The sequence below is a fragment of the Anaerobacillus sp. QJM3NY_32 genome (assembly GCF_056173645.1).
Window position 1 is genome coordinate 803943 of the sequence record NZ_CM149684.1, and the last position, 461373, is coordinate 1265315.

Annotated in this window: 488 protein-coding genes, 5 pseudogenes, 3 riboswitches and 2 other annotated features (2 of these 498 running past the window's edge); of the genes and pseudogenes, 359 read left to right on the forward strand and 134 right to left on the reverse strand. The window is 40.0% G+C overall.

What is annotated here, in order from left to right; translation table 11 throughout:
* Positions 1 to 219, forward strand: partial view of an organic hydroperoxide resistance protein gene (locus tag AC0VYH_RS04370; protein ID WP_194220382.1) — the 3' portion only. The gene continues 201 nt to the left of window position 1, outside the view; the window shows 219 of its 420 coding nt (coding positions 202-420); its start codon lies off the left edge, out of view; its stop codon occupies positions 217 to 219.
* Positions 220 to 300: 81 nt separating this feature from the next.
* Here AC0VYH_RS04370 and AC0VYH_RS04375 read toward each other — a convergent pair whose 3' ends face one another.
* Positions 301 to 1140, reverse strand: a complete 840-nt coding sequence (locus tag AC0VYH_RS04375; RefSeq protein WP_475373340.1) for a transporter substrate-binding domain-containing protein — start codon at positions 1138 to 1140, stop codon at positions 301 to 303.
* Between the two features lie 248 nt (positions 1141 to 1388).
* Here AC0VYH_RS04375 and AC0VYH_RS04380 point away from each other — a divergent pair, with 248 nt between their 5' ends.
* The 3 genes from AC0VYH_RS04380 to AC0VYH_RS04390 all read left to right on the forward strand — a co-directional run bounded on the left by AC0VYH_RS04380 (position 1389) and on the right by AC0VYH_RS04390 (position 3901).
* The gene (locus AC0VYH_RS04380; RefSeq protein WP_475366652.1) at positions 1389 to 1622 is read left to right on the forward strand and encodes a hypothetical protein; all 234 of its coding nucleotides are present in this window, start codon (positions 1389 to 1391) and stop codon (positions 1620 to 1622) included.
* A 197-nt stretch (positions 1623 to 1819) separates the two neighbouring features.
* Positions 1820 to 3409, forward strand: coding sequence for a BCCT family transporter (locus AC0VYH_RS04385; protein WP_430243787.1), 1590 nt, complete (start codon positions 1820 to 1822; stop codon positions 3407 to 3409).
* A 138-nt stretch (positions 3410 to 3547) separates the two neighbouring features.
* Positions 3548 to 3901: a hypothetical protein gene (locus AC0VYH_RS04390; RefSeq protein ID WP_303530348.1), complete on the forward strand. Its 354-nt coding sequence runs from the start codon at positions 3548 to 3550 to the stop codon at positions 3899 to 3901.
* Between the two features lie 65 nt (positions 3902 to 3966).
* Here AC0VYH_RS04390 and AC0VYH_RS04395 read toward each other — a convergent pair whose 3' ends face one another.
* The 3 genes from AC0VYH_RS04395 to AC0VYH_RS04405 all read right to left on the reverse strand — a co-directional run bounded on the left by AC0VYH_RS04395 (position 3967) and on the right by AC0VYH_RS04405 (position 7360).
* The gene (locus AC0VYH_RS04395) at positions 3967 to 5625 is read right to left on the reverse strand and encodes an IS1182 family transposase (RefSeq protein ID WP_430247159.1); all 1659 of its coding nucleotides are present in this window, start codon (positions 5623 to 5625) and stop codon (positions 3967 to 3969) included.
* Positions 5626 to 5797: 172 nt separating this feature from the next.
* The gene (locus tag AC0VYH_RS04400) at positions 5798 to 6607 is read right to left on the reverse strand and encodes a ZIP family metal transporter (protein ID WP_430243784.1); all 810 of its coding nucleotides are present in this window, start codon (positions 6605 to 6607) and stop codon (positions 5798 to 5800) included.
* Positions 6608 to 6787: 180 nt separating this feature from the next.
* The gene (locus tag AC0VYH_RS04405) at positions 6788 to 7360 is read right to left on the reverse strand and encodes a thioredoxin family protein (protein WP_475366653.1); all 573 of its coding nucleotides are present in this window, start codon (positions 7358 to 7360) and stop codon (positions 6788 to 6790) included.
* Between the two features lie 151 nt (positions 7361 to 7511).
* Between AC0VYH_RS04405 and AC0VYH_RS04410 the strand changes: the two genes are divergently transcribed.
* From AC0VYH_RS04410 to AC0VYH_RS04485, 16 genes are all read left to right on the forward strand, one after another.
* Positions 7512 to 8069, forward strand: a complete 558-nt coding sequence (locus tag AC0VYH_RS04410) for a tyrosine-type recombinase/integrase (RefSeq protein ID WP_430243780.1) — start codon at positions 7512 to 7514, stop codon at positions 8067 to 8069.
* 15 nt (positions 8070 to 8084) lie between these two features.
* Positions 8085 to 9557 (forward strand): potassium/proton antiporter, encoded by a 1473-nt coding sequence (locus tag AC0VYH_RS04415; RefSeq protein WP_303530342.1) that lies wholly within the window; start codon positions 8085 to 8087, stop codon positions 9555 to 9557.
* A 171-nt stretch (positions 9558 to 9728) separates the two neighbouring features.
* On the forward strand, positions 9729 to 10553 hold the full coding sequence (nei, locus tag AC0VYH_RS04420) for an endonuclease VIII (RefSeq protein WP_475373341.1): 825 nt from the start codon (positions 9729 to 9731) through the stop codon (positions 10551 to 10553).
* Between the two features lie 78 nt (positions 10554 to 10631).
* A complete protein-coding gene (locus AC0VYH_RS04425) occupies positions 10632 to 11621 on the forward strand; it encodes a LacI family DNA-binding transcriptional regulator (protein ID WP_194220392.1) in 990 nt (329 codons plus the stop codon).
* Complete coding sequence (rbsK, locus tag AC0VYH_RS04430) at positions 11614 to 12504, forward strand: ribokinase (RefSeq protein WP_430243777.1); 891 nt, start codon at positions 11614 to 11616, stop codon at positions 12502 to 12504. Before AC0VYH_RS04425 ends, rbsK begins: the two co-directional genes overlap by 8 nt.
* Positions 12501 to 12893, forward strand: a complete 393-nt coding sequence (gene rbsD, locus AC0VYH_RS04435) for a D-ribose pyranase (protein WP_475366656.1) — start codon at positions 12501 to 12503, stop codon at positions 12891 to 12893. The genes rbsK and rbsD overlap by 4 nt, the downstream gene beginning before the upstream one ends.
* A gap of 14 nt (positions 12894 to 12907) precedes the next feature.
* Positions 12908 to 14398: a sugar ABC transporter ATP-binding protein gene (locus AC0VYH_RS04440; protein WP_475366657.1), complete on the forward strand. Its 1491-nt coding sequence runs from the start codon at positions 12908 to 12910 to the stop codon at positions 14396 to 14398.
* Positions 14391 to 15344 carry a ribose ABC transporter permease RbsC gene (gene rbsC / locus AC0VYH_RS04445; protein WP_194220396.1) on the forward strand — a complete coding sequence of 318 codons (954 nt, stop codon included), beginning with the start codon at positions 14391 to 14393 and terminating at the stop codon, positions 15342 to 15344. Before AC0VYH_RS04440 ends, rbsC begins: the two co-directional genes overlap by 8 nt.
* Positions 15345 to 15354: 10 nt before the next feature.
* A complete protein-coding gene (gene rbsB / locus AC0VYH_RS04450) occupies positions 15355 to 16278 on the forward strand; it encodes a ribose ABC transporter substrate-binding protein RbsB (protein WP_194220397.1) in 924 nt (307 codons plus the stop codon).
* 99 nt (positions 16279 to 16377) lie between these two features.
* Complete coding sequence (locus AC0VYH_RS04455; RefSeq protein ID WP_475366659.1) at positions 16378 to 17397, forward strand: phosphotransferase enzyme family protein; 1020 nt, start codon at positions 16378 to 16380, stop codon at positions 17395 to 17397.
* Between the two features lie 64 nt (positions 17398 to 17461).
* Positions 17462 to 18397 carry an aldo/keto reductase gene (locus tag AC0VYH_RS04460; RefSeq protein WP_475368472.1) on the forward strand — a complete coding sequence of 312 codons (936 nt, stop codon included), beginning with the start codon at positions 17462 to 17464 and terminating at the stop codon, positions 18395 to 18397.
* A 131-nt stretch (positions 18398 to 18528) separates the two neighbouring features.
* Positions 18529 to 18720, forward strand: a complete 192-nt coding sequence (locus tag AC0VYH_RS04465; RefSeq protein ID WP_430243771.1) for a hypothetical protein — start codon at positions 18529 to 18531, stop codon at positions 18718 to 18720.
* Positions 18721 to 18726: 6 nt separating this feature from the next.
* Complete coding sequence (locus tag AC0VYH_RS04470; RefSeq protein WP_430243769.1) at positions 18727 to 19149, forward strand: NUDIX hydrolase; 423 nt, start codon at positions 18727 to 18729, stop codon at positions 19147 to 19149.
* Between the two features lie 145 nt (positions 19150 to 19294).
* Positions 19295 to 19984, forward strand: coding sequence for a Na-translocating system protein MpsC family protein (locus tag AC0VYH_RS04475; RefSeq protein WP_430243768.1), 690 nt, complete (start codon positions 19295 to 19297; stop codon positions 19982 to 19984).
* Positions 19985 to 20123: 139 nt separating this feature from the next.
* On the forward strand, positions 20124 to 20309 hold the full coding sequence (locus AC0VYH_RS04480) for a hypothetical protein (protein WP_194220403.1): 186 nt from the start codon (positions 20124 to 20126) through the stop codon (positions 20307 to 20309).
* A gap of 80 nt (positions 20310 to 20389) precedes the next feature.
* Entirely contained in the window at positions 20390 to 21607 is a 1218-nt protein-coding gene (locus tag AC0VYH_RS04485; protein WP_475366661.1) for an NUDIX domain-containing protein, read from the forward strand.
* Between the two features lie 64 nt (positions 21608 to 21671).
* Here the strand turns inward: AC0VYH_RS04485 and chrA are convergent, their stop codons facing one another.
* Together chrA and AC0VYH_RS04495 are read right to left on the reverse strand one after the other, a co-directional pair.
* Entirely contained in the window at positions 21672 to 22859 is a 1188-nt protein-coding gene (gene chrA, locus AC0VYH_RS04490) for a chromate efflux transporter (RefSeq protein WP_475366662.1), read from the reverse strand.
* Positions 22860 to 22871: 12 nt separating this feature from the next.
* Entirely contained in the window at positions 22872 to 23180 is a 309-nt protein-coding gene (locus tag AC0VYH_RS04495; protein ID WP_475368474.1) for a PadR family transcriptional regulator, read from the reverse strand.
* 327 nt (positions 23181 to 23507) lie between these two features.
* On the opposite strand from AC0VYH_RS04495, the gene AC0VYH_RS04500 reads away from it, so the two are divergent.
* The 4 genes from AC0VYH_RS04500 (at position 23508) to AC0VYH_RS04515 (ending at position 29103) form a co-directional block, all read left to right on the forward strand.
* Positions 23508 to 24992 carry an MDR family MFS transporter gene (locus AC0VYH_RS04500; protein WP_430243763.1) on the forward strand — a complete coding sequence of 495 codons (1485 nt, stop codon included), beginning with the start codon at positions 23508 to 23510 and terminating at the stop codon, positions 24990 to 24992.
* 432 nt (positions 24993 to 25424) lie between these two features.
* Positions 25425 to 27383 carry a lipoteichoic acid synthase gene (ltaS, locus tag AC0VYH_RS04505; RefSeq protein WP_475373342.1) on the forward strand — a complete coding sequence of 653 codons (1959 nt, stop codon included), beginning with the start codon at positions 25425 to 25427 and terminating at the stop codon, positions 27381 to 27383.
* A gap of 214 nt (positions 27384 to 27597) precedes the next feature.
* Entirely contained in the window at positions 27598 to 28419 is an 822-nt protein-coding gene (locus tag AC0VYH_RS04510; protein ID WP_475373343.1) for an MBL fold metallo-hydrolase, read from the forward strand.
* 330 nt (positions 28420 to 28749) lie between these two features.
* Entirely contained in the window at positions 28750 to 29103 is a 354-nt protein-coding gene (locus AC0VYH_RS04515) for a cupin (protein WP_475373344.1), read from the forward strand.
* A 76-nt stretch (positions 29104 to 29179) separates the two neighbouring features.
* Here the strand turns inward: AC0VYH_RS04515 and AC0VYH_RS04520 are convergent, their stop codons facing one another.
* The gene (locus tag AC0VYH_RS04520; protein WP_098442444.1) at positions 29180 to 29380 is read right to left on the reverse strand and encodes a cold-shock protein; all 201 of its coding nucleotides are present in this window, start codon (positions 29378 to 29380) and stop codon (positions 29180 to 29182) included.
* Positions 29381 to 29858: 478 nt separating this feature from the next.
* On the opposite strand from AC0VYH_RS04520, the gene AC0VYH_RS04525 reads away from it, so the two are divergent.
* The 5 genes from AC0VYH_RS04525 (at position 29859) to dhaM (ending at position 33772) form a co-directional block, all read left to right on the forward strand.
* On the forward strand, positions 29859 to 30671 hold the full coding sequence (locus AC0VYH_RS04525) for an STAS domain-containing protein (protein WP_475366667.1): 813 nt from the start codon (positions 29859 to 29861) through the stop codon (positions 30669 to 30671).
* Positions 30672 to 30990: 319 nt separating this feature from the next.
* Positions 30991 to 31626, forward strand: a complete 636-nt coding sequence (locus AC0VYH_RS04530; protein ID WP_194220413.1) for a YczE/YyaS/YitT family protein — start codon at positions 30991 to 30993, stop codon at positions 31624 to 31626.
* Positions 31627 to 31754: 128 nt separating this feature from the next.
* On the forward strand, positions 31755 to 32753 hold the full coding sequence (gene dhaK / locus AC0VYH_RS04535) for a dihydroxyacetone kinase subunit DhaK (protein WP_475366668.1): 999 nt from the start codon (positions 31755 to 31757) through the stop codon (positions 32751 to 32753).
* Between the two features lie 12 nt (positions 32754 to 32765).
* On the forward strand, positions 32766 to 33386 hold the full coding sequence (gene dhaL, locus AC0VYH_RS04540) for a dihydroxyacetone kinase subunit DhaL (RefSeq protein WP_475366669.1): 621 nt from the start codon (positions 32766 to 32768) through the stop codon (positions 33384 to 33386).
* On the forward strand, positions 33386 to 33772 hold the full coding sequence (gene dhaM, locus AC0VYH_RS04545; protein ID WP_475373345.1) for a dihydroxyacetone kinase phosphoryl donor subunit DhaM: 387 nt from the start codon (positions 33386 to 33388) through the stop codon (positions 33770 to 33772). The genes dhaL and dhaM overlap by 1 nt, the downstream gene beginning before the upstream one ends.
* Before the next feature lie 55 nt (positions 33773 to 33827).
* Here the strand turns inward: dhaM and AC0VYH_RS04550 are convergent, their stop codons facing one another.
* The 5 genes from AC0VYH_RS04550 to AC0VYH_RS04570 form a co-directional block, all read right to left on the reverse strand.
* Positions 33828 to 36995, reverse strand: coding sequence for a bifunctional cytochrome P450/NADPH--P450 reductase (locus AC0VYH_RS04550; RefSeq protein ID WP_475366670.1), 3168 nt, complete (start codon positions 36993 to 36995; stop codon positions 33828 to 33830).
* Between the two features lie 73 nt (positions 36996 to 37068).
* Positions 37069 to 37641, reverse strand: coding sequence for a TetR/AcrR family transcriptional regulator (locus AC0VYH_RS04555; protein ID WP_475366671.1), 573 nt, complete (start codon positions 37639 to 37641; stop codon positions 37069 to 37071).
* 307 nt (positions 37642 to 37948) lie between these two features.
* On the reverse strand, positions 37949 to 38428 hold the full coding sequence (locus tag AC0VYH_RS04560; RefSeq protein WP_430243749.1) for a site-2 protease family protein: 480 nt from the start codon (positions 38426 to 38428) through the stop codon (positions 37949 to 37951).
* Positions 38429 to 38654: 226 nt separating this feature from the next.
* Complete coding sequence (locus AC0VYH_RS04565) at positions 38655 to 39755, reverse strand: M24 family metallopeptidase (protein ID WP_475373346.1); 1101 nt, start codon at positions 39753 to 39755, stop codon at positions 38655 to 38657.
* A 43-nt stretch (positions 39756 to 39798) separates the two neighbouring features.
* The gene (locus tag AC0VYH_RS04570; RefSeq protein ID WP_475366673.1) at positions 39799 to 41193 is read right to left on the reverse strand and encodes a sodium:solute symporter family protein; all 1395 of its coding nucleotides are present in this window, start codon (positions 41191 to 41193) and stop codon (positions 39799 to 39801) included.
* A 545-nt stretch (positions 41194 to 41738) separates the two neighbouring features.
* Between AC0VYH_RS04570 and AC0VYH_RS04575 the strand changes: the two genes are divergently transcribed.
* Positions 41739 to 43148 (forward strand): MBL fold metallo-hydrolase, encoded by a 1410-nt coding sequence (locus AC0VYH_RS04575; RefSeq protein ID WP_475366674.1) that lies wholly within the window; start codon positions 41739 to 41741, stop codon positions 43146 to 43148.
* Positions 43149 to 43190: 42 nt separating this feature from the next.
* On the opposite strand, the gene AC0VYH_RS04580 is transcribed toward AC0VYH_RS04575, so the two are convergent.
* Positions 43191 to 44354: an MFS transporter gene (locus tag AC0VYH_RS04580; RefSeq protein ID WP_194220423.1), complete on the reverse strand. Its 1164-nt coding sequence runs from the start codon at positions 44352 to 44354 to the stop codon at positions 43191 to 43193.
* 183 nt (positions 44355 to 44537) lie between these two features.
* Between AC0VYH_RS04580 and AC0VYH_RS04585 the strand changes: the two genes are divergently transcribed.
* Positions 44538 to 45140 (forward strand): TetR/AcrR family transcriptional regulator, encoded by a 603-nt coding sequence (locus tag AC0VYH_RS04585; RefSeq protein ID WP_194220424.1) that lies wholly within the window; start codon positions 44538 to 44540, stop codon positions 45138 to 45140.
* 144 nt (positions 45141 to 45284) lie between these two features.
* On the forward strand, positions 45285 to 46049 hold the full coding sequence (locus AC0VYH_RS04590) for an alpha/beta hydrolase (protein WP_430243739.1): 765 nt from the start codon (positions 45285 to 45287) through the stop codon (positions 46047 to 46049).
* A 99-nt stretch (positions 46050 to 46148) separates the two neighbouring features.
* Here AC0VYH_RS04590 and AC0VYH_RS04595 read toward each other — a convergent pair whose 3' ends face one another.
* From AC0VYH_RS04595 to AC0VYH_RS04610, 4 genes are all read right to left on the reverse strand, one after another.
* Positions 46149 to 46394 (reverse strand): hypothetical protein, encoded by a 246-nt coding sequence (locus AC0VYH_RS04595; protein WP_430243737.1) that lies wholly within the window; start codon positions 46392 to 46394, stop codon positions 46149 to 46151.
* Complete coding sequence (locus AC0VYH_RS04600) at positions 46378 to 46914, reverse strand: RNA polymerase sigma factor (RefSeq protein ID WP_430243736.1); 537 nt, start codon at positions 46912 to 46914, stop codon at positions 46378 to 46380. The genes AC0VYH_RS04595 and AC0VYH_RS04600 overlap by 17 nt, the downstream gene beginning before the upstream one ends.
* Positions 46904 to 47269, reverse strand: a complete 366-nt coding sequence (locus AC0VYH_RS04605; RefSeq protein WP_194220426.1) for a hypothetical protein — start codon at positions 47267 to 47269, stop codon at positions 46904 to 46906. The genes AC0VYH_RS04600 and AC0VYH_RS04605 overlap by 11 nt, the downstream gene beginning before the upstream one ends.
* A 280-nt stretch (positions 47270 to 47549) precedes the next feature.
* Positions 47550 to 47660, reverse strand: coding sequence for a PTS sugar transporter subunit IIB (locus tag AC0VYH_RS04610; protein WP_475368484.1), 111 nt, complete (start codon positions 47658 to 47660; stop codon positions 47550 to 47552).
* A gap of 332 nt (positions 47661 to 47992) precedes the next feature.
* Between AC0VYH_RS04610 and AC0VYH_RS04615 the strand changes: the two genes are divergently transcribed.
* The 6 genes from AC0VYH_RS04615 (at position 47993) to AC0VYH_RS04640 (ending at position 54762) form a co-directional block, all read left to right on the forward strand.
* A complete protein-coding gene (locus AC0VYH_RS04615) occupies positions 47993 to 48592 on the forward strand; it encodes a hypothetical protein (RefSeq protein ID WP_475373347.1) in 600 nt (199 codons plus the stop codon).
* Positions 48593 to 48888: 296 nt separating this feature from the next.
* On the forward strand, positions 48889 to 49680 hold the full coding sequence (locus tag AC0VYH_RS04620) for an SDR family oxidoreductase (RefSeq protein WP_475373348.1): 792 nt from the start codon (positions 48889 to 48891) through the stop codon (positions 49678 to 49680).
* Between the two features lie 169 nt (positions 49681 to 49849).
* Positions 49850 to 51136 carry a PucR family transcriptional regulator gene (locus tag AC0VYH_RS04625; protein WP_430243733.1) on the forward strand — a complete coding sequence of 429 codons (1287 nt, stop codon included), beginning with the start codon at positions 49850 to 49852 and terminating at the stop codon, positions 51134 to 51136.
* 817 nt (positions 51137 to 51953) lie between these two features.
* Entirely contained in the window at positions 51954 to 52871 is a 918-nt protein-coding gene (locus tag AC0VYH_RS04630; RefSeq protein WP_475373349.1) for a proline dehydrogenase family protein, read from the forward strand.
* 30 nt (positions 52872 to 52901) lie between these two features.
* Positions 52902 to 54449 (forward strand): L-glutamate gamma-semialdehyde dehydrogenase, encoded by a 1548-nt coding sequence (pruA, locus tag AC0VYH_RS04635; RefSeq protein WP_194220430.1) that lies wholly within the window; start codon positions 52902 to 52904, stop codon positions 54447 to 54449.
* A gap of 109 nt (positions 54450 to 54558) precedes the next feature.
* Positions 54559 to 54762: a hypothetical protein gene (locus AC0VYH_RS04640; protein WP_430243727.1), complete on the forward strand. Its 204-nt coding sequence runs from the start codon at positions 54559 to 54561 to the stop codon at positions 54760 to 54762.
* Here AC0VYH_RS04640 and AC0VYH_RS04645 read toward each other — a convergent pair.
* Positions 54741 to 56333, reverse strand: a complete 1593-nt coding sequence (locus AC0VYH_RS04645) for an ATP-binding protein (protein WP_475373350.1) — start codon at positions 56331 to 56333, stop codon at positions 54741 to 54743. The genes AC0VYH_RS04640 and AC0VYH_RS04645 overlap by 22 nt on opposite strands.
* Before the next feature lie 362 nt (positions 56334 to 56695).
* Between AC0VYH_RS04645 and AC0VYH_RS04650 the strand changes: the two genes are divergently transcribed.
* The gene (locus AC0VYH_RS04650; protein ID WP_475366682.1) at positions 56696 to 57016 is read left to right on the forward strand and encodes a YnfA family protein; all 321 of its coding nucleotides are present in this window, start codon (positions 56696 to 56698) and stop codon (positions 57014 to 57016) included.
* 107 nt (positions 57017 to 57123) lie between these two features.
* Here AC0VYH_RS04650 and AC0VYH_RS04655 read toward each other — a convergent pair whose 3' ends face one another.
* The 3 genes from AC0VYH_RS04655 to AC0VYH_RS04665 form a co-directional block, all read right to left on the reverse strand.
* Complete coding sequence (locus AC0VYH_RS04655) at positions 57124 to 57750, reverse strand: DUF2642 domain-containing protein (RefSeq protein WP_475367455.1); 627 nt, start codon at positions 57748 to 57750, stop codon at positions 57124 to 57126.
* 270 nt (positions 57751 to 58020) lie between these two features.
* Positions 58021 to 58479, reverse strand: a complete 459-nt coding sequence (locus tag AC0VYH_RS04660; protein WP_475366683.1) for a spore coat protein — start codon at positions 58477 to 58479, stop codon at positions 58021 to 58023.
* Positions 58480 to 58512: 33 nt separating this feature from the next.
* Positions 58513 to 59058 carry a hypothetical protein gene (locus AC0VYH_RS04665; protein WP_475366684.1) on the reverse strand — a complete coding sequence of 182 codons (546 nt, stop codon included), beginning with the start codon at positions 59056 to 59058 and terminating at the stop codon, positions 58513 to 58515.
* Positions 59059 to 59273: 215 nt separating this feature from the next.
* Here AC0VYH_RS04665 and AC0VYH_RS04670 point away from each other — a divergent pair, with 215 nt between their 5' ends.
* The 5 genes from AC0VYH_RS04670 to AC0VYH_RS04690 all read left to right on the forward strand — a co-directional run bounded on the left by AC0VYH_RS04670 (position 59274) and on the right by AC0VYH_RS04690 (position 62379).
* Positions 59274 to 60053: a class I SAM-dependent methyltransferase gene (locus AC0VYH_RS04670; protein WP_475366685.1), complete on the forward strand. Its 780-nt coding sequence runs from the start codon at positions 59274 to 59276 to the stop codon at positions 60051 to 60053.
* A 33-nt stretch (positions 60054 to 60086) separates the two neighbouring features.
* Positions 60087 to 60812 (forward strand): class I SAM-dependent DNA methyltransferase, encoded by a 726-nt coding sequence (locus AC0VYH_RS04675; protein ID WP_475368489.1) that lies wholly within the window; start codon positions 60087 to 60089, stop codon positions 60810 to 60812.
* A 266-nt stretch (positions 60813 to 61078) separates the two neighbouring features.
* On the forward strand, positions 61079 to 61858 hold the full coding sequence (locus tag AC0VYH_RS04680; protein ID WP_475368490.1) for a TerC family protein: 780 nt from the start codon (positions 61079 to 61081) through the stop codon (positions 61856 to 61858).
* Positions 61859 to 61962: 104 nt separating this feature from the next.
* The gene (locus AC0VYH_RS04685) at positions 61963 to 62142 is read left to right on the forward strand and encodes an NUDIX hydrolase (RefSeq protein WP_475373351.1); all 180 of its coding nucleotides are present in this window, start codon (positions 61963 to 61965) and stop codon (positions 62140 to 62142) included.
* Positions 62143 to 62163: 21 nt separating this feature from the next.
* Complete coding sequence (locus AC0VYH_RS04690; protein ID WP_475373352.1) at positions 62164 to 62379, forward strand: hypothetical protein; 216 nt, start codon at positions 62164 to 62166, stop codon at positions 62377 to 62379.
* Positions 62380 to 62433: 54 nt separating this feature from the next.
* Here AC0VYH_RS04690 and AC0VYH_RS04695 read toward each other — a convergent pair whose 3' ends face one another.
* Complete coding sequence (locus AC0VYH_RS04695; protein WP_475373353.1) at positions 62434 to 63714, reverse strand: histidine--tRNA ligase; 1281 nt, start codon at positions 63712 to 63714, stop codon at positions 62434 to 62436.
* Positions 63715 to 63994: 280 nt separating this feature from the next.
* On the opposite strand from AC0VYH_RS04695, the gene AC0VYH_RS04700 reads away from it, so the two are divergent.
* Complete coding sequence (locus AC0VYH_RS04700; RefSeq protein ID WP_475373354.1) at positions 63995 to 64918, forward strand: aminoglycoside phosphotransferase family protein; 924 nt, start codon at positions 63995 to 63997, stop codon at positions 64916 to 64918.
* 17 nt (positions 64919 to 64935) lie between these two features.
* Here the strand turns inward: AC0VYH_RS04700 and AC0VYH_RS04705 are convergent, their stop codons facing one another.
* Entirely contained in the window at positions 64936 to 65598 is a 663-nt protein-coding gene (locus AC0VYH_RS04705) for a DUF4396 domain-containing protein (protein WP_430243706.1), read from the reverse strand.
* A gap of 129 nt (positions 65599 to 65727) precedes the next feature.
* A complete protein-coding gene (locus AC0VYH_RS04710) occupies positions 65728 to 66714 on the reverse strand; it encodes a zinc-binding dehydrogenase (protein WP_475373355.1) in 987 nt (328 codons plus the stop codon).
* A 199-nt stretch (positions 66715 to 66913) separates the two neighbouring features.
* Between AC0VYH_RS04710 and AC0VYH_RS04715 the strand changes: the two genes are divergently transcribed.
* Together AC0VYH_RS04715 and AC0VYH_RS04720 are read left to right on the forward strand one after the other, a co-directional pair.
* Positions 66914 to 67066, forward strand: a complete 153-nt coding sequence (locus AC0VYH_RS04715) for a hypothetical protein (RefSeq protein ID WP_475373356.1) — start codon at positions 66914 to 66916, stop codon at positions 67064 to 67066.
* Between the two features lie 30 nt (positions 67067 to 67096).
* Positions 67097 to 67495 carry an NUDIX hydrolase gene (locus AC0VYH_RS04720; protein ID WP_430243701.1) on the forward strand — a complete coding sequence of 133 codons (399 nt, stop codon included), beginning with the start codon at positions 67097 to 67099 and terminating at the stop codon, positions 67493 to 67495.
* A gap of 29 nt (positions 67496 to 67524) precedes the next feature.
* Here the strand turns inward: AC0VYH_RS04720 and AC0VYH_RS04725 are convergent, their stop codons facing one another.
* Complete coding sequence (locus AC0VYH_RS04725; protein ID WP_475366693.1) at positions 67525 to 67941, reverse strand: universal stress protein; 417 nt, start codon at positions 67939 to 67941, stop codon at positions 67525 to 67527.
* 165 nt (positions 67942 to 68106) lie between these two features.
* Here AC0VYH_RS04725 and lspA point away from each other — a divergent pair, with 165 nt between their 5' ends.
* Positions 68107 to 68568: a signal peptidase II gene (lspA, locus tag AC0VYH_RS04730; RefSeq protein ID WP_475367456.1), complete on the forward strand. Its 462-nt coding sequence runs from the start codon at positions 68107 to 68109 to the stop codon at positions 68566 to 68568.
* Positions 68569 to 68637: 69 nt separating this feature from the next.
* On the opposite strand, the gene spxA is transcribed toward lspA, so the two are convergent.
* Positions 68638 to 69033, reverse strand: coding sequence for a transcriptional regulator SpxA (gene spxA / locus AC0VYH_RS04735; protein WP_194220443.1), 396 nt, complete (start codon positions 69031 to 69033; stop codon positions 68638 to 68640).
* A gap of 260 nt (positions 69034 to 69293) precedes the next feature.
* On the opposite strand from spxA, the gene AC0VYH_RS04740 reads away from it, so the two are divergent.
* The 3 genes from AC0VYH_RS04740 to AC0VYH_RS04750 all read left to right on the forward strand — a co-directional run bounded on the left by AC0VYH_RS04740 (position 69294) and on the right by AC0VYH_RS04750 (position 72053).
* Complete coding sequence (locus AC0VYH_RS04740; RefSeq protein WP_430243697.1) at positions 69294 to 70496, forward strand: MFS transporter; 1203 nt, start codon at positions 69294 to 69296, stop codon at positions 70494 to 70496.
* A gap of 85 nt (positions 70497 to 70581) precedes the next feature.
* The gene (locus tag AC0VYH_RS04745) at positions 70582 to 70752 is read left to right on the forward strand and encodes a hypothetical protein (protein WP_430243696.1); all 171 of its coding nucleotides are present in this window, start codon (positions 70582 to 70584) and stop codon (positions 70750 to 70752) included.
* A gap of 173 nt (positions 70753 to 70925) precedes the next feature.
* Entirely contained in the window at positions 70926 to 72053 is a 1128-nt protein-coding gene (locus AC0VYH_RS04750) for a M14 family metallopeptidase (protein ID WP_475373357.1), read from the forward strand.
* A gap of 44 nt (positions 72054 to 72097) precedes the next feature.
* Here AC0VYH_RS04750 and AC0VYH_RS04755 read toward each other — a convergent pair whose 3' ends face one another.
* Positions 72098 to 72397: an MTH1187 family thiamine-binding protein gene (locus AC0VYH_RS04755; protein WP_226616259.1), complete on the reverse strand. Its 300-nt coding sequence runs from the start codon at positions 72395 to 72397 to the stop codon at positions 72098 to 72100.
* A gap of 180 nt (positions 72398 to 72577) precedes the next feature.
* Between AC0VYH_RS04755 and AC0VYH_RS04760 the strand changes: the two genes are divergently transcribed.
* Both AC0VYH_RS04760 and AC0VYH_RS04765 read left to right on the forward strand, forming a co-directional pair.
* Positions 72578 to 72874, forward strand: a complete 297-nt coding sequence (locus tag AC0VYH_RS04760; protein ID WP_430243692.1) for a hypothetical protein — start codon at positions 72578 to 72580, stop codon at positions 72872 to 72874.
* Between the two features lie 79 nt (positions 72875 to 72953).
* Positions 72954 to 73238: a putative quinol monooxygenase gene (locus AC0VYH_RS04765; protein ID WP_475368499.1), complete on the forward strand. Its 285-nt coding sequence runs from the start codon at positions 72954 to 72956 to the stop codon at positions 73236 to 73238.
* Between the two features lie 154 nt (positions 73239 to 73392).
* On the opposite strand, the gene arsC is transcribed toward AC0VYH_RS04765, so the two are convergent.
* From arsC to AC0VYH_RS04780, 3 genes are read right to left on the reverse strand one after another with little or no spacing between them, the layout of a single operon-like run.
* Positions 73393 to 73815, reverse strand: a complete 423-nt coding sequence (gene arsC, locus AC0VYH_RS04770; RefSeq protein WP_475368500.1) for an arsenate reductase (thioredoxin) — start codon at positions 73813 to 73815, stop codon at positions 73393 to 73395.
* 27 nt (positions 73816 to 73842) lie between these two features.
* Positions 73843 to 75135: an arsenic transporter gene (locus AC0VYH_RS04775; RefSeq protein ID WP_475368501.1), complete on the reverse strand. Its 1293-nt coding sequence runs from the start codon at positions 75133 to 75135 to the stop codon at positions 73843 to 73845.
* Between the two features lie 13 nt (positions 75136 to 75148).
* Positions 75149 to 75493, reverse strand: coding sequence for an ArsR/SmtB family transcription factor (locus tag AC0VYH_RS04780; protein WP_430243686.1), 345 nt, complete (start codon positions 75491 to 75493; stop codon positions 75149 to 75151).
* A 267-nt stretch (positions 75494 to 75760) separates the two neighbouring features.
* Between AC0VYH_RS04780 and AC0VYH_RS04785 the strand changes: the two genes are divergently transcribed.
* Entirely contained in the window at positions 75761 to 75856 is a 96-nt protein-coding gene (locus AC0VYH_RS04785; protein ID WP_142329528.1) for a YjcZ family sporulation protein, read from the forward strand.
* Positions 75857 to 75986: 130 nt separating this feature from the next.
* Here AC0VYH_RS04785 and desB read toward each other — a convergent pair whose 3' ends face one another.
* Complete coding sequence (gene desB, locus AC0VYH_RS04790) at positions 75987 to 77039, reverse strand: Delta(10) desaturase DesB (RefSeq protein ID WP_475368502.1); 1053 nt, start codon at positions 77037 to 77039, stop codon at positions 75987 to 75989.
* Between the two features lie 162 nt (positions 77040 to 77201).
* Positions 77202 to 77448 (forward strand) — a binding site (T-box leader).
* 46 nt (positions 77449 to 77494) lie between these two features.
* Between desB and AC0VYH_RS04795 the strand changes: the two genes are divergently transcribed.
* Both AC0VYH_RS04795 and AC0VYH_RS04800 read left to right on the forward strand, forming a co-directional pair.
* Positions 77495 to 78493, forward strand: coding sequence for a tryptophan--tRNA ligase (locus tag AC0VYH_RS04795; RefSeq protein WP_475368503.1), 999 nt, complete (start codon positions 77495 to 77497; stop codon positions 78491 to 78493).
* Positions 78494 to 78579: 86 nt separating this feature from the next.
* Positions 78580 to 81006, forward strand: a complete 2427-nt coding sequence (locus AC0VYH_RS04800; RefSeq protein WP_475368504.1) for an EAL domain-containing protein — start codon at positions 78580 to 78582, stop codon at positions 81004 to 81006.
* Between the two features lie 209 nt (positions 81007 to 81215).
* Here the strand turns inward: AC0VYH_RS04800 and AC0VYH_RS04805 are convergent, their stop codons facing one another.
* Positions 81216 to 81848: an STAS domain-containing protein gene (locus AC0VYH_RS04805; RefSeq protein ID WP_475369040.1), complete on the reverse strand. Its 633-nt coding sequence runs from the start codon at positions 81846 to 81848 to the stop codon at positions 81216 to 81218.
* Between the two features lie 6 nt (positions 81849 to 81854).
* Positions 81855 to 82058: a hypothetical protein gene (locus AC0VYH_RS04810; RefSeq protein WP_430243679.1), complete on the reverse strand. Its 204-nt coding sequence runs from the start codon at positions 82056 to 82058 to the stop codon at positions 81855 to 81857.
* Positions 82059 to 82435: 377 nt separating this feature from the next.
* On the opposite strand from AC0VYH_RS04810, the gene AC0VYH_RS04815 reads away from it, so the two are divergent.
* Both AC0VYH_RS04815 and AC0VYH_RS04820 read left to right on the forward strand, forming a co-directional pair.
* Positions 82436 to 83953, forward strand: coding sequence for a BCCT family transporter (locus tag AC0VYH_RS04815; RefSeq protein ID WP_475373358.1), 1518 nt, complete (start codon positions 82436 to 82438; stop codon positions 83951 to 83953).
* Positions 83954 to 84075: 122 nt separating this feature from the next.
* Positions 84076 to 84774 (forward strand): Type 1 glutamine amidotransferase-like domain-containing protein, encoded by a 699-nt coding sequence (locus AC0VYH_RS04820; protein ID WP_475368506.1) that lies wholly within the window; start codon positions 84076 to 84078, stop codon positions 84772 to 84774.
* An 85-nt stretch (positions 84775 to 84859) separates the two neighbouring features.
* On the opposite strand, the gene AC0VYH_RS04825 is transcribed toward AC0VYH_RS04820, so the two are convergent.
* The gene (locus AC0VYH_RS04825; RefSeq protein WP_430243673.1) at positions 84860 to 85681 is read right to left on the reverse strand and encodes an STAS domain-containing protein; all 822 of its coding nucleotides are present in this window, start codon (positions 85679 to 85681) and stop codon (positions 84860 to 84862) included.
* Positions 85682 to 85805: 124 nt separating this feature from the next.
* Here AC0VYH_RS04825 and AC0VYH_RS04830 point away from each other — a divergent pair, with 124 nt between their 5' ends.
* Positions 85806 to 86135, forward strand: coding sequence for a winged helix-turn-helix transcriptional regulator (locus tag AC0VYH_RS04830; protein ID WP_475366703.1), 330 nt, complete (start codon positions 85806 to 85808; stop codon positions 86133 to 86135).
* A gap of 41 nt (positions 86136 to 86176) precedes the next feature.
* Here the strand turns inward: AC0VYH_RS04830 and AC0VYH_RS04835 are convergent, their stop codons facing one another.
* Positions 86177 to 87751: a peptide chain release factor 3 gene (locus AC0VYH_RS04835; RefSeq protein WP_430243669.1), complete on the reverse strand. Its 1575-nt coding sequence runs from the start codon at positions 87749 to 87751 to the stop codon at positions 86177 to 86179.
* Between the two features lie 145 nt (positions 87752 to 87896).
* On the opposite strand from AC0VYH_RS04835, the gene AC0VYH_RS04840 reads away from it, so the two are divergent.
* Positions 87897 to 88319, forward strand: coding sequence for a flavoprotein (locus AC0VYH_RS04840; protein ID WP_475368508.1), 423 nt, complete (start codon positions 87897 to 87899; stop codon positions 88317 to 88319).
* A 217-nt stretch (positions 88320 to 88536) separates the two neighbouring features.
* The gene (locus tag AC0VYH_RS04845) at positions 88537 to 89742 is read left to right on the forward strand and encodes an MFS transporter (RefSeq protein ID WP_430243666.1); all 1206 of its coding nucleotides are present in this window, start codon (positions 88537 to 88539) and stop codon (positions 89740 to 89742) included.
* Positions 89743 to 89922: 180 nt separating this feature from the next.
* Here AC0VYH_RS04845 and AC0VYH_RS04850 read toward each other — a convergent pair whose 3' ends face one another.
* Complete coding sequence (locus AC0VYH_RS04850; protein ID WP_475373359.1) at positions 89923 to 90441, reverse strand: DUF2202 domain-containing protein; 519 nt, start codon at positions 90439 to 90441, stop codon at positions 89923 to 89925.
* Positions 90442 to 90593: 152 nt separating this feature from the next.
* Between AC0VYH_RS04850 and AC0VYH_RS04855 the strand changes: the two genes are divergently transcribed.
* Positions 90594 to 91259 (forward strand): type 1 glutamine amidotransferase domain-containing protein, encoded by a 666-nt coding sequence (locus AC0VYH_RS04855; RefSeq protein WP_475368510.1) that lies wholly within the window; start codon positions 90594 to 90596, stop codon positions 91257 to 91259.
* A 76-nt stretch (positions 91260 to 91335) separates the two neighbouring features.
* Here AC0VYH_RS04855 and AC0VYH_RS04860 read toward each other — a convergent pair whose 3' ends face one another.
* Positions 91336 to 91623, reverse strand: coding sequence for a hypothetical protein (locus AC0VYH_RS04860; RefSeq protein WP_194220463.1), 288 nt, complete (start codon positions 91621 to 91623; stop codon positions 91336 to 91338).
* A 154-nt stretch (positions 91624 to 91777) separates the two neighbouring features.
* On the opposite strand from AC0VYH_RS04860, the gene AC0VYH_RS04865 reads away from it, so the two are divergent.
* Positions 91778 to 92020, forward strand: coding sequence for a DUF6007 family protein (locus tag AC0VYH_RS04865; protein WP_475373360.1), 243 nt, complete (start codon positions 91778 to 91780; stop codon positions 92018 to 92020).
* Positions 92021 to 92064: 44 nt separating this feature from the next.
* On the opposite strand, the gene AC0VYH_RS04870 is transcribed toward AC0VYH_RS04865, so the two are convergent.
* The gene (locus tag AC0VYH_RS04870; RefSeq protein WP_430243655.1) at positions 92065 to 92535 is read right to left on the reverse strand and encodes a nucleoside deaminase; all 471 of its coding nucleotides are present in this window, start codon (positions 92533 to 92535) and stop codon (positions 92065 to 92067) included.
* Between the two features lie 173 nt (positions 92536 to 92708).
* On the opposite strand from AC0VYH_RS04870, the gene AC0VYH_RS04875 reads away from it, so the two are divergent.
* From AC0VYH_RS04875 to AC0VYH_RS04890, 4 genes are all read left to right on the forward strand, one after another.
* Positions 92709 to 93713, forward strand: a complete 1005-nt coding sequence (locus AC0VYH_RS04875; RefSeq protein WP_475366710.1) for an SDR family oxidoreductase — start codon at positions 92709 to 92711, stop codon at positions 93711 to 93713.
* Positions 93714 to 93881: 168 nt separating this feature from the next.
* Positions 93882 to 94214: a potassium channel family protein gene (locus AC0VYH_RS04880; protein ID WP_194220467.1), complete on the forward strand. Its 333-nt coding sequence runs from the start codon at positions 93882 to 93884 to the stop codon at positions 94212 to 94214.
* Positions 94215 to 94457: 243 nt separating this feature from the next.
* A complete protein-coding gene (gene rpsN, locus AC0VYH_RS04885; protein WP_404682878.1) occupies positions 94458 to 94727 on the forward strand; it encodes a 30S ribosomal protein S14 in 270 nt (89 codons plus the stop codon).
* A 16-nt stretch (positions 94728 to 94743) separates the two neighbouring features.
* Positions 94744 to 95082 carry a hypothetical protein gene (locus AC0VYH_RS04890; RefSeq protein WP_430243650.1) on the forward strand — a complete coding sequence of 113 codons (339 nt, stop codon included), beginning with the start codon at positions 94744 to 94746 and terminating at the stop codon, positions 95080 to 95082.
* Positions 95083 to 95132: 50 nt separating this feature from the next.
* Here the strand turns inward: AC0VYH_RS04890 and AC0VYH_RS04895 are convergent, their stop codons facing one another.
* Entirely contained in the window at positions 95133 to 96482 is a 1350-nt protein-coding gene (locus AC0VYH_RS04895; RefSeq protein ID WP_475373361.1) for a dipeptidase, read from the reverse strand.
* A gap of 399 nt (positions 96483 to 96881) precedes the next feature.
* Between AC0VYH_RS04895 and AC0VYH_RS04900 the strand changes: the two genes are divergently transcribed.
* The 9 genes from AC0VYH_RS04900 to AC0VYH_RS04940 all read left to right on the forward strand — a co-directional run bounded on the left by AC0VYH_RS04900 (position 96882) and on the right by AC0VYH_RS04940 (position 108825).
* Positions 96882 to 98192 carry a glycoside hydrolase family 68 protein gene (locus AC0VYH_RS04900; RefSeq protein ID WP_475373362.1) on the forward strand — a complete coding sequence of 437 codons (1311 nt, stop codon included), beginning with the start codon at positions 96882 to 96884 and terminating at the stop codon, positions 98190 to 98192.
* Between the two features lie 34 nt (positions 98193 to 98226).
* Positions 98227 to 99555: a glycoside hydrolase family 68 protein gene (locus AC0VYH_RS04905; protein WP_475366712.1), complete on the forward strand. Its 1329-nt coding sequence runs from the start codon at positions 98227 to 98229 to the stop codon at positions 99553 to 99555.
* Positions 99556 to 99652: 97 nt separating this feature from the next.
* Complete coding sequence (locus tag AC0VYH_RS04910; protein WP_475373363.1) at positions 99653 to 101233, forward strand: glycoside hydrolase family 32 protein; 1581 nt, start codon at positions 99653 to 99655, stop codon at positions 101231 to 101233.
* 276 nt (positions 101234 to 101509) lie between these two features.
* Positions 101510 to 103495 carry a ferritin family protein gene (locus AC0VYH_RS04915; protein WP_475373364.1) on the forward strand — a complete coding sequence of 662 codons (1986 nt, stop codon included), beginning with the start codon at positions 101510 to 101512 and terminating at the stop codon, positions 103493 to 103495.
* A gap of 102 nt (positions 103496 to 103597) precedes the next feature.
* Positions 103598 to 104470 (forward strand): SMP-30/gluconolactonase/LRE family protein, encoded by an 873-nt coding sequence (locus tag AC0VYH_RS04920; protein WP_475373365.1) that lies wholly within the window; start codon positions 103598 to 103600, stop codon positions 104468 to 104470.
* Between the two features lie 87 nt (positions 104471 to 104557).
* Positions 104558 to 106558: a penicillin-binding transpeptidase domain-containing protein gene (locus tag AC0VYH_RS04925; RefSeq protein ID WP_475373366.1), complete on the forward strand. Its 2001-nt coding sequence runs from the start codon at positions 104558 to 104560 to the stop codon at positions 106556 to 106558.
* Positions 106559 to 106817: 259 nt separating this feature from the next.
* Positions 106818 to 107342 (forward strand): DinB family protein, encoded by a 525-nt coding sequence (locus tag AC0VYH_RS04930; protein ID WP_475366716.1) that lies wholly within the window; start codon positions 106818 to 106820, stop codon positions 107340 to 107342.
* 30 nt (positions 107343 to 107372) lie between these two features.
* Positions 107373 to 108269 carry an alpha/beta fold hydrolase gene (locus tag AC0VYH_RS04935; RefSeq protein WP_475369041.1) on the forward strand — a complete coding sequence of 299 codons (897 nt, stop codon included), beginning with the start codon at positions 107373 to 107375 and terminating at the stop codon, positions 108267 to 108269.
* Positions 108270 to 108273: 4 nt separating this feature from the next.
* A complete protein-coding gene (locus AC0VYH_RS04940; protein WP_475366718.1) occupies positions 108274 to 108825 on the forward strand; it encodes a GNAT family N-acetyltransferase in 552 nt (183 codons plus the stop codon).
* Positions 108826 to 108870: 45 nt separating this feature from the next.
* On the opposite strand, the gene AC0VYH_RS04945 is transcribed toward AC0VYH_RS04940, so the two are convergent.
* On the reverse strand, positions 108871 to 109029 hold the full coding sequence (locus tag AC0VYH_RS04945; RefSeq protein ID WP_404682866.1) for a Fur-regulated basic protein FbpA: 159 nt from the start codon (positions 109027 to 109029) through the stop codon (positions 108871 to 108873).
* A 142-nt stretch (positions 109030 to 109171) separates the two neighbouring features.
* Between AC0VYH_RS04945 and AC0VYH_RS04950 the strand changes: the two genes are divergently transcribed.
* Both AC0VYH_RS04950 and AC0VYH_RS04955 read left to right on the forward strand, forming a co-directional pair.
* Entirely contained in the window at positions 109172 to 109912 is a 741-nt protein-coding gene (locus AC0VYH_RS04950; RefSeq protein ID WP_475373367.1) for an alpha/beta hydrolase, read from the forward strand.
* 13 nt (positions 109913 to 109925) lie between these two features.
* On the forward strand, positions 109926 to 110423 hold the full coding sequence (locus tag AC0VYH_RS04955) for an N-acetyltransferase family protein (protein ID WP_475373368.1): 498 nt from the start codon (positions 109926 to 109928) through the stop codon (positions 110421 to 110423).
* Between the two features lie 13 nt (positions 110424 to 110436).
* Here AC0VYH_RS04955 and AC0VYH_RS04960 read toward each other — a convergent pair whose 3' ends face one another.
* Complete coding sequence (locus AC0VYH_RS04960; protein WP_430243632.1) at positions 110437 to 110766, reverse strand: YciI family protein; 330 nt, start codon at positions 110764 to 110766, stop codon at positions 110437 to 110439.
* A 382-nt stretch (positions 110767 to 111148) separates the two neighbouring features.
* Between AC0VYH_RS04960 and AC0VYH_RS04965 the strand changes: the two genes are divergently transcribed.
* Positions 111149 to 112738 (forward strand): solute:sodium symporter family transporter, encoded by a 1590-nt coding sequence (locus AC0VYH_RS04965; RefSeq protein ID WP_475373369.1) that lies wholly within the window; start codon positions 111149 to 111151, stop codon positions 112736 to 112738.
* Between the two features lie 65 nt (positions 112739 to 112803).
* On the forward strand, positions 112804 to 113055 hold the full coding sequence (locus AC0VYH_RS04970; protein WP_430243630.1) for a hypothetical protein: 252 nt from the start codon (positions 112804 to 112806) through the stop codon (positions 113053 to 113055).
* Positions 113056 to 113085: 30 nt separating this feature from the next.
* On the opposite strand, the gene AC0VYH_RS04975 is transcribed toward AC0VYH_RS04970, so the two are convergent.
* Positions 113086 to 113958, reverse strand: a complete 873-nt coding sequence (locus AC0VYH_RS04975) for a helix-turn-helix domain-containing protein (RefSeq protein WP_475366722.1) — start codon at positions 113956 to 113958, stop codon at positions 113086 to 113088.
* A gap of 230 nt (positions 113959 to 114188) precedes the next feature.
* Here AC0VYH_RS04975 and AC0VYH_RS04980 point away from each other — a divergent pair, with 230 nt between their 5' ends.
* The 15 genes from AC0VYH_RS04980 to AC0VYH_RS05050 all read left to right on the forward strand — a co-directional run bounded on the left by AC0VYH_RS04980 (position 114189) and on the right by AC0VYH_RS05050 (position 131516).
* Positions 114189 to 116444 (forward strand): alpha-galactosidase, encoded by a 2256-nt coding sequence (locus tag AC0VYH_RS04980; RefSeq protein ID WP_475373370.1) that lies wholly within the window; start codon positions 114189 to 114191, stop codon positions 116442 to 116444.
* The gene (locus AC0VYH_RS04985; protein ID WP_475366724.1) at positions 116441 to 117607 is read left to right on the forward strand and encodes a galactokinase; all 1167 of its coding nucleotides are present in this window, start codon (positions 116441 to 116443) and stop codon (positions 117605 to 117607) included. The genes AC0VYH_RS04980 and AC0VYH_RS04985 overlap by 4 nt, the downstream gene beginning before the upstream one ends.
* Positions 117604 to 119136 (forward strand): UDP-glucose--hexose-1-phosphate uridylyltransferase, encoded by a 1533-nt coding sequence (gene galT, locus AC0VYH_RS04990; protein WP_475373371.1) that lies wholly within the window; start codon positions 117604 to 117606, stop codon positions 119134 to 119136. The genes AC0VYH_RS04985 and galT overlap by 4 nt, the downstream gene beginning before the upstream one ends.
* A 173-nt stretch (positions 119137 to 119309) precedes the next feature.
* The gene (locus AC0VYH_RS04995; RefSeq protein ID WP_475373372.1) at positions 119310 to 120719 is read left to right on the forward strand and encodes a sodium:solute symporter family protein; all 1410 of its coding nucleotides are present in this window, start codon (positions 119310 to 119312) and stop codon (positions 120717 to 120719) included.
* Positions 120719 to 122404: a sensor histidine kinase gene (locus tag AC0VYH_RS05000; RefSeq protein ID WP_475373373.1), complete on the forward strand. Its 1686-nt coding sequence runs from the start codon at positions 120719 to 120721 to the stop codon at positions 122402 to 122404. Before AC0VYH_RS04995 ends, AC0VYH_RS05000 begins: the two co-directional genes overlap by 1 nt.
* Positions 122405 to 123781, forward strand: coding sequence for a sigma-54-dependent transcriptional regulator (locus tag AC0VYH_RS05005; protein ID WP_475373374.1), 1377 nt, complete (start codon positions 122405 to 122407; stop codon positions 123779 to 123781). It begins immediately after the preceding gene.
* 138 nt (positions 123782 to 123919) lie between these two features.
* On the forward strand, positions 123920 to 125149 hold the full coding sequence (locus tag AC0VYH_RS05010; RefSeq protein WP_475373375.1) for an NRAMP family divalent metal transporter: 1230 nt from the start codon (positions 123920 to 123922) through the stop codon (positions 125147 to 125149).
* 18 nt (positions 125150 to 125167) lie between these two features.
* On the forward strand, positions 125168 to 125914 hold the full coding sequence (gene pxpB / locus AC0VYH_RS05015) for a 5-oxoprolinase subunit PxpB (protein ID WP_475373376.1): 747 nt from the start codon (positions 125168 to 125170) through the stop codon (positions 125912 to 125914).
* Complete coding sequence (locus AC0VYH_RS05020; protein ID WP_475366730.1) at positions 125901 to 126674, forward strand: LamB/YcsF family protein; 774 nt, start codon at positions 125901 to 125903, stop codon at positions 126672 to 126674. The genes pxpB and AC0VYH_RS05020 overlap by 14 nt, the downstream gene beginning before the upstream one ends.
* Positions 126667 to 127617: a 5-oxoprolinase subunit C family protein gene (locus AC0VYH_RS05025; RefSeq protein ID WP_475373377.1), complete on the forward strand. Its 951-nt coding sequence runs from the start codon at positions 126667 to 126669 to the stop codon at positions 127615 to 127617. Before AC0VYH_RS05020 ends, AC0VYH_RS05025 begins: the two co-directional genes overlap by 8 nt.
* Before the next feature lie 13 nt (positions 127618 to 127630).
* Positions 127631 to 128107, forward strand: a complete 477-nt coding sequence (gene accB, locus AC0VYH_RS05030; protein WP_475373378.1) for an acetyl-CoA carboxylase biotin carboxyl carrier protein — start codon at positions 127631 to 127633, stop codon at positions 128105 to 128107.
* 10 nt (positions 128108 to 128117) lie between these two features.
* Complete coding sequence (accC, locus tag AC0VYH_RS05035; protein WP_475373379.1) at positions 128118 to 129464, forward strand: acetyl-CoA carboxylase biotin carboxylase subunit; 1347 nt, start codon at positions 128118 to 128120, stop codon at positions 129462 to 129464.
* Positions 129465 to 129477: 13 nt separating this feature from the next.
* Positions 129478 to 130233: a putative hydro-lyase gene (locus AC0VYH_RS05040; protein ID WP_475373380.1), complete on the forward strand. Its 756-nt coding sequence runs from the start codon at positions 129478 to 129480 to the stop codon at positions 130231 to 130233.
* Between the two features lie 172 nt (positions 130234 to 130405).
* Positions 130406 to 130600 (forward strand): hypothetical protein, encoded by a 195-nt coding sequence (locus tag AC0VYH_RS05045; RefSeq protein ID WP_430243606.1) that lies wholly within the window; start codon positions 130406 to 130408, stop codon positions 130598 to 130600.
* A gap of 535 nt (positions 130601 to 131135) precedes the next feature.
* Positions 131136 to 131516, forward strand: coding sequence for a hypothetical protein (locus tag AC0VYH_RS05050; protein WP_475373381.1), 381 nt, complete (start codon positions 131136 to 131138; stop codon positions 131514 to 131516).
* Between the two features lie 249 nt (positions 131517 to 131765).
* Here the strand turns inward: AC0VYH_RS05050 and dacB are convergent, their stop codons facing one another.
* Both dacB and guaC read right to left on the reverse strand, forming a co-directional pair.
* Positions 131766 to 133253, reverse strand: coding sequence for a D-alanyl-D-alanine carboxypeptidase/D-alanyl-D-alanine endopeptidase (gene dacB / locus AC0VYH_RS05055; protein WP_475373382.1), 1488 nt, complete (start codon positions 133251 to 133253; stop codon positions 131766 to 131768).
* A gap of 270 nt (positions 133254 to 133523) precedes the next feature.
* A complete protein-coding gene (gene guaC / locus AC0VYH_RS05060; protein WP_430243601.1) occupies positions 133524 to 134507 on the reverse strand; it encodes a GMP reductase in 984 nt (327 codons plus the stop codon).
* Between the two features lie 249 nt (positions 134508 to 134756).
* Here guaC and AC0VYH_RS05065 point away from each other — a divergent pair, with 249 nt between their 5' ends.
* The 9 genes from AC0VYH_RS05065 to AC0VYH_RS05105 all read left to right on the forward strand — a co-directional run bounded on the left by AC0VYH_RS05065 (position 134757) and on the right by AC0VYH_RS05105 (position 140211).
* Entirely contained in the window at positions 134757 to 135188 is a 432-nt protein-coding gene (locus AC0VYH_RS05065) for a VOC family protein (protein ID WP_475366738.1), read from the forward strand.
* Positions 135189 to 135397: 209 nt separating this feature from the next.
* Complete coding sequence (locus AC0VYH_RS05070; protein ID WP_475373383.1) at positions 135398 to 135796, forward strand: VOC family protein; 399 nt, start codon at positions 135398 to 135400, stop codon at positions 135794 to 135796.
* 128 nt (positions 135797 to 135924) lie between these two features.
* Positions 135925 to 136497 (forward strand): DUF4825 domain-containing protein, encoded by a 573-nt coding sequence (locus tag AC0VYH_RS05075; protein WP_475368540.1) that lies wholly within the window; start codon positions 135925 to 135927, stop codon positions 136495 to 136497.
* Between the two features lie 29 nt (positions 136498 to 136526).
* Positions 136527 to 136712, forward strand: a complete 186-nt coding sequence (locus AC0VYH_RS05080; protein ID WP_475368541.1) for a hypothetical protein — start codon at positions 136527 to 136529, stop codon at positions 136710 to 136712.
* 22 nt (positions 136713 to 136734) lie between these two features.
* Positions 136735 to 137028, forward strand: a complete 294-nt coding sequence (locus tag AC0VYH_RS05085) for a TIGR04104 family putative zinc finger protein (RefSeq protein ID WP_430243594.1) — start codon at positions 136735 to 136737, stop codon at positions 137026 to 137028.
* Between the two features lie 251 nt (positions 137029 to 137279).
* The gene (locus tag AC0VYH_RS05090; RefSeq protein WP_475366330.1) at positions 137280 to 137444 is read left to right on the forward strand and encodes a hypothetical protein; all 165 of its coding nucleotides are present in this window, start codon (positions 137280 to 137282) and stop codon (positions 137442 to 137444) included.
* 387 nt (positions 137445 to 137831) lie between these two features.
* Positions 137832 to 138734, forward strand: coding sequence for a collagenase (locus AC0VYH_RS05095; protein WP_475373384.1), 903 nt, complete (start codon positions 137832 to 137834; stop codon positions 138732 to 138734).
* 145 nt (positions 138735 to 138879) lie between these two features.
* Entirely contained in the window at positions 138880 to 139701 is an 822-nt protein-coding gene (locus AC0VYH_RS05100) for a DUF2268 domain-containing putative Zn-dependent protease (RefSeq protein WP_475373385.1), read from the forward strand.
* Positions 139702 to 139866: 165 nt separating this feature from the next.
* Complete coding sequence (locus AC0VYH_RS05105; RefSeq protein WP_160920859.1) at positions 139867 to 140211, forward strand: hypothetical protein; 345 nt, start codon at positions 139867 to 139869, stop codon at positions 140209 to 140211.
* 422 nt (positions 140212 to 140633) lie between these two features.
* On the opposite strand, the gene AC0VYH_RS05110 is transcribed toward AC0VYH_RS05105, so the two are convergent.
* Both AC0VYH_RS05110 and AC0VYH_RS05115 read right to left on the reverse strand, forming a co-directional pair.
* Complete coding sequence (locus tag AC0VYH_RS05110; protein WP_475365766.1) at positions 140634 to 141539, reverse strand: hypothetical protein; 906 nt, start codon at positions 141537 to 141539, stop codon at positions 140634 to 140636.
* Between the two features lie 58 nt (positions 141540 to 141597).
* On the reverse strand, positions 141598 to 142041 hold the full coding sequence (locus AC0VYH_RS05115; RefSeq protein ID WP_475365767.1) for a hypothetical protein: 444 nt from the start codon (positions 142039 to 142041) through the stop codon (positions 141598 to 141600).
* 383 nt (positions 142042 to 142424) lie between these two features.
* On the opposite strand from AC0VYH_RS05115, the gene AC0VYH_RS05120 reads away from it, so the two are divergent.
* Together AC0VYH_RS05120 and AC0VYH_RS05125 are read left to right on the forward strand one after the other, a co-directional pair.
* Positions 142425 to 143279, forward strand: coding sequence for a tyrosine-type recombinase/integrase (locus AC0VYH_RS05120; RefSeq protein ID WP_475365768.1), 855 nt, complete (start codon positions 142425 to 142427; stop codon positions 143277 to 143279).
* 14 nt (positions 143280 to 143293) lie between these two features.
* Complete coding sequence (locus AC0VYH_RS05125) at positions 143294 to 146245, forward strand: Tn3 family transposase (protein WP_475365769.1); 2952 nt, start codon at positions 143294 to 143296, stop codon at positions 146243 to 146245.
* 325 nt (positions 146246 to 146570) lie between these two features.
* On the opposite strand, the gene AC0VYH_RS05130 is transcribed toward AC0VYH_RS05125, so the two are convergent.
* Positions 146571 to 146912: an Lrp/AsnC family transcriptional regulator gene (locus AC0VYH_RS05130; RefSeq protein WP_475373386.1), complete on the reverse strand. Its 342-nt coding sequence runs from the start codon at positions 146910 to 146912 to the stop codon at positions 146571 to 146573.
* Positions 146913 to 146970: 58 nt separating this feature from the next.
* On the opposite strand from AC0VYH_RS05130, the gene AC0VYH_RS05135 reads away from it, so the two are divergent.
* The 7 genes from AC0VYH_RS05135 (at position 146971) to AC0VYH_RS05165 (ending at position 152695) form a co-directional block, all read left to right on the forward strand.
* The gene (locus AC0VYH_RS05135) at positions 146971 to 147387 is read left to right on the forward strand and encodes a carboxymuconolactone decarboxylase family protein (RefSeq protein WP_475373387.1); all 417 of its coding nucleotides are present in this window, start codon (positions 146971 to 146973) and stop codon (positions 147385 to 147387) included.
* Between the two features lie 580 nt (positions 147388 to 147967).
* A complete protein-coding gene (locus tag AC0VYH_RS05140) occupies positions 147968 to 149290 on the forward strand; it encodes a polysaccharide deacetylase family protein (protein WP_475373388.1) in 1323 nt (440 codons plus the stop codon).
* Between the two features lie 51 nt (positions 149291 to 149341).
* Positions 149342 to 150340, forward strand: coding sequence for an LCP family protein (locus AC0VYH_RS05145; protein ID WP_475373389.1), 999 nt, complete (start codon positions 149342 to 149344; stop codon positions 150338 to 150340).
* Between the two features lie 172 nt (positions 150341 to 150512).
* A complete protein-coding gene (locus AC0VYH_RS05150; RefSeq protein WP_475366332.1) occupies positions 150513 to 150848 on the forward strand; it encodes a hypothetical protein in 336 nt (111 codons plus the stop codon).
* Positions 150849 to 151114: 266 nt separating this feature from the next.
* Positions 151115 to 151300 (forward strand): hypothetical protein, encoded by a 186-nt coding sequence (locus tag AC0VYH_RS05155; protein ID WP_303533611.1) that lies wholly within the window; start codon positions 151115 to 151117, stop codon positions 151298 to 151300.
* Positions 151301 to 151460: 160 nt separating this feature from the next.
* On the forward strand, positions 151461 to 151913 hold the full coding sequence (locus AC0VYH_RS05160) for a VOC family protein (RefSeq protein ID WP_475367920.1): 453 nt from the start codon (positions 151461 to 151463) through the stop codon (positions 151911 to 151913).
* Positions 151914 to 152164: 251 nt separating this feature from the next.
* Positions 152165 to 152695, forward strand: coding sequence for a GNAT family N-acetyltransferase (locus AC0VYH_RS05165; protein ID WP_283153698.1), 531 nt, complete (start codon positions 152165 to 152167; stop codon positions 152693 to 152695).
* Between the two features lie 121 nt (positions 152696 to 152816).
* Here AC0VYH_RS05165 and AC0VYH_RS05170 read toward each other — a convergent pair whose 3' ends face one another.
* Both AC0VYH_RS05170 and AC0VYH_RS05175 read right to left on the reverse strand, forming a co-directional pair.
* Complete coding sequence (locus AC0VYH_RS05170) at positions 152817 to 153416, reverse strand: ATPase (protein WP_430243582.1); 600 nt, start codon at positions 153414 to 153416, stop codon at positions 152817 to 152819.
* On the reverse strand, positions 153413 to 153616 hold the full coding sequence (locus tag AC0VYH_RS05175) for a hypothetical protein (protein ID WP_098443859.1): 204 nt from the start codon (positions 153614 to 153616) through the stop codon (positions 153413 to 153415). The genes AC0VYH_RS05170 and AC0VYH_RS05175 overlap by 4 nt, the downstream gene beginning before the upstream one ends.
* A gap of 405 nt (positions 153617 to 154021) precedes the next feature.
* Here AC0VYH_RS05175 and AC0VYH_RS05180 point away from each other — a divergent pair, with 405 nt between their 5' ends.
* Together AC0VYH_RS05180 and AC0VYH_RS05185 are read left to right on the forward strand one after the other, a co-directional pair.
* Positions 154022 to 154939, forward strand: a complete 918-nt coding sequence (locus AC0VYH_RS05180; protein ID WP_475373390.1) for a DMT family transporter — start codon at positions 154022 to 154024, stop codon at positions 154937 to 154939.
* A 256-nt stretch (positions 154940 to 155195) separates the two neighbouring features.
* A complete protein-coding gene (locus AC0VYH_RS05185; protein WP_430243909.1) occupies positions 155196 to 155330 on the forward strand; it encodes a hypothetical protein in 135 nt (44 codons plus the stop codon).
* Positions 155331 to 155481: 151 nt separating this feature from the next.
* Here the strand turns inward: AC0VYH_RS05185 and ald are convergent, their stop codons facing one another.
* Positions 155482 to 156606, reverse strand: coding sequence for an alanine dehydrogenase (gene ald / locus AC0VYH_RS05190; RefSeq protein WP_430243572.1), 1125 nt, complete (start codon positions 156604 to 156606; stop codon positions 155482 to 155484).
* A 123-nt stretch (positions 156607 to 156729) separates the two neighbouring features.
* Complete coding sequence (locus AC0VYH_RS05195; protein ID WP_475373391.1) at positions 156730 to 157962, reverse strand: PucR family transcriptional regulator; 1233 nt, start codon at positions 157960 to 157962, stop codon at positions 156730 to 156732.
* A 297-nt stretch (positions 157963 to 158259) separates the two neighbouring features.
* On the opposite strand from AC0VYH_RS05195, the gene ppsA reads away from it, so the two are divergent.
* The 5 genes from ppsA (at position 158260) to AC0VYH_RS05220 (ending at position 165582) form a co-directional block, all read left to right on the forward strand.
* A complete protein-coding gene (gene ppsA, locus AC0VYH_RS05200; protein ID WP_475373392.1) occupies positions 158260 to 160626 on the forward strand; it encodes a phosphoenolpyruvate synthase in 2367 nt (788 codons plus the stop codon).
* 45 nt (positions 160627 to 160671) lie between these two features.
* Positions 160672 to 160922: a binding site (T-box leader), on the forward strand.
* Positions 160923 to 160989: 67 nt separating this feature from the next.
* Positions 160990 to 162213 carry an MFS transporter gene (locus tag AC0VYH_RS05205; RefSeq protein WP_475373393.1) on the forward strand — a complete coding sequence of 408 codons (1224 nt, stop codon included), beginning with the start codon at positions 160990 to 160992 and terminating at the stop codon, positions 162211 to 162213.
* A 314-nt stretch (positions 162214 to 162527) separates the two neighbouring features.
* Positions 162528 to 163091 carry a copper resistance protein CopC gene (locus AC0VYH_RS05210; RefSeq protein WP_475373394.1) on the forward strand — a complete coding sequence of 188 codons (564 nt, stop codon included), beginning with the start codon at positions 162528 to 162530 and terminating at the stop codon, positions 163089 to 163091.
* Between the two features lie 3 nt (positions 163092 to 163094).
* A complete protein-coding gene (locus AC0VYH_RS05215; protein ID WP_475373395.1) occupies positions 163095 to 164198 on the forward strand; it encodes a copper resistance D family protein in 1104 nt (367 codons plus the stop codon).
* A gap of 160 nt (positions 164199 to 164358) precedes the next feature.
* A complete protein-coding gene (locus AC0VYH_RS05220; RefSeq protein WP_475367286.1) occupies positions 164359 to 165582 on the forward strand; it encodes an ISL3 family transposase in 1224 nt (407 codons plus the stop codon).
* Between the two features lie 171 nt (positions 165583 to 165753).
* Here AC0VYH_RS05220 and AC0VYH_RS05225 read toward each other — a convergent pair whose 3' ends face one another.
* Both AC0VYH_RS05225 and AC0VYH_RS05230 read right to left on the reverse strand, forming a co-directional pair.
* Positions 165754 to 166266, reverse strand: coding sequence for a DUF3189 family protein (locus AC0VYH_RS05225; RefSeq protein WP_475373396.1), 513 nt, complete (start codon positions 166264 to 166266; stop codon positions 165754 to 165756).
* A 129-nt stretch (positions 166267 to 166395) separates the two neighbouring features.
* Entirely contained in the window at positions 166396 to 167853 is a 1458-nt protein-coding gene (locus tag AC0VYH_RS05230; protein WP_475366762.1) for an MDR family MFS transporter, read from the reverse strand.
* A gap of 508 nt (positions 167854 to 168361) precedes the next feature.
* Between AC0VYH_RS05230 and AC0VYH_RS05235 the strand changes: the two genes are divergently transcribed.
* From AC0VYH_RS05235 to AC0VYH_RS05255, 5 genes are all read left to right on the forward strand, one after another.
* Positions 168362 to 168877 (forward strand): GrpB family protein, encoded by a 516-nt coding sequence (locus tag AC0VYH_RS05235; protein ID WP_475366763.1) that lies wholly within the window; start codon positions 168362 to 168364, stop codon positions 168875 to 168877.
* A gap of 187 nt (positions 168878 to 169064) precedes the next feature.
* Positions 169065 to 170015: an ABC transporter permease gene (locus AC0VYH_RS05240; protein ID WP_430245675.1), complete on the forward strand. Its 951-nt coding sequence runs from the start codon at positions 169065 to 169067 to the stop codon at positions 170013 to 170015.
* Positions 170008 to 170955, forward strand: a complete 948-nt coding sequence (locus AC0VYH_RS05245; RefSeq protein WP_475373397.1) for an iron chelate uptake ABC transporter family permease subunit — start codon at positions 170008 to 170010, stop codon at positions 170953 to 170955. Before AC0VYH_RS05240 ends, AC0VYH_RS05245 begins: the two co-directional genes overlap by 8 nt.
* Positions 170952 to 171710: an iron ABC transporter ATP-binding protein gene (locus tag AC0VYH_RS05250; RefSeq protein ID WP_475373398.1), complete on the forward strand. Its 759-nt coding sequence runs from the start codon at positions 170952 to 170954 to the stop codon at positions 171708 to 171710. Before AC0VYH_RS05245 ends, AC0VYH_RS05250 begins: the two co-directional genes overlap by 4 nt.
* A gap of 145 nt (positions 171711 to 171855) precedes the next feature.
* Complete coding sequence (locus tag AC0VYH_RS05255) at positions 171856 to 172815, forward strand: siderophore ABC transporter substrate-binding protein (protein WP_430245678.1); 960 nt, start codon at positions 171856 to 171858, stop codon at positions 172813 to 172815.
* A gap of 40 nt (positions 172816 to 172855) precedes the next feature.
* Here AC0VYH_RS05255 and AC0VYH_RS05260 read toward each other — a convergent pair whose 3' ends face one another.
* On the reverse strand, positions 172856 to 174364 hold the full coding sequence (locus tag AC0VYH_RS05260; RefSeq protein ID WP_475373399.1) for a PGAP1-like alpha/beta domain-containing protein: 1509 nt from the start codon (positions 174362 to 174364) through the stop codon (positions 172856 to 172858).
* Between the two features lie 262 nt (positions 174365 to 174626).
* The gene (locus tag AC0VYH_RS05265; RefSeq protein WP_475373400.1) at positions 174627 to 176438 is read right to left on the reverse strand and encodes an LTA synthase family protein; all 1812 of its coding nucleotides are present in this window, start codon (positions 176436 to 176438) and stop codon (positions 174627 to 174629) included.
* Positions 176439 to 176657: 219 nt separating this feature from the next.
* Here AC0VYH_RS05265 and AC0VYH_RS05270 point away from each other — a divergent pair, with 219 nt between their 5' ends.
* The gene (locus AC0VYH_RS05270; protein WP_475373401.1) at positions 176658 to 177104 is read left to right on the forward strand and encodes a DUF4385 domain-containing protein; all 447 of its coding nucleotides are present in this window, start codon (positions 176658 to 176660) and stop codon (positions 177102 to 177104) included.
* A 227-nt stretch (positions 177105 to 177331) separates the two neighbouring features.
* Here the strand turns inward: AC0VYH_RS05270 and AC0VYH_RS05275 are convergent, their stop codons facing one another.
* Together AC0VYH_RS05275 and AC0VYH_RS05280 are read right to left on the reverse strand one after the other, a co-directional pair.
* On the reverse strand, positions 177332 to 178057 hold the full coding sequence (locus tag AC0VYH_RS05275) for a Bax inhibitor-1/YccA family protein (RefSeq protein ID WP_475373778.1): 726 nt from the start codon (positions 178055 to 178057) through the stop codon (positions 177332 to 177334).
* A gap of 81 nt (positions 178058 to 178138) precedes the next feature.
* Entirely contained in the window at positions 178139 to 178585 is a 447-nt protein-coding gene (locus tag AC0VYH_RS05280) for a GNAT family N-acetyltransferase (protein ID WP_475369042.1), read from the reverse strand.
* A gap of 203 nt (positions 178586 to 178788) precedes the next feature.
* Between AC0VYH_RS05280 and AC0VYH_RS05285 the strand changes: the two genes are divergently transcribed.
* Positions 178789 to 179238: a CBO0543 family protein gene (locus AC0VYH_RS05285; RefSeq protein ID WP_475366770.1), complete on the forward strand. Its 450-nt coding sequence runs from the start codon at positions 178789 to 178791 to the stop codon at positions 179236 to 179238.
* 64 nt (positions 179239 to 179302) lie between these two features.
* Here AC0VYH_RS05285 and AC0VYH_RS05290 read toward each other — a convergent pair whose 3' ends face one another.
* The gene (locus AC0VYH_RS05290) at positions 179303 to 180502 is read right to left on the reverse strand and encodes a cytochrome P450 family protein (RefSeq protein WP_475373402.1); all 1200 of its coding nucleotides are present in this window, start codon (positions 180500 to 180502) and stop codon (positions 179303 to 179305) included.
* Positions 180503 to 180982: 480 nt separating this feature from the next.
* On the opposite strand from AC0VYH_RS05290, the gene AC0VYH_RS05295 reads away from it, so the two are divergent.
* The 3 genes from AC0VYH_RS05295 to AC0VYH_RS05305 all read left to right on the forward strand — a co-directional run bounded on the left by AC0VYH_RS05295 (position 180983) and on the right by AC0VYH_RS05305 (position 183243).
* Positions 180983 to 181183 carry a hypothetical protein gene (locus AC0VYH_RS05295; protein ID WP_475366772.1) on the forward strand — a complete coding sequence of 67 codons (201 nt, stop codon included), beginning with the start codon at positions 180983 to 180985 and terminating at the stop codon, positions 181181 to 181183.
* A gap of 143 nt (positions 181184 to 181326) precedes the next feature.
* Complete coding sequence (locus AC0VYH_RS05300; RefSeq protein ID WP_475373403.1) at positions 181327 to 181848, forward strand: GNAT family N-acetyltransferase; 522 nt, start codon at positions 181327 to 181329, stop codon at positions 181846 to 181848.
* Positions 181849 to 181947: 99 nt separating this feature from the next.
* Positions 181948 to 183243, forward strand: coding sequence for an ATP-binding protein (locus AC0VYH_RS05305; protein WP_475366773.1), 1296 nt, complete (start codon positions 181948 to 181950; stop codon positions 183241 to 183243).
* Positions 183244 to 183264: 21 nt separating this feature from the next.
* Here the strand turns inward: AC0VYH_RS05305 and AC0VYH_RS05310 are convergent, their stop codons facing one another.
* Entirely contained in the window at positions 183265 to 184098 is an 834-nt protein-coding gene (locus AC0VYH_RS05310; RefSeq protein ID WP_475368556.1) for a DUF2935 domain-containing protein, read from the reverse strand.
* A gap of 176 nt (positions 184099 to 184274) precedes the next feature.
* On the opposite strand from AC0VYH_RS05310, the gene AC0VYH_RS05315 reads away from it, so the two are divergent.
* The 5 genes from AC0VYH_RS05315 to AC0VYH_RS05335 all read left to right on the forward strand — a co-directional run bounded on the left by AC0VYH_RS05315 (position 184275) and on the right by AC0VYH_RS05335 (position 187172).
* Positions 184275 to 184478, forward strand: coding sequence for a PspC domain-containing protein (locus AC0VYH_RS05315; protein ID WP_430245699.1), 204 nt, complete (start codon positions 184275 to 184277; stop codon positions 184476 to 184478).
* A 41-nt stretch (positions 184479 to 184519) separates the two neighbouring features.
* On the forward strand, positions 184520 to 184726 hold the full coding sequence (locus AC0VYH_RS05320) for a hypothetical protein (RefSeq protein WP_371018103.1): 207 nt from the start codon (positions 184520 to 184522) through the stop codon (positions 184724 to 184726).
* A 193-nt stretch (positions 184727 to 184919) separates the two neighbouring features.
* Positions 184920 to 185768: a MerR family transcriptional regulator gene (locus AC0VYH_RS05325; RefSeq protein WP_475368557.1), complete on the forward strand. Its 849-nt coding sequence runs from the start codon at positions 184920 to 184922 to the stop codon at positions 185766 to 185768.
* Between the two features lie 129 nt (positions 185769 to 185897).
* Entirely contained in the window at positions 185898 to 186605 is a 708-nt protein-coding gene (locus tag AC0VYH_RS05330; protein ID WP_430245703.1) for an MBL fold metallo-hydrolase, read from the forward strand.
* Positions 186606 to 187172, forward strand: coding sequence for a TetR/AcrR family transcriptional regulator (locus AC0VYH_RS05335; RefSeq protein WP_475368558.1), 567 nt, complete (start codon positions 186606 to 186608; stop codon positions 187170 to 187172).
* Positions 187173 to 187236: 64 nt separating this feature from the next.
* Here AC0VYH_RS05335 and AC0VYH_RS05340 read toward each other — a convergent pair whose 3' ends face one another.
* A complete protein-coding gene (locus tag AC0VYH_RS05340) occupies positions 187237 to 188076 on the reverse strand; it encodes an STAS domain-containing protein (RefSeq protein ID WP_475366778.1) in 840 nt (279 codons plus the stop codon).
* 930 nt (positions 188077 to 189006) lie between these two features.
* Between AC0VYH_RS05340 and AC0VYH_RS05345 the strand changes: the two genes are divergently transcribed.
* Positions 189007 to 189786 (forward strand): SDR family oxidoreductase, encoded by a 780-nt coding sequence (locus AC0VYH_RS05345; RefSeq protein WP_475373404.1) that lies wholly within the window; start codon positions 189007 to 189009, stop codon positions 189784 to 189786.
* A 52-nt stretch (positions 189787 to 189838) separates the two neighbouring features.
* Here AC0VYH_RS05345 and AC0VYH_RS05350 read toward each other — a convergent pair whose 3' ends face one another.
* The gene (locus AC0VYH_RS05350; RefSeq protein WP_430245711.1) at positions 189839 to 190798 is read right to left on the reverse strand and encodes a sodium:calcium antiporter; all 960 of its coding nucleotides are present in this window, start codon (positions 190796 to 190798) and stop codon (positions 189839 to 189841) included.
* Positions 190799 to 191041: 243 nt separating this feature from the next.
* Between AC0VYH_RS05350 and AC0VYH_RS05355 the strand changes: the two genes are divergently transcribed.
* The 4 genes from AC0VYH_RS05355 to AC0VYH_RS05370 all read left to right on the forward strand — a co-directional run bounded on the left by AC0VYH_RS05355 (position 191042) and on the right by AC0VYH_RS05370 (position 192147).
* Entirely contained in the window at positions 191042 to 191329 is a 288-nt protein-coding gene (locus tag AC0VYH_RS05355) for a DUF3784 domain-containing protein (protein ID WP_430245713.1), read from the forward strand.
* Positions 191330 to 191438: 109 nt separating this feature from the next.
* Positions 191439 to 191717 (forward strand): hypothetical protein, encoded by a 279-nt coding sequence (locus AC0VYH_RS05360; RefSeq protein ID WP_430245714.1) that lies wholly within the window; start codon positions 191439 to 191441, stop codon positions 191715 to 191717.
* The gene (locus AC0VYH_RS05365) at positions 191714 to 191905 is read left to right on the forward strand and encodes a hypothetical protein (RefSeq protein WP_475366780.1); all 192 of its coding nucleotides are present in this window, start codon (positions 191714 to 191716) and stop codon (positions 191903 to 191905) included. The genes AC0VYH_RS05360 and AC0VYH_RS05365 overlap by 4 nt, the downstream gene beginning before the upstream one ends.
* Positions 191902 to 192147, forward strand: a complete 246-nt coding sequence (locus tag AC0VYH_RS05370) for a hypothetical protein (RefSeq protein ID WP_427392234.1) — start codon at positions 191902 to 191904, stop codon at positions 192145 to 192147. The genes AC0VYH_RS05365 and AC0VYH_RS05370 overlap by 4 nt, the downstream gene beginning before the upstream one ends.
* A 45-nt stretch (positions 192148 to 192192) precedes the next feature.
* On the opposite strand, the gene AC0VYH_RS05375 is transcribed toward AC0VYH_RS05370, so the two are convergent.
* Entirely contained in the window at positions 192193 to 193068 is an 876-nt protein-coding gene (locus tag AC0VYH_RS05375; RefSeq protein WP_475373405.1) for a LysR family transcriptional regulator, read from the reverse strand.
* Between the two features lie 117 nt (positions 193069 to 193185).
* Here AC0VYH_RS05375 and AC0VYH_RS05380 point away from each other — a divergent pair, with 117 nt between their 5' ends.
* Positions 193186 to 193719 (forward strand): flavodoxin family protein, encoded by a 534-nt coding sequence (locus AC0VYH_RS05380; RefSeq protein WP_475373406.1) that lies wholly within the window; start codon positions 193186 to 193188, stop codon positions 193717 to 193719.
* Positions 193720 to 193773: 54 nt separating this feature from the next.
* On the opposite strand, the gene AC0VYH_RS05385 is transcribed toward AC0VYH_RS05380, so the two are convergent.
* Entirely contained in the window at positions 193774 to 194202 is a 429-nt protein-coding gene (locus AC0VYH_RS05385) for a hypothetical protein (RefSeq protein WP_194220553.1), read from the reverse strand.
* A 146-nt stretch (positions 194203 to 194348) separates the two neighbouring features.
* Complete coding sequence (locus AC0VYH_RS05390) at positions 194349 to 195641, reverse strand: NCS2 family permease (RefSeq protein WP_475373407.1); 1293 nt, start codon at positions 195639 to 195641, stop codon at positions 194349 to 194351.
* A gap of 66 nt (positions 195642 to 195707) precedes the next feature.
* Positions 195708 to 195808: riboswitch (purine riboswitch) on the reverse strand.
* Between the two features lie 200 nt (positions 195809 to 196008).
* On the opposite strand from AC0VYH_RS05390, the gene AC0VYH_RS05395 reads away from it, so the two are divergent.
* Positions 196009 to 196179, forward strand: a complete 171-nt coding sequence (locus AC0VYH_RS05395) for an aspartyl-phosphate phosphatase Spo0E family protein (RefSeq protein WP_194220555.1) — start codon at positions 196009 to 196011, stop codon at positions 196177 to 196179.
* A gap of 64 nt (positions 196180 to 196243) precedes the next feature.
* Here the strand turns inward: AC0VYH_RS05395 and glnA are convergent, their stop codons facing one another.
* On the reverse strand, positions 196244 to 197566 hold the full coding sequence (gene glnA / locus AC0VYH_RS05400; protein WP_475373408.1) for a type I glutamate--ammonia ligase: 1323 nt from the start codon (positions 197564 to 197566) through the stop codon (positions 196244 to 196246).
* Between the two features lie 335 nt (positions 197567 to 197901).
* Here glnA and AC0VYH_RS05405 point away from each other — a divergent pair, with 335 nt between their 5' ends.
* From AC0VYH_RS05405 to AC0VYH_RS05445, 9 genes are all read left to right on the forward strand, one after another.
* Positions 197902 to 198864, forward strand: coding sequence for an iron-hydroxamate ABC transporter substrate-binding protein (locus AC0VYH_RS05405; RefSeq protein ID WP_475366783.1), 963 nt, complete (start codon positions 197902 to 197904; stop codon positions 198862 to 198864).
* Positions 198865 to 198924: 60 nt separating this feature from the next.
* Positions 198925 to 199974 (forward strand): FecCD family ABC transporter permease, encoded by a 1050-nt coding sequence (locus tag AC0VYH_RS05410; protein WP_430245726.1) that lies wholly within the window; start codon positions 198925 to 198927, stop codon positions 199972 to 199974.
* A 59-nt stretch (positions 199975 to 200033) separates the two neighbouring features.
* Positions 200034 to 201008: a FecCD family ABC transporter permease gene (locus AC0VYH_RS05415; RefSeq protein ID WP_475373779.1), complete on the forward strand. Its 975-nt coding sequence runs from the start codon at positions 200034 to 200036 to the stop codon at positions 201006 to 201008.
* 12 nt (positions 201009 to 201020) lie between these two features.
* Complete coding sequence (locus tag AC0VYH_RS05420; protein WP_475366785.1) at positions 201021 to 202022, forward strand: NAD(P)/FAD-dependent oxidoreductase; 1002 nt, start codon at positions 201021 to 201023, stop codon at positions 202020 to 202022.
* A 15-nt stretch (positions 202023 to 202037) separates the two neighbouring features.
* Positions 202038 to 202847, forward strand: a complete 810-nt coding sequence (locus tag AC0VYH_RS05425; RefSeq protein ID WP_194220560.1) for an ABC transporter ATP-binding protein — start codon at positions 202038 to 202040, stop codon at positions 202845 to 202847.
* A 172-nt stretch (positions 202848 to 203019) separates the two neighbouring features.
* Complete coding sequence (locus AC0VYH_RS05430; RefSeq protein ID WP_475367461.1) at positions 203020 to 203436, forward strand: GNAT family N-acetyltransferase; 417 nt, start codon at positions 203020 to 203022, stop codon at positions 203434 to 203436.
* Between the two features lie 74 nt (positions 203437 to 203510).
* Positions 203511 to 204476, forward strand: coding sequence for an aldo/keto reductase (locus AC0VYH_RS05435; protein WP_475373409.1), 966 nt, complete (start codon positions 203511 to 203513; stop codon positions 204474 to 204476).
* Positions 204477 to 204595: 119 nt separating this feature from the next.
* A complete protein-coding gene (locus AC0VYH_RS05440) occupies positions 204596 to 205093 on the forward strand; it encodes an SdpI family protein (RefSeq protein ID WP_475366788.1) in 498 nt (165 codons plus the stop codon).
* Between the two features lie 235 nt (positions 205094 to 205328).
* Positions 205329 to 206273 (forward strand): ribose-phosphate diphosphokinase, encoded by a 945-nt coding sequence (locus tag AC0VYH_RS05445; RefSeq protein ID WP_194220564.1) that lies wholly within the window; start codon positions 205329 to 205331, stop codon positions 206271 to 206273.
* 191 nt (positions 206274 to 206464) lie between these two features.
* Here AC0VYH_RS05445 and AC0VYH_RS05450 read toward each other — a convergent pair whose 3' ends face one another.
* Together AC0VYH_RS05450 and AC0VYH_RS05455 are read right to left on the reverse strand one after the other, a co-directional pair.
* Entirely contained in the window at positions 206465 to 207115 is a 651-nt protein-coding gene (locus AC0VYH_RS05450) for a class D sortase (protein WP_475373410.1), read from the reverse strand.
* A gap of 61 nt (positions 207116 to 207176) precedes the next feature.
* Positions 207177 to 207590: an excalibur calcium-binding domain-containing protein gene (locus AC0VYH_RS05455; protein ID WP_303530082.1), complete on the reverse strand. Its 414-nt coding sequence runs from the start codon at positions 207588 to 207590 to the stop codon at positions 207177 to 207179.
* Between the two features lie 268 nt (positions 207591 to 207858).
* Here AC0VYH_RS05455 and AC0VYH_RS05460 point away from each other — a divergent pair, with 268 nt between their 5' ends.
* Positions 207859 to 208407, forward strand: a complete 549-nt coding sequence (locus AC0VYH_RS05460) for a FixH family protein (RefSeq protein ID WP_475366790.1) — start codon at positions 207859 to 207861, stop codon at positions 208405 to 208407.
* 86 nt (positions 208408 to 208493) lie between these two features.
* Here the strand turns inward: AC0VYH_RS05460 and AC0VYH_RS05465 are convergent, their stop codons facing one another.
* Positions 208494 to 209252 (reverse strand): Cof-type HAD-IIB family hydrolase, encoded by a 759-nt coding sequence (locus tag AC0VYH_RS05465; RefSeq protein ID WP_371018191.1) that lies wholly within the window; start codon positions 209250 to 209252, stop codon positions 208494 to 208496.
* 365 nt (positions 209253 to 209617) lie between these two features.
* Between AC0VYH_RS05465 and AC0VYH_RS05470 the strand changes: the two genes are divergently transcribed.
* The 11 genes from AC0VYH_RS05470 (at position 209618) to AC0VYH_RS05520 (ending at position 220474) form a co-directional block, all read left to right on the forward strand.
* On the forward strand, positions 209618 to 211045 hold the full coding sequence (locus tag AC0VYH_RS05470) for a sodium/glutamate symporter (RefSeq protein WP_430244659.1): 1428 nt from the start codon (positions 209618 to 209620) through the stop codon (positions 211043 to 211045).
* A 213-nt stretch (positions 211046 to 211258) separates the two neighbouring features.
* On the forward strand, positions 211259 to 212284 hold the full coding sequence (locus tag AC0VYH_RS05475) for a pyridoxal-phosphate dependent enzyme (protein WP_475366791.1): 1026 nt from the start codon (positions 211259 to 211261) through the stop codon (positions 212282 to 212284).
* Complete coding sequence (locus AC0VYH_RS05480; RefSeq protein WP_475366792.1) at positions 212274 to 213959, forward strand: PucR family transcriptional regulator; 1686 nt, start codon at positions 212274 to 212276, stop codon at positions 213957 to 213959. The genes AC0VYH_RS05475 and AC0VYH_RS05480 overlap by 11 nt, the downstream gene beginning before the upstream one ends.
* Entirely contained in the window at positions 213956 to 214438 is a 483-nt protein-coding gene (locus tag AC0VYH_RS05485; protein WP_430244650.1) for a hypothetical protein, read from the forward strand. The genes AC0VYH_RS05480 and AC0VYH_RS05485 overlap by 4 nt, the downstream gene beginning before the upstream one ends.
* 49 nt (positions 214439 to 214487) lie before the next feature.
* Positions 214488 to 214853 (forward strand): nuclear transport factor 2 family protein, encoded by a 366-nt coding sequence (locus AC0VYH_RS05490; protein ID WP_475366793.1) that lies wholly within the window; start codon positions 214488 to 214490, stop codon positions 214851 to 214853.
* 198 nt (positions 214854 to 215051) lie between these two features.
* Positions 215052 to 216254 (forward strand): M24 family metallopeptidase, encoded by a 1203-nt coding sequence (locus tag AC0VYH_RS05495; RefSeq protein ID WP_430244643.1) that lies wholly within the window; start codon positions 215052 to 215054, stop codon positions 216252 to 216254.
* 10 nt (positions 216255 to 216264) lie between these two features.
* Entirely contained in the window at positions 216265 to 217236 is a 972-nt protein-coding gene (locus tag AC0VYH_RS05500) for a cyclodeaminase (RefSeq protein ID WP_475366794.1), read from the forward strand.
* A gap of 13 nt (positions 217237 to 217249) precedes the next feature.
* The gene (locus tag AC0VYH_RS05505; RefSeq protein WP_430244637.1) at positions 217250 to 218452 is read left to right on the forward strand and encodes a cystathionine gamma-synthase family protein; all 1203 of its coding nucleotides are present in this window, start codon (positions 217250 to 217252) and stop codon (positions 218450 to 218452) included.
* Between the two features lie 24 nt (positions 218453 to 218476).
* The gene (locus AC0VYH_RS05510) at positions 218477 to 219670 is read left to right on the forward strand and encodes a M20 metallopeptidase family protein (RefSeq protein ID WP_475368569.1); all 1194 of its coding nucleotides are present in this window, start codon (positions 218477 to 218479) and stop codon (positions 219668 to 219670) included.
* Positions 219671 to 220049: 379 nt separating this feature from the next.
* On the forward strand, positions 220050 to 220247 hold the full coding sequence (locus AC0VYH_RS05515) for an IDEAL domain-containing protein (protein ID WP_427392031.1): 198 nt from the start codon (positions 220050 to 220052) through the stop codon (positions 220245 to 220247).
* A gap of 71 nt (positions 220248 to 220318) precedes the next feature.
* Complete coding sequence (locus AC0VYH_RS05520) at positions 220319 to 220474, forward strand: hypothetical protein (RefSeq protein WP_194220587.1); 156 nt, start codon at positions 220319 to 220321, stop codon at positions 220472 to 220474.
* Positions 220475 to 220636: 162 nt separating this feature from the next.
* Here the strand turns inward: AC0VYH_RS05520 and AC0VYH_RS05525 are convergent, their stop codons facing one another.
* Entirely contained in the window at positions 220637 to 221314 is a 678-nt protein-coding gene (locus AC0VYH_RS05525; RefSeq protein ID WP_475366796.1) for a DUF4352 domain-containing protein, read from the reverse strand.
* Between the two features lie 65 nt (positions 221315 to 221379).
* Complete coding sequence (locus tag AC0VYH_RS05530) at positions 221380 to 222831, reverse strand: alkaline phosphatase (protein ID WP_475373411.1); 1452 nt, start codon at positions 222829 to 222831, stop codon at positions 221380 to 221382.
* A gap of 286 nt (positions 222832 to 223117) precedes the next feature.
* Between AC0VYH_RS05530 and AC0VYH_RS05535 the strand changes: the two genes are divergently transcribed.
* The 4 genes from AC0VYH_RS05535 to AC0VYH_RS05550 all read left to right on the forward strand — a co-directional run bounded on the left by AC0VYH_RS05535 (position 223118) and on the right by AC0VYH_RS05550 (position 227376).
* Positions 223118 to 224014 (forward strand): acetamidase/formamidase family protein, encoded by an 897-nt coding sequence (locus AC0VYH_RS05535; RefSeq protein ID WP_475373412.1) that lies wholly within the window; start codon positions 223118 to 223120, stop codon positions 224012 to 224014.
* Positions 224011 to 224634 carry a hypothetical protein gene (locus AC0VYH_RS05540; RefSeq protein ID WP_475373413.1) on the forward strand — a complete coding sequence of 208 codons (624 nt, stop codon included), beginning with the start codon at positions 224011 to 224013 and terminating at the stop codon, positions 224632 to 224634. The genes AC0VYH_RS05535 and AC0VYH_RS05540 overlap by 4 nt, the downstream gene beginning before the upstream one ends.
* 177 nt (positions 224635 to 224811) lie before the next feature.
* A complete protein-coding gene (locus AC0VYH_RS05545; protein WP_475373414.1) occupies positions 224812 to 225795 on the forward strand; it encodes a Gfo/Idh/MocA family protein in 984 nt (327 codons plus the stop codon).
* A gap of 201 nt (positions 225796 to 225996) precedes the next feature.
* Positions 225997 to 227376, forward strand: coding sequence for a Glu/Leu/Phe/Val family dehydrogenase (locus tag AC0VYH_RS05550; RefSeq protein ID WP_475366801.1), 1380 nt, complete (start codon positions 225997 to 225999; stop codon positions 227374 to 227376).
* Between the two features lie 59 nt (positions 227377 to 227435).
* Here the strand turns inward: AC0VYH_RS05550 and AC0VYH_RS05555 are convergent, their stop codons facing one another.
* Entirely contained in the window at positions 227436 to 228842 is a 1407-nt protein-coding gene (locus AC0VYH_RS05555; RefSeq protein ID WP_475373415.1) for an amino acid permease, read from the reverse strand.
* Between the two features lie 146 nt (positions 228843 to 228988).
* Here AC0VYH_RS05555 and AC0VYH_RS05560 point away from each other — a divergent pair, with 146 nt between their 5' ends.
* Positions 228989 to 230029 (forward strand): zinc-binding dehydrogenase, encoded by a 1041-nt coding sequence (locus AC0VYH_RS05560; RefSeq protein ID WP_475373416.1) that lies wholly within the window; start codon positions 228989 to 228991, stop codon positions 230027 to 230029.
* 151 nt (positions 230030 to 230180) lie between these two features.
* Positions 230181 to 230501 carry a DUF4306 domain-containing protein gene (locus AC0VYH_RS05565; protein WP_475366804.1) on the forward strand — a complete coding sequence of 107 codons (321 nt, stop codon included), beginning with the start codon at positions 230181 to 230183 and terminating at the stop codon, positions 230499 to 230501.
* 58 nt (positions 230502 to 230559) lie between these two features.
* Here AC0VYH_RS05565 and AC0VYH_RS05570 read toward each other — a convergent pair.
* Positions 230560 to 230778, reverse strand: a pseudogene (locus AC0VYH_RS05570) (hypothetical protein); the annotation flags it as partial.
* 285 nt (positions 230779 to 231063) lie between these two features.
* On the opposite strand from AC0VYH_RS05570, the gene AC0VYH_RS05575 reads away from it, so the two are divergent.
* Entirely contained in the window at positions 231064 to 232353 is a 1290-nt protein-coding gene (locus tag AC0VYH_RS05575) for a GntP family permease (RefSeq protein ID WP_194220599.1), read from the forward strand.
* 74 nt (positions 232354 to 232427) lie between these two features.
* Here AC0VYH_RS05575 and AC0VYH_RS05580 read toward each other — a convergent pair whose 3' ends face one another.
* From AC0VYH_RS05580 to AC0VYH_RS05600, 5 genes and pseudogenes are all read right to left on the reverse strand, one after another.
* Positions 232428 to 233204, reverse strand: coding sequence for a 3-hydroxybutyrate dehydrogenase (locus AC0VYH_RS05580; protein ID WP_430244605.1), 777 nt, complete (start codon positions 233202 to 233204; stop codon positions 232428 to 232430).
* A gap of 156 nt (positions 233205 to 233360) precedes the next feature.
* Positions 233361 to 234890 carry a BCCT family transporter gene (locus AC0VYH_RS05585; RefSeq protein ID WP_475366806.1) on the reverse strand — a complete coding sequence of 510 codons (1530 nt, stop codon included), beginning with the start codon at positions 234888 to 234890 and terminating at the stop codon, positions 233361 to 233363.
* A 267-nt stretch (positions 234891 to 235157) separates the two neighbouring features.
* Entirely contained in the window at positions 235158 to 235586 is a 429-nt protein-coding gene (locus tag AC0VYH_RS05590; RefSeq protein ID WP_475366807.1) for a hypothetical protein, read from the reverse strand.
* A 315-nt stretch (positions 235587 to 235901) separates the two neighbouring features.
* Positions 235902 to 236339, reverse strand: coding sequence for an NUDIX hydrolase (locus tag AC0VYH_RS05595; protein WP_475369044.1), 438 nt, complete (start codon positions 236337 to 236339; stop codon positions 235902 to 235904).
* A 72-nt stretch (positions 236340 to 236411) separates the two neighbouring features.
* Positions 236412 to 236642 (reverse strand): annotated as a pseudogene (locus AC0VYH_RS05600) (NIPSNAP family protein); the annotation flags it as partial.
* A 294-nt stretch (positions 236643 to 236936) separates the two neighbouring features.
* On the opposite strand from AC0VYH_RS05600, the gene AC0VYH_RS05605 reads away from it, so the two are divergent.
* The 3 genes from AC0VYH_RS05605 to AC0VYH_RS05615 all read left to right on the forward strand — a co-directional run bounded on the left by AC0VYH_RS05605 (position 236937) and on the right by AC0VYH_RS05615 (position 239463).
* The gene (locus tag AC0VYH_RS05605; protein WP_475366808.1) at positions 236937 to 237848 is read left to right on the forward strand and encodes an ABC transporter ATP-binding protein; all 912 of its coding nucleotides are present in this window, start codon (positions 236937 to 236939) and stop codon (positions 237846 to 237848) included.
* 18 nt (positions 237849 to 237866) lie between these two features.
* Positions 237867 to 238604, forward strand: coding sequence for an ABC transporter permease (locus tag AC0VYH_RS05610; protein ID WP_430244593.1), 738 nt, complete (start codon positions 237867 to 237869; stop codon positions 238602 to 238604).
* Positions 238605 to 238719: 115 nt separating this feature from the next.
* Entirely contained in the window at positions 238720 to 239463 is a 744-nt protein-coding gene (locus tag AC0VYH_RS05615; RefSeq protein ID WP_430244590.1) for an SDR family NAD(P)-dependent oxidoreductase, read from the forward strand.
* A gap of 34 nt (positions 239464 to 239497) precedes the next feature.
* Here the strand turns inward: AC0VYH_RS05615 and AC0VYH_RS05620 are convergent, their stop codons facing one another.
* Positions 239498 to 239893, reverse strand: a complete 396-nt coding sequence (locus AC0VYH_RS05620; protein ID WP_430244587.1) for a MerR family transcriptional regulator — start codon at positions 239891 to 239893, stop codon at positions 239498 to 239500.
* Between the two features lie 111 nt (positions 239894 to 240004).
* Between AC0VYH_RS05620 and AC0VYH_RS05625 the strand changes: the two genes are divergently transcribed.
* Both AC0VYH_RS05625 and AC0VYH_RS05630 read left to right on the forward strand, forming a co-directional pair.
* The gene (locus AC0VYH_RS05625; protein ID WP_475366809.1) at positions 240005 to 240742 is read left to right on the forward strand and encodes an SDR family oxidoreductase; all 738 of its coding nucleotides are present in this window, start codon (positions 240005 to 240007) and stop codon (positions 240740 to 240742) included.
* 448 nt (positions 240743 to 241190) lie between these two features.
* On the forward strand, positions 241191 to 241670 hold the full coding sequence (locus AC0VYH_RS05630; RefSeq protein WP_475366810.1) for a site-2 protease family protein: 480 nt from the start codon (positions 241191 to 241193) through the stop codon (positions 241668 to 241670).
* Between the two features lie 60 nt (positions 241671 to 241730).
* Here the strand turns inward: AC0VYH_RS05630 and AC0VYH_RS05635 are convergent, their stop codons facing one another.
* The 3 genes from AC0VYH_RS05635 to AC0VYH_RS05645 form a co-directional block, all read right to left on the reverse strand.
* Positions 241731 to 242081 carry a glyoxalase superfamily protein gene (locus tag AC0VYH_RS05635; RefSeq protein WP_430244579.1) on the reverse strand — a complete coding sequence of 117 codons (351 nt, stop codon included), beginning with the start codon at positions 242079 to 242081 and terminating at the stop codon, positions 241731 to 241733.
* 269 nt (positions 242082 to 242350) lie between these two features.
* Complete coding sequence (locus tag AC0VYH_RS05640) at positions 242351 to 243796, reverse strand: alanine/glycine:cation symporter family protein (protein ID WP_475373417.1); 1446 nt, start codon at positions 243794 to 243796, stop codon at positions 242351 to 242353.
* A gap of 253 nt (positions 243797 to 244049) precedes the next feature.
* On the reverse strand, positions 244050 to 245516 hold the full coding sequence (locus tag AC0VYH_RS05645; RefSeq protein WP_475366812.1) for a flavin monoamine oxidase family protein: 1467 nt from the start codon (positions 245514 to 245516) through the stop codon (positions 244050 to 244052).
* A gap of 215 nt (positions 245517 to 245731) precedes the next feature.
* Between AC0VYH_RS05645 and AC0VYH_RS05650 the strand changes: the two genes are divergently transcribed.
* The 6 genes from AC0VYH_RS05650 to AC0VYH_RS05675 all read left to right on the forward strand — a co-directional run bounded on the left by AC0VYH_RS05650 (position 245732) and on the right by AC0VYH_RS05675 (position 252506).
* On the forward strand, positions 245732 to 247546 hold the full coding sequence (locus AC0VYH_RS05650; RefSeq protein WP_475373418.1) for a sulfatase-like hydrolase/transferase: 1815 nt from the start codon (positions 245732 to 245734) through the stop codon (positions 247544 to 247546).
* A 206-nt stretch (positions 247547 to 247752) separates the two neighbouring features.
* On the forward strand, positions 247753 to 248592 hold the full coding sequence (locus AC0VYH_RS05655; RefSeq protein WP_430244567.1) for an aldo/keto reductase: 840 nt from the start codon (positions 247753 to 247755) through the stop codon (positions 248590 to 248592).
* A gap of 198 nt (positions 248593 to 248790) precedes the next feature.
* Positions 248791 to 249009, forward strand: coding sequence for a DUF1659 domain-containing protein (locus tag AC0VYH_RS05660; protein ID WP_194220615.1), 219 nt, complete (start codon positions 248791 to 248793; stop codon positions 249007 to 249009).
* Positions 249010 to 249047: 38 nt separating this feature from the next.
* Positions 249048 to 249266 carry a DUF2922 domain-containing protein gene (locus AC0VYH_RS05665; RefSeq protein ID WP_194220616.1) on the forward strand — a complete coding sequence of 73 codons (219 nt, stop codon included), beginning with the start codon at positions 249048 to 249050 and terminating at the stop codon, positions 249264 to 249266.
* Positions 249267 to 249336: 70 nt separating this feature from the next.
* A complete protein-coding gene (locus tag AC0VYH_RS05670; protein WP_226616646.1) occupies positions 249337 to 249498 on the forward strand; it encodes a YvrJ family protein in 162 nt (53 codons plus the stop codon).
* Positions 249499 to 251582: 2084 nt separating this feature from the next.
* Positions 251583 to 252506: a zinc-dependent metalloprotease gene (locus tag AC0VYH_RS05675; RefSeq protein WP_475373419.1), complete on the forward strand. Its 924-nt coding sequence runs from the start codon at positions 251583 to 251585 to the stop codon at positions 252504 to 252506.
* A gap of 102 nt (positions 252507 to 252608) precedes the next feature.
* Here the strand turns inward: AC0VYH_RS05675 and AC0VYH_RS05680 are convergent, their stop codons facing one another.
* On the reverse strand, positions 252609 to 253508 hold the full coding sequence (locus AC0VYH_RS05680) for an ArsR/SmtB family transcription factor (protein WP_430244560.1): 900 nt from the start codon (positions 253506 to 253508) through the stop codon (positions 252609 to 252611).
* Positions 253509 to 253655: 147 nt separating this feature from the next.
* On the opposite strand from AC0VYH_RS05680, the gene AC0VYH_RS05685 reads away from it, so the two are divergent.
* The 3 genes from AC0VYH_RS05685 to secD all read left to right on the forward strand — a co-directional run bounded on the left by AC0VYH_RS05685 (position 253656) and on the right by secD (position 256269).
* Positions 253656 to 254582 carry an alpha/beta hydrolase gene (locus AC0VYH_RS05685; protein ID WP_475373420.1) on the forward strand — a complete coding sequence of 309 codons (927 nt, stop codon included), beginning with the start codon at positions 253656 to 253658 and terminating at the stop codon, positions 254580 to 254582.
* A gap of 119 nt (positions 254583 to 254701) precedes the next feature.
* The gene (locus AC0VYH_RS05690; RefSeq protein ID WP_194220621.1) at positions 254702 to 254908 is read left to right on the forward strand and encodes a hypothetical protein; all 207 of its coding nucleotides are present in this window, start codon (positions 254702 to 254704) and stop codon (positions 254906 to 254908) included.
* Between the two features lie 104 nt (positions 254909 to 255012).
* Positions 255013 to 256269, forward strand: a complete 1257-nt coding sequence (secD, locus tag AC0VYH_RS05695) for a protein translocase subunit SecD (RefSeq protein WP_475368581.1) — start codon at positions 255013 to 255015, stop codon at positions 256267 to 256269.
* Between the two features lie 124 nt (positions 256270 to 256393).
* Here the strand turns inward: secD and AC0VYH_RS05700 are convergent, their stop codons facing one another.
* Entirely contained in the window at positions 256394 to 256759 is a 366-nt protein-coding gene (locus AC0VYH_RS05700; RefSeq protein WP_475368582.1) for a PepSY domain-containing protein, read from the reverse strand.
* 182 nt (positions 256760 to 256941) lie between these two features.
* Here AC0VYH_RS05700 and AC0VYH_RS05705 point away from each other — a divergent pair, with 182 nt between their 5' ends.
* The 15 genes from AC0VYH_RS05705 (at position 256942) to AC0VYH_RS05775 (ending at position 267411) form a co-directional block, all read left to right on the forward strand.
* Entirely contained in the window at positions 256942 to 257631 is a 690-nt protein-coding gene (locus AC0VYH_RS05705) for a response regulator transcription factor (RefSeq protein WP_475368583.1), read from the forward strand.
* 22 nt (positions 257632 to 257653) lie between these two features.
* Complete coding sequence (locus tag AC0VYH_RS05710; RefSeq protein ID WP_475368584.1) at positions 257654 to 259018, forward strand: sensor histidine kinase; 1365 nt, start codon at positions 257654 to 257656, stop codon at positions 259016 to 259018.
* 528 nt (positions 259019 to 259546) lie between these two features.
* On the forward strand, positions 259547 to 260062 hold the full coding sequence (locus tag AC0VYH_RS05715; RefSeq protein WP_430244550.1) for a DinB family protein: 516 nt from the start codon (positions 259547 to 259549) through the stop codon (positions 260060 to 260062).
* 108 nt (positions 260063 to 260170) lie between these two features.
* Entirely contained in the window at positions 260171 to 260395 is a 225-nt protein-coding gene (locus tag AC0VYH_RS05720) for a hypothetical protein (protein WP_430244547.1), read from the forward strand.
* A 34-nt stretch (positions 260396 to 260429) separates the two neighbouring features.
* Positions 260430 to 260597 (forward strand): hypothetical protein, encoded by a 168-nt coding sequence (locus AC0VYH_RS05725; RefSeq protein ID WP_475366820.1) that lies wholly within the window; start codon positions 260430 to 260432, stop codon positions 260595 to 260597.
* A gap of 14 nt (positions 260598 to 260611) precedes the next feature.
* On the forward strand, positions 260612 to 260986 hold the full coding sequence (locus AC0VYH_RS05730) for a hypothetical protein (RefSeq protein WP_475366821.1): 375 nt from the start codon (positions 260612 to 260614) through the stop codon (positions 260984 to 260986).
* Entirely contained in the window at positions 260983 to 261315 is a 333-nt protein-coding gene (locus AC0VYH_RS05735) for a hypothetical protein (RefSeq protein WP_475373421.1), read from the forward strand. The genes AC0VYH_RS05730 and AC0VYH_RS05735 overlap by 4 nt, the downstream gene beginning before the upstream one ends.
* A 39-nt stretch (positions 261316 to 261354) precedes the next feature.
* The gene (locus tag AC0VYH_RS05740; protein ID WP_475373422.1) at positions 261355 to 261495 is read left to right on the forward strand and encodes a hypothetical protein; all 141 of its coding nucleotides are present in this window, start codon (positions 261355 to 261357) and stop codon (positions 261493 to 261495) included.
* A 98-nt stretch (positions 261496 to 261593) separates the two neighbouring features.
* Positions 261594 to 261767, forward strand: coding sequence for a hypothetical protein (locus AC0VYH_RS05745; RefSeq protein ID WP_194220631.1), 174 nt, complete (start codon positions 261594 to 261596; stop codon positions 261765 to 261767).
* Between the two features lie 21 nt (positions 261768 to 261788).
* Entirely contained in the window at positions 261789 to 262079 is a 291-nt protein-coding gene (locus tag AC0VYH_RS05750; RefSeq protein ID WP_475368586.1) for a hypothetical protein, read from the forward strand.
* A 141-nt stretch (positions 262080 to 262220) separates the two neighbouring features.
* Positions 262221 to 263078 carry an SDR family oxidoreductase gene (locus tag AC0VYH_RS05755; protein ID WP_475368587.1) on the forward strand — a complete coding sequence of 286 codons (858 nt, stop codon included), beginning with the start codon at positions 262221 to 262223 and terminating at the stop codon, positions 263076 to 263078.
* Positions 263079 to 263376: 298 nt separating this feature from the next.
* Positions 263377 to 265086, forward strand: coding sequence for an ABC transporter ATP-binding protein (locus tag AC0VYH_RS05760; RefSeq protein ID WP_475368588.1), 1710 nt, complete (start codon positions 263377 to 263379; stop codon positions 265084 to 265086).
* Between the two features lie 141 nt (positions 265087 to 265227).
* Complete coding sequence (locus AC0VYH_RS05765; protein ID WP_475367463.1) at positions 265228 to 266439, forward strand: Bcr/CflA family efflux MFS transporter; 1212 nt, start codon at positions 265228 to 265230, stop codon at positions 266437 to 266439.
* 89 nt (positions 266440 to 266528) lie between these two features.
* A complete protein-coding gene (locus AC0VYH_RS05770) occupies positions 266529 to 267008 on the forward strand; it encodes an RrF2 family transcriptional regulator (RefSeq protein WP_475366825.1) in 480 nt (159 codons plus the stop codon).
* A 16-nt stretch (positions 267009 to 267024) separates the two neighbouring features.
* On the forward strand, positions 267025 to 267411 hold the full coding sequence (locus AC0VYH_RS05775) for a nuclear transport factor 2 family protein (RefSeq protein ID WP_475366826.1): 387 nt from the start codon (positions 267025 to 267027) through the stop codon (positions 267409 to 267411).
* A gap of 236 nt (positions 267412 to 267647) precedes the next feature.
* Here the strand turns inward: AC0VYH_RS05775 and AC0VYH_RS05780 are convergent, their stop codons facing one another.
* Positions 267648 to 268781: an acyltransferase family protein gene (locus tag AC0VYH_RS05780; protein WP_475373423.1), complete on the reverse strand. Its 1134-nt coding sequence runs from the start codon at positions 268779 to 268781 to the stop codon at positions 267648 to 267650.
* 171 nt (positions 268782 to 268952) lie between these two features.
* Between AC0VYH_RS05780 and AC0VYH_RS05785 the strand changes: the two genes are divergently transcribed.
* Entirely contained in the window at positions 268953 to 269300 is a 348-nt protein-coding gene (locus tag AC0VYH_RS05785) for a hypothetical protein (RefSeq protein WP_475373424.1), read from the forward strand.
* Between the two features lie 101 nt (positions 269301 to 269401).
* Here the strand turns inward: AC0VYH_RS05785 and AC0VYH_RS05790 are convergent, their stop codons facing one another.
* Positions 269402 to 269782, reverse strand: coding sequence for a carbonic anhydrase (locus AC0VYH_RS05790; protein WP_430244515.1), 381 nt, complete (start codon positions 269780 to 269782; stop codon positions 269402 to 269404).
* Positions 269783 to 270205: 423 nt separating this feature from the next.
* Between AC0VYH_RS05790 and AC0VYH_RS05795 the strand changes: the two genes are divergently transcribed.
* The 17 genes from AC0VYH_RS05795 to AC0VYH_RS05875 all read left to right on the forward strand — a co-directional run bounded on the left by AC0VYH_RS05795 (position 270206) and on the right by AC0VYH_RS05875 (position 282770).
* Complete coding sequence (locus tag AC0VYH_RS05795) at positions 270206 to 273397, forward strand: SNF2 helicase associated domain-containing protein (protein ID WP_475373425.1); 3192 nt, start codon at positions 270206 to 270208, stop codon at positions 273395 to 273397.
* A gap of 191 nt (positions 273398 to 273588) precedes the next feature.
* The gene (locus tag AC0VYH_RS05800) at positions 273589 to 274440 is read left to right on the forward strand and encodes a dimethylarginine dimethylaminohydrolase family protein (RefSeq protein WP_475373426.1); all 852 of its coding nucleotides are present in this window, start codon (positions 273589 to 273591) and stop codon (positions 274438 to 274440) included.
* A 56-nt stretch (positions 274441 to 274496) separates the two neighbouring features.
* Positions 274497 to 275231: a YqcI/YcgG family protein gene (locus AC0VYH_RS05805; RefSeq protein ID WP_283152737.1), complete on the forward strand. Its 735-nt coding sequence runs from the start codon at positions 274497 to 274499 to the stop codon at positions 275229 to 275231.
* A 242-nt stretch (positions 275232 to 275473) separates the two neighbouring features.
* On the forward strand, positions 275474 to 275641 hold the full coding sequence (locus AC0VYH_RS05810; protein ID WP_475366833.1) for a hypothetical protein: 168 nt from the start codon (positions 275474 to 275476) through the stop codon (positions 275639 to 275641).
* A 142-nt stretch (positions 275642 to 275783) separates the two neighbouring features.
* Complete coding sequence (locus tag AC0VYH_RS05815) at positions 275784 to 276368, forward strand: GNAT family N-acetyltransferase (RefSeq protein WP_475366834.1); 585 nt, start codon at positions 275784 to 275786, stop codon at positions 276366 to 276368.
* 27 nt (positions 276369 to 276395) lie between these two features.
* On the forward strand, positions 276396 to 276788 hold the full coding sequence (locus tag AC0VYH_RS05820) for a DUF4181 domain-containing protein (protein ID WP_475366835.1): 393 nt from the start codon (positions 276396 to 276398) through the stop codon (positions 276786 to 276788).
* Between the two features lie 48 nt (positions 276789 to 276836).
* Positions 276837 to 277247, forward strand: coding sequence for a hypothetical protein (locus AC0VYH_RS05825; protein ID WP_430244502.1), 411 nt, complete (start codon positions 276837 to 276839; stop codon positions 277245 to 277247).
* A 391-nt stretch (positions 277248 to 277638) separates the two neighbouring features.
* Positions 277639 to 277827, forward strand: coding sequence for a hypothetical protein (locus AC0VYH_RS05830; protein WP_430244500.1), 189 nt, complete (start codon positions 277639 to 277641; stop codon positions 277825 to 277827).
* A 79-nt stretch (positions 277828 to 277906) separates the two neighbouring features.
* The gene (locus tag AC0VYH_RS05835; RefSeq protein WP_475366836.1) at positions 277907 to 278110 is read left to right on the forward strand and encodes a hypothetical protein; all 204 of its coding nucleotides are present in this window, start codon (positions 277907 to 277909) and stop codon (positions 278108 to 278110) included.
* An 88-nt stretch (positions 278111 to 278198) separates the two neighbouring features.
* Positions 278199 to 278615: a DUF4181 domain-containing protein gene (locus tag AC0VYH_RS05840; protein WP_475366837.1), complete on the forward strand. Its 417-nt coding sequence runs from the start codon at positions 278199 to 278201 to the stop codon at positions 278613 to 278615.
* Between the two features lie 315 nt (positions 278616 to 278930).
* A complete protein-coding gene (locus AC0VYH_RS05845) occupies positions 278931 to 279131 on the forward strand; it encodes a hypothetical protein (RefSeq protein WP_475366838.1) in 201 nt (66 codons plus the stop codon).
* 91 nt (positions 279132 to 279222) lie between these two features.
* Positions 279223 to 279693 carry a hypothetical protein gene (locus tag AC0VYH_RS05850; RefSeq protein ID WP_430244496.1) on the forward strand — a complete coding sequence of 157 codons (471 nt, stop codon included), beginning with the start codon at positions 279223 to 279225 and terminating at the stop codon, positions 279691 to 279693.
* Positions 279694 to 279758: 65 nt separating this feature from the next.
* Positions 279759 to 280187 (forward strand): HIT family protein, encoded by a 429-nt coding sequence (locus tag AC0VYH_RS05855; RefSeq protein ID WP_475366839.1) that lies wholly within the window; start codon positions 279759 to 279761, stop codon positions 280185 to 280187.
* Positions 280188 to 280307: 120 nt separating this feature from the next.
* Positions 280308 to 280820, forward strand: coding sequence for a GNAT family N-acetyltransferase (locus AC0VYH_RS05860; RefSeq protein ID WP_475366840.1), 513 nt, complete (start codon positions 280308 to 280310; stop codon positions 280818 to 280820).
* Between the two features lie 40 nt (positions 280821 to 280860).
* Complete coding sequence (locus tag AC0VYH_RS05865) at positions 280861 to 281415, forward strand: hypothetical protein (RefSeq protein WP_475366841.1); 555 nt, start codon at positions 280861 to 280863, stop codon at positions 281413 to 281415.
* Positions 281416 to 281528: 113 nt separating this feature from the next.
* A complete protein-coding gene (locus AC0VYH_RS05870) occupies positions 281529 to 282161 on the forward strand; it encodes a VC0807 family protein (RefSeq protein ID WP_475366842.1) in 633 nt (210 codons plus the stop codon).
* A 60-nt stretch (positions 282162 to 282221) separates the two neighbouring features.
* Positions 282222 to 282770, forward strand: a complete 549-nt coding sequence (locus AC0VYH_RS05875; RefSeq protein WP_430244484.1) for a 2'-5' RNA ligase family protein — start codon at positions 282222 to 282224, stop codon at positions 282768 to 282770.
* Positions 282771 to 282834: 64 nt separating this feature from the next.
* Here AC0VYH_RS05875 and AC0VYH_RS05880 read toward each other — a convergent pair whose 3' ends face one another.
* Entirely contained in the window at positions 282835 to 283908 is a 1074-nt protein-coding gene (locus AC0VYH_RS05880; protein ID WP_475366843.1) for an AbrB family transcriptional regulator, read from the reverse strand.
* A gap of 223 nt (positions 283909 to 284131) precedes the next feature.
* On the opposite strand from AC0VYH_RS05880, the gene AC0VYH_RS05885 reads away from it, so the two are divergent.
* Both AC0VYH_RS05885 and AC0VYH_RS05890 read left to right on the forward strand, forming a co-directional pair.
* Positions 284132 to 284623 (forward strand): DUF2798 domain-containing protein, encoded by a 492-nt coding sequence (locus AC0VYH_RS05885; RefSeq protein WP_475366844.1) that lies wholly within the window; start codon positions 284132 to 284134, stop codon positions 284621 to 284623.
* A gap of 317 nt (positions 284624 to 284940) precedes the next feature.
* On the forward strand, positions 284941 to 285765 hold the full coding sequence (locus tag AC0VYH_RS05890; protein ID WP_475373427.1) for an STAS domain-containing protein: 825 nt from the start codon (positions 284941 to 284943) through the stop codon (positions 285763 to 285765).
* Positions 285766 to 286370: 605 nt separating this feature from the next.
* Here the strand turns inward: AC0VYH_RS05890 and AC0VYH_RS05895 are convergent.
* The 3 genes from AC0VYH_RS05895 to AC0VYH_RS05905 form a co-directional block, all read right to left on the reverse strand.
* The gene (locus tag AC0VYH_RS05895; RefSeq protein WP_194220660.1) at positions 286371 to 287213 is read right to left on the reverse strand and encodes an aldo/keto reductase; all 843 of its coding nucleotides are present in this window, start codon (positions 287211 to 287213) and stop codon (positions 286371 to 286373) included.
* 208 nt (positions 287214 to 287421) lie between these two features.
* A complete protein-coding gene (sda, locus tag AC0VYH_RS05900; protein ID WP_430244475.1) occupies positions 287422 to 287589 on the reverse strand; it encodes a sporulation histidine kinase inhibitor Sda in 168 nt (55 codons plus the stop codon).
* Between the two features lie 58 nt (positions 287590 to 287647).
* Complete coding sequence (locus tag AC0VYH_RS05905; RefSeq protein WP_430244473.1) at positions 287648 to 288289, reverse strand: HD-GYP domain-containing protein; 642 nt, start codon at positions 288287 to 288289, stop codon at positions 287648 to 287650.
* 11 nt (positions 288290 to 288300) lie between these two features.
* A riboswitch (cyclic di-GMP riboswitch) is annotated at positions 288301 to 288384 on the reverse strand.
* A 135-nt stretch (positions 288385 to 288519) separates the two neighbouring features.
* On the opposite strand from AC0VYH_RS05905, the gene AC0VYH_RS05910 reads away from it, so the two are divergent.
* Positions 288520 to 290052 carry an FAD-dependent monooxygenase gene (locus AC0VYH_RS05910; protein WP_475373428.1) on the forward strand — a complete coding sequence of 511 codons (1533 nt, stop codon included), beginning with the start codon at positions 288520 to 288522 and terminating at the stop codon, positions 290050 to 290052.
* 25 nt (positions 290053 to 290077) lie between these two features.
* Here AC0VYH_RS05910 and AC0VYH_RS05915 read toward each other — a convergent pair whose 3' ends face one another.
* Positions 290078 to 290641, reverse strand: coding sequence for a CBO0543 family protein (locus AC0VYH_RS05915; RefSeq protein ID WP_475373429.1), 564 nt, complete (start codon positions 290639 to 290641; stop codon positions 290078 to 290080).
* 213 nt (positions 290642 to 290854) lie between these two features.
* On the opposite strand from AC0VYH_RS05915, the gene AC0VYH_RS05920 reads away from it, so the two are divergent.
* Positions 290855 to 291274, forward strand: a complete 420-nt coding sequence (locus tag AC0VYH_RS05920) for a VOC family protein (protein ID WP_475368607.1) — start codon at positions 290855 to 290857, stop codon at positions 291272 to 291274.
* A 58-nt stretch (positions 291275 to 291332) separates the two neighbouring features.
* On the opposite strand, the gene AC0VYH_RS05925 is transcribed toward AC0VYH_RS05920, so the two are convergent.
* Positions 291333 to 291863 carry a YceI family protein gene (locus AC0VYH_RS05925; protein ID WP_427391942.1) on the reverse strand — a complete coding sequence of 177 codons (531 nt, stop codon included), beginning with the start codon at positions 291861 to 291863 and terminating at the stop codon, positions 291333 to 291335.
* A 276-nt stretch (positions 291864 to 292139) separates the two neighbouring features.
* Here AC0VYH_RS05925 and AC0VYH_RS05930 point away from each other — a divergent pair, with 276 nt between their 5' ends.
* The 6 genes from AC0VYH_RS05930 to AC0VYH_RS05955 all read left to right on the forward strand — a co-directional run bounded on the left by AC0VYH_RS05930 (position 292140) and on the right by AC0VYH_RS05955 (position 297664).
* Entirely contained in the window at positions 292140 to 292733 is a 594-nt protein-coding gene (locus AC0VYH_RS05930) for a superoxide dismutase family protein (protein WP_475373430.1), read from the forward strand.
* Between the two features lie 489 nt (positions 292734 to 293222).
* On the forward strand, positions 293223 to 293876 hold the full coding sequence (locus AC0VYH_RS05935) for an ABC transporter permease (protein WP_475368609.1): 654 nt from the start codon (positions 293223 to 293225) through the stop codon (positions 293874 to 293876).
* A 16-nt stretch (positions 293877 to 293892) separates the two neighbouring features.
* Complete coding sequence (locus AC0VYH_RS05940) at positions 293893 to 294885, forward strand: ABC transporter ATP-binding protein (RefSeq protein ID WP_303529872.1); 993 nt, start codon at positions 293893 to 293895, stop codon at positions 294883 to 294885.
* Between the two features lie 4 nt (positions 294886 to 294889).
* Positions 294890 to 295627 carry an ABC transporter permease gene (locus tag AC0VYH_RS05945; RefSeq protein WP_430244460.1) on the forward strand — a complete coding sequence of 246 codons (738 nt, stop codon included), beginning with the start codon at positions 294890 to 294892 and terminating at the stop codon, positions 295625 to 295627.
* Between the two features lie 17 nt (positions 295628 to 295644).
* Positions 295645 to 296556, forward strand: a complete 912-nt coding sequence (locus tag AC0VYH_RS05950) for an ABC transporter substrate-binding protein (RefSeq protein ID WP_430244458.1) — start codon at positions 295645 to 295647, stop codon at positions 296554 to 296556.
* A 235-nt stretch (positions 296557 to 296791) separates the two neighbouring features.
* Entirely contained in the window at positions 296792 to 297664 is an 873-nt protein-coding gene (locus AC0VYH_RS05955) for a DMT family transporter (protein WP_475368611.1), read from the forward strand.
* Positions 297665 to 297805: 141 nt separating this feature from the next.
* Here AC0VYH_RS05955 and AC0VYH_RS05960 read toward each other — a convergent pair whose 3' ends face one another.
* On the reverse strand, positions 297806 to 298555 hold the full coding sequence (locus AC0VYH_RS05960) for an SDR family NAD(P)-dependent oxidoreductase (protein ID WP_475366852.1): 750 nt from the start codon (positions 298553 to 298555) through the stop codon (positions 297806 to 297808).
* Positions 298556 to 298669: 114 nt separating this feature from the next.
* Complete coding sequence (locus tag AC0VYH_RS05965; RefSeq protein WP_475373431.1) at positions 298670 to 299248, reverse strand: DNA-3-methyladenine glycosylase; 579 nt, start codon at positions 299246 to 299248, stop codon at positions 298670 to 298672.
* A 221-nt stretch (positions 299249 to 299469) separates the two neighbouring features.
* On the opposite strand from AC0VYH_RS05965, the gene AC0VYH_RS05970 reads away from it, so the two are divergent.
* Positions 299470 to 300237 (forward strand): SDR family NAD(P)-dependent oxidoreductase, encoded by a 768-nt coding sequence (locus AC0VYH_RS05970; protein ID WP_430244445.1) that lies wholly within the window; start codon positions 299470 to 299472, stop codon positions 300235 to 300237.
* Positions 300238 to 300331: 94 nt separating this feature from the next.
* Here the strand turns inward: AC0VYH_RS05970 and AC0VYH_RS05975 are convergent, their stop codons facing one another.
* A complete protein-coding gene (locus tag AC0VYH_RS05975; protein WP_475373432.1) occupies positions 300332 to 300907 on the reverse strand; it encodes a DUF2087 domain-containing protein in 576 nt (191 codons plus the stop codon).
* 529 nt (positions 300908 to 301436) lie between these two features.
* Here AC0VYH_RS05975 and AC0VYH_RS05980 point away from each other — a divergent pair.
* A complete protein-coding gene (locus tag AC0VYH_RS05980) occupies positions 301437 to 303044 on the forward strand; it encodes a M4 family metallopeptidase (RefSeq protein ID WP_475366856.1) in 1608 nt (535 codons plus the stop codon).
* A gap of 56 nt (positions 303045 to 303100) precedes the next feature.
* Here AC0VYH_RS05980 and AC0VYH_RS05985 read toward each other — a convergent pair whose 3' ends face one another.
* Positions 303101 to 303877 carry a hypothetical protein gene (locus AC0VYH_RS05985; RefSeq protein WP_475373433.1) on the reverse strand — a complete coding sequence of 259 codons (777 nt, stop codon included), beginning with the start codon at positions 303875 to 303877 and terminating at the stop codon, positions 303101 to 303103.
* Positions 303878 to 304386: 509 nt separating this feature from the next.
* Between AC0VYH_RS05985 and AC0VYH_RS05990 the strand changes: the two genes are divergently transcribed.
* From AC0VYH_RS05990 to AC0VYH_RS06015, 6 genes are all read left to right on the forward strand, one after another.
* Positions 304387 to 304527, forward strand: a complete 141-nt coding sequence (locus AC0VYH_RS05990) for a DUF3953 domain-containing protein (protein WP_475373780.1) — start codon at positions 304387 to 304389, stop codon at positions 304525 to 304527.
* A 97-nt stretch (positions 304528 to 304624) separates the two neighbouring features.
* Positions 304625 to 305002, forward strand: coding sequence for an iron chaperone (locus AC0VYH_RS05995; RefSeq protein ID WP_430244435.1), 378 nt, complete (start codon positions 304625 to 304627; stop codon positions 305000 to 305002).
* A gap of 129 nt (positions 305003 to 305131) precedes the next feature.
* Positions 305132 to 305857 (forward strand): tubby C-terminal domain-like protein, encoded by a 726-nt coding sequence (locus AC0VYH_RS06000; protein WP_475373434.1) that lies wholly within the window; start codon positions 305132 to 305134, stop codon positions 305855 to 305857.
* A gap of 34 nt (positions 305858 to 305891) precedes the next feature.
* Positions 305892 to 306152: a hypothetical protein gene (locus tag AC0VYH_RS06005; protein WP_475373435.1), complete on the forward strand. Its 261-nt coding sequence runs from the start codon at positions 305892 to 305894 to the stop codon at positions 306150 to 306152.
* Positions 306153 to 306187: 35 nt separating this feature from the next.
* Positions 306188 to 306457 carry a hypothetical protein gene (locus AC0VYH_RS06010; RefSeq protein WP_475367465.1) on the forward strand — a complete coding sequence of 90 codons (270 nt, stop codon included), beginning with the start codon at positions 306188 to 306190 and terminating at the stop codon, positions 306455 to 306457.
* Between the two features lie 51 nt (positions 306458 to 306508).
* A complete protein-coding gene (locus tag AC0VYH_RS06015; RefSeq protein ID WP_475366861.1) occupies positions 306509 to 306697 on the forward strand; it encodes a hypothetical protein in 189 nt (62 codons plus the stop codon).
* Between the two features lie 104 nt (positions 306698 to 306801).
* Here AC0VYH_RS06015 and AC0VYH_RS06020 read toward each other — a convergent pair whose 3' ends face one another.
* The 4 genes from AC0VYH_RS06020 to AC0VYH_RS06035 form a co-directional block, all read right to left on the reverse strand.
* Positions 306802 to 307794 (reverse strand): Gfo/Idh/MocA family protein, encoded by a 993-nt coding sequence (locus AC0VYH_RS06020; protein WP_475366862.1) that lies wholly within the window; start codon positions 307792 to 307794, stop codon positions 306802 to 306804.
* A 99-nt stretch (positions 307795 to 307893) separates the two neighbouring features.
* Positions 307894 to 309429, reverse strand: a complete 1536-nt coding sequence (locus AC0VYH_RS06025) for a multicopper oxidase family protein (RefSeq protein ID WP_475373436.1) — start codon at positions 309427 to 309429, stop codon at positions 307894 to 307896.
* A gap of 154 nt (positions 309430 to 309583) precedes the next feature.
* Positions 309584 to 310123, reverse strand: a complete 540-nt coding sequence (locus AC0VYH_RS06030) for a 2'-5' RNA ligase family protein (RefSeq protein ID WP_475366864.1) — start codon at positions 310121 to 310123, stop codon at positions 309584 to 309586.
* A 215-nt stretch (positions 310124 to 310338) separates the two neighbouring features.
* A complete protein-coding gene (locus AC0VYH_RS06035) occupies positions 310339 to 310641 on the reverse strand; it encodes a hypothetical protein (protein ID WP_475366865.1) in 303 nt (100 codons plus the stop codon).
* Positions 310642 to 310819: 178 nt separating this feature from the next.
* Here AC0VYH_RS06035 and AC0VYH_RS06040 point away from each other — a divergent pair, with 178 nt between their 5' ends.
* A complete protein-coding gene (locus AC0VYH_RS06040) occupies positions 310820 to 311998 on the forward strand; it encodes a hypothetical protein (RefSeq protein WP_475373437.1) in 1179 nt (392 codons plus the stop codon).
* Positions 311999 to 312125: 127 nt separating this feature from the next.
* On the opposite strand, the gene AC0VYH_RS06045 is transcribed toward AC0VYH_RS06040, so the two are convergent.
* Positions 312126 to 312317 carry a hypothetical protein gene (locus AC0VYH_RS06045; protein WP_475366867.1) on the reverse strand — a complete coding sequence of 64 codons (192 nt, stop codon included), beginning with the start codon at positions 312315 to 312317 and terminating at the stop codon, positions 312126 to 312128.
* 353 nt (positions 312318 to 312670) lie between these two features.
* Between AC0VYH_RS06045 and AC0VYH_RS06050 the strand changes: the two genes are divergently transcribed.
* The 18 genes and pseudogenes from AC0VYH_RS06050 to AC0VYH_RS06135 all read left to right on the forward strand — a co-directional run bounded on the left by AC0VYH_RS06050 (position 312671) and on the right by AC0VYH_RS06135 (position 328413).
* Positions 312671 to 314494 carry a solute:sodium symporter family transporter gene (locus tag AC0VYH_RS06050; RefSeq protein WP_475368623.1) on the forward strand — a complete coding sequence of 608 codons (1824 nt, stop codon included), beginning with the start codon at positions 312671 to 312673 and terminating at the stop codon, positions 314492 to 314494.
* Between the two features lie 367 nt (positions 314495 to 314861).
* A complete protein-coding gene (locus AC0VYH_RS06055; protein WP_475366869.1) occupies positions 314862 to 315419 on the forward strand; it encodes a hypothetical protein in 558 nt (185 codons plus the stop codon).
* A gap of 240 nt (positions 315420 to 315659) precedes the next feature.
* Positions 315660 to 315923 (forward strand): hypothetical protein, encoded by a 264-nt coding sequence (locus AC0VYH_RS06060; RefSeq protein WP_475366870.1) that lies wholly within the window; start codon positions 315660 to 315662, stop codon positions 315921 to 315923.
* A gap of 199 nt (positions 315924 to 316122) precedes the next feature.
* Entirely contained in the window at positions 316123 to 316248 is a 126-nt protein-coding gene (locus AC0VYH_RS06065; RefSeq protein ID WP_475367466.1) for a DUF3953 domain-containing protein, read from the forward strand.
* Positions 316249 to 316977: 729 nt separating this feature from the next.
* Positions 316978 to 317208, forward strand: a complete 231-nt coding sequence (locus AC0VYH_RS06070; RefSeq protein ID WP_283152820.1) for a PF20097 family protein — start codon at positions 316978 to 316980, stop codon at positions 317206 to 317208.
* 388 nt (positions 317209 to 317596) lie between these two features.
* The gene (locus AC0VYH_RS06075) at positions 317597 to 317941 is read left to right on the forward strand and encodes a hypothetical protein (protein ID WP_430245140.1); all 345 of its coding nucleotides are present in this window, start codon (positions 317597 to 317599) and stop codon (positions 317939 to 317941) included.
* Between the two features lie 650 nt (positions 317942 to 318591).
* Complete coding sequence (locus AC0VYH_RS06080) at positions 318592 to 318771, forward strand: glycine zipper domain-containing protein (RefSeq protein ID WP_475366871.1); 180 nt, start codon at positions 318592 to 318594, stop codon at positions 318769 to 318771.
* A 286-nt stretch (positions 318772 to 319057) separates the two neighbouring features.
* The gene (locus AC0VYH_RS06085) at positions 319058 to 320326 is read left to right on the forward strand and encodes an L-lactate MFS transporter (protein WP_475366872.1); all 1269 of its coding nucleotides are present in this window, start codon (positions 319058 to 319060) and stop codon (positions 320324 to 320326) included.
* Positions 320327 to 320604: 278 nt separating this feature from the next.
* A complete protein-coding gene (locus tag AC0VYH_RS06090) occupies positions 320605 to 321123 on the forward strand; it encodes a GNAT family N-acetyltransferase (RefSeq protein ID WP_475367467.1) in 519 nt (172 codons plus the stop codon).
* 624 nt (positions 321124 to 321747) lie between these two features.
* Positions 321748 to 322050, forward strand: coding sequence for a lysostaphin resistance A-like protein (locus AC0VYH_RS06095; RefSeq protein WP_475367468.1), 303 nt, complete (start codon positions 321748 to 321750; stop codon positions 322048 to 322050).
* Between the two features lie 201 nt (positions 322051 to 322251).
* Positions 322252 to 322924, forward strand: a pseudogene (locus AC0VYH_RS06100) (5'-methylthioadenosine/S-adenosylhomocysteine nucleosidase family protein).
* Positions 322925 to 323477: 553 nt separating this feature from the next.
* Positions 323478 to 323657, forward strand: a complete 180-nt coding sequence (locus tag AC0VYH_RS06105; protein WP_430245134.1) for a hypothetical protein — start codon at positions 323478 to 323480, stop codon at positions 323655 to 323657.
* Between the two features lie 369 nt (positions 323658 to 324026).
* A complete protein-coding gene (locus tag AC0VYH_RS06110; RefSeq protein ID WP_475366874.1) occupies positions 324027 to 324281 on the forward strand; it encodes a hypothetical protein in 255 nt (84 codons plus the stop codon).
* A gap of 475 nt (positions 324282 to 324756) precedes the next feature.
* Positions 324757 to 325314 carry a GNAT family N-acetyltransferase gene (locus AC0VYH_RS06115; RefSeq protein ID WP_475373438.1) on the forward strand — a complete coding sequence of 186 codons (558 nt, stop codon included), beginning with the start codon at positions 324757 to 324759 and terminating at the stop codon, positions 325312 to 325314.
* A 26-nt stretch (positions 325315 to 325340) separates the two neighbouring features.
* On the forward strand, positions 325341 to 326879 hold the full coding sequence (istA, locus tag AC0VYH_RS06120; protein WP_475373439.1) for an IS21 family transposase: 1539 nt from the start codon (positions 325341 to 325343) through the stop codon (positions 326877 to 326879).
* Complete coding sequence (gene istB / locus AC0VYH_RS06125; protein ID WP_475373440.1) at positions 326876 to 327631, forward strand: IS21-like element helper ATPase IstB; 756 nt, start codon at positions 326876 to 326878, stop codon at positions 327629 to 327631. The genes istA and istB overlap by 4 nt, the downstream gene beginning before the upstream one ends.
* 51 nt (positions 327632 to 327682) lie before the next feature.
* Entirely contained in the window at positions 327683 to 328192 is a 510-nt protein-coding gene (locus AC0VYH_RS06130) for a GNAT family N-acetyltransferase (protein WP_475373441.1), read from the forward strand.
* Between the two features lie 20 nt (positions 328193 to 328212).
* Positions 328213 to 328413, forward strand: a complete 201-nt coding sequence (locus AC0VYH_RS06135) for a hypothetical protein (RefSeq protein WP_475366876.1) — start codon at positions 328213 to 328215, stop codon at positions 328411 to 328413.
* A 262-nt stretch (positions 328414 to 328675) separates the two neighbouring features.
* On the opposite strand, the gene AC0VYH_RS06140 is transcribed toward AC0VYH_RS06135, so the two are convergent.
* Positions 328676 to 329683, reverse strand: coding sequence for a hypothetical protein (locus tag AC0VYH_RS06140; RefSeq protein ID WP_475373442.1), 1008 nt, complete (start codon positions 329681 to 329683; stop codon positions 328676 to 328678).
* Complete coding sequence (locus tag AC0VYH_RS06145; RefSeq protein WP_475366878.1) at positions 329680 to 330630, reverse strand: ABC transporter permease subunit; 951 nt, start codon at positions 330628 to 330630, stop codon at positions 329680 to 329682. Before AC0VYH_RS06145 ends, AC0VYH_RS06140 begins: the two co-directional genes overlap by 4 nt.
* A gap of 434 nt (positions 330631 to 331064) precedes the next feature.
* On the opposite strand from AC0VYH_RS06145, the gene AC0VYH_RS06150 reads away from it, so the two are divergent.
* The 15 genes from AC0VYH_RS06150 (at position 331065) to AC0VYH_RS06220 (ending at position 342013) form a co-directional block, all read left to right on the forward strand.
* Positions 331065 to 332264, forward strand: coding sequence for an iron-containing alcohol dehydrogenase (locus AC0VYH_RS06150; protein WP_475373443.1), 1200 nt, complete (start codon positions 331065 to 331067; stop codon positions 332262 to 332264).
* A 24-nt stretch (positions 332265 to 332288) separates the two neighbouring features.
* Complete coding sequence (locus tag AC0VYH_RS06155; protein WP_475373444.1) at positions 332289 to 333746, forward strand: CoA-acylating methylmalonate-semialdehyde dehydrogenase; 1458 nt, start codon at positions 332289 to 332291, stop codon at positions 333744 to 333746.
* Positions 333747 to 333910: 164 nt separating this feature from the next.
* On the forward strand, positions 333911 to 334066 hold the full coding sequence (locus tag AC0VYH_RS06160) for a hypothetical protein (protein ID WP_194220706.1): 156 nt from the start codon (positions 333911 to 333913) through the stop codon (positions 334064 to 334066).
* Positions 334067 to 334108: 42 nt separating this feature from the next.
* The gene (locus AC0VYH_RS06165) at positions 334109 to 334420 is read left to right on the forward strand and encodes a hypothetical protein (protein ID WP_475366881.1); all 312 of its coding nucleotides are present in this window, start codon (positions 334109 to 334111) and stop codon (positions 334418 to 334420) included.
* 113 nt (positions 334421 to 334533) lie between these two features.
* Positions 334534 to 334701, forward strand: a complete 168-nt coding sequence (locus AC0VYH_RS06170) for a hypothetical protein (RefSeq protein ID WP_283152685.1) — start codon at positions 334534 to 334536, stop codon at positions 334699 to 334701.
* 217 nt (positions 334702 to 334918) lie between these two features.
* Entirely contained in the window at positions 334919 to 335563 is a 645-nt protein-coding gene (locus AC0VYH_RS06175; protein ID WP_475373445.1) for a hypothetical protein, read from the forward strand.
* A gap of 123 nt (positions 335564 to 335686) precedes the next feature.
* Positions 335687 to 336082, forward strand: a complete 396-nt coding sequence (locus AC0VYH_RS06180; protein WP_475373446.1) for a VOC family protein — start codon at positions 335687 to 335689, stop codon at positions 336080 to 336082.
* A 466-nt stretch (positions 336083 to 336548) separates the two neighbouring features.
* Entirely contained in the window at positions 336549 to 337085 is a 537-nt protein-coding gene (locus AC0VYH_RS06185) for a small multi-drug export protein (protein ID WP_475366883.1), read from the forward strand.
* 239 nt (positions 337086 to 337324) lie between these two features.
* Entirely contained in the window at positions 337325 to 337765 is a 441-nt protein-coding gene (locus AC0VYH_RS06190) for an NUDIX domain-containing protein (protein ID WP_475373447.1), read from the forward strand.
* A 501-nt stretch (positions 337766 to 338266) separates the two neighbouring features.
* Positions 338267 to 339196, forward strand: coding sequence for a collagenase (locus AC0VYH_RS06195; protein ID WP_475373448.1), 930 nt, complete (start codon positions 338267 to 338269; stop codon positions 339194 to 339196).
* A gap of 322 nt (positions 339197 to 339518) precedes the next feature.
* Positions 339519 to 340214, forward strand: coding sequence for a hypothetical protein (locus AC0VYH_RS06200; protein ID WP_475373449.1), 696 nt, complete (start codon positions 339519 to 339521; stop codon positions 340212 to 340214).
* A gap of 397 nt (positions 340215 to 340611) precedes the next feature.
* On the forward strand, positions 340612 to 340854 hold the full coding sequence (locus tag AC0VYH_RS06205; protein ID WP_475373450.1) for a Spo0E family sporulation regulatory protein-aspartic acid phosphatase: 243 nt from the start codon (positions 340612 to 340614) through the stop codon (positions 340852 to 340854).
* Positions 340855 to 341044: 190 nt separating this feature from the next.
* The gene (locus AC0VYH_RS06210; RefSeq protein WP_303529768.1) at positions 341045 to 341377 is read left to right on the forward strand and encodes a hypothetical protein; all 333 of its coding nucleotides are present in this window, start codon (positions 341045 to 341047) and stop codon (positions 341375 to 341377) included.
* A gap of 62 nt (positions 341378 to 341439) precedes the next feature.
* Positions 341440 to 341625, forward strand: a complete 186-nt coding sequence (locus tag AC0VYH_RS06215) for a hypothetical protein (RefSeq protein ID WP_475373451.1) — start codon at positions 341440 to 341442, stop codon at positions 341623 to 341625.
* A gap of 82 nt (positions 341626 to 341707) precedes the next feature.
* The gene (locus AC0VYH_RS06220) at positions 341708 to 342013 is read left to right on the forward strand and encodes a hypothetical protein (RefSeq protein WP_475373452.1); all 306 of its coding nucleotides are present in this window, start codon (positions 341708 to 341710) and stop codon (positions 342011 to 342013) included.
* A 219-nt stretch (positions 342014 to 342232) separates the two neighbouring features.
* On the opposite strand, the gene ltaE is transcribed toward AC0VYH_RS06220, so the two are convergent.
* The 3 genes from ltaE to AC0VYH_RS06235 form a co-directional block, all read right to left on the reverse strand.
* A complete protein-coding gene (ltaE, locus tag AC0VYH_RS06225) occupies positions 342233 to 343255 on the reverse strand; it encodes a low-specificity L-threonine aldolase (RefSeq protein WP_475373453.1) in 1023 nt (340 codons plus the stop codon).
* Positions 343256 to 343364: 109 nt separating this feature from the next.
* Positions 343365 to 344546 carry a macrolide family glycosyltransferase gene (locus AC0VYH_RS06230; RefSeq protein WP_475373454.1) on the reverse strand — a complete coding sequence of 394 codons (1182 nt, stop codon included), beginning with the start codon at positions 344544 to 344546 and terminating at the stop codon, positions 343365 to 343367.
* A 219-nt stretch (positions 344547 to 344765) separates the two neighbouring features.
* A complete protein-coding gene (locus AC0VYH_RS06235; protein WP_303529763.1) occupies positions 344766 to 345359 on the reverse strand; it encodes a cupin domain-containing protein in 594 nt (197 codons plus the stop codon).
* 174 nt (positions 345360 to 345533) lie between these two features.
* Between AC0VYH_RS06235 and AC0VYH_RS06240 the strand changes: the two genes are divergently transcribed.
* The 9 genes from AC0VYH_RS06240 to AC0VYH_RS06280 all read left to right on the forward strand — a co-directional run bounded on the left by AC0VYH_RS06240 (position 345534) and on the right by AC0VYH_RS06280 (position 359232).
* Entirely contained in the window at positions 345534 to 346625 is a 1092-nt protein-coding gene (locus tag AC0VYH_RS06240) for a YheC/YheD family endospore coat-associated protein (RefSeq protein WP_475373455.1), read from the forward strand.
* A 355-nt stretch (positions 346626 to 346980) separates the two neighbouring features.
* On the forward strand, positions 346981 to 347853 hold the full coding sequence (locus AC0VYH_RS06245) for an HAD family hydrolase (protein ID WP_475373456.1): 873 nt from the start codon (positions 346981 to 346983) through the stop codon (positions 347851 to 347853).
* 562 nt (positions 347854 to 348415) lie between these two features.
* A complete protein-coding gene (locus AC0VYH_RS06250; RefSeq protein ID WP_475373457.1) occupies positions 348416 to 352189 on the forward strand; it encodes a GH32 C-terminal domain-containing protein in 3774 nt (1257 codons plus the stop codon).
* Positions 352190 to 352428: 239 nt separating this feature from the next.
* Entirely contained in the window at positions 352429 to 353043 is a 615-nt protein-coding gene (locus AC0VYH_RS06255; RefSeq protein ID WP_475368647.1) for a YesL family protein, read from the forward strand.
* 72 nt (positions 353044 to 353115) lie between these two features.
* Complete coding sequence (locus tag AC0VYH_RS06260; protein WP_475366896.1) at positions 353116 to 354090, forward strand: LacI family DNA-binding transcriptional regulator; 975 nt, start codon at positions 353116 to 353118, stop codon at positions 354088 to 354090.
* A gap of 267 nt (positions 354091 to 354357) precedes the next feature.
* Positions 354358 to 355242, forward strand: coding sequence for an ABC transporter permease (locus AC0VYH_RS06265; RefSeq protein WP_475367470.1), 885 nt, complete (start codon positions 354358 to 354360; stop codon positions 355240 to 355242).
* 26 nt (positions 355243 to 355268) lie between these two features.
* Complete coding sequence (locus AC0VYH_RS06270; protein ID WP_475368649.1) at positions 355269 to 356156, forward strand: carbohydrate ABC transporter permease; 888 nt, start codon at positions 355269 to 355271, stop codon at positions 356154 to 356156.
* Between the two features lie 19 nt (positions 356157 to 356175).
* Complete coding sequence (locus tag AC0VYH_RS06275) at positions 356176 to 357780, forward strand: extracellular solute-binding protein (RefSeq protein ID WP_475373458.1); 1605 nt, start codon at positions 356176 to 356178, stop codon at positions 357778 to 357780.
* Positions 357781 to 359232 carry a glycoside hydrolase family 32 protein gene (locus AC0VYH_RS06280; RefSeq protein ID WP_475373459.1) on the forward strand — a complete coding sequence of 484 codons (1452 nt, stop codon included), beginning with the start codon at positions 357781 to 357783 and terminating at the stop codon, positions 359230 to 359232.
* A 242-nt stretch (positions 359233 to 359474) separates the two neighbouring features.
* Here AC0VYH_RS06280 and AC0VYH_RS06285 read toward each other — a convergent pair whose 3' ends face one another.
* Positions 359475 to 360869, reverse strand: coding sequence for a Mur ligase family protein (locus tag AC0VYH_RS06285; RefSeq protein WP_475373460.1), 1395 nt, complete (start codon positions 360867 to 360869; stop codon positions 359475 to 359477).
* Between the two features lie 192 nt (positions 360870 to 361061).
* Here AC0VYH_RS06285 and AC0VYH_RS06290 point away from each other — a divergent pair, with 192 nt between their 5' ends.
* Positions 361062 to 362399 (forward strand): YheC/YheD family endospore coat-associated protein, encoded by a 1338-nt coding sequence (locus AC0VYH_RS06290; protein WP_475373461.1) that lies wholly within the window; start codon positions 361062 to 361064, stop codon positions 362397 to 362399.
* A 165-nt stretch (positions 362400 to 362564) separates the two neighbouring features.
* Here the strand turns inward: AC0VYH_RS06290 and AC0VYH_RS06295 are convergent, their stop codons facing one another.
* The gene (locus AC0VYH_RS06295; protein WP_430245072.1) at positions 362565 to 362807 is read right to left on the reverse strand and encodes a hypothetical protein; all 243 of its coding nucleotides are present in this window, start codon (positions 362805 to 362807) and stop codon (positions 362565 to 362567) included.
* A gap of 342 nt (positions 362808 to 363149) precedes the next feature.
* Between AC0VYH_RS06295 and AC0VYH_RS06300 the strand changes: the two genes are divergently transcribed.
* Both AC0VYH_RS06300 and aspA read left to right on the forward strand, forming a co-directional pair.
* Positions 363150 to 363605 (forward strand): GNAT family N-acetyltransferase, encoded by a 456-nt coding sequence (locus tag AC0VYH_RS06300; protein WP_430245070.1) that lies wholly within the window; start codon positions 363150 to 363152, stop codon positions 363603 to 363605.
* Positions 363606 to 364198: 593 nt separating this feature from the next.
* Complete coding sequence (gene aspA / locus AC0VYH_RS06305; protein ID WP_194220727.1) at positions 364199 to 365629, forward strand: aspartate ammonia-lyase; 1431 nt, start codon at positions 364199 to 364201, stop codon at positions 365627 to 365629.
* Positions 365630 to 365851: 222 nt separating this feature from the next.
* Here aspA and AC0VYH_RS06310 read toward each other — a convergent pair whose 3' ends face one another.
* From AC0VYH_RS06310 to AC0VYH_RS06345, 8 genes are all read right to left on the reverse strand, one after another.
* Positions 365852 to 366175, reverse strand: coding sequence for a DUF1433 domain-containing protein (locus tag AC0VYH_RS06310; RefSeq protein ID WP_475373462.1), 324 nt, complete (start codon positions 366173 to 366175; stop codon positions 365852 to 365854).
* 21 nt (positions 366176 to 366196) lie between these two features.
* On the reverse strand, positions 366197 to 366520 hold the full coding sequence (locus AC0VYH_RS06315; RefSeq protein ID WP_475368652.1) for a hypothetical protein: 324 nt from the start codon (positions 366518 to 366520) through the stop codon (positions 366197 to 366199).
* A gap of 189 nt (positions 366521 to 366709) precedes the next feature.
* On the reverse strand, positions 366710 to 366886 hold the full coding sequence (locus tag AC0VYH_RS06320; protein WP_475368653.1) for a hypothetical protein: 177 nt from the start codon (positions 366884 to 366886) through the stop codon (positions 366710 to 366712).
* A gap of 48 nt (positions 366887 to 366934) precedes the next feature.
* The gene (locus AC0VYH_RS06325) at positions 366935 to 367207 is read right to left on the reverse strand and encodes a hypothetical protein (protein WP_475368654.1); all 273 of its coding nucleotides are present in this window, start codon (positions 367205 to 367207) and stop codon (positions 366935 to 366937) included.
* Between the two features lie 112 nt (positions 367208 to 367319).
* A complete protein-coding gene (locus AC0VYH_RS06330) occupies positions 367320 to 367664 on the reverse strand; it encodes a DUF1433 domain-containing protein (RefSeq protein WP_475373463.1) in 345 nt (114 codons plus the stop codon).
* Positions 367665 to 367698: 34 nt separating this feature from the next.
* Positions 367699 to 368037, reverse strand: a complete 339-nt coding sequence (locus AC0VYH_RS06335) for a DUF1433 domain-containing protein (protein WP_475366906.1) — start codon at positions 368035 to 368037, stop codon at positions 367699 to 367701.
* Positions 368038 to 368245: 208 nt separating this feature from the next.
* Complete coding sequence (locus AC0VYH_RS06340) at positions 368246 to 368590, reverse strand: DUF1433 domain-containing protein (protein WP_475373464.1); 345 nt, start codon at positions 368588 to 368590, stop codon at positions 368246 to 368248.
* Between the two features lie 224 nt (positions 368591 to 368814).
* Positions 368815 to 369159: a DUF1433 domain-containing protein gene (locus tag AC0VYH_RS06345; RefSeq protein ID WP_475366908.1), complete on the reverse strand. Its 345-nt coding sequence runs from the start codon at positions 369157 to 369159 to the stop codon at positions 368815 to 368817.
* Between the two features lie 211 nt (positions 369160 to 369370).
* Between AC0VYH_RS06345 and AC0VYH_RS06350 the strand changes: the two genes are divergently transcribed.
* Positions 369371 to 369547 carry a hypothetical protein gene (locus AC0VYH_RS06350; protein ID WP_475373465.1) on the forward strand — a complete coding sequence of 59 codons (177 nt, stop codon included), beginning with the start codon at positions 369371 to 369373 and terminating at the stop codon, positions 369545 to 369547.
* Positions 369548 to 369641: 94 nt separating this feature from the next.
* Here AC0VYH_RS06350 and AC0VYH_RS06355 read toward each other — a convergent pair whose 3' ends face one another.
* The 4 genes from AC0VYH_RS06355 to AC0VYH_RS06370 form a co-directional block, all read right to left on the reverse strand.
* Positions 369642 to 369794, reverse strand: a complete 153-nt coding sequence (locus AC0VYH_RS06355; protein ID WP_475366909.1) for a hypothetical protein — start codon at positions 369792 to 369794, stop codon at positions 369642 to 369644.
* A 246-nt stretch (positions 369795 to 370040) separates the two neighbouring features.
* Entirely contained in the window at positions 370041 to 370364 is a 324-nt protein-coding gene (locus AC0VYH_RS06360; RefSeq protein ID WP_475366910.1) for a hypothetical protein, read from the reverse strand.
* A 184-nt stretch (positions 370365 to 370548) separates the two neighbouring features.
* Positions 370549 to 370830 (reverse strand): DUF1433 domain-containing protein, encoded by a 282-nt coding sequence (locus tag AC0VYH_RS06365; protein WP_475373466.1) that lies wholly within the window; start codon positions 370828 to 370830, stop codon positions 370549 to 370551.
* A 292-nt stretch (positions 370831 to 371122) separates the two neighbouring features.
* Positions 371123 to 371404 (reverse strand): DUF1433 domain-containing protein, encoded by a 282-nt coding sequence (locus AC0VYH_RS06370; protein ID WP_194220746.1) that lies wholly within the window; start codon positions 371402 to 371404, stop codon positions 371123 to 371125.
* Positions 371405 to 371504: 100 nt separating this feature from the next.
* On the opposite strand from AC0VYH_RS06370, the gene AC0VYH_RS06375 reads away from it, so the two are divergent.
* The 36 genes from AC0VYH_RS06375 (at position 371505) to AC0VYH_RS06550 (ending at position 410858) form a co-directional block, all read left to right on the forward strand.
* Positions 371505 to 372902: a YqiA/YcfP family alpha/beta fold hydrolase gene (locus AC0VYH_RS06375; RefSeq protein WP_475373467.1), complete on the forward strand. Its 1398-nt coding sequence runs from the start codon at positions 371505 to 371507 to the stop codon at positions 372900 to 372902.
* 17 nt (positions 372903 to 372919) lie between these two features.
* Positions 372920 to 373222 carry a hypothetical protein gene (locus AC0VYH_RS06380; protein WP_475373468.1) on the forward strand — a complete coding sequence of 101 codons (303 nt, stop codon included), beginning with the start codon at positions 372920 to 372922 and terminating at the stop codon, positions 373220 to 373222.
* A 153-nt stretch (positions 373223 to 373375) separates the two neighbouring features.
* Positions 373376 to 375193, forward strand: coding sequence for a sigma 54-interacting transcriptional regulator (locus AC0VYH_RS06385; RefSeq protein WP_475373469.1), 1818 nt, complete (start codon positions 373376 to 373378; stop codon positions 375191 to 375193).
* A 152-nt stretch (positions 375194 to 375345) separates the two neighbouring features.
* On the forward strand, positions 375346 to 376542 hold the full coding sequence (locus tag AC0VYH_RS06390; protein WP_475373470.1) for an iron-containing alcohol dehydrogenase: 1197 nt from the start codon (positions 375346 to 375348) through the stop codon (positions 376540 to 376542).
* A 30-nt stretch (positions 376543 to 376572) separates the two neighbouring features.
* The gene (locus tag AC0VYH_RS06395) at positions 376573 to 377922 is read left to right on the forward strand and encodes a GntP family permease (protein ID WP_475373471.1); all 1350 of its coding nucleotides are present in this window, start codon (positions 376573 to 376575) and stop codon (positions 377920 to 377922) included.
* Between the two features lie 30 nt (positions 377923 to 377952).
* The gene (locus AC0VYH_RS06400) at positions 377953 to 379410 is read left to right on the forward strand and encodes a CoA-acylating methylmalonate-semialdehyde dehydrogenase (RefSeq protein ID WP_430245032.1); all 1458 of its coding nucleotides are present in this window, start codon (positions 377953 to 377955) and stop codon (positions 379408 to 379410) included.
* Positions 379411 to 379990: 580 nt separating this feature from the next.
* A complete protein-coding gene (gene sigY, locus AC0VYH_RS06405; protein WP_475373472.1) occupies positions 379991 to 380527 on the forward strand; it encodes an RNA polymerase sigma factor SigY in 537 nt (178 codons plus the stop codon).
* Positions 380524 to 380856 carry a YxlC family protein gene (locus AC0VYH_RS06410; protein ID WP_430245027.1) on the forward strand — a complete coding sequence of 111 codons (333 nt, stop codon included), beginning with the start codon at positions 380524 to 380526 and terminating at the stop codon, positions 380854 to 380856. Before sigY ends, AC0VYH_RS06410 begins: the two co-directional genes overlap by 4 nt.
* Positions 380843 to 381052, forward strand: a complete 210-nt coding sequence (locus AC0VYH_RS06415; protein ID WP_159781743.1) for a transcriptional regulator — start codon at positions 380843 to 380845, stop codon at positions 381050 to 381052. The genes AC0VYH_RS06410 and AC0VYH_RS06415 overlap by 14 nt, the downstream gene beginning before the upstream one ends.
* Positions 381053 to 381057: 5 nt before the next feature.
* Complete coding sequence (locus tag AC0VYH_RS06420) at positions 381058 to 381258, forward strand: PLD nuclease N-terminal domain-containing protein (RefSeq protein WP_194220751.1); 201 nt, start codon at positions 381058 to 381060, stop codon at positions 381256 to 381258.
* Between the two features lie 12 nt (positions 381259 to 381270).
* On the forward strand, positions 381271 to 382164 hold the full coding sequence (locus AC0VYH_RS06425) for an ABC transporter ATP-binding protein (protein WP_475373473.1): 894 nt from the start codon (positions 381271 to 381273) through the stop codon (positions 382162 to 382164).
* Positions 382161 to 382937 carry an ABC transporter permease subunit gene (locus AC0VYH_RS06430; protein ID WP_475373474.1) on the forward strand — a complete coding sequence of 259 codons (777 nt, stop codon included), beginning with the start codon at positions 382161 to 382163 and terminating at the stop codon, positions 382935 to 382937. The genes AC0VYH_RS06425 and AC0VYH_RS06430 overlap by 4 nt, the downstream gene beginning before the upstream one ends.
* Before the next feature lie 99 nt (positions 382938 to 383036).
* Positions 383037 to 383552, forward strand: coding sequence for a CBO0543 family protein (locus tag AC0VYH_RS06435; protein ID WP_475366917.1), 516 nt, complete (start codon positions 383037 to 383039; stop codon positions 383550 to 383552).
* Positions 383553 to 384269: 717 nt separating this feature from the next.
* Positions 384270 to 384485: a helix-turn-helix transcriptional regulator gene (locus AC0VYH_RS06440; RefSeq protein ID WP_475373475.1), complete on the forward strand. Its 216-nt coding sequence runs from the start codon at positions 384270 to 384272 to the stop codon at positions 384483 to 384485.
* A 12-nt stretch (positions 384486 to 384497) separates the two neighbouring features.
* Positions 384498 to 384809, forward strand: coding sequence for a hypothetical protein (locus AC0VYH_RS06445; protein WP_475373476.1), 312 nt, complete (start codon positions 384498 to 384500; stop codon positions 384807 to 384809).
* Between the two features lie 374 nt (positions 384810 to 385183).
* The gene (locus AC0VYH_RS06450) at positions 385184 to 385720 is read left to right on the forward strand and encodes a hypothetical protein (RefSeq protein WP_475373477.1); all 537 of its coding nucleotides are present in this window, start codon (positions 385184 to 385186) and stop codon (positions 385718 to 385720) included.
* A 2-nt stretch (positions 385721 to 385722) separates the two neighbouring features.
* Positions 385723 to 386049 carry a hypothetical protein gene (locus AC0VYH_RS06455; RefSeq protein ID WP_475373478.1) on the forward strand — a complete coding sequence of 109 codons (327 nt, stop codon included), beginning with the start codon at positions 385723 to 385725 and terminating at the stop codon, positions 386047 to 386049.
* An 82-nt stretch (positions 386050 to 386131) separates the two neighbouring features.
* A complete protein-coding gene (locus AC0VYH_RS06460; RefSeq protein ID WP_475373479.1) occupies positions 386132 to 387631 on the forward strand; it encodes a hypothetical protein in 1500 nt (499 codons plus the stop codon).
* A complete protein-coding gene (locus AC0VYH_RS06465) occupies positions 387597 to 388157 on the forward strand; it encodes a stage II sporulation protein M (protein WP_475373480.1) in 561 nt (186 codons plus the stop codon). The genes AC0VYH_RS06460 and AC0VYH_RS06465 overlap by 35 nt, the downstream gene beginning before the upstream one ends.
* Before the next feature lie 5 nt (positions 388158 to 388162).
* Entirely contained in the window at positions 388163 to 388828 is a 666-nt protein-coding gene (locus AC0VYH_RS06470) for an ABC transporter ATP-binding protein (RefSeq protein ID WP_475373481.1), read from the forward strand.
* A 15-nt stretch (positions 388829 to 388843) separates the two neighbouring features.
* Positions 388844 to 389218, forward strand: a complete 375-nt coding sequence (locus tag AC0VYH_RS06475; RefSeq protein ID WP_475373482.1) for a hypothetical protein — start codon at positions 388844 to 388846, stop codon at positions 389216 to 389218.
* 1514 nt (positions 389219 to 390732) lie between these two features.
* Entirely contained in the window at positions 390733 to 391029 is a 297-nt protein-coding gene (locus tag AC0VYH_RS06480; protein ID WP_475373483.1) for a hypothetical protein, read from the forward strand.
* 415 nt (positions 391030 to 391444) lie between these two features.
* Complete coding sequence (locus AC0VYH_RS06485; protein ID WP_475373484.1) at positions 391445 to 392212, forward strand: hypothetical protein; 768 nt, start codon at positions 391445 to 391447, stop codon at positions 392210 to 392212.
* Positions 392213 to 392227: 15 nt separating this feature from the next.
* Entirely contained in the window at positions 392228 to 393505 is a 1278-nt protein-coding gene (locus AC0VYH_RS06490) for an AAA family ATPase (RefSeq protein ID WP_475373485.1), read from the forward strand.
* Positions 393506 to 393521: 16 nt separating this feature from the next.
* Positions 393522 to 394760 carry an McrC family protein gene (locus tag AC0VYH_RS06495; protein ID WP_475373486.1) on the forward strand — a complete coding sequence of 413 codons (1239 nt, stop codon included), beginning with the start codon at positions 393522 to 393524 and terminating at the stop codon, positions 394758 to 394760.
* Between the two features lie 67 nt (positions 394761 to 394827).
* Entirely contained in the window at positions 394828 to 395556 is a 729-nt protein-coding gene (locus tag AC0VYH_RS06500; RefSeq protein ID WP_475373487.1) for a DNA-methyltransferase, read from the forward strand.
* A complete protein-coding gene (locus AC0VYH_RS06505) occupies positions 395557 to 396627 on the forward strand; it encodes a DNA cytosine methyltransferase (protein ID WP_475373488.1) in 1071 nt (356 codons plus the stop codon). It begins immediately after the preceding gene.
* Positions 396628 to 396775: 148 nt separating this feature from the next.
* Positions 396776 to 397141, forward strand: a complete 366-nt coding sequence (locus AC0VYH_RS06510) for a hypothetical protein (protein ID WP_475373489.1) — start codon at positions 396776 to 396778, stop codon at positions 397139 to 397141.
* An 808-nt stretch (positions 397142 to 397949) separates the two neighbouring features.
* Entirely contained in the window at positions 397950 to 399110 is a 1161-nt protein-coding gene (locus tag AC0VYH_RS06515) for a GTPase (protein ID WP_475373490.1), read from the forward strand.
* 152 nt (positions 399111 to 399262) lie between these two features.
* Positions 399263 to 401500 (forward strand): hypothetical protein, encoded by a 2238-nt coding sequence (locus tag AC0VYH_RS06520; RefSeq protein WP_475373491.1) that lies wholly within the window; start codon positions 399263 to 399265, stop codon positions 401498 to 401500.
* Positions 401497 to 402894: a hypothetical protein gene (locus AC0VYH_RS06525; RefSeq protein ID WP_475373492.1), complete on the forward strand. Its 1398-nt coding sequence runs from the start codon at positions 401497 to 401499 to the stop codon at positions 402892 to 402894. The genes AC0VYH_RS06520 and AC0VYH_RS06525 overlap by 4 nt, the downstream gene beginning before the upstream one ends.
* Positions 402895 to 403040: 146 nt before the next feature.
* A complete protein-coding gene (gene drmA / locus AC0VYH_RS06530) occupies positions 403041 to 406601 on the forward strand; it encodes a DISARM system helicase DrmA (RefSeq protein WP_475373493.1) in 3561 nt (1186 codons plus the stop codon).
* Positions 406598 to 408319, forward strand: coding sequence for a DrmB family protein (gene drmB, locus AC0VYH_RS06535; protein ID WP_475373494.1), 1722 nt, complete (start codon positions 406598 to 406600; stop codon positions 408317 to 408319). Before drmA ends, drmB begins: the two co-directional genes overlap by 4 nt.
* Before the next feature lie 66 nt (positions 408320 to 408385).
* The gene (locus AC0VYH_RS06540) at positions 408386 to 409834 is read left to right on the forward strand and encodes a DNA cytosine methyltransferase (protein WP_475373495.1); all 1449 of its coding nucleotides are present in this window, start codon (positions 408386 to 408388) and stop codon (positions 409832 to 409834) included.
* Positions 409835 to 409870: 36 nt separating this feature from the next.
* Positions 409871 to 410521, forward strand: a complete 651-nt coding sequence (locus AC0VYH_RS06545; RefSeq protein WP_475373496.1) for a hypothetical protein — start codon at positions 409871 to 409873, stop codon at positions 410519 to 410521.
* 13 nt (positions 410522 to 410534) lie between these two features.
* Complete coding sequence (locus tag AC0VYH_RS06550; RefSeq protein ID WP_475373497.1) at positions 410535 to 410858, forward strand: DALR anticodon-binding domain-containing protein; 324 nt, start codon at positions 410535 to 410537, stop codon at positions 410856 to 410858.
* Between the two features lie 46 nt (positions 410859 to 410904).
* Here AC0VYH_RS06550 and AC0VYH_RS06555 read toward each other — a convergent pair whose 3' ends face one another.
* Positions 410905 to 411816, reverse strand: coding sequence for a DUF5655 domain-containing protein (locus tag AC0VYH_RS06555; RefSeq protein WP_475373498.1), 912 nt, complete (start codon positions 411814 to 411816; stop codon positions 410905 to 410907).
* A gap of 149 nt (positions 411817 to 411965) precedes the next feature.
* Between AC0VYH_RS06555 and AC0VYH_RS06560 the strand changes: the two genes are divergently transcribed.
* From AC0VYH_RS06560 to AC0VYH_RS06590, 7 genes and pseudogenes are all read left to right on the forward strand, one after another.
* On the forward strand, positions 411966 to 412844 hold the full coding sequence (locus AC0VYH_RS06560) for a phosphorothioated DNA-binding restriction endonuclease (RefSeq protein WP_475373499.1): 879 nt from the start codon (positions 411966 to 411968) through the stop codon (positions 412842 to 412844).
* Positions 412845 to 413124: 280 nt separating this feature from the next.
* The gene (locus AC0VYH_RS06565) at positions 413125 to 415233 is read left to right on the forward strand and encodes an AAA family ATPase (RefSeq protein WP_475373500.1); all 2109 of its coding nucleotides are present in this window, start codon (positions 413125 to 413127) and stop codon (positions 415231 to 415233) included.
* 5 nt (positions 415234 to 415238) lie between these two features.
* Positions 415239 to 416303 carry a 5-methylcytosine-specific restriction endonuclease system specificity protein McrC gene (mcrC, locus tag AC0VYH_RS06570; RefSeq protein ID WP_475373501.1) on the forward strand — a complete coding sequence of 355 codons (1065 nt, stop codon included), beginning with the start codon at positions 415239 to 415241 and terminating at the stop codon, positions 416301 to 416303.
* Between the two features lie 67 nt (positions 416304 to 416370).
* A riboswitch (SAM riboswitch) is annotated at positions 416371 to 416473 on the forward strand.
* Between the two features lie 99 nt (positions 416474 to 416572).
* The gene (locus AC0VYH_RS06575; RefSeq protein WP_475373502.1) at positions 416573 to 416896 is read left to right on the forward strand and encodes a hypothetical protein; all 324 of its coding nucleotides are present in this window, start codon (positions 416573 to 416575) and stop codon (positions 416894 to 416896) included.
* A gap of 282 nt (positions 416897 to 417178) precedes the next feature.
* A pseudogene (locus AC0VYH_RS06580) lies at positions 417179 to 417748 on the forward strand (DNA/RNA non-specific endonuclease); the annotation flags it as partial.
* A gap of 737 nt (positions 417749 to 418485) precedes the next feature.
* Positions 418486 to 420288, forward strand: a complete 1803-nt coding sequence (ltrA, locus tag AC0VYH_RS06585) for a group II intron reverse transcriptase/maturase (protein WP_475373503.1) — start codon at positions 418486 to 418488, stop codon at positions 420286 to 420288.
* Between the two features lie 104 nt (positions 420289 to 420392).
* A pseudogene (locus AC0VYH_RS06590) lies at positions 420393 to 420758 on the forward strand (DNA/RNA non-specific endonuclease); the annotation flags it as partial.
* 231 nt (positions 420759 to 420989) lie between these two features.
* Here AC0VYH_RS06590 and AC0VYH_RS06595 read toward each other — a convergent pair.
* Positions 420990 to 421316: an ArsR/SmtB family transcription factor gene (locus AC0VYH_RS06595; RefSeq protein WP_427391758.1), complete on the reverse strand. Its 327-nt coding sequence runs from the start codon at positions 421314 to 421316 to the stop codon at positions 420990 to 420992.
* The gene (locus AC0VYH_RS06600) at positions 421316 to 421744 is read right to left on the reverse strand and encodes an SRPBCC family protein (protein ID WP_475373504.1); all 429 of its coding nucleotides are present in this window, start codon (positions 421742 to 421744) and stop codon (positions 421316 to 421318) included. Before AC0VYH_RS06600 ends, AC0VYH_RS06595 begins: the two co-directional genes overlap by 1 nt.
* Before the next feature lie 360 nt (positions 421745 to 422104).
* On the opposite strand from AC0VYH_RS06600, the gene AC0VYH_RS06605 reads away from it, so the two are divergent.
* Both AC0VYH_RS06605 and AC0VYH_RS06610 read left to right on the forward strand, forming a co-directional pair.
* The gene (locus AC0VYH_RS06605; protein WP_475373505.1) at positions 422105 to 422701 is read left to right on the forward strand and encodes a hypothetical protein; all 597 of its coding nucleotides are present in this window, start codon (positions 422105 to 422107) and stop codon (positions 422699 to 422701) included.
* A 24-nt stretch (positions 422702 to 422725) separates the two neighbouring features.
* Positions 422726 to 423322, forward strand: a complete 597-nt coding sequence (locus AC0VYH_RS06610) for a flavin reductase family protein (protein ID WP_475373506.1) — start codon at positions 422726 to 422728, stop codon at positions 423320 to 423322.
* A 115-nt stretch (positions 423323 to 423437) separates the two neighbouring features.
* On the opposite strand, the gene AC0VYH_RS06615 is transcribed toward AC0VYH_RS06610, so the two are convergent.
* Positions 423438 to 424874: a glycoside hydrolase family 1 protein gene (locus AC0VYH_RS06615; RefSeq protein WP_475373507.1), complete on the reverse strand. Its 1437-nt coding sequence runs from the start codon at positions 424872 to 424874 to the stop codon at positions 423438 to 423440.
* A 217-nt stretch (positions 424875 to 425091) separates the two neighbouring features.
* Here AC0VYH_RS06615 and AC0VYH_RS06620 point away from each other — a divergent pair, with 217 nt between their 5' ends.
* The 6 genes from AC0VYH_RS06620 (at position 425092) to AC0VYH_RS06645 (ending at position 429016) form a co-directional block, all read left to right on the forward strand.
* Positions 425092 to 425814, forward strand: a complete 723-nt coding sequence (locus AC0VYH_RS06620; RefSeq protein ID WP_283152629.1) for a MurR/RpiR family transcriptional regulator — start codon at positions 425092 to 425094, stop codon at positions 425812 to 425814.
* Positions 425815 to 425851: 37 nt separating this feature from the next.
* On the forward strand, positions 425852 to 426265 hold the full coding sequence (locus AC0VYH_RS06625; RefSeq protein WP_475373508.1) for a DUF6141 family protein: 414 nt from the start codon (positions 425852 to 425854) through the stop codon (positions 426263 to 426265).
* Between the two features lie 359 nt (positions 426266 to 426624).
* Positions 426625 to 426939 (forward strand): DUF5082 domain-containing protein, encoded by a 315-nt coding sequence (locus tag AC0VYH_RS06630; protein WP_224884981.1) that lies wholly within the window; start codon positions 426625 to 426627, stop codon positions 426937 to 426939.
* On the forward strand, positions 426936 to 427547 hold the full coding sequence (locus AC0VYH_RS06635; RefSeq protein ID WP_475373509.1) for a WXG100 family type VII secretion target: 612 nt from the start codon (positions 426936 to 426938) through the stop codon (positions 427545 to 427547). Before AC0VYH_RS06630 ends, AC0VYH_RS06635 begins: the two co-directional genes overlap by 4 nt.
* Positions 427548 to 427607: 60 nt before the next feature.
* Positions 427608 to 428540, forward strand: coding sequence for an HNH/ENDO VII family nuclease (locus AC0VYH_RS06640; RefSeq protein ID WP_475373510.1), 933 nt, complete (start codon positions 427608 to 427610; stop codon positions 428538 to 428540).
* A 2-nt stretch (positions 428541 to 428542) separates the two neighbouring features.
* Positions 428543 to 429016, forward strand: a complete 474-nt coding sequence (locus AC0VYH_RS06645; RefSeq protein ID WP_430244964.1) for an SMI1/KNR4 family protein — start codon at positions 428543 to 428545, stop codon at positions 429014 to 429016.
* 156 nt (positions 429017 to 429172) lie between these two features.
* Here AC0VYH_RS06645 and AC0VYH_RS06650 read toward each other — a convergent pair whose 3' ends face one another.
* A complete protein-coding gene (locus AC0VYH_RS06650; protein ID WP_475373511.1) occupies positions 429173 to 429349 on the reverse strand; it encodes a helix-turn-helix domain-containing protein in 177 nt (58 codons plus the stop codon).
* A gap of 487 nt (positions 429350 to 429836) precedes the next feature.
* On the opposite strand from AC0VYH_RS06650, the gene AC0VYH_RS06655 reads away from it, so the two are divergent.
* Complete coding sequence (locus tag AC0VYH_RS06655; RefSeq protein WP_283152621.1) at positions 429837 to 430469, forward strand: HNH endonuclease family protein; 633 nt, start codon at positions 429837 to 429839, stop codon at positions 430467 to 430469.
* A 53-nt stretch (positions 430470 to 430522) separates the two neighbouring features.
* Positions 430523 to 430765, forward strand: a complete 243-nt coding sequence (locus AC0VYH_RS06660) for a hypothetical protein (RefSeq protein ID WP_371019008.1) — start codon at positions 430523 to 430525, stop codon at positions 430763 to 430765.
* A gap of 56 nt (positions 430766 to 430821) precedes the next feature.
* Here the strand turns inward: AC0VYH_RS06660 and AC0VYH_RS06665 are convergent, their stop codons facing one another.
* The 3 genes from AC0VYH_RS06665 to AC0VYH_RS06675 are packed head-to-tail and all read right to left on the reverse strand — an operon-like array spanning position 430822 to position 436248.
* Positions 430822 to 432384: a SagB family peptide dehydrogenase gene (locus AC0VYH_RS06665; RefSeq protein WP_475373512.1), complete on the reverse strand. Its 1563-nt coding sequence runs from the start codon at positions 432382 to 432384 to the stop codon at positions 430822 to 430824.
* Positions 432385 to 432403: 19 nt separating this feature from the next.
* Positions 432404 to 434350 (reverse strand): TOMM precursor leader peptide-binding protein, encoded by a 1947-nt coding sequence (locus AC0VYH_RS06670; protein ID WP_475373513.1) that lies wholly within the window; start codon positions 434348 to 434350, stop codon positions 432404 to 432406.
* On the reverse strand, positions 434347 to 436248 hold the full coding sequence (locus AC0VYH_RS06675; protein WP_475373514.1) for a putative thiazole-containing bacteriocin maturation protein: 1902 nt from the start codon (positions 436246 to 436248) through the stop codon (positions 434347 to 434349). Before AC0VYH_RS06675 ends, AC0VYH_RS06670 begins: the two co-directional genes overlap by 4 nt.
* Before the next feature lie 408 nt (positions 436249 to 436656).
* On the opposite strand from AC0VYH_RS06675, the gene AC0VYH_RS06680 reads away from it, so the two are divergent.
* The 5 genes from AC0VYH_RS06680 to AC0VYH_RS06700 all read left to right on the forward strand — a co-directional run bounded on the left by AC0VYH_RS06680 (position 436657) and on the right by AC0VYH_RS06700 (position 439761).
* The gene (locus AC0VYH_RS06680) at positions 436657 to 436896 is read left to right on the forward strand and encodes a hypothetical protein (protein WP_475366939.1); all 240 of its coding nucleotides are present in this window, start codon (positions 436657 to 436659) and stop codon (positions 436894 to 436896) included.
* The gene (locus AC0VYH_RS06685; RefSeq protein WP_475366940.1) at positions 436874 to 437194 is read left to right on the forward strand and encodes a hypothetical protein; all 321 of its coding nucleotides are present in this window, start codon (positions 436874 to 436876) and stop codon (positions 437192 to 437194) included. The genes AC0VYH_RS06680 and AC0VYH_RS06685 overlap by 23 nt, the downstream gene beginning before the upstream one ends.
* Before the next feature lie 410 nt (positions 437195 to 437604).
* Positions 437605 to 438825: an NO-inducible flavohemoprotein gene (gene hmpA, locus AC0VYH_RS06690; protein ID WP_475366941.1), complete on the forward strand. Its 1221-nt coding sequence runs from the start codon at positions 437605 to 437607 to the stop codon at positions 438823 to 438825.
* A gap of 69 nt (positions 438826 to 438894) precedes the next feature.
* On the forward strand, positions 438895 to 439053 hold the full coding sequence (locus AC0VYH_RS06695) for a hypothetical protein (RefSeq protein ID WP_194220805.1): 159 nt from the start codon (positions 438895 to 438897) through the stop codon (positions 439051 to 439053).
* Between the two features lie 153 nt (positions 439054 to 439206).
* Positions 439207 to 439761 (forward strand): DUF488 domain-containing protein, encoded by a 555-nt coding sequence (locus tag AC0VYH_RS06700; protein WP_475373515.1) that lies wholly within the window; start codon positions 439207 to 439209, stop codon positions 439759 to 439761.
* 11 nt (positions 439762 to 439772) lie between these two features.
* Here the strand turns inward: AC0VYH_RS06700 and AC0VYH_RS06705 are convergent, their stop codons facing one another.
* A complete protein-coding gene (locus AC0VYH_RS06705; RefSeq protein WP_475373516.1) occupies positions 439773 to 440807 on the reverse strand; it encodes a TDT family transporter in 1035 nt (344 codons plus the stop codon).
* A 342-nt stretch (positions 440808 to 441149) separates the two neighbouring features.
* Here AC0VYH_RS06705 and AC0VYH_RS06710 point away from each other — a divergent pair, with 342 nt between their 5' ends.
* From AC0VYH_RS06710 to AC0VYH_RS06725, 4 genes are all read left to right on the forward strand, one after another.
* Positions 441150 to 441617, forward strand: coding sequence for a GNAT family N-acetyltransferase (locus AC0VYH_RS06710; protein WP_475368688.1), 468 nt, complete (start codon positions 441150 to 441152; stop codon positions 441615 to 441617).
* Positions 441618 to 441738: 121 nt separating this feature from the next.
* A complete protein-coding gene (locus AC0VYH_RS06715; RefSeq protein WP_475373517.1) occupies positions 441739 to 442086 on the forward strand; it encodes a hypothetical protein in 348 nt (115 codons plus the stop codon).
* 55 nt (positions 442087 to 442141) lie between these two features.
* Positions 442142 to 442765, forward strand: coding sequence for an HAD family hydrolase (locus tag AC0VYH_RS06720; protein WP_475373518.1), 624 nt, complete (start codon positions 442142 to 442144; stop codon positions 442763 to 442765).
* A gap of 386 nt (positions 442766 to 443151) precedes the next feature.
* Positions 443152 to 443523 carry a DUF948 domain-containing protein gene (locus tag AC0VYH_RS06725; protein WP_475366947.1) on the forward strand — a complete coding sequence of 124 codons (372 nt, stop codon included), beginning with the start codon at positions 443152 to 443154 and terminating at the stop codon, positions 443521 to 443523.
* Between the two features lie 321 nt (positions 443524 to 443844).
* Here the strand turns inward: AC0VYH_RS06725 and AC0VYH_RS06730 are convergent, their stop codons facing one another.
* From AC0VYH_RS06730 to AC0VYH_RS06750, 5 genes are all read right to left on the reverse strand, one after another.
* Positions 443845 to 444153 (reverse strand): heterocycloanthracin/sonorensin family bacteriocin, encoded by a 309-nt coding sequence (locus AC0VYH_RS06730; RefSeq protein ID WP_475373519.1) that lies wholly within the window; start codon positions 444151 to 444153, stop codon positions 443845 to 443847.
* A 269-nt stretch (positions 444154 to 444422) separates the two neighbouring features.
* Positions 444423 to 445103, reverse strand: a complete 681-nt coding sequence (locus tag AC0VYH_RS06735) for an ABC transporter ATP-binding protein (protein ID WP_475373520.1) — start codon at positions 445101 to 445103, stop codon at positions 444423 to 444425.
* Position 445104: 1 nt separating this feature from the next.
* Positions 445105 to 446133 carry an ABC transporter permease gene (locus AC0VYH_RS06740; protein WP_475373521.1) on the reverse strand — a complete coding sequence of 343 codons (1029 nt, stop codon included), beginning with the start codon at positions 446131 to 446133 and terminating at the stop codon, positions 445105 to 445107.
* Positions 446134 to 446222: 89 nt separating this feature from the next.
* Positions 446223 to 447596 (reverse strand): sensor histidine kinase, encoded by a 1374-nt coding sequence (locus tag AC0VYH_RS06745; protein WP_475373522.1) that lies wholly within the window; start codon positions 447594 to 447596, stop codon positions 446223 to 446225.
* Positions 447593 to 448303, reverse strand: a complete 711-nt coding sequence (locus AC0VYH_RS06750) for a response regulator transcription factor (RefSeq protein WP_475373523.1) — start codon at positions 448301 to 448303, stop codon at positions 447593 to 447595. The genes AC0VYH_RS06745 and AC0VYH_RS06750 overlap by 4 nt, the downstream gene beginning before the upstream one ends.
* Before the next feature lie 318 nt (positions 448304 to 448621).
* Here AC0VYH_RS06750 and AC0VYH_RS06755 point away from each other — a divergent pair, with 318 nt between their 5' ends.
* The 8 genes from AC0VYH_RS06755 to AC0VYH_RS06790 all read left to right on the forward strand — a co-directional run bounded on the left by AC0VYH_RS06755 (position 448622) and on the right by AC0VYH_RS06790 (position 455151).
* A complete protein-coding gene (locus AC0VYH_RS06755) occupies positions 448622 to 449485 on the forward strand; it encodes an ABC transporter ATP-binding protein (protein WP_475373524.1) in 864 nt (287 codons plus the stop codon).
* Entirely contained in the window at positions 449482 to 450201 is a 720-nt protein-coding gene (locus tag AC0VYH_RS06760; protein WP_475373525.1) for a hypothetical protein, read from the forward strand. Before AC0VYH_RS06755 ends, AC0VYH_RS06760 begins: the two co-directional genes overlap by 4 nt.
* A gap of 21 nt (positions 450202 to 450222) precedes the next feature.
* Positions 450223 to 450750, forward strand: coding sequence for a DUF6773 family protein (locus AC0VYH_RS06765; RefSeq protein WP_475373526.1), 528 nt, complete (start codon positions 450223 to 450225; stop codon positions 450748 to 450750).
* Positions 450751 to 450756: 6 nt separating this feature from the next.
* Entirely contained in the window at positions 450757 to 450957 is a 201-nt protein-coding gene (locus tag AC0VYH_RS06770) for a helix-turn-helix transcriptional regulator (RefSeq protein WP_475373527.1), read from the forward strand.
* 360 nt (positions 450958 to 451317) lie between these two features.
* A complete protein-coding gene (locus tag AC0VYH_RS06775; RefSeq protein ID WP_427391774.1) occupies positions 451318 to 451914 on the forward strand; it encodes a DJ-1/PfpI family protein in 597 nt (198 codons plus the stop codon).
* Between the two features lie 49 nt (positions 451915 to 451963).
* Positions 451964 to 452419 carry a GNAT family N-acetyltransferase gene (locus tag AC0VYH_RS06780; RefSeq protein ID WP_475373528.1) on the forward strand — a complete coding sequence of 152 codons (456 nt, stop codon included), beginning with the start codon at positions 451964 to 451966 and terminating at the stop codon, positions 452417 to 452419.
* A gap of 346 nt (positions 452420 to 452765) precedes the next feature.
* Positions 452766 to 454127, forward strand: coding sequence for a DUF2254 domain-containing protein (locus AC0VYH_RS06785; RefSeq protein ID WP_475373529.1), 1362 nt, complete (start codon positions 452766 to 452768; stop codon positions 454125 to 454127).
* 301 nt (positions 454128 to 454428) lie between these two features.
* The gene (locus AC0VYH_RS06790; protein ID WP_475373530.1) at positions 454429 to 455151 is read left to right on the forward strand and encodes a DUF421 domain-containing protein; all 723 of its coding nucleotides are present in this window, start codon (positions 454429 to 454431) and stop codon (positions 455149 to 455151) included.
* 77 nt (positions 455152 to 455228) lie between these two features.
* Here AC0VYH_RS06790 and AC0VYH_RS06795 read toward each other — a convergent pair whose 3' ends face one another.
* The gene (locus AC0VYH_RS06795; protein WP_475366952.1) at positions 455229 to 455366 is read right to left on the reverse strand and encodes a hypothetical protein; all 138 of its coding nucleotides are present in this window, start codon (positions 455364 to 455366) and stop codon (positions 455229 to 455231) included.
* Positions 455367 to 455590: 224 nt separating this feature from the next.
* Here AC0VYH_RS06795 and AC0VYH_RS06800 point away from each other — a divergent pair, with 224 nt between their 5' ends.
* The 7 genes from AC0VYH_RS06800 to AC0VYH_RS06830 form a co-directional block, all read left to right on the forward strand.
* Complete coding sequence (locus AC0VYH_RS06800) at positions 455591 to 456283, forward strand: copper homeostasis protein CutC (RefSeq protein WP_475373531.1); 693 nt, start codon at positions 455591 to 455593, stop codon at positions 456281 to 456283.
* Between the two features lie 36 nt (positions 456284 to 456319).
* A complete protein-coding gene (locus AC0VYH_RS06805; RefSeq protein ID WP_475366954.1) occupies positions 456320 to 456763 on the forward strand; it encodes a hypothetical protein in 444 nt (147 codons plus the stop codon).
* A 36-nt stretch (positions 456764 to 456799) separates the two neighbouring features.
* Entirely contained in the window at positions 456800 to 457030 is a 231-nt protein-coding gene (locus AC0VYH_RS06810) for a hypothetical protein (RefSeq protein WP_475373532.1), read from the forward strand.
* 284 nt (positions 457031 to 457314) lie between these two features.
* Positions 457315 to 458601, forward strand: coding sequence for an ABC transporter substrate-binding protein (locus AC0VYH_RS06815; protein WP_475373781.1), 1287 nt, complete (start codon positions 457315 to 457317; stop codon positions 458599 to 458601).
* A gap of 81 nt (positions 458602 to 458682) precedes the next feature.
* Entirely contained in the window at positions 458683 to 459621 is a 939-nt protein-coding gene (locus AC0VYH_RS06820; protein ID WP_226612502.1) for a carbohydrate ABC transporter permease, read from the forward strand.
* On the forward strand, positions 459621 to 460463 hold the full coding sequence (locus tag AC0VYH_RS06825; protein WP_226612072.1) for a carbohydrate ABC transporter permease: 843 nt from the start codon (positions 459621 to 459623) through the stop codon (positions 460461 to 460463). The genes AC0VYH_RS06820 and AC0VYH_RS06825 overlap by 1 nt, the downstream gene beginning before the upstream one ends.
* Before the next feature lie 88 nt (positions 460464 to 460551).
* On the forward strand, positions 460552 to 461373 hold the 5' portion of the coding sequence (locus AC0VYH_RS06830; RefSeq protein WP_475373533.1) for a LacI family DNA-binding transcriptional regulator. The gene runs 195 nt beyond the window's last position; only the first 822 of its 1017 coding nucleotides appear in the window; the start codon lies at positions 460552 to 460554; the stop codon falls past the right edge of the window.

Below are 461373 nucleotides of genomic sequence, written 5' to 3' on the forward strand. Positions count from 1 at the left end.
AAGAAGATGGATATTGATTCGAAAATCACAGCAGATGTTAGCTTATTGAAAGATGAAGCTGACAATGGCTTTAAAATCGGCGCAGCTTTAAATGTAGAAATTAAAGGTGTAAGCCAAGAAGATGCAGAAATGCTCGCAAAAGAAGCTCACAAAGTATGCCCTTACTCCAAGGCAACGCGAGGCAACATTGATGTAGAAATTAATGCAAAAGCTGTGTAACAAATGAAAGCCGTTCTCCAACAAAGGAGAACGGCTTTTTTTCTTGTCTAAAATCTGCTTTTTAACTATAAGAGACGTAAGTTATTTCTGGAATTCAATATCTTCTGGGAGTTCTGTTACATCAGCCCCGTTAAAGAACGTCTTTGATAGATCACGAATCGTTCCATCTTCAAGCATTTCTTCAATTACTTCATTCACTTCAGTAATAAGCTTTTCGTTTTCCTTATTCATCAAAAGACCGCCTTCACTTGGCATATATTGAATAGCAGGGTGAATGGTAAGGTCAAGTTCAGGAAATGCCGCTAGAGCCAATCGCTGCAAGTAAACATCATTTAAAATGACATCGGTTCTTCCGTTGTCAACGTCGCGAAGGTATTGCTCATTTGTCGCATTATCATAGATTACTTCTTCAGCGCCTTTTTCCTTTGCGAGTTTCATGAAGTTCGTTGTAGCTGCACCGGCTGCTTTCTTTCCTTCTAAATCGTCGATTGAGTCTATACCAGATAGATCCTCCGCACGAACGATAGCCGTGCCGTAAGAATGTTTGTATGGCGTAGAAAGTGCAAATTTTTCTTTGCGCTCGTCTGTAATGCCGATATCATTAGCAGCCATATCGACTTTTCCTGTTTGAACAGCTGTCAGCATTCCGTCAAAACCCATTTCAACAAATTCCACTTCTAAATCCAAACGGTTGGCCAGTTCTTTCACAATTTCTACATCAAAGCCGGTTAAATCGTTTGTTTCTTGCTCATGATAAGAAGTTGGATAAAGTGTACCAGAAGTCGCTATTTTAATTGACTCAGCATCCTGGATCTCTTCCCAAGCAGTGTCTCTTTCTTCTTCAGAGCTATTATTGCTGCACGCTGCTAGAATTGATACAACTATCAAAACGAGCAACAGTAAAAAACGATTCGATCTCATGATCATGTCCCCCTTTTTTAAATCAGAACATTACCATAGCAAAGCAGCTTCGGCTTAAGCAAGAGATTTGTCCTAAATATTTCTAATTATAAGACTGGTGAGAGGGACTACCGTATAGGTTTGGATGAGAAGAATGATTCGGGCGAGACGTAATACCCAGTTTAGTTTATAGAAGATGGGGTAACTGTACCGTAATTAATTTTTTATGGAAGTTATTTCATTAATTCACTAACGGAAGGGGATTAGCTGTGAAACATTCTGTGGGGACTTTTACGCATCGGTATTCCGTTGTGCATCATCAAACACAGGTCGCGATTCAACATTCGAGACGATTATCTAAGAAGAAGATAGATATTCGGAAGCTTTCTCAAATGACCGGCTTTTCTGAAGAACAAATTCTTGAATCGATGGAGTTCAGTGATCCAAGTGTAAAAGTTTCTCGTCCGACTCTTCCTAAGCAAACCCTTTATTTGGATGTATAATAGAAGGTCACATAAGTGATGTTTGATTGAAATCGACTGCTAAAGTCGATTTTTTGTTTGTCTAAAATTTGGAGAAAAAAGGGTAAATCTGGTTAGTTTGAATTTTATAAGGGTAAATGATAATGTAGTCAGACTAGTGAAAAAATGATTGGGATATGTTGAATTTGATTTTGCTACCAATCTGAAAGGAGAGATCTATGAAAGAAAAGGAAAGTCAAAGAAAGAACCCGGTCTTTTGGGTATCGGGTATAGTCGTATTGTTACTTGTGATTTGGGGAGCTGTGGTACCTAAGTCATTTGCATCCGTAGCTAGCTCAGTTTACTCGTTTACAACGAATGCATTTGGCTGGTTTTACTTAATAGCGGTTATTTTCTTCGTGGTTTTTTGTTTCTATTTAGCTATTAGTAAATACGGTAAAATTCGCTTAGGTCCAGATGATGAGAAACCTCAATATCCATTCTTCACCTGGATTGGCATGCTGTTTAGTGCTGGTTTTGGGGTAGGTCTTGTTTTCTGGGGTGTCGCAGAGCCAATGACGCATTTCGCTAACCCACCAGCAGGTTTTGGTGTTGAAGGAGAGACAGAGCAGGCAGCAAAGCTTGCCATGCGCTATTCTTTTTTTCATTGGGGAATTCACCAGTGGTCGGTCTTTACGGTTGTAGGGCTTGTGATGGCTTATTTCCAATATAGAAAAGGTCGTAAAAGCTTAATCAGTGAAACGATTTCAAGTAAGTCTAAATCAGGAAGTAAGGCATCGTGGAAGAAGATCATTAACATTCTTGCGGTCATTGCAACCGTGATGGGTGTAGCCACATCACTTGGATTTGGTATTTTGCAAATCAATGGTGGGCTGGATTATATGTACGGACTTCCGCAAAATGCAGTCGTTCAAATTAGCATTACTGCCATTCTTTTCGTCTTGTATATGGCATCTTCAACTACAGGATTAAACAAAGGCATCAAGTACTTAAGTAATTTAAATTTGGCTTTAGCTCTTATCTTAATGCTATTCGTTCTTTTTCTTGGACCAACTGTTTTTATACTTGAGAGCTTTACATTAGCATTAGGTGGGTATATTCAGAAGTTCATTGAAATGAGTTTCTTTATGACCCCTTATCAAGGTGGAACATGGGTGAAAGAATGGACCGTGTTTTATTGGGCATGGGTCATTGCGTGGTCGCCATTTATTGGAGCTTTCGTTGCTCGTGTCTCTAAAGGACGTTCCATTCGCGAAATGATTTTTGGGGTGCTGATTGTCCCACCGTTTATTGCTATGGTGTGGATAGCTGTATTCGGAGGAGCGGCTTTCCATCTCGATCTATTTCAAGGAACAGCGATTGCCGATGCTGTTAATGAGGATGTGACAAGTGCATTATTCGTGACGCTTGAACAATTTCCGTTAACTCAGGTGTTATCGACGCTATCTATCTTTTTGATTTGCGTCTTTCTTGTTACTTCTGCGGATTCGGCTACTTTTGTTCTCGGTATGATGACCTCTGACGGTGATTTGAATCCTTCTTTATTTTCAAAGCTTGTTTGGGGAACGCTTATTGCTGCTATTTCAGCAGTATTGATTATTAGTAGTGGTCTTCAGGGACTTCAAACAGCTTCGCTTGTTGCTGCGTTACCGTTTACAGTAATCTTGATTATCATGTGCGTTAATCTGTTTAAATCATTACGTAATGAAGCGAAAGAAGCAGAAGGAAAAAGAGAAAAAACGTTACTAAAAAAATTAGCCGAAGCTTCTAAAGAGAAGAAAGAAAATCGTCAAAAACAATCTTCTTAAACTCTGATTTCCTCAGAAATTAAAAAGTAACTATATCCCTATTGCCTATGTTTCTTGTAGACTAAAGGTGTATGTGCTTAGTTTCGAGGTAGACTTAGGCTCCTATGTCACGAACTTGTGAACGAAAGAGGATTGAGAATGTCGGATATTTTATGGATTTTGTATCTTGGAGTACTTGGAGCACCAGCGATAGGATTTTTGTTAAAAGGAAAGTATAAGACCGCTTCAATGAAGATAGACTTTCTCGTGTCAGCAACAACTTGGACAGGGTTATTTGGATATGTTACTGAAATCAGCATAGGCCCAGCGCTATTATGGAAATTTGTTTTTTTCCTTGGTTTACTTTGGGATCTTCTATTTGTCCTCTACTTTGATCAAAGTGATGAAGCGATTGAGGGAATGAGTGAGAAAACAGTAAAGATGACAACCGTTATCTTTTCGATCATAATGCTTATTCCACTCTATTATGGACTATTTCGCTATGCATTTTAAAATGCTGTGCTAAAACCAGAAACAGTTACTAAAGGTATTAGAAAAGAGGCTGGGACATAAATAGCCTAAATTACTGAAAAAAAGGTCCCGTTCATCGGTTTTTGATGAACGGGACCTTTTTTGGCGTGTTTGTTCCTATTCTTTTTAGCTTTGTCGGTAATCTTGGCGGTGTACTTTCTCAAGTTCACCGCCATGAGCGCAAAGCCTAATTCATTTTTGACTTTTTCTTTGCCCCTAACGGACATTCGAGTAAAACCCAAATTAGCCTTCAGAAATCCAAAAACTGGTTCTACGTCAATTTTCCGTTGACCGTAGATTTTTCCCGTTTTTTCTTCTGAAAGCAGTTCTCGAATGATTTTCTTTTGCTCTTCCCATTGGGCATTATAATAGATCTTTCGATTGTTCCCTTCCTGCGCTTTGGTACACTGCGAACGAAGAGGACAATCTGAACAGTCATCACATTCATAAACCCTGAATTCCCGTGTGAAACCTCCACGATCGGTGCGATGAGAGAGGTGACGGAACATCAACTGTTGTCCGTTCGGACATATGAACGAATCCCTTTCCTCGTTGTAGGCCCAGTTGGCTGTGTTGAATTCATTCTGCTTGAAACGCTTCTTTTTCTCGGTGCGATAGGTACTGTATGTTATCAGTGGCTTGCGCTCACGATTCTTCAAAATATCCTTATAATTTTCTTCGCTTCCATAACCGGCATCGGCGACGATATAGTCAGGGAGTGTAAAAAAGTCGTTCTCGATATGGTCGAGAAAGGGACGTAATGTACGTGTATCCGTCGGGTTTGGAAAGATATCGTAAGCGAGCGTATATTGTCCTTCTGTCGCAATTTGGAGATTGTAACCAGCTTTTAATTGCCCGTTTTTCATGTGATCTTCTTTCATGCGCATGAAAGTGGCATCGTGATCAGTCTTCGAATAACTGTTGCGTTCTTCGAAAATGGCCATGTCGGTCTCGTATTTCTGTTTGCGCCCTACGATATCTTTCAACTGCTTGAGGGATTGCTTCGGCCCTTTTCGCTCGGACCGAAGTTTTTTTCGCTCGTTTACCTCTTCACTGGCGTCAATCTTCTCACTCAATTCCTCCACCTTATCTTCCAGCTTTTCTTCGATTTTTAAAAGCTCTTCAATGGAGAGTTGTTCCGGATTTTCTCGCTTGATCTCAGGAATGATTTCGTTTTCAACCAACTCATCATACATTTGGTTCGATTTTTCGATCAGACTGGCACTATACCTTTCAACAGACTTGCGCCAAACAAACGTAAATTTATTGGCGTTCGCCTCAATTTTGGTTCCATCAATAAAAATCGCTTCCTGATCAATCGCCTCTTCTTTAACCAAATGACATCGAAACTGAACGAAGCACTCGCGAAGAAGCTCCATAGCTTCGGGATGGACACGGAAGCGATTGATCGTACGGTAACTCGGTTCATAACCTTGAGACAACCACATCATGCGAACGCTATCGTAAAGAAGGGCTTCAATCTTTCTTCCTGAAAAAACCGATTGCGTGTACGCACATAGAATCACTTTCATCATCATACGTGGATGATAAGAGGGACATCCTGTATCGCGTAAAAAACGTGAGAAAGCTTCATCTGGAATCTGTTCGACCAGGTCGTGAACGGCATAGGCAATATCATTTTCTTGAAGTTTCATTCCTAAATCCATAGGTAAAATCACTTGATTCATGTTATACTCTTTAAACATAAGGGCACCTCCGATGGTTATTGTGTGGTAACTTTAATTTTATCAGATGGTGTCCTTATTTTCTTATTAAAATGAGATGAAAAACATAAAAAGAGTGGCCCGCGAACAACTACGTTGTTCGCGGGCCACTCTTTTTTTAATTTATCGGGTTTTGTCCCAGCCTCTTTCTTTCTTAACCTAGTGCTACGTCAAGGACCATCATGACTGAAAAACCGATCATTAATGAGATGGATGCGATCTGCACATTCCCCTTTTCTTGTGAGCCAGGGATGATTTCTTTTGCTACTACGAAAATCATTGCTCCAGCAGCAAAGCTTAGTGCATACGGTAGTAAAGGTTGAATGTAGATAACCGCTAAGGCACCCACTACGGCAGAAATTGGCTCAACAATTCCTGATAGCTGCCCGTAGAAAAAGCTTTTGGCTCTGGACATACCGTCACCTCGAAGTGGAACAGCAACGGCGGTTCCTTCAGGGATATTTTGTATCCCGATACCGATTGCAAGCGCAATGGCACCAGCAAGTGTGGAGGTTGAAAATTCTGCAGCAACAGCTCCGAATGCTACACCAATAGCTAGACCTTCTGGAATATTGTGCATTGTAATGGAGAAAACAAGCATCGCTGTGCGGTGTTTTGCTTTTTTATCTTTAATTTCTTTAAAGTACAAATCCTCATTAATGTGAGGCAAGATGCGATCTACGAGAAGAAGGAAAAACCCTCCTAATAGAAAACCAACAACTGCAGGAATATAGCCTGGTACTCCTTGTTGTTCAGCCATTTCAATTCCGGGACTGAGCAGGGACCAAAAACTTGCAGCGATCATAACTCCGCCTGCGAATGCGAGCATACCATCAAAGACTTTCTGATTGACGGTTCTAGTAAAGAATACAAAAGATGCCCCAAGTGCTGTGGCGCCCCATGTAAACAACGTAAATAAGAATGCCTGTGTTACAGGGCTTAATCCAACAATCCAATCACCCATGAGTAAACTCTCCTTCTAAGAATCTATCTATTATTTCCTATCGTCATATTTTTTGCCTTCAGGAAAAATCTATACCCTCAAGTCTAATGCGACTGGTGTCGACTGTCAACATTAGTGAATTGCATAGAGCATTTTATAATGGCATGAAAAAAGCCCGGCATTTGCCAGGCTTTGGATTTATTATTTTGTGACTGTTACCGATTGACTCAGCATTGCGAGCATATCATCCTTTATATGCGTCCACATGTCATGATCAGTCGTAAAACGTTCAGTCGTTTCGCTTATAAAAGAAAGAAAGGCCTTTTTAAAGTTCGGATCTCCTTTTGGAGGAAGGGCCTGTTTGGCTTGGTCCACATAAGCTTGAACTTCAGGAGCACGTGGTCCCCATCTTCCAACTTCATTACCCTCTGAATCAATTAAAACGATGATTGGAATCGATCTCGCTGTTCCATTCGTTAAATAGAGATCCATCAATTCAAGATAGTTATCGCGGATAAAATATTTGCATTCTATTAAGGCCTCATTAGCCATTCTCATGAAAATAGGAAGGTTTACCATCGCATCACCGCACCAGTCAGCCGTTATCACAAGGGCACGTAGTTTCTCAGATTGAAGAGAATGAAGAAATTCAAGATTGGATTTTTCGAGCTCGAAATGATTGTAGATGGTTAATAAATCACCTTTATGCTCGTCCATACTATGAATGTATTGTTGCATCGTCATACCCTGGTCAAACCAATTTGTTAGATTCATTGAGAGCCCTCCTTTATTCCTACACAGTTATTATACTACGAAAGAGACACGAATTCCTTTTTACAGAGGAGCATTCTTTCAAAGAAGCATATCAATAGTGACATAACCTATGCTGTGATACAATTGAGTCACATTAAAGGATGTGATAAGAGTGAATGCCGTCGAAGCTATTCAAAATACAAAACAGATCTATCATTTAAAAGAAGCGTTAATAAATCGATCAAAACGAGATTATTTGCTTTTTATTCTCAGTATTAATACCGGTATTCGTTTAACACCTCTTTTACATCTCACTCTTCATGATGTTATGAACAATGAGTCTTTCAAAGATTATCTTGAATCCTCTATCACAGAAACTACAGATATTTACCTCAATACAGAAGTAAAGCGCGCGCTTACACGCTACATGGATAATCGACCTCAAAAGACAAACTATTATCTTTTTCATACGAAAAAAGACCCGACACACCCCATTACAAGACAGCAGGTTCATCGAATCTTATCCCAAGCTGGGAAAGAGGCGGGATTAGATCAACCGATTAGCTTCCATAGTTTAAGGAAAACATTTGGTTATCATGCCTTTCAACAGGGAGTTGCTGTGTCATTAATTCAGAAGATATATGGTCATGCAACTAGAAGTGAAACATTAAAATATATTGGTATAAATTCTGCTCAGATTCCGAAACTGAAAATTGATGTTCATTTATAGAAGGGAGGGAAATCGATGGAGACGAATATAGTCATTTTATTTAGCGCCATCTTTTTAATTGGCGGAGTTTTCATGGCGAAGTTTTCTTCTCGCTTAGGCGTACCGGCACTCGTATTATTTATTATCGTTGGAATGATATTTGGTAGCGACGGACTGGGGTATATTTATTTTGATAACGCGTCACTCACGCAGTCACTTGGGATATTAGCACTCGTACTCATTCTATTTGATGGTGGTTTGCAAACCGAATGGCGTCGTACAAAGGCTGTTCTTCCTATTTCATTATCATTGGCAACAGTAGGGGTCCTTGTGACTTCAGGCTTATTTGGTGTAGCTGCCAAAATGATTTTGGATGTTAATTGGAATGAAGCGCTGCTTCTAGGTGCGATTGTAGGCTCAACAGATGCTGCCGCTGTTTTTGCCGTATTGAAGGGAAAAAACATTAAGCGGAAACTACAATCTACGCTCGAAGCTGAATCGGGTTCGAATGATCCGATGGCGATGTTTCTAACACTTGCTTTATTACAACTTGCCATCGGAGAGAAAACATTTGGTGCATCTGTGATTCTTTCATTCTTCTGGCAAATGGGAGCTGGACTCTTATTAGGCGTACTATTCGGGTATTTAGCATCCTGGGCAATGAAGAAAGTTGAGTTGGGATCGAACGGTTTATATCCTGTTCTTTCGATTGCCATTGCCTTAATTACATACAGCGCGACAGATTTGATTAACGCAAGCGGTCTGCTTGCCGTTTACGCTGCTGCCCTTGTCCTTGGTAATACGAAAAGTCTTCCGTATGGACAAGCGATTTTCCGGTTTCATGATGGAATTGCATGGATGATGCAAATATTGATGTTTATTATGCTAGGTCTCCTAGTAAATCCTTCTGAATTATTCTCAACTTGGATTGTATTAAAAGGATTAGCCCTTTCTCTCATCTTGATTTTTATTGCTCGTCCGATTGCAGTGTTTCTTTCGAGTCTTCCGTTTAAATTTACAATAAAAGAAAAAAGCTTCCTTGCTTGGGCAGGATTAAGAGGGGCTGTACCGATTGTGTTAGCAACCTTCCCACTACTTGAAGGGTTAGAAAATAGCCAGCTTTTCTTTAATCTCATATTCTTTATTGTCCTTACATCAGCTCTTGTTCAAGGGGCAACCATTCCATTTGTGGGAAAAAAGTTAGGTTTAACAGGTCCTGAGGTACATGTGCCTTCTCATTCTCTAGAGCTGGTTTCATCGACAACGGTAAATGCAGAAATGATTCCCTATACGATTACTTCTTCTTCTAAATTGATTGGAGAAGAACTATCAGATATATCCTTCCCGGATAAAGTGCTCGTTAGTGCGATTATTCGAAGAGATGAGCTGATTGCGCCATCTGGAGATACCAAAATCAAAGTCAACGATGTGCTTTATATTCTCGTGGAGAATCAAAAGAAATCAGAGTTAGAAAAAGTATTAGGGATCCGCAAGACCATTGGTGGATAAGAAAAAAAACTAGTAGGTATCACTGAAGGGGTTCTCCATTGGAGAGCCCCTTCAGCCGTTTAGTTTATAGAAGGAAGGGGAAAATTTTATCATTGAAGGATTTTGTTCCTAAACTATCCCTCTTCAAATCAAATGAAAAAATCTACGAATCCAGAAAGAAGGTCATAGATTATGCCTGAAGGTCCAGAAATTAGAAGAGCTGCTGATCAGGTGGAAAAAGCATTACTGAAAGGACGCGTGATGGATGTTTTCTTTGCATTCGAACAGCTAAAGGGCTATGAATCCTTATTAAGTGGAGCGGAGGTAAAGAGGGTAGATACGAAAGGAAAGGCAATGCTCATTCGTTTCGATAACGGCTATACAATCTATTCCCATAACCAGCTATATGGAAAATGGGTGATTCGTAATGCCTACAACTATCCAAAAACAAATCGGCAGCTTCGCTTAGCGCTACATAATGAGAAGAAGTCAGCTTTGCTTTATAGTGCATCAGATATTGAAGTTCTACGCGATGAAGAAGTGCCTCTTCATCCATTTATAGCAAAAGTTGGACCGGATTTGCTTAGTGAGGAAGTAAGCGCTGAACAATTGAAGGAACGATTTGAATCACAGGAGTTTCGTAGAAAAAAGTGGACATCGTTACTATTAGATCAATCGTTTATAGGTGGAATTGGTAACTATTTAAGAAGTGAAATTCTCTTTCTGGCAGGAATTCATCCTGATTTACGTCCAATGGACTGCACAGATCAGCAATTAGACAAAGCTGCTGAGGCAACGATCACTCTTGTTGAACGGTCATATAGGCATAACGGGATTACAAACGATATTGATCTTGCTATGAAGTTAAAGGAAAAAGGACAGACGCGTTCGAAATACAGGCACTGGGTCTTTAATCGTGAAGGAGAGCCGTGCCGAAATGATGGAACAGAGATTCAAAAAATCAAAGCGGGCTCAAGAAGATTATACTTCTGTCCTACGTGTCAGTCGAAAATATAAGAAAAAAGCTTGCAAGCGGATTCATGCTTGTGGTAAATTATCTGTAACCGGTTACACAATGTTGAAGGAGTGAAGCAAATGGCTACAATTCGAGATGTAGCAGAGCAAGCAGGCGTATCTGTTGCTACCGTCTCTCGTGTATTAAACGATAATGGTTACGTTGGTGCAGAAACGAGAAAACGCGTGATGGATGCGATCAAAAGCTTGAACTACAGTCCAAATGAAGTAGCGCGCTCACTCTATAAACGAGAATCACGTCTTATAGGATTGCTTCTACCAGATATTACGAACCCTTTTTTCCCTCAGTTAGCGCGGGGGATAGAGGATGAAGTCAATCGAGCAGGATTCAGGTTATTACTTGGAAATAGCGATGAAGAAGCAACGAAAGAGTTGGATTACATTCAAACCTTTTTACAAAATCAAGTTGTTGGCATGATTTCAGCAACAAACAATACAGACAATGAGAATTATACAAATCTTGATCTGCCTGTCGTCTTTCTAGATCGTGTGTCAACACAACATCCATCTGTTTATGCTGATGGAATTGAAGGGGGACGGCTTGCAGCGAGAGCACTAGTTGAGAGAGGCTCAAAAAGAATTACTCTCATTAAAGGGCCTGCACATGTAAAGCCTGCCATGGATCGTTTTCAAGGAGCACTTGCAGAATTAAGTGAAGCGGAAGTTGATTTCTCTGTTCTCTCGACAACGTCTTATGCATTTGATGATGCGGGCACATGGGCTGAAGAGCTTTTTGCAAAGCATCCAGATACGGACGGAGTGATTGCAAGTAATGATATTGTTGCCATTGCGATTTTGCATGAAGCTCTTCGTCTCGGAAGAAGCATACCTGACGACTTACAATTGATTGGTTACGATGATATTCCATTCAGTAGCCTGTCCTATCCGTCATTATCAACGATCAGGCAGCCTGCATACGAAATGGGAAAAGAAGCAGCAAAGTTACTTTTGCGAATGATCCGCAAAGAAAAAGAAATTGATCAAACGATTCAATTACCAGTGACATTAATAGAACGAAATACGACAAGAAAGGTTGATCCAAATGCGTAAAGCTAAAATAGCCGTCATCGGAAGCTCTTCTATGGATCTAGTAGTTACTTCTAAGAAACGTCCAGGAGCAGGAGAAACGGTATTAGGAGAATCATTCAAAACTGTTCCAGGGGGTAAAGGGGCTAATCAGGCCGTTGCTGCAGCGCGTCTTGGTGCAGAAGTTTATATGATTGGCTGTGTAGGAGATGACCATTACGGTGAGGCAATCTTAAATAACTTTAAGAAGAATGGTGTTAAAACCGACTATGTGGAACCGGTTACAGGTGTGGAGAGTGGAACAGCTCATATTATTCTTGCAGAAGGTGATAACAGTATTGTTGTTGTCAAAGGAGCGAATGATCATATTACCCCTTCATATATCACTAAAGCAGCTAAGCTCATTGATAGCTGTGATCTAGTGATGATTCAGCAAGAAATACCTGAAGAAACGGTGGAATATGTAGCAGAGCTATGTGAGGAAAAGCAGGTTCCGTTGCTACTTAATCCAGCACCTGCAAGGGAAATCTCACAAAAGGTGATTGACGGTGCAACCTATATCACACCAAACGAACATGAAGCGGACGTTCTTTTTAATGGTCAGCCTCTTAGTGAATCGTTACGTACTTATCCTGAAAAAGTGTTCATTACGGAAGGGGCAGCTGGCGTACGCTACTTCAATGGGAAAGAAGAGGTGCTAGTTCCTTCCTTTAAAGTGAAAGCTGTTGATACGACAGGGGCAGGAGATACGTTCAACGCAGCGTTTGGTACAGCGATCGCCGAAGGCAAGGACCTGATAGAAAGCATTACGTTTGGCAATCGTGCCGCTTCTCTTTCAGTTACTAGTTTTGGAGCACAGGGCGGCATGCCTACCCGTGAAGAAGTTGAAAGGAAGCTATCAGAATGAAACGAAGAGGAATGTTAAATAGTCATATTTCGAAAGTACTTGCAGATCTTGGGCATACAGATCAGATTGTCATTGCAGATGCTGGTCTCCCGGTTCCTGACGATGTGAAGAAAATCGACCTTGCCTTAAAACCAGGGCAGCCTGCTTTTACTGACGTTGTGAACGAACTTCTAAATGAAATGGTTGTTGAACGCGTCACGCTTGCTAAAGAAATAGAAGGCAATCAGAAGGTATATGATTGGCTAAAAGGTAAGCTTCAAGATACAGAACAAGATTATGTGGATCATGAAGTATTTAAGGAGAAAACGAAGCAAGCAAAAGTTGTCATCCGTACAGGCGAGACAACGCCATATGCCAACTGTATTCTTCATTCAGGGGTAATCTTTTAAACGAGGTGAGCAGCATGCAAATTAGCATGAAGGAAATTCATAAAGCATTTGGCGCAAATAAAGTACTTGAAGGAGTGAACATTGACATCCAGGATGCCGAAGTTCATGCGCTTATGGGAGAGAATGGAGCAGGGAAATCGACGCTCATGAACATTCTCACAGGTCTTCATAAGAAAGACAGCGGAACAATCGTGATAGATGGACAAGAACGCGTTTTTGATAACCCAAAAGAAGCAGAAGAAAACGGTGTCGCTTTTATTCATCAAGAGCTGAACATCTGGCCTGAGTTAACGGTATTGGAGAACTTATTCATCAATAAGGAACCGGTTACATCTTTTGGGCTTATTCATACGAAAAAAATGAAAGCGATTGCGAATGAGCAATTTAAGAAGTTAGCTATCTCGATTCCTCTTCAGCAGGAAGCTGGGAAATGCTCGGTTGGGCAACAGCAAATGATTGAAATTGCCAAAGCGTTAATGACAGATGCGAAAGTAATTATCATGGATGAGCCGACTGCAGCGTTAACAGAACGCGAAATACAAACGTTGTTCCAGGTGATTCGCTCTCTAAAGAAAAGCGGTGTTTCCATCGTCTACATTTCTCACAGAATGGAAGAGATTTTCACCATTTGTGACAGCATTACGGTTATGCGAGATGGAAAAACAGTCGATACAAAGCCTATTCCAGAAACGAGCTTTGACGAAGTTGTTCGCAAAATGGTGGGGCGAGAATTAACGGATCGTTTCCCTGAACGGTCACCTAAGCTTGGAGAAACGATGTTGGAAGTAAAGGGTTTATCCAGAAAAGGTGTGTTTGAGAATGTTAGTTTCTCAGTAAGATCAGGGGAAATTGTTGGTGTATCCGGACTAATGGGTGCAGGAAGAACGGAAATCATGCGTACCATTTTTGGACTCGATGGGAAATATACTGGTGACATTCTACTGAATGGCAAACAAGTTGTTATTAAAAGTCCTCACCAGGCTGTTCAGTTGGGACTTGGTTTTATTACGGAAGATCGGAAAGAAGAAGGTCTTGTGCTCGATTTCTCGCTAAAAGATAACATTGCTTTACCAAGTCTCTATAGCTTTGCACCAAAAGGGATAATCAATGAGAAGAGTGAAGAAGATTTCGTGGAGCTGTTGATTAAACGACTAACGATTAAGACGGAGTCAGCTAAAACAAGTGCCAAAAACCTTTCTGGAGGTAACCAGCAAAAAGTAGTTATTGCGAAATGGATTGGTATCGGTCCAAAAGTCCTCATTCTTGATGAACCAACACGAGGTGTTGACGTGGGCGCCAAACGCGAAATCTATCAGTTAATGAATGAGTTAACCGATCGAGGAGTGGCGATCATTATGGTTTCCTCAGAGTTACCTGAAGTGCTCGGAATGAGCGATCGCATTCTTGTTTTCCGTGAAGGTCATATGACTGGTGAAGTATTAAAAGAAGAAGCAACGCAAGAGAAAATAATGACGCTGGCAACAGGAGGTCAAGAAGATGAATAATGCGCTAAAAACAAACCATGTTGGGAATATCATGCAGAAGCTTGGACCGCTATTAGGCTTACTCGTTTTAGTTGTAACCGTTTCCATCATGAACCCGAGTTTTTTAGAACCACTAAACCTATTGAATTTACTTAGACAAGTAGCGATCAATGCTTTAATTGCGTATGGCATGACATTTGTTATTTTAACAGGTGGGATTGATTTATCTGTTGGTTCGATTCTAGCGCTATCAAGTGCGCTTATGGCTGGGATGATGGTATCCGGAATTGATCCGATTCTAGCTATTCTCATTGGTTCATTGCTTGGTGCTTTAATGGGCATGGTTAACGGACTATTAATTACAAAGGGAAAGATGGCACCATTTATTGCAACGCTCGCAACGATGACGATGTTCAGAGGGTTAACGCTAGTGTACACGGATGGAAATCCAATTACAGGTCTCGGCGATAGCTATGCTTTCCAACTTTTTGGAAGAGGTTATTTCCTCGGTATTCCAGTTCCAGCGATCACGATGCTGCTTTCTTTCGCAGTGCTTTGGATTATTCTTCATAAAACTCCATTCGGACGAAAAACTTATGCCATTGGTGGTAATGAGAAAGCTGCCCTTATTTCAGGCATTAAAGTCGATAAAATTAAAGTGATGATCTATTCACTTGCAGGTCTACTGTCAGCTCTTGCGGGGGCAATTCTAACGTCTAGATTGAATTCAGCACAACCGACGGCAGGTACATCTTATGAGCTTGATGCCATTGCTGCTGTAGTACTAGGCGGAACAAGCCTCTCCGGAGGACGAGGATTAATTGTTGGTACGTTAATCGGTGCATTAATTATCGGTACGTTAAACAATGGTTTAAATCTACTCGGAGTATCTTCATTCTTCCAGATGGTTGTTAAGGGTATTGTTATTATCATTGCTGTACTAATTGATCGTAAAAAAGCAGCTTAGGAGGATTACTATGAAAAAGCTATTGCCACTTCTGCTTAGTTTGTCACTGCTTGTGCTTGGAGCGTGTTCGCTTCAGCCACCTGAATGGGCGAAACCGAGTCAGGAAACGGATATAGAAGATATTAAAATTGGTTTATCTGTTTCAACGTTAAATAATCCATTTTTTGTTTCGATGAAAGATGGCGTCGAAGCAGAAGCAAAGGAAAATGGAATGGATGTTGTTGTTGTCGATGCGCAAAATGATGCGGCAAAACAGATTAACGATGTAGAAGATCTTATTCAACAAGGAGTCGACGTTCTATTAATTAATCCAACGGACTCAGCTGCGATTTCAACAGCTGTACAATCAGCGAATAGCCTCGGTATTCCCGTCGTTACTCTTGATCGCTCAGCTGAAAAAGGTGATGTGGCGACTCTCGTATCCTCTGATAATGAAAAAGGAGGAGAAATGGCTGGAGAGTTTCTTGTTGAACAGCTAGGTGAAGGAGCTAAAGTAGCTGAGCTTGAAGGTGTACCGGGTGCTTCCGCTACTCGTGAACGTGGTCAAGGATTCCATAATATTGCGGATGAAAAGCTTGATGTTGTGGCAAAACAAACAGCGAACTTCGATCGTACGGAAGGGTTAAATACGATGGAAAACTTGCTTCAGGGTAATCCGGACATTAAAGCCGTATTTGCTCATAATGATGAGATGGCGCTAGGCGCTATTCAGGCAATCCAAAGCTCAGGTAAAGATGTTCTAGTTGTTGGATTTGATGGAAACGAAGATGCGATTAATAGCATTAAAGATGGTAAGCTATCTGCAACAGTGGCACAGCAACCTGAAGAGATCGGTTCTCTTGCTGTTCAGGCAGGCGTCGATGTACTAAAAGGAAACGAAGTAGACGAAACGATACCAGTGCCTTTGAAACTTGTTACAGAAGAGACAGAATAACAGTTAACGCTCCCACTATTGGGGGCGTTTTTCTGTTTAAAAGGAAATGTGAGACGAGAGTCGAAATTATTTATAGTAGAAAACAAGGAGGTTGTGGAGATGGAAGCGTGGATTGAAGCAATGTTCTCCCAAACGTTTGTCGATGAAGCGATTGATCGGTTTGGTATTCAGAAGATAGGTGTGAAAAAGCTAGGGGATTTCGAAAACTATGTTTTTGAAGTAGAAGAAAAAAACAATTTCTGGATCCTTCGCTTTACTCATAGCTCACATCGCACAATAGAAGAAGTGAAGTCGGAACTTGTATGGGTCAATCATTTATACGATGAAGGGGCTCATGTAGCGCGCGCTTACCCTTCAAAATACAATGAAATGATTGAGATCTTCTCGTCAGCAAATGGGCAGTTCTTTGCCTGTCTATTTAATAAAGTGCCGGGAAGAGCGGTTAAAGTTGATGATCCTATATTTGGATCTCCCTTGTTCGAAGCATGGGGAAAGGAAATTGGGAAACTGCACGGTATTTCCATGAGAAATCAGGTTTCAGTTCAGCGACAGAGATGGGATGCAGGTGACCTGCTTCAATTCGATCGGTATCTTTCAAAAACAGCGGATGCTCGAATTATTATAGAAGGTAAACGACTAATTGAAGAGATACAGACCTTTCATGAAACAGGAAAAACGTTTGGTCTCATTCACTCAGATGTCCATTATGGCAATTTTCATTTTGATGGTAAGAGTATTCATCTCTTCGATTTCGACGATAGTATGTATCACTACTATATTAGTGATATTGCGATCCCCGTTTATTATGCTGTCTGGCAAAAATGTGGAACAGCTTCGCTTACGGAGCGTTCAACCTTTGCGACAGAATTTTTACGTTCATTTTTGAAAGGATATCGAGAAGAAATTCACGTCTCAGACGAGTGGCTCAAGACCATTCCTTACTTCCTGCGTTTAAGAGACTTTGAGCTTTATACTGTGTTTCATAAAAAGTTTGATGTTGAACGGATGAATGATAAGGAGAAAGGGATGTTGGATGGCATTCGTTCGCGTTTGATGCGATCCGAATTAATAGCGAAACCAGCTTTTGAAGAATTAAAAAATCGTATTGAAAACGCGTAGCGATGTTTTCCAATTAGTAAGAAGTGGTAATGTACTTTTGCGAAGCTTTTAATAGAAAGGATGAATGAAAGTGGCAAAAGTACAAATTGGAAAATCAGGTTTACAAGCAAATCCGATCGGATTAGGTACGAACGCAGTTGGTGGACATAACATTTATCCGAACTTAAATGAAGAAACTGGGAAAGATCTCGTAAGGGCAGCACTTGATAATGGCATTAACTTACTTGATACAGCCTATATATATGGACCAGAGCGTTCAGAAGAGCTCGTTGGTCAAGTCATTAAAGAGCGAGGCAGTCGCGACGATATCGTCCTCGCTACGAAAGGGGCTCATGAATTTAAGGGGGAAGAGGTTGTTTTAAATAATTCACCAGCTTTCTTGAAGCAATCAGTTGAGAATAGCTTGAATCGCCTCCAAACAGATTACATCGATTTATTTTACATTCATTTTCCTGACGAAGATACTCCGAAAGCCGAAGCAGTAGGAGCTCTAAAGGAATTGAAAGATCAAGGCAAGATTAAATCTATTGGTGTATCTAACTTCAACTTGGAGCAGTTGAAAGAAGCGAATAAAGACGGCTATGTTGACGTTCTTCAAAGTCACTATAACTTATTCCATCGCGAAGCTGAGGAGGATCTCCTTCCTTATACGGCAGAACAAGGCATTTCTTTTGTTCCATATTTCCCTCTTGCCTCAGGACTTCTAGCTGGTAAGTATGATGAGAATACAACCTTCGATGATATTCGTGCTAAGGATCCTTTATTCCAGGGGGAGGCATTTAAAGAGAATCTTAGGAAGGTTGACCAGGTTCGCGAAATGGCAAACGCAAAAGGCGTTGAAGTTCCTCATATGGTGCTGGCATGGTACTTAACTCGTGATAGCATTGATGTCCTAATACCAGGAGCCAAACGTCAAGAGCAGGTTGTTGATAACTTAAAAACGCTTGATGTGAAGTTAACGAGTGAAGAAGTACAGCGAATCGATCAAATTTTTAAGTAAGAGAGGGATTAACCAGAGGATGTAATGTCCTCTGGTTTTTCAGTGTCATTAAGGTGCTTTAAGTGGTAATGTGTATGTGAAAGTAGATTATTTCCGCGGTCATCTTACTTGCCTAAAAGGAGGACTTCGAATTGAAAAAAGGTGTGCTCTTTTCTCTTACTCTTTCTCTCGTTCTCATTGCTATTCTGCTTATTTTCCTGTTTGAAGATGATCGAGCGGCACGCCCTGGAATGATCATGTCTCTCGGTGCCCTTGCTGTGGTATTTCAGCGCGTCGTCTGGTTAGTGATGAAGAGGAAAAAGAAGAATCAAAATAGGAGGTAACTCGATGTGATTAAAGTGAAAGCGCTCGGCCTTCTATTTAGAGAAGATAAGATTCTTGTTGAAGCATTTTATGGTAAGCACTCAAATGGTTTAGGAGGTTATTATCGACCATTAGGTGGGAATATAGAGTTAGGAGAGCCCTCTAATGAAACGGTTGTGAGAGAATTTAAAGAAGAGCTAGGTATTGATATAAAAGTAGAGAAATACATAACGTGTCTCGAAAATAGGTTTCAAATCGATCAGAAATGGTCTCATGAATTGATTCAATTGTATACGGTTTCGTTTATTGATGAGGCTCATTATATGAAAGAAAGATTTTCCTTTATTGAAGGGGATGCTGTGGCAGAGTGGTTAGCGGTCGAAGACATACTTAATGATATAGAATACTGTTACCCTAATGGATTAGATCAAGTGTTGAATCAGTTCTAATAGGAATTTTCTTTCGTTCACAACACACTGTCATCTAATTGAAATATCAAAATCAATCCATATTCTTTCATTGATTAGGAAAGACTACTATAATGATTACTGGACGGGGAATAATATGTTTCTGTCTAAACAAAGGATGAACTTAATGGAACGGAAATCAAATGAAGCTGAAATTGCCAGCTATGTTGGCAAGCTGTTAAGAGATAATTTTGGAAAAGGGCCATCGTCTGTTTATGTGTCGATTCAAGAGCCTTACATGACAATCTATTTTCGTGACTTTCTAGCACCTATGGAACGCGTTCTAGTCGATCAGAAAGAAGATATGCGTGTAGAAGAAACAAGAGATCTTCTCATGCTTGGATTACTTCCTGAGATCAAAGCGTCTATCCGTGTGATGGCGGATATTGAGATTGAATCGTTCTACCATGATTGGTCGCTTCATAACCGATCAGGTATCATTGTTGGTGTGATGAAAGAAGTGAATTCATTTGAAGGACGCGAACTTGAAGGGTATAAAGAAAAAGAGCAAGTTCATGATCAGATCATTCGCGTTAGTAAGCTTGCAGAAAAAGCACCTGAAAACGTAGACTCTTGTAAGTTGAATGATCGTACGTTAGTTGTTCTTCGAGAAGGTATTCTCGTTCGGATTGAAAAAGAGTTAATTCGCGATGGTTTTGAAGAGGAACTCAAGTTAACGAAAAGACGACTTGAAAAAGGGTTGTTACACGATCATCAATTCGAATCGATTCTTTCGGCAAAAGTGGAGGATATCTTCGTAGACTGGGATTTTACTTTAGATAAAAGCTACATTACGATTATTATGAAACCAAATTAAGATTAGGTGGAAATAAACTGGGCGATAGAACCAGTGATAAGCCGAAAAGAACCAGGAACCTGGTTCTTTTCGGCTTTTTTTATTTTCTTCCTAGTTTGTTAAGTACCTATCATCCAAAAATGATTCAAGGAGGAAAATGATGAAATATTTAATTGATCACTCAAAACGAGTGATTCATCGCACGCCTTTCGCTGGAGATCAATGTGAATTCCATACTACTCCAGTTCAAGAAAGGGAGGGGACACATGACCCTTTGTATCTTCGAAAACTGGTTGAAAAAAAATCTTATGAAATATGCAGTTTTTGTAAGGGGAGTCTTCAATAATATAAAGAAAGAAGGAGGTTCCCCCTTGAGTTACGAATGTTGTAAGTATGTTAAAGCAGTCGGATTAAGGGGGAACATTAGTGTTAAGAAAAAGAGCGGGAGTTATTCTTATCGAGAATAATCAGATCGCGCTAATAGAGCGAAAGCGAAATGGGAAAGTATATTATGTGATTCCAGGTGGCGGGATTGAGACTAACGAAACGCCTGAACAAGCTGCAAGAAGAGAAGCTGTTGAAGAGCTTGGTGTGGAGGTACAGCTGTCAGAGCTATATTGTACCCTCCAGGATAGAGAAAATTATTACTATAAGGCTAGTATTATTCAGGGGGATTTTGGAAGCGGATCAGGCGATGAATTTATGACGGCTGATTATCGTCGTGGAACGTATAAGGCTGTTTGGGTATCGTTAGCTAAATTAAAGACTTTGAATGTATATCCGGAAGAACTGGCCCAATCTCTTGCAATCCATAAGGGTGAAACGGAGCTCAGTGAGAATAACCGTAGTGAAGGAAACAGTATACGATGGGTAGGTAGTGAGAAAGCATATCTAGATGAGCCCTCGTGTTCTCAAGTTGGGAAAGTTCACGTGGGGCGATTTGGTGGAAATTCATCAGCTGGTCAAACGAAGAACGAAGATGGATGTCTTGTTTGGAATGGTGTTGATTGGGAATTAGCCATGGTTTTAGATGCGCATAAAACCGCCAGTAGTGCAGGGCTAATTCTAGATGAGTTTGAGCGGAACCGTTCGACTATCTCAAGCATTATAGCCAAAGAAACGAGAGAAGCGATGAGTGAATTGCAGCCAACAGTCTTAGCGCTTTTCCAAGATGAAGACTTTAAACAAAAATGCAGGGAAGTAGAAGGAGAAACGGCATGCTTGCTCGTTGTTAGAAAAGGCAAGTATTTATGGTGGTTCTCAGTTGGGGATTGTTTGTTGTTTCTATTGCATGCAGATTTAGAGGGGCTTGGGGAAGCGATTCAAAACCATCGCAGTTTCTATGAGTGGATTGGTGAAGTGAACACCTTTGATACGATCGTTCCATGCTTTAGCACAGGAACAAAGGAGCTGAGAAAAGGTATAAATCGTATCTTTTTAACAACGGATGGACTTCTTGAATGTCCGAATTCGAATTTTCATCAATCAGAGGAAGTGATCGATCGATTGAAGGGCGATTTTATTAAGGAGGATATCCATAGGTTATTAGAGGAAATAAAGAATAAGAATGTAAGAGACAGTACGACGATTTTAGCGTGGGACATTACCATATGTGAAGATGGTTTGATGCCAAGTGATCAATAAAGACTCACATGGAAGTAACGATGGTTAATGAAAGAAGACGTCGCTATTGCGACGTCTTCTTTCATTAACTTATAAGCTGAATCACATAACCACCGATAACTCCGATTAAAACGATCATCCATGCTGGGAGTTTCCAAATTGAAAGGAGAGCGAATAAAATCGCTGCAAGGGCAAAGTCTTCTCCTTTTATTATGGCACTTTTGAAAACGGGATCATAAAAGGCAGCCAATAGTATTCCGACAACGCTCGCGTTCACGCCGATTAATATTTTTTGAAAAGAAGCGCGTTTTCGTAACTCGTTTAGAAAAGGGAGTGCTGCCGTGATCAAAAGGAAAGACGGTAAGAAAATTGCGACTGTGACGACAATAGCACCTGTAAACCCTTCTAGCATCGTACCCAGGTAGCTAGCGAAAGTAAATAGTGGACCTGGAACAGCCTGGGCCATCCCATAACCAGCTAGAAATTGATCAGCTGAGAGAAGTCCCTGTGGAACAATTTCGCGTTCGATCATCGGAAGCACAACATGACCACCGCCGAATACAAGCGCTCCAACTCGAAAGAACATGTCAAATAAATGAAGCAGAGCGTTATCGGTAAACCGGTTGAGTATAGGTAATGCGATTAAAAGCGTTACTAAAAGGATAAGCGCACATACACCAACTTTTTTTGATAAAGAAACAGGAAACGGTTTTACGTTAGATTCTGTCTTATCATTGAAAAGACGTAACCCAAGCAGTCCAGCGCCTACGATAATAAGGAGTTGCATCCATGCTGAGGGATAGAGGAGCATAATGAGTGCTGCCGCTAATGCGATCGCGATTCTCGTTCGGTCAGGTGTGAGTTTCTTTCCTAGGCCAATGATGGCATGTAGAACGACAGCAGCCGCGACAATTTTTAAACTATGAATGAAAATCCCATCTCCGAGTGAGAAGGTTTGATAAAGCATGGCGAAGATGACAAGAATAAGAATGGATGGGATCGTGAAGCCAAACCAGGATAGGAAACCACCGAGCATCCCGCCGCGCATCATTCCGATTGCAATTCCTACCTGACTACTTGCAGGTCCAGGCAAAAATTGACAAAGAGCAATAATGTCAGCGTACATTTTATCATCAAGCCACTTTTTTCGATCGACATATTCATTTTTAAAATAGGCAAGATGAGCAACTGGCCCTCCGAATGAAGTAAGACCAAGTCGCGATGATACAAGAAGTATTTCAATAAATGTTTTGAAGCTATGTTTACCAGGCATGTTTGTCCTCCGTTAGTCTTTAATTTCTTTAAATAGCTCATAGGCTTTTGATTGAGCTTCTGCTAAGACTTGTTCACCTTTATCGGTCGTGCGATAGTATTTTCGAATTTTCCCATTTACGTTGCTTTCTGCTTTGGTCAGCAGTTCGTCTTTCTCCATACTGTGAAGGATCGGGTATAAGGTCCCCGAGCTCATTTCATAGCCATGTTCACGCAGTTCTTCAAGCATCCAGGTTCCATATATCGGTTCTTCCTTAGCATGATGGAGAATATGGGTTTGAATGAAGCCTAGAAAAAGCTTTCGCAGAATTTTATTATCCAAAAGTAGCCACCTCTCTGATATTGCAAATCGATATCGAATTGCGATATTGGTATCGCTATTATTGTATAGTGGAGTAGGAAGTTAAACAAGGTCTTGCCAAGCTTATTTACAAACCTTTAATATTTCGTTCTGATAAGTATTGGAGTGAAGGAGCAGTAAGCTGATTCAATAAATCCTAATCTTAAAAGAAAGAATAAGCTAATTTCTTTTATTACTTCTTCAGGTATAGTAAGATATGGACTGTTGTTTAGAAGACATTTGAACGGTAAATCCTAATAGAAATACATCTTTTTGTACGCAACCGTCATAGAAAAAGGAGGGGAATAGATGGAGGAAAAACAAACATACGAATTCTTGGCTGACGATCCGAATTTCAACGTCAAACCAGTCATGATCTCTCTTATAATCGGAGCGTTTTTTGCCATCTTAAATGAAACACTTTTGAATATCGCGTTAACTACTTTAATGGAGAAATTTAGTGTAACGCCTGCCACAGTTCAATGGATGGCTACAGGATTCTTGCTTGTGATGGGGATATTAACTCCAATCTCGGCGCTTCTTCTTCAGTCGTTTACAACGAGACAGATGTTTATCGGCACAATGACCGTATTTACAATAGGAACGCTCATATGTGCAATTGCGCCAACTTTCGGCGTTCTCTTAAGCGGACGGCTTTTACAAGCAGTTGGTACTGGATTATTAATTCCAATTATTTTTAACACGTTTCTTCTTATATTCCCGCCAGAACGACGCGGTACTGTTATGGGGACAGTTGGGCTTGTTATTATGTTTGCTCCTGCAATTGGACCAACTCTTTCAGGCATTATCGTCGATCAGCTCGGCTGGCGTTATCTCTTTATTACGGTTATTCCATTCGCGTTATTTTCAATCGCATTTGGCTATAAATTCCTAAAAAATGTTGGAGAGGTAACAAAGCCAAAAGTAGATGTGCTTTCCATCCTTTTATCTACTATTGGATTTGGGGGAATTGTTCTAGCGTTTAGCTTTGCCGGAGAGGGAGAGGTTGGCTATTTAGCACCACAAGTCTTTTATCCTCTCGTTATTGGAGTTATCTCCCTCGTTATTTTTGTGATCAGGCAGCTGAAATTAGAAGAGCCGATGCTGGATGTGCGAGTGTTTAAATATCCGATGTTCACTGTAGCCGTATTGTTGTTTATCATCATCATTATGGCCATGTTCTCATCAGAAATTATCCTTCCGATGTACATGCAAGGACCGCTAGCATTAACTCCTCAAACGGCAGGGTTAATTCTCCTTCCGGGAGCGCTGTTAAATGGACTGATGTCACCGGTGATGGGGAAATTATTTGATAAGTTTGGTCCAAGAAAACTAATTATCCCAGCAACGTTTGTCCTTGTAGGTGTGATGTTTACATTTAGTAAGCTAGGGATAAATACATCGATTACATTAATCGTTGTAACTTACATCTTACTCATGCTATCGATTTCAGCGATCATGATGCCAGCTCAAACGAATGGATTAAATGGTCTTCCGAAAAAACTTTATCCGCATGGCACGGCCATTATGAACACGCTACAACCTGTTTCAGGAGCGATCGGTGTCTCTGTTTTCATTAGCATCATGACAACGCGACAACAGACTTATCTCGATAATGCTTCAAACCCAGCAAACCCACAAACCATTAGCGAGTCACTCGTATCAGGAGTTGAACTTGTCTATCTTGTAGCATTTGGATTTGCTATAGTTGGTTTCTTAGTGGCTCTCTTTATTCGAAAAGCATTACCTGAAGATCAAACAGGGCAACCTGAAGCACAAGCTGTAAATGAATAAGAAAAGCGTCTCTCTTGAGGCGCTTTTTTAGTTGTCACAACTCTGTAACCAAATATGCGACTTTATGCTTTTTTGTAGAAAGTGAAAATGTAATATAATTGAAAAGATGTAGATGGTTTAAATGAGTTTAAGAAAGAGAAAGAAATTAATGGAGGTATTTTACATTTACATCCCAAATAATGTATGCTCCTTTCCTTATTTTCTCTATTCTTTAACAGTAGGGTTACGATTTGCGAGGTAACTTTACTAATGTGTTAAAAGAACGTTTTCATAGAAGGACAATGATTTATGCTCTCCTAGAGTGGAAGTTGACATTAAATTTTCTAGGGAGTATTATACTCAAGTATTAGGATTTAAAAAGAATTTACAAATTTACAATTAAAATAGATTAAAAAGATATTTGTATCACATACAAGGAGGTCTTCAACTGACATGCGAAATAAATTAAGCAGTCAGATTAATAAGCCATGGACACTGTTCATTGGCGTGATTCTATTATTCTGGTTAAAAATGTACGCTGTCTATCAGACTGAATTTGATCTTGGAATTCAAAATGGTATGCAATCGTTCCTATTAGTCTTAAACCCAATTAGTTCATTACTTCTATTCTTTGGATTTGCGCTGTTCTTTAAAGGACGTAAACGAGCATGGGCAATCCTCATTATTGATTTTGTACTTTCATTTATTCTCTATGCAAACGTTGTGTACTACCGATTCTTTAATGACTTTATTACACTACCGACTGTGATGCATACGAATGATGCAGGAGAATTAAAAGATAGTGCTTTTGCTTTAATGCAGTTCTCGGATGCTTTCTATTTCATTGATACACTGCTTATTCTTAGCTTGATTTTATTTAAAGTTATCAAGCCACAAGTAGCGATGAAAAAGAAGAAAATCGCGCTTGTTTTCGCATCAGCAGCAGTATTCTTTACAGTGAACCTGGGGCTTGCTGAAGCTGATCGTCCTGAATTACTAACGCGTGCTTTTGATCGTACGTATATTGTGAAGTATCTTGGACAGTTCAATTACCAAATCTTTGATGCCGTGACGACAGTTAAGTCAAGCTCTCAGAGTGCATTCGCAAGTAGCGATGACTTAACGGACGTAAGAAACTTCGTAGAAGCAAACCGTACAGAACCAAACCCAGAGTATTTCGGTAAGGCTGAAGGGATGAATGTGATTTACATTTCATTAGAATCACTTCAAAGTTTCGTGATCGGAAGAGAAGTAGATGGTCAGGAAGTAACACCATTCTTAAATAGTCTTATTGAAGATCAGAATACGTTCTATTTTGATAATTTCTTCCACCAGGTTGGTCAGGGGAAAACGTCTGACGCAGAATTTATGATGGCGAATTCTCTCTATCCATTACCAAGTGGATCAGTAGCAATGGAAAAAGCGCGTAACACTTACCAGGCACAGCCTGCGATTCTTGAACAAAAAGGTTATTCCACAGCTTCCCTACACGGTAATGGGAAAACATTCTGGAACCGTGATGAAATGTATAAGTCATTTGGTATTCAGAAATTCTTTGATTCAAGTTATTACGATATGAATGAAGAAGATGTTCATAACTATGGTCTTAAAGATAAGCCGTTCTTTGAACAATCCATTCCATATCTTGAAAGTCTAGAACAACCGTTTGAAGCGAAAATGCTTACTTTATCAAACCACTTTCCGTTTACTATGGACGAAGGTGATGTTGATTTCCCAACACCTGAAACAAATGACTCAGTCGTAAATGGCTATTTCCAAACAGCTAAATATATGGATGAGTCGATTGAACAATTCTTTAATGATCTGAAAGAATCAGGTCTTTACGATAATACAATGATTGTCATGTATGGTGACCATTATGGTATTTCTAATAACCATAATACGGCGATGTCAGAGGTAATGGGAGAAGAGGTCGGCGCATATGAAAATGCTCAATTACAGCGTGTCCCTCTTTTCATTACAGCCCCTGGCGTAGAAGGAAAGCAAGTACATGAATATGGTGGTCATATGGACGTTCGTGATACGGTTCTTCACCTACTAGGTGTTGAAACAGATGATTTTATCTCATTCGGATCCGATCTTCTTTCAGATGACCACCGTGAGATTGTACCTTTCCGAAATGGTGATTTTGTAACACCAGAAGTAACATCTGTTAACGAGAAGTGCTATGCGAATCCTACAGGAGAAAAAGTAGACGCAGAGGCATGTGAGCAGGCAGGACAGTTTGTCGAAGAATCACTGGAACTATCAGATAAAGTCGTCTATGGTGATCTACTTCGTTTCTATGAACCTGATGGCTTCACTCCTGTTGATCGTAACGATTACAACTATACAGTGGATCAACTGGAACCTGTACAAGAAGATCCAGCTCAAGAAAAAGAACAGAAATAATGACAAAGCAACCTGCCTAATGTGGCAGGTTGCTTTTTTATATGCAAGATTAGTGCATGCTGGTGATTCACCATTTTTGGCTTATTCAAGTTAAACATAGCCTATCTCCATCTAAAGTTGTAGATGAAAATAAGTAAATAGCTAGAGTTTTTGTTTCTTTAAGTAGGTTATCATTTCCATATAGATATCAATCTTTGGAAAGAGGGAGATAGGAATGAAGCGACCGATCTGTATCACTTGTGGGACGCAATATGAGATGATGGAAAAGAATCCGGATACATGCCCTATTTGTAAAGAAGAAAGACAATACGTTAATCCTGAAGGGCAAGAGTGGACAACACTGGAGGAAATGCAAGCAGCTCAATTTCAAAACCAGATCATTGAGGAAGAAAAAGGACTACATAGTGTGACGACAGCACCCACTTTTGGGATTGGACAAACAGCATACTACATTCAGAGTAAGGGATTTAATCTGCTTTGGGATTGCATTTCTTATATTGATGCGGATACTATTCAAAAGATCAATGATCTTGGTGGCTTAGATGCAATTGCTCTTTCACATCCCCATTATTACTCTGCACAAGTCGAATGGGCAGAAGCCTTTAACGTTCCCATTTACATTCATGAAGATGACTCTGAGTGGGTGATGAGAGAGTCTGAAATGATTCGTTTTTGGAGCGGGGAGGAATTAAAGCTAACTTCGGATTTAACAATATATCGCCTTGGCGGCCATTTCCTAGGAGGAGCAGTTCTTCATGTACCAGAAGGTAATGAAGAAAGGGGCTTGCTTTTAACAGGAGACATTATTCAAGTTGTAGCTGATCAGGAGTGGGTAAGCTTTATGTATAGCTATCCAAACCTCATCCCTTTGCCAGCATTAAAGGTGGAAGAGATGGCCCGAAAGGTGAAGTCGTTAAAATATGATCGACTATACAATGCGTTTCATCGTAGTGTGAAATTCAATGCTGATCAATCTGTTCAGCTATCGGCGACTCGATATATAAAAGCGCTTGAAGGTAAGTTGTTTCATACGTGAAGAGAAAGCCTCCTTATAAAGGAGGTTTTCTTTTGTAAAAGCTTTGGTAGTTTATACTGTTGATTCTCGATTATTGGCTCAATCGAGTGTAAATGGTCATAAAATCAATAATGTTTATCGCCTTGGTAAAGTACAAATTAGCAGGGAAATTCCATTATTAATCGAATACGGTTAGAAGAATGACCGAATGAGGAGGGGAATGAGTAATGTAAGGAGGTTTCAAAATAGGAATAAGTGGAAATAAAACATTACTATGGTAATATAGAACGGTCCTTCAAAGCTACTGTAGAAAAGATGAAGGTGCTAGGTCTATATGAGGAGGTAGCACATATGAAGATTTATCATTTTGGTGAATCGGCAGGAAAAGAAATAACGAAGTTCGGATCAAACTTCATCATGTCCCGAATTTCACAAACAGAGGGAAGCGTACATATTGGAGTTATGTATTTAGACAAAGAAGGGATAATTGGGTTCCATCAAGCTGTGACGCCTCAATTATTGTTAATCATCAAAGGTGAAGGTATTGTGAGAGGAGAAGAGGATGAGTTAATAAAAGTACGAGAAGGAGATGCTGTTTTTTGGAATATTGACGAATGGCATGAGACCACATCAGAGAATGGATTGACTGCCATTGCGATCGAAGGGGAAGTGGATCCAGAGTTATTTATGAAGGAGAAGGAGTAACCGGAAGTGTAAGAAAGAACAGTTAAAAAGATAATAAAAAAGCTCTTCCACCGGGGAAGAGCTTTTTCTATATGATTTACGCTTTAACTACGTTAGTAGCTTGTGGTCCGCGGTTACCTTGCTCAGTGTCAAAAGTAACTGTTTGACCTTCTTCAAGAGTTTTGAAACCTTCGCCTTGAATAGCTGAGAAATGTACGAATACGTCGTCTCCGCCTTCAACTTCGATGAAGCCAAAACCTTTTTCTGCGTTAAACCATTTTACTGTACCTTTGTTCATGTGTGTATCCTCCAAGTGCATTTTGCACAAATATTACTATTACTGCTCTACATAATCATTTGAGATGTAAGTACTTCCTAAAGTAGCCTGCTCTTTAATAATCAGTACCGAACAACAATAATTAACCTTAGTATAACACGTCTCCCAAAAAAAGCAAACCTCTTCTGAAAAATCGTTCTTTTTTACTTCCAAACAAAGGACTGTATGGGTATGTTCGAATACTGTTAGTTAGTGAAAAACATTGATCAAACAGACTCTTAGTGTCGTTCTACCAATGAAGATATGGTAAAAATTCTAATCAAATATTATTTGTGTGAAGCAATTGGTCGTCATAGGTTGTAAAAGAACCTCAAACCAACTGTGACTATCGACCGTATCTACAAATATTAATGAAGATGGAATGAAATTTTTAATGTAAAATGAAATAAGTTCATCTATTATAGAGAAGAGATTCGATTTATCATCGGAGGTTGAAGATATGCCAGTTCAAGAATCGATCATTGAACAGGAAGTTCAAATGATTGGGAAGCAACTAGAAGCAAGAAAGTTAGATATTGCCAAAGGCTTACTTAAGCCAGGCGCTGATAACGCAGAAGCATTGCAATTACATACTGAGCTTGTTCAGCTTTGCGCAGATGCGATTCTAAGTGGTTTAGAAACAACAATGCCGCGATTAACAAAGTGGGGAAGAGACACGGGGGAGCTTGCCGTTCAATACGGCTCTGAGTTAGATCAGTCACTAAAAAATACTTCAGAAGTTCGACAGGCTATTTGGTCGGTGGTTGAACTTGTGACGATCGAAGCGAATCATACTGTCCAAAGTGTTTTTAGAGTAGGGAAAATCATTGATAACTTGCTTGATCATGCTGTTTATGCCTATAGCACAGCATACGTGGAATCATTTAAGAATACGCTTAGCCATGCACAGGAAGTTTTTCTTGAGCTATCTGTACCGGTTGTTCCGATTCTTGATGGTGTTGCAGTATTACCAATTGTTGGCGATATTGATACGCATCGTGCGAGTCTTCTGATGGAAACAGCTCTAAGAGAATCAACTGAAAAACGATTAACGCATTTATTTATTGATCTTTCTGGCGTAACCATCGTGGATACGATGGTCGCAAATAACATCTTTAACATTATTTATTCACTTGAACTTCTAGGAGTGAAAGGGATTTTGGCAGGTATAAGACCAGAAGTTGCTCAAACAATGATTCATCTCGGAATCGATTTTTCTTCCATCCAAACACATAGTACGTTAAAACAGGCTCTTGCTAAGCATATTTTTTAAGAATAGATGAGCAAGATTATACTAAATAATCCATAATGTAATGCTGTCCAATACGGGCAGTATTTTTTTGTACTAACGAAAAAATTGGAATGTTTTTTTAAAGTAAAATCGATTGACGTTGAAGTCAATCGCTAATAAAATGGTCTCGAAAAATCTTAGTAAGATCCTCTCTTCCAAAAGTATGAACATGTCGTCTCAAAGGACAGGCGGTATGCAACGCCTGATTGGCTTAGCCAGGCAGAAGAGGGAATTAAGATGCTTTCTCTAAGCGTCATGCTATCAGATCTTCTTTATTTTTAGTGGAAGGGAGGAGGTCGTAATGTTTTATCGAATTACGGTTTATCTTCTAGGTATGTTTATTAACTTCTTTGGTGTTGCACTAGTTATTCATGCAACGCTTGGCGCAGGATTTTGGACTTCGTTCTTTATAGGTCTTTCCGATTTAGCTGGGTTAACAGTTGGTTTCTGGTATGGTTTATTTCAAATACTGGTTATATTCCTAAATGGGAATTTAATGAAACAAAAGCCAGAGTATGGAGCCATCTTACCAATTATATTAGAAAGTTTTATTTTGGACTTCTGGTTAGAGATTGTATTTTCATCCGTTCAGTTAGCATCAGCACCGCTGATGGCAAAAGTAGCGATTCTTATTGCTGGGATGGGAGCGATTGGGCTAGGAGTGGCTATCTATATATTGCCACAGTTTCCACGTGCACCGTTTGATCAGCTGTTTCTCGTTATTAGCTCTAGATTCAATCTTAGCTTACAAATGGGACAGACGATTGTGGCTGTTGTTATGGCTTCACTTGCATTAATGATCGGAGGGCCTGTCGGCGTTGGGACTATTGCACTCGTATTTTTACTTGGCCCAATCATTCAGTTCTGGTATGAAAGAGCTTATCCGCTGTATTACGTGCTATACCCAGCGCAAGCACCACATGAAGAATATTTATAAAATCATACGTTAAAGGCGCTTTTCTGAAAAAACAGAAGCGTCTTTTTTATAGAGAGAGGTCTTTCCTTTTATTTTGACTTTTGCGAAATCTAAAACACGGGTATAACCATTCTGGGAGGGATAAACTGATGAAGAAAATAATCAATCAACCAGACGACGTTGTAAGCCAAATGCTGGACGGAATGGTGAAAGCTCATCCCGAATCCTATCAAAGACTGGAAGGTACAACAGTTCTCGTAAGAAAAAATCTGGCGGAAAACAAAGTAGGTGTTGTTAGCGGTGGCGGAAGTGGACATGAACCTGCACATGCGGGGTTCGTTGGAGAAGGTATGCTTGATGCTGCTGTGAGTGGAGAAGTGTTTACATCTCCTACACCAGATCAGATCTTAGAAGCGATTAAGGCGGTTGATCAGGGTGCTGGAGTTCTCCTTATTACTAAAAATTACACTGGGGATGTTATGAACTTTGAAATGGCGGCCGAGATGGCTGAAGACGAAGGTATATCTGTCGAACAAGTGATTGTTAATGATGATGTTGCGGTAGAGGATAGTACTCATACGACAGGTCGAAGAGGCGTAGCAGGAACTATTTTCGTTCATAAGATTGCAGGGGCAGCTGCACAAGAAGGTAAAACACTGAAAGAAGTGAAAGCGCTTGCTGAGGAAGTGGTTCAAAATGTCAGATCAATGGGCGCAGCGCTTCATCCGGCCCAGGTTCCTGGCTCAGGAAATCCAGGATTTGATATTAAAGAAAATGAAATGGAGCTTGGAATTGGTATTCATGGTGAGCCTGGGATGGAAACGATCGGACTGGTTTCGGCCGATGAATTGGCAGAGCGTCTTGTAGAAGAAGTGCTACCCGAACTAGAACTAAAACAAGGCGGTGAAATAGCGGTCATTGTGAACGGAATGGGAGCAACTCCATTAATGGAACTATACATTTTAAATAATCGTATTCATGATCTCTTAAAGGAAAAAGGCATTAAATCGGAATTGACGTTAGTGGGCAACTATATGACTGCCCTAGAAATGGCAGGTGCTTCTTTAACAGTTCTAAAATTAACGAATGAACTAAAGAAATACGTGACAAACCCATGTCAGACGATTGCATGGACGATAAACGACTAAGGAGGGTCATGTATGTTTACAGCAGAGATGGCTAGACAATGGATCAAAGAGTCTGCTAAAAAGATAGAATCGAATAAAGAACAGCTAACTGATCTTGACCAGGTACTGGGTGATGGAGATCATGGGCTTAACATGACAAGAGGCTTTAAGGCGGCTGTCGAACAGCTGAATGAAGAGACGGATGAACCAGGGAAAGTACTGAAGGCTGTTGGAACGAGTCTGTTGTCTAAGATAGGCGGTGCTTCAGGACCGCTTTACGGCACTCTTTTCATGAAAGCTGGAAATCAGTTAGAAGGAACAGAAGTGCAGATTAGCGACCTTTCTTCAAGTCTTCGAGTTGGCGTGGATGGAATGAAGAAACGAGGTAAGGCTGAGCGTGAAGAGAAGACGATGGTCGACTTACTTGAACCTGTAATTGAGTTAATGGAAGAGAAGGGAAATGAGCTTACACCTGCTCATTTGATCGACAAGGCGAAGGAAGCGCTTGAGCATGTAAAAGAGTATGAAGCCAAGAAAGGCAGAGCGGCTTACTACAAAGAAAAATCAAAAGGTAAACAGGATGCGGGGGCGCAGTCTTCTTATTATCTAATAGAATCCCTTGCGACAGTTCTCGATAAGGACGGTGAAGCTTAATGGTCAGTCTTGTCTTAGTATCACATAGTCCTGATATTTCAAAGGGATTGAAAAAGATGCTAGATGAAGCACAGCCTGAAGTTACTGTGCTCGATGCTGGAGGAACAGATGATGGTGGAATGGGAACGAGTGCTATTAAGATTCAAACTTCTATTGAAAAGGCAGACCATGGCGATGGCGTCGTTATTCTCGTGGATTTCGGAAGCTCAGTCATGAATGCAGAGATGGCGATCGATTTAATAGAGGATGCTCATTCCGTCAAGATTGCAGATGCGCCATTGATTGAGGGCGCCTATAGTGCGGTAATGGAAGCTGGATTTGGCAAGTCACTAGATGAAGTGGTGAAATCAGCAGTTCATGCAAAAGATATGAAGAAAGTGCAGTGAAAAGAAGAATTGAAAAAAACAGCGCATCCGCCTGGATGCGCTGTTTTTCTAAATTTTAAGCGCCAGCCCATACGTCTTTCGCATATCGGCCGTCTCGCTCAAGTTCTTCTAGCCATTGAATCGCTTCTTGCTCAGTTGTTTCATACATTGATTGATAGCTTGTGATCATCGTTTGCTCAACTTCAGGAGCCATGTGGCTACCGTCGCCGCAAACGTACAAGCGTCCACCTTCTTTTAGAAGTGGGATAACATCTGTAGCGTTATCGGATACAAGATGTTGAACATACGTTTTTTCTTTTCCAGGGCAACGAGAGAAAGCAGTGTGAAGGGTAACAAGTCCATCTTTTTCAGCTTGCTCTAGCTCTTCCTGGTATAAGTAATCATGTTCAGGATTACGACAGCCGAAGTAGAGGTGAGCAGCACCAAGCTTGACGCCTTGCTTGCTTAATTCACGACGTGCTTGAATGAACCCTCTAAATGGCGCAATGCCAGTTCCAGGTCCAATTAAGACCATTGGTGTTTCTGGATCTTCTGGAAGCTGGAAGTTGGACTGTGGCGTGTTAATGAAGCAGGCCACTTTGTCACCAAATTCACGCGTTGCCAGGTAGTTAGAGGCAACACCTTTGTACTCTCCTTTACCATTCCATGCAGTGTCTCGAACGACACTAACTGTCATGCTCGCTTCTCGCTCTTTGTAAAGCGGAGAACTAGAAATGGAGTAGTAGCGAGCTTTCAATGGTGGAAGCAGTGCAATGAATCGCTCAAATGGAATCTCACAAGCCATGTACTCCTCAACGAGTTCAAGCATCGTAACGCGTTTCTCAAGAACTTCTTTTTTATATATGTCGTCTTCAAGTAATTGCTCGAGCTCCACAACATGCGGTGGGCAAACTGTATGTGCAGCTAGCGCACGTATTTGAGAACGAGTTGCTGGTTCTTGAAGCTCTACATAAGAAGAAAGAAGTTCCTGGAGTTTCACTGGTTTGTCAGTAGGAAGATGCGCTGCTTTACCAGAATCTCCAGTCAGTAGCACGTGATCATGACCATTTAAAGAGAAGCGCTCGAGGACGCGGTTAACCATGTTATCACTGTTTTGTGGAAGGATACCAACATGATCACCTTCCTGGTATGAAGCGCCATCAGGAAGCATAAGTTCAATGTGGCGCGTGCTTCTGCCGCTCTCTGTATGCTGTAATTCTACATTTCGATTAATAATAGCAGTGAAAGCATGATGTGTTCTAGCGAGAGGTGTATCACTTACGCCACTCACGAAGCTCATAGAGATCGCGCTGTTTTCTGCGTTATTTTCATTTAATTCTATATTCATCGCTTCTGCGAGATTTGGCCAAAGCGTTGCTTCCCATTTCTCATAATCGCCTTCAAAGTCATCACTTGCGTCGCCAAATCCAGTTTCAGCCATTCGCTTTGCACCTTTTTGAGATAATTGCTCGTCGATGAAAGAAGGAATGCGTTGATAAGTGTTTGCCCAGTTACGGTCACCGCAACCAAATACAGCATATTGCACACCATTTACTGCTCCATCTTCCATCTCATCAAGCCACTGTACAAATTCATCCGCATTGTCTGGAGGATTTCCGTTATAGGAAGCAGACACAATCAGAACAGCTCCATCCTGTGGAAGTTCATTCACATAATCATTCAGTGGCCCAACTTGAGAGCTAAAGCCTTGTTGTCGACCAGTCTCAGCAAGGTCACGTGCAATTCCTTCAGCGGTGCCAAGGTTTGAACCATATAAGACAAAAAGAGGAGTGCCGTGCGCATTTTCAACGGGTGTTGGCGCGGTTTTCTTATCTTTTTGAACAGGCTCAGAAGCTTGAGTTACAAAAGAAATCGAATCTTTTCTTGGTTTCACCTTCATTTTCATGCCGTCAGGTTTTAGTGTTAATGTTTCTTTTACTTCTAGCTGATAATTCGCATGGTCAATCAGGTCGAAATTCTGGATGATCATACCAAGCAATAGCGTAGATTCATGAAGAGAAAACTGTTGTCCGATACAAGCACGCTGTCCATTACCAAATGGTTTAAAAGCATGCTGAGGGATAGATGATGGATCTTCAAATCGCTCTGGAATAAATGATTCGACATCTTCACCCCAGATGGATTTATCACGATGAAGTTCTGGTAAAAGAAGTGTGAAATCATCACCTTTTTTCACATCATATTCACCGTTTAACGTGGTGTCTTCTTTCGCATAAAGAGTAAACGCAGGAGCCGTTGGCCATAACCGAAGCGTTTCATTTAAAATCATTCGGACATATTTAAGCTGTTTCACTTGCTTATAGTCAGGAATGCCATCTCCAACAACGCGATCGACTTCTTCTTGGGCTTTTGCTAGTTTGTCAGGGTTGTTCATTAAGTAGTAAAGGGTAAATGAAAGCAAACCGCTGGTAGTTTCATGGCCAGCTATTAAAAAGGTGATGATTTGGAAACGAATGTTTTTATCATCAAGAGGTTCACCTGTCTCTGGGTCTTTTCCTTTTAACATATGAGAGAGAAGATCATCTTCACCCTGATCCCCGTTTTTCTTACGATCGGCGATTAAGTCATCGACAAGATTGAACATATAGTCAATGTCTTCTCGAAACTGCTTTTTAGATCTTACCATTAGCTTATCTTGAACACCGAGACGTTGTGATTGATTCATTGCTTCATCTAGCGCACGAACCATAGCATCGACAAATTCATGATTATTCTCTCTGTAGAAGCTATTAAAACGAAAGTCGAATCCACAAAGACCAATGGTATCAAGCGTTAAGCGAGTCATGTCTTCAGATACATCGACCTCTTCATCAGGATTCAATCGTGCCCATTTTTGAATAAGCTGTGTGGCAATATCAACCATTTTATTATGATAGCCCTTCATGGCCTGTTGGCTAAAGCTTGGTAGAAGAATATTATGGGCTTTTTTCCAATTTGGTTCTTCCGTTTCGCTTGTAAATAGACCATCTCCACCGAAAGCACGAACTTTTTGGAGGGCAGGGCCTATTTTTTTGTCAAACCGCTTCTCGTCGGTAATTTCAGCGACAAGATCTGCGCTGGAAACGAATGTACTTGTGCGGCCAGGGAATTGAAATTGGTAGATTGGCCCGAATTCTTTTGCTAGCTTCATAAACGATTGAATAGGTTTTTCTTTATCAATAAGAGGAATGCTTCCTAAAGGTCCATATGTTCGGGGCTGTGGGAACGATTTCTTAGTAGTCATGTTTAAATCACCTCATCTATAAATTAGCGGAATGAACGTTCATTCATTTCGCTTTATGAAGAGCAAATGCTCTTCACGAATGTGATCTTACGGAATCCCATAAGCTATTCTCAATACCTGAAAGAAGCTCTGGGTTGGGATGAAGTTCACCTGCTCTTACAAGATTCTGAAGTTCTAGAAAAGCTCCATAAAGGATGGCGATTAAGGCTTCAGAAGGCAGGTTTCGAATTACTGATTGTTGTTTACCAATATCAAAGAAGCTTCTTAATAGGTTAAGCAGCTGTGTGAAATCTTCCTGACTTTGACGATCTAGGAAGTGTGCGGCACTATGCTTTTTAATAAAATAGAGCGCATGTTCATTTTGATTTGTAAACAAAATCATGGCTTTAAATATATGGTGAAACTGATCACGAACGGACTGATGATAAGGAAATTGATCCTCAATCGTCTTTGTAAATGTTCGAACATAATCTTGAAAAAGGGTGTTAACGAGCACCTCTTTATTCTCAAAATAACGGTAGATCGTGCCAGCACCCACATTAGCTGAGGTGGCAATCATTGGCACGGTAGTCGCATCAAAACCTCGCTCAGCAAATAAAGCAAGAGCGCTTGTCATAATGTTTTCCCGCTTATTTTGGGTCGTCACAAGCATCCCCCTTTCTTACACAACATACGGAATGAACATTCATTCCCTTTCTATTTTAAACCTATTGGAAAAGCTTAACAATAAAGCAGAGGACCTAAAAAGATTGAAGATCTTGTTAACTAAAGGGTCTTAAAACCTATGAATATGCAAATGATTGGAAAAATAATCTTCTGAAACCATGATGTGGTATTTAAAGGGGATTATTTTTCCTTTAATGTCCCTCATCATAGAAGGGAGATTCTCAAGTCAAAGAAAGAGCCACTCTTCGGACGAAAAGTGGCTCTTTCTTTGAAAGTTATGTCATCGATCAATCGATTGGATCTTGAGCTTTTCCGTAGCGGAGTACATCAATAATAGCCATGCCATCGCTTGGTTTACCAGAATCATTTCGATAAGGCATGAGAGAAAAGAAGATAAAGTAGATGGAGAAGTAAGTGAATTGATAGAAAAATAGGTCTACTGGAAGGACTTCCGCATAAATCAATGCGTTCATAATAAGGACGACAATGATGTTAAATAAACTACCTGCCGCATAGATGGCAACGTGTGCCCATGTCTTGTTATAAGTGAGATCCTCGTACTGACACCATCCTTCCATAAAGTACTTCTTTTTTACTTCTAGAGGTCCGATATTAAAAATGGTCTTGCCAGTTCCGATACAGAACTTAATTTTTCCTCCGAAAACCCTTGCAACAAGAACGTGACCAGCTTCATGTAGTAGAGTAATGATCGGTAATATAATGAAAAAGTTCACGAAGAACATTGGGATATCGCTTAAGGTAAACATTTAAAACCTCCAAAGTGGTATTGTGATAAATATAAAGTGCTGTAAGAAAAGCGTTCCCGTATTTAATACGTTTGTAACACGATTAGAAGATGTTCTATTTATCAAAAAGTTTAGCTTACGTGAATGATGGAGATGAGAAAACAGTCATGTAGACGAACAAAACTAAACACTAGAAGGACTTCACCATATAAAAAGGAACGCCCTATGAAAGGCGTTCCACCGGAGCTTATTCAATAATTTGAAGTTCTTTCGGATACTTTGTTAATGTTTCATACCCTGTTTTCGTAACAAGAACATCATCTTCAATTCGAACTCCGCCTACTTCAGGTACATAGATGCCTGGCTCGATCGTATATGTCATTCCTTCAATTAGAAGAGAGTCGTTGTTTTCACTCATAGATGGATATTCATGAACTTCAATTCCAATTCCATGACCGATGCGGTGAGGGAACTGGTCTCCATATCCAGCGTCTGCAATGATTTGTCTCGCCGTTTTATCAAGATCTCCAAGTCTTGTTCCAGGTTGAGAGATATTGAGCGTTTCAAGCTGAGCGTTCAGTACGACATCATAAATTTCTTTTTGCTTTTCATTCACTTCTTTGTAAGCAACTGTTCGCGTAATGTCTGAACAATAGCCATCTAACACCACACCAAGATCGAATAAAACGAGGTCGCCTTTTTTCAACTTACGATCGCCTGGATTACCGTGTGGCTGTCCAGCTTTTTCACCGAAAAGCACCATTGTTGAAAAGGACATTTCACGAATTCCTTTTTTCTTAAGTTCGTACTCAATCGTTGCAAGAACTTCCATCTCAGTACAACCTTCTTGGAGCGCTTTAACTCCCGTCTCTACCCCGAAGTCTGCTAGTTCAGCAGCTCTTCTTAGAATCTCTAATTCTTGCTCATCTTTAATTAAACGTAGTTCGTGAAGTTTCTCTTCAGCACTTGTAAATGAAACAGATGGATAACGTTTCATGATTTGTTCAGCACGTCCATAAGAGAGTGTTTCTTTCTCAATAGCTACCTGACTCGCTTCTTTCATACCGCGACTCTTCAAGGCATTATGGATAAATTCCCATGGATCATCGGCATCTCCATGTCCGATAATCTCATATTTCCACCCTGCATCTCTTGCTTGAGATACTTCCATACCCGGACAAACTAGAAACGGTTCTGCATCCGGGAAAATAAATAAACCTAATAGTCGTTCATGTGGCTCACATTCAAAGTTGGAAAGATAGAATACATTGGAAGAAGAGTGAACAAACGCAAAGGTTTGTTCAGTTTCTTCTAGCCACTTCGAAAATTTATCTAAACGCTGATTCATTTTTTCTCACAACCTGTTCTTAAAAATTTTAATGATGACTAACTTATTCAGACTTTGTTTTGTTGGTAGTTACTAAAGTTACGACAATTAATACGATAACTGCTACTGGAACAGCGAAAAGAACACTATTTAGTTCAAATGGTTTTGCAAGTGGGATTTCCCAAACAAGCGTTGTCACAACTCCGGCGATCATAGACGATACACCGCCATAAAGGTTGACACGTTTCCAGAAGAAGACAGCTAATACGGCAGGAGTAATACCAGCTCCGTAAACGGTATAAGCATACATTTGAACAGATAATACGGTAGGGAAGAAGCTAATAATGACATAAGCAAGAACCCCGAGGATGACGATGAACCATTTGGTCATGACTAACAGCTGCTTATCAGTCGCATCCTTTTTTAAATATTTTCCGTACAGATCATACGTTACGTTTGTAGCGGCGGAAAGAAGGTAAGAGTTACCTGTAGTGATAATAAAGGCTGTTGCTGCCGTTAATAAAATACCGCCGACAAACGTTGGCATCACGACAGTTGTTGCCATCAGTGCCATCCCTGGATCAATATCAGGGAAGATTGAACGTGCTGCAAAAGCGATTAAACTAATTGTTGGAGAAATCAGAAGCATCGCCACGAGCCAACCAATTTGGGCTTTTTTCGATGAACGATCTCCACTTGATGAAGCCAACCGCTGATACATGTTCTGGTCAGCCAATAATAGAAAGAGGGAAGGTAATAAATAACCTAATAATTGAATGTTCGATAACTGGCCGCTAAATGTTAAGTGGTCTTTTGGTACATTCGCCAGGATGCTGTCCCAACCACCAGCAATAACAAATATGGTTGGTAATGTGATACCTAGCCCGACAACCATTAAAATGGCACTTACAGCGTCAGTAGGAGCTACCGAGCGTAATCCACCAATCGTTGCTAGGAAGATGATAAGAGCAGCACCGATAATAGTACCTGTTTCAACTGAAATACCTGTTGTCAGATTCAGAATGAAGCCAAACCCTTTCATCTGATAGGAAACAATTCCTACATAGGCAAGAATAATGATAATGCCTGCCAGCGTCCTCGCGAATGAACCGTATTTCTCTTCAAGTATTGAAGATACTGTATATTTCCCAAATGCTCGGATTCTTGGAGCAATGATATAAAGAATCAAGATACCTACTATCGTTGGAATGGCCATTAGAAACGCCGGAATAATTCCATAGCTATACGCCATAGACGTTTCGCCACCTGAAATGCTTCCACTACCTGTCCAGGTTGCTAGCAGTGTACCCGTTAATACTAGAGCACCAAGTCCTTTACCAGCGAGAATAAAATCCTCACTATTTGACACTTTTTTAGAGAAATAAATTCCAAGTCCCACCATGAGAATGCCATAAGCAATAACAAACCATAAAAGGTTAGGATTGTGTGTAATTTCCATTACGTAAACGTCACTTCCTTGTCTTAGTTGTGTTTTTTCTTAGGTGCGCACCGTTAAATATGCTATCACAACAATTTGGGTATTAAAAAAAGTGGGAAATAATCTCTGTGGAAGACTTTGGGAATAAACCTGATGACAATCTAAATACACACTTCTTTCTTCACCTATTATTGGTTATTATTTTCATTTAATAGAAAACAATTCAAATAAAGTGGTTATATAGTACTGAATCGAAAAACTTTGTAGATTAAATAAAAGCGCTATTATTTGGATTTTTACTATAATTTAAACAATTTAAGGATCGATAAACATGTGAAGTGAAGTAAACACTAGAAAATGACGTTCTGTTAAGAGCTATTTATTGTGTTCAAGATTGAGAATAATGCAGAGCACTCTTTTTTTCTTTAGAAGGGGAAAATGATGTTTTGGTGAACTAGTTATTCAGGGTATAAAGCAAGAAGGTTGATGAAAAGTTTAAAAAAGTTTATGATGAAATCAAATACCCTGTGGGGTAATTAACAATACGTTTTCGGGAGGATTAAATCATGTATTTACGTACTTTCTTTGATGAGAAATTGGCACAGTATTCTTATATGATCGGTTGTCAACGAACTGGTGAAGCGCTTGTGATTGACCCGGCGCGTGACGTGACACCGTATTTAGAAACAGCGAAAAAAGAAGGCTTTCATCTTGCGGCCGCAGCTGAAACGCATATACACGCCGATTTTGTATCAGGCGCTAGACAATTAGCTGAAAAGCATGACGTGAAATTATATTTATCAGATGAAGGAGATCAAGACTGGAAATACGGTTATCTAGAAGGATTAAATGTCGAACTAGTAACGGACGGTTCAATTATTCGCGTTGGTCATGTAGAACTTCGCGTAATGCATACCCCAGGTCATACCCCTGAAAGCATTTCGTTCGAACTCACTGATCGTGGTGGTGGCTCGGAAGTACCAATGGGCATTTTCACAGGAGACTTTGTCTTTGTTGGTGATATTGGTCGACCAGATTTGCTTGAAAAAGCCGCAGGCGCTGTTGGCACAGCGGAAACTGGAGCGAAGGCGATGTTCCAATCACTTCAAAAATTTAAAGAGCTACCAGAATTTCTAACGGTTTGGCCAGGACACGGTGCAGGCAGTGCTTGTGGGAAATCTCTTGGTGCTGTGCCACAATCAACAGTGGGCTATGAGCTACGAAATAATTGGGCCTTGAAAGAAGAGAACGAAGGGGAATTCGTTAAAGAATTATTAAACGAACAGCCAGAAGCCCCAACATACTTTGCGGTTATGAAAAAGGTGAATAAAGAAGGACCTAACGTGTTATCAGGGGAAGAACTAGAAAAGATTATGAATGTTGATGAGTTCCGTGCGCTTGCATCGAAGGACAACACAACAATCGTTGATACACGTCCTGCACAGGATTTTGCAGATGGGCATATTGATGGAGCGATTAATCTTCCATTTAATAAAGCCTTTACGAATTGGTCAGGCTGGGTTCTAGATTATGAGCACGATCTTCTCCTCATTGCAGACGATGAGCAGAAAGATGAGATTGTGAAGGCCTTACATTCGATTGGCATCGACCATATAAGTGGCTATGCAAGTCCAGAACTTCTTTCCCAGTGGGACGATCTAGAGGGATATTCCTTTATTTCAACGGAACAATTGAATGATGTTTATGACAAAGAAGATGTTTATGTTGTAGATATTCGAAAAGAAAATGAATGGAACTCAGGTCATATTCCTGGAGCTAATCATCACATGCTTGGCTATTTAGAAGATCAGGCGAATGACATTCCAGAAGATAAAACAATCGTCGTTCACTGTCAGTCTGGCACTCGTTCAGCAATCGGAACAAGCTTACTACAATCACTCGGTTTCAAGGACATTTTAAACTATAGCGGTGGCTTTGCTGCATGGGAAAAAGATGGAGATAAAATCGAAAAATAATCAAAAAAAAGCGTAAAGCAGACACTGCTTTACGCTTTTTTCTTATGCACTCATTTCAGTTTCTAACGTAGCCGGCTTAGGCTTCATTAGCATTAATCCGATTCCTCCAGCACTAAGGACAGCTGCAACGAGGAACGGTGCGTGAGCTGATACTCCTTGACCAATCAAACCGGAAAGAACAGGAGCAATGGCAGCACCGAGCCAGCGGAGGAAGTTGTATCCTCCTGACGTAATGCTTCTTTCATATGGAGAAACCTCCATAACGTAGCTTGTAAATAACGCGTTATTTAGTCCAGAAGCAAGACCTGAGACGATCACGACAGTAATCAGAAGAGGTGTTGATGGAACAACAAATAATAGTGCTAGTAAGATAGCAAATATCAATAAGCTATACGGAAGAATCTTCTTAGGTAGAAATTTCTTCTCAAGCTGGTGACTTAATATGGCTGATCCATAGGCGAGCATTAATCCCCAGCCAAAGAAGACAAATCCAATTTGAATCGCATTAAGTCCGATAATTAGTGGCGTATAAGCCAGAACTACGAAAAATCCATAGTAATAAAGCATTGCTGCAAGAGCGGAAGTTAGGAATGGCTTGTATGAGAAAAGTCCTTTTAACTCACTCATTCCAACAGGTTTTCGTTTTTGTTTGCCATTTGGTTCAAACACAAAGAATAGAACAAGGCAGAATGCAGCTAGAATTAAGATGGACGTTGCAAAGAAAGGGAATCTCCATGAATAACCACCAAGAACACCACCCACAAGTGGTCCGCCCGCCATTCCGAGTCCAATAGCTGCCTCATAGTAGCCAACGGCTTTTTGCGGGTCTTTAGATAAAGCGATTAGAAGCGTCATGGCTGTCGCGAAGAACATAGAATTACCAAATCCCCAACCTGCTCTAAAAATAGATAGGCTTGCGATTCCATTTGAAAGAGCGCAAAGCAGTGCAAAGACCGTAACGATGAATAAACCAAATACCATCATGCGCTTATCACCAAATCGACTTGCAAAAATACCGGCTGGAATCATCATAATCGCCATTGTCAAAATGTAGGCAGTAAACAGCATTTCAACCTGCCAGTGGTTCGCGCCAATTTGCTCTGCGATTGTTGGAAGAATTGGATCGACAATCCCGATACCCATAAACGCAAGGAAGGTGGCGGCGATCGTTATCCATCTTGCTTTCGTGAATTTTTTTTCATTCATTCAACTTAACCTCCTATAAAAATCGTTCAAAAAGAACAACGGTTGTTATTTATACAACAAGTGTCGTAAAATATTGTAACAGAGTCATGAAATTGAGCAATAATCAAGTTTTCGAGAAACGTTGTCTAAACGACGTGTTGTTAAATTTTGTTGAGAAAAAGTTTAATTTGGAGGAGATTTCTTATGAAAGAGAAAGAAGACCCACGTGTTACCCGAACGCGAAAGCTCTTACAGGATGCGTTTATCCACCTAATGGCAGTAAAAGAATATGAGAAAATTACAATTGCTGATATTACTAAAGAAGCCACTGTTAATCGCGCTACTTTTTATTTGCATTATCAGGATAAAGAAGAGTTACTACTTCAAACGGTTGATGAAATGCTGAGGCAGCTTTTTGGCGAGGCGCTGACGATCCCACCTGGTAATTTACCAATTGATGATTTGCAACGATATATTGCAGAGCACATTTTCTCAAGCATTGCCGAATATGATAAGTTTTTTCACGTCATGTTAATCAAAAAAGGAATGCCGAACTTTCTTGATCATATGCGTAGCTTTTTCTTTGATTTCTATGACAATCGAATTGCGAAAGGAAGGTTCGATCCTTTGCCATTACCAAGTGAGGTGATCGCAAGCTATATCGCTTCTGCGTATACAGGAATGATTTCCTGGTGGCTTGAAAATGACATGCCCTACACACCAAAGGAGATGGCTGAGCAAATGATTCAGTTGAATCAGAAGGGACCAACTGGGATTTTGAAGATGCATGTGAGGAAGCGAGAGTAGGAGTACCTTCCTGAGCAAATTAAACATCATGGTAAAGCTAGTCTCGTTTTCCAATTGGAAAACGAGACTAGCTTTTTTAGTGTTAATAGAGGAACCGTGAGATTTTGATAGAAAAGGAAAGGAAGCAGAGGCGGTGTATGAAAAATGTTAGTGAAAATTAAATATTGGATTCCGGTGTTTCAGGAAGAGAGGATGATTCGCGTCTATTTGCCTCATGAGTACGCTCATACAGATAGAAGCTACCCGGTTCTTTATATGCATGATGGACAAAACGTATTTGAAGATCAGGATGTAGTTGGTGGAAGTTCGCTGAGGTTGTTAAACTATTTGGAGCAAAAAAAGTTTCAGCTTATTGTTGTTGCTATTGATTCAGGAGCTAAACGAATGGAAGAGTATTGCTTATGGCGGCATGGTCAATTAAGTGAAGAGCTAACAGGTAAAAGTGAGATCGTAAAAGCGAAGGGTCGAGAGTATATCGCATATATCGTAAAAGATTTAAAACCAGCCATCGACGCTACATACCGAACGCTTAGAAATACAAATTATATGGCGGGAATTTCTTTAGGTGGATTACTTACTACATACGCCCTCTGTCATTATCCTACTGTTTTTAGTAAAGGAGCTTGCATCTCTTCCGCTTTTTTTCGAAACCAAGAAGAATTGGAGGGATTTATCTTGGAGTCCGAACTAACAGATCGTAGTTGCTTTTATTTGGATTGCGGAGATAAGGAATCTGGAGACGAGCGGATTGATAAAGCATTTCTGAATTCAAATGATCGAATATATCAATTGCTGGAGGAGAAAGCTTCATGTGTGCAATTTCATTTGATAAAGGATGGGGAGCATAACTATAAATCATTTCGTACCAGAACGGATGATTTGATGAGTTTTTTTATGAATGAGAGATAGAGTGAATGAATGTTATATCTAACACTTTAATGGTAAAAGAAGGAAATTGTTAAAGTGAAGGAAAAGGACCTTCAAAGGAGGTCCCTTTCGAATTGATATCTAAAGAAAGAATAAGAAACCTGCTGACAATGCAATGGTTACGACGATAGGAGCTAATTGGATTTTTAGTAAAAGACCAGGCGTCATGGAGTGATTTTCTAGTGGGTTTTGTACTGGCATAGCTAAAAAATCAGCTAGTCGATCGCTTTTCTGCTGTTTATAAGGAATAGGAGGAACATCGACAGTATACTGGTCGAGCTGTTCACGGAGTTCTTCAGGTAGGTCGTGCTTATAGTGTGATTTCATCATTTTGCCCCTCCAATAAATCTCTTAAGTGTTTGATCGCTGTAGATAATCTTGATTTAACGGTTCCAACGGGGATATCTAGAACGTTGGCGGTTTCTTCTTGAGTCATATCGTGATAATAGATGAGAAGGATAACCGACCGATGTTTTTCTGAAAGTTCCTTAATAGCCCACTGAATTGTCATCTTCTCAACAGTATCACTAGAGAAACTTTCCTCTCCCTTGACTAGAAAGGGAAGGAGTGATTGCCACTTTTTTCTCCGTTTAATTTTATTGATCATCAGGTGATAACCGATTTTAAATAGATACGTTTTAAGCGATGCTCTTGAGACATCATAGCGGTTCTGGTATTTATGGAATTTAACGAATGTATCCTGCACAATGTCGATACTCAACTGCTCATCCCGCGTATACCGATAGATGAATCGATAAAGAGGGTCTTTGTACATAAGATAAATAGTCTCAAATGTCATAGATACGGCTGCTTCGAAGGAATAATCGCCACTTTCCTTAAAACTCATTCGGCCAGCGCTCTTTTATCCCTTTATAGGTGTAAGCCAGTCGAAAAATAAACCAGAGAAACGTGATAAGTGGAAAGACAAACGTTTGATGTAGAAAGAACTGAACAAATGGATTTTCGATATTCTCACCTTTAATTAGAAAAACAAATAGCCCTGTAATGCATAGGAATGAGTAAATGGACGACGCGATCATGACATAATCCCAGCGTGACCAGTAGAAATAAAGATTTGTTTTTTGAAAGTCAATTCTCCCATTCGTTTTGTGAACATGCTTTTGAAGCGTTGCAATTAAGACGGCAAAAATGGTTCCGAGAACTCCAGCCATCACTAACCCCATGATCCAACCGATTGCCATGTATTTCACACCTTTCTTTCTATATTTTCACATATTTATACAAATGAAAGGGAATGAAAGTTCATTAATAAATGATTTTTTTCTTAATTATTAATTTAACTTAAAAAAAGAGGCGCGACTGGTTGTCGCACCTCTCTTATATGATGATTAATTTGAAGCCTTTTTAAGAAGCATTTGATTCTTTCATAATTTTATTAATCTCATTTTTGTACAAATCAGAACGTCCACCGAAAATAGCTTGGATGTTTTGATCGACTTTCACAACACCAGCTGCTCCAAGTTACTTTAGGCGATTTTCGTCAAATGCTTTTACTTTCGTTACTTCTACACGAAGGCGAGTAAAGCAGGCGTCAACATGCTTTATGTTGTTTTCGCCTCCAAGTGCTTCCATGATTTCCAATGCTAATTCTTTGTTCTTGCCTTTTCCTGGATTATTCTTGTTGTAGTCTTTACTGGTGGCTGATTCGAATTTGCCGATTCTAAAGGTGCAGTTGTATAGTACCTTTCAAGATTCCACTATTTTCGAATATAGTCAGATTTATTTTAAGAGTGATGAGTATAAATTTACTTTGCGAGCTTCTCGACCAGGAAATTAACGTAAAGTTTGACCACGAAAGCGACAGTTGTGTGATAAGCACCTGTCGCTTTTGTATGAAAAAACAAACATATATGGATGTAAAAAGGAGAACCTAGGTGAAAAGTGGTTAACAGGGAGGATGTAACTTGAATAAACTTGGATTTCTCTTCGTTTGGATATTAGTCGTCAGCACTTTAGTTGGTTACTTGGATAAGGTACATGCTACTAATGAAATGGAAGAAAGTGCCCAACAAGAACCAGATCTCAGTGAAGTAACCTATTTCAAATCAGAAACAAAAAGAGATATGGAGCTTGAAAAAGTTTTTTCTAAAGAGTTGGGTTTAAAGAAGGGTGTAGACTCCGTTCGCTATTACTACAATAAGATAGACCTGAACGATGATCAGGTTCCTGAGACATTTGTTTATTTAATAGGTCCCTCTGTCTGTGGGAGCGGAGGATGCAGTGGTCTTTTACTAGAAAAGAAGGACGGAGCATACTTTGTTAACACGCGCTTTTCATTAGTAAGAACTCCCGTAATCATTCAAAATGAAACAACTAATGGATGGAAGAACATTGTGATGTACGTTGCGGGTGGGGGAATAGAACCAGCCTACCATAAGCTGAAATTAGATGGAGAAAGCTACCCTGAAAATCCATCTGTTGCACCGATTGTGAAAGAGAAAAAGATAAAAGGTATAGGGATCATAAACGATGAAATCGCTGATAATACTGGCATCGCTTACTGAAGAAAAAACCGAGGACAAATGAGAGGATTTGTCCTCAATCTTTTTTTATGTAGGAACGGGTACATATTGCATCTAATGCTATACTTCTTATCGACTCCAAGATTGAGCAATAGTGGTTGTGGTATATTGTTGGCGGCATTCTAGTTGCGGTTTTGAGTGGAGAACGATGAAAAGAAAGTTCAGGTGTGAAATCAACTCATAAGAATGAAACGTTTTTGATGGTATATTATAACGAAAATGAACTTAGAGTGATAGAATTGTAGAAAATAACATATTAAAAATGGAGTGTTCTTGCTATGGATTTAAACCTACAAGAAAAATCAGTTGTCGTAACAGCGGCAAGTAAAGGACTAGGAAAAGCGTCAGCACTGGCTTTTGCAAGAGAAGGCGCACGCGTCGTTCTTTCTAGTCGAAGTGAAGAAGAACTTAAGAAAGCTTGCGAAGAAATGATTGAAGAAACGGGAAATGATCAGATTACATTTCGAGTTTGTGATGTCACAAAAGCGGATGAGATCAAACAATTGATGACGTTTGCAGCTGAAACATACGGTAGTGTCGATGTATTAATTAATAATGCAGGCGGGCCTCCAGCTGGTAAGTTTGAGGACTTCAGCGATGAAGATTGGCAGAATGCTTTTGAACTAAATTTATTAAGCTTCGTTCGAACGTCACGGGCCGCTATTCCTTTTATGAAAGAACAGGGCTGGGGGCGGATCGTAAATATTGCCTCTTCCTCTATAAAGCAATCGCTAGATAATTTGATCTTATCAAATACATTTCGTGCGGGTATCGTAGGGCTAGCAAAAAGTCTTTCACAAGAATATGCCGAGCACAATATTCTTGTGAATACGGTTGGACCTGGACGTATTGGGACGGATCGAGTTGAACAGTTGGATCAAATCAAGGCAGATCAGTTAGGGATGGATGTGACTCATCTCAAAGGACAGGCGGAGCTATCAATCCCAATGAAACGATATGGGGAGCCTGATGAATTTGCGAAAACAGTTGTTTTTCTTGCTTCAGGAGCAAATACGTATATGACCGGGCAATCACTCGTTGTCGATGGCGGACTTGTAAAAGCACTGTAATAAGAAAAAGGACGTAGCGCTTACGTCCTTTTTCTTTTGTCATTCTCGCCAAATCATTTTTCTTTTAGAGATAAATCTATATAATAGAAGAAGATGAAGAATTACTAATTCTGGTATTGCTAAACCCTTTGGTTTTAATGTAATTGGCGGTACAGGGGAGGGTTAAATAATGGTAGAAGCAAAAGAGCGCATTCTTGAAGCGACAGATATTCATAAAGCGACTGAGATGATCAGTGTCGCAACGAATAAGCCGGTCATTATTGAAAACAAAAACTTTGAACTCATTTCATATAGCACGGCATCGGAGAGCTTTGATCAAACGCAGCAAAAGACGATTCTCTATAAGAAATGTCCAGTGTTTATTATTGATCGTTTGAAAAAAGAAGGGATCGTTCAGCAGCTTGAGAACAACGAAGCTCCGATCCGGATTGCTCCAATTGAGGAAATTGGTTTTTATCAACGTATTGTTGTGAAAGCGATTTATGAAGAGCGGACGATGGGATATCTCTGGGTGCAAGAAACGAATAGTCCTCTGACGGAAGAAGAGGTTGCTTTTCTTACTGAAATCACACCTCACATTGGAAAGCTTATTCATGATTCTTATCAAAAAGGGAAAGAGCATGAGGGGAAGCAGGAGAAATTGCTTTGGAATGTGCTTCTTCATGAATACGAAAGTGAAAATCAAATGCGGCGTAAAGCTCAGGTGGCGAGCTTACCATTACCTGAGCGCTTTTCCGTACTCGTCATGTCAATTGCTGAGCCTACCCAGGAGCCCTTGTTAAATGAAGTTCTCGAGCTTTTATCCCGTTTTAAGAGGCATAAAATTCAAGTACTGAAAACTGAGCTTCAAATCGTTGCTGTTATTTCAGGTGATAAAAATAGAAAAGGCTCAGCGATTGAAAATAGCCGAGAGCTTATAGAGTATGTAAAAAGTGCGTTAACTCATGAAGAATTTTATTCTTTCTTGATTGGGATTGGGAAAGAATATACGGAGCTCATTGAGATGAGGAAGAGCTTCTTAGAAGCATTAGAAGTGATTGAGACAGCTGACTTCATTGGTCCAAGGCCAGATGTCATGCCACGTGAGTTCTCAAAGCTTGGCGTCTACCGATATCTTGCCGCCCTTTATGAGAAAAACAATACGGAGCATTATTTTAATCAGAATTTGCTTAACTTGATGGAAAAGGATTCAGTTAGTCACTCCAGTCTGTTAAAGACGCTAGAAGTGTATTTATCGAACAACGGTAAGGGGAAAAGCACCGCGGCTGAGCTGTTTATCCACCCAAACACGCTGAACTATCGCATGAAGCAGATTCAGGACTTAACGGACATTGATTTTGATGATTTTAATATGAAAAGTCACATATATATCGAGTTGTTGTTGCTAAACAACATACCGTCTTACTATAATCGGTACCTTTCTGCAGTAGAGGAGCAGAAAAGTACTGCGAAGTAGCCTATTTGAGTGGGCTGGGAGCTTGTTTATTGACCAAACTGGGAAGCTGCACATTGTGCAGCTTCTTTTCTGTTGTTTAGGGCTGGAAAGTGTGGCGCAATAGCTGGTTTTCGTGGGGGGAGTGTGGTTTATTGGCCAAAATGGAGATATATTGTCCAAAATCAGAATATATTGGCTAAAATCCAGATATATTGTCCAAATCGGAAATTCCGCTCACTAAACGGGGGCTCCGCTTTTCACGGCTCCAGTGCCTGTCGTGTCTAAGCGCTCGTCTCCGCTTTACCTGAGATCCAGCTGCGCGGGCCAAATCCTCCGGCTGTTTCACCCAATCGAATGAGACAAAAAGCGTCTCACTCTCATGGGCTCCAACATCCTGCGGATTTAAACGGGCCCGCTCCGCTTTTCCTGAGATCCAGCTACGACTCGCAGAAACTGCGATATTTCACTCTTTCACCAGAACACAAAAAGCGTGTTCTAGTTCAAGAGTTCCAATATCTCCGTTTCTAAACGCTCGTCTCCGCTTTTCCCTAGATCCAGCTGCAGTGGGCAGACACTTGGTCACTTCACCATTTCATCCGAACACAAAAAGCGTGTTCAAATGAAATGGCTCCAGTGCCTGTCGTGTCTAAACGCCCACTTTCGCTTTTCCTATTGTGTTTAAACCACAAAATCTCAGCAAACTATTGTGTCGTGACCACGTTGCCAGATGGGGGTTAAAATCGATATAATTTTCACAAGAAAACAAAAACTTTCTTTGAAGTATTTCACAAGCTTTGTGAATGATTGGAGATATAGGGTTAAAAGGAGCGTGGTAGAGTTGGAAGCCATCAACAAGAGTTTTTTCCTTTTTCTCGCTAGCAGGCCCTCGCTTGATCGGCTCGCCAAACGATGGGGTAGTAAGTTTGGGGCGGATAAGATTGTTGGGGGTGAGACTTTTGAGCATGCGGTGCCTCTTATTCAGAATTTGAATAGTCAGGGGCTTCGGGTAACGGTGGATCATCTTGGTGAGTTTGTTTCTTCTGAAATAGAAGCGAAGGAGCGGACTCAGGAGTGCATCAATACCATTCGCATGATTAGTGCTCATCAACTAAATTCTCAGATGTCTTTGAAAGTCACTTCACTTGGTCTGGATATTAGCCATGATCTTGTATGGCGTAACATGATTGAGTTTATGGAAGAAGCGGTAAAGCATGATGTATTCGTTACGATCGATATGGAAGATTCGACACGAACGGAGGCGACGCTTCAGCTTTATAAAGACCTGAAGAGAAAGTACGACAATATTGGAACGGTTGTTCAGTCTTATTTATACCGATCCGATCAAGATTTAGATGATTTAAATGAAGTAAAGCCGAATTTACGTCTTGTGAAAGGGGCGTATAAGGAAGCCGCGAAGGTTGCTTTTCCAGCGAAATCAGATGTGGATCATAACTTGAAGCTGCTGATAAAGAAACATTTATTGAATGGGAATTTTACAGCCATCGCTAGTCATGATGATGCCATCATTAACTTTACGAAAGAATTCGTGAAAGAACATGATATTCCGAAAGATCAATTTGAGTTTCAAATGCTTTACGGCATGCGAAGCCAGAGTCAGCTAGATCTTCTTGCTGAAGGTTATGCGGTAAGAGTATACCTACCTTATGGGAACGATTGGTATGGGTATTTTATGCGGCGGTTGGCGGAACGACCTGCGAACATCGCCTTTGCTTTCAATGGATTATTTAAAAAATAAACTTCTTATATTTGAAAGGGGAATTTACTCATGGTAGTACCATACAAACACGAACCGTTTACTGATTTTACTGTTAAGGAAAACAAAAAGGCTTTTGAAGAGGCTCTTAAACTAGTAAAAGAAGAACTTGGAAAAGACCATGATCTTCTCATCAATGGTGAGCGAGTTAGCACGGAAGATAAAATTGTTTCCATTAACCCTGCGAACAAGGAACAAATCGTTGGTCGCGTATCAAAGGCAACGAAAGAGCATGCGGAACGCGCGATTCAAGCTGCAGATGAAGCATTTGAAGGTTGGAGAAAATGGTCGGCTCGCTCTCGTGCTGAGCTTCTATTCCGCGCAGCTGCGATTGTACGACGCCGCAAGCATGAATTCTCTGCTTACCTGGTGTACGAAGCCGGTAAACCTTGGAAAGAAGCGGATGCTGATACTGCAGAGGCAATCGACTTCATGGAATACTATGCTCGTCAAATGATCGAGCTAGGTGAAGGGAAAGCGATTGAAAGCCGTCCTGGAGAGCAAAACCGTTACGTTTATACGCCAAGCGGAGTTGCCCTTGTTATTCCTCCATGGAACTTTGCATTTGCGATTATGGCAGGGACAGCAGTAGCACCACTTGTTACAGGAAACACAGTACTTCTTAAGCCGGCAAGTGCAACACCGGTTGTTGCAGCGAAGTTTGTTGAAGTGCTTGAAGAAGCTGGGCTTCCTAAAGGTGTATTGAACTTTGTGCCAGGTAGCGGAGCTGAAGTAGGGGATTATCTCGTTGATCACCCGAAAACATCGATCATCACATTCACTGGTTCTCGTGAAGTTGGTACGCGCATTTATGAGCGCGCTGCGAAAGTACAGCCGGGTCAACAACACCTGAAGCGAGTGATCGTTGAGATGGGTGGTAAAGATACGATCGTTGTGGATAAGGATGCTGATCTTGAACTTGCTGCGCAGGCCATCGTTGTCTCAGCATTCGGCTTCTCAGGTCAGAAATGTTCTGCAGGCTCCCGTGCGGTCATTTTGAAAGAGGTATATGATCAGGTTCGTGATCGCGTTGTTGAATTAACAAATGAGCTTACACTAGGTGAAACGACAGGTCCAGATGTGTACATGGGACCAGTTATTGATCAAGCATCATTTGATAAAATCATGAGCTACATTGAAATTGGAAAAGAAGAAGGCCGCCTCGTTGCTGGTGGAGAAGGCGATGATTCGAAAGGGTTCTTCATCAAGCCAACTGTATTTGCAGACCTAGCTCCTAAATCACGCATGCAGCAGGAAGAAATTTTCGGACCGGTTGTTTGCTTAACGAAAGCAGATAACTTCGATGAAGCGATTGAAATTGCGAATAATACAGAGTACGGCTTAACTGGTGCTGTGATCACGAATAATCGTGCACACATTGAGCAAGCGAAAATGGACTTCCATGTAGGTAACCTATACTTCAACCGGAACTGTACGGGCGCAATTGTTGGGTACCACCCATTTGGAGGATTCAAAATGTCCGGTACAGATTCAAAAGCAGGTGGACCTGATTATCTTGGACTTCACATGCAAGCAAAAACTGTTTCAGAAATGTATTAATTAGTAAACACGATTAGTTTAAAAAGGCTGTTCCCCTCTGCTAGGGGAACAGCCTTTGTTTGGTTTTAGTTAGGATGAGAAATATGGAAGAAAAAGGGGTTTTATCTATTTGAAGATTAGGGCTGCCATTGTCTTCACGATCGGTATTATCCTTGTTCTATCTTTCTTGATTAGAACCAAAAGGCAAGAGCTTAACAGAATGGCAAAAGTATGGATTAGACGCACTAGCGATTGGGATTTTACTCCTTACGTTCATCGTCGTGTTGAGCATGTGAGGAAAAAAAGAGAAGCTCAGTTCTCTTCTTTATGGTAAGGGAGAATGAGCCTGGCTTTTGTACCTTTTCCTATTTCTGAATCAATGGCTATTTCTCCATTATGAGCCTCCATAATATCAAAGCAAATCGATAGTCCAATCCCAAGCCCGCTTCTTTTCGTACTAAAGAAAGGGGTGCCTAGCTGTTTCACTTCTTCTTCGCTCATTCCTTTGCCGTCATCTTCAATGGAGATAACCGCATTTCCCTCGTTTTTTGTTAAATGAACCGAGATTTCTCCGCCTTCAGGCATAGCTTCGATCGCATTCTTGATAAAATTAATGAGCACTTGTTTGATTTGTGAGGAATCCATACAAACCGTAATGTTTTCAGTGTTCGCATCGAATTCAAGTTCGACATTATGTAAGTGAGCATTGCTTTTCATTAATTCTACCGTTTCAAATACAAGGGGATTTAACTGTTTTAGCGTTCGCTCGCTTACCGTTGGTTTCCCCATCATAACAAATTGATTTACAAGATTTTTCATACGGTCGAGTTCAGCCCTAATGATACTAATGTAATTGGCTTGTTTCTCATCTACATCTAAAAGTTGTGTAAAGCCAATAATTGATGTAAGTGGGTTGCGGATTTCATGAGCAAAACCAGCACCTAGTTTTCCGATTGCAGAAAGCTTCTCAGATTGAATGACCTGTTCTTGTAGTTGATAATAAGAAGTCATATCTCGGAATTGAGCGAAAGCTCCGCTTAGCTGTTGATTGTGATCGTAAAGAGGCAAAATATCGAGTAAGCATTTACGTTCATCGTTTTTAAAAAAAGTGATTTCGATGTCTTCGATGCCCTTTTGTTTCGAAAACACATGGTCGAAAAACGGTTTAAGAGTAGGGATTTCGGTAATTGGATAGCCAATCATTTTGGTTTTATTAAGTCCCGTTAGTTTTTCAGCACTTCGATTGAATTCTTTTATTTGCCCATCTTGATCCGAAATGACAATTCCGATTGGAGTGGCACGCATAAGCATCTGGTTATAGAGATGGAGCTGTTCGTTTTGCTTGTTAACCTGGATCTCCCGTTCAATCGTATCTATAGAAGATGAAAGCAAGCCTAGATGCAATTGAGAGGCATATTTCTTAGTTGTCATGAGGGAGATCGTACCGATAATCTCCCCATTATGATATGCATATGGTGCTGAGTAGCAAGCCACATCTTCAAAGCAGTAGTGATAATGATCATCCCCAATGAGATGAATCGGTTCTTGGTGTTTTAAGGCAAGTGTAATGGCGTTCGTACCAGCTGTTTCTTCATCAAACTTAACGCCATTTTGAATGCCGAGTGACGCTGTCATTTGTTCGAAGGATTCATCGCCATATGAATCTAATACATAGCCTTCGTGATCAGTTGTTACCACCACGGTTGGGGTGTCAGATAAAAAGCTAAGAAGCTTTTTCATGAATTTTTGTATGATGGAGAGAGAACATGAATAATTTTGTAAACGAAGCGCTAACTCTTCTTCTGAAAGTAAAACGTGAAGAACAGGAATTGAGTTTGGATCCAATTGATAGACATGTTCGCATGTGTTTTTAGAATGTTGGATTTGAATTTCACGTTGCGTCATGAGGCATCCTCTTTTCCTGGAAGTAGTAATGGTTTTATGTGAAAAGTATTATTTTTGCATTTAATAGAATCATTTTTTTATAGATTATCATACTTTGGTCCCTACTGGTTAGTTTTTACCATTAGTAATACGTGATTCTACTTGATGTTGTCGAAAAAAATTGTAATCGCATTCTTAGATACTTTATAATGAAGCCATTTAGATTGGAGGAAAAATTATGCTTGAGTATATAGAAGAAATCGAAATTAGAAAAGAGACGGATCATACGGGGAAGGGACTATTGTATCGGGGATGATCGGGATAACAATAGCGCTTGATTTGTATTTTTATCATTAATTGCATTGTGAAGGAGGGTAGCGGAAATGAAAACAATTCTCTTATTTGTTTTAGCTGGACTTGCTGAGATAGGAGGAGGTTATTTAATCTGGCTTTGGCTTCGTGAAGGGTATTCGAGCATATTTGGTCTAGCTGGTGGAATCTCTTTAGTTCTTTATGGTGTGATTGCGACTTTGCAAGTATATCCGGAATTCGGTCGCGTGTATGCGGCGTATGGTGGTGTGTTTATAGTGATGTCCGTCCTTTGGGGATGGGGAATTGATAAGGAAGTCCCTGATAGCTATGATTTAATTGGAGCGTTTATTTGCTTAGTAGGTGTAACGGTGATGCTCTTACCGCGGAACTAAAGGAAGTTCATTTAGAAGTCTTCATCAAGACATAATAAAAAGCCCGTTTTCATGGAACGGACGAATGAGGCTGAGATATAACCAATGAGTGAATCGATGTCTTGATTTTAAGGGAAATGAACGCATTTTATATGGTGAAAATTAATGAAAACTTGACCCTCTTTTGCCGTCATTAACGTGACCTGGTTTTCCTGAATACTTGTTAATTTCCCTATTTTGTTTTGGTTTTCATATATATCGAAAATGACTATTTGATTGGTTACTTTTTTTAGCTGCTCTTCTAATGTGCGTGATAAGGAGAGTCCAATTGGTACAACGGGGAATTCTGAATGTGTTAAGTGATATGGTCTTTCGTTACCTTGATAAGGGATCAGCCACTTTAGATGTTTCATGGATATATACATCGTTTTGTGAATGGGACTTTGGAACACAAAGTAATCGTTCATAATACTAGTGATGTATCCATGAAGAGAGTGATGGCCAGTAACATAAATCTCTGTAAACATTCCTTTTGATTCTTGTAGTGCTTTACGAAGCGAAATCGAATTTAACGTTTCAGGTTCTTCAAATAGCGACTCTTTTGGAAGTGAAATTTTTTCATCTTCTTTCGTACATACATCATAATGCTGAACATGGTATTGGGAGACATAGATAAAGTCTTTGCCGTTATATAAGACAAGAATGTCATTTCCTGAGTCGATTAGCACACCGATAATGTCTTTTGTTCCGTTCATTTTTAATCGAATGGTTTCGTTCGTTAAATCTGATGAATTTCTCACTTTTGACCTCCTTTCATATGAAAAAACCAGCTGTGCCATATAAACAAGTGATTCTGATAGGACGATCATTTTTCTACATAAAAAATAATTGTGAGGAGGAAGATGACTGTACAAATAACTATGAATTTAAAGGCGAGTCATTTCCTCATCACATGAAGTAACTTCCGAAATGCGTAAGGAGAGATATAGTCGATCATGGCTCTCTCTTCCTCTCAAGAATACGAGTTAAGCCTCGGCGATTTTTGCAGGAACTTCTTTAATCACCGTTTCGATAGTACTGAAGCTTTTAATATGGAAAAGTGTAATGCGAACAAGTTCAGCTTTCACTAATAGAAGAATATGGTCGCTTGCTACATTGAGGAGAATACCTTCAACATGCTCGGGACCGCCACGATTAATCTTTACCCATTTATAATGGAGCGCCCCTAACACTTCTGTGATAGAGCTTCCTTGGATTGGATCAAGAAACGTATTCCCAGTGATTTCCGGCATAGTAGTTGTATCTAAGGAAATTGATTTAACATGGTCAAGGTTGTAATAAATCATTTCTTTCTCTGTTTGTAGCATAAAGTGGTCCGTTGCAACCTGAAAGAGAATACCTACTTTTGCTTCAGGTCCTTTTAAATTGACTTTAACTTGCTTACCTAGCAATGGCACGAGCGTATCGCTATTTAAATTGGCCATCATATATCCTATCCTTTCATAAGCATTCGCTATTTATTTTTTTGAAACGGGCTGCCAGTAGTTAGAAAAGAGGTTTTCTCTTCTGCTTTCTCCTCGGTTTTCTTTTTGATTGTCTTCTTGATTGTTGCTAGACTCTTCTTGTTGAGTCATTTTAACGACCTTACTAACGCTTTTTACATGAAACAGTGCAATGTGTACCAATTCTGCTTCCTTCCCTACGATGATGTGATCATCGTTCACTTCAAGTAAAACACCTTCTACTTTCTCTGGGCCACCGCGATTAACTTGAACAGAACTAAAGACTAATTCATCAAGAACTTCTTGAAAACTTTCTCCACTTTCAAATTCAAGAACAGGTTCTTCAATTGGCACAATAACTTCTACTTCCTCTTTCGTATTGATTGTGACGCTTTTGATGTGAGTAGCATGGAAATAGATAACGTTATTTTTTTGTCCAAGCAAAGTTAAGAAATCCTGTTTAAGCTCAAGAAGTTTTCCTTCCTGACTTTCAGGTCCTCCACGGTTGATTCGAACATTCTTGCCGATGTAGCTCTCAAGTTGTGAAAAGTTCATTTGCACATTCATGCATCCTTTCTTCCTTTTTATATAAACGCTTGTAATGGCATAGTATGTATCTCGGAGGGACAAAGATCAGTATATTTGTCTATCATTTGGAAAATGTGTGTTTGTCCACCGTGAGATTAGCCTAATCATTGGGGAATTTAGGAGCAGGGTTTTTACTAGTTAAACAGAATAGGAGAACGAGAGTGATTTTAACTAAGTGAGGGAAGACAATGAAAACAAATGAGTATAACAGTCAGATTTGGGATAAGAAAGTGGAGGATCAAGTTGTTTATACAAAGCCAGTCACTCAAGAAATGATCAAAGAAAGTAAAGCAGGGAATTGGCATATCACTGTTACGACGGAGAAAGCTGTTCCACGTCATTGGTTTCCAGCTAATCTGAAGGGCTTGCGCATTCTCTGCTTAGCATCTGGTGGTGGACAACAAGGTCCAATACTTGCAGCCGCAGGGGCGGAAGTGACAGTTGTTGATCTTTCTGAGAAACAGCTAGAACAGGACAGATTTGTAGCTGAAAGGGAGAACTTGCAGTTAACTGTTGTTAAAGGAGACATGACGGATTTATCCTTTTTAGAAAATGGGTCATTTGATGTGATTGTGCATCCTGTTTCAAATGTATTTGTTGAAAATGTATTACCTGTCTGGAAGGAGGCGGCAAGAGTACTGAAGGAAGGGGGCACACTTATCTCAGGATTTACGAATCCACTATTGTATCTTTTTGATGATGAGCAAGAGGATAAAGGAATTCTGGATGTGAAGAATAGCATCCCATACTCTCCTATTGAATTGTTAACGAAAGAAGAACTTCAGAAATACAAAGAGAGTAACTTGGCCCTTGAGTTCGGACATACGCTGGAAGATCAAATACAGGGACAGATTGATGCAGGATTTGTCATTAACGGTTTTTATGAAGATGATTTTGGAGGGAGTCGCCTAATCGATCAATATATTAAAACCTTTATAGCAACAAAGGCGATAAAAAATGCAGGTTGAACTAGTCACTTATTTATAAAGGAGATACTGAAAATGGAATATAGCGGTTCGCGGGTTTATGATGATCACGATTTTTTTGAGAACTATATGGCTAGACGACATAGGGAAGAAAGCCCGAATAAAGTCATCGAGTATCCTGCTCTTATGACATTACTAGGCGATGTTCGGGAGAAGACCATTCTTGATCTTGGTTGTGGAGATGCTTCGCTCGGAGAAGAATTACTAAAGCAGCAGTGCGAGCGATATGTCGGGATTGATGGTTCAAAAAATATGTGTCACCAAGCAGAGTTGAAGCTAAAGGGAACGAAGGGGAGCGTTGTCCAGTCAAATCTAGAGTCGTATGGTTATCCATCACAGACTTTCGATTGCGTCGTTTCACAATTAGTTCTTCATTACATAGAAGACCTTGATCATATTGTTAAAAAAGTATATGACACGTTAAAACCAGGTGGAGAATTTGTATTTAGCGTTTTGCATCCAGTTATGACCGCTTCTTTCAAAAGTATGATAGGTAAAAGAACCGATTGGATTGTAGATGATTATTTCCAGACGGGGAGAAGAATAGAGCCCTGGATTGGAGAGAGCGTTGTGAAATATCATCGTACGATTGAGGAGTATTTCTTGCTTCTGCAGCGAACTGGTTTTACGATTCAAGGTCTTAGAGAGGGAACGCCGCAACAAGAAAACTTTCAACATCAGGAAGAGTATGAACGAAGACAGCGCATTCCGCTATTTCTTCTACTTTCTTGTATAAAATAATAATTGACAGCGATAGAATATTAGATTATGATCATTTCAAATAATAAAAATTTCATACTGCAACTCCTAAAGGGGAGTAGCTTTTACAGCAAAGTCGTCATTCCAGAGCTTCACTGCTCTCGGCTTTGTTGGCAACATTCGTGTTGTTAGCAAGACCTTTACTTTTACGGTAAAGGTCTTTATTTGCATCAAAAACCTTTGCCAAATAGGCAAAGGTTTTTTTGTGAAGAACAAAGCAGTATGGATGAAAAAAGGGGGATGTACAGATGGATGCTTCAATGTTACTAGAATATGGATGGGTTTTGCTGCTTCTGATTGCTCTTGAAGGGCTGCTTGCGGCAGATAATGCACTTGTCTTAGCGATTATGGTGAAGCATTTACCAGATGAGGAACGTCAAAAGGCTCTATTTTATGGTCTTGCCGGTGCATTTGTTTTTCGATTTGCTTCATTATTTGCTATTTCTTTTCTAGTCAACGTATGGCAAGTTCAGGCGATCGGTGCGTTATACCTCTTGTTTATTGCGATCAATCATATCGTTCGAAAACAGATGATTCACAAAGGTAAGGAAGCGCCAAAGAAACAGAATAAGAAACAGGCAGGCTTCTGGGGGACTGTTTTTAAGGTAGAGCTAGCGGATATCGCTTTTGCCGTAGATTCCATTCTAGCAGCCGTTGCATTAGCCGTCACATTGCCAAATACACCCCTACCGCATATTGGTGGTTTAGATGGTGGGAAATTCCTTGTTATTTTCGCTGGTGGATTAATTGGATTAGTCATAATGCGATTTGCAGCAAATTATTTCGTGAAGCTATTAAAAGCAAGGCCCGGTTTAGAGGTTGCTGCGTTTATGATTGTAGGATGGGTTGGAATTAAACTATCAGTATATACACTCTCGCATCCTGATTTAGGGGTGCTACCTGAAGCATTTGCAAAATCTCCAGGATGGAAAATAACGTTTTATACGGTGTTACTTTTGATTGCAGTCGGTGGCTGGTTTTTATCGAATTCGAAAAAAACTGAAGCATCAAAGGGAGAAACACTGTAAAAACATGAATCTCAATCTTTTCCCCATTGTGAGAAAGGGATCTGGTAAACTATAAAGGTAAAAAATGGTTTTTGCGCTTTGTTGATTTTTGATTAGGATGGGGAGTGTTTAAAATAATAAGAGTTGATGTGGTATATACGCTACTTTACAACGAAAAAGAAGATCAAGTGTTAATGGTTCAAAATATCAAACATAATAACTGGTCTTTACCAGGTGGCTCGGTGGAAGATGGAGAGACCCTTGCACAAGCTGCTATTCGCGAAATGAGAGAAGAAACAGGATAAACCGTAGAAGTAGAAAATCTATTGAGTGTTAATGAAGCGTTTATGACGAATTACCATGTTCACTTCTTTACATTTAGAGGAAAAATATCGCGTGGACATTTATCTATTCAAGATACGGAAACAATAGCGGACGTCAGGTGGATGGACAGAAAAGAAGCAGACAAATGGATGCCTTATCATCAAGGGGGAATTGAGAGCTTACTTCATACTTCAATTCCTTACGTCTTACAGGGATAATGTAAAGTAGCCTTAAGATCCTCGGGGGATCTTAAGGCTATATTTATAACAGTTTTAAAATTGGAAGGGAATGCGTTCCTCCGTTCCTTGATCTAGTGTTTTTACGATGATTTCATTGTTTTCAACTTCCTTATCCCCAATGAGAATTACTTTTTCTATTCCTCTTTTACTTGCGCGTTCGATCGATTTACCAATCCGTTTCTCACTCATATCCACCTCGATCCGACATCCTAATTTCCTATAAGCAGAGGCGACGATCAAGGCTTCGCGTTTAGCATCAATGGGGATGATGACATATTCAGGCTTTTCATTTGTCACAAGTGAAGTAGCATTTTGTTTCAATGCGGTTAAAATTACATCTAGGCCGAATGAAATCCCAACAGTTGAAAAAGGTTCTTCACTACCGAGTAATCCACCTATCGCACTATCGTAGCGACCACCGCTTCCAATGCTGGATGTAATGGATTGGTTACTTAAGAAAATCTCATAAATCGTCCCAGTATAAATATCGAGCCCTCTTGCAAGGAAAGGATTGAACTGACATTTTTGAACGAGGTTGAGTCCATCCAGGTAGGAAGTCAGTTCTTTAAGTTCATTTAACCCCTCCCGTACAGTTGAATTCGCAGATGCGAACTGTTCAAAATAATAGAGGTCTTGATTAATCCACTCTTTTGCATAGCGCTCAACGCTATTAATGGCTTCAGAGGAGATATCTTTTTGGAAGAGCTCTTCCTTAACGCCTTCCATCCCGATTTTCTCGAGCTTATCCATCGTGAGAATCACATCATTTAAGCGAAGTGTAGGAATAGAGATCGACTCTAGCATACCTGCAAGCAGTTTGCGGTTGTTATACTGAATCGTCACATCAAGTTCGAGTTGACTGAAAAGATCGAGCGCCATCTCCATTAATTCTGCTTCGGCCATTTGCGAACTAACGCCGGTTATATCCACATCGCACTGAGTGAATTCTCTAAAACGCCCTGGTTTAACTGGTCCATCTCGAAACACCTTTCCGATTTCATAACGCTTGAATGGCATTGGTAAATCTGGATTCATCGCAACAACTTTGGCGAACGGGATGGTCAAATCGTATCGAAGGGCAAGTTCTCTCTCTCCACGATCAGAGAGGGTGTACATTTCTGCTAAAATCTCATCGCCACCGGCATACTTTGAAGTCATCAATTTCCGATCGTTAAGGATCGGTGTTTCAAGTGGAGAACAGTTGTATTGAATAAATGTGTCTTCTATTATTCTTCTTACTTTGCGCCGTATGATTTCATCTTTAGGTAAATAATCCATCGTTCCTTTGACATTCTGATCTTTCAGCTTTTTCATAGTCCTCATCCTTTCGTTTTTGAATACAAAAAACCGCATGAATGGGAGAAATGTTCTTCTCAATTCATACGGTTACGAGTAATAGCCTTCCTATACGCGATTATTTTGCAATCGGATAGCAAGGCTAGCTGTGATGATGAAGTTGTACGATGAATAATTGTCTCATATCGCTCACCTCTTATTTCAAAATATGGTAGCACATGAGAACCATTTCAGCAATCTTTCTTTTTTTCTGAAGATTTGATAGGATAATATTTCCTATAGAAAGGTGGGGGATTGCTTGAGGAGTCTTACGGAAGAAGAAGTCATATCGCATATTCCTGAACTATCGAATGTTACATTAAGAAAGATTACAAAGGGGTATTCTTTTGATTTGAAATTCGTAACAAAGTGGAATGGAAAGAACGTATTGCTTCGATTATATGAGTTGGATTTACGTGAGCGGGTTCAAGAGAAGGTTGAGAAGATGAAGGCTTTTAAGAAGCTAGGAGTCCGCTGTCAGGAAATTTATGCGTTCGGTGAAGTTCCTGAAGAAAACTTCTGTTATACGATTTTTTCTTTTCTGGAGGGGGAAGATGGCGAAGCTGCTTTAGCGAACTTAACAATGGAAGAACAGTATGCTGCTGGTTATGAAGCAGGATTAGATCTCGTTCACATGCATCAACTTCGAATCGAAGCGTCAATGCCGGAACATATGGCCTTTATTCAAGAAAAATTTGAGAAAGCGGTAGAACGGTATTATAGACTTGATATACAAATCCCTTATGGTAGAAAGACCATTGACTATGTAAGAAACAATATCCATCTTATCGGTGAAAGCAGGCTCGTCTTTGCTCATCATGATTTTCATGCAGGGAATTTGATTATCTCTCAGAAAAAATATGCTGGTGTGATTGATTTTAATCGATGCGGTGTAAATACGGCTTATTCGGAGTTTGATAAGCTAGAATTATTCTCAAGTCGTTTAAGCATTCCTTTCTCAAAAGGGGTTATTCATGGTTACTTTATTGATTGTGTTCCTGAACTGTTTTGGAAAATCCGATCGGTTCATATGGCTCAGCTTCTGATCTATCATATGAATTGGGCAATGGATTACTTTCCGGAAGATCTTCCTCAAGCGAAAGAGGCCATTCAGTATGTGTGGGAGATGTATGAAGGCTTCGACCGGACCATTCCTAAATGGTATGAAGAAAGCCAGGCCTAAGGCCAGGCTTTCTTCAGTTACATTGCTTCTTTTATTCCTTTCTTTACGAGCCACCAATTTGCTGGATAGCTTGTGGCAAATCCAAGAATCATCGCAATTTGCATCATAAACCAGTAGACAGCTGAGTCGGGCTTTGGTGGTTCGGTAAATAAAACAAAATGAACGATGGCCATCCAACCAAACATGCCAACTTCAAAAGCGATCAAAGAAAGCGTATCGGCTTTCGCAGCTTCTTTAATCGCATTCCATGCACCATTCTCTTTGTTCATAGGGTAAATGGCATAGAATTGAAATAGAATACCAAACCCATATGCCAGAATGAACTCGACAAGATAATGAGTATAGAGAATGGAACCAAGCAGCGCAAAACCTGTTAAAGCAACGATCGGAACGCCTACCGCATCACCAAGTGTACAACCGGCAGAGCAGTGACTTGTGGACATAAACACTTTGGCAGACTTTCCGCGATTGTCTTCTAGATCCAAATTCTTCGCTTTCAAACGCCCCCATTTAAAATAAGCCCAGATAGCGAAAGGTCCAAGAAACCATCCGTTAATCGGCCAGACCACATTCATGATTTTCATCATTTGAGGATGATGAATGATGTCTATAAGAATGACGATGGAAGAAAGAAGTCCAATTGATAGGGCAACAATGGATATAAGCTGTAAAGTAGTCAAATCATCTCACCTCTAAAATAAGTATGTACAAAACAATTACCCTCTGGGGGTATAGGATAAACGAATGATTCGGAAGATTCATGATCAGAAAAAGACTCGCCCTTTTTGAAAGAGAGCGAGTCCAATAGGTTATTCCTGTTCGATTTCAGCTACAATTTTCCCTGTAACATGACGTTCTGAAAGCTCAACCAATGCTTGCGGAATTTCTTCAAGCGATATTGTCTTCTTGATCATTGGATCGACATATCCACCCAACAGTAGGTTGATCATCTCATCACCCATCATGGCAAGATCCGCTTGCTCAGCTTTATTAGAGGATTGATAGACACCACCAAGTGCGATTTGATGGAACGAAAGAGGACGAGCAAAGGAAACGCCCTGCGCAAAGTCGGGTGCACCTGCAATATAAGCCATTTGCCCATTAAACGTAAGTGTGTCTAGCGATTTGGTTGCATTATCACCACTTACCGCATCTAGTACAGCGTGAACACCAATTCCATTTGTTATTTCAAGCGTTCGGTTCACAAAATCTTCTTCTTTATAATCAATGGCATAATCAGCCCCGAGTTTTTTTACAAAATCATGATTGTGGCGGGAAGCAGTTGTAATCACCTTTAATCCCATGTATTTGGCCATCTGTATAGCATAGCCTCCTACGCCGCCAGCGCCAGCATGGATGAGTATGGTTTGACCTCGTTGAATATGAAGTTTGCGGAATAGCGCCTGATAGGCTGTATAACCAGCTGTTGGAATTGCAGCCGCATGAACGAATGAGATCGACTCAGGAAGTTTAGAGATGGTATGAGCTTGTGCAATCGCATATTGTGCGAACGTTCCTTTTCTCATCAGGTCACCGTGATAAACGACTCGGTCGCCGGCTTGCCATTCAGTTACCTCATCACCAATTTGGTCAATAATACCAGCACCATCAAGTCCAAGAATGTGCGGGTATTCCCAGTTTGGATTCCCGTTAGTTGCTGTCTTATAGTCAACTGGGTTCAAGCCCGCAGCGTGGATTTTTACAAGAACTTCTCCTTTTCCAGGTGAAGGGGTATCGATTTCTTCAACACTCATTGAATCCCATTGTCCTTTAGCTTTTAGTAAAAGAGCTTTCATTATGAAAATCCTCCTTAAAATAAGTTCAGAATATGAATATGTTTCACTTGGGGAGCTTTTAGTAAACCTTCTCTCCCATTTTCCCATTATAAAGTTCATGAATTTTTTTGGTAAGTAGGCACTTTTTAGTAACTATTTGAAACAATAAGGCGCCGTGAATCGTAGAATAATGAGAGAGTTTAATGGAGGAGGGGACAAATTGACGTTAATCGGTTGGATTTTCTGGGGTTTGATCGCTTTGATTCTAATGATTGGTTTTATCATCCAAAAAAAATATGGAATGAAAGCACCTGAAGAAACAAATCATCAGGTTTCTAGTTCAGAACACGTTAAAAGTCAGACGAGTCCCTAAATACATAATGGAAGCTAAAGGGTGAGTAGAATGCAGGAATGGTTTGGAGCAGCTGCTGTATGTATCAATGACCAGGGAGATTTACTAATGATTCGTAATGAAACTGACGAATGGGCCGTTCCTTCTGGTGAGATCGAGAAGGGAGAAACGCCTGAGATGTGCTGTGTTCGTGAAGTGATGGAAGAGACGGGGTATCAAGTAGCCATTGAGAAACCTTTGTTCGTTAAAGATCAGGATGTGAATGGAATGAATGTGACGACCTATTATTACGAAGTAAATGTGGTAGGTGGTATGCTTTCTCTTGACGATTCTGAAGAAGATGTGAAGGAAATTGAATGGAAAACGATTGATGAAGTAGAAGAAATTCCACATGCCTATCCTGAGGACGCAGCATATTTAACGAATTATTTATACGAAAAGACTCCTTAAGCTAAGGAGTCTTTTCTCTGCTTCATTCATTATTTGACAATAAGTACAGGGCAGCTTGCCTTTTGGATGACTTGATGACTTACACTGCCGATCACCATTTCTTGAAGAACATTAAGTCCTCTTGTGCCCATAACTACAAGATCACTTTTTGTTTCATTTGCATGATCAATAAGAGTTGTGGAAGGAGATCCATGTAGAATAGTCACATCATAAGAAACGTTTGTTTCTTCAGCAATTGCTTCTGTGGAGCTTAGTTTCTCTCTTCTCTCCATATCAAGACCGGGGGAATCGGCATGACGTAACGCATCGTGCTTAGATGTTTCACCATCAATGACATAAACGATTTCAACATGTCCACCTGTTAAGCTTGCTAATTCAAAAGCCTTTTCAGCTGCTTTTACTGAATCTGTGGATCCATCCGATGCAAGTAAAATCTGTTGATACATTATTACAAAACCTCCAGAGTAATTGACTTGTTACTAGGTTCTATAAGTCCTTACCCTGTATAGAAGTGTGTCAATCAAGCATAAAAGACGAAATGATTGTCAGAGAAAGCGGTCATAAAGGATAATGGTTGAAGAGTAAAAAAGGATGTGGGCACGGTGAAACGGATGATCACGATGGTGACCATTTTGCTTGTTATGGATCTTGTAACAAAGCGATGGATTGACTCGATCTTAACCTTAAATGAACAAATTGACGCGATCAATGGATTTTTAACCTTTCAGCTTTACTACAATACAGGAGCTACAAGAGGATTGTTAGAAGGATACACAGGTTTATTAATTTTTCTACAAGCGAGTATCGTACTTCTCCTTATTTATGGATACATACGTGCCACCCCAAAACGCTTTGCTGTGCAGCTAGCTTTTGGCTTACTCATTAGTGGTGGACTTGGAAACTTGATTGATCGTATTCAATATGGTTATGTGATTGATTTTATGAAAGTGAGCTGGAGCGAAGGGATTTTTAATCTTGCTGATACTGAGATCAGATATGGCTTTATTTTAATCCTCGTTCTTTATTTTATGAAGAAATTTACGATTCAAGGATTTGATGATCAGGAGAAATAGCGAAACAAAAAGCGAGAGAGGATAAACCTCTCTCGCTTTTTGTTTCGCTTACTCTAAAGGGACAATTTATTATTTTGCTTCTTGAAGGATTTGTTCAAGTTGAAAAGCTCGAACTTTTCTAGGGAGAAAACTTCTGATTTCGTCCTCGTGAAAGCCTACTTGAAGTCGTTTTGTATCAAGTAAAATCGGGCGTTTTAAAATGCCAGGATTTTCTTTAATTAAGCTGTATAGTTCCTGAAGTGTAAGCTCATCAACCTCTTTATCAAGCGCATCAAAGGCTTTTGAACGCTTTGAGATGATTTCTTCGGTACCTTTTTCAGTCATACGAATTATAGCTTTAATCTCATCTTCTGTGAGCGGCTTTGCGAACATGTTGCGCTGTTCATAAGGAAGGTTGTGCTCTTCCAGCCACGCTTTTGCCTTTCTGCACGAAGTACAGCTTGGTGATGTGTAAAGTGTAATCATATGTTTGACCTCCAAATGGATTTTACATGGTTCATCTCCATGTTAAGTATACTAAAAAAAGTCGTTGCCTGACTGTAAGTTATGTTACACATTTTCGACGATTATCTATGTGTTAAATTCCTCTTGGTCAAAGTTATTCGATCTAAATAACAGGAATTTCTTCTAAATGATTAATAATAATAGCCAGCTTTTACTAAGGTATACCCGCTAACGAGAGCAGGCAAACTACGTAAGAAGTTAAGTTTTATTGGAGGATGCTCATGGATGATAAAAAGAAGTGGGATTTGATATCACTTGCTTCAATTCCACTTGTGATGACGCTAGGGAACTCAATGCTTATTCCAGTCTTGCCTATAATTGAAAAGAAGCTCAGCATCACATCCTTTAAGGTTTCGATGATCATTACGGTTTATTCTATTGCAGCCATTTTATTAATTCCAATTGCCGGTTATTTGTCCGATCGATACGGAAGAAAAAAAGTGATCATCCCGAGTTTGTTTATCGCTGGGATTGGAGGGCTCGTCACAGGCTGGGCATCATGGTCTCTAGAAAATCCATACGTCATGATTCTTATAGGAAGGGTACTTCAAGGGATTGGATCTTCTGGAGCAGCCCCAGTTGTTCTTCCTCTCGTAGGAGATTTATTCAAAAATGATAAAGATGTAAGTGCGGGATTAGGCTTAATTGAAACATCAAATACAGTCGGGAAGGTGCTGAGTCCCATTCTTGGAGCTCTTCTGGCATCCTTTCTCTGGTACTTGCCCTTCTTGTCCATACCTGTTTTCTCACTTATTTCAATATTACTTGTCATATTCCTTGTTAAGTCACCAGAAAAAAAAGAGAAGCCACAAACTTTTTCCTGTTTTTTGTCATGCTTAAAAAATATTTTTCGAAAAGATGGAAAGTGGTTAACGGCGATTTTTGCAATTGGCGGTGTGATAATGTTTGTTCTTTTTGGCATTCTATTCTATCTTGCCGGGTTTTTGGAAAATGAATTTCAAATTGTAGGTGTTAAAAAAGGTGGGGTTATTGCTATTCCACTTGTTGCTCTTTCATTAACCTCTTTTGTGACGGGAAAACGTATCGGTGAGAATAAGAAAACGATGAAATGGTGCATTTTCATTGGTTTATTTATTCTGGCAGCAGCGACACTAAGCGTTTCATTTACAGAACGACTCTGGTTGATGTTACTGATCTTATTTGTGGGTGGAGTAGGAATTGGAATGTCTCTACCTTGTCTTGATGCCCTCATCACAGAAGGGGTAAAAAAAGAAGAACGTGGAACAATTACATCTCTATATAGCTCGACTCGCTTTCTTGGCGTAGCGGCTGGTCCACCAATCTATGCATTGCTCATGAAGCAGTCTCATGAAGTTGTTTTCTATGCTTCAGCAGGTGTAACAGCAATTGCGATCTTTCTTTGCTTTGTTTCCATTAAGCCTGAAACCAATACAGATGTTTAGAGTGGCGAAATAAAGGGTAAATATATAACCCCCACACGATAAGCAAAAAGTAAGGAATAAATGGAAAAATAGAAAGAGGGAATGAATGATGTCATTAGAATTAATACTACAGTTTTTAATGTTAAGTATAGGCTTTATAGCGGTAGCGGCACTATTTCTCAACGTTGATAAAAAGCGTACACAAAAGCGTTTAGAATTAGAACTTGCTGAATATGAACAATCGCATCAAGTATCAAAATACGAGAAGAACAAATAAGATGGAGACTCTGAAACGAGTTTTCATCTTTTTTTGTATCTTGCTTAATGGAAAGATAGAAAGTTACCGGGTATTTGAACTCTTAGAAGTTTGATAATTACGGATAGTGGTATGAAAAGGTTAGATAACCAATTTAGCAACGGTACAATAGAACGTAAAGGAGATTATTCGTTATGACACTTCAAACAGATCACTATTTTGCTAAAAATTATGAACAGTCACGCGAGACATTTCGCAATCATCTTGATAAAATCCAAAAGAAATGGCCTTCGGCAACCTTATCAACAAAGTCAATTGGGAAAGAAGAAGATAATACAATCGATATGATTTACTCTGAAGCCCTTACATCAAACGATCGTGTCTTATTCTTTACTTCAGGTGAACACGGGATAGAAGGGTATGCTGGAGCAGCGGTTATCCATATGTTTGTAGAAGAATATCTTGATCAAATCGATCCTTCAACGACTGGGATTTGCCTGATTCATGCCCTTAATCCGTGGGGAATGCGTCATTTCCGACGGGTTACGGAAAATAATGTTGATCTCAACAGAAATTACTTTTATGACGAAAATTCTATTCGTAGAGACGTGAATAAAAATTATGCTAAGGAAAGCGACTTGTTTCTTCCAGATGGTAAAATCACTGACTTACAAGCAGAGAAGCACAAGCTATATGCACAGTTGATTAAAGGTCTCGCAAAGGGAGGGTACGCAGGATTAAAAAAGGCAAAGGGAATGGGACAATTTGAATTTGAGCGCGGTGTCTATTACGGAGGTTCAACAGCTGAAGAATCAGCTCTTTTCTTGAAGGATATACAAGAAAAGTTGTTAGGAACTTATCCTGGTGTTGTCCACATGGATTGGCATACAGCTCTCGGACCAACAAATGAAATAACGATGGTGATCTCAGAGAATGATGGAAGAGACGTGAAGGAGTTACAAGAAGCGTACAATCTTAACAACGTCGAAAAGTATACTCCTGAAAAAGTTAAAGGGGATTCTACGAATCATTTCTACAAATTAAAAGAAGAAGCATTTCCAGAAACATATCTTCTGTCGGCATTGTTTGAGTTCGGAACGTTTGGGACAGATAAACAGGCTGAAATTCGCGAATTTACGACGATTATTTTGGAAAACCATTTGTATTTTGAAGGGGCAGAATCAGTTGATGATATTCAATGGATTCTAGGAGAATTTGAAGCGATGTTTTACCCGGATGATTCCGAATGGAGAGAATCAGTTGTCAATGAGGCACGCCATGGAATAGAGGGAGTTTTAAAGAAAGAAGAAATTCTAAGTTAGAAATAAAAGGAGGGAGCGAATCATTCGCTCCCTCCTTTTTGTTATTACCCAATTGAACTTCGAACTTCATTCACTTGACCATCAATTGAAAGAGGCTGGTCTTCTCTTTGTTCAATCTTAATATTTGTGATAACACGATCTGTACCTTTTCCTAGAGCACTTGTATGAATGTCTCTTGCTAATTCAAAGAGTTCATCAACGTTTCCTTCAAAGACAGTAGAGGTTGGTCCAATATGGTAAGTGAACCCTTCTTTCTCAGCTAACTTTACAGCTTCTGTTACAAAATGATTCATGCTCGTTTGACTTGTCCCTACAGGTGTTACACTGATTTCTAATAGTGCCATAATTAATCCTCTCCTTCTCTTATGGTCATAGTAGTCTATTGACGTATTTTCTCTAATCCAAACGTTAATAGAAGGATACGATGTAAAAAGAATTAATGAAACTTCCTTTATTTTCAAAAAAACGAAACGAAAGAGACCCCTCATTCGTATAAATAGAAAAGAGCTCGGGAGGAATGCTGCATGATGAACTTGTTTCTTATGTTGGTAGTTATTGTTGCATCTTTAACTGGCTTCAATTGGTTAATGGGCTATCGGAAAAATCATATCCAGATTGACCTGGATGAACGCTATATCGACTACAATGAATACGTAAGGGCACTTAAGAATGAACTGAGTGCGCAAGGAAAAGATGTGGAGTACCTGGGTAATCGTAAGTTTAAGATCGATGGTAAGAAGTATCTTTTTATTGAACGAAACGTCACCATGGGGGGAGTCCCACTTCAGCGCACTATCTTGAAGCCAGCCCCTAATTCATAACAAGCACATCAATTGCTATAATAAGTTGAAGCTACTATGCTTATCCTATTCTTAAATAAGCATTGGAGGTAGTAAACTTATGGAACAAATTGCGGTTACGGCGATTTTAAAGCCTAAAACAGGTAAAGAAGAGAATGTCTTAAGTGTTCTTCAAGAAGTTCTGAAAGGTTCAAGGAATGAAGAAGGTAATATTCAATATGACGTTCATCAATCTATAGAAGATACAACATTTGTGATCTATGAAGTGTGGGAAAATCAACAGGCGATTGAAACGCACATTAACTCAGAGCATTATGAGAAGTATCGCAAGGATATCGGTGACCTTATTGATAGCCGAGAAGTTTATAAAATGAAAAAGATTTAAAGTCATTTCCGTTTCATTTCCGCGGAAATAACTGAGATATCGGGGATATAGTTTGTTTTTCGTGGGAATAATGACGAAAATCGCTGAATGAGCCAAAAATAATAGCATTAGAAAAGCACCTCGGATTCGGGATCCGAGGTGCTTTTCTAATAAATTAACGTCCTTCTTTTGCAAACCGTGCGATACGTTCTTCGATTTCATCACGTACTCGCTGGAAGAAAGCCCATTTTTCTTCTTCTGTGCCTTCTGCTTTAGCTGGATCATCAAATCCCCAGTGTTCACGCTTTACATGTGGTGGTGTTGTTGGACATTTGTCATTCGCATCTCCACAAAGCGTAACTACAAGATCCGCATTGTTTAAAAGATCCATATCAATCATGTCGGAAGTTTGGGAGGAAATATCAATATCGGACTCTTTCATTGCTTTAACAGCATTAGGGTTGAGGCCATGGGCTTCAATCCCCGCAGAATAAACATCGTATTCATCACCTAAGTGTTTTTTACCGAATCCTTCAGCCATTTGGCTTCTGCATGAATTACCTGTACATAAGAAATAAATTGATTTTTTGTTAGACATATATTGTTCTCCTTTTTAAATTGAAATTTAGATGATTAGTAGCCAGAAATAAAGGCCAAGTAATGTAATGAGTAGAGTTGGTACTGTTAAAATAACACCAATTTTAAAGTAGTATCCCCACGATATTTTGACGCCCTTTTGGGAGAGAACGTGAAGCCATAATAGTGTTGCAAGAGACCCAATTGGCGTAATCTTTGGACCTAAATCAGATCCAATAATATTCGCGTAAATAAGGGCTTCGCGCATTGTACCGGTCGTTGAAGTCGCTTCGATCGCTAGTGCATCAATCATAACAGTTGGCATGTTATTCATAATTGAGGACAGGATTGCAGCGATGAAGCCCATCGAAACGGTTCCTACGAGCAAACCTTGATCTGCTACTGATTGGATGACATTTGCAAGAATGTCGGTTAGTCCCTGGTTACGAAGGCCATAAACGACCACATACATTCCGATTGAGAAGAAAACAATCGCCCATGGGGCCCCTTTGATGACGTTCATCGTTTCAACTGCTTGACTGCGTCTCGCCATTAGTAGGAAGAAGATCGCGACAATCCCTGCGATAATCGATACAGGAACTCCGATAAATTCACTGGCGAAATAACCGACAAGTAGAATCGCAAGGACAAACCAGGAGAGCCTAAACATTTTGCTGTCTTTAATCGCTTCATGTGGAACGCGAAGCTGGTTAACGTCGTAATTTCCAGGAATGTCTTTTCGGAAGAACAGATAAAGGACAAGGATACTTGCGCCTAAGGAAAATAAGTTTGGAACAATCATACGTGATGCATACTCAACGAATCCGATATCAAAGAAGTCAGCGGAAACGATGTTCACAAGATTACTCACAACAAGTGGAAGTGAGGTTGTATCGGCAATAAACCCACTTGCCATGATGAATGGGAAAATCATTTTTTCCTTAAAGTTCAAGTTCCGTACCATCGCAAGAACAATTGGCGTGAGAATAAGGGCAGCTCCGTCATTTGCAAATAAAGCGGCAACGACTGCTCCGAGTAACGAAACGTAAATGAACATGCGAAGTCCGTTTCCTTTGGCGATCCGTGCCATGTGAAGCGCCGCCCATTCAAAGAATCCAATCTCATCAAGAATAAGAGAGATGAGAATGATGGCAATAAAAGCAAAGGTAGCATTCCATACAATCCCAGTTACGGTGATGACATCTTGAAAATCTACCACACCGACTAATAAAGCAAGCAATGCGCCGCCACACGCAGACCAGCCAATACCCAGGTTCTTAGGTTGCCAAATAACGAGTACTAACGTAAGTATGAAAATAAGAATAGCGAGTGTGACTGTCAATCTAATACCTCCATTAATCGCAACAAATGCGTAGTCCTTTTTTTTCTAGTTCGTAAAGTTTATCCTTTTGGTCAGGAATGAAGGTTAAAATACTCTGAATCACTAAAAAGGCTTCATGATCTGCATTTAATGAATAGAATACCCATTGGCCCTTTTTGCGTTCTTTCACTAAACCAGAGTCTCTCAATTTTCTTAGGTGCTGACTGATAGAAGGTTGGCTCATTTGCAATACTTCTACAAACTCACAGACGCAGCATTCACCATCTTTTAAAAGGCCCACTATCGTTAAACGCGTTTTATCGCCAAGTAATTTAAGGACAGAAGCAGCCTGATCGATTTCAATCATAGTGTTCTCCATTTCTTCACCTCCACAAATTATTATATAAGCATATACTTATATAATCAAGCAGATTTAAAATGTTGAGAAATTTAGAAAACGGAGCAAGAGTCATTGGTAAACGTTGCTTCGAAATTCTTGTTCGATTAGCATTCTTTCTTGTAGGCAACTGCCTTATGCTTAACAATATGGTTAGAAAAGTAACGATAAAACTAAACGAATGCCCATCCATTCAATAGGAAGCTGCATAGTATGAAGTAATCCAAGATGGAAAGGAGGTCATACTCCATGGGATACGGTTACGGCAGTGGGTTTGCTCTAATTGTAGTGCTGTTTATTCTCCTTATCATCGTAGGTGCAGCTTTTGTTGGAGGAGGCTACTAATTCTCGGAACATAAGCTGTATTCAGCAGGGAATTCCTGTTGAAGGAGCACGGGTTGAATAATAAATGCGCAAGAAGGCTGATTACCTTTAAATCAGCCTTTTCTTGTATAGAAAGATTGAACAAGCTCCTTCAATCTGTTGTCTTTTTTTGGAGTATGGATTTTGGGTATAGCTTGTTACCTAATGAACCGTATGTCTCACTCGTTCTGGGATCAATTAAATTTGTCTGTTCATGATAAACTCGAGGCGTATGCCAGAGAGTGATTAGGGCTCTTGTCATTGGCATCTCGTGGTATCGTTCTGGCCACATTGTTTTAATATGCTCTTTCACAAGTGGATAATATTTCGGATTCATCCCTGGAAACAGATGATGCTCTGTGTGATACGAGAAGTTGAAATGTAGGATGTCCACTATTTTTGGTACTGTAACGGTGAGACTGTTCGCAAGCGGATCATTGATAGGTGTTAATGGATTTAATCTGTGATTTGTTGAGATATAAGCCATTACGATAAAGTTTGCGATGAGAAGTGGAATGAAATAAGCAAATATCCAATTCCTTATTCCGATCACGAAGATAAGACTGATCCATGTTACCCAGGGCAAAATCATTTGTAGAAAAACGTCACGTTGCTTTTTTGGCGCAAATTCTTTTACATAAGTAAAAAACATTTTAATCGAATGGGCGGTAAATTGAACCGTTAATGAAATAAAAGCAAAGAACGAACGGATAAATAACGGGAGTCCGTAAATCCATTTGAACATTTTCATTCTCGAAATACGTTCTAGGGTTGGCCATGCATCTGGATCATTAGCATCATGCTGAGTATGTACATGGTGATTTAGGTTGTGCCATTTTCTCCAAAGTTTTGGGCCAGTACTTAATGGCCAAAACGCAATCGCGCCTAGAATATCACGTAGCAAGGCATTTCTTACAACTGTTCCATGTAGAATTTCATGGCCAAGAAAACCAAGTCCGGCAAAGCAAGCGCCTATCATAAATGAAAAGACAAGTGCTATGAGGGTAGGTAAAGGATTGGAGGCAATGATTAAGAAACAGGTCAATGTGATGACGAGATATGTAAATCCCCCGAAGAGTCGTACTGGAACAGGCTTAAAAGCTTCAGGTGGAAGGTGTTTCTTAATCCGAGCAGCATACCAGCTGAATGAGTGTAGATCGTTCATCATAATCTCCTTTCGAAATGCGAGAATGCTATAGAGCAACTGTTATTTAAGTGAAGAAATAAGCATATAAGTCAATCATGTACCTGAGTAAGAAGAAATATTCAAATGAAAATCAGGAAATGTATTGATTTCAAATAAGCGTCACGATAGAATAAGAAAAAAAAATAGGCAATGAAGAAGAAGAGTAGTCTTGAGCGGCACTTTAGAGAGCTGGTGGTAGGTGAAAATCAGTGTGCGCAACAGATGAATGGGCTTCTGAGCTACCGAACTGAACAGTAAAGTAGGATTCGGCGGAACGTCTTACCGATACAAGAGACACCTTATTGAAATAGGTTTCATTCTGTAAGGGGTAAGCGCGTTTACGTTTGTAAACGAATAAAGGTGGCACCACGGGTCTCTCGTCCTTTTTAGAGGATGAGGGGCTTTTTGTGTTGTCTAAAATGATGGAGGGACATATGAAAAAGACGATCTTAACAGGTATTAAGCCGACTGGAAGAGTTCATTTAGGCAATTACATTGGAGCGATTAAACCAGCTTTAAAACAAGCGATGAATGAGGAACTTGACCCTGTTTATTTTGTCGCAGATTACCACGGATTGACGAAAATTCGAGATCAGCAGCAGATGGAAGAATTATCGTACGGGATTGCAGCTACGTGGCTTGCACTTGGACTTGATCCAACAAAGGTGATTCTCTATCGTCAATCGGATGTACCAGAAATCTTTGAATTATCGTGGATTTTGGCTTGTTTTAGCCCTAAAGGATTAATGAATCGGGCGCATGCCTACAAAGCAATTGTGGAGAAAAATCGTGAGGGAGATCGCGAAGAGGATGAAGGGGTGAATATGGGGTTATTCACTTATCCCATTTTAATGGCGTCTGATATTCTAATGTTTCAAACCGATTTCGTCCCTGTAGGCAAAGACCAGATTCAGCATGTGGAAATCGCAAGGGATATAGCCGCTGCTTTTAATTTTCAATTTGGAGAAACGTTCACGTTGCCAAGCTATATTGTCGATAAAAACACGTCCGTACTTCCTGGGCTTGATGGTAGGAAAATGAGTAAAAGCTATCACAATACGATTTCATTGTTTGAAGAGCCAGATAAGCTTAAAAAGTTAGTTAATCGTATTACAACGGATTCTTCTGACCCAACAGAACCAAAGGATCCGGATACATCAACGGTATTTGCACTTTATAAGGAATTTGCTAGTGATGCCGAAACGATTGAAATGAGGAAAAAATTCAAAGAAGGGATCGGATGGGGAGAAGCGAAAAAAGAACTTTTTCATGTTATGGATGATTTCTTAGCTGAACCTCGAGAGAAGTACCGTTACTATATGGCTCATAGAGATGAGCTTGACCAAATTCTTGAAGAGGGAGCAAGGAAAGCAAGAGCTAAAGCGCAGCCGTTCTTGAAAGATGTGAAAAGCAAGCTAGGCATTCGACGATAGCAAGCTAGAAAACTTAACGTATTGTTCCTATATGCCGATAAAGATCATATATAGATTTCTTATGATAACTTCGGAGGCACAACACTATGATTGAAATGATAGGAGAATATAATTGGTGGATCGTCTTACTGTCAGTAGTCATCGCGGTCTTTGCTTCATATAGTGCGCTAGATCTCGCAGGTAGAGTTTCTTATTCGAAAGGGATTCGCAAATGGGTATGGGTCATTGGTGGGGCTGGCGCAATGGGAGTTGGAATATGGTCGATGCACTTTATCGGCATGCTTGCTTTTTCAATGTCGATGCCAATGACCTATGATGTTCCCCTTGTTGCTCTATCTATTTGCGCGTCTTTCTTTGGATCTTTCATTGCTCTTGTCGCAGTTGGAGGGAAGGAGCTAACGATTAAAAGGTTAGTTGTTGGAACGATCTTTATGTCTGGGGCTATTATCGCTATGCATTATATAGGTATGGAAGCGATGGAAAATGTTGAGATCGTTTACAATGATTGGTTGCTCGTTCTTTCAACACTTATCGCTATGTGTGCTTCATTTACAGCGCTAAAACTAGCCTTTACCCTTTCTAGATCCCAAAAATACCGTCACTTAATTTTACTAAAGATAGGCAGTGCGGGAATCATGGGAATTGCTATTGCGGGGATGCATTACGTTGGACTTGAAGCTGCGACCTTCTATATGTCTAAAGTACATCATCAACCAGTTGTAGAAGGATTAGACACGTCCGCTCTTTCCATTGCTATTGCCGTCGGTACGTTGTGCGTTCAAACGATTTTGATTTTTGGTGTTGTGACTGAACGGAAATTGATTAAGCAGTCAATTGAGATGAAGGGTAATGACTATCGTTTACGATCACTGCTTACATATAGCATTGATGCGATCCTCACTTTGACAGTAGATGGAAAAATCCGTTCGCTCAATCCGGCAGGTGAAAAACTATTCCGTGTGAAAAAAGATGAATTAAGTCATGTAAATCCAATGGATTTTTTCGAAAGTGAAGAATTAGAGAGAGTGAGTCACTATTTTCTTTCGGTGCATGACACAAGGCAGGCTGTCAGTTTCAATACGAAGGTCTTTACGTTTGACGGAGGGATAAACGATTTAAATGTGACGTTCGTTCCCATTTATTTAAATGATCGTCTTGATCGGATCTATGCTATTACAAAAGATATAACGAAGCAAAGAGCAGCAGAGCAAAAAAACCATCAAATGGCTTATTTTGATGCCTTAACGTCATTACCAAATCGTCGCTCATTTGTTGAATACCTAGAGAACTGCCTTAGGAAAGTAGATGAACCAGCAGATCTTGCTGTTATGATGCTCGATCTTGATCGTTTTAAAGTTATTAATGATGCTCTTGGTCATAACACAGGTGATCTTTTTCTATGCGCAGTTTCCGTGCGTCTGCAAGAATGCGTGGACCCATTTGGTTTTCTCGCACGCCTTGGAGGGGATGAATTTGTGATTGTCCTCGACGGATTTAAGCACATTTATCCTGATGAGCTTGCGAATCAAATTATTGAAGCATTTGAGAAGCCATTTCAGGTTAGTAGCCACGAGCTGTCCACTTCGGTAAGTATTGGCATAGCAGCAGCACCTGGTGACGGAACAAACGTTGAATCATTGATGAAGCATGCCGATATTGCGATGTATTCTGCAAAAGGACGTAATCGCAAGAAATATCAATTCTACTCGGCATCCATGGGACAAAAAAGTGAATTGAGATTAATAGAAGAAAGTTCGCTTCGAGCGGGACTTATCAACAAAGAATTTATTCTACATTATCAACCTCAGGTGAAATGCACTGATGGTTCACTGTCAGGAGTTGAAGCCCTCGTTCGCTGGAAAGCAGGAAAGGAAGAACTCCGCTACCCAGGCGATTTCATTTCACTAGCGGAAGAGACAGGTCTTATCGTTGAACTCGGCCGTCAAGTGCTTGATATGGCTTGTGAACAGGCGAAGAAATGGTGTGAGAGCGGTTATCCTCTTCGTGTTTCAGTGAATCTTTCTGCTAAGCAATTTCAGAGTGATGAACTAATTACAACGATTAAAGAAACGCTAACCAAGTATTCTCTTGATCCAGCATTGTTAGAGCTTGAGGTGACAGAGAGTATGACAATGGAAAACTCTACTCGCTCATCGTGGATGATTACTTCTCTTAGAGAACTCGGGGTGAGTATTTCTATTGATGACTTTGGTACAGGTCATAGTTCGTTAAGCTATCTCAAAGACTTTTCGATCAATCAGGTGAAAATTGATAAATCCTTTATTGATGAGTTAACACAAAATGTGAAGTCCGACCAAATTACGAGTGCGATTATTGCCATGAGCAAGCAATTAAAACTACACGTCATTGCAGAAGGGGTAGAAACGATTGAACAAGCTGATTTTCTATCATCAAAAGGGTGTGATAGTATTCAAGGCTATTACTACAGCAAGCCGGTTCCCCCTCAACAAATTGAAGATACTTATTTGAACTTGGAACCATCACCAGCTTAATCGTTTTATTTTAGCTTATGCTGTGGATTCTCGATTCTTGGTTCAGGCGATTGGTTTTCAATTCTTTTGATATGGGTTTTATAATAATGAAGAGTCATTCGAACATGTCCAAAATGTATGCAGCAGGATGTTTACAACGATAGAAGAAGTTTCTTATTCAAGAAATTCAACATAAAAAACAAAGACTACCAACTGGCAGTCTTTGTTTTTTATTTTTTAATTAAGCTGTATCCGATCCAATGCAAAGCCTGTTGAAGATTTGATTTTACAACAATTTGGTCAAAGTCACTTGAGGCTTGAACCGCTTTTATAGCTAGATCCGGACGAATACCTGTTACGATCATTTGAACTCCAACAAGTTTAAGAGAATCTCCTATTTTAAGAAGATTGGTCGCACTTTGGCTGTGAATATTAACAAGTCCTGATAAATCGAAAATGAGATAATCAAGGTTGTTCTTTGCACTTTCAGCGAGAGCACGTTCCATTAATCGTTCTGTTCGAATTTCATTAACGTCTCCAATGATCGGAAGAATGGCTACTTCTTCTGAAATGGGAACAATAGGCACAGATAGTGATTCGATCTCAGTATTTGCCCTTTCTAATTCAAGGACATTTCCAAGAAGGTTAGCCATCGCTTTAAATAAATCAACGTGATCTTCATTGTAATGAAATGGTTTAAGATCAAGTCCACATAAAGTACCGTAGTTATCACCGTTACGATAATAAATAGGTACACCAATTAATGAGCCACCACCGAGATTTTTGGTAACTTCCATATTTTTTGTTGAATCATGGGCTGCCAAATCATCAATAATAAGGGGTTCACGACCGCCTTTTACGATGAATTGTCAGTAGGAATCGCGATATAAGGTTTCAAAACCTGACTCCAGGATAATTTCATCACGATTGAATGAAGAAATAATATCTACATCTGTCTTATCGTTTTTGGCTACAAAAAATGTATTTACGCCTACGAATTTACTAATAACCTCTAAGACATCTTGAGATGCATCTTCAATGGAAGTATAGGTAGGGATATTAGAATGAATCATATCATACACCTCGTTTCTAATTCATCTAAACAAATCTTATATTTCTATACTATCTTATCATTAAGCTGATAGATAGAAAAATCACTATGAAATATGATTGGAAGTCGAATGATTACTAACGGTAGAGGAGTAAGAAGAGAAGTTATGAAATAAATTTTCATTCATTTCACAATTTCTGGATTAGATTTTGATGATTAGGGTATCAGTAAAATTGGGACATTGAAACTGCAGAAAAGACACTACCCTAAATAGATAGATAAAAGTGTGGATTGTCTCATTCTCCTTTTTAAATGTTTCGATCAATAATGGTAAAGCGTTTAGTTTTCTAGTAGGATAGGGATTTTTACATAGAAAATATCAGTACGAGAGGTGAGTTAATGAAAAATGCTACATTAGTTTTTTGGTATAGTCTCATTGTATGTTTGCTCGTTGTTTTGTGGGGAGCGATTTTGCCTGAGCATTTACAGGAGGTAACATCTACCGCAACTACTTACATATCTAGTCGATTTGGATGGTACTATCTTCTGATTGTTGTGGCTATTCTAATCTTCTGTATTTATTTGATTTTCTCTAGATTTAAAGACATTAAGCTTGGTGGAAAAGACGACAAGCCAGAGTTCAGCTTGCCAACTTGGTTTGCTATGTTGTTTAGTGCAGGAATGGGAATGGGCATGGTGTTTTGGACAACCGCAGAACCAATTTCTCACGCCTTCAAAAGCAGCCCGAGTGGTGAATTAGGAACAGAACGAGCTATTGAGGAATCTCTACAGTTTTCTTTTTTTCACTGGGGTGTACACGCATGGGCTGTCTACGCGCTCGTTGCTCTCGTGCTAGCTTATTTTAAGTTTCATAAAGGATATCCTGGATTGATTAGCGCTACGTTAACCCCTTTGTTTGGAGAAAAGAGGATGCAGGGGACGCTAGGGTATATGATCGATACTCTTGCTGTTGTCGCAACGGTAGTAGGCGTTGCAGCTACACTAGGATTCGGATCTGCCCAAATTAATCAGGGTCTTAAATTCTTGTTTAACACACCAGCAAACTTCTCTGTACAGTTGCTTATTCTCGTTATTTCAACAGCACTATTTATTGCCTCTGCATGGTCGGGATTAAAAAGAGGAATCAAATATTTGAGTAACATTAATATGATACTTGGATTTGCGCTTATGATTCTCCTCCTTATTGTAGGGCCAACGCTCTACATTATGAACATGTTTACGGGCTCCTTAGGCGGTTATATCTCAAACTTTTTCGATATGAGTTTTCACATTGAGCCGATCAACAATGATCAACGTTCTTGGGTCGATAGCTGGACGATTTTCTACTGGGCATGGTGGATTTCTTGGTCTCCATTTGTGGGGATATTTATTGCAAGAATTTCAAGAGGTCGAACGATAAAAGAGTTTATGCTTGGGGTTTTATTTGTTCCATCTATTGTCTGTTTTATTTTCTTTGCGGTGTTTGGAGTCTCAGCGCTCGATCTTCAGCAGAGTGGAATTGCAACGATTTCGGATTATTCGATTGAGACGGCAACATTTGCGGTTTTACAAGAGTATCCTCTTGGCACGCTAATGTCCTTTATCACGATTTTCGTGATTGCCATTTTCTTTATTACATCAGCTGATTCAGCAACGTTTGTATTAGGAATGCTCAGTACGACGGGTTCATTAAACCCATCCGCGATGATTAAGATTGTCTGGGGTTTAACTCTTTCCAGTATGGCTGCCATTATTGTGTACTTCGGTGGAACACAAGGATTGCAAAACATGCTTATTCTTGCGGCATTGCCATTTTCCATCGTCGTTCTCCTCATGGGGTATTCCTTCTTTAAGGCAGCAAGCAAGGAAGTATTATCAAAGAGAAAACGAGAAAAGATGCAACAAAAAGCAGTGTAATTGGATGAAGAGCTGTGTACCTGATGAGGGTGCACAGCTTTTTTTTGCAGGGATCAAGTCATTGGATCGGGAATTAGGAACACAGTAAGTCAGATTGTTCGTATAGAAAGGAAGAGGGAAACGTGAAGCAAATTATAGCCATGGGAGGCGGCGGTTTTTCGATGGAACAGGATAACCCACTCTTAGATGCATACATTCTTAATCAAGCAAAGTGTACGAAACCTAAGATATGTTTTATACCAACAGCAAGCGGTGATGCGGAAGGATACATAGCGAAATTCTATGCCTTCTTTGAAAATCAGCTCTGTATTCCTTCTCATTTGTCTCTATTTAATCCGGGTGCAAATATTGAAAAATTTCTATTAAATCAAGACATAATATACGTTGGTGGTGGAAATACCAAAAACCTAATGGTGCTCTGGAAAGAATGGGGCTTAGATCATACATTGAAGAAAGCCTGGGAGGAAGGCGTCATTTTAGCTGGAATTAGTGCAGGGGCAATCTGTTGGTTTGAAGAAGGACTCACGGATTCTTATGGAGATAAGCTCGAGTCACTGAAGTGTCTTGGGTTTTTAAAGGGGAGTTGCTGTCCCCACTTTGATGGAGAAGAAGAACGAAAACCTGCCTATCATCAAATGATTAATAATGCGCAAATGCAACCAGGAATCGCCCTTGATGATGGAGTAGCCGCTCATTTTATTGACCAATCACTTAAAGTAGCTGTCAGTTCAAGAAAAGAAGCGAGTGCATATAAGGTTAATAAAAATGAGTCAACTGAAGAAAAGATTGAAACCATATACCTTGGTGCAGACGGACAATGATAAAACAAGGAAATGATTCTCAGAAAAGCCCCATCTCTTTGCGTGAGATGGGGCTTTTCTGAATTCTTTTTTTACAGTCGGGAGCTTAACCCTCCAACATTCCTAAAGACTTTAATGCACCTTCTAGGTTCTGCTTGATTGTAAGAGATTGCAAATCAAGTCCAAGTGATACTACACCTATAGCGACATCAGAACTTACACCTGTCACAATAATTTCAACACCCATCACTTCAAGAGAATCAACGATTTTAAAGAGATGCTGGGTCATCATCGTATCTAGTGTGGCTACGCCTGATAAATCAAGAATCAGAGAGCGGATTTTCTTCGCACTTGATTCCATTAACGTGCGTTCAAGAATGAGATTCGCGCGTTTTTCATCTATTTCACCAATGATCGGACAAATGGCTACTTTAGAAGAGATTTTAATGATTGGGACAGTTAGTGCATCGTCTTGAATATACTGTTTCTGAAGGCTACGAGTTTTCTTATCAAGGTAGCTTTCGGTAAAAAGGTTAATGGAATGATCAATCAAGGGATCTATTAATTTCGATATAGTAATAACGTCAGACACTGTTAAAGAAAATGTATGTTGGTGATCTTCCATATAAGTCAGTAACGACTTTTTCATCGCTGTAATGCTCATTAAGATCGTATCTAAATAAGCAGGGAAGTTTTCTTCCTCTTCAAATCTTTGGAGATCTTCAGAGGGATAAGAAATTTCTCCTGCTTCAATGGACTCACCTAGTGAAACTAGAATTTGTTCAGTGAAAGTATATGACTCACCTGGTAGGCTCTGTACTTGAGTGTTCATATCAATTAAATGTCTAGTGTTGGCTGTGATATCATCTATGTTTTGTAGAATAGATTGTCCTAGGCGATGGATAGAGTGAGAAAATTGTTCGGACATAGAAACTCCCTTCTAGCATTACGGTCTACTTGTGGTAAAATAAATTTAATATATGCTTATCTTACTACAATGCACTGTTTTGTGAAGAAGTATATTACTATATACCTGGAGGTGCAGCTTAAATTTGAACAGGTCTGTAGAAGATATGAAAACGACACTTGATGTTGTCTGTGGGAAGTGGAAAGCCGTTTTGCTGCTAGAATTAGTGGAGAAGCCTCTTAGATTTAGTGAGATCAAAAAGGTGATTCCGCGCATACCTCATCAAACGCTTATTAAACATTTGAAAGAGCTTGAAATGGATGGGCTACTTAATCGTAAAGAATCAAAAGATGTCCCTCCCAAGGTAGAGTACTCTTTGACATCATATGGGTATGAGCTTGAACCACTGCTTCACGAAATGGAGAAGTGGGGAAAGATTCATCGCACTCGTTCAGAAGAAACGATTGCAAACTAAAAGGAGCGTGCAGATGCACGCTCCTTTTTGGATATTATGGTTTATCTTGATTCTCTTAATGGAATATCGGGATTTTTATCCTGGAACCATCTTAGAGCAAAGTCGTTTTGGAACAGAAGAACCGGGCGCTTTAGCTGATCATAGACAAGCATATTACGAATGCTATCTACCTTGTCTTCCGGATTATCTGTTTCAATCCAACGTGCATGCTGGTGAGGCATTGTATCGAATTGAATATCAACATTGTACTCACCTTTCATGCGGTATTCAAAAATCTCAAATTGGAGACGTCCGACAACGCCAATAACAATTTCGTCCCAGTGTGCGGTCCGATAAACTTGAATGGCACCTTCTTCAGAAAGCTGTTGCACACCTTTGTAGAAGTGCTTTTGCTTCATCGCTTTTTGTGCCCGTACTTTCGCGAAATGCTCAGGTGGGAATGTTGGTAAAGCTCCGAACGAATAAACGTTTTTAGAGCCTACGAGCGTGTCGCCAATTTGATATGTTCCTGAATCATAAAGACCGACAATATCTCCAGGGTACGCTTTTTCAACATTACCTCGGGAGGAGGCAAAGAAAAGTTGGCCTTGAGAGAGCTTCAAACTTTTACCTGTGCGCTCAAGCCATGCTTCCATTCCTTTTTCAAAAGTACCCGATACAATTCGTAAAAACGCAACGCGGTCACGGTGAGCAGGGTTCATGTTCGCCTGGATTTTAAAGATAAAGCCTGAGAATGTTTCTTCATCGGGCTTTACTTCGCCTTCAGAGCTCTCGCGAGGAGCTGGGGAAGGAGCAAGATCAAGAAAGTGATTTAAGAATGTTGGAACACCGAAGCTTGAAATCGCACTTCCGAAGAAAACTGGTGTCTGCTTCCCTGATTGCAATGCTTCTTCACTATAAGTTGCACCTGCTTCATCAAGTAGCATGACGTCTTCTTGAAGTTGATTAACAAGATCTTCGCCAGCTTTTTCTTTAAGGACGGGATCATCTAAATCTGAGATTTGGATCGCCTGTTTATTGTCGCCTTCTGTATCGTAGAATTCAACGGCTTTCTGATGACGATCGTAAACGCCCTGGAACGATTGACCAATACCGATTGGCCAGTTCATAGGGTAAGATTCGATGCCAAGAACTTCTTCAATTTCTTCAAGTAGCTCTAAAGGCTCACGGCCCTGACGATCCATTTTGTTTATGAACGTGAAAATTGGAATACCATGCTCACTAACAACTTTAAAAAGTTTCTTTGTTTGAGACTCAACACCTTTTGCAGCATCGATAATCATTACAACGCTGTCAACGGCTAGAAGCGTACGATACGTATCTTCACTGAAGTCTTCGTGTCCTGGTGTATCCAGAATATTAATCGTGTGTCCCTTGTAGTTAAAGTTCATAACACTCGATGTAACAGATATACCACGCTGTTTCTCGATTTCCATCCAGTCAGACGTCGCGTACTTGGATGATTTTCGTGATTTAACTGTTCCTGTTGAACGGATCTGACCGCCAAGGAACAAAAGTTTTTCAGTCAAAGTCGTTTTACCAGCATCGGGGTGAGAGATGATCGCAAAGGTCCGTCTCTTCTTTATTTCTTCTTGTAATTCTTTATGGTTACTCATTATGTCAATTAGTCCTTTCAATATCACTTCTTATGTAATATAACATATTCTTACGGTTGTTCCTATTGCGTGAAGGGTACGAAAATAGTGAGAAAGGATTCGATGAAAATAGATCGAAATGAATAGCGAAAGGGGAATGAGCGATATGAGTGGATTTGAAGGATTTTTAGATGATTTCCTATCAAGCTGGCGGAACTCTTCGTTAGATGAAATAAAGTATAAAATAAGCGATACGTATGAGGCGAGAGAAATCTCAAGCCAATCTGAGCTATATGATTTTGGGTATGAGGAGTCGATTCAAGGCTGGGATCAAGCTTTTTCGGCTTTTCAAAAAGACAGAACGAAGTGGGTACTAAAGAAGCTCGCTGTCACTCCAATTCGACGAAATGAAATGCTTGCGATTATTTTTGCTTCTATTGAGGTAGATGGCAAACAAAGTGAAACTGGGAGTGTCTTTTTTGATACTTTTCGAAAAGGGGTACAAGGGAATTGGAAGCTTGTGAGAAGTTACATTGAAGCTGGGGTTCCGATTGAACACATCGCAGCGTTTCAGACGGAAGAAAAATAGTTAATACATTTGAAGCTCCTGATAAACGGATCCGTTTATCAGGAGCTTTTTTGTGTAGAGAGCTTGTTATGACTCATTAGGCACTTGCAGGTACCTATATTACACCAAAGTGCGTACTTACATAAAGACTTGGAAGGTTGCATAATCAGTTGTACAGCTGAGAGAAAAGACGTCTTTCTACTCGGCACTTAAAAAATTTCAAGGAGGAATTCGCTTTATGAGTTCTCAAACACATACAATGTCACACTCGAAAGAAAAATCTAGTGGTACTCTAGCCCTTTTAGCGCTCGCGATTAGTGCATTTGGAATTGGAACAACCGAATTTGTTCCTGTTGGCCTTCTTTCTTCTATTGCAGATGACTTATCGATTTCGATTACACTTGCTGGCTTATTGATTTCAGGTTACGCCATTGGAGTAGCAATTGGTGCTCCCGTTCTAACTGCTTTAACTGGAAAAATAAATCGGAAGACACTCCTCATGTCATTAATGGTCGTTTTTATCATTGGTAACCTTGTAGCGGGAATATCCACATCCTTCGGTTTACTACTCGTTGCACGGTTTATTACAGCATTTTCACACGGGATTTTCTTCTCAATCGGTTCAACGATTGCAGCAGATCTCGTTCCAGAAAATAAGCGGGCAAGTGCGATTGCCTTTATGTTTACAGGATTAACCGTTGCAACCGTAACCGGTGTTCCGCTTGGTACATTCATTGGCCAAGCGTTTGGGTGGAGAGCAACGTTCCTTGGTGTCGCTCTTCTTGGTGTGATTGGGATTATCGCAAGTGCGATTCTCGTACCGAAGGATTTAAAAGAAGCACCGCCAGCGAAATTTAGTGAACAGGTGAAGATCTTAACGAATGGAAAATTACTCTTAGCATTTGCGATTACAGCACTAGGTTACGGTGGTACGTTCGTTGCCTTTACGTATTTAGCTCCGCTACTTGAAGATGTAACAGGACTTAGCGCGAAATTTGTTAGTGTGATTTTACTAGTTTATGGTGTTGCCGTAGCGATTGGAAATGTCATTGGTGGGAAAGCGTCGGATAAGAACCCATTAAAAGCACTGTTTTGGATGTTCGTGATGCAAGCAATCATTCTCTTTATCATGACATTTGCCCTTCCATTTAAAGTGGCTGGAATAATTTCGATTTTCTTCATGGGTTTGTTTGCCTTTATGAATGTTCCTGGTTTGCAAGTACTTGTAGTGAATCTTGCTGAAAAATATGTACCATCTGCCGTTAACGTGGCATCCGCGCTTAATATCGCTGCGTTTAACGTTGGTATAGCGATTGGCTCATTTGTAGGTGGCATCATCGTTGATTCCATTGGTCTGATTCACACTCCGTGGATTGGCGGCATTATGGTTGTCGGAGCGGTTGCGCTTACGGGATGGCTACGAGCTATGGAGAGAAAAGCATAGGGGAATGATGTAGAAAGTTCTTTAGTATTCAAACCTATCTATTTAGCGTCTAAAAAATTTAAGTCAATCTTCATCCAATTTCCGCATTTCGTATTACATTAGTTTGCTAGTGAAGGAACAATTGAATGATTGCTGAACAAAGCGATCCCTACCACGAATATAGTGGTAGGGATCGTTTATTCATTCATACTGACTTAAGCCTTTTTTAAACGCAGCAAGATGATTTTTTGAGGCATCACCAAGCCTTGTCATAACGGTTTTGACATCCTGCGGCAGGTCGGGTAGATCCGCTAATTTCTCATACATGGCTATGTTGTCAACTTCTCCTTGAACGCCAGATTCGAACGCTTTTTTTAACGTTTTGGGGGTGGTTGTATACTGGCTAGCATTATTTTCGGGCGCGGTTATGTTATACCTTGTAAATAAGGGGAGAAGAGCTGTAATGTGCCTTTGCTCAGCCATTTTAATTTGAGAGAAAGGTATTATGTCACCGAATTCTTTGATGATAGCATCATATCTTGCCTGTGCCAGATACTCATCCTGAATCGCATACGTTAAGGCTTCCTTCAATGTAATGGAAGAGTCTTGTAGTGCTCCTTTTGCACCGTAGTCTTCTGGAAGAGCTTCTGCATTCGCTTCAATAAGATTGAAGTTGAAGAAAATGAAGCTGATGATCGCAATAATCGCTACTTTTTTCAATTTGCTCACCTTGCCTTTTTGTTGATTAACCTTCCTACAAAAGAGGAGTTTTATGTAATTTTTAATTGGTGAAGTCATTTTGTTTGATTTCCCTTAAAGAACAGCATATGATCTTAACTGTAAAGTGTTAAATTACAGTAGGAGGAACAGTCGTGAGCAAACGTATATTAATGGTTGTTACAACCGCAGATACAATGAAAGAAGGACATAAGACAGGTCTCTGGTTATCAGAGTTTGGGGAAGCGTATATCGAATTTGAAAAGCTTGGCTATCAAATCACAGTAGCTAGTCCGCTAGGCGGAAAAGCGCCTGTTGATGATCGCAGTCTTGAAGGTGGAGAAACGCCTCAAGAAATTCTCGATACTGCCAAATACCTTGAAGATACAGTGAAGCTCGAGAAAATCATTGGCGCGTCTACTTTTGATGCGATCTTTATGCCTGGTGGGCACGGAACAATGTTTGACCTTCCGGAAAACGATAAGCTTCAGCACTTGATTCGTGAGTTCTATGAATCAAACAAAATTGTTGCTTCTGTCTGCCATGGTCCCGCTGGACTCGTTGGCGTAACTCTTTCAGATGGTAAGCCACTTGTTTCAGGTAAAACGATTACGGCGTTTACAGACGATGAAGAAAGAGAAACAACGCTTGATCAATTCATGCCTTTCTTACTGGAAACTCGTCTTCGCGAACTTGGTGCTGACTTTGTTACAGAAGATAACTGGTCAGATCACATGCAAATAGACGGTAATTTAATTACTGGTCAAAATCCGCAATCAACTACTAGTGTTGCGAAAGAAGTAGTCGAGAAACTTAGCTAATGATTAAGATCCCTAGGAGATAGATAATATAAACGAAAAGGACTCCGAGTTTCGGAGTCCTTTTCGTTTATATTTTTTACTCTTTATCTTTGTCTTTTTTCTTACCGAAAACCTTTTTAGTAGCACCTTTAAATACATTAGAGGCCGTATCAACTGACTTACCAACGACTTTGTTCCCTGTTTTACTCACATTTTTAACAAAGTCTGTTGAAGCGTCAGCGGCTTTCCCTACAAGACCGCCTTCTCCGCTAACTGACTTGACAATATCGTTCGCTGTGTCAGCGGATTTATTCACAAGATCACTTGCGGTTTTTGATGTCTTCTTCACAATATTATCTTCTTTCGTTGAATTTCTCTCAGACATCTCAATCCCCTCCTTCGCGAATTTTGATACAACACTATGCTATGAACGGAATGGTATAAATATGATTTTCAAGTAAAACGTCATTTGAATTTGGAATTTTCTCCACCTAACTGCGAAAAGAGGAGGTATTCGATAGGAAGAAGTGGAAGAATTATTGAACGACCATTTCTATAAGGAAGTGAAAGGATATATGAATCATCAGTTGGATGTACGTGGGTTATTAAAGGGCATTGCCATATGGGAAGTAGTATTGTTTCTTCCGGCTATTTTGTTGTTTTCTTATCTGCCTGATGATCGACTGATCGACATCTTTATTAACGTATTTATTTTCTTTGGTTGTACAATTGGTCTGTTTACGATATCAAGGTATGTTCAGCGGTTTGTGAAGAGAGGATAATAAATTACTAAAAAGGAGGATGCGCATAGTGCACATCCTTCTTTTTAGTAGTCTATTCGATTCTTATGCTTTTCCCAGCTTTGAAAAGGTTCGTTCTTCTCATCCATTTCAATATGGTGAAACGGAATGGTTCTTTGTTCAGGTTTTTTCTCAATTTCGTTATAAATCACGGCATCATCAAAACCAGCGTCAGCAGCTTCATTTCTCGATGCAGCAAAATATACACGGTCTGGGCGAGACCAGTAGATTGCTCCAAGGCACATCGGGCAGGGCTCACAGCTTGCGTAAACAACACAGCCTTCAAGCTGATGCGTCCCGAGTTTTTGACAGGCGTTTCGTATTGCGACAACTTCTGCATGGGCAGTAGGATCATGATCCGTTGTCACTTGATTGAATCCTTCGCCTATAACAACGCCATTTTTGACGACGATTGCACCAAATGGCCCGCCGTTATGTTCAGTTACGCTTATAGATGCTAGCTGGATTGCATGTGTTAACCAATCTTTCTCCGTCATTTCATCACACTCCTGTACACTAATAATTAGACATATTCCACAGCATTCCCTATCTGATCAAATAAATTTCCATACAGGAGATTGGAATGTTAAGGCGAAGTGTTTTCTTAACGACTAAAGAGCGAGGGGGGAATTTTTGATTAATGTTATAACAAAATAAGGAGGGAATGAGAATGGAGCTATTAATCCTTGGTGGAACACGTTTTATTGGAAAATATGTAACAGAGAGAGCTTTAGAGAATGGACATACGGTTACGCTATTTAATAGAGGGACTAATAAGCAGCAATTTTCAGAGGTTGAAACGATTATCGGAGATCGTGATGGAGATTTATCCAGTCTAGCGGGAAGAAAGTGGGATGCCGTAATTGATACGTCAGGGTTTATTCCGAGAACAGTGAATAAATCGACGAAGCTTTTACAGGATAGGGTTAACCATTATACATATATATCGAGTGTTTCAGCTTATCAAGATTTCGGAGAAAAGCCATGTACAGAAAGTTCGCCTCTTCAGGAAATCTCAGATACGGAAGCGGAACGTATAACGGCAGGAACAGCTGGACCGATTTACAACGAGCATTATGGTGCACTAAAAGCGAAGTGTGAAGCTGTTGCAGAAAAGAATTTGAGTGGCCGGGTTCTTCATATTCGACCTGGACTCGTCGTAGGGCCGTATGATTATTCAGATCGCTTTACTTACTGGGTTAAGCGAATTCACGAGGGTGGTGAAGTTCTAGCGCCAGGAAACCCTGAGCGTCCGGTACAATTCATAGATGTGCGAGACCTTGCTGATTGGGTATTGCGAATGACGGAACAAAGGGTCGCGGGCGCGTACAATGTGACCGGGAGAGAAAGAATGAATACAATGGGGGAAGTGCTTGCGTCATGTAAAAAGGTGAGCGGAAGTAATGCGGTTTTTCGTTGGGTAAACGAAGAGTTTCTTCTTGAAAATGAAATAGCGCCGTGGACTGAATTACCGCTCTGGCTTCCTGAATCAATGAGCGCAGCTGAGACGAATATTGATCGGGCGCTTCGTGAGGGACTGAGCCTTCGTCCTCTTGAAGAAACGATTCACGATGTTTTAAACTGGCTACCCATTCGAAATGATGAGAACCCATTCAAAGCTGGACTTACAAGAGAGAAGGAGAAAGCCCTTTTACGTATGGCAGAATCACGATGAGTTTTCCCCTCCGAAAATGAGGCGATCTTAACCGAGTGAGTTAAAAGGACAGAGCCTGGCGGCGATCCGTCAGGTTTTTGTTGTTATGCTAGAATAATCTATTGGATGTAGTTGAACGATGTGAGGGAAGAATACTCGGTTTCATCAACGAAACAGAAGGAGGTCAAGATGATATCATTTCTTCTTACTTTAAAGAGGATGTTGTCAGCATTATGGAAAGCGATAAAGGATAAAGAATTTCAAGTTCTTTTCTTTCTTACAACGATTACACTCGTCTCAGGAACAATTTTCTATCACACTGTCGAAAGCTGGTCCGTGTTAGATTCGCTTTACTTTAGTGTTGTTACGCTAACAACTGTAGGGTTTGGGGATTTTAGTCCACAAACCGATTTTGGGAAAATTTTCACGATCATTTATTTATTCACAGGAGTTGGTCTAATTCTTGGATTTATTAATAAGCTTGCTTTACATATGGGAAGAAGTAAAAGGAAACAAGATTAATAGATAGTGATGATAAAGGGAGGGCTCAACTGGAAATGAAGTTGGGCTTTTTTTATCATTCATTAGGACGCACTCAATGCGGAGTTTGATTCCTTGCGTTATAACGAATACAAGCATATAATACAAAACGTAATGTTTACGATTTGTAAAAAGCGAGCTATTGGTATAGGTTGTGGATAATTGCTCTATGCACGGTGCCAAAACGAATAGCATAAATTAGAATAGATGAAGGGATGAATTAGGTTGGCTAAGAAATCGAAAGTAGTAAAAGAACAAAAGCGGCAGGAGCTCGTCATGAAGTATGCTGAGCTACGAAATGAATTGAAGGCAAAAGGAGATTTTGAAGCGTTACGAAAGCTCCCACGTGATTCATCACCAACACGCTTGAATAATCGGTGTGAAGTAACTGGTCGTCCGAAGGGGTATTTAAGGAAATTTAAAATGTCTAGAATTGCGTTTCGTGAATATGCTCATAAGGGGCAGATTCCTGGGGTGAAGAAGTCAAGCTGGTAAAAGGGTAGGGGAAGATATGGAGTGCAATGAACATTTGTTGAAGATGCTCGTTCGTGATATCGTGGCGAAGCTCCCTGAGAAGGAGAAAGCCCTCTATCAGTTCATCGATGAACTGGAAGTTAGGTTAATACAATCAGCGGCTACACCGGATCAATACCTTAACCTTCTGAAAAAGTATTCCCCATATCATGAAGCAGCTAATGAGTTTGGTATCTCAGCTTATAAGGCGAGAACAATGATGCATCGGATTGAATGGAAGATTGCCGCAAGATTGGATGAAAAGCTTCAGCGTATGAAATGGTTGGAGCAACCTTCAAGTGGAAAAAGAGTCATAAAAGGTTATCTCACGTTCTAAATGAAGAGAGGCAGCTCGCAATCGAGCCGCCTTCTCTTTTTCATTAGGAACTACAGTGATTTGAAGTAGGTACAAACCGTTTCAATTCCTTTTGTGAAATTATCAATGTGAAAATGTTCATTTGGAGCATGCAAGTTTTCTGATGGTAAGCCGAAGCCCATAAGGACGACGGGTGCTTCGAGAACGCGAGCGAACACTTCTACGATTGGTATTGATCCCCCTTCTTTAGGGAAGAGAGCGCGCTCGCCGTATACTTTTTCATAAGCATCGGCCGCTTTTTGAATCATAGGATCATTCGAATCAAGCGAGACTGGGCGTGCTTGAATAAATTGATTAACGGTCATCGTAGTACCTGCAGGTTGATGCTCGAGCAGGTGTTTTTCAATTAATTCGTAGATGTGCTGAGGATCCTGCTTCCCAACGAGACGACAGCTAATTTTACCAGTTGCTTCTGATGGAACAATCGTCTTAATTCCATCACCCTGGTAGCCACCTGAAATGCCGTTCAATTCGAGCGTCGGGCGAATGCCTGTCCGTTCCTTGAAGGAGAATCCTTTCTCACCAAATAAGGAAGTTAGTCCGAGCTCTTGCTTCATCGCTTCATCATCAGATGGAATACGAGCAATCTCTTCTCTTAATTCTTCTGTTAGTTCTGGTACCCCTTCGTAAAATCCTTCAACAGCAATGGATCCATCTTCGCTATGAAGACTATCGAGTAGCCGAACAAGGGAATGAACCGCGTTTGGAACGCCGCCACCATAAACTCCTGAATGCAAATCAGTATTCGCTGTTTTCACCTTCACCTCCATCGCAAGGGCGCCGCGTAGAGACGTACAAATGGCAGGTAATCCTTCTTTAATAAAAGAAGTATCTGAAATCACAACCGCGTCAGCAGCGAGCTTATCAGTGTTTTCTTCAATAAAAAGTCCAAGATGTGGACTTGCGATTTCTTCCTCACCTTCTATACAGAACTTCACATTGACGGGTAGCTTGTTATCTTCTTGCATCAGCAGTTCCACCGCTTTGATATGAATAAACAGCTGCCCTTTATCATCCGTTGCACCGCGGGCATAGATCTTATTATCACGAATAACGGGTTCAAATGGCGGTGTTTCCCAAAGTACGAGTGGGTCAGCAGGCTGTACATCATAATGGCCATAGATAAGAATTGTCGGTTGATCTTCCGCATAAAGCCAGTCGGCGTAAACGATCGGATGGCCGTCTGTTTCAATGACTTCAATGTTTTCCATGCCAGCTTTTTCTAAAGAATTTGCGACCCACTCAGCCCCTTTTTGAACGTCTGACTTATGGGTGGGAACGGCTGAAATACTTTGAATTTTTAGAAATTCTTCTAGCTCGTTAAGAAACGCATTTTTATGTTGTTCGATGGCTTTTTGCATATAGGTTTTCCTCCTCTATTATGTTGTCCTTATTATAGTCGAGTGTGGCTTATTTTTACATTGAAGCGTATTATAATGATGGATAAAAAAGGTAAACTGATAACAGTGCCTTGAATTTAAGATTAAAATTATTACATTCACATTAATTAGTTGTCATATTGAGTGAGTCTAAATACCTCCATGTGGAATCGATTCCTGATACGAAAGAACTATTTATTTTTGGTTTGGAAACCTTTTCAATACACGATTGCAAACCGCTTTCTTTTCTGTGAGAGTAGGGTTTACGTATCAAAAGTTGTGTATGAAATGTGACTTTTCGAGCTTGTTGACGTGTTCACATATTTTCCATACAGTTATGGCGAACGAAACAATCAACTAAAATTTTGAGGAGTGTGGCAGATGGGGAACGTGAAAAAGTCTTCTGTTTTTAAGGGGATTGCACTATCGACAATTATGCTAGTAAGTGGATTTGCAGGTACACCATTAACAACGAATGCAGCTGAAAATGAAGCTGAAACAGCTGTATGGTCACGTCAAGATGCGCAGGATTATGACTTATCAAAAGATAACACTGCACCTAACATTGACAATGTAGATGAAGTCGCTCCAGACTATTGGGTTTGGGATACATGGCCGCTACGTAACCGTGATGGATCAATTGCTCAGATAAACGGTTACCAGGTTGTTTTTGCACTTACAGCATCTAGAGAATATACATGGGGTGGCCGACATGACGAAGCTCAAATTCGCTACTTCTACTCGAAGAACGGGAAAGATTGGAAGATGGGCGGACTTGCTTATGATTCAGAAGATGCCCTAGGTTCTCGTCAATGGGCTGGTTCAGCGATGATGGATGATGATGGTAAGGTACATCTTTTCTATACAGCTTCAGGTCGTAAAGGTGAAGAGCAAACTACATTTGAACAACGTCTTGCGAAAACAACGTTTGATATCGAAGCAGATAAGAAATCAAAATCTGTTGAACTAAGCAACTTTGGCGAACACGAAATTCTTGCTGAAGCAGACGGCGAGTATTACGAAACGCAAGAACAAAAAACAGGTAATATCATTTATTCATTCCGTGACCCATGGTTCTTCCAGGACCCTAAGACAGGAAAAGAATACTTAATCTTTGAAGGAAATACAGCTGGAGACGACAAATCACTAGACCCAGAAAACATTGGTGATGCTGATTTCCGTGAAACGCACGATGTACCAGCTGGCGCTGAAGATTACAACGGGAACGTTGGGATTGCTGAAGCACAGAATGAAGATCTAACAGACTTTGAATTGCTTCCACCACTACTTGAAGCAAACGGTGTTAACCAGCAGCTTGAACGTCCTCACCTTCTTGTTAAAGGCGGAGACTACTACCTCTTCACAATCACACATAAATTTACGTTTGCTCCTGGATTAACTGGTCCTGATGGTCTTTATGGCTTTACGAATGATTCTCTTCGAGGAGACTACGAGCCGCTTAACGGCAACGGTCTTGTTGTAGCAAACCCTGAAGATGATCCTTTCATGACATACTCTCATGCAGTTATGCCGAACGGTACAGTTATTAGCTTTGTAAATGAGTATCGTGATGAAAATGGTGAACTTCAATATGGCGGTACATTTGCACCAACGCTTAAACTTTCGATCCATGGTAACGAAACAAAAGTAAACGGCGCACTTAAGCCAGGGCAAATCATGCCATCACACTAAAACTGGGAAACCAGACTAAAGGAGACTTACAAACATGAATAAGTTTTCAAAAACAGTAGCGACTTCCGTACTCGGATTCGCTACCCTGTTTTCAAGCTTTGCTCCGGCAACAGGCTTTGCGGCTGAGAGCGAAACGTCGAACTGGACAAGAGAAGATGCAGCAAAGATTGTGCAAAACAAGGATAATACAGCACCTGAAATTAATACAAAAGATCTTGAGCAGATTGCGCCAGATTATCATATCTGGGATACGTGGCCTCTTCGAAAAAAGGATGGCTCCATCGCAACTGTGAACGGATATAAAGTGATCTTCTCACTGACAGCACCAAGTGATGTATTGCCTGGTAAGCGTCATGATATCGCTGAAATCCGCTATTTCGTTTCAAAGAACGGTAAGGACTGGGAGCTTGGTGGAACTGTTTTCAATGAAGAACAGGCACTAGGTTCACGTCAATGGGCAGGTTCTGCCATGATTGAAGACGGCGAAATCAATTTCTTCTATACGGCAACTGGTCGTAAAGGCGAAGAGCAATTGACTTATGAACAGCGTCTTGTAAAAGCTTCTGCTGATGTGGATGCATCGAAAAAAGGAGTCGAATTTACAAACTGGTCTGATCATGAAGTGATTCTTGAGCCAGATGGCGAATACTACCAGACAATGGAACAAAGTAAGCAGGGCGACATCGCTTATGCATTCCGTGATCCATGGTTCTTCGAAGATCCTAAAACAGGCGAAGATTACATTTTGTTTGAAGGGAATTCCGGAGGCACGCCTGCAGAGCGCTCGGTTGAACAAGAACACATTGGTTCTGAAGACTTCGCTACTGTAGACGAAGTACCAGAAGTATCAAAGCTCTTTAACGGTAGCATTGGTATCGCAAAAGCAGAGAACGATGACTACACTGAGTTTGAAATCATGCCTCCGTTGATGGAAGCGAACAGCCTGAATCAGGAACTTGAGCGTCCGCATATCGTGACAAAAGGGAATAAATATTACCTTTTCACTGATACGCACAAGAACAAATTCGCTCCTGGAACGAATGGTCCAGATGGTCTCTATGGCTTCGTATCAAACTCTCTAACAGCAGACTATGAACCTCTTAACGGTAGTGGTCTTGTTGTAGCGAATCCAGAGAATGAACCATATCAAACGTACTCATGGATGGTAATGCCGAATGGCACAGTGGTTAGCTTTGCGAACTTCTATGACCTAAATGGCTTAACGATCGATGAACTTGGAGCGCAATCAGAGCAGTACCAATTTGACCACTTTGGTGGCACACTAGCACCATCTCTTAAACTTTCCATTCATAATGATGAAACGAAGATTGTGAAAGAAATGGATGCTGGCGTATTTAAATAATCTTTTATGGTAACTGTCGGGGGACACACTTCGGCAGTTACTTTTTTATTCAGAGATACCCTATTCGTAAACTCGATGGACAGGAGAGCTTGATACGATGAGAAAATGGTTGCTAGCTGTCGGAGCTATCTTAGTAATCGGCATAATTATACTCATAATGAGCTGGAATGAAAACAATGAATCTTCCAGGCAAGACGAAGTAAAAGAAGCGGGGATCCTAGAAGACTACAATCAATCGTATCGACCCCAATTTCACTATACGCCGATGCAAAACTGGATGAATGATCCAAATGGAATGGTCTTTTTTGAAGGACAATACCATTTATTTTATCAACATAATCCTTCTGGAAATGAATTTGGCAACATGGGCTGGGGCCATGCGGTTAGTGAGGACCTTTATAACTGGGAAGAGAAGCCAATGGCGCTAGAGGCGGATGATCAGGGAATGATTTTCTCGGGTGGTGCGGTCTATGACGAGAACAATACGAGCGGTCTTTTTAAAGAAGGAAAAGGGGGTCTCGTAGCGTTCTATACAATCGCTGGTGAAGAACAAACCCAGGGGCTTGCTTATAGTGAAGATGGTGGCGAAACATGGAAAAAGTACGGTGGTAACCCAATACTTCCGAATCCAGGAATCAAAGATTTTCGAGATCCAAAAGTGATCTGGCACGAGGAGTCTGAAAAGTGGATCATGCTTCTCGCTGCTGGAGATAAAGTTATCTTTTACGGTTCGGATAATTTGATCGATTGGCAGCAGCTTAGTGAATTTGGTGTCGATCAGGGAGCGCAGGGTGGCGTTTGGGAAACGCCAGAGTTATTTAAACTACCTGTCGATGAGGATTCGGAGAATGAAAAATGGGTGCTACAGGTGGATATGAATCCAGGCAGCGTCGCCGGCGGATCCGGTGGACAGTATTTTATCGGTGATTTTGATGGAGAGACGTTCACGAGAGAAGGCGCAAAAGAAGACATTAACTGGGTCGATTATGGAACTGATTTCTATGCGGCTCAAGCCTTCAGCAATCATGAAGGTAATCCGATTTGGATGGCGTGGATGAGCAATTGGATGTATGCGACTGATTTGCCAACGGATCCGTGGAAAGGGGCGATGTCTTTACCACGTCAGGTTTCTTTGAAAGAAGTGAACGGAGAAACGCGTCTTATCCAAGAGCCTGCGGGTGAGATTGAGTCAAATCGTTCTAAGAAGTTAGTGGATTTATCGGATAAAGAAGTGGAAGGTCGAATGCCGCTTGATGATTTTAAAGCAGATACGTATGAGGTGATCGCTGAATTTGATTTAGACACGTCAGGTGAATTCGGCTTCCGCGTTCGAAAGGGAGATGAAGAGGAAACGATTGTAGGTTATGACTCCAAGAATAATCTCGCGTTTGTTGATCGGCAAAATAGTGGCGATACAGGATTTCATGAACAGTTTCCTGGTGTGTATCGAGCTCCGCTTGAACCAACGGAAGATGGCAAAGTGAAGCTCCATCTTTTTGTTGATCGCTCTTCCGTTGAATTGTTTGTGAACGATGGAAAGCGTGTTATGACAAATCGGATCTTCCCATCTGAGGAAAGTGATGGTTTTGAGATCTATGCGATGAATGGCAAAGTGACACTTGATTCTTTAGAAGTGTATAAGCTTGATTCTTCGTGGAAAACGGGTGGGGAAGAGTAAAGGTTACATGTTGAGAGCGGTCATCTGCGATAAAGATGACCGCTTTTTCGTATTGGAGACTTCTTGTTGAGAGGTGAATCTCGTTATTTCCGCGAATTCTGGAATATATCCGCGATATTTTATTTTATTCCGCGAAAAACGTGATTTTTCCGCGATATTCTTAATTATTCCGCGAAATGCTCGATAATCGAAAATAAATTGGTCCATAGAAGGGGTTTCCTTTTCTTGGATTGGGGTACAAATAGCTATCTTGTAAATAATGGGGGATGTATGGAAATGGAATCATCATTTTCAAATTCAGAACAGCAAAAGTTTGTCAGTACTCTTCAGTCATTCAAGGAAAACCGTCAGAATCCAGTTGTGTTAGAAGAACTATTATCAGACGCTGCCGTTCTCATTGACCAGAATAATCTCGAATCCCTTTATCAACTCGCTAGTGACTATGATAAGGCGGGCGTTTTTGAAGGTGGACCATGGGAAGAACCTCGTAAATTACAACCGCCTCTTGTAGGGGGATCTTTTAAAATAGACGGAAACTATTCGATTTTTGAAGTACTAAGTGAGCTTCGTATGCTTGCGATTGCGAAAGAGGAATATACTCATCCAGATGTTTCGAGCGAACAGGCTCGCACTTTTCTAAACAAAGTCATGGCGCTAAATCTCCAAATGATTTTCCCAGCTGAGACGGAGGAAGCAAGAATCAATCAAGGTCAAGAACAAAAGAGGGGCATGAACCTTTTTCAATTTTTAGCTGAAAAGATGTCGCTCGGATCGCTGTCGGCTACGTTTGTGGATGAAATTGATCGACTAACCGCACAGCGCCCGATCATGGTAAAGCGAATTAAAGAAATGATCGGTTACGCTGAAAATCTCTTGTCTTCAGAGGACTTAAGCACAGAAGGACGCGCGAGCATTCAGCGCTATCTCGATAGCGTGCATGCTCCGACGGAACTGAGTCAATCCTATCCGGACTTTATGGACTATCGCGATCAATTCAATGCGTTATCTGAAATGGAGAAAGAGTTAGAAGCGGAACGGTTCGCTGATGTCATGCGTGATACAGGTCTCGTTTCTCCCATTCACGCACAGCTTGCTCGTACCCTTGCTGAGGAGGACGCTTCTCATCTACTCGTCCTCACGCTTGGATTAACTGAAAAAGGTGAAGCTAATTTAAATGAGCATTTTTCTTTGGTAAAAGAGCTCATTTTACTATCAATCTATCCTGTCACAGCTCAGTCCCTCTATGGACTTGCGCGCATGCTTGAGCGTGGGGTTTTATCCTCTCCTCCGGTAATCCCAGGGCTTGAAAGGATCATTGAAATCGATATGCTAGCAGAAGTAGAAAAGGATTTAATGGCTTCACGGAATCATCCTGATGATGTGACAAATGTAGGGATTTTACTTTCAGGTCTACTGAGTGTGCTAGGGCAACCGCTTGGCATTGGTCAGGGGATGAATCCTACATGTCAATCTGCGCGAGGAATCAGCCTTTGGTCACAGCATGACCCTGGATTCCTTCTAGAACTTGTTGCAAGAGCGTGTCGTGATGGTGAGGTTGATATTTCGTTTGAAGGGGTTGAAATCAATTCTTCTCTCATCTTAGGAGGTCTAGCTCCGGATCTTCACAAAGAGCTTGATGCCGTTTCCCTTATCCTCGTTCCGCATCTTGATCGCGTTTACGATGAAATGATGAAGCGCAGTGCCTTTCGTGGGGAAGATGGTCATAAATTTGTGAATCCAGAATTTTACGGTCAGTGGATATCCAAAGAGTTTTCTTCTGTTATCAATCCAGTTACTGGTGGCGTGTCAGATTATGAGCAGTTTGCTCGGCTTTTTTACGCGACGCATCATCCAGACTACAACGCAGGACATCAGCTCATTTATCCAAACCCGGTCGGAATTTTCGTTACGACGGCTAATGCGGACTTACTCGGGTTGCATGCCATTTCGATTCAACGTATTGCTGCGGATTCATCCGGACAAATGAGAGTTTATTTCTATAATCCGAACAATGATAGCGGTCAAGATTGGGGGCAGGGCATTAAGTCAACGGTTCGGAATCACGGCGAAGAGGAAGGGGAAGCGAGCCTTCCATTTGATCAATTCCTTTCACGTGTTTATGCCTATCACTATAACCCAAACGAGATGGGCGATTTAGCGGTCGTTCCAGATGAATTGATTGATCGGGTGACATCTCTCGCAAAAGAAAGCTGGGGACAGAAATATCAGTGGGCAGATTTAACGAATCCGTTTTTAATTTAAAAGGTTGATGGGTTCCCTTCTTCTTCATAGAAGGTGGACCCTTTTCTTATTAAGGGGTAGAGTAGAGAGAATAGATGATTCACTAATTAGGAGGTACATAATATGGAAGCAAAACTAGTGATTGATGCACGCGCGATACTTGGAGAAGGTCCTTGCTGGGATGATCAAAGCCAGCTTCTCTATTGGGTGGATATTGAAGGGAAGAAGGTTCACGCCTACAATCCAATGACCGCAGGCAATATTGAGACGCAACAGGAGCAAATGGTTGGCACAATTGCTCCGCGAGAATCAGGCGGACTTGTGATGGCGATGGCCGGTGGCTTTTATGCGATGAACCTTTCTACGGAGAGCGTGGAAGCAATCACCGATCCAGAAAGCCATTTACCAGATAACCGATTTAATGATGGCAAGTGTGATCCGGCAGGCAGGTTTTGGGCAGGTACGATGCACTTAGAAGGATTAAAAGGAGAAGGAGCGCTTTATTGCCTTGATGAAAACCTTGAAGTGACGAAGAAAGTCGATCATGTGAGTACATCAAATGGTTTGGCATGGTCACCTGATACGCGCTACATGTACTTTATTGATACACCAACGAAAAAAGTTGTCCGCTATGATTATGATTTTTCTACCGGTGATATTCGTAACCCCGTTGAGGTGATCACTATTCCAGACGGAGAAGGGATGCCGGATGGGATGACGAGCGATGAAGAAGGAAATCTGTGGATTGCCCACTGGGGTGGATCTAAGGTAACGAGATGGAATCCTGATACCGGTGAGCGAATGCTAGAAGTAAGCGTCCCTGCATTGAACGTAACATCATGCGTATTTGGTGGAAAAGAGCGGAACGAGCTCTACATTACTACTGCTAGAACGAATACGAGTGAAGAAGAGCTAAAGCAGTTTCCGTATGCAGGCGGAGTGTTTCGAGTGAAAACAAATGTGATAGGCAGTCGAACCTACTCGTTTAAAGGTTAGTCCTTTTCCCTTCCTTCTTGTTTAAAAGTCTTCTATAATAGTAGGAAAATAATAGAAAATGAATAAAAAAAGAAGGGGAGGCTGAGTGTGAAACTAAAATCACTCATCGCAATGGGGCTTTTTTTATTGCTGCTTGCGGGTTGTTCGGATCAACCATCAGCGGTTGATGCGTTCGATACATATGTTAAGGACTGGAATAAACAAGAATTTAGCAGCATGTATAAGAAGTTATCACCTGCTATGCAAAAGGAAATATCAGAAGAAGACTTTGTTGATCGCTACAAATCTATTTATGGCGATGTAGAAGTCGAGGATTTGAAAGTTACTTTTAAGAAACCGGAAGAAGAGCCTGAGCCAAATGATGAAGGAGAAGTGACGTTTCCTTTTTCAGTGTCGATGCAGACACTAGCTGGCGAAGTTTCGTTTGATAACGAAGCAACGCTAGTCCTGACTGAAGGAGACGACGCTGATTCTTACGGTGTGAACTGGAATCCTTCGTTTATTTTTAAAGAATTGAAGGAAGGCGATGAGGTCGCCATTCGTTCTTCAGTTCCGGTTCGTGGTGAATTGACCGATCGGAATGGAGAGGGCTTAGCGATCAATGGTACGGTTAAGCAAATTGGCGTTGTGCCGCAGGCCATTGAATCTGATCAAGAAAAGATTGTGAATGAGCTTAGTGATGCGTTGAAGGTGAGCGTAGCGGATATTGAGAAAGAGCTTAATCAGGGGTGGGTGCAGTCTGATCCAACACAATTCGTTCCGCTAAAAAGCGTGATGGAATCAGAGGAAGAGTTACTTGCTGAAGCAAGTGAGATTACAGGCGTTCAGATAAACAATACGACTGAAAGAATCTATCCTTTTGGTGAAAGTGCTGCACATTTAACAGGCTATATTCGTCAGATGCAGAAAGAAGATCTAGAGAAGTATGCAGGAAAAGGGTATTCCAGCTATGAAAGCATTGGAAAGGCTGGCCTCGAGCAAGTGTATGAAGACGAGCTTCATGGTGTAACGGGCTGGTCGATTGAAGTAAAGGGAGCAGATCCTGAGAAAGTGATTGCCAGTAAGGAAAAGGTTGATGGCGAGAACATTCAAGTTACGATCGATGGCACTGTCCAACAGAAGTTGTTTGAAGAGCTTGGAAAAGATCCGGGAACTGCGGTAGCGCTCCATCCAACAACAGGTGAGACGCTTGCATTAACAAGCTCCCCTGCCTATAATCCAAATGATTTTACACTTGGGTTTGACGAAGGCGAGTATGCGAAGTTAGCTGATAATAAGGATCTTCCTTTTTCAGCGAAGTTTAATAAAACGTATTCACCAGGCTCGACGATTAAGCCGCTTACTGCCTCGATCGCACTACGAGATGGGGATTTAGATCCGAATGCAGTTGAGAAAATTGATGGTTTGAAGTGGCAGCCAGACTCAAGCTGGGGTGGATATAAAGTGACGCGCGTGAAGCCTGCAGATCCGGAAGTAAACCTTGCAGAAGCGCTTATGCATTCGGACAATATTTATTTTGCACGTAAAGCGCTGGATCTTGGCGCAGATAAGTTCCAGAAAGGATTGGAGTCGTTCCAGGTTGGTCAGGAAGTTGAGTTTCCTTTTCCAACTGAAAACTCTTCGATCTCGAACGGTGGGCTCGATGATAATGACATTCTTTTAGCTGACTCTGCCTATGGACAGGGGGAGCTACAGATTTCTCCTTATCAGTTAGCGATGACCTATACGACGTTTGCGAATGATGGCGTGATGCTGAAACCGACGCTTCGAACGGGAGAAGACGAGTCAGCGGAGGAGTATGAAGTGATTTCTCCTCAAATCGCCTCGATTGTGAGCGATGATCTTGCGAAGGTGGTTTCTGATCCTGAGGGTACCGCTTATGATCCAGTGGTTAAAGGCATTTCGCTCGCTGGTAAGACAGGAACGGCTGAGTTAAAAGCGGCAGGCGAAGAAGAAGGCCCAGAAAATGGACTGTTTGTCGCGTATAATACGGACAAGAACGACTTACTTGTCGCGATGATGGTCGAAGGTGCCTCAAGTCACGATATTACAGGCAAAGTAAAAGACGTTTTCGCTGAAATGCAGTGATGTTGGATGGACTTTGGCTGGCTGATCGCGGTTTATTGGCCAAATTCCTGATATATTGGCTAAACTGAGATTTTATTGTCCAAAACGCGAATATATTGTCCAAAATCAACTTTTATTGGCCAAACATACTAAAGCCTCGATTCTCACACAGAATCGAGGTTTTTTTCTGGAAAAGTAAGGAATCTTAAAAGGAATTCTCGGCACTCTCATGGAAAGTAATAAGGATAAGCTAGATTCAATCGAAAGGGGGTGTCGAACGATGCAGCATAATGATCTTTGTATGATAGATCGATTAGAAGGGTTCACGCCTGAGGTTAGTAGATTGGTTTCGATGATGAATTACGCTAGATATACGACGGAAGAGACGATAAAAGGATTAACTACCGAACAGCTCGATTTTCACCTTGATGAAAAGAGCAATTCAATCGGCATGCTGCTACAGCACATGGCTTCGGTTGAAAAGGCGTTTCAAATTATGACATTTCAAGAGCGAGAGTTAAATGACGAGGAATGGGAGGAGTTTGGGACAGGGATTGAGCTTGGAGAAAAGGCAAGATCAGTCATTCGAGGGCGCGATCTGGATGATTATTGGAGTGAGCTCAGTCTTGTGCGTGCTCATACGCTGGATCACCTGCGAAAGAAGGACGACAAATGGCTCGAAAAAGTCACACCGTTTGGTTGGGATGAAAAGGCTAACCATTATTTCAAATGGTTTCACGTGATGGAAGATGAAATTAGTCATCGCGGGCAAATACTCTTAATTAAAAGAAGAATAAAGAGTTAGAGGTGAAACAAAGTGCATAATGGAACACTGATGACAATACGAGACAAAGCATTATATGTAGAAGTGCATGGTTCAAAAAATAACCCGCCTCTTCTTTATCTACACGGAGGACCAGGAGAGAGCTGCTTTGATTTCTCTTACCATCAGACGGATCGACTGAAAGAGAATTTCAGAGTGATTGCGATTGATCAGCGTGGCGTTTGCCGTTCAGAAGCGGTGATTAATGATGAAGAATTTGGCTTGATGGATTTAATCGAAGACTGCGAAGCGATTAGGAAGCAATTTGAATTAGAATCGTGGTCAGTGCTCGGTCATTCGTTTGGTGGCTATCTTGGTGTCCTCTATGCCAGTCTTTATCCTGAATCAATTGATCATTTACTGCTTGAATGTCCGACGTTTGATTTTACGTTAACATCGAGAAGCTTGTTGAAAAAAACGAGTGCGCTCTTAGACAAATATGGGGAGCATCAGAAAGCAAAAGAGAGCTTAGAAATCGCCAAGGATTCTGATATTAAGAATCGAGAGCTTGCAGAGGTTTATGGAACATACAGTGATTACCTTGAAGAGAATCGAATGGAAATATACATTTACAATTCGAACGAGCCTACAGACTATAGCTATTATAGTGAGGCGAAATGGGATGAGCTTTATGATAAATCAGAAGTTCACTATAACCTGTTAAGAGAAGAAGGAGAAATCTTTCATTCACTCATTCCACATCTATCAAAGCTTACGATGCCAACTCTCTTATTAACAGGAGAGCACGATCCTGTGACATCTGAAGAACAGATCGACGCTTTCAAGAAGTACGTCGAAAATGGGGCAATCTATCATTTTGCAAACAGCGGCCATACTCCCCATGATGAGGAAGCCGATCACTTTGCTCACGTTATAACTCAATACATAGGTGATAAAAGAGGAGAATAGACACATGTTTACATATCAAATTAATGACGATCTTTACCTAAGAATGTATTCGCTAGAAGATGCAGAAGCACTTTATCATTTAATCGATGAATCAAGAGATTACTTGAAAGAATGGTTAGCGTGGGTTGATTACAATACAGATATTGAGGCTTCCCGAGAGTTTATTCAAAGTACGCTAAAAGGCGTTAGTGAAACAGGAGGATATCCGAAAACGCTCGGCATGTTTTATAAAGGTGAGCTTGCTGGAACGATTGGGTTTAATGAAGTGAATCGAACTCATCAGTACGCGACAATTGGATACTGGCTAAGCGAAAAGTTTCAGAAGAAAGGCATCGTAACGGAGGCGTGCCGTGGGATTATTAATCTAGGATTTAATGAAATCGGGCTCAATCGGATTGAGATTCGTGCGGCCTCAGGAAATAAGAAAAGCCAGGCGGTTCCAGAACGACTAGGTTTTACGAAAGAAGCGGTGGTACGGGAGGCGGAGCTCGTTAATGGACAATTCTATGATCACATTGTGTACGGAATGCTAGCGAGAGAGTGGTTAACAAAATAAAAAGAGGCATAAAAAAACTCCAGGGGAGAGAATCCTCTGGAGAAATTAAGGTAGATCAACTTTCCTCATTAAATACTCTAGTTCTTCCATTGTGCACTCATAGAGCTGTTTATCTTTTAATTTATAAATTCCACGGTCTAATAGACGTTGAATGAAGGACTGTTTTTGTTTAGGATCTTGCTCGGCAGTGCTTAGGTGTGACACGTTTCATTCCTCCTGTTAAGTATATCCAGGTAATATGTTCCACTTTGGGTCCATGCTCAAACCTTAATGAGCACATTTCTAAAAAAAGGATAAAGCGCTTTCGTGACGAATGCTAGATGATAACGATTAGGGGGGATACGATATGGCGAAATATGACGTACTACAAGGGGCAGAGCCTTTTTACTTTGAAGGGAATCACATTGGTGTACTTGTTCTCCACGGTTTTACAGGTTCGACGCAAAGCATGCGTTATCTTGGAGAGCAATTGGCTTCAGAAGGGTATACGGTTTGTGGTCCGAGATTGAGAGGTCACGGTACTCACTATGAAGACATGGAGCAGAGTACATATGAAGAATGGATTCAGTCTGTTGAAGAAGGCTACCAATGGCTGAAAGAACGTTGTGATGCATTGTTCATTACGGGTCTGTCGATGGGCGGCACGCTAACGCTTTATTTAGCTGAAAAACATCCTGAAGTGAAAGGGATCATGCCGATTAATGCTGCGATCGATTTACCAGGTCTTGAACAAATGAGAGGAAAAACAGAGCCGCGTTTCCTTGATGCAATTGGATCAGATATTAAAGCGGAAGGTGTCGATGAGCTCGCATACGAGAAAACGCCTACGAAGTCGATTCAAGAGATTCTTGCTTTAACCGAGATTACACGAAAGAGGCTTGAAACAATATCGGCGCCGACATTAATTTTTAAATCACTAGAAGATCATGTTGTGCCGCCAGAGAATTCGACTACGATTTATAATGAAATAGCTTCATCGAATAAAGAAGTGATCGAACTAAAAGATAGTTATCACGTAGCGACGCTCGATCATGATAAAGAGCTGATTGCAGAAAAGTGTAAAGCATTTGTGAAAGCTCTTCTATAAAGGAGGTTTTAAGATGGAAGTCAGACAGCTAACAGCGGATGACGCTGAAGCTTATTGGGAACTTCGGTTAGAAGCGTTAAAGAAAAATCCAGAAGCATTTGCCTCAAGCTATGAAGAGGCGATTCAAAAAGATGATCCGATTAAAAGTACAGCGAGAAACATGGAATCTGGTGCCACTTTTGGAGCTTTTGATCAAGAAAAACTAATTGGTGTGATCACTTTTGTCAGAGGCAGCGGCATCAAGGTTCGTCATAAAGCTGATTTATTTGCTGTTTACGTGACGCCAGAATATCGTGGCAAAGGGGCAGGGAGAGCACTTCTATCCCGCGTGATGGATTATGCGAAAAGTCAGGATGCTCTCATTAAATTAAGCGTTTCAGTTGTATCTACGAATGAACGGGCTAAACATCTGTACAAAAGCTATGGCTTTAAAACCGTTTACATTGAAGAGAAGGCCCTTTATGTTCAGGGAAGGTTTCTAAACGAAGAACATATGGTGCAATACTTTTAAGAACTAGCAGACGTCACGATGACGTCTGCTTTGTTGTGAAATCTTCATTATAAAGAGCAACGCTGTAGGGAAAGAGCTCAGCTGTCATCATTCCATCTCGAACAGCGGGATCACTTTTCATAAGCGCTTCTGCTTCTTTTTCAGAAGAAACCTGAATGACAACAATTCCAAAAGAAGAAGGGTCGTTGTTTAACGTTCTGCCAGCCATAATGAGCATATTATTCTTCAACAGCTGCTGAAGGGCATGGAAGTGCTCTGATACAATACTGTTCTCTTTGTCAGTCCAGTTGCTTTCTTCTAGTAGTTCGGGAATGAGCGTTAGCTTGTATAGAAATTGTTTCATTTGTAACCTCCATAACTGGCAAATCAGAGGCACAAGGCTCTTCTGATTAAAAAGTCACCATGTATAGTTTGTTTCTCCATTAAAGAAAGAAATCCTCTATTTTGGGGAAGGTTGTGCTCGCAATTACTAGAAATATGAACAGAAAAATAGCTAGAAACGCTTCATAGCTTAAATTTTTTAAGTCGAACCACTGTTTCCTCTTTCAGAGCAGTGGTTTTTTTTGTGCTTCGGTAACGAAATAAAGCAAAAAAGTGCATAACTTTCTGTTTTTTTTACCGTTGAAACGCTTACAGAACACAGTATAGAATATTAAACAGACATTAAAACGCATACATAACTGTGCGGATCACTTTGATTCCGCTTACAAAAAGGAGAGGCAGCAATGAGTTTATTTACAGTCGGTTCATTTCTATTTTTTACAGGTATGGTAGCCGTAATCTCCTACCTAGTAACGAGAAAGGAAGATTTAGCAACACAGGATGGATATTTTCTAGGAGGAAGAAGCCTAGGCGCATGGGTCATTGCAGGTTCATTGATGCTGACGAATCTATCAACCGAACAATTAATAGGTTTGAATGCTCAGGGGTATTCAGACACCATTGCGGTTATGGGGTGGGAAGTTGGTTCAGCCATCTCGCTTGTGATCGTCGCTTTCTTCTTATTGCCTAGGTATCTTAAAGGTGGTATTACGACGATTCCGGATTTTCTAGAGGAACGGTATGATTTTGGCACTAAACAAATTGTTACCATTCTCTTTCTTTTTGGATATGTTTTCAACTTGCTTCCACCTATTCTTTATTCAGGGGCGGTGGCGCTAAATGGACTTTTCAATATTCCGGAAGTTTTAGGTCTTGGTCGAATGGCAAGTCTTTATGTAACCGTTTTTGCAATCGGAATTATTGGTGCGATTTATGCGATCTTCGGTGGTCTTAAAGCCGTTGCTGTATCAGATACGATTAATGGTATTGGTCTTTTAATCGGCGGGTTAATGATCCCGATTATCGGACTGTATGTGCTTGGAGATGGTTCGGTTCTTGGAGGATTTAGCACGATTGTTGAGGACTCTCCTGAGAAATTAAATTCGGTTGGTGATAAAAACAGTCCAGTTCCGTTTGGGACGATGTTTACGGGTATGCTTCTTGTTAATCTATTTTATTGGGGCACGGCTCAGCACATTATGCAGCGAGCGATTGCAGCTAAGAATTTGAAGGAAGGTCAAAAGGGCGTCTTGATTGCTGCTTTCTTAAAGCTACTTGGACCTGTGTTTCTTATTTTACCTGGAATTATTGCCTTTAATATGTTTGGACCGGGTCTTGAACCTACGGATGCATATCCAATGCTAGTGAATGAAGTATTACCAAAGCCGCTTGTTGGCTTCTTCGCAGCAGTGTTGTTCGGTGCAATTTTATCATCTTTTAACTCGGCTCTAAATTCATCGGTGACGCTCATTGCTCTTAACATTTATAAACCTTATTTTAATCCGAAAGCGCCGGACAATGTAGTTGTACGAAAAGGAAAATTCGTTGGAATTATTCTCGCTATTTTTGCAATGTGTATCGCTCCAATGATTGATAAAGTTCCTCAAGGATTCTTTCAATATTTACAAATCGTAAACGGTTTCTATAACGTGCCGATCTTTACGATTCTCATTGTTGGGTATTTAACGAAACGTGTCCCTTCGATCGCAGCGAAGGTTTCTCTGTTTGTTTTCATATCGGTCTATGCGACAACTCAACTTATTTGGGATACAGGAATTCACTTCTTGCATATTCTTGGTATTTTGTTTGTGGCTTGTACGATTCTGATGCTCGTGATTGGAAAAATTGCGCCACGTGATAAGGACTTTGTACTTGAAGAGAATGCGCAGGTAGAAATGTCTCCATGGAAGCTTCTTTATCCTGTAGGTATTGCAGCGACAGTAGCGATGATTATTATTTATACGTTGCTTTCACCAATTGGCATCATTTCGTAATGTTCCATTGGATTTCCATTTGATATAATAGGAACAATGTCAAATGGAATGAAGGATGATGTGGGATGAGTAAGGCGAATGAGCCAATCGAATCGCTATATCACAGCGTTTACGAATCATTAGAAAAGCTACAAAAGGAAGTAACTGAGCAAGAAGAGAAGCTGGATCTTGTGGACCCAGCTGATATAGAGAAGCTTGATCGCACACAGTTTGCACTGCAATTGTCGAAGGATGTTCTGGAAAATTTCGTAGCTTCAGGGAAAAGCATGACCATTAATTATGACAAACGCTCGATTACAATTGAAGTAGCAAAATAGAACAGGACCGCGCTTAGGCGGTCCTGTTTTTCATTTCTGTAACGAGACATTTGTGTTCGTTCGGTATTTTCCTGGTGAAGTGCCTGTCACTTTTTTGAACACTTTATTAAAGTAATTGGCATTTTTGTACCCAATGAGAATAGCGATATCCTCTGAAGAATATTTGGTGTTCAATAGGAGCTCTTTTGCTTTTTTGATGCGAATATCTGTTAAATACTGAATAGGTGTTTGGTTCGTATATTCCTTGAATTGCCTAGTGAAATGATAACGAGACATGCCGGATGAAGCCGCCATTTCATCTGGGCCGATTTCTTCACTATAATGATTCATTGCATACATCGAAGATTCCACGATTGCCTCAGGCCACTCAGACAGTCGCTTTTCTAGGTTTGAACAGTACGTATAAAGCATCATTGTGAATTGATAAGCCTTACCGGAAGCTTGATGAGCATTAGAAATCTGTCGGTTTGAAGCCATACTTAATAGATTAAGTAAGTAGTGAACCGGCTCTGAATTTGGTTGGAAATGGATGATGTGTCCGATTTCATTTTGAATTTCATCCCAATACTTTTTCACGACATCTCCGTAGAGTGTAAGGTATATAAACTCCCAGCGATTACTATCTTCAGGTAAATAGTAGCGGTAATCACCTGGAATATTTACGATAAATCCCTGACCAGGTGTTAATTCATGACTATGTCCATCAATGTCGATGCAGCCCTTACCAGAGATCGTATATTGAAATATGTATTTTCCTGTATCGCGTCGATTTGTCCCGTCCCAATCGTAGAGAGAAGTGGTTTGTTCATCCCATCCGAGTGACCAGATTTGGGCGATGTTCTGAAGTGTAGGATCTGAAAAACGATAGCCGTAAGATCCGTATTGTAATGATTTTTCTTCCATATGATCCCTCCTTAACAAGCAAAATAGTACTATTTATATAACGAGAACGTACAGGTGAATCATACTCTAAATAGCATTTTAGCTTATATAGGAAAATAAGTCTAAGCAATAAAAGGCATTATTTTTAAATTTATTTACCATTGATCAGATATAGGGATTTTTTTAAACTAGATGTGGATACGAAAACGAGGATGTGAAAACGTTTTCGATTAGAAGACGGAGGTACGTTTATGCCAGTAATGATTAATGATCAAACACTTCAGTTTCACTTACAAGGAAAAGAAGTCAGCTATGTATTTCATGTTATGAAAAATGGGCAGCTCGGACAGCTGTATTTTGGGAAAAAAATCCGAAATCGATCAGATTTCAGCCATTTATCTAAACGAGAATCTAGAGTGACATCCTCTTACATTTACGATGATGACTCAACCTTTTCACTAGATTTAATAAAACAGGAATATCCAGGGTATGGAACGTCAGACTATCGAGAGCCTGCTTTTCAAATCGAACATCCAGATGGAAGTCGCATTTCAGATTTCACCTATCAATCATATGAACTAGTAAAAGGAAAGCCTCGTTTATCAGGTTTGCCCGCTACATATGTTGAGGACGAAGAGGAGGCAGATACGTTAGTGATTCATTTGTACGATAAAGTGATGAATCTTTCTCTTTCGCTGATGTATTCTATTTACCATGGAAGAAATGTCATCACTCGCTCAGCGTTGTTTACAAATCATGGAGAAGAGCCTCACGTAATCAAACGAGCACATAGTGCCTCAGTTGATTTTCCAGATGCGGACTATGAAATGATTCAGCTATCAGGTTCGTGGTCGAGAGAGCGTCATATGTCCGAACGGAAGCTTAGCCCAGGTATTCAAAGCATTCAAAGTACTCGTGGAACTAGTAGTGCACAGCACAATCCGTTTCTTGCATTAAAAAGACCAATGACAACGGAACATACTGGAGAAGTCTACGGATTTAGCTTCGTCTATAGTGGGAACTTCCAGGCGCAGGTTGAAGTGGATCACTATCAAACTGCAAGAATGACAATGGGAATTAATCCATTTGATTTCTCATGGACGTTAGGAAGTAGCGCTAGTTTTCAAACACCTGAAGTGGTGATGGCTTATTCCAAACATGGGTTAAATGAGCTCAGCCAAACATATCATGATCTCTATCAATCTCGCCTTGCGCGTGGAAAGTGGCGGGATGCGGAACGTCCTGTTTTACTAAACAATTGGGAAGCGACGTATTTCGATTTCGATGAGAATAAACTACTTAGCATTGCTGAAAAAGCGAAGGAAACAGGGGTCGAACTGTTTGTATTAGATGATGGATGGTTTGGTAAGCGAAATGACGATCGGACCTCTCTTGGTGATTGGTTTGTGGATTCTAAGAAGCTTCCTGAAGGATTATCAAATCTTGCTTCAAAGATGAATGATATGGGGCTACTGTTTGGACTCTGGTTTGAACCTGAAATGGTATCAAAAGAAAGTGAACTCTATCAGAAACATCCAGATTGGGTCATTCAAGTGCCGGGACGCTTAAAGTCTATTGGGCGGCACCAGCTTGTACTTGATTTTGCGAATCAGGAAGTGGTGGATTACATCTATGAACAGATGGCTACGATTTTAAATGAAGCGAACATTGACTATGTGAAGTGGGATATGAATCGCTACATGACGGAGATCGGTTCGCTATCGCTTCTGAAAAATCAGCAGGCGGAAGTACCACACCGCTATATTTTAGGTGTTTATGAGCTGTATGAACGTTTAATCGAAGCTTTTCCACACGTCCTGTTTGAATCATGTGCAAGCGGAGGGGCAAGATTTGATCCCGGTATGCTTTATTACGCCCCACAGGCGTGGACGAGTGATGACACAGATGCAATGGAGCGACTTAGCATTCAATATGGAACATCGTTGGTTTATCCGCTGAGCAGTATGGGAGCGCATGTATCAGCTGTGCCGAATCATCAGGTGAAACGAATTACGTCGCTTGAGACAAGAGCGAATGTCGCTTACTTTGGCGCGTTTGGGTATGAGCTCGACGTGACGAAGATGAATAAAGATGAGTTGAATAAAATGACCGAGCAAATCCGCTGGTATAAAGAGAACCGCCAACTCCTTCAATACGGAACATTCTATCGATTAAAAAGTCCGTTTGAACAGAAAGGAAATGTCACAAGTTGGATGAGTGTATCAGGCGATCGAACGAAAGCTATCGTTGGATATTATCAAGTACTTGCGGAGCCTAACCCGTCATTTAAACGTTTGTACTTAAAGGGGCTTGCTGCAGAGAAAGAATACGAAGTAAGCGGCTATGAAGGAACTTACTTTGGGGATGAATTAATGAGCGCTGGAATTCAATTATCAAGCGGTTATGATGGATCACAAACAGGTGGTTTGGAAGAATCAGGAGATTTTTCTTCTCACGTATTTGTATTAGTCGAGACGGATCAGAATAATAGAGGTGGAGAAGTATGAAGCAACTTGAACAGGAATTTATTAAACAATTCGGAGCGGAAGAAGAGCGGGCTCTCTTTTTTGCTCCTGGGAGAGTGAATTTAATTGGCGAGCATACGGATTATAACGGGGGACATGTTTTTCCGTGTGCCTTAAGCGTTGGTACGTATGCCGTTGCAAGAAAACGTGAGGATCAGAAGGTCAGGTTTTATTCCATGAACTTTCCAAGTCATGGAATCATAGAATCTTCATTGGACTCGCTCGTTTATAACGACGAGGATGATTGGGCGAATTATCCGAAGGGAGTCATCGCTCTTTTTCAACAGGACTATTCGATTCCGCATGGCATCGATATTGCCTATTACGGCAATATTCCAAATGGAGCCGGTCTATCATCTTCTGCATCAATCGAGCTAGCCACGTCTGTCGTACTGAGGGATCTTTTTCATGTTCCAATTGAAATGGTTGAAATGGTAAAGCTTTCTCAAAAAGCAGAGAATGAGTTTGTTGGAGTCAATTGTGGAATTATGGATCAGTTTGCAATTGGTATGGGGAAAAAGGATCATGCAGTTCTTCTGAATTGTGACACGCTTACGTATAAGCACACCCCGATCCGTCTAGAAGATCATTCATTGGTTATTGCGAATACGAATAAGCGTAGAGGACTAGCCGATTCCAAATACAATGAACGCCGATTGCAGTGTGAACAGGCTCTCAAAGCTTTGCAAGAAGAGCTTGACGTTAACTCGCTAGGTGATGTGACAGAAGAGCAATTCGAAGCTTATAAGCACTTGATTCTAGATACTAAAACTCGTAAGCGTGCGCGTCATGCGGTTTATGAGAATCGTCGCACGATGAAAGCTGTTGATTTTCTGAACGAAGGCGATGTTGAGGCGTTTGGAAAGCTCATGAATGAATCGCATGTCTCATTACGTGATGATTACGAAGTAACAGGGAATGAATTAGATGCGATGGTGGAAGCTTCTTGGAAGGAAGGGGTCGTTGGGTCACGAATGACAGGCGCTGGTTTTGGAGGCTGTACGATCAGTATTGTGGAGAAGGAAAAGGTCGAGGCCTTCATTAAAAACGTTGGTGAAAGCTACAAACATCAAACAGGTCTTGAAGGAGACTTCTATGTTGTTGAAATCGGTGACGGCGCTCACAAGGTGGTGGAAGGAATATGAGGCATCAAAAGAGACCGAATATTTATTTAGAGATTGAGCGCCTTCTACAATACGGTTTGCAAAAACAGCTGATCGAAAGTATGGATGCCGATTACGCTCGAAACGCTCTTCTACACCTTTTTGAATTAAATGGAATTGAATCGTTTCCGCATCCACACGAAGAGCAGCTCGACACACCAACATCTATCCTTGAGAACATGCTTGATTATGCGGTGATGACAGGTTTAATAAAAGAAGACACCGTTACCGAGCGTGATCTGTTCGATCCTAAAATTATGAATACAATCGTTCCACGACCGTCAGAGACCATACGTCAGTTTTATGAAGATTACGGGTACAGTCCAATCAAAGCGACAGATACTTTCTATCAGCTTTCGAAGGATTCGCAATACATTCGAACGAACAGAATTGCGAAGAATGTGCATTGGTATAGTAAGACAGAGTATGGTGACCTTGAAATCACGATAAACTTATCAAAGCCTGAGAAAGATCCTAAAGCGATCGCAGCAGCAAAAGCCAATCCATCTTCAGCCTATCCGAAATGCTTGCTTTGCAAAGAAAATGTCGGGTATGCCGGAAGACTTGATCATCCAGCGCGCGATCAGCATCGAATCATTCCAGTGAACCTTGAGGGAGAAAATTGGTACATTCAGTATTCTCCTTACGTTTATTACAATGAGCATGCAATCATTTTATCTGAGTACCATCGTCCGATGACGATCTCTAAAGAAGGTTTTGATCGTTTACTTCATTTTACTGAACAGTTCCCTCATTACTTTATCGGTTCCAATGCGGACCTTCCAATTGTCGGTGGATCGATCTTAAGTCACGATCATTTCCAAGGAGGGCATCATGAATTCCCAATGGCGAAAGCGGAGATTCAGGAAGAAGTTCACATTAACGGCTATCGGGATGTGACGATTGGGATTGTAAACTGGCCGATGTCCGTGCTTCGCTTACGAGGAAGGAATCGGAAGCGTCTAACGGAGCTTGCGAATACAATTCTAACGTCGTGGAGAGGATATACTGATCATGATGTCAATTTAGTACATGAAACAGATGGAGAACCCCATAGTACGATCACCCCAATCGCAAGAATGCGCGGAGATCAATTCGAGCTAGATCTTGTGTTACGAAATAATCGAACGAGCGCGAAACATCCAATGGGGATTTTTCATCCACATGAAGAAGTGCATCATATTAAGAAAGAAAACATTGGCTTGATTGAAGTCATGGGTCTTGCGGTTCTGCCCGGGCGTCTTATAGAAGAAATGGAAAAGCTCGCTTCTTATATAGAAGATCATCTTCTTGATCGCGCATTTCATGATGAAGTGGTAGCGAAGCATGTACCTTGGGCAAAAAAGGTGATGAAGAAACATGGATCTCTATCGAAGGATCAGTTACGTGACACGCTTAGACATGAAATTGGTTTAATCTTCTCGACTGTTCTAGAACATGCGGGAGTATTTAAACAAGATGAAGCAGGTCAGCAAGCGTTTAGACGTTTCATAAACCAGGTGACTAACTAAATAGATCAAAAAAGTCGTTACCAAAAGGTAGCGGCCTTTTTTGTAGTTCGAACCCCATCATTCCTTCGTTTCTGGTGTCTCAACAATATGTTGTATATAATGAAACCTGAAACGAATGAGCTATTTTACGCTAAGGCATCCATAGATTTACAACGTTTGAAGGGAGGAGCTAAATGGATGAATTACTTTATCTAGGTGTTTTCCTCATCTATACCATTGCTATTCTTATCTTTGGTAAACATGGATTCGATAAAACGGATGAGCTGAAAGGTTACTTTCTAGCGGGAAGAAATCTGCCTTTGTTTCCGAGTATTGCGTCCTTCTGCGCAACTTGGTTTAGTGCAGCATCGCTTCTTGGTCTACCAGGTTTGATTTATGAAGGGGGTATGTCCGTTATTTGGACAACGGCTATTGCCTGGTTGCTTGGATTAATCGGCTTGTTTTTTATTTCAACAAAACTCTATACATATAACGTTGTAACGGTTCCAGAGTTTTTCTTAGTACGTTATGATTCAAAGCTACTGCAAGTTTGGGTTGGAATTATTCTTAGTGTTAGTTATCTCTTATACGTTGTGATCCAAATCCGAGGGTTTGGTATTGTGGTTAGTCAAATGCTTGAAGTGCCTTATACGGTAAGTGTGTTTTTGATCTATATTTTTGTTCTGTACACGACGTTTGGTGGTCTTCATTCTGTTGCCCGTACGGATATTTTTCATTTCTGTTTAATACTGTTTGGAACGATGCTAGGAGCTCTATTTATTGTGGGTGAAATAGGAGGGCTATATGAATTGATGACGGGCCTATCAGCGATTGCGGATCGAAGGGATGATTCTTATTTGGCTCTGTTTCCTGAGGGGGGCTTATCGTTCTGGGCGCTAGTGAGTGCGTTCTTATCACTCGGCATTGGTGTTGCGGCAAATCCTCAATACGCCGTGCGGATCCTTTCGTCTCGATCAAAAGAAGTGGCGTTAAAGATGGTCATCTCGAGTACGGTCTTTTTAGTTCTTATCTATTTTTCTATTTTTGTCATTGGGATAGGTTCAAGAGTATTGGATCCTAACGTCTCGTTTAGTAGTACAGATGAAATTTATCCTTTTATTATTACGTATTTACTCCAAACGCCTTTGAAGGGGATTTTGCTTATTAGCGTTGTCGCTGCTGCCATTTCTACGGCTAATTCTCAGCTTCTTATTATGGCGACGAGCTTTGTGTATGATATCACGCTTCCGATCCGCAGGAAAAAAGCGATTGATCTAAAGGTGATTTCATGGACGCGCTGGATGATTTTTATATTTGCGACGTTTTCGCTCATTATTGCATTCACTCCGCCGGAGGGAATCGTTCCATTTAGCGGACATATATGGGGGATCATTGCCGTTTCGTTGTTTTTCCCTTTATACGGGGGGCTGTACACGAAAGTGGCGAAACGAAATGCCCTTCGTTCATCTTTCGGAGGCTTAATCACCTATCTTATTGCCTTTCTTCTTATTCCGCAGGAGGTTCAGGCAACTTATCATCCCGTTCTACCGTCCCTTACGATAGCAGGATTTTTCTTCTTTTGGAAAGGGGGGAGATCTTCCTAATGCGTCATTCTATTGAACGTAAAATATTAGTCCCTTTCTTAATTATCGTTCTGCTACCGATCTTTATCATTGGTGCTGTCTCGATGTGGTCGAGCTATCAGTCTGAGAAACAATTAAAACAGGCAACAGCTCAAGAGCAGTTGATTAGTCTTAATCGCTATGCGGATAAGCTCAATGAACGTGTTCAGAACGGAGATATGAGTGAAGAAGATGCGAAGTCATTGATCAAAATCATGATTAATGAAACGAAAGGTTTGTATGTAGAAGAAGAAGATGGCACCCTATCTTCAGAGGGGGAAGTCGTTCAACCGAATGAAATAGATTGGTACAACGGAGAAGCTAGGTCCAATTTATGGACAGAAAACACCGTGCTAACAGAGCAGCTAGAGCAGTGGAACTGGACACTTTATCATCCGCTGACATTCTCTTTCTATTCCGGATCACTCCCGAATATTCAAAAATATACGCTGTTAATTAGCATTTTTACAGGTGTGATTGCCGTTCAGTTTACGATTATTCTTTCTTATCACCTTTCAAAACCAATCAAAAACCTTGCTGCTTTTTGCAAAAGGATTGCTCTTGGTGAGAGAGAGGACGATCTTCATATGAAAGAGAATCGTAAAGATGAAATTGGCGTGCTTTCAACCTCTTTAAAAGAAATGGTGCAAACACTTGATGAAAGAAATGTCCAAATTGAGAAAATAAAGAAGTTGAATGAAACGATTTTGGATAGTGTTCACGTTGGCATCGTTCTTGTAATAGAAGGAGCTAGCTCTGTCTACAATGAAGCGGCTCAGACGATGATGAAGGAAGACCCTCTTTTAAGAGAGCGGTTTGAGAAATTAACGATTCACGAAACGAAAAAAAGAAGTGAAGAAATCTGGAATCATAAACGACATGAAGAGAAAGTGTTCTATGCGGTGAGTTATAAAGTCTTAAACACCACAGAAAAGCAGCGATCCATTATTACATTTGAAGACATTACACATAGAAGAAAATTAGAGCAGCGCGTGGAGCGAATGTCTCGTCTTGCTTCATTAGGTGAAATGGCCTCCGGAATTGCTCATGAAATTCGGAATCCACTAGCTGGCATTAAAACGACGACAGAGCTATTAACACGAAGACTTGAGTTGTCAGAAGATCAGCTTGCGTTGACAGAGAACATGATGTTGGACATTGATCGTGTGAATAAAATCATTACAAATATTCTCCAATTCTCAAGGCCAATGGACACGAATCCTTCTGTCATTCATGTAGATGATACGTTTCATTCACTTGTCTTACTCATGCAGACAGTGGCAAGCGAAAAGAATGTCACGCTAGAGATTGAACGAAACGAAGATGAAATCATCGTAGACCGCGATCATCTTCGTCAAATTCTATTGAATTTAATTCTAAATGGTATCAACGCTATGCCTGATGGCGGCAAACTGACGCTTTCAAGTTACCGAAGCGGAGCGAATGTAACGATGACGATCTCAGATAATGGCATAGGTATGGAAGATTCTGTGATGGAGAAGATCTTTGATCCATTCTTTACAACACGTTCTGAAGGAACAGGGCTTGGTTTGTCGATCGTTCATCAGCTAGTCGTTCAGAATAATGGGGAAATGGATGTAAGAAGTACCCTTGGAAAAGGCACGACGTTCTTTATCACATTTCCAACGAGGAAGGGGGAGGTTTAGATGGCCGTGAAAGTAGGGATTATAGACGACGAAACAACGCTTCGTCTTACACTCCAGATGTTCCTTGAAGATGAAGGTTATGAAGTGCGAGTCGCCTCAACGCTTGAAGAAGGCTGGACGTTAGTGGATGAATTTAGTCCTCAAGTGCTGCTATTAGATATTCGCTTACCAGATGGGAATGGTCTTGATTCCCTGCACAAGTGGAAAGAGCATTATCCCGAAATGGCTGTGATGATGCTCACGGCGTACGGTGATGCAAAGACGGCCGTTCGTGCGATCAAGGAAGGGGCTTTTGATTATTTAACAAAGCCTTTTGAACTCGAAGAACTGAAAATCACCCTAGAAAAATGGATGAAACAGCACCATCTTGAAAAAGAAGTGGAGCGATATAGAGAAGAGGAGCGAAGAACCAAACTAGTTCGAATGATCGGCGAAAGTGAACAAATGAACGAGTTGAAAGACAAAATTTCTCTTATTGCAGAGAGCAATGATACGACTGTGCTCGTAAGAGGAGAGACGGGGACAGGGAAGGAGCTTGTGGCAAGAAGTATCCATCAACAAAGCCATCGTCATGAAGGACCTTTTGTTGCAGTGAACTGTGCGAGTATACCTTCAGATCTCATTGAAATGGAACTTTTCGGTCGAGAAAAAAATAGTGCACCAGATCAGTCTCAACCGAAGATCGGGTTAATGGAATGGGCAGATGGCGGAACACTATTTCTTGATGAAATCGGTGATTTATCACTCGATATTCAGGTAAAGCTCCTGCGCTTTTTAGAAGATAAGAAGATTAAGCGAATTGGCAGTGTGCACGATATTGAAATGGACGTGCGTGTGATTGCTGCAACGAACCGTTCTCTTGAAAAGATGATACAGGAGAAGGAGTTTAGGTCCGATCTTTATTATCGATTGAACGTCGTACCAGTGAAGCTACCTCCCTTACGTGAACGTGAGAATGATATCGTCATGCTAACAGATTATTTCCTAAATGAATTTTGTCAGCAAATGAGGAAAGAAACGCCAATGCTCCGAGCGGATGCGAAAAAGCGACTGTTGAACTATGATTGGCCAGGTAATGTCAGAGAGCTCAAAAATACGATTGAGCGAATTGCCATTTTACACCGAGAAGATGAGCTTGCCGCTCATCATTTTGACTTCTTAAACCCAGTTGAAGGACAAGTAGAAGGATCGAAATCAATTGAAGAGGTTGTCTTCGATAAGGAATTTTCATTAGAAGATCATATTGAATCAATTGAAAAGAAATATATTGAGAAAGCGATTCAAGACGCGAAGTGGAATATTACGCAGGCCAGTAAGCTACTAGGCATTAGTCGGTATGCCCTGCAGCGTCGAATTGATAAATACGATATAACATGAGCGAAATCGCCCGATATGGGCGGTTTTTTTGTGCGGAATCTTATAAAATTATCTGAAAATTACGTGATATCGTAGAGGTAAGAGAAAAAACGCATCGATTCATGTAACGGATGAATCATATAAAAAAGGGGGAATTTGATGGCTTCGAAAAATAAAGAACCTTTATCAATAGAGAATCGTCCAACGAAAAGCAAATGGGGTGTCATTCTTGGCGCTGCCTTCTTAATGGGCTCATCAGCTATTGGACCAGGTTTTCTAACCCAGACGGCTGTCTTTACCGAACAACTTCTAGCAAGCTTTGGGTTTGTTATTCTAATGTCCATTATTTTAGACATTGGTGTACAAGCTAATATTTGGCGAATCATTGCAGTATCTAAGAAAAAAGGTCAAGACATCGCCAACATGGTTGTCCCTGGACTCGGCTATTTTCTTGCGTTCGCCGTAGCGCTTGGTGGACTTGCCTTTAATATTGGGAACGTCGGTGGTGCCGGACTCGGAATGAATGTTCTCTTTGGCATTGATCCTCGTATCGGTGCAGCGATTACAGGCGTGATTACGATTGGGATTTTCCTTTCGAAGGAAGCTGGCGTGGCGATGGATAAAATCGCACGAATTCTCGGTGGAATTATGATTTTACTTACATTGTACGTAGCGTTCCAAAGTAATCCACCAGTCGGAGATGCGATTACGCATACATTTGCGCCAGATAAAATTGATGTGTTTGCGATTATTACATTAGTCGGTGGAACAGTTGGCGGATACATTACGTTTGCAGGGGGACATCGTCTGCTTGATGCCGGGATTTCAGGTAAAGAAAACCTCCATCAGGTGACGAAAAGCTCTGTTTCAGGAATTTTAATTGCGTCGATCATGCGTGTCTTTTTATTCCTTGCGGTGTTAGGTGTTGTTTCAACAGGATTTAAATTAGATCCAGCCAACCCGCCTGCTTCTGTATTTCAACAAGCAGCCGGGGCGATTGGTTATAAAATGTTTGGTGTTGTTCTTTGGGCAGCAGGAATTACGTCAGTCGTTGGCGCGGCGTATACATCTGTTTCGTTCCTAAGAACGCTATCGAAGAAAGTGGATCGTCATCATTCAGGAGTAACGATTGGATTTATTGCCGTATCGACGATCATTTTCACTTTCATCGGAAAGCCGGTTCTGTTACTGATCCTTGCTGGAGCATTTAACGGATTGATTTTACCGGTTGCTCTTGGGACGCTCCTTGTAGCTGCTTATAAGAAATCAATCGTAGGGGATTACAGGCATCCGCTATGGCTAACGATCTTTGGTGGGTTTGTCTTCCTTATTACCGCTTATTTAGCCATCGTTACACTTATTGATAAAGTGCCACAGCTTTTTTCTTAATTGTTAGGAGGAACATGTGTGAAACTTGATTATTATCCGCTTGGTGATACGGGCATTCAGCTTGTATTTGGTACCGAGATATCAGAAGAAACGAATCAGAAAATAAGAATGTTTGCAGACGAACTTGCGCAGCACCCTATTAATGGAGTGGAAGAATGGGTGCCAGCTTATACAACGTTAACGATCTATTATCTTCCAAGCAAAATTTCTTACAGTACAATGAAAGAAAAGCTTGAGGAAATGAACGAACAACAACATGGAAGAGAAGCAGAATCTGCTTCTCTTGTTTATATCATCCCAACCTATTATGGGGATGAAGTAGGATCCGATTTAGAGTTTGTAGAGGAGCATAACGGATTAAGTAAAGAAGAAGTGATCTCAATTCACGCTGATAAAGATTACCTTATTTACATGATGGGCTTTGTCCCTGGATTTCCTTATCTAGGAGGAATGTCTGAAGAAATCGCAACGCCAAGACGTGAAAATCCACGTGCTGAAATAGAGCCTGGATCTGTTGGTATTGCTGGAGCTCAAACGGGCGTCTATCCGCTAGAATCACCAGGTGGCTGGCAGCTTATTGGACAAACGCCTGTTAAGCTGTATGACCCGACAAGTGAGTCACCGATCTTATTAGAATCAGGTCATTACTTACGTTTTGTTTCTGTTAGTAAAACAGAATTTCTAGAAATCAAAGAAGCGATTAAGCGTGGAGACTATGTTGTTGAAACCGAAGAGAAGAAGGTGGGATATCATGAAGTCAGTTGATTTAAATAGTGATTTAGGAGAAAGCTTTGGGGCGTACAAAATCGGTAATGATGAGAATGTTCTTCCTTTTATTTCATCAGCCAATATCGCGTGCGGTTATCATGCGGGAGATCATAATGTCATGATGAAAACAGTCGAGTTAGCCAAGTCTCTAGGGGTATCCATTGGTGCACATCCGGGATTTCCTGATCTTGGAGGGTTTGGCAGGCGAGATATGAACATGTCACCTGATGAAGTATATAACCTCGTCGCATATCAAGTTGGTGCCATTCAGGGTGTTGCGAATGTCCATCAAGCCACTGTTTATCACGTGAAGCCTCACGGTGCGCTTTATAACAAAGCATCGAAAGACGCTGCTATAGCCAAAGCGATTGCAAACGCTATCTATGCCGTTAACCCGAACCTCGTTTTATACGGATTAGCAGGAAGCGAATTAGTGAAGGCAGGAAGAGCATGCGGGTTAACCGTTGCGGAAGAAGTTTTCGCTGATCGTACGTATCAACAAGATGGTACGTTGACTCCAAGAACGGAGCCGAATGCGATGATTCATGATGCGGACGAAGCTGTGGAACGAGTCATTCGCATGATAACAGAAGGGAAAGTAACCGCCGTCAATGGCAGCGATATTAGTATTCAAGCTGATACGATTTGCGTGCACGGAGATGAGCCTGAGGCGCTGCTTTTTGTTCGGAAATTGAGAGAACGTATCGAGGAAAATGGAATAGAGATCAAACGTGTTGGAGTGAATGCCAGTGTCTAACTCACTATTTAAAGTAAAAAAATCAGGTCTTTTATCCACCATTCAGGACGATGGGCGAAAAGGATATCAGCAGTATGGCATTGTTGTATCAGGAGCCATGGATCCTTTTTCCATGAATATCGCTAATTTTCTTGTTGGTAACAAAGGGAATGAAGCGGTTCTTGAAGTAACAGTTATGGGCCCTGTATTAGAAGTGTTAAATCAGGCTGTTATAGCGATCTGTGGCGGTAACCTTTCCCCAAAAGTGAACGGTGAAGAGGTTCAAATGTGGAAGAGCTTCGAAGTAAAAGAAGGAGATCGGCTTGAATTTGGGCAGCCGCTTTCAGGAGCAAGGTTATATATCAGCGTAGCAGGCGGCTACGATGTTCCATTCGTTATGGGCAGTAAATCCACCTACTTAAAAGCAGGGATTGGCGGTATTGAAGGACGAGCTCTTGAAAAAGGTGACGTGCTTTGTCGTGCGGAAGAAATCAAAGGAGTTAGCGGACGTGCCCTTCATCCTGAAGAAATTCCTGACTACCATAGAGAGCTCGATATACGCGTTGTCATGGGACCTCATGCTTTTACTGAAAAAGGGACCGATACCTTTCTATCTACCCCTTATGAAGTGACGCCGCAATCAGATCGAATGGGCTTTCGCTTGAAAGGTGAGAAAATCGAGCACGCGGATTCAGCCGATATTATTTCTGAAGCCATTCCGCTTGGCGGGATTCAGGTGCCTGCTAGTGGCGATCCAATTATTCTTATGTCTGATCGTCAAACAACCGGCGGTTATACACGAATCGCCACTGTTATCTCAAGTGACATTCCATATCTTGCTCAAGCGATGCCAGGTAGCACGATTCGTTTTCGTGAAGTAACTGTAGAAGAAGCGCAAGAAGCTTATGAAGAGAATGATCGTTTTATGCGTACGTTAGGTAAAGTGTCTAATCCCCGTCGATAAAGGAGAATACAACATGTTAAGTTCAAAAGAAATTATTGAAATGATTAAATATGTGGATGGTTCAACTGTAGATGAGGTTCATTATGAACATGATAGCTTCGTAGTAAAAGTGAAAAACCAGAATCCTTACGGAGATGGCCAAGTTAAAAGAGAAGAGCAGGAGTCTGCTAATGTCACACCAACGGCCGTAGAGGAGCGCGGGCAGGCTAATGTTATCCCGAGTCAAGACGAGGAAGAGATCTCAGAAAGCACTCATACCGTTACGTCACCAATGGTTGGGATGTTCTACTCCTCACCTTCACCTGATGATCCCGCCTTTATCCAAGTAGGGGATGCTGTTCAGGAAGAAACCGTTGTTTGTGTACTAGAAGCGATGAAGATGTTCAATGATGTGCAAGCAGATGTGAATGGAGAAATCATCGAAATTCTTGTCGAGAATGGTGACCTTGTTGAATTTGGTCAACCGCTATTCTTAGTAAAGCCAGAATAGGAGGGATCAGATGGGTATTCATAAAGTACTAATTGCAAATCGAGGCGAGATCGCCGTTCGCATTATTCGCGCCTGCCACGAGCTAAACCTTACTGCTGTAGCGGTATATTCAGAAGCGGATCGGGACGCGCTTCATGTTCAACTAGCAGATGAGAGCTACTGTATTGGACCAACATCTTCAAGTGAAAGCTACTTAAATGTTGGGCATATCATGACTGTTGCCGTAAATAGCGGCGTAGATGCTATTCATCCGGGATACGGTTTTCTTGCAGAAAATGCTAGTTTTGCAGAGATCTGCGAAGACTGTGACATTGCGTTTATTGGTCCTAGTAAAGAAGCCATTAATCGCATGGGAACGAAAGATGTTGCGCGAGCGACGATGGAAGAAGCAGGTGTTCCAGTTGTTCCTGGTTCAGACGGCATTATTGAAACGAAAGAAGAAGCGCTTGAGCTTGCGAGTGAAATGGGATATCCCATTATTATTAAAGCAACTGCAGGCGGTGGCGGCAAAGGAATTCGCGTCGTACATGAGGAAGAAGAACTGATTAAAGCGATTAACATGACGCAGCAGGAAGCAGAGAAAGCGTTTGGTAATCCGGGTGTCTATATTGAAAAGTTCATTGAGGATTTTCGCCATATCGAAATTCAAATTATCGCAGATTTGTATGGTAACGTGATTCATCTCGGTGAGCGAGACTGCTCGATTCAAAGACGTATGCAGAAGCTCGTTGAAGAAACACCTTCACCTGCTTTAGATCAATCGATTCGTGAAGCGATGGGAGATGCAGCTGTTCGGGCAGCTAAAGCTGTGAACTACGCTGGGGCAGGAACGGTCGAATTTATTTATGACGTTAATGGAAACTACTATTTTATGGAGATGAACACACGGATCCAGGTGGAGCATCCTGTAACAGAGATGGTCACTGGCGTTGATTTGATTAAAGAACAAATTAAAGTGGCCGATGGTGAAAGACTTTCCCTCACACAGGATGAAGTGAGTTTGAAGGGATGGTCAATCGAATGCCGGATCAATGCAGAAGATCCTGAAAACGGTTTTATGCCATCACCTGGGAAAGTAGAAATGTATTTACCTCCAGGCGGTTTTGGCGTGAGAGTTGATTCAGCTGTTTATCCAGGTTACGTGATTCCACCGTTCTATGATTCGATGGTAGCGAAGCTTATTACATACGGCGCTACTCGTGAGGAAGCGATGCAGCGTATGAAGCGGGCACTCAGTGAATTTATGATCAAAGGTGTGAAAACAACGATTCCCTTTCATCAAAAATTACTAAGGCATGAGAAGTTCGTTGAAGGTGATTTTAATACAAAGTTTCTTGAGATCTATAAAGAGCTATAAAGGAGATGACGTGTTGGAAACCCCTTATACACAGCGACAGCAGTATCGTGAAAATCTAGATAGTGGAACGACCTCAGGTAAATGTGATGGTTACTTACAGGCGAATATGATTACGCTTCCGGCTGAGTATGCGTTCGAGTTTCTTTTATTTTGTCAGCGCAACCCAAAGCCATGCCCTGTCGTGGATGTTCTTGAAGCAGGTCAGGTTACACCTCGTATTGCTGATGCCGACATTCGAACAGATCTGCCCAAGTATCGCATTTATAAAAATGGCGAGCTAGAAAGGGAAGCACTTGATCTAAAAGACGTCTGGCAAGATGATTTCGTTACGTTTCTGCTTGGATGCAGCTTTACGTTTGAACGAGCGCTCGTTGAAAAAGAAATCAGCTTGTTGCATCAGGAAATGAACCGCGTTGTTCCGATGTATCAAACGACGATTCCTTGTGAAGACGCGGGTCGCTTCAATGGGGAGATGGTTGTAAGCATGAGAGCGATTAAGAAAGAAGAGCTCGATGAAACGATATGCATCACATCGAAGTTTCCGCTTGCGCACGGAGCGCCGATTCATGTGGGCCATCCATCAGAAATAGGCATTGAAAACATAGAGAATCCGGATTACGGGGAATTTACCCCTTTTGACGAAGAAGAGCGAATCCCAGTTTTCTGGGCGTGTGGCGTTACACCTCAATATGTTGGGTTAAACGTGAAGCCTGAGATTATGATCACGCATGCGCCAGGACACATGCTCATTACCGATCAAAAAGAATAGTTGGCAGTATTTTGATGAAAAAAGTTCGGTTCGATAGCACAGTAAATAAGTTGTGCTAACGATCGAACTTTTTTAGATTGTCTTCGTTATGAGAGATTAGGTCATTTAGATCATATGATAAAATAAAAGAGATCGATTGAACGTTTCGCCAAAAGTGGGAGGGGTGTGAATCATGACAATTGTTAGCTTCTTACTTATTGGTTGGATCTTAAGCTGGTTTAAATTTGAACAGCTGTTTATTCAAGCTTTTCAAGAGCTTTTTAATAAAACGATTACGAAAGCAAGCTACTACTTTATTTTTTTCTGTATCGGATTGATCGGAGATATTGTGCTGCTATTGAATGGGAGTTTTCTTGAAATGATGTAGTTTTAGATAAAGGGGAAAGCACGAAATGGTGAGAAGATCAATTGGGAATATAGCTGGGTTATACAATCTATTAATAGCACTCGGAGCCATTTCGACAGGCGTTTATATGTTAGCTGGCATGGGCTTTTTTTTAGTTATCCACCGGAATGGCAGGGGATTCTTCCTTTTTAAAATTGAGGAGTGCTCCCCCTTATTACGATCGTATTGTTTGGGTATGGCAATGTTACGGCATCGATATCCAGCTTTACTAGGAAGCATAGTAAATCCTATCCCTTCTCTCTTCTTATGGGAGCGGCACTGCTTTTCTGTATCGTGTTGCAAGTGATTATGCTCGGGGAATGGTACTTAGCCTCCATTGAGCTATTGCTTCTAGGTCTGATCGGAAAGACGCTAGGTTCTTTTGTCTTTCGATTTTCAAAAGAATAAATTTTAGTAAAAAGTCACTTCCAAATAGGAATGGCTTTTTTATTTTATAACTTTACAATGACAAAATAACGTATAAGTGAAAAAATGGAAAGGGGAGGTGTTAACTATAATGACAAAAGCTAATCGGCTTTCTGTTGGGATGTTTTGTCTCATTTTGATCAGTATAGGAACAGTGATGATCTTTATTTATTGGCGAGATGGATACGCGTATTCAAGCGAAATGGTGCTCGGGTGTTTAGGTGTCTTTTTTCTTTCTATTTTGTACTTTGTAATTTCAACTATTTGGAAAATGAGACTGCTAAACAAGTACGAATTAAAAGAGAGGGCAGGCACATTTCTCAAATGGTTTGCGGGTCTAAGCGTTATGAATCTATTGTTCTCATATTTTACTTCATCGGAGATAACCGGATATGAATTTTTCACCTCATTTGGACTAGCGATGGGCATCGCATTTAGTGATGTGATGTTTCTCAAAAAGAAATCTTATTAAAAAACATTTGAAAAAGGAGAATACATAATGAATGTTGCCCTAAAATGACGAAAAAGAGCAGTTCAGATAGCATTATTGTCATTATGATATCCTGCTTATTCCCCCAAATGGTATAGCAGCGATTTTAACGAAGTGTACTTCCCTAGAATAAAAAAGATGCCCCAAAAAATTAACGTGAAACTCTGGGGGCATCATGTGTTTCAATTTTCTTTTTTTTGGATTTCAAAACCGAACGGCTTCCTGTGAATCTTATTCTTTTCCTTCAGTAGAGTACTCTGCTAGCACTATAGCGATTTCGTCTTCAATGTCCTTGATGTCATCTTCTTCAACAAATTGATTCAGTAAAATGGAAAAGACGAGGCCGCTCCCTTGTTCCACATATCCTGAAAGGGAAGAGACGCCGGTTAATGATCCGGTTTTGGCATGGACGATTTGTTCTGCAGCTGTGTCTCTCATGCGATATCGTAGCGTACCGCCCTCAGATCGATCTGAATCGCCTGCAATTGGAAGAGAACGATAAAAGGGGTCAAACCAGCTTTCGGTTTGGACGTTAAATAGAAATTTGGAAAGCTGATTTGGTTTAACTAATGTAACGTGAGAGATACCTGAACCGTCTCGCAGACGCATATCGTCGGTGTGAAGGCCTTGCTTTTGAAGAAAGTCTGTCACTACTTCCAATCCAGCTTCCCAACTGCCTTCATCTTTCTTCACTTTCCCCATCTCTTTCACTAATATTTCAGCATGACCGTTATTGCTTAGCTTCATAAATGGAATAAGAAGCTCCGATAATGGCATGGATTTCTTTTCAATGAGAAGAGTCGCATCTTCAGGTGTTTTGCTTTGTTGAATGTCACCCTTGAATTTAATTCCAGCTTCTTTTAGTGATTGGTTCATTAAGCTCAGTGCATATTGCGGGGGATCCCATACCGCAATCCATTCACGCTTACGTGAGGCATCTTCAGAAATTTCACCTTCTACTAAAATTGTATTCGATCCATGTTCTCGTGAAATAGTTAATTCGGCATCCTTGTCCGCCTTGACTGTTATGGCACGGTTTTCAACTGTTAGGACATCGGAAGAAGGTGAAAGTTGAACATCAGCTTGATCGCCAGGTTGTTTTCCAGGATAAACTTCAACAATGATCGTACCCGCGTCGTAATCTTCGTTTGGTGAAGCTGTTAATGCTGAAACTTTGGCACCATAATAGTTGTCTTCATCCGACCAAACCATATCCTGTGAGAGAGCTTCTTCGTCATACCAGCTGTTATCGCCTATGAGATCACCTTGTATCTTATGTACACCTTTTTCTTTTAAAGATTGTGCAAGTTCATCAAAGTCTTCTTTAAGAAGGGTAGGGTCTCCTTTTCCTTTTAGATAAATGTTTCCTTTAAGGTTATTTTTTTTGAGTTCTCCATCAGTGAGCAGTTCAGTGCTAAACCGGTAGTCTGGACCAAGTGTTTCAAGTGCAGCTCCGGCGGTGAATAATTTCATATTAGAGGCAGGAGTGAGCCGGGTTTCGCCATAGTTCTCATAGATTAACTCACCTGTATTAGCCGCTCGGACGCTTATCCCTGCGATTGCGCCATCTAGAAGTTTATTTGATAGGATATCATTTAACTGTGTTGAGAGAGTACTGTTTGTTTTGTCTGCACTTGCATCTTGATGAGAAGTGAGAGGGGGGAAGATAAGGAGGAATAGCAGCGATATGATTAAGCAACTTTTCAGTGTTTGTTTCAATTCATCATCTCCTCGTTGTTTAGTATGATCAAATATGGTTTCAACTAAAATACATTGTAGAAGGAACTCTACTTAATTTTGTTCACCTCCGTTTAATTAACTAAATGGTCGTTACAATTTAAACCTTTCGTGTAACACATTCAAATCCCCTTTCATTTCAACAAAGTTGAATCTTTTTACACATGCCCTAGCTGAGAAAAATAGTGAAATAAGCCTATAATCATGAAAACACAAAAAAGCAGCTGCATATTAGCAACTGCCCCCACTTCATTAATATACTTTATCTCCATTAAAAATGGAGTTCTTCACTACGACATAATCTACCGTACGAATTGATTCTAGCTTGTCTCCGCCTGAATAAGAAATCGCCGATTGAAGATCCTGCTCCATCTCTGTAAGCGTGTCTTGAAGATCTCCTTTATGCTCAACGAACATTTTCTTACCTTCAACGTTTTTCTTCTCGCCTTTTTGAAATTCAGAGGCAGAACCGAAGTATTCTTTGTATAGCTTGCCATCTCGTTCGAACGTTTCACCAGGTGATTCTTCGTGTCCTGCAAAGAGAGAACCGATCATCACCATCGAAGCACCAAAACGAACGGATTTAGCGATATCGCCATGCGTACGAATACCGCCATCTGCAATGATTGGTTTTGTTGCTGCTTTTGCACACCAGCGTAGAGCTGCGAGCTGCCAGCCACCAGTACCAAAGCCGGTTTTAATCTTCGTAATGCACACCTTACCAGGTCCGATGCCGACTTTCGTAGCGTCAGCACCTGCGTGCTCTAACTCTCTGACAGCTTCAGGCGTGCCAACATTTCCAGCAATCACAAAGCTTTCTGGGAGGTGCTTCTTAATATGACCGATCATTTCAATGACCGCATTTGAATGCCCGTGGGCGATATCAATCGTAATATAGTCAGGTGCTAGGCCCTGCTCTTTAAGCTGTTCAATAAACGTGTATTCTTCCTCTTTGACGCCCACGCTAATAGAGGTGATGAGCTCACGAGCGTTCATATCACGAATAAAAGCGATACGCTTTTCCGGTTCAAAACGGTGCATCACATAGAAATATCCTTTTTCAGCCAGAGTAACGGCAATTGTTTCATCAATAATCGTCTGCATGTTTGCAGGTACGACCGGCAATTTAAATGTATGCTTGCCAAGCTTAATGGAAGTATCACATTCTGATCGACTGTTTACGACACACTTAGCGGGAATTAGTTGAATATCTTCATAATCGAATACGTTTTCCATGAGATTCACTCCTAAAAACGAATAATACGTTTTAATTTAATTTAAATGTTCGTCCATTTGATAATTTACAGGAATTCATTGTAATTGTCAAAGATTTTCTTGAAATCCTTTACATATGAGGAGGAAAAGAAAGGGATTCGAACGAAGAATATGGAAAATTAGAAGAGGAATCAAAAGAAATACGTCTAGTGGAACAGTATAGTAAAAAGTGTTTTCTAGAAAGAGTGAGCATAAAAAGGAGTTGGTCTTATGATACGAGTTGGCAGTATTTTTATACCAGTCACGGATCTTGAAAAATCAGTGAAATGGTATGAAAAGCATCTAGGTATTCATAAAATTCAAGAGTGGGGAGAAGGATTGGCTGAAGGTGTCGGCTTCTATTTTCCAAATGATTCGACTCAGCTTGCGTTAGTGAAAGTGGAGAACGTTCAGCCAACTGAATTTCACATCAAAGCAGAACGTCGGAATAGCTATTTCAATTTTCTTGTTGATGATATTGAAGCTTTTTATGAGAAGCTCAATAAGAGCGGTGTTAAAACGAATGAGCTTGAACAATTCGGGGGCATGACATGTTTTGATTTCTTTGACCTCGATGATAATTCTTTTAGCGTAGTTAGTGAAGTGGTAGATTCCCCGTTTCATGCTGATCAAGTCAAAAAGATGCAGGGTATGAAACGATGAAGGAAAATGAAAAAAGTTGCCCTGAGTGTGGCGAAAAAGAAACGAGAACAGGAGAATTTACTGGGTACGGCTCATTATTTAAGAAAAAAGGATTTGCGAAAAGTTCTCCGGTTGATGCTTGTTTCTGTGTTAATTGCGGTACAATCCTTTCTCTTAAGGTGAGGAACCCAAAGAAGTTTATTTAGTAAAGCTTTTAAGGAGGAGTAAAGATGGCGACTGATTTGTGGATGAACCTTCCTGTGCAAAATGTAGAAAAGTCGAAAGCTTTTTTTACAAAGATCGGATTTGCTGCTCAGGCCATTGGAGAAGGTGTTCAAGTAGTGATCGGTGCTCAAGGGACGAAGGTTATGCTGTTTCCTGCTTCAAAATTTGAAACGTTTACCCATCACAGAGTAGCGGATTCTATGAAAGCGACGGAAGTGCTTTTTTCAATTGGAGCGGAAGATCGAGAAGAAGTAGATGCAATGATAAAGAACGTGGAAAAGGCAGGGGGAGCAATCTATGCCAAACCCGGCTTAACAGATGGATGGCTCTATGGAGCAGGGTTCATTGATTTAGATGGTCATCGATGGAATGTGTTGTATATGGACATGGAGAAAATGCCGTAATCAAATGTGCGGGCTTTAAAGGTAACTCTCATCACAGTAGAGTTACCTTTTTGGTTAATTATTGAAACTTCCAAGTAGTTTCCATCGTAAATAAAGTAGGATAAAAGAATATCAGTAAGGAGAATAAGATGTACTTTAAACAGACGAAATGGTTGTCGATCATACTCGTTTTTCTGTTAGTGACTGGATGCTCCAGTGGAAATGCGTCGTCGGATAAACAGAGTGTGAAAACGATTGGTGGAATCGATCAGGTGGAATTGCTGAAATTTAGCGGGACATATGTTGGGGACAATTCAGCTGTTCTAGCCATTCTAGCGCAACTTCCGGGAAGCGGAACAGTTAATAAATTTGATTTATCTGATCAAAAGATAAGCGTGACATATGACGAGGAGCGAGCAAGTTCTGAATTAGACTTCAATTCTACCTGGTTTGATGGAGCAAACAGCGCTCAGAGGATTTTCCATTATAACGCGATTTACTTAACGATCTTAGTGCCGAACGCCAAAGAATATGAATTTCGAGTGCAAGATGAGAGCTTCCGAATAACGAGAGATGAAATGGTAGCCACATTAACGAGCAAATTTGGTGAATTTCCAAGCGAGGAGCAGCTTATGGAGGAAACATTCGCCGAGGAATATGTGAAAAAGCATGAAGAAGAATTAGAGAAAATGGCAAATAACTATGAGGACTATTTTAATTGATTAGTGATGTAAAAGTAGGTGTTAAATAAATGAAGAAAGTTCGTTACATCATGGTCCTTCCGCTAGCATTTATCCTATTGATAATTGGATTGGCGTCTTATAATAACAACCGAGCTATGGATATGGCGGTTGAAGGATGTAAAGAAGTAGGAGGAAAAGTCAATTTAGAAAAAGATCTTTTGGGCATAAATTGGCGTTTTTCTTGTGAGAAATAAAAGAAAGAAGGGAGAAGAGATCATGCCAACTTGTCAGACTTGTGGCTATACATGGAAATGGAAGGAAGCATTAAGATTAATTTATCGCGCAAAGGCCAGGTGTCCAAACTGTGACGCAAACCAATATCTATCTGCAAAATCGAGAAAACGATCGAGTTATACATCAATGCTAGTCGTTATTCCTCTTGCGATTACTTCAATTTATAGGCTTTCCTTATGGTTCTATTTGAGTTTTTCCTTTGCTTTACTAGTACTCATTCTTCTTCTTTCTCCTTTGTATTACCAGTTAAGTAACGAAGAGGAACCACTTTGGTGAATGAGAGGAAGTCAATTGGATTTTCATCAGTTGATGATGCTTCTCACGAGGGTAGATGGAATGTAGTAGGTATAGAAAGGGCATTTAAGAGAGGGTACATATATTAATCAATAAAGGATTAGTAGGTTGTTGTAGTCTTCAAGATAAGGGCAGGATTATGGAAGACTTGAATTCGAGATAATAGAGGTTATTGGAACTAAAACCATACTTTTTCGTATAGGGAATTAGCTATATTTAGGAGGGATGGTTTCTTGGATCTTATTTTATTAGGAGTAGTGGCTGTTATTGGCGGAGTTGTTGCAGTTATAGGTACTTTAATCATTATAGGAAGAAGGTTAATACAACCGAATCAGGAATTAAAGGAAAAGGTTCAAAACCTTGAAAGCGAACTGAAAAACCTGAAAGATAAAGAGTAGTGTTCAGTATTCAATGTAATCGGAGCGATTCATTAATGCCGGAACAGCCGAGAGTTAAGGTTTAGTATCTGGTAAAGGGGGAGATCTAAATTAATGAGAATACATATAGAGTATTTAAAGCATTTTGTCTTGGAGTAATCACCATTTCATTTGCATTTCTTTGCTTTTATGTTTATCAAATCAGTGGAGATATAGAATCAATTAGTCAAGGAATTCATAACATAGTGGCAGCAATAGCTAACAGTTAAACAAAGCAAAGTATCCTCTATATTTTTATTCTTCAAGAAATGGGAGCATTTGCTGAATAAAAAGTAAGCTGTCTATTTAGGTTTTGGCCAGTTGTCGTAAATTAGTCTTAGGATGAACGGAGATCGAATAGGGGGTAAAATGAAAAAAACTACAAAAATAATTGTTATCATCGTTTCAAGTATACTTTTTCTTCTTCTGTTACTCCTAATAGGCGTAATTATATACTTTCATAGTGTAGTTGAAGAAAATGCAGGAGAGCCAGTTACTTATTTTCAAGCAGTGACAACTATACTAAATTTGAACTTTGATGGTGAATTAGAGAGAAAAGCAAAGGCTTCAAAAGATATGCAAAGCTATCAAAACATTTCTTTCTATGTTGATAAACAGGATGATGACTTAGTTCCACTGATTGAGGATACACTTGACTGGGCTAAGACCAAAAACAGAGAAATTTTAGGTAATATAAAGGAAAGAGATGTAGATGTTATCTTTTTTAGTAATAAAAAGGATTTTCAAAACATTTCTAATTTGCATAGTGTGTCTGGTTTTTATGACCATTTCGGGTTATTCATAGGCATCAAAGTAGATGACAAGAAGGGGATATTAAACGGAAAAGAGACTCCACTCTACTTTTTTCAAAAGAGCATATTGCACGAATTTACCCATTATACTTTTGACCGTAAAGTTGAAATCACCCCATACGGAATAGATTCATATCCCTTATGGTTCCAAGAAGGAATTGCTGAATACATATCAAATGATCGAACGGTTGTTGAAGCAAGTGATTTCAAGCACGTGAATTATGATCAGCTTAGGAGTCATAATCAATGGGTCGCTGCAAGAAAACAAATAGGGACGGATGTTTATGATCAAAGTTACTTCACAATCAAATTTCTCATAGAGGAAAAAGGAGGATCTGTCATTAAAGATATTATTGAAGCTACTAGCGCTTCTGGTAATTTCAAAAAAAGCTTCGCAGATGTTACCGGGTTCCACTATGATGCTTTATATGAGAAGGTGCAAATAGAGTTAGAGAAGTAATGGTTATGGTAACTAAAGATAGTGCTGAGTGCTACTATCTTTATTCCATTAAATCGGAGCAATTGCTTAATAAAAGTAAGCGCTCTAACTAGGGTTAGCGCAGTTTAATTGGAAACTAGTTTTGTTTGAGAAAGGAGGGAGAACAATGACCCAACTAAATAGTCTAGTTATAAATAAAGATAGACTTGTTGATATGGAGAAATTTATTTCATTAGTAAAATCATCTCTTAATGGAAACAGGAAAGAGATTCTCTTGGATATTTTCAAATTTGATGAAGAAGAATTTGAAATGATGATGTTCTTCGGAATGTTTAATTTAAACAATGACATCGTCTCACTTGAAGAACAATTGACCAATATGAAATCGCTTGATTATGAAAACTTCATACAAGAAGAATTGGAGCTTTTGCAAAAACAGTACCCGTCAAATAGACCTGTACAATTTGAGTTGTTCATTTTAGATAAAAATGATGATTTTGTTAAATCAAAACTTAATGGCGTATCAGCTTTTACGGATTGGAATGGAAAGATGTGTTTTGCGATTCTTCCAGAAGAAAACGTACGTTCAACAATTAAATCTGTCGTAACACACGAATACCATCACCATTGGCGTATCAGTGCATTAGGGCTGAAAGAAGATGGAGAAACGTTACTGGACCGAATGGTTTTAGAAGGATTAGCAGAGCATTTTGTGAAGGAAAGATTAGGTGAGGAATATCTTGGTCCTTATAAAGATGCTTTATCTGAAACTCAAGCTAAAACAATATGGGAAAGTACATATAAGAATCATATCGATGATAAAGGAACCATAACGGATTTATATATGTTCGGAAGTAAAGATAAAGGTTTACCGTTTTGGGGCGGCTATTCATTAGGTTTTTACTTAATAAAGTGGTTTCTAGATAAAGACAAAAATATTTCTATAAAGGATTTAACAATATTACCTAGCGATCAGTTTATAAAATAATGCTATTCCATAAACTCGGAGCTTATCTTTAATAAGATAAGCTCTTTTATATATGAAGTAAAGATTGAATTCTATGTCCGGATTTGAAATAATTGGTATTAAGTTGTTGCACAGGATTGTGTGAAGTGCAAGCACTATTATTAATGTACTTAAGGTGGGTTCCAAGTGTTTAAAAGCAAGATAACTTTCATTATGGCAACTTTAGCTATTACTTTGATAGGTTGCTTTCAGGTTGAAGAAGCAACATTTATTGAAGGAGAGATAACTAAAATCAACAATGAAAGTGGGGAAATGGAGATCAAAGTCGAATCTTGGTCAACAATTAGTGATGCAGAATCATCTAGCACGCCATATATATTTGAAGAGATGCCAGATTCACACACTATAAGAGTATCCAATCCAGATCAATATGATGAAGGGAAAGAAGTACAGGTGAAAGTTATTAAAAATTATGAAGAGGACGTATGGGATTTAAATAGGTTGAAATTTGAAGTAGAAAAGGCAACTTAGAATATTATTCTATTGATTACATTATCTGAGAGTCCTGAAGAAATGTCGAATTTAAGTCTTCCGTATGAAGATAGGTGAAAACTACAGTAGGATTCGTTACCATCTTCCATTATCTCGGAGCGAAAGTTGAGTAAGGTGTCTTTGCAGCTATTTCATTATTTAAGAGCAACCCAGGAATAAAGGGAGGTTATCATTGAAAATGGAAGTTGCAAAAAAGAAGAAAAACCAAAAAATAGCTGGTGTAATACTACTGGTAATAGTAATAGTTTTGTCCCCATTTTTACATGATCATTTTAATCCGTTAACTTTATTAAGGGGTACCGCCAGCAAAACGCGGAAAACGTACGCTAAGCAAGATTCGACATGAAAATAGCCGATCCTCTTTACTATGAGGACTATCGGCTATTTACCTTATTAGGTAATTAATATATTGTAATTTTATTAACAAAGTCTACTGACCAAGGCTTAACTTGACCATCGCTTGTTTCCATTTTTGAATAAGGGTTTTCTACTACCATCATGGTAAGGTTTCCCTTATCTAATCTACTAGAGTCAATGGGGATGTTCAATATACCATCATTTGTCGGTGAATATATTTCCTTTGAAATTTCTAATTGTTTGGAATCAAGGAATGATAGTATATAGTAACTTTTCTCCTTTTCCCCATAGAAATTCAACCACAATTCAGAAGGTACTTCTTCTTTATTGATTTGAGTAATTATCTTACCTTCTAGCTCACCTCTAGGTTCTGTAGTTAAGATTGGAGGAATAGGCTCTCCTTTACTTGTGTTAAGAGGACTAACTTTAAATTCATGTTTTTCATTAGCACCTACCAAAAGGTTAGTCCGTTTAGATAAGTAAAATACTTCAGGAGGGATAAACGCTTCTTTTGCAAGTGACTTGTTAGGTTCCCTTATACATACTATAAGTAAATCGTGTAGCCCAGGTTTTATACTTGGTATACTGATGTCAAGATTGATTTGTTCATTAGGTTTTGCATTTATATCTAAAAACTCAACAGTTTCACCTTTACTTTGATATTCTATTTGTTTGTAGTCTAATAAAACCAGAATTCTATAGTTATCTTCATAAGAATTTCTATTATGAATCACTATTTTAGGTGTATAGTTATCATTATTATTAATTTCATGTGTAATATTTAATTGAGAGGTTGCTGTTTCGTCAAATAACCCAAGTGTAAAACTAACTTGATTCTCACTTGTACCTTGAATTTTATTTGCATCTTCAGTTTGATTCTCTTTTTCCGTTTGAAAAGAACAACTTGATAGTAATATTAATAAAACTACAGATATCATTTGCCTCTTCATAATGTACCTCCGATATATAAATAGAAAGGTAGGAGCTAAAGCATCCTACCTTTTAAACTTACAAATCACTATCTATTGTAGTATCAGACCACGCTTGTCCCCAATCATCCATCACATAGTGGTGTGAGGAACCATGATAGTAGTTGCCCGAAACATAAATAGTGCTACCTGCATTAGCATATGCAAAGGTACCTAAGCGCTTATCCCTTTTCCAATTAATTAAGGAATCCCCTTTGTAGAGATAATTTGCCACTCTAATATCAGGGACTGTTTGACTTGTTGTAGTGCTACCCCAAGTGTTCACTCTACCACTACTTAAATAAGCACTTGTTGTAGCCGAAATAGCAGTCCCACTAGCTACAGCATTTCCACCATCAATAGATTTACCATTAGCTTTGCTGGGGGTTTCTAGAAATCCTTCAACATTAGGTTTGTGCTCTTTTTTGACTGAGGCATCGACATTCCCACTAACACCAAACAAAGTGACTACCGTAGCAAACACTACTACTTTCTTAAATAGTGGTTTAATTACAAAAACCTCCCAATAAATTTTTAATTTGAGTCATCCCAACATAACCATAATGACTTGAAGGATTTAAAGAATTTTTCACCCCCTGGTTTCTAACGGATTAATTATATATTCTAAAAACGCAAGAAGGTATCCTTCTTATTTTAAAAAAATGGAAATTTTTCTAATTTAAGGGCATGGAATCATTTAACATACATTGCTATTGTTTCGATGTATTGGAGTTAACACAACACAATATTAATTGTGTTGTATTGACTGGGTTTTAGGGGTATATTTAAATTGGTTTACGCAACACAATTGATTAAGAATACGTCTATTTCTAATGCAACACAATTTTATTGACGAGGTCAGTGACTATGAACTTATTAAAAGATTTTAATTTTTATCTTCAACAAGAACGAAAAAGCGAAAATACCATTAAAGGTTACCTATCAAATGTTCAGCAATATCTTACATGGTTCAAAGGATCGTATGGGTTAGAATGTAACTCATTGTATCGACAGAACATTCTAGAATATATTAGTTTTTTAAAAAACGTTAAAATCCAAAATGCTAGAACGATTAATCATAAGATCAGTAGTCTGGCAAAATTTAATTCGTTTCTGATTGATCAGAAGGTACAAGAGGAAAAGGTGATTTATAAAACAGATATGCTTAAAATTCAAAGGGCCTATGCTTCTCCTACAAAAGTTGCCGAGGTAGAAGTGAAACAGTTTTTACAAAATATCTTGGAGAGTAAAAATAAAAGAAACTATGCAATCGTGGTCCTTCTTTCCTATACCGGACTACGAATCTCTGAAGCATTATCCATTAAATTAAATGATATGAACCTGCAGACTGGTGAATGTATTATCAGAAATGGAAAAGGAGAAAAGCAACGCGTTGTCCTTTTAAACAGAAGGATTATTTATGCTATTAGGGAGTATATGAAAGAAAGAGAAGCTTCTGTTGTTTCTCAAGCATCACCCTACTTATTTATTAGTAAAAAAAGAGAGCGACTTGATCGTACCGTCGTTAACCGCCTCTTTAACAAGTATAGTCAGACGATTACCCCCCATCAACTTCGTCACTTCTTTTGTACGAACGCCATTGAAAAAGGGTTTAGTATTCATGAAGTTGCGAATCAAGCTGGACATTCCAATGTAAATACGACGCTTTTATACACCAACCCGGACCAAACAAAATTAAAGAGTAAAATGGAATTATTATAGGAAGGAGAAAATGGATGAGAGGAAAAGAGTTACTAACTCCTGAACAACGGGAAGAATTCATGCGTCCATCGAATATTACAGAATGGGAGCTCGCCACCTTTTACACCTTTTCTAACTATGATTTAGAGATCATTAATCGTCATCGTAGGCAGCACAATCGATTGGGATTTGCTGTTCAATTATGTCTTCTTCGATATCCAGGCTGGTCCTTATCTGATATTAAGGAAGTCCCTCCATTAATTTTGTCATATCTGGCCAAACAGCTAGATATCGATCCTGAATCATTCACGTTATATGCTCAACGAGAAGCTACAAGACGAGAGCATATGGAAGAGATTAGACAAGAATACGGGTACCAAAACTTTTCTTTACGTGAATATCGCTATCTTTCACGTTATCTATTTCATCGAGCTGTTGAAAACGGAAATGCAATACTTCTAATTCGGCAGGCCATTGAGGAGTTACGTAAAAGAAAGGTTATTTTACCTGGAATGACTACCATAGAAAGGATCATATGGGAGGCGCGTAATCGAGCAGAAAAATGGATTTTCAAAACACTCAATGATGCCCTATCGACGAAACAAAAACAACAATTAGATTCTCTTTTAGAACCTGCAATGGAAAACGGTAAAACGACACTAGCATGGTTGAAAGAAAATCCAGGCACTTCCTCACCTGATACATTTTTGAAGGTCATTAAACGATTAGAATGTATTCGCAAACTTGATTTAAAGGTCAATACCCACGACATTCATCCCAATCGTTTTCGCCAATTATCGCGACTAGGTGCCAGGTATGAACCTTATGCTTTTCGGAGATTTAAATCTGATAAAAAATACAGTGTTTTAGTGACTTACATACTGGACTTGAGCCAGGACCTTATTGATCAGGCTATTGATATACATGATAAACAGATTGTGTCTCTTCAAAATAAAGGTCGAAAAGCACAAGAGGAAATGCAGAAGCAAAATGGAAAAACTGTGAATGAAAAGTTAATTCACTTCACTAATCTAGGTACAGCATTAATAAAAGCTAAAAAGGAAAGCCTAGATCCTTTTGAAACGATTGAAGCTGTCATGCCATGGGAAAAAATGATTCAATCCGTGGAGGAAGCTAAAGAGCTCACCCGTCCATCGAATTATGATTACCTAGATTTGTTAGAACAGCGCTTTTTTTATCTACGAAAGTATACGCCATCGTTGCTTAAATCCATAGAATTTCGTTCGACTGCAGCTGCGAAACCAATAATACAGGCTCTTGATACCATACATGAAATGAATGAATCAGGAAAACGGAAATTACCAGAAGGATCACCAGTCGGTTTTGTTCCAAAACGCTGGGAAAAACATGTCTATGATGAAAATGGCATTATTAACCGACATTATTATGAAATGGCCGCACTAACAGAATTAAAAAATCATATCCGTTCTGGTGACATTTCAGTGGTGGGCAGCAGGCAACACAAGGATATTGACGATTATTTTGTGACAAAACAAGAGTGGCAAAACCATCGCTCCAAAGGAAATAATTTAGCAGTACCTATCTCTTCAGAAAACTATTTGGCTGAAAGAGAAACATCATTGAACCAGCGTCTCCAATGGCTTTCGAAAAATAGTAATGATTTAGAAGGGATTAATCTAGATAAGGGGAAACTACATATTCAACGGTTAGAGAAGGATGTTCCGGAGGAAGCAAGGGACTTCAGTTTGTCCCTCTATGCTATGCTTCCTCGAATTAAACTCCCAGACCTATTAATGGAAGTAACCAATTGGACAGATTTTGATGAGCAATTCATTCACGCTTCAACGGGTCGGATTCCCGACAAAGAAGAAAAGAGGATTCTATTAGCTACCATAATGGCTATGGGAACGAACATTGGTTTAACTAAAATGGCTGAGGCAACCCCGAATATCTCTTATCGGCAAATGGCTAACACTTCTCAATGGAGAATGTACGAGGATGCAATGAATCGTGCGCAAGCACACCTTGTAAATTTTCATCACAAACGCGCTCTTTCATCTTATTGGGGGACTGGGACCACTTCCTCTTCTGATGGCATGCGTGTACAAGTCGGAGTTTCATCTTTACATGCTGAAGCCAATCCCCATTATGGAACAGGGAAAGGCGCAACGATCTATCGTTTTACGAGTGACCAATTCTCTTCCTTCTATAATAAAGTGATTAATACTAACGCACGGGACGCAGTACACGTAATAGATGGGTTACTTCATCACGAATCTGACTTAAGTATTGAAGAGCATTATACCGATACAGCAGGATACACCGACCAAATTTTTGGTTTAACCCATTTGCTTGGTTTCCGATTTGCCCCACGACTCCGAGATATATCAGACTCAAAACTTTTTTCAATGAGTCCACCTAGCGATTTTCCTGAACTTCAAACCCTTTTACGAGGTAAAATAGACCAGAAAGTTATTCATGAGAATTATGACGATGTATTACGTTTAGCTCATTCCATTCAAGTTGGAAAAGTATCTGGTGCTCTTATTATGGGGAAATTAGGTTCTTACGCTCGTCAAAATAAGGTTGCCAAAGCATTACGAGAAATGGGCAGAATTGAAAAAACCATATTCATGATGGATTATATTGCAGATGCCTCTATGAGAAGACGGATTCAAAAAGGGTTAAATAAGGGAGAGGCTATGAATGCATTGGCAAGGGCCATTTTCTTTGGCAAACATGGAGAGCTAAGAGAACGAGCTCTTCAAGATCAACTCCAGCGAGCTAGTGCATTAAACATCATCATTAATGCTATCTGTGTATGGAACACTGTCTATTTGGAGAAGGCTGTTGCTGTTTTAAGGGAAAAGGGAGAGTTAAAAGAGGATTTATTGAATCATATCTCCCCATTGGGGTGGGAGCATATTAACTTCCTAGGGGAATATCGTTTTGATTCTAAAGCTAGAACAAGTGTAGATGTATTGCGTCCTTTAAATATGAAATAAATAAATAGCCGAATCTTCTTAACGTATAGAAGATCGGCTATTTTCGTGTCGAATTTTGCTTAGCGTACGTTTTCCGCGTTTTGCTGGCGGTACCCCATTAATAACTACGATTATTATATACGCTATTGTCATGTTCATTGTTGGACTGTTATCAAAAGAAGAAAAGTCTTAACCTTAAGACAGAAGGATCTTTATTTACCATCTTCCAGTATCTCGGAGCTTTTCTTCGATGAATGTGTAGGACCAAAACCTTAATTTAGGAGGCGCATTGTTTTAATAGACGTGCGCCTTTTCTGGTAATTAGGTTTTTAATTTAATGATAACTTTAAAAATGTTGCTTTGTTTCAACATTTGAAAAAATAACATGTGTAACGGTTTGTGCTAAATCTGAAAAATCATTTATAAAACCTTCTATTTCAGTTAACCCCTCAAAATGTAATTTCATCATATAACAAGCTTGCCCTGCAATCCGGTGACAGTATTCCACATTCGTCTGTTGCTCAATTCTTTTCTTAAACAACTCGTACTGCCCATTTTTAACAGTGGCTTCTATGATACAGCTTACTGGATATCCCGCTTTTTCATAGTCGATTTGTAAGTGGTATCCCTTGATTACTCCGAATGATTCCATTTGCTTTATTCTTTCTGTTACAGCAGGAGAAGACATACCTATGATTCTTCCTAGTAGTGATCTTTTCTATAATCATAAGAAGGAGGGAAGATTAATGGCGAGAATAACGTTATCTGAAATTGGAAGTAGTTCGTTTCAACGATTATTAGGACATAATCAATTGGTAATGGAAAAATGGAACGACTTAGGAGAGGTCTTAGAAGCCGAGGGCTTCTTATCTTATCAGCTGAAAGAGCAAGTTAGAAGGACTCTGGCTCAGGAAAACGGGTGTGAATATTGCAAGGCAAAAGGGCGTCCCGATCCCAAATTATTTGATGAGAAGGTGTCAGTTGCAGTAGGATTTACAGAAGCATTTTTATCATATAGAGGCAATATGCCATTGGCTGTATTTCATGTGCTAAATGATACATTTAATGAAAAAGAAATAAGTGAACTTTGTGCATATATATGTTTTACTACAGCCTCTCAGTTCTTTGGTGCAATTATAGGGTTACAACCTGATCCTTCTTAGAAATAACGAGGTTCACTCTATACGGAACAAGTAATAGCACTATTTTGCTTTTCATAAGTTGGAGGACTTTTTATGTAATTGAAGAGGATTTTGTTTTGAAAGATAGTATTGATTTATTTGGGTTATTTTGAAATAATTGTAATATATAAAATGTGATTTTAAATTGCTTCGACTTTAAAATCTAAAAGGTACTGATGATGTATATAGATTTGGGGGGAGATGATTTCATCCGTTATATCTCACGATGGATGATCATATCAGTGAAAATGAATGTGGAATGGGATTCTTTCCGTTCACAACCTACAGGAAGTTCATGGATTGAGCTTCCTGTTTTCTTTGCAAAACAATGGATATACCGGTGTGTTTTATAAGGTAGTTATTAGTAAATTACTAGTATATTAATCAATTTTCATTCATTAGAATTTGTTTTCGATTTTCTGGTTAACAATGCTATATTGTTGTGAACCTAAGTCTAATTGCTACATTTTATCCCCCCTAGAAAAAACAAAGAGGATGACAAAGTATGATTAGAAGATTGCCTTTCAAGCGAATAAAATGGCCAGGATGGGTTGTTCTTATTTTGTTGGGAGTATTTATTATTATAGGTATAGGTAAGTGGACTGGTGATAGCAGTGAAGAGGTGGTCAAACAGAAAGATGAAAAAGAGGTTTCGAGTATAGAGGTTGAGCAAGATACAGAAAACACTGATCGTTATACAATGCTGATTAACACCCCGGTTATTGAAAATTCACTCCTTAAAAAATCGATTCGCGAGTGGATTACGAAACAGAAAGAGAGTTTTTTATCTGAAGTGAAATCACAAAAAGATGTTCTTGGAGCAAGTAATCGAGCCCACCTATCGATTCAAGTTAATGTAAAAAAAGGAGCGAAGGATACAACTAGTTTGATTTTTAACTCTTATAAACTAGTGGATTCGATCTATGGTGAGAATCATGTAAAAACATTTACGATCGACTCAAGTCATAATATCTTACAATTAACTGATATCTTGACTACTAGCGAGAAAACGTTAGATGAAGTACGTTCTAATATTAAAAGGCAGTTGAAAAAGGATGATGTGGTTAAGAATAATCTAATAGATAAAAAGGTAAATGAAGCATTGAAAGATCCTAATTCATGGAATTGGTTGGTAAACCAAAGTGCTCTTACGTTATATCTTGAGAAATCTAACATTACTGAAGGTGAGACTGGAACTCTAGAAATTGAAGTTCCACTTAAAGAAAAAATATCTACTGTGCAAGAAAAAAAGGACAATGACGAAAAAGTTCTCAAGCCTGGAGAAAAATACGTTGCAATTACTTTTGATGATGGTCCGAGTGTTCAAGTAACGCCACGGGTGCTAAAGATATTAAAACAACATGATGCGAAAGCAACTTTTTTTATGTTGGGAAGTCAAGTTGAGAAATATCCATCTATTGCTGCAAGAGTTGCTAACTCAGGCCATGAGATCGGCAACCATACAGATCATCACATGGACCTGACGAAGATAGGAGAATCTCGAATGGTAGAAGAAGTTCAAAAATCAAATCAAAAGATATTGGAAGCGACGGGTCAATCTCCTACTCTCATAAGACCTCCTTATGGTGCTATCAATCCCAATGTAGAGAAGGTCGCTAGAAATAACGGTTCTTCTCTTATTTTATGGTCAGTTGATTCCCTGGATTGGAAAAGCAAAAATACTGAAGCAATCAATCAGCTGGTTCAAAAAGAAGTGGTATCAGGATCAATTATCCTTTTACATGATGTACATCCTACCACAGCCGATGCGTTACCAAAGCTGTTGACTACACTTGAAGAGGAAGGCTATCACTTCTTAACTGTTTCTCAATTGCTTTCCATGCAAGAAAAATATACTGCCGGAACCTATTATGGAAAGACTTAAGAGAACCATAATTTGATTATCTAAAGGAGAAAAAGAGAAAAGGAGATAACTATGAATAACAGATTTAAAAATAGACGAAGAAAAAAGTTTAAGAAAAAAATACTCATTGGTCTTTCATCACTTTTGTTTCTTGTTATTTGCGTCGGTAGTTATTTAGGATTTCAAGTATATGATACAGCGAAGGAATCTTATAGTGAACTTAAACGAGATAATGATATGTCGGAATTAAGAGATAAGAAAGTAGAAATAGGAAATGAACCTATTTCGATTTTGTTACTAGGAATCGAAAATTATTCTTCAGATGGAAAAGGTGGAAGAGCTGATACCCAAATTGTTTTAACCCTTGATCCTAAGTCAAAGGAAGCGACTATGACAAGTATTCCCAGGGATACGAAAGTGGAAGTTCCAGTAGAAAAAGTCGGGGTTGAATACGCTGGAACTCATAAAATAAACGCTGCTTATACATACGGATATCTTACAAATTACGGAGCTAAAAAGTTAGCCGTAGAAACGGTGGAAGATCTTTTGGGTATACCGATAGATAAGTATGTTGCTGTTGATTTTGAGGGATTTCATGACATTGTTGATGCTATTGGCGGAGTTGAGGTTGATGTAAAATATCCATTTTGGGAAAAAGATTACTATTCGAATGATCGGATTTATTTTGATGAGGGAAAAACCGACATGAGTGGGGAAGAAGCACTTGCATTTGTAAGAATGAGGAAGCGTGATGTGAATACTGTTTACTCAAGAGAGGAACGTCAAAGACAGTTTATTAAAGCTACGGTAGATGAAGTCAAGTCAGGGGACACCCTATTTGAAATTAATAAGATTTCTGATGTGTTAAAAGATAACGTTGAGACTAATTTAAAACCAAGTGACATGCTTGCCCTGCAGCAAAAATTTCCATCAATCAGCTCAACATCTATTCAAACAAAAAAGATAGAGGGGACGACACCTAAAGTACCCGGACCTTCATACTTTATACCAGATCTTAACCAGTTAGAGTTACTGAAGAAAGAGTTAAAAAACTCACTGAAGTTATCATGATAATAAGATACTACAGTTGAGGAAAGTAATGAAAAATAAATGAGATATATTTAAAAATGTTGCATCTAAAGGAGTAAAGTTCCAATTATCTTGACTTCAAGTCTTCTATTAAATCGGAGCGTTTTCTTAATATTGGATTTAGGGAAAGAAGCTGTAAGATAGGAGTGTTCCTATGAAGAGAAGCTCATCGTTTGGCATTGTAATGGCTACTTTACTATTTGGATTGGTAAGCTGCGCTGGAAATGTTTCTGAGAAAAAAGTCGAGAGCGGAGTAACAGTTAGTGATGAAATAGCCGAAAAGAATGGCACATTATCTAAGGATAATGCAGAAGTTATGATTTTTAATAAACTAAGTGACGAAGAAAAGCAGAAATACACCGTAGACTTTATTAAAGAAGAAGGAACAAAATATTATATTAGAGTTTACGATCATAGTAGTGGCGAAGTAAAAGTAAAAAAGATCTATACTATTGATTTTCAAACAAAAGAAATTGAACAAATTGAATAAATGGACCAATGAGTTCTCAAAAATTTTATAATCCCACATCATTAAAGGTTTTCTTTCTTCCGCAATCTCGGAGCAATTCTTTAATATCATAGCTTTGTAAACGTGGAATATCAATCTTCATTTATCAGACGTAATCCCCAACTGAGGAATTACGTCTTTTTTTAGAATAAGGTTGAGTATGTGGGTGTGCTTTGAAATAATTGGAATTAAGTGATAAGTTAGCAATTTTTTTATGAATGTACTTTTATTTTAATTGGAGGTTTTTTATGTTATTAGCAGCTGGATTTAATACTGGGGATGTTATATTCCAGGTTATTGCATTTCTTCTTTTAGTAGCTATACCTGTAGGGATTGTGATGCTCATCATTTTATTAAATAAGAGAGCGTCTAGACTAGGGCGAGTGGAAGCGAAGATAGATAGGTTATTAGAAGAGAAATCTGATCGAACGTAAAACTTCGATCATTACAAGATAGATTAATTTGAGATCGAGTCTTCAACAAGCTCGGAGCTTATCTAGAAGACCAGGAACGTTATTACTTAATATAAATTTACCTGAGTTCGGTGCTATTAGTCTATAGTCTTGATCAAAATTTAAAAGGAGTGATCTAACTATGGCAAAAAGCAGGTTACTCAGAATGGACAATGTCGGCATCGTTGTAGAATCCCTTGATGCCGCAATCTCATTCTTCGAGGAGATTGGCTTGAGCCTCGAAGGGCGAGCCACTGTCGAAGGTGAGTGGGCTGGTCGCGTAACAGGATTGGGTTCTCAGCGCGTAGAGATTGCTATGATGGTTACCCCAGATGGTTATAGCCGACTTGAACTTTCGCGATTTCTCACCCCACCTACTATATCAGATCACCGGACTGCTCCTGTAAATGCCCTCGGTTATCAACGCGTCATGTTCACCGTTGAAGACATTGACGAAATGGTATCAAGACTCACTAAGTATGGTGCTCAGCTCGTTGGCGAAATGGTTCAATACGAGGACTCGTATCGGCTCTGCTACATTCGTGGAATCGAAGGACTTCTAATCGGTTTGGCAGAACAACTCGGTAACAAATAAGTAAGTGAGGTATTATAAAGAGTCTTTACTGAAATATAAATTACTGAAGTGAAAATTAAAACAGACAAGCAGTGTGAAAGTAATTCGAAGAAGTAGGGAAGCAGATTCACGCGAAAACGTTATATGCCAATCCGTCTCGATTCGAAGGGAATTCTCATTCAACAAACTCGAAGCAAAACAGGAATAAAATAAACAGTTATCGTTTTAAATGTGATTAAAGCGATTCGAAATGAAATGAGGAGACATTTATAATGATTGAATTGAAACCTTTTGAACGTGCTGACTTTGATAAACTTATAAATTGGATTGAAACTCCTGAGTTCCTACTACAATGGGGAGGTCCTAATTTCACTTTTCCATTAGATGAAGATCAGCTTGGGGTTTATTTGAAGGATGCCAACAATGATGATTCTGAAGTATTAATTTATAGTGTTTTTGATAGAGAAACTGAAACAGTAATAGGACATATTTCGTTAGGTAAAATCGATAGAGGAAATAACTCTGCAAGAGTAGGAAAAGTATTAGTTGGCGATAAGAGTGTAAGAGGAAAAGGGATCGGCAAACAAATGATGACCGAAATTCTTAAAGTAGCATTTGATGAACTACATTTACATAGAGTCAGTCTTGGTGTGTTTGACTTTAATTCTTCAGCAATTGCTTGTTATGAAAAGGCTGGATTTAAAAAGGAAGGTTTACTGAGAGAATCAAGGAAAATTGGTGAAGAATACTGGAGTTTATGGGAAATGAGTATTTTAGAGAAGGAGTGGCTGGAAGAAAAGTAGATTAAAGCCATACAAATCATCTTGATTTAAAGTCTTCAACAAACTCGGAGCGATTGTTTAGTTTGTGTTCATTCCTTAGTTACATTAAAAAGCTTCTTCTATGAACCAATAGAAGAAGCTTTCACCTTAGAGTATTAAATTTCTGTTTTATAGGGTCTGCCCAGTCAGGTATCTCATCAGTTTCGAAGGTTAATTGGTTATTAGATATTTCTAAAATCAATTCTCCATCTGATTTGCTGTTATCGATAACGACGAGGTTGTTAATGAGTGACAAGTGTTGAAGTAGGTTTTCTTTGGAAGTGATATCTCTTTTCAGGATGTCCTTTGTTGGGATATGATGGCCACCATTCCTCACTCGTAATGCGACTCGCTCAATGTTTTGCGTGACGTGGCTTAATCCAACATAAAACATTGTAATTTCAAATCCTTTTTCCTTGGCTTTGGTCATTTGGTGAATCGCATTTTTTCCAGCGAGCGTCGTTTCAATTGAAAAACTCTTTTCTTCTTCAATGCACTCGTAAATCAGTCTTACGGCTGCTTTACCTGCTGCTAATTGTTTCGTCTCAGGTGATTGTGGATCCAATCTACGCGCAATGGAATCAGGATCAATATTAATGTCTATGCCTAACTTATCAATTAGAAGGTTACGTAGCGTGCTTTTTCCACTCCCATTGTTACCAGCAAAAACATACATCATGGGAGGGAGCTTTGGCTTTGTCATTCAATATCACCATCTGGTTTTTGGTCAAACTTTACAACGGTTCCATCAGGATACTCTTTCACAAGGCCATTTTCTGTATCATAAACGATATAGGTGTTATTTACCTTGGCATCAATTTTTGCACGATCACCAGTCATTTTTGCCCATTTACCCACCCAAGCAAACTTTCTTCCTTGTGATTCACTTTCACGTTCTAACACATAAACCACCACCTTTATTTTGTAATTTAATTATATCAGATGAAATGAATATTTTCATAAGGCTTCACAATAGCTGACTACTGAGGTGCCAGAAATGGAACGACAATCACTTGAGGAAGAAATGTCTTTGAAATAACAGTTATTAAACAATCTCTGAGCTTATCTGTAATAGATAGGCTCCTTTTAACTGTAAATAAAGATTGAGTTATGGGGAATTTTTTTGAAATGATTAGTATGAAAATTTGTACGGCATTCTAGAAAACTTGGATTTGAGATAATTTGCGTAGATTTGTTTAATTGTTTGATGTCTGGACCTTAATTTATACTTACTTAAATCCAGATATGGTTTTGAAGGGGAATTAGTCCTGTGTTAGTATAAATGGATTATAGATAGGAGGGATGTTGATGGAAAGTAAATCGGCATGGCTACTGATTGCAATCGGAGCTTCACTATGGGGAGTAATAGGGATTTTCGTAACGTACCTTTATGAGATAGGATTTACGCCGCTTGAAGTCGTAGCAATGCGAGTGTTAACGGCTTCCATCTTCATGGTCCCTTATGTTTTTATAAAGAATCGTCATCTGTTCAAAATAAAGGTGGGGGACTCCGGGTATTTCATAGGTACCGGTATTATTAGTATTGTTCTTTTTAATTGGTGTTTGTTCAGTTCTATGAAAGAGTCTTCTATTTCGATTGCATTCATCTTACTTTATACAGCACCGGCGTTTGTTACGATTCTATCTCGAATTCTCTTCAAAGAATCACTGACCGCTCGCAAGGTCACTGCCCTAATGATTACGTTGATAGGGTGTTCCCTTGTAATTGGAATCTTTTCTAGCTCCACCGCATCCATTTCGCTATATGGATTAATCGTTGGACTAGGATCAGGATTTTTCTATGCCCTTTACAGCATATTCGGAAAAGCAGCACTTTCGAAATATGACTCACTAACCGTTACGGTGTACACGTTTCTTTTCGCTTCATTCGTAATTGTCCCTTTCAGTGGATTAGGTTCGAGAGTTTCTACTTTGACCGATCTAAAAGTGGTAGGACTCGTAATCGGACTTGGCTTTCTTTCTACGATGCTCCCATTCATTTTCTACACGAAAGGTCTTCAATATGTGGAATCAAGCCGTGCCTCGATTATAGCAACGATTGAGCCAGTCGTCGCGTCTGTCATCGGGTTCTTCATTTTCAACGAAACCTTATCGACGTGGCAATATATCGGAATGATCATGGTGATCAGCTCTGTGATCATCGTGCAGGAATCAAAGAACCAAAAAATAAATCGCCCACAGCAATATAACCGTATCGAAGCGTGATTCATTTGACGGTGCCTGTCACGACTCGTTACCAAATGCAGTAAAGCCTATTTGGTGCGTTAGTTGAAAATCTTGAGGATATCTCGAGATCAAGTCTTCAGTAATTTCGGAGCAAGTTTTTAAGAACTAGAAGTACATTTTTTGTGAAATAAGTGTTCAAAATAAAGATTACTGCTGTAAAATAAGGTGTATTATATTGTTGAATAGATTCTCTTGTAAGAGAAGAAAAGTGGTGAGCAAAGTGGGAAGATATCAATTGGATCACAAAAGTAAGGTAGCTGTGACAAAGTTTCATGAGAAACAGCCGTCTGCTAAATTTGATAAAAAGAGTCATCTTGAAAAAATACGTGCGGAGTATTTAAAAAAGAAGCAAAAACAGACAGATAAATAATGTTGTGGAAAACAGAGGGAGATTAAATTCGTCCTATGTTTTTCTTATGACAAGTTATATTTCGATATTTTTTGCAAAGTTGGAGCTTTAATTGAATGAAAAAAAGGGGAACTCCATTCTCATTGGAGTTCCCCTTTTACAATTTAACGGTTTAAGCATGCGTGCCAAGCAAAGCATCGTTTGCTGAAACATAGTCATAACCAAGGTCACGTGCAACGGCTTCGTAAGTAATCGCTCCGTTTGCTACGTTCAATCCTTTTTCAAGTGCCGGGTTGCTTTGGATCGCAGCCGTTACGCCTTTATTTGCGATTTGGATCGCGTAAGGAATCGTTACGTTTGTTAGTGCGATCGTTGATGTTCTTGGAACTGCACCAGGCATGTTCGCTACGGCATAATGAACAACGCCGTGCTTTTCGTAAGTTGGGTTATCGTGCGTAGTAATGTGATCAACTGTTTCAATGATTCCGCCCTGGTCAATCGCAACATCGACAAGAACAGATCCAGGTGTCATGCTTTTCACCATTTCTTCGGTTACAAGCTTCGGAGCTTTTGCTCCTGGAATGAGTACGGCTCCAACAACAAGGTCCGCTTCTTTAACAGCTTGTGCGATGTTGAGTGGATTAGACATAAGCGTATTAATCGCATTTCCGAAAATATCATCAAGCTGACGAAGGCGCTCAGCGCTTAAGTCAAGAATCGTCACATCTGCGCCAAGACCCATCGCGATTTTCGCTGCGTTTGTACCTACAACGCCACCGCCGATAATGGTTACCTTGCCACGCTTCACTCCTGGAACGCCGCCAAGCAAAATGCCTTTTCCGCCTTTAGGCTTTTCAAGAATTTGTGCACCGATTTGAGAAGCCATGCGTCCTGCCACTTCACTCATTGGTGTTAGAAGTGGTAATGTTCCACGATCGACAACTGTTTCGTACGCGATCGCTGTTACGCCGCTATCTTTAAGAGCTTTCGTTAGTTCAGGCTCAGCTGCTAAATGTAGATAAGTGAAGAGAATGAGTCCTTCACGGAAATAAGTATATTCAGAAGGAAGTGGTTCTTTTACTTTCATCACCATTTCTTGATTCCAAACAACGGCTACATCTGTCGCAATTGTGGCGCCAGCTTCTCGATAGTCGATATCCTCGAAACCGCTTCCAATTCCTGCTTCAGTTTCAACTGTTACGTGATGACCAGCCTTTGTTAGTGCGATGACGCCTGCTGGAGTAATCGCTACACGATTTTCATTATTTTTAATTTCCTTTGGAATACCAATATACATCATTTCATCCCCTTAGCCTTAATTAATGATCAATTACCTACGATTATAGACGCCCTATTTGGATTTCACATTGTGTAAATAAAAGAAAATAAAAGGGGGTGTTTGTGTAATTACACAAACACCCTATAATTTCATTTGTTCTATTTTTAAATCGAGATAGATTGTGACTTTTTGATTAGCGTCTTTTAGATCAAGATTTGCTACATCAGTGATGCGTTTTAACCGATAGTTTAACGTATTCGTATGAACATGGAGAACTTGAGCCGCGGCCTTCACGTTGCTATCGTGCTGCAAATATACTTCTAGCGTTTCAAGTAGCTGTGTGTGATTAATGGCATCGTACTGCTTGAGCTTTTCAATATAATTGTTTTGATAATGCTTGCGCTCTTTATAGAGAAGATCAATAAATTGATAGATCCCAAGATTTTGATAGCTATAAATTGACATCACTTCACGCTTGAATCGTTCTTTAATGGATAACACATGAAGTGCTTCACGGTAGCTATCTTTAATCGAAAGAGGACTTTGGTAGAGCGTACCAGCTCCGCCTTTTAGTGTATCAACACCAAGGCGATTACTAATTTTCTCAACAAACACCTGTACAAATTCTGATAGCTGCTCGGCCGTGTTTTTTTGATCAGTTGGTCGAACGAGCAGAATGAGCTGATTCTGATCCAACGTACTATAGATTAATTCGATTTGGTGAGAAGCCTGAATGTAATAGTTCATATGGCGTTCGAGCGATTGTTGAATTTCATCATTAAACTCAAAGACAACGATCGCCATTTCACCCTTTATCTTAATTTGGTAGGTGGAGGCTTGATTTAGTATATTTGCTTCTTTCGTATAATGTCCCGTAAGCAGTTTCCAGAAAAACTCGCGATGACCTTCTTCTGAATGTCGCTTCTTTATTTCAAGTTTAAGAATTTGATTTTTAACGACTTTAGCCGCTTTTTTTAGAAGCGCTAATTCTTCTTGCTTTACTTCCCAATTAAGTTGAGCCCAAATAAAGCCGAGAAGCTCTTCGTTTTTTCGAACCGATATGGCCACTCTTTGTCCTAGCCCTACTTCTGGGATCGCCGGGATAATAACCGGATCATCACTCTCAAATAGCTGAGGGATAATGCCTTTTTTCCATAGGCTTTTGATCACATCTTCTGGAACTTTTCGTTTCATGATAGTAGCAATACGAGCAGGGTCCACATTTTCATCGTGTGAACTATACGCTAGAATGCGATGATCTGAATCTTCAATCGTGACGGGGCAGCCAAGGTTTTCTCGAATGCAGTCAGCTAAATCTTCTAACGAACGGAATGGCCCCTGAAAAGGGTTATGACGTTCTTGATCGGTATGCATTTTCTACCACTCCTTTCTTATGACTCGTAAACGATGTCCTTACATTCATTACTTCTGATTAAGAGTATACAAGAAAATGAACACCTTTGTGGGATTTCACAAAGAGAAGTTAAGAAATTGTTAGGATTCACAAAGGAAAGTGGGCACGTATCATGGCCGAGGTGAGAAAAAATGACGAAAATAATAACCTATCAACCTATAAGTTCATCATTATTAAACTTTTAAAATAAATAGTATGACATAATTAAATTAATGTGTTATTCTAATAATCGAATCTAGTAGGGAGGCGTTGGATAAATGGTGGAGAAAAGTGCGATTCGATGGTTTCATGAAATAAGAAAGGAAGATATTGCTCTTGTCGGTGGTAAGGGAGCAAATCTTGGAGAGCTTACGCAGAGTGGTGTACACGTACCGCCTGGTTTTTGTGTAACAGCTGAAGCGTATGCCACGTTTATCTCTGAACGAGAACTTGATCAGTCGATTCTTCAAAAAATGAAGACGCTTGATTATGAAAATAATGATCAGCTTAATGAGGTGAGTGCTGAGATCAGGGAATGGATCCTACAGACAGATATGCTTGAATCTCTTGAAGTAGAGATCCGAAATGCTTATGCAGCGTTTAGTGAGGATCTTAACGTAACGGACCCGTTCGTTGCCGTTCGAAGCTCGGCAACGGCTGAAGATCTTCCGGAAGCCTCTTTTGCAGGTCAGCAAGATACATATCTTGAGATTTCTGGGATTACAGCACTTCTTTATCACATCAAGAAATGCTGGGCGTCGCTCTGGACATCACGAGCTATTTACTATCGCGAAAAACAGCAGTTCAACCATTTCGATGTCTCTCTTTGTGCGGTCGTACAACTAATGGTGAATAGTGAAAAATCAGGTGTTATTTTTACAGCGAATCCAATTACGGGTGAACGAGAGCAGATGATGATTAATGCGAGCTGGGGACTTGGCGAAGCGGTTGTCTCAGGGATGGTTTCACCAGATGAGTACATCGTCGATAAGAGAACGTTTAAATTAATCGAAAAGCACGTAGCCGAAAAGAAAGTGCTTGTCGTAAAGAAAGCCAACGCAATCGGAACGGATACGGTTGCCGTGAAAGAATATTTAAGTGAGAAGCACGTCAATCAACAATGCTTAACGCAAGCTGAAATCGCTCAGCTTTCACGTGACGCTGTTCGAATTGAAGAACTTTATCAAACGCCTCAGGATATTGAGTGGGGCCTTGATTGCCAAACAAATGAACTTTACATTCTGCAAGCTCGTCCAATAACAACACTAAAAGAGGAGGAAACAAAAGTGGTTGAAAAGGTTGAAACGCCAAAGAAGATGCTCGTTCGAGGATTAGCTGCCTCACCTGGTTCTGCAAGCGGAAAGGTTCGTAAAATCAAAGATATTAGTGAAGTTTCTCTTGTAGAAGAAGGCGACATTCTAGTGACCATTATGACGAATCCAGATATGATTCCTGCTATGAAAAAAGCGGCAGCGCTCGTTACAGATGAAGGCGGACGGACGTGTCACGCCGCTATTGTTTCACGTGAATTCGGAATCCCGTGTATTGTTGGATCTTCGATTGCAACAGATGTGTTAATGGATGGAATGGAAGTAACGGTTGATGCGACGCGTGGAGTTGTATATGAAGGACTTCTAAAAGAAACTGAACAAGTGAAAAAGAAAGAACAGGCCAACGAAGTGACGAACAGCACTGAAGGATTCAATGAATCACTTCTTCACCAGCTGGCTCCAATCACAGGAACTAAAATTTATATGAATCTAGGTGAGCCTGATCTAATCAATAAATACAAACATCTGCCGTTTGATGGAATTGGCTTAATGCGAACGGAATTTATATTTTCAAATATCGGTATTCACCCGATGCATTTGCTGAAGACCGGACAGGAAGAGATGTTTATTGAAAAAATGTCCGAAGGAATAACAAAGGTGGCCCAGGATATCTATCCAAAGCCAATGGTTGTTCGCTTGAGTGACTTCCGCTCAAATGAATTTCGTGGCCTCATCGGGGGAGATGAAGTAGAGCCCGTTGAAGCAAACCCGATGATCGGCTGGCGCGGTGTTTCTCGCTACATCTCTCCACAGTATGAAGAAGGATTCCGTTTGGAGTGTCGAGCGATTAAAAAGGTTCGCGATGAATATGGTCTAATCAACGTTTGGACAATGCTTCCGTTCGTTCGGACTACGTGGGAAGTTGAGAAAGTGAAGAAGATTATGGCAGAAGAAGGACTAGTTCAAAATCAGGAATTCAAGATTTGGATTATGGCGGAAGTGCCGTCTGTCATTTTTGAAGCGGAGGAGTTCGCGCAGCTTGTGGATGGCTTCAGCATTGGAAGCAATGATTTAACACAGCTTATTCTTGGATCTGACCGTGATTCTGGCATTCTAAACAGCATGGGGTACTTTGATGAGCGTAATCCTTCCGTAAAAAGAGCGATTAAACAGCTGATCCACGGAGCTCATAAGTATGGTAAAACCGTTTCTATTTGTGGACAGGGGCCGTCGACTTACCCTGAATTCACAGAGTTCCTCATTCAAGAAGGAATTGATAGCGTGAGCATTAATCCAGATACGGTGGCAGCGACAAGAAGATCAGTTGCGTCTGTTGAGCAGCGTATGATTTTAAATAAAATAAGAGGCTTGTAAATAAGCATTTACAAGGTGTAGCCGTACTGGTATTATATAACAAAATCAAGTGCGATGATGAGAAGAGTAGATGATGCGACCTTACACAGAGAGCTCCGGTAGCTGAAAAGGAGTGAAGGTAACATGATTGAACCAAACCTCTGAGCTGTACATCGGAACCGAACGTGGGGATGGTGTAACGGGAGCTCCCGTTAACGAGCTATGGTATAAGCAGCTTCTGCCGTACCTGATAAGAGTCATGTGGCGACACATGACTGAACCGGGGTGGCACCGCGATAAGCAATCTCGCCCCCGGGACTATACGTCCTGGGGGTGAGGTTTTTTTATTGGTTAAAAACTTATCGCGATTGGAGCTGACAAGTTATGAAGCGTCTTAGTACTATTCGGAAGAACGATCTATTGTTGCTTACAACAATGGGAGTGTCAAATATCGGAGGATGGGTGTACCATATTGCTCTCAATCTCATCATCTTAAATCAAACAGGGTCAGCACTTGCTGTGACAGGGCTATACTTACTGAAGCCATTCGCAACTTTATTCACAAATCCATGGGCTGGAAGTCTAATTGATCGCGTGAACAAACGTTGGCTTATGATTGGGGTGAATGTCACTCAGGCATTAGTGATGCTTATTCTCCCGCTACTATCAAGCTTATGGATGATTTATGCTCTTGTATTTCTGATCAACATGGGTAGCTCGATTTTTCATCCAACATCAATGACTTACATGACGAAGCTTCTTCCTAAAGAAAGGCGAATCCATTTCAATTCTCTTCGAAGCCTGGTCGATTCAGGTGCATTTGTAATTGGGCCAGCGATTGCTGGTGTGCTATTTATTATCGGAACGCCAACCAATGCCATTTACCTTAATGCAGTTGCATTATTTCTTGCTGGCATGTTGTTTCTCTTGCTACCTGATATAGAAGCTGAAACTAGGATGAACATATCTGGTGTGATTTCATTTCAAATGATTAAAGAAGATTGGCGTGTTGTCTACATGTTTAGTCGAAGCGCTATTTTTGTGATTCTCATTTATTTTCTAGTGAGTGCGGTTGGCGTGATGAGTTGGGGAGTCGATTCACTTGAAGCGAGCTTCGCAACAGAAGTTCTTCATCTGACAAATACCGAATATGGTTTTCTCGTAAGTATCGCTGGAATCGGAGTTCTTTTGGGAGCCATTCTTAATACCGTTATTGCAGAAAAAAGAGATCCCCTGTCGTTAATAGGAGGCGGGGCCATTGTGCTTTCCATTGGGTATCTGATATTTGCTTTATCGTCATCCTTTCAGTTAGCTGCGATCGGCTGCTTTGTTCTTTCCTTTTCTCTTTCGTTCATGAATACTGGCTTTTACACTTTTTATCAAAACAATATTCCCGTTGATGTCATGGGGAGGATTGGTAGTTTGTTCAGCTGGCTTGAGGCGGTTTTTGTTATCGTCGTGATGGTTGGCTGTGGCATCGCTGCAGAACTTATATCTATACGTTTTAGCGTTATAGTAGGTTCAAGTGTGATGCTAACCTTTGCATTACTTCTTTTAGGAGTTGTTTTGAATACGAGGTCGGTGAAAGTACACAGGATGGCTAAATAGTAGCCATCCTTTTCAATCAATTCAGGTGTTAAATAACGATCGAAAGGACAAAAGTCAAGGCAGAACACCTGTCTTGAATGAAAAGTAAATATTGCTTCTATTCTCACTGAGAAAGTTCATGGAATATCCAAAACTGTTTTTTTGTAAGCATTGTATTCACCTTTAGCGTTTCTCATAATGAAACTATACTGTTGAAGAATGTGATGAGTAGTGAAAGATTCACATATTTTATTCAGGTGTGTTTTCCGATTCCTTTTTCATATAGGAAACGGAGAATCATTCTGCCAGCAGAAATAACTAATGGAGGAACGATAATGAAAAAAATATTAGTTTTAACAATTGCGTGTTTACTCACATTTGGGAATATGACTTACGCCCATACTGGATTGGAAAGTTCTAACCCTGAAGATGGAAGTACAATTACAGAGGAGTTAGACATAGTAACCCTCACTTTCGAAACAGAAATTGAGGAAACAAGCTCTTTTGAATTACAAAATGCGAGTGGTGAAACCGTAGCAGTTGATAACATCACAGTTGAAAACAACACAATGACTGGAACTTTTGATCAGCCAATTGAAAACGGAGAATATGAAGTGCCATGGAAAATTATTGGAGTTGATGGTCATCCAATTGAAGGAACGTTTTCTTTTTCTGTAGACGCACCTGAATCGGAAGTGAAGGAAGATGAGTCATCGTCTGAAGAAACAACGAAAGATTTAGAAACTGATGAGACGGAAGAACAAAGGAATAAAGAAGAAGAGACTAAGGCAGATACCGCTGAAGAAGAAAATTCTAGTGGTACAGTAATCGGCATCGTTATTGGTGTCCTGGTTGTTTTGCTTATTGGTAGCGTATTGTTAATGAGGAGGAAAAAATAATCAATGTTTTTCCTAACAGTAATCAGTGAAGCACTGCTTTATATTACCTTTGCGTTACTGATTGCGGATTATCTTTTCTTATTTATTTCTCACGATAAAAAGCCGGTTATTCATGTTCCTAAAAAAATTCGCCTATTGGCTGCAGGAGGAATTGCGCTTTTTTCCTTCATGCCGATTTTGGATTTACTTCTTTATTTATATGATGACTATGGAATAGGGCAAGCTCTGTCGTCAGTATTATTCACATTTAAAGTAGGTCAGGCTTGGACTTTTACGGTTCTGCTGTCGATTATGTTAAGCTTATTTATTCTCTTCGTTGATGATGGGCAGGAGAAGAGATATCCATTCATTGGTATGGTTCTTCTTCTGTTTCTCATTCTAGCACTAGGGTGGGCGAGCCATTCAAGCTCTCTTCATCCAGTTAAGGGTTTCATTATTCACACGATACACTTTACGGCTGTTATTACCTGGGTAGGAGTACTTTTTGTCATAAGCTGGCTTTCAAAAAACGCGGCAAACTGGACGCAATTTCTGAGATGGTTTCATCCAACCGCTATTATCTGTTTCATAGTAGTAGGGATCACAGGGCTATTGTTAATGCAGTTCGTTATTCCATTACAAGACTATCCTGATGCATGGATGGTTTCTTACGGACAAAGCTTGTTAATCAAACACTTGCTCATTGTTCCACTACTCGGATACGCCTTTCTGAATGGTGTTATCATGAAGAAAAAGCTTAAAGAGAATAAATCGTTTGATCCAAGACCGTGGACAAAAGTAGAATCCGTTATGGTGTTACTGATTTTTGCCGCTACGGGTGCGATGAGCCACTCTTCACCTCCAAACAATCTGGCTTCTCTCATTCGTCTTGAAGGCGTATCACCGCTGTTTACGCTATTCACAAACGGATTAGTTCGACCTGGTGCCTCTATTGAATTAGTCGTTAACGTGAATACGCTATTGCTTGGCGCTTTAGCCGTAGTGTTTATAGTGGTGATGATTGCTGCATTTATGAAAAATATGGCACCAATTTTTTCATTTCTAATGAGCGTGTTGTTTATCATATCAGCCTATTTAGCTTTGCTACAAAGCGTTCAAATGATGTAAATACGAACCCCCGAGAGCCTTGCTCTCGGGGGTTCGTATTTAATTTATCTGGCTCTATAATATTTGTTGGGGTTTAAGAAAATGAAGCACAAAAATACACGCAAGCTCCTATATCTTTTAAACTTGAATTGACGAGAAACAAGAAAAAGATTGGAGTTGCGTGTACGTGCATTTTAACATGAATTTACCCGGATTAGAAGAAGTGATGGTATCGAAAATGGAAGCCATTAATGGCCAGTATCATGTTCATATTGAAGTGCCAAAGAAGGCGCACCAGTGCCCCCAATGTGAAGAATGGACTGTACGTGTTCATGATTATCGGACTCAGAAAGTACAACACCTTAAAGTATTTGAGCGAACGGCTTTTTTGTTTTATCGCAAGCGCCGTTATGTGTGTGCCTGTGGGAAACGATTCGCTGAAAGGAATTCGATCGTCAATCGCTATCAGCGTCACTCAAAGGAATGGAATCAGGCCCTGGGATTACGCGTGGTACAGGGGAAGAATTTCAAGGATACCGCAGCCCAATTTCGTACGTCGCATTCAACTGCGATAAGGCGGTTTGATGAAGTCGCCGCACCAACGCTTCAAGAAGTGAGTGATCTTCCTCGTGTCATCGCTATTGATGAATATAAAGGAGATACCGATGAAGGAAAATATCAAGTTGTCATTGCGGATGGAGATACAAAGCAGCCTTTGGATATCCTTCCTAATCGCTCCATTGAGACCGTAAAGGACTATCTTCGCAAGAAGGGGTCGCGAGTTGAAGTGGTGATCATGGACATGAGCTATGCCTTCAAGTCAGCTGTTCAAAAGGCACTAGGAAAGCCAATCATCGTGGCTGATCGCTTTCATTTTTGTCGCTACATCTATTGGGCATTAGAGCGTGTACGAAGAAGAGTTCAACAGAATTTCCATGATTATGACCGTAAAAAGTGCAAGCGAATGAAGCATGTTTTTTACAAGCGATATGAGCAGTTGAGTGAGAAACAAAAGTGGTATCTGGACCGTTACCTTGGATTATCCGAGGAATTACGAAAGGCTTACGAGTTAAAAGAAGCGTTTCGAAGCTGGTTTGAGGAAGCGAAACGAATCGGTCAAGAGAATCCTAACCAAGTTAAACAGTCTCTGTATAATTACTACAAAACGGTTGAAGCAGCGAATATGAAGGAGTTCAGACAAGCCGTTCAAACACTTAAGAACTGGCAACCAGAAGTCCTGAATAGTTTTGCCTTGAACTATAATAATGGTTTTATCGAGGGTTTAAACAATCAAACGAAGGTCATTAAGCGAAATGCCTTTGGTTTTAAGCGATATGACCGCTTACGAAGAAAGATCCTTTTACATCATCAGTACAAAAAAATTCGTCATTTTCAACTAGGATAAGGAGTAGGAGATGAATCTCCTACCCCAACATTTGATTTAGAACCATTTATCTATTAGCTATAATGGCTCTAGTTTTTAGATTTCCTTTTTTAACTACAACTTAGAAAACACCTAGACTGAAAAATGCGCGTTGATCCAAATGATGGTTCAACGGGCTACAAGTAAAACTATTTAAATCTTAAAATGCTGATTCTCGAGTAGGAGCACTTTTTCCGTCATTTGGTGAGCTTGTTTTTTCGTATGCTCAACGAGATCATAAATGAGCGGACTGCACTTTTTAGCCCCATTGATGAGAAGCGGTACTCCGAGAGTATCGATGCCAAGCCCTCGAGAAAGACCTCCTCCTATTGACATAACAAACGGGACGGTTGGTGACGTGTTTGAGAGGATAATCTGATCATCTACTTGAAAATGGTCAAATAGCATTAAAGTCATATCATATAAAGCGGGCACGATCAGTTTCGACGATTTTTTACCAATTGTGTAGACTTTATAGCCATCTGAATCCCGACCGTGGAAAAGGAGTCGTCCGGCGTCCTTTTTCGTTAATTTGTTAAAAAAGGGCACGGCAAGAACTTCTTCACTTGTTAAAGGAAGAGAAGAGGGCTTTAAAAGATGTAAATGAAAGGCTGCAGCTATTGATGTGGTGTGTGTCCCACCGTAGTCATGATAAATGTAAATCATATGCTCATCCCTGTAATTGAATTTACTAACAAGTATTACCTGATTAGCGGTAAACAATCCTTTGATCAACCTTTCAATTATAAAAACCGCTCAGTCAAATGACTGAACGGTTGAATGAAAAATGTTCGTTTAAGCATTAACAGACTTAGGCTGATTCCGGTTGTTTGCAACTGGAGCCTCATTCGATTGTTCGTATTCTTGTTGAGGCGCGGTCTTTTTCACAAAAAACGAAAGCACAAGCGCCACAATCGTGAGAGCAAGAATGACGAGAAATGCGATATTTACGCCATAAATATCTGGTCTTGAGATAGATGGCTGCTGCTGAGCCGTTTGAGCGGTCGTTGTCATGACCGTCACTAAAATCGCCGTTCCGACTGAAGCCGCAATCTGTCGCATTGTATTATTCATGGCAGCCCCGTGTGGAATAAGGTGTTTCGGCATTTGATTCAATCCAGCCGTTGTGACCGGCATCATGACCATCGATAAACCAAACATACGAATCGCATACATTACTGTTAAGAACGTAATGGTTGTCGATGTATCGAGAAATGAGAAGCCGAGCGTTGCGCCAGTTACAATTGTTAAACCAACAATTGCAAGGAGACGCGCACCGATTTTATCAAAAATCCGTCCTGTAATCGGGGACATAAATGCTGTAATAACGGCCCCAGGAAGTAGGACAAGTCCGGACTCAAATGCGGTAAAGTCTCTCATGTTTTGCATATATAGTGGGATCAACGTTTCTGAACCAATTAATCCAAGAAACATCATCATCCCGATGATCGTCGTAATGGTGAAAATCTTATCTTTAAACACTCGAAACTCGAGCATCGGCTGTGAAAGACGTAGCTGTCTTAATATGAAAATCGTCAGCGTGACGACACCAACGATAAGAACGACGATCGTTCTCATGCTGCCCCAGCCTATGTTCCCTGCACTCGTGAACGCATAAAGCAATCCGCCGAAACCGATCGATGAAAGAATAATGGAGATCGGATCGACTTTTGGAAACGTGAGCTCTGTCACATTTTTCATAACGAAATAGGCAACTGCAATAATCATTATCGCGAGTGGCAGCATTGACCAAAAGAGTAAGCGCCATGAATAGGCAGCTGTAATCCAACCGGACAACGCGGGACCGATGGCGGGTGCAAATGAAATCACGAGCCCGATGTAACCCATCGCAGCGCCGCGTTTGTTCACTGGAAAAATCATCAGAAAGACGGTTTGCATAAGGGGCATCATAACCCCAGCACCGGCGGATTGAATAACACGCCCAATTAACAACACGCCAAAGTTCGGCGCGAATCCGCCAATCACCGTTCCCACTGAGAAAATACTCATCGCGGAAATAAAAAGCTGTCTCGTTGTAAATCGTTCAAGAAGAAAAGCACTGATCGGTATCATGATTCCATTCACAAGCATAAAGACTGTCGTCAGCCATTGTGCTGTATTCGCGGTAATGTTCATTTCCTCCATGATCGGTGGAATCGCCGTAATCATAAGAGTTTGGTTTAAAATTGTAATAAACGCTCCAGCTAGCAGAAGCGTCGCAATTAACACTTTATTATAAGGTTTGGTGCTCACGATAGGACTCCTCTCGCAATTTTTTATCATTTTCATTAGTAGTAGTTAAGTAGTTTTCCCCTCAATCAATTATCAAATTATACTCTCATCATCGTCTCGTTACAAACGCCTTGATTGTAAAAATTTCATTAAGGAGGAGGGGTGGTTATTCCATATAATGGTATAATTAGGTGTAATGATTCTAGTTAGCGAATAAACTTGGATTTTGTCCAATATATTTCGATTTTGGCCAATAAAACCGCAATTTGGCCAATAAATCTTGAATTTAGCCAATAAACCTGTCGCGGGCAAGGTCTCGCATGTTTTTTGGAGGTTCCTCCCTCTCCGATCTAGAAGTCTACAGGAGTGGCTTATGCTTATGGAAGAGAGTTGCGGACCATCTTCCATGATTTCGAGCCCATTGAGATTAAGAGAGCGTATCCTTCTAGTGGAACTCTTAGCGTAGAAGGTCTGTGGGCAGCGTTATTTAGAATACGAGATTAAATTAAAACTAATTGAGGTGACCACAATGAGGAAAGTAGAAGTTCAGGAGTTCAATGAAATTTGGCGTGAGTTGTTTTTGTTAGAAGCTCAGAAGCTTGAACGCGTATATGGCGATAATATGATCGAAGTTCATCATATTGGAAGCACCGCGGTTGAAGGGTTGAAAGCGAAGCCTGTGATCGATATCATGCCAGTTGTGAAAGATCTTAGTCTAGTGGATCAAAAAAATGAGTACATGAAAGAACTTGGATATGAAGCGCTTGGTGAAAATGGGCTGACTGGCCGCCGTTTCTTTCGGAAGGGTGGAGATCAGCGCTCTCATCATGTGCATCTATATGAATTAGGAAATCCGGACATTGATCGCCACCTGGCATTTCGAGACTACTTAATGGAACATCGGAGTGATCGCCTGAAATATGGACAGACAAAGGCTGAGCTAGCAATGCGTTATCCTGAGGATATGGAAGCTTATATCGATGGTAAGAATACACTTGTAAAAGATATAGAAGAGAAAGCACTCGATTGGTATGTATCAAAATAAATAGGTTATTGAAAGAAAGAGAGAAAGCGAGCTAGAAAATTGGCTGCTATTCTCTCTTTTTTATGTCTATTTATTTCTAATGAAAAGACAGAAATAGGTTGCATGACGAAGTGATAATGATTATCATTATAAATTAGATGCGTATGGTAAGAGCGATTTAACCAAATCTAGTAAAGGGAAGAGTGAGATGAAGAAGAGATACTTAATTAGTTTATTTATTTTATTATCCTTTGTATCCCTTTTTATTGGGGTCAAAAGCATGTCACCTCTCGAGGTGTTTAATTTTACAGATGAGCAGAGTCAGGTGTTCTGGATTAGTCGGGTTCCGCGTCTTGTTAGTATTATTATTGCCGGGGCAAGCATGAGTATTTGTGGACTTATTATGCAGCAGCTTAGTCGTAATAAGTTTGTCTCTCCAACAACGGCAGGTACGATGGATGCTGCTAGACTTGGGATTCTCGTTTCCCTTATCTTATTTTCCTCCGCTAGCTTAATGCAAAAAATGATGATTTCGTTTCTGTTCGCTTTAGCGGGTACGTTCCTTTTTATGAAGGTGCTCGATCGAGTGAAATATAAGGATGCGATCTTCATTCCACTAGTAGGGTTGATGTTTGGGAATGTCCTGGGGTCAATTACTACGTTTTTCGCGTATAAGTATGATTTAATGCAGAGCATCGGTTCATGGCTGCAGGGAGATTTCTCAGTCGTATTAAAAGGTCAGTATGAACTATTATACATAAGCGTTCCAGGACTTATCATCGCCTACATTTACGCCAATCGATTTACGATTGCTGGAATGGGTGAAGACTTCTCGGTTAATCTTGGCTTAAAGTATAAACAGATTGTTAACATCGGACTCGTTATCGTTGCTTTGGTGACAACCGTTGTCATGTTAACAGTAGGAGCCATTCCATTTCTCGGTTTGATTATCCCTAATATCGTCTCGATCATGATGGGGGATAATCTGAAAGCGAATCTGTTTCCAACTGCCATGATGGGCGCAGTATTTGTGTTAATCTGTGATATTCTTGGGCGATTGATTATTTATCCATATGAGATATCGATTGGTTTGATGGTTGGTGTAATCGGAAGTATTCTATTCATTTACTTGTTGTTAAGGAGAAGAGCTTATGTCTAAACGTATGAAAAACAGTCTCCTTTTTGTGCTCAGTCTCCTGCTCATTAGCGCGTTTCTATTGATCGACCTGGGAGGAAATGTAGGCTATATTTTGCCGAGGCGTGCAATCAAAATTGTGGCTATTATTGTAACAGGAAGTGCCATTGCATTCTCTACGGTTATCTTTCAAACAATCACAAATAATCGAATTCTAACACCTAGCATTATTGGGCTTGATTCTCTCTATATGCTCATTCAAACCGTCATTGTCTTCTTATTTGGATCAATGAACATTTTAATCTTAAATAAAAATCTTAATTTTCTTTTGTCAGTTGTCTTAATGATGGTGTTTGCAAGTCTATTATTTAAGCTCCTATTTCGAAAAGAAGGACAGAATATCTACTTCCTGCTTTTAATTGGATTAATCTTCGGTACCCTATTTGGAAGTCTCTCATCGTTCATGGAAATGTTGATCGATCCGAATGAATTTCAGGTTGTACAGGATCGGATGTTTGCGAGCTTCAATAATGTGAACACAGATGTCTTACTTGTATCGATTGCTGCTTTCGTCATTGTATTGGTTTATGCCTGGAAATACATAAAGTACTTGGACGTGCTATCACTAGGGCGTGATCATGCCGTGAATCTAGGCGTCGATTATGATCACATCGTGAAACGATTGTTAATTGTCATTTCGATTCTTGTATCAATTTCGACCGCACTAGTTGGCCCAATTACGTTTCTCGGACTACTCGTAGTCAATGTAGCACATGAGTTTCTTAAGACGTATCAACATAGCTATCTCATATCAGGATCAATTTTTATGAGCGTGATTGCTTTAGTCGGAGGACAGCTTATCGTCGAACGCGTTTTTACGTTCTCAACATCGATCAGCGTCATTATTAATTTTATTGGCGGCGTGTACTTTATTTATCTTCTACTGAAGGAGAGGAAATCATGATTGAAATCAAAAATGTCTCAAAATCATATGGTAAGAAAAAAGTTGTTCAGAACGTCTCTCTCACTGTTCAAAAAGGGACGATCACTTCCTTCATCGGTCCAAACGGAGCAGGAAAAAGTACGCTTATTTCGATGGTGAGTCGCTTGCTTTCATGTGATGAAGGAGAAGTTTACATCGATGGGAGTAACGTTACAAAAACGAAAAGCAATGAGCTTGCAAAGAAAATCTCGATATTGAAACAATCTAATGAGCTAAACGTTCGGTTAAAAGTACGTGAATTGGTTTCATTTGGTCGTTTTCCTTATTCCCAGGGACGATTAACGAAAGAGGACTGGGCGTATGTAGATGAAGCGATTCGCTATATGGAGTTGGAAGAAATCCAAGATCAATTTATTGATCATTTAAGCGGTGGTCAGAAGCAGCGGGCTTTTATTGCCATGGTTATAGCTCAGAATACGGAATACATCATTCTTGATGAGCCGTTAAATAATCTTGATATGAAGCATTCTGTTCAAATTATGAAGGTATTAAGACGCCTGGCTGATGAATTGGGGAAAACCGTTTTAATTGTGATTCATGATATTAACTTTGCATCGGTTTACTCAGACCAAATCGTTGCGCTTAAAAATGGATCGCTAATAAGAGAAGGGCGAACCGATGAGATGATTACGACAGAAGTCCTGAAAGAAATTTATGATATGCATATTCCTATTGAACAATATGGTGATCACCGTATTGGAATTTATTTCTCATAAAATTCAAAATCTATATTGACAAATGACACTGATAATCATTATCATTAAGTTAAATGATTCTGGTCATTCTTTTTTTATTGTAAATGATTGAGAATTGATATCAATTCTATCAACACTTCAAAAAAGAGATAAGGGGAGAAGAATAATGAGGAAATGGATTTTGGTTTTAGCTCTATCAGCTCTAGCACTAATCGTATCTGCATGCGGTACGAATAATTCTGAAGCAACAGAAGCAAATGCAGAAGCGAAGGGATCATCAGAAACAGAAGAAGTAACCGTGAAGCACGACCTTGGAGAAACAACGGTTCAAAAAAATCCTGAGAATGTTGTTGTCTTTGATTTTGGTACACTAGATACTCTCGATAAACTGGGTGTAGAGGTAGCGGGTGTTCCACAAGCTAATATTCCATCTTACCTTTCAAAATATGAATCAGATACATACGAAAACGCTGGCGGTTTGAAGGAACCAGATTTTGAACAAATCGCAGAAATGAACCCAGGGTTAATTATCATTTCAGGCAGACAGTCGGATGCCTATGAAGAATTAAGTAAGATTGCACCAACGATTTATATGGGAGTCGATACAACAGACTATATCCCTTCATTCAAAAAGAATGTCACAACGCTTGGTGAGATTTTTGGGAAAGAAGTAGAAGCGGAAGAAGAATTAGCGAAAATCGATGAAGAAATTTCATCTGTTCAGGAGCTTACATCTTCTTTAGATGAGAAAGGATTAATAACACTCGTGACTGGTGGTAAGGTAAGTGCTTACGGAGCTGGGTCAAGGTTTGGACTCATTCATGATGTGTTAGGGTTACCTGAAGCGGATGGTGATCTTGAAGCATCGACGCATGGCCAAAGCATTTCATTTGAATATATCGCAGAAAAAAATCCAGCTTACCTCTTCGTTGTTGATCGTGACGCTGTTGTAGATGGAGCAGAAACATCGGCGAAAGAAGTAATAGAAAATGAACTTGTGAAAAATACAGACGCTTATAAAAATGATCACATTGTTTATTTAGATCCAAACTACTGGTACTTATCTGGTGGCGGACTGGAGTCAGTGACAGAAATGATTAGCGAGGTTAAAAAAGGAATCGAGTAACATGAAAGCCCCCTTCGAACGTTCGAAGGGGGTTTTTTGATTAAGGCTGATACACCTTACCATCCGCATCAATGTAAACCGTATGAAGAATGGTTCGCTCAAATGAAGCGCCTTTTTTAGTATCACCGTTCACATCAAGCATGATGTGATAAACGCCTTCACCAGCATTTTTAATAGGAAAGGACTTTTGAGCACTCAATTTTTCCTGTGACACTTTCTTTTGTTTCGTTTTTCCATTTTTACTATATTGAATCACAATATCTCCTTCGATTGAATCTTTCACTACATTGTTTTCGTCGATATTAAGCTTCACTACTTTTGCAGAGCTTTTCAGTTGGAGCTCTTGATTTAGTTCACTTTCATAAGCAACTTGCATCACGTAACTTTCTTTCTTTGATTGCTTTACTTTTAGTTTCCATGTGCCAGATTTAGGGAGGTCTACCTTCAGTTGGTGATGAAACGCTCCTTCAAACATCGCCTCATCTTGAGATGTTTCTGTCACCGCATACGTTTTCTGATCAGGCCCTTGAAGAGTGATCACCGAATCCTCGTTTTGACTCATCCAATCGAGCGTAATGCTTTTCGTATCTTCTTCTACATCAAACTTTTCCACTTGCGTTCCCTTAAATTCACCGCCCCGAATGAGGACATTAGCTTGATCAGAAGCAGCCGTTTCATTGATAGAAGTGAGCGGGGCAAAGGCAGGGATCGACTGTGTTAAGTAAGGTTCAAATAAGTTAAGCGTAGCGCTCCCAGTTCGAATGGACGAGTGATCCCAATTCCCGATGCGAATCTCATTTCCATAGGGAAGTCTCGAACTGTTCACCGTAACGGCGCCATCATTTGAGCCATATTGTCGTAAATACAAACCGCCCCAGTAGAGCGCGCCACCGAAACTTCCCCAACTAGTGCCCCCAAACGTGTAGTAAGGTGTGGATGAAATGTTCGGTTTTGCATCAGTAACGGATCGGAAATAGCTCATATAGCCGGTCTGTAGTGAATAGGTGGCGTCATTTCGATTTCCGATAATTGCAGCTAACCACCCGGCCCAGCTGCTGTGGGCAAGATCAGCTAGCTGTGAACCTTTGTGTGGGGTGGAGAGCGTAATGACTTTATCAACATATTGCTGCGCATTTGCATGAACGATGGCAGCCTGTGCATCAATCCCGCCTTTACTGTGGGTAACAAGAATCACTTTCTTCCCAAAGTACGCGTTGATCTCTGCTAGTTTGCTAGCAAGCAGCTGCCCGTTGTCCCACATGTTTTTCGTAGGGTATAAATCAATGAAAGCCGTTTGGTAGTTCTTGCTGTATGTAAGTTCATCCATATCGTTTTGATCAATCCAAGTGTTTGAAGAGCTGTTTAAGCCGTGGACAAATACGAGTGGAAGAGAGCCAGATTTGACGGTCGTAGGTTCATCACCAATGTACCATTCACCGGGTGTACCAGTTGCATCACCTTTCCCTATAATACCGGCTTGAGCGTCCTGAGCGAAAGGGGGAGCGAGCAAGAAGATCATCACCAATAGTGACACCAACCATTTCTTCATAAAACCCTCCTATTTGAAATGAGTCTTATACCACTTCAACTATAAAAATATTCAGTTTATTAAACAAGGAGCGTTTTCACTAACTTTCTTAGTTGGAGTATAGGTCAATAGAACGGCAATGGTTGTTCATTCGACGGGTTTCTATGAAGTTCTTACAAGTGTTTCCTCTCTCATTGAAAAGCTGTGTCAAAGGTACTATAACAACGTTCCACAAAAAAACGATCCAGACCTTTAAGTGTCTGAACCGTCCATTCTTTCGTTTCTACTCATTATCTTTTTCAAGACCATTCTTTTCAATAATATTATCAGAAAGGCGGAGTTGCTCTGTTACCTTTTCAATTTGATCATCACATTTCCTAAGCGATACTTTTTCTTCCGTAGAAACGTTATAGCACGTTCCGTTTCCAGCATCTTTGGTTAAATTAGCTTCGTAATAATAATCACGATATCGGAAAGACCCATCTCGAAATGCAGTGAGGTTGGGCTGATCATCAAGAAGAGAATTTCCCATCATATACGGCATTTCCATATTTAACATGTCGACAATTGTTGGGGCGATATCGATTTGCCCGCCGTTTTCTTTGATCACCTGGCCACTACCTTCATTCGGTTTCTTAATGAAAAGGGGTACTTGACGATCGAGTTCAAAAGCGTCTACGGCGCTTTCAACATTGGCTTCCTTTCTCATCTCGCTGCCTTCGTTCGTCAGTCCGCTATCATGGTCACCATAGAAGATCACGAGGGAGTCTTCCCACATCCCTTTCTGCTTTAACTCATCAACCATTAACCCAACGGCCTGATCGACATAATAAACAGTTTGATAGTACCGTTTTAACATCGGATCCTCATATCCCGATAAATCCAACTCTCTTTCTTCTTCCGGAATTTCATATGGCGTGTGGCTCGTTAATGCCACCATGAACGCAAAGTATGGTTCTTTTAACGTTTCCATATGTTCAATAGAGGTCGTGAGAAAGTTTTTATCATTTAAAGCCATGCCGATTTTTTTCTGATCAGGGTAATCTTTGTTGCTGAAGAATTGATTAAATCCGATATTCTCATACACTTTGTCGCGATTCCAAAATCCTTTGTCATACGCATGCATGGCTGCTGTGTCATAGCCATTTTCTTTCAGTAGCTCCGGTAATGATCCAAATTCATTTTCCGGAAAACGTGTATAAACGGATCCCGATTTCAAGGGGTAGAGGGACGTATTTGTTATAAATTCAGCATCAGATGTCCTTCCCTCGTGTGTTTGGTGATAAAACGAAGAGAAGTACAGCGTTTCTTCTTTTAGCTGATTTAAGTTGGGGGTCAGTTCTTTCCCGTTGATTTTCTGCCCAATAAGAGAACCTTGAAAGGATTCTAGTTGAATCATAATGATATTAGGTTTCTTAACGGAACCATCTTTGTTTTCTGCAGCGTTTTTCTCTAACATTCTTTGTTGCGTTGCGGTTAGATCCTCTTCAGAGTTAAGCACCGCCATTACACCTCTCCAAAGATCAACACCGTGATAGCCCCAGAAACCAAGGTGATAGTAGTCCCGCATATCTGAGACGGATTGATTTGGCGACTGATCTTCTTTAACAGCGCTAAAAATTAACGGTGTCGCAAACAGAACGACTCCGATTAGAAATGTGGCACTTGCTGTTACTCTTCGTTTTTTCTTCGTTACTTCAAATGGTTTCTTTCTCGTGAAAAAGAGTACCAATAGAAAGATCACAACATCAGCGAAAAGGAAAAAGTCTTGAAAGCGAATCAGCGCCATAAAACCACCGCCGACATCACTCATTTGAAGCATTTGTGAAAAGAGTGAGACGGACAGCATATCTTCAAAGTATCGGTAGTACCAGAGATCAGATATAAGAAGAAGACTATGTAAAAACAACAGTGTCAGCCATATCCATCGGCGTTTCTTCCATTGAATCAGAAGTGTCCAGCTAGATAAAAGTAACATGCCGGCAAGATTCATAAGGAGAAAATCCAATGGAAAAGCTGTATTTGTATAGAAGCTAAATAGTACAAATTTTAGAACGGCGAGAAATAAATAGAAAGCATAGCCGAAAAATATCATGGGATCCTCCTAACGTCTGTCATCATTGTCGACTAATCTTTACCCAAAAATGCATGAGGAGGAACGTTAGAATGTGCTATAAGTGTATTTTTTCCATCGAGTGTAAGGAGCATGCGTCTTTTGAGGAGATTTTGAATCTGAATGTAGAGCTTTAATATGCCCTGGCTTGTTTACCCTCTGCCTCATACTGGGAATACCCTTCAAAAAGGAGTGGTACCGATGGCATTTGACTATGATCTTGATTTTGACAATATTAATTTTCGAGAGCAGCCTGAAAAATACCGCGTTGGACGCGGTGAACAGGGGGTTCTGATGATAGAACCTTATAAAAGTGAGATCCTTCCACACTGGCGCTTTAAAACGCCTGATATTGCGAAGAAGTCTTCTGAAAAAATCTATCAAATGTTTCGAGACTACCAGGAAAATGATGATTTCGTAGGGATGGATATGGCGCGCAAATTTATTCAGATGGGCTATACAAGAGCTCGTCGCTATGCGAATTATAAAGGCGGCAAGAAATACGACAGCGAAGGTGAGGTGAACGAGCGGGATATTGATGAGGAAAAAGCCGAATCAGCGAGGATTTTTGAAGAGAAGTGGAAGGTTGTCCGTACAGATGAAGCTTATTTAGAGAAGAAGAAGGAGCATCAGAAGAAGTACGGCTGATCCGAGCGATTACAGTGGTTTCGCGGAATTAATTTAAATATCGCGGAAAAACCGGTGTAATTCGCGGAATTAATGAGAAAAGCGCGGAATAAATTTGATTTTCGCGGAAATCTCCACTAATAGGGTGCTTTATTATGATCTCTCTACTTATTAAGTATTGATAGAGGTAATTGCTGAATGCAATGATAATAAGAAAGCCACGTCCTCAGGACGTGGCTTTTTGGTCGTTATCGTCTTAATTTCTGTAGTAAATGAAGAATCTCAATATATAACCATACGAGCGTAACCATTAGCCCGAATGCGCCATACCATTCCAGGTGCTTTGGTGCACCGCGGTTTGCGCCGTTTTCGATAAAATCAAAATCAATTACGAGGTTGAGCGCAGCGATGGCAACAATGAATAAACTAATGCCAATTCCAACGACGCCGTTTGAGTGTAAATAAGGAACGTTGGCGTTTAAGAAGAGATTCAGTCCAAGGTCAATCATATATACAACAAAGATCGCGAGCGTTGCGGATACGATCATTAACCGGAAGTTCTTTGTAACCTTTATAATGCGAGCAGCATAAAGGAAAAGCAGAACGCCCATGACTGAGAAAGTTAAAGCTGCGGCTTGAATAACGATTCCGGGATATCTGGCTTCAAGAATCGCGGATAAACCACCAATCGCAAACCCTTCAAGCGTGGCGTAGATTGGACCAGTGATCGGTGCGGCACGATGAAAGAATGCTGTAATTAGTGCAAAGATCAGTCCACCGATCGCACCAATGACCATCATTGTATACACATCTTCTCCTTGAGCATAGCGGTACCAGGTATAGATGGATGAACCGAGTAAAAAGAGGAATAAGAAGAAAGTCTTCGCTACCGTTCCTCCAATTGTCATCGCTTCACCTTGATCACGTGTTTTGTTAAAGGTATTATTTTTTAAAACGGGATTTCCGCTTCGCATCATGTATACTTCATCCTTTTCGTAAGAGTAGATTCATTCTAATAGATATGTTCCCAATTTTAATTCTAATCTAACTTACGATTAAAGAGCTGAGAAAGTTTCAGGTAGTATTTTCCTCATGAGAATGTGAGGGATGCCATCTTCCATAAAAACATCTGACTTTGTTTCGTAACCAAGCTTATGATAAAAGCCCTCTGCCTGTACCTGGCCATGTAGCTTTACATTCGTAATGCTTTTCTTGATGGCAAGTTCTTCAAGTTTATGTAGGATTAAATTACCAATCCCAAGCTTGCGGTGTGACTGTAAAATACAAATACGTTCAAATTTCCCCACGCCGTCAACGATGCGCCATCTAGCCGTGCCCACTGCTTTTTCTTCATCAAGAACGAGAATATGTTCGGCTGTATCGAGTGAATCAAATTCGTCATACTCTTCATCCTCTGGCGTTCCTTGTTCGTCGATAAAAACTTCTTTACGTATCTTAAAGGCTTCCTTTAATGCTTCTTCTGTTTCTATTCTTACTGCAATCATTCGTTAATAGCCTCCTCATTCCAACCTATTGTATAGATTGAGTATAATCATTTTCTACGATATCTGTAAATGAAGACGATATGTTGATTTCTTGATTTTTGCTCAAACCGATCGATGATTTGAACCGGGTAGAGCAAACTATAAGAATATGTATAAATCTAAGCAGTTTCGTGCATTCCTTATATGAGGAGTGATCGAAAATGCTATTTAACATTGTTGCTGCGTTTGTAATTCCCTGGATCGCTGGAATTTATCTTGTGAGAAAAGATTTTACGCTTTTTCTTCTGATTGCCCCTTTTGCAGCCTTTGTAGCGATTATTTTTGATGTGCTTGGAATACATTTTGATTTCTGGCGCATTGACCCTGAATATGAAATGGAAACCATTGCAGCGATGCCGATGTATTTTGGTGTTTATCCGATTCTAGCAGGCTTTTTGTTTCTAACTATTAAACGAACTTCCTTTCATCCTCTCGTCATTATCCTACTTTTTTCTCTGATCACCACGATCATTGAGGGGATTGGCGTATGGATCAATCTCGTTCACTATTCTAATGGGTGGACGATCTACTGGACATATGTTTCATACTTGCTTGCCTATCTCGTATGCTATGGATACTTTTTATTATTAAAAAGGCACGTGCCGATATAATGAAACCAAAAGCCCTTCCTACAAAATAGGAGGGGTTTTTGATTTAAGCTAGAGGTTACAACAATTAGAGCTGAACTTTAAGTTCTTCTAGTCCACGTAATAAGAACATATTGCGCCATTTTGCATCCTCAGGCGCTCCTGCTAATTGAATCGAAGGGAAAGCAGAAAGTAATTTTTGATAAGCAATCTTTCCTTCTAACCTTGCTAGTGGAGCACCAAGGCAGAAGTGGATGCCATAGCCAAATGCAATGTGATGATTTGGTTTACGCGTAATATCAAACTTATTCGGATTGTCGAATTTCTTCTCATCGCGGTTAGCAGATGAGATGGAGGCGAGGATCATATCTCCTTTTTTTAATGGAACGCCTTTGAATTCAAAATCTTCTTCTGCCCAGCGAGCGGTCGAGAAATCGACGGGACTATAATAACGAAGCGCTTCTTCAATGGCGCTCTCTGTTAAAGAAAAGTCACTTTGCAACAGTTCAAGCTGATCTGGATGTTCGAAGAGAGCGAGCATCCCGTTGCCAATTAAGTTAACAGTCGTTTCATGACCGGCAATAATGAGTAGAAAAACCATTGAATAGAGCTCATCCGAACTTAACTTTTCTCCATCTTCTTCATGTTTAATAAGGTTTGAAATCAAGTCATCTTGTGGATCAGCTTTTCTTTTGTTAAAGAGAATTGTAAGATATTCGGTAAACTCCTGAACATCCTTCATGAATTCGCCTTCCATATTGTCGGAAGCGGAGACGATGGAGTTGGACCATTTTCTGAACTTATCTCGATCTTCTGTTGGTACACCAAGCAATTCAGAGATGACGATAATTGGTAGAGGAAAAGCAAAATCATCAATTAGGTCCACGATATCATTCTTTTGCTTCATTTCTTCAATTAATTGATCAGCAATGGCTTCTATACGGGGGGCTAGTTGTTTAATCGCTTTAGGGTTAAAACCAGGCTGAACAAGTTTACGTAACCGCGTGTGATCGGGTGGATCAACATCTAGCATCATATGATGAAAAATCTTCGTTTCCATTGGCTCGTCTTCCATACGAGCGCTTTTTGAGAAGAGTTTTGATTGGTCTTTAATAAAGGAAGGACGTTTTAGCAGCTCAAGAACATCATTATAAGATGTGACGATCCACGTATTGTTACCATTGGAGTTTCCAATGGACGTAATCGGCTCATTTTGGCGCAAGTTTTCGTAGAAAGCATATGCCCCTTTTTTAAAGTTGGATTGATAGACAGATTCAACGGATTGCATACAATGTTCCTCCTTTATTGTGTTAAACCATTAGACTGACTGGTCAGTCAATATGGTTAGTATAGATGAAAAACTAAGAATTCTCAATAAACAGTAAGAAGTGTCACACGATCCTCAGATTTCATAGAGAAGACGTTTTCATTATGGCGAATTAGGAACAAGTAGAACCAGGAACTGGTTGAGGGATAAAACCAGTCTTACAATTCACCTATATTGTGAAACAATGACCATTAGATTTGAATTGAGAACTATGGAAAAAGAAACATTTGTAGGATTGCTCATTTCCTTTCAAAATGAACCTATAAAAGGAAGTAAACCTAAAGAAAACCAATTATTATGTCGACTACAAAAGTTTCTAATCAAAAATTGTAAAAATTCAGTTTTTCTTATTGGAACAAAGGCGTAAGAGTGGTAGGTTAAAGGATAAGGGAGTGATGCTCCTCTCTTCTCTCATCCAAGAGAGGAAGTGGCCGAAGCTCGATGAGTCAACAGCTATTAAGCAAGTATACAAAGATTATGTATCAAGCAATGGTAGCCATTCAATTCATTAGGCAGCATCAGAAAAAGACATGTGACATAAGACAAATCTCCATATTAACCGGCTTTTCAGAAGAGGCCATATTGGAGGCGATGGAGTTTGGGGATCTTGATCAGCAAAATCGGCACGAGGAAGCTCTTTAACAAACGATCAGGATGAGGAAGAGAATGAGCGTCCTCCTATTATGGGAATGAATGTTTTATTTCATCACAGTATAAGATAATGATAAAAAGAGTTACAATCAAGTTTTGATTGTAACTTTTTTACTGCCATAGAGGTGAGTTATATGACAGCACAAGTTCTTTCCACGAATCGACTGATCTTAAGAAAAATGAGGGAGAAGGATGTTGATTACCTTTTAGAGATTTTTTCTGATAAGGAAGCAATGAGGTACTATCCTGCATGTAAAAGTAGAGAAGATACGATGAAATGGGTGGAATGGACGCTGCATCAATACAGTGTTTATGGTTTTGGCATGTGGATCGTTGAAGAGAAAAGAAGTGGTTGTTTTCTTGGGCAATGTGGGCTTGTACTTCAAAAAATGGACGGCTGTGTTGAAGTTGAGATCGGTTATCTTTTTGCTAGAAGGAATTGGGGAAATGGTTATGCAACGGAAGCCGCGATGGCTTGTAAGAAATATGGTTTTGAGCAAATAGGTCTTTCGAAGCTAATTTCATTAATTGATCCTGAGAACAAAGCTTCTATCAAAGTGGCGAAACGGATTGGGATGTCCTATGAGAAAACGATTCGTAAATGGGATAAAAAGCTTGATCTATATGCCTGTATTCCGAAAGTGGAAGTAAGGTGAGTCATCTATAACAAAGAAAATGCTTCATTATCAATAGAAAAGAATAAGATTACACATTTTGTAAAGAGGAATTAGAAGGAAAGATAAAGAATATTTACTATGACAACCTTACTAATCATTAGAAAAGTGGTGGCAATGACGATGATCCTAACTGCAAAGAGCTTCCTACTAAACTTATTACTCGTTTTTGCACCGTTAAGTATTATTCAGATTCTTTATCTACTGAAGCAAACTTCCTTTTTAAAACGATCATCAGGTTGGTTGCTTGCGATATTTCCCCTCCTTTCCGTTATTCTCTGTATGATGTATCCCATTGTGATTAACGAAAATTTTATATTAGATTTTAGAAGGATCCCTTTTATTCTTGGTGCTTTGTATGGCGGGAAATGGGTGTCGCTTATCTATTTATTCGTTTTATTAAGCTATCGTTTTATGCTTGGAGGTAGCGGTTTTTATCCTACATTGCTTTCATTTTCACTCGTTGCGATATTCACTTCACTAGTATCAAAACACTTTCTTAAATTGGACCTCAAATGGAAGTTAGCGGTTGCTGCTGGGTTAGATGCCTGTCTTGGGAGTATTTCAACTGGAGTGTCGCTTGTTTTTTTTGAGTCGCAAATAAACATAGAAACTTGGATATTATTCAATTTCGTTAGTTTAACTGGTGTCGTTCTAGCAACGCTTATTTATGAAGTATTTATGAACCAATTTAAATTGCTTCATTCGGTAATGGAAAGCCAGAAGTTAGAGGTGGCGAGTCACCTTGCCGCAAGCATCTCACACGAAGTGCGCAACCCCTTAACCGTTAGTCGCGGTTTTCTCCAAATGATCAACAGTGACTTAGAAGATAAGAAAACGAAGGGGTACATGGAGCTTGCTATTGATGAGCTTGATCGAGCAACAGAAATTATTAATGATTATTTAACCTTCGCCAAACCTTTTCCAGAAAAGGTAGAGAAAATAAATGTAAAAAGTGAACTTGAGCAAAGCCTTAGCGTCATTCAGCCTCTTGCTACAATGTCGGATGTGACCATTAATTCAAAAATTGATATATCCCCCACTTATATTCAATCAGAAAAGCGTAAATTTCAGCAGTGTCTGCTAAATATTTTAAAAAATGCCATTGAAGCGATGCCGGATGGAGGAGAATTAACTGTTGATGCTTTACATAAAGGTTTTGAATTAAAAGTTAGCATATCTGACACTGGCATTGGTATGTCGGAAGAGCAGGTAGTAAGAATGGGGGAGCCTTTTTTCACTACTAAAGAAAAAGGGACAGGGTTAGGGATGATGGTCTCGCATAGCATTATGAAGGCCATGAACGGGGAGATCATTTATGAAAGCTCCCCTAATAAAGGGACAACCGTTATCCTTCTTTTTAAAATAGAAAAATGAAGGGGCATAATTGATGAGTCTTCATTCTTTTGGTGGCAAATAGGAAGGTTTCGTTAATGAACAAGAAGGCGCTGGAATCGATGGAGCATAGTGGCTAAGATGAGCTAGGAAATAACAGCTTTCAGGAAAATGATGTTCAAGAAATCGTAATGTCGTATTGTTTAGAACTTCATCGATTTTATAAAGAGACATCACTTCTTCAACAAGAGCGTTTAAATCTTGAATCGAATGAGCGACTTCATCTGCAAATCGTTGCTGAGCTCGAAAGCCAGTTGGTGTAAATCGAAGAAAACCGCGCATGGCTCTGTTTTTTGAGATATACACACGAAATTGGTTTTGAATAGTTTGGGCTTTCGTGATGAATTCGACTTCAATCGGATCGAGAATATCAATTAATAGCGAGGCGTGGCCAACTTGATCAGTTAACCATAAGTCCATTAAGTCGAGAAGAGAAAGAGGGGGCGGCACCTTTCCTTCGATGTAGAAAGTAAGCAGACGCAAATATTCTTCATTCTCATCTAGCGTTCCATTAAAGTAAGATGGACTTAGGTTAATGTTGATTTCGTTCCGAATTCTAAGCCGTTGTATCGTGCCTTCGAAATTGAAATAGGCCCTTGCCAGGTGATAAGCTTTACGTGAAAAGGAAATCATAGCGTCAGAGCTTGCAGGTTCGTCACGCTTAAGAGGTGTGAGTTGCTCGCGAAGCTCTTCGAAGGCCATAGCAAACTGATTCGCTTCATTCACAAATTTATGTTCCGACGGTGATAAGTAATCACGTACAAAGATCGCGTGATCAGCAAGAATTTCAATCCAGAAATGATGTTCTTGCCATGGAGTAAGTGGTGTCTGGACCAAGTGGGGTGCCTCCTTTGGGCGTAGTCTTTTAGTTTAAAGTATGAAGCATAGCTCAGGTTATACCAATGAACGCTCTTTCTGATTCATCATTTAACGAATGATTTTGTTGTAATTGAAACTAATTCGCTTTGAATACGTAAAGAATAGTAAGAAACAAAATGAATGGAGAGTGCCGTATGAAGAAAATCTACAAATCAACGACGAATAAAAAATTAGCGGGTGTTTTAGGCGGATTAAGTGAGGTTATGAATGTAGACGCTAATATATTAAGGATTGCTTACATCGCACTAACGCTCTTAACATCTGGAATCTTTGTACTAGTTTACTTTGGAGCTGCTCTTATGCTCCCTTCAGATCAGGATGTTAAGTTTAAAGATTAACAAGAAGGATGCTTACGTTAGTATTGCTGTTGGAGGTTTAAATGAAGAAAAACGGTTTTTATTACATCGTGGGGATGATTAGTTCTTTCTTGATATTCTGTTCTGGACTCTTTTCCTTGTTTGGATGGATCGACTTAGTCTCAATCTTTCTTTCTGTGATTTTTGCAGTGATGGGGTTCCTCGGGGTTCTTACAAATAGTATGCAGCTGAAGATGGCTTTGAAGGAAAGCTATACAAATCAGCAATAAGGAAAATTGGTTTTGTAATAACGATCATATTTCCTTCATTGTGTAAGATAAGAAAAAGGGCTTAGCGATTATGCTAAGCCTTTTTTAAGTTGAAGATTGCTTGTGAAATGAACATAATGAAGAGAATGAATGATAACTAATTCTGGTTCATTTAATTCATCACAACACGTTGACGATTAGGAGGGAATGGAGCATGGATCATAAGTTTACAATTGGCCAGATGTCAAAACTCCATGATATTCCTGTAAAAACACTTAGATATTACGATGAAATTGGGCTTTTCAAGCCATTTCAAGTCGATAATCAGACAGGTTATCGCTATTATTGTTTAGAACAATTTAAAAAATTGGACATGATTTGGTATTTGAAAAAGATGGGCATTCCGTTAAAAGAAATAAAGAAAAAAGTAGAGCATAGCACCGTTGATGAATTTATTGAAATACTATCTGAATATGAACGAATTAACGATGAGAAAATCAATGAATTAGTAAAGATGAAGAAGCATTTGAAAACGAAGATATTGGATTTAAAGCAATCGAGGGATATTCATTTCATTGGTGAACCGCAAATTCGTACACTCCCTCATCGCTATCTATTAGCCATTCAGGGGCAGTTCCATACGCTAGATGATATTGAAAGCGTGCTACGCGGTTTAAAGAAGGAAATTGATCATGTTACTCCGATTATGGTTGGGAAAGTAGGGTTTATTCTATCAGTGGATCATATGAAAACACGAGAAACGATGGAGTATGACGGATTGTTTATTTTAATTGAAGATGATAGTGAAATAGATCAACAAAAGATTATGACACTTGAAGAGGGGGAGTATGCGAGTGTTTATATGAGAGAAGGGAGAGAGAAAGATAATGCTTATTATCATACCCTATTGAACTTCGTATCTGAACAGGGTTATGAGCCAGATGGACCTTTTTTCATTCGACAAATTGTTGACTCGTTTATCTCACATAAAGAGAATGAACGTTTGCGAGAGATTCAAATAAAAGTACGAGCTGTAGGAGAGAAGAAGTCCTTCCTAAAATAGAAGACACCTCTTATTTTTTTCTTTTGTCCACCTATCCTTAATATATATGTTCGGAAAATATAGCTTGTATAACTAATGGTGTTAGTTATACTTAAACTAACACCATTAGTTTAAGGGGGAGAATAAGACATGAGAATAATAAAGGAACAAACCGTCTATCAGCTTTCTTTCATGGCCAATTGGTTCCCTGTTAATTGTTATTTCGTTGAAGAAGAGGAGAGCTTAACGTTAATCGATGCAGCCCTTTCTTTTAGTAAAAACGCTATTCTAAAGGCGGCCGCTCAAATTGGGAAGCCGATCAACCGCATCATTATTACACATGCACATACGGATCATATGGGAGCACTTGATGGGTTAAAGGCAAGTCTTCCTCATGCGGAAATTCTTCTTCCTCAAAGAGAGTTAAAATTGTTAAACGGTGATTCATCACTCGAGCCTGGTGAAGGAGATCTTCCAGTGAAGGGTGGCGTACCTAGAAACAGTAAGACGCAGCCAGATGTTCTTCTTAAAGAAGGAGATATGGTTGGCTCACTGATCGCGATTGAGGCTCCGGGACACACGCCTGGCATGATGGCTTTTATAGATAAACGAAATCAAATACTAATAGCCGCAGATGCGCTCCAAACGAAGGGAGGCATAGCGATAGCTGGTGATTTGCGCTGGCGGTTTCCATTTCCTGCTCTGGCTACGTGGGACAAGGAGCGTGCGATTGCCACAGTGGAAAAGCTAGCTTCGTTTAACCCATCCGTTATTGGTGTGGGGCATGGAGATTTTCTATATGAACCAGAAGCGTTGAAAAACGCTATCCTTCAAGCAAAAAAGCGGGTGAAGGGATAAGTGAAAATCACAAAGGATATCGTGATTCAAGAAGCACTCGCCATTGCAGAGCGAGAAAATTATTCAAAGGTAACGATGGCAACCATTGCCCGTCGTCTATCGATAAAACCTCCTTCACTTTATAACCATTTCGATGGCTTGGATGACATCAAAAATGGTATGGCTGTTTCAGCGTTGAACCAGTTCTTCAATTGGTTGTCAGAGAAGACTGAACACCAGACGGAAGGGAGAGAAACCATTCTAGCCTTAACAGAGGCGTACATAACCTTTGCACTTCAGCACCCAGGTTTGTATGAAGCTACGTTAATGGCGGCGAATCCTCTTCAGTCTGATGTCCAAGAAGCTGGAGAAGCGATTGTCACCTTAACGATGGAGGCGTTTGAGCCATATCACTTGTCAGAAATGGAAAGAATCCATATCGTCCGAGGGCTTCGGAGCTTTCTACATGGCATGGTTGATTTGTATCGTAAAGGCGGTTTTCAGCGACCCATTGCGTTGGAAGAATCTTACCGGATAATTGTTGAGACCTATTTGAGTGGATTAGTAAATCAGAGAACAATAGAATGAGAAAGCATCATAAAAGGAGAAGACCGTGAGGCGGCTTTCTCCTTTTTAGTATGATTTAATTGTTTTAAGAAGGTGTTGCCTCAGCTGAAATGGCCTGCGCCAGGTTTGAAGTGATGCGAATTTCACCGAAGTCGATGCCTAGTTGAACGGCTGTTTGAGCAATTTCGGGACGAATACCAGATAGTGTAGCAGTAACACCAATTAATTTAAGCCCAGTAATCAGCTGGAAAATTTGTTGAGCTACCCGTGTATCGACGAGATACACGCCAGATAAGTCTATGAAAAGGTGATCGACTCGTTTACTTGTACACCCTTCAAGCGTGTTCTCGAAAATGGCCGATGCTCGATCGGAGTCAATGTCACCGACTAGCGGCAGGAGAGCTTTTCCGTTAGGCAGGTCAATCAAGGGGGAGCTTAGTTCATTAATCGTTTGTTGTTGTTCTTCAATACGGGCGTTCAAATGATTTGATTTTTCTTCAACGACGCGGGTCATGAGCACATCAATGGCTTCAATCACAGCATACTTCCAGATATCAATACTTTTCTGTGAGACAAGATCTTCTGCTTCTTTTATATACAGATCAATGAAGTCCATATATTGCTCGCGTACGCGCAGAAATTCCCTCATAATCAGATGAGTGGGAGTGTTCAAATGTTCAGGATCACGTCCAATTTCTCGTACCCAGTCTTCGAATTCCTCAAAGAATTCGTCTTTCTTCATAATGAAGATTTTGCACAAATGTAGGTGGAATTCAAAATTCTGAGCTTTAAGTCCTTTAATGACTTCTGGATCAGTAGAAGAATAAACACCAGTTCCACTTTTATCAAGTGATGCATACCAATCTTCTGTTAATTGTTCTGCTTTATTTAATAAAAATTGATAAAGTTCTTTGTTTCTTTGCATGAATAAGTGCTCCTCTCGATCCTTTATAATTATTTCGATTATTTGGAAGGTAAAGTCGTTGTGCTCACTCTATCTGTAGCAAAATGAGAAATTTCCTTCTTTGTATTCATTATACCAAGCTTTCACCTAATCAACGATTGGATTTACTTATCTAGTTTAAACTATTTCTTAGATTGTCTCAGGAAATAGAAAGATACTCTCTTATAATAGAACATAAAAGGAGTACCTTTTGATGAAGCTCTGTTTTTATTTAATAGTAATTGTTGAATTATGAGACGCTAGAACGATGAGTATTGGTAAGCTTGAGGCAAAGTTTGGTTATGGCTATGGAGAGGTGTTTTTCATTACTAAGTAGTCTAGGCGAGGTCCAAATCTGAGTGAAAAGCTTCGTGATTATTTCTTCGTGATCAGATCGAGGAGTGTCACTATTGCATAGGATGCGAGAGACGTGGTGAATATATGTATCATACAATTCATTCAATGAACTTCTGTCTTTGGAAATAAGCTTTTGAATGAGTTGATTTTGGCTCTGCATGTTTTAGCTCCTTAAAATAATAGTCATAATTTTGTAATTCCACTGCAACAATTATTTCAAACTCTAAATTCTTGAATTCGAGATATATAATGTGCGATTTATGTTTAATAGAGAGTTTATTTTACGGAATTTTCTTGAAATTACTAACAACTATTTGATATAGTGAATGCGGAGATGTATGGAGAGGGGATCATGAACATGTGTGGACAAATCCTGTAATGGTTTAGATTTATTGATAATCCTATTTAAGTAGGGATAGGTATGTCAATGGAACCTATACAGGGGACACCGCGTTCATGATTGATAAATGATCAGGACAGGGCCTTAGGCTGCTGTCCTTTTTCGAATCATCTCCTTTCACATTGGTCAGGTGTTCCTCATAAGGAGGAAATTAAATGAATAACCAAAGGAATCGCATTGCCATTGTTACAGGCGTTAGCCGTCCGAACGGGATTGGTGCTAGCATATGTCGTGAGCTTGCTAGGAAGGGCCATGATATTTTCTTTACTCATTATTTGAAGTATGACGTTAGCACAGGTTATAAGGATGCTACCGAGACGTTCCCAGTCATCTTTAAAAAAGAGCTGCAGGAAATGGGCGTTATAGCTGAAGAAATGGAACTGGATTTAAGTGAGCCTAATGCATCAGAGGACCTTATAGCACAAGTGAAGAAAATGACCGGAGAGCTAGCGATTCTAGTGAACAATGCGACCCATTGTGTAGAAGTGGATCATGATGAATTATCAGCGGAAATCATTGATCAGCACTGTGCTGTTAACGTAAGAGGAACGTGCATGCTGGCTGTTACTTTTGCGAAGCAGTTAAAGAAGCAACAAGCGGAAGGCAGAATCATTAACTTTGTTTCTGGGCAGGACAAAAGCCCACAGCCTGGTAATCTTGCCTATATTACGACAAAAGGAGCGATCTCAGCTTTCACGACATCGCTCTCAACTGAGCTTGCTCCTTACAACATCACGGTTAATGCCATTGATCCTGGACCAACTGATTCAGGGTGGATGGATGATGAACTCCAAACTTTTCTAAAGCCGAAGTTTCCGACAGGACGTATCGGCACGCCTGATGATGCGGCGAGACTGGTTGGTTTTCTAGCGAGTCATGAAGCAAGGTGGATTACAGGACAAATTATTCATTCAGATGGCGGCTTTCGAGACTAACGTTTTTGAGATTATCAAAAAGCGTGCTGACAACAAGTCAGCACGCTTTTCATTAGAACAATACATAGGATACAACAACATATAATAACGCCATTACAAGCGAAGGAGCAGCATAGCGCCACTGACTTCGGAGTGTTTGTGGACGTAGAAGCAAGTACATAATCACGATCGTCATTAACAAACCAAGTCCTGCAATGAAGATGTGAGACAGATCAACTGCAGCTAGAATCGGTCCTTTTCGATAGAGAACATCAGTCAGGGCTAATAGCTGAATGTTAAAGAGATTGCTTCCAAGAATCGAGCCAATCGCCATATTGTAGTTTGCTAGTTTGAAAGCAGCAAGCACTGTGACAAGTTCTGGTAAAGAGGTTGAAGCAGCAATGAGAAAGCTACCGACAAAGCTTGCATTCATACCCGTTGCCTCAGCTAGTCTGTCTCCAGCAATCGATAAAATACTTCCTGATACGAATACAATGAGTGCTGCGACGATAAAGCCAATGACGGCAGTGCGAAGAGAGTAATCTTTTGTAGGGACGTCATCTTGCTCCCCATCGTCGCTTGAAATGTATCTCATTGATAAGACATACAATAATACAATGACAATCATTTCAACCCCGACACCAAATATGGAAATCGTTCCTGGAATTAACAGAGAGACGATTAAAATGACGAGGAAAAGGAGACCGACGAGGGCAGATGGGACATTTGCCTTCGTGTTTACCTTCTGAAACAATCTTCGTCGTCTATAAATTAAGTCTACTACAGCTAAAATTAAAAGGTTAAAAACGTTACTTCCAAGCATGTTACCGACTGCGATATCAGGATTATCGATATACACAGCTGTTAAACTTGTTGTTAATTCTGGAAGTGACGTGGCTCCCGCAATTAAAAATGTCCCTACAACAGCTCCACTTAATGAAGACTTCTTACTAATAACATCACCGAACTGATTCAGGTAAATAGCGGCACCGACAACTACGGCAGCTGCAAGAAGAAAGATAAGAATGATCATGTGTAACTCCTCTCCGCCAGCGCATACAAAAAACCCTGGCACAACAAAATTGTACCAAGGTCTTGCGTACTAAATAGCTTAGCCCGATGAACCAGGTATCGTAATACCGTATTGATGATTCATCAGCCGTTACCGGTCGCTACTCCCCTTGTTACTTTAACTATAGCTCGGTTTAAATTTAAAGTCAACGAGAAGGATTGAACATTGTGTGAGTTTAATAGTAAAAGAAGGGAGGCAGTTAGGGTGAATCTAAATTTGTTAGTGATTGGTATTTTAATTCTGATTGTTTCTTATTTGGTAGGCGTAATGAAACAAACGTGGTTATTAGCTGGATTTAATGAAAAAGCGATTCGTGATAAAGCTAGGTTAGGAAGGGTGGTTGGCGGGGGATTTTTACTCCCTTTAGGGGTGATACTTATTCTTCATAGTTTCATTGCTTATCCATATGATCAATGGGTTCTTGCCTTTGCTATGATTAGTTTATTACTGATCGTTTCTGTGTATATCAATCAAAAATTAGTTGAGAAATAGCGGTTAATAGAGAATGGAACTTCCCTCTTCTCCAAAAAAATGAATGAAACTTCTTTCTCATCTCAGTCGTAAAAGAAGAAAGCGATTTATTGAGAGAGGAGGTAGAGAGATGATCGAAGTAATCGTAACGATTATTTTCTCAATCGTTTTTTTAATAGGGATCTATGTACAAGTAACGAGAAGAAAACGGATGGGTTTAACGGGCTTTAAATCAGCTATTTCCCCGAGTTGTTTCTTGATCAGTGCTGCGCTCAATCCTTTAGGCTACTGGTTTGGTTTCCTCGGATTATATAGTTTACTAGGATCAATGCTTTTTCTATTAATAGGAGCTTACTTTGTAAAAGAGATGCAGATGCCAAAAGCACATGAAAGAAGGGAGAACGTATGAAGGGGAAGGCTATACTATTTACAGCATTACTTATGTGCATTACGATGATGAGTTTGCTATCCATTTACTACATACATAAACCTTCCGATGGTATTGCCATTGAAGTAATGATCTCTATGGCTGTTGGTGGAACGTTCATACTACTACAGTGTAAGGGGAGAAGTCGTAGTGGGGAGGACAAAGAATGAAGTTGCTAAGAGTTTTCTTGTTGGTTGTTATCATTGGCGCTGCTAGCAGCATCGCTTGGCTCGGTTTTTCTGGTGGGAACGAAAACCTGTTTCGATTAGTCATCAGCATCACCGTATTCGCATCTCTTTGTTTCTTTTATATAGAAGAAACAAAGAAAAAGCAGCGAAGAGTGACGCTGATTTTCATAGGACTTAGTCTTTTTTCAGTAGTAGCTGGAATTGTTCAATTAATGAATAGCTAACAAGCGCAATAGGTCAACAGAGTCCCTAATGGATTCTGTTGTTGTCTACTTCTCCATCAGATCGATAAATTGTTGCAGCGGTGGTGAAATCCATTTTCGTTTTTTGTATACAATCTGCGTGTAGAGAGTGATGTCATTCGAATGAAATGGAAGAACGGCAACAAGCCCATTTTGAATTTCTCGTTCAACCGCTATTCTTGGTAGAAGCGCAATTCCGAGTTGATCCGCGACACATTGCTTAATGGCTTCAAGACTACTGAATGAAATGATCGACTTCGCTTGTACGTTTGCATCTTTTAGCCATTTTTCTAGAAGAACTCGATAGGCGCAGCCTTCTTCGGTCAGAATGAGCGTTTCCTCCTCTAATTTCTTTAAATTCAATCCATCAAGTTTTGTGAAGTGATGTTGGGGAGGGGCAATTATGACCATTTCTTCCTGACGAATGGGGATCGTTTTTAGATCAGGATGATGTTGTAATTGGTCTAACAAAATAGTGATATCGTACGTGCCATCTACTGTGCCACCAATTAAATTTTGACACTGACCCGATTCAAGTCGGATGCGTAATTCAGGATGCTTTTCTTTGAGCGCTTTAATATAAGGCGTAATATAATACGCCGCAAGTGTTTCGCCAGTTCCAATGCGAATGGTCCCTTTTAAATTGGCATCCGTTCGAAGATGAGCTTCTGCTTCATCTGCAAGCTTGATGATTTCCTTCACGTAATCATGAAGCTGTTCTCCTGATGGCGTTAATCTCATTTTCCTTCCAACACGCTCAAACAATTTCACGTGATAAAAGTCTTCAAGCTTCTTGATTTGCGTCGTTACACTGGACTGAGCATAACCGAGTTCTTCTGCTGTTTGTGTGTAGCTTCCTGATCGAACGACTTCATTAAAAGTATAAAAGTAATTTAAATCCATCAAACCCTCCATTAATAATTTCGATAGTTAGTATCAATTATTATAGATAACGTTGATGTTTGTTGCAATGATATACTTCTAATGAATAGACGCTTCACTGTAAAAGGAGAGTGTAGTATGAAGGTTTTGGCACTATTAGGGAGTACTCGTGAAAATGGTAACTCAGAGTACCTAACAAAAAGAATGCTCGAAGGTACGAACCATACGATCGTTTCTCTTGCAGATAAACACATCAATTCCATTGTCGATGAGAGACATTCAGAAGAAGGGTTCTCACCAGTAGAGGATGATTATGAGGAGTTGCTTGAACTAGTGTTAACGCATGATGTTCTCGTTTTCTCAACACCTCTATACTGGTATGGGATGAGCGGTCCAATGAAGAATTTCTTTGATCGCTGGTCGCAATATTTACGTGATGAACAATTAAATTTAAAAGAAGAGCTAACAAAGAAAAAAGCATATGTGATCGTAACAGGCGGAAGCAGTGCGAAAATGAAAGGACTTCCTCTTATTCAGCAATTTAACTATATCTTTGAGTTCGTGAAAATGGAGTTCGTCGATTACGTCATCGGTAGCGGTGTGAAGCCGGGGGAAGTAAAGGAAGATCAGTTAGCGCTGGATAAGATAGCGAAGTGGAGAAGTGAGTTTTAGAGAAAGCATGGAAAAGGACGAGATCACTGAGATCTCGTCCTTTTCCGTGTTTTTTTATTGTCCGTTTTGAAACTGCTGATCGAGTTCCCTTAATTTATCGTACGACTCGACTAGGTCATCAGGAACCAATTTCCGCCCAAAATCCCAGGCATTTCGTTCGATTTCAGCAAGAAACTTTTGCTGCTCCTCTTCTTCCTCATACATTAAAATCCTGAGGTCATGTCTGTGCTTCTTAAAATCTAAGTAGTACCCGATCTCATGATATAAAAGGATTTTCGCGATATTTTCTTCGGTTTCTTTTAGTTTGAAATTTACTTTGGCTTGATAGCCATTCAATTGTAAGTAGTTAAACTTAATTGTATTCGTCGATACGTTATAGCTCATAGGAGCGTTTAGCTCATTGTTAAATTCATAGTTGATTGGTAATTGGTGAAATGCCAATGTGTCTTTAACCAATTCTTCAATATCCCATATATATAGCATGTTTTTAATCACTACCTTTTTTGTAAAGCTTTTCTCGTTAATGCCTTATTTTAAACTATCCACCGCAATACTACCACTATTTTTTCAAGTTGAAACAGTGTGGATTAAAAAAAGGGACATTTCAGCTGAAATGTCCCTTTGTAACGTTATAGAAAGATAAAGTAAAGAATGAACAAAGCACCGAGTGTATACATGATCGGATGAACCTGCTTCCATTCTTTTTTCGCGATCATTGCAAATGGATAAAGAATGAAACCGAGGGCGATCCCTGTTGCCACGCTAAACGTGAGTGGCATCATGATGATGGTGACAAAAGCAGGGATCACTACTTCTAATCTGCTCCAATCAATTTGCTTCACTTCTGTTGCCATAAGGGCACCAACGATAATTAAGGCTGGGGCCGTTACTTCAGGTGTTATCACGCCAAGAATGGGTGAGAAGAAGAGAGCAATGAAGAAGCAAATCGCAATAACGACAGATGTGAATCCAGTTCGGCCACCAACGGCAACGCCAGCAGATGATTCTACGAATGAGGCAGTCGTTGATGTACCGAAGATCGCTCCAACAACTCCAGATGTAGAATCAGCAAGTAGCGCGCGTCCCGCATTCGGAATTTCGTTATTTTTCATAAGTCCGGCCTGACTTGCCACGGCGATAAGAGCACCCGCCGTGTCGAAGAAGGCCACGAATAAGAATGTGAAAATAACTGCTAGAATTTCAGGCGAGAAAATATCTCCTAAATGTTGAAAGACAACACCGAAAGTTGGTTCAAGACTTGGTACCTGTCCAACAACCGACCCTGGTACTTGGACAAGACCAATGATCATTCCAATAATCGTGGTGATGACAATACCATAGAAGATACCACCGCGAATGCCGCGTATTAACATCATTAAGGTAATAACAAACCCAAAAGCAGCTAAAGCCGTCGTAGGATTTGTAAGCTGTCCGATCGAAATAAACGTTTCTTCGTTTCCAACGACGATTCCTGCATTCTTAAGTCCAACAAAAGCGATAAAGAAACCAATTCCAGCTGCAATGGCGTGCTTTAAGTCTTTTGGTATGACGTTAATAATTTTCTCTCGTATTTTAAGTAAGCTAAGAATCATAAAGATAATCCCGGCTATAAAGACGCCTGTGAGTGCAATTTCCCAATCAATTCCCATCCCAATTACAACGGAGAAGGTGAAGAAAGAGTTTAATCCCATACTCGGAGCAATGCCGACAGGGAAGTTTGCGAGTAGGCCAATTAGTAAGGACCCGACGATTGCAGATAGAGCAGTTGCTGTGAAGAGTGCGCCTTTATCAATGCCTGCTTCACTAAGGATAATGGGGTTAACAACTAATATATATGCCATGGATAGAAACGTTGTAACCCCAGCTAACGTTTCTTTTCGGTAATTCGTTTCCCGCTCAGTGAACTGGAAGAAGTTTTTCATGATGGACCCTCCTGATCAATAAAAAAAACTCTGGCCAGCAACCAGAGTCAAATCACAAGGAATATGAATGTATTCATTATTCCTTGTAGACAAGCCATTTTCGGTAGCTGGTAGAAACGTTCAGGCCGTATTCCTGAACTTATACAAGGTTTATTTAGATGAAATTTATAACGAGAATCATAACAATGAAAAAAAGGAGGGTCAATCATTTTAATGAATGTTCCAGTATTCAATGTTTTCACACTTGTATTACAAATGTGTTAATGATTAGCGAAATGTTAAAAATTATGTAATTTGTAAGAATATGAAACAGTCAAGCTTTTTTTGTGGTAATGTAATAAAAAGACAAATGATAAGGGAGAGCGCTATGTTGCTACAAAGCCTTGAAGATGAAATTCATACGCTGCGAATGGTGCTTTATGATCTAGGACAAGAAGCTGACGATTATTCAAGTGGGAAAATACTTCTCTTAAGTAAACGATTAGATGAGAAAATAGTGAAGTATCAAAAGCTGAAAAAATACACACGCAACCATTAAGCTTACATCATATAACAAAAAACAAGCTACCTCATCGAGAGGTAGCTTGTTTTTTGTTTACTTATTACTTATTCATGTAGCGGTCAACTTCCCACTGACTTACGTTAAGGGAGTATTCGATCCACTCTTTTTGTTTCTCTTCAATATATACTTTTGAAGTATGATCTCCTAATGCTTCCATAACTACCTTATCTTCACGAAGTGACTTGATTGCTTCTTTCAAGTTAGTTGGAAGTGTTGGAACGTCATCTGTGCTTACTTCATACAGGTTACGCGTTTCTGGTGCGCCAGCATCAAGATCATGACGAATACCTTCAAGTCCAGCATGGATAACAGCAGCTAGCGTTAGGTAAGGGTTAGCTGTTGGATCTGGGTTACGAATTTCAAAACGAGTACCCATGCCACGAGTTGTTGGTACGCGAATCATACAGCTTCGGTTAGAGTGAGACCATGCCACACTTACTGGTGCTTCATAACCAGGAACGAGACGCTTGTATGAGTTAACGTTCGGGTTCGTAATGGCAGCAAGACCATTTGCATGTGAAAGAATACCAGCCATAAATTGCTTCATTGTTTTAGAAATGCCCTCTGGATCGTTCTCATCATAAAATGCGCTTTCGCCTTCAGTGAAGAGGGAAAGGTGACAGTGCATACCAGAGCCGTTCTGACCTGCGATTGGCTTCGGCATGAAAGTAGCATGATAATCGTGACTTGTCGCAACGTCTTTTACAACGTTTTTGAACGTCTGGATGTTATCAGCTGCTTTAATGACGCTATCGAAACGGAAGTTGATTTCATGCTGTCCCTGAGCTACTTCGTGGTGGGAAGCTTCCATTTCAAATCCAAATTTCTTAAGTGTACGGACGATGTCACGACGTACCTGGTCACCTTTATCTTTTGGTGAAGCATCAAAATAACCTGCGCGGTCATTCATCTTACGAATTGGATAACCGTCTTTATCTAGCTTGAAAAGGAAAAATTCTGGTTCAGGGCCAACGTTTACTGTATAACCCATATCCTCAGCTTCCTTCATCGCTCTTTTCAAAATGTAGCGTGGATCCCCTTCGAAAGGTTCGCCGTCTGGTGTATGAATATCACAGATAAAGCGAGCGATACAATCCTGATCAACAGCGTCCGGTAGGACTTTGAATGTTTCAAGGTCAGGGAAGAGATACATATCACTTTCCTGAATATCAGAAAAACCTGCAATGGAAGAGCTGTCAAACATTGCTTCATTATTCATAACGCTTTCCAGTTCTTCAATTGGAAGTTCAACGTTTTTTGTTTCACCAAGCATGTCCGTAAATTCAAGACGAATAAATTCGACTTTCTTTTCTTTTGCTTCCTTCATGATGTCCTGTTGAATACTATTCTTTGTTAGTGTCATGGATTAAATAACCTCACCTTTAATTTTTTTGTTAGTGTCCATTCTAATGATATTTACAGATAATTGTGTTTTTATGTAAGGATTCCTAACATAAAAGTTAAAACACAACAATTTATTTGAATATGTCAGTAATAATAACCTTAGATAAGAGGGGATAAACCACTTTTTTTCTCACAAAAATTTCATAAAGAGACAGAAAGCGCATACAAAACCTTCTATGAAGACATTTTGAAGAATTAAAATTGTTCGTTGATATCTAGACACATGTATTGAGAAGTGTTATCATTCTAAATGATAATGAATCTCAATATCACCAAAGGGGAGAGGTACATATAATGAAAGTTACAAAAAAGAAGGTTACTTTTATCTTGATGCTTGTGCTCGTTCTTATGTTAGCAGCGTGTGGGAACGAGAATGAGAAAAGCGAATCAAGTGAAGGTGAGAAAACCAATGAGATGAAAACTTTTACGTTGCCTGATGGGCAAGAATTTGATATTCCAGCTAATCCTGAACGAATTGTTGCAACCGATTACGTTGGCTACTTCCTGGCGCTTGGAATTACTCCAGTAGGAGCTCCAGATCAATTTGTTCTTGATAATCCTTATTTTACAGAAGAACAAATTGCGGATATTGAAGATATTGGTACGCCGCCATCTGTTGAGAAAGTAACGTCGCTTGACCCGGATTTAATCATTGTGACGGACCAAGAACAATACGATCTCCTTTCTAAAATTGCCCCAACTGTCCTAGTTCCATTCGGAGCATATGATTCACTAGATGAAGAAGTAACGGCTATGGGAGAAATCGCTGGTAAAGAAGATGCAGCGAAAGAGTGGATTGAACAGTTTGATGAAAAGGCAGCCGCAGCGCGTGAAGAACTAGACGGTGTGATTGGGGAAGACGAGACGGTTGGCATATACGAAGTACAAACAAAAGATTTCTATGTTTTTGGAGATAACTTTGGTCGTGGTGGTCAGGTCATCTACGACGCTCTTGAGTTAAAAGCACCTGAGAAGATTCAAAAAGAAGTGATTGAAGGAGACAACTGGAAACAAATTTCACTAGAGGTATTGCCTGAATATGCAGCGGATCACATGTTTTATACCGAGTATGCCGCTGAGGATAATCAAGATGTACTAAAGGAAACGAAGGAAAGTGCTCTTTGGCAGAACCTCGATGCTGTGAAGAATGGTCATCTCTATGAAATGAACTTTGAAGAAATGTATTACTATGATCCAATTGCAGTAGAAGGTCAGCTAGACCAAATCGTGAAAACATTTAAAGAAAACAATGAATAATGAAGAAATCCTGGTGCCTGGCACCGGGGTTCTTTACTACATAAAGCAAGGAGTTATCACATGTCAAAGAAAGTTGAGCCGACTGCAAAAATAGAAGATCAGCTAGCTGTTCAGTCGCGACCTGTTACGGCTATGCTTATTTTAGTTGCTGGTAGTGCGGCCCTCATTCTGAGTCTTGGACTATCAATCGCGCTTGGAGCAGCGGATATAAAGTTAATGACAGTGTGGCAGGCGATTTTTCAATTTGATCCAACCTCAACAGAACATTCGATCATTCGGGAATTTCGAATGCCGCGTTCAGTTGCAGACATATTAATTGGAGCAAGTTTTGCCGTTGCTGGTGCTATCATGCAAGGGGTAACGCGAAATCCTCTTGCTGACTCAGGGTTACTAGGTTTAAATGCAGGAGCAACTTTGATGATTGCGCTTAGCTTTGCCTTTTTCCCGGGTCTATCTTATAACAATTTGATGCTGTTTTCCTTTATAGGTGCTGGTATTGGGGCTGGACTAGTGTTTGGTATCGGTTCCTTATCAAGAAATGGTCTCTCGCCTGTTCGGCTTGTGCTTGCAGGGGCTGCTGTGAGTGCTCTCTTTACTGCTGTAAGTGAAGGAGTCGCCATTCATTTTCAGCTATCACAGGACCTTGCCTTCTGGTTTGCCGGAGGAACAGCTGGTTTGAAGTGGCCACAAATTCAGATTCTATTGCCGTGGATCATTGTAGCCCTCATAGTGGCGCTGTTTCTTTCCAAATCGATTTCGTTACTTAGTCTTGGAGAAGATGTTGCTGTTGGTCTAGGGCAACGTACGAAATTAATAAAAGCGCTAGCAGCAGTTGTTGTACTAGTGTTAGCAGGTGCTGCCGTGTCAGCTGTTGGTCCAATAGGGTTCGTGGGCCTAGTAATACCACATATAGCAAGATTTCTTGTTGGTGTTGATTATCGCTGGATTGTCCCATGCTCAGCCGTTCTTGGAGGACTCTTGATGATTGTTGCCGATATGGGAGCAAGAATGGTTAATGCGCCATACGAAACGCCAATCGGAGCGATATTTGCTCTTATCGGTGTTCCTTTCTTCCTCTTTGTAGCGAGACGTGAAGGGAGGGAGTTATAGTGGATCTAGATTCTTTATTTGACGCACAGCGGAAACGGAATCGCCGCCGGTATTTCATTATGGCGACTTTTCTCTTATTGATCGTTATCACCTTTTTAATTAGCTTGAATACTGGATTAACGAAATTAAGTCCTCTTGAAGTATTGAACACGCTAGTTGGAAATGGAACAGAGCAACAATCGTTGATTCTATTTGAATTTCGCTTACCCAGAATTGTGATTGCTGTTCTCGTCGGTGCTGGTCTTGCCATTTCAGGCTGTATCCTCCAAGGCATCTCCCGAAACGCCCTTGCAGATCCGGGGATCCTTGGAATCAATAGCGGAGCAGCCTTAATGGTCGTGATTTTCATTTCTTTCTTCCCAAAAACAACGGATGCACCCATTCTACTCATGCCGTTTCTTGCATTAATTGGTGGATGTGCAACGGCCATCATCATTTATGCCCTTTCTTATAGTAAAAGAGAAGGATTGATGCCCCAGCGGTTAATTCTAAATGGAATTGCCATCGCCGCGGGTATTGGTGCCCTTATTACAATCTTAACGCTGCGAATGGATCCATTCGATTACCAATTCATTGCCATTTGGCTTGCCGGTAAGATCTGGGGAACGACGTGGGTTCATGTTCTAACGTTACTGCCGTGGATTATCGTTTTATTTACGTTCATATTCTATAAAGCGAGGATGCTAGATGGATTAACTTTTGGTGAGAAGCTTGCGACCGGAATGGGTGTGAAAGTAGAGAAAGAGCGTTTCTTGCTCCTAGGTGCTTCTGTTGCCCTTGCATCTGCTTGTGTGTCAGTTAGTGGCGGAATTGGTTTCGTTGGTCTTGTTGGCCCACATCTTGCTCGACAGTTAGTCGGCAATGATCACCGATTCCTATTGCCGTTGTCGGGTCTTGCTGGTGGACTTGTCCTTTTAGTAGCTGATACGATTGGTCGAACGATTCTTGCACCATCAGAAATTCATGCCGGTATTATGGTTGCGATTATAGGAGCTCCATACTTTTTATATTTACTTGCTAGAGCAAAAGCTTAGGAGGCGAACGATGTGAAGAATGAAATATATGACGTGACGATCATTGGCGGAGGGCCTATTGGCTTATTTACAGCTTTTTATAGCGGTATGCGCGAGCTTAAGACGAAAGTCATTGAATACCTTCCGCAAGTTGGTGGGAAAGTGACCTACTTCTATCCAGAGAAAATTCTACGAGATATTGGAGCAATTCCTGGCGTCTCCGGAGCTGATTTGATTAAGCAGCTTGAAGAACAGGCGAGCACATTTGATCCAACAATGGTGTTTGGGGAACGAGTAGACGATCTTGAGCGAGCAGAGGACGGAACCTATATCTTAACGAGTCATAATGGAGAAAAGCATTACACACGGACCGTTATTTTAGCGATAGGACATGGGACGCTTGGAGTGAAAAAGCTTCCAGTTGATGGCGCGGAGCATTTTGAAGGGAAGAACCTTTATTATGCCGTGGATCGTGTGGAAAGCTTCAGAGGTAAGCACGTTCTGATTTCTGGAGGAGGCGATTCGGCGATCGACTGGGCGAATCGGCTTGAACCAATTGCAGATAAAGTAACGATTGTTCATCGCAGAGAGGCTTTTAGTGGTCACGAAAGTAGTATCACAGAGATGAACAACTCGGAAACGCACATCAAATGTTCGTGCTACGTATCTGACGTGATTGGTAAGGAGCGTATTGATCAGGTTGTTCTTACTCATGTCGACACAGGTGAAAAAGAAGTAGTTGAAATCGATGCCCTCCTTGTTAATCATGGATTTAATCTCGACTTAGGCGGCATTCAAAATTGGGGAATGACGATGAACGAAGGAAAAGTCGTTACGGATGCAAAAATGGAAACGAGTATACCAGGTGTTTTCGCAGTAGGAGATATCGTCACATATCCCCATCGTTTAACGCTCATAGCAGGCGGTCTTGCGGAAGGACCTAAGGCGTTAAATAGTGCGAAAGCCTTTCTTGATCCTGAGGCTGAAACGATGGCGATGTATTCTACACACCATAAAGATTTTGTAGAAGTATAAGCGGAGGGAGTGAGTGTGGTGATTCAAACAGAAGATCTTAAAATCGGTTATCAGGAAAACATCATTGTAGATCAGCTGAATTTATCCATACCTGAAGGAGAGATTACGGCTCTTGTTGGAGCGAATGGATCAGGAAAGTCGACCATTCTCAAAACGCTATCTCGATTAATGAAGCCAAAAAGTGGAACGGTTTACCTTGATGGACGTGCCATTCATGAGCAGAAAACGCGCGACCTTGCGAAGGAGTTAGCGATCCTTCCTCAAAACCCCACGGCACCAGAAGGGCTAACGGTTCTAGAACTTGTCACATACGGGCGCTTTCCACATCAGAAAGGACTAAAAGCTCTTACGTTAGAAGATAAAGAAAAAATTGCCTGGGCGATCGAAATGACGGGAATCGGAGAGTTTGCCAACCGTCCGATTGACCAGCTTTCTGGTGGTCAGCGCCAGCGCGCCTGGATTGCGATGGCGCTCGCTCAGGATACGAAAATTCTTTTTCTAGATGAGCCAACCACTTTTCTCGATATGGCCCATCAGCTTGAAGTGCTTGAGCTTCTTCAAAAGTTAAATATTCAAGAAAACCGCACGATTGTCATGGTCGTTCACGACCTCAATCACGCCAGCCGCTACGCTGGTCATATGGTGGCGATCAAAAAAGGGAAAGTGAAGAAAACGGGCACTCCGCTTGAAGTGATGAAATCTGATGTATTAGAAGATGTGTTTGGTGTTCGAAGTGATATTATTTATGATCCTCGTTCTGGCCAACCGCTTTGTTTACCTTATGGATTATGTAACGAACTAAGTTATGCTGCTGTGAATGAATGAGCCTGTCCTATTATGGGGCAGGTTTTTTTGATGAGAGACGGAAGGTTATTCTGATAAGAAGGATCAGTTTCTTGTCTGGCGAATGCCTATAGTTATGGAGTTGGGCTGGGGAATACTTTTGTTTCATTATCCATTATTTTTATTCACCGGAGGGATATTCTTGATTAAAGAAATGAAAACGAAGGAACAGTGGCTTGATGTCTATCAGATTATGAAGGAGCTTAGGTCCCATTTGGATGAGAAAGAGTATCTCGCTTTAGTGGAAGAAGCTCAACGTAAGGATATGTACCGACTTTTCGCTCTTTACAAAGGAAAAGAAATCGTGGCGGTGACTGGATTCAAGCCGATGATAACACTTTACTACGGACGGTTTGTTTGGGTATGTGATCTTGTCACTAGTGAACAACATCGTTCGAAAGGGCACGGTGAAAAGCTGCTATCGTTTGTTGAAGAGTGGGCAATTGAAAGTGGGTATGGTGCAGTGGCTCTTTCTTCAGGCATTGCTAAAAAAGAGGCTCATCGCTTTTATCAAGAAAAGATGTCGTATGATCAGGTAAGCTATGTGTTTAAAAAGGTATTGAAGTCATAAACTCTGATCTTAGTAGATTTGTTTCACTGAATGCTATACTTGGTTATAAGACTAATGAAGGATGTGGCAAAGACGTGAGAAGACTAGGACAGACAAATTATGAGATTTCTCCGATCGGCCTCGGAACGTGGCAATTTAGTCAAGGTAGCGGCTTAATTGGAAGCTATTTCTCTACGATTTCTGAAGCCGATATGGACGCAATTGTGAAAATGAGCTTAGACGGCGGGATTAACTGGTTCGATACAGCGGAAGCTTACGGAAAGGGAAAGTCAGAAGAAGCCCTTGCTGGAGCGTTAAATCGTCTTGAAATAAAAGAAGAAGATGCGCTCATCGCGACTAAATGGTGGCCGCTTTTGCGTACAGCAGGATCGATTACAGGAACGATTCAAAAACGAAAAGACGCATTAAAGGGTCGGCGTATTGACCTTTATCAAGTGCACCAACCGTTTTCCTTCTCCTCGCCAGAAAAGGAGATGAATCAAATGGCCTCGCTCGTGAAAGAGGGTCATATTGGCGCTGTTGGTGTAAGTAACTTCAATCGCGATAAAATGGATCGTGCGATTCAAGAGTTGAACCGTCACGAAGCAAGCCTTGCTTCTAACCAGATGAAGTACAGCTTACTCGATAGAAGAATTGAGACAAACGGTGTACTCGATCTTGCGAAGCAAAACGGTGTGACGATCATTGCCTATTCTCCACTTGAACAGGGGATTTTAACTGGAAAGTTCCATGGTCATCCCGACTTAGCAGCAAACCTTTCTGGACCGAGAAAGCATATGTCTCAGTTCAAACCACAGGGATTAGCTAGAACGCTGCCACTTATTAATGTGTTAAAAGAGATTGGGAATGCTTATGGCGTGGGAGCAGGACAGGTGGCATTAAACTGGCTCGTTCATTTCCATGGAGACACGGTTGTAGCCATCCCAGGAGCTTCGAAATTAAAGCATGCAGAAGATAATGTGAAAGTGTTAGGATTTAAGCTGACACAAGACGAGATGAAGAAAATTGATGAAGAGTCAAGAAAAGTTGCGAAGATGTAATGGAAAGTATGTGTTCTAGCCCGCTCACTTTTATTTTGAGAGCGGGCTATATTTTTAGCATGCTTGTTCTGAAACTAGAGAAGCCCTAGTAACGTAAGTAATGAAAAGGGGGGAGTTAAATGACTGATCGTCCGATAATTAAAATTGAAAAGTCGATACTTCAGAAACTGTTTGATATAGCTGGATTGGTTTTCTTATGTCTTTCTCTTGGTTATCTTTTGTTAAATTGGTCAGGTCTCCCATCAGAAGTTCCCATTCATTTTGATGTAGCGGGTCAAGCAGATCATTGGGGAAGTAAACTGGTGCTGTTCTTTCTACCTATTTTTGGAATTTTACTGTGGGGTGGATTATCTATGTTAGAGCGCTATCCGCACGTATTTAATTATGTAGTTCACATTACAAAAGGCAATGCTGAGCTACAGTATCGAACGGCAGTTGCTCTTATTCATTTTTTAAAGAACACAATCGCTCTCATGTTTTCAGTTATAACAATCGAAACCATATCAATGGCAAATGGTTCACAGGTTGGCTTAACACCATGGATTCTTCCTGTATTCCTCACGCTTATATTTGGCTCAATTATCATATGTATCATTCAATCAATTAGGTGGAGGTAAAGGGGAAAGTTCCCATCTGATTTGGAGTGAACGAAATGAAGCGTATATATATGAAGAAGAGTAATAAATATGTGGTTTTTGATAGAAATTCCAAAAAAAATCTGCAGAAATTGAGCTTCCGTGTATGGTATAGTGGAGGAGAAGTTTAAACTAAATACATATGTAAATGCTTCATACACAGTTGTATTGTGAATGGAACATTCGTGGGATAAACGAAAGATAAAGGAGCTACGCTATGCTACGCCATGAAGAAGATGTGAAAGTGTTCGCTTTGAACTCAAATCCGGAGTTGGCTCAAGAAATTGTAGAGACACTTGGGGTTAAAGTTGGAAATTGTTCCGTTAAACGCTTTAGTGACGGTGAAATCCACATGAACGTTGAGGAAAGCATCCGTGGTTGCGATACATACCTTGTACAATCGATCGCAGGCTCAGGAAACGACTATTTGATGGAGCTCTTGATTATGATTGATGCATTAAAACGAGCATCAGCTAAAACCATTAATGTTGTGCTACCGTATTATGGATATGCAAGACAGGATCGAAAGACGGGACCAAGACAGCCGATCACAGCAAAATTGATTGCGAATATGCTAGAACGTTCGGGCGCAACGCGCGTGTTAACAATTGATTTGCATGCCAATCAAATTGAGGGATTTTTCAATATCCCAGTTGACCAAGTTTCTGGTATTCCGATCCTTGCTGAATATTTTGAGAACAAAAATTTAGAAAATGTTGTTGTTGTGGCACCCGACAATAGCAGTGCGCTTCGTGCACGTAAATTAGGGTCAATGCTAGACGCGCCAATCGCTTTGATTGATCGTCGCTCTTATGACACAGGAGAACCATCCACTGTGAATGTTATTGGTGATGTTCAAGGGAAAACAGCGATTATTATTGATGATATGATTGATACTGGTAGAAACGTTACGTTTACGTCACGCATTCTTGAAGAGAACGGTGTGAAAGACGTCTACGCGACATTTACCCACGCTGTTCTTTCTGGTCACGCAACGGAAGAAATTGCTGAATCGAACATTAAAGAAGTGGTTGTAACGAATACCATCTCTCTTCCAGATTCAGAAGATCTTGATAAAATTAAAGTCCTATCGATTGCTCCGCTACTTGCTGAAGCGATTCGAATCGTTCAGGAAAAGCTTTCGATTAGTCAAATACGCTAACATGATGAAGGGAACTGATGACTCAGTTCTCTTTTTTTATATGGAATTGTTAATGAATGTTGTTGATCTTGGTCATCAGAGAGCTGAAAGGCGAGTGAAACTATGATTTCACTCGAATGAGCCAAAATCGAGGTATCAACAATATAAGCTAACATAGCTATTTTGTTGCGGCATTTCGAATTAGGGGTAACTCAGGATTGCGAGTCACTCCCGTCATCGACTTGTATTAAACTTGCCTGCATGATGTAACGATCTGGTGCGGAGCCGAGGTAATCAAACGGATAGCACGTGGTGAGTGTGAGAGTGGGGGAATTCTTATCCACAATAACGCTACGATCATGCTCGTCTGTAATCCACGTTTTGCGGATTTGATATTCATATGTTGTATCGTCTAATGTGAGGTAAAGACGATCACCTTTTTTTAGTTGATCAAGGCCGTCAAAAACGGTATCGCGGTGTCCTGCAAGTGCAGTGTGGCCTGCTTGACTTGGTAAAGTTGTGAAATCTGTGTCATACATACCAACTCCCTGTTTCAACGTTTGTTCATCGGTTCCCCAATAGATCGGGTAGAGATATCCTAATTGAGGGATTGTTAATTCACCGATTTTTTCCCCTGTTTTCGCATGAAATGCTTCACTTGATGGTGTAGCATCACTTGTCTGAATCACTTCTCGATTAACTGTCTTTTGATAACCAGTTTCCTCCCAATTCCTTGAAATGGCCTGGGCTTTTTCAGGTTGAAAGGTTGTGACACTCTTCTGACTCCACCATTCATATCCGCTCCAGCCGGTTAAAATCAGACCGATTAAAATGAGTAGAATACTGAGCTTGTTTACCACCATTGATCACCTTCTTTAGAAATCGAGATAGGCGTTCGCCTATCTCGATGGGATGGTATGTGCATTAAGAGTGGACGCGTCTTTTTAATAGTAGAAGAGAGCCGAATGCTGCGATAGCAAGTCCAAGCAACATATAAACAGGATAGCTAGTTGCTGTATCGGCCATTTCAGCGCCTTCGCTGTCAGCTGCTTCTGAGCTTTCTTCACTAGTCATTTCTTCATCGGAAGATTCGCCGCCTGATGTTGCTTCTTCATCAGATGAAGTAGATCCACTATAGGAATGAGTTTCACAAGCTTCTCCATCATTGTCACGGTCAAGGCCGCTTGGGTCCGCATCAGGGTCATTGCTTTCATAATAATTTTGCGCTTCTTCTTGAGAAGAGAAGTCATCACAATTCTTATCATCCGCTGCATACCCTACGTTCGTAAATCCAAATACCAATAAGAAAGTTGCTAACAAAGAAACGAGTTTTTTCATCTTCTTCCTCCCCGGATTAAGTATTTTTTTGCCATCCCTTGTTATATGGTAACAGTTTCCAGTGGATAGTTCATGTAATATGTCAGAATAAATAGAATAAAGAGAATATTTTACTACGGTTAGAAAATGAGTTTCAGTAATGAGGGAATACCTGGGGAATTTAATTTTTCGAGTGAAGAGTGATCTATGCTGATCTTTTTTCCGTTAGCTTTGTATAAAGAGAAACTTCTCTAGGCAGGGAAGTTAGGCGGAAAAGGAGATGGATCGAGTGAAGAGACTATCACTTACTATAGGGATTACCTGTTTGTTAGCGCTAGGCGCATGTTCAGGAGCTGGGGATGAGGCTGGCGGAGGAAATGACGCCACTAATTCTAGTGAAGAGGCGAGCCAATCTAGTATGAACAGTGAAGAGGCTGGTAGTATGTCGAAGAATGAGGAGACTGAGTCTTCAGAAGAAGAACAAATGGATGAGTCTTCCTTTAAGGTTATGATCTCTGAAGAGAAGACAGATGAGCACGAAGGTCATGGTGCACACGTTAGCATCTCTCTTGAGAATGATGAGATGAATCCAGGTGTTCTGATGACAACAATTACTGAAGAGGAAGAGCTCCTTACAGAAGCTAATGTGCGTTTTGAATACTGGAAAGAAGGAGAAGAAAAGCATACCTACACAGAAACAGAAGAGAACGGTGAAGGCATGTATGAGGGGACATCAGAAATCTCCGATCCAGGAACGTACAAGCTGAAAGTTCATGTTGAGAAGGGGGAAGAGCTTCATACACATAAACCTTATGTGCTTGAAGTCACGGAGAAATAAGTGTGGAACGGAAAAGGCGCAGTGGAGAAAATCCACTGCGCTTTTTTCGACATTTATTGAGTTTATTCGGGCGGTGACAGGCACCATTATCCCTTCAATACTTGATCTATAGCGTAAGCAACGCCGTGCTCAGTATAGTCTTTAGTCACCCAGTTTGCGGCTTCTTTGACGCGGTCTTGAGCGTTACCCATTGCGACACCAAAGCCAGCTTCGCGTATCATCGCAATGTCATTCATGCTATCGCCAACGGCCATGACATTCTCCATTGAAAGGTCAAGCCAGTCGCAAACTTTCATGAGTGCTGCAGCTTTATTAACGCCAGATGGATTGATTTCAAGGTTTGTTGGGCTTGAATTCGTTACTTCAAACGCCTCATTCGCTGTGACTTCATCAGTAATGATTTTGCGAATATCATCGTCTTTAATATCAAAGCCAAATTTCAACCATGTGTAGTCATTGATTTCTCGGTCAAACGGCTTTTGTGTATTAAATACGCCTTCTGTTGTAGATGACCAGAAATACACATCATGCTTCACTTTTAGTTCCCACAAACGTTCAACAAGTTCATAATCCAGGTGAGAGCTATCAACTAGGTTTAGTTCTTTATCAAAAATCTGTCCGCCGTTTACTGTAACTAAGTAAGCGGAGTGTCCAAGTTGTTCTGCGATATCTCGGCAGAAAGGCAGTGAGCGTCCCGTGCTTAACACGACGTGAATGCCTTTCTCTTTCGCGCGCTGAACAGCCGCTTCATTTTCTTCTGACACGTCTCCGTCATGATTGACAAGAGTGCCATCCATATCTAATGCAATTAGTTTGATTTCTTTTTCCATCTCTACCACTCCTATTTTTCGCTATCTCTATTTTAATACACTTTTTTGTCGAACTGTAGTCGTGATCCCTAAGACCTGATATTGCATTTAACGATTATAACATGATTGTGCCTAAGAGGTTAGAAAGCAGGGATATTAAAGCTTTATCTCATTTGTTAGGAGGGTGCGTAGCCATAATCTCGTTTTTTCATCGGAAAATAGATGAAAAATTTTAAATTTTCACAACGTATTTCTACAAAAAAACCTATAACTAATTTCCAAAAATAAGTTTTATCGTTTCTTTTTCGAGGAACTGAAAAAGTGGACTGTTCGTATCACCAATTTGGTGAAGCAGCTGCCTCATTAGCTGAGGAATCATAAAAACCAAAGAGGTGAAAGAAATGAATCCGGAACAAATTGGATTCGCGTTGTTGTATATCGGTGTTTTTCTTCTAATAGGGAAGATCATTCGTTTGAAAGTAAAGGTCTTACAGAACTTATTCTTACCTTCCTCCATTATCGGTGGATTTATCGCATTGCTTCTCGGGCCACAAGTGCTTGGGAAAATTATGCTGAACTTCGTTTCTGAAGATCATTTTCTCGCAAATGGAATTATGACGGGCACAATTATAGAAGTATGGTCAGCATTACCAGGTTTAATGATTAATGTTGTCTTTGCATCACTATTTCTTGGAGCAACAATGCCAAAGCTCCGAGATATTTGGACATTTGGTGGTCCACAACTAGCATTCGGTTGGGCGATTGGCTGGGGACAATATGTGATCGGTTTACTCGTCGCCATTCTAATCTTAACCCCATTCTTCGATATACCGGCTATGGCTGGGGCGCTGATTGAAGTAGCGTTCGAAGGTGGTCACGGTACGGCTGCAGGTATGGCAAGTACATTTGAAGAGCTCGGATTTGAAGAAGCATTTGACCTCGCTATCGGTCTTGCGACGGTAGGTGTGCTTTCAGGTGTTATCTTCGGTATTATTCTAATTAACTGGGCCGTTCGTAGAGGTAAAACCAAAGTGATCAAAGACGTGAATGGCTTCTCTGATCTACGTAAGCAGGGCATTATGGAATATCAAAATCGTGAACCAGCGGGTAAAATGACGACTCGCCCTGAATCAATTGAACCTCTATCGTTTCACTTATCAATTGTGATGCTTGCGATTCTGATCGGTTGGTTAATTCTTCAGGGGTTAATTGGTCTAGAAAGTATTACGATTACAAATTGGACAGGCTCAAGCTTCATGAAGTATATACCGCTATTCCCGATCGCGATGTTCGGTGGTATTATTCTTCAAGTCTTCTTCAGCAAGAAAGATAAATACAATCTTGTTGATCGTCGTATGATCAATCGTATTCAAGGACTTGCGCTTGATGTGTTAATCATCACAGCCATCGCAACAGTTTCCCTTGATGTCATTGGTGAGTATCTCGTGCCATTCTTAATATTGGCTGTAGCAGGAATTTCATGGAACTTATTTGGTTTCCTTACCCTTGCTCCAAAAATCATTCCAGACTACTGGTTTGAACGAGGTATCGGTGATTTCGGTCAATCAATGGGTGTTACAGCAACTGGATTGCTACTAATGCGCATCGTTGACCCTGATAATGAATCTCCAGCATTTGAAGCATTTGGTTACAAGCAGCTCGTCTATGAGCCGTTCCTTGGCGGTGGACTAGTAACGGCGCTATCTGTACCATTCATCGTTCAATTTGGTGCGGTAGCTGGCCTGATTTTCTCGATCATTATGGTGATCGTAGGGATCTTATCAGGTATCTTCTATTTTGGTAAAGGAAAGCATATTAAGAATAAATAAAAGCAAGCGCCATTCCTATTTTTGGGAATGGCGTTTTTTTCGTGAGAAAAGTGAGCAACAGTTGGGATCGTGTGAACCTTATGAAACGATCTCCCTTTTGAGAAATGAAGTTCTAGTAAATTAGAAACTTTTCCCTAATTGCGATATAATTAACAGAATATATCGAATTTGCAACATATCATTTAAACTCTCCCAAAGGAGGCATCATTGCATATGGTCACTTCCCATAATCGCCTTCAACCAATAACCGTAACCCCGCCTTCGCTCCAAGATATTTGGATCGCTAAGAAGCGCATTGCATCATTTATTAAAACAACCCCTCTCGTTCAATCAGAAAGACTTTCAAGTGTAAGTGATACAGCGGCTTATCTTAAATTAGAGAACCTTCAGGAAACGGGTTCGTTTAAATTGCGGGGAGCAGCCAATAAGATTCTGAGTTTGTCAGAGGAAGAACGGAAGAAAGGTGTTACGACGTTCTCTACCGGTAATCACGGATTAGCGGTGGCTTATGTAGCAAGGCTGCTTGGAGTGAGAGCACATATTTGCATCTCGAATCGCGTTCCTATAAATAAAGTGAAGAAGCTTAGTGAGATGGGAGCGGAAGTTCGAAAAGCTGGTCAAAATCAAGATGATGCTGAGGCGTTTAGCTATGAACTGCGAGATCGGGAAGGGATGACGGTTATTAAACCATTCGATGATCCTGAAGTCATCGCTGGACAAGGAACGATTGCACTTGAACTACTTGAAGAACTTCCGAACCTCGATACGTGCGTGATCCCTTTGTCAGGAGGAGGCCTTCTATCAGGAATTGCACTCGGATTGAAAGCGACGAATCCGAACATTCAGGTAATCGGAGTTTCAATGAAGCGTGCAGCTGTGATGTACGAAAGTGTTCGCGCGAATCGTCCCGTGATTATACCTGAAGAAACAACGCTAGCTGATAGTTTACTAGGTGGGATAGGGACGGATAATCGATACACGTTCACGATGGTGAAGAATTACGTGGATGATATCGTGTTGCTTTCAGAAGAAGAGATTGCGCGTGGCATGTCCTTTCTATTCCGACACCATCAGATTGGAGTTGAAGGAGCTGCAGCAACAGCTGTTTCAGTCCTTTTACATAAAAAAACGAGAAAAATAGGGTTGAGAACAGCGGCGCTTGTAAGCGGGAGTAATGTGGATGTTGACCGTTTGCTTGAGATCATTTCCGCACACAAGGATGATGAAGATGGCTGTTAATCTTTGGGAAATCACAACGTTACCAATGCTTGCGGATGCAAGAGTCCTTTCTGGAAAGTCTCATCTCGAACAAAAACAAGTCGAGTGGGTCTCAGTAATTGAAACACCTGTTGAAAATTTTGTGCGTCAGTATGAGTTCGTTCTTTCCACTGGCGTGGGTCTTGGCAACGATTCAGATGCTTTGCTTCGTTTTGTCCAGGATGTTTATGAATCAGGCGCTTCAGCCCTTGCCCTTGCAACAGGTCGACATTTATATGATATTCCAAAACGGGTGATTTCCTTCGCAGAACAGAGGGGTTTTGTTCTTATTGAAATGACCTGGGAAATTCGGTTTTCCGATGTGATTCATTCTTGTATGGAGAAAATTAATCACTATCAGCAGGAAGAGCTGAAGCGATCAGAAGAGGTACAGCAACGTCTCTTAGAAATGGTTCTTCAAGGCGGGAGCTTTTCAGATATAGCTCGTTATGTTCATAAACATCTCAGCTCTCCTGTCCTGATCACTGACCCTTTAGGAAGAGTGAAAGGCAAAGCAGGGTGTACCACTGAACATGTTATTCATTGGCAACGCCACTGTGAGTGCCATGTGACCGTTGTTCATGATGGAAATCTTCATCCTCTTCATAAAAAAATGGAGAAAATCGTCATTGGTGATACTCCTGGACTGTTGATGAGAATTCAGTCTGCAGGTAAGGAACAGGGTCAAATGGTGATATTTTCCGTTAATCATCCGAACAATTTGGATACGAATCTTCTTGAGCATGCCACAACTGCTGCGGCCCTTTCTTTTCTAAAAGATAGCGCGATTGAAGAGACGGAAATACGATTAAAGGATGATTTTATTCTTAGTTTAGCAAATGGAGAATTTGTATCGAAAGAGCGTCTTCTTTCAAGAGGAAAACTCCTCGGATATAACCTCACGCTACCCTATGTTTGTGTTGTAGGGGAACTTGATAATCTTGAGGAGCTATTCAGAAAAAATCAAGATGGATTTGCTTCTTACCAACACTGGTTTGAAAGTATGATCTATTATGTGAGCGAGGAAATTCTTCTTGCTGGAGAAACGATTCAGAAGAGAGTTCTGACAACCGTTCAAGAATCGAAGCTACTTATCTTTCTAGAAACGACCCCTGGAACGAATGAACTTGTGAATCAATACCTCGACTTATTGGAGAGGAGGTTGAGCCGATTGCTTCCTGGGGTCTTGCTTACTTGGGGGATCGCGCAGCATGGTGATGGCGTGATTGTTTTCGAAGACAGCTACAGTAAAGCATGCGTAGCTCTAGAGCTTGGAAGAAAACAAAAAGGCGCGGGCAGTCGAATTGATTATGAAGATACGAAAATCAATCGTTTGTTGCAACGTCTCTCGTATGATAAGGATGTGCAGGAGGTTACGATGTCAACGATCACCCCGCTCGTTGATTACGATGAGAAGCGAAAGATGGATCTTATCGGTACGTTCACTGCCTATCATTTAAATAATGGGAACGTAAGTCAAACCGCTCGAAAGCTCAATCTTCATAGGCAGTCTCTTCTGTATCGACTAAGAAAAATTGAATCGTTGACAAGGCTATCTTTAGTGAATCCTGATGACGTGTTTTTACTTGATTTAAGCATCAAAATTTGGTCGGTTGGGTTAAGAGATTCCGACGTTTTAAAGGAGGGACGCTTTTGACTTCAACGGAATTAAGTCATGATCATTTGAAGCTGAATGAATTAAGCTATATTAAGATAAATGCGCTTCTCCTACTAGCTATTCTTCCGTTATCAATTATTGGATACTTTCTAGCGGTATCGAACGAATCGTTGTTTTTTGTTTACGAATGGTCCCTTGTCGTCCTACTTTCTTGTACTTTCCTATTGTCGATTGTTACTGCATTGGTGTACAAAAGTTCCTTACTATGGCTATCATTCTCTTTTTTAGCTTTCATTCTTCAGTTTGCAGTGTTCTGTCTGTTTATAGGCCCTTATACATTTTATCCGCTGTTCTTTGCTTACTATGCAATGGCTACTATTTCGTTTATTGTTTCGATTATCACTTTTAAAAAAGGTCTACCTTATAGGTTTATTACGGTGATTTTCATGATTGTAACGGTCATTATGACATTTTATATGATTCTATTGCACAGTCTATGGGGAGTGAACTGGATTTAGGAGCTGTCTTATTTGAACATACTTTAAACGTAATGGAGGCGAATGAGTGATGGCGACTGCGAAAGGCAAATTACTTCAGGAGTTTAACGAAGCATTTATACGAGGGAATAAGGAAATTGTTTTAAATAGTGTGACAGATGATATTAAGTGGAATATGGTAGGCGAAGATGAAATTAGTGGAATAGATGCATTCGAGAGAGCGTTTCAGGAGATGCCTCGAGAAGGAAAGATTGAATTAACCATTAAGACGATTATTACGCATGGCATCACTGCCGCTGTCGAAGGAACAATTCATACAACGAATGACTTAGAAGAGAAGAAAGTCTATGCTTTCTGTGAAACCTATCGATTTAATAAGTTCAAGGATGGAAGAATTAAAGAAATAACAACTTATATTATTGAAGTAAAATCGTAATGTTCAGAAGGTGGTACCCGGGTGGGGGTACTGCCTTTTTTGTTTACAAGAGAACTCTCATGATTAAAATTGTCTAAACCGAAAAGGTAAACTTCATACAATTTAGCGGATGTCTTAAAAACCTCCTGTTAGGTATGATGAATGTAATTAATTAACTAAATATTCAGAAATAAAATAGCGGGAGGGGGAATGATCTCGATGCAATCATTTGAGATGAGTGAATTTCAGGAGCGGATTCAGCGCACGAAGAGACGGATGGAAGCGGAAGGGCTTGAAGTGTTGTTGATCACTGATCCAGCAAATATGAATTATCTCTCTGGTTATGACGGTTGGTCCTTCTATGTTGATCAGATGGTCGTTGTCATCATTGATGAAGAGCATCCGCTCTGGATCGGCAGAAAAATGGATGCGAATGGTGCGAAAGCGACGACGTGGCTCTATCGTGAGAACATCATTTCCTATACGGATGACTATGTTCATTCAGACGTCAAGCATCCAATGGATTTTGTAGCAGATATTCTGCGACAAATTGGTCAGGGAAATCGCGTCATTGGTGTGGAGATGGGGGCTTATTATTTCTCGGCCCTTGCGTTCGAACATCTAAAAAAAGGACTACCGAATGCGGTTTGGAAAAACGCGACGCTGCTCGTCAATCATGTGAGGATGATCAAGTCAGATCAGGAAATTGCGTATATTCGCAATGCGGCAAGACTTGTTGAAGGTGGCATGACAAAGGCGATTCAGTCCATTGCAGAAGGGGTTCGTGAATGTGATGTGGTTGGCGATATTTATCAAAGTTTGATTCGTGGTACGCCTGAGTTCGGCGGTGATTATCCTGCTATTGTGCCCATGCTCCCTTCTGGTGAAAACACATGTACACCGCATCTAACTTGGTCTGATAAAAAGTACCGAGATAAAGATCTCGTTATTATTGAGCTGGCTGGCTGTTATAAACGATACCACTGTCCAATGGCTCGAACGGTATCGATCGGTCCTCAGGAAGATCGAGTGAACGACATCGCAAGTGTTGTCGTTGAAGGATTGAATGAAGCTCTTGCATTTGCGAAGCCAGGCGTCACGTGCGAGGAATTGGAGGAAGTTTGGCGCAGAACAATTGCGAAGTACGGTGTTATCAAGGATTCGCGGATTGGGTATTCCATGGGGTTGAATTATCCGCCAGATTGGGGTGAACATACGGCGAGCATCAGACAGGGGGATCGAACAGTATTGAAGCCGAATATGGCTTTTCATATGATTCCAGGAATCTGGTATGACGATTTTGGTATTGAAATTAGTGAGTCTTTTTACGTCACTAATTCAGGCATTGAGGTGCTGGCAAACATGCCGCGAAAACTAATTACCGCAACAAATCTTTTTGCGATGGATAATGATGCGGTGTAGGAGTGATGTGATGATTCTTTTAACAGAGGAAGAGATTCGAAAGCATGTTGGTCTGAATGCGGAGACCATTCAAGTAGTGGAGGATGCGTTCACGAGTCTTGCTACAAAGCGAGTAGAGATGCCTCCGATTATGCGGATCGATATTCCTTCTTACAACGGAGAAGTTGATGTGAAATCAGCTTATGTGGAAGGACTAGATTATTTCGCGATCAAAGTATCAACGGGTTTTTTTGATAATGACAAACGAGGATTACCTAGTGGAAATGGTCTTATGATGCTTTTTGACTCACAAACAGGAAAGCCTGAGGCGCTCCTTCTCGATAATGGATATTTAACGGATATTCGAACTGCAGCCGCAGGGGCAGTGGCGGCGAAGCATCTTTCAAGAGAAGACGCACGAACGGCAGGAGTTATTGGATCAGGAAGTCAGGCGCGCTATCAGCTTGAGACGATTTCACGCGTACGTCCAATTGAAAGACTACTAGTGTATGGGCGGAAGGAAGAGAACGTTGCGCGCTATATGAAAGACATGGAGGCTGGGCTTGGGATAAAGGTTGAGGCAGCGAGCGCGGAAGACGTTGTACGGAATAGCGATATTGTGGTGACAACCACCCCTGCGACAACCCCGATTATCAAAGAGGAATGGCTGCACAGCGGCCTTCATATTACCGCGATGGGATCAGATGCCGAAGCGAAGCAGGAGCTTGAAGCGGGAGTTCTAGAAAGGGCGGACCTTCTTGTATGTGATGTGAAAAATCAGTCTCGTATACTAGGAGAAATTCACCATGCGGTTAATAAGGAACAAATGATGAAGAAGGCAATTGAAATTGGTGAGATTACGGCGGGGCGTATGAAAGGCAGAGTGACTAACGAGCAAGTAACGGTATGCGATTTAACTGGAACGGGTGTCCAGGACACAGCGATCGCTCTGTATACGTACAACTTGCTTAAGGAAAAGAAAGCATGGGCATCCATTCACTAGTTAGAAAAAGGAGATGATGAAGATGAAGAAAACAAACAATGGGACAAAAGCGGTATGGGCAGGGGAAAAGGATTATCTTGTACATGGGGCCACTCAGGTTCCGGTCGTTCTTAGTGTAGCTTATGGGTATGACGATATGGACGAATGGTATGAAGTTGCGGTTGGAAACAAGAAGGGACATATTTACGGACGAAATACGAATCCAACTGTTCAGGCTTTTGAAGACAAAGTGAAAGCTCTTGAAGGGGCTGAGTCAGCTACTAGTTTCTCGACGGGGATGGCCGCCATCAGCAACACTCTCTCGACTTTTCTTTTGCCTGGCGACCGTATCGTATCCATTAAGGATACATATGGAGGTACGAATAAAATCTTCACCGAGTTTCTGCCAAGGTTGAACATCGAAGTCGTGTTATGTGAAACAGGAGATCACGAGATGATTGAGGAGGAAGTAGCAAAGGGATGTAAGATTCTCTATCTCGAGACGCCAACAAATCCAACGGTAAAAATTACGGACATCAAGCGCATGGCGAAAGCAGGTCACGATGTTGGTGCACTTGTCGTGGTAGATAATACGTTCGCTACGCCAATTAATCAAAATCCGCTCGAGCTCGGTGTTGATCTTGTGCTTCATAGCGCAACGAAGTTTCTCGGTGGCCATGCCGATGCACTTGGAGGCGTTATTTGTGGAAGAAAAGAACTGATCGAGAAAATCTACCACTACCGAGAAATCAATGGAGCGACAATGGATCCGATGGCCGCATATCTCCTTTTAAGAGGTATGAAAACATTGCATCTAAGGGTGAAGAAACAGTGTGAAAACGCGATGAAGGTTGCGAGATATCTCCAAACTCAGGAGCTTGTAGAAGCCGTTTTTTACCCGGGGCTTGAAACGCACCCAGGCCATGAGATTGCGAAGAAACAGATGAAGGATTTCGGAGGAATGTTCAGCTTCTCTGTGAAAGGCGGCGTTGAAACGATGCGTCAGTTACTTCCAAAATTAAAATATGCCAACCGAGCGGCGAATCTCGGGGCGGTGGAAACGACAGTAGGACCTTCTCGTACAACGAGCCATGTTGAATGTACGCCAGAAGAGCGGGCACTTATGGGCATTCCAGAAGGTCTCGTCAGATATTCAGCGGGAATTGAGGATGTTGAGGATTTGATTGCTGATCTTGAACAGGCGTTCCAATCCGTATCCAGCGAGGCGAAGGTGTAGACAGAAGGCAAAGGAGGGACGGTCATGGCGCCGAAGCATACGGAAATGGAGCGAGCGGAGGCGATGAAGGAGGAGTTAGTAAGGTTTCGGCGAACGCTTCATGCGCATCCTGAACTGAGCTTTCAAGAGAAGCAAACGGCTGAATTCGTTGCTACAACTTTACGGGAAATCGGTGTGCCTCACATTCACGCGTGTGGGGGGCATGGAGTAGTTGGAACAATTAGTGGAGGAACAGGACCAACCATTGCCATTAGAGCTGACATGGATGCCCTCCCTATTCACGAATCAGGTACTCACGCCTATTGTTCGAAGCACGATGGCGTGATGCACGCCTGTGGTCATGATGCTCACACGGCGATGTTACTTGGCGTTGCGAAGCTGCTAGTTGAGGATCTGCGTAATGGAAGTCTTCATGGTACGGTGAAGCTCATTTTCCAACCTGCTGAAGAAGCAACGGATGAGAGCGGCCTTTCAGGTGCTTCTTATATGATTTTGGATGGGGTGTTAGACGACGTGGAAGCAGCTGTTGCGCTTCATGTATGTCCATGGCAGCCGGTAGGTGTTATTCAAGTAAATGATGGAGATAGCATGGCGAATGTCGACATATTTGAAGGAGTGATAACTGGCTCAGGGGGGCACGGAGGGTATCCTCATTTGGGATCGGATCCGATCTGGATGTTATGTTCTGTGCTTCCAGCGCTCTATAGCATTGTGAATCGTCGCATTTCGCCCCTTGAGACAGCAGTGGCAAGCATTGGTGAGATTCACGCTGGCAGTGCTAGCAACGTTATTCCAGATGAAGTGAGGATAGTTGGAACATTTCGGTCTTATTCTTCAGAAGCGAGAGAGAAATTAACCATAGAGCTTGAAAAAGCATTTAAGATAGCGGAGGCACTTGGCGGGACATATGAGTTTCATGTTGAGCATGGCGAGCCTGCTCTCAGAAATTCACCGCGCGTGAATCGCATCATTGAAAAGGTTGTGACTGAGTTAGATCCAGAAATGGAAATTGCGCATGGACCATTTGGCCTGGGCGGTGAAGATTTTGCCTATATGGCAGAGCGAGTGCCGGCAGCGATGTTTTTCCTTGGTAGTGCAATAAGAGACGGGATTAGTAGGGAGCTTCATACACCTATATTTGATATTGATGAACGCTGTCTTCCGATTGGAACAGCGATTCTAACGAAAACAGCGCACGAAATGCTTCAATCAATCTAAACGGAGGTGTCACAAGTGGCGCATCGCATCGCCTTCATAGGCTTTGGGGGAGTTGGTCAGGGGCTCGCCGACATTATTTTGAATTAAGGTCGATTATCAGGGTTTTATAGTAGAGCGCTATTTATTTCCCTTAGAAGGCACCATAAGGAAAAGGAGCGCTCTCTGATCGAAACGACTTCTGCACAAATTGCTGCTTCCAAGCAGGAAGATGATCACTAAGACTTTCTAAGCTCTAGTCTAGTAAAATAGTACAAAATTCGACTTCATTTATTAGAATCTTCTAAACTATTGTTTAAATTTCGTAAAAATCGGTTAAACTGTAATTAATCGCATAGAAAACGTTAACACGTTTCTATAAATATGAATGGAGGATTGGATGATGGAGAATCGAAACGTCTACCAAAATCAGATTTCGGAAAAGAGACAGGAAATGGTCGAACAGCTCATCGCACACATCAATGCTTCCAGTATCGAACAAAAACAGGACATTCTAAAGAAAGAAATTGACCAGGCCCTTGATTCTCGTGACCGCGAGTCATTCATGCAGCTAACCGATCGCCTTAATTCACTCACATAATGAAAAAGTTGGTATATATTCCAAACCGCTTGCTTATAATCTAGTAATCAAACACTCTGGAGGAGATGTGGATGCTAGATTTGGCAGCGGTTTTTTATGTTGTGATGGACTGGATGACCGAAAACAAAGGGTACAAACTTCAATCAGTCTTTCTCTTCGGTGGGCTAGGTCTATCTTTTGTAACTTATTTCTTATGGTACTTAAAAAAGGGATATAAAACGGTATGAAGTAGGAAGATGAACTGAATCTGATAGGGAACTTAACAGCTTATTTCCGCGGAAATTGAAATAATTCCGCGATAATCGGTTTTTTTCCGCGAAAACATCACTTAATTCCGCGAAACGCTCTTTTTATCCGCGAAATATAAAAAGACACCCCGTAGGGCATCTTTAAAAAGGAATCGTGATCTCCTTACTATTCGTGATCGTTTCTTTCTGGTCATCGAATACGTTGCTCGTGTGAATCGTAAGCGACTGGAGATTCTCAACGTCAGTTTCGTTCAATACGAAACCGAGCTGACCGATCCGTTCTTCACCCGGAGCAAAATCTCCGTAAAGACTCTCCAAGTAAAAATCATCGTCGTATCCTTTTTTCTCTCCATCACTCGTTTCAAGTAAGGAAACAGGAGCGAAGTTAACCGTTTCATCCGATGTGTTTTTCATATTGACCCGAACCTTCACATAGTTGAATTTCTCTTCATTCGTAGAATATCCGTGGAAGAAATCAATCAAGTCAGGGGAGGGCTCGTATTTCATTACTTTAACATCTGAAATGGTTAACTCAACATCACCAATTTCTGTTTTCTCGTTATAATCAGAAACAGCTTTTAACTTAATGGAACCGTCTGCATCCTGGAATGTTTGACCAACTTCTGTTAGCGAGCTGTCATCAGGCGCCTGAGGGCTGTCGATTACAATAGTATTCTCTTTTTGTTCACTCTTCGTTTCAGACTTTTCGGTAGTTGTAGAATTCTCTGTTTGTGATTCCGCACCCTTTTCAGTATTGTTCGCTGCACACCCTCCGAGAAAAAGGGATGCTGATAAAAGCGCAACAAGTACATAATTCACTTGAACCAAACTCCTTCATCAGTAAGAAAAGTCCCGATGCATTTAAAGCAACGGGAGTTTCTTCCTTATTTGTCTTTCTTGTGGTGATCGTTGTCATGGTCACGATCGTCATCTTCATCATGATCGTCGTCTTTCTCGTGATCGCCTTTCTGTTTCGCATTTAGAAGATCCATCACCAATTGCCCTGTTTCACTATTGTCGTGAAGACCTGCGAACTTTTCAGATTGTGGACCGTAAGCATAGACGTTCACGTCAACACCAGTATGTCCGCCAGTTGTCCAGCCAGTACCTGAACGGAGATCAAAGATTTTTTCAATGGCATTGTCAATTTCTACAACGTCATTCGTTTCAGTGGCTTTTTTGACAGAAGTGATTTCTTCAGATGTTAAGTCAAGATCGATGTTTTCGGTAAGTGTTTTCTCAACATCAGCGCCATCAGCGATCTGTGCTGCCATGTAGTCAGGTGTCTTTTTCGCTGCTTTTAGTGGGGCAGGATCCCATTTGTATTCACCGTCACGTCCCATTGCGAAGCCACCAGTAGAGTGGTCAGCCGTTGTAACGACGAGCGTATGCTTGTCCTTTTTCGCAAATTCAATCGCTGCTGCGTAAGCTTTCTCGAAGTCTTCCATTTCACTCATCGCTGCCACAGCGTCGTTATCATGACCAGCCCAGTCAATTTGACTACCTTCTACCATAAGGAAGAAGCCATCCTTATCTTCACTTAAGCGGTTAAGCGCGGCATCAGTCATTTCTTCAAGAGATGGTGTATCTTCTGTACGGTCGATCGCTTTATCCATTCCTTTTGGAGCGAAAAGGCCAAGGATTTGTTCGTTATGATCTTGATTAAGCTCATCCTTCGATGTTACATAGCTGTAGCCATCTTCTTGAAATTCTTCTGTTAGGTTGCGATCTGAGCGCTCGAAGTAAGATGTTCCTCCGCCAAGTAGTACATCTACTTTATGCTCACCGTTAATCATCTCATCATAATAATCGTCAGCGATGTCGTTGTAGTTATTGCGATCTTCATCATGCGCACCGAACGATGCTGGCGTTGCATGGTTAATTTGAGAAGTAGAGACAAGACCAGTTGCTTTCTTATTTTCCTTAGCTTCTTCTAGAACGGTCTTTACTTCGTTTTTGTCCACGTCAACTGATATCGCGCCGTTATAAGTTTTTACCCCTGCAGCCATTGCCGTTCCTGCTGCAGCAGAGTCCGTTACGCTTTCTTCAGGATCCCATGAATACGTTTCTTGAGCGCCTACTAGATACTCATCAAAAGCTGTTTTTTCCATATAAGGTGTTGTTTTATCATCCATAAATGAGCGGTAAGCCGTTGTATAGCCCGGCCCCATACCGTCACCGATTAAGAAAATGACATTCTCGATTTCATTCTTATTTTTTTTGCTGTTATCGGATTTCGCTTCTGTATCTGTAGATACACCAGCATATCCTGCAACGGCTAATGATGAAATCACAGCGAATGGAATGAGTTTCTTTTTAACATTTTTAGTAAACATGTGTAGGTTCCCCCTGAATCATTTTTTCTCACAGCCCATAGTCTACGTGATAGATTTGAAGTGAATATTAATAGATTGTAAGGATGCTATTAAGAAAATCGGGATTAAATAACTAGTCGTAATAAGATAGTGACCTGCGAATGACCGAATAAACTTGCGGTTTCGAGACTATTTTCACAGAACTAGTTATTTGAAGAGTACTTAGGAGTTAAGCGAATAAAGTAGTCAAGGACGGTTTCAAACTGTTAAAATTATCTTAATAATGAAACAGTTGGAGGAATGCTAAATGGATTTACTTATGAACGATTCTGTTATTTATGATTTTAATAAGTCTCATAAGCCAGTAAAAGTTGTTCCATCAGGCGCGACGATAGAAATTGTGACGTATGACTGTTTTGAAAATCAGCTTCAAACCGAAGAAGATGAGATTAGCGGGATTGATTGGAACCGAGTGAATCCAGCGACTGGGCCAATCTATGTGAATGAAGCAAAACCTGGAGATGTGTTAAAGGTGACGATTGAAAAGCTCGAGATTGGAGATCAGGGTGTTATGGTCGTTGGACCGGAGCTTGGTATTATGGGGCACCGTTTGAAAGAGATGGAGTCTAAGATTATTCCTATTCAAGATGGCGTAGCCCACTTCAATGGCCTTATGATTCCGCTCAATCCGATGGTCGGAGTGATTGGAGTTGCGCCTGAAGGAGAAGGCATTTCATGCGGCACCCCTGGGGCTCACGGTGGAAACATGGATAACAAGATGGTAACAGAAGGAGCCGTGCTGTATTTCCCAGTATTTGCGGAAGGAGCACTGTTTGGATTAGGTGATTTCCACGCGGCAATGGGGGATGGAGAAGTCAGTGTATCGGGCATTGAAGTGCCTGGAAGAGCGACCGTTAAGCTTGAAGTGTTAGAGGGAGAGCCACTGGTTCAACCAATGTTAGAAAACAAAGAGGTTGTGACACAGATTGCCTCGGCCGAATCGCTTGATGATGCCGTGAAGCTTGCGACAGAGCTAATGGTTGAGAGGGTTGCTGAAAAAACAGGCATGTCCATTGGGGAAGCAACAATGCTGATGAGTGCCGTTGGTCAAGTGGAAGTCTGTCAGGTAGTGGATCCATTAATGACAGCTAGGTTCGCTGTACCGAAATGGCTAGAGCAGCAGCTTGGGGTGCGCTTGATTTGATTCGACAGCGTTCGAGGGGATTCGGGTGGTGCCTGTCACTCGTAATGTCACGTAAAATGAAGCTTGCGATCTTATCTCTCATTGGCGCTCTTGTGCTTTTCTTCGCTATCATCACCTGGTTTTACCCTTATTCTTCTCTTAGTTTGCATCGATCAATCTCCTACAGCCCGGATCCTTATCTTGTAGAAGATTATACCGAGAAAATGAATGGATTAAGCAAGAAGTATGCTGAAGGTTCAGGGGATGATCTAACAATGGATCGTCTTCAATATATTTTGCAGATGTATGACCAAGAATGGCTTTTGAGTGAGAAGGCGGTCGTCATGACGAAAGAGGATCTTGATAATGTAGCTTTTGATGTCAAGCAAGCGAGAAACGTATTAATCGATTTGTCTTTTGAAGAGACGTATTCCGCCGATGTTAAGAAACAATTGCGCCTTTCTATTGAGAACTGTCTTGCGATTGAAGAAAGTGTAGAAGAGCTAAAGGATGCGAATTTTTTAACTCGAGATTTAGCGCAAATTCAATACGGTAACCTTCATGGTACGTTTGATAGTAGCTTGAGGACACTGGAAACGATGTATGCTAGGTATGAAAGGGAAATAGAAGAAAGCGAATAAACAAACGCAATGCTTATGCAGCATTGCGTTTGTTTGATTCATTCATTCATTCATTCATTCATTACCATTGAAACGATCTACGGACAGCGTTAAACTAAATCTAATTACATAATGTGACACATTTCGGCGTAAGGCGGGCGGTGCCTGTCACCTGCCGAACAAAATAGGAGGAATACGATGGTACGTTTTGGTGTGGTTGGCACGAATAAGATTACGGATAATTTTCTCGCGGGGGCAAATGAGCTTAGCGAATTTAAGCTAACGGCGGTTTACTCTAGAACAGAAGAGAAGGCGCAGGCGTTTGCTGAGAAGCATGGGGCAGAAGCGACGTTTACGAGTCTCGAGGAGATGGCTAACAGCGATGTGATTGATGCGGTCTATATCGCGAGTCCGAATTCGCTTCATGCAGAGCAGTCGGTTATTTTCATGAATGCTGGGAAGCACGTGCTTTGTGAGAAGCCGATGGCGTCAAATAAGCGCGAGGTTACACAGATGGTTGAGGCTGCTTCTCGGAACGGGGTTCTTCTAATGGAAGCAATGAAGTCCACTGTTATGCCAAATATGCAAATGGTGCGAGAGAACTTGCATAAGATTGGACAGGTACGCCGATTTGTGACGAATTACGGTCAGTATTCATCTCGCTATGATGCTTATAAAGAAGGAACGGTGTTAAATGCCTTTAACCCGAAATTCTCCAATGGTTCACTGATGGATATCGGCGTGTATGGTGTGTACCCCGTTGTCTCAATGTTAGGAATGCCAAAGTCGATTAAAGCAGAAGGCGTTATGCTCGAGTCTGGCGTTGATGGAGAGGGTAGTATTTTGCTTAGTTATGAAGACAAAGAAGCGGTGATCATGTATTCCAAAATCACAGATTCTCATCTTCCATCCGAAATTCAAGGAGAGAATGGTAGCATTCTAATCGATAAAATAGGTTCACCGTTTGATGTGAAAATCCACTATCGAGATGGATCAATTGAAGATCTCACACAGAACCAGTCTCATACGATGATGTATGAAGCGAAGGAGTTTATTGAGCTCATTCAGTCTGGTCAATTGGAGTCTTCGATTAATTCACATGAAAATTCTCTTCGGTCAGTGGAAGTCATGGATGAAGCACGTAAGCAAATCGGCGTCGTCTTTCCCGCTGATCAACGTTAAAAGAATCAGATCTTTATATTCCAAGCCTGGCATGAGCGTTTTTCGCCTCATGCCAGGCTTTTTTTTATCAAGCAATGCTAGGTAGTACGGTGGATTTTTTGATTGTGTTAAAAAAATTAGTAAGCCTTTTCATCCAGCCCGTTTGAACTAGTTTCAAAAGGGTACGATATTAATAGACTAGAAAATAATGGAGGGATGAAATTGGCTAGTAAATATGGAGAAGTTGTTCAAGAATCATTAAATGCACTACTCGAAGATGAATCGTTTTTACCAAATTTCAAGGACGAAGATCGTGAGAATGCGTTCAAGTCGCTTGAATCGATTCTCTCTACACCGAACCAAATTCAAAAATCATTTCTTCGCGTTCCTCTTGAGAACGGCAAGATTTTACGAATTCCCGCTTTCCGCGTACAGCATAATAATGCTGTCGGCCCGTATAAAGGTGGTATTCGATTCCATGAAACAGTTGAAGAGGATGAAGTGATTAACCTCGCGACGCTGATGACGCTTAAGAATGCGCTTCACGATGTACCATTTGGTGGAGGAAAAGGCGGCGTAGTGATCAATCCTCGTGAATTCTCTGAAAAAGAATTACATACGATTTCGAAAACGTACGTTCAAAATTTTTGCGATATATTAGGTCCGGATAAAGATATCCCTGCGCCAGATGTGGGAACAGGTGAACGAGAAATGGACTGGATGATGGGCGAATACAAAAACATTCATCAAGGTCGTCCTTATCGCGGAAGCTTTACTGGAAAAAGTCAGGTGAACGGTGGGTCGCTTGGTCGAAGAGAAGCGACTGGAAAAGGGGTTTACTATACGCTTCGTTACATGCTTCATAATTTTGTGAAGGAGAATGAAGAGTGGTTTAAGAAAAATGAGAACCGATTTGCGAAGACGGCGCTTGAGCATTCGAAACGCCCTCTCACGATTGGTATTCAAGGGTTCGGTAACGTTGGGTCTGTTGCGGCACTTGAATCCTACAGCTGTAACTATTTAGATACTAAAGTTGTAGCGGTAAGTGATCGTAACGTTACGCTTTATAATGAAGATGGACTTGATGTGAAGGCGCTTATTGAGTTCACTTCTAATCATGATGGAGATTTGCCGACAACGGATGAAGCGTTGAGCCAAAATAATATTAAAGCTGACATTCAAGATCGGGAGGATGTGCTTTATCTTGATACAGATATTCTGATTTTAGCTGCACTTGAAGACCAAATCCATGAAGACAACGTCGATAAAGTGAAAGCGCGTATGATCGTAGAAGGAGCGAATGGTCCGATTACCCTTGGCGCCGACCGAAAGCTTAGTGAAGATGGTGTGCTCGTTATTCCAGATATCCTGGCGAATGCCGGCGGTGTTATCGTATCGTATTTTGAATGGCTACAAGGAAGAGAAACACAGTTCTACAGTGAGGAAGAAGTATTCTCGCTTCTCTTTAAGAAAATGAAGGAAACGATGGACGAAATTTATCCGCAGTTCTTTAGTGATCCATTTGCCCTTAGACAGAATTGTTATATTCACACCGTGATGAAGCTTTCGAATATTCTTTATCGTCATGGGAAGCTCTATTAATTTAGGAAGAGAGCCCTCTGTTATTTTCGACGGAGGGCTTTTTTTGTTTTGTGATGCCTTCATTCGCGAGTAGATCGTGTCTTCTTTCTCACAAAAAAATACGAAATGAAAATAATCGCCATTATCCCAATGCTAATAAATAGTCCAATCCGTTCACTTTCTTGAAAAGCAGCCCCTGCTATAACGATGAAAATGAGAACAATGCCGAGGACGGAGGTGAAGGGCGCTCCAATCATTTTAAAGTATCTTTTCTTCGTTGGTGTTTCAATGTAATGACGGCGGTTTTTGATTTGGGAAGAGAGGATGACCACCCAGTTTAGAATCAACATAATCCCTGCTGCTGTTGTTAAGTATTCATACACTTTATCGGGTAACACGTAAGATACGAAAATCATGATGCCGAGTGCGATAGCATTCAAGGCCAATGCCCGTGTGGCAACGCCCTTTTTCGTGTGTTGATCAAGTAATTTAGGAGCATCTCCAGCGTGACTAAGAGAGACAAGCACCTTCGTAATGGAAAATAAGGCTCCAACCATTGTGGAAAAAGCAGCGGTGATTAAAATGATCGTAAATATCGATCCGATAAAAGGAATTTGAAACTGCGAAAGGGCGGTGACGAATGGGCTTTCCTCTTCGCTAATCACCGTCCATGAAACCATATAGAGAATAAAGAAAATCGATAACAGATAGAGAACGGTCAAAATCACAACGGTAGCGAGTCCTGCTTTGGGTGTTTCATCTTTATGTTTAAGCTCACTCGACATTAACCCTACGACCGCAATCCCTCCAAACGAGAAGAGAACGAAGATCATCGCAGACCATGTACCCATTAAGCCGTTTGGAAAAAGGGAGATCATCTTCACTGTGTCGGTTTGAACAGAGGACGCTGGCGCAACTACATCAAATAAAAAGAGTAAGCTAAAGCCAATAAATCCGATGAGTGTGGCTAGTTTTACTACAGCAAACAGTGATTCTAGTGTACTGAAATTGTTCACCCCTAAGAGATTAATCCCTATCCCAAGTGCTGTATAGAGGATCATCAATAGCCAGAGCGGTGAAGAAGGGAACCAATACTGGGTGAAAAGCCCTAGCGCTGTAATTTCACTCGCCATAATGAGCAAGCCTGACACCCAGTACATCCATCCGCTCATGAATCCCATTGAATGACCGAAAGCCATTTGAGCATACTTTCTAAAAGAACCCGTCTCTTTGTCATGGACAGACATCTCAGCGAGTGCGCTAAACACGAGAAAGGCGATAACACCGGCAATTAAGTAGTCGATCAGAACAGAAGGACCTGCTCGTTCAATGGATAGACCGGTACCAAGAAAAAATCCAGCTCCGATAATGGAACCTATTCCAATAAGCGTTAATTGCCACCAGTGAAGCTGGTGATCATCGCCTTTGTTCGCTTTCTTTTCCTGAGCACGCTGAACCGTTTGCTGAACAATATGTTCATTTCTCATACGGACTACCTTCTTTCTCAATCAAATGAATCACCCTGTTACTACTATCTTGAGAAAGAAACTGATAAAATATCCAACAAGACATAATGTGACAAATATCGGGTGGTGACAGGCACCGCCCTCTGCTGAATGGAGGAAATAAATGAATGAAAGCAGTTCAAGTAATGGGGTACGGTGATGTGGATCAATTAGAGGTAGTGGAGCAAGCGATACCTGAGCCAAAAGCGGATGAGGTGCTCGTTAAGGTGAAAGCATGCGCCATCAATAACACGGAAATTTGGATGAGAGAAGGAGCTTATGGAACAGGTAAGAAATCAGGCTGGCGTCCAGAAGGAGTTCAGTTTCCAAGAACGCCGGGGTCTGATATTACTGGGACGGTTGTAAAAGCCGGCAACGAGCATAACGAGAAGATGATCGGAAAAGATGTTGTGCTGTTTCCATTTACCTCTAGTGGAGAAGAGGGATTGGAGCATATTTCTGAAGATATGTCATTCGTTGGTTCTGAATACGACGGTGGCTATGCCGAATACATCGTTTGGCCTGCGGAATTATGCTTTGATATGCCTCTTCCTAACTTTACAGAAAGCGCGGTTTTCTCTGTAAGTGGAATGACGGCCTGGCACATGGTTGAACAAATTCAAGCCAAGCCAGGTGAAACGATCATGGTAACTGGGGCGAACGGTGGCGTTGGATCGCTCAATGTTCAAATCGCTTCTCGCGTATTCGGAGCTAAGGTGATTGCGATCGTTGGCGACCTTGCCCTAGAAGATCAGCTGAAAGAACTCGGTGCCACTCATGTTCTTTCTTATAAATCCGATCAGCTCGCTGAAGAAATCATCGAAGCAAACGGTGGTCCGATTGATTCGGTATTAGACGTAGTAGGAGACGCTCTGTTTGCAACGTCGCTTCAAGTATTAAAGAAAGGCGGCAAGTTTTGTACATCAGGATCAGCTGGTGGCCAGAAGACAGAACTTGATTTTAGAACAATGTATTTAAAGCACATTACTCTTTACGGCTCTGTTCTTGGAACGAGAGACGAATTCAAACGCATGCTTGAAGCGATAGCAGAAGGTAAAATCAAACCCGTTATTGATCGAACTTTTCCGTTAGAAAAGGCGAGAGATGCACAGGTATATTTTAAAAAGGCGGGTAAATTAGGGAAGATAGTTCTGCTTCCAGAAGAATAGATCGCTTGAAACACCTATTTCCTATTTGGAAATAGGTGTTTTCTTGAATTGAAGGGAAACGCTTTGTACGAGCACACCAATTTCAGGAAAATACAGGAATGTTCAACGTAGTCATCGAATAAATACAGTATAAAATCATAGAGGTGATGGTGTGAAAAAAAGGGGTTTCTTAAAACTTTACTCGATGCTTTGTCTCGTTACTGTCTTTGGGTATTCGTACTGGGCTACCTCCTGGACGGCAAGTCAATTATCGACTCTTTCAGATTGGAAAAGCCATCTCATTTTCACGCCAGGCACAGTCGTCGCTTCGAAAGATATTTATGAAATTGACATGTTTCTCTACGCTTTTAAAGTGGCTCCACTCATGACTGGGGTTTGTCTTCTGTCGTTCTGTTTGATCGTCGGCCTACTAGTTTACTTTGTGAAAAAGCAGCTTTCTTATGTAGAGAGAAAGAATATAGCGAGTTCATAACGGATGAATAGGTAAAAGCATGCCTGCGATGGGCATGCTTTTTGATTCGCCGAGTTCTCTAAACCCATCCCATTCCTCTTACTAATTCAGCAACAGCAAATGTAACGCCTAGCGCAATAACGGTTGGAATGATGAAGGCAACAAACGTCCATTTGTAGCTTTTTGTTTCTTTATAAATGTTAATCAACGTTGTGCCACATGGATAGTGAAGCAAGGAAAATAACATCATGTTAAGAGCCGTTAACCAAGTCCAGCCTTGATCAAGAAAAATGTTCTTTAAGTCGGCCGGATTATCAACTTCTAGCATCGATTCAGTGTCAATGGTTATTACTAAAGAAAGCGAGAATGTTTCGATATTTTTTACTTTTATGAATTTCATTGAATAGGAGATAAAAGTGATAAATAGCGTTTTACATTGAAAATTAACGGGTAACATCATTCGAGTGAATTCGAGTAAATGCGGGTGGTGACAGGCACGCGCAAGTCGGCTTATGTCGATTTAGATTTGCCTGGATTGGACATAGTAAAACAGACAGAAGATTTTTGAGGAGGCAAATCAGCTATGATTAGTATTCTTGTAGGGCTCGCTCTTTTGATGCTCTTAGCTTACCTCGGATGGTCGATTATTTGGATCGCCCCGTTGGTATCAGGTATTGTAGCAATTTTGAGCGGTATGAACATTCTCGAAGCCTACACTGGAACATACATGCAGGGCTTCGTTGATTTTGCGAAAGCATATTTCCCGATTTTCTTATTTGGTGCCATTTTTGGGAAATTAATGGAGGACACAGGAGCAGCACAGTCTGTTGCTTATAAAATTTCAAACTTGATTGGTGAGAAACGTGCGATTCTCGGTATGCTTATCTCAGCAGCCATTCTTACATACGGAGGCGTAAGTCTTTTCGTTGTTGTATTCGCCGTTTACCCACTAGCCGTAGCGATGTTCCGTCAGGCAAACGTCTCACGTAAATTACTTCCATCTACATTCGTTCTTGGGGCATTTACGTTTACGATGACAGCACTCCCAGGAACGCCGCAGATCCAAAACATTATCCCAATTAATACGTTCAAAACGTCTACAATGGCCGCGCCTATTCTTGGGATTGTAGCTGGCTTAATTATGGCAGTTGGCGGTTATTTCTATCTGAAGTTCCGCGAGAAACAACTCACGAAAAATGGTGAGGAATTTACAGAGCCTAAGGGCTCGAACGAAGTAAAAAGCATTAACGAAGATGAGCTTCCAAACTGGATTCTTTCCGTTATTCCGTTAATTGCTGTAGTTGTAACATTAAACGCTTTTGAAAACTTAAGTATTCTCGTTGCGTTAGGTATCGGAATTCTACTCATCATGCTCTTTAATATTAAAAATTACAAGCAATTTATAAAAGCGATCAACGGAGGCGCATCTGGTTCCGTTATGGCGACGATTAATACAAGTGCTGCTGTTGGTTTCGGCTCTGTCGTGACAGCATCACCTGGGTTTGAAGCAGTGAAAGACCTCATTTTCGCTATTCCACTCAGTCCGTATTTCTCAGAGGCCTTTGCAGTACAGCTCCTGGCCATGATTACTGGATCAGCTTCTGGTGGTATGGGAATCGCACTTGAAGCCCTCGGGCCGGAATATTACGATATTGCGATTAATAACAATCTTAGCTTAGAAGCTTTCCACCGGATCACGGCAGTAGCTTCAGGAGCGTCGATTCTCCCGCATAACGGTGCACTGTTAACATTGTTCACTGTTACTGGACTAACACATAAAGACTCTTACAAAGACGTATTTGTCGTTGGGTTGATCATCCCGATGATAGCGACCATTGCGATTATCTTCCTTGCAATGATGGGTGTTAACTAATTGTCTCAAATGTAAAAAGTGAAAACCCCCGGTCTCCTTATCAAAAAAGGAGACCGGGGGGTTTTTGCGATATTTTATTGTGCTGTATATCCACCATCAATAACAGCTGCTTGACCTGTAATGCTCTTCGCTTTTTCACTCACTAGAAAAATCGAATAGTCGGCTACTTCTTGAACTTGAATTAACCGCTTCTGAGGGACGAGTGGATAAATCACTTGCTCAAGAGCTTTCTCTTTCTCGATGTTACGAGTTTTGGCAAGATCCTCAAGCTGATTCTGAACGAGTGGTGTATCAACGTACCCAGGACAGATCGCATTAACAGTAACCCCATAATCAGCGCCTTCAAGGGCTGCAACCTTCGTTAACCCTATCACGCCGTGCTTCGCGCTATTGTAGCCAGCTTTACCAGCAAAACCAATTAGCCCATTAATCGAAGCCATATTAAGAATGCGGCCATATCCCTGTTCCTTCATTATAGGGAAGGCATGCTTGATACCGTAAAAAGGTCCTTTGAGCATAATATCAAGAATTAAGCTATATTTCTCACTAGGGAATTCTTCGATAGGGGCAACATGCTGGATGCCAGCATTGTTCACGAGAATATCGATGCGACCAAACTTCTTAACTGTTTCATCAATCGCATTCTTCACATCTTCTTCTTTCGCAACGTTAGCTACGACACCTTCAACGGTAAACCCTTGAGACGTTAAACTTTCAACGGACTCTTTAAGCGTGTCCTCGTTAATATCATTTAACATCACTTTCGCTCCGGCCTTCGCAAACTCTGTTGCAATCTCTAGTCCAATACCTTGACCAGAACCAGTAATTAACGCACATTTACCTTCAAGCATAGTCATATCCTCCTTAAATATCATAACTCAGCTCTTAGGATACCCAATTTCACCGCATATATTTCGACTTTATTCGAGCTAAAGCGGGCGGTGACAGGCACCACAACACCAAAAAGGCGCACTATCGTAAGATAGTGCGCCTTCTCAATTCTTCTCTTATTTTATGATGTTCTGATCTCTCGCCATTTCTCTGGCTACTTTAGGAGCGAGCCAAACCATCGGCAGGAGAATGAGAGAGACGGGAACAGCTGTTACAACAATGAAGTTCTGTAGCTGTGTAATACCGCTGTCTCCAGTAATGAGTAGGATAACGGCAACAGTTCCCATAAGAATAGCCCAGAATACGCGAAGCCATCTTTGTGGATCGCCTTCGCCTGTAACGGCCATCGCAATCGTATAAGACATAGAATCACTTGTTGTGACAACGAAAAGAATCGTTAGAATCAAGAACAGTGGTGAAACAATGCTTGCAAGTGGGAATTGTTCTGTAATGGCAAACATCGCCGCTGGGTTACCAGCAGCATTCAATGCTTCTGAAATGGAACCTGGGTTAGAAATTTCAAAGAAAATCCCTGATCCGCCAAGTACCGTGAACCAGAACGTTGAAATAACTGGTGCAAAAATAGAAACGGCAATAATGATGTCGCGGATCGTACGTCCTCTTGAAATACGACTCACAAGAATGGCCATCATTGGACCGTATCCGATAAACCAGCCCCAGAAGAAGACTGTCCAGAATGAAAGCCAGCCAGTATCAGCACGGAATGTGCTCATTGTGACAAATTGATCGACATAAACACCAAATCCAGAGATAAAGTGGTTAAAGATAAAGCCACCAGGTCCGAAAATGACGATAAACACCATTAATCCAATAGCGAGTCGAACGTTAAAGCTACTTAAATATTGAATTCCTTTGTAAAGTCCAGTTACCGCTGAGATCGTGGAAACCACGACAACCGCTAAAATAATCGAGAACTGCGTGCTGAACTGATTTGGAATTCCGAAGATTTCTTGCAATCCATAGCTTGCTTGTAATCCCAAGAATCCAATTGGTCCAATCGTTCCTGCTGCAACTGCGATAACAGAAAACGCATCAATAAGCGTTCCAAACCAGCTGTGGCGAAGTCTTTCACCAAAAATAGGATAGAGAAGCGTACGTGGCTTCATCGGCATGCCTTTATGGTAGTGACCATACATCATAACAACAGCACTGATCGTTCCAAGGATTGCCCATGCGAGAAAGCCCCAATGCATGAAGCTTTGTGCAAGTGCCGTATCAATCGCGCCCTGTGTACCTGCTTCAATACCTTTCCCATCTTGAGAAGGGGGAACAGTTAAGAAGTGATACATCGGCTCAGCCGCTGCCCAGAACACACCGCCACCCGCAAGTAGCGTCGCCATAATAATGGATAACCATTTATAGAGGCTTAGTTCAGGCTTGTCCATACCGCCAAGTTTTATCTTTCCATATTTTGAGAAAGCCAATCCAATACCTACGAAGAACGTCGCTAGCATTAATACTTGCCAAAAACCTCCGAAAAACCTCGCAGACCAGGCAAAGCTTGAGCTAACAATGTTTTCTACCAATGAAATATCAAAAAGTGCAAGAATAACGAAGAGAATTAACACTCCACCGCTTATTCCAAAGACGGGCCAATCAATACGCCCATTTTCTTTATTGTTCATAGAAGACTCCTTTAATCGCTTTTTAAACACAATTACTTACTCTATCACTACCGTTAGTATGGTGTAAAGAGAGAAGTTTTAATCTGATTAGTTACTTTATTAATGTAAGGTGAATTTTCAGGTAATCGATTCCATTAACCCCCTTTTCTGTAAAATAAAATCGAATTCAGTCGAAATTGTGTTTTCAATTCATAAATACCCCATGGAAATAAAATAAAACCGGAAAGAAACAGCTATTTCTTCCGGTTTTACAACTCCTATTTTCAGTTATTTAGACCAATGACCATCCTTCAATCGATATCCGTAATTTTTCATTTTAAAATAGTAGACGCCGAGCACCACCACAAAGCTAAAGAAAAAGTTAATGAGCGTTATAATTAGAGCAGTGATGAGGCTATCATCATAACGAACATAATTACCAACGAAAAAAAGAATAAAGAGAGGAATGCCGACAAACCATGGGTGTTTCTTCATATTGAATTTGCGATCAGTTGGTGTTAGAAAGTTTTCGTCAGATTGTTTAATGACTCGCCTTGATATGTAAGCGATAAGAATCAGTAGAGCGAGGGCAATGGGAAACCCAATGTTAAAACCCAAATAATAAAAGGCAAGAAATCCGCCACCGAAAAGAACCCCAAACAGTGAGAACATACCGAGAAACTCTTTAAAAGGTGATAACACTTTTTTCTTCAGCATTTTCAGCCCTCCAAATAGATTAATTTATGATCGTTAGTGACGTAACCATCTCCAAAGAAATATGCAGACGTTGAAAGTTAAAATACCAAGAAAAAGGGAGATGTTTTTTGAGGAGAAAATCGGTTCATTGTTCAAAACAGTCAAGATGGGAATGAAGAGCATCCCAATTAACAGCAATTCTAAAACTTTACGCCAAGAGGATTGCATCATCTATCATCCTTTTCATATGTAAATAAATACCTTTTAAAACGAGAAAGTAAACCAATTTTGCCCATATAAAAACCGCCTCTCGATTAAGTGGCGGTTTAGTGATTATTAAAAAGCGACACAAAAAGGATGCTGCGCTTCATTTAAACAGTATTCAATTCGCTGTCTAAAGTTTTTCCACGTTACCATTTCGAGCGCTGTAGAAATGGGAAAGAAGCCAACTTCAAGACTTTCGGGTGTTGTTGTGAGTTCGCCGCCAACAAACCTGGCTAAGAACATATTATTTGAGATCGAGGATTTCACATTTTGGAACACACCACAGAATTTAACGACTTCAATATCTGCGCCGGATTCTTCCTTCGCTTCTCGCACAGCCGCATCGATCAGGGATTCTCCTTCTTCAACCTGACCTCCAGGCATCTCCCATCCTCTACGCGGGCCTTTGATTAAAAGCATTTCATTCTCTTCATTTAAAATAACAGAAGCTGCGGACACGATATGTTTTGGCGGGTGATACGTATAAGGTTCAGCTGTTGAAGTTAGCATTTCCTCTCGGCTATCAAGGTAAAGTTCTCCTAATTCGGCTCTTCGTTCTTGTGCTTTTGTATGTAAAGAGCTTTGTCTAATGCTACGTTCGATACCCTCATATTGCTCGATGCTATCATACTGCCATGTGGCTGTAATTTCATTTTCGCTTTCATTAACCCATCGACCAATGAGCTTTGCACCGTGCTTTAATTGATTAGGGTAGAGGTAAGTATGAAAAAACTCATTGAACTCGTTAAGCTTTTCGGGTTGTATAGCATACGTTTTTCTTCTGTAAATCAATGGAATAACCCCTCGTTTCATATAAAATAGATAATGTCATTATTTTACTGTTCACTATATTATTTCAAATAGTAGCTATTTTCGCAATATTAATAGTGGTTTCTTACTCCGCTCCTTAGTATTAGGGAAGAAGTATAGTGATATCGAATGTAAGTGGAGCCTTTTTTATATAAATAAGTAAAACCCGATTCATTTTCATGTGAAGTCTTTAAGTCTGGATACTTTGAAAAAGAAACTTTCCATCATCTCAATACGTACTTGTAAGTGGATAGAAGAAAGTAGTCTCTATGATCTTTAGAGGAGGGAGTTTGGCGAATGATTGATGTGATAAACGTAAGTAAACAATACGGTCCCATTCGGGCGCTAGATGACATTAGTTTTAGCATAAAGGAAGGAACGTGTTTTGGTCTTGTTGGTCCCAATGGAGCTGGGAAATCCACGTTAATGAAAATACTTTCGGGCATTTTAATGCAGTTTGAAGGAGAAATGTCGGTGAATGACCATTATGTATCGAAAGACCGGCAGGCGATCAAGAAGGAAATCGGCTACGTGCCACAGGAAATTTGTTTAGAAGAAACCCTCACAGCAAGAGAAAATCTGAGTTTATTCGGTCATCTTTATGGGTTGAAAGGGAGAAATCTTCAGGCTCGGATCGATGAGGTGCTTGATCAGATTGGTTTGAAAGATCGGGGAAAAGATAAGGTGCTTACTTATTCTGGGGGAATGAAGCGCCGATTGAACATTGGATGTGCTTTGCTTCATAAACCGTCCATTGTGATTATGGATGAACCCACAGTCGGTATTGATCCTCAATCGAGAAATTCAATTTTTTCGATTATCCATCATTTAAAGTTAGAAGGAAGCACGATTATTTATTCGAGTCATTATATGGAAGAAGTGGAACAGCTGTGTGATAGCATCGGCTTAATCGATAAAGGTAAGCTGATGGAATACGGAGAACTGGCTGAATTACTTGAGAGACATAGTAAGCCTTCGCTATTCATTTCTGGAGAAGGCATTGCAGAAGAAAGCTTATCTCCTTTCGGACACCCTGAAAGAAAAGGAAATGGCTACTTATTAACGTCAGAGAATCCACTTGCTACGCTTGAACAAGTTATTGGACGTTTTCGAGAAGAGGGGATTGAGCCTCGAAGATTGGAATTATATCAACCGAGATTAGAAGATATTTTCTTTCATTTAACAGGAACTCAGCTGCGTGATGTCTGAGGGAAAGGAGGAATGCTCATGTGGGCTATTGTTAGAACTGAACTAAAGAAGACAGTGCAGGATAAAGGGTTATGGTTTTGGACGTTTATCTTACCGATTGTGTTTATTGTGGCGTTTGTCGGCATCTTCTCTGGTAGCGGAAACTATAAAGAAGTGGTTACACAAATTATTCCAGGATATACGATCATGTTTGCTTTCTATATTATGATATCGATGGTCATCACTTTTGTTAAAGATAGGGAGAGGGGCATGGTTGCTCGAATTGCGAGTACGCCGATTTCGATCATCCATTATTTTATTGGAAAATGGATACCGTTCGTTATTATTGTCTTGATTCAGATTACGGTATTGTTCGGGTTTGGAATTCTTGTTTATGACCTTTCGTTAGGAGATCCGTTTGCCATCATTATTTTATCTCTCGCCCTTTCATTCATCGTTACATGTTGGGGAATGGCGATGGCCGTGCTAGTGAAAACGGAAAACATGGGGATTGCTCTCACGCAAATCATTGCACTCGGCGGAGCTTTGCTCGGAGGACTGTGGATGCCAGTTGAAACGATGCCAGAATTTATGCAGAACATCAGTAAAGGATTTCCCCAATACTGGGCGCTTGATGGGTATAAGGAAATCATTCTTCAGAACGGTGTAGTAAGCGATGTTTGGTTTAATCTGCTTATCCTGTTTCTAGCTGGTACCGTAGGCGCAGCTATCGCTTTCTCAGGCTATCCACGGTTTTTGAAAAATTCTCGAAGCTAACATAAAGCTATGGCGGGCGATTTTCGTTCTGTCGTAGCTTTTTCCATGTGCCTTTGTATGAATTGTAGAGTTATTTCGTGTAAACTTTAGTTAAAATGCTGAAGGAGAGAGAGAAATGCCAGAGTTGAACGGCGAAGTCATTTTAATTACAGGCGGTAATCGCGGGCAAGGAAAGGCCATTGCCGAGCATCTCGCTTCATTAGGAGCACGTGTTGTTATTGGAGCTCGTCAGTATGAAAGCGCAAAGGATGTGGCTAGTTCTATTGGGGAAAGCGCCTACCCTGTGCAATTAGATGTTACGAAGCAAGCGGATTGGGAAGCAGTGATGGATGAGATTGATGAGGAATTTGGGCGCTTAGACTCGCTCGTTAATAATGCCGGTATATTAAAAAGAAAACCATTTACCAACTTAACGATCGACGATTATCAGGAAATGGTTAACGTAAACCAGTTCGGAGTATTCCTTGGAATGCAGTCTGTCGTTCCTTTCATGGAAAAGCAGCAAAAAGGTTCAATCGTAAACAACGTTTCAATATCAGCTTTTGCTCCGATTGGGCAATCTACTGCCTATGCGGCCACAAAAGCAGCTGTTGTCGCTATGTCGAAAGCAGCGGCGATTGAGTTAGGCCCAAAAGGGATTCGGGTTAATATGATCCATCCCGGAGGCGTTGAGACGGAAATGGCTACCCAAGGGGAAGGGGTTCCTGATTTTTATCAGTCCATACCACTTGGTCGGATCGGTCAGCCGGTGGAAATTGCCAGAGCCGTCGCATTTTTTGCTTCGAACGAGAGCTCCTATTGTACAGGAACCGAAATGGTAATCGATGGGGGGATGACGCTCGGTTCTGCTGATGTATAAGGTTTTGTAGAGAGGGTTTTGATCCCTCTCTTTTTTAATGAATTTCACAGGCAATTGTCTGCAAATCCGTCGTAACATCGTCATATAGAGCGATTTTTTTTGAGATTCTTTTTAAATATTTTTGTTGCAGCTTCACTTCTTCTGCAACTTTTTGCTGATGATCGTGAAGAAGCTTTCTTCTTTCTTCTATCGTTTCCTCCCCTTGATGATAGAGATTTACATACCATTTAATTTCAGCGATAGACATATTCGTTGAGCGAAGAGCTAGGATAAAGTGAATCCATTCAAGGTTTTGATCATTGTATCTTCTTACACCTTTCTGATTTCGTTCAATGAAAGGTAAGATTTTTTCTTTTTCATAGTAGCGAAGGGCTGATGCGGTAATTCCGGTTTTCGATGTTATTTGCTTCATAGAGTAGTGATTATTCATTAGAACCTCCTGTCTCGAGCCAAATCATTTGTGTTAAACCGCACTTTAACCTATAGAGTGTGAAATATCAATTGTACTGATTGATGAATATGATGTATGGAGGTTCTACCAATGGCACAAGAGAAAGTTGTTATCATTACTGGAGCATCCAGTGGAATTGGTGAAGAAACGGCGAAGCTACTATCTGGAAAAGGTGCAAAGCTTGTTCTAGCTGCTCGTCGTGAAGAACGTTTGAAAGAGCTTAAGCAACAAATTGAAACGAGCGGTGGTGAAGCGATCTATCAGGTCACAGACGTGACGTCTTCTGAAGAGATGGAGTCATTAGCCAAATATGCGTATGATACATTTGGTAAGATTGATGTTATTGTGAATAACGCTGGTTTAATGCCACTCTCTCTCCTACACAAGAAAAAGTATGATGAGTGGGACAAAATGATTGATGTAAACATCAAGGGTGTACTTTACGGTATTGGGGCAGTTCTTCCTTATATGAGAGAGAAAAAGGAAGGGCATGTTATTAACATTTCATCCGTGGCTGGTCATGAGATTTCCCCAGGTAGCTCTGTATACAGTGCAACGAAATTTGCTGTAAGAGCTATTACGGAAGGGCTTAGAATGGAAGAGTCCGTTGGAAATAACATTCGAGCAACGATTATTTCTCCAGGGGCAGTTAGCACTGAGCTAACTGAAACGATCACAGATGATGATGTGAAGTCCTCGATCGATGCAGTATATAGCGGTGCGATTAAAGCAGACAGCATTGCACGTACGATTGTGTTTGCAATTGAAGAGCCTGCTGAAGTAGCGATCAATGAAATCCTAGTTCGTCCTACTAATCAAGAGTGGTAAGGAAAGAAGGAGAAGCTGAATGTGGCTTCTCCTTTTTCCTTGCATTTTTTTAACTTGTGCCGTTACAATGGATAACTGAGACTGAAATAAAATGTTTGGTCTTTTAAAGCACGACTTTTACAGCAAACTCATAAATAACTCATCTCGGTGATGTGGTGCACAACTTGTATCTTCATACTCATGCTTAAATCACCAGGTTGAGCAATTTGATATACTGACAACCAAACTCAAAGAGAAACAAACATATATGTAAGGTAGCAATGATCTGGACAATTAGCATCAGACATAAGCCGAAAAGGAGAGCGACTCCTTTTCGGCTTTTTTTATGCCTTAAAAACGAAGAGATGGTCAGTTTTGTGGAAGTCATTTTGAGCCAACATCATGTAAAAGCGTATTTGCAAGATTACTAAAATGGGCTAACAAAGCCCGAAATTAATGGAGGTTATACATGTTTACGTTAAGCGACATCCCGATGTTTTTTGTGAATTTCTTTATTATTTTGCCAATCGTTACATTGGTCCACGAAGCTGGTCACGTACTAGTAGCGAGAATCTTTGGTGGGAGAATTAAATTTTGTATCGGAACTGGTAAGAAATTATTTGATATAGGGCCTCTAGAGGTTAGGAAGAAATATTTTATGGAAGGCTGGTGTCAATACGATAAGTTAACTTACAACCAAACATGGGCACACGTAGCCATTTATCTTGGTGGTAGCCTCTTTAACGTTTTACTCATACTGATTATTAATTATCTCATTCTCATAGAAGTGCTACCGAAAGCTCTCGTATTTAGACAGTTTGTTTACTTTTCTTTCTATTTTGTCTTTTTCTCTTTAATGCCTTATAAAAACGATGATGGAAAACCAAGTGATGGCATGGCGATCTACGATGTTATTCGCTACGGAAAAGCAGAAGATCCAATTGATTAAATGATGGGGTATTGACAGCGTTCGACAAGAAGCGGGAGGTGACAGGCACCAGCTAACCAGCTACTTCTCTTCATAGAACGTAATCCGGTTTAAGAAAGGGTCGGTGACGGTCATTTCGATTGTTTTCCAGGGAGTGTGTTTCATGCCAGGGTTGGCATAGGCGTATTCTTTCTGAGTAAGGGTGTGATGATAGTCTTCGACGTTGGTTAATTTCACCCTTATTGAACTTCCTGGAGAAGCATCTCCATGGTGTTCTGTAAGGTGAATAAGGGCGTCATGGAAGGAAACCTGAATGTATTCGGGCATATTATCTTCGTATCGATGCCTCCAATCAACGTTGAAGCCGAGGAAATCTCGATAAAAGTCAGTGGCCTTTTCAGTATCAAAGATTCGGAAAATCGGTGTAATCATAAGTAGAAAGAACCTGCCTTTCTTCGTAGTTTACAACATATTCCATTATCTAAATAAGGTTATCCACTAAAGTAACTGAGTGGGATGTCTAACCTTATTCTTATCATATAACGAATGAGGAACTATAAAAAGGGGATGTCAAAAAAAGGGTGAAGAAGTTATGAAAGCCTCCCTGTTGGGCAATCTTCAAATTTCTAACGAAAAGATAGTGATCGGTGCATAAATAAAGAGCCCGGCGAGTGTACACACCGGGCTCTGAAAGGTAGCTATTAACCTACTGCTTCTTCTTTTTTAGATTCCTCTTCATCTTCTTCCTCATCTTCGATCCAGGCATCTGCATCCTTGATGCCAAGCTTAGTTGGGTTGAAGACTGGGTTTTTACCTTGCTTGCGCTGATTTTCATAGTCTTTCAATACTTTGAATGCAATCTTACCTAGTAACCCGATTGCAATTAAGTTAATGACTGTCATCAATGCCATGAATAAATCGGCCATTTTCCAAACAAGACTTAAGCTAGAAACGGAACCAATAAGCACAAATGCCATCGTTGCGAGACGGAAAATAAATAGCGCAGGCTTGCTTTCTTTAATAAACTCAATGTTAGTTTCACCATAGTAGTAAGAGCCGATGATTGAGCTGAAAGCAAATAGAAAGATAGCTACTGAAATAAAGATGCCTGACCAACCGCCAACGTGGCTGTTTAGTGAGTTCTGAAGCAATTCAATACCCGTTACATCACCCGTTTGGAAAACAGGGGCAAGTAAAATGATAAACGCTGTTGAGGAACAAACTAAGATTGTATCGACAAATACACCTAATGATTGAATCAAACCTTGTTTAGCCGGGTGTGAAGTCGTTGACGTAGCCGCTGCGTTCGGGGCACTACCCATACCAGCTTCGTTCGAGAATAGTCCTCGTTTCACACCGTTCATAATGGCTGCACCAATGGCCCCACCTAATGCTTGTTCAAATCCGAATGCACTCTTAACAATTAAAGCAATAACAGACGGTAATTCAGCTACATTCATAATGAGAACAATCATCGCAATAACAATGTAAAGAATCGCCATAACAGGAACAATCACACTAGATAAATTCGCAATGCGGTGAACGCCGCCGAAGATCACAAGACCCGTAATCGCTGTAATGATTAATCCGATCACAAGACGATTTACACCAAAGGCATTCTCAAATGCTAGTGAAATCGTGTTACTTTGTACTGAATTGAAGATTAATCCGAAAGTAATCGCGATTAGAACGGCAAAGATAATGCCAAGCCATCTTGCTTTAAGGCCCTTTTCGATATAGTAAGCAGGTCCACCGCGAAACGCGTTTTTCCCTTTCACTTTATAAACCTGAGCGAGTGTGCTTTCAATAAAGGCAGTCGCACCACCTAGAAGTGCCACAATCCACATCCAGAAAACAGCACCAGGACCACCGAGCGTAATGGCCACTGCCACACCTGCTAAGTTACCTGTTCCAATACGCGTTGCTGCACCGACGCAAAATGACTTAAAAGGGGAGATGTTTTTGGACTCATCTTTGTAATCAGGTTTTTCACCTAATACGCGGAACATTTCTCCGAAAAATCGAAATTGAACAAATCGTGAAGCAACTGTAAAATAAATTCCGATTCCTAGTAATCCTGCAATTAATACATAACTCCATAGAATGTTATTTGAAAAATCAATAATACCGGATAGAAATTCAGCCATAGTTGTGTCGCTCCTCTAGTTGTTTGTTATTTTCTGAAAATTCAAATCTATTTTTAATTATACAGTAAATCGACAAATTATCAATAAATTCCGACAAATTACAACATTTATACAATATGTAGTAATCGTTACCAGTAACTTGGCTTGAAGGGGAAGTCTCCTTATTTATTAGGTTTATTAAAAGTACACAAAAATCCCGTTAAGAAGCCACCTGAATTATTTCTAGTGGTTCTTAACGGATGATCCATTAGGCTTACTCATCCATGTTCACTTCATAAGCTGCCCGCAGGCCAGATTCGATGGCGCCTTCCATCCAACCGTGAAAAGAGGATGTGTGCTCTCCGGCAAAATGGAGCTTTCCCTCAGGCTGCTTAATAATGTCACCGAGGTTGTTTTCTTGACCGGGGGTAAAAAGGGTGAAGCACCCAGCAGAGTAAGGGTTTTGACTCCAATTAAAAGGAACGACTTTGATGAATTCTGTGTACACTTCGTCGCCGTATATTTTGGCGAGGTCCTTTAGCAAGATACGCGTCAGTTCTTCATGCGGTAAACTTCCCCACAGAACAGCATCTTCTCCCCAGGAATAGCTTGCTAATAAGACAGCAGGTCCTTTTGAACCAATCCCTTCACTCGGCACATAACTAAATCTTGTCGGTAAATCCGCTATAGCATTTCCAACGTTGTTTTTCTCCCAAAAGCGATGACGAAATTCAATTCCAATTTTCACTGCAGGAACATTGACGAGTTCACGTATAGCCTGCCATTTTTTAAAGGAGACGGAGTTGTAGGGAACAATGTCAATAAATTGAAGAACGGAAAAAGGAACGGTAACGATAGCGAGATCGCCTTTCACCCGGTACCGTTCATTCGTTTCTGGATTGAGTGTTGTAACAGTAACGCCTCGCTTTGATTGTTTGATCTTAATTACTTTTTGATTAAGGTAGATTTGATTTTGTAACTCGTTTGCGAATGAGTAAGGTAGGCGATCATTGCCACCATCAATTTGAAAGAACTGAATTTCTTTACTGAAAATCGGATAGATGATGTCCGTTAGAATATCTGTGAAAGAAAACTCTGGAAAGCCTTCAATCCCAAGCATCACACCAATGTAACGAATGGCGTTAAGTGATAATGGCTTACCTAGTGGATTGTACTGCAGAAATTCACCCATTGAATATTCTCCGTATTCCGCTACGAGCTTTTCTTGCTCTTCAGGTGTACTTTGCTTGTAAAGGTCGATGAAGGGCTTTGTTGCTTCAAGAAACAGAGCAGCAGCTGTCTTTCCTTTCTCGCTTTCTTCTACAGGAAACCTGAGAATATCGGGATTTTTTTCGTATTCCGCTCGCGTTGTTAGCACATTGTTCATGAAAATTAAGTCTTCTGGTGTGGCATTAATAAATGAATGAGTAGGGAGCTGAAAACGTCGGATGTATTCATGTGCAAGAGCATGATTATCTGGAATTCTCATTGCACCGGCGTCCATGTATTGTCCCGGTGTAAAGGGTTCTCGTAATGTATAAACCCTTCCCCCAATGCGATCATTCCCTTCTAAAATGGTCACATGATGTCCTTGTCTCTGTAGCAATGAACCTGCGACTAATCCGGACAGTCCAGCTCCAATTATGATGACGTGTTTTGGACTGCTTTTTCCCGGTAGACCATGTTGAATGAGAGACAGCAAGTCTTCTGGGTAGCGTAATGAAGAGAACGGTTGATCCATACTTTAGCCAAGCCTCCTCTTGAATGCTATGAATCCCTCTAATATTTTCCTTTCTTAATGTATGTGATAGAAAAATAGGTTATGAAAAATAGGGCATTCGTTGAAAGAATTAGGTGGATTGCGGCAAGACTGATCACTAAGAAGCACCGTTTACTGGGCGTTTACATAGACTACGGAATAGAGCGTTAAGGGTTATTTGAAGGAGGAACGGAATTATGAGGAAAGATCATTCGAAGCCTCGCACCTCTCTTTTTACAAAACGGTGTAAAAAGCCGAATTTTCTTATATTAATGGTGGATGAGCAACGCTATCCCTCTATTTATGAAAATGAGGATATAAAGAAGTGGAGCAAGGAAAATCTGTTGGTGCAAGAGTTGCTGCGAGAAAATGGATTCGAATTTAAAAATCACTACGCTGGAAGTACGGCTTGTTCACCAAGTAGAACGACATTATATACAGGACAGTATCCTTCTCTTCACGGAGTCACGCAAACGAGTGGTGCAGCAAAGACGCCGTTTGATCCAGATATGTTTTGGCTCGATCCAAATACTGTTCCAACAATGGGAGACTATTTGCGTAAAGCGGGATACCGTACGTACTGGAAAGGGAAATGGCACGCTTCTGAAGTGGATATTATTATTCCGGGGACAAACAATGCCCTACCAAGCTATACTTCTACGGGCGTGCCTGATAAAGAAAATGTTCAGGAGTACCTTGAAGCAAGTCGGTTAGATGGATTTGGCTTTAACGGATGGATTGGACCTGAACCACATGGTGCGAATCCTCGTAATTCCGGTTCATCGGCTGCCATCGGGGTCAGCGGACGAGACGTAGTGTATGCTGCTGAAGTGGTGGACTTAATTCAGTGCCTTGAGCAGGAAGAAAAAGAGGAAACGCCTCCGTGGATGATCATGAGCTCGTTCATTAATCCACATGATATTGCTCTCTTTGGCGTGATCGCTGAGCAACTTCCTCTTTATAACTTTGAAATCGATCCCTCTGTTCCGTTCATCCCTAAAGCTCCTACATCTTTAGAATCTCTTCACACAAAACCTCGTGCACAAAGGAGCTATCGCGACGTGTATCCTAAAGCCTTACAGCCTTTGATCGATACGCCTTTTTATAGAAAGCTCTATTATTCCCTACAGAAACAGGCAGATAACGAGATGATGAAAGTTTTTCAAGCGTTGAAAAAATCGATATTCTATGAAGATACGATTGTTCTATTCCTTTCAGACCACGGCGATCTCCTTGGCGCGCACGGAGAACTTTATCAAAAATGGTATAACATGTATGAGGAATCGATTCATGTTCCACTGATTATTCATAGTCCGTCTCTTTTCTCAGGTAAAGAGAGCACAACGATGCTAACGAGTCACGTGGACGTTCTGCCAACTATGTTAGGGCTTGCGGGAATCGATGAGGAAGAGGTTCAAGAGATGCTAAGTCTTGATCATACAGAAGTTCACCCTCTTGTTGGAAGAGACCTCACCCCATTATTGTCAGGTAGGAAACGATTTTATCGTGCTAATGAACCACTATACTTTATGACGGATGATGACGTGACGAGGGGTCCGAATCAAGTGACCGTAACTGGTGAGTCTTATGAGTCCGTTATTCAACCGAATCATATTGAAGCCGTTATTACTACGCTTCCTACTGGAAGCGATAAAAAGAAGGAAATCTGGAAATATGGAAGGTATTATGATAATCCGCAGTTTTGGAGTAACCCTGGAGTCTCGGACGTTACGGTCACTCAATCCGACCCTGTTCCACCAAATGCAGATGAACAGTTTTCGGAGTGCATCACGACAACGAAAACAACGCCGGTGCCAGATGAATTCGAATTGTATAACTTAACACTTGACCCGCTAGAGGAGAAAAACCTCGCTCACCCTGACTTTGAAACACCGGAATCAAAAGAAGTACAGAAAATCTTAAATCTCGTATTAGAAGAACAATGTCGCCAAAAACGCCTCTCCCCGTCGAGTGGAGCAGTACCGGGGATGCCGCCATGTGAGTTCACTTAAGAAAGAGCTTTAATGTTGCTATGTACTAGAAAACGAAGGAGGAAGAGCAAATGCTCTTCCTCCTTCGACATGAAACGCCAAATAACGGGTGGTGACAGGCACCCTCCACTTCTAAAATGCGTTTAACGTGATTTTCTCGATGAGAAGATTTAAAATTACATTTACGGGTAAACCAATGAATGGAGTATTGAAAGGAGTTATTTATAATGTCTGTTCAAACAAAAACACTAAACAACAATATTGAAATGCCGGAACTAGGTTACGGCGTATTTAGAGTAGAGGAAGGCCAAGAATTAGTCGAATCAGTGAAGACGGCTATTAAGAAAGGCTACCGCAGCATTGATACAGCAGCGATCTACGGCAACGAGGAAAGTGTAGGTCGCGGTGTGAATCAGGCGATTGAAGAAGGTCTCGTAACAAGAGATGAGCTCTTTATTACTTCGAAAGTATGGAACGACGGGCTATCTTACGATGAAACGATTCAAGCTTATGAAACAAGCCTATCTAAGCTAGGTCTTGAGTATTTAGATCTTTACCTCATTCACTGGCCAGGAGATAACAAATACCAGGAGCCTTGGAAAGCACTTGAGACGCTATACAAAGAAAAGCGTGTTCGTTCAATTGGTGTTAGTAACTTCCACGTGAATCATCTTGAAGATCTTCGTAAAAACTTCGAGATTACACCGGTGATTAACCAAATCGAATTCCACCCTCGTCTGACACAGCTAGAAGTCAGAACGTATTGCGAAGAGCACAACATTCAAGTGGAAGCATGGTCTCCGCTAATGGCTGGTGAGTTGTTAAACAATGAAACAATCTCAGGTATTGCTGAGAAGTACAACAAGTCTGTAGCGCAAGTCATTCTTCGCTGGGATCTGCAACATAACGTGATTACAATTCCAAAATCAATGAACGAGAAGCGCATCGAAGCGAACATCGATCTCTTTGATTTTGAACTCACTTCAGAGGAAATGAAGCAGCTTGATGCATTGAATGACAATGCTCGTAGCGGCCCACACCCTGATGAATTTGATTTTAAAATGTAATAGCGATGATAAAAGAAGGACCGCATTTTTGATGCGGTCCTTTTGTTTGGACGTATTCACAGATTCCTAATAGCATCTTTTAACGAAGCCGGTCCCATTGTGGGGTCGGCTTTTTCTCGTTCTAGAAAATTTTATTTCCTCCCAATGTCCCTTTTTCCACTTTCCAAACGATATATAAGGTGAAAGGAGGTGATCGACATGGCAACATCATCCCTCATGGATACGCAGCTTCGCATGGTTCTTGAAGTAGGCGTTGATGAAAACGGCAAATCCATTTTCCGCAGCAAGAATTTCAACAACGTGAAAACATCCGCTACGCCTGATGCGCTTTTTGCAGTCGCATTGGCACTAGCACCGCTTCAACAGCACAATTTGTTCGCGGTTGAGCGCAATGATTCATCTGATCTTCAATCGTAAGCCGTCACCAATAAAGGTAAGAAAGGAGGGAACCCCAAATGGCTAAAACACTAGAACTTCAATTCAACACGCGTGACAACAAACCGTTTTCCATCACTCTAAGTGATCCAGTCGAGCCCGTAAATCCAGCTGCAATCGCAGCGGCGATGGATACGCTTATTACGCAGAACTGTTTTACAACGAGCGGAGGCGATCTTGTTTCGAAAAAAGGCGCTCGCATCGTTGAACGCAATGAGAACGACATTATCATCGGTTAAGTAATTCAGAGGAAGGGCAATTGTCCTTCCTTTTTAGTAAGTCTATTAAACGAACGAGGAGGGGGAAGGAATGGAGTCCTGGATGTCTCTTATTAGCGATGTAGGCTTTCCCGTTGTGGTGACGCTTTATTTGCTGCACCGCATTGAACAGAAGCTCGATACACTCAACGATACGATTCTGCAGCTGCCAGATCACTTAAACGCTCGAAGTTCGAATCAACAGACAGGGTGATGTATTGCACAGGAGAGAAGGTGAATGCCTCTCTCCCATTTTTCCTATTACATAATGGCGCGACCCAACTCCATACAGAACAGCGGCTTCCCAATCTCTTTTTAAAATCCAGGGATGGTGAGGTTTCTTAAAGTGCGCCGCTGATCAGAACGTGGAACGCCTACCACACGTTCGAAAACAAAACTTGTCAGGTGAGCTGATGCCGATGCAGAAAATTCAGCGTTCTCAAAGATACACAGTTCCCGGTTTCTGTGGTGAGAAGCTATGGCGCGAACGGCCTTTAACGGTTCGGGTAGGTAACCAGGCGTACTACGGTACGGTAGCAGCGCGAAGATGACGCACATTGGGCTGGTTTAATGTGTAGAAAGCGCGCTGTTGAAGAAATTCAAGCGTTCAAATCGGGTGATACGGTGGAAACCTCAGAAGGTCTCAGTATACTTCAGTAGTAATGAGCGGCTACTTTTACAGCGCTGATGCTTCTTGTCGGCGCTGTAAAGGTAGTCATTCTCTGTCCAATGTTTCCTATCTGATCTAGTGCCTTCAGTGGTTGAAGAGCCTAAAAGATATGAAAGATAAATAGAGAAGAAAGGTGATAGGGAAGCAGGGGGAAGCGGATCAGAGTTTGACGTTAGGTGAAAAAAGAAAATGGCTACCTCTTATTTTGATAGCGGTGTATTAGTCGGTAATATTCATCAGCTGAAGTTCATTGCACTTATTTAGCATCAATTGGGAAGTATCATGGGCCAGGACGGGAATATCTTCATATAGATAGTGGGTTATGTACACATTGTGTTTATCATGGAGGTGTTTTCCGTAATTACCTATATTAATGAATGGTACATTTTAGAGTGTCTATATGTTTCATCTGTTTCGAGGGACGATTAAAACCTTACACTTGAGAGCAAAGGGATGGAAGAAGATTTTAGAGCAAACACATTATCAGTAATTCTAGTAGTTGTATCCAGGTTTTCCTGAATGACTTCTTACAAAAGTAGTTCTCGTTTGAGTATGATATTTACTTGAAAGTAGTTTGGAGGAAAGTTAGGAGGGGCAATGAAAATATGGATATAACCTTAAATAATGAAAGAAAGATCCCTTCTTTCGGAGGGATCTCTTTTCATTTCAGTACACTCGACAAAATCTATAACCATTAGAGTGGTTTTGGGTGGTGACAGGCACTATTCTCAAGGAGTTTAAATTGTTGTAATAATGGTTGCTGTAGCACCATCTTGTAATGCTTCTCCGCTACTATGTGTTACTCTTACTGATAAAAGATCACATTGATTAATTGATAAATTACCAATTGCGGTAGCACAGCAATTAGGTGTATTTGCATTATTTGGTCCCATAACTGTTGCGATTATTCCAGTAGGGGTAGAAGTGAATCCACAATCAGAACTTTTATAAATTTCAGCTGTTACACTTTCATTTGCAGTTAATATCTCATCACGAATACTAAAGACTAATCCAGTGATAAGACCGCTAAATGGAACGACTACAGTTGTTTCTTCAAAGTTAAGATCAGCTGTCCCAACTCCAATAAAGTGTCCGCTCGGTACTGTTTCTGCAGCTAAATAAATCGTGTTTAAGCTAGGCCCTGTAGGTCCAGGAGGTCCAGGAGGTCCAGGAGGCCCAGGAGGCCCAGGAGGACAGATGCATTTGCAACAGTGACACTTTCTACATTTACAATGTTTTTTATATGTTGAGCTCCCTTTGCATTCATGATTACAAATAAGGGAACAACATTTCGGGCATCTTATGCTATCTATTTTTAATCACCTCTTTCATTCATAGATGAAATAGTATATGAGTTTTTAGAGGGAAATGATATAAAGACAAGCTAAATTGGGGGGAGTCATTCTAATTATTTTGCTTCATTTTCTGGAAATTGAGTGAACCTTTGATATGAAAAAATGAATGATGATCCTCTTAATAAATGTCGGTGTTAAGTTTTTGTTAAGAAAAACCGTTCTTTTTTCCACTGGAAAATATCGGGTGATTTCTATCTATTGGCCCCCGCGAAGTGTCGAACCCATGTGATAGATTAGGAGATGTGTTAAAAATACTTCTCAGGGGGAACACGTATGGAACGTAAAGGACTTGTAGCATTGACGCTTGCATTATCAATCGCTATCGTACCAGGATTCGGGGAAACAAGTGCAAAAACAGCAGAGCTAGATTCACAGGGGTCAGAGGTTACGATCGGTCATGAACTTCCCAAAGCCAAAACAAAAGGGAAAGAGAAGTTTGATCGTCCAGCTGAAGTGGAGAGTTCTTCAGTAGCGGATGTTTTGGATGAAAAAGGTAAGAAAATAGGAGAAAAGAAAATCAAGAAAAATGCGGATGAAAAAGCAGACAAACTAGCAGACAAACAAAACAAAAAGAATACTAAAAAACAGGTTAATGAAGAAGGCGAATTGTGTATTCTATTATGCGGTAACGGAGGATCAACTGGAGGTTCAGGCGGAACCACAACACCAACTGCAACTGGCGCTAGCGTAGTGACCGTATTGATTGCTGCGGATGAAGAGTATCGTGCTGCACATAGCGACTGGCAAACGCTCACGCAAAACATTGTTGAGAACGCGGATAATGGGTTTACACGTGATCATAACATTGATTTTGAGATCAAAGCTCTTGGTGAGTGGACTTCTGAAGGGGCAAATGCATCTGAAATTCTTCAGGACATGGACAAGGACTGGAATGGAAATGGATACGACTTTGTAGTGGGCTTCACGAGAGATGCTAATTTCAACTCAGGCGGTATTGCTTATGTTTATCCGAACTCTCCTTATGGTAGTGCAGTATCAGTTAACCTCGATCAGGGCGCAACGAATACATGGCACGCGGCTCAGCACGAATTCTCTCATAACTATGGACTAAGTCACGATGCTCAAGGCAGTGGGATTAAATGCATTATGAACTATGACTATTCTTATAGTGTTGATTATTGGGACGAAGATCATGATAAGTTAATAGAAGCACATAAAGGTTGGTATGGAAATTAATACATATCAGTAGCAATAGGTGAGAGCGCTCAAACGATTCGTTTGAGCGCTCTTTTCATTTAAAAGGCGTAGATTAGCCGAATTATCAGGTGGTGACAGGCACTATTTAAGAAACTGATCCACCTTCTTACGTAACTCTTCTGCGATTTCTATGTTTGTGCTGTAATAAAATGTGTTCCGCTTATCCCTGACGTGAATATTCAATAATCCAGCCCCTCTTAAAATGGAAAGATGATGATGGATATTCCCTTTCGCCATGCCAAATTCCGAAACGATATTGGTGAAAGTAGTGGGTTCGTGAGATAAAAATTTCATTATCTTTAATCGTTTTTCATCCCCGAGCGCTTTCGTTAAACGAAGAACTTCAGTTAGTTCATCTTTCGCATCTTTAATAGGATAAGTGATGTATAGCGTATCTTTCAAATGATCGATAAACGACATAGGTTGAAGGTGAATCGCAGGAATCAAACAAACGCTTTTCACACTAGGCGTTTCAATGATGTAACGACTAGCTTCCAAAATAACATCCTCTTGCGATTGATTCTTAAGCTTATGTTCCTTCTCTTTTGCGTCACGATTTAATCGATCAGAAATATCGCAATCTAGGAGTTGAAAATATTGCTCATTCCAGGCTTTTAACAACGTGAGTGATCGGTCTCTTTGTGATGCTAGATCAGAAGGAAGTGTTCGATCAACGTCTAATAAAGGAGCAATTCGTTCAAAGAGCTCACCGCCAGATAGATTCCCTAACCATTCAAAGAAGAGGTCGATTTTGTCTTTGTATCGTGATTGTTCAATTAATAAAACTAATAAGTCTTCAAAGAACATGTTCTCTTTTGAAGCAATCAAATAATGTAACTCAGGGGAAATGAACAATTCAATATCCTTAGGCCACTTTGCGCCAAGATCTAAATATTTCATTAACGTTTGCCTTTTATATAATGAAATGCTTAATAAGAGTTCATAAACAGGTGAAGAAAGTGTTCTAACTTGCAGTGTCATAGGTGCCCCTCCATATCTTTCTTTTTTTCATATCTTACCATACGATGTTCTTAATTAGAATAATCAAAATATTAATTATCTATTCATTGACTTAATATAGTAGTTCAATTAGTATTGAACTAATTAAGCTGTTGGGAGGTATTTACAATGAGGTTTGCTGATCTACAAAATCGGGTGATAGAACTTGCTGAAAGTAAAGAAAACGAAGAAGCTTTGCGTGTTATGGAAGAAGCGAAAGAAATGTTTCCTCATAAAAGAGATCGGTTGGGTCATTGGAAAGCGAATATTTATGTAATGGAAGGAAAGCACGAAGAAGGTGTTGCTGAACTAAAAGAAGTTCTCAAACATGGACTGTGGTGGAACCCAGAAATTCTAACATCTGATCCAGAGTTGAGCCCCTTGCAAGCCTACCCAGAATTTAAGTCTATCGTAAGTCAATGTCATTCGATTTTTGAAAACACAAAAGCATCTGCACATGCGGAGTTAACCATTCAGGGGCATTCTGAAGCGGATACGGTCATTTTCCCTTTGCACTGGAAAGGCTCTAATGCGAAAGACTTTTCGGAGCAGTGGTCTGATGAGAATCTCGTCACCAAGTACTTGATGGGATTTCCTCAATCTTCTCAACTTTTCAGCTACCAATGTTATTCATGGGATGATGAAGCGGTTGCTTATAATGATGTAAAAAAGACGTATTATGAATTTACTAAACGGGTTGATGTGTCAGATAAAAAACGAATACTAGCCGGTGCATCTCAAGGAGGAAGTATCGCAACTCAAATGAGCTTAAGTAATGATATGGAAGAATTTAATTTATTTATTGCTGTTGCACCAGCTTTCGATATCCATTCACTAAAAGAAATTTTGCAAAATCAGCTGAACCCTCATGCAAGAGGCTGCATCATTACAGGAGATCAAGATCCTTTCTATGAAAATGCATTGGAAGCTGCTCAACTTTTTGAAGCTTATCAGATCCCTTGCAAACTAATTGTAAATGAAGGCATCGGGCATGAATGGCCGAATGAATTTCCAAATGTGTTAGAAGAGGCGATTTGTTTTGTAACGAGGCAGTAAGGACGTTGCTCAAAAATGACTTATACAATTATTGTTTATATGGAAAATGAAACCAAATAAAAATGAGATCGTACAAGTAGTATAGAAAGTCATTGATCATCGAAAAAGGAGTGGGGGAAATGGAGTCTAGAAAACATCTATTATCGGAACCTTATTGGATGATAAATACACTGGGTCTCATGCTTTTTATACTTGTAGGTATGCTCTTAATTTTGAATGACAATCTCATTGCTTTCACGATCGTAGCAGTTTGCTATGGATTTGCTATGTTTATCGGTAACTCGTTGTATCGCTCATATCGAAAGCGAAAGCAAAATAATGCTTAAATGATTTTACGAGACTCATAGTGAAATTTCCATGAGCAGCTAGACAAGCCAGGGACAGGCATGGAATGAATTCTCTACTCTCACAAAAAGGTGTTTGTTACGTAATGAAAAAAAGCTGGATCATTTCCACTACGATCACCATCTCACTCATTTTTCTCTTAATGATTTCAACATCTGAAAATATTCTAGAAGAATTAAAGATCGGGCTAGATTTACAGGGCGGATTTGAGATCCTTTATGAAGTACAGGATCCTTACGAAGAAAAAAACATAGCAGAAGAAGAGCTTGTAAAACAAACAGCTGCTCTGATCAGTGATCGGATTGATTTGCTAGGTATTAGTGAACCGGTCATTACGATGGAAGATGAGGATCGTATTCGCATACAGGTTCCTGGCGTGAAGGATCAGGAGGAAGCGCGCGAGTTTATTTCCATTGGCGGGAATATTACGTTTCGGGATACGGATAACAATCTTGTCATTTCTTCCACTGATTTCAAATCTGTTGGAATAGAACATCCTTCTCAGGACCTTGCCCCCGTCGTCACCATCGAGTTCGGCGACTCCATTGATATGAGAAACGTGACTAAGACTTATGAAGATCAAAGTCTCGCTTTATGGCTTGATTACGTTGACGGAGATGCGTATATAAAAGAGAGAGCAAAGGAAGATTCAAAGATTCTTTTCGAAGGACATATAGATGAGACCTGGACAAAAAATTCCGGGATGGCGATTTCAGGTAAATTCACCCAAAAAGAAGCAGAACTCCTTTCCAAAGCGCTTAGCACTGGAGATCTCCCTGCTCCTTTGGAAGAGATTTCTTCCCAATCTGTTAGTGGTCAGCTTGGTGAACAGGCGTTGAAAAATACGATGGTAGCGGGAATCATAGCTATGACGCTTATCTTTTTATTTATGATTTGGCGCTATCGTTGGCTAGGCTTGCTCTCGATAGTTTGTATGATCAGCTATCTTTATCTAGCTATAGGGATTTTCGTTTTTCTTGAAGGCGTTCTAACATTAACAGGACTTGCCGCTTTCATTCTTGGTCTTGGTATGGCAATAGATGCGACGATCATTACGTTTGAACGTTTAAAAGAAATAGAGGATCGTCGTTTGTCATTTGAAGAGCGAGTGATGCAAGCATCGAATCGAACGTTTCTTACGATTGCGGATGCGCATCTTACAACATTAATTGCTGCGGCAGGACTTTTTGTATTCGGCGTAGGCAGTGTGAAAGGTTTTGCGACGATGCTATTGATTAGCATAGTTGCTGGATTTCTAACATGCTATGCGCTATTACGACTTCTGTTGTATATGATCGGGGAGACAAAGCTCGTGGAATGGAATCAGGAAAGAAAGTCTTAAATGAAGAAGTGCTGTACAATGTTGAAAATAGTCTTATGTTGTAAAGGAAAGCTTCCTATTTTTGCACGTTACAAAGCAAGCTCACCAAGAGGTTGATGTGCTTGCCATGTGACGTGTCTTTTTGTTACTTAGCAGACTCTTCCTTCTGCTCCTTATCATCGTCCTCCTCATCATCTTCAACTTGAATAATATCGCCATTCATCCCGTCAATCTCAACTTCTTTCTCGCCGGTATCGGTTTTGATGTCGAACTCATAAACGATCTTCCCGTCTTCTTTCTCGACTTCTTTCTCAATCACGTCTCCGGAAACCTCTTCCAATGCGATCTTTTCAGCTTCAGCTTCAGAAATTTTAGCTTCCTCAATTAGTTTGCTTTCGTTATTGCCCGAAGCTAGCACATTCTCTATACCGTCTGATCCTTGATAGAGAAGAGCTCCTCCAGCTATGCCTAATGCGGTTCCGCCGATAATAAGTGTTTTTTTCATATTCATTAGTTATCCTCCTTGAACTGTTTTTTCTACAATTCTTATAATACGGATCGAATCTAATAAAAAAAGGACAGCAGCATGAGAAGTGGATGAGCTTTTTCTCATGAAATTCTCATTTTCTATTTAATGTTTCTTACGTTAAGGGTAGTTACAATAGAGGAAGATGAAATAAGGGGTGAGGAGAAATGGAGAAAGAATCAATTCTTCTTGTAGAAGATGAAATAAATGTTATTCAGTTCATGAAGTTAGAGCTTGAGCATGAAGGGTACGACGTGACAACGGCGCGTGATGGAGAGGAAGCGATGGCTCGATTTCAAGAAAAAGAATGGAGCGTCATTTTATTAGATTGGATGATTCCGAAGCTTGATGGCCTTGAAGTATGTAGGCGGATACGTAAAACGAGTTCCGTTCCGATTATTATCCTTACTGCCAGAGATTATGTTGGGGATAAAATTCTCGGTCTTGATCGTGGGGCGGATGATTACATTACAAAGCCTTTTGAAATTGAAGAATTGCTTGCGCGCATTCGTGCCGTATTACGACGCGCTCAGTCTCAAAGTAAGCAACAGGATGAAGACAAGTTAACGATTGCGAATCTTGAAGTGAACGTAAAAAGTCGTCGCGTCGTGCGGGAAAACAATGAAATTGAACTCACTCAGCGAGAGTTTGATTTGCTTGTTTTTCTCATGAAACATGAAGGCAAGGCGCTCAGTCGCGAGTGGCTTCTCTCAGCGGTTTGGGGCTACGACTTTGTGGGAGAAACGAATGTGGTCGACGTCTACATTCGCTATCTTCGCAACAAGTTAGATCGAGACTACGAACCAATGCTTATTCATACGATAAGAGGTATTGGCTACATCCTTCGCTCTTCATAAGCGTTCAATTGGAGGGAATCGCATGAAGAAACAACGAAACCAATCGCTGCTTCATCAATTTACCTCATGGTACGTGTGGCAGTTTATTATCGCCCTAATCCTAATCGGCATTGTTGTCCTTGGGGCCATCGGCTTTTTCTTGATAGATCGAACACAGGATGATGTTGGAGCGATGGAAGAAAAATTGCTGATGATTGTACAGGAAGATGAAGTCCAGGAGTCACTTGATGAAGTGTTGTATCCGGATCATGCCGATTATTATGTTGAAATCCGTGAAGGTGGGAAACTTCTCGCACAATCGAGAGGAGACGATGAAACACTAGATACAAGTGATGAAGTAAGCCTGCCATTGTTTGATCAGTTTATATGGAATAAAGAGGAAGGGTTATTCTATCGAAGCGATGTATCTTTTACCGATGGCAACATCCATCTGAAAGTCCATATGGAAGATGAGTTTGAATTCATTCAGCTTATTTTCTTTATCCTTCTCTTCACGGGGATATTAAGCATTATAATTGGCTCCATTTTGATTTATCAATTTACAAAAAAGAAGCTGCGACCGCTTCTAAACATGACGGATGAAGTGAGTAAAATAGACGGTTCTTCAGATCTGCAGAAGCGGATTCTTGAACCTTCGAATCCTAAAGAGTTGAAGGAACTTGCCGGTACGTTCAATCAGCTACTTCAGGAGCTAGAAGAACAGTTTGAACGAGAGAAAAGCTTTGTTTCCAATGCTTCACATGAATTAAGAACCCCACTAACCGCATTTCGTGGTCATTTGAATTTAATTAAAAGGTGGGGGAAAGACGATCCAACTGTTTTGGAAAAGTCGATTCAAGCGTTAGATGATGAAAGTAACCGAATGAAGCATATTTTAGAACAAATGCTCACGATCGCTCGTAATGAACATTTAGAAAGTAGGATGGAGAACGTCAATCTTACTCATATCGTTGAGCATGTGATCAGTCAATTCGAAGGAAATAAGGAAATCCCTCTTATCGGAAATCTTGAAAAGAATGTCACTGTGTTAGGAGATGCTGAGCAGCTTCGGCAAATTGCGGTTATTTTAGTTGAAAACGCCATGAGGTATACGGAGGTAGGGACGATCACGGTTGACTTAACACATGATGATGGTGCTGTACTAAGCGTTTCCGATACTGGTATCGGCATTCCAAAAGAGGAACAGTCGAAAATCTTTTCACGCTTCTATCGCGTTGACAAAAACCGCTCACGTGAAACGGGAGGAACCGGACTAGGGCTTTCCATTGCAAAGGAGTTAGTGGAGAACCATCAAGGTAAGCTCCATGTAAAAAGTGAAGTCGATGTGGGAAGTACGTTTACAGTCTTATTGCCTCTGAAAAAAGTTTCTGCAAGCATCGCGGAATGAATCCTCTTAGGAGGGTTCTTTGTTATAGATTCTTAATGAGTAGAATTGCGCTAAAAATACGATGATTCCATTGAGTTTAATTGGGATCATCGCCGTGATCCTATCCGTCGGATTAATGTATCCTCTCTTTTCAATTAGTGAAGTATTCCTGTATGTGATTGCGATTGTGTTTCTATTCGTCGTGATAGGTGACATAAGGAAAGCATCGTCAAACGAAAAAGGATCACAGTTTCCACTAAAGTATATTTTGATCGGGATAGCCTTTTTACTAGTAAGCTTTCTCTCTTGATTTTGAGAGGAAGCTTTATTTCTATTTTTATAATGAAAAAAGATGAGATATTGCCCAACATGTAACTCCGTAATTAGTTCAAATGTCATGTGAATTTCTATGATTTGAGAGCAAATTCACTATAAAAGTATAGGTTTAGTTCACCGTTGAAAAGGAATAAAGAGTAGAAGATAGAAGCAATAGTTTGAGACGGTCGAGTGACGGACAGAAGTCACTTTAAGATAACAGGAGGAAATGCAATGAACGTACTAAAAGAGCAATATGATTTAGTTAAACACACGCGTAAAGTTCTCTTTCATTTCTGTGAGCAAATCAATCAGGAGGATTATTTAAAAGAAGTAGATGGATACGGATGGGGTTCGATTCGTAATTTACACGTTCATATCGCAGAGTGCTATGAAAGCTGGTTAGGTCGCTTTGCTTTGGAAATGCAAGAGCCAATCGTAGAAGTGAGCGATGTAACGGATGTAAATGAAATGAGAACCGTGTTTGAGCTTGTTGATCAGCTCGTCTATCGTTTTCTAGAAGAATACGACGAGCGATTTGATGAGAAAATAAGTCGCAAGGTATCATGGCAAGAAGAGGAAGAAGAGCTGTCTCCGCTATGGTTAATGACGCATACAATCACGCATGAGTTTCATCACAAAGGGCAGATCGTAACACTTGCTCGAGCTCTCGGTTACGAACCGACGGACACCGATCTCTTAACGCCATCTGACATCAACCGTTATTTGGACTATCCTGAGCAAGGATGATTTCTCATAAGGATAATAGAAGCGACGACTCGTAAAGGGCTATAGCCATTATGAGTCGTCGTTTTTTTATTTTTCTCAATGGAAATTACCTTAATAATGAGAAAATGAGTGAAACAGAATCATTGGAAAAATGGTAAAATTAAGGTGGGGATCGAGGGGGATGTTATGAAATTCATGTTGGCCGGCTTTTTAGGCTTATTCGGAATGATTTTACTTGGATTATCCTTTGAGAGTTTTGGCGAAGTGGGGAATATGTTACTCAAGTTTATTGCCATCATAAGTGTAGTGGCTAGTGTTCGTATTGCGATGAATAAAAAAAGTATGCGTAAGTAGCTATTTCATACTACTAGAGAGGCGGGGTTTTCCGATGGGAGATATTCTCTTTCAACTTGTAGCATTTCTTTTAATGTTTGGCGTTCTGGGTGGGATTGTCTTCATCGTTGTGAGTTTCAGAAAGAGAAACTCAAAGCTTGATCGATTAGAACATAAGGTTGATCAGCTGCTTGAGAAAGACAAATCTCAGTCTGATAGATAGAAAGGGAGAGGAGTATGGTTTGGGCAAAAGCGATAGAGGGTTTGTTCCTTTTTTCTATCACAACGTTATTGATCTATGATTATTTTCCAGATATGAGTTTACAAGAAACCTTTCCTTCATCCATTCTACTCCTGCTTATGTTTGGGACTGTTGTTGCATCGTTTCTTTTCAAACGCTTGAGAGAATATACAGTAAAAGAGTTATTTCAGTCTCAGCTGTTTATGATCGTCTATTTGCTGTTCCTGCTAGCTGTTTTGAAATTAGCCGGGGGTGAATCGACTTTAGGCATTTCATTTAGTAATCTCGGTGTTTGGGCTATCGTCATCATCTCACTTCTTCAGTTAGTCGTTCTGTGGAAGAAGTTAAAAAGGGAGAGAGAATTTCAGTGAGCCGAATAGCTCAATTAAAAGTATTTTCATTGTTGTTGGTGTTATATAGCGTGATGTGTCTCATTCTATGTCCGATCCTATTCTTTAACGGCATGTTTCTGATGAATGATGGGGTGGTTTATAGTAAAGGTGTGGAGAGTAGCCTGCTGGTAAAACTTTATCTTTTATTAATGCTACCGAACGCTTTGATTCTGTTCCTAATTCATAAAAGCTACTCGAAGTCACAGCAAATCCGAGTCATGAATCTGGTCTTCTTCGCAGTCGTAACCTTAACATTCGGCTACTTTTCATTAAACTTTCCGTTTGATTACATTCAGCAGTTTGATTAATAAGCGATCAGTATGAAAAAGATCATTAGGAGGAGATCGATGAAAAGAGTTCAGATCATCATTGCGATTCCTTCCTGCTTTTTATTGTTATTCTCCCTTCTAACCAGCTATAAAGCGGGATTGATCATCGCGATGGCTGGTATTTTTGTTGGGCTTATACTAAGGCAAGTTCGCCTGTAGAAATATGGTGAGATTCTCGATCATCCGAGTCGACGGTATAGCAGCGAGGAGAGCTTCGGTGATTCAGAAGAATAGAGCGTTCAGTTGGAGGTGTGAACATGAGTCAAGTGCAAGGAGTGATGTTGGGACTTGTCATAGGCATTGCGTTAGCGATTGGGTTTGCTCTTGGACAAGAGTGGACGGATAACACGGTTATCAGTATCGTCATCGCTTTAATCGCTGGACTCCTCGCTCGAGTAGTGGGGAAGAATTTGATCAAGAAAATGAAATAAGTGAACTTGGAGCGAAGGGAGATGGAAATGAAGGTAAATCATCAGGGGAAGAAACTCCGCAAAATAGTAATGGGACTCATTTATTCCGCTCTTTTCATTGGAGCTATTCAATTTTTGTTTGATTCCGATCCATTTAATGATTATATAGGCTGGGGTTTTTTACTAACGTTTTGGTTTATTCGATTGCTCCTTACTGGATTAAAAAACATAGCGGATGGTCAAAAAAATCTTGCGATGTTAAACATCGGATTGTCTCTTATTGCTGGTATCGCCGTCGCAGCCACATGGGTAACTTCTTTCTTCGGTATTTAGACTATAGCAACTATTGTCTAATCCATTTTTACTCTTTTTGATTTGGATTCGCTTACAAAAGTTTACACTTTTTCCTTCCGTGGTATTTCATTAAAACAGCATAAAAAACTCACTTAATGAAGAGAGAAGGAGAGAGATCACGTGAACAATCAAAATGGACAACCAAAACAAACGCAGCCTGAACAGCCTGGTATTGAATCTGAAATGACGCCAATGCCGGATCAACCCCATGATTACATAGGCAGTCACAAATTGGATCAAAAAGTAGCGCTCATTACTGGCGGTGACAGTGGAATCGGTCGCGCGGTTGCGATTGCTTATGCGAAAGAAGGCGCGAACGTTGCGATTAACTATCTTGAGAAGGAACAGAGCGATGCCGATGAGACGAAGAAGTTTGTTGAGAAGGAAGGCGTCAAATGTCTGTTGATTCCGGGGGATGTCTCGGAAGAAAAAGAATGCAAGGATTTAATCGATAAGACGCTCGATCACTTTGGTAAGCTTGATATTCTCGTCAATAACGCGGCGATTCAGTATCCAACGGAAAGCATTGAAGACATTTCCTATGAGCAGTGGGATCAAACGTTTAAAACAAATGTCTATTCTGTTTTTAACATGACGAAGTACGCAGTGCCACACTTGCAAAAAGGAAGCTCGATTATTAACACGACTTCCATTAATCCTTATACAGGAAATAAGGTGTTAATTGACTATACGTCAACAAAAGGTGCGATCGTGGCGTTCACGCGCAGTATGGCGGCGAGCCTTGTAGACAAAGGCATCCGTGTGAATATGGTGGCACCAGGGCCGATCTGGACACCGCTCATTCCATCTACATTTGACGAAGATTCCGTTGCAGAATTCGGAACGGATAATCCGATGGGACGCCCAGGTCAGCCGTCTGAACTGTTCGGTCCATACGTTTTACTAGCATCTGATGACGGTTCTTACATGACAGGCCAGTGCATTCACGTAAACGGTGGGGACTATATGTCCTCCTAATGCGTGTAGACGGCCCGGCGTTAGGCCGGAAGCTCCGTTTATTGGCCAAAAATGAAATATATTGGCCAAACTGAGATTATATTGGCCAAATTCGAGATATATTGGCTAAAATCACAATTTATTGGCCAAACCGCCTTAACCAAGAAAAGCCGCACACTCATGGATCAGCATTCATGAGTGTGCGGTTTTTTTAAGCGAAGAAAAGATTGTATTCAGTCTGTTAAAACTCTATAATTGATAATGGATCTCAATTGTGAAGAGTGTCATTGATTCGATCATGTTATAGGGAGGTTTTTCTTTGCTCAAACGCTTCTTTTCTTATTACCGGCCATACAAATGGCTATTTATTCTTGATTTCGTATCCGCCATCATCGTCGGAGTGTTGGAGCTTGCTTTTCCACTTGCGGTGAACCAGGTAATCGATCGGTTACTTCCTGAGGGGAATTGGGGCATCATTCTTCTCGCGTGTGCAGGATTGCTCCTCATTTACTTAATAAATACAGGCCTGCATTTTATCGTCACCTACTGGGGACATAAGCTGGGGATTAACATTGAAACAGATATGCGTCAGAAGCTGTTTACGCATATGCAAAAGCTATCATTTGGTTACTATGATAATAGTAAAACCGGTCACAGCATCTCAAGACTTACAAAAGATCTCGAAGAAATTGGCGAGGTAGCCCATCACGGCCCAGAGGATGTATTTGTGGCGCTTATGACGCTGCTTGGTTCATTTGGATTAATGCTGATGATTAATTGGAAGCTTGCTGTCCTTTCTTTCATTGTTATACCGCTGCTGATTATTCTCGCTATCTACTTTAATAAAAAGATGACGAAAACGTTCAGGCGCATGTTTCAAGATGTCGCTGAAATTAATTCCCGTGTAGAAGATAGCATCGGAGGGATTCGCGTCGTTCAGGCATTCGCGAATGAACACCATGAACAGGAGAAGTTCCGTCAAAACAATGAGAGTTACCGTTCAACTAAGCTTCAATCGTATAAAATCATGGCGCAGAACGTCATGTCGAACTATTTGTTAATGAGAGTCGTTACGCTATTTACGCTGCTGTTCGGTACCTTTTTCGTTATCTCAGGGGAGCTCACGTATGGTGAATTCGTTGCGTTTATTTTATTATCAAATATTCTCATCGGACCGATTCAGAAAATTAATGCCGTTATTGAAAGCTATCCGAAAGGGATCGCTGGGTTTAAGCGTTATACCGAAATCATTGATACTGATCCAGACATTCAGGATTCGGAAGATGCGATTGAAATGGCGCTTAGCGGAGAAATTCGCTATCAAGATGTCTCGTTTGGCTACGAGGGTTACGCGCCTGTATTAAATCAAATCAACTTATCTATACAGCCAGGTGAGACGGTTGCGTTTGTTGGCCCGTCTGGAGCTGGCAAAACAACATTATGTAGTTTATTGCCTCGCTTTTATGAAATACAGGGTGGTTCGATAACGATTAATGGGATCGATGTGAGAGAGTTGAAGCTTTCCTCTCTTCGAAGTCAGATTGGAATCGTGCAGCAGGATGTGTTCCTGTTCTCAGGAACGTTTCGCGAGAACATCGCTTATGGAAATCTTTTAGCTGGAGATGAAGAAATTCTAGAAGCAGCGCGGAAAGCAAAGCTAGATGAGTTTATATATAGTCAGCCAGACGGGTTGGATACGGTGATTGGTGAAAGAGGTGTGAAGCTTTCTGGTGGGCAGAAACAGAGGCTTGCGATCGCGCGTATGTTCTTGAAAAACCCACCGATTCTTATTTTAGATGAAGCGACGTCTGCCCTCGACACAGAAACGGAAGTAGCGATTCAAAAGTCACTGGAAGAACTAACGGAAGGGCGCACGACGCTTGTTATTGCCCATCGTCTTGCAACAATTAAGAATGCTGATCGGATTATGGTTGTGACGAAAGATGGGATTGCCGAGCAAGGAAACCATGCGGAGCTTATCGAATCCAGCGGTATATACAGCCGACTTCATAAAGCCCAGTTTGGATGATGAATGACACGATTCCTATGATACGTAGGAATCGTTTTTCTTTTCCAAATCGGGGTCTTATCAATTGTAATGAAAATGCTCGTTTGCTAAAATCTATTGGACGACTAACTGATGCATAGTGCAAGAAAGGTGTTAACATTCATGCTTCAAAACCCAACAGGAAAAGAACGGTTTGGTCTCGCGTTATTGCTTGGGATGCTCGGAATATTAGGTCCGCTTAATATTGATATGTACCTACCGAGTTTTCCAGGAATTGCGAGTGATTTAAATGCGAGCGCTTCGCTTGTTCAGCTTAGTTTAACGACCTGTCTGATCGGATTAGCGGTTGGACAAATTGTCGTTGGACCCTACAGTGATGGACAGGGGCGACGCAAGCCGTTGCTCATTTTTATTTTCTTATTTGCGGTCGCTTCGATTCTATGTGCCGTGGCACCGAACATCATAACACTAGTCATTGCCCGGTTTATTCAGGGCTTTACAGCTTCAGCGGGAGTTGTGCTCTCACGTGCTGTCGTTCGTGATGTTTTTAGCGGGAGAGAATTAACAAAATTCTTCGCTCTTCTTATGGTTATCAATGCGACAGCGCCAATGATCGCGCCCATTGCGGGAGGGGCGATTTTACTATTGCCGTTTGCGACTTGGAACACGATCTTCTATTTCCTTGGAATTCTTGGACTCATTATCGTGACGGTTATCGGTTTCCGACTACCAGAAACGTTACCGCCTGAGAAACGGCTGCCAAGCACGGTGAAGCAATCAGTGCGAACGATGGGAAGTCTGCTTAAGGACCGCTCCTTTATCGGATATGCGTTAACGATTGGATTTGTTCACGGTGGTAGCTTTGCATACGTATCTGGCACTCCATTCGTTTATCAAGGTATTTATAACGTTTCACCTCAAGCCTTCAGTATTCTGTTTGGAATTAACGGACTTGCGATTATTTCTGGGAGCTTCATGATTGGCAGGTTAAGTGCTTATTTTCATGAAAGAAGTCTTCTTCGTACGGCGGTTATTACAGCAGTCACGGCTTCATCGTTTCTTCTTCTCATGACGATTATTGAAGGGCCACTTGCAACGCTCGTCATCCCGATCTTTATTTACATGACAGCTATGGGAATGGTACTTACAAGTACTTTCACGCTTGCGATGGAAAAGCAGGGCCACCGCGCCGGAAGTGCAAGTGCGGTATTAGGCATGCTGCCGCTGTTATTCGGTTCGATGGTGTCACCGCTTGTTGGAATTGATGAATCAACTGCGGTTCCAATGGGAGCGATTTTGTTCACAACGTCTTCAATTGGTGCGATCATCTTTTTTACACTTACGAAAAAAAATCAAGTTCAAGCGACTTCCTAATCGGAGTCGTTTTTTCTTGCTTTTTTATTGTGGAAATTATATAGTGTATAAAGTAGATAAAGATTATCCAGTTTAAGAGAGGTGTTTCTATGCAAATGAAAACAGGTGTGGAGCAGGGCGTTTATGCCATCCTCATGCTGACGTTTTTACCGGAGAAAGCAGTTCTACCTGGAGAGGTGATTAGCTCTCAACTTGGTGGGTCTCCCACTTACTTTCAGAAAATATTAAGGCATCTCGTTAATGCGGACTTGATTGCATCAGTGCCAGGTAAAAAGGGTGGTTTCAAGCTTAAACAAAAAGCGAGTGATATTCGAATCTATGATGTTTACCTTGCGATCGAAGGAAAGCAATCGCTGTATTCGTCGACGGGACTTTTTCAAGATTTGCTGAACATAAAGGAAAAAGAGGTTGATCTGCTATCGAATTTAATGGATGAAGCAGAAGGTTCCTGGCAGTCTATTTTAAAAAGGGAAACGATTGGGTCGCTTCATGAGGAAATCATGAAAAAGTGTCCCCCTGAAAGTCTTGAACAATTACGAGCTTCGATTTACGAGAAAATGGTTTTATAAACAAGGAGGAGCAATAATGGAAAATCTAAATAAATATTTTGATCTTTTTGATCAATCGAGAACGAGTGACAAAGCAATGGAAGAATTAAACGGACTTTTCTCAGATGATATGGTGTTCGTGTTAAATGGCCAAAAAAAAGAAGGGATTGAGAATTGGAAGCTCTTTATGGAGCGCGTGTTTAGAAATAATAGTGATATTAAACACATGTATGAGGGATGGAAAAAGGTCGAGGGAAGCGATTTGTATGAAACTCCATGGGCTGTTTGTGGCAAGCTCTCCACAGGAAAGGTTTACACTCAGACCGGGAAAGACATCGCGAAATTAAATGAAAACGGGCAGATCACGTATTTAGAGAATGTTCCCGATCAAAAAGATATGTTTCAATCGTATAAAGAGTTATAAAAGTGGAACATGCGTGTGACGCGGGTTTGGTTATATCTTGTCTAGTACTATGTGAGAGCAACCGTCGTTACACGTTCTATTCATTCCAAACGCATCGTTCACTAAAAAAGAGGTAAACCAGAGGGCTATTATCACCTCTCTGAATTTACCTCTTTTTTATTCATTTTAGTAGGGAGAGGCGTCTCCTCTTGTTGGGAATTCTTGTCTTCATTCTTCGAGTCATTCGCTGTCTTGTATCACTGCTGCTGTCGGTATCCGTATGTTGAGGAAAGAACTACTTCTTCATCTTCAAGGGCGGATCCAAGTGCGCCGATAATAATCGAGATGCTCGTAGCTGTCCACGTAATGTAGAAATAATTATCGTATCCAACAGAACCTGATAATTGCGATTCCAGCAGTCCCATCGGAATAAGAGCTATGACCGCTACGGCGAACATAAAAAATAGAATAATATAATAGAAACTAACCGTCACAAGCAGTGTTAGGATCGTTGCTACATTATAGAGGTTTCGAAGATATTTCGCTCGATCCTGCCTAGGTTTTTCCCATAGATTATGAGCTAGGACAAGCCAGCCAACCATTAAGAACGAGGAGACAATCATAAGCATAAACATTCTCCATAAACCGTAACTGTTACTTAACTGCCAGAGGGTAGGAAACACGAGAGCATAGGATCCAGTCGCAAAAGCAAAAATAATCACCTTTTTAAAAGCGGGGAAGATCGCCCACGGTCGGTTTGCTCTTACCATTCCAGTTAAGATGCGAATGGCGCCACTTAACCGTGACTTTACGATATATCTCACATCAATAGATGTTTCTTCTCCAGGCCTTACACGTTTAATAGGAGAAAACCGTTCGAATCCCCCTTTTTTAAAGAGCCTCTTCGACCCTTTTTCCTTCAAGTATTCGTATTCTTCATTTTCTTTTGCTTGTAATCGTCTTTGCGCTTTTTCTCGATCTTCCTCTGGGCTACCATAGTACATTTCGTTGACTAATTGTAGAATAGATTGCCTGATTCTTTTTACCATAGGGGTTGATCCTAATCCTGGAAGACTGATAATGGCTACTTTTTTATTTGTAGAAGCTTCTGCCAAAATAGGTTTTCTATCTTGAAAGAATGGTAAGTCTGTTAAACAAACGATGTAGTCCCAATCTTCTTCTTCCTTTCTCTTATAACCTGCTTCTAGAACTTCTTCAGGTTTTTCAGTGACTCCTGTGAGAGGATCAACGGTTGAATCTACATGCCATTCACACTCATCTTCTACGTAATAGCGAAGGAGCTTAGGCAATTCGCTACTTAATTGTTTACTTAGCTTTTCTGGATATCCAGGTGGGGTAACTAATCCAACCGACATCTTAGCTTGACTCACTTTTTCTTCCTCCCACTCCAATTTTATGTAACTATCTAGAAGAATGAATTCCCTATTTTATCAGAGTAAAACTGTTTCTTAACTGAATGTCGTAAGTTTACCATTTATCATTGAAATGGTTCCTTATATTTGAAATGATAGAAGGGAATAAATGGAATGAGGAGTGTGCTTGTGAGTAGTACCGTCGATTCAATTGTTACACTAAGCCTGATATACGGCTTTCCTATGATTGCGGTCATAATCAGGTATAAGAAGATGAACGCGAAAGAAAAAAGAGAAGTTCGCGAAAGTTTTGGCACACTAGAGTTTTTGTGCACTGGTGGCTTTCTCATAATTGGAGCGTTTCTATTATCAGTTGGCAATGTTTTTGAGTTTTTCATTGCAAAAGTAATGGGGCTCGTCTTTATTGTCCCTGGTGCGATCTTAATGACCATTAGCGTTTGGAAAAGAAGCAAAATGCGAAGTTTCATCTTCCTTCTTTTCTTTAGTGTGATGATCTTTCTAGGAACGTGGTTTTAAAGTATTTGAAGCGAGAAACAATAAATGTTGGTGTTCTTAGTAAGGCAATTTGCTTCTACATACGTTGGGCCATCTCCTACAGCTGGAGACGGCCCTTTATTTTATTCACAAACAACCTCTACCCGGCCATACTCATCCACCCAGAGACCAATGACCCAAACTGGAAATCCCCATGATTTAACAACTTGGGTGGAAGCAGCGATATCTGCAAAGTGTTGGCGCTTGCTTACGGGATTGGCAGCACAGTCGCAATGACCAACGACCGCAATAACCTGAGAAGCATGAGCAGTGAGTGAAATAAGCGAGTTTTCTCTAATGCGCTCGATGTCACATCGTGGACCATGAGACAATACGCGATCCATACCTGGCTCTGTGATAAGATCAACGTAATCAAGACAATATTGTGCTTTTAGCCACTGTGTGACAGGGATTTGTGTTCGTCCATCTATGCAGTTCAATGCCGTTCCGAATCGTTTCTCCATGTTACACCTGTCTTTCATGCGCAATTCTTTCATTGCCAAATTGTATTATTAAGGGCGGTGGAAGGTGCTCTGGCTGTGGTGAAAGCCATAACCAGGATGGTAAGTTGTTTGCCCGTGATGGTAACCATAGCCAGGATAATAACTTCCGTGTCCGTGATGATAGCCGTAGCCGGGATTGTAACTGCCATGGCCATGATGATACCCGTAACCAGGATAGTAGCTTCCATGTCCGTGGTGATAATATGGTCGATACACGATCGTTTCCCCCTTAATTAGTTGTACGATAGTGTATGAGAACAAGAATATGATCGTATAGGCATTGGACCGTAAGTGCCTGTGACATATGCTAAAATGGAACTAGAAAACGAGTGGATAAGATGGAAGCGACCATCACGTTATTTATTTATGAAGGATCGGGATAACATGGATATTCAACTAAACAAAAATCGAATCAAAGAAATGTGTGGGGATCTCTCTTTCAAAAAAGGGGAGGCTTATTACCGTTCAAATAAAGTATCCTTTCAAAGTGATCAATCTGATCAATGTGAGGCCACCGTTCATGGAACAGAAGATTTTTTCGTATCGGTAATCAAGGATCAAGATGGCCAGCTTCAAACGGAATGCAGCTGCCCTTCCCTTGCAACTTTCCAAAAAGACTGTCAGCACATTGCGGCTGTTCTCATTGCGATCCAACAGCTTCAGCAAGAACAAGAGGAAAACAAGACTCATAATAGAGAGCTTACAGAAGACTTTATGACGCTGTTTACGAAGGATGGTTCTAAAAAGAGTGGCCATCAACGCTATTTTGAAAAAAGAAAGATGCTTGATGCGGTATTTACATGTAAACCTGTTTCGCTAAACGATCAGGATGTGCTTGGGATAGAAGTAGCGATTGAACAAACAAAAGTGCCTGGCATTCGCGACTTTCTTTCTCATGTGAAACAGGGGAAGCCTAGTGAAATCTCCGCGAACTTTACATATGATACAAATCTTCACTGTTTTTCAATTGAAGCAGATGCGATTCTTCATCACCTTATCCGAGTCGCTAGTGATGAGGAGGCCTTTCTAGAATCAGCGCCATACACATCCACAGACCACACGTCGAGAGACACGTTGATCATCTCGCCATCTTCGTGGATCAGCCTGATCCCTTTGTTAACAAAGGCACCAGACGTTAAGCTCCAGCATAACGGTCGTTTCTTTGAGCGTCTCAACGTGATCGACGGCTCACCACCGATCCGGTTTATCGTAGATGAGTCGGATGCGGACAGTTGCCAAGTCACGATTAAAGGACTCGAACGCATGACCATTTTGAATGCGTATCAATCGATGATCTATCATGGAACGGTCTTTCAATTAGAAGAGAGAGATTTTCATCGAATCGTTGAATTGAAGCAGATGCTCCCGTCACCCGGGACAAATTCTATTCCCATTCCTTACACACAGATTGATCATTTTCTTGAAAAAGTTGTACCTGATTTGAAACGAATGGGAAATGTAGAACTTTCGAGAGCCTTCCGTGAAAAATTTATGAAAACACCGTTAAAGGCGAGACTTTACTTAGATCGCATTAGAAATCGTCTGCTAGCAGGGCTTGAATTTCAGTATGAAGAAGTAGTGATTCAGCCGTTAGAGAATCGCGATGTGCCGGGTTCAACGATCATTCGAGATGTTGAGAAGGAAGAAGAAATTCTTGCGATGATGGAAGAGAGCGGATTTTCCAAAACGGACGGTGGCTATTTGATGCAAAATGAAGAACTTGAGTATGAATTTCTCTACCATACCGTTCCAAAGCTTCAATCGCTGCTACAGTTATATGCGACGACTGCTGTTCGAAATCGTCTTGTTCAAAAACCAACTTATCCTAAAATCAACGTGAAGGTGAAGAAGCGAGAACGAACAAATTGGTTAGAATTTAAATTTGAAATGGACGGCATATCCGACAATCAAATTAAAGAAATCCTAGCTGCATTAGAAGAAAAGCGGAAATACTATCGTCTTAGAAGTGGATCACTCTTATCGCTTGAAACGAAAGAAATGGAAGACATTCATCATTTCTTAACGACCGTTCCTCCTCAAGAACAACTGGAACCGTATTTTTCGCTCCCCGTTACGAAAGGCGCAAATTTGATGGATGCGATTGAGCAGAAGAACATTTTTCAAGCAGACAAATCGTTTCGTGAATTTCTCGATTCCATGCGGCATCCGAGTAAATTGGAATTTGAAGTACCGCCCGAATTAGAAGGGGTTTTACGTGATTATCAAATTCAAGGATATGAGTGGATGAAAACACTTGCGAGCTATGGATTTGGCGGGGTACTCGCAGATGATATGGGACTCGGAAAAACGCTGCAGAGCATCACCTTTATCGTATCTGAGCTTACAGCCATTCGTGAACAGAAAAAGCCTGTTCTTATCGTCTGTCCATCATCTCTTACGTATAACTGGTACAATGAAATGAAAAAATTTGCTCCAGTGCTTCAAACGCTGATCATTGACGGCAATCAATCAACACGTGACAAGCTTCAGCAAACGGTCGAAGGAATGGACGTTATCATCACGTCTTATCCGTTACTTCGTCGCGATGTGAAATGGTATGAAACGAAATCCTTCCACACCGTCTTTTTTGATGAAGCACAGGCATTCAAAAACCCTTCAACTCAAACCGCCCGTGCGGTAAAGAAAATCAACGCCGATCATCGCTTTGGACTCACGGGTACGCCTGTTGAAAATGCGATTGAAGAGCTCTGGTCGATTTATCACGTTGTTTTCCCTGACCTTTTCAAGGGGATAAAAGCTTACGGTAACTTAACGAAAAAAACGATCGCGAGAAGAGTGCGACCGTTCTTACTTCGAAGAATGAAAGAGGATGTTTTAGCAGAGCTACCGGATAAGCTCGAATCTCTAGAGTTAACAGATTTATTACCAGAGCAAAAGAAACTATACGCCGCTTTCCTTGCGAAGTTAAAAACCGATACGCTCAAACACCTTGATCGAGATACGATTAGTAAGAATCGCATCAAAATCTTAGCTGGCTTAACAAGACTGCGCCAAATTTGTTGTCACCCCGCCTTGTTCGTTGATGGATATAAGGGGAGCTCTGCTAAATTCGAGCAGCTGCTTCAAATTGTCGAAGAATCAAGGCGTTCTGGTCGGAGAATATTAATTTTCTCTCAGTTCACGAAAATGCTTCAAATCATTGGGAGGGAGCTAGCCGCTCGTGGACAAAACTTTTTCTATCTTGATGGGGAGACGCCATCTATGGAAAGAGTGGAGAAGTGCAATCGGTTTAACAACGGCGAACGAGATGTTTTTTTGATTTCTTTAAAAGCTGGTGGCACAGGACTGAACCTAACTGGAGCGGATACGGTTGTGCTTTACGATCTTTGGTGGAATCCAGCCGTTGAAGAGCAAGCGGCAGATCGTACGCACCGTATTGGCCAGGAGAAAGTTGTCAACGTCATGAAGCTAGTAGCCCGCGGCACGATAGAAGAAAAGATGAACGACCTTCAGGAGAAAAAACGCGAGCTCATCGGGGAGATCATAGATTCAGACGAAAAGGCCAACACAAACTTAACGGAAGAAGATATACGAGAAATATTGATGGATGTATAAATGGAATAAAGGTAACATGCTAAATCCTCGCGTACGATGCGGGGATTTTTTTAATAAGATGAGAAATGAAAAATCTACCAATTGGCAACGCGTTCAAATTCAAAAAAGCATTCATTGTATTTTCATTATCCAGGTTTTAGGTTGGTTGTGATAGGGAAGAAAGACGTAAATGCAAGATGGAGGTAAGGGACATGAGCGAAGTAGCGATCAAACAAAGCATAAAGTGTAACACTGAATATACGAGTATAAAAAAGGTATTAGTCGTAAAACCATCCTTTATGAAAATAACTGAAATTATAAATGAAACGCAAAAGCATTATGAAAGAAGTAACATTAACGTTCCTAAAGCATTACAGCAGCACAGTGAATTTGTTCACGTTCTTAAAGATCACGATGTTAATGTTCATGAACTTGAGGCGAACCCCGATCTTCCCGAGCAAGTCTTTACGCGGGACATTGGGTTTACCATTGGTCAAGAGCTATTCGTCGCTTCAATGAGTGAACAAGTTCGCCAGCAAGAAACAAATACATTAAAAACATGGCTGAAGGAAAGCTCGATCACTTATCAAGAAGGATTGCCACTCTCAATGGAAGGGGGCGATGTTGTCATTGATAGGTCGACCGTTTACGTTGGGGAAAGTGGACGAACGTCTAACTTAGCCATTCAAGAACTACAAAAGCGCCTACCTGATTATCAAATTGAACCGCTAACGTTAAAGGATGATATTCTTCATCTAGATTGTGTGTTCAACATCATTAGTGAAAAGGTTGCGCTCGTCTATCCGCACGCTTTTACTAGTGAGGATTTAAAGAAGTTAAATGCTCGTTTTCATTTGATTTACGTGTCAAAAGAAGAACAGTTTTATATGGGCCCAAATGTTCTTTCGATCGGTCAAGGTAAAGTCGTTAGCCTCTCGCAAAACAAACGTTTAAATCGCGTATTGGAGTCTGAAGGCTTTACCGTACTACCTGTAGACTTCTCTGAAATCATTAAATCAGGAGGTTCGTTTCGGTGCTGTACTCTTCCACTTAAACGAGGTTAAGTCACATAACAAGCTTCGTTTTTAAAGTGAAGTTTTTATTCAAAGGAGAGAAACCCATGCTAAAAACAGAAAGTCGCTTCTTGTTAACAAAGGAGGATATTGAGAATCGTAAAGATCTTCCAGAATGGCTCTTAACAGAATATAAGACGTTCAGTGAGTTAGTTACAGATCCAACATTTCCTTGTTTTTTCGGTAGAACAGCTCAACTTAAAGGGGAGCTGCGCTATTCTTACATTGAACACGATGATTGGGCCAACTTGCCTGACGCGGTGGAAAGCTTTCTTAGCTTATTTCGTGAACCTACGAAAATAAGACATGGATTATTTATTTTTGTAGAGCCGGAAAGGGAAGAAAAGTCGATTGACTACTATCGTTCTTACTTCTGGGACATTCTACAGTATCTACATAACCAGGATCGTTTTCCATGGCCAAGTGAAGCACCAAAGGATCCCGAGCACTTTTTATGGGATTTTCACTTCGCGGGAGAGCCGATCTTTACTTTTGGAAACGCACCTGCCTATAAACAACGCAAAACGCGTAACCTTGGCAACAGCCTGATCTTAGGATTTCAGCCTAGAACGATTTTTCAAGGATTGGAAGGAACCGAAAAAGGCGGCATCATGTCGCGTGACAAAGTGCGTGCGCGTGTAGAGAAATGGGATAACCTTCCGAAGCATCCGGATATTAGCCACTTCGGAGATCCTAACCATAATGAATGGAAACAGTCGTTTATCGGGGATGACATAGAGCCAATCGTCGGAAAATGCCCTTTCCTTCATAAAAATAGTTAAGTTGAATTCTAGATGAATATGAAATAAGTAACCTTAACGACACATGAGCCGGCTCATGTGTCGTTTTATTAATAACCTATCATTCTTTTGGATTCCCACGTGGAATAATATGTTAAAATGAAACGTAATAAATCCAGCGGTATTAAGAAAAGAGATGTAAATAATGTAAGGGTTACCAAAGTGAATATAAAGCTCCTGGAAATGGATTGACTATTTTGCGGTTTCATTTGGGAGGTACTCAGATGAAGGGTCAAAAGAAAGAGAAGAATAGTTTCTTTAAAATTCAGAATGAGTATAGACAAAAAATAAGGAAGAAACAGGATGAACCTTCACCGGTAGCGGAAATGAAAAACATCCTACTAATCTTATTTACTTTGCTTTTTATGAAATTTTTATATTTATGGATGTAAGCAGAGTAATGAATCGAAACACAGCATTAAGATATGAATAGGTGTTCGATTGAATACGAAAATATGGATTTAATCAATGTTCTTTAAAAGAATGTGTTCCTGAAAAAATACGTTACATCGTCATAGAATGGGGGGCTAATTATTGAATTCTTTAAAAATACCACAGTTAGAAACGGAACGCTTGATTCTACGAAAAATCACCGAGGGTGATCTTCAAACTATTTATCAATACGGCTCCAATCCCAATGTATCACAGCATGTAAGCTGGGAAACGCATCAATCTATAGAGGATACGAAAGGCTTCGTTGAGATGATCCTTGAGGGTTATCGTCAAGAAACCAAAGCACTATGGGGCATGGAGCTAAAATCTTCTGGTCAGCTTGTCGGTACGATCGATTTTGTAACCATTGAGAGTAAACATCGAAAAGCAGAAATAGGCTATGTACTTGCTGAAGATTGTTGGGGTAAAGGATATATGACTGAAGCGGCTAAGCAAATCATAGCTTATGGATTTCATGTATTAGAATTAGAGCGAATTCAGGCCAGATGTTTTGTCGCGAACGAAGGATCGGCTAGAGTGATGGAAAAGGCGGGCATGACGTTTGAAGGCATTATGAGAAAAGCGATGTTTGCGAAGGGGAAGTTTCATGACTTTAAGATGTATTCAATTCTTTCGGATGAATTCAATCGAAGAGCAAAAACGTCTCAAATAAATTCACTACAATAATTAATTTAATAGACGAGGTGATTTCAGGTGAATGCCTCTACAATTGTAAGTCTTGTCATTCTATTTGCTGTATACATATGGGTTAGTGAGTATTATTTTAAAAGGCGTCTTGGTATTAAAGACCAAACGAAGTGGATGATGTCTAAGGATCGCAATAAAGTTGCCATGGTCATTGATCTAGTATTAGTTGTTCTATTCATTTATTGTAATTTTGATTGGAATGTGGGACCTAATAGCGAAAACTATCCTGTTATGATGAAAATCAGCCCTATTTTTGCGTTGTTTTTTCTACACAATATGAATCAAGGAATCGAGGAACTTCTTAAAAATCGCTCTGGAAAATCGTATTACCATTATTGGTTAGGCTCTTTGATGAGCGTTCTATCTTTTTTGATTTTGTGTATAGATCAATATTCATAACCTATTCTCACTACATAATAAAATTAAATATGAAAAGTGGTGAACAAAGTGAAAGGCAAATGTCTCATTCTGTTAACAATTTTCTTGGCCTCTTGCTCTAATCCATCCTCATTATCAAATCTACCTGATGGGATTCTAGCTGGAACGAGCGAAAATTGGACTGTTCAATACGATCTCCGTGAAGAGAATGGAGAAGAGTTTAGAGGAATAATGCTAGAATATATTGGCGATGGTGAAATTCCTTCTACAAATATTACATATGCTTTTAGTGGTGAAACAGCTTACGATGTTGATTGGCAGAAAACCGGAGAAGTAGAAATGAATAACTCTAAGATCGAGATTGAAGATACATTAGGCTGTGCCTACCCCTGTGATGAGCTTCAGCTCGACAAGGGAATCCATACAGTCATCGAGTGGGACGGTCAAATGGAAGAGTTCGTTTTAAAAGGGAACAAGTAACGCCATTATAGAGACATGAAAAAAGGTTGAGCATTATACTCAGCCTTTTTGTTTACGGAAAAGCGAAACGATTCTAAGGTGAACTTCGTATAGTTAGTAAGGGAATACGGAACTTCTTTGTGAGAGGGAGAGGATGATAACAATCGAATTAAGAACAGGATCGCTAAAAGGATGTGAGAGTTGAATGGGGATGGGAGGTTTGTCCATTGCGGTAGTGGCGTTTCTATTCACCGTACTTGGCGCTTTAGTCGTCTTTTCTTTAATCAAATGGATTGTGAAAAAATAGTTGGCTCCATTCATGATCTTAGAGAATTCATTGAGCCAAACGTATGGAGTAGCGCTGATTGAGAAGTCGATCGGGAAGCAGCATTAACTGTATTGAGGTGATAACTTGAAGCGAATCTTCTTTTTTATCTTTGAAATTGCTGTGTTTGTTTTAATCCTCTGGTCAAATATTCAAGAAGGTATTAAGTTCGATGATTTTACTGGCGTCTTTGTAAATGTAGTTGGCATTGTAGGAGTATTTGTTTGTATAGGTGGGATTGTGAGTGAACTACGGAAAATAAGAACGAGCGAATGAAAGTATTCCTTCATTAATTTGTTAGTGCAATCATACATATCCAAACCATGTTTCAACTCTATCAAAAGGGGCGAATGGAATGATGTTTATAACGTTAACACGCTTAGGAAAAGCCAATTTTGCAGCAGGTGTTTTCTTTATCATCGCTGGGGTTATTTTGTTAGCAATAAAGCTAATTGAAGGCAGTGCGAAAGAGGACCAATCGATGATCGTAGCCTCCATATCTCTAGGACTAGCGCTGTTTTTCTTATCACTTCTTTCTAGAAAGAACCAACAGGAATAAACCGATAAGAGAGGGCTAGGGAAAAGTTGAAAGATAGTTATGAATTCTATGTTCATGTTTTGTTACTTTAAGATTTGAGGGTGATGTAGTGGAAACGTTTTTCCCGAAGGTCATCATAGTGATGACGGTTGCTGGATTTGCACTTTATTTCATAAATAAAGCCCTAAGAAAATGGCTTAAGGTTGAAAAGAAACAAATCTTCTCGTATAACCATGTGAATGAACTACATAAGAAATGGGATTGGGGCATTCGGATTAGTTTTATCGTTTTATTGATCATTAGTTTTGTCGTTCATATTTATCGAGGTTTTCATGATCCTATTTGGTACCTACAAACACATATTCTTTTGTTTGTTTTTATTATTGCGTCGGAAGCTGTTCGAGTCATTATGGAGAAGAAGTATGCAGCTAATAAAAATGATTATATTTTCACATCGATTCAATTGGCGCTCATCATTATCTTCTTAACATCAATGTTTTCAACAAACTTTTTTGGGATTATTTGATGAAAAGGATACCCGATATATGACTAGACTGGAGGGGATCTACTGGGTAGTAAAGCAGCTTTCATTGAAAACATAAAAAGAAAAATCGTTGCTGGATCGTTCACGATTCTTCTGTTATCAAGTATTTATTTCATTGTTTCTGCGGTTCTTATAGACGCTACGCTAAGTAGCGGTCTCGCAGAGCTTCAAGAAGATACGGCGTATATATACATCATTCTGTTCTATGGAGTCTTTTTTTACGGAGTGCCGGTTTCGCTAATAAGTGATTCGTTGGCTAAGTCGATTGCAATCACAACTCGTCAAAAGGATATATATATGACGACTATTCTGCACTTGCTAGCTGGCTCTATAGTAGGCTTAGGTAGCCTCATTCCTGCCGTAACGTTTTTGGTTATCGATCGATTATTAATAAGGAAACCTATCCACTTTCGGTTTGGTGCAATCATGTTCATTTCCTTATGTGCGATGACATATATGATCGATGTCAGCATTAAGGAAGTGTTTGGACTTAGCTGAATGATAGGTGAAGGAATGGTTTCTCTCAAATGAGTCAAAATCGAGAAACAACTTAGGGTGTGAATTTTCATAAGACGTAAGGGGATGGCATATGACGAAACGTTTATTACTCTTCCTTCTGATTGCATTACTAACTGCTTGCAGTGGGGAATTGAACGGTGAGGAAGCGCCTAAACCAAAAGTGGAAGTGTGGAATCTTGATAAACAAGCGAAAACTGAAATAGCGCACAGCGCAAAAACGGTGTGCTGGAATGACTGTGTCATGGTAACAAAAGCTAATAATGAATCACAGAAAAACCCCGAAATTGTCGATATCGGCAAGCAATCCATAGGCATCAGTTTTGACGAGATGGAGCCAGCGCCATCTACGATCAATCTCATAAATGAAACGACGGGCGAACATATTAAATTGGATTCAAATAATATTACCATTAGCCCTTCGACTAATGGTGAAACAGTCTATCGTCTTCATTTCTTCTGGAATGGGAAAGGCGGTAAGTCTTTAGGAGAATCAACTTATCGGTTTGGTGTAAAAACGAGTAATGATTACCAGGTGAAGTAAAGGTTGGCTAGTAAAAGAAATAAGGTATTGCAACAAATAAATGCGATTAAGCAAAGGGGAAGAGAATGTCTATGGTATCAGCATGCTTAGGCTGTCAATTGGCAAACAAAATCGAATCGGTACATGTTGTATACGAAGATGATGATGTTTGTTGCTTTTTAGATATTGAGCCGTTTAACGAGGGTCATACGTTAATTGTACCTAAGAAACACGTTTTAGATGTGGAAGAGTTAGACATGAAAACAGCCAATGCGATCATGCTTGCTTCAATGAAAATTTCCCGAGCAATCAAAGCACTTTACGCGCCTGATGGAATCACAGTTTGCCAAAATGGCGGGACTTTCAACGATTTGAGTCATTACCATATGCATGTGATCCCGAGATATGAAGGACAAGCTTTCTATCATGAAGAAGAGAGCGAGAATGGTAAAGAAAAAGCTAGCTTAGGAGTCACGAAAGAGAAGTTAATGAAACAAATGGAAATGATGTCGTAAAGTGAAAAGTTGGTTTTTCATTAGAAGAACTTAAATGGCACTCCTGTGAAATGATTGAATTTAATTGTTTGTTTTGAAATAATTGGAATTGTATATTAATGAAAAATTTTGTTCAAACCATTGCTACGGATAGGAGGGAAATTCCTGAAAACAGAAAGATGTTATCTCCGCTTATTTTCGGAGAGAGATTATGAGTCTGTTAAAAAGCTTTATGAGAACGAGGATGTGCGAAAATACTTAGGTGGAACGGTGGAGGAAGAGGCGTTTAAGCATCACTTCACACATATGCTTCACGCAAAGAAGGGCCGCTACTGGGCGATCTTTCTAAATGACAGTCATGCATTTATCGGTTTTGCTTTTCTTGATTCTTATCATGATGGTGCTCGTACAGAGGTCGGATATCAGTTTCTACCACAGTACTGGCGGAACGGTTATGCGAGCGAGGTCGTTACTCGTGTGATCAAGCATGGATTTAGTGAATGGCAGCTACAAGAAATCGTCGCTGAGACACAAACGCGAAATATGGCGTCATGTAAGCTTTTGCGAAAAGTGGGTATGACGTGTGAAGCCCAATTGAAGCGATTTGGTGAAGAACAATCGGTGTTTAAACTCTTCAATCCTACCGCGAGCTAGATACATAGTGTGAAATCACTGCAATAGAGGAGCTTGCGAAATGAAATGGAATAGAAAAATGGTTACACTGAGCGTGGTTACTTGTTTGATGCTAGCTGCGTGTGGAAATAATTCAGCCGGTGAGCAAGCCGAGTCGAATGGCTCGAATGAAATGGTTAATAGTTCGAGTGAAGAATCCGACACTTCGATGAATGAAGAAGCAAGCACCGAAACGAGCGATGAAGCTTCTACTGATGAAGAAGGAACGGAAGAAGGCGAAGCAACATCTGATGATCCGAGTGACGAGGGTACAGAAGAGAATACGAATGATCATACAGAAGGTGATTCTAAGGAGGAGACTTCAGAATCGAGCGAGGTCACTATTACTTCTGGTACTTCGGCTGTCGATTATTTGAAGCGTGAATTAGAAGCTGATGAAACACAAAACATTGATTTTGCAGATATCGTTTTTAGAGAGATGGGACCGATTCAAACAGATGACGGGGGACCTTATTATACTGTGCAACTTACTTCCAAATCCCTTAAGGAAAAGGGTGGTTCTGGAACGGTAGGGTTGTACAAAGTGTATGAAGATGGAACATATGAATTGAACTGATCAGTCGTTTGATTTCTAACACGATGAAATTTCTAAGGAAGAGCTTTTCCGGGACGAGGAGAAGCTCTTGTTTTATAATCACAAGCATTTGTACGGAGGAGGATGAACAGTTAGTGAATCGAAATATTCTCATATGGGATCTCATTTGCTACGTTGTATTTCCGATTGGCATTTGGCACCTGTCTCGAGACATCATTGGTGACTACTATGCTATGCTTATATCAACTATCCCTGGGTTGATATATAGTATCATCCGCTTTATTCTACTGAAGAAAATAAACTTTTTTGGGATTTTTCTCATTGTGACGTTAGCAACGAGTACGTTAGTTGACGTTCTTTCCGGGTCTGCCATTCAAATGCTTTGGAATCACGTGGTCTATTCTTATGTAATCGCATTGATTATGATCATTAGTATTTTGATCAATCGACCTATTTATTTATTGTTTACAGTCGATATTATGGAGCTCCAAGGAAGGAGCCGTCGCATTCTAAAACAGGAGTTTTACCAGAAGAAAATCTTAACGATATTTAAGCTCATCACTTTTGGTTTTGCGTGTAAGGATATCATCGTAGCGTCGATTAATGTTTGGCTAATCTTGCAATATGGGGTAGATTCTTTTGATAAAGGTATTCTTCTGAAACAAATAGTCGGTTGGGGGATTACGCTTATCTCCGTCTACGGGTTTTTCCATATTGCCAAATTACTACAATACAAAAGCAACAAAGAATTGGAACAAACGTTATAGCAAAATTGTATGAGAGAAGGCTTCGTAACAAAGGGGTAAGAAGAGAAAGGCGGCTAAACAGTGTACTGGTTTATAGCACTATTTGATGAGAAGACGGAACAGCAGGTGAAAGACATATGGAATGACCTGAGTGAGCAATCCATTTCTTTCTACGCAGAGGAAGTGAAGGATGGTAGACCGCATATTACATTAGGAAGCTATGAAAGCTTAGATAAAAAGAAGTTCATAGACGAAGTGGATGATTATTATAATGAAAAAGGTGGTTTTGAGATTACGTTTAATACAATCGGATCTTTCCTAGATTATGGAGCGATCTTTCTAACGCCTACAGTGACGCAGGAATTGCTTACGTTTCATGCGGATCATTATCAAAACCTTGGCGAATTCAATGAAACAGCTAACTCTTTATATTTACCTGGAAAGTGGATTCCTCACTGTACGTTAGCTAATGATCTTTCTCATGAAGATTTAGCGAAGGTCTATCACTACTGTATTGAACGGAATGATACGATCTATGGCAGAATCGAAGAAGTGGCACTGATCGAATTGGTTGAGGAAGATGAGGACGGAATGAACGCGCCGATTATTTACTCAAAAAGGTTAAAATGATAGGCTTCTATGAAAATCATAAGAAAAAGCAGGTCACACTAAATTGATGTGCACCTGCTTTTTCTTATGTATTTTCTTGTCCGCTTATTTCATGACCTTGCTCTTTGGAAACCAGAAAAGGAACGAGCATTGGAATAATTAACACAAGCACGAGCAAGCGAATGACCTGCATGGCAGCGACGATGCTGGCATCTAAGTCAAGAGATGCTGCAACAGAAGACATTTGCGGTGCGCCAGCTGGAACGATCGCGAGTAGACTTGTAATGAAATCGAGCGGTGTCATGAGATAGAACACAAACGTTACGACAAATGTTAAGAAAAAGAATGAGAGAAGAATCCAAACACTTGTCCACCCAATTTCTTTGATTTCCTTTAAAGCTTTGCGATCAAATCGCACTCCGATGATGACGCCTAGCATCGCCATCCCCAAACCTACAAGGAGATTCGGCATGGTTGGAAGCGGTTGGATAAACGTGTGAAAGAGAAATCCAATGATAATGGCGTATAGAAAAGGGGCGATCGGAATGCGCCATTTCTTTGCGAGGAAAAGGGTGATTCCAATTAACAAAAGGTAGAAAAGACTGGCGAGTCCTATCGGCATATTCACTTGAGATGTGGCTTTCATCGCAGCACCCTGTACTTCATCTGTTGATAGAAAGGAAGACATAAAACCAGCGACGAGCGGGATAGTTGAGACGAGCATCATGATGCGAACCGTTTGAAAGGCAGCAACCATACCTAGGTTCGCCTTGTATTCGCGGCTCAGAGCCATCATGACCGATGCACCGGCTGGTAAACAGCAGAATAGCGCTGTTTTTGAATCAAGATTTGAATAGTTATTTAGAATTTTTCCTAAAACCCAGCTTGCAATTAATAAGATGATCATTGAGACGGCTAGAGGGAGTAGGTAACTTGCGACCTCCTGAAACATTTTCGCTTTAATACTTAAGCTGATGCTGACACCGATCACGGCTAACGAGAGGTCAAACAATAAATTCGGATATGCCATATCATCAATCATAAGTCGATAGAAGGCTCCAACAAGCATTGCACCTAGTAACCATCCAGCTGGAATGTTGATAAGATCAAAGAGATACCCAACGGTAAAAGCTATGAAGAGTAGTAGTCCTTTTTTCATTCAAACAGCACCTTCAAAAAACAATATCGTTGTATGTCGAGAAGACCAGATCGTAACAGTCTTTCTCTTGAATCGAGAACAGTGATTTTCATCAGTGTAGCATATCTTCATTAGCATATTCATGCGATACGGCTCGCTTTAAATGTTCACAAAATGTTCACTTACGAGCGCGAATTGAAATGACTATACTTGTCACTATGCTAGAAAGAAAGGATGAGTTGTTTTGCCAGAAACGAAAAAAGAAGGTTTTTATTTTGGATTAATGATGTGTTTTGGAATGGTATGTGTGATGACATTCTATAACTTATCTACGAATGGATTATTGAGAGAAATGGCTCTTATAGAATTGCTGATGAGTCTATTGCTTGGCTATATTATCGCTTTGTCATTTGAATTTATTGTGGTAGCTCCCATTGCGAAGAAAATTACGTTTCGTTTGCCTTTTAACAAATCTCATAAATGGAAGGTCATTTTAATTCTTTCAACTTGTATGGTTATCGGTATGGTATTCTTTATGTCTTTTTACGGATTAATAATGTCATATGCTAATATCGGATCTATGGAGCATTCCTTCCTAAGAGAGTATGTTTCGTTATTTATGAAGAATGTCATTGTAGCCTTCCCGTTACAGCTCCTTATTATGGGCCCACTCGTTCGGTGGTTGTTCGTGAAGTATGTAAAAACGAATAAACCAATGAGTGCTAGAGCGCAGTAATGGAATAAGTAGCGGTGAATTTGGTTTATTGGGGAAGTGAACAACTTCGTAAAGAAAAAAGGATGCGCTTCTGGAGTAACGGGTTATGTTTTAAGGTGAAAATCATCATTTATAAGCTATTTTAGAACAGAAAATAACTCTAATAAAAGTCTCACAATTATATCCTTAAAATAACTCTTGAAAAATCACCGTTAGGTGGTTTTTTGCGTCTAATAATGAATTAAGTACCTTAAAAAACCTAGGAGGATTTACTGCATAAAAGTATAGCTTGTTTTATAATAAAAGCAACTAGTTTATAACTATAGGAGGAGAGGCAATTGCAATCGATTACGTATGAAGATTCATTCCAATTCATCGAATTTTTCGAAGCAAACATCCAAGTCTTTACAGATACGCTACTAAAAGAAGCTGTCAACGTTAAAGATAAGATCTATGAAATACTAAGAGTAGGCAATATCGATCTTGTTACTAATGCTCAAACACTCGTAGTTTATATCATTGAAGAGAATGATCAGGACCTTCATGCATTTGCGGAACAAGAAGGAATTGCCTGGGCAACACATTCCCTTGCTATCTCTTTTAAATTAGAGTGGGTACAAGCTATACGTCGAACACTGTGGATGTTTTTTCAAAAATATACCGAGGAAAGTAATGATAAGGGTTTTAATTTCTTTGAAATGGAAAAACAAATTAACAACCGAGTAGACTACTTTTTGAATTCCTTTTTCATAAGTTATACGAAATATAAAGATTCGCTTATAAAGGCTCAGAGAGAACTAGTTGAAAATCTTTCAGTACCAATTATTCCAATAAACCACTCAGTAAGCATTCTCCCTTTAATAGGAGCAATTGACGCTCAACGAACCGAAATACTTGAGGATAAGGTATTATCCGTAATAAGCGAAATGCGTATCCAAACTTTGATTATGGACTTGTCCGGAGTTGCAGAAATAAGGCGTGAAGAGGTTTACCGATTGATTCAAATCATTGATGGCGCCTCACTAATGGGGTGTAACACTGTCATAACCGGATTAAGGAAGGAAGTTGTAAGGAAAGTAACGGCGCTTGGCATTAAATTAGGTGAAGAAATCAAAACGTTAGGTACGTTACAGCAGGCATTAGGGAAATATTTTATTGCTTAATGATGCTTACCTGTGTTTATAGATACTATGATAATAAATTAAAAGACGGACCCAAAAGAACGATCCGCCAATTATATATCTAGTTATTCTGTTTTTTAAAGCAACCGTTCGTAATATAAAGTTAGCCAGACTTTTCTGGTTAACTTTTTTATATGTTCTTACTATAGCGGTGGTGGGGGCTGAACGTTGCGCATCTGAGGCTCTATTCCCGTTAGGTAAACAGTTCACTCCCTACTTGTACATACATAAGGCTTAAAATCCAAGCTCCCTTTAACTAACCTTCGAGTTAATCGAAGAAAAGAAGTTTCTCTCTTTTTACATTTCACCATATAATTTCCATATTATCCATTCATTATCTACCGAAATTGAAGTCGTTTTCAAGTACTAATTCTGAAGCGTACAATGGATGTCTAAATGATATTCTAAAAATGGTTGAAAGATACAACCAAAACAGCAACACCAAGGAAAAGTAAAGAGTCTGATTTAGCTATCAAATCAGACTCTAGAACAGTATATATTTGTTTATTTGCAGCTCTAAACAGAACCTGTTATGGCTGCAGGGCATCCTTTTCTAGTTGGTTAGTTGAATCGTTAGATGGAGAAATTTAAAATTCTTCATAAGTAGCTGGATCTTGATCATTCAATCGTCCATTTGGTTTCGTTAATTCAGCCATCATCGCCATTTCTGTTTCATTTAAAGAAAAGTCAAAGATAGAGAGGTTCTCAAGCTGACGTTCTGGAGAAGAAGATTTAGGAATCGGGATGGATCCTAATTGATAATGCCAGCGTAAAATCACCTGAGAGACTGATTTGTTATGTTGATTTGCAATTTGACTGATCGTTTCATTTTCTAAAATGTCAGTCACTCGAGCTAGCGGACTCCAGGATTGTGTTTTGATGTTGTTTTGTTGATGAAATCTTCTCTGATCTTCCTGGTTGAAGAAGGGGTGTAGTTCGATTTGATTGATGCTTGGCTTTACGCCGGTTTCCTTTTCCAATTGTTCTAGATGCTCCGGAAGGAAATTACATACGCCAATCGAGCGAATGAGTCCCCATTTCTTAGCGTCAATTAATGCTTGCCAAGCTTCTGGATAAAGACCTTGTTTAGGGTTCGGCCAGTGAATGAGGTACAAATCATAATAATCCAGGTTGGCTCTATATAACGACTCTTGAATGGCTGTAACAGCTTTCTTATATTCTTGATAGCGACCTGGTAATTTAGAAGTGACGCGCAGTTCATTTCTAGGAACTGTACTTCGACGAATGGCTTCGCCTACGGTTCCTTCGTTTTCGTAATTGTAAGCTGTATCGATGAGGCGATAGCCAACGTCAATCGCACTATTAATAGCGGTTGCCCCTTCATTTCCATTTAGCAAGTAAGTACCGAAACCGATAGCGGGTAGTGTAAGACCATCATTCAATGTTAGTTCTGGGATTGATTCCTTCAACAAAGATCATTCCTTTCAATAATACTTAACTTTTTTATCTCACTTTAAATCTACCACTTCCTAAAAAATGCAAACATATGTAAGCGTATTAACAGTGAATTTATTTGTGAAGGGAGATGAAATCAATTAAATTTATCAAAAAAAGCTTATTGGCCAGTTGTGACCAGATAAGCATTTTTTTAATGTAGCGTCATGAGAGGCTGTCTCATCAAGTGAAATTGGCGATTTGTTCGTAACACTCCGTACGTGTTTGGGGAGGATTGATGCCTCTTCGGATGATTTCGCTCGTTAACATTTCAATAAAAGCTTCATCTAATTGAAGAGTATACGCATCACAAAATGCAATTAGTAAATCCTTAGTTGATAAGAGTCGCAATCTATTCGCCCTCCCTGTTGTATTTGGTTTTGTTTAAACGGTTATTGAATAGCGCTGCTTAATTTTGACGTTTGGCATAATCAAAATAATGAAGCAGAACCTTTTTCCCTTTTAGCCGTTTTTCCAAATAAGAGATAAACAAGGAGGTAGTGGATGGCTCATAGAAGTTATTCCGATGAACGTTAATTTCATGAATGGCTGATTGGTCAGAACGTTTTGGACGATAAGCTCGATCAGACGTCATCGCAATGAAGCTATCGATGACTCGAAGAATCGAAACAGATCGAGGAATTTGTTCATATTGTAATTGATAAGGATAGCCAGTACCATCGCTATTCTCATGATGATTTAGTATAAGAGACGGCTCAATATCAATCTCTGGAAAATCATTAAGTAGCTCTATTCCAAACTCTGGATGCCGCTCGACATACTCTTTCTCATAAAGGGTTAGTGGGCTCTTTTTTTGAAGAATTTCTGTTGGGACAAGTAGTTTACCGATGTCATGTAGCAAAACAGACTCAAGAAAGCGCCGTTTCAACAGTGATCGGAAATTGTAATGCAAACAGAAATCAATAAAGTAGCTCGTAGTTTGTACTGAATGGAGAAAGCTATGAGGGTCGTGACGTCTTAGGAGTTCCATCATTCGCAGTGTGTGTGATGAAAATAAATTAGCGTGCCCGTACAATGTACACTTTTCCATGTTCATTCTCCTTTTTAAGGAGCCGGTTGCACTACTTGCTCCCTATCACTCAAGTGCCCAGGCTAGAATGATAGTTCATCGCATTCTCTTTTTTTGTGGTTCTCTTACTGAGGTATCTTGACATAAGGATATACTTATATAATAAATACCATAAAAAGGTGAATTTGTTAACTGTTTTCTTTGATTTTTCAGTTTTTTTATTTGGAATGCCAATGAAAGGAGGTTGGGAAATGAATTCTGACGTACTAATTGTTGGCTCAGGTCCTACGGGTCTTGTATTAGCACTCCACCTAGCGAAATATGGAGTTTCATTTCGGATCATCGAGAAAAATGAGGGACCCGGAGAAGCATCGCGTGCGCTAATTGTACACGCTAGAACCCTAGAATTTTATAACCAAATGGGCTTCGCAGAAGAAGTCATCCACCGGGGGATTAAAGTGAAGTCTATCCAATTTCGAGAAGGAATGAAAGCAAAAGCCAACATCAATTTTCACGATCTTGGAAAAGGATTAAGTCCTTTCCCATTTGCCCTAAGCTATCCGCAAGATGATCACGAGCAGCTGCTAATTAACAAATTAGCCGACGAAGGCGTTGAGGTAGAATGGAAGACAGAGTTGGTTTCATTTATGGATGAAGGGGACCATGTTCAAGCTGTTATTAAAAAAGATAATAAGGAAGAGCGGAGTGAGTTTTCATATATATGCGGGTGTGATGGGGCACACAGTACCGTTCGAAGAGAACTTGCTTTTGATTTTCCAGGTGGAACGTATGAGGAACGTTTTTTTGTGGCGGATGTTAAAGCGAACACTGGCCAGTTATCTGAAAGTAGTTTAAATGTGTATTTAGATTCTGACACCTTTTACCTGTTCATGCCAGTTAGAAGCACGGGAATGGAGCGGATTATTGGAATAGTTCCTCGCCATTTAACCGATCAAAGCTCAGTTGCGTTCAAGGATTTCCAGTCGCTGATCGAGCAGAGAACAGGCATAACGATTCAGCATGTGAACTGGTTCCAAACGTACAAAGTTCATCATCGCGTTAGCAGTCATTTTAGAAAAGGACGTGCCTTTATTGCCGGAGATGCTGGGCACATTCATAGCCCGGCTGGCGGACAGGGCATGAACACCGGTATCGGGGACGCGGTGAACTTAGCGTGGAAGCTAGCCGCAGTGCTGCTTCAGAAAGCGGATGAAGCTATTCTTGATACGTTTGAAAAGGAGCGCATTGGCTTTGCGAGAACGCTAATCGATACAACAGATCGAGCATTTACTTCTATTATAGGCGATCACATGACGAGCAGATTACTGCGCAAAATCGTTATACCGAACGTGGCTCCATTTGCGCTTCGTTCCTTTTCAATTGCTCGAAAAGCAGCCTTTAGAAGGCTTTCTCAAATCAACATTCATTATCGCGAAAGTCATCTTAGTGATGGTACAGCGGGGGAAGTTCATGGTGGAGATCGCCTGCCATGGATTCAAACAAATTCATGCCATAATTATGGAGCGCTTAAGTCAATGGATTGGCAGCTTCACGTATATGGTCAGGCAAATGAAGCCGTTAAGGATTTTGCCAGGGTATCTGGATATGCTCTATATGAGTTTAGCTTTGAAAAAGCAATGACGAAAAAAGGATTGCAGGAAAATGCGCTGTACCTGATCCGTCCGGATGGTTATGTAGCCTTAGCGGATAGTGAACAGAAAGTGGAAAGATTGAAGCAGTACGTATCAAAATTCAATATTTTATCTTTATATAAGGAGACTTAAGTGCAAAGTTCAGTTATTTTTGTCCTTAAGTCTCCCTGCTTTGTTTAGACATTGTGATGAAAATATCGGTAATCACTTTTGCTACATATATAACGAATAAGTAAGCCCCTAATAAAACAAACCAATTCGTGTATAACTTAAAGAGGTCGAGCCAAATTAAAATCGGTTTGAAAATAAATGTGAATCCTACAGCAGAAAGCGTGCCATATAACCAATAGTTTTTCTTATGTGATAAGCACCACTGATAAAGCAAAATAAAGTATACAGGGACAAGAGCCCCATCGATACTAATGCTTGCAGGTAATTGCGGAATCGCAATATAAGGGTAGTCCCACCAGGATTTACGAACGCCTAATGCATCCACATAAGCAGCTATGACATGAACGGAATACCCAAAAAATCCGAGCAGAAAAATTTTGCGTCGATCGATTCGAAAATAAAGGATAATAAGCGGTACGAAGATGAACGCTAAAATAAGCCAGAACTGCCAGGTTGTATAGTCAGAATAACTTTGCCAATAATGATTCGCTTTCTCTTCAAGCTCTCTTCGCAACGAGACAAGTTGATCAAACTGCTGTTGTCGATCCATGATGAACACCACCTTTATGGGGTAGTATTCTACGCAAAAATAGTTGTTATTACGTTCTGTAGAAATTTTCTTAAAGGAAGGCTGTGTACGGTGAACGTGTTGATTCATTTTTCTTATGCGTCATAAAAACTTTTGGGAAATGGATAAGGAGTTTGAGGTTTCATAGCGAAATGAATAGAGGAGGTATTTCATTTTTCTAAGGAGTGTGATCGAATGGCTCAGACGGCGAAGCACGTGTTTGTGAATTTACCGGTCAAGGATCTCGATAAATCCATCGCTTTTTTCTCTGAAATTGGCTTTGAATTTAATCCACAGTTTACGGATGAGAATGCGACGTGCATGGTGATCAATGAAAATACATTTGTCATGTTACTTGTAGAGGAGTTCTTCAAGACATTCACGAAGAAGAACCTTACGAACGCCAGAGAATCAACGGAAGTCATTATGGCCCTTTCTGCAGAAAGCAATGATGAGGTGGATCAAATGGTGAATCGTGCGCTTGCAGCTGGAGGAAAAGCTTCGAATGATCCCATCGATCATGGATTTATGTATGCCTGGAGTTTTCAGGACATTGATGGGCACTTGTGGGAAGTGATGCATATGGATGAAAGTGCAATTGAGCAGGGAGAATAGCTTCATAAACCAAAACACCTCATCCGTTAGGGGATGAGGTGTTTCCGTATGCTTTCACTTATTCTGCAACGACAAACTCAAAGTTACCTTCGAATTTCACGTCTTTTCCAAGCAAGAACCCTCCTGTTTCCATCGCTGCATTATACGTCATGCCGTAAGCTTCACGGTTCACCTTACCGGAAACGTCAAAACCAGCTACTGTGCTACCGTCAAGTGGGCTTTTTGATTTGCCATTGTATTCGACCGTGAACGTTTCTTCTTTCGTTACCCCTTTAATAGTAAAGTCGCCAGTAACGTCATACTCTCCATCATCTTTCTTTGCAATAGACTTACTTTGGAATACCATATTTGGGTATTGATCTGCTTCAAAGAAATCGCCAGAGCGAAGATGACCGTCACGATCTTCGTTACCTGTATCGATTGATTTTACAGAGATAGTGACTTTAATGTTTGCGGAAGTCAGGTTATCAAGATCGCCGTTGAAATCGACGTCAAAGTCAGTAAATTCACCTTTTGCTTTTGAAACCATCATATGCTTGATTTGAAAATCTAAACTGCTGTGAACCTTATCTAGTGTTAAAGTAGCCATTGAAAAATTCCTCCTCAGGATTGTTGCTTTTTAGTATAGATTAAAGATAACGTAAATTTATCTCGAAGTCAAGATACTTTAAGTTAAGACATTATAAATATTCTTTCAATATTTCGTGCAACTTTTTATCCACGTTTGAAACGTCTTGCCTCATACTAAAGCCTCTTTTTAGTCATAATCCGGTAGTTAATTGGAAGGAATTTGGATTTGTCGGGTTTACTGAATGGAAAGTGGTGTCATGATGGTAAGTATAAAGGGAGAAAAGGAGCTGTTTCGATGAAAAGATGGAAGATTCTTTTACTAATGATGAGTGTACTACTTGTGTTAGCCGCCTGTGGAGGAGGTAACGAAGAAGGAACAACAGATAACGAACCTGAAACGACAACGGAAAATGCTGGTGAAAGCGATCAGGAGCAAATGGAAACGATCACTGTCAGCATGAAGAACCAGGATGAGGAAGAGATTGGTACAGCTGAGTTGATGGAACATGATGGTGCAACGATGATCAGTCTTGACGTAAGTAATTTACCAGAAGGAGAGCACGGTTTTCATATTCATGAAACTGGATCATGTGAAGCGCCAGATTTCAAATCGGCAGGCGGTCATTATAATCCCGGTGATATGGATCACGGTACGGAATCCGAAAATGGACCACACGCAGGAGATATGGAAAATATCGAAGTGGCCGAAGACGGAACACTACAAACCGATATTATGAATGATAAAGTAACCCTAAAAGCAGGAGAAGAAAATTCGTTGCTAAAAGAAGGCGGAACAGCCATTGTCATTCATGCTGGTGCAGATGATATGGAATCACAGCCATCAGGAGATGCCGGAGATCGTATTGCGTGCGGTGTGATAGGTGAATAAGTGAGAAAAGGTGAAAAAGGATTTCATGGGTTTTGAGCCGTGGATCCTTTTTTATGTATTTCAAGCTATGGAAAACAGAGGACAAGTAGGAGGAAGGGCGTTTGTGAGCCGCCCTTATTTGTTGTTTGGACAATAAAATCATATTATAGCCAATATACAGCGATAAGCATCGCAAAAGCCACTGATTCCGTGGTGGGAGAGCGCTACTTTATTAAAATGTAAGATTTTCATACATGAAAATTAAAAATTCGCAGAAAATTCAGGGTTAGTACTTTGATATTAGGGTATTAAGATAGAGTTAACTCGAAAACATTTGTTTTGCCTTCCAAAGGAAAGCTGAAATGAAACTTTCTCATTCGTATAAACAAATGTTTGTTAATACGAGTGAAAAGACAGTTGATCAAAGAGGGTGAAAGTTCGTTCGTAGGTTGGTAATTTGTACCTAATTTGATACAATGATGAAATTGAATGAAAAAGGAGGTTATCGTATTGGACAAGTGGATGAAATTTCTCGAGGTAAACGCTCCTCGTATTTTTGATTTAGCGATTGAGCACACGATACTCGTCGGCTTAGCGATCATTGTTGCGCTTATCATTGGCGTCCCTCTAGGCATTTACTTAACAACAAATGATTATTTAGCTGAGACGATTCTGCAAATTGCTTCTGTCATGCTTACGATTCCGAGTATTGCTTTATTCGGTATTATGATTCCGGTCTTCTCGATCGTCAATCAGGGAATTGGTTTTGTTCCAGCTTTTGTAGCACTGGTTCTGTATTCGCAGCTCCCCATTATACGTAATACATATACCGCCATTCGTAACGTAAACCCTGAAATGCGAGATGCAGCAAAGGGTTTAGGGATGAAAACGAGTCAGCGACTGCTTCGCGTCGAAATTCCGAATGCGTTCCCCATCATAATGGCAGGTATTCGAACAGCCGTTGTACTTAACATCGGAATCGGTGTCATCGCTGCTTATATTGGTGCAGGAGGACTCGGTGTTCTTATCACTCAGGGCATTTCACGTGGGGACAATTACTTAATTATTAGTGGCTCAATTGCCGTTGCCATTCTTGCTATGATCGCAGATGGTATCTTGTTATGGATTCAAAAACGCTATACACCAAAAAGCATTGCGAATTAAGGAGTGAGGTGAAGAAATGATTACATTTGATCAAACAACCAAAACATTTGAAGGCGGCGTAACAGCTGTGAATGGTGTAGACTTCACCGTTGAAAAAGGACAAATTGTGGTTTTATTAGGCCCGTCAGGCTGTGGGAAAACAACCCTACTTCGAATGGTGAATCGTTTGGAATCGATTTCAGATGGAAAGATCACTATTGATGGTGAAGATTCTATGTCTTTAGATCAAATTGCTCTTCGAAGAAAAATTGGCTACGTCATTCAAAGCAATGGTCTATTTCCGAATATGACGATTGAAGAAAACGTGATGATTGTTCCCGACCTTTTAGGTTGGAAAAAGAAAGAGAAGCGCAATCGTTTTAATAAATTGATGGAAATGATCGGATTAAGCGGTGAGAAATTTGGTAAACGTTATCCGCATGAGCTTTCTGGAGGACAGCAGCAGCGTATCGGTGTTATTCGCGCATTAGCAGCTGACCCGCCCGTTATGCTAATGGATGAGCCATTTGGCGCACTTGATCCGATTATTCGTGAGAAAATTCAAGATGAATTTCTTCAAATTCAGCGTGAAGTAAAGAAAACAATTCTTTTCGTTAGTCATGACATTGACGAAGCGATTAAAATGGCAGACAAAATCGTTCTATTACGCGGTGGGGAAGTAATGCAATACGATACGCCATCTGAAATGCTTGTTCGTCCTAAGAATGAATTTGTTCGTGAATTCTTCGGGAAAGACCGTGCAATCAAGAGCTTAAGTCTTCATACTATTCAAGATATTCAAGAAATCATTGGTCTTGTTAATGAAGACGAAACGATTGAAGATACCATTACGATTAATGTTCACCACGATTTACGAAATACGTTATCCATGCTTCTAAATCAAGAAGCGGATCAAGTCATTGTAGTTGATGATGATGGTAACAAACTTGGCGCCATTACGATTGATCTCGTTCAAAAGTATCTTCATTTTGAAATTAAGGCAAAGCCTACCCTGGTGCAGAAGGGGTGATTTGATGAATAAGAAAAAAGTTATGAGCCGTATTGTAAGCTTTCTTGTCTACGGAATAGTGGCCGTGTTCTTTATTTGGGCCATCAGCAACAGCTATTTTGACTATATTTTCAGTCAAACTAGTACGTTTCTTCACTTATTGAAGCAGCATATGCAGCTTGTACTTGTTTCTTCTTTCCTAGCGGTCATCGTAGCGCTACCTGTTGGTATTCTTGTCACGCGTAAAAGCTTTCGAAGAGCCGAGTGGGTCGTTTCAAATACGGTCAACCTTGGTCAAACGATTCCAAGTCTTGCTGTTCTTGCTTTGATGATTAGTATTCTAGGTATCGGATTTAACACGGCAGTATTTGCCCTATTTATCTACTCGCTGTTACCGATGTATCGGAATACGGTTGCGGGAATTGATTCCATCGATGAGAATTTAATCGATGCAGCAAGAGGAATGGGCATGAAGCCAATCCAAATACTCTTTCGAATTGAATTACCGAATGCATCGTATTCGATTCTTGCAGGTATTCGTACAGCCGTCGTATTAAATATCGGAACGGCTGCACTTGCTTATGTTGTCGGCGGTGGCGGACTAGGCGTATGGATCTTTACCGGCATCCAGTTATTTGATAACGGTTATTTAATTTCTGGTGCTATTCCAGTAACCTTACTAGCTATTTTTGTAGACTATCTTCTTCGATTACTTGAACGAAAGATTGTACCAAAGGGATCTAGACCACCACAAGAAACGTAACGACAGGAGGTGTTTGTATGAAAAGAAAACTATTTCGTATTATCGGAATCATTTCCATCCTTTCCATGCTAGCCTCGTGCTCAAGCGTAGGGATTGGCGGGAAACAGATTTCGGTTGGTGGCAAGAACTTTACAGAGCAATACCTACTTTCCGAAATGACCGCTTTTCTTCTAAAGGAGGAAGGGTTTGACGTGAAGCAAATGAACAACCTGGGGAGTACCGTTGTTCGTAAAGCGCTCGAAAATAGTCAGGTTGATATGATGTGGGAGTATACCGGAACGGCACTCATTACATATATGGGCGAAGAGCCGATTGCTGATCCAGTGGAAGCATTTGAGAAGGTCAAAGAGTTAGATGCCAAGAATAATGATATCCATTGGATGAACATGTCTAATGTTAACAACACCTATGCTCTCGCTATGAAGAAAGAGCAGGCAGAAGAATTGGGGATTGAATCGATTAGTGATTTAGCGAAGTATGTGAATGAAAACCCAGGAGAGCTAACGATGGCCTCAGACGCAGAGTTTGCGAATCGACCTGATGGATTGCCTGGCGTAGAGAAAACATACGGGTTTGAATTTGATTCCAGTCAAATTAAACTAATGGATCTTGGTTTAACACAAAGGTCTTTAGACAATGGGCAGGTCGATGTCTCGGTCGCATTTGAAACAGATGCTACTATTGTCGAGTATGACCTTGTTACCCTGAAGGACGATAAAACCTTCTTCCCGCCATATAGAGCGGCGGTTAGTATCAATGAGGATGTATTCGAAAAGTATCCAGAAGTGGAAGAAATTACAGCGCGTTTAGGTGAAAAACTAAACAGTGATATTATGCGTGAGTTGAATTATAAAGTCGATATTGAAGGAAACAGCGTCTCTGTTGTTGCCCATGATTGGTTAGTAGAGAATGGTTTACTAGATGAATAATAGTAATAAAAGCTCATCCTGAAGAAAGAATCAGGATGAGCTTTTTTATGTATGATGGAGAATACGCTCAATTATTGGCGAATTCCTAAGTTATCGTATAATTATTAAACTATTATGACGTTGTAGTAAAAAGTATGGAATATGAACGGGTTTGCATGATTTTGGTTTTAGTGTTTAAGAGAGTGGGAATTTCCTCCAAACAGGTCATAAAGGCTTCATTTTAGGAGGGTATAAAATGCATTTATATAATATAGGCTATGTTATCATGGCAGCCGTTTTGTGGGGGATTTCCGGGGGATTAGCCGGGATATTAATGGATAAAGGTTGGGATCCGCTGGTGATCTCATTCTATAGAGGATCGATAGGGTTTGTTTGTATTTTTGTATGGCTACTTCTTCATCGAAAAGGAAATAAAATAAAGTATTCAACGAAGACGATGATGTGGTCAGTACTAGCAGGATTAGCGGTCGCTGGGAATTTCAGTTTTTACTTTCTTAGTATTTCGGAATCTGGTGTAGCGGTAGCGTCAACTTTGATGTACACGGCACCACTGTTCGTGCTGTTTAGTTCATTTCTTTTTCGAATAGAGACCGTCACCCCATTTAAGGTCATTGCAATGGTTATTGTGATGGGGGGAATCAGTTTATTAACAAACGTTTATGAAACGGGACTTGGCAGTTTAAATATTCTTGGAATTACAAGTGGACTATTATCAGGTCTTTCGTACGCTCTGTTTATTTTTGGTTTTAAGAACGCTTCTAAAGAAGGCCGCCCGCCTTTTGTCCTTAGTATGGCTTTTGCGACATTTACCATTGTTATGTTACTATTTATTGACCATAAGGAAGCGCTCGACGCCTTGTTTTCAGAGGATCTGATTTGGTTCATCACTCTCGGTATCATCGGCGCAGGTATTTCTTTCTACTTATATATAGAAGGTTTGAAGAAAACGTCAGCATCCGTTGCAGCGATCATCGCGATGGTCGAACCGGTTACGGCTTCCCTATTTGGATTAGTTATTTTGGGAGAGGTTTTGACTTTAACGCAAAGTATAGGGCTTGTGATCATTCTTATTACGATTACACTTTTGAGTCGAAAACAAAAAAGTTAATAAAGGATCAGTGGGAGTAATCTGGATAAACAGAATCTTGTTACTAAAAATGGCCGGCACATCAATCGTATGTGCCGGCCATTTTCTCTCTATATTCTACTTATGAAAATGGGTGTAGTTATTTATCATCTTAACTAACCCTTACTTAGTATTCGTAAACCCACCATCGATGCGAATGACTTCACCATTGATGTATTGCGCTTTTGAAGTTAAGAGGAACGTTACGAGCTCAGCTACTTCTTCAGGCGTACCGAGACGCTTCTGAGGAATGCCGGATTCCGCATTTTCTTTCATTTTAGGATTCGCTTCATAGAAGTCCTTCACCATTGGAGTTGCCGTTGGTCCAGGAGCGATTGCGTTTGCGCGTAATCCGTCCTTCGCATATTCAGCTACGATACTTTTCGTTAGTCCAATAATACCGTGCTTTGTGGCAGAGTACGTGACTACAGAATCTTGACCAATCACACCGGCACTTGAAGCTGTGTTCACAATAGAACCTCCACCATTTTTGATCATAACATCAGCTACGTAACGAACACCATATAAGGCGCCCATCAAGTTAATGTCTACGATTTTTTCAATTTCTTCTACTTTCGTATTTAAGTAATATTCACCGCTACCGGAGATGCCGGCGTTATTAAAGAAATAATCAATTGAGCCAAAGGCTTCAACAGTTTTGTCGACGTAATTCTTTACTTCATCTGCTTTGGATACATCAGCTTTTATGAAAAGCGCATCAACACCTGCTTTTTTCGCCAGGTCGACCGTTTCATTACCGCCTTCTTCGTTAATGTCTACTGCAACGATATTAATCCCTTCATCTGCTAAACGAACAGCAGCTGCTTGTCCTAATCCACTTCCTGCACCTGTAATAACTGCGACTTTACTCATGCATAAAACCTCCTGATTAGTTGATTGAAGATGATATCTTGTTGCTATAGTACTAGTATAGACCTTTAGATTTTGAAAATAAAAGAAAGCGACTTGAGGGAAGCATATTGCGAGCTACCTCGATACATACGGATTTCCAGTCACCCAGAATCTCCACGGATAGTCACGAGCTTCTCCTGAGTTATCAATTCCGATTCGTTTTCCTTCAGAGATGTGATCTGGTGTATAGCCATGTTGAATATATAGGGGAGGGCGCACTAAGGCGTGCCCATAATCGCTTGGATCAATCCCTAACGCTTTAGTTAATTTTCCGGGACCATCCGTCCATTCCTTTTGTTTTCGTCCAGGTCTTCGCTGCTCCATTAAGTCTAATCCTTTAACAGGTTCAACGGCACGAACGAGAATCGCTTCAGGGACATCGGTGTCAGCACTGACCACATTGAATAAACAGTGCGTGTGCATCACGTACGTATAAGCATTCCCTGCAGGCCCGAACATCACTTCTGTGCGTTTCGTTCGTTTGTTGTTGAAGCTATGAGCTGCTTGATCCTGTGCACCCAAATATGCTTCTGTTTCCACAATATATCCGGATGCCACGCCTTCATCCGTTTCCTTCACTAACTCGCAGCCGAGGAGAGCCTTCGCTAGTTCTAATGTCGGTTTTTGGTAGAATTCTCTAGGTAAAATAGCCATGTTCGTTTCCTTTCGTAAGTCGTTATAGTTGAAAGAAGTTCATTCTCTCTTGTAAGCTCTACACATTAGTTTTCCACAAGCCTACGTTGACTAAACGAGGAGCGGGGTATGGTTCGAATTGATTCATGAAGAAGCATAGAAGCTTTTGGTTAACATACAAATTGAGAAACATTTAACATACTTATGAATTAAATGCTAGATTATAAAAGGAAGTGAAGATCATGGATTTATTTAAAAACACCGGGAAAGTTTCGATCGTAACTGGTGGCGGTAGCGGAATCGGTCGCCTTATGGCAGAAACGCTTGCAGAAAGCGGATCAAAAGTCGTTCTGCTTGGACGTTCACTAGAAAAGGTTGAAAATGCAGCTGCGGAAATCGCTGATCAAACTGGTGCAGAAGTTAAAGCCTATTCATGCGATGTGACAAGTAAGCAGGACATTGAGAAAGTAACCGCAGCAATCAATGAAGAGTATGGACAAATTGATATTCTCGTTAACAATGCAGGAACGAATGCACCTGGCACGATCGAAAATCTCGACGAAGATGGCTGGGATAAAGTGATGGATACTAATGTGAAGTCTGTCTTCTTTATGAGTCAGGCAGTTGTGCCATATATGAAGAAACAGGAATATGGTCGCATCATTAATACCGCTTCTGTTGCAGGAGATGTAAGTCTCTTCTTCAGCTCTGTCTATGGGACAAGTAAAGCAGGCGTTATTCACTTAACGAAGCAGCTCGCTAACGAATTAGCTGAAAACAACATTACGGTGAATGCGATCAGCCCATGGATGTTTAAGACGGATTTCATTAAAGATTCCTTAGAAGACCCAGAGTTTAAAGAGATGATTAATAAAAGAACGCCAATGAAACGAATTGGAGAGTTGGATGAACTGAAAACATCCGTTCTTTACTTCGCTTCTAAAGGATCAAGCTACATTACCGGACAAAATATTTTCGTTGATGGTGGCGTCACAAATTACGGATTGTAAAAAGAAAACGGATTTCCTCACTTATGAGGGAATCCGTTTTTTTAATGAATTATTCCTTAGTACCTTCAACAGAATTCAAATAATGGTCGTGCGATTAATCGATCGTCGCCCACATTTCTTCTGGATTTAGTTCGTAAATGTTATTTTCTCGGTACATAAAATGATTGATAATAAATTCTCGACGAATGGTTGCGAAGTCGGGATGGAACTTTTTGATATACTCATTTATTTCTTTCTCAGGGTACTTTTTCCCTCGTTCTAATCCGTTGATCAAGTGCTTAAGAATAATGATTTTTTTCTTTCGTTGAGAAGGGAGGTGCTTGAGCGTACCATCTGGTGCTAAGAAATTATTAATAACAGCTTGCGTTTTCACAGAATCGTCCTCCTTATCGTAGTCAGGCTGGTAAAACATAGTGGGCAGGGCTTCTGAATAAGAGCGGAATTTCTTCTCATCTATGTAGTAATAGATGGTGTTTTTATCCTTACGTGGATAAACAATGCCGGTGTCTCTTAATTTCGTCATATGATGAGTGATCGTAGGTGCTTTTAATCCAAGTTTGCCAGCGATGGCTTGGCCGTGGAGAGGACCTTTAGCGAGCAACGAAAGAATGCGAATCCGAGTTGGATCCCCGAGTGTTTTATGGAAATTAACTAATCGGTTTAACTGCAATATACGACCCACCTTCCTATAAGTTAGATTAGTATCTAATTAGATACTAATCTAACTAGAGCTGTTCGTCAACCAATGGACCGTTCACATATTGCCTGAACTGGTTTCCAATTCGTTACATAGAAACCTCTATATTGTCTTCTCTGAAATAATACTGAAATAATTATTATTGAAATGTATTGTGTATTATTTGTTGCGAATTAAAAAGGGAAATACCTCTTAGAAGATTGGATACCAATCTTGTAGTACGAAATGACTGCCATTTACACTCAATTATATCAAGTGATCAGACGATAGATGGTTATATTTTCATGTGATTTCTATAAAAAGAATATTTTTCCAGTCATTAAATGTTCTAGATCAAGCTTATCACGTAAAGCTCTAGAAAGTTATTGGGAAATGTTATGGCAACATAGTGAGTATAGGGGCGTATCGTCTTACGGATTTCCCAATACAACCTCCAGAAATTCTATGATAGGCTACTAGTGTATTCAAAATTCAAAACATTCCGAGAAGGGGAGGAGATTTTTTGAAAAAGGGAATCGCCGTTGCACTTGCGACAGGACTTGCATTTGGGGGCGCACTACCAACTGCATCAGCTGCTTCACCAAAGGATTTGAACGTGGATCAGAAGCAGGCACTTGAAAAGATGGAGATTGTAAAGGAAAGCTGGGAAAAGGAACGGAAAGTGCCATCTTTCTTATCTGGTAAACTATCAGAACAAAAGGTTGCGAGTGAAGGAGATGTTCAGCAATATCTACAGGAAAATGAAGCCTTATTCCAGGTGAATGAGAATGATCTTAAGCTGATCGATCAATCGAAAGATAAGCTAGGCATGACTCATTACACATATGTTCAAACGGTAAATGGAGTACCACTTGATGGAGCGACATTCATCGTACATACAGATAAGGATGGGGAAGTTGCAGCCGTGAACGGCAATTTGCATCCAGACGCTGTAAAGAAATTTGAAGGAAGTAAGAATGCGAAGGTATCTGAGGAAGAAGCGGTTAACACGGCATGGAACCATGTTGATGTACAACCTGAAACAAGTCTTCGTGATAATAAAAACATGACGGATAAGGGAGAAAAAGTCGTTTATAAGGACGGCGATCGCTATGTTCTTGCTTATAAAGTGCAGCTGAACTTTATTGATCCTTATCCTGCTAACTGGCAAATCTATGTGGATGCTCGCGATGGTTCCGTTGTAGAAGCGTATAATGCACTAGCTGACGGCGCCGAGACAGGAACAGGAACGGGCGTATTGGGTGATCAGAAAACGCTAAATACAGTATCACAAAATGGTAGCTATCTTCTTCGTGACGTGACAAAAGGTGGCCTCATAGAGACGTATAGTGCGAATAATGGATCAAGCCTTCCTGGCGCGATCGTAACAGATGATGACAATCAGTTTGTTTCTTCAGATCAAGCGGCAGCTGTTGATGCGCACTACAATGCAGGTGTTGTTTATGACTATTATGAGTCGACACATAATCGCGATAGCTTTGATGATAACGGTGCAACAATTCGTTCTACAGTTCACTATGGCTCAAACTATAACAACGCTTTCTGGGACGGAACGCAAATGGTTTATGGTGACGGCGATGGGACCACTTTTGCTCCATTATCAGCAGCGCTAGATGTTGTTGGTCATGAAATAACGCACGCAGTAACAGAACGCACAGCGGGACTACAGTATCGTAACCAATCAGGAGCACTGAACGAATCAATGTCAGATGTGTTCGGATATTTCATCGAGCCTGAAGATTATCTTATGGGGGAAGACGTCTATACGCCTGGTACACCTGGAGATGCGCTAAGAAGTCTATCGAATCCAGAAGCATACAACCAGCCGTCTCATATGGATGACTACGTTCAAACGTCTCAAGATAATGGTGGCGTTCATACGAACAGTGGTATTCCAAACAAAGCGGCATATTACACGATCGAAAGCATTGGGGATAGCAAAGCAGAGCAAATTTATTACCGTGCTCTCACCACATACCTCACTCCAACGAGTGACTTTAGTGACGCAAGATCGGCTTTCCTACAATCAGCAGGTGATTTATACGGCGCCGGATCTACTACGTACAATAGTGTCGCGTCAGCCTGGGATCAGGTAGGCGTTACTGAATAAAGATTTACACAAAAAAAGGGCTCATGGCGAGCTCTTTTTTTGCATGCAAGTGAAAATTATTTCATAATGAGCTGCGTTTCAGCTTGTAGGTAACGATCAAATGAATCGGGTGTTTGATAAGGATCCCCGTTCACCAACTGATTGATATCAATGCTGAATTCATACGGAAATAAGCGTACGCTCCAATTCTCATCGTGATGAATTTGATGACTATAACCTCCATTAACGTGAAGAGCATGTGTATTTAGTTCCTCGCTCTCTTGAATCACACCAGTAAGCGTTTGGATGATGCTACGAACCTTGTAGTCGCCCCAGTCATTTTTTAAGTTTTGACTTAGAACGACTCGTTCCGCTGGAGAAACATAAAAGGAATCTGCCTCTTCCGACGGGGTATTCGTATACTCGTAAGCGATCGTTCTAGTCTCCCCGGTTTCAATGTTCTCCGCAACGACAAGCTGCTTTCCGGTTAACGAGTTTGCCTCTATGTTGTAATCATCTCCAAGCTCAGGCAAAGCGAAGCTAATCACATCATGTAATCGCTTCTTGGGCACTTTCTTCCATTCCATCACAACATTTACGCGGTATTTTCCGTTTTCTAGTGCCTGTACATGTGTGGTCAAAAGCTTATGTGAGGTCTCAACGCTATTCCATGTGGTTTTACTAGTTTGAGTGGATAATAGAAGGGTGTTTGTTTTCTCTCTATATTCTCTAGCATTGGATTGCCGGTTGTTTTCCGCCGGAGCTTTCGTTTTTTGAGTGGATAATTCTTCTTTCACAAAATCAGCAAGCGTGTCTTCTATAGGAAAGAAGACGAATAAACACAATAAAAACATGAATAGTAACTTCTTCAAACAATCAACCTTTCAGTTATTTCTTTATCAAGCTTAAAGGAAAATAAGAGAGGGTTCCAGATCTAATCGAAAATATTTGTGCGATAGTGCTTTCATTAATTGTCTCGAATGAAAACTAATAATTGGCGAAAGATGGTATTATTTAGGTTGAGGGTTTTTATGATTAATATGGCAAACGGGAGGGGCCCATTTGAGGTATTTTATCGTGATACCACTAATCTTGTTAGGTAGTTTTTTGATAGGATTAAGAGTAAACGACTTCGGCAACATCGGTAATTTCCTCATGAATCTTGTAGGGTTTGGCTTCATGGGGTTAGGAGTTTTAATAAGCAGACGTAAGGGGGAAAAGCTAGTTTATAAATGATAGAAGTACGTATGAAGAGGAGGTGGATGAGATATTAAAAAGAACTAGGATCGGTTTAGCGGTCGGAACGTTTTCTATAATTGTATATGCGAGTATAACGGAGGATTATGCGGCAATACCTTATATGATGCTGTTTCTAGGCAGTCTTATGTTGGTTATGGGGATAGAATATTGTAAAAAAGAGGCTACACCCTACTTAGGTTATTTCTTTTTCGTTACCGCATTCTTTAATTTTTATGTATCTATCAAGAGTTATCTAATAGGTTAATGTTTTTAAGCGCTTTCCGAAAGTGGAGGCGCGAGAGCAATTTGGTCTTTCTTGCTAGTACGATGGCTTATTTTAATAATAAGAAGGAGACTAAAACATGCAATATGAAGCGAAAACACCAGAGGAATATTTCGAAAAGCTAAAGGATGATTGGAGGAAGGAAAAGCTCCTTACAGTACGACAGTATATACTCGAAAATGCTCCAGAGCTTAAAGAAGGCATTCAATATAAAATGCTTAGCTATAAGGGGAAATCGAGCGTGTTGTTTAATCTTAATGCTCAAAAGTCCTATGTAAGCCTTTATGTAGGAGATATTAAGAAAATTGATCGAGCAAGTGAATTATTGAATGGTTTGGATTGTGGAAAAGGATGTATCCGGATTAAAAAATCAATTGATTTACAGGGAAGCGGCGTGGAGGAATTTGTGAAAGAAGCGATTAATCAATGGCGAGCTGGTGAGGATCTTTCTTGTTAGAGGGTGCGGATAAGGGCTAGCCTGTGATAAGGTGTGAAACTTTCATTAAATCGATTCGTAAATAGTAGTGTAACAAAAATGGATATTTTGTTAATCATTGGATTGTGTTTGGCGAGAAAGGAGTTCATTTTGGGTAAACTACTTTTACTATTTGTTGTAGGGTTTATAGGGTTAGCTCTACGCTATTTGTTTCTAGGGAAATTCGAGATGGATCAGCTCTTGTTGCTAATGGGTTTTCCGGTGGCGGCTATATTGATTCTTTTTGTGATGAAGTGGCAGCATAAGAAGGATCTTGCTTTTCAGCCAGAAGCGGATGAAGAACGTATGGTGACACGCCTAGGTGATCGAGTATCGGCAGCGCCGAAACGAGTGTTTGACGGACAGGAACTTGTTGGAGAATACAAGCGATTCTATAGCAAGCCGTGGAAGCGAGTTGTCGCAGATATTATGGATAGCCCAGGAAGATGGTTTCTTAATCTAGCGTTTTCGTCAGAAGATGGTCATCGCATCGTTTTAAAAGGTAAAAATGAAAATAGCATTCGCGGAACAAATGAATGGCTGATTTTCTCCAATAACGATGAAGTAGGCAGCATTCAAATGGACTACTCAGTCAAAAATGTCGCCAAGTTAAAGGAAAGTCTCTATCTTAACTATCGTGATCACACCTATCATTATCAGTCATTTGGGATTGGGTCTAAAACAGTGATTCGTAGAGATGACCATAAGATTGCTGAAGGGAAAAGAGCGGAATTAGGAAATTCGATTTACGAGTTAGACATGGTAGATACATATAAGGAAGAAGCTGACGTTTTATTTATGGGATTTGTGCTATTTAACTATCATTTTAGTCAGTGAGCTAGTTTTAAAAAGTGCTTTGGTGGTGAAGCTTGTGAACAATCAGTTAGGATTGCTTTTTTATACTGCGATAGGATCTGTTGGCATGGCGTTTGTAGGATTAGGAATAATCAAGCTAGCCATCGTTTACGATGATCAACAAGGCTTCTGGATCGGTTTCTTAGGACTTTCGTGCTGTGCCATGTACTTTAGACATTTAGAAAGCCGGGTTGGTATTCATAGGAAATATCGCTGGTTAGGACACGGTTTATTTATCGTTGTGTTCAGTGTGCTATCAGCATGGTTGTATTTATAGCTGTTTGAAATGAGGAATGGGGGAATGTTGACGTGATGGAGATTGCACTTGTAGGCTTGTTAGCAGCTGTTTTTTATCTCGTTTTTCGAGTAAGTTCTCAAATGAATAGCCTTAGCGTACGAATGAAAAGTATGCACGATCACTTAAATCGTATGGCTCAGCATATGGATTTACCTGAACATCCGATTAATGATGAATTGCGAGAACTCATGAAGGAAGGAAAAACGGTAGAAGCCGTGAAAAAAGCGCGAGAAGTATTTGGGTTATCGCTGTTGGAAGCGAAGGAGTATGTGGACGGGGTTTGAAATTGTAGATGAATAATGAATCCTATTTTATAAGATTGCAGGTGAATGATCATGGGCTTGTTTTTTGAAAACAGGAAATCTACTAAAAGTGAAAATGCTTTTATTGTGATCATGTTAGTGAATGCTATTATTACTGGGGTCGGTTATTTTTGGGACATCCAATTTACCTGGCTTAACATTTTTATGCTCGTTGTCACGGCTAGTGCCTTGATCGTCGTTTTGATGGAGAGAAAGAAGTGACGAGTAGAAAGGTAGAAATTGTTTATAGTGTAATTAAAAAACTCCGTAGCGATTTACGGAGTTTTTTTGTGATTAGAAAATGTGAATGAATCAGTATGGATTTGTTAATCTAACGTCTTCAAAATCCGATCGATCAACGCCATCGTACGAATGTTATCTTTTCCATCTGAGCGGGGCGTCTCATTTGTTGTACAGCATGAGACGAAGTGTTGCATTTCACCGACAAAGCCGCGGAGATAGAGATCTCTCATAGAGCCTGATATCGTTGAGGCGGAAGGGCTGTAGACGGAATCGGATTCAGCCGGTGCTTTCCACGGGAGTTCGTTAAAGGGTTGAGATTTGTGCACGGTTAGGGTGTGAATCTCATCGGCTGAGGCGAACCCGTGATCAAACGTAACCGTCAGTTTCTCGCTTTCTCTAGACCAGGCTGTCATTCCGGTGAACGAAAGGGTGCCGACTGTTCCGCTTTCGAATTGAAGACTAATGCTTTGATTGACGTGTGAACTTGAGCTATTTTTAAATCCACTTACAGCTGCTGTTTCTCCAAATAGGTAGCGAACTAAATCAACGATGTGAATGGCAGCAAACTTTAGGAATTCTTCATCATTCTGGCAAAAGGGTGTTGTATCAACGGCGAATCGTGCTTCGAATGAACGAACTGATCCTAGTTCTTCACTTGTAATAAGCGAGTGAAGCTGCTCATAAATCGGCGCATAGCGCTTCATAAAGCCAACCATGAGCTTTACGCCAGCTTTCTCCGCAGCATCTGCCGCTAGTTCTGACTCTTCCGTTGTCATGCCGAGCGGCTTTTCGACATATACATTCTTTCCTGCTTGAATACAGTCCATAACAAGGGCTGCCTGATCTGTTGGCTGTGCGACAACGATGACGCCGTCACATGATTCTTGTTCTAGTATTTTCTTGTGATTATCATACGGCGTTCCTTTGCTTCCAAAACGAAGGAGTGTTTGCTCTGAGCGTTCTAAGTTTCGTGTAGCGACAGCCGTAATCGTTGCACCTGTTTCGACAAGAGCGGGATAAATGTTCGTCGTTGCATGAAAGCCTGCGCCAATCACGCAAATAGATGGGTTCGTCATATGTAGGCTCCTTTTATGTAAGCTATTATCGGTATAAGAATACCATTATGAGGTGGAGAAATACAAAGAGGGGGGTCAGGTACGTACCTGACCCCCCTCTTATTTTTTGACCACTACATAAGGTCGCATCATTTCATAATCTTCATGCTCGAGAATATGACAGTGCCATACAAACAAACCTGCATAAGGTACGAACTTCATGATGATCCGAGTAATTTCTTTTGAGTTTGCTCGCACGGTATCTTTCCATCCCTGTTCATTGGGATCTGGCTTCATGCGTGGGCCGGTTGGTACGACTTTTCCTTGCTTTTCATACAGATTCTGATCATAAGGCTGCCGATCAAGAATTTGGAAGCGAACGAGGTGAAGATGAATCGGGTGAGTTGCGTGTGTGACATTGACTAAACTCCATATTTCTACATCACCTAACTGTGGTTTTTCACTGATTGGATCAGACCATAGCTGATTGTTTAATAGGTGAATCGATCGTTTGTATTGATCAGGTCTCATGTTAAGGAGAAGGTTTCGTTGGTTGTTTGATTGTTGTTCGTTTATGAGCTGGTACCGAGACAATGTCTGAGGAACTACGCTTTGATCGGGACGAGAGAGCTTCTTCTTCACACGGAACTGCATGATTACTCCCGTTGTTTTTGGATTCGGAGATTTCCCTTGAGGATAAGGGGATGCGGCATCGTTCATTAAGGTAATGGTTTCGCCTGCCGAGCGACTGAAATCAATAACGACGTCGACACGTTCAGCAGGAGCGATCAAAACGCGGGTGACAGGCACCGGCTTTCCTAGCAGCCCCTGATCTGTGCCGATTTGAACGATTGGGAGCTGTTTGGATAGGGAGAATCGATAGAATCTTGCGTTTGATCCATTTAGGATTCTAAATCTGTAATTCCTCGGCTCGACTTCCAGATAAGGCCATACCATCCCGTTAACAAGGTTGGCTTTACCGAAGAAATCTGGAAGGACCGATGGCGTAACGCCTTCGACAGGAGGGTCTGGCTCAGCAGGATAGTACAAAGAGCCATCACGATGGAAAGAACGATCTTGAAGAAGAAGTGGGATATCAAACTCACCTTCTGGTAGCCCGAGGGATCGCTCTTCTTCGTCATGAACGATATACATTCCAGCGAGACCCGCATAGATATTTAATCGGGTAATCCCCATCGCATGGTCGTGATACCAGAGGGTCGTAGCTGCTTGATGATTTGGATATTCATAAATGGGATCGGTGAAATAGGGTCCTCCCTGTTGAAATCCTCGAGTGAACCACGCCTCAGGATAACCATCGCTCGTATCAGGTGTTACCCCACCGTGAAGATGCACAACAGTACGAACGTCAGGAACGTTTGTGCCAGCCCCATGAACGGTGTGGTCAATTGGGAGAAAATGCTTTTCAGGTAGCTCGTTTTTCCAAAGAACACGAATCGGGTGATTTCGGTGAACTTGAAACGTAGGTCCAGGGTATTGCCCGTTATATCCCCAAACGCGTGTAGGTGGCAAATCGCGATGAAGCTTCTGAAAACTTTCCTTCATCGCCACTTCATAATAGGGAATCCCGTGATTTATCTTTACGGGTTGAATGATTGGCATGATAGGGAGGCGATCTACGAATTTTTCGAGCATCTGGACCACTCCTTTCGAAACGATGCATTTGTTCATCTTATGTTACAGAGAGAGGATCTTTCATTTCTTTTCCTCTTATTGAAGCTGAGAATCTTGTGAGATTAAAAAATAGAAGAACCCCTGCGTCTTGAAGAAACGGAGGGGTTTAGATAAGTTATAGATCTGCTCCTAGCGGAAGATCTACATAAGGTTCGTACCGCTTGCTGCTAGGCTTTAATTCATAAATTCGAATGGATTCTACTTTGAAGGTAGGATAGGGCGTGAGTTCCTGTTCTGCTAAAAGCTCCATATCCTTTAAATCAGATTTCGATATACCGTACTGTTCTTTGCCGAGAGTTAGATGCCCAACGTAGTCATCTAATTCAAAGTATTGCTTAATGAGCTCTTCGGGTGGAGAAATCGCCTTTACAATGGCTTCATGGAGCGAAAATAACGAATCGGAAATGACACTTAGATAGAGGATATTGTCACCGAAGTAGTGAGGTTCTGCTAATGCTACTGTGAACGGCTGTATCCTTTTACATACGTTCTCCACTTTTTTGATCCATTTCTTGTCGGGAGTTAGTCCGCCCTGTGCCTTCAGAGTAATATGTGGTTCTACTCCTAGGAAGTTGATCCATTTTCTTTGGAAATGTTCAACTTTGGCAAGATAGTCAGATGGTGGTGTGATACCGATAAAATATTGATTGGGCATGGGATTCAGTCCTTTTTGCACATTTCCTTTTATTGTATTTTATCACGAAGCATGCTTGGTTAGGATGTCCTTTTGTTAGAAAGAGAATAGATTTAAGGCGTGTCCGCATATGGAAGCTGTCCATAAACAAGCGTCTTCCCATCCGTAAAAGGGAAGACGCTTGTTTTGTTTAGTGATTTTTTATGAGTGACGCTTTTGGTTTATATTCAATCAGCTTATGCTAGCCGAAGACCCACATAGATAAAGTAAGCGATTACAGCGATGTTGAAAAATGTAAGCAGCAATCCGATCGTAGCCCATCCTTTTTTCTCATCGCTTGTTCGATAAACAACGAATGCCATTAATATCGAGAGCGCACACCCAACTAAAATAAAAATCATGATATATAGAGCGGCAGATTCGCCGGAGCTAGAAGATACCGGATCAATCAAAAACATGGCAAGCGTTGTAAGCGCGCTGATAAAGATGAAGAAAACCGTTCTCCAGGTTGTCATTTTAGAGCGATATGTCGTAAACATGTCGTACTCCTTTCTAGCCTGTTAAGTAGCTTACCCTCCATTATAGTGGAGTTAAAAGGAGATCACAAACCGCCATAGAGTGACGATTAGGTGGAGTGGAGCAGTTCGACAATGTTCGAGCGAAAACGGGTGGTGACAGGCACCGCCACTATGGTACCGTTTAGATAGGAGGTGAAACATGGAAAACTTGATTTGGTTGTTATATTACGTTCTCATCCTAATAGTTCTCATTATTATTTTTCGGAAGGCGGCTGATTCTGAACACTATTTGTTCTTAAAGCTGATCGGCTATACGTTTCTTGGGGGATTTTCGTTGCAACTCAATGATTGGCGGCTTCCACTCGGCGCCCTCGTATACTTCTTGTTTTTCACTAAAACTAAAGTAAATGTGAAGGCTAAGAAGCGTGCTGTTTATGTAGGTTTATTTATCTTCGTAACCTCATCAATTGTTCCTTGGGTTCAAACTTTTTTATATGAACAACCACAGGAAGTCGCTCTTCTTCATACTAATTTCTATAGTGGAAGTTTAGCGGAAGAATGGAAGAACATACATAATAAGCTCGGAAATGAAAATGATTCTTCAAAAGTAATCGATTTTGATATGGAAATCAGTGATGAAGGAACAATGAACGATTTCAATATGGTTGTAGAAGAGAACGCTTCTCCCGAGAAGGTTCACTACAATATTGAACTTGCAGCTAATGATAAGGAATTTATAGTAGAACGAACGAAGGTTGGAAGTGAGGGAATACATTTTGCGGGTCAAACGCTGACGGAAGCGGATTTTTTCTTGAAACAAATCGACCTTATAAAGAAACCTATGCTTAAAGAAAAGGATGTGGATGCTTTCTATTTAAGTGCGAGCGGTCAACGAACAAATCACCCTCAGACAGATGACGAATCCTACAGAATTAGTACTGCAGGTAAGGAAAAGGTAGAAAGTAGTGAATTACCAGCTGATGCGCTTGTGGTCGATGTTTGTGATGCGGATTGCGATTATCGTGAGTACTTTCTTTTTGATCTCTTAGAGAAAAAGCCGCAAATCACGGAAGCCAATATCCTGGATATCGCTCAACAAAACTCTACCGAAGTAGAAAATTGGTTAGAGAGTCATACGGGGGATAACATTGGCTATGAGAAAGATGGAAAATACTTTCTAAAGAAGAACGGTGAAGAGAAGGTCGTTACTGAAGAGGAATACATACGCGTACGAAAAGAAACCCCAAAAACCAACATCCAACAGTACGAGTCCACATGGGAAGTAGAGGTGGAAAATCAATATGGTGACGCACCTCATTTAATGAAATTTTCATTTAATGAAAAAGTGAGAGAGATTACGTGGGTGGGCTTTGAATAAGTAATCAATGAAAGTGCGATTTATCATAAATATCCAAAAGACACATCCAGAATGCAGCTTGGATGTGTCTTTTATATTTTAGAATAATGGTTTGCTTGTGATTAAATTCCTTCTTTTTATTCCGTTTTCAACCCATACTCCCCCGCTGTTCATGATAATAACGCACGGCTTCTTTCAGCTTTTCATTTTCCTCTTTCAACTGATGAATCTCGCTTTTTTGCTCTTTAACACGTTCATGATAGATCCTCATCCCAAAGCATAGCATGATAAATGCGAAGTAGATCACAAATTCAAATGTGCTCATACCAGTAGCATACATGCACTCACCTCTTTTCGTAGTGATAGAGTAATTCTTGATAGGAATTTTCTATTTCTGTTGTAGATCGTAAAGGTATAGTATTTTGTTGTGTCAGTGTATAGGGAAAGGGGTAAATGCGCAACATTCACTTTTTTCTATTAATTATGTTAGAAAATCTTTTGATTTACTAGGAAGAACTATATGCTCTTTTTTATATGAGAGATTATCTTCCGAATTCCACTCCTTTTTTACTAACTTTCACCTGTTTTCTACCCCAAATTTCAAATAAATGTTTACTAATATAATAAAAAGGATATTCCATCTACTACAATCATACGAGAAAATTTTTTTCTTGGGGTAGAGGAGGAGTCAAGATGCAGTCACTATGGTTTACATTGCTTACGTGTATAGCATTCATGGTGCTTGTTGGATACATAGCTTATCGGAAAACAAGAGGAACAACGAATGGGTCAGAAGGTTATTTTCTGGCAGGAAGAGGATTGAGCGGTGGGTTTATTGCAGGATCGCTTTTGCTAACGAACCTTTCTGCTGAGCAGTTAGTTGGATTAAATGGTCAGGCGTTTCGGACGAATTTATCGAACATGGCCTGGGAAGTAACGGCAGGGGTAGCGGTTGTTCTCATGGGACTTTATTTGCTACCAAAATATTTGAACATGTCAATTACAACCCTTCCTGAATTTCTTAGTAAACGGTTTGATGAAGGGGTACGTCGCTATACTGTCGTTTTATTTATGGTTGGGTACGTACTCGTCACGATTCCTTCGATGCTCTACTCTGGGGCTCTAGCCGTTCTGAAATTGTTTGATGTACCATCGATTTTAGGCATTACATACACCCAGTCGATCTGGGTTGTAATTTGGGGGATCGGCATCATCGGTGCGGTGTATGCGATCTTCGGCGGGTTAAAAGCCGTTGCCGTTTCCGATACAATCAATGGAGTCGGTCTACTCATTATCGGAGCGCTTGTTCCGATTCTCGGACTTGTCGCACTTGGAGATGGCGCCTTTCTAAACGGTGTAAAAACCATCACAACGACAAATCCCGAAAAACTGAATGCGATTGGCGGAGCGGATGATTCGGTTCCATTCGGTACAATTTTCACCGGTCTGATTATCGCTAACATGTTTTACTGGGCAACAAATCAATACGTCATTCAGCGCACGCTCGGTGCACAGAACTTAAAGGAAGGCCAGAAAGGCGTTATTTTTTCCGGATTCTTTAAGCTTCTCATTCCGATTTTCATGATGATTCCGGGTGTTATCGCTTTTCACCTTTACGGTGGGAATCTTAAGTCCGTTGACCTGGCGTATCCTACGCTCGTAACCAATGTGCTGCCACCTTACTTATCTGGCTTTTTCTTAGCTGTATTGCTTGGGGCCGTCTTAAGTTCGTACAACTCCCTATTGAATAGTGCTTCAACGATGTTTGCACTTGATATTTATAAGCCTGCGTTTAAAAAGGATGCCTCAGACGAACAGCTGATTAAATCTAGTAAGTGGTTTGGCTCCATTATTGCACTCGTGACGTTTTTCGTGTCACCGATGTTGATGTACGCACCGAACGGACTATGGGACCTGATTCGAAAATTCACAGGCTTTTTCAACATCCCTATTGTGGCTGTTGTATTGATCGGAATTATCTCGAAGAAGGTGCCGGCATTAGCGGCGAAGGTAGCGATTGTTTTCCATGTGGTCGCTTACTACATGATGGTGTGGGGAACAGAACAGCTCTTTGGTCTTCCGCTCGACATTCACTTTATTCATATTTACGGTATTCTATTTGTCGCTGAAGTGGCGATCATGTTTGGGATTGCTTACGTTAAGCCACAGAAAAAAGCTTATGTTTTCCCGAAGGCTTCAAAGGTCAACATGACGCCTTGGAAATACAGCGCGCCAGCTGGTATTTTATTAATCGCAAGCATTTGCGAAACGTACATCCTTTTCTCACCAATTGGTGTAGCTTATGCAGATGGGGTGATCTCGCCTTCATTCCTACCAGCGACTGGAGCTCTTTCAGTTGTAACGCTTATTGCATTCGCTATTGCAACGAAGAGTTGGGAGCGTAAATACGGTCATGCTGTTCGAAGAGCGAAGGAAGCTGTGAAAGAAACAGGAAAAGAAGTAGGGGGCCAAAAGCAAAGTCCTCAGATGAACTATCTTTCTGAAAAAGATTTTTAATAAATGATGTCCATTGAATTAAAAAGGGGCTCGCTTCAACTTAGGTGATGAAGCGGGCTCCTTTTAATTTGCTTATATGGGAACATGACTAGAGACTGTTTTCCTTTCCTTAAACATCTTCTGAAGTTTGGTGAATAATGCTACTTTGAAGTGCTTCTTTAAAACTGGTGCATGAAAAGACCTGTGAGTTGTAACGGAGCTTATAAATTTGATAGATCTATTTTATGGTAAAATAAGGATGGGCGAATGGTGTGGAAGGTACAGTCTTAGGGCAAGTTTCTTGAATAAGTGGGTTAGTTATAAAGGATATATATAGATGTTCTGGGTTAATGTGTTATGAATATGAAGAATGGGAGGGAGTTAAACAATGAAAACAATGAAGAAGTACTTTCTACCTTTTATAATGCTGGGAATCCTTCTAATAGCTGTCGGTTGCGCGAACTCCGAAGAAACGGGTAACAGTTCAGAGGGGAGTGAACCGAAAGTAGACAAATCAAAAGAAGCTCAGGAAAATATTAAAACAGTGTTGGAAAATATGTTTACTGGTCCAAATGAGGAACAGGAAAATATGTTAGAATCTAACGGAGAAATGGCTGAAAATCTCACTGACTATAGAGAAGAAAAATTCAAGCCATATGTGACTGATGATTTTTATGGGAACGACATAGTAAAACTTAGTGGAGGAGTAAGGTTCTTGCAAGCAGCTCATCCTAACAATATTTTAAAGGTTGAAGAAGTCGCACTTGAAGAAGATGATAAAGAGGGTGAATATGACTTCAAAATGAAGGTTACTTATACTAATAAAGAAAATGACGAAAGCAAAACGATGGATGTTGAGGGTATGGCTTCTACAAATGAAGAAGGAAAAGTAAAAGACATTCGATATATAAACGATGAAGAATTTAGAGATGCTTTGAGAGAGTAAAGTTAAGAACTCACGCCTTTACATCAAACATAAGACAGAATTATTCAAGTAATTCGGAGCGTTAATCTAAAAGGATTACGCTCTATTTTGTTTTAGCTAGTAAAGAGTTAGTTTAAGGGGGGACATGGATTCTGAAGTTCTAAAAAAACGGGCAGTTAAATGGAATAAAAGGTTGTTAATATGAGCTCACAAAAAGAGCCGGTTCATTGAATTAATTTTGTCGATCAAGGGAGTGGAGATATGAAGATATTTGAAGCTACGTATGATGGCCATCGAATTCAGGTGGAAAATAAATGGAAAGGTGAAAAGTTATATGTAGATGGAGAATTACAGGATGAAAATATTGGGCTAGCTTTAAGAGCGACGTTAACTAGAGAATTAAAAACTGATAATAATGAAGCTAAATGCATAAAAGTTACTCTCGGCGGTTTTTTAAGTATTCATTGTAAAATATTTGTTGATTATGTATTAGTTCGATCTTATCGAATTAAAAAAAGAATTTAAACATTCTTTGAGTGATATTGGACCAAATTCTTTAGCTAAAGTGCACAAGATAAGAAAAAGAGATTTCGCTTATTCTTATCTAATCGATTAGAAAAGAGTTGAAACTTTTTTGAAATTGCTTAGGATTATATGCGCCTTAATAATAGGTGTACTAGGAGGATATGCCAAGGTTACAGGTAATCATAATTTACTACCTTATTTGTTTATATTTCTATTACTAATGATTTTAGCGACGGGAATAGATGAGCTTAAGAAAGGTAATAGACGTAGTTCATTTTTCTACTTTGTTGCTACATCGGCGATAATAATACTTTTACTTGCATAATAAGCAAATTTCGGACCGATAGCTGATGATTTGCTTCAGTATCTCAACAGGTAAAGCAGTGGTCGGGTTTAATCGTTGCCTTTGTTATGAGATTGTTTTAAATCTTAATGATAAAAGAAAAATAAGAAAGAATTTAGAATGAGCGAGAATGACGTATAGAATAAAAGGAATTGATTTCGCTTCTTTCAATATATTCGGAGCTTATCTATAACAAGATAAGCTCTTTTTAACTTGAATTAAAGATTGAGTTATCCGGTTTTGTTTGAAATAATTGGTAATATATAGGTGGATTGAGAGGTTTCATATGACTTTGTGTAAAAGGAGTTGGGGTTTAATGGAAGAAATGACTGGCAAAATATTATATTTAATAATAACTTGTGTTTTGTTATACGGATTCTTTAAGATCATTAGATTTATTTATAACAAATATATACCTTACAGTTTTGCAACAGATGCAATCGGAATAATAATATTTGTTATCTTTTGCATTCCTGCCTCACTAGTAATAAGCCATAAATTGTTAAATTCAGCAGGGAAATATTGATCATAAAGAGAGTACTAGAAAGTGTGATGAACTTATATCTTCAGTTATTTCGGAGCTAATACTTTATAAAGTACTCGTCCTTATGACATAATCATCGGGCAAAATAAAAGTTAATTTAAAATTGAAGGTGCAGGCTAACCAGTTATTCCATTAAGAACGCTACGATGAAGGTGGTGTAATTAACAATGGACGATGTTGTAATGTGTCCTGAATGTGGTAACCAATTGAAGCAAGGATATATTTTCTCTCCTCGAAGAATTTGCTGGTCAGACTCACCTGATTCCATCTTTGCGGATTTTGGAAGTGAAATATTAATAGGTGATGCATGGTTAAAAGTCAAAAAAGTTCCAGCGTTAAGGTGTGAAGAGTGTAGTGTAGTTATTTTCAAACATGGTGAAAACAAAGATATAAAATAGCAGTAAAGTAATTTTGAATTGAGTTTATTGTTTGGTTAAATCGGAGCTTTTGCTGAAGATAAGGTAAGAGCTCTATACAGATAGTGCAGGGCGTGCGGTATTGATAGGAGGGATAATATGGGGATGGGCGGAATGAGCATAGCATTAATTTCTCTAGTTCCAATCATTCTAATAGTAGTTGTCATACTTCTTATAATGCGAAAAAGGAGATAACTCTTAGAAGGAATATTCCTTTAAATCGGAGCTTATCTGAAATAAGATAAGCTCTTTTATATATGAAGTAAAGATTGAATTCTATGTCCGGATTTGAAATAATTGGTATTAAGTTTTTGCACAGGATTGTGTGAAGTGCAAGCACTATTATTAATGTACTTAAGGTGGGTTCCAAGTGTTTAAAAGCAAGATAACTTTCATTATCGCAACTTTAGCTATTACTTTGATAGGTTGCTTTCAGGTTGAAGAAGCAACATTTATTGAAGGAGAGATAACTAAAATCAACAATGAAAGTGGGGAAATGGAGATCAAAGTCGAATCTTGGTCAACAATTAGTGATGCAGAATCATCTAGCACGCCATATATATTTGAAGAGATGCCAGATTCACATACTATAAGAGTATCCAATCCAGATCAATATGATGAAGGGAAAGAAGTACAGGTGAAAGTTATTAAAAATTATGAAGAGGACGTATGGGATTTAAATAGGTTGAAATTTGAAGTAGAAAAGGCAACTTAGAATATTATTCTATTGATTACATTATCTGAGAGTCCTGAAGAAATGTCGAATTTAAGTCTTCCGTATGAAGATAGGTGAAAACTACAGTAGGATTCGTTACCATCTTCCGTTATCTCGGAGCTTATCTTTAATAAGATAGGCTCCTTTTAGCTGGAATTAAAGATTGAGTTATGCGTATTTATTTGAAATAATTGGTATTACAAATTCGACCAGATTATTGAATAAATTCACTTTCCCATCCGTAGAGTGGATGCAATTAAAAGTGGAAATTTGTAATGGAGGTATGAAAAGTGAAAATTGAAGTTGTTATATTTATAATAAGCATACTGTTAATGCCTTATTTTTTGTTCGAACTCTTTAATGACATTAGTAATCAAGCAGGAATTATATCACTAATCTCTTCAATTTTTATGTTGATATTGTTAATTTTCTCTGCAAGCCTTATTGTAAGTCATTGGAAAGAGAAAAAAGAGACGACAATGTAATTCTAAATGAAAATAAAAAGTTATGAAGCTAACTGGGGCGTTTGCTTCATAGATAATCGCTCTAATTACTTAAGCATAAGGACCATCATAAATGAAATTTTTTAACTTACGGAGCAAGATTAAGGAAGAGTAAAAGCAAATAAGGTTATCAGAAGGGAAATGTAAATGATGGGCAAAAAAAAAACAACAGGGGATACTTATCTAGCGGTTGGAATTGGTATTGGGTTACCTTTAGGAGCAGTGCTTGGGTTAACTATATTTGATGACTTTGCAATTGGAGCTGGTATAGGTTTGGTTTTTGGAGTAACACTCGGAACAACAATTGACTCAAATAAAGCAAAATAAGAATATAAAAACTACTTATTCATTCTTGTACTAAAGAAAAGACAGTAAGAGATATCTCGAATCCGAGTCTTAAATAAACTCGGAGCTTTAGTTCAATAAGCAATTTGAAATAAATAGAAAAGAAAATCTCAGTCCACTGAACTGAGATTTTTTAAATTTTCATTACAATACCACTACATGTTTTTGTGGTTAATTCTAATAATTTTAAATAGTTTGATTTTTTTACTCAATCAATGTATCCTGTTTTGTGAATACGCTTACAAATAGAGTCAAGGAGGTACATAATATGCAAGCAATGAAAAAGAGATGGTTAATTGCTTTATCAGCTATTTCCATCCACCTTTCCATCGGAGGTGCCTACGCATATAGCGTATATACCACCCCCGTGAGTGAACAGATGGGTTGGACCCCAACTCAAGTAACGATGGCATTTACCATTATGATGGCACTGGCCGGGTCATCCGCAGCATTGTTTGGAAAGTTTGTTGAAAAAAATGGTCCAAGAAAATCAGCAATTCTGGCTGGTGTTTTGTTTGGATCAGGACAAGCCGGTTCAGGGATTGCGATCGCGATTGATTCACTTCCACTTTTCCTATTGTCCTACGGGGTAGCAAGTGGATTTGGACTTGGCATTGGCTATATTTCACCCGTATCAACTCTTGTCAAATGGTTCCCTGACCGAAGAGGATTAGCAACAGGATTAGCGGTACTTGGTTTTGGAACAGGAGCTCTCATTACTGCGCCAGTTGCAGCCAATATAATGACTTCAATTGGAATATCTAATACATTTTACATATTAGGGACAGCTTACTTTGTTTTTATAATCTTAGGTGCTTCTTACATCGCACCACCCCCAGAAGGCTGGATGCCAGCTTCTATGAAACAAAATATGGCCTCTGGGAATAAAGTTTATAAAAAGGATTTACAACAATTGACTTCAAAAGAAGCGGTTAAAACAAAGCGCTTTTGGCTGCTTTGGATAATGATGCTTATTAATACTACCGCTGGGATTATGATGATTTCAGTTGCTTCACCGATGGCTCAAGAAGTTGTAGGATTATCAGCCGCTGCAGCTGCCACGATGGTCGGAATTATGGGTGTGTTTAATGGTGGAGGTCGTCTTGGCTGGGCAACAGCTTCAGACTATATTGGTCGCCCCAATGTTTTTCTGATCTTTTTCTTAATACAAACTGTTGCTTTTTTCATGCTTCCGATTACAACAAATATCATCTTATTCCAGCTTCTTATTTTCCTCGTTGTTACTTGTTACGGCGGAGGATTCTCTAATCTCCCTGCATTTATTGGTGATTTGTTTGGAACGAAACAACTCGGTGCCATTCATGGGTATTTGTTGACAACATGGTCCCTAGGTGGCGTATTTGGACCTATGATTGTTTCGCAAATTCGGGCTAGAACCGATAGTTACACTCCTGTATTTTACGTTTTTCTTGCTTTAATATTCTTAGCGCTTATCGTCTCCATTCTTATGAAGCTAGACATTAAAAAGACTGAGAAGAATCTAAAACAACAACAAGAAGAAGCCGTTAATTATTAATTAGCAAACCAAAGCATGTGCATTGTAAAGTTGGATCGCGTCTTAAGGACGAAGTTCAACTTTTTTCTTAGGGAGGGTGTTAGTTTAATATATCCATCAGAATATCTAGAATCCGAGTCTCCACATAAAAAGGAGCTTATCTGTAATAAGATAGGCTCCATTTTATGTGAAATAAAAGATTGAGTTACTTCTTCAATTTTGAAATAATTGGTAATAAAGGATTGGATAGGGAGATAGAAAATGGATGGATATATCTAGGACATTGGAGAGTGATAAGGTTGATAAATAAAGTAACTATTGAAGAGTTTTCGGAAGCTTATCAAAAACAGGTATCTGAACTTATTTTACATATACAACAGAATGAATATGATATCGCAATTACTAAGGAAGACCAACCTGATTTGCTCAAAATTCCAGAGTTTTATCAGATAGGGAAGGGTAACTTTTGGTTAGCCAAAATAGGTAATGAAGTAATTGGAACAATAAGTTTGTTAGACTTAGGACACAACCAAGTTGCTCTAAGGAAGATGTTTGTAAACAAAAGTTATAGAGGATCTGAATTTCAAGTTGCAAAATTACTTTTAAACAAAGCAATCGACTGGGGAAAGAATAATTCCGTTCAAACAGTATACTTGGGGACCACTCCGCAATTCCTCGCTGCACATAGGTTTTATCAAAAAAATGGATTTACAGCAGTGGATAAAAGGGAGTTACCGAGTAAGTTTCCAATTGTAAAGGTGGATAAAGTGTTTTATAAGTTAAGAATAGAGAATTATAAGAGCTTCAGTTATTCCTGAAACATGTATTCAACTGAGTTTTTTTTCAAGAATCTCAGAGTTGTTAGTTTAATAATAACTAGCGCTTTATTCAGGTTTAGAGCTAGATTGAATGATAATTAATAAAAAACAATTGAATTGTTGTTTTGGGAAGGGGGAATTAGTATTTACTACCCGAGGAAGAATTGGTTCCTTTTATTTTCTGCCATTTTCTATTTTGCAGGTATTATTCTTTTTTCATTTAAATTGTTTGTTTGGGGATTATTACCGCTAATATTATTACTCATTTTCTACATTAAAACTAATAAATACCGTGCTACCGTATCGTTGTTTATGTTCTTCTTATTAGGTCTATTGATGTTTCAAATCGGTAGCACCTTCATCAATGAATGGAAAATTTCTGTAGAAACGAAAATCTTAATAAATAGAAGTTTACTTATGGTGATACTTGTTCTAACAGTAATTTCACTGAAGTTATTTAAACAGAAGATTTTTTTCTTCGCAAAATTACCAGATTGGCAAAGACGAATCACAATGCCATTCCACACAATAAAATTATCGTATTTTTTACTTTTTGGGCTAATGGGTTCGAGCACAATACTTGTACCGTTACTTATTCATCAAGAAATTAATTATGTAAAATCAATGTTACTTTTCGGAATATTGTTCGCAATCATAAATGCTACTCTTGAAGAGGTAATTTGGAGAGGTATTATGTTATCAAGCTTAAAAAGAAATGTTTCTACCTTTTATGCTGTCTTAATAACTAGTATAGGATTTGGACTTCTACATATATCTATTGGCATTTCTCCAATAATAAGCTTGCTTTTTTCTTTCGGTGGCCTTTTCTATGCAATCGTAGTTTTAAAGACAAAGAGTATATACCCATCCATAGTTTTTCACATTGTTATCAACCTGGGGATGGTTTTCAATGGGTGGATAATTTGAACTTATTCAATATAATCGGAGCGATAGCTGCATAGCGTTTATTCCTTATTGTGCTAACGAAGCAGGTTAGGAACAAAGGTTACATAATTAATAACCTAGTGTTGATGAGCAAAGTAAAAAAGAATAGCAATAAAAATGAAATTCAGACCGTGTATATAGCCACCTAATAGTGAAAAATTATTTATGTAGGGTGATTAGTCGATGATAGGAATAAGCATAGCAACGAAGTGGGAGTACGAAGCAACTTTGGAATACTTCGGAATAAGAGATAACGAACGTTTCGGTTATCCATATGGGGAGTATTTCATGAGAACAATGAATGATACCGAACTTGTTTTTTATAGTACTGGTATAAGAAAAGTAAATGGTGTTGGTGGTAATCAGTATATGATTTCTAAATTTAATTTAACTAAAGTAATCGTTGCTGGAACATGTGCAGGAATAGATGATCAGTTTCGTCATTTAGATATTTTTGTGCCCGACAAAGCCGTTCAATATGATTGCACGGTAAAAGAAATTGAGCCTTTTATTAAACAATCCTTCATCGTTCATATTGATCTATCAAAATATGGAGATGATTTTGATAAAGGAACAATTGGCACCGCTGATAAAGCAGTCGTTATGTGGAAGGACTATTTAGAACTGAAAAAAAAACGAAATAACCATAGCGGATACAGAAGCGGGAGCAATTGCTTATATTTGTAAGAAGAATGATGTTGAATGCATTATTATTAAAGGAATATCTGATTTTCCAACGGATGAAAGAAACGCTAATAAATTCGAATCGAACATTGAACAAATGAATGTTTATTTAGAAAATACCCCGAAAGTTATGAACAAAATATTTGGCGAATATTTAAATAGATTTATATAAAAAATGAAGCTTAATAGAAAGGTTATGGTTTTTGATTTAACGAATAGCCCATCAATCATTTTATATGGGAGGATTTTGGGGTTTACTAAGGTTACATAGAAAATATTGTACTGTTATTGAACGAAGGGGCAGGATAACTGAACAAAAGAAAAATAGGAGCTGAGATACTTGCCTTTACTATTTTTATTACTAGCTATACTAACATTGGGCTCATATGGAATTGTGATTTCTCCTATACTATTTCTATTGGCTATAGCTAGCTCTATTTATTATTCTAAGAAGGGAAAATATATTTTCGCTTCAGTCGTTACCTTTATTATTAGTGCATTCATTTTAATGACAATGTCAGTTATGGCACTCATTTTTATGTTTGATTAATATAGTCAATATATAAAGGTGAAATGTAAAAAAATCCTTAAAAATTTTGGAGCTTATCTGTATAAGGTAAGCTTCTATTATATTTAAGAAAATATTGAACTGCTTTAACTAATTTGAAATAATTGGTATTAGAAGTTGGGGGGATTTAGTTGATCATAGATTTAGGAGGACATATATGAGTTTGAAAACAAAGGTTTTCTTTCTAGTTTTTTTCCCGATATTACTCCTAACATTGAGTGTGTTGGAGTTTTCGGAAAGCTTGAATCCGACAACAGGGTTCATCGTAACTTTGCTATCTGCTCTTTCAGGTTTAGTTGTTAATCGATTTAAGAGAAATAAGAAAGATACCTACTAATTTGAAATGGCCGTTTTCTTAATTCGCCAAATGAGTACGGTTATGTAGGGAAATATAGTTGGCAATATGAGGATGAGCATGGATAATGGATTTAAAATTATGAAGCAATATTTGGAAAGAAAAAGGTGTGTCTTCTTATTAAAATAATCGCCAATAGGACTTTGACCGTAACTTTTATGTCCTTAGGTTTTTTTATAGGTTTTCTTTCATTTGGCCACAAAATGTTATTCTATCAGATATTCCGGTATCATTTACAACTTCTGAAGCCCTTTTTTCAAAATTGTTATTCTCTTTTGCTACATCATCTAGTAAAAACCTAGTATAGTCTGACTTAAAAACATTCAAAAATGTAGACGGGGAGGCATTGATTTGAAAACGGCAGGAGAAATACTCCAATTTACCTTACTTTCATTAATTACAGGGCTAGTGTTAGAAACTATTTTTAAGTTTTCCCTGTCATTATTCTTAGTGGCGGTTGGTGCATCAATTGTCTACACTTTGGTACGAGTTCAATTCAAGAAAAAGTATGGCGCACATACTGGCCGTAACTTCACAGTCGTTATAGGAGTAGCTCTAGGCATTATCGTTTCACTGAATGTGTTGATACCCATGTTTCAGAGCTAAATGAGAAAAATAGGAGTCAAAATTGTTCTTTGCTTATTCAAGTTATGTCGGAGCTTATCTGTAAGAAGGTTGCAGGATGATGTTATTAGGGTTTGGAGGTTCTTATTATCAATTCTATTAGAGAGATTTTTTCTTCTAAGTGGTTTGGTTATCCTTTAATTTTTGGGTTGCTTTTTGGAGCTTATGCTAAATATGGGGTAATTAAGATTGTTTTATCTACTATTCTGGTCGCATTATTCATTTCCGTGTTTGCTTACAATTATAAACATAACAGCTTATATAATTTAGTTACTAAAAACAGAAAAAATTCTGAGTAGCTAGTTGTATTAATAAGATTCCATCACAGTATTATTATTCTACTATCTCGGAGAAGAGTGAAATAAAGTTAGAGAAATAATTGATGATCTATCAGAAATGTTGTAAATGATTGGGATGAATTCCAGTGGTTTTTGTTATTTCTGGGGGAGGGTTTTAATTGATTCGTGAACTTGATAAAGCTGAATTCTATAAATGCGAGAAGTTAATAAATGATGTAGGACATTTAGAAGTTAAAGCTGTAATAGAAGGGAATAACCCTGGTAGGATTTTTGTAGATCAAATTAATTCTCCTAAAACAGGTCTTATCTGGTTGGGTAATAATGATGGGTTTTTCTTTATTGGAGATGAGAGAAATGAGTTATTGAACACCCATATAAATGATTTTATTGATAAAGTAATCTTTCCTGAAGCAAAGAAGCTCGGATTAAATAGTTTTATAGCAATTGGTAACCATTCCAGATGGGATAAGATAATAGAAAGGATTTTTGAACATCGTCACATACAACGATCACATCAAAATGTTTATAAGTTGAGAGGTCATTATAAAGGTGATAGTGAACTTTCTGAATATTGCATGGTGAATGAGCCACTTATGCGCAAAATTAAACCACCGATTGCGGAAGATAGAGCCACCATTTGCGGAGTAGAGAGCCACAAAAACATATTTTCACAATATGCCTCCGGTATACTTAAGGGACATGCCTATAAAGCATGACACTTGTGTAGAAGGAGGATTTTTTTATGGTTAATTATCGGAAGATTCTGGGGATGGAGTTCGATGGCATAAGCCAGAGGACGATCAGTTCCAGTACCGGCCACTCGCGAAATACAATCGCTGAAGTTGTCCAGCGGGCTAAGGAAAGAGGGTTAAGGGGGTTAGAGGATTCCATGAATAATCATTGGCTTGGGACTTACTTGTTCCCGGAGAAACAAGCAATTGAAAAGGGATACTGCCCCGTTGATTTTGAGTGGGTTCACAAAGAACTACAAAAGAAAAATGTCACCCTGACGCTTCTGCACAACGAATATGCAAGTGCAGCTAGAGAAGATGGAAAAGTCCCATATGCCTATCGGACATTCGCTGAAAAATATGGGAACTTCGCAAAGAAGCATAAGCTGACCATGCCAATTAGAAGAAAGCCAGGCGAGATTTTAGAGGTGGACTGGGCAGGAACGACGCTTAAAATCATGGATAATTCGACCGGAGAGGTTATACCAGCGTATGTGTTCATTGCCACTCTTCCCTACAGTCAGTTGAGTTATGTAGAGGCATTTCTTGATATGAAATCAACTTCCTGGCTGCGTGCACATATTCATGCATTCGAATATTTTGGAGGCGTTACCGAGGCATTGGTACCTGATAATTTGAAGACGGGCGTGACTAAGCCCCACCGGGGCGATCCAATGATCAATGAAGCTTACCGGGAATTAGCCGATTACTACCGGGCGGTTGTGGTGCCCAGTCGCGTCAGAAAGCCGAAAGACAAAGCGAGTGTAGAAGGAACTGTCGGATACATATCAAGGCAGATCATTGCATCATTACGAAACTATCAGTGTTTTCATCTCGAGGATTTGAATGCACGAATCTTTGAAAAGCTGGAAGAAATCAATACGATGAATTTCCAAAAGCGCGAGGGTTCTAGGTTCAAAGTGTTTGAAGAAGAGGAGAAGAGCCACCTTCATCCTCTACCTCCAACACGGTTCAAGATGACGGAATGGGCAACTGCCAAAGTTCAACCGAACTACCACGTTCAAGTGGACTATAAGTTCTATTCCGTCCCCTATGAATACGTCCGCGAGGATGTCGATGTCCGAATCACTGCGGATGTAATTGAATTGTACTTTAAAGATGTGCGGATTGCATCCCATCCACGTAAACAAAAATCAGAAGATTCGTATGCCACAAATCCGGATCACATGCCAGACCACCATCGGCTTTATCTCGATCACAATCCAGAAAACAACCGGAAATGGGCGAGGACTGTCGGACCGAATACGCAACGTCTGGTTGAACATATCTTGAAAACAAATGTTGAAAAGAAAGCTTTGAATATATTGAACGGATTGAGGAGTACAGCCTCTAAAAGAACGGAATCAGAGCTTGAGGAAGCGACCAAGACCTTACTGGAGATATCCTCCCATCCCACCGTTGCCGTTCTTAAAAGCATCTTGGAGAGGCAGAAGAAAAAGCAAGCGAACAAACAGCTAGTTGGGGAACCGCAGACAGAGGACTATGGTTTTACCAGAGGCGCTACCTATTTTGGGAGGGATAAAAAATGATCAACCAAGAAACCTTACGAAAGTTAATGGACATGAAGATGAGTGGAATGGCGGACTTATATCAACTACAGAATGAAAATAAAGACTTCCAAGGCATGGATTTTGATGATCGTTTTAACCTATTGGTGGATACGGAATATGATCGCAGAAGGTCGAATAAGTTAGACCGATTGATTAAACAAGCCACATTTGATGACTCGAGCGCAGCCGTTGAATTGATCGAGTATCACGCTGACCGTAAGTTGGATAAGCAGTTAATTTTAGAGCTGGCGTCCGGCACCTATCTTCAGAAGCATCATAATATTATCCTTATGGGCGCTTCAGGCAACGGGAAGACGTGGATATCAAATGCCTTCGGCATTCAGGCCTGCCGGCAGTTTTACAAGGTGAAATATATCCGATTGCCCGAATTATTGGATGAACTCGCAGTTGCCAAACATGAGGCAGACGGAAGTTTTCGCAAACTGATTAAAAAGTACAGATCGATTGATTTATTGATATTGGATGAATGGCTTCTGAGTGAGCTGTCTCAAAATCAAGTACTCCACGTTTTAGAAATTATCGACGCGAGGCTCAAACGGACTTCTACCATCTTTTGTTCCCAGTTCTCACCCGAAGGGTGGCATTCCAAACTCGGACAAGCCCAGGTGGCTGATGCGATTCTTGACCGGATTGTCCATGACTCTTATAAAATACTAATCGATGGCCACATATCAATGCGTGAACGGCATAGTTTAGTCGCTCCTCGTTGACCATATAAAAGAAGAGAGTCACTGGCGAAATTTAACCGGTGGCTCTCTTCTATGCATTCACTGGCTCCATTCTCCGCAATTAATGGCTCAAAATTCCGCACAAGTGGCTTTTTCGTTCCGCAATACTCACTTTCAATCAAACGTGGTTATGACATATTAAAAATCGATGAAGAGCTGTATAGGAATAAGGAAAAAAACCTTAAAAACATAGGAATTTTACACTCGAAAGTTTTGGGATTCTGGGCTTCTCCTGAGAAATTTTTTCGAAAAGGTATTGGATATTGTATTGTCTACCAAAACATGATTGTGAGTTTATGCTTTTCAGGATTTGTAGCTGAAAATGTTCACGGTATAGATATAGAAACAATAAAGGAGTATCAGGGGAATAAATTAGGTCAGAAGGCAGCCCACTGTGTTGTGAAAGATTGTGTGAGCAAGGGTATGATTGCTTACTGGGATTGTGAAGAGGCAAATAAGCCTTCTAATGTAATTGCTAAAAATATAGGATTAGAGAATTATTTGAATTATTTAGTGTATATTATTCCGCTTGATGAAGGTTGATTGTTTTATGGAGGTGTTTGATGAAGAGTGCTTATATGTCTAAATTAGATAAATGGCGAGAAAAGTATGGAGCGATAGCTATAGCATTCAGTTGTCTAATTAGCGCCATCACTAGTTGGGGAGATCATTGGATTCTTACAAGTGTTTTATTATTGGGCGTATTGGTGTGTGGAATGATAGGTTTTTTTGATATTAAAAGATCCATGAAGGAAGAGCATTAAACATTACCGGGTGAGAATTTTTTTGGACTAGAAGATATTTCTGAAGCTAGTTTTCAAGTATCTCGGAGCTTATCAATCATAAGATAAGCTCCTTATTTCATTTGGTTTTGTAAATGAAGCTCTTCTGAAGTTATGATGAGTGAGCAAGATCGGATTTGTGATAGAGGCTCTCAATACATTCGCCTCCCTTTCCGTCATTACAAAGATAATCGAAATGAAAAAGAGCCATTCTTGATCGAATGACTTCTTATATGAGACTGGATTAGCTTTTGAATTCAAAACTCTCCGGTGGTATGGCATTTTTTATCGTTGAAGTATGCAGCTTCTTTTTCTTTCTTTTCAATTTGAGAGGCTTAGGATAGGTAAAGTCATATACGATACAGTTCACTGCTAGAATGGTTAATGCAAAGGCGGTAACGGGCGCAAGAATCATCCATGGAAAAGAAGAGACGTATTGGAAATTTTGAGCGATCAGCCCTGCCCACTCATTTGACATCGAAAATGAGTCCGTGAAGGCTTTTCCAGTGTCCATGTCATACTCAATAACTCTGACGTCTGTGCCGCCTATGAATACTTTCAAAAGACCAAGATGAGCAAAGACAACAAGGACCTGTCCGACTTGTTGAACGAAAAGGAGTAGTAACTTAGGATTCAGGAAAGGTGCTAGATGGTTTTTGAAAATATGAAGTTTACTTCCGCCCATTGTCCTAGCGCTTTCTATGAATTCCTTTTTAGATATGAGATCGAGTTCATTTTGAATGTAAAGGGAAAGTACTGGTACACTGATGAAAATAAGCACGAGCATTGGGAAGACGACTTTCGTTACGGTATCATAGCTCCAGCTGAAGGTTAACACAACGGGAGCGATCAATATGTAGGTAAAAATCGTAACCGGCGCATAGTGAAGCGCATCTGCAAGCCCAGCTAACAGTTTTCGAAAAGCACTCGGTAACCTAAACAAAAGATATCCGCCTAAGAATGAGAATACCATTCGCCCAAAGGCAACGATGATGGATAGTCCAATGGTATACTTGGCCCCCTCGAGTAGCATGAGTAAGAAGTTATTTCCATCGAGATCACTCCCTAATGGAAACTGTAGGGAGGGCGGAAAAGGTGCTAAGGCAATGGCATTATGATTCTCATCATACAATACTTTTTCAGGTGGAGCCGGATCTGCAAACGTGGTGTATACGAAACTTCCTATAAGGAGGAATAAGATAAAGAGAGTGCCTCCTATTAACAACGGGCGTTGGATTAATTGTTTCTTCATATATTCTTCCCACCAATATTGAAGTAGTGTTCTAGCGTAACTTTTCCTGTTGTGAACATGATAAAAGAAGGGATAAATACCATAAACAGCCCCATGGTTAGTATTTCAGGATTCAGTACCCCATTCTCAAAAATAAAGGTCATAAACCCATTAATATTAAAGATAATCTCCAACATTAATAAGTTAGCGATTGCAAAAAGAAAGACACCTTTAAAATGGTTAAATAAGGTTAAAATGGAGTTCCTAAAAACGTGTAACACTAAAATTCTTGATCGCTTTAATCCCTTTCCTCGTGCTAGTTCTACGTAAAGAAGCTTCTCCTCTTCTTCAAAGGACAACAACAAATACTTATATATGTATATACCAGGCAGTAGTGATAGAACTAGGACCGGAAGAACGATCGCGTTTTCATCGAAACCGCTGGAAATGTTAAAAAGGAGAAAGTTTGTTTTTTTATAGACCCAAATAATGCCTAATTGTGCAACTAAAATCACAAAAATGTCCGGCAATGATTCAATAATAAAAAGAAAAGCCTTAGGAAGAGTTCTTTTATGAACTGGAAGTAACATTGTAAGGAATGTAAGAAGGATTCCTAAGATAAGAGCTAGGACGATAGAAATGAATAGGTAAAACATAGAAGTAAGGTAAACATCCATGAATTCCGGGAATAAAGGTAACTCTCTCCCCCGAACGTAGTACTCAATGGTATTGCCAGTTAGGATGACGTTTAAGAGATGAAGCATGTGATGAACGTATGCATCAAAATTAAGTACGATGGTGTCATATAAAAACGAAGTATTGTTTAACGAATTGTTATCAATCATTTTGAGCACGTTTAGTTGCGATTTCATATTAAAAAACAAGTAAGGAAGTGAGCCAATTAGTAGGATGCCTATTGAAGTTAATAGAAATTGGAATGCAATCTGCAAGGTAAGTGACTTCTTCATCACGGCCCTCCTTTCATAATTGAATGATCTTAGTTTTCGCTGGTAAGCTCTCTAACTTATTCCTATTACGATGTGCAGTGATATTTCCATTATTATCGATTTGAAATAGCAGCATAGATCTTAATGGAACTTACATAATATGTATTCGGAATAAATGGGGTGGATCCTTTTTTCTCTTTTAACATTATGTTAGGTACCATCATCCTAAAACATGTTCTATCAGTTTATTTACCTAGCAAAACGGAACTCATTTAATCTTAGGATGCTTTTTATTACCAGCTGTTGAACGAAACAAACGATGAAATTCTCACCGATGAGTAGGAATGAGCTCCTCATATCAAGAAAGTAGTGTAAAGAGACAAGTCAATATTGAAAACATCGCAGATAACAGCACGTTCTTCATACTTAAGGAACTTAAGAAAAGGAGAGATATGGTGGAACAGTTTGCGGTTTTTCGTACACCTCAAACGATTCTCTATGGAAGAGATTCGTTTAAACAAATTGGCGCAGAAGCAGCTCGTCGCGGTCAGAAAGCCCTTATTGTTAGTGATGAGGTGATGATGAATCTCGGTTATGTCACGGATTGTCAGGATTATTTGAAGCAGGTGGGAGTGGAAAGTGAGATCTACACGGGTGTTGCGTCTGAACCAACGGACGATTATGTGTCTGAAGCGCTTGTGCTTTTCCGAAACACGAACTGTGAGATCGTTATTTCATTAGGTGGGGGAAGTTGTATCGATACGGCGAAAGCCATCGCCGTTCTTGCGACGAATGGAGGATACATAGGTGACTATCGCGCGAACAGAACGATGGCAAAGAAGGCGCCGATACCGCATCTCGCTATTCCAACAACAGCGGGAACTGGCTCAGAAGCAACGGACGTGACCGTTATTACGAATACAACGACTGATGTGAAAATGATGATCAAACAGCCCGCCTTCATGCCAGAAGTTGCGATTGTGGATCCGTATCTCTCGCGCTCATCGCCACAGCATGTCACCGCGGCAACAGGAATTGACGCCCTCAGTCATGCGGTGGAAGCGTACCTCTCAAAGCAAGCTCATCCGATGACAGACACGCTTGCTTTATCTGCGATTGGACACATTATCGGTCATATTAAAAGCGCTTACAATGATGGGGAGAATCTCGATGCACGAGAAGCGATGAGTTTAGGTGCTCTCCAGGCGGGTATGGCTTTTACAAATGCTTCCGTCTGTCTTGTGCACGGCATGTCGCGTCCAATCGGTGCTCTTTTTCACGTGCCGCATGGATATTCAAATGCGATGCTGCTTCCAGCTGTACTCGAATACAGTAAGGATTCCTGCGCCGATCGACTCGCTGATCTCGGGAGATTGTTTCAAACAGAAGAAAGCGAGGTACTCTCAAATGAAGAAGCGGCAGATGTGGCGGTTTCTTCTATCAAAAGTCTTTGTGCCTCATTAAATATCCCGAACTTAAAATCCTGGGGAATTGATGAGACGACGTTCAAGCAGGTTATTAGCAAAATGGCAGCAGACGCATTAGACAGCGGGAGCCCAGCACATCATCCTCGCTTGCCTACACAGGCGGAATTAGAAGAACTTTATGAGATTTGCTATGACTACGCATTTATAAGTGAAGAAAAGGTTCGCTAACACAACTGGAAGGGGAATGAAAACATGGCTACGACGGCAACGAACGTGCTACAAAACTATATTAATGGTAAATGGGTCGATGCGAAAACCGATCAATTTCAAGCAGTACCAAATCCGGCAACAGGGGAGGAGCTTGCTCAGGTTCCGATTTCAACGAAAGCAGATCTTGATGAAGCAGTGAAAGTAGCGAAGGCTACCTTCAAAACCTGGAGTAAAACGCCCGTTCCGAAACGCGCGCGCATTCTATTTAAATACCAGCAGCTGCTCGTCGACAATTGGGACGAGCTTGCGAGATTGCTAACAAAAGAGAATGGTAAAAGTTTTAAAGAAGCACAGGGTGAAGTGCAGCGCGGGATCGAATGCGTTGAGTTTGCAGCCGGGGCGCCATCGTTAATGATGGGCAAGCAGCTTCCGGATATCGCAACGAATCTCGAATCAGGCATGTATCGCTATCCTGTTGGTGTTGTAGGCGGCATTACGCCATTTAACTTCCCGATGATGGTGCCGTGCTGGATGTTTCCACTTGCAATCGCGATGGGGAATACGTTCGTCCTTAAACCTTCTGAGCGGACGCCGCTACTCGCAAACCGCTTAGCAGAGCTCTTTAAAGAAGCGGGCTTACCGGATGGCGTTCTGAATATTGTTCACGGAGCACATGACGTTGTGAATGGGCTTCTAGAGCACAAAGATGTGCCTGCGATTTCCTTCGTCGGCTCACAGCCCGTCGCCGAATATGTCTACAAAACAGGTGCTGCGAACGGCAAACGCGTTCAGGCACTTGCCGGTGCGAAGAACCATTCCATCGTAATGGCTGACGCTGATCTTGACGCTGCGGTTAAAGAAATCATCGCTGCTTCATACGGTTCTGCAGGCGAACGATGCATGGCTTGCTCCGTTGTTGTGGCGGTAGATGATGTTGTGGAGCCATTGCTTCAAAAGTTAAACGAAAAAGCCGATGAAATAAAAATCGGCAACGGCCTTGATGAAGACGTATTCTTAGGACCGGTTATCCGTAAAGAACATAAAGAAAGAACGGAAAGCTATATCCGTAAAGGTCAGGAGGAAGGTGCTACGCTCATTCGCGACGGCCGAAACGACGAAGCATACAACGATGAAGGCTACTTTATCGGACCAACGATTTTTGATCACGTAAACTCCTCTATGCAAATCTGGAAGGACGAGATCTTCGCGCCAGTGCTATCAATTGTGCGAGTGAAAAATCTAGAAGAAGCGATCGAGCTCACGAATGAATCCGACTTCGGAAACGGGGCTTGCCTATTTACAAAGGACGGAAGCAACGTTCGATATTTCAGAGAAAACATCGAAGTTGGCATGCTAGGCGTAAATATTGGCGTACCAGCCCCGATGGCTTTCTTCCCGTTCTCAGGTTGGAAGAATTCCTTCTATGGCGATCTTCATGCGAACGGATCAGACGGAGTGGAATTTTATACGAGAAGAAAGATGTTAACGGCCAGGTGGTAAGCAACAAGAATTAAAATAACACAAAAGGAGCAGAGAGGAGAACCTCTCTGCTCCTTTTGTATTATGGGAAGAAGGAATAATGTGGTGAGGGTGAAACATTTGATGCGTTTCATTCGTATAACTAATTAAGATAACAAAAGGGATAAATGTTCAAGGAGTGCGCTATGCAAACACTATTTCATTCAGTTAAGAATTTGTTTCTAGACTTATTTGCCATGGGAAAGGGATTAGTCTATGGTTTTCTATTGGTTGGATTGCTTACTTTCATTGGTGGAGCGCTACTATACGGCTTTTTGTTCTTACGTCATTTGTTTGTTTAATATTTTTGGATATTAACTTAATGAGAAGAAGGGGAGATATGTGTGAAAAAGGTCATTTTAAGGTCAGTGATTGCATCGCTTGTGATCGGTATACTCGTATGGGCTGCAAGTGTATTCATTTCTTTTTCATTTAGTGAATGGAGCTTCTTTATTGCTCTAGGGCTTACCATTGTGCTTTACTTCTTTAACAGTAGCGGAGGATTTTTATCAAAAGGGGCTACTGCTGAGGCAAGCGAGGCAGGGTGGAAAGTTCAAGAAGATAATGAACTGAAAGTAAATGTAGGTGCTGTTTTTTATGGTTCAGTGCTATTTACGATTTTTAGTCTTGTCTTAACCATTACCACATATTATTAAGGGGATTTTAGTAAAGAGGAGCTCTTATATAATACAGACTTGCAGCTCCGATCGAAACAAATATATGATTGTGTAGCATATGCAAACACTAATCACATTAGGGGGATGAAAAATTGGGTTTATTCTTTTATCTTACGATCGTCGTTGGTTTATCGCTCATCTATTATGGCTATGTTAAGAAAACAGAAAAAGATATAAAAATGAAAGAGCTAGAGCTTGAAGCTAAGAAGATTGAGTTGGAAATAAAGAAGTTAGAACATCATAAGGACAGTACTGAATGAAAAGAAAAGTAATCGCTTTGGTTTTGAGCGATTATTTTTTTATGAGATGAAATAATATGGGGGCACACCAAAAAGGTGATGAGTCGATTCGTTGCATCATTAAATTATAAGAAGCTATACTCTTCTCTCCTCCTAAGTGGGGGTCTTTCGTAAAGGAGAATTGTGGTTTTAGAAAGGGCAAATCAATAGGTTGAAATAGAAAGACGGAGGAACAAAGATGAAACGATTTATCACTTTACTAGGAGTATTTCTGCTTCTAGCAGCATGTACGAATGAAGGCAGCAATGAAGGGAAGCAGGAGGAGAAAGGTTCTACTCAAGAGACTTCTGCAAGTTCCTTACACATTAAGCCTGCCAAACTATCAAAACGTGAGCAAAGCATCGTGAATCAAATGGGAGTCGATTTCAAAACCTTTTATACGGTGGATGGGACCGTAGGAGAAGGAGAAGCGCTCGTGACTTCGATCGTTGTATACAAAGACGGAGAAGATGGAAAAGAAGAGTTTGTTACCTGGGGTGGAGATTATAAACAAGAGCGTTTCAATAAAGCTCTTCACTCATTCCAACTTCAAATGGAAGAAAAAGTAGCTTACTTTACAATGGGGTCACCGGATGGATACAGCAAAGGATCGACCAATATGCCTAAAGAGCTGGGCGGATTTATCTTTGAACAGATAGAAGAAGAAGTCACGATCACTAAAGGAGAAACGGTGTATTTGGCGTACTTGATTGGATCGAGTGAGAACCAAATGTCGTCAGTGAACCATAGCGATGTCAAAACTTTGACTGAATCAGTAAAAACGGCGGAATATGCGATTGTTGCTCAATTGGAATGGAAAGACAATTTGGAGATGGAAGAGTAATTGGACCAAAAGTCGTAAAGGAGTATGACATAATGACTCGAATATAGATACTTGAAGGATACATAAGAGCAGATAACATAACCGGATGTCCTTCTCAAATCTTGCTGAAATTAGGAGGGAATTATGGGACGAGTTGTTCATTTTGAAATTCATGTAGATGACATGAATAGGGCTAAGAAGTTCTATGGAAACGTATTTGATTGGAAGTTTGAAGACTGGAGTGAATATGCCGGCATGCCTTATCTTGGCGTGGTGACTGGTGATGCAAAAGAGCCAGGAATCGATGGAGCGTTGATGAAACGGCAAGGTCCACCTCCAGAAGGTAACGCTGCAATCAATGGGTATGCTTGTACAATGGGCGTGGAAGATTTGGATGCTACTGAATCGAAAGTTCTTGCTAATGGTGGCAAAACAGCGATGGGCAAATACGCATTGCCTGGAATGGCGTGGCAGGCCTATTACCTTGACACGGAAGGAAATATCTTTGGTCTTCATCAACCGGATGAGAATGCAAAATAATTTAATATAAACAGTTGAGAGAGCCCTTTTTAAAGGGTTCTTTTTTAAATGCTAATTGATGGAGAGTTTTGAACGGATGAAATAGTGAAGCTTGGACGATTTATTTTGGACTGTTGAAAAGTTTTCCATATTTATCAAAATTAAAGATTGAGTTATTCAGATGAATTTGAAATAATTGGTATTGGGTAATTGGCGAATAATTGTGAATTATTGATTTCTAGTTAACGATTAAATAGCATTTTCGAGATGAAAGAAGAAGGAGAGGAGGTGACGGTACTTAGTCCGTGAAAGGTCTTCAAGATTGGATAGGTGGCGAAGGTAATATGGCTGTTCCTATTAGGTAAGTGCTCTTCATACTTGAGGATACGATTGGGTCCTTACGAATAGTTTAGGTATAGGGATAATTGTTCGTGGAATGATTGGCTACTTAGTGAGAAATGACTTATTTTAGAGGGGAATGGAGACGATGTTTTTATCGTATTTTTTAGTGTTTCTTTTGGCAGCGATTCCGTTATTTGAACTTGTTGCTGTAATCCCACTAGCGATCATCGGTGGGCTGTCGCCAGTACTAACAGGCATACTTGCTTTTTTAGGAAATGCTTTGACAGTTGTTTTGTTAATTGTATTTGTAGATAAATTTAAAGTATGGCGGAAGAAACGAAAACAAAAGCGTACGAAGGATGTGGTTCAGGAGGAGGGCGAGACGACAGAAGCACATGTCGAGGAAATGCAAGAGTCGAAGAAGGAGAAACGTGCAAGAGTTCTTTTTGATAAGTATGGTTTGCCAGGCTTAACAATCATCGGTCCCTTTTTCGTCGGCTCACATATTTCAGCGTTTATGGGAATGAGCTTCGGTTCAAAAAGAAAGCTGGTCACCAGCTGGATGATGACGAGTTTAGTACTTTGGACTGTGATTATGGCTGTAGCATCAAGCTATGGAGTTGGATTTTTTGTACATGACGTGGAAGATGATGGTGTTTTAGTTCGTCTATTCACTAACTAGCATGATCATGTGAAAATACCTTTAACTTTATCGTTATGTGTTGTAAAGTAAATATGAACTGGAAAATTGTAGCTAGGGTTCCGCTATCGAGATAGGCTAGTGACCGAGGGCTACATCTTTTACATAAGTAAAAGGCACCTATTGACATAAAAGGTCCGAGGGGAAAGGTTCAGCGTATTTGTACTGCGCTGAAATCTTTCTCTTCGGGCCTTTTTTATTATTTAAAGGAGGTATTGTTTATGTCGACAATCGATGAACTAAAAGCTGGTGTTGCAGTGATTATTTTGAATGAAGAAAACGAGGTTTTATTACAGAAAAGAACCGATGTGGGGCAATGGGGGATTCCATCGGGTCATATCGAAATAGGTGAGACAGTCTCTGAAGCAGCCATCAGAGAGGTAAAAGAGGAAACAAATTTGGATATAACGATTACCAGGATCATCGGTGTTTACTCTGATCCTACTTCACAGGTTTTTCATTATCCAAATGGGAAAGTTGTTCATTTTATTACAACATGCTTCCTTGCTGAAGTGACAGGTGGAGAACTTCGATGCAACTCTGCCGAATCACTTGATGTTCAATTTTTTGGACAGTCACGTTTACCACAGAACTTATTAACCATGCACCCTCGATGGTTGAAGGATGCACTTGAAAAAAGAGATCTGGCCTTTATTCGTTAAATGAGGATGCTTGGGCAAGGGAAGGGGAGTCGGAGTAATATAGAAGTTACTTTGTGATGTGTGGTTACTAAAAATAACTGTTAAGAAGCTTATCAATCATAAGATAAGCTTCTTATTTATTGAATGGAACGTTGAGTTATTCTACCTATTTTGAAATAATTAGTTCTAAAGATTAGAAAAATTTAAATCAAAAAAGAAATGAGATGAAGGTTGGGAGAAAAGGGAATGCCGTTATATCTTTCTGTGCGTCGGCATTTGTCAGCTGTTCTGATTACAAGCTAAGTAGTCTTAGCTTTTGACAAAGTGGGATGGAAGGAGGGAAAAACGTGAAAAATCAACAAGCTTTGATCTGGGTAATAGTAGCGATTTTATTAGTATTGGTTTGGGTTTTCTTCAGGTAGTACATAGGTGAGTCGAATGATGTAACGATAGAATATGTCTCAATATCAACTTTTCGTAGATAAGCTGTAAGAAGAAATGAGAAAGAACAAAGGGGTTCATATGAATAAAACTATTAAAATCGTTATCATTATTTTTTCAAGCCTACTTTCTCTCCTTCTACTGCTTTTATTAGCTGGGGTCATCTTATTACATAATGTGATTGAAGAAAATTCAGGTGAACCTATTACTTATTTTCAAGCAGTTAAATTTGGCCTTAGTTTGAACTTTGATGGGAAGTTGGAGAGAAAAGCAAAGCATTCTAAAGAAATGAAAGTCTATGAAAACATGTCTATCTATGTTGATGATCAAGATGCTGAACTATTTCCTTTAATTATGGATACGTTACATTGGGCTAAGCATAGAAATGCAGACATATTGGGCGATATTGATGGAAGAGACGTAGATGTTCTCTTCTTTCATAATAAAAAGGATTTCGAAAGTATTTCTGATTTAAATCATGTATCTGGTTTTTATGATCAATATGGGTTATTCATCGCTGTTAGGATCGATGATAAGAAAGGAATATTGGATGGTAAGGAAACGCCACTCTATTTTTTTCAGAAAAGGATATTACATGAATATACGCATTATATGTTAGATCAAAAAGTGGCTGGTACGCCTTTAGGATTGGATAAATATCCTCTATGGTTTCAGGAAGGAATTGCTGAGTATATATCAAATGATCAAACTACTATAGAAGTAAGTGACTTTAAGCTTTTGACTTATGATCAGCTTAGAAGTCATGAACAATGGGCAGCTGCTAGAGAGCAAAAAGAGACGAACGTCTACGATCAAAGTTATTTCACGATCAAATTTCTTATAGATGAGCAAGGGGAAGAAGTGATTGAAGAAATTATCGATGCAACGAATGATTCAGGTGATTTTAAAGAAAGTTTCGCTGATGTAACTGGACTTCACTATGATCGTTTATATGAAAAACTGGAAATACAGTTAGGGAAGGAAAAGGATAGAATAGGAAGCTTTCATTGAAGGAGTGAAAGCATACTAAGTAAATGCCTTAAATATGTTTCTTTTCTTATACCTTGATACCAATAGTCTTCTTTTGTTGATTAAATAAGCGCTACAAAAAGGTTTGATTTAAATGAAATTGATACTTGAGTTAATGAGAATAATCTGAAATAATGGATGATAGTGTGGAAATTAATTGTAAATTTAGGGAATTTTTATGGGGAGAAAATTTGCAGAGGCATTTGGTACAGGCACTTAGATGATCGTGATGTTGATCGAATGAGATGATTTCATTTTTTATTACTAATCGTTAGACAAGATAATAAATAAAAGGAATGATCGAATGAAGAAACAGGTAAAGCTTTTTTATTGTCATATGTCCTTATTATTGTTTATTCTATTACTTGCAGGGTGTTCAGATAATACGAATGCCAAATTAAATGCAAATGCTGCTGAGAATGACGCTTCTTTATCAACGGAAGAAGCGACTGAAGTGGAAGAGGGTAATCAAGTAAACGAAGATGCATCTTCATCAACGTCAGAAGACACTTCTCAGGAAGATGATAAAGAAACCTCTTCTGAAGAACCAAAAAGCGGTGAGTCAAATTCCGCAGATGAAAATGAAGAAAATCATGCGTTAGATGATTACTCCTCCAAGGAAATTGAATACGCTCGTGTCTGGTCACAGCTAGGACCGAATCAAGAAATAGATGAATTAAATGTTCAACTTATATCCGCTGGTTCCCCTCTTGATCCTGATGATGAGAACAGTCTCACTTATCCAGAAGATGTTGTTCAATTACGTGGTTCTCGTATCGTCGATGGCATCGTTACGTATAGTGGTAACGGAGATGGCACGATTAATGTATATAACGTTCCTTTGCGCTGGTATGGTGGCTTTCCTCCTCCTGAAGATATAGATAAAGAAGAAATTCAGAAGGAAATGGAAGATATTATTACCAATACAAAGCTTGTAAACGTTGATACAGGTGATAATGAAGAAATCATAGAGATCATCAACAAAATGAATAGTCAGTAATCTGAGTAGCGGATTTATGTTAATCAGTGTTTCGTTTTAGAAGGCATATTGTGCCCACACTATGTTGGATATGAAAATAAGATTAAGACAATTCTCTATCCCCAACAGGTTAAAATTTGAAGACAATTGAAGCCATGATGCCATAATCGTTATAAAGTATGGTAAGTTAGCTATTGGAGTTAGCACAAATATTTCTTTCGCAATATTTCTTTTTTTATATTTTCTTTTTGCAAAATATAGTAAACTATTACATGAATTACTATATTATCGTACTAATTTAATAGCGTTATATACATGTTGATTAATGAACTTGTAGGAATGAAAATCTTTATATTTTATATTTTGAGCACTATTATTTGGCCCATTCCTTAGAATCCATATATAGCACGCTGTTTATATGTACTTCTTGTTCTCCAACATTAATTTAGGAAGGGAAGCGTTTAAATCGCCAATCAAATGCTATAATCGTGCAGATCTTCTTGATCTGATCGATGAAAAAAAATCTCTTTTATCTTTAAAGGTGTTAGCTCATGGCTTTACACATAAACAGACATTAATGGCTAGCCAGGAGCTTGATCGACTACTTAATCGCTACCAATTTGGAGAGTATAAAGAAAGTCAGCCAACATACTCAAATTAAATACAAACTGTTATTTTAGGAAAGCAAAAGCTAGCCGCTATAAATGTGTAATATGTAAATTTGAGATAGATTAGTTTTGTTCATGATTGTTAAGTGAACAAAGCATAATTCTATCTCATTTTTTTTAGGGAGACGGCTTATTGAAGAGATTAGTTATAAGCTTCTATTTTAAATGGAAGAGGTGGTAACAATGTTAAACGAATGGGGTGTGTCTGTTTTAGTTGGATTTAGTCTATTTTTAATTATTGGCTGGTTTACTGGAGATAAAGAGTATGGAAGTGGTTCAAAAACCAATGATGAACGCTCTCGATTCATTAAACAAAAAGCGATTGTAGGAAGTTGGATTTTCTTACTAACCGTCTTTGTGATAAATGTGGTCTTAAGCTTTTTCGACTTAAGAACAGGACCTCTAGAAAACGCTCCATTTAATCATCCAGAGTTATTCTATTTACTTCTTTTGGTGGGTAGCTATTTTGTATGTTATTGGATGTATAGTAAGCGAATCAGTGGGAAACGAGAGTAATAGAGACGAGGGGGGTTACGAAAGTTGATTAACTTCTATCAAGAGGAGGAGGGAGATTCTCTATGAACAACGAAAACGAAAATAAACCATTCAATGATGCTATAGCTCATAAGCAAAACATTGAAGGTTTTCCAAAATCAAGAGGTGGAAAACTGCCCTTACCTATTAAGTTAATCGGATATTTTCTGTTTGGGAGTTTGATTATCATGCTATTGATTGGATTGGTTGGGAATTTCCTATTCGATTAAAAGAGGTGGAGCATTTTTGTTATAAAAGTTCCATAAGAAGATATTGAGTGGCAGGTATGATCTTAGGGGAGGAGATTTGATTATGTGGATAGCTGAGACAATAGCACCTCTTGTCTTAATGGGCATAATAATTGTCTTTGTGATTGAAAGCCTAAAGTATAAATCTAATAAAGGCAATCTGGGGAAGAAAAATTCAAAAGCTGCTCAACTTTTATTAGATAGTCTCATCCCAATCGGAATGCTTTTGGGGGCTGGTATTGGTGTAGTGGTTGGTATGTATTTCTCGTTCTCATTACTATCTTCCGTTAATTTAGGTGCGGCACTAGGTTATTTAGTTGGGTACTTTGTTTATGAAATTTATAGCAAGGAAGGAAATAAATATCCATAAGTAGCTAATAATATCTTGCGAAGGTTGATTCGTAAGGGTTATTTCAAGTAGGGATAGTTTCAGATTCTATCTCTTACCTATGTATCTTATTTCGGTTAAACTTTTTATCGCATTACACGTGAAAAAATTGATTTATCAACATAAAAGACCCACAAAATGAATGATGATTTTGTGGGTCTTTTTTCAATCTATAAACATGTGAAATGAATAAATTGGAATTTAACTTACAACTTTTCGGACAGCCGATAATGCAGCATCCATGTCTTTCTTCGTAATCCCATTATTCGTTACAAATCGAATCACGTTCGAACCAAACGCACCCGCTAAAACGCCGTGTTCTTTTAAACGGTGGATAAAATCTTCTGTCGTTTTCTTCGTATTCGTAATATCAATTAAGAGTATGTTCGTATCCACTTGATTGACAAGGACAATCCCTTTAATATTCTGAAGACCATCAGCAAGATACTTCGCGTTCTCGTGATCCATCTCAAGATGCTTCACGTTTTCTTCGAGAGCAATAATGCCTGGTGCAGCGAGAACACCTGCTTGTCTTAAACCGCCGCCAAGGCGCTTACGCCATTTTCGAGCTTTCCCGATAAATTCAGAAGTACCGGCAATCATGGAACCAACTGGTGCGCCGAGCCCTTTTGATAAGCAAAACTGAACAGAATCCGTATACTTCGCAAATTCTTTTACGGGAATTTGCGCTGCTACAGAAGCATTGAATAATCGTGCCCCATCTAAGTGAACAGGGATCTGATGTTTCCTTGATAGTTGATAGATTTGCTCCATATTCTCAAGAGGAACAATTGCGCCGCCTGCTTTGTTGTGGGTGTTTTCGATGCAGATTAATCCTGTTTCCGGCTGATGAATATCTTCGCCTCGGATAGCTGCTTCAACATCGCCTGGATTCATCGCACCGCGGTTCCCATCGATCGTCTTAATTTGTACACCAGCAAAGGCGGACAGTGCTGCCGCTTCATATAGGAATAAGTGCGCCTGAGATTCCATAATCACTTCTTGACCAGGCTGACAGTGGACTAAACCAGCAATTTGATTTCCTTGCGTGCCGCTCGTGACAAATAAAGCCGCTTCTTTTCCTAGCGTTTCTGCAGCGATTTGTTCGAGCCTGTTAACCGTAGGATCTTCTCCATACACATCATTGCCTACTTCAGCTTCGTACATCGCTTTTCTCATTTGTTCATTTGGTTTCGTTACCGTATCACTGCGCAAATCGATCACGATTCGTCCTCCCCGTCTTCATTAAGTAATAGTCTACTAGTATCCATCAAAAGTATACGGTTATTTCATAAGTGAATCAACTTCGTAACGGGGAGGCTTTATGATCCTGTTATCTCGACGCAAGGTGGCGATCGATGATTTCTAATGCTTCATTAGGTCCGCCACAGGCTTGAAAGCTCTCTTTGATCTTTCGGATGCCTAGCTGATAGTTCGCGTTATGAATGACTTGATTCACTGCATGCTGTAGCGATTCGATTGTTACGTTCGGTGGGAAAATAGGATATCCGGCTTGTAGTTCTGCGAGGCGTGCAGCGACCAAAGGCTGGTCCTTATCATGAGGGAGCACCACCATCGGAACTTCAAAGTAAATCGCTTCATTAGTGCTGTTCATTCCTCCGTGGGTAAGGAACACGTTCGTATGCTGCAACACATCTAGCTGAGGAACATATTTTCGAATAATGAAGTGATCGGGAGCTTCTTTTATTTTAGTGAAATCAGCACTTGATCCTGCTGAAATGACAACTTTCCCTGGAAAATCTGTAAAGGCGTCGATGCACATATTAAAGAAACTCTCAACATGATCGAGCACTGTGCCCATAGAAATAAAAAGAACCTGCTCGTTTTCAAGCTGGTCAAGTGGGAAGTCAGTCGCGTCTTTTCGTTCCGGGAAGCTAGGACCAATAAAATGATACCCTTCACCAAATTCACTTAAATGAGGTTGGAAATACTCGCTTGAATAAACCATCGTTTGCTCGCCTTGATTTTGCATAAATTGCAACATGGTTTTAGGAGCGACGCCAAACGCTTGCTTCATCTTAGCTAATAAAGCTTTCCCTTTTTCATCGAGTTCAAATGACACCGACGCGTCTGGGTGAAGGGGGAGGTTTTTCTTATAATCATCTGGGATTAAAAAGGATGAAGAAGAAGAGAAGCCTGGTACTTGTAAATACTCTTTTACTAATTCACCAGGACCAAAGGCATCGTAATAAACAAAATCAATCGAAACTTCTTTCGCTAACTCTTTTGTAAGCGAGAGGATATCTAAAGATGAGCGAATAAAGAAATGTAGAAAGTTATTGATTCCTTCTGAACTACCATGATTGATGTGTAAACCATCTAATCGATCCTCATGAAGAATCACATTGGCTCCTACGCCTTCTAGGCGGTCTTTGAATTTTTCAGTTGAAATATAATAGACGCTGTCTCCCCGATCTGCAAAAGCTTTTGCCATGCCTAAGCTTGGGTTAACATGTCCTTCACCTGGGATGTTAAGCATTAGAATATTTGCCATCAGTCGTCACCTCTTGAGTTTTATTATCGTCACATAGTAAAGAATAATTGTTTTTCAATAAGAATGAAACCAAATTCCTTTGGTTGCTCTCTTCCATATTCGAACGAATTTAAAACTTCATTCCACCCATATCCTCCCAAAGTAATAGCATCAAAAATAACCTTAGGTAATCCTACCTAAGGTTTCGTTAAGGGAACCTATTACAAAGGTCTGTCTCGTTTATCGTCGCCTGCGACGTTTGCGTGATAAAGGGGGTGGCGGTCCGATAACGACAGGACTTTTCCCTTCAATTGGATCTAGCGCTTTTTCCATTGTTTTCGGGTCTATGCGATACGCTTCTTCATAAACCTTCAGAGGGGTTTTCGTCAGCATGCTAGAGCCATCTTGCGTTTGGAAGCGGTCGTTGTTAAAGAATAATAACAGCAAGGTCTCGTCCGAATCTGCCTTAATCCAGTGCCAATAGCCCATTGGAATAAAGACCGTTTCACCAGCTTTTCGTAGCTGATACGTTAATAATTGATCATTGTTCGGGTTGAGGATGCCAACGGTTGCGGATCCAGAAGCGAGGTATACCAATTCCCATGAGTTTGTATGCCAGTGCGGCTCGCGTACAGATCCTTTCGACATTCTTAATTCGGCAAGTGAGCCGCCAATCATCGCTGGCATTTGCGCTGAGGTTAAGAGATAAATGAGGTTTTCAGGATCTTTCTTAAACGCAACATTATCTTTTATATCATAAAAAAGGTTCGGGTTTCCTTTTCGACCTACTAAGTTTCGGTTATCCGTAATATAGCCTGATACTGGAGTTGTCATATATTCTCCTCATTTCTGTTTCAATTCTCTACTATTCTATGAAAAAGGATAAGCCCGGTGTAGGTGCCAGTCCACTGGCCATGAAATAGGGCGGAGAAGCGCCTATAAATGCACTCGACCAGGCACAACACGGCCCCTATTCGCAATAGATTAAAGCGAAGGGGGCAGATCGTTGTGAGCGATCACTATCTAGGTATTATCCTTCCCAAATCAACCTATGAGGCGATGCCTGAATTACAGGGTGGCACGCGCAGCATGTTTATGATTTGGGAGAAGTCAGCAAGAGAACTTGGCATGATCCCTTGTTATTTTCGATTCTTTGATCTAAAGCCAGGCGTCGCGACGGTGAAAGCCTATGTGTATGAACAGGAAACGTTTGTCGTGAAAGAAGTTCCAGCGCCGAAAGTCATTTATACACGCGTGCTCGATTACTTGCCAGCTTACCGTTCGCATATCAAATCTTTAATGAAGGAGGGCCGCGTCGTTTACAATGTGCCGAATTATGATGTGGAGAAGCATAAAGTTCACGAAGTCCTGATCAAGCATGACAATCTTCGAGACCACTTGCCTGAGACGGAGCTCTTTACGATCAACAACTTAAATAAAATGGCTGTACGCTACAAGCAATTCATTCTCAAGAAAAGCTATGGCGAATTCGGCATTGGCGCGATGAAAGTTGAGCGGGTAAAGCACGGATGGCGCCTCTCATATAAAACAAAGGAAGGCGAGCTCAAACAAGTTGATTTCAAAAAGACGCTGCCTGCGGTGCTCGTTAACCGACTCCGTTCGCATACGTACATGATTCAGGAGATGATTCCGCTAGCTGATTTTAACGGTCATCCGTTTGATTTGCGCGTCGCTGTTCAAAAGAATCGAAATGGAGACTGGCAGGTGTCGGGCGTCATGTGCAAGGTGGCGAATGGGGGAGACTTTCTAACGAATGGAGCACAAGGGGGAACGACGTACACGTTTGAAGCTGTTGCGCCTCATTCCCATCCAGGAATTTCGTACGAAACGCTCCTACAAAGCATTGAACAGCTAGGAATTCAAACCGCCCGCGTACTCGATCACCATTTTCCGAAGCTAGCCGATCTTGGATTCGATATTGGCATCACAAAAGCGGGTAAGCCTTATTTTATTGAATGTAACTTTATCTCAGACTATGTGAGCGGATTGTTTGAGGATGGAGAGCTCCTTCACGATAAGTGGGAAGCGGTCTTCAGAACGCCGATTGAGTATGGGAGGTATTTAATGGAGGGGCTTTAAGTAGCTAACGTAATAATTGAACATACACGTAAAAAAGGGTGAAGAATGTTACCTCAATTCTTTACTCTTTTTGTTTATGCTTTCTATATCGAGGAGTTTATCTGTAACAAGATAGGCTCCTTTTATAATGTACGATGATTTTCTAACCTAATCGGTATCAAAAACTTGTAGAGTACAATGGAAGAGGCGTAACATGATAGATGCTAGAATGACGAAAAGGGAAACAACGTGCTACAATCTCTGTGAGTTGATAAATCATGTTAACTGCGTCTATCTGTAACCTTACGAATAGATTCATAGATGAAAGAAGATGCAATTCAATCAGTGTACTGATAAAAATATAGGAGGATTCACAATGCTAACGAACCCAAAAGCTATTTTCATAGATATGGATGGTACGATCTTGAATCACTATAACAAGGTGAGTGAATATACGAAGCAAGTGATTGATGAGTTACGAGAGAATGGCATATACGTCTTTATCGCAACCGGCAGAGCTGCGGATGAGATTAAAGAGCTTGTCCCTGAAGGATTTCAAGTGGATGGCATCATCTCTTCAAATGGGATGGCAGGGTATGTTGAAGGTAAGGCCATATTTGAACATTCACTCGAGCTTGACTTAGTTGAAAAGATTATTGAAAAAGCGCGTGAGCAGAAAATTTATTATGAGCTCTTTCCATACGGAGGAGATCGCATTGCTTTAGAACAAGATCGTCACTATATGGAAGAGGAAATTAAAGATCCGCAGCCAGAAGGCGTCGGGCTGAATGAATGGCTTTCGCGTCAAGAAGCAATCAAAGAAGCGATCAACTGGAAAGCTCAAATTGAAGGAAATAAGTTTTCCAAATTCTATTTCTTCGCTCGAACGAAAGAACATATCAATCAATGGAAAGATGAGCTAGAAAATATCAAGCAGGACATTGATTTTACAACGTCAATCTCTTCAGCGCATAACGTCGAAGTAATGGTAGCCAATGTAAACAAAGCGACTGGCATTAAAGAAATGCTCCAGCATTTTGACTTGTCAGGTGTAGAGACGCTTGCCATAGGCGATAGTAACAACGACTTACCGATGTTCCAGTTTGCCAATTATGCTGTAGCCATGAAAAATGCATCGGACCAAATTAAAGAAATCGTCGACGATGTGACGGAATTTACGTGTGATGATGACGGTGTTTATCATTATTTGAAGTCGATTGTCGTGCGAGATTCTATTAGAAATACATGATTATTGATAAAAAACTCGGTTAAATCCGAGAGAAGGCTAATGAGATTTCTTTATTCACTAAAGAGAAACGATTCTGCAACATCATAATAGCCTAGTTATACAACAATAATCTTCAACAATCGGACGCAATTCCTCATGTAGGAATTGCGTTTTTTATTTCCAAAAAAGATTGAGGATATGATTAAATTTCGAAATGGTTCTAAACAAGAAAATGTAGGTCATACCGTATAAATAAGGCTCGAGTCGATAGCTTAAATAACATTTCGCTAGGTGTAATAACTGTTATTCTTGCGTCGTTAATGCTTAATATCTTTCATTCAATTTAGTATTGCCTCAGTTATTTATACGGTAAGGAAGGTGTCTTCTTCTATCAAAATAAAAGTTATGTCAACCGGTTGACACCTGAAAGCGCTTACGATATATTATTCTGTAATAAAAGGATTTTTTAATCTGTTTGGCGTTGTAGATGTTTCGTATGAGAGTCAACAAGTTGGAATAAAGAAGGTGATTTAAGGTAAAGCAAGATGGTTAACCCCATTAAATATAGTGAGGAGTTATGCTTTTGAATCGTTTAATGAATAATGATGAGATTGTTCGCAAATTTCTTATATTTACTGCATTCGGGTTAATGATAATGTTGTTGATCTGCAATAAGGTAACGGCAGAAGTGCAAGCAGAGCGTACAAAGGAAAATGAGGAGGTTTCAGCAATTAAAGCATCAACAAATTTAACGGATTGGGTCATTCATGGTGAAGGTACACTTGAAGATACAGTACAAGGGTTAAAGCTTACTTCGGGAGCAAATGAGAATGTAATGGCGATTTCAAACGTTCAATCAGAAAATTTTATATACCAATCTGATATACAGATATTAAATCAATCAGCAGATGCTACGTTGATATTTCGATCTAGTGAAGATGGCTGGGATTCCTATATGGTTCAAATAGTGCCGGATGCAGGACTGATTCGTCTACGTGATGCTCGGGACGAAAGTAGGTTAATAGAGGAATTTGACGTTAACATTCAAGAAGGTGAAATCTATCATTTAAAGGTGAAAGTAGTAGAAGACAATATTAAAGTATATTGGGAAGATCTATATACGCCAGTGATAGATTCGAATGTATCGCTTCATCATCATGGATACCTGGGGCTGAATGTTTGGAATGGGTCTGCACTATTTCAAAACGTGAAAGTGAGTGAACTTGCAACGAATTTGGGTCAGTCTCTAGTGGAAGAAGGAGATTGGGAACCAAACATTAAAGGATTAAAAGGAATAGCGCGAGAGAATGAAATAGTTAAGAAAATATATGACACACAGGCCAACAACTTCGTGTTAGAAGGTAATGTCTCCGTTGATGAAAAACAAATGGAGGCAGGTTTTACATTTCGCATGAATGAGGCTGGAACAGAGGGCTATCGAGCTTTGCTTAAGAAGCAAGGGGATGAAGTTGCAGTACAATTACAAAAAGCAGATGGTACGGTACTCGGGGAATCTAGTCGAAGTTTCAAGTCACAAACCAATACTAAACACCACTTGGAAATCATAGTGAATGACGAACAAATCACAATCTATCTAGAAGGCTACGCAGATCCCGCAATTGAATTAACAGATAGTAGTTATACTAGTGGTTTAGCAGGATTGATGGTTTTAAGAGGTGCAGCTTATTTTCAAGATGTTTACTTAGTTTCTTCAGATAGTTATTATAAAGAAAATTATAGGCCTGATTATCATTATACACCGGCTCGAGAATCGGCAAGTGATCCAAATGGGCTAGTCTATTTTGAAGGTGAATATCATCTGTTTCATCAGAACGGTGGACAATGGGCACATGCAGTTAGTGAAGATTTAGTTAATTGGAAGCATCTACCTATAGCTTTGCCATGGAATGATTATGGTCATGTATGGTCAGGATCTGCTGTGGCAGATTTAAATAATGATTCCGGCCTATTTTCAGATACTGGGGGTAAAGGACTGGTAGCATATTATACTTCTTTTAATCCAGATGCCGATAATGGCAATCAACGAATTGGTCTTGCGTATAGTACGGATCGAGGTCGTACGTGGGAATATTCAGAAGAACATCCGATCGTTATAGAGAATCCTGGAAGTAATGGAGAAAATCCAGGCGGTTGGGATTTTCGTGATCCCAAAGTGGTGCGTGATGAAGCGAATGACCGCTGGGTGATGGTTGTTTCGGGAGGAGATCATATTAGATTTTTCACTTCCCATGATCTTATTAACTGGGAACACACCCAGAACTTCGGCTATGGTGACTACATTCGTGGAGGGGTATGGGAATGTCCGGATTTGTTTCAGCTTGAAGTCGACAATACAGGAGAGAAGAAGTGGGTCCTCATGCTTAGTACAGGAGCCAATCCGAATACAGAGGGATCAGATGCAGAGTATTTTATTGGAGACCTAACACCTGACGGCAAATTCATCAATGACAATCAACCTGGAGAGGTATTGAAAACAGATTATGGGAAGGAATTTTATGCCTCTATGTCGTTTGCAAATATGCCGGATAACCGTCGTGTTACGATGGCATGGATGACGAATTGGGACTATCCATTTGCCTTCCCGACAGAAGGATGGAATGGTCAACTAACGATTCCAAGAGAACTACGACTCACCTTAACAGATATAGGCATTAGACTAGCACAATCGCCGATTAAAGAATTAGAAACAATTCAAAGAACCGTTTTTGAAACAGAGAATAAGCTTGTATCTCCAAAGAATGACAGTAATTTATTAAACAAAGTAAACGAAGCTTCCTATCAATTAGAAGCGGAAATTGAAATTCCTGCTGGTAGTGATGTGACAGAGTTTGGTTTTCACGTTCGTGAAGGTTCTGAACAAAAAACTGTTGTCGGATATAATAATGCGGAACAGAAATTATTTGTGGATCGTTCCGAGTCAGGCAGGACGGATTTTTCGAATGAATTTACTACAACCCATACGACAGGATTACAACCGAAAAATCAGCGAATTAAATTAAATATACTAGTGGATAACGGGTCTATTGAGGTTTTTGCTAATGATGGGGAGACAGTTTTTTCAGATCTCATTTTTCCGGATGCAACGAGCAGGGGAGTTAGCTTTTATACTGAAGGTGGTCAAGTTCAAATTATTTCCTTGAAAGTACACTCTTTAGAGGATATTTGGGATCGGGAAATGGAAGATGGACCCCAAATTGTACTTGATAAACGTGAAAAAGAAATGAATATTGGGGATAAGCTAGCTGTTAATGCGGCAACTAAAGGTATTAACGGGAATGGAACGAAAAAACTTAAATGGAAAACGTCTGATTCCGATATTGTGAGTCTTCGCTCTTCTACTAATAACACCGCCTTAATTGAAGCTGCAGGCGCTGGCAAAGCAACGATTACAGTTTCTACGCCAAATAACAAGGTGTCTGAGAGTTTTGAAGTGAATGTATTTGAGGGGGATTTTAATACTAATCTTACTGGTTGGAAGTCAGATATTGATACCGTCAAATGGGTTGCAACTGAAGAAGGAATTCGCGGATTACATACCGGTGATTCCAATTATATAGCTGAGAATACTGGGGGCGACTTTGTTTATGAAGCAGAAATGACACTTCATGAATCTGGAGGTGCCGGTGCTATTCTTTTTCGTGCCAGTGAAGATGGTAGAAGTGGTTATTATTTTAATTTAGATCCTAATATGAACGCTTTCCGTCTTTTTTATAAAATAAATGGAAGCTTTGAAGAGCGTATGGTAATCGGTAAGGTTCCAACATTTATTCAGCCAGGGAAGACCTATAATGTGAGAATATCAGCTAATGGTCCCCGTATTCAAATTGATGTAGACGGAGAAAAGATAATGGATATAAGAGATGGAACCTTTGCAGAGGGACATTTTGGTTTAAATGTATTCGGAGGCAGAGCGGTCTTTCAAAATGTAAAGGTTAGTAACGTATCTGAAGCTGCTTTACGTGAAACGACCTTTATTAATCAAAGAACAGGTCAATCTCTTTATGCAGCTTCTTCTCAAAATGGGGTGCCTGTCACTGCTGATGAAGAGCCTACGACCTGGACACTTATACCAACTGGTGATGAGCATGACTCTTATTCCATACGAGCGAAAGCTAGCAAAGCAATTGATTTTGATTCGGTACAGAAGAAAATTCAATTATACGATTACCTTGGTTATGATAATCAGAGATGGATCATTCAAGAGAATGATAATCAAACCGTCACCATCTTATCTGTGTTCAATGATGAGGCAATGACTATATCAGAGGATGGGAATATCATGCTTCAACCATATGATCCAGAGAATACACGCCAACAGTGGGTTACATCGAATTAAGAATACTAGAATCTTAATTTTGTTCTCTCTCCTAGTTTCTAACGGGTGTGCTGTGGATTATTAAATGAAAGAGGAAGTTGAGAGTGACTTCCTTCTTTCTCAATTGGTTAATTGCGTTTGGGTTCAGTCAATTAATAACAAACTAATGATAAAGTATTGTGAAAGATTTATTTGGATGAAATTTCGTCTGCCCTTTCGTTTTCACTAAAGATTTATCAAATCAGTGGAGGGTTATGATCATGGTAATGTCACGCTGGTATTTAAGACTTGGCACCTGGGCGTTTAATCTGTTTTTGTTGAATTTATTATGGTTTTTTTTCACATGTACTGGCTTGATCGTACTGGGGATATTTCCAGCTACTGCGGCTCTATTTGCTGTTCTTCGGCGCACTATTATAGAAGATAATGACCTTCCAGTATTGAAGCTTTTTGTAAGGAATTTTAGAACGGAATTTATAAAGGCTAATCTTTTGGGGTATCTTTATGTTTTATTTGGATTGGTGTTGTACATGTATTTTCAAGTTGTTCAGCTTATCTCCTCCAATCAATTGCAAAGCATTATGGTTAATATAACGGTTGTTATCAGCGTCTTGTATTTCATTACGTCTTTGTATGTCTTTCCGTTATTTGTCCATTTTGACCAAAAGAGTTTTCAGTACTTGAAAAATGCTTTAATATTAGCGGTAGGTAGGCCGGTACGAACGATAATGATGCTCCTAGGACTACTGTTATTAACGTATATATGTTTCCGTATAACAGTACTCATTCCTGTAATAGGCATTAGTTTGTCTTGCTATGTTATTATGTGGACCGCTTTGAAATCGCTACCAAAGGAAACGAAAACCCTAGAATAGACAAAGGGTTGATTTCTCAAATAGTTAAGTAATTAGTGAATTGATATGGAAAAAGTTGCGAGGAGATGGATGATGAAAAGGGTAAAGTTAGATGATGTTGCAAAAGCAGCAGGAGTAACGCGCACAACAGTTTCTAGAGTGATTAATAATCGCGGATATATAAGTGAGCGTACGAGAAAAAAAGTAAAAGAAGCGATGGAAGAATTAAATTATTATCCGAACGATCTGGCGCGGTCTCTTTATAAAAAAAAGACGCGCTTTATAGGATTAATCGTACCTACTATAAGCAATCCGTTCTTTGGAGAGCTGACTTTTAATGTTGAAAATATGTTGGCGGATTTAGGCTATAAGGTTATTTTGTGTAACAGTCTGGATAATCAAGAAAAAGAAGAGTCTTATTCGGATATGTTGATTCGCCATCAGGTCGATGGAATAATAGTTTGTTCCCATAACAGAGGAATTAGTACTTATCAACGCCAAAACATCCCTGTTGTAGCCGTTGATAGGTATTTATCAACAACAGTTCCTGTCATATCTTCGGATAATTACCAGGGAGGGAAGATGGCTGTCGAGCATTTGATAGAAAAAGGTTGTAAGAATATTGTACATATTAATGGCCCGGCTCAGCTAGAGACCCCTACACAGTTAAGAAGAAAAGCTTACGAGGATATTATAACAAATCCTATTACTTATGAAATTCAGGATGTATTTGATGTGCAGCAAACGATAGAGCTTATACGAAAGATCTTTGCCGAAGTTCCGCAAGTGGATGGCATTTTTGCAAGTGATGATATGATTGGCGTTTCTTGTTTAAATGTTGCTAGAGAGATGGGGATTGAGGTTCCAGATCAATTGAAAATTGTCGGCTATGACGGGACAAAAACACTAATGAATATTCAACCCAACTTAACAACCATCAGGCAGCCTATTGAAAGTTTGGCTAAGAGTACAGTGAACACCCTTCTGAAATTAGTTGACGACCCGGAAGCAACAGTTGATTTAGAAACGGTACTACCGGTCCAATTACTGAAAAACAGAACAACTTAAATTTTTGAATCGCTACTACTTTTTTTATGTCAACCGGTTGATATTTGTAAGCGTTTGCTATATGATATGAACAAATAATGTAAATTTTTAAAAAAAGGGGGGGTTACATCATCACAATATGTCAACCGGTTGACTTAAATCACATTCTTATTTGAAGGGGGAGATTTTTTGGAGAATAAAAACATTTTATCCAACACCTTGCCAAAAACAAGTCAAGCAATAAAGCGTAAAGAAAAGTCACAAACAAAACGTCAACATAAAAAAAATATGCGCACCAATTATATCCTCTATCTATTTCTGCTTCCCGCTATCATCCTAACACTTGTCTTCCATTATGTGCCCATGTATGGAACCGTTATTGCATTTAAGGACTTCAGTCCGACAAAAGGAATTTGGGGAAGTGATTGGGTCGGGCTAGAGCACTTCACTAACTTTCTACAGTCGCCCAATTTTCTGAGTATCTTGATGAATACAATAAAGCTCAGTTCTTTCGATTTGATCATTGGCTTTCCTATTCCGGTCATTCTGGCCCTCATGTTAAATCAGTTAAAACGGGCTCAGGTCAAGAAGAACGTCCAATTAATTCTTTATGCACCGCATTTTATTTCAGTAGTAGTAATCTCAGGAATGTTGTTTATTTTCCTTTCTCCCACAGGGCCGATAAACAGTATAATGACACTTTTCACTAATGAGCCATATTCATTTATGTCTGATCCAGATGCATTCCGATCCATTTATATTTTCTCGGGGGTATGGCAGAGCGCTGGATTTGCATCGATTATCTATGTGGCAGCATTGTCGAATGTTGATCCACAGCTCCATGATGCTGCTACGATTGATGGAGCATCTTTGCTCCAAAGAATAAGACATATTGATCTTCCTACACTAAAGCCAGTTATGGCCGTATTGTTCATATTGGCTGCGGGTGGAATTATGGCTATTGGATTTGAAAAAGCCTATTTATTGCAAACAAGTATGAACTTGCCAGCTTCAGAGATTATACCAACCTACGTTTATAAACGCGGATTACAGGCTGGAGATTATTCATTTGCAACAGCCGTAGGATTATTCAATGCCGTTATCAATGTATTCTTACTGTTCTTTGTGAATTATGTCGTCAAGAAACTTAATGATGGTGAAGGTCTTGTGTAAAAAGCGCTAGAGGGAGTGGGAAGAAAATGAACAATATAATTAACAATTCACGGAAAGACCGATATCTACTCATTATCAACAAGATTCTTTTGTCAGTTATTGTTTTAATCGTGTTAGTACCTCTTTTGTATGTGCTGCTGGGTTCTTTTCTCCAGCCGAGTATCTTGTTAACTAAAGGGTTCTCACTGAATCCCGATCATTGGACAATTGATGGCTATTCACAAATTTTTGCCGATGGGACGATTATGAGGGGATTCTTTAATTCCATATTATACGCTACTACATTTACGTTTATATCTGTACTAGTTGCAGTGCTTGCAGGATATTCCTTATCCGTTGACAATCTGGCTTGGAAAAAGAGCATCATGTTTTTCTTCTTACTTACCATGTTTTTCAGTGGCGGGTTGATTCCTACATACTTGGTGGTTCGAGGTCTTGGATTGTTAGATACGATTTGGGCAGTTATTCTACCCGGTTCCGTCTCTGTCTGGAATATCATTTTGGCAAGAACTTATTTTAAAGGGCTTCCAAAAGAATTAAAAGAAGCGGCCAGGATTGACGGTGCCTCCGATTTTATGATTTTCGTAAAGATCATTATTCCATTATCTAAGCCGATTATATTTGTGTTGGCACTATACGCTTTCATTGGTCAGTGGAATGCTTACTTTGAGGCAATGATTTATTTGGATGATCAGACTAAATACCCGCTGCAGCTCATTTTGCGATCTATATTAATACAAAATGAAGTCCAACCTGGGATGATCTCAGATCAACTGGCTATGGCTGAAATGCAAAGGTTATCAGAAATGATTAAATACTCATCCATTGTGCTAGCTAGTTTACCTTTACTAGTTATGTATCCATTTTTTCAGAAGTACTTCGAAAAGGGTGTTATGGTAGGCTCATTAAAATAATGAAAAGAGGAGAAATGTTATGAAAAAGGTAAAGAACGCGTTGTTTGGAGTGGTGTTAGGGTCGTTGCTACTATCAGGATGCTCAAATGAACAAAGTGCTGCTAAGGATTACGAGCTATCAAATATTACCTTCCCAGTTGAAGAGGATGTTACGCTTAAGTTTATGACTGGAAGCTCTCCGATGGCTCCGGAAGATCCAAATGATAAATTAATAAGTCAACGTTTGGAAGAGGAAACAGGTGTGCATATTGAGTGGGATAGTTATTCAGGAGAAGCGTTTGTTGAGAAGAGAAATTTAGCAATGTCAAGCGGTGATTTTCCAGATGCGATTATGAACTCTGGATATAGTGACTATGAATTATTAAACCTTGCAGATGATGAAGCGATCATTCCTGTAGAAGATTTAATTGAGGATTATATGCCAAATTTACAAAAGGTGTTTGAACAGGCACCAGAATATAAGGAAATGGTAACTGCACCAGATGGTCATATCTATTCTTTTCCATGGATTGAGGAGCTAGGTACTGGTAAAGAAAAGATTCAGGCAGTAGAGGGCACAGGTTGGATTAATGTGAAATGGCTGGATGAATTAGGACTGGAGATGCCTCAAACGACGAAGGAATTAGAAGAAGTACTCAAGGCGTTTCGAGATCAAGATCCTGCGGGTGAAGGACAAACGATTCCTATGTCCTTTATTTTAAACGGGGGACAAGAGGACCCTGCCTTCTTATTCGGCTCGTTTGGTGAAGGGGACAACTGGAATCATACGGTCGTTTCAAATGATAAAGAAGTCGTATTCACGCCAACTACAGATGGTTATAAAGAGGCGATTAACTATTTACATGGTCTTTATCAGGAAGATTTAATTGACGTGGAAGCGTTTGAGCAGGATTGGAACAATTATGTTGCCAAGGGTGGTAACGAACGCTACGGTGTATATTTCACATGGGATAAGAATAACATCTCAGGTGAAAATTATGAGATGTTGCCTGCTTTGGAGGGACCGGATGGTCAAAAAAATGTAGCCGTAAGCAACTCGCTTGGTTTTGATCGATCAAGAATGGTCATTACGAGTTCTAATCAGAATCTGGAGTTAACAGCAAAATGGATTGATCAGATGTATGCTCCACTTCAGTCCGTTCAAAATAATTGGGGCACATATGGAGATGAAGAGAAACAAAATATCTTCGAATATGATGAAAACGAGGAGATGTTAAAGCATTTAGAACTAGAAGGAACTGCTCCAGTTGAATTACGGGAACAATCAGCGCTTGGTGGTCCGTTAGCTATACTGAATAGCTACTTTGGCGAAATTACAACAATGCCAGATGATGCTGCCTGGAGAATGGACTTACTTCATGAGAAGTTAGTCCCTTACATGAACGCAGATTATACGTACCCAAATGTATTTCTTGAACTAGAAGAACTCGAAACAATTTCTGAAATTGAGGCAGATTTATTTCCTTATGTGGAAAGAAAGCGCTCAGAATGGATTGTCAACGGTACAGTGGATGAAGAATGGGAAGCTAGCTTGGAAGAGTTGGAGCGTTTAGGCTTAACGGAATGGATGGAAATTAAGCAAAATGCATTTAACAAATATATGGAAGCACAGGAGGACAAGTAATTGAAAACGCAAGACTTGCTAACATATAGACCTTACTTACATTTTGCTCCTAAAAAGTATTGGTTGAATGATCCCAATGGCATGGTTTACTTTAAAGGCGAATATCATCTGTTTTTTCAGCACAATCCCAAAGACTGTATACATGGCCCTATGCACTGGGGCCATGCAGTAAGTAAAGATATGATCACTTGGGAACAACTGGATATTGCTTTATACCCTGATGAACTTGGAACGATATTTTCTGGGAGTGTCGTGGTGGATTGGAACAACACATCTGGATTCTTTCCGAATGAACCTGGTTTAGTGGCGATATTTACCCACCATTTACATGAAGAAGGGAAGATGCCCGTTCAAAGGCAAAGTCTCGCATTTAGCCATGACGACGGGAGAACCTGGACAAAATATAAGCATAATCCAGTCCTTGTTGACGATACAATAGTAGACTTTAGAGATCCAAAAGTTATATGGCATAACGATACAAATCGATGGGTGATGGTTGTAGCAACTGGTCAAACGATATCAATTTATTCATCTATCAATCTAATAGACTGGAAATTTGAGAGTGAATTTGGAGAATCGGTAGGGTCTCATGAAGGAGTATGGGAATGTCCTGATTTGTTCGAGCTACCGGTCACTGGAAGTAACAAATCCGAATGGGTGTTGCTAGTTAGCATTGGGGATAATCCGGAATTTGAGAATGGTTCGCGCACTCAATATTTTGTCGGCTCCTTTGATGGCCAAAACTTTTCAACCCATCATGAAGATATTAAGTGGTTAGACGCAGGAAAAGATAATTATGCCGGGGTAAGCTTTTCTGATATTCCTGAGAAGGACGGGAGGAGGATTTACCTTGCCTGGATGAGTAATTGGCGCTATGCAAATGAAGTTCCTACCTATGGTTGGAGAAGCCAAATGACGTTACCGCGCGTTCTTCAACTCCAGCAAGAGCATGAAAGCTATACAATTATTCAAACCCCTGTGCAAGAGCTAGATTCTTATTTTACTGAATCCAAATCCCTAAGGAATGTGGGTGTCTCAGCTGATTCACCGCTAAAGCTTAAGTTGGATGAACCGTATTTTAAAATGAACTTTGTTATTGAGAGTATGGATGCTGAAGCTTATAAGGTTATGTTACATCACTCTGCTGAACATTTTACCTCCATTCACATCGACACGAAAAAGGGAGAATTGTCACTGGACAGGAGTGCATCAGGGGAAGTGGATTTTTCTAGAAATTTCACTCATGTTCAAACAGTAAAAATCGATCGTACGGAGGAGATGAAACTTACGGCAGTGGCTGATGCTTCTTCCATAGAGTTATTCATCAATGATGGAAAATACGCATTAACCAGTCTGATCTATCCTGACAAAATATGCTCAGAGCTTTCTGTATCTAGTGTAGGAGGGGAAATTAACATAGCTAAAGGCACTCTTTCAGTGCCAAGTAAGTAGGTTTCTCTTCAAGATAAAGTTTGACGCAAATGAAGAATAGATAGAATTTACCGCCAACTAGAATGAAGCAAAGATTAACTAAACAAAAGCCTCATCTCAATTATAGAGCAATTGAGATGAGGCTTGTTTTTTTGCATAGCCTTGTATCAAAAACAATCATAGTGGAATTTCAGTACATATTGCTTTACGTTTTCAGCTGAAAAATACGGTTTTACGATAGAGAACGGAACTCATTATGCTTGTTAATTTCTTTTCGATTTCACTACAAGTGATTGTAGCGTATCGCTAAACGATCTTCGCATCGATGTTTTTAAAAGAATCGACGTTTGAGGGGAGGCGAGCTGATCTAAGAGCGTGAGCAGCTGCGATTGCGTTGTCACGTTATGAATGGCTGACGGATTCATGCCTAACTTAGCGGCCTCGCTACAAATCGGATAGGCGTTTTTCCCGACGGCGATTAGCGCATCCACGTCTTTCTTCGCGACAAGCGCACCGACTTTGCGATGCTCCTGCTCGGCGTAGTGACCGAGCTCTTCCATTTCACCGAGGACGGCAACTGTTTTTCTTCCCTGAGCGGTTTCAATGAGAACTTCCAATGCCGCTTCGATAGAAGTTGGATTTGTATTCCACGTGTCATCAATAAGCAGGCTGCCCTTTCTTCCTTCATGAAATTGCAGATGACTTTTGACGTGGTGAAAGGACTTCAAGCGACGGATGGCGTCTGGAATCTTCACGCCAACGAGGGAGGAAGCGGCGATCGCTGCGAGCGCATTGAAGACGTTATGCGTGCCGTATCCTGGTACAAAACAAGAAAATTCACCTTCACGACAAACAAGGATAAAATCCATGCCGTTCTTCTGAAGATTGAACCGAATGCTGCGTGCTCGGAAATGAGCTGACGAATCCTGTCCATAGTAAAGAACCTTACCGGTAAATTCGCTTAGATCAAGGTTTCGGATCGTTTCGTCGTCTCGGTTTAATAGAATCGTCCCGTTCTTTCCAACGGCTTTTAACATCTTCGCTTTTTCCGCGATATACGCATCCTGACTTAGAAATCCCTCGATGTGATCCGTACCAATGGCTGTGATAATACCGATCTGTGGCCGGAAATAATGGGCGGAATAAAGAAGCTGATTAGACCCAGAAACGCCCATCTCAAACACAGCACTGTCTGTTGCACCATCGATTTCTAGTAAATAATCGAGGTTTCTCGCCAGTCCATTATGACTTAACTTCGTACTAACAACGCGATCTCTTTCCTTCAAAATCCACGTGATCATTTCCTTCGTCGTTGTTTTACCGCAGGTGCCTGTCACTCCAATGACAGGTAGCTGAAATAAGCCTCTGTAAAACGAAATAAAGCGATAATACGCTTTTCTAACGTCTTCTACATAAATGACCGTAACGTCTTCTTTCACATTCTTAAGAGCTTTCGGGTTAGAGGTGACAACCATAATATTTTTCGCTTTATCTGGTAAAGACATGGACGACTTTCGTTTAAGCATAAAAACTAACGACTGATCTGTAATAAGGTGCTCTCCATATTTTGCGGCGTTTTTCACTGTTTTTGCGGTGCTTCCAGATAAAACCGTTCCTTCTAGAACAGGAAGGAGCCGTGGTAGTGGAAGATGCTTCATATTAACCACACTTTCGCTTTAGACTTACTCCTATCTTATTCCAGACAAGGGGGAGGTGTACGGGCATATCTCTCCTGTCATTCTACCAATCTTTTAGGAGCACATTCCTATTTACTTCCAAATGCATATACTACCTTCGTAGTCAGTCGGAAGAGAATGATATGTTTTATGCAATGGAGCGGAGGGAGTAGGATGTTAGGCGTCAAATCGTACCTTCAGAAAAATGATCGGTTGATTGTATCGAAGAAATCTCACATTAGTCGCGAGGTACAATCGGAAAAGACTTATCGTATTCAATTTGGCATCAAATACTGGAACGTCACTGTATATCATTCAGATTATGCGAAAGAAGATGAACTCCATCTCTCAACGAACGTAATCGAAGAGCTCGACCTCCCATTATCGTGTCATTATGATGTTATCGTGCAAGGTGACACGATCATTATCGGTCCATTTATTGGGATTCTTTGCGAATTAACAAACAGAAAGCTAGTCGAACTAGTATCCACATACAAAAGCTTCGTCAAAGGCTACCGCGCGATCGGCGGAGCGGTGATAGTCTTCTCTATCGAAGGGATTCAGAAAGAAAAGCGAATGATCAACGGCTTTCTTTATCATCCCGTGAAAAAAGTCTGGGAAGTTATAAAGCTCCCTTATCCTGCCGTCGTGATGTCCATTGCCGAGCCAAGCTTAACGTCCTCCTGGGAGAAGTTTCACGAGTGCATGACCGATTTTGAACTTCGTTTAGGAGGAAGAGTGTTTAACTATCCCCATTTCTCAAAATGGGAAATGTATCAAATGTTGCGTCCTGAATTTAAAGAATATCTGCCGGAAACCGTGCTGTACGAGGATGTGCAGAGCGTCCGCAACATGCTGCGTAGACATGATAGCATCTATATCAAGCCATTAAACGGCCGATTAGGGAAAAGCATATTGAATGTGAAGAAGGAGAAACATCACATTATCGTGAAATACGATGAGAACCGAAGAAGCCGCGAAGAACGTTTCGAAAATCAAGAAGAGAGCGATGCCTTTTTCCGAAAGCATCTTGAGACAAATAGCTTTCTTATTCAGCAAACGATCCCACTCAAAACATACGAACAAAGAGTTATCGATTTTCGCGTGATGACTTCAAAGAATCATAAAGGAATGTGGGAAACAATCGGGATCTATTCACGCTATGGCGCAAAAGGGCAAATCGTCAGCAACATTACGGCCGGCGGTCATACCGAAATAGCGAGGGCAACGTTAAAAAACGTCTGGAAGCTACAGGACAAAGAAATTCAAAGGGTAGAAGAAGAAATGAAACGCGTCGTGTTAAACTCGATTCAGAAAATCGAAGAACAGGGCTACCATCTAGCCAATATCGGCGTTGATATCGGATTAGACGACAACTGTCAGATCTCAATCATTGAAATCAATCATCAAAATCCCGATCCGTATATTGCGATGATGGCGAAGGATCGACTGGCGTTCTATACGAGCCGGTATCAGAATATGAGATATGCACGGTATTTGGGTGGGTTTTAGGTGGGGGATAATTTATGTAGAGAAAACTTCAGTTGGTGTGGGTTTTATAGGTGAATAATTAGAAATAAGCTAGCTATCCTTTTAAATCTTCTTACAAAAAGCTAATCGAGATTAGCACATAAGAAAAGGATAGCTATATTACTCTAATGACATTCTTCAGACGCTTCATTGATTGAACCTTTCAGCAAATTCAACTATCGGATCGACGCGGAAACAAAGCGGCTTCATCTCTTTAAACGAACACATCACTTGATCGGATGATTCATCAAAGAAGACGATCGCATAATCATCATCACTTTCCGAGAAAACACGCTGCCCATAAGGTAGCGAATCATCATGTTGAAGTGTAATATCCTCTATATCAAATGTTGAATAAATCCATTCTTGTACTCGCTCACGAGCTTCCATGTTTTAACCTCCTTTAGTAATCACTACTCCTATTGTTACCCGGATTAAATGATGATTAAGCCATTTTTATGTTATTTTAAGTAACAGAGACCTTTTTTAGATGGGTGAAAATGGCACGTAATAGGCGGCGAAATAACGGTTGAAATCGGACGGAATGAGGTTTTAGATCCTAGAGGAAGAGCATTTAGCGAGATTAGTATTAGTGAATGTTAGAATGATTCTAGTTAGCTAATAAAAAGTGATTTTAGCCAATATATTTCGTTTTTAGCCAATAAAATGATAAATTAGCCAATATATTGGTATTTCGGCCAATAAACAGCCGTTTACCGGAGGAGAGACGTTATGAAATTTCATTTTGTTCCAATCTCATTCGAATCTGCACAGGAGATTGATGATTGGCACTATGAGGGAAAGTTTGCTGACCTTTATATGACCCCTTACTTTATATCTGGTGAGAAAAATGGTGTTTTCACAGGTCCTGGGGGCTGCGATGGATTTGTCGCTATGCATGAAGGGACTGTTTCAGGTTTATTTGAGTTTACGATCGTCGATGGAGGATTGGAGATCGGACTTGCTTTAGCTCCTGATTTAATTGGAAAGGGAATAGGTCCCGATTTCGTGAAACAGGGCATTGCTTTCGGTTTAGAGCAATATGAAGGCGTGAACGATTTTATCCAGTTAGAAGTGGCTGCCGCAAACAAACCGGCCATGCGCGTGTATGAGAAGGTAGGGTTTGTGAAGACAAACCAGTCCGCAGATCAGGTTGAAATGAGGCTTCCCGTAAAGCAGAAGCTTTAATACTGGTATTAAAAAAACTATGGTCTATCAGTACATAATCGCCTCTCACTCTTTCGCCCCATTCAAGCATTATTGAATGGGGCCATTCGTTGTGTTTCGGAAAATGGGGAGAGGGATTGTCTCTTCGATTTGAGCGATAGAACGGAGGGGATGCGGTATCCCGATTCATAACTAGCGTAGTTAGCTAGGCTAAGGTGGTCAGCCGTTGCTTGTATGGACCAATTCCTTAGTTCCGTTAAATGTTTTAGCCTCATATAAAACGCGAGCTATAGAAACTTTTTACATAGATTAGCTTAACCAAATAAAAGCTTCTATAAAAAGGTACGCCTATTAAGTACAAAAGCCTTGAACTATTTCATGAAGTAATTATAATGGGGAATGTTGATATGCGTTACACGAACTATTTCAAGTGATGGAAATGTAACTTATGAATAGATACTAGGGGGGACCATTCCCTCGCTAGAAGCAGAGAATGGGTAAATTTCAGGCATATCTGTAGAGAAATTGGTGCAGTTTGTGAAACCACCTTTTGCCGGAATTTTAACACGACAGTTCGATAGATTAGAAGACGAAGCAGAAGAAGGAGAATCATCATGCCGACAACTATGACCAACACAAGAACCGAATCCGATTTCTTGGGAGAAAAGGAAGTTCCGATTGATGCTTATTATGGCATTCAAACGCTACGCGCCGTGGAGAACTTTCCGATCACGGGCTATCGCATCCATGAAGAATTGATCAAAGGGTTCGCCATGGTGAAGAAAGCGGCGGCGCTCGCCAACATGGAAGTGAAGCATCTGTATGCTGGAATTGGAAACGCAATCGTCGAAGCAGCAGATGAATTGATGGAAGGAAAGATGCATGATCACATCATCGTCGACCCGATCCAGGGAGGCGCTGGTACTTCCATTAACATGAACGTAAATGAGGTCATCGCGAACCGCGCGATTGAATTGTTAGGCGAAGAAAAAGGGAACTATATTGCTTGTAGCCCGAACACCCATGTGAACATGTCACAGTCAACAAACGACTCGTTTCCAACAGCTATTCATCTATCCGTCTTAAATATGATGGAGCAGTTGCTAAGCACAATGGAAGACATGCATGCCGCTTTCGAACAAAAAGCAGAAGAGTTTAACCACATTATTAAAATGGGACGCACCCATCTTCAAGATGCCGTGCCGATTCGACTTGGTCAGGAGTTTCAAGCTTACAGTCGCGTGATTGCGCGCGATATGAAACGAATTAAACAATCCCGTCAGCATTTATATGAGTTGAACATGGGCGCAACGGCAGTAGGAACGGGACTGAATGCCGATCCGCGCTATATTGAATTCGTTGTAAAAGAACTAGCGGAAATTAGCGGTTTACCACTCGTAGGAGCGGAAGATATGGTCGACGCCACGCAAAATACCGACGCCTACACCGAAGTTTCTGGCGTGTTAAAAGTGTGTATGATGAACATGTCAAAAATCGCAAATGACCTAAGGCTAATGGCGTCCGGACCACGAGCGGGATTAGGCGAAATCAGCTTGCCAGCAAGACAGCCCGGATCTTCGATTATGCCTGGTAAAGTGAATCCCGTCTTACCCGAAGTTATTAACCAGGTCGCTTTCCAGGTAATCGGAAACGACAACACCATCTGCCTCGCTTCAGAAGCAGGGCAGCTCGAATTAAACGTCATGGAACCCGTGCTCGTCTTCAATTTGCTTCAATCACTCAGCATCATGAAGAACACGTTCCGCACGTTCACAGACAACTGCCTAAAAGGCATCGAAGCGAATGAAGACCGACTCAATGAGTACGTCGAAAAAAGCGTCGGCGTCCTAACCGCCGTAAACCCGCACATCGGCTATGAAGTAGCAGCGCGAATCGCCAGAGAAGCAATCCTAAGCGGCGCCTCGATCCGAGAGCTTTGCTTGAAGTACGATGTGCTCACTGAAGAAGAACTAAACTTAATCTTAGATCCGTACGAAATGACCCATCCAGGAATCGCTGGTGTGTCGTTATTTGATCGAGAGTAAGCCGAACGGTGTTTGAAAGATAGATCGAGAATAGGGAAAAGTCGTACTTTGCGCTCGCGCGAGGTGCGGCTTTTTTGTAGTGGTGATGGAGGGCGGGGGGTGGTTAGGTTGGGGGGCGTGGTTAGAATGATTCTAGTTAGCTAATAAAATGGAATTTTGGCCAATATAATCGGATTTTAGCCAATAAAGAGCGATTCTCTCCTATCACGAGGGTATTCTTGCTCAGTAATCGCACGTTTCAACCAGGCACGCCTTCTTAATTTCGGGAAACCCCTCACCTAACCCGATACTTCCTACTGAAAAATCGTTTTCGATCCCAGCGGAAAACTCAGCTTCTCCATCATTAATCGTACCATCGACGTTCAAGCCACCCATTTCACTTTGATAAACATTCGTGAATTCAACAGAATCGATATGCTCGTAATTGTTCATCAGGAAGCTTTCAACAGATTTTTTAGCATTTGTTTTTGTTTCATCATCATACTCGTCACTACAACCTGCTACAAGGAGAAGGAGTGTGCCAAGAAAAATGATTCGTTTTTTCACAGAGTCACCTCAGATCCATATTTAGTATTCACAAACTCTTTCTTCACACCCTTTTTTCCGAGGTGGGAAATTTTTGCTTCGAATGGCTAACCCGGCGACTGTAAAATCGTCTTCGAGGTTGATGGTGAAATCCTCCCCCTGATTCACCGTACCATCAATCGCCATGCCGCCCATTTCTGTTTGATAGGGGGCGTCTAATGTCATTTCTTCTATTAAAAAGTTGTTCACCATATAGCTTTCCGTTACTTCGGTTGCTTTCTGGATGGTCTCCTCATCATACGTTTCTGCCTGGCATCCGCTAAGAAGGATCACCAAAGCGAGAAAAGCACCTCTATAGGACTTCATTCCATTTCCCCTCCTATCGAGTCAGTGTTCATATGTACATGTGCGCTCCATACAGTCCTCTTTTCGATCCGGAAATGTCTCGCTTATCCCAATACTCCCAACCGAAAAATCATTTTCAATTCCCGCAAAAAAAGTGTCCTCACCGTTATTCACTGATCCCTCTACCGTCATGCCGCCCATTTCATTTTGTTAGACGGTTGTGATTGTAACGGATTGGGTCTCTTTAAAGTTGCTCTTGATGTAATTTTGTGTGGAAGCCTCCGCTTTAGCGATGGTTTCTTCATCATACGTTTCTTGGGAAGATCCCCAACTACACCCACCGAGAACAATTAAAATAAGAAGCACCATAAAAAGTCGTTTTAACAAAAAATCACCTCGCGATCAGGAAAGAGAAGACGCGCTTTTTTCGTCACGTTAATAGTCACAAATGTTCTCCAGACACGCTTCTTTCTTCTCGGGAAAATTCTCACTCTGGATCGACATAACTGAAATCGTCAAATCATTATTTAACATCACTGAAAAAGCCTCTCCATTTGCTTTACCCTCAAGCTTAAAACTTCCCATCTCTCCCTGATAGGGATCCTTCAGCGTGATCTGTTCAATGCTCTCATAATTATTTTCTATATAGCTTGTCGCGCTCGCTTTCGCTTCTTTGATCGTTTCCTCGTCATATTCCTCTCTTTGCATCAGACTACATCCCGTAAGTAAAAGAAATGTTAATGCCAAAAGAGAAAGGGGCCATTTCATAAAATCACTTCCTTAGAAAGATACAATCTATCATTTGAGACTAGATATTAACCTATTCTTCCAGCTGTCCATAGTCACACGAGTGCTCCAGGCACGCTTCTTTCCGCTCGGGAAATCCCTCGCCCTTCCCGATCCCTCCGACCGTGTAATCTTCATTTACCCCAATATTAAATGTGGCCTCCCCATTGACCGTTCCGTTTATCATTAAACCTTCCATCGGATCACTCGTATCCTCGCTGAACGTCATTATTTCTACGTCTTCATAATTATGGCGCAAATAGCTTTCTACGCTTTCTCTTGCTTTTTCAAACGTTTGTTTATCAACCGTTTCTGATGAAGAAATGGCGTTACATCCTAATAAAGAGATTAAAAGGAAGATGCTAATTGTACGTTTCAAAAAAAACCTCCCTGTTAAAGAACATAATGACAACTTAGTCATCACAAACTTTCTCCTTACACGCTGGTTTCTCTACAGGGAAACCCGTTCCTTCGCTGATCGCGATCACCTTTAACGAGTTGTCCATATCCATTGAGAACACATCCTCACCATTTACTTTTCCTCGAATCACAAGCCCACCCATAGGGCTACTATGATCGTCACTAAAAGTGACCTCATCAACGTTATCATAATTTGCTCTTAAAAAATGTTCCGCTTCTTTCTCTGCTTGTAAAATGAATTCTTCCGAATACTCATTACTACCAGTAGAGAACAGACTACACCCGCTAAGGAAAAGGGCGAGCATGATAAAAATTGGTACTTTCCATTGCATGATGATCACCTTTCGTGAACGGCGGTTAGAAGTTGCCCCTACCACTGTTAGAATCATTCTAGTTAGCCAATAAAATGAGAATTTGGCCAATATATCGCGAGTTTGGCCAATAAATTAGGAGATTGGCCAATATATTTCGTTTTTGGCCAATAAAGAGGACGACACTCGGTATAAGAGGGGAGATTAATAACGAGGCCACCATGTTCAGTTAGTAATCACACGTTTTTTCGATACATTCCTGCTTACGGTCAGGGAATTCTTCTCCTTTTCCGATGCTTCCAACTGAAAAGTCATTTTCGACTTCGACATCGATCGAAAAGGTTGCTTTGTCATTCCCATTTACAATGCCAGAGATCATCATGTCGCCCATCGGACTAGTTGTGTCCTTATCAAACTCGATCTGATCAATATCTCTATAATTGTGAATTAAGTAGCTTTCAGCTGTAGCTCTTGCTTTTGAGATCGTTTCATCATCGTACGCTCTTGATGAGTTCTGGCTACAGCCGAAGAGCAGGATAAGGCATACAACAAATAGAAGGGGCCTTATATTCAAAACGAATCTATCCTTTCTTTACAAGTTTCTAACAAACTTTCTTTTTACATTCGTCTTTTAATTCTAGAAAAAACGCATCATGAGAGAAACCAACGACATTGTAATCATCTTCCTAATTTAAATTTAAGGTGAAGTGTTTATCGTCATTAACTTGACCACTAATGAACACAGTTCCCATTGGTGAAAATTGATGCGAGCTGATTTGTACATGATTAAAGGTTCGGTCACTCACAAATCTGCTCTTTACACGCTTCTTTCATATCAGGGAAATCCTCTCCTGGAGCTAAATGCCCAATTGAAAAATCACTTCGAACCCCAGCTGTAAATTCAGCCTCCCCGTCATTAATCGTTCCCTCAATCGTTAAACCACCCATTTCACTTTCATAGGAACTGGTTATCTCAACGGATCCGATATCTTCATAGTTATGAGCAATAAAACGTTCAACCGATTTCTTTGCCTTATCGATTGTTTCCTTATCATAGTCGTTTCCCTGTGAGAAAAAACCGCAAGCCCCTAATAGAATGGAGAGGGTGAAGAATAAAAATAATCGTTTATAAAAGGGAACCACCTCGTTTTGATTCACGTTGTTAATAGATTGGTAGTGATGAAAAACGCTGAATCTAATTATACCAAATAAAGGTAGAGGATGAAGAGAGCGTTAATTTGCTAGTTTCATTACGATTGAAAAGCATGTTTCGTATATGAGGGTAAGTGGTAGTTAAAATAGAAAGTTACAATATTTGGATGGTGTGAGAATAGGAGATTTGAAGGGGGTATACATGTCTTTTGGTAAAAGGTTCCTTATTACATGGTTGATTGTAATGATATTAATGAGTATTGAGTATGTATTTTTGCCTGATCATGTCATTATAAAGGGTCTTGCACTAGGTTTAACAACTATGACAGTTGCTACCGTATTGAACAAACTGTATCCTGCAAAAGAAAAAACGAAATAATCGTACATCCATAACCAGGTAAGATCATTTTTCACAGCTAAACGAATCATAACCATACACAACTCGAGTTGCGTATGGTTATGAGGTGTCTTATTTACGAACCATAAATCTGTTCTTTACAAGCTTCTTTCATCTCTGGAAACCCTTCCCCTAATCCTAAACTTCCAACAGTAAAATCATTATCGATTCCAGCTGAGAACCTAGCTTCACCACCATTGACCGTTCCATCTACATTTAGTCCACCCATTTCGCTTTGATAAACTTTAGTGACCTCAACGGATTCAATCTCTTCATAATTATTCGTGATAAATTTCTCAATAGAAGCCTTTGCTTTTTTCTGTGTTTCGTCGTCATAATCCTCGCTCTGCGTATGGAAGCTACAAGCAGCTAACAGGAGAAGAACGACAAGGGGAAACGTTTTTAATGTAGAAATAGTACCATCTCCTAACCTTTAGCGCGAATATGGAGCAAGCGCATTGAATGTGAGAAACAATTAATCGTCACATAATCTCTCCAAACATTCTTCTTTCTTTTCAGGAAACTGTTCACTTTGAATCGCTACCCCAGCTACCATCAGATCAGTGTCCAGGCTTACAGAAAAAGCTTCACCGTTTGCTTTACCATCCACGGTCATAATCCCCATTTCTGCTTCATAGGGCTCGGTTACTGTAAGGGTTTCGATGTTAGCGTAATTGTTTTCTATGTAACTCGTCACGTTTGCTTGTGCTTCTCTCACTGTTGTTTCGCTGTATTCTTTCGTACTACAACCAACTAATAAAATGAGCGATACAATGGTGTAAATACGGATGAATTTCATTTGAGCATCACCTCGAGATGAATCATTTTATGTATAAATTTCAATCGGCTAGCTTTATTCATTTTCTCGATTAACCTAAACAGTATAAAAGGGAAGAGAGTAGCCACATACTTCAAAAAGAAAGCCTACTTACACAGAAAAATCTGTGGCAACAGACTGAGAGAGCACTATCTTCATTACTTACTTACTTCATAGTCACAGGAGTGGTCTTTACATTCTTCTTTAGGCTCTGGAAAGTCTCCCCCATGCCAATGCTTCCAACTGTAAAATCATCATTCACTCCGATATTAAATGTAGCTTTTTTATTAACGGTGCCTTCAAGAACAAGTCTACCCATCGGTGCAGAAGGAGAATCTTTAAACTCTACGCTTTCGACATTTTGATAATTATTTATAATGTAACTTTCTACGCTGGCTTTCGCCTTTTCGATTGTTTCTTCGCTGTAGTTTTCGCTGTTAGAGTTCACACTGCAGCCTCCTAATAGTATAATAATGGAAAGTATTAAGATGAGTCGAGAATACAAAAAATCACCTCATTAGATATTTAGAGGGGAAAAATTGAGATAATGAGGAAGTAAAGAATTTTAGGTACTTCATATATGTTGGTTCAATCTTTAAGCAATATAGAAAAAGGCCTATTGATAAATATAACATTTACATCGAAAATCTATCATAAGTAAGTTTGATAAAAAAAAACCACCCAGAACCCAAGTGGTTTGTTATATTATTTTATAGTTAATTTGTAAAATAAAACAGTAATTAATAATCACAAGTTTCTTCTCTGCACTCTTCTTTAATCTCAGGAAACCCTTCCCCTAATCCGATACTACCTATCGAAAAATCATTTTCTATTCCAGCTGAAAAGTCAGATTCTCCATTGTTAATTGTACCGTCTACATTTAGACTGCCCATTTCACTTTGATATACATTGGTGAATTCTACAGAGTTAATATTCTCATAGTTGTTAACCAAGAAACTTTCTACAGATTCTTTTGCTTTTCTCTTAGTCTCATCATCATAGTTTTCACTTTGTGAGTTCACACTGCAACCTCCTAATAGTATAATAAATATAATTGGTAAAAATAACAATTTATTGATATAAAGTCCCCCTCAGCCTCCGTATTAAAAAAGGAGAGATATGATGATTAATGACAAAACTGCAAGTAACATTTCTGTAAGAACATACGATGAAGTTAAGACTGAAATTCGAGTAAAACTAGTTGATAATAAATTTGAAATTTGGAAAAAAATCGATACTATCGAAAATAAAGAAACTGGCTTATTGGGATATGTACTAAGAAATTCTAATACTGATGAAATTGTCATCAGTTTTCGCGGTACAGAAATGCCAAAATCAGTCACTACTAAAGTCGAAACAAAGTATTTCGGTTCTCCTTCCCAAGACGCGATGTTAGCGACCGGTGAAGCAAGTATCGAAAATGGAAATCTCGTATATGAGAAAAATACGATCAGTAAAGCTGAATTTGCTGAATCAAATAAAGATATCAACGAAGACATAGAAGGCATCGTTTTAGGCAATTCCAATTATACCAAAAAGAGGTATGGGACAACAGCCTATTTAGGAACCGCTTCTCAGGATGCGAGTCTAGCAAGTGGTCGAGCTGAACTAAATTCAAAGGCTGGCACGATTTCATATGTACATAAAAATCAATTTACTGAAGCGGAAGAAAAAGTGGATCACTATGTGGAGAAGTATGGAGCAAAAAATATTACTTTTGTCGGTCATTCACTTGGTGGGGGATTAGCGCAGTATTTTGCGGTCAATCACGATTCGAATGCCGTCACATTTGCTGCTGCAGATATTTATTCACTATTAACCCCTGAGCAACAGCAAAATGCCATTAATGGGGAGTATAAAGATAATGTCATCAGCTATACCTATCCAGATGATGTAGTTGGCACTTATTATGAGAAATCTGTTGGCTCCGTTTATTATATGAATGATCCAGAACAAGCGGGTATGCCAGGGGTAGCCATGCACGGGATTAAAAATTACTTAGATTCTAGTTTGTATGGCGACGAAGGTTACTTTGTCCCACAAGTGCTCTTCGACGAAAAACTTCAAAGTCAACTCAATCTATCCCCACTCGCACTGAAAAACAGCGGTGTCTCTGACTTCCATATCCAAATCCAAGAAAGCTTAATGGAAATGTATGTGCAAGAAATGAAGCAGAGCGAGGAGCAACTTGAAGCAACAAAACAGGCGTTGCTAGATTTCCTAGATGTATACATGAACACAATGCGCGATATGAAAAGCAAATACATGAATGCAGTAGGAAGCGGGCAATTTGATAAATTAAATGCATCAGAGGTGGAGAGTTACTTTCATGAATTTACGAAAGCGCCAGTTGATGGTGTACCGATGCTATTTGATATCCAGATGTTCGATAGCTTAATGGCATCACTTGGTGACACCCATCAGGATACGGAGGACATTGCTTACAACATGGAGCGAATGAGTCAAGACTTAATGCGAGCCGATCAATTACTAGCACAGTGGCTACGTTACGAATCTTAAAGAGAAGAGGTGAAGAAGTGGACTTTGATTTTGACTGGTGGAACGATTACTGGGAAAGGCAGCGGCAAAAAGATGCCTTAAGAACGCAGATCAAAAGTGATCTTGAAGCGGAAGCAAATCTATTAAACGCTCATTTAGAACATTGCTACGCGGTCGGATCGCTTAGTGAGCGACATAAAGCGATTCTTAACCAGATTGAGCATAACTTTGATGGTCAGGCGAATAAAGCGCTGGTGCAGCGGTTTGAAGAGAATGAGTTGAAGTTAATGAAGATGAAGATGATGTATGAAATGTTGCATGACAGTATAAAGGTAAGGTGAAGGACGTCTCATTAAAGGGAGGTCCTTTTGTTATGCCTATCGAAAGTAATAGGGGCAGACTTACGCTCAATCGCTTATTTCGACAGCATTCATCATTAAACGGGTGGTGACAGGCACCACTAAACAGGCACCATCATATTGGAGGGCTAACTTATGTCGATCAATGATCTCGTTGAAACGAATAATGATTTATCAGATGTAGAACCGATTCTCTATGTGAAGAATTGGATGACACCGGAACCTCTTTGCATCAAATCGGAACAGTCAATTCAGGAGGCTGGTGAATGGATGATCAGCCATAAATTAAATACATTACCGATTGTGGATGATGATCATCATTTTCTCGGAACGATCACACTGAGGCAAGTGCTATCTTATTTTCTACATGACAGCAGGGACGTAAAAGTAGGGCGAGATCTTTTTAAACGAAACTTCGCGGTGGTCCACCCTGAAGATTCAATCTTAGAGGTTTTTTCACTACCATACAATGAACTGCCTGTCCTTGATTCAAAAGGGAAATTGATTGGCTTGTTATCAAAAGGCGATATTACGGATGGGTTTTCGAAATACATTTCAAAGCTTAAGCAAAAACAGCATACAGCAGAGGCGTTGAACACCGTGCTCGAAAGTGCTTATGAAGGGATTGCTGTTGTAGATGAAAACGGAACGATTCAGGAGTTTAACGAAGCGTACAGCCGTTTTACTGGGATCGAGAAAGAAAATGCGATTGGACGACATGTGACTGAAGTAATTGATAATACAGAGCTTCACATGACCGTGCAAACAGGGCTAGCCGAGCGTGGTGTACTCCAAACAATCCAGGGCCATGAAATGGTCGTTCACCGCATTCCGATTGTGAAAAATGGCGCTGTGATCGGCGCCATCGGAATGCTTATCTTTGAAGGGATTTCGGAGATCTATAAAATTTATGAACGACTTAAAGAAACGGATGCAGAGGAGCCTGAACGAGGCACGAAACAAGTTGGAAAAAAGAAAGAGAATCACATAACGCTTGATCAAATTATTGGTGTAAGTGAAGAGATTAAAGCTACGAAACGACTTGCTAGAAGAGCAGCCAGAACAGCGGCGACCGTGCTCATTACCGGTGAAAGTGGCACGGGGAAAGAAATGTTTGCGAAAAGTATCCACCATCTAAGTCCTTTTGCGACAGGCCCCATGATTAGCGTGAACTGTGCGGCCATTCCTGAGCATTTGTTTGAATCAGAATTATTCGGATATGAAGAAGGCGCATTCTCAGGAGCCAAGAAAGGAGGAAAGCCCGGGAAATTTGAGCTGGCGAATAACGGTACGATTTTCTTGGACGAAATTGCAGAACTTCCGCTAAGTATGCAAACAAAACTGCTTCGTGTGCTCCAAGAAAAAGAAGCTGAGCGGGTTGGTGGCATCAAGAAATACCAAACCAATGTAAGAGTGATCGCGGCAACGAATCAACATCTAAAGGAGCTCGTCGAAAAAGGGACGTTTCGTGAAGATCTGTTTTATCGATTAAATATCATTCGCCTCCATGTCCCGGCTCTCCGGGAACGGAAGCAGGATATTCCAATTCTCCTGTCTTACTATGCGAAAGAGATTTGTGAGAAGTATCGCGTCCAAACAAAACGATTTACCCACGAAGCTTTATCTACTCTTACTCATTCAGAGTGGAAAGGGAATATTCGTGAACTAGTGAATACGATTGAACGTGTGGTTACGTTAATTGATGAGCCGATTATTGGGAAAGACCACCTCAATGGACTTTTTAACGTGAAGGCAGATCGTGCAAAACAAATTCCTGATGAAAAATCCCACAGCTTATTAGACGAAGCGAAACGAGTTGGGAAGGAACGAGAAAAGGAAACTATCGTTCAAGCGATAAAAGATGCAGGTGGCAATAAAACGAAAGCAGCAGAACGCCTGGGGATTCATCGGACCACGCTTTATCAAAAGTTAAAAAATCTCGACATCTCCTAAGTGAAGTGTAGGAGAATCACTACATAAAATCAACAACTGTAGTGTAGGTGCTACAATCAATAGCGCAAAAATGCTTGATGTAGCGCTTGTTAAACTTGGCACGGATCTTGCTTCTATAGATAAGTAAGTCAGAATGAAGGAGTGATAGCCAGGTGGAAACCTATGCCGTTTTTCGAACGCCGCAAACGATTTTATATGGTCGAGAGTCATTTAAACAAATTGGAGTGGAAGCTTCCATTCGTGGAGGTAAAGCACTCATTATAAGCGATCAGGTGATGTCTAGTCTCGGCTATGTGAGTGAATGTCAGGATTACTTGAAGGAAAAGGGGATTGAAAGTGAGGTTTATACAGGAGTAGAGTCAGAACCGACTGATCAGTATGTGGCAGAATCGTTAGCCCTTTTAAAAGAGAGTCAGTCTGATGTCGTGATCTCGCTTGGGGGTGGAAGCTGTATTGATACAGCAAAAGCGATCGTGGTTCTTGCCACAAACGGTGGTGACTTAGCCGATTACCGGCTTAACAAGAAAGTCGCTGAGCATACTCCAATTCCGCATATCGCAATCCCTACAACAGCAGGAACGGGCTCGGAAGCGACAGATGTGACGGTCATTACAAATACATCTAATGAGGTGAAAATGATGGTGAAGCAGCCAGCTTTCATGCCAGCTGTCGCGATTGTTGACCCATTATTATCGATCTCCTCACCACAGCATGTAACGGCTGCAACAGGCGTTGATGCGCTGAGTCATGCGATTGAATCGTATTTATCTAAGAGATCTCATCCGATGACGGATACATTTGCGCTATCAGCGATTCAGCTCATTGCCCATAATATTGAGAACGCTTACTTCAATGGTGACAACCTTGAAGCGAGAGAAGCGATGAGCTTAGCGGCGTTACAAGCAGGCATGTCGTTTACCAATGCATCCGTTTGTCTCGTTCACGGCATGTCGCGACCAATCGGAGCACTGTTCCATGTGCCACATGGCTATTCCAACGCGATGCTCTTACCTGCTGTTCTTGAATTTAGCAAGAGTGAATGTCAGAAGCGCCTTTCCGATATCGGACGCATTTTTCAACCGAGCAGTGCCACTCTTACTGATGAAGAAGCAGCTGAACAAGCGGTGGCTTCCGTTCAAGAACTTTGTCGCACATTAAACATTCCCAATTTGAAATCGTGGGGCATTGAGCAAGAAGCCTTTAACCGAGCCGTTTCTAAGATGGCGGCGGATGCGCTTGATAGTGGGAGTCCAAGCCATAACCCTCGCGTGCCTACTCAAGCCGAATTAGAAGAACTCTATCTCACTTGCTATGACTACCAATTTCGTAGCGAGCACAAGGTTCAATAACGCGCTTAGAGGGTACAAGGAGGGAAGAACATGCTAGGCATGCTTGGCTTAATTTTATCGTTAGGCCTCCTCATTTATTTGACAATGAAAGGGATCAACATCATCATAGCGGCGATTCTTTGCGCCGTGCTCGTTGCCCTTACTGGAGGACTAAATCTAGAAACAGCGTTAACCGATTATTACATGACGGGATTCACGTCTTACTTTGCTTCCTGGTTTCTCATATTCTTATTAGGAGCCATCTTTGGAAAAGTGATGCAGGAAACGAAAGCGGCAGATAGTATTGCGAATTGGATTAAGAATACGCTCGGTCCTTCTCGCTCTGTCTTTGCGGTCGTTGCGGCAGCAGCCATCATGACCTACGGCGGCGTTAGCTTATTCGTTGTCGGCTTCGCGGTTTACCCTATTGCCGTCTCTCTTTTTAAATTAGCGAACCTGCCACATCGCTTTATCCCTGCAGCGCTCGTCTTCGGCTCCATTTCCTTTACGATGACAGCTCCGGGATCACCAGAAATCCAGAACCTGATTCCAACCGAGTACTTTGGAACAAAACCAACGGCTGGTGGGTTCATCGGCATTCTCATTGCCATCTTGATCATGTTAACGGGTGGATGGTTGCTAGGAAAAATGGTGAAAAAAGCGGTGCGAAATGGGGAAGTTTTTTCATTGCCTAACGAGACTTCAAAAGCATCAAATGAAATCGCTGCAACAGCCGAATTGAAGCAGGTGTTGCCTGAGCCAGAACCAGAGCAAAAGCAGTTGCCGAATGTCATTTTAGCGATCTTGCCACTCGTCACGGTCATCGTCTCGTTAATTACGCTGTCCAATTTTATCTCATCAACCGGGGCCGCACTCATTTCGCTTGCTTCCGGTATCGTTTTAGCCTGTTTCATCATGCTTCCATATTTACAGGAATTCTGGAACCCGCTCGCAAAAGGAACGCATGATGCGTTAATAGCTGCTGCGAATACTTGCGCCGTAGTCGGCTTTGGTAGCGTGGCGGCACAGGTCGCGGCTTTTCAAACGGTTGTAGATGGTCTTGTGAATATTCCAGGTCCACCACTGATGGGACTTGCGATCGCAGTTACACTTATTTGTGGGCTAACGGGCTCAGCCTCCGGTGGTCTTGGAATCGCACTCCCGATTTTATCCCCGATTTATTTAGGGATGGGGAACTTAGATCCTGGCGCGATGCACCGCATTTCAGCCCTTGCTTCAGGTGGACTTGATTCGCTCCCACATAACGGATATGTGGTGACCACGATCCGTGCGATTTGCGGTGAAACACATAAGCGTTCTTACGGACCGATCTTTTTACTTAGCGTTATTCTGCCGACGATCGCCTTGATCCTGGCAGTTATTTTATATTCGATTTTCTAAAAAGTGTACAAAAAGGAAGGGGACTTTAACATGGCAACGACAACAACAAACACGCTACAAAACTACATTAACGGTGAATGGGTAGACGCAAAAACCGATCAATTTCAATCTGTACCAAACCCAGCAACGGGTGAAGAACTCGCACAGGTACCGATCTCATCAAGAGAAGATCTTGATGAAGCAGTAAAAGTCGCAAAGGCAACCTTCAAAACGTGGAGCAAAACCCCCGTACCAAAGCGTGCTCGCATTCTGTTTAAATACCAGCAGCTCCTCGTCGACAACTGGGACGAGCTGGCACGATTGCTTACACAGGAAAATGGAAAAAGCTTTAAAGAAGCGCAGGGCGAGGTACAGCGCGGAATCGAGTGCGTGGAGTTCGCTGCCGGTGCGCCTTCCTTAATGATGGGGAAACAGCTTCCGGATATTGCGACAAATCTAGAATCCGGCATGTACCGCTATCCCGTCGGCGTCGTTGGTGGCATTACACCGTTTAACTTTCCGATGATGGTGCCGTGCTGGATGTTCCCGCTCGCCATCGCGATGGGGAATACATTCGTTCTTAAGCCATCAGAACGCACACCGCTACTCGCAAACCGATTAGCGGAACTATTCAAACAAGCGGGTCTTCCAGACGGAGTCCTTAATATCGTTCACGGTGCCCATGATGTCGTAAACGGCCTATTGGAGCACAGAGACGTGCCAGCGATTTCCTTCGTCGGCTCACAGCCTGTCGCAGAATATGTGTATAAAACAGGTGCAGCGAACGGCAAACGCGTTCAAGCCCTAGCCGGTGCGAAAAACCATTCCATCGTCATGGCAGACGCGGATCTTGATGCAGCGGTGAAAGAAATCATTGCCGCTTCCTACGGATCAGCAGGAGAGCGATGCATGGCGTGCTCGGTCGTTGTCGCAGTAGACGATGTCGTCGAACCATTGCTTCAAAAGCTGAACGAAAAAGCGGATGAAATTAAAATCGGAAACGGACTGGACGACGATGTGTTCCTAGGACCCGTCATCCGGAAAGAACACAAAGAAAGAACGGAAAGCTACATTCAAAAAGGACAAGAAGAAGGCGCGACGCTTGTCCGTGACGGAAGAAACGATGAAGCCTACAACGACAAAGGCTACTTCATTGGACCAACGATCTTTGATCACGTGAACACGTCCATGCAAATCTGGAAGGACGAAATCTTCGCTCCCGTCCTATCGATTGTACGAGTGAAAAACCTAGAAGAAGCAATCGAGCTCACCAATGAATCCGACTTCGGAAACGGCGCCTGCCTCTTCACCCAAAGCGGCAGCAACGTCCGCTACTTCAGAGAAAACATCGAAGTCGGCATGCTCGGGGTGAATATCGGAGTTCCAGCACCGATGGCGTTCTTCCCATTCTCAGGGTGGAAAAACTCCTTCTACGGCGATCTTCATGCGAATGGATCGGATGGCGTGGAGTTTTATACGAGACGGAAGATGTTGACGGCTAGGTGGTAGGGAAGAGAAAAATAGAATAGGATAGATAGTTTAATGGAAAGGCATAGAGAAGGGGAACTTCTCTATGCCTTTTTAGTAGTGTGCCCGGAATGCGCACACGCTTTAAGGTTCAAGTCCAGAACGTTGGTTGGTGGCTCGGTGGTGACAGGCACCCGCGAACTCTGTCGAATCACTTAGTGGGTGACACAAAGCGATTCTTAACCAGATTGAACATAACCTTACAGTATAAAGGTAAGGTGAAGGACGTCTCGGAATCGGGAGGTCCTATTATTTTTGAATTTTGTAAGTTAGTAGAGTAAGAGGTGTAGGGTACACACAGTGAATAGATAGGTTGTATGGAGACAAACTTCTATAGGTGCAATTGAATGGAGAGCCGATAGCTTATTGTCATTTAACACGCTCAACTTGGTTTTGAAGCGTTGAAGAAGGAAAGATAGAGAGGCTAACTTCTGAAAGACGGAGGTTAGCTTTTTATGTATCATTTGTGGAAAGGGTATTGATCAAGCTAAATAAATTTAATTCAAATGAACGATTTCTAAGAGGACAGCGTCATATAGGTGCAGGTAAAGGAGAGGGTTGTATGGAACGCGAGGAGGAGATTCAATTAATTCAGCAGGCACAAGCTGGAAACGATGATGCGTTCACTCAGCTTTTTCAGTGCTATTATGCTTTCCTCTATAAGTATCTTTTAAAGCTAACCTTAAATGAAGAGAACAGCGTGGATCTTGCTCAGGAAACCATGATGAAGTGTTACGTCAAACTTTCTTCTTATAAAGGAGAAGGGAAGTTCTCGACGTGGATGATTTCGATCGCTTCTAGGCTGTACATTGACATGCTTCGGAAAGAAAAACGAGAAAAGAAATGGGTGGATGAAGAGAAGCGTACCTTATCGCGAAAGTTAGCGTGGGAATCGAGTACAAAAGGAATGAATTGGAGCGATCTTTTCACAGATTTTAATACGTTAGACTCCACGCTCAGAGTTCCGATCTTGTTACGGCATTATTATGGCTACTCGTATGATGAAATTGGGAAAATGCTCGGGATACGCTCAGGAACAGTGAAATCCAGGGTGCATACTGGTTTACGGAAGTTACGAAAGGAGTTGGATACGCCGTGAATGACAAGGAAGAAGAAAAGATTGTGCAACACCTTAAACAGGATTGGCAGCATATCGATGATCTTGGAAAAGGTTCACTTTCTCAGCTTGATATGGAGAAACAACTAGTCCTGTTTCAACAAAAAAAGAAAAAAGCGTTTTACATCGAAAGTACGCTCTTCTTGTTAACAGCGGTCGTGATTTTAACCGTGGTTATCGTAAGTCTTTTTGAAGCTCCACTTTTCTTTCTATACTTCCAGATCGTTGCAACTCTGATTGCTCCTTTTGCTGTCTATTTCACTTATAAGAAAGTGAATAAGAAAGGAATGTTTGATTATGACAAATCTTGAGCTCTACGTCTTTGTTCCGATTCTTATTCTCTTGTTACTCACGCAAAGCATGCTTCTCTTTGTAGATGCAAAGAAAAAAGGGAGTTACCCGTGGCTATGGGGGATCTGGGGATTGATTCAATTACCGATGCCGACCTTATTTTACTTGCTGTTCGTCGTTTGGCCATATAAACGAAGGCTAAAAGGGAAGAGGTGAAAAAAATGGACATCTTGAACGATATAAATTGGGCGTTAGTGGCGCCATTGCTGATCTTGCAAGCGATCTTAACCATTTCAGCGCTTGTTAGTTGTATCAAACAAAAGGAAACAAACGGACCAAAGTGGATGTGGATCCTTCTTATTCTCTTTGTGAATCTCTTTGGGGCAATCCTTTACTTTGTGATCGGACGTAAAAACAGTTAGGCGGTGAATATCATGCTAGTTAAAATCGACAATCTATCGAAACAGTTTAAAGGTAAAAAAGCTGTCTCGAATCTCTCCTTCACCATTCAAGAGGGAAGCTGCATGGCCCTATTAGGTCCTAATGGAGCGGGTAAAACAACGACGCTGCAAATGTTAGCGCGAATGCTCACACCTGACTCAGGATCCATTCAATTTAAGGGGTATCCGAATAAAGACTACCGGCCATTGATTGGCTTCTTGCCTCAGCATCCGTCCTTTTTTAATTGGATGACAGCCAAAGAATTTCTTTCTTTCGCCGGTAAGCTATCGTCGATACCAAAGGCAGAGCTTCATGATCGCGTAGTGGAGGTGCTAGCGTTCGTCAGCTTAGAAGAGGCGATGACTACAAAAATCGGTGGCTTTTCAGGTGGAATGAAACAGCGCCTCGGGTTAGCGCAGGCCTTGCTTCACAAACCGAAGCTTCTCATTCTAGACGAACCGGTATCTGCGCTCGATCCAAAAGGAAGACGAGACTTTTTACAACTGATCGAAGTACTGAAACAGAACATGACGGTTTTATTTTCGACCCATATCTTACACGATGCCCAGCAAATTTGCGATGAAGTTCTTATTCTGCAAGATGGCTGTTTAAAGTGGAAAGGGTCATTACCTTCCTTACGTAAAGAATTTGATCTATTGCCGATTAAATTACAAACCGAAGAACCGATGAATGGAATCATCGAACAGCTTGAGATCATCGAAGCTTATGAATACATGGATCCTAAAACTGTGAAAGTAAGACTTCCTGAGCATGTTCACCCAAATGAGCTGTTACAGGAGCTCATTAACCGGAATAAAGCAGTAACTCACTTTGAAATGATGCATGATTCATTAGAAGATGCTTATATGAAGGTTGTGAGACAATGAATCGGTTTCTAACGCTATTACACAAAGAAATCACTGAACTGATGCGGAATGGTAAGTTGATTTGGCTCCCGGTTGTGCTGATGATCATCGGTATCTCCCAACCTCTAACAAGTTACTATATGCCACAAATTCTCGATATGGCCGGTAATCTACCAGAAGGAGCTAGTATCTCGATCCCCACACCTACGGGTGAAGAAGTATTGAGCGGCGCCCTCTCTCAATATGGCACGATCGGTACCCTGCTGTTCGTTCTCGCAACCATGAATGTGATCGCTCAGGAACGACAAAACGGTTCCATTACGCTTGTTATGGTGCGCCCCGTTAACGAGTGGCAATACTTAGGCAGTAAGACTGTTGCCCAGCTTGCCCTCTTGCTCTTATCACTTCTATTAAGTTACTGCCTCACATGGTATTATACGAATTTATTATTTACTTCAGTAGACTGGAAGCTCATGATGAGTAGCCTCGTCATTTACTCCTTTTGGGTTCTCTTTGTCGTCGCAGTTACTATTTTTGTCGGAACAATCCTCCAGCATAATGGCGGAATAGCGGGCGTCAGTATTCTCTTCCTCTCGCTGCTCAGCCTGCTAACGTCATTACTTCCGAAATTCATTGAATGGAGCCCAGGGAATATACGGGGAGAAGCGATGAAGGTTTTAGTCGAGCAACAATGGACCCAATCAACATGGGTCGTCATCGGTAGCACGACAATCTTATCGCTCTTACTGTTTATTGCAGGTGTTATGGTGCTGAAGAGGTATAAACATTATTAATAGCGGGTGACAGGCACCCGCGAATTCCCTACGACTAACGTATAAAAGATCCAAGCGGCGTCAATAATGAAACGACTTAATACGATTGAGGTGGGTTTTATGTATTTATTATTCGTGATGGTCGTTTGGATCTTTTTTGCTTATAAATTTATCGACTGGTCACAGTGGAGAAAGCAGTATGCTACCATTCTCTTTTTCATAGTGGTGAATCTTACATATAATTTCCTCTATTTCAATCACACACTGTGGGCGTTCAGAGGGGTTACAGCCGAATGGATCAATCATTCGATCATTAACATGGCCTTCACTTTTTTTATCTGTCCCGTCGGTCTCATCATCTACCTGCAACGCTTTCCGAAGAAAAGGATCAATCAATTCAGTTACATCGCTATATGGGCTGGATTCTACACGGTGCTTGAGACGATCTTCGCCTATAAAGGATTGTACGTCTATGATAACGGTTGGAACGGGTGGTTAAACATTCCCTTAAATATCATCCTGTTCTTGATGATTTATATTCATTATCGAAGTCCGGTGAAAGCACTCATCATCTCCATTCCTCTCGCCATCCTTTTCTATTTATTCTTCCCCGTCCCATTGGACAGTCTAAAATAATAAAGGAGTGGAGCAGTCATTATGATGATTCGTGATGTTCTATCAGTACCCGTCTTTTTGATATTGGCGATGATAGCGTATGGTGCCATGTGGATTTATTTGCGCAGGAAGAAAGTGAATAAGGATGAAGAATGAAGAGGGGATTAATCATTTGCAGGATGTCGAGGAGGTTCGATGTCCTGTTTTTTGTTTTGGTGGGGGATTCCTCCCTTACGCCTTATGTAGCATTTAGACAAAAAGGGAGGTTTATAGAAAAATTCTACAACGGCCATCATCGTGTTATGTTACCTCTAGTATTATTAGGGACAGGTTAATTATCCCACCCATAGATCTATATTTAGATACTCTTTGTTTTTTTTAAAATCAGTGTTGGGATGATGTACCTATCCCTTTGGCCCACATTGCAGGCGTAGTGGCGATGAAGAAGTATAAGCACGATTAGAGAAGCGGGTTTATATGGAGAGTGACTGGGTGAGGCGGGGTGTGGTTGAAAAAGCAGCTGATTTTTTCCACTGGTCTCGAACCAACTTCAACAGTTTATTTGTAAATCGGGTGATCCTTACTAATTCTTTAGTAGGAAAAGGCTGCAGCTCATCTTTGGATTATTTCTAATAATTAGTCCCATTGTCGTGAAAAAGTCAAAAGAGTTTGACACGAAATTTATTGATCGGTTACACTATAAATGTAAAAAAGATTTTACATATGAGTGGTGGTTGAATGGAGAATAACATTAAAGAGCTTCGTAAGAAAATGAATTTATCCCAGAAGGAACTTGCAAAGTCTTGTTCTGTTTCCCGTCAGACAATTAATGCCATTGAGAACAACAAGTATGACCCGACGCTTCAGCTAGCTTTTCAGCTAGCTTCCATTCTGGAAACGCCACTGGAACAATTATTTCGTTACGAAGAAAAAATCTCTAGAACATCAGATTGAGGAGTGAGTACTGTGCAGTTTTTTATTCAAGTACTTGTGATTGCCCTTTGGGTTGCATCCATCGGATGGATAACCGGTAAGAAGGAATATCCAGTAGGACCAAACGATGATGAGCGTAAGAAGATGATTAAGGATCGATCCATGATTCAGAGTTGGCTTACCTTGCTACTTTTCTTGTTAACGAATTTTCTCTTTGATCGTTTTAATATTAACGAGGATGTGCCTAGCTTAAGTTCAGCGAATCTGGAATTGTTTTATCTTATTGTTGCACTAATATCTTATTTCATCTTTTATTTGATTAACTCACGTAAACTAAGCGCTTAATACTTTTTGTTAAGTATTTCACATATAAGTAAAAGCGAAGACATATTCAATAGCTCAGTCGCCAAACTTAGTTAAGAATATGCAAAATCTTACCCCCTAAAGTAAGATGAAGAACATCCCAGGACATTTTGTTCTGGGGTGTTTTTTTTAGAAAAGCAAGATGGAACTAGGTAATTATTCCTGTTTATCTAGCTAGTTTATACAATGCCGGCGATTAAAGACCTACATATATATTATCTAAACTAGTGTTTTAGAACCGAATTCAATTGTATTGGATGAAAATGTAGAAATACACAAAAATATCCAGTAAGATGATGTCTGTGCTTAAATTTAGAATAAAAAGTAAAAAACAAATGCGACGGAGGGAGAGCAACATGATTAACTGGCTAAAGAACAACAACTATTCTACTTACTATTTATTCTCACTTACATTCATCGTTTGTATTGGGACGATTTTATTCTCTGTACTGTCAGAGATGGGTGGGGAAGAAATTAACGCGTTAAAAGCGTTAATCAAACGAGATGGTCCAAAAGCTTATGCATTGGTAGGGGTGATCATTGCGTTTGGGTTTCTTTTTACGTTAATCCAGATATTCTTTAGCAGTGTTCTGTTGCATGCAGTCGCTAGGTTTATTTTCCGTATTCCAATCCAATTTAAGTTATTTAATCGAGTCTTTTTGATTTTTATTCTATTTCTGTCACTGAGTGTTTTTTGGCAAAACACACTTTACTACAACAATTACGAAGTCTTTCTAATTGCGACTAATCCTCTTATTCTAGCGGGAATGGTTGTTCTCTTCATCCTGCTTAGAGGGGTAGTTAATATAAATCAGGTTAAACCTCTTCTCTTCACGTTATTTTGTTATATCAATTTTGTTATTTTCACTTCAATTACTTTAGGGGGAATTTAGAGATGGGAAACGCACTAAATTTGCAGAGTATTAACAAAAAGGACATGCTAGGAACTATTGCATTATTTGCAACTATGATTGCGATTGCGGTTAGTGCACAAATGGGCATAGCATTTGATATCCATAAAGTTGTACCTACAATATCTGGAGCTGCGGCTTTAGTAGGTCTTAAAAAAGCTTATTCAGCTTATAAAGCTGGTAAGGGAGCTAAAAAAGCGATTGCAGTTATCTTCGGTTGGAATGTGATTGGTCTTCTGGTAAGTCTTATTGGCGACTGGGCTATTGGATATCTTCTTGAGAATCACATTGAAAAATTAGCAAGCTATTAATATGTAAATTCTAATACGTGAAGAGAAGGGTTTAGCATAGATGTACATACCGATTTACCCATTGAAATGAGTTGAATTAAAGGTGAAATATTCAATCAATGTCTTGCTCTTGCAAAACATTATGAAAACAATGTATAACCAGCTTTTATATAGTAGTAGCAGAGCAGGAGTAGATTCGAGCGTCACGAAGAAGGCTCTTCAAACGCTACATACATATACTAAAATTACCTTAATCGTGATCTATTTATTCTGGTTCATTCTTGCTTTTTTGTTTCAGGTTTTTTTCCATTACGTTGACTTATTGCCTGAGCAGATGAATTTAGTCATTCTTCTATTTGGGATTCTAGGGTTATGCTTTTTCCTCGGATACACTGTGAATGAAGACTTTAGAACATACGCGATAACGAATACTTTTTCTACTAACATGAAGAAAAAGCTTATACTTACCAATGAATATTTGAGTGCCATCTTAATAGGAGGATTTATTGTGATCATGGCTGCTCCTTTTTTGGTCGGTCAGATCCTTCTAAATGGGTTAGCCGGATTGATGTTTATGGCACAGTTCTTACTTTGTCTTTTGGTTGCAGGGTATTTCATTGGATTTCTTAAATTTGGCATCTATACTTTACAGAACAGTTACACAAAGAGAAATCGAAAGATAGTATCGGAAGGTATATATTTGATCATAGCTATGATGATATTTCATAATCGAGAAGTGCTATTTAAAGGGTTCTACTTCTTTATTCAAATGTTATTACAGGGGAGTCTATCGAAGTGGATCATGGGCATATCTCCTAAAAACATCGATCTTTATCATGATCAAATCAGCTTTTTTACAGCGTCACTGATTGCTGTAATCATACTATTTAGTGTGATAGTGTCCTATAAATTAGTAGAAGTTCTATTAAAAACGAAGACTACAAACCATACGGATAAACGACACAGGCTTCCGCCTGGTATTTATTTGGATCAGTTCAGGCAAAAAGGTATCATGAATATGAACTTTTTGATTGCCTTTATTGGAACACTATTATTACTTATGTATCTATTAATAAATGGATGGAATGCAGTTGGGGCAGTGATGCTCAGTGCTTATTTACTTGTGAACTTAATGGTAAGTGATAAACAAGTGAACCTCGTTCTTTTGTATAAACGGCATCAAAGCTCTGTAAAAAACACTGTTTACCATTACTCCATCTACCCAACTATCCAGTATTTCATTATCTATGCCATTCTTTTCGTTTCATTAGAATCGGCATTGAATCATGTCTTATTTCTAATTGGTGGGATTCTATTCATTATCAGTTCGATCTTTGTCTACATTTCTAGCATTTTTCAACTTGAATACTGGATTGATTCAGTACTTCTAAGCAAAGTAGCTAGGGTAAACATTCTTATTTTTATAGGGATCACGATAGGTTTGGAATTTCTTTTCTATTTATCTGGATTGGATCATTATTTACTTCTTTTATGTGTTCCGATCATCGCAGCTCTCGTTATGCATTATGTAGGGCTATTGAATTTTAAGAAAATACGAGGTTTTTTATATGAGAGAACACACAACGACAACGCCCATTTATAATCGATGTTCCACGAGGCTAATCTTCAGCTACTTCGTCATAGTAGGGCTTGTCTACGTAAGTGTCTTTCTTACCGACATTCAACTTGAGCTTCTCCCAACTCAGGAGTTAATCAAACATGTGAACTGGTATGAAATCTTTATACAAAATATTTCTTCTGCTTTCTTTATTATCTTTCTTGGTGTATTAAGTTTTGGGACGGTTTCATCCGTCGTTGTCCTGTATAACTTGTATCTTCTTTCTTTAGCCGTCTATTTTGCATATTTGCACAGCGGATCAATAACCTATACCCTCCTTGTGATATTGACGCATGGCATTGTTGAGATTATAGCCATCGTTCTGAGTTTTTATTTATCAACAATAAGTCTAAGGCTACTTATTAATAAGCTTTATCAAAAACAAATTTTCTACATTCAAAGCTTAAGACAAGTCATGTCGTATCTTGTTTTTATTGTAGGATTGTTTTTATTAGCTGCCATGCTTGAAGCTTATCTAACGCCTGTAGTCGTAAGTCTGATTCTGGAGTGAGTGGAATGATTACTATGAAAGAAATTAAGAAAGCCTACGAATCCGAGGTTTTAAAGGGAGTTGAGTTTTCACTGGGGCGAGAAAAGGTCTACTGTTTGCTCGGAAGAAATGGGTCAGGGAAAACAACGCTAATGAAGGTAATGGCTGGTATTCTCGAATACGATAGTGGCGCCATTCAACTAGATGGAGAACAGAGACTTGAAGAGGTCTTTCATTATGTATCAGAGCACCCGGTATTTTTGGAATATTTATCTGGGTTCGAAAACCTGAAATTCGTTATGAGACTTCACCGATTATCTCTCTCAGAAAAAGAGTTAAGAAGTTTTGTAGATCAGCAGGGGATTTCGGGATTTGCGGATGATCTTGTTGTGAACTATTCGCAGGGCATGAAACATCAGCTTGCATTAGCAATTGCATTTCTCATTGAGCCAGAGGTACTCCTTCTTGATGAACCACTTGTATCACTTGATCCCATTAACATTGTTGAAATGCATAAACGTCTTAAAGACTATGCGCAGAAGGGTAAGATCGTCTTTATCTCAACCCATATGCTTCCTATCGCACATAAAATAGGAGATGTCATTCTTCTATTAAAAGATGGCCAAGTAAATCAGGTGAATAACGAATTTACGGAAGAAGAACTTGAAACATTCGTTTTAAATGAAATCTGAAGGAGGAAGACAATAATGAAGAAATTATTAGTATCAGCCTTTACTCTAGTGATGATTGTGGCATTTATCAGTCCTCAAACCATTTATGCAGGAGCAGGAGAGTGGGATAAGGCAGGGTCGTCAAGCTTCACTTCAAAGAGTAAAATAATTTTATCTGGAGGTGGAAGTTTCGAAGCATGTATGGTGGGAGGGACTGGCATCCATGAGGTTACTTTAATGGAAGAAGACCAAACGAACTCTGATGATACGATTGGTTACGCACTTCTATCCCCTGGAACATGCAAAGTGTGGTCTGGGCTTTCAGATGAAGTAGATGGTGATAACGGCAAAGCAGAATTTTATTTGTCCAAATCAAGTCCAGAGAAGATCACGGTCAAATTTCGAGATTAAGCCTCTTATGACGAATTATTAGACGAGTTTATTCTTATTATCTCACACATCGAAACGAAGGAAACTGGACGTAGCAGGGACCGACCTTTCCTTCCTCGGCACAACGGATCTTTCAGTCAATATGAATTACAAAGAAGAGGGACCGAAGCATCCTGAAGTTCAGAAGGTTAAAAGCGGGTGCCAGGCACCCGCAAACTCGCGACGACTAACGTATAAAAGATCCAAGGGGGATCTAATGAGGAAATCACTTAATCCCATATAGGTGGGTCATAAGTGTTTATTATTTGTGATGGGCGAAACTAGATTGGACGCTGTGGAGCAGTTGTTATGATGATCCGTGATGTTCTATCTGTACCCGTCTTTTTGATATTGGCGCTGATAACGTATAGTGCCATGTGGATTTATTTGCGTAGGAAGAAAGTGAATAAGGATGAAGAATGAAGTGGAGAGTAAACTTTTGCAGGATGTCGAGGGAGGTTCGATGTCCTGTTTTGTTTTGGCTGAATATTCTTCCCCTACGGATTATGTAGCATTTAGAGAAAAAGGGAGGTTTATAGAGAATTTTTACAACGGTTGTCATCGTGTCGTGTTACCTCTAGTATCATTAGGGAAAGGTTAATTGTCCCACCCATAGATTTATATTTCCACACTTTTTAGTTTTTTAAATAGGTGCTGGGACGGTGTACCTGTCCCTTTGGCCTATTATGGGTGAAAGGAAAGCATCTACGAAGATGATGTAATGAAAATAGTGAAAGTATAGTTTTGTGCCCCGGTCCATTCAGTTGGAGCGGGGTTTTGAATTTTATCCCATATAGTAAACATTGCTGAAGGAATAGGTCTTTTGCTGCAGAATTTTAATTGCATAATTGTTTATTTGATTAGGGATGATGTAGATGTCTTCTATTAATAAAAGAATAATATCTAGAGAAGAATTTATTACTTTTAGAGACTAATTGATAAGAGAAAAAATGTCAGTATTAAGCACTTCTTAAAAGAGGACATTGGAATTTCTCTAAAGATAGAGTCATTAAAGTACCGTTTGGATATCAAGCGAGTACTGGAACGTAGTGAAATATCATCAAAAGAACGAAAGATTTATGAACGAGGAAATGTTGGAATTATCTCATGGAAAAGTAATGGATTTCAATACCGTTATTCTCACAGTGCCATTGATAATCGAGAGGGTGACTACCCACAAAACGGTATTCACCAAAACTCACCTTTTGCTTCTAATCATGTATTTCTTAGAAAGTCTAGAGAATATAAGACAATTGAAGTGCCAATTAGAGGAACAGAAATATTTGTAGACAGATATATCCGTGGCAAAAATTCTAGAGTGTTTTTTCGAAGAAAACAGATATATATAATTGTTTAAATAGGGAAATATACTTATATACAGATCGATATCCTTGCCCAAGTTGTTTATAAGTAGTAGCCCAATTCATGGAAAGATTCTCAACTATTCAATTGAAGATTTTTCATGACGATAAAAAGATGGAAGGGGCTGTTTTATAATGGAGCATAAAGAGTATGTGAAAGAGTTACGAGAAATAACGAAAATCCTTTATAATAAATTTTGTTCTAAGGATAATTTAGAAGTGGATACTGCTGTGGCAAGAACACTCTATGAGTTTGAAGATGATCTTGACGAAGAGTTAGCCAAATATATCATTTATAACGAATTGTATTGTTTAACCAAAAATAAGGATTCGAAAAGCAAGGAACAATTAAGTGATGTAATTGAAAAAGTGTCCTCGATGATTGATAGTAAGTATAGTAATTTTATTGAAATAATTAATACAAATGGATAGACGCAGGGGAGTAGGAGCTTCTCTACGTCTTTTTAATTTGATTTTCTACTCTCTCTGCTTATTTAGTTTTTTCCTTACTTATACTTTAAATCCCATCCGGAAATAGTAATAGAATTTTCACGAGTTTCTGGAACAAAGGGGTAGGTTGCTTATTCACCCATAGATTTGCAAGCAATGACATTTGAACTAACCTTCCAGTTGTTTCACTCATATTTATAAATGAAGCTATTATGATTTGCTGCTTTTTTTTGTTTTAATAGATAATAATTATGATATTCATATTTATGATAAGTAGAGTAAGGGCATAAAATGAATGTCTTAAAGGGCTAAAGTTTTTTATAGGAATCAGAAGGCCACATCCAAAGTAGAAAATGTTATAATTATCCTGCAATATAATTTATTAGGGGGTAATTTAGTGGGTGAAATCGTTTTAGAAAAAGAATTAGGATTTGACTTTGGCACCAAATTTTTAACGGCAGAAGCTGCATATTTTTTAGGGTTACTTACTGCTGATGAAAAAGAGGAGTTAGGTGACGGTGTTTATTGGTCTGCTCCAATCCGTCACAACCCTAAACAGGCAACATATTCAGAAATTGAGGATCATTTTAGCTACGTAAAATCTATGGCAATGTCTATTAATAAATCCGATATGGTATTTACAACAGATTTCCTAAAACGTGAAGGTTTGAAGTTGAAAAAATATAATGCCGGAAAAAATGGAATTGTTACTTTATTTAAAGAAACAAATCCAAATTACAATTTTGATCAATTCATAGACGATGTCTCGAATCCATTATTAGAGGCTTCAGAAGATATTCAGAAAGCTTTTATTATTGGAGTTTTCGATGGCAGAAGTTCTTATGATGGTTCAAGTTTTATAGCTGTTGATTACCATAATGAGTCTCAACGGAATCTTGTAGAAGCAATTTTGAGAAAGCTAGGTATTGAATATAATATTAATGAAGGACCAAATTCTCGAGATCGAGACAATAGGGCTTCTACACCAAGAAAAAAGCAAATTAGGCCTAGGCATATACAGTTTTTGTCTGAAATCGGTCTCATTTCTCCGCTAAGATTTCGAAAGTCAACTACTAAAGTTGATTCTTCAAAATATAATAAACATCTATCTAATTCACCTCTACCAGGAATAAAATATATTGGTGAAACGGGAAAACTATTTTAAAGCGAGGAAATCTAAATGCCTGAGAATATTATCTACTATGGACCTCCGGGTACTGGCAAAACACATCTTTTACAACAGTTGAGAGATAAATATACCGATTATAGAATAAGCGATGACGAAATTAGATTAGCATACACTACTACTTCTAGGGATTGGGTCTTGATCACTTTGCTCATCTTGCAAAGTAATACTACACTTAGTAATACTGAAATTGCCTCTAGAATTCGGGAACTTAATGTTCCTGGCTTTACCAATACTCCATCAAGCATATTAAATTCTCATTCTGTTTCACTAAACCCAATATTTGAAGGTTCCGAACCTCAAATCTTTAAAGAACAAGATGGGAAGTGGTTTGTTCAAGTAGATAAGTTATTAAAACACGACTCTACTTTTTTCGATTCTTATTTAAGTAACGGTTCTATTGATGAGCGTTATAACTTTGTTACTTTTCATCAGTCATTTACTTATGAGGATTTTGTTGAAGGGATTAGACCTAAGATCAAAAATAACCATTTAGATGATCAAAGTAATGGAGATATCGAGTATGAAATACAACCCGGACTTTTCAAAGAACTATGTAATAAAGCGGAAGAGAACAAATTTAAAGAGTACGCAATCTTTATTGATGAGATAAATAGAGGTAATATCTCTGAAATATTAGGTGAATTAATAAGTCTAATCGAAGTCGATAAAAGACTCGATATGCCTTTTCAATTAAAAACAAAACTCCCATATTCTAAAGATAACTTTGGAGTCCCTAGTAATTTGTCAATCTACGGGACAATGAATACCGCTGACCGTAGTATCTCCATGATTGATGTTGCTCTAAGAAGAAGATTTGAATTTGTTCCTATGAGTACAAATATTGAAATTCTAAAAGAAATTCATAGAGAAAATAAAATTGATTCTCACGATGTAGATGGTATAGATATCGTGGCACTTTTAAAGAAAATTAACGATAGAATTGAAATACTCTTAAATGAAAATTATGTTATAGGTCATGCTTATTTTTCATTAGTGAAAAATGCTGATGATGTAATATCTGTAATTATACGAAAAGTTATCCCTCTATTAGAAGAGTATTTCTTTGATGATTTAGAAAAAGTTCAGTTAGTATTTGCCGACATAGATGAAAACGGAGATCTAAATCCAAATGCAATATATAAACATGAAACTTTAGATGCACTAGATCTATTTGCATTTAATGCAGAGATGAATATAGAAAATAAAAAGAGATATTATTTTGATAATAATTCAATATCTATCGATTCTATTAAGAAGATATATATGTAAGAACTAAGGAGAAAATATGAATGTTATACAAATTCTTGAGCACAAAACAATAAGAGTTGGAAGTGTTTTTAAGAAAGAGATAAATCAAATTTCTAAAGAGGATGCTTCTTATTTACGAGATTTAGAACTAAAACAAAATAAATCTATATTCAAATGGGGGTATAATACCCTTTCTCCCCAGCAATGGGTTGGAATTATACGTGTTCCCGGCGGTACAATTGAAATACTTCCAAAAGTCTCTAATGAAGATAATATGGATACAATCAGAGAAATATTAGTACAAATGTTACATACTGTTCATAATATACCTGTTAGAAAAAATGTTGTAGCTAATTTAAATTATGGCGAAAAAGGTTTTTTAGAGTTATTGATCTCTTTATTTTTATTAGAAATTAATAAACAAATGCATTATGGAATGTATTATTCTTATGAGAAGACGAAGAGAAATTTAAATACTATTAAGGGAGCAATTGATTACACAGAGAATTTAAGGATTAACACCGTTCTGAAAAATAAATTTGTATGTAAATATTCAATCTTTACAATCAATAATCATTTTAACAAAATAATTAAATTCACTCTAAAGTTCCTCCTTAGAATATCTTCATCAAACAAAAATAAATCCAACATTAGAAGAATATTAATCGAATTTAAAAACGTTGATTTTAAAAATATTACAAATAAGGATTTTAGAAACATTGTGTTTCAGCGGAATAATTTAAGGTTTAAAGATACTATAAACTACTGTGATTTATTTTTAAGTAATAAAACGCTCAATTTGCAAACCGGAGAAGCAATTGTGAATTTAATGCTTTTCGATATGAACATCCTTTTTGAAAGATATATCTCAAAGATGTATCAAATGGCTCTTGGTAAGAAAAGTGTATCTAGTCAACCTAGAAACACATATATGATTTCTTCGCCTAAAACAAACTTTAAAAAAATAGAGTTAAAACCTGACCTTATTCTGTTTCATACTAATAAAAAAATCGTTTTGGATACTAAGTGGAAGATTATAAATGGTTTCTCTGAAGAAAGAGATATTTATCAAGTGAATGCTTATTTGGATTGTAAGCCTTTATTGGATGAAGGTGTTTTGTTGTATCCTAAATCCACAAAAAATGATAAAATTGTTGGTGACTATCAGATTAAAAGAACCAGTGGTGATGGAGTTTTGAAAATTAGAACAATCGACTTATCAAAAACTCTTCAAAAAGAAGTATTTACTGAACATCTAAAAAAACTCTTAATTTAAATTAAAGAAGTGGGTGGTTAAGATAAAACAACATATAAATATATACAACCAAAACTGCCTAGAAGCAATGGAACAGATCGAAGACCAAAGTATTGATTTAATTCTTACTGATCCTCCATATAATTTAGGTAATTTTATGAGGGGCCGTCAAACCAACTTGAAGAAAATGAGGACCAACTTCTTTGGTGATGCGGGATGGGATGATTTATCATTCGATGATTGGGCTGATAGTATGGACAGTTTCTTTTATCAAGCTAACCGAATATTAAAAGAAAAAGGGGCAATGATTGTCCTTATGTCTCTTTTAAGAGTTGAAACGATGGTAAGATTAGCTGAAAAGAACAATTTTTATTATAAAACTACTGGCGTTTGGCATAAAAAAAATCCAATGCCTAGAAACATGCATTTACACTATATTAATTCTACAGAGGGATGGTTATACGTCATTAATAAGGGGCGAACCGGTACTTTTAATAACAATGGGAAAGCATTACATGACTTTATTGAAACTTCTGTAGCCCCTGCAGGTGAAAAAAAATATGGGGGACACCCCACTCAAAAACCAGAAGTATTATTTGAACATTTTGTTAAAACACTTACAAATGAAAATGATGTCGTCATGGATCCTTTTATGGGAAGCGGTACTGCAGGAGTGGTCTGTAAGAGAAATAAACGAAATTTCATTGGGATTGAAATTGACAAGAATTACGTTGATGTTGCTCAGAAAAGACTACAAGATGTTGAAGATGATTCATATCAATTAAAATTCTTCAGTTCTCACCAGGAGGTGAGATAATTGCCCAACGTAGTAGATTTGTTTTCAGGGGTAGGGGGTATGTCCCTAGGATTCAGTCAAGCCGGGTTTAACATTTTAACAGCTAATGAATTAGATGAAAGTATTTCTAAAGCATACGAAGCTAATCATCCTACCGTGAGAATGATAAACGAAGATATCACAAATTTGGATATCAAATCGATCTTTTCAAATATTAAAGGAAATGTAGACGTTGTAATTGGCGGGCCACCTTGTCAAGGCTTCTCTCAAAAAGGAACTAGACGTATTTTGGATGATGAAAGAAATTTTTTATTTAGATACTTTTTTCAGGTTGTAGAGTATTTAAAACCAAATTACTTCGTGATGGAAAATGTACCCAATTTACTTACTGCAAATAACGGATCATTTAAAAATGATATATATGAGCAATTTCAAGCAATAGGTTATAAAATAGATTCAGGAATTTTAAACGCGTACGATTATGGCGTTCCTCAACTAAGAAAAAGGGCTTTTGTAATAGGGAGTCTAGGAAGGCCGGTCTCTATACCTTTAAGCTTTTCTGAAAAAATTTCAATATGGGATGCTTTATCTGATTTAGCATTCTTGGAATCTGGTGAAGGTTCTGAAATACAAAATTATCGATATGGCCCAAATAATAATTATCAAAAACTTCTTCGAGCTAATTCGCACAAACTTTATAATCATGTCGCAACAAAACATTCAAACCTTGCAATCGAAAGATTAAAAATGATTCCCCCTGAAAAAGGGAAAGAGTCATTACCACCTGAACATATAACAAAATCAATTTATAGTGGTACATGGTCTAGGATGGTTAAATCTGATCCTTCTGTTACCATTACTACTAGATTTGATACACCATCATCAGGGAAATTTACGCACCCATATCTAAACAGAGCTATCACTGTTAGAGAAGCTGCTAGAATTCAATCCTTCCCAGATGATTTTATTTTTTACGGAACAAAATCCTCTCAAATGAAACAGGTTGGCAATGCTGTACCCCCTATATTGGCTAAAAGTATTGCTGAAAATATCAGACTGGATATGAAAAACAAAATTACCGCAGGAAAATAATATATGGAATTAATAAAAACCTTGGAGATACTGTATCTCCAAGGTTTTTTTAAAAAATAGTTGGAAATAAAGGTAATGTGCACCGTTGTCATAAAAGTAGGGCGAAGTATAAATTTATTGGTAATTTTAAATGAAGAGGTTACTTATTATGGATAAAGTAAATTTAAATGTTATGAAAGAAAGTTATGGGTATTTGTTTGAAATTGAACATTACCTTAGAAATTTTATTGAAATTAATATGAAAAATAAATATGGATCAAACTGGAAGTTAACTGCACGGAAGTTATATTCAAATTCACTGACGAACAGGCAAATTAAAGACCTTTATTATCATGAATTAATTTCTTATATTACCTTATTTGATTGCTTGCATATTACTATTCCTACAAAGACAATTTTACAATTAAGATCAATTACACCAATTAGAAATAAAATAGCCCACAATATTTGGTTAGAAGAGAATGAAGTTGATACTCTTTACAACTTATTTTTAGATATTAAAAAACTTTCATGATCTTTCTCAGATGATAATAGAGCTTTCCTTACACAATGATGATAATAAATAGTTAGTGTGAAATTGGGATTTAATGGTGAACCGCTCATGTACAAAAAACTATTAGATGATATTTGTTGCACAACCCATTCTTAGCTTTTTCTATCGAGAGATAAGTACGAATAGAATAATATATAAGTTCAAATTTCTTCCAAAAAGGATTTGATTTAATCCAAAGACACTCGCACTAAGAGCAGATAAGACGGTGGAATATGGAACGAGAGTGTATGAAAAAGATGCTGTATATCTAACAGAGAAGTGAAGTCTCCTATCGAATTAATTCAAGATGCTTTTTGCAGGGAAAAAGTAAGTATGGAGGAAGACGCTAGGGAACCATACGAAACCTTAACTATGTTTTAATAAACGCCGTTGGTGCTAATTCTGTATTGGAACATTTTGCCTTGCCGTCGAAAGTACCCAAATTTGGATTATGTATGGATCATCTTATAACATAATCATTGGGCAAGAGGCCTAACAAAAACATCTTCAGGCATTCAGTTTCTTAATGACTTTTAGATGTGTCATTATCTTTTGATCGGATGCAGAAGCAGATTGAGCGAACGGGTATGTGGAAGAGTCATTATTCAAATCGATAATAGTTACAATATGTCTTTCAAGTTGAAGAACACATTTTTGGAGGTTTATGGAAAATGAAGGGTGGTATATATCAGTGTCGAATAACTACTATAAGTGATGAATGTTATTACTTATAGTAGTTATAAAAAGTCTTTACTACATAAATATCAACATGGGAGGGGCAAATAGTATCATGAGTAAATATGAAGATTTTAATTATTCGCTTAAAGAGATGCTTGATCTTGTGCAAAAAGTTTTTAAGGCGAAAGAAGACTTGTCTAGTATGGATACAAAAGATATTTACGAAGAGTTAAAAAAGCAGATTGAGGAAGAGAGTAAGACCAAAATAAGAGTAGCTTTTTTTGGTCAACCAGGGGCAGGGAAATCAAGTCTTATGAATAAGTTGGCTGGGAAGAAACTAGCAGACGCAGGAATAAAGCCAGGTATGAAGGTAACGAACCATGTATGGGGTGAAAATGACTCAATTGAATTTATTGATTTACCTGGGTTTGATGGTGTACCGGATGAACATGTAAGAGACGAGTATTGGGAAAATTATGATTGTGAAAATATCGACCTATTTTTATGTTGTTTTGAGAGTAAATTTAATCAGGCGGATTCCGAATTTTTCCAGAGAGTAATTACTAAGAAAAAAGGATATATTTTTGTAAGGACAAAAGCAGATAGTATTTTTGATGAGGATATGTCACTAGAAGAATTGAAAAAGGAAATCGTTTCTGAACAAGTTACACCTATATTTGGTGAAAAAGTTAAAGTTGTTTTTACTAGTATAAAAACAAATGAGGGGTTAGATGAGTTACAAAATGAAATAATTCAACTATTAGATGAAACTAAACAAGGTAAATGGTTTCGGAACGCAAAAGCATTTTCCAAAGATTTTCTTGAATCGAAGAAAAAAGAATGTAATAAGAAAGTAATTATATCTGCTATACTTTCGGCATGTAGTGGAGCCATTCCATTACCTGGTATAGGCGTACCTATAGATATGAGCATATATAATAACCTATTGAAGGATATTAGGGTTTGTTATGGTCTTACTGATAAAAGACTAGAGCAGTTGTATGAAAATCATCAAAATGATCATAAATTTAAGGATAACATAAAACAATTAATCGATTATGCTGGAAAAGGCGGTTCGATCTTATTGTTAAAACGATATTCAAATCATGTTTTCATCAAGCAAATAGCAAAAAGTCTTCCTATCATACTAGGAAGTTCTAGTGGTTTCGCCCTTACGTATTTTTCAGGAATGAAGTTCGTGGATGAAAATCATGAGATTGCGGAACAAATTCTAAAAGATGAAATACCTTTAAAGAGAAATGTATACGCTTAACTTAGAAATTATATATAGATAGTGAATTTAAATATAAGCAACCTTTTCAAAAACCTATCTTTCATAGATAGGTTTTTTTACGATTTAGAACTAAACCCCCATAAAATTTGTTAGAATTAATAGTAAAATAAGTAAAAAGAAGGGGTGGGAGAATGTACAACTCCTACAAAAGTACTGATAATGCTTCACCTGGAATCGTTTATAGTAATATCAGTCTAATAAAAAGAGCACTACTGCTAAAAGATAATCGAAAGATACCATATCCCGAAATCGTGTTGTTTATAAAAAAACATTGGACTGACTTAAGCAGCAGTTCATCCGAAGTTGAAAAGATCGTTAATCTTGCCTTGTATGCTCCGAAATCCCACTTTGTTGAAGACGAAGAAGGATTATGGAAAATAAAAGATCAAACAGATAAAAGGTTGGATGCTATCTATGATTATGTGAAAAAACTTAAAAAGCCATTTAAAACAGGGCACATCAAATACAAGTTGAATCTGTATGAAACAGAAGATGTAATTGAAAATTTGCTTACTAGTGATATTCGGTTCATGCAGGTGGAAAGTACGCATTTTTGGGTACTAACAGAATGGCAACTATGTAATGATGAAATCTTCAATTATATGAAGGAGAAAAAAATATCTCAGGAAAAAATAGCCGTTCTACTAGCTGAGACAAAATATAAGTATGCTAGAGACTCTATCTTTGCTCCAGAAATTGATAATCGGTTTAAAGTGAATGGGAATTATGTAAAAGTAAACCTGGAATTATCTTCCGAGACCACCGCCCAATTGATTAAAGAGATACCAATTGAAGTAAAAGAGGAGCTAAGCCGACTTGGGCCAAAATTGATTAAAAAAGTTAAAGATGAATTAAAAGGCATTACCGTGAAGGATTTATTATATGTGGTATTACATATTAAGGAATCCGATACCTCATATGCAATTTATGCTAAAGGTGTTGATGAATACCTAGAAAATGTACCTCGGATGTCTAAATTGAAAGATAAATGGTTTGACTTGGATTCGGCGCCTGATCTTGCTTTGAACAGCATTGAACAACAAAACTATTCAGTTAGAGGATCAATTCCATTAATCAAAAACATAAATAGTATTGCTGATAAAAGAGATAACGAAGAGAGTGAAACATTTCTAGATCATTCTTATACTAGTAAATCTAGTGCGGTTAATCCCACTAATTATGCTTATTATACTGTATCTTATTTCGATAGAATAAGAGGTCATCTACCAGTTCCGTCTTCACTTAAGCATCATTCGGTGTTTGAAAACCAGACGGGTAAATTAGAAATGAAATGTGAAGAGTTTATATATGAATGGTGGTGGCAAAAGAAGCATAATCGCATTTATTTTTATGGGGACGGTGTGATGGATTTCTTTGCTGATTACTTAATTGAGCCTGGAAATAAAGTGAAAATTGAAATGGTAGAAGATGTTGTTAAGATTCACCTAATGGGTTTTGACGAGCGATATGCTACTGAACAGGAGAGGCATCTTGATATAGGTAAATTAGTTGAACAGGCACATGAAGTAAATAAGTCAATTTTTAGTTTAATGTGTGAAATTCTTGCTATCTATCCATCGGGTCTTCACTGGACGGTCCTACAGGATGAGATAGGGAAGTATAGAACAACGACAAAAAATACCATATACGGTCTTTTAAGTAATAATGATTGTTTTGAAAAAGTAGAAGATAAAAAAGGATACTGGGTTTTAAACGTAAGGAAATTATCTAGATTCTATACAGATGAGCATGAAGAACCTGTTATTGAAAAAACAGATGAAGAATTAAGTGTTGAAAATGGCGAAAAAGAATCTATCTTAGAAGAATTAAGTGAAAGTGAGTCGGACAAAGAAAGTAATTTTGCTGCATTTAAAGATGATTTACTTATTACTCAATTTTTAACCCTGCTGAAATCTACAAAAATGATTAAAGAAAACTTAGTAGCTACAACTACTGAAAAAGTGAAAGAGCTTTTTACTAACGGTAAATTAGAGGAATTAGAAAAGTTACATGGTGAAGTTATGGAAACGCTATCTATTTTAGACGGAATGATTGAAGTCGCTCAAAATTCAGGCAATGTGAGCAATGAATCTACCAATCTAATTCAAAGCATTGAGAGTGAACTTAATTATGAAGACGAGCAAAACTTTTTTATTGAGGTTTTAAAATATACTTCTAAGTTTGAACGAATGGGAAAGAAAATTGAAGATCAATTGTTAAATCTTATCGTAGATAATGAACTGGATTTCAATGATCGTACGATGATTATGATGAAGTTGATGAAGAGTCAAGAAGAAGTAAAAGGATTCCTTTCTCTTTTAATTAAAATAGAAGCTTCAATTAAAGTTAAAGGTGGTGATTTAGTATGATCGACCAATCAAAAACAAAACTTCAAAGCGATCCAGAACACAATCTTACTACCAGTATTACCGATCAGATAAAAGCGATTGAGCAGTATTTATTATCCATTGAGGTTATTGACCGCTCTTCAGAACATCATCATCATTTAACACCTCACTATGCTTACTATAAAAATGATAAAAAAGTTTTAATCATTATCCCAGAAGGAGATCGATTTGGAATAAAATTACTAGGGTTTTCCTGGAATATAAGCCCTTTTGTAGAATTAGATTTGTCTATTGATTTTGATCTTACAAATACAGCCTGGGAAATTAAAGGATTTTCGAAATTAACTACTTTGAAAATGAAAGAAATTCTTAAGTCTTCATTTAGGCACAAAATGAGCACTCATCATTTAATAAAATTCACAAAATCTGTTATTCAGGCCTACGTTCTTAAAAATCCAGAATTTTTCTCTACCAAAGAAGATGTACTTAATGAAGCGGTAGGGTATTTTTGGCAAGGTGATTTTAGCTCCTTAGAGAAGGCATATAATAAATTTGAATTAATGGACAGCCAGGGATTTAATAGTTTTATGAAAAAGTGGAAAGTGAATAACAGCTCCATGCTTGATAAGGAAAAGTTAAGCTCTTCCTTGGAGTTGAATATTGAACAGTTAAAAGAAACGCTAAACACTATCGAAACATTTTCAACAACAAACTTTGAGAGTTACATTCGTTCACTGGAGTATGTTTGGACGGATCAAGAATTACTTAGTAACCGAGAAGCGTTTTTAAAAGAAATTGAGAGCATAAGAGAGGATATTAAAGTTGCCCATCTCTTCTTTAATGATTTTAAAAAAGAAGTTCATTCTATTAATGAGGCTCTAGTAACAGGAAATTTAACCAAACAAGAAAAAAACATCAAATTGATAGACGAAATTGAGGAAGAATCTGTCCTTTCTGACTTACTGGTAATGACCGGGACAGGTAAATCCATCAAGTTCTTAAACAAAACATCAGTATGCAAAACGAATAAATTACTAATTAATAAAGAGAAGCTATCTAAACTTGTAAGAGCTATTTCAGAAAATAGCAATACCTATACGGAATATCATCACTTCATTAAAGTCTTAATTGAATATAGTAATGATCGTGGCTTTCTATCTGAAGAGAAATTCAAACTCTTATTTATCGGTCAGTATGACAATATGGATTTATTAAAAGATTTTTGTTTACGTCATGATTTAAAAAGGTTATTTGCAAAGTCATCCTTAGAGCGTCTATTTGATCAAATATTGTTCAGCCTTACAGAAAGAGGGATGATAAGGGGGATAATTGAAACAGATGCTTTGAAGAAACAAATTCCCAAAGTTCAATGGAACTATAATGTGAAAATTTATTATGAAGATATATCGACTTAATCACAATATTCGTTGCTAATATGACAAGCTGATGAATATGCGATCAGCTTGTTATTTATTACCGATATCTGTTAATGTTTTGAAAATTATAGTAGGATGATAATAACTAGCGATAAATATGGCTGAGAGAATAGGAGTTGACATACATGGGTTTAACTCGGGTTGCGCAACAGATACATAAGGTCTTAGAAAATAAACAGAGTGGTTTAACAATTGATCAGTTAACTGAAATTATTAAAAATGAAGTAAGTCCATATGTGAAAGATGACCAGATTAAAAGAAGTCTTGAGGGACACTCCGATGTTTTTATAAATACTGACTCGAACAATTGGCGTTTAAAAGAAATAGTTGAGAAGGAACAAAGAAGTTCTCAAGTTAAAGAGATTATCTCAAGAGAAGAAACAGGTAAAGAAGATAATAAAGGGAAAGTTGACAAAGACTCTGAAAACATTCACTTTGATGCGTTAAGAGGTGATATTGTTTCAGAATTAAAAAATGATGTGATAGGGCCACGTGATGAAGATGAACTACTGAGTGAGAGACCACAAACCTATTATCTCGGAGGCATGCTTTACCCTGCAAATGTGGAAGTAGAAGATATTGAAGAAATTCCTGAAGGTCAAGTTTCTGAAGAAGATCAATCAAACATGAACGATGAGTATGAAACCACGGAGCAAGAAGACGACTTGACTAATGTGAATCGATTTCAGCCTTCCTCCATAGGTTTAACTTGTAGTATCCAATCTAATGCACAAAAAGTAGAAATACTTATTAAGTATGGAAAATATGAAGAAATAGTAGAAGGTAAGAAGAAGCGATATCAAAGAACCCAAATTATCGAAAGAAAACCTGTTTCTCTTAATAAGTATTCACAATCAATCTACTTAGAAGATAAGGCGGTAGAGTGTAGAGTTATAGTGAGAAAAAAAGATGAGCGGTTATCTTTAAGTGTTTTTCTAGTAAATCGGTATGAGAACGATGAGAAAGATATTCCTGTAGATCATATTCTTTTCCAACCAGAAATTACGCTTAAAGGGGAAGATGCTCTTTTTCTGAGACGAGACATCCAAAGTAACAATTTCATTGATGACCCTGATTTGGATCGATCTCACTTATTGTATCGAAATAAAGCGGACTTCGCCATGGGGCACGGGTGTGCAGTTGAATGGAAAGAGTACAATTCAGAAGAAGCTAAGATCTTAAAAACTACTTTTGTACCGGCATACGAAGTTCCCCCTGTTGAGCACCTGGAGTTAAAAGGAATGAGCGGCCTTGATATGTTTGTCCTTGCCTATATTGAAGATAAGCAGCAGTTACGGCAACAATTGTTTCCTCTTCTTAACGAATTTAATGGTTGGATAAGCAAACAAACAAAAATGAAATTAGACTTTGAGTACGAAGAGCAACGTGAAAAGCATATAGTTCTTTGTAATGAAGCGGCTGATCGAATTCAAGAAGGAATCGAACTAATATGCACCGATTCTCAAGCATTTGAAGCATTTCGATTTGCAAATGAAATGATGCTCTATCAGAGATCCTTCTCAATGGAGGCTGCGAATTATCGAAAGAATGGTACTCACAGTAAAGACTTAAGCCTAAAAGGGAGATGGCGACCTTTTCAGTTGGCCTTTATTTTACTGAACATTAAAAGTATTTTAGATCCAACATGTAAAGAACGGAATTGGGTAGATCTCCTTTGGTTCCCAACTGGAGGAGGTAAAACAGAGGCCTATCTGGGATTTGCTTCTTTTGTGATGGCATTACGGAGACTTCGTGGTGTGAGGCAGGGAGTTGAAGGTTATGCAGGAACAACCATATTAATGCGATATACATTGAGACTCTTAACCATTCAGCAATTCCAGCGTGCAAGTACACTCATTTGTGCAGCTGAATTCTTAAGAAGTAAGAATCCATCTAAATGGGGAAAGGAAAGCTTTAGTATTGGCTTATGGGTTGGAGGGGGCACCACCCCAAATCAGCTCGAGGGTGAAGATTCAGCCAAAGCAGCTCTAACGGATCTACAAGATGGACGAAAGGTATATGGGGCAAATCCTATTCAATTGCATAACTGCCCGGCCTGTGGAGAAGAGTTAAATGCGGATAGCTATTCCATTGAGCAAGAAGTATTTACAATTCACTGTCATAATGAGAAATGCTTTTTTCATGATCATACGATACCGGCCTATACAGTTGATGAAGCGATTTACTATCAGTGTCCAACCATTTTGATTGGTACTGTAGACAAATTTGCACGTCTACCGTGGAATGGGAAAGTGGCGACGCTCTTTGGAAAAGTAGATCGTTATTGTGAACGACATGGATTTATTCGAGAGGGACAAAAACATCCTAAAACACATCAAACAACCGGTATTTTTCCAAAGTCGTATACTACTGAGATAAATAATTTGCTACCGCCAGAGCTTGTTATTCAGGATGAGTTTCATTTGATTTCCGGTCCGCTTGGTTCGATGGTAGGACTGTACGAAACGGCTATTGACTATTTATCTACTGCTGAGGTTGATGGAAAGAAGATCCTACCAAAAGTAGTTGCTTCTACAGCAACAATCCGTCGGGCCGAAGAACAAGTACTGGGAGTATTTAATCGTGACGTACGTCAATTCCCTCCTCCTGGAGTAAATGCTGAAGATTCCTTTTTTTCCTATGAGGTATCTGATGAGAAGCCAGGAAGAAAGTACGTCGGCCTCTGTTTCCCGGGTTCTTCAGGAAAAACAGCGCTTGTGCGAATCTACGCTTCACTTTTGCAAAAAGGATTCCTTTCGGATGAAAAAGGAGAGAACGTCGATCCTTACTGGACACTTGCAGGGTATTTTAATAGTTTGCGCGAACTAGGAGGGGCTCTTCGTCTTGTGGAAGACGATATACCTGATAGAATAAAATACTTGGTAAAAGACGGAAAATCTAAAAACAGAAGATTTATTAATAGGAAAGAAGAATTAACAAGTCGAATTGACGCGACTAACATTCCCAAGATTCTAAATAAACTTGAGTTACCATATAAACACAATGAATCAGTTGATGTTCTGCTTTCTACGAATATGATATCTGTTGGTGTTGATATCGATCGTCTAGGAATGATGGTTGTTACCGGCCAACCTAAAAGTACATCTGAATACATTCAAGCGACAAGTCGAGTGGGAAGGAAGTACCCAGGTCTGGTCTTTACTTTGTATAATTGGTCACGGCCAAGAGATATCTCCCACTATGAACAGTTTATTCCTTACCATTCTAAATTTTATTCACATGTTGAAGCTTCAAGTGTCACTCCTTTTTCTTATAGAGCTAGAGATAAGGGACTTAAAGCTATCGTAATTGGAATGCTGAGACAACTAGATCCAAATCTAGCTAATAATTCATTTGCTAAGAACTTTAACAAAGAAAATGAATATATTCAGGAGATAAAACAATTCATTATCGAACGATGTATGCAGATTGACGGGGTTGATAATGAAAATATTGATCAAGAAATTGATGAAATCTTCGAATGGTGGTTTAATCGTGCAGATGAAAATATAGAGAAACTCGCTTATCAACAGTTTCCATTTTCTAAAAAAGACGAACCTGTTTTGTTACGCAGTATTAATCAGGAGATAGAAAATACGGCTCTTATACCTGATTCCCTCCGAGATGTGGAAGCAGAAGTGGACGTATATTATACATTTCTAGAAGGCGAAGGTGAAGAAGGATGAGCTTTAAAAAACCAGGAGGAGTAAGACCGAGTCAAGTAATAACAACATATGGCCCTGGATCTCTTGTTGATTTCCGGGATGACTCTGTGATGATTATGGGATTACAGGACTGGAAAGAGCAGGAACGGTACTATAGAAGATTATATGAGCCGAGACTGTCTACAAGACTCAATGTATCGGCTTTTTTACAGCCTAAATCTTTAAAGTCCAGAGGGGGAATACCAGCTATTTCTTTCCCGAGATACCGAGTATGTTCACGGTGCGGAGCGCTTAGGAAGAATTTCAACAGGGACTCTAAAGGGTTTACTTGTGAATGTCATCATAAAGGTGCCCCTACATATCCCGCTCGTCTTATTATGGCGTGTGAGAATGGACATATTGATGACTTTCCATGGAATGAATGGACCCATGGAGGTGCAGATAATATTTGTTCTGCACCTGACTTATATTTAAAGACTAAAGGAGTTAGTTCTGCTTTAGATGATATTATCATTGAATGTAGAAATAGTAATTGTAAAAAGAAAGAAACGTTATCAGGTTCTTTGAAAAAGGGTGGATTAAAGTCGGTATTACCTTCTTGTAAAGGGCATAGTCCCTGGAAAAGAGAGCGAGATAGTAAGTGTGAAAAGGTACCGAGAGGGTTGCAACGCGGAGCTTCTAATGTTTACTTTTCTAGCACGATCAGTGCCCTTTCTATTCCGCCTTGGACCGATGAGACTCAGCAACAAGTAAGTGCACAGTGGACAAATATAAAACAAAATATAGAAAAGAGATCTCTTGAAGGATTAGAACCAGTTCTTGATGTGCTCTTTCCTGACATAGATGAAGCTGAGTTACCCGGAGTCTATCAAATTATTAAACAGCAATATTATATGGAACAACAGCCAGGAGATATAAGATATGAAGAATGGAAAGCTTTTCAAAGTAAAGAAACAAAATCAAAACATTTTCATATTAAAGAGGAACCAGTAAATCCTTCTGTCTCGGAATACGTTTCACGTATGGTCATAGCTCATAGGTTGAGAGAAATTCGAGCTCTAAGAGGATTTACAAGAATTGATTATCCTGATCCTTACGATGATAAAGAGGTAGCTTATTCTTATTTATCAAGCGAAAAAAAAATTGACTGGCTACCTGCTGTTGAAATTCTAGGAGAAGGCATCTTTATTCAACTTGATGAAGAGAAATTAAATGATTGGGAAACGAATGATGAAGTAAAAAAACGATATAACCCTTTAATCAAACGTTATCATGATTGGCGAGAAGATAAAGGTTGGGAAAAGGATGATCGTTTCTCTATTCGTTTTATTTTACTTCACTCATTATCTCATGCATTAATTCGGGAGTTATCCTTATCCTGTGGCTATTCTTCAAGTTCTATCAGAGAAAAGATTTACGCTGGCCCTAATATGAGCGGTATATTACTTTATACCGGGTCTCCTGACTCAGATGGTTCACTAGGTGGTATAATTCAACAGGGGAGAGAAGGGCAGTTTCATAAGTTGTTGAAGCAGGCTATCGAAAGAGCGAAAATTTGCTCATCAGATCCTCTTTGTAGTGAAGCTGAAAATGTTGTTGAAAATAAGTTGAACTTATCAGCTTGCCATGCGTGTTCACTCGTTTCGGAGACATCATGCGAATGGTCCAATCTACTTTTAGATCGCCTATCTTTATTCAAATCAGAGGACAATGGTATTGGATTTTTTGACTCTTTGTAGTAATATAATCGTTCGTAGAGATGGGAATTAATCTTAGGTAAGTAACCTAAAAAGGAAGATTGGAATATGAAATCATTAAAAGTCCTGGACTTATTTGCAGGTGGAGGTGGGTTTTCTACTGGTTTTCTTGCTTCAAATCATGCAAAATTCAAGTTTGAATTAAAAGGGGCAGTGGAGATTGATCCAGATGCCTGTCTTACTCTCAAGAGTCACCACGGAAAAGATAAAGTTATTCCTGGAGATATAACTAAACCAGAAGTAAAAGAGAAAGTCGTAGATCGTTGTTCAAATGTCGATGTAATCATCGGAGGCCCCCCATGTCAGACCTTTTCATTAGCAGGACCTGCTCGTTCTGGTAATAAAGAAATGCGAGAAAAATTAAGAAAAGACCCACGCAATATGTTATACAGTCATTTTTTTGATTTGGTTGGCAAAATTAAACCCTCTTTTGTTGTGTTTGAAAACGTAGAAGGAATGGCTTCGAAAAAAGCTGATTCTGATGATATAACAAGCAAACAAAGAGGGGTGATTGATCTCGTTTGTGAAGATCTCAAAGAACTTGGCTACAACACAGAGGTCACGCCAACTGCTAACATCGATTTAACGGCAAATTATCAAGTGTTAAACTCAGCTGATTATGGAGTGCCCCAATATCGACGAAGAATTATCATTATTGCAAATAAAGTGGACATCCCAAATCCGGTACCTAAAAAAACGCACGGTGAAGGCAGTCAACCTCATTTAACAGTAAAAGATGCTATAGGAGGTTTACCTGTTCGATTACCGAAAATTAATCCACATGGAATGCCTTCTCTGAAAAATATGGATGTTATTCTTGCAAACTATAAAAAGTCTATTGACCTTTTTAGAAAAGCAATTGAAAAAAGTATCGATGATGATCCAGTATATGCAGAATTTTCACCCTGGTTTAAAAAAGAATGTCGCAGGCTCAGTAAGGTACAAGAAAACCATTTTCAATTGCTGAAAGAATTTTTTGTGACTTATAATATGAAACTTGAGGAAGTTGAAAGGAACTATCCACCACTTTCTTCAGGTACCAACCATACGTCCAGGATGCATAATTTTAGAGACATTATTATTTTCATTCTAACTAAGCCAGGTAGTAATTCAGCAAAATTTATTAACGAAAAAAGAAAAGAAGACTACAGTAGGTTACTAAGTGATCTTTATCCCTATTCGCGTGATAAACATAAAGACACATATGTGAAGCATAGCTGGAATAAGCCCTCCTATACCATTCTTGCGCATATGGAGAAAGATGGATTGAAATTTATACATCCCGAACAACCAAGGACGTATACGCCATATGAAGCTTCTCTACTGCAATCATTTCCAAAAGATTTCACCTTTAGTGGTGGAAGGAATGCTCAGTATCGTCAAATCGGCAACGCTGTTCCACCTATGATGGCAAAAGCAATAGGTGAAGCCATTTTGGAAGCTATACATGAAAATAAAGTTGAAGTTCTAACAAATAAACCGTATGAAAGAGTTTAATCTTCATACGGTTTATTGATTAAGGTGCGATAAAAGATGAAATTTGAGATAACTAGTAAAAAGGTGAATACAATACAGCTTGAAATTACTCGATGGGGTGAAATTCACTTTTCGAAATTCCCCTGGCGTGATACTGACAATCTCTGGCATGCCTTAGTAGCTGAGATTATGCTTCAACGTACAAATGCTCATCAAGTTATACCGGCCTACCTTGAATTTATCGAAAATTATGAATCCCCTTACAGCTATTTATCTGATCATTTAAGCAATGTATTTGAAAATTTAGGATTAAGATGGAGAGAAAAAGTTCTGAAAAACTTAGCGATCGAACTTACTAATCTCGGTTTTATTCCTGAAGAAAAACAAGAATTATTAAACTTGCCTGGAGTTGGAGATTATATTGCAGCAGCCTATCGTTCTTTACATTTAAATAATCCTGACACCATCATTGATAGTAATGTAGTGAGGTTATATGGGAGACTTTTTGGATTTAAAACTACTCCTGAAACTAGAAGGAAACAATGGTTTAAAGAACTGGCAGAAAGGATGACTCCGGATAGCGATCATCGTCTTTATAACTACGGAATGATTGATTTAACTAGAGAGGTTTGTAAATACAACCCTGATTGCAAAGTTTGCCCCCTGCAGTCTGAATGTGAGTATTATAAATCACAAGTGACTAATTGATTGGAGGAACTATATGCCTACCTACAACAAACTAGTAAGAGATCGCATCCCAGAAATCATTCGTACAAACGGAAACAAGTTCAACACTAGAATTCTGGATGAAAATGAGTACAAAGAAGAGCTTCAACTGAAGCTAAAAGAAGAACTCCAGGAGTATCTTGAAGCAATGGAAGATAGTCATGCAGTAGAAGAGCTCGCTGATATGCTGGAGCTGATTTATTCATTAGTTGAAGTTCATCATTCTTCTTTTGATGAACTAGAAGAAGTACGTAGGGAGAAAAGGGAAGTGCGTGGTGGATTTGATGAACGGGTTTATTTGATTGATGTGGAGGATTAAGCAGAGTAAACAAAACGAGCACTCTTCAGTGGAGTGCTCGTTTTGTTTAGCTAACATCATAGCTCATATGAATGAATCGTTTCGCTTTCTCAAAATCTTCATCGGTATAAATGGTTAGTTCCAGGTCACCGGTGCCGTAGTGACCTATGTTGCGCACATCTCTACTAAACTGGTCTTCTAATGTAATTGTATCTGGATCAATTTTCAGAAAGAGCACGATCTTGCCGTTCTGAGGATGTACTTCCAGACATACGAAGTTTTTGATTCGCTTAAATGCTATGTAATATTTCAATGTCTTCATCTGAACGTCATCGCCTAAAGCCATCATATAGGACTTAATCGCTTCAAACCGATCTTGTAGCTCAGTTGTCGATTGTCCGAGATAATCACTGACGGTTTTGTATGCGATTTGCTTGGTACCGTTTGATGAGGTTGATAGCTCAGTCGTTTGAGCTGTTGTTGCATTAACAAGGTCTAACAAGATAAAGCCGTCATGATAGTGCTTGTATTGATAAAGCTCTATATTTCGATTGATTTGTTGAACGGCATGTTCGTCGTATTTCGTGAAGCCACCTGCAATACAGAGAAGACGTGGACTACTCCAATCAATTGCGTCAGCTAAGGTACTCCCATACCTCCGCATAACCATTAATTCAAACTCCGCTTTGTGATCAAGCAGCCAGTCTAAATAAAATAATCCCTGATTAATGACGTTCTCATTAATTGATCGTTTGTATTCAATAATAACGGGCGCATTGTTTTCATCGATACCTAGTGTGTCAATTCTTCCAGCATGCTTTTTCCCAGTTGTATACTCAGAGGCAAGAAAACGTACACCTAAGAACGTTTCTAGATGTTGCTCCATAATTTCTTGTAATGATTTTTCCACTGAAACCGACTGACCTTCTAGTTCAGTAACGGATTCAGTGCCCAACTTAAATAATTTAATGTCTCCCAACGCTTTCACCTCCACCGTTATTATAGCATTCCAAGCCATCCAGAACTTCCCATAATCATTTGTTTATCTTAACTTATCAATGAAAGATGATATAATTTTAGTAATGGTAGATTCATCCATAATTATCTTACATAACTAGGAGTTTTCCAATGAACGAACATACTCTAAAAGAAACGATAAATACATTAAGCATCTGGAAAAAAGGCAATCAGCGTGCCCCACACAAACCTCTTCTCTTGCTCTATACACTTGCCAGATTGCAAAGTGATCAGTCACAGTTCATTCCATATAAAGAAGTGAAAGAAAAATTAACGAGTCTGTTAATCGAGTTTGGACCTAAGCGAAAGTCTTATCATCCTGAAGAACCGTTTGTAAGGTTAAAGCATGATGGGATATGGGAGTTACGAACAACTTTGGAGCTCGACACCCGAAATCCAAATAATCGATTATTATTAGATCATCAAGTAAGTGGCGGATTTACTGATGAAGTTTACCATTTGTTAAAAGATAACCATCAGCTTTTATGTGAGATAGCAGATATACTACTTCGGAATCACTTTCCAGAAACGTTGCATGAGGATATTCTAGCGCATGTTGGACTGGATCTAGAGTATAAAGGCAAGCGTTCAAGAGATCCTTACTTCCGAGAAAGAATTCTTAAAGCCTATGAATATAGCTGTGCGGTTTGTGGATTCAATGTTCGACTTGGAGACAAGCTTGTTGGCGTGGAAGCAGCGCATATTAAGTGGCATCAGGCTGGTGGCCCTGATGTAGAGAACAATGGGATTGCTCTTTGTTCTATGCATCATAAATTGTTTGATCGAGGAGTCTTTACGTTGTCGGAGGAAAATACGTTTCTCGTAGCTGAACAGGCACATGGGACGAGCGGTTTTCAGGAGTGGCTCCTGCAATTTCATGGAAGGGATATTCGTCGTCCGATTCATCCGGATTACTTGCCGGAAGATCGTTTTTTGAATTGGCATGTGAGAGAAGTGTTTAAAGGGCCGGAGCGGTATGTTATTGGTTAGCAACGTAAGCAATAGAGAAGTCGTCTTCACTAAATAAAACGTCTATCCTAATGAATTTATCATTAAAGGTAGGCGTTTTCAGTTACGGCAATGAAGGCTTCTCATTAATGATATGTGGTTAATGTGACGGACCAACCCATCGTAGATTTCATTACTGTTGTTAACATCTTCCTATAGTGCTAGTTTAGTACTAAGAATACGTGGAGAACTTTTATGAAGACTTGTGAAAGATGAGATCGAATAGTAATTCAAAAATTAAAAGTCAGGGGTGATCGAACAAATGGAACAAGCATGGTTTGTCGGTGCGGTGGTTAGTGGCGATCAAACAGAGCGATTTATTAATGAAGGCATTTGGATAAATGGTTACGATGATAGGTATATAGAACAAGTGAAGTCAATAAAGATAGGAGACAAAATTGCGATTAAATCTGCCTATACGAGAAAGCACAATCTCCCTTTTGATAATCATGGGAATACTGTGTCCGTTATGGGGATAAAAGCAATTGGAACCGTTACACATAACTACAATGATGGAAAAAAAGTAGATGTAGATTGGCAGCCTATAACGCCGATAAAAGAATGGTATTTCTTCACTAGTAGAAGTACGATTTGGAAAGTAGAAGAAGGAAAGGGGTGGATGTACAAAAACTTAATTGATTTTACTTTTAATAATGAAAATCAACACATTGAACAGTTTATTCAAGACCCTTATTGGAATAGTAAATATGGGGGCAAGTCACATCAAGAATTTGAATGGATCCCCTTTTATGAAGCTGTTGCAAAAGCTTTGCTAAAGTTTCAACATAATCGTAATGAATTACTAAGTGGTATACATAATATATTTGAAAGAATCAACAAGAATAATCCTCTGACAGAGAAAAATGCTAAAGGAGGTAAGGAACTTCTAACTGATGTTTGTCCGTTTACGGTATTTGGTCTTTTTAATAAAGGAATCACAGATCACAACAGGCGATTGATTATGAAAGAAATAGCGGATTTCTTAGACGTAAACGAAGAAGTACCTCATTCATTTAATGGTGTCCCGGTGTTAAATAACATGAATGCATGGTTCTTCGGCAATAAAGAAAATAGAAATGATGACGATTTCGATAATCTATGGGAACTGTTCCGAATTGCTATTGAAATAACAGAGAATGATTCAGGAGAAGAAAGTCAAAACGTTTTTATCGAAATATACGACAAGGTTCGTAGACAATATGGGGGGTCGTGGAAAATTACGATTGGTTTGTATTGGTTAAAGCCCTGGGAGTATCTGCCCTTAGATCAATATACGAGAAAATTTCTGGCTGATAAACAGTTTAATATTCTGCCCCGCGTATCTAAAAAGTTATACTCTGGTAGGGAATACATGGATCTTATCGATAATATAAAGGAAAAATTTTCTGACGAGAATTTCCCATTTTATTCATTTCCTGAGCTATCTTACAAAGCCTGGGATGGAAGTTTACTAGCGGAAGATGAAGATGAAGATGAAGAAGAGGAAGAGGTTCAAGAGGAATTACCAAATCAAACAAAAGAAAAAGAGAAATATACGAAGGAAGATTTTTTAAGGAAAGTTTTTATAGATGAAAGCCAATATGAAACGATTAAATCTTTATTAACTAGGAAGAAGAATCTTATTCTACAGGGGGCACCAGGAGTAGGGAAGACATTTGCTGCTAAAAGACTTGCTTACTCTTTGATGGAAGAGCGAGATGAATCAAGGGTGATGATGCTGCAATTTCATCAGAGCTATTCGTATGAGGATTTCATCATGGGGTATCGACCTAAAGAATCTGGTTTTGAACTGAAAGAAGGTCCATTCTATAAGTTTTGTCTTGAAGCATCAAGAAACCCCGATGAAAATTTCTATTTAATCATTGATGAAATTAATCGTGGTAATTTAAGTAAAATATTCGGAGAGTTACTTATGCTTATTGAAAATGATAAGCGGGGAGACAAAATAACACTTACCTATTCTGACAATCTGTTCTCTGTACCTAAAAATCTATATATTATTGGGATGATGAATACCGCAGATAGAAGTCTTGCTATTATTGATTATGCATTAAGAAGAAGGTTCTGCTTCGTTGAATTGGAGCCGGCTTTTGAATCAGCAAAATTCAAAGATCATCTTTTGGAACAAGGAGCTAGTGAAGAATTAGTAAATAAAATACAACATAAGATTGGTAGTATAAACTCTGTTATAGCAAATGATGTTAATTTGGGTAAAGGCTTTAGAATAGGGCATAGTTACTTTACTCATTATAGCGATTCGGAAAATTGGTATGATGAAGTGATCAGGTATGAGATTGAACCACTTATTAACGAATACTGGTTCGATGAAGAAGATAAAGCTAAAAATTATGTTGAAGAGTTGTTAAGGTAACTGTTATGAGTAATAGCAGTATCCCCGTTAAAAACATCTACCATATGCTTTGCTATGCGTGGAACGTACTCGACCAATCAGACGAAAATGTATTTGGTAGTGAGAAGTTTGATAATATCTATGATTTATTAGCTAGAATCTATATTAATGGAACAAATAGTTTAATAAAAAGAGGATTAAGTAGAAGCTATATTCAGGAGCGTAGAGAAGTATCAACGCTTAAAGGAAAAGTAGAAGTGGCTGATTCTATAAAAAAACAAACGTTTCGTAACGGCAGGATGGTTTGCCAATATGATAACTTCTCAGTAGACATTAAACTGAATCAAATCGTAAAAGCAACCTTCAATTTATTATTAAATGCCCCTATGCTAGATAAGACACTCAATAAGAAGTTACGAAAGCTTCGGTTGTATTTCTCAGACATTCATGATGTTCAAATGTCTAATGAAACATTTAGTTCATTACGATTTAATAGAAACAACTACCACTATAGAATGTTGATGAGTGTTAGTGAACTAATTTATCAGGGACTCATTTCTAGGGAAGAGGGTAGTGATACGAAATTTCTATCTTTTATTAGAGATAGGCAAATGGCAAAGCTTTATGAAAAATTCGTTTTAAATTTCTACCGTCGTCATTTGGATAGCCGCATCTATTGTATTCACTCTCCTAAAATACACTGGAATTTAGATCAATCCGTTGGTGATGAAGAGTTATCCCTTCTACCAGAAATGCGAACGGATATCGTTGTAGAAAATAAACTAACAAATTCCCAGCTTATTATAGACACGAAGTATTATGGTGAAACATTGACGACTAGTAATTGGACAGATAAAGAAAAAGTTCGTACGGGGCATTTATATCAAATATTCGCCTATGTAAGCAGCAGTGACTTTTTAGGGGATATTAAAGGAATGTTACTGTATCCAACGATTAATCGTGAAATAAATGCAGGTTATTCAATAACAGGAAAAAGCATCTATATAAAAACTGTAAACCTTAATGCTGAATGGAATGAGATATCGACTAGACTGTTATCATTAGTAGGGGTGATTGATAATAATGCATAGATTTCAAATTCTTTTAGAAAAAATTGACACTCCATCGATTATTAAGTAAACTATTACCAATTAAATAAAGTTATCACGAGTGAACGAGAGTACGGGCTCTTTGACTTCACAGCAACCTGCCAGGCGGTAAGGTGCTCCAACCTGCAAAGCATGGCTTTGAATGATAACGCGCGGATAGCGGAGGCTCTTTGTTGCATTCATTTGCGATGAAGGGCCTTTTTTGTTCATTTGTTGAATACCTTATTTATAACAATAAGGGGGATGAGTTTGTGAACGTAAATCGATTTGCACGAAGCGTCATGGCGAAAAGTTATGACGGGGAAAGTTTTTTATTACACGTGGCAGAAGTCATTGAACGTCAACTGAAGGAGTGGGAGGAGGCGTATGAAGTGATCGTGATGAAGTTGATTGACTATGAGGTCACTGTTAAAGAGGAAAACCGCTCCTATGAACTGTTGCTTACGGAGGATGCATTGCTTTCGCTACAACAGCAATCCCCTTATGCGCTGGATCGATATTTGTGGCTGGAATTAGAGAAGCAGGGGCTTCAAATTGTGAGAGGAAATGGGGATTATATTGAGAGTGTGATGTGAGACAATGTTGATAGAAGAGGATTTTGCTAGTTCATTTTGATGATTCGAAATCGTGGATGTTTAGGGATTAGACTTGGATGCTTTTAAGAATAAGCTGTAAAACTATTTTTGAAATGAATCGTGTATTTTTTCTGAATGCTTTTGAAGTTATTTAATGTGGTAAAATTAAACTATCAATGTAATGGATAATAAAAGTGATAGAAGAAATAATGGATCCATTTTTACTCTTTCTTTTGATTTTTTTAACATTACGAAATTTCCCTATTATAGGAGCGTTCTATTATGAAAACGAAAATGAACTATTTCATCTTATTTTTAACGATCATTTTTATAGTTGGTTGTACCAACTTAGAAGAGGCATCCAATAAAAATGCAGAAACAAATACACAAGAAGTAAGTACAGTTGAAACAAATGAAAATAGTGAAAAAGATGAAACGAACACTGCGGTTGTTGATGAACCAGTAGAAGAGGAAACACCAGACCCAACAGATGATGAACAGTTCGCAGGATACGAACTTATTGAAGTGGATGGTGGTGATTTGTCTGGACATCGAGAACCTAACGTCGTTGTTGATATTGGGTACGGTGACCGTGAATATTGGGCATTTACGAATGAATACGGACAACTCGTACGCGTTGTTGCTGACGAAATCATTCTACAAGATGATCGTAACGAACCTGTGTTATCGTCTGGACGGTACTATTCTGATGAGGCAAAAGTTCCGGGCGTCGAAAGTGACGTGTTAGATGAAGGACATATTATTGCTGATTCTCTCGGAGGGGTATCGAATGCTTATAACATTACCCCACAAGAGAGTACACTCAACCGACATGGTGATCAAGCTTATATGGGTGCGAAACGTTTCTCTATAAGTGCCTAGCACGAAATGAGAGGATTAAACCATTTTAATCCAACTGATTGACTGCAACTTGGAATGAAAGCCGTCACGTTGGCCGAAACGAGTTACTTGATACTCCACTAGGCGTTATATAATTAGTAGTTATGTAGGGTCTAAAGCGTGGTAAAGTCGGCTGAGATTACACCGTAAGGAATAAAGGTTAATACCCTACCCACGAAATGCAATCAGAGGTGGTTGAGTGTAAGATAAGTCGGAGTGCTATAAAATATCTATGGTGAGAATGTTCATTTAGAACTGACGAACTTGCGAATGTAAGGGTCTAGAATGCTACTGAACAGAAATGTTCTGTCTGTACTTAACAGAGTTAATTACCGAAAAGTATGAATCCAAATTAAGAAATTCGGCATATCTAACAATGAGGATATAAATTAACAGGCTCATAGTAAGCACCTACGGATATATGTACAGCTAAGTCAATCGGAACGTTGTAAGCAAAGGACATTTAATCAAACGACTACTAATCGGGCTGGTTTCTATAAGGTGATAATAACACCGAAATGAATTTACCTTTGTGAAAGTAGGGGCACAGTACCTAGGAAACTATGATAATAAGTAGTGGAGGGATAGCCCCAAGTCTTAAAATTCGATTAATAAACTATTTAAGTGAAACTCATAAGGTCAGGTAAGATGATGGGACTTTCCTAGGAGAGGAGAACAACAAACCATCGATGAGTGCGTCATTACGACACAATGAATATTATGATATGCAAGATACGTTTGACTGGTTATATGATAGAAGTAAAAAGAAAGCAACCAAGGGTCTCAGATTATACGAAATCATAACATCCGAAAAGAACATATTACTTGCATACAGAAATATAAAGGCAAACTCGGGAAGTAAAACTATGGGAACTGACGGAATGACCATAGCCGACTACAAGATTGTTGATGAAGAAACATTTATTGATGAAATTAGAGCAACTCTAAAAGACTACAAATCTAACTCTGTTAGAAGGGTTCAAATACCAAAACCAAATGGGAAATTAAGACCGTTAGGTATCCCAACTATAAGAGATAGAATTATTCAACAAATGGTCAAACAAGTCTTGGAACCAATATGTGAGGCTAGATTTCACAATCACTCATACGGGTTCAGACCAAATAGGTCTACACATCACGCTATGGCAAGAAGTCAACACCTAATCAATAGAAATGGGTTACATTTTGTAGTAGACGTAGATATAAAAGGATTCTTTGACAACGTTAATCATACAAAACTGTTAAAACAGATGTATGACATAGGAATCAAAGATAAGAGAGTCTTAAAGATAGTAAGTAAAATGCTAAAAGCTCCTATTAAAGGAGAAGGAATACCAAACAAAGGTACACCGCAAGGTGGTATTCTATCTCCTCTCCTCTCCAATATCGTCTTGAACGAATTGGATTGGTGGATTGGTGAACAATGGGAAAGCTTTGAAACGAATTACGAATACAGTACAAATGACAAAAAATTTAGAGCCTTAAAAAGCACTAGATTAAAAGAAATGTATATAGTTAGGTACGCTGATGACTTTAAAATATTTACAAGAAACAGCAAAACTGCAACTAAAATATTTCACTCTGTCAAAAACTATCTTAAAGATAATCTTAAACTCGATATATCAATTGAAAAATCCCAGATTACTAATCTAAGAAGACGAACTTCAGACTTCCTTGGCTTTAAAATCAAGGCAACGAAGAAAAAGTCAAAACATGTGGCACACACTTTTGTACAGGATAATAAGGTAGAAAGTATCAAAAATCAACTTAAAACACTAATTAAAACGATACAGGAAAACCCTATCCGGAAAACCGTAAGTGCGTACAACATATATGTAATGGGAGTCAAAAACTACTACAAATATGCAACCCACGTAAACATTGATTTTGTAAAAATAGCCCATCAGATTTCCAAAACCTTATACAATCGTCTAAAATCAGTAGGTAAATATGAAATACCTCTCAAGCCAGATGAAACATACTTAAAATTCAACAAGAATAATTATAAAACGTTTAAAGTGTGTGACTTATATCTACATCCAGTAATGGACATACAAACTAAAAATGTTATGAATTTTAAGCAAGATATATGCAATTACACTAAAGATGGTAGACTCAAAATACACACTGAGCTTAAAGCTGATGTAACGATAGAAATTCACAAAATTGCTAGGACAATATATGAACACAATTCAGTTGAACTAGCAGATAATAAACTATCCAAATACTCAGCCCAAAAAGGAAACTGTTCAGTGACCGGCAGATTTTTATATGTCAATGAGGTTCACTTCCATCATATAAAACCTGTAAGTTTAGGTGGTACTGACGAATATCGAAATCTAGTAGGTATACACAGAGACATACATAAACTTATACACGCAACAAGTACTGAAACGATTGTAAAATATATGAATGGACTCCAATTAAATGGAAAACAATTGGAGAAAGTGAATAAGTTTCGTAAAGAATGTAATTTATTTAGTTTAGCGTAAAAGAATTTCTTAAGATGGAACGCGGTATGCGATGAAAGTCGCACGTACCGTGCGGAGCAGGGGAAAAGACGGAGATAACATCAAAATCTTACCTATTGCTATAAGACGCGATCCGAAGCGCAGGTGAAGCTACTGATTTCGAAGCCATTATCACCTATCCGGATACGGAGGAGCAGATACCTTCAAGTTATCAGTACACGTATACGTTGAACGGAAATGAGATCGTTGATACATTTGATAATGTGAACCCTGATGAAGTCAACGCATCGCTCGGCTTAACTGAGAGCGAGCCTGACGATTCAACTCCTTCAGACACAGAGGGTGATATTTCTAGTATTGATACAAACGGGAATGGCCAAGTGACGATTAAAGAAGCAGAGGCAGCGGGTTATAGTATGCCGATCATGAGTGATCATTGGTTATATCCTTATATGCGTGATAATGATAATGACGGTATGGTAGGTGAATAAGAGTCTAGAAAAATATAGAAGGTGACACGTAAAGGGTATATCGCTTCGCCGGGATGTTTTTTATGATGCGATATTTCGAAAAAAGGTAGAGGAGCATTAATTATTAGTATAATTGATGCTCCTTTTATTTTGAAGATGGAATCGATAGAACCGTCTTGACGATTCCCTGCTAACATAAAACGCCTTTCTTAATGATTGCTCCATTAAGAAAGGCGTTTTTGGGGCCAAAAGCTATTCTTTAACATTCTCCTCTACCATATGCCTCAGCATACTAAGCTTATTATCCCAGAATTGCTCGAAATAGGAGACCCATTCTCTTACTTCTGCTAACTGCTCGGGTTGAAGGGAGTATATTTTGCTACGGCCGACTTTGCGATCACTGACCAAGTTTGCATCTGATAAAACATTCAAATGCTTGACGATCGCGGTCCGACTAATTGAGAAATGCTCACTAATTTCTTTAATGGAAGCGTCTTTTTTAGCAAGTAGCATCAGCATTTCTCTTCTGGAGGAGTCTGCGATTGCCTGATAAACATCATGCTTAGGCGCTGCCGACATTAGCCTTCTACAACCTTACGCAATCGTTCGTTGACGATGCTTTCCCAGCCGTTGTTCATCGTATTGCGGGCGTCTTGCTGCGTCTTATCGGTTGGTTTCATGATTTCATCTGGATGACCCCAGCCATCGTGAATGAGTGTGAATTCCGTCTTGTCTTCTACTTCTTCTAATAAAAAGTGAATTACCCAGCCCTGATTCCCCCACGAGAAGGAGAGTTCTTTTGGTGGGTTCACCGTTAAGACTTTACAAGGGGATGTTTCAAAAGGGGTTTCTAGCTCAAACTCATGCCCTTCTACAGCCTTAAAGTCATTTGGCATAAACCATTCTGCCATGCCTTCTTGAGAAGAAACAGCTTTCCAAACTTTTTCGATGGGCGCTTGAAAGGTTACTTGCTTTTTGATTTGTGGTACTTTGTTTGTTTCACTCATATGGATCCTCCTCGATATAACACCATTTGGTTTCATATAGATTATAACACCATTTGGTTATATATCAAGTGGTTTTGTAGTGAGTATAAGGTGGGGCAGATACGATTAACCTCCTCTACCTTTGTTAGTTGATAAAAAAAGTAACAGAAAAAAATTACTTAATTTGGTCTTTTCAGTCAAGCAGTCATTTATTAGTATAGTATGTTTAGGTATGATATAAGGAGAGATACATATATTGGGTGCTAGTAGTTTCATCCTTTCTTTATTCTATAAGATTTAACAGAATCGGAGGTTTCCATTGTGAAATCGATAGTTAAGTTCGTTTTCTTATGCATGATTCTTTTTACAGGAGGTTGTCAGATGGGAAATGACAAATCAATTACGGATCCTGAAAAAGTGTCTGCAGAAGATTTACCTGACACAAGAGCGATGCAGGATGAATTTACGAGAAGATTTTTGAAATCAACGGAAGAGGTAGAGGATGATTATTACTCATTTGTTTCTGGTATTGATCGTTATGAAATGAATTTCCCGAAATCGGGAGTGATCGGTGAGAAAGGTTATTCAAAAGATGAGGGATTTGAACAGCTTTCGATTGGCATTGAAAGTTCATCTTATAATATTGGGATTACTTCTGAGTATATTAGCCATTTAAAAAAAGATAATTTAGAGACGAATATATCTCTTTTAGGTAGCATTGCTGAAGATGTAGATTTTCAACAAATAGACAACGATACGGTTGATCTCTATTATGGGAAATTTAATAGAGAAGATAACTATGGATATCTAGCGTACGTACAAAACTCGAAAGATACGGGTGGTATTCTTATTTCTTATTACATTCAATGTTTCGAAACCAATAATAGCTGCGAGGATAATAGTAAAGAAGATGAGTTCCTCCAATGGTTGAAGAGTATTAAATTCAAGGAAAAAGGGCTTAGTGAAAATAGTGCATAAGTCATCATATGAGGAGTGAAACCAATGGATTTAACCCCTTCTGACCTAAAAACAAAAGATATTTACAAACTACTAACTGGCTCCGTTGTTCCAAGGCCGATTGCCTGGGTATCAACAGTGTCTGAAGACGGCGTTCATAACTTAGCACCATTTAGTTTCTTTACCGTTGCTTCCATCCGGCCTACCATTCTCGCGATCTCCATCGGACCAGGGACGGGGGAGCGTGAGGGTACGGAGAAGGATACGCTCGCAAATATCCGGATTCAAAAAGAGTTTGTCATCAATGTGGTGTCGAGCTCTCTTGGAAACGAAATGCAAAAAAGTGCAGAAAACGTACCTGCGGAAGTCGATGAATTTGAGCATGCTGGTTTAACACCGATCGATAGTAAGACGGTGCAACCGAAGCGGGTGAAAGAAGCTTCCATTCAAATGGAATGCAAGCTTCATCAAATTATTCCGCTCGGATCGAATGCCCTAGTACTTGGGGAAATGACGCACTACCATATTAATGATGATACGTATTTAGGCGACTATAAAGTCGATCTTGAAAAGCTTTCACCACTCGGACGGCTAGCTGGAAACTATAGTGAGAGCAAGGAGTTTTTTACGTTACCAAAGTAAGATGAAAAGAAGACTAGTCTAATGTGAAAATGCAAAAAAGTAGCTTGGGGTGATCTGTCCTCCAAGCTACTTTTTTTGATTGGTTACAGGTATATAAGAAATACCTCAAATGAATTTATAAGTTTTCCCCATTCGTTCCAATCACATCTTTATACCAGAAGAAAGATTCCTTCCTTTTTCGCTCTAACGTTCCGCTTCCATCATCCTGCTTATCTACATAAATAAAGCCATATCGTTTCGAGAATTCACCTGATGATGCACTCACAAGGTCAATGCAGCCCCAGCTTGTGTAGCCGATCACGTCAGCACCGTCTTCAATGGCTTCACCGATCGCTTTGATGTGATTACGAAGGTAGTCGATGCGATACGTATCCTGAATGGATCCGTCTTCTTCTACTTTGTCATAGGCGCCTAAGCCATTTTCCACAACGAAAAGGGGAACCTGGTAGCGGTCGTATAGCTGGTTTAAGCCAATGCGCAATCCTTCAGGATCGATTTCCCAGCCCCAGTCGCTTGCCTGTAAGAAAGGATTTTTGATACCGCCGATCAGGTTACCTTGGGAAGCTTCTAGATCGGATTTATCTCTTTTCTCTGTTCGAGACATGTAGTAGCTTAAACCGATATAATCGACCGTGCCTTCTTTTAGAAGTTCCAGGTCACCTTCTTGAATGTCTAACTCAATGTTGTGCTCGTCGAAATAGCGCTTGATAAAGGCTGGGTATTCGCCTCTTACTTGCACATCGGCACAGAAGTAGTTAAAGAGACGCTCCTCTTGAAGGGCGTACATCACATTTTTCGGATCAGAGTCGTACGAATAAACGGGTGCGTATAAGATCATACAGCCAATTTTCGCCTCAGGAATGATTTCGTGGCAGGCTTTGACAGCGTTGCTGCTTGCGACGAATTGATGATGGAATGCCTGGAACGTTGGTTGGTATTTGTCTTCTTCTTGTTGGATCGCGAACCCGAGACCCTGAATTGGCATAATAAAGCCGCTATTGATTTCGTTGAACGTCATCCAGTGCTTTACTTTGTTTTTGTAACGGTTAAAAATCGACGTGACATAGCGTTCAAAGAATGTGATCACTTCACGACTTCTCCAGCCGCCATACTCCTTCACAAGATTAAGCGGCATTTCATAATGAGAGATGGTCACAACGGGTTCGATGCCGTGCTTGTGTAGTTCATCAAACACGCGGTCATAGAACGCTAAGCCTTCTTCATTCGGTTCGATCTCATTGCCATTTGGAAAAATGCGTGTCCACGCAATCGACATGCGGAAGACTTTGAAGCCCATTTCGGCAAAGAGAGCGATGTCCTCTTTGTAGCGATGATAGAAATCAATCGCTTCATGGTTGGGATAGTTATATTTCTCGCGATCAATTTGAAAATCAAAGCCGGGGGATTGGAGAATGTTCAGTCGTTCCTTTCCGCCTGGTAGCACATCCGCAATGTTCAGCCCTTTATTTCCTTTATAAAAGCCACCTTCAATTTGATTAGCAGCCGTAGCGCCGCCCCATAAGAACCCTTCTGGGAAGTGATATGTTTTCATTTAGTTTACCCTCCAATGGATCGCATCGTTTTCATAATAAGTTCATCATAGCGAGATCAAGGAGAAGAGTAAATGAAGAGAGCGGTTCTAGTTGGTAATACCGAGGAAAGGCATATGTGACATAGAAGTAACGCTGTGTAACAACAAGGTGGCGGTGTTATAATAGAAGGAGAGATATGAGTAGCATTTTAGTTCTTACATAAAAGGAGAATACGGCATGTTTTCAACTAACATGATAGCGTCATTCAATGAGTTAGAAACGTCCCTCTACAACTACATCTCTCAGAACAGTGAGAAAGTCGCTTATATGCGCATTCGTGAATTAGCCGATGAAACGCACGTCTCCACAGCGACGATCTTGCGCTTTTGTAAAAAGGTTGACTGTGAGGGGTTTTCTGAGTTCAAGGTAAAGCTTAAGATGCATGTGAAAGATAACAAGAAAACGGTCATTAACCCTCCCGAGCATTCGGTCGCGGAGTTTTTTGAACGCACGTTAAACGGTGATCTTGAAGAGAAAATGAAGAAGGCGGCAAAACTAATTGCGGAGACAGATAACGTGATTTTTATCGGAATTGGAAGCTCAGGCATTCTCGCTGAATATGGCGCGAGATATTTTTCAAGCTTAGGGAAGTTCTCGATGTATATTAAAGATCCTCACTTTCCGATGCACTCCAAGCTTCAAAACAATAGCGTCACGATTGCGCTGTCGGTATCAGGCGAGAACAACTTTACCGTGACGCACTTGAATCAGCTGAAGCAAGAGGGAAGTCACATTATTAGCATTACGAACACAAAATTCTCGACCGTCGCCAAAATTTCCGATCTTAACATTCCCTACTATATAACGGAAGAATTTCATGAAAAAGCGAATATCACGTCGCAAGTGCCAGTTGTGTATATTTTGGAATCGATTGCGCGCGAGATTTATAAGCTGAACTAAGAAAAAGAGAAACGATTGTTTTTAGAAGGAGGGCGTGATGAAAACCAATCAGCAAATCATCCACTATAAAGAAGTCCAGCGGCTGAATCAAATTTGGATATGGGCGGTTGTACTAGGCATCGCGATCATGATGTGGATCGGTTTTATTCGCCAGGTAGTCATGGGCATTCCGTTTGGGAGTCATCCGGGATCTGACATGCAGGTAACCATTTTTTGGGTCCTTTTTGGCATGGGTTTTCCCATTGCCATGCTTGGGTGGCTGCGACTGATTACTGAGGTGAGAGACGATGGAGTTTATGTGCGATTTGTCCCGTTTCATCTATCAAACCGTGTCTTCTTGTTTCAGGATATAAAGAGTTACGAAAGTTTGGAATATCGTCCGATTAAAAGGTTTGGCGGATGGGGGATACGAAGGAATTTCAGCAAGGAGAAAGCCTATTCGATCAGTTGAAAGCATGGTGTATTAATAGATGTGAAGGGTGAGGTAATTATGATCGGATCACGGGAGCCGGAGCGGTTGGTGGATGTGATGGATCGGGTGAGTGGAGAACGGAATAAATAGATACAGTTGTGAAAACATACGAGATTCGCAGAAACAGTCCTTTTCTCTCATGAGAAAAGGACTGTTTTCGTTGAATGCGTCGAAAGACATAGAAAAGGAGGGGAAGAGAGGGTATTCTAGGTTTAGAAATTAATGGAATATATGAGAGCGATCATTTCCTGCTCGACAATACAGCGGCTATACCTAACTAGACGTACACATAGACTTCATTTGTTGTGAAACGAGGTTTGGTCGAAAAGGAGGTTGCGGTGCTAAACGAACTAGAAGAATTTAAACGTTATTTAGAGCGTATGAAGTATCGGGCAGAAGCCGAGGCGTTGGAAGCGTATCTAGGAAAGGTAAGGGAAGCTAGATTTGATATCGATGATAGTAAACGAGTCTTTGATCACCATCATTCGACTTACTCGTCGAATTGGGTTGGAGAGGCACGTGAAGCTTATGAATCGCTTATCGGAGAACTCGAACAAGCCTCTCAAAGTGTGTATGCGGTTCATGAGGAACTGACCTCTGCGATTAACGAAGAAATCGACCGACTTCTTCAGAAAGCGGAGGGCTTGAAGTGACAAGAATAGCGATAAAACCAGAACAATTAGATCAGCTGGCAAGCGGCATCCAGGATGCCGAGCGAAAAGCAGATGAAGCGATCAGCGATTTTAAATGGAACTATCAATCTCTTCTAATGAACATCACGGGCGCGAACACCGGTAAGATTGATGCCCTTCAAGCGGAGTTGCAATATGAAATGCGCAAATACCGAGACAAGCTCCATGACCTGCAGGCGGCAGTGAAATTAACTGAGAGAAAAATGACGGAAGAAGATCACTCGCTTTCGGCAAAGTTTGGTCTTATGGCATTAAAATTTAGTGGTTTAAACAAGCTGTTTCAGAATAATGATCCTATCACGGGAGAAGCATTAAGCTGGAGCGAACGTCTTTTTGGAAAAAATCCACTGACGGCTTCATACGGTGGTGCATTTGGAGAAGTGTTTCCAGATCTGCAATATACCTTAAACCCAAAGGTGATTCAGAGTAGGATGAAGCAAACGTATGAAAGTGTCGTGCTTGATCCTTTATCAAAAACGACGACTTATCTAGACGATGTCCGCCAGGATGTGTCGCATAGTGTGGTCAGGTACTCAATCTATGTGGATCGCTGGTGGGGAGAGACGTAGCAGAAGATTGATGAAGCGCGGAATACGGCACGGAGCTTTTTGGGTGATGTGGTAAAAGGTGTGCAGGTTGGAAGCGGGAATGCCGTGGAAGATATGATTGAGGGATTTAAGGATCTTAACGCATTAGGTGAAAAAGCATTCGGACCGAACCTTGCTGTATATCGCGATGAAGAAGATCTCCCTGAATTACTATTTAAAAGCTTAGAAACGATAAACTTCTATAAGAACATCTTTGGTGATCCAAAAGGCAACGTTCAAAAGGTGTTGGATGTACCGAAATACATGTGGCAAGGATTTAAAGAAGCCTGGGATCGAGACTTTGTGAACGGGGATGCCGAAAGTCGAACGGCATTCATTACTTACGGTCTAACATCATTAGGAATTGGAGCCATAGGAGACAAAGGTCTCGGCAAAATTGGAACAACCGCAAAAACGATTGACGATGTTGCGGATGCCGCGAAGAGTGTTAAGGTTGATGGGAAGAGTGCTCAACCGGCGTTAGCTGGAGCGGGTGCTGGGGGAACTTCGGTTTCTAAAAGTGGCGCACCTTATAATGTGTGGAATGATCCGGTTTCTCGGATTAAGACTGAGATTGATCGGGTTTATGGTGGGAAGGGTACTAGTAGGAAATTCAGTGGGTATAATTATTGGGATAAGACTATTGAATTTAATCATATAAAAGTTTATCAAAGAGACGATATTATTAATCCTAATAAAAAAGATGCGCGAGGAAGAACAAATCTCGATAGGATGAAAAAAGGTTTAGCTCCACTTGGCCCTGATGGAAAATCAATAAATCTTCATCACACTACTCAGCGAAATGAAAGTTCTATAGCAGAGGTTACATCAACCTTTCATAAAGAAAATAGTCTCGTAATTCATATCAATCCAAATAAAATCCCTTCTGGTATTAATAGGAAAGAATTTAACAAATGGCGAAGTGAATATTGGAAAAATAGATACAATGACTATATATTTGGGAGTGAATCATAAAGATGAGTATTGATCATTATCATAAAGCAAAAAAATATATTTTAAATGAAGAGGATACAGCCGACTTTGTTGGAGGTCGTTCAAATGAATTAATACAGTTAGCGGAGCAAGAGTTAGGCTTTAAGTTTACCGGCGCATATCTTGACTTTTTAAAAACATTTGGAGCTGGTAATTTTGGTTCTCAAGAGATCTATGGAATAATTGACCGAGATTTTGAAAATTCTGCGGTTCCGGATGCAATATGGTATACATTAACAGAACGCAAGAATATATATCTTCCTAATCACCTTTTAGTTATTTACGATAGTGGATTCGGTGAACTATACTGTTTGGATTTTAATCAACTGGATGATACGGGAGAACCACAAATAGTTTCTTTTGATACGGGTGTAGAAATAGAGAATCAAATTTATGAGTTAATTGCGAACGACTTTGGAGATTTTCTACTTGATTTAGTGATGGAAGAAATGGAGTAATTATGTTGCATTAAGAATTATCGCTTTAGCCTCGTGGGAACGGTTCTCATGATGCAATAAATTGAGCATCTAAGCATCGCGGGGATGGTTCTCATAATGCAATATTTCGAAAAACGTTAAAAGAAGCATTCATTATTCCAATAATGAATGCTTCTTTTATTTATGAGGTGGAATCACCAGAACCGTCCCGGCGATTCCTGGATAGCCATAACCTCGCTCCCACTTTGAAACGGTTCGATCAGAAATGTTCATTAGATCGGCTAATTGCTTCTGAGTAAGGCGTTTTTCCTTCCTCAAACTATAAATTAGTTCTCCCACTTTACTATTGTTCATCGTATTCTCCTCCTACTACGTTTCTATCTTATAAGCTAATAAGCTCAGTAACAACAAACGTTCCGTAGAGTTTTTTTATAAAGAAACATGGTGACGATTCGAGATTGAAAAAAGGTCTGATTTGGTCTTAATAGTTTAGGTCATTTTATCGTGGGTGATTCCCTCGGATTTTTTCATATCATCCAAAGGTCACGCTTTTTATGAAGCTTGTAAAAATTGTTGGGAACATCTACTTAAAAATGAGAGAACGCTCACTAGCTCATATGAACCAACTTTGATTATATGTCTTTGAACGGTAGAACATTGTTTGAAAATTATGCTAGATTTAAGTCGCGCTGATACATAAAAGAAACACACTGCTTGATAAAAGAGGTTACTACGCTTTGTTATGTCTCAGTTCTTTTTTGACTTAAAAGACTATTAATATCTCTTACGCCTGAACGAAGGTGTTAGGACATAAATAATCAAAAAAGTAGGAGGCATTACTATGTTTAAGAAATCAATTTTAGTTGTTTTTACGTTGGTTCTGTTGTTTAGTGGATATCAATTTGGACTTCCGTCCGCTCTTGCGATCCCTCCTGGAACACCGTCAAAGTCTGCCGCTCAATCTCAATTGGATTCCTTGACTGTACAGTCTGAAGATTCTATGTCCGGATACTCACGTGATAAATTCTCACACTGGATTGGACAGGGGAATGGCTGTGACACGCGTCAATTGGTGCTGCAGAGGGATGCTGATTATTACAGCGGTGACTGTCCTGTAACGTCTGGTAAATGGTACAGCTACTTTGATGGCGTGCAAGTGTATGACCCGTCTGATTTAGATATCGACCATATGGTTCCGTTGGCAGAGGCGTGGCGTTCAGGAGCAAGTAGTTGGAGCACACAAAAGCGAGAGGATTACGCGAATGACCTTGATGGTCCGCATCTTATTGCAGTAACGGCAAGCAGCAACCGCTCCAAGGGTGATCAGGATCCGTCTACTTGGAAGCCAACGCGTTACAGTGCTCACTGCGGGTATGCAAAGTGGTGGATCAATACGAAGTATGACTATGATTTAAGCCTTCAGTCTTCAGAGAAATCGGCTCTTCAAAGCATGCTGAATACGTGTAGTTATTAATTCGGGTTAGTGGATAGTTTGATCGTTTCGACAAGCTGAGGAGGTGCGCTCAAATGAAACAAAAGTCTTCCATTTTCACTGCAACTCACGGTGTTATGACCGAAGAAGTAGGTGTGATTAGCGGGGAGCTTGAACTGGTGACTTCCTGTGATGAGAAAGGCGATCTCACGCTTCGCATCACGTATGTAGGAGCAGAGGAGTGGTACACGCTCCCTGGGAAAGAATACCGCTTACACGATGTGCGTGACCATGAAGTCATTCACCGTTTGCTCGTATCGGTGCTTGAGCGCTCTTAAAATTCGACAAGTGACAGGCACCAAAAGGGGTCAGGTACGTACCTGACCCCTCCATCTCAACCATGCATCCCCCCAACCAACCAACTTTTAGCCCGATGAAACCCTACAGGAATTTGAATAATCGTCGTTTTCTGTGTAGCTTCCAGTTCATAAATCTCATCACAACCATTGATATCAAACCCAAGCAGGGGATGGCCGTTCATGGCAAGTGCGCTGGCTGATAACAATATTCGCTGAAGAAGCATCCCCGCTTCCAAATGTTGAATGCGATATCCTCTGTAACCAAGTTCGGCTTTGTGATATGTGCGATCTCCGACAATATGAAAGCAGATTGGAACTTGATGCAGATTAACGTTGTGAAGGGACATTCCAGCTTGGAGGTCTAAACGAAAGTCACCCTCTTTAATGGTTAAAAGGGAATGTGAAGTAGGGTCATATCGATAAGCCCCATTCGGAATGCCATCTACTTGATAAAAGCACCCGTAAAGAGAGACGCGTGACAATTGATTTTCTCCCTTATCTAAATCGTTAGCGTACCGGTAGGAATCGGTGCTTTCCTTCAGAAGGGAAGCGAGCTGAATCTGATCGATTCTTTGTCCGTTAAAATCCATTTCTGGTGAATAGCGATTCTGGCAAACGTGAGCTAAATCTTTGGTTATCGCCCTTGCTTTAGGCAAAGCAATCTTTAGCTTATCTTCGAATTTCTCTTCGCTTTTTTTAAGCCCCCGTATCAACCCGGTAGATTCAAGCAGCGTAGCATGATGAACCTGTGCGATTTCAGGAAACGGTAAGACGTTTTGAGAACGTTGGTAATGCGTTGTTTTGATTTTAGGAATTTCTTTAACCAACTCTGCTGCTGAACATTCTCCAGGCGCCTCTTCATGCACAATATTATGCTTTGATAGCGGAATGACCGCGTAAGTACTTTCCTCCAGTTCTTCTAGCCCCAGTAAGTGATTGATCGCTGAATCTAGAAATTGAAAATTGACTTCTGATGAAAAGGAGAAACGTTTACTAACCTCCAAAAGCTGACCAATAAGCGCCCCCGCATCCAACCCTTGAAGACGATAGGAAAAGTTGTTGTATTTAAAAAAGTTCTTCCAAAACATGGTTGTGATGATTACGGCCCCAAAACAGCTTGAAAGGTTAGAGCTACTTCCTAGTGCGCTGTTTAAGTAAGAATCAAAATTTCCTTTACGTAGCAAAAGAAGGCGATGATGAGCTACATCATAATGGTAAGTCCCGTTCGGTAGTTCATCTAGTTTAAGATATAGATACAGTTCACTCGGATATAAGCCGCCTCCTGATGGGGAGAAGCGGCGGAATGATTGCATCGTTTCCGCTGATTCTCCGTCCGTGTCAGAGGGAAAAGCTGTCTGGCTAATCTGAGACAGCCCATAAACATACCAGAGAAAAGTACCCATTGTCTTCAGGTTCGGTGGTTGGTGAAGTGACTGGTCTTGAAGCGTAAGTGTAATGTCGTAAGAAAGTCGGTACTCCGGCAAATGACGATAAATCTTAAATGGCAGGGGAGCATCGTCCCAATCCACTTCCCAGTTCGGTGGCTTCACAAGGTCATTTTGGAAATGTAGCTGATGTAGGAACAAGTCGAGATCCATCGTTTACCTCCTCGCCACGTTAAGGGAACGGGTGCGGATAAGGGTTGAGCTCCTCAACTGTTAGTTCGCGATCAACATATCCGAGTTCTTTTGGAACTTTCAATACTCGGCTTAAGCCGGTAACGCGCCTTAAGTGATGGCCAAATGTCATCGGCAGCATCCCTGGAATGATTACCTTTGCGCAGTGAAGTCCGTTCCGATGAATTTCAGGTGTAGTTTGATCAACGACGATGACATCCAAGTCCAAACGGCGAAAGGTTTGTAACATCGCATTTAGATCATCCGTGAGGTCGGCATGATGTTTTGACGGTTGAAAAGCTTCTTGGAATGTTTGCATAGGGCGATCCTGGTTCAGTAAGAAGTGAAGGCGTTCTTCCGCTTCAGGAAGTCCGTATACCATGCCGTGATCATCCATTTTCTTCACGAGAGAAGAGTCGTGATACATGGCTAGAAATTCATCTTTCTTGTTTTTGAAATCTTTATTTAATGGTGGGATCAGTCCAACACTCTCAAAGATTGCACTTTTTACAGCTCTCACAGGATCGAGATGTGCGCCAGCCGCACACATCAGGTTTAAGCGATCGGTATGAGAAGTGCGGTTCTTCGTGATCGTTAAGATGCAGGGGATGTCGTGTTCCATCGTTGCATTGTATAAATAAAGATCATAGCCTAGTACTTCTCGCATGCGGTCGATCATCAAATGCAGTTCTTCGTCGTTTGATGAGACTGGATCAATCCGAGGAAGAGAGAGCTTTGCATACCATGTTAATAGAAAAGAGTCGCGTTCAAGCACTTCCATCATGCCGTAGAAAATGGCTTCTTCAAGACTTCCTCCGATCGCACAGCCATTGGACGTTTCAAACACAAACCCATCCCCGCACCCCATGCTGTAATAAGCGAGCCGCTCTGGCACGAGAATCGGTTCTTTTTCAATGAGAGAGTAGCCCCACACCCAGTTCATTTTTCGATCAGGATGAAATGGAGCGAACGGATAGCCTTGCTCTGCATACTGTTCATCATCATGAACGCCGAGCTTAAGAGGGTTCAAAGCTCGATCTAGATTGCGATAGGAATCGTGAACAACGGTTCTTTTCCCTTTTGGATCAATGCCACAAGACCGCTCCAACCCTTCCAATATCGCTGTCATTTCACTCATCGCGTACGAATTTGTTCTTCCTGCAGAGCCTTCATTTCCATTAAACAGAGGAAGGTTAACGATCGCATCAGCATACGGTGTTTCAAAATCGATCATAAGACGATTTAATAGACCTGTTCGTGGATCGAGATAATCTCTTGAAAGTACGTTGCTTAAGTCGTCTATCGAACGACATCGATAGCGATCTTCACTAATTTTCAAACTTGGTTTAAGCGTAATCACCGCATCGGTTTCCGAGTCTTCGGGCAAATGACTGCAAACGGAACAATAGGCGTCTGGTAAGATACGATGGCGAGAGCTCTCAAGGGAACCTAAATTGGTAAATTGAATCGCCCTTTCTAATTGAGGAGACTTAAGATGTACCACATTGTGCACTTCATTTTTGATCAGTTGAGCCATTTGAAGAAGTCCCGTTTGAGAGAGCCATTCATCACGAATATCGTCAGCAGCCTTGCTTAAAACCTGTTGAATTTTCCATAGATCTTCCCGGTCGGTTGCTGCCATCATCTTTCTTGTATCCGCACATTGTGAACAGCCTTCACGACCGGGGCGAACGAGCGGACCAACGACACCTTCACCAAATGATAAGAAGCCCCGTAGCCAATCGATACCGTGTTCTCGCGCCACTTCCTCCGCAAGTTTATGGATCGATGGATTCCAATAGTCATGGATGACAAGTAACAATGTCGTCTGCTTAGGGATCGGCGCATCCAAATCTGGAAGAAGCGTGAGGTGAAGGTGGGGAGCGAGTTGTTCCGCTATGCATTCTCGTAGCAGGCCATTTCCTACTAATGTAATGTTAGCACTCACATCGTCTCCCCCTCTCTTAACAGAACGCCATAGATATTTACTGCTCCATCTTTTTTAAAAGTTTCAAGATTCACTTTGACGAAGGAAATCTCTTTTCCTTGTTGTTCAAAAAGGGTGAGGACAGACCGAAGAACATCAGCCTGAAGGCTTGCATCATAAGCAGGAATAGCGATGGATTGGATCGGTTTATCTTGAAACGGAATCGTTGAAAAAGAGAGTGCTGCTGAAATGGTCTTGTTTTGAGCTTCTTTCACGGCTTGTAGGAGCGCCCTTCGTAAAGCGAGCACGAGAGTCAGTCCGACGCTTCCGTACCAGCGCTGATCCTCAGCTTTTCTCCATACGACAGGCAGGCCGTTCGAATCTTTCCCTAAACCGAGATCGGGAACTTTCTTCATGGTCGTTAACACCTTCAAATAGAAGCGGCAGATATCGTCTTCAACTTTATCGACTGCACATCTCGATAGGCTTTCCATGCACTGATCGGCTTTCTGGTTCCATTCCTCTTCTACCATTGTTTGCAGTGCCCGATTGATCGCCTCAATGAACGTTTCTCCAGCACCGATGTGGAGATCGGTTTGCGAGTAAGTAGCTTTTTCATAAGGAGAGGGAAGTGACGAGATAATCTCCTCTTTTAACGGGAGGACGTATGCTTCTATTCCACTCATTCCGGCTTCCCGCCTTGCTTCTTCGTGTGTTAAAGCTGCACTTATAAACCTGGATGATTCAGCTGATTTAACGTTCACCGTCTGGATTTCACATTGAGCTAAAGGTAGTTGAATTAGCTCGCCTTCTTCCCACTTATGAAAAATGCCGATCTCACTTGAAGTTAACTGACTGAAATAGTAGAGAAGTTCGTTTTGATCTTTTTTCTCCATCCTTTCACTAGATTGTATAGAAACGGTTTCGACTTCGATCTTTCCTGATACTAGTGGATGAGATTGATAGGAATGCCACTTACCCTCAAGCGTTTCTGGGTTAAGTAGAAATACATGATTGTTCGAATGCGTAGGGACGCCTGTGCTCTTTTTAAACCATTCAAAAACGATCACATTCGCTAGCATTGCACCAGCGGACGGTGAAAAGGAGCTCGTGTTTAGTGATTCATGATGTAAGCTTCGCCATGCGGATTCCCAGCAGCCGCTGTCTGCAGTAACGAGCGGGCCGGCGATTCCAACTCCTTTTGTATAGATGGCGGGAAGAAATGTTTTTTTCTTTTCTTTACAGGCATGCAGAAGACTGCGGAGCTCCTGGACATTGTCATCTGAGGAGACGTATAAAACTGCATCAAATGGTTCGATCTGCTTCTCCCAGGAGATTGGGTCTCTTTTTAACATGACCTCAATTGAAACTTCAGGGTCTGATTTTCTTGCAGCTGCTTCGAACTCTTTGATTCGGTGTTGGCTAGTCTGCTCATCTGTTAGCAAGGTATGGAAACGAGGCAAACCGGAAGTAAGTAATGACGAAACCAGTCCAATTAACATCGATCCTTCTCCAACAATGAGAACGTTTTTCTGACGGTATTGCTGAAACCGATAAGATCCAGAGTCAGTAAAGCTTTCGATGAACTCAATTTGTGAATCAAACTTTTCCACGACCTTTGGTTTCAACTGGTGGGGACGATCTTGGCTAACGTCACGAAGGAACCCGTTCGTAAAGAGAGAGTCGGTAATCTCGTAAACCCGATCACGATACGGCTTTGATAGTCCATCTGTGAGACTTGCCAGCGAATATTCCCCGTTATACATCGGAATCAGTTTTTCAATCCATTGATAAATTGTGGTCCCTTCCATACGAAATGAACCTGAATTGTTCCTAAAATAAACGCTCCCGCTCGGCTCCGGCATGAAGAAAGTGCCCTTCTTTAGCTTTAAACGCATAGAAGGATGAACATTCATCATCAGACACCTCCTGATTCACTGATCTGACTTCATACTAGGAGTCTATGTTCGTTGCTTTGTCTCATATGTGTGGACAAAATCGCGACACCACGGCTAACGAATTTCAAATGAGTTTACTGATACAAAGTAAGGATAGTTTAAGTTGGATAAGGGGTTGGATATTTATGTTAAAGTTGAGATGGAAAGTGAAAAAGTTGTTTCTGAAAAGGACAGCAATTTTCAACAATTTGCTAGGATATAATAGACAATTTGAAACGAATGTTCATGCCAATCTTATGAAGAATAAGAGGCCATACGTATGGACTATCTGAGGGAATTCTGTCTCCTATAGGCAATGGCATTCAAAACAACTCCTTCAATGATGCGATAACCGAAAATGAAACCGAAGAATGAAGGGAGTCTTTAATAATGAAGAAAAAGAAGAAACTCATCCATTCCGAATGGAGATGGAGTGTGCTGGCTTTGGCGGTTTTCATCGGGGGGAGCTTTGGAAGTCAACTCGTCTTTCTGCCTGATGTGCCCTATTTACCTCCTATCTATGGGGCTTTAACCGGTTCTTTATTACTAGTTATCGCGAATGTGATTTACGTTCTTTATAAGAGAAAGAAAAATACCAGGGCGGGGGATGAGAAACAAAACCACATGTAAGTTTGTGGCAGATGAACGAGAAGAGTTCGTGAACGCGACTAATCGTGCAGTGGAACTTGATGATCAAAAAGTGATTAAAACACCTCCAGTCTTGACTTACGATCTTATTACGGATGAAAACACTTACCAAACATTTCATTTATGGATGACTGAAACCGGAGAAGGATTCATTCAAAGTCTTTTGTTGGAAGATCGTTTCACTTACCGATTGGAGGAAGGAGCGGTAACCGATTTAACCACCTTTTTGAACAACGAAGGAAATGTTGATCTTAGTACTCATATTGAGTTTGAACAATAAAGAACTTAGAGACATTCCTCTCTAACAAAGCATTTCTCCGAGATGGAGAAGTGCTTTTTTAATGAAGGTAAAGGTTGAGAAGAGGGAGAGTTCGAAACGTCCTTTGGTCTATAAACTAGCGAACAGGATGCTTAATGAGCTATCTACAGAACCCAATAGAAATATAAGTCTTCCCTCTTCTGAAATGTGTCCATTTACTTAAAACCTTCCTATGCGCATTGATTTTAATATAGATGTCTATTACCATAAAGATGTATTCAAAATACTTCTTTAAAAACCGGTTCATACACCTGTTCTTTTATCCGGCATCTACTATCACGGTTCATTAAGTGATCGATTGATTGAAAAAGCAAGAGAGGTGTATAAGGACTAGAAACATTGCCAACATTAGATCAGAAAGGGGTTATGACATGTTAAACGAAAATACAATTAAGATCGTCAAATCAACTGCTCCGGTATTGCAGGAGCATAGCCAGGAGATCGGGGAAAGATTCTATGAATTGTTATTCTCGCGCGTACCAGATCTATATAATATGTTTAACCAAACGAATCAAAAATTAGGTACTCAACAAGGAGCACTTGCGTACGGCGTTTATTTAGCTGGAGCCAATATTGATAATCTAGAAGAAATCGAGTCAATGGTAGAGAGAGTGACTGAAAAACACCGGGCTCTAGGTGTTCAGCCTGAACAATACCCAATTGTAGGGAAAACGTTACTTGAAGCAGTTAAAGATGTTCTGGGCGATACGGCAACAGACGAGATTATCGATGCCTGGGGAGAAGCTTACACAGCTATTGCAGATATTTTCATTAAAACAGAAGCTAAGCTCTACGAACAAACAGATCAGAAACAGGGTGGATGGATCGGAAATCGTTCTTTCTATGTCGATCGTAAGGTGAAAGAAAGCGATGTTATTACTTCATTTTATTTAAAACCAGAGGACGGTGGTCCTATTGCGTCTTATAAACCTGGCCAGTATCTCACGTTAGAAGCCAATATAGAGGGTGAACAATATTCTCATATGAGGCATTATAGTTTGTCAGATGCTCCTAATAAAGATTATTACCGAATTAGCGTTAAACGTGAGGATGCCGTAGACGATGCACCAGCCGGAATAGTATCAAACTATCTTCATCATGATATTTCTGAAGGTCACACACTATCTATTGCAGCACCAGCAGGGGATTTCACCTACACAACTGACGACCAACCGATTGTGTTGATTAGTGGAGGTGTAGGAATTACACCGATGTTGAGCATGCTGAATAGCCTGGTTGAGAACGGTTCGAATCGTGAAATCACGTTCATTCATGCTGCTCAAAATAGCAATGTACATGCAATAGGGGAGCACGTAGAGAAGTTAGCGAAAGAAAATTCAAACGTTTCTTATTATGTGTGTTATTCTGATCCAACTGAACAGGATCGCGCTGAGCTTCGCTTTGATAAAGAAGGGTTGATTGATTTAGATTGGCTTCAATCGGTCTTATCTAATCATCAAAAAGACTTTTACTTTTGTGGTCCCCTTCCCTTCTTGAAATCTGTAAATGAATCGCTTAAAGAATGGGGAGTACCAGCAGAGAGACGTCACTATGAGTTGTTCAGTCCTGTTAGTACAATTGAGGAAGAATAGCTCCCTACTAAAAGTGATAGATAAGCCGATCTAATGTGGCGCATAGATACGTTGAAGGGAGAGGTATTTATGGAAACGAAAGAAAATGAAAAAGTCCTCCGCTTGCAAACGGTGCTTGAAGAAGCTTTAAAACCGATTACTACAAAATTGGAAACGTTAGAAAGAGATGTAGCATCGGTACAAAAAGCACAAGAAGAATTAAAAAAGATGGTGCAAAAAGAAAAATAAGCTATTACTCCAAACGTAGATACGATAGTTATTCTCGATATAAATAGATAAATAGTGCCTGACTCCCTATGGGTGACAGGCACTATTTATCTATTTGAATAAAGGTGAAGAGAAAGAGTTTTTAACATGAAGTTGGAGAAAGGAGGACAGTTCATGAAAATCTATACGATTGGACATTCCAATCATTCCAAGGAATATTTTCTGGACATGTTGCGAGAAGCTGACATTTCCTACGTGGCGGACATCCGAGCTTTCCCCGGAAGCCGGAAGCACCCGCAATATAAGAGCGAAAATATGAAGGAATGGCTTCGGGAAGCAAAGATAGAATACGCACACTTTCCTCTTCTCGGTGGGAGACGACGTCAGTCTAGCTCTGTTGGGGCTGAGTTGAATGAAGGGTGGAAAAACCCTTCATTTCACAATTACGCTGATTTTACGTTGACGAACGAATTTATTGAAGGAGTAAAGAAACTTAAGACGCAGGCGAAGAAAATGAACGTGGCCTACATGTGTTCTGAACGTCATCCCGCCAGATGTCACCGTTTGCTCATCAGTAATTGGTTACAGGCAAACAATTGGGAAGTTCTCCACATCATCGACGATTCTAAAAAAACAATAAAGCTCGTTAAGCATGAGCTTGGAAAGTGGGGGGCCATGCCAATAATTGAAAAGGATGGTACCGTCGTGTATCCAAGCTTATATGAATAAAGATCACTTCATTACTGCAAGATAGTAGGCTCCTTTTCTCTCATTGAAAAGGAAGTCGCCCCCACCCATAAGAAAATCTCCACACAAAGAAGAAGAAAAACAACCCAGCTCCACAGAAGTAAAAATTGATGCTGAAACAGATCGATAAAAGCTATCGAGTTTTGTCGCTCTGGCATTGCCATCGAAAAAGCGTAAAACATCCCAAACGTAAAGTTCCTCGACCACTGACTCACATCATACGTGAATAACCCCTTTCTCCAACCGAATGCTTGAACTCTCTTGACTGCTCTTATGATTTCGATCGTTTCAACGCTAAGCAAGATAAGAAGAACCGCTATCCATATAAAGAGAAGGCTAGTTGCCGACAAAGCCTGAGTGGACACGAGTGCTAATCCAGTGATCGATAATGCCCCGTGAAGAATGCAGTTTGTATTCTTCCAATCGTCTTTCAACGACCAGTTTCTTCCGCGCAAATAACGTAAGCTTAAACACCAAATTCCACATAGATAGAAAAGCCCACCTAAAATCACACCGAATAATAGAACCTCAAGAGGTAAGGAAAACATCTTCGCCCATGTAACGACAAGGGCTTGAGTCGTCACAGTTGATAGCAAAATAATTCCATGTATAGAAGAGGTGGATTGTTCTTTCAATAGAGAATAAAAATGAATAAGGCTACCGCCTAAGAACAGGAAGCTTAGAAATGTATTTAAAATGACAAGTATTTGAATGACGTAAAATGATTCAGGAAAATACTTTAACGTTACCTGACAAAGAACAAATATCCCCGCAACCCACGTCCCCATCATAAAAAAACGAACGGGATGGTGGAGGACTGTTTCCCTCCATTCTCTACGAGAAAACTGTAGCATTAATGAAGATAATAAGCCCACACTAATTAGCCAAACGCCAATGAGTAACATCCCACCAAAATTCCGTGCAATGAGAGGGAAAGCCTCGACGTCTGCATAGAGGAAAATCCCAAGTGCCATTAGTATCGCGCCCGATGCCGGATGAATTTCTCTTCTCTTTATGTTTGCTTTCATAAAAATCACTCGTTTCTTATTGGTCACGAGTTCCATGATATAGCTTATTGGCATATTTCAAAAGGATTTTTTCTGAGGTTTTTAACTCGGATCGAGTTGATTTCAAAAGCTATCAAAGGTGAAAGCGATCTGAATAAGAGATTTCTTTTTATGAAAATAGAGATTGAGTAAATGACTATAATTTGAAATAATTGGTATTGAGGTTAGGGATGATGTTAGCTCATATGACAATTTCTTGGGTAAAGGATAAGGATATTACTACCCAAGATACGATTGAATTTTTGATTTATGGAATCATTCCGGATTTATTCTTTTGATATCGAAAGAAAGAGGTGAATCCAGGTGTTAAATTATAAAACCATAAATATAGCTAAACATCGTAAAGAAGTCATAACGTTTCGTAAGGATTCCTTTCTAGTGAGTTTTGGAGATTTAACAAACTTTGGAGATGAAAATAAATACTTAAATTGGTTAGAAAATAAGGTGAATGAATTTCCAGGCGGTTTCGTTATGGTAGAAAAAGATGCTGAAATCATCGGACAGCTAGAATTAACTGTAAAGGAATATGAAGGTAGGAAAATTGGCTATGTGAATTTATACTATTTAGTCCCAGAAAGCCGAGGGAGCGGTATAGGCAAAGAGTTACACAAATACGCTTCCAATTATTTTGCGAATCAAAATCTTAAAGAATTTCACTTGAGAGTATCACCGTCAAATCCATCTGCATTAAGGTTTTACCATAAACTTGGTATGGAAGAGATGGGTTTAGAGTTGGATGGAACAGTGATAAGAATGAGAGGGTTTATCTAAACGGCTAGTTAAAGAATAGAGAAGCGCTTGCTGATTAAAAGGTAAGCGCTAAACGTACGTTTAGAGCAAATTGGTTGAATAAATCATCAATAAGGGATTGATTATTATCGGGTTTTCACTAGTGTTTTTAATGGTTTTAGGAACTATTGCCATTTTGACGTTTATCGTTACTCCAATTAGAGCTGCTAGAAAAAATGAAAAAGGAAAACCACCTCGAAAAATCTCTTATGTTATCGTAGGTTTGTTGGTTTTACACTGGGGGTTTTTCTTATCAAATGGTTACGCATTATTACCTGTGAATATAGCAGATGCCCTATTTATGCCTGCATGGGTAGTGCTATGTGTCGCAGGGTTAATAATAGCGAACTATGAGTTTAAAAGTAACAAAGTTTTTTCAATTTCAGTGGCTGGTTTTACAGCAATCAGCTTATTATTTAGCATCTTCATTAATGGCATAACGAATATGTAAGGAATTCATTCCACTGAAATAGAAATTTTTAATTTTTCGAGAGGTGAATCTAAATATGGATAGTATTATTTTTGATTTAGACGGAACGATTTGGGATCCGATTGATACTGTACTTGATGCGTGGAATGGCTGCATCAAGAAGCATAGTCAAATTAGCAGAGAACTAACCCGAACTGATTTTGAAGGAACTATGGGGCTACAAGTGCACGACATTAGTGAAAAATTGTTTCCGCATTTGGCAAAGGAAGTGCGTGACCAAGTGATGCAAGAGTGTTTAAATACCGAGGAGCATTACTTAAAGAAACAAGGGGGCCAACTTTTCCATAAGGTAGAGGATGTCCTTAGTTTACTTTCAAAGAAATACAAACTATATATCGTTAGCAACTGCCAGGATGGATACATCGAATCGTTTTATGAGTTTCATAACTTAGGCGAGTACTTTTCGGACTTTGAGAATCCAGGGAGAACCGGGCTATCTAAAGGGGAAAATATTAACTTGATTATCGAAAGGAACAACCTAACTAATCCTATATATATAGGCGATACAGAAGGTGATTTAAAGGCATCAAGATATGCTGGGATACCTTTTGTTTATGCAAAGTATGGGTTTGGAGAGGTAAGTGAATATGATGAGGTTATAGATAGGTTTGAAGAGTTGGTGGAATTATATGGATCTTAAAGGGGCCTTATGAGGAATAGCCTTGTAATTCTCGGGAGCTAAGTTTAATGATACTCTCCGGAACATCAAGTATAGCGATGGAGAAAATACGCAAAGTTAATAGTTCAATCAGAAAAACGTACTTTCAAAAATGCGTCTTCTTGAGGAAAGTTGCTTTTATTTTAGTCTAGATCGCTCATCTTGAATAAGAAATATCGTGTTCTACAGTTTAAACGGTAGGCACTGCATTTAAGAGACTGCTAATCCTTTAGAACTCTCCAGCTATGGCGACTGGTACCCTCTAGAATCAGGTCATTTTGACCTATCTTACATTGATAAATTTCATCTGTTTCCAATAAAGGAATGTCCTAACCCCCACCTTCATAGACTTAGAGAAAAGAAGGGAGGTGGTCTCAATAATTGAGTGGAGTGTTACCCTTGTAGCCATCGCGTTTATTGTTCTTGTCGTCTATTTGGTGTTAACATTACGAAAAGTTATGACAACATTGGCAGAAACAAAGGAGACGCTGTCTGGCGTCCGGAATTCTGTAAACGGCATTTCAGATGAAGCAGAGGAACTGATTCATAAAGCCAATGAAATTTCGGTTGATGTAAAAGGGAAAATGGAAGCCGTTGACCCCTTAATCGAGTCCGCTCATGATGTGGGCGATATGATACACGATGTAACAAGCTCAATAAAAAGAACGGCACTGCAGAAGAACCGTAAGAAAACCATCCATACACAGGAAAGTAAGCCAGTGCACATTAAATTGAAATAAGGAGAAAGAGACTGGGAATAGGTAGTGACCCCTGAAAGTTAATTAAAACTAACTTGCGGGGTGCACTACCAAACCGGTCTCTTTTTAAATTTATGAGCTTCCGAGGCTAGGATTTATCTATATTGTATAGAGACTTTTAGGCTGTTCACTATATCATTAGTCCTGTACAACGGTCATGCAGCTTTAATGAAATGAAAAAGAGCTTGGAAGCATTGTGCCTCTAAGCTCTTTTCTGTGGGGTTTTAGCTTATGATGTAATTCGTTTATCAAAAGCGTGATTAAAATCAATCCAATTTCATTTTATGTTAGGAATTGATCCGATCAGCGTCCACCACAACGACCACCGCCTCCACCGCAACGACCGCCACCTCCACATCTTGCGGCACAACCGCCGCATCCAGCGCATCGAGCACAACGCGCGCAGCCGCCGCCGCATCCGGCACACCCCGCACATCCAGCACAACCCGCGCATCCAGCGCATCGGAAGCAGCCATAGCAAACAAACCCGATTAAGCGGGAATCATTTGGATCAACATTTGTATGATAGTTGACTTGCTCACATGGTACTAAATTTTGGGCATGGTATTCTCCGACATCTAAGTGTTGAAGATCATTTTGAAATTGATTCATTTATGTCACCTCCACCGACGTTCTTTTCTAATGGTTTGAATATCCTAGTCGATTATCTAGTGAAACACTTTCTCCAACAAAATATGTAGAGTGACTGGGTAATGTTCCTAATTAAGGAGCGGAATACATCGGTACAAACTAGTGGGAGCCGAGAGCTTTTGGAACAAAAAGAGAGGAGGACAATTGAAAAGGTTGTGTTCTTAGTCGATGTTGTTGTTAGAAAAATAGGCAGAGTATCGGCTCTGCCTGTTATCATTTTTCACCAGAAACTATGGATTCATTATTTTTCCATCACTCATTTTAACGATATGCTCCGCATAGACTAACATCTCTTCATCATGCGTAACCGTTAATGTCGTCATATCTTGAGATTTCGTTAGTTGTTGAATCAATTCCATCGTATCTCGTGACCTTATGGAATCCAAACTTGCTGTTGGCTCGTCTGCAAACAGAACTTTGGGCTTATGGATGATAGCGCGTGCTACAGCGACTCGTTGTTTTTCTCCGCCAGATAAAGAGGAAGGATAGGCTGTTAGACGATGAGTCATGCCAACCTTTTCTAGTATTCTCTTTATCTGTTTTTCTTTGTCATGTTTCGTTATTTTCATTCCAGCAATGTCCATCATCATTGAAAGTTGTTCTTCAACGGTCAGAAAAGGGACAAGATGAGACGATTGAAACACAAAACCGAAATGACGCGCTCTGATTTTTCTTACTTGTTCTGAACGCAATTCTGCTAAATTCTGATTTTCAAATAGGATTTGGCCACTTGTGAGAGGTTGAAGGCCAGCCGCTATTGTTAGCAATGTACTTTTTCCAGAACCTGAAGAACCTATTAAAGTGGTTACTTCACCTTTCTCAAGTGACAAATCCACCCCTTTTAACACTTCTTCTTCCGTTTCTCCATTAATAAACGACTTTCTTACTTGTTCTAATCGTAATTGAGTCATGTTAAGCCTCTCCTTGTTGAATGGCTTGCAAAGGTTCAATTTTTTTAATTTGAAAGCCTGATAGAGTGGATCCTAAGAATCCAACAATCGCAAAGACGAAAGATAGTTGAATCGTGGTTGTGAGAGATAAGTGGTAAGGCATGCTGTCTGGAGCGATCATTTGAAAAACTTGGCTAAACAATGCAGAAACGATAAGAGCTGTCATTGTAATAAGCGCCATCTGACTCCAGATCATCTTGAACAAGTCACTCGTCCGAATCCCTAAGGCTTTGAGTATGCCGTACATGCCGATTTTCTGGACATTCATCATATAAAAGAAAATGGCAAACAGCATGCCGCTAATCACAACTAGAAACCAAACAATCATATTAAGCGTCATTTGCTCAGCCTGGTAACTTGGAATGGTAGATAGAAATTCATTTTTAGAAAATGACTGTAAACCATTGATCTCCTCCGTTGTATGAGGACGATAGATGAGCTGCGATTCGTTTGTTCGAAACATGTTGTTAAATGATTCTTGATTGATATATGCAACGGGTGAGTGGTTGAATTTTTTGTTACTTACAAAATCAATCACCTCAAAGGTTCCTCGAAACAGTGGACTGGATAGTTGATCACCGACCTTAATACCTTCGTCTTTTAACGAGCTATCGAGGATGATTTCTCCACTATCTACATTTTGAAATAGTGTTGTATCCGTAGAAGTGAGGAAAGCCACGCTCTGTTGGTTGTCTGATTCTTTTTTTAGTGACCCCATTTGAAGTGAAAAAGCGAAGGCATTCTTATCATTCTCAAGAATTTGATGGTGTGTCTTTTCTTCTAGATGAGATTGGGTGTAGGACTCATTCGAATCCTCACTCATGTAAAATGTGCCATCTGGCATGTTTTTGATCAATGATACGTTGTCTTGAGATAATCCATTTGCTAGACCAGAAATAATGAACGTCGCCAAACTAATGAGTAAAACGATGGAGCCTACAATGAGGAATTTTGATTTATTTTTCTTCATTTCTTTCCAAGCCATATTCATTTACCATCATTCCTTTCTATAAGAAAAACCTTTCGTTCCTTACACTGATTACTTTAAATCAGGTAAGTGAACAAAAGGTTAATAAATCATTACAAACGTGGAAGGATGATTGTAAATGTCGTTCCTTTTTCTAGTTGGCTATCGACGTGAATTTGCCCCTTATGAAGCTCGATAATTTCTTTTACAATGGATAATCCTAAGCCTGTACCCTGCTTTGTTCTCGTTCGAGCTAAGTCGGCACGATAGAAGCGATCAAAGATTTGTTCTTTTTCATCGGATGTTAAGCCTATCCCCGTATCTTTAAATGTTAGTTCAATTTGATCATGTAACTCTTCCAACGTGATCTCGATCGACCCGCCTGGTTGATTATATTTAATCGCATTGGTTAAAAGGTTTTCCCAAACGGTATACAAAAGTTCTGAATTTCCATTATAGCTGACATCGTCAAGAGAATAGGTCAATGAAAGATCGTTTTCATTTATAAGCCAATGATAGCGATGCAGAAGACTTCTTAATTGAACAGATAATTCAAAGGGTTTTCTAGACAGGATATTCTCTTTTGGTTCAAGAGAGGATAGGGTTAAGAGCTGTTTGGATAGAATGGACATGCGTTCTGTTTCCTCTTGGATCACCTTTAAGTAATCACTTCTGTCTTCTTCCGAAAGCGCGTTGTTTTGTAATAAACGACTATACCCCTGAATATTCAACAAAGGCGTTTGAATATCATGGGATACATTTGATACAAACGATTTTCGCAGTTTATCTAATTTCCCAAGCCGTGCGATCATATCCTTGAAATTCTGTGCGAGTTGACCAATCTCATCCTTTCGATGAATGTCTAAGTGTACATCAAATCCTTCTTCCCTGACTTTATTCGTTGCATGAGATAACTTGCGAATCGGGCGGATGAGCATCGCAGACCAGATAAGTTCTGCCACTAAACTTAAGATAAAGATCGCTAAAACCATCCATCCTAAAAGGAGGTGAACTTCACTAAATAAGAGCTTAATATTTGGTCGCATAAAAAGAGCATACTGTTTATCGTCGTAGGTTAGAGGAACACCGACTGAATTCTTCAGCTCATTTGCGAAAAATCCTGTCACAAACGTTTTCTTGGGGAATTCTCTCATGCCATGATAGAGCTCACCATCAATGACAGTTTCGACAGCTTCTGATGACAAATTCTTTTCATCAAATGCGCCTCCAAAAAAACGACTTTCACCTTGACCAATCAAAAAGACTTGGTATCCTGTTGAAGCTGTGTGGTCAAGGTACTCTTCAAGATCTTTCTGTGTTTCTGAGTATTCGGCTACTTTGATTGCGATCTCCATGTTCTTAGCGTCATTTTCGGGCTTTAAGTTATTTTGGTAGTAGGCATTCGCAATAAAAAAACCAATAAGAGAACTCATCAACATAATGAACAACGTTGTTATCAAAAATTTAGCATATAAAGACTTCATCATGAGGTTACCTCTAACTTATATCCTACGCCACGAACGGTGCCAATTTTAATGGTGGATGTGACTGAGCCTAAGCGTTCACGGACCCTTTTTACGTGAACATTTAACGTTCTCTCATCTCCTTCGAAATCTATTCCCCATATATGTTCAATTAGGTAATCTCGATTAAAAACCTGGTTTGGTCGAGAAGCTAACAGGGCTAATAACTCAAACTCCTTTAAAGGCATGAGCAAGTGTTGTTTCCCAATTTGCACCTCGAAATTTCTTTTATCAATTTTCACATCATTTAATTGAATCATATAGTGACTGGGTTTATCGTATCGCCTTAAGACGGCCTGAACACGAAAAATCAGTTCCTTCGGTTCAAACGGTTTGACGATATAATCATCAGTTCCAGCCGTGTATCCTTGTTCTTTATCATGAAGAGCCCCTTTGGCTGTCAATAAGATAACTGGAATGTCATACGTATCTCTTATCTTTTTGGTAAGTGTATATCCGTCCATTCCAGGCATCATCACATCCACGATAGCGAGATCTATTGTCACTTCTTCTAATAGAGCCAAAGCTTCTATACCATTCTTTGATTTGTATGTATAAAATCCAACATCTCTTAAAGTAACCTCTACAAGATTTAAAATGTGCGGATCGTCATCGATAATTAAAATGGAAATCACGTTTTTCACCCTTTCTGTACGACCGGACTTCTTCATACATATTTTACACCGTTAAGATGAACAGGAGATTAACGAATAAGAGATACCAAAAGAATTTTAAATGGTCGACATCGTGGGAGTGGGAATCATTTTTTCCTAGCCTCTATTCTTTTTTTGAATCGTCTCATTCATTCTCTCTCAAGAATGCTTAGCTCAAGCATTCTTTTTTTATTTTCACATCCAACAACTGTTTTATTTGAGGAAAGAAAACTAAGTACGTCTAAATGAATAATATATATTGCAAAATGACGTTAATAATATATAATGGAAAAAGAAGGATATGATGTAGATTAATAAAAGTAGAGGGGGATGACGATGAGTATTGAAATGCGTAATCTTTCGAAGACGTTCAATAAGAAAGAGCGAGCACTTACAGACATTGATTTCACGCTACGAAAAGGAGAGGTTGTTGGACTGGTCGGGCCAAATGGTGCGGGAAAGACAACGCTGATGAAAATTATCGCTGGTATTATCGTGCAATATGATGGAAAGCTAGCGTTTCGTGATCGTAGCTCAGTTGGAAGTTTAATCGAAAAGCCGAAGTTCTTTCCGAACAAAAGCGGGCGTTATAACATCCGCTATTTCCGTGCTTTGTATGGAGGAAGTGATTTCCAGATGGACGAAATCGTGCAGTCTCTTGGAATGGAATCGTACTTATCAAAAAAGGTGAAGCATTATTCTCTTGGTATGAAGCAGCGTCTTGGAATTGCGCTTGCGTTAATTTCAAACCCAGATTATCTCGTATTAGATGAACCTACGAACGGCATGGATCCGGATGGGATTCGGAATATCCTTGGATACTTAAAGCGATTAGTGAAAGAAAGAGATATTGGCATTCTGATTTCGAGTCACATTTTAGAAGACGTTGAGAATATGAGCGATCGGGTTTATGTGATTAAAGGCGGTCGACTGATCAACGAATATGCAAGGGAACAAAGCTGTGGAGAGATTCTCGCACTCACGTTCTTAGAAGAAGACGTTGAACAGGCAAAGCATTTGTTATGTGGGTATAAAGGAGTGAGGCGAAATCAGAATGTCATTTCGTTTCAGTATGATGGAAATATGAAGCAGGTGCTGAAACCGTTAAGTCATCATGATCTTTATCCTACGGATGTGAAAAGGAAAAAGGAAACGCTTGAAGATTTTTATTTTCAGCATATGGAGAGTGAAGCGAAGTGAATGTTGGACAATATCTAAAGCTTGAGATGAAACGTAATCTAGTTAGTTTGCCATTGTTCTTGTCGATTGTGTTTTCCTTCGTTTTCGGGGGAGGGATTATCTATTCGATTTATCAGATGGATGGCCCGTTTCAACCTGAGAATGTGTCAGGGTTATATTCCGGCATTGCAACGGTTGCGCTTGGTGTGTATTGTGCAAAAATCGTTATTGCTGATCTGCATTACGGTACGATCTATCTACTGTTTACGTCAGCTCAAGATCGGATTATATTTTTGGTGTCACGCGTGATTGTCATCACGAGTGTGTCGTTGGTGTACGGACTTGGGTGCGCGGCGTTGCTTTTTGTGAATCATGAATTAAATGGTCAGGCCTTTTCATTAGCGGATGTAGGCAAAGCTTTACTTCAGTATGTGTTATTCGGCGTCTTTTTCACCTTACTTTTTCAAGTGATTTCAATGTATTATCAAAAGGTGATGCAGCTGTTAATCCTGTCGCTCGTTACGATTTTAGTGCTACCAGGATTGCTTGGCATCGTGTTTCAGGTCGATGCGGTTCCTGATTTTGTGAAGGATCTCGTTGCGTATGCACCGGTTTATAGCTTGCCGAATCAGCTGCCGTTTCTCGCGTTAGGTGGCCTTGAAATTAGTGTAACCGCGATTGTAAGCTTGCTCTTATTTGCGTTCGCTTATTACCGATTACCGAAAATAGATTATTAGAAAAGAGCAGGAGGGATTCCTATGGGATTCGGGTTTAAGAAAAAGCAGAAAGACGAACGGCTGACGACTCTTCAAAATAAGATTTACCGGGAAATGTATATTCTTATTGTGGTGATTTGTGCTCTATCAGTTTTGTATAAACAGTTTCTGGTTGAGGGCGGAATACAGCATGTATGGACGGAGATTATTATTTTTAGTGCCAGTTCTGGGTATTATCTTATACGATCAACGATGCTTGGAATTTTCTCAGATGAGGTAGAGATGCACGATCGATCGAGTAAGGTGAGCTTTAGTAAACGGAATTTCTTGATCAGTCTTCTCTTGGGAGTGGGGTTTTCTCTTTTCCTTGCGGTTAGAAACTCTTTGAAGTATGGAGAAGGTGCTGAGGAAACATTTTATTTTTTTCTCAGTATTTTATTAGGGTGCTTAATGATTTACATTCCTGTCTTATTTGTCATAATGGTGGTACCCTATGCGGTAGCGAAGTATAAAAGTGATAAGACAAATGAGCAGGAATTGGAAGAGATGGATGATGAAGATGTGCGGTGATCAATTGTGAAGAATGTGAGATTAAAAATGGCAAGAGTGGAGCACGATCTCTCCCAGCAAGAGCTTGCCAAAAAGGTTGGCGTGTCGAGACAGACGATTGGACTGATTGAGCTAGGGAAATATAACCCTACGCTGCAGCTTTGTTTATCGATCTGTTGGGCGTTAGAGAAGTCCCTTGATGAATTGTTTTGGATGGATCCTGAATAGAAGAGAAGCTACGTTATTCTACGAGGTGTAGTGTAACGTAGCTTTTTTAGTCTTATTTTGTTTTCTTACCGAAATTTTGGGCAAGCGAAATAATGCCTACAAGAAAACAAGGAAAACTGACGAGTAACGCCTCGAACCATGAATTTCCGATTGTGCGGTATAAGAGAATGACGAAGATCGCGACGATAAAGTATGTAGGTATAAATTTTTTTGATAAAAGTAATTCACTCAGAATGAAACAACTCCTCTTAATCGGAACTATTTTTTCCGTATCCGGTTATTTTATCAGAAATGCCACCTCATAATATAGTAAAGTTAATCTATCGAAAAGGAAATCGATTGATCATGGAGGTCAAACAAATGCGACAGCGTCTTGTTGGTATTTTACTGTTTCATGAAGTAGAAGTCTTGGATTTTGCGGGTCCCTTTGAAGTATTTTCGATTACAACTTTACTAGAGTCGAACGAAAAGCCTTTTGTGGTTAAAACGATCTCAGAAAATGGGGGAATGGTTACGGCGCGTAATGGATTAAACGTGCAGCCCGATTATGGTTTCGACGACCACCCTTCGTTTGATATCGTCATTATTCCAGGTGGGTATGGCGCTGAACAGATTGAAATCAACAATCCTCGGATAATTGCATGGATTCAAGATCAGAACTCAAAAGTGGAGTTGATGACATCGGTTTGTACGGGAGCTTTGCTGCTGGCGAAAGCAGGTGTGCTTGATGGAAGAAAAGCGACAACTCATTGGATGGATCTTGATCGATTAGAAGAGGAATTTCCAGAGGTCTCCGTTCAACGGAATGTGAAATTCGTTGATGAAGGTTCGATTTTAACATCAGGGGGCATTTCTGCAGGTATCAATTTGTCGTTCCATATGATCGCTCGGCTACATGGTAAGGAAGTCGCATTAAAGACAGCGAAACAAATGGAATATGATATTACGATTGAGTGATTTGTTTATCATGAAAAGCGAGCAATGTACCGATAAAGGAGTGAATTCAGTGGAGATTAAAGTAGATGATTTAAGCGGACCTGAAGTGGCTGAATTATTGAATGACCATATCCAAAGTATGCAAAAGCATTCTCCACCGGAAAGTAAGCATGCGCTGGATCTAGAGGGGTTACGGAAGCCTGAGATTACGTTTTGGAGTGCTTGGGAAGCGGGTGACTTAATTGGATGTGTAGCGCTTCAAAGATTGAACAGCCTCCACGCTGAGATTAAGTCCATGAAAACAGCTTCTGCTCATCTAAGAAAGGGTGTCGCAAAAAGACTTCTTCAACACGTTATTGATGAAGCGAAAGCGCGTGGATACGAACGGTTGAGTCTTGAAACAGGTTCAATGGAAGTCTTTCAGCCGGCCAGGCGTTTGTATGCAAGCTTCGGATTTCACGAGTGTCAGCCGTTTGCGGGGTATAGGGAAGATCCGAATAGTGTGTTTATGAGTTTGGAGATGTAAGATTGTTTTCTATGATGTGTCATTTAGAGAGAAGTAAAAGGAGTGCTAATGGTTCAGTCAATTAGCACTTCTTTTCGTTGTAGGGTGGCATCTTGTATTAATTCAGAGTAATTTTCCTTTTTAGGAAATACGAAAAAGCGTTCATCGATAAGATAATCGTATAAAACAGGGTAGCCTGTATGGGCCGCTGGAGTTTTTTTTATGTTTTTATGCTCCTCTTGATGGAAACAATAAAATCCAGGTTAGTTTACTCCTGACAAGGGTAGTTAGTAGAAGTGATATAAACTCTTAAGAACAGAATGGTGATCAAATGGGGTTCTTTTACTATATAAAGAAATATTTAAAAATGTCGAGACGTCAGCGGAAAAGTGAATTGAATTCAACCATTTGGTTTATGCCATTTTGGTATATTGTTGGAGCTGTAGGTTTATCTATTTTCACCTATTATCTCGACTATGTTGTGGATGTTAGCTTGTATCTGCCAGTTGGAATTGGCTTTAGTGGACAGACGCTACAGGTTCTATTGAGTGCACTTGTAGGAGGGGTGCTGACACTAAGTGCCTTTACACTTAACTCCTTACTTGTTGCCCTGACGACGTTTAGCGGGCAGTTTTCTTCTAAAATGCTTGTCAACTTCGTTAGTGACCGAGCGACGCAGCATGTACTCGGTATTTTTAACGGAAGTTTTATTTACGTCCTCTTAAACTTCTTATACGTGACGCACGGAGAAGAGGAGTATGTAGTTGCGACACCTGTTTTATCCATTCTGACAGCTATTACAGCCGCCATAACGTTTATTTATTTCATCAACCATACTGCTACGTGGATGCAAGTTCATAATATCAGTTTCAATATGAATGCTAAGTCAAAATTAGTGCAGGCTTCTCTTGAAGAAGAATTAAAGCCTTTTCACCTTGAGAAGGAAGTAGAGAAGGAAGATATTCCTTCAGATCCTGATGGAAAAGTTATCAAAACCAACCAATCTGGTTATCTTCAAGTCGCTGACTTTTCAAGGTTGATTAAACAAGCGAATAGAGACGACGTTCTCCTCAGGTTCGATGTTAGAATTGGAGAATTCGTCATAGCAGGCACACCACTGCTTACTTATTGGGAACATGGACAAGTGATGAATCCAGACCGCTACTTGAAATCCATTGAAATCGGGGTCAAACAAACAGAGATTCAAGATCTGGAATATGGTCTTATTAAGCTTGCCGAATTAGCTATTAAGGCTTTGGGTCACAATGATCCGCTTACGGTGACGAATACCATTCATCAGATTGCTGATTTGTTGAATAGTATTGGCAAATCAAAGAATTTCTCTCCCTACCTTTTTGATCAGGAAAAGAAGCTACGAATTATCTTAAATCAAAAAGATTTTAGTTATTACCTTCACAAGGGATTTGCTTCCATTCGTGAATATGCCAATCAAAACACAACAATTATAACGGCGCTTTTAACGATGATTGCCCAGCTAAGTAAAACAATGGATGAGGAAGCACACAAAGATCTATGGGAATTTGCCCGCCAGACGATTTTAGGGTTTGATAACTACAGTCTGTACGAAAATGATTGTCTGCACATTTTAGAGCCTTTATCCGTACTTGCTAAAAAGACGGGTAATGAGAAGGATTATCTGTTCCTACTTGAATACATGCTGGAGCGGGTTAGTTCGAAGAGTGCTTCTAAGATGCCTTCTTCAAATTAAGCTATCATGAAAAGGAACAACCACGTTAAAGGTAGTTTATTTCCTGGTAGGTATTGAAAAAACGATAAAAGACATCCTGCCGTTTTTCTTCGCAGGCATTGTGATTGTATTGCTTGTTACCTATATTCCATCTCTAACGCTTTGGTTGCCTGAGCTGTTTGAGTAAAGGAAATTGTTGGATACAAATGAGAAAAGGACTTATCCGTAGAAACGGGTAAGTCCTTTCTCATTTATTTTGAAAGTACTGCCTTCCCAACTTTCTGGCCATACTGAGGCTATTCGTTAAAAAGAGGTGGGTCTTATGGATATATTGATGGATGCCTTGAAGGTTATCTTCCGGATAGTAACGATTCTTCCATTCATGCTCGCCATCGGACTCTATATGGGGAAGCGATCTATTGGAGAACTACCTGTATTTGATTTTCTAGTCGTTCTTGTATTTGGCGCTGTGGTAGGAGCGGATATCGCTGATCCTGAGATTGATCATATTCACACGGTTATTGCGATGATTGCGATCGGATTGCTACAGAAGTTAATTTCAAGGATAAAGATAAAGCATCAGAAGTTAGGAAAGCTTCTTACGTTCGAACCTACTGTTGTGATGTACAATGGAGTATTCCTTAAAGACAACATGAAGCAGATTCAATATTCGATTGATAATGTCCTTCAGATGCTTCGAGAAAAGGACGTTTTCCATACAGAAGATGTCGAGCTTGCCATTGTGGAGGCTAATGGAAGACTTAGTGTGAAACTATATCCAAGTAAAGAGAGCGTTGTTCGTGAAGATATGGCGATCGATAAGCAGGCCAATGATGTTGAGATTCCTGTTATTTTGGATGGGCGAGTACAGAAGGATATACTGCAGCACTTAGGGCTTACTGAAGCATGGCTAATGGATCAGCTTGAAAAAAGAGGGGAGCCTGCTGCATCTTCGTTATTTTACGCCGGAGTTAATGCAAAGCATGAGTTAGTTATTTCTAGGAAGGATCAAGCGTCAAATCATGTTCCGCCTTTTCGACACTGAACAGAGGGAGCGGCGACTTATACAAGAGGTTTGGATAGAAGCTGCATAAAGAAACTCAGGCGTTGGCCTGAGTTTCTTTATGATTTCCGCTTTGATTTGGTTTCTAGTGGACGACCAGCTTGGTCATCTTGAGAAGGAGCCAGATCGGCTTCATTCGTGTACGATTTCTTACTAGCAAAAGGTTGATTAGCGTATTGCTTCTTGTTAAGTTTCATTTGAATCACCCCTGGTTGTTAGAGTGTCTAATAGGAGCGAAATTATACATAGAGCTTAATCGACAAGTAATGACAGGAATCGGGAGGTGACAGGCACTCGCGACCTCGCGAATTCGCCAAAACCCGTGCATCCTGAAATGGAAAAAGCTATGATGATAGTGGAACATTTAATTTCAGTGAGAACGATACAAAAACATCGAGTGAATCAGATAGGAGTTGGAGAAATGATCGAAGTGATCGTACAGAACAGAGAAGAAGCGATCGAGGCAGAAGCATTCGGAGCAGGTCGAGTTGAGCTTGTGACTGGTATTGAAGCTGGAGGGTTAACGCCAAGCTATGGAACGATAAAGTCGGTAATAAACAGTGTTACGATTCCCGTTCAGGTGATGATTCGTCCAAACGGATATAACCACTGCTACAGCGATGAGGAGAAAGAGGTTATTCTTGAAGATATCCGCATCTTAAGTGAACTCGGAGGCAAGAGGATTGTTATCGGAGGAATTACGAAGGATCATACCATTGACGAAGAGTTACTTGAAACAATCATTCAGCAGCAACCGGATATCGACATCACCCTTCATCGAGCGTTCGAAGAACTCTCTTCTCAAAAAGAAGGGTATAAAACCCTCGCTCAATACCCAAATGTGAAGCGAATTCTTACATCCGGTACCAATCAGGAAGGGCAAGAACGGATCTCTCAGCTTCAAGAGCTTGTGCGCTACTCGGCGGAAGAAAGTATTCCAACGATCATGCCAGGATCAGGACTGTCACTCGCTACTATTGAGAGCATTCACCAAGCGGTGCAAGCAGAAGAATATCATTTTGGTAAAGGCGTAAGAGTGGGAGAAGATTTTTCAAATCACTTTAGTGAAAAATCGATTAAATCGATTGAACAGGTGCTAAACAAAAGGAAGTAATCGTGGTTCATTAAATGCAAAAAGGGGTTCATACATATGCTTTTCAGCAAATTCAAAACAGCCCTGGTGACCGCCCTAATCACGTGGGTATTCGGCATTGTATTAACGACGGTAGGGGGTCTTATCTATCTAATGAGCGGGGGAGAAGGAGATATTTCTGTCGCTATTGGTAGTGCTTTTTTAATGATTATTTATCTGCTACCGTTCCTGTTAGTAGTAGGAATTGCGATTTCAATCGCCTCTGATGAGCTCACACGCGAAAGTAATCGCCGGAAGCGATATGCCTATTTTGTCCACGTCGGACTCGGAATGATGTTATTCTCGTTTATCTTTCCGATTACAAAAGTAGTAACGGACTTCGGTTATTTCATTAGTACGAGTCCCTGGCTGTTTACCGTGATTTTTACCGCTTCAGTCTTTTGGAAATTTGATGAAAAGGCAAAGGGAAAGTTAGCGCGTACTTCTTTCCAAGTTTCGTAAGCTCAATACAACATGTCAAAGAAAGGTGATGAGCAAATGGATGACGCAAAACGGAAAGAGAAAGAAAAATGGAATGTGACGGTGCTTGTGGTTTTAGTCTTCCTATCATTCCTTTTTCAAGTCTCAATCGTATATGGCTTCTTAAGCTATACTATCTATTTGTTTATCAGCTACTTTTTCTTTTATAAACCAATACGAATGTGGGATGTTGTTTTTTATTTAGGTATGGTTATTGCTTTATTTATTGCACTTAAATTAACCACTTAGCGCTACCAATGTAAACAGCGACCTTCTCTCTAAACAACTGTAGCAAAGGATTTATCGTTCCAATCAGTATTCCGCCATCGATGCTTTCAGTTTCAATATTCTAAAAACATTCAAGAAACCGGTTTACAAATTTTTAGAATAATGTTGCTTTTCTAACGATATAATCTTATAATCAGTTTATGAAAACGCTTTACTTTGATGTGAATCGTTCATTTTTTTATTCATTTAGGAAACCGGTTTCCAAGCGTTTTTAAAAATCGCATGAGGGGGAAGTAACGGTGAAAATCAAAAGCAAAAAGAAGTGGTTGGGGTTAGGACTGGCGTCGCTGCTTGTATTTTCTTTAGCAGCTTGTAATGGAAATGACAGTACGTCTGGCGATGGCGGTGATGAAGAGGTTACGTTGAATTTCTGGGCATTTGGTGCAACGAATTATGAAGAACTTGCGAAGGAATACGAAAAGGAACATCCGAACGTGACGATTAAAGTGAGATCTGCAGAATCAGCAGAGCATCATGATGCGCTTTTTACAGCTTTGTCTGCTGGTAATGGGGCACCTGATATTGCGGCTTTGGAAGTGGATCAACTGGATCGATTCAAAGAAGCGCAGGGACGTTTTGAGAATTTATATGATCTTGGTGCGAAGGATGTGCAGGATCAATACTTAGATTGGAAATGGGAAGCTGGCGCGAATCAAGAAGGCGATTTCCTAATTGGTCTACCGACGGATATTGGCCCGAAGGCACTGTATTACCGCACGGATCTCTTTGAAGAAGCTGGACTTCCAACAGAGCCAGCGGAAGTAGAATCCCTTATTAATTCCCCTGAAGCATTTAAAGAAGCGGGAATGAAGCTGAAGGAAGAAACAGGAAAACCATTCGTGGATAGTATCGAAATGGCTTATCGCGCTTATTTAGATGCTTCTGAAAAAACATACTTAAATCCTGACGGTGAACTATTGCTAGGTGAAGAAGGAAACGACGTGAAGAAGGCATATGACTATGCTGTTGAGTTAGATGAAGCAGGCATTGTTGGCAAGCTTGAAATGTGGACACCTGAATGGGCGAACGGCGTCAACAAAGGTGAATTCGCAGCAGAGCTTGGAGCAGGATGGTTGAAGGGATGGATGGAAGGAAATGCCCCTGACGCGGTAGGAAAATGGCGCGTGGCAACACTTCCAACTGAATTCGCAGCGAACTGGGGAGGCTCTTATATTTCCATTCCAAGTGAAACAGATCATCCACAGGAAGCATATGACTTTGTTGAGTGGCTTGTATCCCCTGATAATCAGCTGAAATCATTCCAGAGCAAAGGCTTATTCCCTTCCGCTACTTCTGTCTATGACATGGAAGAGTTCAAAACGAACGAAGATGAGTTCTTTGGTGATCAAGTAACATCAACTGTTTTTGCTGAAGCGGCACAGGATATTGATGGCGCGGTCTTCAAAGGCGTGAAATACTTCCCTGTTCATCAAGAAGTATTAAATGCGCTTCATAACGTTCAAGAAGGTGGCGATCCTGAGAAAGAATGGAAAGCTGCGATTAAGCGTGCTGAGGAATTAATAGACCGATAGAAGCAGTATTTGTGATGGGATATGGTGGAAACCCACCGTATCCTACTTAATCACCGGAAGTGGGGAGAAAGCGTGATTTCAATGAGTGGACAGGAAAGAGGGGTTAAGAAGAAACGATATCGATCTGAAAAGAAAAAGGATATGATTTCAGGCTATTTGTACGTAGCGCCTTTTTTCATTATTTTTGGAGTGATTGGTCTTTATCCCGCTATATTCAGCGTTTATCTTGCGTTTCAGAAATGGAACGGATTAAGTCCAATGAGCTTTGTTGGGCTCGATAATTTTCGGATCGTTTTAGAGGATCCTCTTTTTTGGAAGTCAGTATACAATACGATCATCATGGGATTAATGGGCACGGCGCCACAAATAGTCGTCGGCATTGTGTTGGCGTTTCTATTAAATCTTACATTCCTTCGATTTAAAAATTTCTTTCGAATTACGATCTTTATGCCGTATATCACCTCGATGGTGGCGGTCGCCCTTATATTCAGTGTGTTATTTAGTAATCACGAGTCATCACTCGCCAACTACATGCTAGGCGTCTTCGGATTTGATCCGGTGAATTGGTCCACATCTGAATGGGGAACGAAAATCGCGATTTCCATTATGGTGTTCTGGCGCTGGGTTGGGTACAATACGATCATTTACTTAGCGGGGATCCAAAGCATCTCAAATGATTTATATGAAGCCGCAACGATTGATGGCGCGAATAAGTTTCAGCAGCTTCTCTATATTACGATGCCTTTGCTGAAACCGTTTATCATCTTAACAGTGTTCTTCTCAACGGTTGGGGCACTCCAGCTCTTCTCTGAGCCGACGATTTTCTTAGGCGCTGGGGCATTTACACGAGACGAAGCACTAACGGTCGTTATGTACTTGTACCGAGATGCCTTTAAGCTTCAATCCTTTGGTACGGCCTCTGCGACAGCTATTATCCTGCTTGTGATCATTCTTTTCTTTGCAACGATCAATACGCTCATCACATCAGGCAATGGCCGTAAGAAGAAGGGGGTAAGGTAATGGCGAATCGAAAGGAACGAAAAAAAGTCTCTTTCAGTAAAGTGCTCATCTATCTGTTTCTAGGACTCGCGTCACTCTTATCCTTATTCCCATTCTACTGGATGTTTGTGATGGCAACACGTCCGAGTGCAGCTTATAATTCAATCCCGCCTACGATCACGCCAGGCGGCATGCTAGTCGAGAACTTCCAGAAAGTCCTGAATCAAATTGATTTCTTTCAAGCGATGTGGAACTCCTTTCTTATTTGTTCCATCGTTACGCTAGTTGTGCTCTTTATCAGCTCGCTAGCAGGATTTGCGTTCGCGAAATTTAAATTCCCGGGCAAGAACGGATTGTTTATTGCGATTTTATTAACGATGATCATTCCCCCACAATTGGGACTGATTCCACAGTATTTTCTCGTATCGAAAGCTGGCCTTCTCGATACGCTTGCTGGGGTTATGGTTGTGTTCTTCCTTAATCCGCTCGGCATCTTCCTCATGAGACAATATGTGAGCGAATCGGTACCCGATGAGCTGATTGAGGCAGCGAAGCTCGATGGCTGTTCGAACTTTAAAATTTATCGAAGCATCGTTGTCCCGATTATTCTTCCGGCTTTTGCAACGCTCGGCATCATTGTGTTTACAGCGGTGTGGGGAGAATTCTTATGGCAATTTACGGTCTTAAGGGACCCGGAGAATTATACAATCCAGGTTGCATTAGCTTCCTTAAGTAACACGTTTAATATTGATTTCGGAATGATTCTCTCAGGCGTGTTCTGGGCAACGATTCCATTGCTCATTATTTTCTTACTGTTTAACCGCCTATTTATTTCGAGTATTACAGAAGGATCAGTAAAATAGAGGCTCAGCCGATATAGAAATTGCTTCACATAGCGTTTCTTAGTAAGCTATCAGTATAAATTCTATTATGATCTCAGAAGGGATAGCGATGAGCCTAACGATTAAAGATATTGCACAAATGGCAGGAGTATCAAGAGCGACCGTTTCGAAAATTATTAACAATTACGGTGGCATTAGTGAAGGAACGAAGAAAAAGGTTCTTAAAGTAATCGAAGAAACAGGCTTTCAGCCAAGCTTTTCAGCTAAGGCGCTAGCGACAAAAAAATCGAATCTCATTGGCCTGATCTATGCTGGCCGAGTGAACGTTGATTTTACACATCCTTTCTTTATGGAAGTGGTAACAGCTTTTAAGAAAACAGTTGGGTTACTAGGATATGACATCTTAATGTTCTCGAATGAACAGTTTTATCAGGATAATGGAAGCTACCTTGCAAGGTGCAGGCATTTTCATGTGGATGGCTGTTTGATCATCACAGGTGAGGAAATTGAGGATGCCATTTATGAGCTAGTGGAAAGCGACATCCCGTGTATGGGCATCGATCTAGAGCTCAATGGCCCAAGCTCAAGCTATGTGATGACAGACAACATTAACTTGTCTACGAAAGTGATTCAGCATCTGTATCTTAATTCGGTAAAAGATATTGCTTTCATCGGTGGGGGATCAGATTCTGCGATTTCTAACTTGCGAGAAAAAGGGTTCCTACAATCGATGAATCAATTTGGTCTAGAAGTGAGAAAAGAGTGGATTCAGTACGGTGATTTTCATGAAGAGAGCGGTTACGAAGCAATGAATCGAATCCTCCAGGGAGAAGCTAGACCTGAGGCGGTATTTGCGGCTTCCGACATGATGGCCTTTGGTGCGCTTAGAGCGATTAAAGAAGCAGGACTCTCAGTTCCTGAAGATATCCGC

Coding starts and splice junctions, on each gene's coding strand:
- AC0VYH_RS04575 (WP_475366674.1), top strand. CDS start 41,739: ATGTATTTACGTACTTTCTTTGATGAGAAATTGGCACAGTATTCTTAT.
- AC0VYH_RS06040 (WP_475373437.1), top strand. CDS start 310,820: ATGGAAAACTTGATTTGGTTGTTATATTACGTTCTCATCCTAATAGTT.
- AC0VYH_RS04960 (WP_430243632.1), bottom strand. CDS start 110,766: ATGAAACAATTTCTATACAAGCTAACGCTCATTCCCGAACTACTAGAA.
- ltrA (WP_475373503.1), top strand. CDS start 418,486: ATGAGTGCGTCATTACGACACAATGAATATTATGATATGCAAGATACG.
- AC0VYH_RS06750 (WP_475373523.1), bottom strand. CDS start 448,303: ATGAAGAAGTCCGGTCGTACAGAAAGGGTGAAAAACGTGATTTCCATT.
- istA (WP_475373439.1), top strand. CDS start 325,341: ATGGTTAATTATCGGAAGATTCTGGGGATGGAGTTCGATGGCATAAGC.
- AC0VYH_RS06625 (WP_475373508.1), top strand. CDS start 425,852: ATGAAAACCAATCAGCAAATCATCCACTATAAAGAAGTCCAGCGGCTG.
- AC0VYH_RS06655 (WP_283152621.1), top strand. CDS start 429,837: ATGTTTAAGAAATCAATTTTAGTTGTTTTTACGTTGGTTCTGTTGTTT.
- AC0VYH_RS05045 (WP_430243606.1), top strand. CDS start 130,406: ATGACAATTGTTAGCTTCTTACTTATTGGTTGGATCTTAAGCTGGTTT.
- AC0VYH_RS06395 (WP_475373471.1), top strand. CDS start 376,573: ATGCTAGGCATGCTTGGCTTAATTTTATCGTTAGGCCTCCTCATTTAT.
- AC0VYH_RS06055 (WP_475366869.1), top strand. CDS start 314,862: ATGAAAACAATGAAGAAGTACTTTCTACCTTTTATAATGCTGGGAATC.
- AC0VYH_RS06035 (WP_475366865.1), bottom strand. CDS start 310,641: ATGTTTACGACATATCGCTCTAAAATGACAACCTGGAGAACGGTTTTC.
- glnA (WP_475373408.1), bottom strand. CDS start 197,566: ATGACACTAACAAAGAATAGTATTCAACAGGACATCATGAAGGAAGCA.
- AC0VYH_RS05660 (WP_194220615.1), top strand. CDS start 248,791: ATGGCAACATCATCCCTCATGGATACGCAGCTTCGCATGGTTCTTGAA.
- AC0VYH_RS06140 (WP_475373442.1), bottom strand. CDS start 329,683: ATGAAGAAACAATTAATCCAACGCCCGTTGTTAATAGGAGGCACTCTC.
- AC0VYH_RS05340 (WP_475366778.1), bottom strand. CDS start 188,076: ATGCAAAGAAACAAAGAACTTTATCAATTTTTATTAAATAAAGCAGAA.
- AC0VYH_RS06060 (WP_475366870.1), top strand. CDS start 315,660: ATGAAGATATTTGAAGCTACGTATGATGGCCATCGAATTCAGGTGGAA.
- AC0VYH_RS05985 (WP_475373433.1), bottom strand. CDS start 303,877: ATGTTTTTATTGTGTTTATTCGTCTTCTTTCCTATAGAAGACACGCTT.
- AC0VYH_RS05995 (WP_430244435.1), top strand. CDS start 304,625: ATGCAATATGAAGCGAAAACACCAGAGGAATATTTCGAAAAGCTAAAG.
- AC0VYH_RS06620 (WP_283152629.1), top strand. CDS start 425,092: ATGTTTTCAACTAACATGATAGCGTCATTCAATGAGTTAGAAACGTCC.
- AC0VYH_RS04605 (WP_194220426.1), bottom strand. CDS start 47,269: ATGGCAATCGGTTGGATCATGGGGTTAGTGATGGCTGGAGTTCTCGGA.
- AC0VYH_RS06270 (WP_475368649.1), top strand. CDS start 355,269: ATGAACAATATAATTAACAATTCACGGAAAGACCGATATCTACTCATT.
- AC0VYH_RS06465 (WP_475373480.1), top strand. CDS start 387,597: ATGAGAGAACACACAACGACAACGCCCATTTATAATCGATGTTCCACG.
- AC0VYH_RS05855 (WP_475366839.1), top strand. CDS start 279,759: ATGTCTATGGTATCAGCATGCTTAGGCTGTCAATTGGCAAACAAAATC.
- drmA (WP_475373493.1), top strand. CDS start 403,041: ATGGGTTTAACTCGGGTTGCGCAACAGATACATAAGGTCTTAGAAAAT.
- AC0VYH_RS04570 (WP_475366673.1), bottom strand. CDS start 41,193: ATGGAAATTACACACAATCCTAACCTTTTATGGTTTGTTATTGCTTAT.
- AC0VYH_RS05325 (WP_475368557.1), top strand. CDS start 184,920: ATGGATCATAAGTTTACAATTGGCCAGATGTCAAAACTCCATGATATT.
- AC0VYH_RS04935 (WP_475369041.1), top strand. CDS start 107,373: ATGACAATACGAGACAAAGCATTATATGTAGAAGTGCATGGTTCAAAA.
- AC0VYH_RS06605 (WP_475373505.1), top strand. CDS start 422,105: ATGGGAAATGACAAATCAATTACGGATCCTGAAAAAGTGTCTGCAGAA.
- AC0VYH_RS05350 (WP_430245711.1), bottom strand. CDS start 190,798: ATGATCATTCTTATCTTTCTTCTTGCAGCTGCCGTAGTTGTCGGTGCC.
- spxA (WP_194220443.1), bottom strand. CDS start 69,033: ATGATTACACTTTACACATCACCAAGCTGTACTTCGTGCAGAAAGGCA.
- AC0VYH_RS04975 (WP_475366722.1), bottom strand. CDS start 113,958: ATGGAAGAAAAATCATTACAATACGGATCTTACGGCTATCGTTTTTCA.
- AC0VYH_RS06050 (WP_475368623.1), top strand. CDS start 312,671: ATGCAGTCACTATGGTTTACATTGCTTACGTGTATAGCATTCATGGTG.
- AC0VYH_RS04890 (WP_430243650.1), top strand. CDS start 94,744: ATGGAGTGCAATGAACATTTGTTGAAGATGCTCGTTCGTGATATCGTG.
- AC0VYH_RS05445 (WP_194220564.1), top strand. CDS start 205,329: ATGCTACGCCATGAAGAAGATGTGAAAGTGTTCGCTTTGAACTCAAAT.
- AC0VYH_RS06400 (WP_430245032.1), top strand. CDS start 377,953: ATGGCAACGACAACAACAAACACGCTACAAAACTACATTAACGGTGAA.
- AC0VYH_RS04390 (WP_303530348.1), top strand. CDS start 3,548: ATGTCGGATATTTTATGGATTTTGTATCTTGGAGTACTTGGAGCACCA.
- AC0VYH_RS06290 (WP_475373461.1), top strand. CDS start 361,062: ATGTTAGGCGTCAAATCGTACCTTCAGAAAAATGATCGGTTGATTGTA.
- AC0VYH_RS06180 (WP_475373446.1), top strand. CDS start 335,687: ATGGGACGAGTTGTTCATTTTGAAATTCATGTAGATGACATGAATAGG.
- rbsD (WP_475366656.1), top strand. CDS start 12,501: ATGAAACGAAGAGGAATGTTAAATAGTCATATTTCGAAAGTACTTGCA.
- mcrC (WP_475373501.1), top strand. CDS start 415,239: ATGAGTAATAGCAGTATCCCCGTTAAAAACATCTACCATATGCTTTGC.
- AC0VYH_RS06645 (WP_430244964.1), top strand. CDS start 428,543: ATGAGTATTGATCATTATCATAAAGCAAAAAAATATATTTTAAATGAA.
- AC0VYH_RS04875 (WP_475366710.1), top strand. CDS start 92,709: ATGGAGCTATTAATCCTTGGTGGAACACGTTTTATTGGAAAATATGTA.
- AC0VYH_RS05675 (WP_475373419.1), top strand. CDS start 251,583: ATGGAACGTAAAGGACTTGTAGCATTGACGCTTGCATTATCAATCGCT.
- AC0VYH_RS06480 (WP_475373483.1), top strand. CDS start 390,733: ATGGAGCATAAAGAGTATGTGAAAGAGTTACGAGAAATAACGAAAATC.
- AC0VYH_RS04440 (WP_475366657.1), top strand. CDS start 12,908: ATGCAAATTAGCATGAAGGAAATTCATAAAGCATTTGGCGCAAATAAA.
- AC0VYH_RS05080 (WP_475368541.1), top strand. CDS start 136,527: ATGAAGAAAGTTCGTTACATCATGGTCCTTCCGCTAGCATTTATCCTA.
- AC0VYH_RS05210 (WP_475373394.1), top strand. CDS start 162,528: ATGAAAAAAATATTAGTTTTAACAATTGCGTGTTTACTCACATTTGGG.
- AC0VYH_RS06230 (WP_475373454.1), bottom strand. CDS start 344,546: ATGGCAAATATTCTAATGCTTAACATCCCAGGTGAAGGACATGTTAAC.
- AC0VYH_RS05315 (WP_430245699.1), top strand. CDS start 184,275: ATGAAGAAAATCTACAAATCAACGACGAATAAAAAATTAGCGGGTGTT.
- AC0VYH_RS05690 (WP_194220621.1), top strand. CDS start 254,702: ATGGAGTCTAGAAAACATCTATTATCGGAACCTTATTGGATGATAAAT.
- AC0VYH_RS04520 (WP_098442444.1), bottom strand. CDS start 29,380: ATGAACAAAGGTACAGTAAAATGGTTTAACGCAGAAAAAGGTTTTGGC.
- AC0VYH_RS04970 (WP_430243630.1), top strand. CDS start 112,804: ATGAGTAAGGCGAATGAGCCAATCGAATCGCTATATCACAGCGTTTAC.
- AC0VYH_RS05505 (WP_430244637.1), top strand. CDS start 217,250: ATGATGAAGATGAAGAAAACAAACAATGGGACAAAAGCGGTATGGGCA.
- AC0VYH_RS06135 (WP_475366876.1), top strand. CDS start 328,213: ATGAAGAGTGCTTATATGTCTAAATTAGATAAATGGCGAGAAAAGTAT.
- AC0VYH_RS05730 (WP_475366821.1), top strand. CDS start 260,612: ATGGTTTGGGCAAAAGCGATAGAGGGTTTGTTCCTTTTTTCTATCACA.
- AC0VYH_RS05065 (WP_475366738.1), top strand. CDS start 134,757: ATGATACGAGTTGGCAGTATTTTTATACCAGTCACGGATCTTGAAAAA.
- AC0VYH_RS06600 (WP_475373504.1), bottom strand. CDS start 421,744: ATGAGTGAAACAAACAAAGTACCACAAATCAAAAAGCAAGTAACCTTT.
- AC0VYH_RS06820 (WP_226612502.1), top strand. CDS start 458,683: ATGAGTGGACAGGAAAGAGGGGTTAAGAAGAAACGATATCGATCTGAA.
- AC0VYH_RS05650 (WP_475373418.1), top strand. CDS start 245,732: ATGAGGAAAGATCATTCGAAGCCTCGCACCTCTCTTTTTACAAAACGG.
- AC0VYH_RS05680 (WP_430244560.1), bottom strand. CDS start 253,508: ATGACACTGCAAGTTAGAACACTTTCTTCACCTGTTTATGAACTCTTA.
- AC0VYH_RS04765 (WP_475368499.1), top strand. CDS start 72,954: ATGGAACAAATTGCGGTTACGGCGATTTTAAAGCCTAAAACAGGTAAA.
- AC0VYH_RS05625 (WP_475366809.1), top strand. CDS start 240,005: ATGGCACAAGAGAAAGTTGTTATCATTACTGGAGCATCCAGTGGAATT.
- AC0VYH_RS06680 (WP_475366939.1), top strand. CDS start 436,657: ATGAAGAAAAAGAAGAAACTCATCCATTCCGAATGGAGATGGAGTGTG.
- AC0VYH_RS06130 (WP_475373441.1), top strand. CDS start 327,683: ATGCATTCACTGGCTCCATTCTCCGCAATTAATGGCTCAAAATTCCGC.
- AC0VYH_RS05620 (WP_430244587.1), bottom strand. CDS start 239,893: ATGAATAATCACTACTCTATGAAGCAAATAACATCGAAAACCGGAATT.
- AC0VYH_RS06450 (WP_475373477.1), top strand. CDS start 385,184: ATGATTAACTGGCTAAAGAACAACAACTATTCTACTTACTATTTATTC.
- AC0VYH_RS06685 (WP_475366940.1), top strand. CDS start 436,874: ATGAGAAACAAAACCACATGTAAGTTTGTGGCAGATGAACGAGAAGAG.
- AC0VYH_RS06295 (WP_430245072.1), bottom strand. CDS start 362,807: ATGGAAGCTCGTGAGCGAGTACAAGAATGGATTTATTCAACATTTGAT.
- AC0VYH_RS06425 (WP_475373473.1), top strand. CDS start 381,271: ATGCTAGTTAAAATCGACAATCTATCGAAACAGTTTAAAGGTAAAAAA.
- AC0VYH_RS05345 (WP_475373404.1), top strand. CDS start 189,007: ATGAATAACCAAAGGAATCGCATTGCCATTGTTACAGGCGTTAGCCGT.
- AC0VYH_RS05145 (WP_475373389.1), top strand. CDS start 149,342: ATGAATAACAGATTTAAAAATAGACGAAGAAAAAAGTTTAAGAAAAAA.
- AC0VYH_RS05000 (WP_475373373.1), top strand. CDS start 120,719: ATGCGTCATTCTATTGAACGTAAAATATTAGTCCCTTTCTTAATTATC.
- AC0VYH_RS05835 (WP_475366836.1), top strand. CDS start 277,907: ATGATGTTTATAACGTTAACACGCTTAGGAAAAGCCAATTTTGCAGCA.
- AC0VYH_RS05925 (WP_427391942.1), bottom strand. CDS start 291,863: ATGGCTACTTTAACACTAGATAAGGTTCACAGCAGTTTAGATTTTCAA.
- AC0VYH_RS05240 (WP_430245675.1), top strand. CDS start 169,065: ATGAAGAAGAGATACTTAATTAGTTTATTTATTTTATTATCCTTTGTA.
- AC0VYH_RS06030 (WP_475366864.1), bottom strand. CDS start 310,123: ATGCCCAATCAATATTTTATCGGTATCACACCACCATCTGACTATCTT.
- AC0VYH_RS04985 (WP_475366724.1), top strand. CDS start 116,441: ATGAAGCAACTTGAACAGGAATTTATTAAACAATTCGGAGCGGAAGAA.
- AC0VYH_RS04995 (WP_475373372.1), top strand. CDS start 119,310: ATGGATGAATTACTTTATCTAGGTGTTTTCCTCATCTATACCATTGCT.
- AC0VYH_RS04795 (WP_475368503.1), top strand. CDS start 77,495: ATGAAAAAGACGATCTTAACAGGTATTAAGCCGACTGGAAGAGTTCAT.
- AC0VYH_RS05515 (WP_427392031.1), top strand. CDS start 220,050: ATGGAGAATCGAAACGTCTACCAAAATCAGATTTCGGAAAAGAGACAG.
- AC0VYH_RS06720 (WP_475373518.1), top strand. CDS start 442,142: ATGGATAGTATTATTTTTGATTTAGACGGAACGATTTGGGATCCGATT.
- AC0VYH_RS04745 (WP_430243696.1), top strand. CDS start 70,582: ATGATGTCATTAGAATTAATACTACAGTTTTTAATGTTAAGTATAGGC.
- chrA (WP_475366662.1), bottom strand. CDS start 22,859: ATGCCTGGTAAACATAGCTTCAAAACATTTATTGAAATACTTCTTGTA.
- AC0VYH_RS04710 (WP_475373355.1), bottom strand. CDS start 66,714: ATGAAAGCTCTTTTACTAAAAGCTAAAGGACAATGGGATTCAATGAGT.
- AC0VYH_RS05450 (WP_475373410.1), bottom strand. CDS start 207,115: ATGGTGGTAAACAAGCTCAGTATTCTACTCATTTTAATCGGTCTGATT.
- AC0VYH_RS05125 (WP_475365769.1), top strand. CDS start 143,294: ATGAGAGGAAAAGAGTTACTAACTCCTGAACAACGGGAAGAATTCATG.
- AC0VYH_RS04810 (WP_430243679.1), bottom strand. CDS start 82,058: ATGATTCATTCTAATATCCCTACCTATACTTCCATTGAAGATGCATCT.
- AC0VYH_RS05745 (WP_194220631.1), top strand. CDS start 261,594: ATGAGTCAAGTGCAAGGAGTGATGTTGGGACTTGTCATAGGCATTGCG.
- AC0VYH_RS05370 (WP_427392234.1), top strand. CDS start 191,902: ATGAAGTTGCTAAGAGTTTTCTTGTTGGTTGTTATCATTGGCGCTGCT.
- AC0VYH_RS05020 (WP_475366730.1), top strand. CDS start 125,901: ATGAAGTCAGTTGATTTAAATAGTGATTTAGGAGAAAGCTTTGGGGCG.
- AC0VYH_RS06730 (WP_475373519.1), bottom strand. CDS start 444,153: ATGAATCAATTTCAAAATGATCTTCAACACTTAGATGTCGGAGAATAC.
- AC0VYH_RS06080 (WP_475366871.1), top strand. CDS start 318,592: ATGATGGGCAAAAAAAAAACAACAGGGGATACTTATCTAGCGGTTGGA.
- AC0VYH_RS05255 (WP_430245678.1), top strand. CDS start 171,856: ATGAGGAAATGGATTTTGGTTTTAGCTCTATCAGCTCTAGCACTAATC.
- AC0VYH_RS04815 (WP_475373358.1), top strand. CDS start 82,436: ATGAAAAATGCTACATTAGTTTTTTGGTATAGTCTCATTGTATGTTTG.
- AC0VYH_RS06755 (WP_475373524.1), top strand. CDS start 448,622: ATGAGTATTGAAATGCGTAATCTTTCGAAGACGTTCAATAAGAAAGAG.
- AC0VYH_RS05630 (WP_475366810.1), top strand. CDS start 241,191: ATGTTTACGTTAAGCGACATCCCGATGTTTTTTGTGAATTTCTTTATT.
- AC0VYH_RS05380 (WP_475373406.1), top strand. CDS start 193,186: ATGAAGGTTTTGGCACTATTAGGGAGTACTCGTGAAAATGGTAACTCA.
- AC0VYH_RS04680 (WP_475368490.1), top strand. CDS start 61,079: ATGGATGCTTCAATGTTACTAGAATATGGATGGGTTTTGCTGCTTCTG.
- AC0VYH_RS05615 (WP_430244590.1), top strand. CDS start 238,720: ATGCCAGAGTTGAACGGCGAAGTCATTTTAATTACAGGCGGTAATCGC.
- AC0VYH_RS05100 (WP_475373385.1), top strand. CDS start 138,880: ATGACCCAACTAAATAGTCTAGTTATAAATAAAGATAGACTTGTTGAT.
- AC0VYH_RS06300 (WP_430245070.1), top strand. CDS start 363,150: ATGAAATTTCATTTTGTTCCAATCTCATTCGAATCTGCACAGGAGATT.
- AC0VYH_RS04920 (WP_475373365.1), top strand. CDS start 103,598: ATGGAAGCAAAACTAGTGATTGATGCACGCGCGATACTTGGAGAAGGT.
- AC0VYH_RS05645 (WP_475366812.1), bottom strand. CDS start 245,516: ATGGATCAACCGTTCTCTTCATTACGCTACCCAGAAGACTTGCTGTCT.
- AC0VYH_RS05010 (WP_475373375.1), top strand. CDS start 123,920: ATGGCTTCGAAAAATAAAGAACCTTTATCAATAGAGAATCGTCCAACG.
- AC0VYH_RS05155 (WP_303533611.1), top strand. CDS start 151,115: ATGTTATTAGCAGCTGGATTTAATACTGGGGATGTTATATTCCAGGTT.
- AC0VYH_RS04965 (WP_475373369.1), top strand. CDS start 111,149: ATGAGTTTATTTACAGTCGGTTCATTTCTATTTTTTACAGGTATGGTA.
- AC0VYH_RS05470 (WP_430244659.1), top strand. CDS start 209,618: ATGAATCCGGAACAAATTGGATTCGCGTTGTTGTATATCGGTGTTTTT.
- AC0VYH_RS06175 (WP_475373445.1), top strand. CDS start 334,919: ATGAAACGATTTATCACTTTACTAGGAGTATTTCTGCTTCTAGCAGCA.
- AC0VYH_RS05270 (WP_475373401.1), top strand. CDS start 176,658: ATGGCATTTGACTATGATCTTGATTTTGACAATATTAATTTTCGAGAG.
- AC0VYH_RS04620 (WP_475373348.1), top strand. CDS start 48,889: ATGGATTTAAACCTACAAGAAAAATCAGTTGTCGTAACAGCGGCAAGT.
- AC0VYH_RS06415 (WP_159781743.1), top strand. CDS start 380,843: ATGACAAATCTTGAGCTCTACGTCTTTGTTCCGATTCTTATTCTCTTG.
- AC0VYH_RS04725 (WP_475366693.1), bottom strand. CDS start 67,941: ATGTATCAACAGATTTTACTTGCATCGGATGGATCCACAGATTCAGTA.
- AC0VYH_RS04825 (WP_430243673.1), bottom strand. CDS start 85,681: ATGTCCGAACAATTTTCTCACTCTATCCATCGCCTAGGACAATCTATT.
- AC0VYH_RS04625 (WP_430243733.1), top strand. CDS start 49,850: ATGGTAGAAGCAAAAGAGCGCATTCTTGAAGCGACAGATATTCATAAA.
- AC0VYH_RS06510 (WP_475373489.1), top strand. CDS start 396,776: ATGGATAAAGTAAATTTAAATGTTATGAAAGAAAGTTATGGGTATTTG.
- AC0VYH_RS05455 (WP_303530082.1), bottom strand. CDS start 207,590: ATGAAAAAACTCGTTTCTTTGTTAGCAACTTTCTTATTGGTATTTGGA.
- AC0VYH_RS06315 (WP_475368652.1), bottom strand. CDS start 366,520: ATGAAGTCCTATAGAGGTGCTTTTCTCGCTTTGGTGATCCTTCTTAGC.
- AC0VYH_RS05865 (WP_475366841.1), top strand. CDS start 280,861: ATGAAATGGAATAGAAAAATGGTTACACTGAGCGTGGTTACTTGTTTG.
- AC0VYH_RS05495 (WP_430244643.1), top strand. CDS start 215,052: ATGCAATCATTTGAGATGAGTGAATTTCAGGAGCGGATTCAGCGCACG.
- AC0VYH_RS05765 (WP_475367463.1), top strand. CDS start 265,228: ATGCTTCAAAACCCAACAGGAAAAGAACGGTTTGGTCTCGCGTTATTG.
- AC0VYH_RS06735 (WP_475373520.1), bottom strand. CDS start 445,103: ATGACTCAATTACGATTAGAACAAGTAAGAAAGTCGTTTATTAATGGA.
- AC0VYH_RS05070 (WP_475373383.1), top strand. CDS start 135,398: ATGGCGACTGATTTGTGGATGAACCTTCCTGTGCAAAATGTAGAAAAG.
- AC0VYH_RS05965 (WP_475373431.1), bottom strand. CDS start 299,248: ATGGCTATTTTACCTAGAGAATTCTACCAAAAACCGACATTAGAACTA.
- AC0VYH_RS04395 (WP_430247159.1), bottom strand. CDS start 5,625: ATGTTTAAAGAGTATAACATGAATCAAGTGATTTTACCTATGGATTTA.
- AC0VYH_RS05850 (WP_430244496.1), top strand. CDS start 279,223: ATGACGAAACGTTTATTACTCTTCCTTCTGATTGCATTACTAACTGCT.
- AC0VYH_RS04760 (WP_430243692.1), top strand. CDS start 72,578: ATGATGAACTTGTTTCTTATGTTGGTAGTTATTGTTGCATCTTTAACT.
- AC0VYH_RS05150 (WP_475366332.1), top strand. CDS start 150,513: ATGAAGAGAAGCTCATCGTTTGGCATTGTAATGGCTACTTTACTATTT.
- AC0VYH_RS04425 (WP_194220392.1), top strand. CDS start 10,632: ATGGCTACAATTCGAGATGTAGCAGAGCAAGCAGGCGTATCTGTTGCT.
- AC0VYH_RS05415 (WP_475373779.1), top strand. CDS start 200,034: ATGGCGACTTTTCTCTTATTGATCGTTATCACCTTTTTAATTAGCTTG.
- AC0VYH_RS06260 (WP_475366896.1), top strand. CDS start 353,116: ATGAAAAGGGTAAAGTTAGATGATGTTGCAAAAGCAGCAGGAGTAACG.
- AC0VYH_RS04880 (WP_194220467.1), top strand. CDS start 93,882: ATGATATCATTTCTTCTTACTTTAAAGAGGATGTTGTCAGCATTATGG.
- AC0VYH_RS05500 (WP_475366794.1), top strand. CDS start 216,265: ATGATTCTTTTAACAGAGGAAGAGATTCGAAAGCATGTTGGTCTGAAT.
- AC0VYH_RS06155 (WP_475373444.1), top strand. CDS start 332,289: ATGGCTACGACGGCAACGAACGTGCTACAAAACTATATTAATGGTAAA.
- AC0VYH_RS05640 (WP_475373417.1), bottom strand. CDS start 243,796: ATGGCTGAATTTCTATCCGGTATTATTGATTTTTCAAATAACATTCTA.
- AC0VYH_RS04565 (WP_475373346.1), bottom strand. CDS start 39,755: ATGAATCAGCGTTTAGATAAATTTTCGAAGTGGCTAGAAGAAACTGAA.
- AC0VYH_RS04385 (WP_430243787.1), top strand. CDS start 1,820: ATGAAAGAAAAGGAAAGTCAAAGAAAGAACCCGGTCTTTTGGGTATCG.
- AC0VYH_RS06285 (WP_475373460.1), bottom strand. CDS start 360,869: ATGAAGCATCTTCCACTACCACGGCTCCTTCCTGTTCTAGAAGGAACG.
- AC0VYH_RS06500 (WP_475373487.1), top strand. CDS start 394,828: ATGGAACAGATCGAAGACCAAAGTATTGATTTAATTCTTACTGATCCT.
- AC0VYH_RS05585 (WP_475366806.1), bottom strand. CDS start 234,890: ATGAACAATAAAGAAAATGGGCGTATTGATTGGCCCGTCTTTGGAATA.
- AC0VYH_RS05790 (WP_430244515.1), bottom strand. CDS start 269,782: ATGGAGAAACGATTCGGAACGGCATTGAACTGCATAGATGGACGAACA.
- AC0VYH_RS05395 (WP_194220555.1), top strand. CDS start 196,009: ATGTTGCTACAAAGCCTTGAAGATGAAATTCATACGCTGCGAATGGTG.
- AC0VYH_RS05365 (WP_475366780.1), top strand. CDS start 191,714: ATGAAGGGGAAGGCTATACTATTTACAGCATTACTTATGTGCATTACG.
- AC0VYH_RS05610 (WP_430244593.1), top strand. CDS start 237,867: ATGTGGGCTATTGTTAGAACTGAACTAAAGAAGACAGTGCAGGATAAA.
- AC0VYH_RS06595 (WP_427391758.1), bottom strand. CDS start 421,316: ATGTCGGCAGCGCCTAAGCATGATGTTTATCAGGCAATCGCAGACTCC.
- arsC (WP_475368500.1), bottom strand. CDS start 73,815: ATGTCTAACAAAAAATCAATTTATTTCTTATGTACAGGTAATTCATGC.
- AC0VYH_RS05845 (WP_475366838.1), top strand. CDS start 278,931: ATGACGACTATTCTGCACTTGCTAGCTGGCTCTATAGTAGGCTTAGGT.
- AC0VYH_RS06185 (WP_475366883.1), top strand. CDS start 336,549: ATGTTTTTATCGTATTTTTTAGTGTTTCTTTTGGCAGCGATTCCGTTA.
- galT (WP_475373371.1), top strand. CDS start 117,604: ATGAGGCATCAAAAGAGACCGAATATTTATTTAGAGATTGAGCGCCTT.
- AC0VYH_RS05390 (WP_475373407.1), bottom strand. CDS start 195,641: ATGAAAAACTTCTTCCAGTTCACTGAGCGGGAAACGAATTACCGAAAA.
- AC0VYH_RS06705 (WP_475373516.1), bottom strand. CDS start 440,807: ATGAAAGCAAACATAAAGAGAAGAGAAATTCATCCGGCATCGGGCGCG.
- AC0VYH_RS04660 (WP_475366683.1), bottom strand. CDS start 58,479: ATGGCCAATTTAAATAGCGATACGCTCGTGCCATTGCTAGGTAAGCAA.
- AC0VYH_RS06190 (WP_475373447.1), top strand. CDS start 337,325: ATGTCGACAATCGATGAACTAAAAGCTGGTGTTGCAGTGATTATTTTG.
- AC0VYH_RS05205 (WP_475373393.1), top strand. CDS start 160,990: ATGAAGCGTCTTAGTACTATTCGGAAGAACGATCTATTGTTGCTTACA.
- AC0VYH_RS05195 (WP_475373391.1), bottom strand. CDS start 157,962: ATGCATACCGATCAAGAACGTCATAACCCTTTTCAGGGGCCATTCCGT.
- AC0VYH_RS05165 (WP_283153698.1), top strand. CDS start 152,165: ATGATTGAATTGAAACCTTTTGAACGTGCTGACTTTGATAAACTTATA.
- AC0VYH_RS06015 (WP_475366861.1), top strand. CDS start 306,509: ATGGGCTTGTTTTTTGAAAACAGGAAATCTACTAAAAGTGAAAATGCT.
- AC0VYH_RS05665 (WP_194220616.1), top strand. CDS start 249,048: ATGGCTAAAACACTAGAACTTCAATTCAACACGCGTGACAACAAACCG.
- AC0VYH_RS05245 (WP_475373397.1), top strand. CDS start 170,008: ATGTCTAAACGTATGAAAAACAGTCTCCTTTTTGTGCTCAGTCTCCTG.
- AC0VYH_RS04870 (WP_430243655.1), bottom strand. CDS start 92,535: ATGACGGAGAAAGATTGGTTAACACATGCAATCCAGCTAGCATCTATA.
- AC0VYH_RS05510 (WP_475368569.1), top strand. CDS start 218,477: ATGGCGCCGAAGCATACGGAAATGGAGCGAGCGGAGGCGATGAAGGAG.
- AC0VYH_RS04550 (WP_475366670.1), bottom strand. CDS start 36,995: ATGACTACTAAGAAATCGTTCCCACAGCCCCGAACATATGGACCTTTA.
- AC0VYH_RS06745 (WP_475373522.1), bottom strand. CDS start 447,596: ATGATGAAGTCTTTATATGCTAAATTTTTGATAACAACGTTGTTCATT.
- AC0VYH_RS06540 (WP_475373495.1), top strand. CDS start 408,386: ATGAAATCATTAAAAGTCCTGGACTTATTTGCAGGTGGAGGTGGGTTT.
- AC0VYH_RS04375 (WP_475373340.1), bottom strand. CDS start 1,140: ATGAGATCGAATCGTTTTTTACTGTTGCTCGTTTTGATAGTTGTATCA.
- AC0VYH_RS05655 (WP_430244567.1), top strand. CDS start 247,753: ATGTCTGTTCAAACAAAAACACTAAACAACAATATTGAAATGCCGGAA.
- AC0VYH_RS04800 (WP_475368504.1), top strand. CDS start 78,580: ATGATTGAAATGATAGGAGAATATAATTGGTGGATCGTCTTACTGTCA.
- AC0VYH_RS06335 (WP_475366906.1), bottom strand. CDS start 368,037: ATGCAATGGAAAGTACCAATTTTTATCATGCTCGCCCTTTTCCTTAGC.
- AC0VYH_RS06695 (WP_194220805.1), top strand. CDS start 438,895: ATGGAAACGAAAGAAAATGAAAAAGTCCTCCGCTTGCAAACGGTGCTT.
- AC0VYH_RS05265 (WP_475373400.1), bottom strand. CDS start 176,438: ATGATATTTTTCGGCTATGCTTTCTATTTATTTCTCGCCGTTCTAAAA.
- AC0VYH_RS05590 (WP_475366807.1), bottom strand. CDS start 235,586: ATGCTGAAGAAAAAAGTGTTATCACCTTTTAAAGAGTTTCTCGGTATG.
- AC0VYH_RS04405 (WP_475366653.1), bottom strand. CDS start 7,360: ATGAATCTAACAAATTGGTTTGACCAGGGTATGACGATGCAACAATAC.
- AC0VYH_RS06095 (WP_475367468.1), top strand. CDS start 321,748: ATGTTACTTTTCGGAATATTGTTCGCAATCATAAATGCTACTCTTGAA.
- AC0VYH_RS05225 (WP_475373396.1), bottom strand. CDS start 166,266: ATGATTTACATTTATCATGACTACGGTGGGACACACACCACATCAATA.
- AC0VYH_RS05960 (WP_475366852.1), bottom strand. CDS start 298,555: ATGAGTAAAGTCGCAGTTATTACAGGTGCAGGAAGTGGATTAGGACAA.
- AC0VYH_RS06025 (WP_475373436.1), bottom strand. CDS start 309,429: ATGCTCGAAAAATTCGTAGATCGCCTCCCTATCATGCCAATCATTCAA.
- dhaL (WP_475366669.1), top strand. CDS start 32,766: ATGTTTACAGCAGAGATGGCTAGACAATGGATCAAAGAGTCTGCTAAA.
- AC0VYH_RS05375 (WP_475373405.1), bottom strand. CDS start 193,068: ATGGATTTAAATTACTTTTATACTTTTAATGAAGTCGTTCGATCAGGA.
- desB (WP_475368502.1), bottom strand. CDS start 77,039: ATGAACGATCTACACTCATTCAGCTGGTATGCTGCTCGGATTAAGAAA.
- AC0VYH_RS04915 (WP_475373364.1), top strand. CDS start 101,510: ATGGAATCATCATTTTCAAATTCAGAACAGCAAAAGTTTGTCAGTACT.
- AC0VYH_RS06385 (WP_475373469.1), top strand. CDS start 373,376: ATGTCGATCAATGATCTCGTTGAAACGAATAATGATTTATCAGATGTA.
- AC0VYH_RS04695 (WP_475373353.1), bottom strand. CDS start 63,714: ATGAAAAAGCTGAAAGATCAGAATGTCAAAGGAACGATGGATTATTTA.
- AC0VYH_RS05990 (WP_475373780.1), top strand. CDS start 304,387: ATGCTGTTTCTAGGCAGTCTTATGTTGGTTATGGGGATAGAATATTGT.
- hmpA (WP_475366941.1), top strand. CDS start 437,605: ATGTTAAACGAAAATACAATTAAGATCGTCAAATCAACTGCTCCGGTA.
- AC0VYH_RS06610 (WP_475373506.1), top strand. CDS start 422,726: ATGGATTTAACCCCTTCTGACCTAAAAACAAAAGATATTTACAAACTA.
- AC0VYH_RS04510 (WP_475373343.1), top strand. CDS start 27,598: ATGAAGCGACCGATCTGTATCACTTGTGGGACGCAATATGAGATGATG.
- AC0VYH_RS05120 (WP_475365768.1), top strand. CDS start 142,425: ATGAACTTATTAAAAGATTTTAATTTTTATCTTCAACAAGAACGAAAA.
- AC0VYH_RS05305 (WP_475366773.1), top strand. CDS start 181,948: ATGACAACCTTACTAATCATTAGAAAAGTGGTGGCAATGACGATGATC.
- AC0VYH_RS06435 (WP_475366917.1), top strand. CDS start 383,037: ATGTATTTATTATTCGTGATGGTCGTTTGGATCTTTTTTGCTTATAAA.
- nei (WP_475373341.1), top strand. CDS start 9,729: ATGCCTGAAGGTCCAGAAATTAGAAGAGCTGCTGATCAGGTGGAAAAA.
- AC0VYH_RS06490 (WP_475373485.1), top strand. CDS start 392,228: ATGCCTGAGAATATTATCTACTATGGACCTCCGGGTACTGGCAAAACA.
- AC0VYH_RS04840 (WP_475368508.1), top strand. CDS start 87,897: ATGAGTGGATTTGAAGGATTTTTAGATGATTTCCTATCAAGCTGGCGG.
- AC0VYH_RS05910 (WP_475373428.1), top strand. CDS start 288,520: ATGAATTCTGACGTACTAATTGTTGGCTCAGGTCCTACGGGTCTTGTA.
- AC0VYH_RS06195 (WP_475373448.1), top strand. CDS start 338,267: ATGAATAAAACTATTAAAATCGTTATCATTATTTTTTCAAGCCTACTT.
- AC0VYH_RS04415 (WP_303530342.1), top strand. CDS start 8,085: ATGGAGACGAATATAGTCATTTTATTTAGCGCCATCTTTTTAATTGGC.
- AC0VYH_RS05700 (WP_475368582.1), bottom strand. CDS start 256,759: ATGAATATGAAAAAAACACTTATTATCGGCGGAACCGCATTAGGCATA.
- rbsK (WP_430243777.1), top strand. CDS start 11,614: ATGCGTAAAGCTAAAATAGCCGTCATCGGAAGCTCTTCTATGGATCTA.
- AC0VYH_RS06545 (WP_475373496.1), top strand. CDS start 409,871: ATGAAATTTGAGATAACTAGTAAAAAGGTGAATACAATACAGCTTGAA.
- AC0VYH_RS06070 (WP_283152820.1), top strand. CDS start 316,978: ATGGACGATGTTGTAATGTGTCCTGAATGTGGTAACCAATTGAAGCAA.
- AC0VYH_RS05475 (WP_475366791.1), top strand. CDS start 211,259: ATGGTCACTTCCCATAATCGCCTTCAACCAATAACCGTAACCCCGCCT.
- AC0VYH_RS06470 (WP_475373481.1), top strand. CDS start 388,163: ATGATTACTATGAAAGAAATTAAGAAAGCCTACGAATCCGAGGTTTTA.
- AC0VYH_RS05710 (WP_475368584.1), top strand. CDS start 257,654: ATGAAGAAACAACGAAACCAATCGCTGCTTCATCAATTTACCTCATGG.
- AC0VYH_RS04600 (WP_430243736.1), bottom strand. CDS start 46,914: ATGAGTTTTAAGGAAAGTGGCGATTATTCCTTCGAAGCAGCCGTATCT.
- AC0VYH_RS04580 (WP_194220423.1), bottom strand. CDS start 44,354: ATGAATGAAAAAAAATTCACGAAAGCAAGATGGATAACGATCGCCGCC.
- AC0VYH_RS06215 (WP_475373451.1), top strand. CDS start 341,440: ATGAACAACGAAAACGAAAATAAACCATTCAATGATGCTATAGCTCAT.
- AC0VYH_RS05905 (WP_430244473.1), bottom strand. CDS start 288,289: ATGGAAAAGTGTACATTGTACGGGCACGCTAATTTATTTTCATCACAC.
- AC0VYH_RS05405 (WP_475366783.1), top strand. CDS start 197,902: ATGAAAGTTACAAAAAAGAAGGTTACTTTTATCTTGATGCTTGTGCTC.
- AC0VYH_RS05330 (WP_430245703.1), top strand. CDS start 185,898: ATGAGAATAATAAAGGAACAAACCGTCTATCAGCTTTCTTTCATGGCC.
- AC0VYH_RS05360 (WP_430245714.1), top strand. CDS start 191,439: ATGATCGAAGTAATCGTAACGATTATTTTCTCAATCGTTTTTTTAATA.
- AC0VYH_RS05575 (WP_194220599.1), top strand. CDS start 231,064: ATGATTAGTATTCTTGTAGGGCTCGCTCTTTTGATGCTCTTAGCTTAC.
- AC0VYH_RS04670 (WP_475366685.1), top strand. CDS start 59,274: ATGAAAACAAATGAGTATAACAGTCAGATTTGGGATAAGAAAGTGGAG.
- AC0VYH_RS05970 (WP_430244445.1), top strand. CDS start 299,470: ATGGATTTATTTAAAAACACCGGGAAAGTTTCGATCGTAACTGGTGGC.
- guaC (WP_430243601.1), bottom strand. CDS start 134,507: ATGGAAAACGTATTCGATTATGAAGATATTCAACTAATTCCCGCTAAG.
- AC0VYH_RS05670 (WP_226616646.1), top strand. CDS start 249,337: ATGGAGTCCTGGATGTCTCTTATTAGCGATGTAGGCTTTCCCGTTGTG.
- AC0VYH_RS04720 (WP_430243701.1), top strand. CDS start 67,097: ATGCAGGAATGGTTTGGAGCAGCTGCTGTATGTATCAATGACCAGGGA.
- AC0VYH_RS05810 (WP_475366833.1), top strand. CDS start 275,474: ATGAAGGGTCAAAAGAAAGAGAAGAATAGTTTCTTTAAAATTCAGAAT.
- AC0VYH_RS06795 (WP_475366952.1), bottom strand. CDS start 455,366: ATGAAACTTAACAAGAAGCAATACGCTAATCAACCTTTTGCTAGTAAG.
- AC0VYH_RS06525 (WP_475373492.1), top strand. CDS start 401,497: ATGATCGACCAATCAAAAACAAAACTTCAAAGCGATCCAGAACACAAT.
- AC0VYH_RS04480 (WP_194220403.1), top strand. CDS start 20,124: ATGAAATATTTAATTGATCACTCAAAACGAGTGATTCATCGCACGCCT.
- AC0VYH_RS06740 (WP_475373521.1), bottom strand. CDS start 446,133: ATGAATATGGCTTGGAAAGAAATGAAGAAAAATAAATCAAAATTCCTC.
- AC0VYH_RS06440 (WP_475373475.1), top strand. CDS start 384,270: ATGGAGAATAACATTAAAGAGCTTCGTAAGAAAATGAATTTATCCCAG.
- AC0VYH_RS06105 (WP_430245134.1), top strand. CDS start 323,478: ATGAGTTTGAAAACAAAGGTTTTCTTTCTAGTTTTTTTCCCGATATTA.
- AC0VYH_RS04785 (WP_142329528.1), top strand. CDS start 75,761: ATGGGATACGGTTACGGCAGTGGGTTTGCTCTAATTGTAGTGCTGTTT.
- AC0VYH_RS05135 (WP_475373387.1), top strand. CDS start 146,971: ATGGCGAGAATAACGTTATCTGAAATTGGAAGTAGTTCGTTTCAACGA.
- AC0VYH_RS04860 (WP_194220463.1), bottom strand. CDS start 91,623: ATGTCTGAGAGAAATTCAACGAAAGAAGATAATATTGTGAAGAAGACA.
- AC0VYH_RS05095 (WP_475373384.1), top strand. CDS start 137,832: ATGAAAAAAACTACAAAAATAATTGTTATCATCGTTTCAAGTATACTT.
- AC0VYH_RS06375 (WP_475373467.1), top strand. CDS start 371,505: ATGATTAATGACAAAACTGCAAGTAACATTTCTGTAAGAACATACGAT.
- AC0VYH_RS06350 (WP_475373465.1), top strand. CDS start 369,371: ATGTCTTTTGGTAAAAGGTTCCTTATTACATGGTTGATTGTAATGATA.
- AC0VYH_RS05725 (WP_475366820.1), top strand. CDS start 260,430: ATGGGAGATATTCTCTTTCAACTTGTAGCATTTCTTTTAATGTTTGGC.
- AC0VYH_RS05110 (WP_475365766.1), bottom strand. CDS start 141,539: ATGAAGAGGCAAATGATATCTGTAGTTTTATTAATATTACTATCAAGT.
- AC0VYH_RS06045 (WP_475366867.1), bottom strand. CDS start 312,317: ATGTATGCTACTGGTATGAGCACATTTGAATTTGTGATCTACTTCGCA.
- AC0VYH_RS04655 (WP_475367455.1), bottom strand. CDS start 57,750: ATGAACGGAACAAAAGACATTATCGGTGTGCTAATCGACTCAGGAAAT.
- AC0VYH_RS05320 (WP_371018103.1), top strand. CDS start 184,520: ATGAAGAAAAACGGTTTTTATTACATCGTGGGGATGATTAGTTCTTTC.
- AC0VYH_RS05160 (WP_475367920.1), top strand. CDS start 151,461: ATGGCAAAAAGCAGGTTACTCAGAATGGACAATGTCGGCATCGTTGTA.
- AC0VYH_RS04610 (WP_475368484.1), bottom strand. CDS start 47,660: ATGGAAGCACTTGGAGGCGAAAACAACATAAAGCATGTTGACGCCTGC.
- AC0VYH_RS06650 (WP_475373511.1), bottom strand. CDS start 429,349: ATGAACAATAGTAAAGTGGGAGAACTAATTTATAGTTTGAGGAAGGAA.
- AC0VYH_RS05950 (WP_430244458.1), top strand. CDS start 295,645: ATGAAAAGAAAACTATTTCGTATTATCGGAATCATTTCCATCCTTTCC.
- AC0VYH_RS05170 (WP_430243582.1), bottom strand. CDS start 153,416: ATGACAAAGCCAAAGCTCCCTCCCATGATGTATGTTTTTGCTGGTAAC.
- AC0VYH_RS05775 (WP_475366826.1), top strand. CDS start 267,025: ATGGAAAATCTAAATAAATATTTTGATCTTTTTGATCAATCGAGAACG.
- AC0VYH_RS06010 (WP_475367465.1), top strand. CDS start 306,188: ATGGAGATTGCACTTGTAGGCTTGTTAGCAGCTGTTTTTTATCTCGTT.
- AC0VYH_RS05635 (WP_430244579.1), bottom strand. CDS start 242,081: ATGATTACACCGATTTTCCGAATCTTTGATACTGAAAAGGCCACTGAC.
- AC0VYH_RS06515 (WP_475373490.1), top strand. CDS start 397,950: ATGAGTAAATATGAAGATTTTAATTATTCGCTTAAAGAGATGCTTGAT.
- AC0VYH_RS04780 (WP_430243686.1), bottom strand. CDS start 75,493: ATGGAGAACACTATGATTGAAATCGATCAGGCTGCTTCTGTCCTTAAA.
- AC0VYH_RS05740 (WP_475373422.1), top strand. CDS start 261,355: ATGAAAAGAGTTCAGATCATCATTGCGATTCCTTCCTGCTTTTTATTG.
- AC0VYH_RS06495 (WP_475373486.1), top strand. CDS start 393,522: ATGAATGTTATACAAATTCTTGAGCACAAAACAATAAGAGTTGGAAGT.
- AC0VYH_RS05250 (WP_475373398.1), top strand. CDS start 170,952: ATGATTGAAATCAAAAATGTCTCAAAATCATATGGTAAGAAAAAAGTT.
- AC0VYH_RS06255 (WP_475368647.1), top strand. CDS start 352,429: ATGGTAATGTCACGCTGGTATTTAAGACTTGGCACCTGGGCGTTTAAT.
- accB (WP_475373378.1), top strand. CDS start 127,631: ATGTTAAGTTCAAAAGAAATTATTGAAATGATTAAATATGTGGATGGT.
- drmB (WP_475373494.1), top strand. CDS start 406,598: ATGAGCTTTAAAAAACCAGGAGGAGTAAGACCGAGTCAAGTAATAACA.
- AC0VYH_RS05770 (WP_475366825.1), top strand. CDS start 266,529: ATGCAAATGAAAACAGGTGTGGAGCAGGGCGTTTATGCCATCCTCATG.
- AC0VYH_RS05290 (WP_475373402.1), bottom strand. CDS start 180,502: ATGCAATCCGTTGAATCTGTCTATCAATCCAACTTTAAAAAAGGGGCA.
- AC0VYH_RS06785 (WP_475373529.1), top strand. CDS start 452,766: ATGTCGAGACGTCAGCGGAAAAGTGAATTGAATTCAACCATTTGGTTT.
- AC0VYH_RS05940 (WP_303529872.1), top strand. CDS start 293,893: ATGATTACATTTGATCAAACAACCAAAACATTTGAAGGCGGCGTAACA.
- AC0VYH_RS04905 (WP_475366712.1), top strand. CDS start 98,227: ATGAATAAGTTTTCAAAAACAGTAGCGACTTCCGTACTCGGATTCGCT.
- AC0VYH_RS06550 (WP_475373497.1), top strand. CDS start 410,535: ATGCCTACCTACAACAAACTAGTAAGAGATCGCATCCCAGAAATCATT.
- AC0VYH_RS06275 (WP_475373458.1), top strand. CDS start 356,176: ATGAAAAAGGTAAAGAACGCGTTGTTTGGAGTGGTGTTAGGGTCGTTG.
- AC0VYH_RS05480 (WP_475366792.1), top strand. CDS start 212,274: ATGGCTGTTAATCTTTGGGAAATCACAACGTTACCAATGCTTGCGGAT.
- AC0VYH_RS06665 (WP_475373512.1), bottom strand. CDS start 432,384: ATGGATCTCGACTTGTTCCTACATCAGCTACATTTCCAAAATGACCTT.
- AC0VYH_RS05685 (WP_475373420.1), top strand. CDS start 253,656: ATGAGGTTTGCTGATCTACAAAATCGGGTGATAGAACTTGCTGAAAGT.
- AC0VYH_RS05750 (WP_475368586.1), top strand. CDS start 261,789: ATGGAAATGAAGGTAAATCATCAGGGGAAGAAACTCCGCAAAATAGTA.
- AC0VYH_RS04895 (WP_475373361.1), bottom strand. CDS start 96,482: ATGCAAAAAGCCATCGAACAACATAAAAATGCGTTTCTTAACGAGCTA.
- AC0VYH_RS04900 (WP_475373362.1), top strand. CDS start 96,882: ATGGGGAACGTGAAAAAGTCTTCTGTTTTTAAGGGGATTGCACTATCG.
- AC0VYH_RS04750 (WP_475373357.1), top strand. CDS start 70,926: ATGACACTTCAAACAGATCACTATTTTGCTAAAAATTATGAACAGTCA.
- aspA (WP_194220727.1), top strand. CDS start 364,199: ATGCCGACAACTATGACCAACACAAGAACCGAATCCGATTTCTTGGGA.
- AC0VYH_RS05930 (WP_475373430.1), top strand. CDS start 292,140: ATGAAAAGATGGAAGATTCTTTTACTAATGATGAGTGTACTACTTGTG.
- AC0VYH_RS04950 (WP_475373367.1), top strand. CDS start 109,172: ATGGCGAAATATGACGTACTACAAGGGGCAGAGCCTTTTTACTTTGAA.
- AC0VYH_RS05535 (WP_475373412.1), top strand. CDS start 223,118: ATGGATTTACTTATGAACGATTCTGTTATTTATGATTTTAATAAGTCT.
- lspA (WP_475367456.1), top strand. CDS start 68,107: ATGATCACGATGGTGACCATTTTGCTTGTTATGGATCTTGTAACAAAG.
- AC0VYH_RS05075 (WP_475368540.1), top strand. CDS start 135,925: ATGTACTTTAAACAGACGAAATGGTTGTCGATCATACTCGTTTTTCTG.
- AC0VYH_RS05560 (WP_475373416.1), top strand. CDS start 228,989: ATGAAAGCAGTTCAAGTAATGGGGTACGGTGATGTGGATCAATTAGAG.
- AC0VYH_RS05285 (WP_475366770.1), top strand. CDS start 178,789: ATGCTATTTAACATTGTTGCTGCGTTTGTAATTCCCTGGATCGCTGGA.
- AC0VYH_RS04645 (WP_475373350.1), bottom strand. CDS start 56,333: ATGACGCAACGTGAAATTCAAATCCAACATTCTAAAAACACATGCGAA.
- AC0VYH_RS04475 (WP_430243768.1), top strand. CDS start 19,295: ATGGAACGGAAATCAAATGAAGCTGAAATTGCCAGCTATGTTGGCAAG.
- AC0VYH_RS05130 (WP_475373386.1), bottom strand. CDS start 146,912: ATGTCTTCTCCTGCTGTAACAGAAAGAATAAAGCAAATGGAATCATTC.
- dhaK (WP_475366668.1), top strand. CDS start 31,755: ATGAAGAAAATAATCAATCAACCAGACGACGTTGTAAGCCAAATGCTG.
- AC0VYH_RS06800 (WP_475373531.1), top strand. CDS start 455,591: ATGATCGAAGTGATCGTACAGAACAGAGAAGAAGCGATCGAGGCAGAA.
- secD (WP_475368581.1), top strand. CDS start 255,013: ATGAAAAAAAGCTGGATCATTTCCACTACGATCACCATCTCACTCATT.
- ltaS (WP_475373342.1), top strand. CDS start 25,425: ATGCGAAATAAATTAAGCAGTCAGATTAATAAGCCATGGACACTGTTC.
- AC0VYH_RS05490 (WP_475366793.1), top strand. CDS start 214,488: ATGGCGACTGCGAAAGGCAAATTACTTCAGGAGTTTAACGAAGCATTT.
- AC0VYH_RS05580 (WP_430244605.1), bottom strand. CDS start 233,204: ATGCTTGAAGGTAAATGTGCGTTAATTACTGGTTCTGGTCAAGGTATT.
- AC0VYH_RS05715 (WP_430244550.1), top strand. CDS start 259,547: ATGAACGTACTAAAAGAGCAATATGATTTAGTTAAACACACGCGTAAA.
- AC0VYH_RS06220 (WP_475373452.1), top strand. CDS start 341,708: ATGTGGATAGCTGAGACAATAGCACCTCTTGTCTTAATGGGCATAATA.
- AC0VYH_RS05180 (WP_475373390.1), top strand. CDS start 154,022: ATGGAAAGTAAATCGGCATGGCTACTGATTGCAATCGGAGCTTCACTA.
- AC0VYH_RS06360 (WP_475366910.1), bottom strand. CDS start 370,364: ATGAAATTCATCCGTATTTACACCATTGTATCGCTCATTTTATTAGTT.
- AC0VYH_RS05430 (WP_475367461.1), top strand. CDS start 203,020: ATGAAAACGAAGGAACAGTGGCTTGATGTCTATCAGATTATGAAGGAG.
- AC0VYH_RS06160 (WP_194220706.1), top strand. CDS start 333,911: ATGCAAACACTATTTCATTCAGTTAAGAATTTGTTTCTAGACTTATTT.
- AC0VYH_RS06420 (WP_194220751.1), top strand. CDS start 381,058: ATGGACATCTTGAACGATATAAATTGGGCGTTAGTGGCGCCATTGCTG.
- AC0VYH_RS05800 (WP_475373426.1), top strand. CDS start 273,589: ATGAGCGAAGTAGCGATCAAACAAAGCATAAAGTGTAACACTGAATAT.
- AC0VYH_RS04590 (WP_430243739.1), top strand. CDS start 45,285: ATGTTAGTGAAAATTAAATATTGGATTCCGGTGTTTCAGGAAGAGAGG.
- AC0VYH_RS04525 (WP_475366667.1), top strand. CDS start 29,859: ATGCCAGTTCAAGAATCGATCATTGAACAGGAAGTTCAAATGATTGGG.
- AC0VYH_RS04930 (WP_475366716.1), top strand. CDS start 106,818: ATGCAGCATAATGATCTTTGTATGATAGATCGATTAGAAGGGTTCACG.
- AC0VYH_RS06475 (WP_475373482.1), top strand. CDS start 388,844: ATGAAGAAATTATTAGTATCAGCCTTTACTCTAGTGATGATTGTGGCA.
- AC0VYH_RS04400 (WP_430243784.1), bottom strand. CDS start 6,607: ATGGGTGATTGGATTGTTGGATTAAGCCCTGTAACACAGGCATTCTTA.
- AC0VYH_RS05300 (WP_475373403.1), top strand. CDS start 181,327: ATGACAGCACAAGTTCTTTCCACGAATCGACTGATCTTAAGAAAAATG.
- istB (WP_475373440.1), top strand. CDS start 326,876: ATGATCAACCAAGAAACCTTACGAAAGTTAATGGACATGAAGATGAGT.
- AC0VYH_RS04835 (WP_430243669.1), bottom strand. CDS start 87,751: ATGAGTAACCATAAAGAATTACAAGAAGAAATAAAGAAGAGACGGACC.
- AC0VYH_RS05920 (WP_475368607.1), top strand. CDS start 290,855: ATGGCTCAGACGGCGAAGCACGTGTTTGTGAATTTACCGGTCAAGGAT.
- AC0VYH_RS05295 (WP_475366772.1), top strand. CDS start 180,983: ATGAGTCAACAGCTATTAAGCAAGTATACAAAGATTATGTATCAAGCA.
- dhaM (WP_475373345.1), top strand. CDS start 33,386: ATGGTCAGTCTTGTCTTAGTATCACATAGTCCTGATATTTCAAAGGGA.
- AC0VYH_RS05705 (WP_475368583.1), top strand. CDS start 256,942: ATGGAGAAAGAATCAATTCTTCTTGTAGAAGATGAAATAAATGTTATT.
- AC0VYH_RS06205 (WP_475373450.1), top strand. CDS start 340,612: ATGTACTTCTTGTTCTCCAACATTAATTTAGGAAGGGAAGCGTTTAAA.
- AC0VYH_RS06565 (WP_475373500.1), top strand. CDS start 413,125: ATGGAACAAGCATGGTTTGTCGGTGCGGTGGTTAGTGGCGATCAAACA.
- AC0VYH_RS06235 (WP_303529763.1), bottom strand. CDS start 345,359: ATGACAACTCCAGTATCAGGCTATATTACGGATAACCGAAACTTAGTA.
- AC0VYH_RS04955 (WP_475373368.1), top strand. CDS start 109,926: ATGGAAGTCAGACAGCTAACAGCGGATGACGCTGAAGCTTATTGGGAA.
- AC0VYH_RS04675 (WP_475368489.1), top strand. CDS start 60,087: ATGGAATATAGCGGTTCGCGGGTTTATGATGATCACGATTTTTTTGAG.
- AC0VYH_RS04595 (WP_430243737.1), bottom strand. CDS start 46,394: ATGAAATCACACTATAAGCACGACCTACCTGAAGAACTCCGTGAACAG.
- AC0VYH_RS04980 (WP_475373370.1), top strand. CDS start 114,189: ATGCCAGTAATGATTAATGATCAAACACTTCAGTTTCACTTACAAGGA.
- AC0VYH_RS05275 (WP_475373778.1), bottom strand. CDS start 178,057: ATGCGAAGCGGAAATCCCGTTTTAAAAAATAATACCTTTAACAAAACA.
- rbsB (WP_194220397.1), top strand. CDS start 15,355: ATGAAAAAGCTATTGCCACTTCTGCTTAGTTTGTCACTGCTTGTGCTT.
- AC0VYH_RS05005 (WP_475373374.1), top strand. CDS start 122,405: ATGGCCGTGAAAGTAGGGATTATAGACGACGAAACAACGCTTCGTCTT.
- AC0VYH_RS06775 (WP_427391774.1), top strand. CDS start 451,318: ATGCGACAGCGTCTTGTTGGTATTTTACTGTTTCATGAAGTAGAAGTC.
- AC0VYH_RS05440 (WP_475366788.1), top strand. CDS start 204,596: ATGACTGATCGTCCGATAATTAAAATTGAAAAGTCGATACTTCAGAAA.
- AC0VYH_RS06675 (WP_475373514.1), bottom strand. CDS start 436,248: ATGATGAATGTTCATCCTTCTATGCGTTTAAAGCTAAAGAAGGGCACT.
- AC0VYH_RS06325 (WP_475368654.1), bottom strand. CDS start 367,207: ATGCAAAGAGAGGAATATGACGAGGAAACGATCAAAGAAGCGAAAGCG.
- AC0VYH_RS06560 (WP_475373499.1), top strand. CDS start 411,966: ATGAACGAACATACTCTAAAAGAAACGATAAATACATTAAGCATCTGG.
- AC0VYH_RS05555 (WP_475373415.1), bottom strand. CDS start 228,842: ATGAGAAATGAACATATTGTTCAGCAAACGGTTCAGCGTGCTCAGGAA.
- AC0VYH_RS06660 (WP_371019008.1), top strand. CDS start 430,523: ATGAAACAAAAGTCTTCCATTTTCACTGCAACTCACGGTGTTATGACC.
- AC0VYH_RS05915 (WP_475373429.1), bottom strand. CDS start 290,641: ATGGATCGACAACAGCAGTTTGATCAACTTGTCTCGTTGCGAAGAGAG.
- AC0VYH_RS06430 (WP_475373474.1), top strand. CDS start 382,161: ATGAATCGGTTTCTAACGCTATTACACAAAGAAATCACTGAACTGATG.
- AC0VYH_RS05235 (WP_475366763.1), top strand. CDS start 168,362: ATGAGGAAAGTAGAAGTTCAGGAGTTCAATGAAATTTGGCGTGAGTTG.
- AC0VYH_RS05795 (WP_475373425.1), top strand. CDS start 270,206: ATGGATATTCAACTAAACAAAAATCGAATCAAAGAAATGTGTGGGGAT.
- AC0VYH_RS04740 (WP_430243697.1), top strand. CDS start 69,294: ATGGATGATAAAAAGAAGTGGGATTTGATATCACTTGCTTCAATTCCA.
- AC0VYH_RS05545 (WP_475373414.1), top strand. CDS start 224,812: ATGGTACGTTTTGGTGTGGTTGGCACGAATAAGATTACGGATAATTTT.
- AC0VYH_RS06700 (WP_475373515.1), top strand. CDS start 439,207: ATGAAAATCTATACGATTGGACATTCCAATCATTCCAAGGAATATTTT.
- AC0VYH_RS04650 (WP_475366682.1), top strand. CDS start 56,696: ATGAAAACAATTCTCTTATTTGTTTTAGCTGGACTTGCTGAGATAGGA.
- pruA (WP_194220430.1), top strand. CDS start 52,902: ATGGTAGTACCATACAAACACGAACCGTTTACTGATTTTACTGTTAAG.
- AC0VYH_RS06455 (WP_475373478.1), top strand. CDS start 385,723: ATGGGAAACGCACTAAATTTGCAGAGTATTAACAAAAAGGACATGCTA.
- ald (WP_430243572.1), bottom strand. CDS start 156,606: ATGTATATTGGTATTCCAAAGGAAATTAAAAATAATGAAAATCGTGTA.
- AC0VYH_RS05945 (WP_430244460.1), top strand. CDS start 294,890: ATGAATAAGAAAAAAGTTATGAGCCGTATTGTAAGCTTTCTTGTCTAC.
- accC (WP_475373379.1), top strand. CDS start 128,118: ATGGGTATTCATAAAGTACTAATTGCAAATCGAGGCGAGATCGCCGTT.
- AC0VYH_RS05085 (WP_430243594.1), top strand. CDS start 136,735: ATGCCAACTTGTCAGACTTGTGGCTATACATGGAAATGGAAGGAAGCA.
- AC0VYH_RS04910 (WP_475373363.1), top strand. CDS start 99,653: ATGAGAAAATGGTTGCTAGCTGTCGGAGCTATCTTAGTAATCGGCATA.
- AC0VYH_RS06520 (WP_475373491.1), top strand. CDS start 399,263: ATGTACAACTCCTACAAAAGTACTGATAATGCTTCACCTGGAATCGTT.
- AC0VYH_RS04845 (WP_430243666.1), top strand. CDS start 88,537: ATGAGTTCTCAAACACATACAATGTCACACTCGAAAGAAAAATCTAGT.
- AC0VYH_RS06615 (WP_475373507.1), bottom strand. CDS start 424,874: ATGAAAACATATCACTTCCCAGAAGGGTTCTTATGGGGCGGCGCTACG.
- AC0VYH_RS05530 (WP_475373411.1), bottom strand. CDS start 222,831: ATGTTTACTAAAAATGTTAAAAAGAAACTCATTCCATTCGCTGTGATT.
- AC0VYH_RS04585 (WP_194220424.1), top strand. CDS start 44,538: ATGAAAGAGAAAGAAGACCCACGTGTTACCCGAACGCGAAAGCTCTTA.
- AC0VYH_RS05605 (WP_475366808.1), top strand. CDS start 236,937: ATGATTGATGTGATAAACGTAAGTAAACAATACGGTCCCATTCGGGCG.
- AC0VYH_RS04755 (WP_226616259.1), bottom strand. CDS start 72,397: ATGGCACTATTAGAAATCAGTGTAACACCTGTAGGGACAAGTCAAACG.
- AC0VYH_RS04515 (WP_475373344.1), top strand. CDS start 28,750: ATGAAGATTTATCATTTTGGTGAATCGGCAGGAAAAGAAATAACGAAG.
- AC0VYH_RS06245 (WP_475373456.1), top strand. CDS start 346,981: ATGCTAACGAACCCAAAAGCTATTTTCATAGATATGGATGGTACGATC.
- AC0VYH_RS06825 (WP_226612072.1), top strand. CDS start 459,621: ATGGCGAATCGAAAGGAACGAAAAAAAGTCTCTTTCAGTAAAGTGCTC.
- AC0VYH_RS04500 (WP_430243763.1), top strand. CDS start 23,508: ATGGAGGAAAAACAAACATACGAATTCTTGGCTGACGATCCGAATTTC.
- AC0VYH_RS05050 (WP_475373381.1), top strand. CDS start 131,136: ATGACAAAAGCTAATCGGCTTTCTGTTGGGATGTTTTGTCTCATTTTG.
- AC0VYH_RS06765 (WP_475373526.1), top strand. CDS start 450,223: ATGGGATTCGGGTTTAAGAAAAAGCAGAAAGACGAACGGCTGACGACT.
- ppsA (WP_475373392.1), top strand. CDS start 158,260: ATGGTGGAGAAAAGTGCGATTCGATGGTTTCATGAAATAAGAAAGGAA.
- AC0VYH_RS06210 (WP_303529768.1), top strand. CDS start 341,045: ATGTTAAACGAATGGGGTGTGTCTGTTTTAGTTGGATTTAGTCTATTT.
- AC0VYH_RS05595 (WP_475369044.1), bottom strand. CDS start 236,339: ATGCTAACTTCAACAGCTGAACCTTATACGTATCACCCGCCAAAACAT.
- AC0VYH_RS06355 (WP_475366909.1), bottom strand. CDS start 369,794: ATGGGTGGACTAAATGTAGATGGAACGGTCAATGGTGGTGAAGCTAGG.
- AC0VYH_RS06805 (WP_475366954.1), top strand. CDS start 456,320: ATGCTTTTCAGCAAATTCAAAACAGCCCTGGTGACCGCCCTAATCACG.
- AC0VYH_RS05520 (WP_194220587.1), top strand. CDS start 220,319: ATGCTAGATTTGGCAGCGGTTTTTTATGTTGTGATGGACTGGATGACC.
- AC0VYH_RS05880 (WP_475366843.1), bottom strand. CDS start 283,908: ATGAAAAAAGGACTACTACTCTTCATAGCTTTTACCGTTGGGTATCTC.
- AC0VYH_RS05260 (WP_475373399.1), bottom strand. CDS start 174,364: ATGAAGAAATGGTTGGTGTCACTATTGGTGATGATCTTCTTGCTCGCT.
- AC0VYH_RS06200 (WP_475373449.1), top strand. CDS start 339,519: ATGAAGAAACAGGTAAAGCTTTTTTATTGTCATATGTCCTTATTATTG.
- rbsC (WP_194220396.1), top strand. CDS start 14,391: ATGAATAATGCGCTAAAAACAAACCATGTTGGGAATATCATGCAGAAG.
- AC0VYH_RS06145 (WP_475366878.1), bottom strand. CDS start 330,630: ATGAAGAAGTCACTTACCTTGCAGATTGCATTCCAATTTCTATTAACT.
- AC0VYH_RS05410 (WP_430245726.1), top strand. CDS start 198,925: ATGTCAAAGAAAGTTGAGCCGACTGCAAAAATAGAAGATCAGCTAGCT.
- AC0VYH_RS04460 (WP_475368472.1), top strand. CDS start 17,462: ATGAAAGTGGCAAAAGTACAAATTGGAAAATCAGGTTTACAAGCAAAT.
- sigY (WP_475373472.1), top strand. CDS start 379,991: ATGGAACGCGAGGAGGAGATTCAATTAATTCAGCAGGCACAAGCTGGA.
- AC0VYH_RS06810 (WP_475373532.1), top strand. CDS start 456,800: ATGGATGACGCAAAACGGAAAGAGAAAGAAAAATGGAATGTGACGGTG.
- AC0VYH_RS05955 (WP_475368611.1), top strand. CDS start 296,792: ATGCATTTATATAATATAGGCTATGTTATCATGGCAGCCGTTTTGTGG.
- AC0VYH_RS04940 (WP_475366718.1), top strand. CDS start 108,274: ATGTTTACATATCAAATTAATGACGATCTTTACCTAAGAATGTATTCG.
- AC0VYH_RS06265 (WP_475367470.1), top strand. CDS start 354,358: ATGCGCACCAATTATATCCTCTATCTATTTCTGCTTCCCGCTATCATC.
- AC0VYH_RS06020 (WP_475366862.1), bottom strand. CDS start 307,794: ATGACGAACCCATCTATTTGCGTGATTGGCGCAGGCTTTCATGCAACG.
- AC0VYH_RS05805 (WP_283152737.1), top strand. CDS start 274,497: ATGCTAAAAACAGAAAGTCGCTTCTTGTTAACAAAGGAGGATATTGAG.
- AC0VYH_RS05215 (WP_475373395.1), top strand. CDS start 163,095: ATGTTTTTCCTAACAGTAATCAGTGAAGCACTGCTTTATATTACCTTT.
- AC0VYH_RS04455 (WP_475366659.1), top strand. CDS start 16,378: ATGGAAGCGTGGATTGAAGCAATGTTCTCCCAAACGTTTGTCGATGAA.
- AC0VYH_RS06085 (WP_475366872.1), top strand. CDS start 319,058: ATGCAAGCAATGAAAAAGAGATGGTTAATTGCTTTATCAGCTATTTCC.
- AC0VYH_RS05385 (WP_194220553.1), bottom strand. CDS start 194,202: ATGCTATATATATGGGATATTGAAGAATTGGTTAAAGACACATTGGCA.
- AC0VYH_RS06790 (WP_475373530.1), top strand. CDS start 454,429: ATGGATATATTGATGGATGCCTTGAAGGTTATCTTCCGGATAGTAACG.
- AC0VYH_RS04530 (WP_194220413.1), top strand. CDS start 30,991: ATGTTTTATCGAATTACGGTTTATCTTCTAGGTATGTTTATTAACTTC.
- AC0VYH_RS04560 (WP_430243749.1), bottom strand. CDS start 38,428: ATGTTTACCTTAAGCGATATCCCAATGTTCTTCGTGAACTTTTTCATT.